This window comes from Streptomyces sp. JLBJ103, from assembly GCF_058215575.1.
The window spans coordinates 2,966,891-3,410,000 of sequence record NZ_CM177089.1 but is presented as its reverse complement, the minus strand read 5'-3'; the positions used below and the strand labels follow the sequence as shown (position 1 = coordinate 3,410,000).

At 70.3% G+C, this 443,110-nt stretch carries 427 protein-coding genes, 6 tRNA genes, 2 rRNA genes and 2 pseudogenes (2 of these 437 cut by a window edge); 279 read left to right on the top strand and 158 right to left on the bottom strand.

The window, feature by feature from the left end:
- The 10 genes from AC4BEG_RS14910 to AC4BEG_RS14865 all read left to right on the top strand — a co-directional run.
- A 23S ribosomal RNA gene (locus AC4BEG_RS14910) occupies positions 1-1,168 on the top strand; it begins 1,957 nt to the left of the window's first position.
- A 73-nt stretch (positions 1,169-1,241) separates the two neighbouring features.
- Positions 1,242-1,358, top strand: a 5S ribosomal RNA gene (rrf, locus tag AC4BEG_RS14905).
- 88 nt (positions 1,359-1,446) lie between these two features.
- Positions 1,447-2,103 carry an HAD family hydrolase gene (locus AC4BEG_RS14900; protein WP_490706363.1) on the top strand — a complete coding sequence of 219 codons (657 nt, stop codon included), beginning with the start codon at positions 1,447-1,449 and terminating at the stop codon, positions 2,101-2,103.
- Positions 2,104-2,128: 25 nt separating this feature from the next.
- Positions 2,129-3,361 carry an MFS transporter gene (locus tag AC4BEG_RS14895; RefSeq protein WP_490706362.1) on the top strand — a complete coding sequence of 411 codons (1,233 nt, stop codon included), beginning with the start codon at positions 2,129-2,131 and terminating at the stop codon, positions 3,359-3,361.
- Positions 3,330-4,502, top strand: a complete 1,173-nt coding sequence (locus tag AC4BEG_RS14890) for an acetoin utilization protein AcuC (protein ID WP_490706361.1) — start codon at positions 3,330-3,332, stop codon at positions 4,500-4,502. Before AC4BEG_RS14895 ends, AC4BEG_RS14890 begins: the two co-directional genes overlap by 32 nt.
- An 89-nt stretch (positions 4,503-4,591) precedes the next feature.
- Positions 4,592-5,407, top strand: a complete 816-nt coding sequence (locus AC4BEG_RS14885) for a phosphatase (RefSeq protein ID WP_490706360.1) — start codon at positions 4,592-4,594, stop codon at positions 5,405-5,407.
- 128 nt (positions 5,408-5,535) lie between these two features.
- Positions 5,536-5,745, top strand: a complete 210-nt coding sequence (locus AC4BEG_RS14880; protein WP_014053989.1) for a helix-turn-helix domain-containing protein — start codon at positions 5,536-5,538, stop codon at positions 5,743-5,745.
- Positions 5,746-5,873: 128 nt separating this feature from the next.
- The gene (locus AC4BEG_RS14875) at positions 5,874-5,972 is read left to right on the top strand and encodes a 30S ribosomal protein bS22 (RefSeq protein WP_003948845.1); all 99 of its coding nucleotides are present in this window, start codon (positions 5,874-5,876) and stop codon (positions 5,970-5,972) included.
- 223 nt (positions 5,973-6,195) lie between these two features.
- The gene (locus AC4BEG_RS14870) at positions 6,196-7,239 is read left to right on the top strand and encodes an NAD-dependent epimerase/dehydratase family protein (protein WP_490706359.1); all 1,044 of its coding nucleotides are present in this window, start codon (positions 6,196-6,198) and stop codon (positions 7,237-7,239) included.
- Positions 7,240-7,253: 14 nt separating this feature from the next.
- Complete coding sequence (locus AC4BEG_RS14865; RefSeq protein ID WP_490706358.1) at positions 7,254-8,312, top strand: lysophospholipid acyltransferase family protein; 1,059 nt, start codon at positions 7,254-7,256, stop codon at positions 8,310-8,312.
- A 199-nt stretch (positions 8,313-8,511) separates the two neighbouring features.
- Here the strand turns inward: AC4BEG_RS14865 and AC4BEG_RS14860 are convergent, their stop codons facing one another.
- The 4 genes from AC4BEG_RS14860 to AC4BEG_RS14845 form a co-directional block, all read right to left on the bottom strand.
- The gene (locus tag AC4BEG_RS14860; RefSeq protein WP_490706357.1) at positions 8,512-9,738 is read right to left on the bottom strand and encodes a DUF5667 domain-containing protein; all 1,227 of its coding nucleotides are present in this window, start codon (positions 9,736-9,738) and stop codon (positions 8,512-8,514) included.
- Between the two features lie 217 nt (positions 9,739-9,955).
- The gene (locus tag AC4BEG_RS14855) at positions 9,956-10,762 is read right to left on the bottom strand and encodes an ECF subfamily RNA polymerase sigma factor, BldN family (protein WP_490706356.1); all 807 of its coding nucleotides are present in this window, start codon (positions 10,760-10,762) and stop codon (positions 9,956-9,958) included.
- A 517-nt stretch (positions 10,763-11,279) separates the two neighbouring features.
- Complete coding sequence (locus tag AC4BEG_RS14850; RefSeq protein ID WP_490706355.1) at positions 11,280-12,203, bottom strand: HAD family hydrolase; 924 nt, start codon at positions 12,201-12,203, stop codon at positions 11,280-11,282.
- Between the two features lie 195 nt (positions 12,204-12,398).
- Positions 12,399-12,677 carry a glutaredoxin family protein gene (locus AC4BEG_RS14845; RefSeq protein ID WP_490706354.1) on the bottom strand — a complete coding sequence of 93 codons (279 nt, stop codon included), beginning with the start codon at positions 12,675-12,677 and terminating at the stop codon, positions 12,399-12,401.
- A 315-nt stretch (positions 12,678-12,992) separates the two neighbouring features.
- Here AC4BEG_RS14845 and AC4BEG_RS14840 point away from each other — a divergent pair, with 315 nt between their 5' ends.
- Genes AC4BEG_RS14840 through hemB form a run of 5 tightly spaced genes read left to right on the top strand, consistent with a single transcriptional unit; the run spans position 12,993 to position 18,910 of the window.
- Complete coding sequence (locus tag AC4BEG_RS14840; protein WP_490706353.1) at positions 12,993-13,796, top strand: redox-sensing transcriptional repressor Rex; 804 nt, start codon at positions 12,993-12,995, stop codon at positions 13,794-13,796.
- Positions 13,793-15,262, top strand: a complete 1,470-nt coding sequence (locus AC4BEG_RS14835; protein WP_490706352.1) for a glutamyl-tRNA reductase — start codon at positions 13,793-13,795, stop codon at positions 15,260-15,262. Before AC4BEG_RS14840 ends, AC4BEG_RS14835 begins: the two co-directional genes overlap by 4 nt.
- On the top strand, positions 15,259-16,248 hold the full coding sequence (gene hemC / locus AC4BEG_RS14830) for a hydroxymethylbilane synthase (protein ID WP_490706351.1): 990 nt from the start codon (positions 15,259-15,261) through the stop codon (positions 16,246-16,248). The genes AC4BEG_RS14835 and hemC overlap by 4 nt, the downstream gene beginning before the upstream one ends.
- Positions 16,245-17,909 (top strand): bifunctional uroporphyrinogen-III C-methyltransferase/uroporphyrinogen-III synthase, encoded by a 1,665-nt coding sequence (locus AC4BEG_RS14825; protein ID WP_490706350.1) that lies wholly within the window; start codon positions 16,245-16,247, stop codon positions 17,907-17,909. Before hemC ends, AC4BEG_RS14825 begins: the two co-directional genes overlap by 4 nt.
- A gap of 59 nt (positions 17,910-17,968) precedes the next feature.
- Positions 17,969-18,910: a porphobilinogen synthase gene (hemB, locus tag AC4BEG_RS14820; RefSeq protein ID WP_490707087.1), complete on the top strand. Its 942-nt coding sequence runs from the start codon at positions 17,969-17,971 to the stop codon at positions 18,908-18,910.
- A 23-nt stretch (positions 18,911-18,933) separates the two neighbouring features.
- On the opposite strand, the gene AC4BEG_RS14815 is transcribed toward hemB, so the two are convergent.
- The 3 genes from AC4BEG_RS14815 to AC4BEG_RS14805 form a co-directional block, all read right to left on the bottom strand.
- Positions 18,934-19,554: a nucleoside/nucleotide kinase family protein gene (locus AC4BEG_RS14815; protein WP_490706349.1), complete on the bottom strand. Its 621-nt coding sequence runs from the start codon at positions 19,552-19,554 to the stop codon at positions 18,934-18,936.
- 43 nt (positions 19,555-19,597) lie between these two features.
- Entirely contained in the window at positions 19,598-20,401 is an 804-nt protein-coding gene (locus AC4BEG_RS14810; RefSeq protein ID WP_490706348.1) for an SDR family NAD(P)-dependent oxidoreductase, read from the bottom strand.
- Between the two features lie 98 nt (positions 20,402-20,499).
- Positions 20,500-21,081 carry an AMIN-like domain-containing (lipo)protein gene (locus tag AC4BEG_RS14805; RefSeq protein WP_490706347.1) on the bottom strand — a complete coding sequence of 194 codons (582 nt, stop codon included), beginning with the start codon at positions 21,079-21,081 and terminating at the stop codon, positions 20,500-20,502.
- Between the two features lie 226 nt (positions 21,082-21,307).
- On the opposite strand from AC4BEG_RS14805, the gene AC4BEG_RS14800 reads away from it, so the two are divergent.
- Together AC4BEG_RS14800 and AC4BEG_RS14795 are read left to right on the top strand one after the other, a co-directional pair.
- Positions 21,308-22,846 carry an alpha/beta hydrolase gene (locus tag AC4BEG_RS14800; RefSeq protein WP_490706346.1) on the top strand — a complete coding sequence of 513 codons (1,539 nt, stop codon included), beginning with the start codon at positions 21,308-21,310 and terminating at the stop codon, positions 22,844-22,846.
- Positions 22,847-22,947: 101 nt separating this feature from the next.
- Entirely contained in the window at positions 22,948-23,547 is a 600-nt protein-coding gene (locus tag AC4BEG_RS14795) for a Uma2 family endonuclease (RefSeq protein WP_490706345.1), read from the top strand.
- Between the two features lie 80 nt (positions 23,548-23,627).
- On the opposite strand, the gene argS is transcribed toward AC4BEG_RS14795, so the two are convergent.
- Positions 23,628-25,421 (bottom strand): arginine--tRNA ligase, encoded by a 1,794-nt coding sequence (argS, locus tag AC4BEG_RS14790; RefSeq protein WP_490706344.1) that lies wholly within the window; start codon positions 25,419-25,421, stop codon positions 23,628-23,630.
- Between the two features lie 148 nt (positions 25,422-25,569).
- Between argS and lysS the strand changes: the two genes are divergently transcribed.
- Positions 25,570-27,348 carry a lysine--tRNA ligase gene (lysS, locus tag AC4BEG_RS14785; protein ID WP_490706343.1) on the top strand — a complete coding sequence of 593 codons (1,779 nt, stop codon included), beginning with the start codon at positions 25,570-25,572 and terminating at the stop codon, positions 27,346-27,348.
- Between the two features lie 133 nt (positions 27,349-27,481).
- Here lysS and AC4BEG_RS14780 read toward each other — a convergent pair whose 3' ends face one another.
- The 3 genes from AC4BEG_RS14780 to AC4BEG_RS14770 form a co-directional block, all read right to left on the bottom strand.
- Entirely contained in the window at positions 27,482-28,957 is a 1,476-nt protein-coding gene (locus AC4BEG_RS14780) for a DUF2637 domain-containing protein (protein ID WP_490706342.1), read from the bottom strand.
- A gap of 95 nt (positions 28,958-29,052) precedes the next feature.
- On the bottom strand, positions 29,053-29,829 hold the full coding sequence (locus tag AC4BEG_RS14775) for a hypothetical protein (protein WP_490706341.1): 777 nt from the start codon (positions 29,827-29,829) through the stop codon (positions 29,053-29,055).
- A 145-nt stretch (positions 29,830-29,974) separates the two neighbouring features.
- Entirely contained in the window at positions 29,975-30,901 is a 927-nt protein-coding gene (locus AC4BEG_RS14770) for a DUF3558 domain-containing protein (protein ID WP_490706340.1), read from the bottom strand.
- Between the two features lie 159 nt (positions 30,902-31,060).
- On the opposite strand from AC4BEG_RS14770, the gene AC4BEG_RS14765 reads away from it, so the two are divergent.
- Positions 31,061-32,254: an RtcB family protein gene (locus AC4BEG_RS14765; protein ID WP_490706339.1), complete on the top strand. Its 1,194-nt coding sequence runs from the start codon at positions 31,061-31,063 to the stop codon at positions 32,252-32,254.
- A 100-nt stretch (positions 32,255-32,354) separates the two neighbouring features.
- Here AC4BEG_RS14765 and AC4BEG_RS14760 read toward each other — a convergent pair whose 3' ends face one another.
- Positions 32,355-33,110: an SDR family NAD(P)-dependent oxidoreductase gene (locus tag AC4BEG_RS14760; RefSeq protein ID WP_490706338.1), complete on the bottom strand. Its 756-nt coding sequence runs from the start codon at positions 33,108-33,110 to the stop codon at positions 32,355-32,357.
- A 259-nt stretch (positions 33,111-33,369) separates the two neighbouring features.
- Between AC4BEG_RS14760 and AC4BEG_RS14755 the strand changes: the two genes are divergently transcribed.
- A complete protein-coding gene (locus tag AC4BEG_RS14755) occupies positions 33,370-34,611 on the top strand; it encodes a hypothetical protein (protein ID WP_490706337.1) in 1,242 nt (413 codons plus the stop codon).
- An 88-nt stretch (positions 34,612-34,699) separates the two neighbouring features.
- Here the strand turns inward: AC4BEG_RS14755 and AC4BEG_RS14750 are convergent, their stop codons facing one another.
- Positions 34,700-35,506: an aminotransferase class IV family protein gene (locus tag AC4BEG_RS14750; RefSeq protein WP_490706336.1), complete on the bottom strand. Its 807-nt coding sequence runs from the start codon at positions 35,504-35,506 to the stop codon at positions 34,700-34,702.
- Positions 35,507-35,837: 331 nt separating this feature from the next.
- Entirely contained in the window at positions 35,838-36,386 is a 549-nt protein-coding gene (locus AC4BEG_RS14745; RefSeq protein ID WP_254746467.1) for a hypothetical protein, read from the bottom strand.
- Between the two features lie 116 nt (positions 36,387-36,502).
- Between AC4BEG_RS14745 and hemL the strand changes: the two genes are divergently transcribed.
- The 7 genes from hemL (at position 36,503) to ccsB (ending at position 44,346) form a co-directional block, all read left to right on the top strand.
- Positions 36,503-37,819, top strand: coding sequence for a glutamate-1-semialdehyde 2,1-aminomutase (gene hemL, locus AC4BEG_RS14740; protein WP_490706335.1), 1,317 nt, complete (start codon positions 36,503-36,505; stop codon positions 37,817-37,819).
- Between the two features lie 8 nt (positions 37,820-37,827).
- Positions 37,828-38,514 carry a histidine phosphatase family protein gene (locus AC4BEG_RS14735; RefSeq protein ID WP_490706334.1) on the top strand — a complete coding sequence of 229 codons (687 nt, stop codon included), beginning with the start codon at positions 37,828-37,830 and terminating at the stop codon, positions 38,512-38,514.
- A gap of 213 nt (positions 38,515-38,727) precedes the next feature.
- Positions 38,728-39,906: a polysaccharide deacetylase family protein gene (locus AC4BEG_RS14730; protein ID WP_490706333.1), complete on the top strand. Its 1,179-nt coding sequence runs from the start codon at positions 38,728-38,730 to the stop codon at positions 39,904-39,906.
- 101 nt (positions 39,907-40,007) lie between these two features.
- Positions 40,008-40,625, top strand: a complete 618-nt coding sequence (locus AC4BEG_RS14725) for a TlpA family protein disulfide reductase (protein WP_490706332.1) — start codon at positions 40,008-40,010, stop codon at positions 40,623-40,625.
- A 5-nt stretch (positions 40,626-40,630) separates the two neighbouring features.
- Positions 40,631-41,395, top strand: coding sequence for a cytochrome c biogenesis CcdA family protein (locus AC4BEG_RS14720; RefSeq protein WP_490706331.1), 765 nt, complete (start codon positions 40,631-40,633; stop codon positions 41,393-41,395).
- A 3-nt stretch (positions 41,396-41,398) separates the two neighbouring features.
- Positions 41,399-43,246, top strand: coding sequence for a cytochrome c biogenesis ResB family protein (locus AC4BEG_RS14715; RefSeq protein ID WP_490706330.1), 1,848 nt, complete (start codon positions 41,399-41,401; stop codon positions 43,244-43,246).
- Complete coding sequence (gene ccsB, locus AC4BEG_RS14710) at positions 43,243-44,346, top strand: c-type cytochrome biogenesis protein CcsB (protein WP_490706329.1); 1,104 nt, start codon at positions 43,243-43,245, stop codon at positions 44,344-44,346. Before AC4BEG_RS14715 ends, ccsB begins: the two co-directional genes overlap by 4 nt.
- Positions 44,347-44,424: 78 nt before the next feature.
- Here the strand turns inward: ccsB and AC4BEG_RS14705 are convergent, their stop codons facing one another.
- Positions 44,425-44,934: a PLD nuclease N-terminal domain-containing protein gene (locus AC4BEG_RS14705; RefSeq protein ID WP_490706328.1), complete on the bottom strand. Its 510-nt coding sequence runs from the start codon at positions 44,932-44,934 to the stop codon at positions 44,425-44,427.
- Positions 44,935-45,023: 89 nt separating this feature from the next.
- Between AC4BEG_RS14705 and AC4BEG_RS14700 the strand changes: the two genes are divergently transcribed.
- The 3 genes from AC4BEG_RS14700 to AC4BEG_RS14690 are packed head-to-tail and all read left to right on the top strand — an operon-like array spanning position 45,024 to position 48,113.
- The gene (locus tag AC4BEG_RS14700; protein WP_490706327.1) at positions 45,024-46,475 is read left to right on the top strand and encodes a menaquinone biosynthesis decarboxylase; all 1,452 of its coding nucleotides are present in this window, start codon (positions 45,024-45,026) and stop codon (positions 46,473-46,475) included.
- The gene (mqnP, locus tag AC4BEG_RS14695) at positions 46,472-47,374 is read left to right on the top strand and encodes a menaquinone biosynthesis prenyltransferase MqnP (protein ID WP_490706326.1); all 903 of its coding nucleotides are present in this window, start codon (positions 46,472-46,474) and stop codon (positions 47,372-47,374) included. Before AC4BEG_RS14700 ends, mqnP begins: the two co-directional genes overlap by 4 nt.
- Before the next feature lie 34 nt (positions 47,375-47,408).
- A complete protein-coding gene (locus AC4BEG_RS14690) occupies positions 47,409-48,113 on the top strand; it encodes a UbiX family flavin prenyltransferase (protein WP_490706325.1) in 705 nt (234 codons plus the stop codon).
- Here AC4BEG_RS14690 and AC4BEG_RS14685 read toward each other — a convergent pair.
- Positions 48,110-48,277: a hypothetical protein gene (locus AC4BEG_RS14685; RefSeq protein WP_490706324.1), complete on the bottom strand. Its 168-nt coding sequence runs from the start codon at positions 48,275-48,277 to the stop codon at positions 48,110-48,112. The genes AC4BEG_RS14690 and AC4BEG_RS14685 overlap by 4 nt on opposite strands.
- A 114-nt stretch (positions 48,278-48,391) precedes the next feature.
- Between AC4BEG_RS14685 and AC4BEG_RS14680 the strand changes: the two genes are divergently transcribed.
- From AC4BEG_RS14680 to AC4BEG_RS14660, 5 genes are all read left to right on the top strand, one after another.
- Positions 48,392-48,853, top strand: coding sequence for an Lrp/AsnC family transcriptional regulator (locus tag AC4BEG_RS14680; RefSeq protein ID WP_490706323.1), 462 nt, complete (start codon positions 48,392-48,394; stop codon positions 48,851-48,853).
- Positions 48,854-48,936: 83 nt separating this feature from the next.
- Positions 48,937-50,115, top strand: coding sequence for an aminofutalosine synthase MqnE (mqnE, locus tag AC4BEG_RS14675; RefSeq protein WP_490706322.1), 1,179 nt, complete (start codon positions 48,937-48,939; stop codon positions 50,113-50,115).
- A 163-nt stretch (positions 50,116-50,278) separates the two neighbouring features.
- Positions 50,279-50,566, top strand: coding sequence for a DUF4229 domain-containing protein (locus AC4BEG_RS14670; protein ID WP_490706321.1), 288 nt, complete (start codon positions 50,279-50,281; stop codon positions 50,564-50,566).
- A gap of 376 nt (positions 50,567-50,942) precedes the next feature.
- A complete protein-coding gene (locus AC4BEG_RS14665; protein ID WP_490706320.1) occupies positions 50,943-52,271 on the top strand; it encodes a dicarboxylate/amino acid:cation symporter in 1,329 nt (442 codons plus the stop codon).
- Between the two features lie 216 nt (positions 52,272-52,487).
- Positions 52,488-53,408 carry a phosphotransferase enzyme family protein gene (locus tag AC4BEG_RS14660; RefSeq protein ID WP_490706319.1) on the top strand — a complete coding sequence of 307 codons (921 nt, stop codon included), beginning with the start codon at positions 52,488-52,490 and terminating at the stop codon, positions 53,406-53,408.
- Positions 53,409-53,413: 5 nt separating this feature from the next.
- Here AC4BEG_RS14660 and AC4BEG_RS14655 read toward each other — a convergent pair whose 3' ends face one another.
- The gene (locus tag AC4BEG_RS14655; RefSeq protein ID WP_490707086.1) at positions 53,414-54,751 is read right to left on the bottom strand and encodes an NsdA family TPR-like regulatory protein; all 1,338 of its coding nucleotides are present in this window, start codon (positions 54,749-54,751) and stop codon (positions 53,414-53,416) included.
- A gap of 612 nt (positions 54,752-55,363) precedes the next feature.
- Here AC4BEG_RS14655 and AC4BEG_RS14650 point away from each other — a divergent pair.
- The 3 genes from AC4BEG_RS14650 (at position 55,364) to AC4BEG_RS14640 (ending at position 56,387) form a co-directional block, all read left to right on the top strand.
- Positions 55,364-55,627 carry a hypothetical protein gene (locus tag AC4BEG_RS14650; protein WP_490706318.1) on the top strand — a complete coding sequence of 88 codons (264 nt, stop codon included), beginning with the start codon at positions 55,364-55,366 and terminating at the stop codon, positions 55,625-55,627.
- Positions 55,624-55,899, top strand: coding sequence for a hypothetical protein (locus tag AC4BEG_RS14645; RefSeq protein ID WP_490706317.1), 276 nt, complete (start codon positions 55,624-55,626; stop codon positions 55,897-55,899). The genes AC4BEG_RS14650 and AC4BEG_RS14645 overlap by 4 nt, the downstream gene beginning before the upstream one ends.
- A gap of 197 nt (positions 55,900-56,096) precedes the next feature.
- Positions 56,097-56,387, top strand: coding sequence for a hypothetical protein (locus AC4BEG_RS14640; RefSeq protein ID WP_490706316.1), 291 nt, complete (start codon positions 56,097-56,099; stop codon positions 56,385-56,387).
- Positions 56,388-56,814: 427 nt separating this feature from the next.
- Here the strand turns inward: AC4BEG_RS14640 and AC4BEG_RS14635 are convergent, their stop codons facing one another.
- A complete protein-coding gene (locus AC4BEG_RS14635; RefSeq protein WP_490706315.1) occupies positions 56,815-57,585 on the bottom strand; it encodes a GntR family transcriptional regulator in 771 nt (256 codons plus the stop codon).
- A 169-nt stretch (positions 57,586-57,754) separates the two neighbouring features.
- Between AC4BEG_RS14635 and AC4BEG_RS14630 the strand changes: the two genes are divergently transcribed.
- The 4 genes from AC4BEG_RS14630 (at position 57,755) to AC4BEG_RS14615 (ending at position 61,289) form a co-directional block, all read left to right on the top strand.
- Positions 57,755-58,105: an SCO3933 family regulatory protein gene (locus AC4BEG_RS14630; protein WP_490706314.1), complete on the top strand. Its 351-nt coding sequence runs from the start codon at positions 57,755-57,757 to the stop codon at positions 58,103-58,105.
- Positions 58,105-59,415, top strand: a complete 1,311-nt coding sequence (locus AC4BEG_RS14625) for an FtsK/SpoIIIE domain-containing protein (protein ID WP_490706313.1) — start codon at positions 58,105-58,107, stop codon at positions 59,413-59,415. The genes AC4BEG_RS14630 and AC4BEG_RS14625 overlap by 1 nt, the downstream gene beginning before the upstream one ends.
- Positions 59,412-59,609, top strand: coding sequence for a hypothetical protein (locus AC4BEG_RS14620; RefSeq protein ID WP_490706312.1), 198 nt, complete (start codon positions 59,412-59,414; stop codon positions 59,607-59,609). The genes AC4BEG_RS14625 and AC4BEG_RS14620 overlap by 4 nt, the downstream gene beginning before the upstream one ends.
- Before the next feature lie 366 nt (positions 59,610-59,975).
- Positions 59,976-61,289 (top strand): replication initiator, encoded by a 1,314-nt coding sequence (locus AC4BEG_RS14615; RefSeq protein ID WP_490706311.1) that lies wholly within the window; start codon positions 59,976-59,978, stop codon positions 61,287-61,289.
- Between the two features lie 141 nt (positions 61,290-61,430).
- Here AC4BEG_RS14615 and AC4BEG_RS14610 read toward each other — a convergent pair whose 3' ends face one another.
- Entirely contained in the window at positions 61,431-62,861 is a 1,431-nt protein-coding gene (locus AC4BEG_RS14610) for a recombinase family protein (protein WP_490706310.1), read from the bottom strand.
- 58 nt (positions 62,862-62,919) lie between these two features.
- On the opposite strand from AC4BEG_RS14610, the pseudogene AC4BEG_RS14605 reads away from it, so the two are divergent.
- The 3 genes and pseudogenes from AC4BEG_RS14605 to AC4BEG_RS14595 all read left to right on the top strand — a co-directional run.
- Positions 62,920-63,078, top strand: a pseudogene (locus tag AC4BEG_RS14605) (dicarboxylate/amino acid:cation symporter); the annotation flags it as partial.
- Between the two features lie 98 nt (positions 63,079-63,176).
- Positions 63,177-63,887: a TetR/AcrR family transcriptional regulator gene (locus AC4BEG_RS14600; protein ID WP_490706309.1), complete on the top strand. Its 711-nt coding sequence runs from the start codon at positions 63,177-63,179 to the stop codon at positions 63,885-63,887.
- 161 nt (positions 63,888-64,048) lie between these two features.
- A complete protein-coding gene (locus tag AC4BEG_RS14595; RefSeq protein WP_490706308.1) occupies positions 64,049-64,492 on the top strand; it encodes a cupin domain-containing protein in 444 nt (147 codons plus the stop codon).
- A gap of 144 nt (positions 64,493-64,636) precedes the next feature.
- Here AC4BEG_RS14595 and AC4BEG_RS14590 read toward each other — a convergent pair whose 3' ends face one another.
- The gene (locus AC4BEG_RS14590; RefSeq protein ID WP_014178671.1) at positions 64,637-64,840 is read right to left on the bottom strand and encodes a cold-shock protein; all 204 of its coding nucleotides are present in this window, start codon (positions 64,838-64,840) and stop codon (positions 64,637-64,639) included.
- Positions 64,841-65,235: 395 nt separating this feature from the next.
- Between AC4BEG_RS14590 and AC4BEG_RS14585 the strand changes: the two genes are divergently transcribed.
- The 5 genes from AC4BEG_RS14585 to AC4BEG_RS14565 all read left to right on the top strand — a co-directional run bounded on the left by AC4BEG_RS14585 (position 65,236) and on the right by AC4BEG_RS14565 (position 70,623).
- Positions 65,236-66,072, top strand: a complete 837-nt coding sequence (locus AC4BEG_RS14585) for a menaquinone biosynthetic enzyme MqnA/MqnD family protein (protein ID WP_490706307.1) — start codon at positions 65,236-65,238, stop codon at positions 66,070-66,072.
- Between the two features lie 69 nt (positions 66,073-66,141).
- Positions 66,142-67,989 (top strand): serine/threonine-protein kinase, encoded by a 1,848-nt coding sequence (locus AC4BEG_RS14580; protein ID WP_490706306.1) that lies wholly within the window; start codon positions 66,142-66,144, stop codon positions 67,987-67,989.
- Between the two features lie 102 nt (positions 67,990-68,091).
- Positions 68,092-69,291, top strand: coding sequence for a cyclic dehypoxanthinyl futalosine synthase (gene mqnC, locus AC4BEG_RS14575; RefSeq protein WP_490706305.1), 1,200 nt, complete (start codon positions 68,092-68,094; stop codon positions 69,289-69,291).
- A 10-nt stretch (positions 69,292-69,301) separates the two neighbouring features.
- A complete protein-coding gene (locus tag AC4BEG_RS14570) occupies positions 69,302-69,865 on the top strand; it encodes a hypothetical protein (RefSeq protein WP_490706304.1) in 564 nt (187 codons plus the stop codon).
- 65 nt (positions 69,866-69,930) lie between these two features.
- Positions 69,931-70,623 carry a demethylmenaquinone methyltransferase gene (locus tag AC4BEG_RS14565; protein WP_490706303.1) on the top strand — a complete coding sequence of 231 codons (693 nt, stop codon included), beginning with the start codon at positions 69,931-69,933 and terminating at the stop codon, positions 70,621-70,623.
- Between the two features lie 33 nt (positions 70,624-70,656).
- On the opposite strand, the gene AC4BEG_RS14560 is transcribed toward AC4BEG_RS14565, so the two are convergent.
- Positions 70,657-71,163 (bottom strand): GNAT family N-acetyltransferase, encoded by a 507-nt coding sequence (locus tag AC4BEG_RS14560; protein WP_490706302.1) that lies wholly within the window; start codon positions 71,161-71,163, stop codon positions 70,657-70,659.
- Positions 71,164-71,268: 105 nt separating this feature from the next.
- Between AC4BEG_RS14560 and AC4BEG_RS14555 the strand changes: the two genes are divergently transcribed.
- The gene (locus tag AC4BEG_RS14555; protein ID WP_490706301.1) at positions 71,269-72,579 is read left to right on the top strand and encodes a geranylgeranyl reductase family protein; all 1,311 of its coding nucleotides are present in this window, start codon (positions 71,269-71,271) and stop codon (positions 72,577-72,579) included.
- A 144-nt stretch (positions 72,580-72,723) separates the two neighbouring features.
- On the opposite strand, the gene AC4BEG_RS14550 is transcribed toward AC4BEG_RS14555, so the two are convergent.
- Positions 72,724-73,512 (bottom strand): VOC family protein, encoded by a 789-nt coding sequence (locus AC4BEG_RS14550; protein ID WP_490706300.1) that lies wholly within the window; start codon positions 73,510-73,512, stop codon positions 72,724-72,726.
- A gap of 300 nt (positions 73,513-73,812) precedes the next feature.
- Between AC4BEG_RS14550 and AC4BEG_RS14545 the strand changes: the two genes are divergently transcribed.
- Positions 73,813-74,235, top strand: coding sequence for a CBS domain-containing protein (locus AC4BEG_RS14545; RefSeq protein ID WP_490706299.1), 423 nt, complete (start codon positions 73,813-73,815; stop codon positions 74,233-74,235).
- Between the two features lie 76 nt (positions 74,236-74,311).
- On the opposite strand, the gene AC4BEG_RS14540 is transcribed toward AC4BEG_RS14545, so the two are convergent.
- Complete coding sequence (locus AC4BEG_RS14540; RefSeq protein ID WP_490706298.1) at positions 74,312-75,121, bottom strand: C40 family peptidase; 810 nt, start codon at positions 75,119-75,121, stop codon at positions 74,312-74,314.
- Between the two features lie 813 nt (positions 75,122-75,934).
- On the opposite strand from AC4BEG_RS14540, the gene AC4BEG_RS14535 reads away from it, so the two are divergent.
- The 16 genes from AC4BEG_RS14535 to AC4BEG_RS14460 all read left to right on the top strand — a co-directional run bounded on the left by AC4BEG_RS14535 (position 75,935) and on the right by AC4BEG_RS14460 (position 94,309).
- Positions 75,935-76,294, top strand: coding sequence for an NADH-quinone oxidoreductase subunit A (locus tag AC4BEG_RS14535; RefSeq protein ID WP_020869381.1), 360 nt, complete (start codon positions 75,935-75,937; stop codon positions 76,292-76,294).
- A 31-nt stretch (positions 76,295-76,325) separates the two neighbouring features.
- On the top strand, positions 76,326-76,880 hold the full coding sequence (locus tag AC4BEG_RS14530) for a NuoB/complex I 20 kDa subunit family protein (protein WP_490706297.1): 555 nt from the start codon (positions 76,326-76,328) through the stop codon (positions 76,878-76,880).
- Positions 76,881-77,117: 237 nt separating this feature from the next.
- The gene (locus AC4BEG_RS14525; protein WP_490706296.1) at positions 77,118-77,864 is read left to right on the top strand and encodes an NADH-quinone oxidoreductase subunit C; all 747 of its coding nucleotides are present in this window, start codon (positions 77,118-77,120) and stop codon (positions 77,862-77,864) included.
- Positions 77,864-79,198 (top strand): NADH-quinone oxidoreductase subunit D, encoded by a 1,335-nt coding sequence (locus tag AC4BEG_RS14520; RefSeq protein ID WP_490706295.1) that lies wholly within the window; start codon positions 77,864-77,866, stop codon positions 79,196-79,198. The genes AC4BEG_RS14525 and AC4BEG_RS14520 overlap by 1 nt, the downstream gene beginning before the upstream one ends.
- Positions 79,199-79,286: 88 nt before the next feature.
- Complete coding sequence (nuoE, locus tag AC4BEG_RS14515; RefSeq protein ID WP_490706294.1) at positions 79,287-80,117, top strand: NADH-quinone oxidoreductase subunit NuoE; 831 nt, start codon at positions 79,287-79,289, stop codon at positions 80,115-80,117.
- On the top strand, positions 80,117-81,499 hold the full coding sequence (gene nuoF, locus AC4BEG_RS14510) for an NADH-quinone oxidoreductase subunit NuoF (RefSeq protein WP_490706293.1): 1,383 nt from the start codon (positions 80,117-80,119) through the stop codon (positions 81,497-81,499). Before nuoE ends, nuoF begins: the two co-directional genes overlap by 1 nt.
- Positions 81,496-83,991, top strand: a complete 2,496-nt coding sequence (locus tag AC4BEG_RS14505; protein ID WP_490706292.1) for an NADH-quinone oxidoreductase subunit G — start codon at positions 81,496-81,498, stop codon at positions 83,989-83,991. Before nuoF ends, AC4BEG_RS14505 begins: the two co-directional genes overlap by 4 nt.
- Positions 83,988-85,343: an NADH-quinone oxidoreductase subunit NuoH gene (nuoH, locus tag AC4BEG_RS14500; RefSeq protein WP_490706291.1), complete on the top strand. Its 1,356-nt coding sequence runs from the start codon at positions 83,988-83,990 to the stop codon at positions 85,341-85,343. The genes AC4BEG_RS14505 and nuoH overlap by 4 nt, the downstream gene beginning before the upstream one ends.
- Complete coding sequence (gene nuoI / locus AC4BEG_RS14495; protein WP_490706290.1) at positions 85,336-85,962, top strand: NADH-quinone oxidoreductase subunit NuoI; 627 nt, start codon at positions 85,336-85,338, stop codon at positions 85,960-85,962. Before nuoH ends, nuoI begins: the two co-directional genes overlap by 8 nt.
- Positions 85,959-86,951, top strand: coding sequence for an NADH-quinone oxidoreductase subunit J (locus tag AC4BEG_RS14490; protein WP_490706289.1), 993 nt, complete (start codon positions 85,959-85,961; stop codon positions 86,949-86,951). The genes nuoI and AC4BEG_RS14490 overlap by 4 nt, the downstream gene beginning before the upstream one ends.
- Positions 86,948-87,247, top strand: a complete 300-nt coding sequence (nuoK, locus tag AC4BEG_RS14485; RefSeq protein WP_201882999.1) for an NADH-quinone oxidoreductase subunit NuoK — start codon at positions 86,948-86,950, stop codon at positions 87,245-87,247. The genes AC4BEG_RS14490 and nuoK (AC4BEG_RS14485) overlap by 4 nt, the downstream gene beginning before the upstream one ends.
- Before the next feature lie 16 nt (positions 87,248-87,263).
- Positions 87,264-89,159 carry an NADH-quinone oxidoreductase subunit L gene (gene nuoL / locus AC4BEG_RS14480; protein ID WP_490706288.1) on the top strand — a complete coding sequence of 632 codons (1,896 nt, stop codon included), beginning with the start codon at positions 87,264-87,266 and terminating at the stop codon, positions 89,157-89,159.
- Between the two features lie 3 nt (positions 89,160-89,162).
- Positions 89,163-90,809, top strand: coding sequence for an NADH-quinone oxidoreductase subunit M (locus AC4BEG_RS14475; protein WP_490706287.1), 1,647 nt, complete (start codon positions 89,163-89,165; stop codon positions 90,807-90,809).
- Entirely contained in the window at positions 90,806-92,458 is a 1,653-nt protein-coding gene (nuoN, locus tag AC4BEG_RS14470; protein ID WP_490706286.1) for an NADH-quinone oxidoreductase subunit NuoN, read from the top strand. Before AC4BEG_RS14475 ends, nuoN begins: the two co-directional genes overlap by 4 nt.
- Positions 92,459-92,516: 58 nt before the next feature.
- A complete protein-coding gene (locus tag AC4BEG_RS14465) occupies positions 92,517-93,323 on the top strand; it encodes a MerR family transcriptional regulator (RefSeq protein WP_490706285.1) in 807 nt (268 codons plus the stop codon).
- On the top strand, positions 93,320-94,309 hold the full coding sequence (locus AC4BEG_RS14460) for a BtrH N-terminal domain-containing protein (RefSeq protein ID WP_490706284.1): 990 nt from the start codon (positions 93,320-93,322) through the stop codon (positions 94,307-94,309). Before AC4BEG_RS14465 ends, AC4BEG_RS14460 begins: the two co-directional genes overlap by 4 nt.
- A gap of 103 nt (positions 94,310-94,412) precedes the next feature.
- Here AC4BEG_RS14460 and AC4BEG_RS14455 read toward each other — a convergent pair whose 3' ends face one another.
- A complete protein-coding gene (locus tag AC4BEG_RS14455) occupies positions 94,413-94,919 on the bottom strand; it encodes a hypothetical protein (RefSeq protein ID WP_490706283.1) in 507 nt (168 codons plus the stop codon).
- Between the two features lie 43 nt (positions 94,920-94,962).
- Positions 94,963-96,237 carry a fumarylacetoacetase gene (gene fahA, locus AC4BEG_RS14450; protein ID WP_490706282.1) on the bottom strand — a complete coding sequence of 425 codons (1,275 nt, stop codon included), beginning with the start codon at positions 96,235-96,237 and terminating at the stop codon, positions 94,963-94,965.
- Positions 96,238-96,730: 493 nt separating this feature from the next.
- Between fahA and AC4BEG_RS14445 the strand changes: the two genes are divergently transcribed.
- From AC4BEG_RS14445 to AC4BEG_RS14430, 4 genes are all read left to right on the top strand, one after another.
- The gene (locus AC4BEG_RS14445) at positions 96,731-97,741 is read left to right on the top strand and encodes a polyprenyl synthetase family protein (RefSeq protein WP_490706281.1); all 1,011 of its coding nucleotides are present in this window, start codon (positions 96,731-96,733) and stop codon (positions 97,739-97,741) included.
- Between the two features lie 291 nt (positions 97,742-98,032).
- Positions 98,033-99,295, top strand: a complete 1,263-nt coding sequence (locus tag AC4BEG_RS14440; RefSeq protein ID WP_490706280.1) for a LolA family protein — start codon at positions 98,033-98,035, stop codon at positions 99,293-99,295.
- A 110-nt stretch (positions 99,296-99,405) separates the two neighbouring features.
- Positions 99,406-100,353 (top strand): ABC transporter ATP-binding protein, encoded by a 948-nt coding sequence (locus AC4BEG_RS14435; protein ID WP_490706279.1) that lies wholly within the window; start codon positions 99,406-99,408, stop codon positions 100,351-100,353.
- Positions 100,340-101,242: an ABC transporter permease gene (locus AC4BEG_RS14430; RefSeq protein ID WP_490706278.1), complete on the top strand. Its 903-nt coding sequence runs from the start codon at positions 100,340-100,342 to the stop codon at positions 101,240-101,242. The genes AC4BEG_RS14435 and AC4BEG_RS14430 overlap by 14 nt, the downstream gene beginning before the upstream one ends.
- A 48-nt stretch (positions 101,243-101,290) precedes the next feature.
- Here AC4BEG_RS14430 and AC4BEG_RS14425 read toward each other — a convergent pair whose 3' ends face one another.
- The 8 genes from AC4BEG_RS14425 to AC4BEG_RS14390 form a co-directional block, all read right to left on the bottom strand.
- Positions 101,291-102,307: a M28 family metallopeptidase gene (locus AC4BEG_RS14425; RefSeq protein ID WP_490706277.1), complete on the bottom strand. Its 1,017-nt coding sequence runs from the start codon at positions 102,305-102,307 to the stop codon at positions 101,291-101,293.
- Between the two features lie 159 nt (positions 102,308-102,466).
- Positions 102,467-103,552, bottom strand: a complete 1,086-nt coding sequence (rarD, locus tag AC4BEG_RS14420; protein WP_490706276.1) for an EamA family transporter RarD — start codon at positions 103,550-103,552, stop codon at positions 102,467-102,469.
- A 147-nt stretch (positions 103,553-103,699) separates the two neighbouring features.
- On the bottom strand, positions 103,700-105,691 hold the full coding sequence (locus AC4BEG_RS14415) for an APC family permease (protein WP_490706275.1): 1,992 nt from the start codon (positions 105,689-105,691) through the stop codon (positions 103,700-103,702).
- 132 nt (positions 105,692-105,823) lie between these two features.
- Entirely contained in the window at positions 105,824-106,903 is a 1,080-nt protein-coding gene (locus tag AC4BEG_RS14410) for a 2-oxoacid:ferredoxin oxidoreductase subunit beta (protein ID WP_490706274.1), read from the bottom strand.
- A complete protein-coding gene (locus AC4BEG_RS14405; protein WP_490706273.1) occupies positions 106,896-108,848 on the bottom strand; it encodes a 2-oxoacid:acceptor oxidoreductase subunit alpha in 1,953 nt (650 codons plus the stop codon). The genes AC4BEG_RS14410 and AC4BEG_RS14405 overlap by 8 nt, the downstream gene beginning before the upstream one ends.
- A 298-nt stretch (positions 108,849-109,146) precedes the next feature.
- Complete coding sequence (locus AC4BEG_RS14400; RefSeq protein WP_490707085.1) at positions 109,147-109,806, bottom strand: LuxR C-terminal-related transcriptional regulator; 660 nt, start codon at positions 109,804-109,806, stop codon at positions 109,147-109,149.
- A gap of 121 nt (positions 109,807-109,927) precedes the next feature.
- Positions 109,928-111,271, bottom strand: coding sequence for a sensor histidine kinase (locus AC4BEG_RS14395; protein ID WP_490706272.1), 1,344 nt, complete (start codon positions 111,269-111,271; stop codon positions 109,928-109,930).
- A gap of 165 nt (positions 111,272-111,436) precedes the next feature.
- Entirely contained in the window at positions 111,437-112,651 is a 1,215-nt protein-coding gene (locus AC4BEG_RS14390; protein ID WP_490706271.1) for a sensor histidine kinase, read from the bottom strand.
- Between the two features lie 268 nt (positions 112,652-112,919).
- Between AC4BEG_RS14390 and AC4BEG_RS14385 the strand changes: the two genes are divergently transcribed.
- The 13 genes from AC4BEG_RS14385 (at position 112,920) to AC4BEG_RS14325 (ending at position 125,234) form a co-directional block, all read left to right on the top strand.
- Entirely contained in the window at positions 112,920-113,336 is a 417-nt protein-coding gene (locus tag AC4BEG_RS14385; protein WP_490706270.1) for an NADH-quinone oxidoreductase subunit A, read from the top strand.
- Complete coding sequence (locus tag AC4BEG_RS14380; RefSeq protein WP_490706269.1) at positions 113,327-113,968, top strand: NADH-quinone oxidoreductase subunit B; 642 nt, start codon at positions 113,327-113,329, stop codon at positions 113,966-113,968. Before AC4BEG_RS14385 ends, AC4BEG_RS14380 begins: the two co-directional genes overlap by 10 nt.
- Positions 113,965-115,224: an NADH-quinone oxidoreductase subunit C gene (locus tag AC4BEG_RS14375; protein WP_490706268.1), complete on the top strand. Its 1,260-nt coding sequence runs from the start codon at positions 113,965-113,967 to the stop codon at positions 115,222-115,224. The genes AC4BEG_RS14380 and AC4BEG_RS14375 overlap by 4 nt, the downstream gene beginning before the upstream one ends.
- Positions 115,221-116,186, top strand: a complete 966-nt coding sequence (locus tag AC4BEG_RS14370) for a complex I subunit 1/NuoH family protein (protein ID WP_490706267.1) — start codon at positions 115,221-115,223, stop codon at positions 116,184-116,186. Before AC4BEG_RS14375 ends, AC4BEG_RS14370 begins: the two co-directional genes overlap by 4 nt.
- Positions 116,186-116,800: a NuoI/complex I 23 kDa subunit family protein gene (locus AC4BEG_RS14365; RefSeq protein ID WP_490706266.1), complete on the top strand. Its 615-nt coding sequence runs from the start codon at positions 116,186-116,188 to the stop codon at positions 116,798-116,800. Before AC4BEG_RS14370 ends, AC4BEG_RS14365 begins: the two co-directional genes overlap by 1 nt.
- Positions 116,797-117,450, top strand: coding sequence for an NADH-quinone oxidoreductase subunit J family protein (locus AC4BEG_RS14360; protein ID WP_490706265.1), 654 nt, complete (start codon positions 116,797-116,799; stop codon positions 117,448-117,450). Before AC4BEG_RS14365 ends, AC4BEG_RS14360 begins: the two co-directional genes overlap by 4 nt.
- The gene (gene nuoK / locus AC4BEG_RS14355) at positions 117,450-117,851 is read left to right on the top strand and encodes an NADH-quinone oxidoreductase subunit NuoK (RefSeq protein ID WP_490706264.1); all 402 of its coding nucleotides are present in this window, start codon (positions 117,450-117,452) and stop codon (positions 117,849-117,851) included. Before AC4BEG_RS14360 ends, nuoK (AC4BEG_RS14355) begins: the two co-directional genes overlap by 1 nt.
- Complete coding sequence (locus tag AC4BEG_RS14350) at positions 117,848-119,863, top strand: NADH-quinone oxidoreductase subunit 5 family protein (RefSeq protein ID WP_490706263.1); 2,016 nt, start codon at positions 117,848-117,850, stop codon at positions 119,861-119,863. Before nuoK (AC4BEG_RS14355) ends, AC4BEG_RS14350 begins: the two co-directional genes overlap by 4 nt.
- A gap of 3 nt (positions 119,864-119,866) precedes the next feature.
- Complete coding sequence (locus AC4BEG_RS14345) at positions 119,867-121,462, top strand: complex I subunit 4 family protein (RefSeq protein WP_490706262.1); 1,596 nt, start codon at positions 119,867-119,869, stop codon at positions 121,460-121,462.
- Positions 121,462-123,045 (top strand): NADH-quinone oxidoreductase subunit N, encoded by a 1,584-nt coding sequence (locus AC4BEG_RS14340; protein ID WP_490706261.1) that lies wholly within the window; start codon positions 121,462-121,464, stop codon positions 123,043-123,045. The genes AC4BEG_RS14345 and AC4BEG_RS14340 overlap by 1 nt, the downstream gene beginning before the upstream one ends.
- A 147-nt stretch (positions 123,046-123,192) precedes the next feature.
- A complete protein-coding gene (htpX, locus tag AC4BEG_RS14335) occupies positions 123,193-124,056 on the top strand; it encodes a zinc metalloprotease HtpX (RefSeq protein WP_490706260.1) in 864 nt (287 codons plus the stop codon).
- Positions 124,053-124,445 (top strand): YccF domain-containing protein, encoded by a 393-nt coding sequence (locus AC4BEG_RS14330; protein WP_490706259.1) that lies wholly within the window; start codon positions 124,053-124,055, stop codon positions 124,443-124,445. The genes htpX and AC4BEG_RS14330 overlap by 4 nt, the downstream gene beginning before the upstream one ends.
- A 213-nt stretch (positions 124,446-124,658) precedes the next feature.
- Complete coding sequence (locus AC4BEG_RS14325; protein ID WP_490707084.1) at positions 124,659-125,234, top strand: GNAT family N-acetyltransferase; 576 nt, start codon at positions 124,659-124,661, stop codon at positions 125,232-125,234.
- A gap of 166 nt (positions 125,235-125,400) precedes the next feature.
- Here AC4BEG_RS14325 and AC4BEG_RS14320 read toward each other — a convergent pair whose 3' ends face one another.
- Positions 125,401-125,889 carry a YajQ family cyclic di-GMP-binding protein gene (locus AC4BEG_RS14320; RefSeq protein ID WP_490706258.1) on the bottom strand — a complete coding sequence of 163 codons (489 nt, stop codon included), beginning with the start codon at positions 125,887-125,889 and terminating at the stop codon, positions 125,401-125,403.
- Between the two features lie 189 nt (positions 125,890-126,078).
- On the opposite strand from AC4BEG_RS14320, the gene AC4BEG_RS14315 reads away from it, so the two are divergent.
- Positions 126,079-126,160: transfer RNA gene (locus tag AC4BEG_RS14315), tRNA-Tyr, on the top strand.
- Positions 126,161-127,309: 1,149 nt separating this feature from the next.
- Here the strand turns inward: AC4BEG_RS14315 and AC4BEG_RS14310 are convergent.
- The 7 genes from AC4BEG_RS14310 to AC4BEG_RS14280 form a co-directional block, all read right to left on the bottom strand.
- The gene (locus AC4BEG_RS14310) at positions 127,310-127,669 is read right to left on the bottom strand and encodes a hypothetical protein (protein WP_490706257.1); all 360 of its coding nucleotides are present in this window, start codon (positions 127,667-127,669) and stop codon (positions 127,310-127,312) included.
- The gene (locus AC4BEG_RS14305; protein WP_490706256.1) at positions 127,669-128,394 is read right to left on the bottom strand and encodes a DUF6232 family protein; all 726 of its coding nucleotides are present in this window, start codon (positions 128,392-128,394) and stop codon (positions 127,669-127,671) included. The genes AC4BEG_RS14310 and AC4BEG_RS14305 overlap by 1 nt, the downstream gene beginning before the upstream one ends.
- 286 nt (positions 128,395-128,680) lie before the next feature.
- Positions 128,681-129,904, bottom strand: coding sequence for a cyclic dehypoxanthinyl futalosine synthase (gene mqnC / locus AC4BEG_RS14300; RefSeq protein WP_490707083.1), 1,224 nt, complete (start codon positions 129,902-129,904; stop codon positions 128,681-128,683).
- On the bottom strand, positions 129,904-130,206 hold the full coding sequence (locus AC4BEG_RS14295) for a ferredoxin (protein ID WP_490706255.1): 303 nt from the start codon (positions 130,204-130,206) through the stop codon (positions 129,904-129,906). The genes mqnC (AC4BEG_RS14300) and AC4BEG_RS14295 overlap by 1 nt, the downstream gene beginning before the upstream one ends.
- 48 nt (positions 130,207-130,254) lie before the next feature.
- A complete protein-coding gene (gene mqnE, locus AC4BEG_RS14290) occupies positions 130,255-131,418 on the bottom strand; it encodes an aminofutalosine synthase MqnE (RefSeq protein WP_490706254.1) in 1,164 nt (387 codons plus the stop codon).
- A gap of 128 nt (positions 131,419-131,546) precedes the next feature.
- The gene (locus tag AC4BEG_RS14285) at positions 131,547-132,392 is read right to left on the bottom strand and encodes a menaquinone biosynthetic enzyme MqnA/MqnD family protein (protein WP_490706253.1); all 846 of its coding nucleotides are present in this window, start codon (positions 132,390-132,392) and stop codon (positions 131,547-131,549) included.
- Complete coding sequence (locus AC4BEG_RS14280; protein ID WP_490706252.1) at positions 132,389-133,456, bottom strand: methyltransferase; 1,068 nt, start codon at positions 133,454-133,456, stop codon at positions 132,389-132,391. Before AC4BEG_RS14280 ends, AC4BEG_RS14285 begins: the two co-directional genes overlap by 4 nt.
- A gap of 475 nt (positions 133,457-133,931) precedes the next feature.
- Here AC4BEG_RS14280 and AC4BEG_RS14275 point away from each other — a divergent pair, with 475 nt between their 5' ends.
- On the top strand, positions 133,932-134,216 hold the full coding sequence (locus AC4BEG_RS14275; protein ID WP_490706251.1) for a hypothetical protein: 285 nt from the start codon (positions 133,932-133,934) through the stop codon (positions 134,214-134,216).
- 183 nt (positions 134,217-134,399) lie between these two features.
- Positions 134,400-135,071 (top strand): hypothetical protein, encoded by a 672-nt coding sequence (locus AC4BEG_RS14270; protein WP_490706250.1) that lies wholly within the window; start codon positions 134,400-134,402, stop codon positions 135,069-135,071.
- A 161-nt stretch (positions 135,072-135,232) separates the two neighbouring features.
- On the opposite strand, the gene AC4BEG_RS14265 is transcribed toward AC4BEG_RS14270, so the two are convergent.
- Positions 135,233-136,543 carry an amidohydrolase family protein gene (locus tag AC4BEG_RS14265; protein ID WP_490706249.1) on the bottom strand — a complete coding sequence of 437 codons (1,311 nt, stop codon included), beginning with the start codon at positions 136,541-136,543 and terminating at the stop codon, positions 135,233-135,235.
- A 472-nt stretch (positions 136,544-137,015) separates the two neighbouring features.
- Between AC4BEG_RS14265 and AC4BEG_RS14260 the strand changes: the two genes are divergently transcribed.
- Complete coding sequence (locus AC4BEG_RS14260) at positions 137,016-137,471, top strand: DUF3574 domain-containing protein (protein WP_490706248.1); 456 nt, start codon at positions 137,016-137,018, stop codon at positions 137,469-137,471.
- A gap of 14 nt (positions 137,472-137,485) precedes the next feature.
- Here the strand turns inward: AC4BEG_RS14260 and AC4BEG_RS14255 are convergent, their stop codons facing one another.
- Both AC4BEG_RS14255 and AC4BEG_RS14250 read right to left on the bottom strand, forming a co-directional pair.
- Entirely contained in the window at positions 137,486-138,151 is a 666-nt protein-coding gene (locus AC4BEG_RS14255; protein ID WP_490706247.1) for an SDR family oxidoreductase, read from the bottom strand.
- An 89-nt stretch (positions 138,152-138,240) separates the two neighbouring features.
- Positions 138,241-139,542 (bottom strand): amidohydrolase family protein, encoded by a 1,302-nt coding sequence (locus AC4BEG_RS14250; protein WP_490706246.1) that lies wholly within the window; start codon positions 139,540-139,542, stop codon positions 138,241-138,243.
- 215 nt (positions 139,543-139,757) lie between these two features.
- Between AC4BEG_RS14250 and AC4BEG_RS14245 the strand changes: the two genes are divergently transcribed.
- From AC4BEG_RS14245 to AC4BEG_RS14220, 6 genes are all read left to right on the top strand, one after another.
- Positions 139,758-139,830 (top strand) — tRNA-Thr (locus AC4BEG_RS14245).
- 57 nt (positions 139,831-139,887) lie between these two features.
- A tRNA-Met gene (locus tag AC4BEG_RS14240) sits at positions 139,888-139,960 on the top strand.
- Positions 139,961-140,043: 83 nt separating this feature from the next.
- Positions 140,044-140,208, top strand: coding sequence for a 50S ribosomal protein L33 (gene rpmG / locus AC4BEG_RS14235; protein ID WP_054217192.1), 165 nt, complete (start codon positions 140,044-140,046; stop codon positions 140,206-140,208).
- An 85-nt stretch (positions 140,209-140,293) separates the two neighbouring features.
- Positions 140,294-140,758 carry an FAS1-like dehydratase domain-containing protein gene (locus AC4BEG_RS14230; protein ID WP_490706245.1) on the top strand — a complete coding sequence of 155 codons (465 nt, stop codon included), beginning with the start codon at positions 140,294-140,296 and terminating at the stop codon, positions 140,756-140,758.
- Complete coding sequence (locus AC4BEG_RS14225) at positions 140,755-141,189, top strand: MaoC family dehydratase (protein WP_490706244.1); 435 nt, start codon at positions 140,755-140,757, stop codon at positions 141,187-141,189. The genes AC4BEG_RS14230 and AC4BEG_RS14225 overlap by 4 nt, the downstream gene beginning before the upstream one ends.
- A 112-nt stretch (positions 141,190-141,301) precedes the next feature.
- Positions 141,302-142,357 (top strand): UDP-N-acetylmuramate dehydrogenase, encoded by a 1,056-nt coding sequence (locus AC4BEG_RS14220; protein WP_490706243.1) that lies wholly within the window; start codon positions 141,302-141,304, stop codon positions 142,355-142,357.
- A gap of 25 nt (positions 142,358-142,382) precedes the next feature.
- Here AC4BEG_RS14220 and AC4BEG_RS14215 read toward each other — a convergent pair whose 3' ends face one another.
- Positions 142,383-143,396, bottom strand: a complete 1,014-nt coding sequence (locus AC4BEG_RS14215) for an adenosine deaminase (protein WP_490706242.1) — start codon at positions 143,394-143,396, stop codon at positions 142,383-142,385.
- 151 nt (positions 143,397-143,547) lie between these two features.
- On the bottom strand, positions 143,548-144,786 hold the full coding sequence (locus AC4BEG_RS14210) for a pyridoxal phosphate-dependent aminotransferase (protein ID WP_490706241.1): 1,239 nt from the start codon (positions 144,784-144,786) through the stop codon (positions 143,548-143,550).
- 238 nt (positions 144,787-145,024) lie between these two features.
- On the opposite strand from AC4BEG_RS14210, the gene AC4BEG_RS14205 reads away from it, so the two are divergent.
- The 15 genes from AC4BEG_RS14205 (at position 145,025) to AC4BEG_RS14135 (ending at position 163,645) form a co-directional block, all read left to right on the top strand.
- A tRNA-Trp gene (locus tag AC4BEG_RS14205) sits at positions 145,025-145,097 on the top strand.
- A gap of 108 nt (positions 145,098-145,205) precedes the next feature.
- The gene (gene secE, locus AC4BEG_RS14200) at positions 145,206-145,496 is read left to right on the top strand and encodes a preprotein translocase subunit SecE (protein ID WP_201882598.1); all 291 of its coding nucleotides are present in this window, start codon (positions 145,206-145,208) and stop codon (positions 145,494-145,496) included.
- 80 nt (positions 145,497-145,576) lie between these two features.
- The gene (gene nusG, locus AC4BEG_RS14195) at positions 145,577-146,425 is read left to right on the top strand and encodes a transcription termination/antitermination protein NusG (RefSeq protein ID WP_490706240.1); all 849 of its coding nucleotides are present in this window, start codon (positions 145,577-145,579) and stop codon (positions 146,423-146,425) included.
- Between the two features lie 174 nt (positions 146,426-146,599).
- Positions 146,600-147,034: a 50S ribosomal protein L11 gene (gene rplK / locus AC4BEG_RS14190; protein WP_009715899.1), complete on the top strand. Its 435-nt coding sequence runs from the start codon at positions 146,600-146,602 to the stop codon at positions 147,032-147,034.
- Positions 147,035-147,112: 78 nt separating this feature from the next.
- Entirely contained in the window at positions 147,113-147,835 is a 723-nt protein-coding gene (rplA, locus tag AC4BEG_RS14185) for a 50S ribosomal protein L1 (protein WP_490706239.1), read from the top strand.
- A 186-nt stretch (positions 147,836-148,021) separates the two neighbouring features.
- Positions 148,022-148,846 carry an SCO4651 family lipoprotein gene (locus tag AC4BEG_RS14180; protein WP_490706238.1) on the top strand — a complete coding sequence of 275 codons (825 nt, stop codon included), beginning with the start codon at positions 148,022-148,024 and terminating at the stop codon, positions 148,844-148,846.
- 290 nt (positions 148,847-149,136) lie between these two features.
- Positions 149,137-149,700: a 50S ribosomal protein L10 gene (gene rplJ / locus AC4BEG_RS14175; RefSeq protein WP_490706237.1), complete on the top strand. Its 564-nt coding sequence runs from the start codon at positions 149,137-149,139 to the stop codon at positions 149,698-149,700.
- A gap of 81 nt (positions 149,701-149,781) precedes the next feature.
- Positions 149,782-150,168 carry a 50S ribosomal protein L7/L12 gene (gene rplL / locus AC4BEG_RS14170; RefSeq protein WP_490706236.1) on the top strand — a complete coding sequence of 129 codons (387 nt, stop codon included), beginning with the start codon at positions 149,782-149,784 and terminating at the stop codon, positions 150,166-150,168.
- A 582-nt stretch (positions 150,169-150,750) separates the two neighbouring features.
- Positions 150,751-154,233, top strand: a complete 3,483-nt coding sequence (gene rpoB / locus AC4BEG_RS14165; RefSeq protein ID WP_490706235.1) for a DNA-directed RNA polymerase subunit beta — start codon at positions 150,751-150,753, stop codon at positions 154,231-154,233.
- A 100-nt stretch (positions 154,234-154,333) separates the two neighbouring features.
- Entirely contained in the window at positions 154,334-158,233 is a 3,900-nt protein-coding gene (locus AC4BEG_RS14160) for a DNA-directed RNA polymerase subunit beta' (RefSeq protein WP_490706234.1), read from the top strand.
- 332 nt (positions 158,234-158,565) lie between these two features.
- A complete protein-coding gene (gene rpsL, locus AC4BEG_RS14155; RefSeq protein ID WP_014054153.1) occupies positions 158,566-158,937 on the top strand; it encodes a 30S ribosomal protein S12 in 372 nt (123 codons plus the stop codon).
- Positions 158,938-158,939: 2 nt separating this feature from the next.
- The gene (rpsG, locus tag AC4BEG_RS14150; RefSeq protein WP_137979061.1) at positions 158,940-159,410 is read left to right on the top strand and encodes a 30S ribosomal protein S7; all 471 of its coding nucleotides are present in this window, start codon (positions 158,940-158,942) and stop codon (positions 159,408-159,410) included.
- 38 nt (positions 159,411-159,448) lie between these two features.
- On the top strand, positions 159,449-161,569 hold the full coding sequence (fusA, locus tag AC4BEG_RS14145) for an elongation factor G (RefSeq protein WP_490706233.1): 2,121 nt from the start codon (positions 159,449-159,451) through the stop codon (positions 161,567-161,569).
- A 229-nt stretch (positions 161,570-161,798) separates the two neighbouring features.
- Positions 161,799-162,992, top strand: coding sequence for an elongation factor Tu (gene tuf / locus AC4BEG_RS14140; protein WP_201882607.1), 1,194 nt, complete (start codon positions 161,799-161,801; stop codon positions 162,990-162,992).
- A 155-nt stretch (positions 162,993-163,147) separates the two neighbouring features.
- Positions 163,148-163,645 carry a hypothetical protein gene (locus AC4BEG_RS14135; protein WP_490706232.1) on the top strand — a complete coding sequence of 166 codons (498 nt, stop codon included), beginning with the start codon at positions 163,148-163,150 and terminating at the stop codon, positions 163,643-163,645.
- A 36-nt stretch (positions 163,646-163,681) separates the two neighbouring features.
- Here AC4BEG_RS14135 and AC4BEG_RS14130 read toward each other — a convergent pair whose 3' ends face one another.
- Positions 163,682-165,829 (bottom strand): PIG-L family deacetylase, encoded by a 2,148-nt coding sequence (locus tag AC4BEG_RS14130; protein WP_490706231.1) that lies wholly within the window; start codon positions 165,827-165,829, stop codon positions 163,682-163,684.
- 239 nt (positions 165,830-166,068) lie between these two features.
- On the opposite strand from AC4BEG_RS14130, the gene AC4BEG_RS14125 reads away from it, so the two are divergent.
- The 39 genes from AC4BEG_RS14125 (at position 166,069) to AC4BEG_RS13935 (ending at position 191,403) form a co-directional block, all read left to right on the top strand.
- Positions 166,069-166,488, top strand: a complete 420-nt coding sequence (locus tag AC4BEG_RS14125) for a hypothetical protein (RefSeq protein WP_490706230.1) — start codon at positions 166,069-166,071, stop codon at positions 166,486-166,488.
- Positions 166,485-168,776, top strand: a complete 2,292-nt coding sequence (locus AC4BEG_RS14120; RefSeq protein WP_490706229.1) for a hypothetical protein — start codon at positions 166,485-166,487, stop codon at positions 168,774-168,776. The genes AC4BEG_RS14125 and AC4BEG_RS14120 overlap by 4 nt, the downstream gene beginning before the upstream one ends.
- A 520-nt stretch (positions 168,777-169,296) precedes the next feature.
- Positions 169,297-169,605 (top strand): 30S ribosomal protein S10, encoded by a 309-nt coding sequence (gene rpsJ / locus AC4BEG_RS14115; protein WP_003948644.1) that lies wholly within the window; start codon positions 169,297-169,299, stop codon positions 169,603-169,605.
- Positions 169,606-169,618: 13 nt separating this feature from the next.
- Positions 169,619-170,263: a 50S ribosomal protein L3 gene (rplC, locus tag AC4BEG_RS14110; protein ID WP_201882616.1), complete on the top strand. Its 645-nt coding sequence runs from the start codon at positions 169,619-169,621 to the stop codon at positions 170,261-170,263.
- Between the two features lie 8 nt (positions 170,264-170,271).
- Entirely contained in the window at positions 170,272-170,925 is a 654-nt protein-coding gene (gene rplD, locus AC4BEG_RS14105) for a 50S ribosomal protein L4 (RefSeq protein ID WP_490706228.1), read from the top strand.
- A complete protein-coding gene (gene rplW / locus AC4BEG_RS14100) occupies positions 170,925-171,251 on the top strand; it encodes a 50S ribosomal protein L23 (RefSeq protein WP_201882618.1) in 327 nt (108 codons plus the stop codon). The genes rplD and rplW overlap by 1 nt, the downstream gene beginning before the upstream one ends.
- Before the next feature lie 47 nt (positions 171,252-171,298).
- Positions 171,299-172,135: a 50S ribosomal protein L2 gene (gene rplB / locus AC4BEG_RS14095; protein ID WP_490706227.1), complete on the top strand. Its 837-nt coding sequence runs from the start codon at positions 171,299-171,301 to the stop codon at positions 172,133-172,135.
- Between the two features lie 12 nt (positions 172,136-172,147).
- Positions 172,148-172,429: a 30S ribosomal protein S19 gene (rpsS, locus tag AC4BEG_RS14090; RefSeq protein WP_009715878.1), complete on the top strand. Its 282-nt coding sequence runs from the start codon at positions 172,148-172,150 to the stop codon at positions 172,427-172,429.
- Positions 172,430-172,472: 43 nt separating this feature from the next.
- Positions 172,473-172,820, top strand: coding sequence for a 50S ribosomal protein L22 (gene rplV / locus AC4BEG_RS14085; protein ID WP_014054168.1), 348 nt, complete (start codon positions 172,473-172,475; stop codon positions 172,818-172,820).
- A complete protein-coding gene (gene rpsC, locus AC4BEG_RS14080; RefSeq protein ID WP_254746267.1) occupies positions 172,820-173,650 on the top strand; it encodes a 30S ribosomal protein S3 in 831 nt (276 codons plus the stop codon). Before rplV ends, rpsC begins: the two co-directional genes overlap by 1 nt.
- Before the next feature lie 5 nt (positions 173,651-173,655).
- Positions 173,656-174,075 (top strand): 50S ribosomal protein L16, encoded by a 420-nt coding sequence (gene rplP, locus AC4BEG_RS14075; RefSeq protein WP_014178774.1) that lies wholly within the window; start codon positions 173,656-173,658, stop codon positions 174,073-174,075.
- A complete protein-coding gene (rpmC, locus tag AC4BEG_RS14070; RefSeq protein ID WP_009715874.1) occupies positions 174,075-174,299 on the top strand; it encodes a 50S ribosomal protein L29 in 225 nt (74 codons plus the stop codon). The genes rplP and rpmC overlap by 1 nt, the downstream gene beginning before the upstream one ends.
- Complete coding sequence (gene rpsQ, locus AC4BEG_RS14065; protein WP_014054172.1) at positions 174,299-174,586, top strand: 30S ribosomal protein S17; 288 nt, start codon at positions 174,299-174,301, stop codon at positions 174,584-174,586. Before rpmC ends, rpsQ begins: the two co-directional genes overlap by 1 nt.
- 134 nt (positions 174,587-174,720) lie before the next feature.
- Complete coding sequence (gene rplN / locus AC4BEG_RS14060) at positions 174,721-175,089, top strand: 50S ribosomal protein L14 (protein ID WP_003998823.1); 369 nt, start codon at positions 174,721-174,723, stop codon at positions 175,087-175,089.
- Positions 175,090-175,092: 3 nt separating this feature from the next.
- The gene (gene rplX / locus AC4BEG_RS14055) at positions 175,093-175,416 is read left to right on the top strand and encodes a 50S ribosomal protein L24 (RefSeq protein ID WP_014054173.1); all 324 of its coding nucleotides are present in this window, start codon (positions 175,093-175,095) and stop codon (positions 175,414-175,416) included.
- On the top strand, positions 175,416-175,976 hold the full coding sequence (gene rplE, locus AC4BEG_RS14050; protein WP_176181322.1) for a 50S ribosomal protein L5: 561 nt from the start codon (positions 175,416-175,418) through the stop codon (positions 175,974-175,976). The genes rplX and rplE overlap by 1 nt, the downstream gene beginning before the upstream one ends.
- Before the next feature lie 3 nt (positions 175,977-175,979).
- Positions 175,980-176,165 carry a type Z 30S ribosomal protein S14 gene (locus AC4BEG_RS14045; RefSeq protein ID WP_003948630.1) on the top strand — a complete coding sequence of 62 codons (186 nt, stop codon included), beginning with the start codon at positions 175,980-175,982 and terminating at the stop codon, positions 176,163-176,165.
- 208 nt (positions 176,166-176,373) lie between these two features.
- The gene (gene rpsH / locus AC4BEG_RS14040) at positions 176,374-176,772 is read left to right on the top strand and encodes a 30S ribosomal protein S8 (RefSeq protein WP_490706226.1); all 399 of its coding nucleotides are present in this window, start codon (positions 176,374-176,376) and stop codon (positions 176,770-176,772) included.
- A gap of 22 nt (positions 176,773-176,794) precedes the next feature.
- Complete coding sequence (gene rplF, locus AC4BEG_RS14035) at positions 176,795-177,334, top strand: 50S ribosomal protein L6 (RefSeq protein ID WP_201882621.1); 540 nt, start codon at positions 176,795-176,797, stop codon at positions 177,332-177,334.
- 4 nt (positions 177,335-177,338) lie between these two features.
- Entirely contained in the window at positions 177,339-177,722 is a 384-nt protein-coding gene (rplR, locus tag AC4BEG_RS14030) for a 50S ribosomal protein L18 (RefSeq protein WP_490706225.1), read from the top strand.
- A 46-nt stretch (positions 177,723-177,768) separates the two neighbouring features.
- Positions 177,769-178,374 carry a 30S ribosomal protein S5 gene (gene rpsE / locus AC4BEG_RS14025; protein WP_201882633.1) on the top strand — a complete coding sequence of 202 codons (606 nt, stop codon included), beginning with the start codon at positions 177,769-177,771 and terminating at the stop codon, positions 178,372-178,374.
- 2 nt (positions 178,375-178,376) lie between these two features.
- Positions 178,377-178,559 (top strand): 50S ribosomal protein L30, encoded by a 183-nt coding sequence (gene rpmD, locus AC4BEG_RS14020; protein ID WP_009715866.1) that lies wholly within the window; start codon positions 178,377-178,379, stop codon positions 178,557-178,559.
- A 1-nt stretch (position 178,560) separates the two neighbouring features.
- The gene (rplO, locus tag AC4BEG_RS14015) at positions 178,561-179,016 is read left to right on the top strand and encodes a 50S ribosomal protein L15 (protein ID WP_311726666.1); all 456 of its coding nucleotides are present in this window, start codon (positions 178,561-178,563) and stop codon (positions 179,014-179,016) included.
- 204 nt (positions 179,017-179,220) lie between these two features.
- Complete coding sequence (gene secY / locus AC4BEG_RS14010) at positions 179,221-180,534, top strand: preprotein translocase subunit SecY (RefSeq protein ID WP_490706224.1); 1,314 nt, start codon at positions 179,221-179,223, stop codon at positions 180,532-180,534.
- The gene (locus tag AC4BEG_RS14005; RefSeq protein WP_490706223.1) at positions 180,534-181,190 is read left to right on the top strand and encodes an adenylate kinase; all 657 of its coding nucleotides are present in this window, start codon (positions 180,534-180,536) and stop codon (positions 181,188-181,190) included. The genes secY and AC4BEG_RS14005 overlap by 1 nt, the downstream gene beginning before the upstream one ends.
- Before the next feature lie 92 nt (positions 181,191-181,282).
- Positions 181,283-182,119, top strand: coding sequence for a type I methionyl aminopeptidase (map, locus tag AC4BEG_RS14000; RefSeq protein WP_490706222.1), 837 nt, complete (start codon positions 181,283-181,285; stop codon positions 182,117-182,119).
- A gap of 177 nt (positions 182,120-182,296) precedes the next feature.
- Entirely contained in the window at positions 182,297-182,518 is a 222-nt protein-coding gene (gene infA, locus AC4BEG_RS13995; protein WP_003956442.1) for a translation initiation factor IF-1, read from the top strand.
- A gap of 29 nt (positions 182,519-182,547) precedes the next feature.
- Positions 182,548-182,661, top strand: a complete 114-nt coding sequence (gene rpmJ, locus AC4BEG_RS13990; RefSeq protein WP_003956441.1) for a 50S ribosomal protein L36 — start codon at positions 182,548-182,550, stop codon at positions 182,659-182,661.
- A 185-nt stretch (positions 182,662-182,846) separates the two neighbouring features.
- Positions 182,847-183,227, top strand: coding sequence for a 30S ribosomal protein S13 (rpsM, locus tag AC4BEG_RS13985; RefSeq protein ID WP_009715861.1), 381 nt, complete (start codon positions 182,847-182,849; stop codon positions 183,225-183,227).
- A 66-nt stretch (positions 183,228-183,293) separates the two neighbouring features.
- Entirely contained in the window at positions 183,294-183,698 is a 405-nt protein-coding gene (gene rpsK, locus AC4BEG_RS13980) for a 30S ribosomal protein S11 (protein WP_009715860.1), read from the top strand.
- A 27-nt stretch (positions 183,699-183,725) separates the two neighbouring features.
- On the top strand, positions 183,726-184,352 hold the full coding sequence (gene rpsD / locus AC4BEG_RS13975) for a 30S ribosomal protein S4 (protein ID WP_490706221.1): 627 nt from the start codon (positions 183,726-183,728) through the stop codon (positions 184,350-184,352).
- Positions 184,353-184,457: 105 nt separating this feature from the next.
- The gene (locus tag AC4BEG_RS13970; RefSeq protein ID WP_009715858.1) at positions 184,458-185,480 is read left to right on the top strand and encodes a DNA-directed RNA polymerase subunit alpha; all 1,023 of its coding nucleotides are present in this window, start codon (positions 184,458-184,460) and stop codon (positions 185,478-185,480) included.
- Positions 185,481-185,592: 112 nt separating this feature from the next.
- Complete coding sequence (gene rplQ / locus AC4BEG_RS13965; protein WP_490706220.1) at positions 185,593-186,111, top strand: 50S ribosomal protein L17; 519 nt, start codon at positions 185,593-185,595, stop codon at positions 186,109-186,111.
- 121 nt (positions 186,112-186,232) lie between these two features.
- Positions 186,233-187,108 (top strand): tRNA pseudouridine(38-40) synthase TruA, encoded by an 876-nt coding sequence (gene truA, locus AC4BEG_RS13960; RefSeq protein ID WP_490706219.1) that lies wholly within the window; start codon positions 186,233-186,235, stop codon positions 187,106-187,108.
- Positions 187,109-187,334: 226 nt separating this feature from the next.
- Positions 187,335-188,213: an STAS domain-containing protein gene (locus AC4BEG_RS13955; RefSeq protein WP_490706218.1), complete on the top strand. Its 879-nt coding sequence runs from the start codon at positions 187,335-187,337 to the stop codon at positions 188,211-188,213.
- Positions 188,210-188,620, top strand: coding sequence for an STAS domain-containing protein (locus AC4BEG_RS13950; protein WP_490706217.1), 411 nt, complete (start codon positions 188,210-188,212; stop codon positions 188,618-188,620). The genes AC4BEG_RS13955 and AC4BEG_RS13950 overlap by 4 nt, the downstream gene beginning before the upstream one ends.
- The gene (locus AC4BEG_RS13945) at positions 188,604-189,077 is read left to right on the top strand and encodes an ATP-binding protein (RefSeq protein WP_490706216.1); all 474 of its coding nucleotides are present in this window, start codon (positions 188,604-188,606) and stop codon (positions 189,075-189,077) included. Before AC4BEG_RS13950 ends, AC4BEG_RS13945 begins: the two co-directional genes overlap by 17 nt.
- Positions 189,074-190,099 (top strand): SpoIIE family protein phosphatase, encoded by a 1,026-nt coding sequence (locus tag AC4BEG_RS13940; RefSeq protein ID WP_490706215.1) that lies wholly within the window; start codon positions 189,074-189,076, stop codon positions 190,097-190,099. The genes AC4BEG_RS13945 and AC4BEG_RS13940 overlap by 4 nt, the downstream gene beginning before the upstream one ends.
- Positions 190,096-191,403 carry a PP2C family protein-serine/threonine phosphatase gene (locus tag AC4BEG_RS13935; protein ID WP_490706214.1) on the top strand — a complete coding sequence of 436 codons (1,308 nt, stop codon included), beginning with the start codon at positions 190,096-190,098 and terminating at the stop codon, positions 191,401-191,403. The genes AC4BEG_RS13940 and AC4BEG_RS13935 overlap by 4 nt, the downstream gene beginning before the upstream one ends.
- Here AC4BEG_RS13935 and AC4BEG_RS13930 read toward each other — a convergent pair whose 3' ends face one another.
- The gene (locus AC4BEG_RS13930; protein WP_490706213.1) at positions 191,404-192,060 is read right to left on the bottom strand and encodes a hypothetical protein; all 657 of its coding nucleotides are present in this window, start codon (positions 192,058-192,060) and stop codon (positions 191,404-191,406) included.
- A gap of 349 nt (positions 192,061-192,409) precedes the next feature.
- On the opposite strand from AC4BEG_RS13930, the gene AC4BEG_RS13925 reads away from it, so the two are divergent.
- Complete coding sequence (locus AC4BEG_RS13925) at positions 192,410-193,135, top strand: hypothetical protein (RefSeq protein ID WP_490706212.1); 726 nt, start codon at positions 192,410-192,412, stop codon at positions 193,133-193,135.
- Between the two features lie 13 nt (positions 193,136-193,148).
- Here the strand turns inward: AC4BEG_RS13925 and AC4BEG_RS13920 are convergent, their stop codons facing one another.
- Positions 193,149-193,997 carry a hypothetical protein gene (locus AC4BEG_RS13920; RefSeq protein ID WP_490706211.1) on the bottom strand — a complete coding sequence of 283 codons (849 nt, stop codon included), beginning with the start codon at positions 193,995-193,997 and terminating at the stop codon, positions 193,149-193,151.
- A 71-nt stretch (positions 193,998-194,068) separates the two neighbouring features.
- Between AC4BEG_RS13920 and AC4BEG_RS13915 the strand changes: the two genes are divergently transcribed.
- The 4 genes from AC4BEG_RS13915 (at position 194,069) to glmM (ending at position 198,455) form a co-directional block, all read left to right on the top strand.
- On the top strand, positions 194,069-195,688 hold the full coding sequence (locus AC4BEG_RS13915; protein WP_490706210.1) for an ABC-F family ATP-binding cassette domain-containing protein: 1,620 nt from the start codon (positions 194,069-194,071) through the stop codon (positions 195,686-195,688).
- A gap of 266 nt (positions 195,689-195,954) precedes the next feature.
- Complete coding sequence (rplM, locus tag AC4BEG_RS13910; protein WP_044571628.1) at positions 195,955-196,398, top strand: 50S ribosomal protein L13; 444 nt, start codon at positions 195,955-195,957, stop codon at positions 196,396-196,398.
- Between the two features lie 41 nt (positions 196,399-196,439).
- Positions 196,440-196,943 (top strand): 30S ribosomal protein S9, encoded by a 504-nt coding sequence (rpsI, locus tag AC4BEG_RS13905; RefSeq protein ID WP_490706209.1) that lies wholly within the window; start codon positions 196,440-196,442, stop codon positions 196,941-196,943.
- A gap of 153 nt (positions 196,944-197,096) precedes the next feature.
- Positions 197,097-198,455 (top strand): phosphoglucosamine mutase, encoded by a 1,359-nt coding sequence (gene glmM, locus AC4BEG_RS13900; RefSeq protein ID WP_490706208.1) that lies wholly within the window; start codon positions 197,097-197,099, stop codon positions 198,453-198,455.
- A gap of 63 nt (positions 198,456-198,518) precedes the next feature.
- On the opposite strand, the gene coaA is transcribed toward glmM, so the two are convergent.
- Positions 198,519-199,526 (bottom strand): type I pantothenate kinase, encoded by a 1,008-nt coding sequence (gene coaA, locus AC4BEG_RS13895; protein ID WP_490706207.1) that lies wholly within the window; start codon positions 199,524-199,526, stop codon positions 198,519-198,521.
- Between the two features lie 225 nt (positions 199,527-199,751).
- Here coaA and glmS point away from each other — a divergent pair, with 225 nt between their 5' ends.
- Positions 199,752-201,599 (top strand): glutamine--fructose-6-phosphate transaminase (isomerizing), encoded by a 1,848-nt coding sequence (gene glmS / locus AC4BEG_RS13890; protein ID WP_490706206.1) that lies wholly within the window; start codon positions 199,752-199,754, stop codon positions 201,597-201,599.
- Between the two features lie 10 nt (positions 201,600-201,609).
- Positions 201,610-201,978: a holo-ACP synthase gene (locus AC4BEG_RS13885; RefSeq protein WP_490706205.1), complete on the top strand. Its 369-nt coding sequence runs from the start codon at positions 201,610-201,612 to the stop codon at positions 201,976-201,978.
- Positions 201,979-202,023: 45 nt separating this feature from the next.
- Here AC4BEG_RS13885 and bla read toward each other — a convergent pair whose 3' ends face one another.
- Entirely contained in the window at positions 202,024-202,941 is a 918-nt protein-coding gene (bla, locus tag AC4BEG_RS13880) for a class A beta-lactamase (RefSeq protein ID WP_490706204.1), read from the bottom strand.
- A 183-nt stretch (positions 202,942-203,124) separates the two neighbouring features.
- On the opposite strand from bla, the gene AC4BEG_RS13875 reads away from it, so the two are divergent.
- The 3 genes from AC4BEG_RS13875 to AC4BEG_RS13865 all read left to right on the top strand — a co-directional run bounded on the left by AC4BEG_RS13875 (position 203,125) and on the right by AC4BEG_RS13865 (position 206,320).
- Positions 203,125-203,988, top strand: a complete 864-nt coding sequence (locus AC4BEG_RS13875; RefSeq protein ID WP_490706203.1) for a LysR family transcriptional regulator — start codon at positions 203,125-203,127, stop codon at positions 203,986-203,988.
- A complete protein-coding gene (locus AC4BEG_RS13870) occupies positions 203,985-204,884 on the top strand; it encodes a serine hydrolase (RefSeq protein WP_490706202.1) in 900 nt (299 codons plus the stop codon). Before AC4BEG_RS13875 ends, AC4BEG_RS13870 begins: the two co-directional genes overlap by 4 nt.
- Before the next feature lie 110 nt (positions 204,885-204,994).
- Positions 204,995-206,320, top strand: a complete 1,326-nt coding sequence (locus tag AC4BEG_RS13865) for an FtsW/RodA/SpoVE family cell cycle protein (protein WP_490706201.1) — start codon at positions 204,995-204,997, stop codon at positions 206,318-206,320.
- A 38-nt stretch (positions 206,321-206,358) separates the two neighbouring features.
- Here AC4BEG_RS13865 and AC4BEG_RS13860 read toward each other — a convergent pair whose 3' ends face one another.
- Positions 206,359-207,126, bottom strand: a complete 768-nt coding sequence (locus AC4BEG_RS13860) for a maleylpyruvate isomerase family mycothiol-dependent enzyme (RefSeq protein WP_490706200.1) — start codon at positions 207,124-207,126, stop codon at positions 206,359-206,361.
- A 188-nt stretch (positions 207,127-207,314) separates the two neighbouring features.
- Positions 207,315-208,760 (bottom strand): NAD(P)H-hydrate dehydratase, encoded by a 1,446-nt coding sequence (locus AC4BEG_RS13855; RefSeq protein WP_490706199.1) that lies wholly within the window; start codon positions 208,758-208,760, stop codon positions 207,315-207,317.
- Positions 208,761-208,852: 92 nt separating this feature from the next.
- Between AC4BEG_RS13855 and alr the strand changes: the two genes are divergently transcribed.
- The 4 genes from alr (at position 208,853) to AC4BEG_RS13835 (ending at position 212,152) form a co-directional block, all read left to right on the top strand.
- Positions 208,853-210,007 (top strand): alanine racemase, encoded by a 1,155-nt coding sequence (gene alr / locus AC4BEG_RS13850; protein ID WP_490706198.1) that lies wholly within the window; start codon positions 208,853-208,855, stop codon positions 210,005-210,007.
- A gap of 2 nt (positions 210,008-210,009) precedes the next feature.
- On the top strand, positions 210,010-211,224 hold the full coding sequence (locus tag AC4BEG_RS13845) for an alpha/beta fold hydrolase (RefSeq protein WP_490706197.1): 1,215 nt from the start codon (positions 210,010-210,012) through the stop codon (positions 211,222-211,224).
- Between the two features lie 15 nt (positions 211,225-211,239).
- Positions 211,240-211,740, top strand: a complete 501-nt coding sequence (gene tsaE, locus AC4BEG_RS13840) for a tRNA (adenosine(37)-N6)-threonylcarbamoyltransferase complex ATPase subunit type 1 TsaE (RefSeq protein ID WP_490706196.1) — start codon at positions 211,240-211,242, stop codon at positions 211,738-211,740.
- 217 nt (positions 211,741-211,957) lie between these two features.
- The gene (locus AC4BEG_RS13835; RefSeq protein ID WP_490706195.1) at positions 211,958-212,152 is read left to right on the top strand and encodes a hypothetical protein; all 195 of its coding nucleotides are present in this window, start codon (positions 211,958-211,960) and stop codon (positions 212,150-212,152) included.
- Positions 212,153-212,177: 25 nt separating this feature from the next.
- Here AC4BEG_RS13835 and AC4BEG_RS13830 read toward each other — a convergent pair whose 3' ends face one another.
- Positions 212,178-212,744, bottom strand: a complete 567-nt coding sequence (locus tag AC4BEG_RS13830; RefSeq protein WP_490706194.1) for a hypothetical protein — start codon at positions 212,742-212,744, stop codon at positions 212,178-212,180.
- 262 nt (positions 212,745-213,006) lie between these two features.
- Between AC4BEG_RS13830 and tsaB the strand changes: the two genes are divergently transcribed.
- From tsaB to AC4BEG_RS13805, 5 genes are all read left to right on the top strand, one after another.
- Positions 213,007-213,678 (top strand): tRNA (adenosine(37)-N6)-threonylcarbamoyltransferase complex dimerization subunit type 1 TsaB, encoded by a 672-nt coding sequence (gene tsaB / locus AC4BEG_RS13825; protein WP_490706193.1) that lies wholly within the window; start codon positions 213,007-213,009, stop codon positions 213,676-213,678.
- Positions 213,679-213,704: 26 nt separating this feature from the next.
- The gene (gene rimI / locus AC4BEG_RS13820) at positions 213,705-214,247 is read left to right on the top strand and encodes a ribosomal protein S18-alanine N-acetyltransferase (protein WP_490707082.1); all 543 of its coding nucleotides are present in this window, start codon (positions 213,705-213,707) and stop codon (positions 214,245-214,247) included.
- Positions 214,240-215,385 (top strand): tRNA (adenosine(37)-N6)-threonylcarbamoyltransferase complex transferase subunit TsaD, encoded by a 1,146-nt coding sequence (tsaD, locus tag AC4BEG_RS13815; protein WP_490706192.1) that lies wholly within the window; start codon positions 214,240-214,242, stop codon positions 215,383-215,385. The genes rimI and tsaD overlap by 8 nt, the downstream gene beginning before the upstream one ends.
- Positions 215,382-215,645, top strand: coding sequence for a hypothetical protein (locus AC4BEG_RS13810; protein WP_490706191.1), 264 nt, complete (start codon positions 215,382-215,384; stop codon positions 215,643-215,645). Before tsaD ends, AC4BEG_RS13810 begins: the two co-directional genes overlap by 4 nt.
- Positions 215,646-215,803: 158 nt before the next feature.
- Positions 215,804-216,430, top strand: a complete 627-nt coding sequence (locus tag AC4BEG_RS13805) for a hypothetical protein (protein ID WP_490706190.1) — start codon at positions 215,804-215,806, stop codon at positions 216,428-216,430.
- 44 nt (positions 216,431-216,474) lie between these two features.
- Here the strand turns inward: AC4BEG_RS13805 and AC4BEG_RS13800 are convergent, their stop codons facing one another.
- From AC4BEG_RS13800 to AC4BEG_RS13790, 3 genes are all read right to left on the bottom strand, one after another.
- A complete protein-coding gene (locus AC4BEG_RS13800) occupies positions 216,475-216,813 on the bottom strand; it encodes a WXG100 family type VII secretion target (protein WP_490706189.1) in 339 nt (112 codons plus the stop codon).
- Positions 216,814-217,110: 297 nt separating this feature from the next.
- Positions 217,111-217,959 (bottom strand): arylamine N-acetyltransferase family protein, encoded by an 849-nt coding sequence (locus AC4BEG_RS13795; RefSeq protein ID WP_490706188.1) that lies wholly within the window; start codon positions 217,957-217,959, stop codon positions 217,111-217,113.
- A gap of 115 nt (positions 217,960-218,074) precedes the next feature.
- Entirely contained in the window at positions 218,075-218,803 is a 729-nt protein-coding gene (locus AC4BEG_RS13790; RefSeq protein WP_490706187.1) for a TetR/AcrR family transcriptional regulator, read from the bottom strand.
- A 90-nt stretch (positions 218,804-218,893) separates the two neighbouring features.
- Here AC4BEG_RS13790 and AC4BEG_RS13785 point away from each other — a divergent pair, with 90 nt between their 5' ends.
- A complete protein-coding gene (locus tag AC4BEG_RS13785) occupies positions 218,894-220,375 on the top strand; it encodes an MFS transporter (RefSeq protein WP_490706186.1) in 1,482 nt (493 codons plus the stop codon).
- Here the strand turns inward: AC4BEG_RS13785 and AC4BEG_RS13780 are convergent.
- The gene (locus AC4BEG_RS13780) at positions 220,338-220,544 is read right to left on the bottom strand and encodes a DUF397 domain-containing protein (RefSeq protein ID WP_201876784.1); all 207 of its coding nucleotides are present in this window, start codon (positions 220,542-220,544) and stop codon (positions 220,338-220,340) included. The two genes, AC4BEG_RS13785 and AC4BEG_RS13780, sit on opposite strands and share 38 nt — an antisense overlap.
- A gap of 62 nt (positions 220,545-220,606) precedes the next feature.
- The gene (locus tag AC4BEG_RS13775; RefSeq protein ID WP_490706185.1) at positions 220,607-221,458 is read right to left on the bottom strand and encodes a helix-turn-helix domain-containing protein; all 852 of its coding nucleotides are present in this window, start codon (positions 221,456-221,458) and stop codon (positions 220,607-220,609) included.
- A gap of 166 nt (positions 221,459-221,624) precedes the next feature.
- On the opposite strand from AC4BEG_RS13775, the gene AC4BEG_RS13770 reads away from it, so the two are divergent.
- The gene (locus AC4BEG_RS13770; RefSeq protein WP_490706184.1) at positions 221,625-222,167 is read left to right on the top strand and encodes an ATP-binding protein; all 543 of its coding nucleotides are present in this window, start codon (positions 221,625-221,627) and stop codon (positions 222,165-222,167) included.
- Here the strand turns inward: AC4BEG_RS13770 and AC4BEG_RS13765 are convergent.
- On the bottom strand, positions 222,157-223,356 hold the full coding sequence (locus AC4BEG_RS13765) for a class I SAM-dependent methyltransferase (protein ID WP_490706183.1): 1,200 nt from the start codon (positions 223,354-223,356) through the stop codon (positions 222,157-222,159). The genes AC4BEG_RS13770 and AC4BEG_RS13765 overlap by 11 nt on opposite strands.
- Positions 223,357-223,433: 77 nt before the next feature.
- Here AC4BEG_RS13765 and AC4BEG_RS13760 point away from each other — a divergent pair, with 77 nt between their 5' ends.
- From AC4BEG_RS13760 to groL, 3 genes are all read left to right on the top strand, one after another.
- Positions 223,434-224,363, top strand: a complete 930-nt coding sequence (locus AC4BEG_RS13760; RefSeq protein ID WP_490706182.1) for a polysaccharide deacetylase family protein — start codon at positions 223,434-223,436, stop codon at positions 224,361-224,363.
- 243 nt (positions 224,364-224,606) lie between these two features.
- Positions 224,607-224,915, top strand: coding sequence for a co-chaperone GroES (gene groES / locus AC4BEG_RS13755; protein WP_176181263.1), 309 nt, complete (start codon positions 224,607-224,609; stop codon positions 224,913-224,915).
- A 94-nt stretch (positions 224,916-225,009) separates the two neighbouring features.
- Complete coding sequence (groL, locus tag AC4BEG_RS13750; RefSeq protein WP_490706181.1) at positions 225,010-226,635, top strand: chaperonin GroEL; 1,626 nt, start codon at positions 225,010-225,012, stop codon at positions 226,633-226,635.
- 116 nt (positions 226,636-226,751) lie between these two features.
- On the opposite strand, the gene AC4BEG_RS13745 is transcribed toward groL, so the two are convergent.
- Together AC4BEG_RS13745 and AC4BEG_RS13740 are read right to left on the bottom strand one after the other, a co-directional pair.
- Positions 226,752-227,525 carry an SDR family NAD(P)-dependent oxidoreductase gene (locus tag AC4BEG_RS13745; RefSeq protein WP_490706180.1) on the bottom strand — a complete coding sequence of 258 codons (774 nt, stop codon included), beginning with the start codon at positions 227,523-227,525 and terminating at the stop codon, positions 226,752-226,754.
- A 157-nt stretch (positions 227,526-227,682) separates the two neighbouring features.
- Positions 227,683-228,384, bottom strand: coding sequence for an MOSC domain-containing protein (locus AC4BEG_RS13740; protein WP_490706179.1), 702 nt, complete (start codon positions 228,382-228,384; stop codon positions 227,683-227,685).
- An 81-nt stretch (positions 228,385-228,465) separates the two neighbouring features.
- Between AC4BEG_RS13740 and AC4BEG_RS13735 the strand changes: the two genes are divergently transcribed.
- Positions 228,466-229,374: a LysR family transcriptional regulator gene (locus AC4BEG_RS13735; protein WP_490706178.1), complete on the top strand. Its 909-nt coding sequence runs from the start codon at positions 228,466-228,468 to the stop codon at positions 229,372-229,374.
- A gap of 150 nt (positions 229,375-229,524) precedes the next feature.
- On the opposite strand, the gene AC4BEG_RS13730 is transcribed toward AC4BEG_RS13735, so the two are convergent.
- A complete protein-coding gene (locus AC4BEG_RS13730) occupies positions 229,525-229,842 on the bottom strand; it encodes a WhiB family transcriptional regulator (RefSeq protein WP_176181258.1) in 318 nt (105 codons plus the stop codon).
- Between the two features lie 408 nt (positions 229,843-230,250).
- Here AC4BEG_RS13730 and AC4BEG_RS13725 point away from each other — a divergent pair, with 408 nt between their 5' ends.
- From AC4BEG_RS13725 to AC4BEG_RS13710, 4 genes are all read left to right on the top strand, one after another.
- Positions 230,251-230,862: a response regulator transcription factor gene (locus AC4BEG_RS13725; protein WP_003948568.1), complete on the top strand. Its 612-nt coding sequence runs from the start codon at positions 230,251-230,253 to the stop codon at positions 230,860-230,862.
- A gap of 289 nt (positions 230,863-231,151) precedes the next feature.
- Positions 231,152-231,763 (top strand): sigma-70 family RNA polymerase sigma factor, encoded by a 612-nt coding sequence (locus tag AC4BEG_RS13720; protein WP_490706177.1) that lies wholly within the window; start codon positions 231,152-231,154, stop codon positions 231,761-231,763.
- 126 nt (positions 231,764-231,889) lie between these two features.
- Positions 231,890-233,392 (top strand): IMP dehydrogenase, encoded by a 1,503-nt coding sequence (gene guaB, locus AC4BEG_RS13715; RefSeq protein ID WP_490706176.1) that lies wholly within the window; start codon positions 231,890-231,892, stop codon positions 233,390-233,392.
- A 91-nt stretch (positions 233,393-233,483) separates the two neighbouring features.
- Positions 233,484-234,611, top strand: a complete 1,128-nt coding sequence (locus AC4BEG_RS13710; protein WP_490706175.1) for a GuaB3 family IMP dehydrogenase-related protein — start codon at positions 233,484-233,486, stop codon at positions 234,609-234,611.
- 108 nt (positions 234,612-234,719) lie between these two features.
- Here AC4BEG_RS13710 and AC4BEG_RS13705 read toward each other — a convergent pair whose 3' ends face one another.
- Together AC4BEG_RS13705 and AC4BEG_RS13700 are read right to left on the bottom strand one after the other, a co-directional pair.
- The gene (locus AC4BEG_RS13705) at positions 234,720-235,379 is read right to left on the bottom strand and encodes a hypothetical protein (RefSeq protein WP_490706174.1); all 660 of its coding nucleotides are present in this window, start codon (positions 235,377-235,379) and stop codon (positions 234,720-234,722) included.
- Between the two features lie 207 nt (positions 235,380-235,586).
- Positions 235,587-235,991, bottom strand: a complete 405-nt coding sequence (locus tag AC4BEG_RS13700; RefSeq protein WP_490706173.1) for a hypothetical protein — start codon at positions 235,989-235,991, stop codon at positions 235,587-235,589.
- 18 nt (positions 235,992-236,009) lie between these two features.
- Between AC4BEG_RS13700 and AC4BEG_RS13695 the strand changes: the two genes are divergently transcribed.
- On the top strand, positions 236,010-237,167 hold the full coding sequence (locus AC4BEG_RS13695) for a rod shape-determining protein (RefSeq protein ID WP_490706172.1): 1,158 nt from the start codon (positions 236,010-236,012) through the stop codon (positions 237,165-237,167).
- 222 nt (positions 237,168-237,389) lie between these two features.
- Positions 237,390-239,621 carry a DUF6049 family protein gene (locus AC4BEG_RS13690; protein ID WP_490706171.1) on the top strand — a complete coding sequence of 744 codons (2,232 nt, stop codon included), beginning with the start codon at positions 237,390-237,392 and terminating at the stop codon, positions 239,619-239,621.
- 124 nt (positions 239,622-239,745) lie between these two features.
- Here AC4BEG_RS13690 and AC4BEG_RS13685 read toward each other — a convergent pair whose 3' ends face one another.
- Positions 239,746-241,017, bottom strand: a complete 1,272-nt coding sequence (locus AC4BEG_RS13685) for a nucleotide sugar dehydrogenase (protein WP_490706170.1) — start codon at positions 241,015-241,017, stop codon at positions 239,746-239,748.
- A 200-nt stretch (positions 241,018-241,217) separates the two neighbouring features.
- On the opposite strand from AC4BEG_RS13685, the gene AC4BEG_RS13680 reads away from it, so the two are divergent.
- Positions 241,218-242,924, top strand: a complete 1,707-nt coding sequence (locus AC4BEG_RS13680; RefSeq protein ID WP_490706169.1) for a glycerol-3-phosphate dehydrogenase/oxidase — start codon at positions 241,218-241,220, stop codon at positions 242,922-242,924.
- A 14-nt stretch (positions 242,925-242,938) separates the two neighbouring features.
- Here the strand turns inward: AC4BEG_RS13680 and AC4BEG_RS13675 are convergent, their stop codons facing one another.
- On the bottom strand, positions 242,939-244,093 hold the full coding sequence (locus AC4BEG_RS13675; protein ID WP_490706168.1) for a serine hydrolase domain-containing protein: 1,155 nt from the start codon (positions 244,091-244,093) through the stop codon (positions 242,939-242,941).
- A gap of 201 nt (positions 244,094-244,294) precedes the next feature.
- Between AC4BEG_RS13675 and AC4BEG_RS13670 the strand changes: the two genes are divergently transcribed.
- Both AC4BEG_RS13670 and AC4BEG_RS13665 read left to right on the top strand, forming a co-directional pair.
- Positions 244,295-246,388, top strand: a complete 2,094-nt coding sequence (locus AC4BEG_RS13670; protein ID WP_490706167.1) for a serine/threonine-protein kinase — start codon at positions 244,295-244,297, stop codon at positions 246,386-246,388.
- Between the two features lie 145 nt (positions 246,389-246,533).
- On the top strand, positions 246,534-249,053 hold the full coding sequence (locus AC4BEG_RS13665; protein WP_490706166.1) for a serine/threonine kinase C-terminal domain-containing protein: 2,520 nt from the start codon (positions 246,534-246,536) through the stop codon (positions 249,051-249,053).
- A gap of 177 nt (positions 249,054-249,230) precedes the next feature.
- On the opposite strand, the gene AC4BEG_RS13660 is transcribed toward AC4BEG_RS13665, so the two are convergent.
- A complete protein-coding gene (locus AC4BEG_RS13660) occupies positions 249,231-250,787 on the bottom strand; it encodes an AMP-binding protein (protein ID WP_490706165.1) in 1,557 nt (518 codons plus the stop codon).
- A 160-nt stretch (positions 250,788-250,947) separates the two neighbouring features.
- Between AC4BEG_RS13660 and AC4BEG_RS13655 the strand changes: the two genes are divergently transcribed.
- The 3 genes from AC4BEG_RS13655 to AC4BEG_RS13645 all read left to right on the top strand — a co-directional run bounded on the left by AC4BEG_RS13655 (position 250,948) and on the right by AC4BEG_RS13645 (position 254,190).
- On the top strand, positions 250,948-252,111 hold the full coding sequence (locus AC4BEG_RS13655) for an acyl-CoA dehydrogenase family protein (protein ID WP_490706164.1): 1,164 nt from the start codon (positions 250,948-250,950) through the stop codon (positions 252,109-252,111).
- A 7-nt stretch (positions 252,112-252,118) separates the two neighbouring features.
- Positions 252,119-253,150 (top strand): acyl-CoA dehydrogenase family protein, encoded by a 1,032-nt coding sequence (locus tag AC4BEG_RS13650; RefSeq protein WP_490706163.1) that lies wholly within the window; start codon positions 252,119-252,121, stop codon positions 253,148-253,150.
- 443 nt (positions 253,151-253,593) lie between these two features.
- Positions 253,594-254,190 carry an ATP-binding protein gene (locus AC4BEG_RS13645; protein WP_490706162.1) on the top strand — a complete coding sequence of 199 codons (597 nt, stop codon included), beginning with the start codon at positions 253,594-253,596 and terminating at the stop codon, positions 254,188-254,190.
- A gap of 291 nt (positions 254,191-254,481) precedes the next feature.
- Here AC4BEG_RS13645 and AC4BEG_RS13640 read toward each other — a convergent pair whose 3' ends face one another.
- On the bottom strand, positions 254,482-255,408 hold the full coding sequence (locus tag AC4BEG_RS13640) for a cyclase family protein (RefSeq protein WP_490706161.1): 927 nt from the start codon (positions 255,406-255,408) through the stop codon (positions 254,482-254,484).
- Positions 255,409-255,505: 97 nt separating this feature from the next.
- Between AC4BEG_RS13640 and AC4BEG_RS13635 the strand changes: the two genes are divergently transcribed.
- Positions 255,506-256,438, top strand: coding sequence for an SDR family oxidoreductase (locus AC4BEG_RS13635; protein WP_490706160.1), 933 nt, complete (start codon positions 255,506-255,508; stop codon positions 256,436-256,438).
- Positions 256,439-256,444: 6 nt separating this feature from the next.
- Here the strand turns inward: AC4BEG_RS13635 and AC4BEG_RS13630 are convergent, their stop codons facing one another.
- Positions 256,445-258,073, bottom strand: a complete 1,629-nt coding sequence (locus AC4BEG_RS13630; protein WP_490706159.1) for a nuclease/transposase family protein — start codon at positions 258,071-258,073, stop codon at positions 256,445-256,447.
- A 246-nt stretch (positions 258,074-258,319) separates the two neighbouring features.
- Here AC4BEG_RS13630 and AC4BEG_RS13625 point away from each other — a divergent pair, with 246 nt between their 5' ends.
- From AC4BEG_RS13625 to AC4BEG_RS13615, 3 genes are all read left to right on the top strand, one after another.
- Entirely contained in the window at positions 258,320-259,519 is a 1,200-nt protein-coding gene (locus tag AC4BEG_RS13625) for an acyl-CoA dehydrogenase family protein (protein WP_490706158.1), read from the top strand.
- Positions 259,516-260,994, top strand: a complete 1,479-nt coding sequence (locus AC4BEG_RS13620; RefSeq protein ID WP_490706157.1) for an aldehyde dehydrogenase family protein — start codon at positions 259,516-259,518, stop codon at positions 260,992-260,994. Before AC4BEG_RS13625 ends, AC4BEG_RS13620 begins: the two co-directional genes overlap by 4 nt.
- Before the next feature lie 187 nt (positions 260,995-261,181).
- Entirely contained in the window at positions 261,182-262,234 is a 1,053-nt protein-coding gene (locus AC4BEG_RS13615) for a Zn-dependent alcohol dehydrogenase (protein ID WP_490707081.1), read from the top strand.
- Here AC4BEG_RS13615 and AC4BEG_RS13610 read toward each other — a convergent pair.
- Positions 262,224-263,252 (bottom strand): GlxA family transcriptional regulator, encoded by a 1,029-nt coding sequence (locus AC4BEG_RS13610; protein ID WP_490706156.1) that lies wholly within the window; start codon positions 263,250-263,252, stop codon positions 262,224-262,226. The genes AC4BEG_RS13615 and AC4BEG_RS13610 overlap by 11 nt on opposite strands.
- Before the next feature lie 111 nt (positions 263,253-263,363).
- On the opposite strand from AC4BEG_RS13610, the gene AC4BEG_RS13605 reads away from it, so the two are divergent.
- Positions 263,364-264,719 carry an MFS transporter gene (locus AC4BEG_RS13605; RefSeq protein ID WP_490706155.1) on the top strand — a complete coding sequence of 452 codons (1,356 nt, stop codon included), beginning with the start codon at positions 263,364-263,366 and terminating at the stop codon, positions 264,717-264,719.
- Between the two features lie 24 nt (positions 264,720-264,743).
- Here the strand turns inward: AC4BEG_RS13605 and AC4BEG_RS13600 are convergent, their stop codons facing one another.
- The 4 genes from AC4BEG_RS13600 to AC4BEG_RS13585 form a co-directional block, all read right to left on the bottom strand.
- Complete coding sequence (locus AC4BEG_RS13600; RefSeq protein WP_490706154.1) at positions 264,744-265,388, bottom strand: flavin reductase family protein; 645 nt, start codon at positions 265,386-265,388, stop codon at positions 264,744-264,746.
- 124 nt (positions 265,389-265,512) lie between these two features.
- Entirely contained in the window at positions 265,513-266,385 is an 873-nt protein-coding gene (locus AC4BEG_RS13595; protein ID WP_490706153.1) for an enoyl-CoA hydratase/isomerase family protein, read from the bottom strand.
- A gap of 88 nt (positions 266,386-266,473) precedes the next feature.
- Positions 266,474-268,723 (bottom strand): acetate--CoA ligase family protein, encoded by a 2,250-nt coding sequence (locus AC4BEG_RS13590; protein ID WP_490706152.1) that lies wholly within the window; start codon positions 268,721-268,723, stop codon positions 266,474-266,476.
- Between the two features lie 191 nt (positions 268,724-268,914).
- Positions 268,915-270,072: a flavin-containing monooxygenase gene (locus AC4BEG_RS13585; RefSeq protein WP_490706151.1), complete on the bottom strand. Its 1,158-nt coding sequence runs from the start codon at positions 270,070-270,072 to the stop codon at positions 268,915-268,917.
- Positions 270,073-270,250: 178 nt separating this feature from the next.
- Here AC4BEG_RS13585 and AC4BEG_RS13580 point away from each other — a divergent pair, with 178 nt between their 5' ends.
- The 3 genes from AC4BEG_RS13580 (at position 270,251) to AC4BEG_RS13570 (ending at position 271,822) form a co-directional block, all read left to right on the top strand.
- A complete protein-coding gene (locus AC4BEG_RS13580) occupies positions 270,251-270,703 on the top strand; it encodes a DoxX family protein (protein WP_490706150.1) in 453 nt (150 codons plus the stop codon).
- A gap of 146 nt (positions 270,704-270,849) precedes the next feature.
- A complete protein-coding gene (locus tag AC4BEG_RS13575; RefSeq protein ID WP_490707080.1) occupies positions 270,850-271,266 on the top strand; it encodes a Zn-ribbon domain-containing OB-fold protein in 417 nt (138 codons plus the stop codon).
- A 4-nt stretch (positions 271,267-271,270) separates the two neighbouring features.
- Entirely contained in the window at positions 271,271-271,822 is a 552-nt protein-coding gene (locus AC4BEG_RS13570; protein ID WP_490706149.1) for a GNAT family N-acetyltransferase, read from the top strand.
- Between the two features lie 58 nt (positions 271,823-271,880).
- On the opposite strand, the gene AC4BEG_RS13565 is transcribed toward AC4BEG_RS13570, so the two are convergent.
- The 3 genes from AC4BEG_RS13565 to AC4BEG_RS13555 form a co-directional block, all read right to left on the bottom strand.
- The gene (locus tag AC4BEG_RS13565) at positions 271,881-272,732 is read right to left on the bottom strand and encodes a pyridoxine/pyridoxamine 5'-phosphate oxidase (RefSeq protein WP_490706148.1); all 852 of its coding nucleotides are present in this window, start codon (positions 272,730-272,732) and stop codon (positions 271,881-271,883) included.
- A 107-nt stretch (positions 272,733-272,839) separates the two neighbouring features.
- On the bottom strand, positions 272,840-274,015 hold the full coding sequence (locus AC4BEG_RS13560) for a thiolase C-terminal domain-containing protein (protein WP_490706147.1): 1,176 nt from the start codon (positions 274,013-274,015) through the stop codon (positions 272,840-272,842).
- Positions 274,016-274,205: 190 nt separating this feature from the next.
- Positions 274,206-274,331 carry a hypothetical protein gene (locus tag AC4BEG_RS13555; protein WP_490706146.1) on the bottom strand — a complete coding sequence of 42 codons (126 nt, stop codon included), beginning with the start codon at positions 274,329-274,331 and terminating at the stop codon, positions 274,206-274,208.
- A 201-nt stretch (positions 274,332-274,532) separates the two neighbouring features.
- Between AC4BEG_RS13555 and AC4BEG_RS13550 the strand changes: the two genes are divergently transcribed.
- Together AC4BEG_RS13550 and AC4BEG_RS13545 are read left to right on the top strand one after the other, a co-directional pair.
- A complete protein-coding gene (locus AC4BEG_RS13550; RefSeq protein WP_490706145.1) occupies positions 274,533-275,855 on the top strand; it encodes an acyl-CoA dehydrogenase family protein in 1,323 nt (440 codons plus the stop codon).
- Positions 275,855-276,337, top strand: a complete 483-nt coding sequence (locus AC4BEG_RS13545; protein WP_490706144.1) for a nitroreductase/quinone reductase family protein — start codon at positions 275,855-275,857, stop codon at positions 276,335-276,337. Before AC4BEG_RS13550 ends, AC4BEG_RS13545 begins: the two co-directional genes overlap by 1 nt.
- Before the next feature lie 179 nt (positions 276,338-276,516).
- Here the strand turns inward: AC4BEG_RS13545 and AC4BEG_RS13540 are convergent, their stop codons facing one another.
- Positions 276,517-277,164, bottom strand: a complete 648-nt coding sequence (locus tag AC4BEG_RS13540; RefSeq protein ID WP_201876824.1) for a TetR family transcriptional regulator — start codon at positions 277,162-277,164, stop codon at positions 276,517-276,519.
- 344 nt (positions 277,165-277,508) lie between these two features.
- On the opposite strand from AC4BEG_RS13540, the gene AC4BEG_RS13535 reads away from it, so the two are divergent.
- The 4 genes from AC4BEG_RS13535 (at position 277,509) to AC4BEG_RS13520 (ending at position 282,720) form a co-directional block, all read left to right on the top strand.
- Positions 277,509-278,366 carry a VOC family protein gene (locus tag AC4BEG_RS13535; RefSeq protein WP_490706143.1) on the top strand — a complete coding sequence of 286 codons (858 nt, stop codon included), beginning with the start codon at positions 277,509-277,511 and terminating at the stop codon, positions 278,364-278,366.
- 197 nt (positions 278,367-278,563) lie between these two features.
- A complete protein-coding gene (locus AC4BEG_RS13530) occupies positions 278,564-281,278 on the top strand; it encodes an outer membrane protein assembly factor BamB family protein (protein ID WP_490706142.1) in 2,715 nt (904 codons plus the stop codon).
- 370 nt (positions 281,279-281,648) lie between these two features.
- Positions 281,649-282,206: a hypothetical protein gene (locus AC4BEG_RS13525; protein ID WP_490706141.1), complete on the top strand. Its 558-nt coding sequence runs from the start codon at positions 281,649-281,651 to the stop codon at positions 282,204-282,206.
- Between the two features lie 55 nt (positions 282,207-282,261).
- Positions 282,262-282,720, top strand: coding sequence for a hypothetical protein (locus tag AC4BEG_RS13520; protein WP_490706140.1), 459 nt, complete (start codon positions 282,262-282,264; stop codon positions 282,718-282,720).
- 7 nt (positions 282,721-282,727) lie between these two features.
- Here the strand turns inward: AC4BEG_RS13520 and AC4BEG_RS13515 are convergent, their stop codons facing one another.
- Genes AC4BEG_RS13515 through AC4BEG_RS13505 form a run of 3 tightly spaced genes read right to left on the bottom strand, consistent with a single transcriptional unit; the run spans position 282,728 to position 285,094 of the window.
- Positions 282,728-283,495 carry an enoyl-CoA hydratase/isomerase family protein gene (locus AC4BEG_RS13515; protein WP_490706139.1) on the bottom strand — a complete coding sequence of 256 codons (768 nt, stop codon included), beginning with the start codon at positions 283,493-283,495 and terminating at the stop codon, positions 282,728-282,730.
- On the bottom strand, positions 283,492-283,932 hold the full coding sequence (locus AC4BEG_RS13510; protein WP_490706138.1) for a Zn-ribbon domain-containing OB-fold protein: 441 nt from the start codon (positions 283,930-283,932) through the stop codon (positions 283,492-283,494). The genes AC4BEG_RS13515 and AC4BEG_RS13510 overlap by 4 nt, the downstream gene beginning before the upstream one ends.
- A gap of 10 nt (positions 283,933-283,942) precedes the next feature.
- Positions 283,943-285,094, bottom strand: a complete 1,152-nt coding sequence (locus AC4BEG_RS13505; RefSeq protein WP_490706137.1) for a lipid-transfer protein — start codon at positions 285,092-285,094, stop codon at positions 283,943-283,945.
- A gap of 127 nt (positions 285,095-285,221) precedes the next feature.
- Here AC4BEG_RS13505 and AC4BEG_RS13500 point away from each other — a divergent pair, with 127 nt between their 5' ends.
- Positions 285,222-286,814 (top strand): FadD3 family acyl-CoA ligase, encoded by a 1,593-nt coding sequence (locus tag AC4BEG_RS13500; RefSeq protein ID WP_490706136.1) that lies wholly within the window; start codon positions 285,222-285,224, stop codon positions 286,812-286,814.
- Positions 286,815-286,967: 153 nt separating this feature from the next.
- Here AC4BEG_RS13500 and AC4BEG_RS13495 read toward each other — a convergent pair whose 3' ends face one another.
- From AC4BEG_RS13495 to AC4BEG_RS13480, 4 genes are all read right to left on the bottom strand, one after another.
- Positions 286,968-287,096: a hypothetical protein gene (locus tag AC4BEG_RS13495; RefSeq protein WP_490706135.1), complete on the bottom strand. Its 129-nt coding sequence runs from the start codon at positions 287,094-287,096 to the stop codon at positions 286,968-286,970.
- Between the two features lie 328 nt (positions 287,097-287,424).
- Positions 287,425-287,709: a hypothetical protein gene (locus tag AC4BEG_RS13490; RefSeq protein WP_490706134.1), complete on the bottom strand. Its 285-nt coding sequence runs from the start codon at positions 287,707-287,709 to the stop codon at positions 287,425-287,427.
- Between the two features lie 206 nt (positions 287,710-287,915).
- A complete protein-coding gene (gene afsR, locus AC4BEG_RS13485) occupies positions 287,916-290,840 on the bottom strand; it encodes an SARP-family global regulator AfsR (protein ID WP_490706133.1) in 2,925 nt (974 codons plus the stop codon).
- 164 nt (positions 290,841-291,004) lie between these two features.
- Positions 291,005-293,542 carry an ATP-binding protein gene (locus AC4BEG_RS13480; RefSeq protein WP_490707079.1) on the bottom strand — a complete coding sequence of 846 codons (2,538 nt, stop codon included), beginning with the start codon at positions 293,540-293,542 and terminating at the stop codon, positions 291,005-291,007.
- A gap of 132 nt (positions 293,543-293,674) precedes the next feature.
- Here AC4BEG_RS13480 and AC4BEG_RS13475 point away from each other — a divergent pair, with 132 nt between their 5' ends.
- The 8 genes from AC4BEG_RS13475 to AC4BEG_RS13440 all read left to right on the top strand — a co-directional run bounded on the left by AC4BEG_RS13475 (position 293,675) and on the right by AC4BEG_RS13440 (position 301,682).
- Entirely contained in the window at positions 293,675-294,901 is a 1,227-nt protein-coding gene (locus AC4BEG_RS13475) for an amidohydrolase family protein (RefSeq protein WP_490706132.1), read from the top strand.
- Positions 294,902-294,978: 77 nt separating this feature from the next.
- Positions 294,979-295,608 carry a hypothetical protein gene (locus AC4BEG_RS13470; RefSeq protein ID WP_490706131.1) on the top strand — a complete coding sequence of 210 codons (630 nt, stop codon included), beginning with the start codon at positions 294,979-294,981 and terminating at the stop codon, positions 295,606-295,608.
- A 130-nt stretch (positions 295,609-295,738) separates the two neighbouring features.
- Entirely contained in the window at positions 295,739-296,701 is a 963-nt protein-coding gene (locus tag AC4BEG_RS13465) for a TIGR03619 family F420-dependent LLM class oxidoreductase (protein WP_490706130.1), read from the top strand.
- A gap of 13 nt (positions 296,702-296,714) precedes the next feature.
- The gene (locus tag AC4BEG_RS13460; protein ID WP_490706129.1) at positions 296,715-297,500 is read left to right on the top strand and encodes an SDR family NAD(P)-dependent oxidoreductase; all 786 of its coding nucleotides are present in this window, start codon (positions 296,715-296,717) and stop codon (positions 297,498-297,500) included.
- Between the two features lie 288 nt (positions 297,501-297,788).
- The gene (locus AC4BEG_RS13455) at positions 297,789-298,916 is read left to right on the top strand and encodes an LLM class flavin-dependent oxidoreductase (protein ID WP_490706128.1); all 1,128 of its coding nucleotides are present in this window, start codon (positions 297,789-297,791) and stop codon (positions 298,914-298,916) included.
- A 67-nt stretch (positions 298,917-298,983) separates the two neighbouring features.
- Entirely contained in the window at positions 298,984-300,726 is a 1,743-nt protein-coding gene (locus tag AC4BEG_RS13450; protein ID WP_490706127.1) for an N-acyl-D-amino-acid deacylase family protein, read from the top strand.
- 88 nt (positions 300,727-300,814) lie between these two features.
- Complete coding sequence (locus AC4BEG_RS13445; RefSeq protein ID WP_490706126.1) at positions 300,815-300,958, top strand: hypothetical protein; 144 nt, start codon at positions 300,815-300,817, stop codon at positions 300,956-300,958.
- A 193-nt stretch (positions 300,959-301,151) separates the two neighbouring features.
- Positions 301,152-301,682, top strand: a complete 531-nt coding sequence (locus AC4BEG_RS13440) for a hypothetical protein (RefSeq protein ID WP_490706125.1) — start codon at positions 301,152-301,154, stop codon at positions 301,680-301,682.
- 82 nt (positions 301,683-301,764) lie between these two features.
- Here AC4BEG_RS13440 and AC4BEG_RS13435 read toward each other — a convergent pair whose 3' ends face one another.
- Positions 301,765-303,291: a CehA/McbA family metallohydrolase gene (locus AC4BEG_RS13435; protein ID WP_490706124.1), complete on the bottom strand. Its 1,527-nt coding sequence runs from the start codon at positions 303,289-303,291 to the stop codon at positions 301,765-301,767.
- A gap of 247 nt (positions 303,292-303,538) precedes the next feature.
- Between AC4BEG_RS13435 and AC4BEG_RS13430 the strand changes: the two genes are divergently transcribed.
- From AC4BEG_RS13430 to AC4BEG_RS13420, 3 genes are all read left to right on the top strand, one after another.
- Entirely contained in the window at positions 303,539-304,414 is an 876-nt protein-coding gene (locus AC4BEG_RS13430; RefSeq protein ID WP_490706123.1) for a TIGR03619 family F420-dependent LLM class oxidoreductase, read from the top strand.
- 134 nt (positions 304,415-304,548) lie between these two features.
- The gene (locus tag AC4BEG_RS13425) at positions 304,549-307,152 is read left to right on the top strand and encodes a bifunctional FO biosynthesis protein CofGH (RefSeq protein ID WP_490706122.1); all 2,604 of its coding nucleotides are present in this window, start codon (positions 304,549-304,551) and stop codon (positions 307,150-307,152) included.
- 712 nt (positions 307,153-307,864) lie between these two features.
- Positions 307,865-308,989 carry an ADP-ribosylglycohydrolase family protein gene (locus AC4BEG_RS13420; RefSeq protein WP_490706121.1) on the top strand — a complete coding sequence of 375 codons (1,125 nt, stop codon included), beginning with the start codon at positions 307,865-307,867 and terminating at the stop codon, positions 308,987-308,989.
- Positions 308,990-309,011: 22 nt separating this feature from the next.
- Here the strand turns inward: AC4BEG_RS13420 and AC4BEG_RS13415 are convergent, their stop codons facing one another.
- Complete coding sequence (locus AC4BEG_RS13415) at positions 309,012-310,298, bottom strand: HEAT repeat domain-containing protein (protein ID WP_490706120.1); 1,287 nt, start codon at positions 310,296-310,298, stop codon at positions 309,012-309,014.
- Positions 310,299-310,307: 9 nt separating this feature from the next.
- Positions 310,308-311,702 carry a glycosyltransferase 87 family protein gene (locus tag AC4BEG_RS13410; protein ID WP_490706119.1) on the bottom strand — a complete coding sequence of 465 codons (1,395 nt, stop codon included), beginning with the start codon at positions 311,700-311,702 and terminating at the stop codon, positions 310,308-310,310.
- Between the two features lie 234 nt (positions 311,703-311,936).
- On the opposite strand from AC4BEG_RS13410, the gene AC4BEG_RS13405 reads away from it, so the two are divergent.
- Together AC4BEG_RS13405 and AC4BEG_RS13400 are read left to right on the top strand one after the other, a co-directional pair.
- Entirely contained in the window at positions 311,937-312,395 is a 459-nt protein-coding gene (locus tag AC4BEG_RS13405; protein WP_490706118.1) for a nuclear transport factor 2 family protein, read from the top strand.
- Between the two features lie 248 nt (positions 312,396-312,643).
- The gene (locus AC4BEG_RS13400; RefSeq protein ID WP_490706117.1) at positions 312,644-313,225 is read left to right on the top strand and encodes a GNAT family N-acetyltransferase; all 582 of its coding nucleotides are present in this window, start codon (positions 312,644-312,646) and stop codon (positions 313,223-313,225) included.
- Here the strand turns inward: AC4BEG_RS13400 and AC4BEG_RS13395 are convergent, their stop codons facing one another.
- Together AC4BEG_RS13395 and AC4BEG_RS13390 are read right to left on the bottom strand one after the other, a co-directional pair.
- Entirely contained in the window at positions 313,226-314,881 is a 1,656-nt protein-coding gene (locus tag AC4BEG_RS13395; protein WP_490706116.1) for an amidohydrolase, read from the bottom strand. It lies immediately after the preceding gene.
- Positions 314,882-315,078: 197 nt separating this feature from the next.
- The gene (locus tag AC4BEG_RS13390) at positions 315,079-316,566 is read right to left on the bottom strand and encodes an APC family permease (protein WP_490707078.1); all 1,488 of its coding nucleotides are present in this window, start codon (positions 316,564-316,566) and stop codon (positions 315,079-315,081) included.
- Positions 316,567-316,762: 196 nt separating this feature from the next.
- Here AC4BEG_RS13390 and AC4BEG_RS13385 point away from each other — a divergent pair, with 196 nt between their 5' ends.
- Positions 316,763-317,482: a TetR/AcrR family transcriptional regulator gene (locus AC4BEG_RS13385; RefSeq protein WP_490706115.1), complete on the top strand. Its 720-nt coding sequence runs from the start codon at positions 316,763-316,765 to the stop codon at positions 317,480-317,482.
- Between the two features lie 41 nt (positions 317,483-317,523).
- Here the strand turns inward: AC4BEG_RS13385 and AC4BEG_RS13380 are convergent, their stop codons facing one another.
- Positions 317,524-318,306 carry an SDR family oxidoreductase gene (locus AC4BEG_RS13380; RefSeq protein ID WP_490706114.1) on the bottom strand — a complete coding sequence of 261 codons (783 nt, stop codon included), beginning with the start codon at positions 318,304-318,306 and terminating at the stop codon, positions 317,524-317,526.
- A gap of 101 nt (positions 318,307-318,407) precedes the next feature.
- Positions 318,408-319,589: an aminotransferase-like domain-containing protein gene (locus AC4BEG_RS13375; protein ID WP_490706113.1), complete on the bottom strand. Its 1,182-nt coding sequence runs from the start codon at positions 319,587-319,589 to the stop codon at positions 318,408-318,410.
- A 140-nt stretch (positions 319,590-319,729) separates the two neighbouring features.
- Here AC4BEG_RS13375 and AC4BEG_RS13370 point away from each other — a divergent pair, with 140 nt between their 5' ends.
- Positions 319,730-320,647 (top strand): hypothetical protein, encoded by a 918-nt coding sequence (locus AC4BEG_RS13370; protein WP_490706112.1) that lies wholly within the window; start codon positions 319,730-319,732, stop codon positions 320,645-320,647.
- A gap of 115 nt (positions 320,648-320,762) precedes the next feature.
- Here the strand turns inward: AC4BEG_RS13370 and AC4BEG_RS13365 are convergent, their stop codons facing one another.
- The 3 genes from AC4BEG_RS13365 to AC4BEG_RS13355 all read right to left on the bottom strand — a co-directional run bounded on the left by AC4BEG_RS13365 (position 320,763) and on the right by AC4BEG_RS13355 (position 323,139).
- Positions 320,763-320,972, bottom strand: coding sequence for a DUF397 domain-containing protein (locus AC4BEG_RS13365; protein ID WP_490706111.1), 210 nt, complete (start codon positions 320,970-320,972; stop codon positions 320,763-320,765).
- 191 nt (positions 320,973-321,163) lie between these two features.
- Positions 321,164-322,036, bottom strand: coding sequence for a helix-turn-helix domain-containing protein (locus AC4BEG_RS13360; protein WP_490706110.1), 873 nt, complete (start codon positions 322,034-322,036; stop codon positions 321,164-321,166).
- Positions 322,037-322,389: 353 nt separating this feature from the next.
- Positions 322,390-323,139, bottom strand: a complete 750-nt coding sequence (locus tag AC4BEG_RS13355; protein WP_490706109.1) for a GOLPH3/VPS74 family protein — start codon at positions 323,137-323,139, stop codon at positions 322,390-322,392.
- A gap of 254 nt (positions 323,140-323,393) precedes the next feature.
- Here AC4BEG_RS13355 and AC4BEG_RS13350 point away from each other — a divergent pair, with 254 nt between their 5' ends.
- From AC4BEG_RS13350 to AC4BEG_RS13340, 3 genes are all read left to right on the top strand, one after another.
- Positions 323,394-326,057: a D-alanyl-D-alanine carboxypeptidase family protein gene (locus AC4BEG_RS13350; protein ID WP_490706108.1), complete on the top strand. Its 2,664-nt coding sequence runs from the start codon at positions 323,394-323,396 to the stop codon at positions 326,055-326,057.
- Positions 326,058-326,255: 198 nt separating this feature from the next.
- Entirely contained in the window at positions 326,256-328,151 is a 1,896-nt protein-coding gene (locus AC4BEG_RS13345) for a DUF8823 domain-containing protein (RefSeq protein WP_490706107.1), read from the top strand.
- Positions 328,152-328,265: 114 nt separating this feature from the next.
- Positions 328,266-330,122 carry an alkaline phosphatase family protein gene (locus tag AC4BEG_RS13340; protein ID WP_490706106.1) on the top strand — a complete coding sequence of 619 codons (1,857 nt, stop codon included), beginning with the start codon at positions 328,266-328,268 and terminating at the stop codon, positions 330,120-330,122.
- A 4-nt stretch (positions 330,123-330,126) separates the two neighbouring features.
- Here AC4BEG_RS13340 and AC4BEG_RS13335 read toward each other — a convergent pair whose 3' ends face one another.
- The 5 genes from AC4BEG_RS13335 to AC4BEG_RS13315 are packed head-to-tail and all read right to left on the bottom strand — an operon-like array spanning position 330,127 to position 337,878.
- Positions 330,127-331,422, bottom strand: a complete 1,296-nt coding sequence (locus AC4BEG_RS13335) for an ABC transporter substrate-binding protein (protein ID WP_490706105.1) — start codon at positions 331,420-331,422, stop codon at positions 330,127-330,129.
- Positions 331,419-332,351 carry a GlnX family signal transduction membrane protein gene (locus tag AC4BEG_RS13330; RefSeq protein ID WP_490706104.1) on the bottom strand — a complete coding sequence of 311 codons (933 nt, stop codon included), beginning with the start codon at positions 332,349-332,351 and terminating at the stop codon, positions 331,419-331,421. The genes AC4BEG_RS13335 and AC4BEG_RS13330 overlap by 4 nt, the downstream gene beginning before the upstream one ends.
- Entirely contained in the window at positions 332,348-333,814 is a 1,467-nt protein-coding gene (locus AC4BEG_RS13325) for a VWA domain-containing protein (RefSeq protein WP_490706103.1), read from the bottom strand. Before AC4BEG_RS13325 ends, AC4BEG_RS13330 begins: the two co-directional genes overlap by 4 nt.
- Before the next feature lie 12 nt (positions 333,815-333,826).
- On the bottom strand, positions 333,827-336,157 hold the full coding sequence (locus tag AC4BEG_RS13320; protein ID WP_490706102.1) for a tetratricopeptide repeat protein: 2,331 nt from the start codon (positions 336,155-336,157) through the stop codon (positions 333,827-333,829).
- Entirely contained in the window at positions 336,154-337,878 is a 1,725-nt protein-coding gene (locus AC4BEG_RS13315; protein WP_490706101.1) for a trypsin-like serine peptidase, read from the bottom strand. The genes AC4BEG_RS13320 and AC4BEG_RS13315 overlap by 4 nt, the downstream gene beginning before the upstream one ends.
- A 309-nt stretch (positions 337,879-338,187) precedes the next feature.
- Here AC4BEG_RS13315 and AC4BEG_RS13310 point away from each other — a divergent pair, with 309 nt between their 5' ends.
- Entirely contained in the window at positions 338,188-338,454 is a 267-nt protein-coding gene (locus AC4BEG_RS13310; protein WP_490706100.1) for an IPT/TIG domain-containing protein, read from the top strand.
- On the opposite strand, the gene otr(A) is transcribed toward AC4BEG_RS13310, so the two are convergent.
- The gene (otr(A), locus tag AC4BEG_RS13305; protein WP_490706099.1) at positions 338,451-340,433 is read right to left on the bottom strand and encodes a tetracycline resistance ribosomal protection protein Otr(A); all 1,983 of its coding nucleotides are present in this window, start codon (positions 340,431-340,433) and stop codon (positions 338,451-338,453) included. The two genes, AC4BEG_RS13310 and otr(A), sit on opposite strands and share 4 nt — an antisense overlap.
- Before the next feature lie 185 nt (positions 340,434-340,618).
- A complete protein-coding gene (locus AC4BEG_RS13300; RefSeq protein ID WP_490706098.1) occupies positions 340,619-341,218 on the bottom strand; it encodes a TetR/AcrR family transcriptional regulator in 600 nt (199 codons plus the stop codon).
- 163 nt (positions 341,219-341,381) lie between these two features.
- On the opposite strand from AC4BEG_RS13300, the gene AC4BEG_RS13295 reads away from it, so the two are divergent.
- Positions 341,382-342,200: an NAD(P)H-binding protein gene (locus AC4BEG_RS13295; RefSeq protein WP_490706097.1), complete on the top strand. Its 819-nt coding sequence runs from the start codon at positions 341,382-341,384 to the stop codon at positions 342,198-342,200.
- Positions 342,201-342,250: 50 nt separating this feature from the next.
- Here the strand turns inward: AC4BEG_RS13295 and ku are convergent, their stop codons facing one another.
- The gene (gene ku / locus AC4BEG_RS13290) at positions 342,251-343,318 is read right to left on the bottom strand and encodes a non-homologous end joining protein Ku (RefSeq protein ID WP_490706096.1); all 1,068 of its coding nucleotides are present in this window, start codon (positions 343,316-343,318) and stop codon (positions 342,251-342,253) included.
- 30 nt (positions 343,319-343,348) lie between these two features.
- Between ku and ligD the strand changes: the two genes are divergently transcribed.
- Positions 343,349-344,269: a non-homologous end-joining DNA ligase gene (ligD, locus tag AC4BEG_RS13285; protein WP_490706095.1), complete on the top strand. Its 921-nt coding sequence runs from the start codon at positions 343,349-343,351 to the stop codon at positions 344,267-344,269.
- Positions 344,266-345,204, top strand: coding sequence for an ATP-dependent DNA ligase (locus AC4BEG_RS13280; protein ID WP_490706094.1), 939 nt, complete (start codon positions 344,266-344,268; stop codon positions 345,202-345,204). Before ligD ends, AC4BEG_RS13280 begins: the two co-directional genes overlap by 4 nt.
- Before the next feature lie 54 nt (positions 345,205-345,258).
- Here the strand turns inward: AC4BEG_RS13280 and AC4BEG_RS13275 are convergent, their stop codons facing one another.
- The 8 genes from AC4BEG_RS13275 to AC4BEG_RS13240 all read right to left on the bottom strand — a co-directional run bounded on the left by AC4BEG_RS13275 (position 345,259) and on the right by AC4BEG_RS13240 (position 351,907).
- Positions 345,259-346,203, bottom strand: coding sequence for a 1-aminocyclopropane-1-carboxylate deaminase/D-cysteine desulfhydrase (locus AC4BEG_RS13275; protein WP_490706093.1), 945 nt, complete (start codon positions 346,201-346,203; stop codon positions 345,259-345,261).
- A gap of 192 nt (positions 346,204-346,395) precedes the next feature.
- Positions 346,396-346,869, bottom strand: coding sequence for a thioesterase family protein (locus tag AC4BEG_RS13270; protein WP_490706092.1), 474 nt, complete (start codon positions 346,867-346,869; stop codon positions 346,396-346,398).
- Positions 346,866-347,855, bottom strand: a complete 990-nt coding sequence (locus tag AC4BEG_RS13265; protein WP_490706091.1) for a 3-hydroxyacyl-CoA dehydrogenase NAD-binding domain-containing protein — start codon at positions 347,853-347,855, stop codon at positions 346,866-346,868. The genes AC4BEG_RS13270 and AC4BEG_RS13265 overlap by 4 nt, the downstream gene beginning before the upstream one ends.
- Positions 347,856-347,914: 59 nt before the next feature.
- Positions 347,915-348,802 carry a beta-keto acid cleavage family enzyme gene (locus AC4BEG_RS13260; RefSeq protein ID WP_490706090.1) on the bottom strand — a complete coding sequence of 296 codons (888 nt, stop codon included), beginning with the start codon at positions 348,800-348,802 and terminating at the stop codon, positions 347,915-347,917.
- Positions 348,803-348,845: 43 nt separating this feature from the next.
- On the bottom strand, positions 348,846-349,856 hold the full coding sequence (locus AC4BEG_RS13255) for a TetR/AcrR family transcriptional regulator (RefSeq protein ID WP_490706089.1): 1,011 nt from the start codon (positions 349,854-349,856) through the stop codon (positions 348,846-348,848).
- Between the two features lie 178 nt (positions 349,857-350,034).
- A complete protein-coding gene (locus AC4BEG_RS13250) occupies positions 350,035-350,424 on the bottom strand; it encodes a deoxyxylulose-5-phosphate synthase (protein ID WP_490706088.1) in 390 nt (129 codons plus the stop codon).
- Between the two features lie 34 nt (positions 350,425-350,458).
- Positions 350,459-351,337: an alpha/beta fold hydrolase gene (locus AC4BEG_RS13245; protein WP_490706087.1), complete on the bottom strand. Its 879-nt coding sequence runs from the start codon at positions 351,335-351,337 to the stop codon at positions 350,459-350,461.
- A gap of 57 nt (positions 351,338-351,394) precedes the next feature.
- Positions 351,395-351,907: a MarR family winged helix-turn-helix transcriptional regulator gene (locus AC4BEG_RS13240; protein WP_490706086.1), complete on the bottom strand. Its 513-nt coding sequence runs from the start codon at positions 351,905-351,907 to the stop codon at positions 351,395-351,397.
- 104 nt (positions 351,908-352,011) lie between these two features.
- Between AC4BEG_RS13240 and AC4BEG_RS13235 the strand changes: the two genes are divergently transcribed.
- From AC4BEG_RS13235 to AC4BEG_RS13205, 7 genes are all read left to right on the top strand, one after another.
- Positions 352,012-352,887 (top strand): SDR family NAD(P)-dependent oxidoreductase, encoded by an 876-nt coding sequence (locus AC4BEG_RS13235; RefSeq protein WP_490706085.1) that lies wholly within the window; start codon positions 352,012-352,014, stop codon positions 352,885-352,887.
- Positions 352,888-353,401: 514 nt separating this feature from the next.
- Positions 353,402-354,073 (top strand): Crp/Fnr family transcriptional regulator, encoded by a 672-nt coding sequence (locus AC4BEG_RS13230; protein WP_490706084.1) that lies wholly within the window; start codon positions 353,402-353,404, stop codon positions 354,071-354,073.
- 303 nt (positions 354,074-354,376) lie between these two features.
- Positions 354,377-354,931, top strand: coding sequence for a nucleotidyl cyclase domain-containing protein (locus AC4BEG_RS13225; RefSeq protein ID WP_490706083.1), 555 nt, complete (start codon positions 354,377-354,379; stop codon positions 354,929-354,931).
- Positions 354,932-355,079: 148 nt separating this feature from the next.
- Entirely contained in the window at positions 355,080-357,107 is a 2,028-nt protein-coding gene (locus AC4BEG_RS13220) for a hypothetical protein (protein ID WP_490706082.1), read from the top strand.
- Between the two features lie 70 nt (positions 357,108-357,177).
- Positions 357,178-358,251: a hypothetical protein gene (locus AC4BEG_RS13215; protein ID WP_490706081.1), complete on the top strand. Its 1,074-nt coding sequence runs from the start codon at positions 357,178-357,180 to the stop codon at positions 358,249-358,251.
- Positions 358,244-359,548 carry a DUF4407 domain-containing protein gene (locus AC4BEG_RS13210; protein ID WP_490706080.1) on the top strand — a complete coding sequence of 435 codons (1,305 nt, stop codon included), beginning with the start codon at positions 358,244-358,246 and terminating at the stop codon, positions 359,546-359,548. The genes AC4BEG_RS13215 and AC4BEG_RS13210 overlap by 8 nt, the downstream gene beginning before the upstream one ends.
- 75 nt (positions 359,549-359,623) lie before the next feature.
- Positions 359,624-360,139 carry a Pycsar system effector family protein gene (locus AC4BEG_RS13205; RefSeq protein ID WP_490706079.1) on the top strand — a complete coding sequence of 172 codons (516 nt, stop codon included), beginning with the start codon at positions 359,624-359,626 and terminating at the stop codon, positions 360,137-360,139.
- Positions 360,140-360,354: 215 nt separating this feature from the next.
- On the opposite strand, the gene AC4BEG_RS13200 is transcribed toward AC4BEG_RS13205, so the two are convergent.
- Positions 360,355-361,200, bottom strand: a complete 846-nt coding sequence (locus tag AC4BEG_RS13200; RefSeq protein WP_490706078.1) for a hypothetical protein — start codon at positions 361,198-361,200, stop codon at positions 360,355-360,357.
- A gap of 82 nt (positions 361,201-361,282) precedes the next feature.
- Positions 361,283-361,915 (bottom strand): RNA polymerase sigma factor, encoded by a 633-nt coding sequence (locus AC4BEG_RS13195; RefSeq protein WP_490706077.1) that lies wholly within the window; start codon positions 361,913-361,915, stop codon positions 361,283-361,285.
- A gap of 528 nt (positions 361,916-362,443) precedes the next feature.
- On the opposite strand from AC4BEG_RS13195, the gene AC4BEG_RS13190 reads away from it, so the two are divergent.
- The 3 genes from AC4BEG_RS13190 to AC4BEG_RS13180 all read left to right on the top strand — a co-directional run bounded on the left by AC4BEG_RS13190 (position 362,444) and on the right by AC4BEG_RS13180 (position 366,689).
- Positions 362,444-363,295 carry a hypothetical protein gene (locus tag AC4BEG_RS13190; protein ID WP_490706076.1) on the top strand — a complete coding sequence of 284 codons (852 nt, stop codon included), beginning with the start codon at positions 362,444-362,446 and terminating at the stop codon, positions 363,293-363,295.
- A gap of 158 nt (positions 363,296-363,453) precedes the next feature.
- On the top strand, positions 363,454-365,613 hold the full coding sequence (locus AC4BEG_RS13185; protein WP_490706075.1) for a bifunctional polysaccharide deacetylase/glycosyltransferase family 2 protein: 2,160 nt from the start codon (positions 363,454-363,456) through the stop codon (positions 365,611-365,613).
- 233 nt (positions 365,614-365,846) lie between these two features.
- Positions 365,847-366,689 (top strand): COG4705 family protein, encoded by an 843-nt coding sequence (locus tag AC4BEG_RS13180; protein WP_490706074.1) that lies wholly within the window; start codon positions 365,847-365,849, stop codon positions 366,687-366,689.
- On the opposite strand, the gene AC4BEG_RS13175 is transcribed toward AC4BEG_RS13180, so the two are convergent.
- Both AC4BEG_RS13175 and AC4BEG_RS13170 read right to left on the bottom strand, forming a co-directional pair.
- Positions 366,670-368,070 carry a sensor histidine kinase gene (locus AC4BEG_RS13175; protein ID WP_490706073.1) on the bottom strand — a complete coding sequence of 467 codons (1,401 nt, stop codon included), beginning with the start codon at positions 368,068-368,070 and terminating at the stop codon, positions 366,670-366,672. The two genes, AC4BEG_RS13180 and AC4BEG_RS13175, sit on opposite strands and share 20 nt — an antisense overlap.
- A complete protein-coding gene (locus AC4BEG_RS13170) occupies positions 368,067-368,738 on the bottom strand; it encodes a response regulator transcription factor (protein ID WP_490706072.1) in 672 nt (223 codons plus the stop codon). The genes AC4BEG_RS13175 and AC4BEG_RS13170 overlap by 4 nt, the downstream gene beginning before the upstream one ends.
- 126 nt (positions 368,739-368,864) lie before the next feature.
- Between AC4BEG_RS13170 and AC4BEG_RS13165 the strand changes: the two genes are divergently transcribed.
- From AC4BEG_RS13165 to AC4BEG_RS13150, 4 genes are all read left to right on the top strand, one after another.
- Positions 368,865-369,017, top strand: a complete 153-nt coding sequence (locus AC4BEG_RS13165) for a hypothetical protein (RefSeq protein WP_490706071.1) — start codon at positions 368,865-368,867, stop codon at positions 369,015-369,017.
- A gap of 149 nt (positions 369,018-369,166) precedes the next feature.
- Positions 369,167-369,310, top strand: a complete 144-nt coding sequence (locus AC4BEG_RS13160; RefSeq protein ID WP_490706070.1) for a hypothetical protein — start codon at positions 369,167-369,169, stop codon at positions 369,308-369,310.
- Positions 369,311-369,642: 332 nt separating this feature from the next.
- Positions 369,643-370,035 carry a hypothetical protein gene (locus AC4BEG_RS13155; RefSeq protein WP_490706069.1) on the top strand — a complete coding sequence of 131 codons (393 nt, stop codon included), beginning with the start codon at positions 369,643-369,645 and terminating at the stop codon, positions 370,033-370,035.
- Positions 370,036-370,522: 487 nt separating this feature from the next.
- Positions 370,523-371,029 carry a GNAT family N-acetyltransferase gene (locus AC4BEG_RS13150; protein WP_490706068.1) on the top strand — a complete coding sequence of 169 codons (507 nt, stop codon included), beginning with the start codon at positions 370,523-370,525 and terminating at the stop codon, positions 371,027-371,029.
- Between the two features lie 524 nt (positions 371,030-371,553).
- On the opposite strand, the gene AC4BEG_RS13145 is transcribed toward AC4BEG_RS13150, so the two are convergent.
- The 3 genes from AC4BEG_RS13145 to AC4BEG_RS13135 form a co-directional block, all read right to left on the bottom strand.
- Positions 371,554-371,919 (bottom strand): hypothetical protein, encoded by a 366-nt coding sequence (locus tag AC4BEG_RS13145; protein WP_490706067.1) that lies wholly within the window; start codon positions 371,917-371,919, stop codon positions 371,554-371,556.
- A 161-nt stretch (positions 371,920-372,080) separates the two neighbouring features.
- On the bottom strand, positions 372,081-372,551 hold the full coding sequence (locus AC4BEG_RS13140; RefSeq protein WP_490706066.1) for an NUDIX domain-containing protein: 471 nt from the start codon (positions 372,549-372,551) through the stop codon (positions 372,081-372,083).
- 2 nt (positions 372,552-372,553) lie between these two features.
- Complete coding sequence (locus AC4BEG_RS13135; RefSeq protein ID WP_490706065.1) at positions 372,554-373,297, bottom strand: XRE family transcriptional regulator; 744 nt, start codon at positions 373,295-373,297, stop codon at positions 372,554-372,556.
- 119 nt (positions 373,298-373,416) lie between these two features.
- On the opposite strand from AC4BEG_RS13135, the gene AC4BEG_RS13130 reads away from it, so the two are divergent.
- The 4 genes from AC4BEG_RS13130 (at position 373,417) to AC4BEG_RS13115 (ending at position 376,011) form a co-directional block, all read left to right on the top strand.
- Positions 373,417-373,776 (top strand): DUF6415 family natural product biosynthesis protein, encoded by a 360-nt coding sequence (locus tag AC4BEG_RS13130; RefSeq protein WP_490706064.1) that lies wholly within the window; start codon positions 373,417-373,419, stop codon positions 373,774-373,776.
- A 1,158-nt stretch (positions 373,777-374,934) separates the two neighbouring features.
- A complete protein-coding gene (locus tag AC4BEG_RS13125) occupies positions 374,935-375,168 on the top strand; it encodes a hypothetical protein (protein WP_490706063.1) in 234 nt (77 codons plus the stop codon).
- Positions 375,165-375,665, top strand: a complete 501-nt coding sequence (locus AC4BEG_RS13120) for a hypothetical protein (protein WP_490706062.1) — start codon at positions 375,165-375,167, stop codon at positions 375,663-375,665. Before AC4BEG_RS13125 ends, AC4BEG_RS13120 begins: the two co-directional genes overlap by 4 nt.
- A complete protein-coding gene (locus AC4BEG_RS13115; protein WP_490706061.1) occupies positions 375,643-376,011 on the top strand; it encodes a hypothetical protein in 369 nt (122 codons plus the stop codon). Before AC4BEG_RS13120 ends, AC4BEG_RS13115 begins: the two co-directional genes overlap by 23 nt.
- Before the next feature lie 524 nt (positions 376,012-376,535).
- Here the strand turns inward: AC4BEG_RS13115 and AC4BEG_RS13110 are convergent.
- From AC4BEG_RS13110 to AC4BEG_RS13100, 3 genes are all read right to left on the bottom strand, one after another.
- Positions 376,536-376,826, bottom strand: a complete 291-nt coding sequence (locus tag AC4BEG_RS13110; RefSeq protein ID WP_490706060.1) for a hypothetical protein — start codon at positions 376,824-376,826, stop codon at positions 376,536-376,538.
- Positions 376,823-377,179, bottom strand: a complete 357-nt coding sequence (locus tag AC4BEG_RS13105; RefSeq protein WP_490706059.1) for an ATP-binding protein — start codon at positions 377,177-377,179, stop codon at positions 376,823-376,825. Before AC4BEG_RS13105 ends, AC4BEG_RS13110 begins: the two co-directional genes overlap by 4 nt.
- 108 nt (positions 377,180-377,287) lie before the next feature.
- On the bottom strand, positions 377,288-377,719 hold the full coding sequence (locus tag AC4BEG_RS13100; RefSeq protein ID WP_490706058.1) for an NUDIX hydrolase: 432 nt from the start codon (positions 377,717-377,719) through the stop codon (positions 377,288-377,290).
- 86 nt (positions 377,720-377,805) lie between these two features.
- Between AC4BEG_RS13100 and AC4BEG_RS13095 the strand changes: the two genes are divergently transcribed.
- From AC4BEG_RS13095 to AC4BEG_RS13050, 10 genes are all read left to right on the top strand, one after another.
- Entirely contained in the window at positions 377,806-378,591 is a 786-nt protein-coding gene (locus tag AC4BEG_RS13095; protein WP_490706057.1) for a GntR family transcriptional regulator, read from the top strand.
- A 186-nt stretch (positions 378,592-378,777) separates the two neighbouring features.
- Complete coding sequence (locus AC4BEG_RS13090) at positions 378,778-379,128, top strand: SCO3933 family regulatory protein (protein WP_490700947.1); 351 nt, start codon at positions 378,778-378,780, stop codon at positions 379,126-379,128.
- A 5-nt stretch (positions 379,129-379,133) separates the two neighbouring features.
- A complete protein-coding gene (locus AC4BEG_RS13085; protein WP_490706056.1) occupies positions 379,134-380,501 on the top strand; it encodes an FtsK/SpoIIIE domain-containing protein in 1,368 nt (455 codons plus the stop codon).
- An 80-nt stretch (positions 380,502-380,581) separates the two neighbouring features.
- The gene (locus tag AC4BEG_RS13080) at positions 380,582-380,791 is read left to right on the top strand and encodes a hypothetical protein (RefSeq protein ID WP_490706055.1); all 210 of its coding nucleotides are present in this window, start codon (positions 380,582-380,584) and stop codon (positions 380,789-380,791) included.
- A gap of 23 nt (positions 380,792-380,814) precedes the next feature.
- Positions 380,815-381,588: a DUF2637 domain-containing protein gene (locus AC4BEG_RS13075; protein ID WP_490706054.1), complete on the top strand. Its 774-nt coding sequence runs from the start codon at positions 380,815-380,817 to the stop codon at positions 381,586-381,588.
- 12 nt (positions 381,589-381,600) lie between these two features.
- Positions 381,601-381,786 carry a mobile element transfer protein gene (locus tag AC4BEG_RS13070; protein WP_490706053.1) on the top strand — a complete coding sequence of 62 codons (186 nt, stop codon included), beginning with the start codon at positions 381,601-381,603 and terminating at the stop codon, positions 381,784-381,786.
- Between the two features lie 13 nt (positions 381,787-381,799).
- Positions 381,800-381,994 carry a hypothetical protein gene (locus tag AC4BEG_RS13065; protein WP_490706052.1) on the top strand — a complete coding sequence of 65 codons (195 nt, stop codon included), beginning with the start codon at positions 381,800-381,802 and terminating at the stop codon, positions 381,992-381,994.
- A gap of 464 nt (positions 381,995-382,458) precedes the next feature.
- Positions 382,459-383,751, top strand: coding sequence for a replication initiator (locus AC4BEG_RS13060; RefSeq protein WP_490707077.1), 1,293 nt, complete (start codon positions 382,459-382,461; stop codon positions 383,749-383,751).
- A complete protein-coding gene (locus AC4BEG_RS13055) occupies positions 383,744-383,926 on the top strand; it encodes a helix-turn-helix domain-containing protein (protein ID WP_490706051.1) in 183 nt (60 codons plus the stop codon). The genes AC4BEG_RS13060 and AC4BEG_RS13055 overlap by 8 nt, the downstream gene beginning before the upstream one ends.
- Positions 383,926-385,077 (top strand): site-specific integrase, encoded by a 1,152-nt coding sequence (locus AC4BEG_RS13050; protein ID WP_490706050.1) that lies wholly within the window; start codon positions 383,926-383,928, stop codon positions 385,075-385,077. Before AC4BEG_RS13055 ends, AC4BEG_RS13050 begins: the two co-directional genes overlap by 1 nt.
- A gap of 68 nt (positions 385,078-385,145) precedes the next feature.
- Here the strand turns inward: AC4BEG_RS13050 and AC4BEG_RS13045 are convergent.
- Positions 385,146-385,221, bottom strand: a tRNA-Arg gene (locus AC4BEG_RS13045).
- Between the two features lie 100 nt (positions 385,222-385,321).
- Positions 385,322-386,473 carry a serine hydrolase domain-containing protein gene (locus tag AC4BEG_RS13040; RefSeq protein ID WP_490706049.1) on the bottom strand — a complete coding sequence of 384 codons (1,152 nt, stop codon included), beginning with the start codon at positions 386,471-386,473 and terminating at the stop codon, positions 385,322-385,324.
- Between the two features lie 98 nt (positions 386,474-386,571).
- Between AC4BEG_RS13040 and AC4BEG_RS13035 the strand changes: the two genes are divergently transcribed.
- The 3 genes from AC4BEG_RS13035 to AC4BEG_RS13025 all read left to right on the top strand — a co-directional run bounded on the left by AC4BEG_RS13035 (position 386,572) and on the right by AC4BEG_RS13025 (position 388,636).
- A complete protein-coding gene (locus AC4BEG_RS13035; RefSeq protein WP_490706048.1) occupies positions 386,572-387,237 on the top strand; it encodes an SMI1/KNR4 family protein in 666 nt (221 codons plus the stop codon).
- Positions 387,238-387,326: 89 nt separating this feature from the next.
- Positions 387,327-387,887, top strand: coding sequence for a SigE family RNA polymerase sigma factor (locus AC4BEG_RS13030; protein WP_490706047.1), 561 nt, complete (start codon positions 387,327-387,329; stop codon positions 387,885-387,887).
- A 5-nt stretch (positions 387,888-387,892) separates the two neighbouring features.
- Positions 387,893-388,636 carry a hypothetical protein gene (locus AC4BEG_RS13025; protein WP_490706046.1) on the top strand — a complete coding sequence of 248 codons (744 nt, stop codon included), beginning with the start codon at positions 387,893-387,895 and terminating at the stop codon, positions 388,634-388,636.
- Between the two features lie 293 nt (positions 388,637-388,929).
- Here the strand turns inward: AC4BEG_RS13025 and AC4BEG_RS13020 are convergent, their stop codons facing one another.
- The 8 genes from AC4BEG_RS13020 to AC4BEG_RS12985 form a co-directional block, all read right to left on the bottom strand.
- On the bottom strand, positions 388,930-390,717 hold the full coding sequence (locus AC4BEG_RS13020) for an IucA/IucC family protein (protein WP_490706045.1): 1,788 nt from the start codon (positions 390,715-390,717) through the stop codon (positions 388,930-388,932).
- Positions 390,714-391,331, bottom strand: coding sequence for a GNAT family N-acetyltransferase (locus tag AC4BEG_RS13015; RefSeq protein WP_490706044.1), 618 nt, complete (start codon positions 391,329-391,331; stop codon positions 390,714-390,716). The genes AC4BEG_RS13020 and AC4BEG_RS13015 overlap by 4 nt, the downstream gene beginning before the upstream one ends.
- Complete coding sequence (locus tag AC4BEG_RS13010; protein WP_490706043.1) at positions 391,328-392,635, bottom strand: lysine N(6)-hydroxylase/L-ornithine N(5)-oxygenase family protein; 1,308 nt, start codon at positions 392,633-392,635, stop codon at positions 391,328-391,330. Before AC4BEG_RS13010 ends, AC4BEG_RS13015 begins: the two co-directional genes overlap by 4 nt.
- Before the next feature lie 33 nt (positions 392,636-392,668).
- Positions 392,669-394,252 (bottom strand): pyridoxal phosphate-dependent decarboxylase family protein, encoded by a 1,584-nt coding sequence (locus AC4BEG_RS13005; protein WP_490706042.1) that lies wholly within the window; start codon positions 394,250-394,252, stop codon positions 392,669-392,671.
- 210 nt (positions 394,253-394,462) lie between these two features.
- Complete coding sequence (locus tag AC4BEG_RS13000; protein WP_490706041.1) at positions 394,463-395,344, bottom strand: siderophore-interacting protein; 882 nt, start codon at positions 395,342-395,344, stop codon at positions 394,463-394,465.
- Between the two features lie 48 nt (positions 395,345-395,392).
- Entirely contained in the window at positions 395,393-396,421 is a 1,029-nt protein-coding gene (locus AC4BEG_RS12995; protein ID WP_490706040.1) for an ABC transporter substrate-binding protein, read from the bottom strand.
- A gap of 222 nt (positions 396,422-396,643) precedes the next feature.
- Positions 396,644-396,922 carry a DUF4190 domain-containing protein gene (locus tag AC4BEG_RS12990; RefSeq protein ID WP_490706039.1) on the bottom strand — a complete coding sequence of 93 codons (279 nt, stop codon included), beginning with the start codon at positions 396,920-396,922 and terminating at the stop codon, positions 396,644-396,646.
- A gap of 3 nt (positions 396,923-396,925) precedes the next feature.
- Complete coding sequence (locus tag AC4BEG_RS12985; RefSeq protein WP_201876369.1) at positions 396,926-397,081, bottom strand: hypothetical protein; 156 nt, start codon at positions 397,079-397,081, stop codon at positions 396,926-396,928.
- Positions 397,082-397,231: 150 nt separating this feature from the next.
- Here AC4BEG_RS12985 and AC4BEG_RS12980 point away from each other — a divergent pair, with 150 nt between their 5' ends.
- Entirely contained in the window at positions 397,232-397,861 is a 630-nt protein-coding gene (locus tag AC4BEG_RS12980) for a TetR family transcriptional regulator (protein WP_490706038.1), read from the top strand.
- Here AC4BEG_RS12980 and AC4BEG_RS12975 read toward each other — a convergent pair.
- Positions 397,827-399,152 carry a M6 family metalloprotease domain-containing protein gene (locus tag AC4BEG_RS12975; RefSeq protein ID WP_490706037.1) on the bottom strand — a complete coding sequence of 442 codons (1,326 nt, stop codon included), beginning with the start codon at positions 399,150-399,152 and terminating at the stop codon, positions 397,827-397,829. The two genes, AC4BEG_RS12980 and AC4BEG_RS12975, sit on opposite strands and share 35 nt — an antisense overlap.
- A gap of 263 nt (positions 399,153-399,415) precedes the next feature.
- Between AC4BEG_RS12975 and AC4BEG_RS12970 the strand changes: the two genes are divergently transcribed.
- Together AC4BEG_RS12970 and AC4BEG_RS12965 are read left to right on the top strand one after the other, a co-directional pair.
- Positions 399,416-400,102 (top strand): TetR/AcrR family transcriptional regulator, encoded by a 687-nt coding sequence (locus tag AC4BEG_RS12970; protein ID WP_490706036.1) that lies wholly within the window; start codon positions 399,416-399,418, stop codon positions 400,100-400,102.
- A gap of 202 nt (positions 400,103-400,304) precedes the next feature.
- Positions 400,305-401,813, top strand: coding sequence for an MFS transporter (locus AC4BEG_RS12965; protein ID WP_490706035.1), 1,509 nt, complete (start codon positions 400,305-400,307; stop codon positions 401,811-401,813).
- 158 nt (positions 401,814-401,971) lie between these two features.
- Here AC4BEG_RS12965 and AC4BEG_RS12960 read toward each other — a convergent pair whose 3' ends face one another.
- Positions 401,972-402,472: a MarR family winged helix-turn-helix transcriptional regulator gene (locus tag AC4BEG_RS12960; protein ID WP_490707076.1), complete on the bottom strand. Its 501-nt coding sequence runs from the start codon at positions 402,470-402,472 to the stop codon at positions 401,972-401,974.
- A 110-nt stretch (positions 402,473-402,582) separates the two neighbouring features.
- Between AC4BEG_RS12960 and AC4BEG_RS12955 the strand changes: the two genes are divergently transcribed.
- Positions 402,583-403,365, top strand: a complete 783-nt coding sequence (locus AC4BEG_RS12955) for a dioxygenase family protein (protein ID WP_490706034.1) — start codon at positions 402,583-402,585, stop codon at positions 403,363-403,365.
- 12 nt (positions 403,366-403,377) lie between these two features.
- On the opposite strand, the gene AC4BEG_RS12950 is transcribed toward AC4BEG_RS12955, so the two are convergent.
- Positions 403,378-404,472: a questin oxidase family protein gene (locus AC4BEG_RS12950; protein WP_490706033.1), complete on the bottom strand. Its 1,095-nt coding sequence runs from the start codon at positions 404,470-404,472 to the stop codon at positions 403,378-403,380.
- A gap of 180 nt (positions 404,473-404,652) precedes the next feature.
- Positions 404,653-405,060, bottom strand: coding sequence for a hypothetical protein (locus tag AC4BEG_RS12945; RefSeq protein WP_490706032.1), 408 nt, complete (start codon positions 405,058-405,060; stop codon positions 404,653-404,655).
- A gap of 406 nt (positions 405,061-405,466) precedes the next feature.
- Here AC4BEG_RS12945 and AC4BEG_RS12940 point away from each other — a divergent pair, with 406 nt between their 5' ends.
- A complete protein-coding gene (locus tag AC4BEG_RS12940; protein ID WP_201876376.1) occupies positions 405,467-406,468 on the top strand; it encodes a sigma-70 family RNA polymerase sigma factor in 1,002 nt (333 codons plus the stop codon).
- Between the two features lie 151 nt (positions 406,469-406,619).
- On the opposite strand, the gene AC4BEG_RS12935 is transcribed toward AC4BEG_RS12940, so the two are convergent.
- Positions 406,620-407,357: a 3-oxoacyl-ACP reductase family protein gene (locus AC4BEG_RS12935; RefSeq protein ID WP_490706031.1), complete on the bottom strand. Its 738-nt coding sequence runs from the start codon at positions 407,355-407,357 to the stop codon at positions 406,620-406,622.
- Between the two features lie 329 nt (positions 407,358-407,686).
- On the opposite strand from AC4BEG_RS12935, the gene AC4BEG_RS12930 reads away from it, so the two are divergent.
- The 3 genes from AC4BEG_RS12930 (at position 407,687) to AC4BEG_RS12920 (ending at position 411,594) form a co-directional block, all read left to right on the top strand.
- On the top strand, positions 407,687-408,448 hold the full coding sequence (locus AC4BEG_RS12930; RefSeq protein WP_490706030.1) for a DeoR/GlpR family DNA-binding transcription regulator: 762 nt from the start codon (positions 407,687-407,689) through the stop codon (positions 408,446-408,448).
- Positions 408,445-409,389 carry a 1-phosphofructokinase gene (pfkB, locus tag AC4BEG_RS12925; protein WP_490706029.1) on the top strand — a complete coding sequence of 315 codons (945 nt, stop codon included), beginning with the start codon at positions 408,445-408,447 and terminating at the stop codon, positions 409,387-409,389. The genes AC4BEG_RS12930 and pfkB overlap by 4 nt, the downstream gene beginning before the upstream one ends.
- Before the next feature lie 87 nt (positions 409,390-409,476).
- A complete protein-coding gene (locus tag AC4BEG_RS12920; RefSeq protein ID WP_490706028.1) occupies positions 409,477-411,594 on the top strand; it encodes a PTS fructose transporter subunit IIABC in 2,118 nt (705 codons plus the stop codon).
- A gap of 7 nt (positions 411,595-411,601) precedes the next feature.
- Here the strand turns inward: AC4BEG_RS12920 and AC4BEG_RS12915 are convergent, their stop codons facing one another.
- Together AC4BEG_RS12915 and AC4BEG_RS12910 are read right to left on the bottom strand one after the other, a co-directional pair.
- A complete protein-coding gene (locus tag AC4BEG_RS12915) occupies positions 411,602-412,585 on the bottom strand; it encodes an FAD-dependent oxidoreductase (RefSeq protein ID WP_490706027.1) in 984 nt (327 codons plus the stop codon).
- 51 nt (positions 412,586-412,636) lie between these two features.
- Entirely contained in the window at positions 412,637-413,782 is a 1,146-nt protein-coding gene (locus AC4BEG_RS12910) for a P1 family peptidase (protein ID WP_490706026.1), read from the bottom strand.
- Between the two features lie 214 nt (positions 413,783-413,996).
- Here AC4BEG_RS12910 and AC4BEG_RS12905 point away from each other — a divergent pair, with 214 nt between their 5' ends.
- Positions 413,997-414,539: an AMP-binding protein gene (locus AC4BEG_RS12905; protein ID WP_490706025.1), complete on the top strand. Its 543-nt coding sequence runs from the start codon at positions 413,997-413,999 to the stop codon at positions 414,537-414,539.
- 3 nt (positions 414,540-414,542) lie between these two features.
- Positions 414,543-414,731 carry a hypothetical protein gene (locus AC4BEG_RS12900; protein ID WP_490706024.1) on the top strand — a complete coding sequence of 63 codons (189 nt, stop codon included), beginning with the start codon at positions 414,543-414,545 and terminating at the stop codon, positions 414,729-414,731.
- Between the two features lie 7 nt (positions 414,732-414,738).
- Here the strand turns inward: AC4BEG_RS12900 and mscL are convergent, their stop codons facing one another.
- The 5 genes from mscL to AC4BEG_RS12875 form a co-directional block, all read right to left on the bottom strand.
- Positions 414,739-415,206, bottom strand: a complete 468-nt coding sequence (gene mscL / locus AC4BEG_RS12895; protein WP_490707075.1) for a large conductance mechanosensitive channel protein MscL — start codon at positions 415,204-415,206, stop codon at positions 414,739-414,741.
- Positions 415,207-415,314: 108 nt separating this feature from the next.
- Complete coding sequence (locus AC4BEG_RS12890; protein WP_490706023.1) at positions 415,315-415,995, bottom strand: RcpC/CpaB family pilus assembly protein; 681 nt, start codon at positions 415,993-415,995, stop codon at positions 415,315-415,317.
- A gap of 196 nt (positions 415,996-416,191) precedes the next feature.
- Positions 416,192-417,040 (bottom strand): S-methyl-5'-thioadenosine phosphorylase, encoded by an 849-nt coding sequence (locus tag AC4BEG_RS12885; RefSeq protein ID WP_490706022.1) that lies wholly within the window; start codon positions 417,038-417,040, stop codon positions 416,192-416,194.
- A gap of 101 nt (positions 417,041-417,141) precedes the next feature.
- Positions 417,142-417,525: an FmdB family zinc ribbon protein gene (locus tag AC4BEG_RS12880; RefSeq protein WP_490706021.1), complete on the bottom strand. Its 384-nt coding sequence runs from the start codon at positions 417,523-417,525 to the stop codon at positions 417,142-417,144.
- 208 nt (positions 417,526-417,733) lie between these two features.
- The gene (locus AC4BEG_RS12875) at positions 417,734-419,263 is read right to left on the bottom strand and encodes a potassium/proton antiporter (RefSeq protein WP_490706020.1); all 1,530 of its coding nucleotides are present in this window, start codon (positions 419,261-419,263) and stop codon (positions 417,734-417,736) included.
- 214 nt (positions 419,264-419,477) lie between these two features.
- Here AC4BEG_RS12875 and AC4BEG_RS12870 point away from each other — a divergent pair, with 214 nt between their 5' ends.
- Complete coding sequence (locus AC4BEG_RS12870; RefSeq protein WP_490706019.1) at positions 419,478-422,252, top strand: penicillin acylase family protein; 2,775 nt, start codon at positions 419,478-419,480, stop codon at positions 422,250-422,252.
- 98 nt (positions 422,253-422,350) lie between these two features.
- Here AC4BEG_RS12870 and AC4BEG_RS12865 read toward each other — a convergent pair whose 3' ends face one another.
- Positions 422,351-422,890 carry a 5-formyltetrahydrofolate cyclo-ligase gene (locus AC4BEG_RS12865; RefSeq protein ID WP_490706018.1) on the bottom strand — a complete coding sequence of 180 codons (540 nt, stop codon included), beginning with the start codon at positions 422,888-422,890 and terminating at the stop codon, positions 422,351-422,353.
- 146 nt (positions 422,891-423,036) lie between these two features.
- Here AC4BEG_RS12865 and galU point away from each other — a divergent pair, with 146 nt between their 5' ends.
- The 8 genes from galU (at position 423,037) to AC4BEG_RS12825 (ending at position 429,269) form a co-directional block, all read left to right on the top strand.
- A complete protein-coding gene (gene galU / locus AC4BEG_RS12860) occupies positions 423,037-423,939 on the top strand; it encodes a UTP--glucose-1-phosphate uridylyltransferase GalU (RefSeq protein ID WP_490706017.1) in 903 nt (300 codons plus the stop codon).
- A gap of 4 nt (positions 423,940-423,943) precedes the next feature.
- Entirely contained in the window at positions 423,944-425,263 is a 1,320-nt protein-coding gene (gene glp / locus AC4BEG_RS12855) for a molybdotransferase-like divisome protein Glp (protein WP_490706016.1), read from the top strand.
- A gap of 63 nt (positions 425,264-425,326) precedes the next feature.
- Complete coding sequence (moaC, locus tag AC4BEG_RS12850) at positions 425,327-425,809, top strand: cyclic pyranopterin monophosphate synthase MoaC (protein WP_201876392.1); 483 nt, start codon at positions 425,327-425,329, stop codon at positions 425,807-425,809.
- Positions 425,806-426,339, top strand: coding sequence for a MogA/MoaB family molybdenum cofactor biosynthesis protein (locus tag AC4BEG_RS12845; RefSeq protein ID WP_490706015.1), 534 nt, complete (start codon positions 425,806-425,808; stop codon positions 426,337-426,339). The genes moaC and AC4BEG_RS12845 overlap by 4 nt, the downstream gene beginning before the upstream one ends.
- Complete coding sequence (locus tag AC4BEG_RS12840) at positions 426,336-426,959, top strand: GNAT family N-acetyltransferase (protein ID WP_490707074.1); 624 nt, start codon at positions 426,336-426,338, stop codon at positions 426,957-426,959. Before AC4BEG_RS12845 ends, AC4BEG_RS12840 begins: the two co-directional genes overlap by 4 nt.
- Positions 426,960-427,101: 142 nt before the next feature.
- Complete coding sequence (sepX, locus tag AC4BEG_RS12835) at positions 427,102-428,271, top strand: divisome protein SepX/GlpR (RefSeq protein ID WP_490706014.1); 1,170 nt, start codon at positions 427,102-427,104, stop codon at positions 428,269-428,271.
- 75 nt (positions 428,272-428,346) lie between these two features.
- Positions 428,347-428,420, top strand: a tRNA-Ala gene (locus AC4BEG_RS12830).
- 198 nt (positions 428,421-428,618) lie between these two features.
- Entirely contained in the window at positions 428,619-429,269 is a 651-nt protein-coding gene (locus AC4BEG_RS12825; protein WP_490706013.1) for a LysE family translocator, read from the top strand.
- A gap of 7 nt (positions 429,270-429,276) precedes the next feature.
- Here the strand turns inward: AC4BEG_RS12825 and AC4BEG_RS12820 are convergent, their stop codons facing one another.
- Entirely contained in the window at positions 429,277-430,191 is a 915-nt protein-coding gene (locus AC4BEG_RS12820; RefSeq protein WP_490706012.1) for a S1 family peptidase, read from the bottom strand.
- A 333-nt stretch (positions 430,192-430,524) separates the two neighbouring features.
- On the opposite strand from AC4BEG_RS12820, the gene AC4BEG_RS12815 reads away from it, so the two are divergent.
- Together AC4BEG_RS12815 and AC4BEG_RS12810 are read left to right on the top strand one after the other, a co-directional pair.
- Positions 430,525-431,691 (top strand): trypsin-like serine peptidase, encoded by a 1,167-nt coding sequence (locus AC4BEG_RS12815; protein WP_490706011.1) that lies wholly within the window; start codon positions 430,525-430,527, stop codon positions 431,689-431,691.
- A gap of 147 nt (positions 431,692-431,838) precedes the next feature.
- Positions 431,839-432,636, top strand: a complete 798-nt coding sequence (locus AC4BEG_RS12810) for an exodeoxyribonuclease III (RefSeq protein WP_490706010.1) — start codon at positions 431,839-431,841, stop codon at positions 432,634-432,636.
- A 170-nt stretch (positions 432,637-432,806) separates the two neighbouring features.
- On the opposite strand, the gene AC4BEG_RS12805 is transcribed toward AC4BEG_RS12810, so the two are convergent.
- Positions 432,807-433,730 carry an NsdA family TPR-like regulatory protein gene (locus AC4BEG_RS12805; protein WP_490706009.1) on the bottom strand — a complete coding sequence of 308 codons (924 nt, stop codon included), beginning with the start codon at positions 433,728-433,730 and terminating at the stop codon, positions 432,807-432,809.
- A gap of 157 nt (positions 433,731-433,887) precedes the next feature.
- On the opposite strand from AC4BEG_RS12805, the gene AC4BEG_RS12800 reads away from it, so the two are divergent.
- Together AC4BEG_RS12800 and AC4BEG_RS12795 are read left to right on the top strand one after the other, a co-directional pair.
- Positions 433,888-434,232 carry a hypothetical protein gene (locus AC4BEG_RS12800; RefSeq protein ID WP_490706008.1) on the top strand — a complete coding sequence of 115 codons (345 nt, stop codon included), beginning with the start codon at positions 433,888-433,890 and terminating at the stop codon, positions 434,230-434,232.
- Positions 434,233-434,312: 80 nt separating this feature from the next.
- Positions 434,313-434,450, top strand: a complete 138-nt coding sequence (locus tag AC4BEG_RS12795) for a hypothetical protein (protein WP_209468713.1) — start codon at positions 434,313-434,315, stop codon at positions 434,448-434,450.
- Between the two features lie 251 nt (positions 434,451-434,701).
- On the opposite strand, the gene AC4BEG_RS12790 is transcribed toward AC4BEG_RS12795, so the two are convergent.
- The 10 genes from AC4BEG_RS12790 to AC4BEG_RS12745 all read right to left on the bottom strand — a co-directional run bounded on the left by AC4BEG_RS12790 (position 434,702) and on the right by AC4BEG_RS12745 (position 441,204).
- Positions 434,702-434,830: a hypothetical protein gene (locus AC4BEG_RS12790; RefSeq protein ID WP_281062708.1), complete on the bottom strand. Its 129-nt coding sequence runs from the start codon at positions 434,828-434,830 to the stop codon at positions 434,702-434,704.
- Complete coding sequence (locus tag AC4BEG_RS12785; protein ID WP_044571091.1) at positions 434,827-435,108, bottom strand: hypothetical protein; 282 nt, start codon at positions 435,106-435,108, stop codon at positions 434,827-434,829. Before AC4BEG_RS12785 ends, AC4BEG_RS12790 begins: the two co-directional genes overlap by 4 nt.
- Positions 435,109-435,131: 23 nt before the next feature.
- Entirely contained in the window at positions 435,132-435,506 is a 375-nt protein-coding gene (locus tag AC4BEG_RS12780) for a phage terminase small subunit (RefSeq protein WP_245388059.1), read from the bottom strand.
- A gap of 314 nt (positions 435,507-435,820) precedes the next feature.
- Positions 435,821-435,988: a hypothetical protein gene (locus AC4BEG_RS12775; RefSeq protein ID WP_209468714.1), complete on the bottom strand. Its 168-nt coding sequence runs from the start codon at positions 435,986-435,988 to the stop codon at positions 435,821-435,823.
- Positions 435,989-436,059: 71 nt separating this feature from the next.
- A complete protein-coding gene (locus AC4BEG_RS12770; RefSeq protein WP_044571089.1) occupies positions 436,060-436,857 on the bottom strand; it encodes a hypothetical protein in 798 nt (265 codons plus the stop codon).
- Positions 436,858-436,997: 140 nt separating this feature from the next.
- Positions 436,998-437,234, bottom strand: a complete 237-nt coding sequence (locus tag AC4BEG_RS12765) for a hypothetical protein (protein WP_209468715.1) — start codon at positions 437,232-437,234, stop codon at positions 436,998-437,000.
- 89 nt (positions 437,235-437,323) lie between these two features.
- Positions 437,324-437,812 carry a hypothetical protein gene (locus tag AC4BEG_RS12760; RefSeq protein WP_044571085.1) on the bottom strand — a complete coding sequence of 163 codons (489 nt, stop codon included), beginning with the start codon at positions 437,810-437,812 and terminating at the stop codon, positions 437,324-437,326.
- A 3-nt stretch (positions 437,813-437,815) separates the two neighbouring features.
- Entirely contained in the window at positions 437,816-438,196 is a 381-nt protein-coding gene (locus AC4BEG_RS12755) for a hypothetical protein (protein ID WP_044571081.1), read from the bottom strand.
- A 1,098-nt stretch (positions 438,197-439,294) separates the two neighbouring features.
- Positions 439,295-439,513 carry a hypothetical protein gene (locus AC4BEG_RS12750; RefSeq protein ID WP_490706007.1) on the bottom strand — a complete coding sequence of 73 codons (219 nt, stop codon included), beginning with the start codon at positions 439,511-439,513 and terminating at the stop codon, positions 439,295-439,297.
- A gap of 104 nt (positions 439,514-439,617) precedes the next feature.
- Positions 439,618-441,204, bottom strand: coding sequence for a recombinase family protein (locus tag AC4BEG_RS12745; protein ID WP_490706006.1), 1,587 nt, complete (start codon positions 441,202-441,204; stop codon positions 439,618-439,620).
- Between the two features lie 28 nt (positions 441,205-441,232).
- Here AC4BEG_RS12745 and AC4BEG_RS12740 point away from each other — a divergent pair.
- A pseudogene (locus AC4BEG_RS12740) lies at positions 441,233-441,376 on the top strand (exodeoxyribonuclease III); the annotation flags it as partial.
- On the opposite strand, the gene AC4BEG_RS12735 reads toward AC4BEG_RS12740, so the two are convergent.
- Positions 441,370-442,164 carry a MerR family transcriptional regulator gene (locus AC4BEG_RS12735; protein WP_490707073.1) on the bottom strand — a complete coding sequence of 265 codons (795 nt, stop codon included), beginning with the start codon at positions 442,162-442,164 and terminating at the stop codon, positions 441,370-441,372. The pseudogene AC4BEG_RS12740 and the gene AC4BEG_RS12735 sit on opposite strands and share 7 nt — an antisense overlap.
- A 185-nt stretch (positions 442,165-442,349) precedes the next feature.
- Between AC4BEG_RS12735 and AC4BEG_RS12730 the strand changes: the two genes are divergently transcribed.
- On the top strand, positions 442,350-443,110 hold the start of the coding sequence (locus tag AC4BEG_RS12730; protein ID WP_490706005.1) for a flavin-containing monooxygenase. Its footprint extends 766 nt past the window's final position; 761 of the gene's 1,527 nt are visible here — the first part of the coding sequence; the start codon lies at positions 442,350-442,352; its stop codon lies beyond the right edge, outside the window.

Genomic DNA, 443,110 nt, shown 5'->3' with positions numbered 1-443,110 from the left:
TGGTGGTGGCCGCAGAGACCAGCGAGAAGCGACTGTTTACTAAAAACACAGGTCCGTGCGAAGCCGTAAGGCGATGTATACGGACTGACGCCTGCCCGGTGCTGGAACGTTAAGGGGACCGGTTAGTCGACCTTCGGGTTGGCGAAGCTGAGAACTTAAGCGCCAGTAAACGGCGGTGGTAACTATAACCATCCTAAGGTAGCGAAATTCCTTGTCGGGTAAGTTCCGACCTGCACGAATGGCGTAACGACTTCTCGACTGTCTCAACCATAGGCCCGGTGAAATTGCATTACGAGTAAAGATGCTCGTTTCGCGCAGCAGGACGGAAAGACCCCGGGACCTTTACTATAGCTTGATATTGGTGTTCGGTTCGGCTTGTGTAGGATAGGTGGGAGACTGTGAAGCGCTGACGCCAGTCAGTGTGGAGTCGTTGTTGAAATACCACTCTGGTCGTGCTGGATGTCTAACCTGGGTCCGTGATCCGGATCAGGGACAGTGTCTGGTGGGTAGTTTAACTGGGGCGGTTGCCTCCTAAAGGGTAACGGAGGCGCCCAAAGGTTCCCTCAGCCTGGTTGGCAATCAGGTGTTGAGTGTAAGTGCACAAGGGAGCTTGACTGTGAGACTGACGGGTCGAGCAGGGACGAAAGTCGGGACTAGTGATCCGGCGGTGGCTTGTGGAAGCGCCGTCGCTCAACGGATAAAAGGTACCCCGGGGATAACAGGCTGATCTTCCCCAAGAGTCCATATCGACGGGATGGTTTGGCACCTCGATGTCGGCTCGTCGCATCCTGGGGCTGGAGTCGGTCCCAAGGGTTGGGCTGTTCGCCCATTAAAGCGGTACGCGAGCTGGGTTTAGAACGTCGTGAGACAGTTCGGTCCCTATCCGCTGTGCGCGTAGGAGTCTTGAGAAGGGCTGTCCCTAGTACGAGAGGACCGGGACGGACGAACCTCTGGTGTGCCAGTTGTCCTGCCAAGGGCATGGCTGGTTGGCTACGTTCGGGAGGGATAACCGCTGAAAGCATCTAAGCGGGAAGCCTGCTTCGAGATGAGGGCTCCCACCTCCTTGAGAGGGTAAGGCTCCCAGTAGACGACTGGGTTGATAGGCCAGATATGGAAGCCGGGTGACCGGTGGAGTTGACTGGTACTAATAGGCCGAGGGCTTGTCCTCAGTTGCTCGCGTCCACTGTGTTGGTTCTGAAGTAATGAACCGTGTCGAATTTTCCGGTTCAACTTTATAGTGTTTCGGTGGTCATTGCGTTAGGGAAACGCCCGGTTACATTCCGAACCCGGAAGCTAAGCCTTTCAGCGCCGATGGTACTGCAGGGGGGACCCTGTGGGAGAGTAGGACGCCGCCGAACAACCTTTAGAAAAAGCCCGGTTGGGAGTTCAGTCTCCCGACCGGGCTTTTTTCATTGCCGGTTCGGGTCCGCTTTGTAGGCTGGCGGCATGCGCTACGACCTGGTCATCTTCGACAACGATGGGGTGCTCGTCGACAGCGAGCCCATCTCCAATCGGCTCCTCGCCGCCTATCTCACCAGTTTGGGACACCCCACCAGCTACGAGGACTCCATACGCGACTACATGGGGTCCGCCATGCACCGTATTCACGAACTGGTCCTGGCCCGCACTGGACAGCGGCTTCCGGAGGACTTCGACACCACCTTCCACAGCCGGGTCTTCGACGCGTTCCGCCGTGAGTTGGAACCGGTGGCCGGCGTGCGGACGGTGCTGGAGAAGCTGCGCGCGGACAGCGTTCCGTTCTGCGTCGCTTCGTCCGGAAGCCATGAGCGCATCCGTGTCGCCCTGCGGAAGACCGGGCTGTACGAACTCTTCGGCGAGGAGCGCATCTTCAGCTCCGAGGACGTGGGGCGCGGTAAGCCCGCTCCCGATCTCTTTCTGCACGTCGCCGAGCGGATGGGCGTCGCACCCCGGCAGTGTGCCGTCGTGGAGGACAGCCCCCTCGGCGTCCAGGCCGCCGTGGCCGCCGGGATGGACGTCTACGGCTACACGGCGATGACACCCGCCGACAGGCTGGCGGCCGCACGGGCTCTCTTCGCGGACATGACCGAGCTTCCCCAACTGCTCGCATCTACCCACGAGTAGGCACCTGGCCGTACGCTCCACGGCCATGACCGAAACGCGCCCGACTCCGCGTCTGACACACGGCCGGACCGCTCTGACCCTCAGCTTCTTCGTCCAGGGCGCGATCTTCGCTCTGCTGGTGACCCGGATCCCCGCGCTCCAGGACCGTTATGGGATATCCGACGGACTGCTGCCCGCCTTCCTCGCCGCCGTGCCGATCCTCGCGGGCGTGGGAAGCGTCGGCACCGAGTACCTGGTGAAGCGGATACGACCGAGCCAGGTGCTCCGCTGGGTGCAGCCCGTCGTCTCCGTGGCCCTGGTCGCGGCGGGTTCGGGGACGGTCTTATGGGAGGCGGCCGTCGCGCTCGGGATGTTCGGCCTGACCGTCGGGGCGCTCGACGCGTCGATGAACATGCTCGGGGTGAGTCTGCAACGGGCGTACGGGCGGAGCATCATGCTCGGCTTTCACGCCGCGTACAGTCTGGGCGGGATCACCGGCGCCACCTTGGCCTGGGCGGGCGCCCGCGGTGAGTTGCCGCTGCCCGCGCTCTACGCACCCGTGGTGGCCCTGCTGGTGCCGGTCGCCCTCGTGGCCTCCCGCTGGTACGTGGACCAGCGGGACATGGCCCGGCCGGAGGGCCGACCGGAGACACCGGCAGTGCCCGAACCCGCCGCCGCACCCATGAGCATGAAGCCGCTGCTGCCGCTCTGCCTTGTCATGGCCTTCACTTACATCGGCGACTCGACCGTCTCCAACTGGGGCGCCAAGTACCTGGAGGACGTGCTGCACAGCTCCGAGGAGCTGGCCACGCTCCCGTACAACGCCTACATGGTGACCACGTTGCTCGGCCGCTCCTTCGGCGACCTCGGGGTGCGGCGCTTCGGTGCCGTCACCGTGGTCCGGGCCGGAACGCTGGTGGCGGCCGGCGGGTTCACGGTGGTCGCGACGGCGCCCGGCCCCTGGGTGGGGATGCTCGGCTTCACCCTGCTCGGGCTCGGGCTGTGTGTGCTGGTGCCGCAGACCTTCGCAGCCGCCGGGCGGCTCTTCCCCGGGGCGTCCGACGCCGCCGTCGCCCGCCTCAACATCTTCAACTACCTCGGCTTCCTGGTCGGCTCACCGCTGGTGGGCGCACTCGGCGGCGCGTGGAGCTACCGGGGCGCGATGCTGGTGCCGATGGCGCTGGTGCTCGCGACCATGCTGTATGCGAAGTCGTTCGCTCCTGTACCAGCCAGATACGGTGACGGTCATGAGCGGCCGCGCACAGTTGATGTGGGATGAGGCAGTAACCGGATACGACTTCGGCACCGGGCATCCGATGGACCCGGTCCGGCTCGCGCTGACCATGCGACTGGTCGAGGCGTACGGGCTGGACCGCGCGGTCGGGGTCGTGGCCGCCAAGGCGGCCGGGGATTCGACGCTTCGGCTGGTGCACCGCCAGGAGTACATCGACGCGGTGCGGCGGGCCTCGGCCGATCCCGCGTCGGCGGACGGTTCGTACGGCCTCGGGACCATGGACGACCCGGCGTTCGCGGGGATGCACGAGGCGTCGGCGCTGATCGCCGGGCAGTCGGTGGGCGCGGCGGAGAGCGTATGGCGCGGGGAGGCGCTGCACGCGGTGAACTTCACGGGCGGGCTGCACCATGCGATGCCCGGTGGCGCGGCCGGGTTCTGCATCTACAACGACGCGGCACTCGCTGTCGCGCGGCTGCTGGAGCTGGGTGCCGAGCGGGTCGCGTACGTGGATGTGGACGTCCACCACGGGGACGGGGTGCAGGCGGCGTTCTGGGACGATCCGCGGGTGCTGACGATCTCGCTGCACGAGCACCCCCGCACTCTCTTCCCGCAGACCGGCTGGCCCGAGGAGACCGGCGGGGAGGGAGCCGAGGGCAGCGCGGTGAACGTGGCGCTGCCGGCCGGGACCGGGGACGCCGGATGGCTGCGGGCCTATCACGCGGTGGTGCCGGAGCTGTTGGCCGCTTTCCGGCCGCAGGTCCTGGTGACGCAGCACGGCGCGGACACCCATATCGAGGACCCGCTCGCCCACTTGGGAGTGACCGTGGACGCGCAGCGGGCGGTCGCCGAGAGCTGCCACCAGCTGGCGCACGACCACACCGAGGGGCGGTGGGTCGCGCTCGGGGGCGGCGGTTACGCGGTGGTGGAGGTGGTGCCGCGGTCGTGGACGCATCTGGTGGCGATCGCGGCCGGGCGTCCGCTGGCACCGGAGACCGAGGTACCGGAGGACTGGCGGCGGGAGGTCTACCGGCGGACGCGGCTGGAGGCGCCGCGGCGGATGACGGACGGACGGGAGCCGCGCTGGCGGGACTTCGCGGACTCCGGCTACGACCCGGCGGACCGGCTGGACCAGTCGATCCTGGCGACCCGCCGCGCGGTGTTCCCGCACCACGGGCTGCTTCCGTAGCGGGCGTTCTCCGGCGGCCGTTAGGCCAACCGTGGGGTCTCGGGCCGTTCCCCGGCAGCGGAGGCTCATGATCCGCCAGCATCGTGGGCGTGTTGAGTTCCGCCTCGCTGCGTGCGCATCTGCTGGCGGCGCGGCTCGCCGGACCGGTGTCGACCAGCCGGGAGGAGAGCCTGCGCCGCTACCGGCACTTCGCCGCACGGGACCCTCGGGTGCTGCTCGGTCTCGAGCCCGAAAACGACTGGTCCTTCCTGGAATTGCTTCGCCTGATGGGCGACAAATGCGGGGTTTCGGCCAATCCGGCCCACACTTCAGGTCTGGATGTGATCGATCCGGAGCGGACGATCAGCGCCCTGGATGCTTTCGCGGACCGTCTGCGGGCCGTCGCCCTGGCTCGCCTCCCGGTGCTGCTCGGCACCGGTCACCCGCACCGTCTCCTCGCCTTCTACGCCTCGTTGGCGTCGGCGCTCTCGGCGGCCGGATGCCGTGTTCTCACTCCGGGGCAGGGTAGATGTGTCGACATAACGACGCGGTTTGGGGTACGTATGTACCAACTCGTCTACGTACGAGGAGTCGCGATGGTGCGGGCGCCCGGCGCCCGCCCGAGCCCGAGTGAGCCGGGCGCCCACAGTCATTCCCCGCTCCCGGTTCGGGTTGCGCTGGGCTGTGCGGCGGCGTCCGGCGGCGCCCTGCCGGCGCTGGTGATCGGGGATCACGGATGGGTCTGCGGAGCAGGTCAGCTGGGCTTTGAGGCCATGGGGCTCGGCGACACTGATGATCCCGCGCTGTTCGTCGGGGAGGCCGAGGGACGGGTGTCGGTCGCCGTTCCGCTTGATGACGCTGTGCGGCCTGGTTGCTACCGGCCGCTCACTCGCTATGTACTCAATCGGGCGTGTCTGTCACAGTAGGCGTCCGATAGCTACTCCTCTTCCCCACTTGCATCACGCGCCCCTAACCTGGGGAGGAGCGCGCATGCGAGCAGGAGTCACCGGAGGGGAAGCCGGTGCCCGACATGTGCGGAAGGTTCAGGTGTGTCATGGCTGCTGGCGAAAGGCCTCTGAACGAGGTTCAGTTTCTGACCGTGGCGGAAGTTGCCTCGGTGATGCGAGTGTCCAAGATGACCGTGTACCGCTTGGTGCACAGCGGTCATCTGCCGGCGATCCGGGTGGGCAGGTCTTTCCGGGTCCCAGAGCAAGCGGTTCATGAATACCTCCGCGAGTCCTATGTGGGGGTGGAGTCCGCTTAGGTCCGGTACGGGCCTGGGGAGGACCCTCGGATTACGTGGTTCGCTCGGCGCCGGGTAGGCTGGCCCGATGTAGGTCGTGTGGGCTCGGACGCCCCGCACCGAGTGATTCGAAGTGAGCGAGGGTAGTCGTGGGCTCTGTTATCAAGAAGCGGCGTAAGCGGATGGCTAAGAAGAAGCACCGCAAGCTGCTCAAGCGCACGCGCGTCCAGCGTCGCAACAAGAAGTAAGCAAGCGACGCTGTGTTCGTCCCGCAGCCCTTCCACCGCCGGTGGGAGGGCTGCGGTGCGTGCGCGGCCCCCGCCATGACCGCCGCCGTGACCCCGGTCACAGCCGTGGCCACGGCTTAAAACGCCGGTCCGCGCGGCGAGTGGTCATCACAGCGCAACATCGACCGGTTACGGTGTTCGGCACAGCCCAGCTCGGACGAGGGTGGGAAGGAAGGCGCTGATCTTGGGAAAGGTCGTGCTCGTCACCGGGGCCGCACGCCAGCTGGGAGGCCGTTTCGTACGGCGCATACAGCGTGAGCCCGATGTCGACCGCGTGATCGGCGTGGACGCCGTGACACCTGAACACCCCCTCGGCGGAGCCGACTTCGTCCGGGCCGATATCCGCCACCCCACGATCGGGAAGCTCCTCGCCGAGTTCGGCGTCGACACCGTCGTCCACATGGACATCAACGGCACCCCGCTCGGAGCCCGCGGCAATCGGACCTCCGTCAAGGAGATCAACGTCATCGGCACCATGCAGCTGCTCGGTGCCTGCCAGAAGGCGCCGTCGGTCCAGCGGCTCGTGGTCAAGTCCAGCACCAGTGTGTACGGCTCGGCGCCCCGCGACCCCGCCGTCTTCAGTGAGACCACACCCCCCAAATCGCTGCCCAGCGGCGGCTTCGCCAAGGACACCGTCGAGGTCGAGGGCTATGTCCGCGGCTTCGCCCGGCGCCGCCCCGATGTCGCGGTGTGCGTGCTGCGCTTCGCGAACATCCTCGGGCCGTGTGCGGACTCCCCGCTCGCCGAGTATTTCGCGCTGCCGGTGCTGCCCACCGTCATCGGCTACGACCCCCGGCTCCAGTTCGTCCACGAGAAGGACGCCATCGAGGTGCTGCGGATCGCCGCCTCCGAACCCCGCCGCGGCACCCTCAACAGCGGCACGTTCAACATCGCCGGGGACGGGGTGCTGCTCCTCTCCCAGGCCGCCAGGCGGCTCGGCCGCCCCACGCTTCCACTGCTGCTGCCCACCCTCCGCTGGGCCCGTAGCGCGCTGCGGTCCCTCGGCGTCACCGACTTCTCGCCCGAGCAGGTCCGGCTGCTCACCCACGGCCGGGTCGTGGCGACCAGCCAGATGCGCGAGACCCTGGGTTTCGAACCCGAGCACACCACCGCCGGCGCCTTCGCGGACTACGCGCACAGCCGTGGTCCCGGGCTGCTCCCGCCCGAGACCCTCGCCCGTACCGTCGACCGGCTCGCCGCGCTGCTGCCCGCCGGCGCCCAGAACTGAGGAGCGCAACCACCATGGCGGATGCCAAGGTCATTCCGTTCGGTGAGGAACCGCGGTCCCGGAGGAAGGGCCCCCGTCCGGGACGCGCCAAGCGGTCCCAGGGTGCGCTGAAACCCGTACCGCAGCAGCGCGACGAGGAACTGGAGCAGGCCGCCGACACCGCCGAAGCCACCACATCGGCCTCCGAGGTGCCGCCCCTGCCGCCGCACCCGCCCAAGCGCGCCCCGGGCGGCGGCGACTGGGAGCGCAGACTCGCCCACGGGCTGAGCTTTCTGCGCCGCCGGATCACCGGTGACTACGAGGTCGACGACTTCGGCTACGACCACGACCTCACCGACCAGGTCCTGATGTCACTGCTCCGCCCGATGTATGAGAAGTACTTCCGGGTCGAGGTGAAGGGCATCGAGAACATCCCGGACAGCGGTGGGGCGCTGGTGGTCGCCAACCACTCCGGGGTGCTGCCGCTGGACGGGCTGATGCTCCAGGTCGCGGTGCACGACAACCATCCGGCCCAGCGCCATCTGCGGCTGCTCGCCGCCGATCTGGTCTTCATGCTGCCCGTCGTCAACGAGCTGGCGCGCAAGGCGGGCCACACCCTGGCCTGCGCCGAGGACGCCCAGCTGCTGCTGGAGCGCGGCGAGGTGGTCGGGGTGATGCCGGAGGGCTTCAAGGGGATCGGCAAGCCGTTCTCCGAGCGGTACAAGCTCCAGCGCTTCGGACGGGGCGGCTTTGTCTCGACGGCGCTGCGCGCGGGGGCGCCGATCGTACCGTGCTCGATCGTGGGCGCGGAGGAGATCTATCCGATGGTGGGGAACGCGAAGACGCTGGCCCGGCTGCTGGGTGTGCCGTACTTCCCGATCACGCCGACCTTCCCGCTGCTCGGGCCGCTGGGCGCGGTGCCGCTGCCGACGAAGTGGACCATCCAGTTCGGCGAGCCGATCCCGACCGACGGGCATCCGCCGGAGGCGGCGGACGACCCGATGCTGATGTTCAACCTCACCGACCAGGTACGAGAAACGATCCAGCACACCCTCTACAAGCTGCTGGTGCAGCGGCGGTCGGTGTTCTTCTGAGCCGGGCGATGTGACAGGGGACGACCCATAGCCCGACGGACGGAGTGCGGCGCGGGCGGCTGAAGCTTGTGAGGCCCGCCAGGGCCGAGCAGTGCGAGGGCGGCCAGAAGGAGGGGCCAAGCTGCTGGTGCAGCGGCGGTCGGTGTTCTTCTGAGGCCGGTGGTGGATGCCGCGGCACCCACCACCACCCTCGGACAGTTCACCTGGTGTCGTCGCCGTCGAGGTCGAGCCCCGGCAGAAGGTCGGGCAGCAGCGGTGGGACGGTGATGTCCGGCTGCGCCGGCTTGCTGCCGGTGTCGCCGCGGCCCGCGGACGGGCTCGGCGACACGGCACCGGCGGGTGGGTTGAGCAGATCGCCCGCACCGTCGATCAGCCCCTGGTCCTGTGGCGCGGCGGGGGACGGTGGGCGCGGCTGACTCGCCTCGCCGGTGCGGCCGCCGCTCGGGGTGGCTGAGGACGAGGAGGGGTGGTGCTCCGGCGCGGCCCCGCCGGAGCGCTGCGGCGCCTCGGCGCCCGGCCGACCCGACTGGCTCCGCTGGTCCTTGGTGGTGGGCAGCAGCGGCTGGAGCGGGCCGACTTCCTGGTCTATGGCGGCGAAGACCGAGCTCACATCGTCCCCGACGTCCGCGAGCTGGAGCGGCAGCCTCTCGCGCAGCTGGCTCCAGCCGTCGCGGTGGGCTTTGGCGAAGGAGGACAGCTCCTGCATCGGCCCCAGCGAGCCCTCTCGCTCGTAGACCCGGTGGAGCAGCCGGTGGCCCTCGGAGGCGTCATGGTGCATACCGGACAGGGCGCGGCGGATCTCCCCGAGCGAATCGTGGTCCAGCTCGCCGGAGCGGGCCCGCTCCATCAGCCGGCGCGCCTCGCTCATCCGCGTCGATGCCTGGTCCAGATAGATCCGGCCCCGTGCGGCGTCGCCGTCCGCCATCTCCAGCTTGAGGTCCTCCATACCGCGCTTGAACCCGTAGAGGGTGTCACCCGGCAGGGCATCGGAACTGGCCGCGGCGACCCCGCCGAACGCGCCCGCCGCGACCCCGACCGTGAGCCCCCCGGCCGCGAGCCCCTTGGACCAGCGCGAACGGGGCCGCAGTCTGGACACCGGCGGCTTGGCGCGGTGGGCGCCGCCGGGGCGGCGGCGCTGCTCGGGCACGCGCGGCGCGCCCTCGGCGAAGGCCGCTTCCATGGCGGCGATCAGCTGGGCCCGCTGTGTGGTCCTGACCTCGGGGTCCAATACCGGTGCCGGCAGCTCGCCGAGCCCGCTCGCCAGGGCCACCATCCGTCTCTGCTCGGCGCTCTCCGCCGATGAGCCGGGTTGCTGGTGCGGCGTCTCGTCCCGGGTGGCCTGGTGCTTGCTCTCCAGGGCCTCCAGGGCCTCCAGGGCCTTGGCGAAGGCGTTCGCCCGCCGGTGTGCCGTTACGTTCGCGATCACAGGCGGCACCTCCTCTCGTCGTGACGGTCGACTCCCCAGGACACCCGAAGGTTCCGTCCCACCCGTGTGTCCACCCGATCGAGTGACGGGGTACGGGCAGGGTACGACCACAAGGCGCCTGCATCCCCCACAACGAGCGGCGCAGCACCCGGGTTACGCCCTCCCGAGGAGTGGACCGGGCCTGCCGGAGGTGTCACCGCGGGGCCGTGGACGCCGGTCAGCGGGCGTCTTCCGGAAGGAGCCGGGCGAGGGTGCGCACGGCCCGGTACTGAAGGGTTTTGATCGCGCCTTCGTTCTTCCCCATCACCCGGGCGGTCTCGGCGACCGAGAGCCCCTGGAGGAAGCGGAGCGTCACGCACTCCTGCTGCTGCGGGTTGAGCTTGCGCACCGCTTGCAGCAGGGCCGCGTTGGACAGCGACTCCAGGACGGAGTCCTCCGGGCTGCGCTCGACCTCGTTGGCGTCGAGCATCTCACCGGTGGTGACCTCCAGCCGGAAGCGGCTGGACTTGAAGTGGTCGGCGACGAGATTGCGCGCGATGGTCACCAGCCAGGCGCCGAAGTCACGGCCCTGCCAGGTGAAGGTGCCGATGCGGCGCAGGGCGCGCAGGAACGTCTCACTGGTGAGGTCCTCGGCGGTGGCCCGGCCGCCCACGCGGTAGTAGATGTACCGGTAGACGGTGTCGGCGTACTGGTCGTAGAGCCGGCCGAAGGCCTCGGCCTCGCCCGACTGGGCGCGCTCGACCAGGTCCATCATGCGGCGGCTGTCGCTGTCGGCGCTCGGCCGGCGGGCGGTGGAGGCGCCGCCGCGGGAACGTCTGCCGACCGCCGCTCCGCCGTCGGCCAGGGCGTAGCAGGAGCCGGCCTGGCCGGGCCGGTGGACCGTGCCGACGGATGGGCTGACGGGCGCGGGTGTGGCGAGCGCGGGGACGGCATACGCGGTGGGGACGAAGCCGCGCAGACAGTCGAGGACCGTTGCGCGCAGCGTAGCCAGGCCCGAGGCGTCAACCCCGACGTGTGGGTACACGGGACTCCCAGAGGCAGAGCTTCCATCACGTGCAGTACGGGACCGTTCACCCGCCGTAGGGACGCGTGGGTACCGGTTTGCGTCTAAGGAGAATAACGCTTCGTATAGGCGGCGCTACACCCAGTTGCTCAAATCATCGTTTCCGTTCACTCCGTTATGGATTGATGACGCATCAAGTACCGAACGGCCGACGGATTTTGATCGGAAAGTTCCCCTTGTTGTGCGGTTGCGTAGCGTGTTGTGACAAACCGGCGGTAAGGGGACTGGCGGGGGCGCTGTGGGGTAGGAAGTGCGGAATGACCGAAACAGGATGGTCGCGGTCGATCGGTGACGCTCCGTATCGATGGGCACGCCCTCACACAGCGCGATCGCCGCTCAGTCCTGACCGTCCTCGGTCAGGCTCGTACGCGCTCGATCGCGCGCGGCCGTCACCGCTGGTGGAGGCGGTGCGAGGGGGTGGTGCGAGGAGGCGGTGCGGGCTCGCGGAGAGCCGGGGGAGGGGAGGGTCGGTGCGCGGTCAGCGACGGCGCCGGTGCAGCGCCACGGCGGCCGCCGTGCCGCCCGCGACCGCGCCCACTCCGGCCGCCGCCGGGATGCCGATCTTGGCCGCCTTGCGGCCGGTGCGGTAGTCGCGCAGCCGCCAGCCGTTCTCCCGGGCGTGTTTGCGCAGTCGCGCGTCCGGATTCACGGCGTACGGATGGCCCACGATCGACAGCATCGGGATGTCGTTGGAGGAGTCGCTGTACGCCGCGCAGCGGGCCAGGTCCAGCCCCTCGGCCGACGCCAGCGCCCGTACCGCCTCCGCCTTGGCCGGGCCGTGCAGCGGCTCACCGACCAGCTTGCCCGTGTAGATCCCGCCGACCGATTCGGCCACGGTCCCCAGCGCCCCGGTCAGCCCCAGTCGCCGGGCGATGATCGTCGCGGTCTCCACCGGGGCGGCGGTCACCAGCCAGACCCGCTGTCCGGCGTCCAGATGCGCCTGGGCCAGGGCGCGGGTGCCGGGCCAGATGCGGTCGGCCATGTACTCGTCGTAGATCTCCTCGCCGATCGACATCAGCTCGGAGACCCGGTGGCCCTTGACGATGGACAGCGCGCTGCTGCGCACGTCCTCCATGTGTGCCGGGTCCTCGACGCCCGCCATCCGGAACCAGGTCTGCTGCCAGGCGAAGCGGGCCAGCTCGCGCTTGCGGAAGAAGTGCCGCTTGTACAGGCCGCGGCCGAAGTGGAAGAGGGCGGCGCCCTGCATGACCGTGTTGTCGAGGTCGAAGAAGGCGGCGGCCTGTTCGTCCCCGACGACGGGGAACTCCGGCTCGGCGGCGGGCTGCGGCGAGGGAGTCTCGGCCGACGACTTGCGCGCCGCCTCGGCCGACGCCTCTCCGGCGAGGACACTCCGCTCCGTGGCGGGTCGTCGACGGCGGGTGAACCATCCCAGTGCGGCCATGGAGCGAGCATAGCCAGCGGGGTGGCCCATCCCGTTACGCCCGGGTGTCGGGACGATTCTGGTTGCGCGAAAGGTGGGGCGGCCCACGGAGCGGAGCCTGCTGATCGGTGCCCGCTGGTCGGGCGGCCGCCAGGACGGCGGGTCCGGGCGGTGGCTCCGGGGGTGGCTCCGGGTGGTGTGGCTCCGGGCGGCGGATCAGCCGCCCAGCGCGGTCCGCAGCCGCTGGGGGTTCACCCGCCAGAAGTCGTGCTGTTCGCCGTCGACCAGGACCACCGGGATCTGCTCCCAGTACTTCCGGTACAGCTCCTCGTCCTGGGTGATGTCCTTCTTCTCCCAGGGCGTGCCGAGTTCGCCGCACACCTTCTCGATCACGGCCTCGGCGTCCTCGCAGAGGTGACAGTCGGGCTTGCCGATCAGTGTCACCGTGCGCTCGGCGGGGTTCTTGCGGGGGGTGCGGCGCAGCAGGGGACTCATGCTCGCCATTGTGCCCGGATCCTCGGGGTCGTTTACGATCGTGGGCGATTTATTGGTGTCCGGGGGTAAAAAGGTGAGGAGTGAGAGCCTGTGCTCCCGTCGGCGCCCCCGGGGTACGCATGTGCCTGCCGGGAACGGTGTGACGCGGGTCGTGGTTCCGAGCGCGACCGGAAAAGGTGCGTGACACCGGTCACTTTGCTCGGACAAAGCGGACACTATCTTTGTGCACGCGTTCACAAAGACATAGCCTGCTGTCGATGGGGCGGTCATGGAACTGTGCGCCGCCCGCAGCCCCGCTCTACCCGCAGGAGCACTGTGGCAACTGGCCGAACTCACCGACCGGCGACCCGAAGCCGAGGGATTCCCGAGGCCACCGTCGCCCGGCTACCGCTGTATCTGCGCGCCCTGACAGCGCTCTCCGAGCGCTCGGTGCCCACGGTGTCCTCCGAGGAGCTGGCGACCGCGGCCGGAGTCAATTCGGCCAAGCTCCGCAAGGACTTCTCCTACCTGGGTTCGTACGGCACCCGTGGGGTCGGCTACGACGTGGAGTACCTCGTCTACCAGATCTCGCGGGAACTCGGCCTCACCCAGGACTGGCCCGTGGTGATCGTCGGTATCGGTAACCTCGGCGCCGCCCTCGCCAACTACGGCGGATTCGCCTCCCGTGGCTTCCGGGTCGCCGCGCTGATCGACGCCGATCCGGCGATGGCGGGCAAGCCCGTCGCGGGCATCCCGGTCCAGCACACCGACGAGCTCGAGAAGATCATCGAAGACAACGGTGTGTCGATCGGTGTGATCGCCACCCCGGCGGGCGCGGCCCAGCAGGTCTGCGACCGGCTCGTCGCCGCGGGCATCACCTCCATCCTCAACTTCGCGCCCACCGTGCTGTCCGTTCCGGACGGCGTGGATGTGCGCAAGGTCGACCTCTCGATCGAGCTCCAGATCCTCGCCTTCCACGAGCAGCGCAAGGCGGGCGAGGAGTCGACCGGCCACGAGGAGGGCGCGGGCGCCGTTCCGCAGGCCTCCGTGGCCCCCCACCCGACGGCCGCGGGCGGCCCCGGCGCCGACAGCGGCCGGCAAGGACCTGACGGGGACGTACCCGCCGTGATGCCGGCATGAGTCTCCTGGTCGTCGGACTGAGTCACCGCAGCGCGCCCGTGAGCGTGCTGGAGCGCGCCGCCCTGGTCGGGGACGAGCAGGCGAAGCTGGTGCAGGACACCCTCGCCGCCGAGCCCGCCACCGAGGCCGCGGTGCTGGCCACCTGCAACCGCATCGAGCTCTACGCCGACGTGGACAAGTTCCACGCCGGGGTCGCCGAGCTGTCCACGCTGCTCGCCCAGCACACCGGCGTCGGTCTGGACGAGCTCACCCCCTATCTCTACGTCCACTACGAGGACCGGGCCGTCCACCATCTGTTCTCGGTGGCCTGCGGACTGGACTCGATGGTCGTCGGCGAGGGCCAGATCCTCGGCCAGATCAAGGACGCGCTGGCCCTCGGACAGGAGCTGCACACCGCGGGCCGGATGCTGAACGACCTGTTCCAGCAGGCGCTGCGGGTCGGCAAGCGGGCACACAGCGAGACCGGGATCGACAAGGCCGGGCAGTCGTTGGTCACCTTCGGTCTGGAGCAGCTGGCCGGACCGGTGCCGGTGGCGGAGTGGGCTGCGGGCAAGCGCGCGCTGGTGATCGGCGCGGGCTCGATGTCCTCGCTGGCCGCGGCGACCCTCGCACGCGCCGGTGTGGCAGAACTGGTGATCGCCAACAGGACGTTGGAGCGGGCACTGCGGCTCGCCGAGTCCCTGGCCGAGCAGCACGCCGCCACCGACGCGGTCCGGGTCGCCGGGCTGGTCGCCCGCGCCGTGGCGCGGGACCGGGTCGCCGCTGAGCTGCCGCACGCCGACATCGTCGTCTCCTGCACCGGCGCCACGGGCGTGGTGCTCACCGCCGATGAGCTGCGCACCTCCCTCGCCCAGCGCGCGGCCTGCCCTCCGGTGGGCGGTCCCGGGGGCGCGGCCGAGGTCGCACTGCTGGACCTGGCCATGCCCCGGGACATCGACGCCGCCGCGCACCGGATCGACGGCCTGCGCCTGGTGGACATCGAGTCGCTCGCCGAGGCGGCCGCCACCCCGGCCGACGGTTCGGGTCCGGCCGCCGGGGCGATGGCCGCCGATGTCGACCTGGTCCGCTCCATCGTCTCCGCCGAGGTCGCCGCCTTCGGGGCGGCTCAGCGCGCCGCGCACATCACGCCCACCGTGGTCGCGCTGCGTACCATGGCGGCAGATGTCGTCGCGAGCGAGGTCGCCCGGCTCGAGGGACGTCTTCCCGATCTGGACGACAAGCAGCGGTCCGAGATCACGCAGACCGTGCGGCGGGTCGTCGACAAGCTGCTGCACGCGCCCACCGTGCGGGTCAAGGAGCTGGCGAGCACCCCGGGGGGTGCCGGGTACGCGGACGCGCTGCGCGAGCTGTTCGACCTCGACCCGCAGGCGGTCGCCGCCGTCAGCCGCGCCGACGGCGGCCGCCCCGGCGCCGCCCCCGTACGCGGCGCAGCCGAACCGAACGACCCGAAGGGAGGCCGGGCATGAGCTCCACCCCTGCCACCCCCACCGCACCACTGCGTCTGGGCACCCGACGCAGCGCACTGGCCATGGCCCAGTCCGGTCTGATCGCCGACGCGGTGCGGAAGCTGACCGGACGCCCCGTCGAGCTGGTCGAGATCACCACCTACGGCGATGTCTCGCGCGAGCAGCTCGCGCAGATCGGCGGTACCGGCGTCTTCGTCTCCGCGTTGCGCGAGGCGCTGCTGCGCGGCGAGATCGACTTCGCCGTGCACTCATTGAAGGACCTGCCGACCGCCGAACCCGAGGGTCTGGTGCTCGCCGCGATACCTCGCCGTGAGGACCCGCGCGACGCGCTGATCGCCCGGGACGGGCTCACCTTCGCCGAACTCCCCCCGGGCGCGAGGATAGGCACCGGCTCGCCCCGCCGTGCGGCCCAGCTCAACGCGTGGGCCCGCTCGTTCGGCCTCGACATCGAGACCGTGCCGATCCGCGGCAATGTCGGCACCCGCATCGGCTATGTGCGTTCGGGGGAACTGGACGCCGTGGTGCTCGCCGCCGCCGGTCTGATCCGAATGGGACGGATCGACGAGGCGACCGAGATCCTCGACGCCGACCACATTTTGCCCGCCCCCGGCCAGGGGGCTCTGGCAGTCGAATGCGCCGCGTCCGACGCGTCGCTCGCTGCCCGGCTCGCCGAGCTCGACGACCCGCACACGCGGGCCGCCGTGACCGCCGAGCGATCCCTGCTCGCCGCCCTGGAGGCCGGTTGCAGCGCACCTGTGGGTGCGCTGGCCGACCTGCTGGGCGACGCTCAGGATGTCACCGAAATGCGCCTGCGCGGCGTCGTCGGCACCACCGACGGCTCGGCGCTGGTGCAGCTGTCCACCACCGGTCCCGTACCCGCTTCACCTGGTGAGGCCGTGTCGCAGGCTCAGATCATGGGTCGCGAACTCGCCACCGAGATGCTCGCGAAAGGTGCGGCCGGTCTTATGGGGGAGCGAGCACTTTGAACCCCAACGTCCCGAACCACCCCGGCTGCGGGCAGGTCACCTTCCTCGGCGCAGGACCGGGAGATCCGGGCCTGCTGACGCTGCGCGCCGTGGAGGCACTAGCCGCCGCCGACGTACTGATCGCCGACCCAGATGTGCTCGACGTGGTACGTGCGCACGTCAGGCCGGGCGTGGCCGCGGACGCTCAGGGCGCACCGCCGCAGGCGGACGCTGACGGGTCGTCAAGCGCCGCCGGTATCCCGGTACTCCGGGACACCGCCAATCTTGTCATGGGGGCCGCGCGCGGCGGCAAGCGGGTCGTCCGCGCTGTCGCGGGCGACCCCGGTCTCGACGGGTACGCCGCCGACGAGATGCTCGCCTGCGCCGCCGAGGGCATCGTCTTCGAGGTGGTGCCGGGCATCGCGGCCGCGGTGGGTGTACCCGCCTACGCGGGGGTGCCGCTGCGGGACGCTCGACACGCCGACGTCCGCTTCGTGGACGCGCGGACCGCCGATGAGCGCTGCTGGAGCGAGGTCGGCTCCTCGGACGCCACCGCCGTCGTCTCCGCCACCCTGGAGACCGTCGCCGCCGCGGCCGGGGAGCTGGTGGCCGCGGGCCGCAAGCCGGACACCCCCCTGACCGTGACCGTCGCGGGCACCACCACCCGCCAGCGGACCTGGACGGCCACGCTGGGGACCATCGCGCAGGTGCTGAAGTCCGCGAAGGTGCTGCCGTCGCCGCAGGGCGCGCAGCCGGTGATAGCCGTCGTGGGCGAGCGGGGCGCGGCCGAGCGGCGCGACCAGCTGTCGTGGTTCGAGTCCAAGCCGCTGTTCGGCTGGAAGGTCCTGGTCCCGCGGACCAAGGAGCAGGCCGCTTCCCTCTCCGACCAGCTGCGCAGTTACGGGGCGGTGCCCAGCGAGGTGCCGACCATCGCGGTCGAACCGCCGCGCACCCCGCAGCAGATGGAGCGCGCGGTCAAGGGCCTGGTCACCGGGCGCTACGAGTGGATCGCCTTCACCTCGGTCAACGCGGTCAAGGCGGTGCGCGAGAAGTTCGAGGAGTACGGGCTCGACGCCCGTGCGTTCGCCGGGATCAAGGTCGCGGCGGTCGGCGAGCAGACCGCCAAGTCGCTGATCGACTTCGGCGTCAAGCCGGATCTGGTGCCCAGCGGTGAGCAGTCCGCGGCCGGGCTGCTGGAGGACTGGCCGCCGTACGACCCGGTCTTCGACCCGATCGACCGCGTCTTCCTGCCGCGGGCCGACATCGCCACCGAGACCCTGGTCGCCGGGCTGATCGAGCTGGGCTGGGAGGTCGACGACGTCACCGCGTACCGCACCGTGCGCGCCTCGCCGCCGCCGGCCGAGACCCGCGAGGCCATCAAGGGCGGCGGGTTCGACGCGGTGCTGTTCACCTCGTCGTCCACCGTGCGGAACCTCGTCGGCATCGCGGGCAAGCCACACAACGTCACCATCATCGCCTGTATCGGCCCGGCCACCGCGAAGACCGCGGAGGAGCACGGCCTGCGGGTGGACGTCCTGTCGCCCGAGCCCTCGGTGCTCAAGCTGGCCGAGGCGCTCGCGGACTTCGGGGCCGCGCGGCGCCAGGCCGCGATCGAGGCCGGGGACCCGGTCACCCGCCCGAGCGAGCGGCGGCCGGGATCGAGGAGGAGGGCACGCTCGTGACAGCGAAGTACGGCGGTTTCCCGGGGGCGCGGCCACGTCGGCTGCGCACCACTCCGGCGATGCGGCGCATGGTCGCCGAGACCCGGCTGCACCCGGCCGGGCTGATCCTGCCCGCGTTCGTGCGGGAGGGGGCCGGTGAGCCGGTGCCGCTGGCGTCGATGCCGGGCGTGGTCCAGCACACCCGGGAGACCCTGCGGAAGGCGGCCGCCGAGGCCGTCGAGGCGGGTGTCGGCGGGATCATGCTGTTCGGGGTGCCGGAGGAGGCCAAGAAGGACGCCGTCGGCACGCCCGGCACCGATCCCGACGGAATTCTTCAGGTCGCCATCCGGGATGTCCGGGCCGAGGTCGGCGACGACCTGGTGATCATGTCGGACCTGTGCCTGGACGAGCACACCGACCACGGCCACTGCGGGGTCCTGGACGCCGAGGGCCGGGTGGACAACGACGCGACGCTGGAGCGCTACGCCGAGATGGCGCGGGTGCAGGCGGACGCGGGCGTCCATGTGGTGGGCCCCAGCGGGATGATGGACGGCCAGGTCGGGGTGGTCCGCGAGGCGCTCGACGGCATCGGCCGCCAGGACGTCTCGATCCTGGCCTACACCGCCAAGTACGCCTCCGCCTTCTACGGCCCCTTCCGCGAGGCGGTCGGCTCCTCGCTCAAGGGCGACCGCAAGACGTACCAGCAGGACCCGCCCAACGCCCGTGAGGCGCTGCGGGAACTGGAACTGGACCTCGCCGAGGGCGCGGACATGGTCATGGTGAAGCCCGCGCTGCCCTATCTGGACATCCTGCGGCGGATCGCCGACGTGGTGGACGTACCGGTGGCGGCGTACCAGATCTCCGGTGAGTACGCGATGGTCGAGGCCGCCGCGGCCAACGGCTGGATCGACCGCGACCGCGCGATCATGGAGACGCTGACGTCCGTGCGGCGTGCGGGCGCCGGGATGATCCTCACCTACTGGGCCACCGAGGTCGCCCAGCGGCTGAACCGCGGGGAGTAGATCCGGGGAGCGGGGGCCGGTGGTCACCGGCCCCTGACCACCAGATCGGCCGCCGCCCGCCCGGCCGCCACCCGGCGGGCGTTGGCCTCGTCGGAGCCGAGCACAAAGCGCTCGGCCTCCGCGCGCGGTTTGCCGAACCGCTCATGACGGTCGATCAGCCGCCGCACCCGCTCCTCGCCGTCCAGCTCGATCCACCAGGTCTCGTCCAGCAACTCCCGTACCGGACGCCATGGTTCCTCGTCGAGCAGCAGATAGTTCCCCTCGGTGATCACCAGCGGGATGTCCGGCGCCACGGGCACGGAGCCCGCGATGGGCTGTTCCAGGTCGCGGTCGAACCCCGGCGCGTACACCGTCTCGCCCGCGCGGGGCGCGCGCAGCCGCCGCAGCAGGGCGGTGTAGCCGTACGGGTCGAAGGTCTCCGGGGCGCCCTTGCGGTCCATCAGGCCGAGTCGGCGCAGTTCGGCGTCGGCGAGGTGGAAGCCGTCCATCGGGACCAGGACCGCCCGCTCCGGGCCGAGCGCGGCGACCAGATACCCAGCCAAGGTGGTCTTCCCGGCGCCGGGCGGTCCGGCGATGCCGAGCAGCCGGCGGCGGCCGGTGGCGGCCAGCCGCTCGGCGCGGTCCAGCAGGTCCTGGGGAGTCATGGCGGCACTTTCGGACGGGGTGCGTACGGGAGCCGTGGTGCGTTCAGGCTCGCATACCGCCGTCGACCGGCAGCACCGCGCCGGTGACGTAGGAGGCGCGGTCGCTGAGCAGCCAGGCCGCGGCCTCGGCGACCTCGATCGGATCGGCGGGACGGCGCAGCGGTGTCCGGGCGTTGAGGCGGTCGATGACCCCGGGCGACCGGTGGGCCCATTCCTCGATCATCTCGGTCATGGTGGTGCCGGGAGCGACGGCGTTGACGCGGATGCCCTCCGGTCCGTAGGTGATCGCGGCGGACTCGGTGAGGCTGTTGACGGCCCGCTTGACCGCGCCGTACGCGGGCAGCTCCGCATTGCCGCGGAAGCTGCCGACGCTGGAGTTGTTGACGATGGCGCCGTGGCCCGCGGTGGCCTGTATGGCCTTGATCTCGGCCGCCATGGAGAGCCAGACGCCCTTGAGGCTGACCGTGGTGATCAGGTCGAAGTCGGTTTCGGCCACCTCGGCCAGCGGGGCGGGCGGAATGGCGGCCCCGGCGTTGTTGAAGGCGGCGTCCAGCCTGCCGTGCAGTTCTACGGTCCGGTCGACGGCCGCCTGGACGCTGGCCGCCTCGGCCAGGTCGCACCGCACATGGTCGGCGGTGCCGCCCTCCGCACGGATCTCCTCGGTCACGGCCTTCAGCTGGGACTCGGTACGGGCGGCCAGGACCACCTTCGCGCCCTCGCGGGCGAAGAGTCGGGCCGAGGCGGCGCCGATGCCCCGCCCGCCGCCGGTGATCAGCACGACCTTGCCGCTGAGCAGACCGGTCGCGCGGGGGCCGGGGAGCGCGGATTCGCTGGTCGGTTCGTTCATTCCCTCATCCTGTACGGCGCCGGGGACGGGCCGGCCGGACACGGCGGCCGGCCCGTGCGGGGCGGGGGCGGACACGGGTTCGCCCCCGCCGTGTGGCGTCAGCGCACCGCGTTCCAGGAGTGCGCCACGTCCACGATCACCTGTCCGCCCGACTGGAACACCCGGAACGGAAGCTTGGCGCGCACGCCCAGCCCGACCTGGGTGTCACCCTCGAAGCTGCTGCCGAACCGGGTGTCCTTGAAGGTCTTGTACCCCGTCAGGTTCACACCCGGAAGAGGCTTGCGGGCGCGGCCCGGGTACGACTCGGCGCCGGTCTGCGGGTCATAGCTCGGCGCGGCCACCCGGACCTCCAGCACGGCGCCGCCGCCGACCGGGATCTCGTCACCGGAGCCGTCCTGGTACAGGTGGTCGACATAACCCACCCGGTAGCCGATCTTGCTGGCGGCCGTACCGCCCTTGACCTCGAAGACCATGCGGTCGAAGCACTCGTGCCGGCTGGTCTTGATGTTCTTCAGCGGCTTGTGGGCCGCCGTCTGCGCGCTCTTCACGCCGCTGCCCCAGCCGGTGGCGCAGGCGGCCGCCGTCGACGGCTTGGTGGCGGCGTGTGCCGTCCCCATCGTCGTCGCCAGACCGGCCCCTGCCAATGCCATCGCCGCGAGTGCGGTCCCCCACCGTCGCATATCGGACCCCCATGTGAATGGATATTGGATGTACGTGGATGTACGTGGGGTTGGACGGGCCGTAGCCGCCCCGGGTTGTGCGGCGTCAGGAAACTGTCGCAAAGAGGATGATCGTGTTCCGGCCACGGTACGCCGATCGGTGGACAGCCGGGCTGGGGTTAACCCCAACTGGGTTGTCCGGGTGGCCGGATGGGATCGGTGGGCCGGTTCCACGAGGCTCGATCGCATGCGAAATCTCTCCGGCAAGACCACCGCGCTGACCCTCGCCACCGCCGCCACGGCCGCTCTGCTCACCACCGTCTCCGGTGCCGACGCGACCGCGGGAGAGCTGTCCGTCACCTCCTCCCGCCCGCTCGACTGGGGTCCGTGTCCGGGCACCCAGCTGGATCCCCGCCAGCAGTGCGCGACGCTGAAGGTGCCGCTGAACTACCGCGACCCCGGGGGGAAGCGGATCTCGCTCGCGGTCTCCCGGATCCGCAGCGAGCGGACCGACGATCGCCGGGGCGTCCTGATGCTGATCCCGGGCGGCCCGGGCTCCCCGGGCCTGGACCGGCCCACCACGCTCGGCAAGCGGCTGCCGCAATCGGTGCGGGACGCCTACGACATCGTCAGCTTCGATCCGCGCGGTCTGGGCGCCTCCACACATGCCGACTGCCAACTCGCCACCGCCGACCTGTCGTTGACCGCCTCGCGTCCCTGGCCCGCCGCCGACGGCGGCATCGCGGGGAACATCACCACAGGACGCCGCATCGCCGACCGTTGCGCCCGCAACGGCGGCGAGCTGCTGCGCAGCATCGGCACCGTGACCGAGGCGCGGGACATCGACAGCATCCGCCAGGCGCTGGGGGAGCGGAAACTGTCCGCGTGGGGCGTCTCCTACGGAACGTACGCGGGGTCGGTGTACGCCCAGATGTTCCCGGAGCGCACCGACCGCTGGGTGCTGGACAGCAATGACGACCCGGACCCGAAGCGGGTGGAGCGCGGCTGGCTGGCCAACTACGCCGTCGGCGTCGAGGACACCTTCCCGGACTTCGCCGCCTGGGCCTCCGCCCCCGACAGCCCGGTCCGGCTCGCCGAGACCCCCGCAGGGGTACGCCGCCGGGTCCTGGACCTCGCCGCCCGGCTGGACGCCAAGCCGCTGTCCTGGCCCGGCGCCAACCCGCCCGAGCTGAACGGCAATGTGCTCCGCCAGAGCGTGCTCACCGCCCTGTACTCCCGGGACAGCTTCGAGAGCCTGGCCGAACTGATCACCGACGCGGACGCGGGCAAGGTGCCCGGCGCGATCCCGCCGAACCCCGGTCAGGACGCCATGGCCGTGTCCCTGGGGACCCTCTGCAACGACGTGGAGTGGCCGAAGTCCCTTCCCGGCTATGCGCGCGATGTCGCCGCGAGCCGCAAGAGCCACCCGCTGACCGCCGGAATGCCGGTCAACGCCACGGCGTGCGCCTTCTGGCACGACACCCCGCGGGACAAGCCGGTCCGGATCACCGACCAGGGGCCGTCGAACGTCCTGATGGTGCAGAACAAGCGCGATGTGGCCACCCCGTACAGCGGCGCGCTGAAGCTGCGGCACGCCTTCGGCGACCGGGCGCGGATGGTCAGCGTGGACGCGATGGGGCACGGCGTGGCCTACCAGGGCCCGGGTCGCGGCAACGCTTGCGCGGACCGGCGGGTGACCGACTTCCTGCTGACCGGCGAGCGCCCGGAGCGGGACACCACCTGCCCCGCCGTCCCCGGTCAGGACGCCCCTCATCCGATGCGGTGATCTTCGGTTCTCCGGCTGACGCGGGGATCAGGAGACTGCCACGGTCACGGTAAGGCGGCCGCTCCCGCGGCTAGAATTTTCGTATCGCAAGGGAATGCATCATGACGACATCGCTTGTCGGAAGAGAGGACATCGTGGGCCTCACTCCGCCGGAGCCCGGCATGACCCCGCTTCGCAAGGCCGCCGAAGCAGCTGAGGAAGCCAGTGGCCTGCGTGCCGAGATCATCCGAGGAGTTCTCATGATGTCCCCGACCCCGCGTGGCAGGCACGCCGGGATCATCAATGCTCTTTACGACCAGGTGCGTCCCGGGTTGGCGGATCATCTGGCCCCCTACCAGGTCGCCTCCGTGTCGATGCCGGGTGACAAGGACGACTACGCCACGCCCGATCTCCTGGTCTGTGACGCGGGGTTCGGAGAGTCGGACGAATGGCTGGCCGATCCGGGCGATGTCGAGCTCGTCTGCGAGGTCGTCTCCAAGGGCAACAGCTCCAAGGACACCCGGGACATGGTCAGCTGGTACGCCGACGCGGGCGTGCCCACCTACTTGATCGTCGACCCCCGTGATGGCACGTGGACTCTGTACACGGTGCCCCGCGAGGGGGCCTATCAAGGAGTCCTCCACGGGCTGTACGGCGAGGACATCGAGCTGGCGGCACTCGGGTTGAAGATCACCACGGGAGGCTTCACCCAGTACAGCTGATACGCGATGCGCATCCGCATATACGGCAGCGCCCCGCCCCCTCTTGCCGCGAGGGAGGCGGGGCGCCGGCCGTCAGGGGCTCAGAGGCGCTCGGGGGTGCGGATGCCGAGCAGGTCCATGCCCAGGTGGAGGGTGCGGCCGGTGAGCTCGCTCAGGAAGAGGCGGTTCTCGACCTGGGACGGGCCGCCCTCGGCGGTGAGCACCGGGCACTGGTCGTAGAAGGTGGTGAACAGCGAGGCCAGCTGGTAGAGATACGCGGCCAGCTTGTGCGGCTCGTACCCCTTGGCGACCTCGCGCACGACCTCCGCGAACTGGTCCAGATGCAGCCCCAGGGCCCGCTCGGCCGGGGACAGCGGCAGCTCGGGGCGGGCGACCGGCCGCTGGCCCTCGGCGGCGCGGCGCAGGATCGACTTGGTCCGGGCGTACGCGTACTGGAGGTACACCGAGGTGTCGCCGTGGAGCGAGACCATCTGGTCCAGATCGAACTTGTAGTCGCGGGAGGCGGAGGTGGACAGGTCCGCGTACTTCACGGCGCCGATGCCGACCTGGGCGCCGCGCTCGGCGATCTCCTCCGCGGTGAGGCCCAGCTTTTCCTCGCTCTTCTCCCGGACGACGGCAGCCGCCCGGTCGATCGCCTCGTCCAGCAGGTCGACCAGCCGTACCGTCTCGCCCTCACGGGTCTTGAACGGCTTGCCGTCCTTGCCGAGGACGGTGCCGAAGGCGAGCTGGACGGCGTGGGTCTTTTCGTCGAGCCAGCCGATCCGGCGGGCGGTCTCGAAGACCATCCTGAAGTGCAGCGACTGCCGGGCGTCTACGACATACAACAGAGTGTCGGCCTGAAGGTTCTGCACCCGGTCGCGGACCGCGGAGAGGTCGGTGGCCGCGTAGCCGAAGCCGCCGTCGGACTTCTGGACGATCAGCGGGACCGGATTGCCCTCCGGGCCCTTGACGTCGTCGAAGAAGACGCACAGCGCGCCCTCGGAGCGGACCGCGACCCCGGACTCCTCCAGCAGGCGGCAGGTCTCCACCAGCATGTCGTTGTAACCGGACTCGCCGACCACATCGGGGTCGCGGATCTCCATGTCCAGCTTGTCGAAGACCGAGTAGAAGTAGAGCTTCGATTCGTCGACGAACTTCCGCCACAGGGCGAGGGTCTCCTCGTCCCCGGCCTGGAGGTCGACCACCCGGCGCCGGGAGCGCTCCTTGAACTCCGCGTCCGCGTCGAAGAGCGCGCGCGCCGCCTTGTAGAGGCGGTTGAGGTTGGACATGGCCTCCTCGCCGGAGGTCTCCTTGTCCTTGTGGTCCAGCTCGTGAGGATGCTCGATCAGATACTGGATGAGCATGCCGAACTGGGTGCCCCAGTCGCCGATGTGATGGCGGCGGACCACCTTCTCGCCCGTGAACTCCAGGATCCGGACCACCGCGTCACCGATCACGGCCGAGCGCAGATGGCCGACGTGCATCTCCTTGGCCACATTCGGCTGGGCGTAGTCGATGACGGTGGTGCCCGCGTCCGGCGCGTGGGGCACGCCGAGGCGGTCGTCGGCCGCGCGTGCGGCGAGGGTGGCGGTGATCGCGGAGTCGGCGATCGTGATGTTGAGGAAGCCGGGGCCGGAGACCTCGATGTCCGCGATCACCGGGTCGGGGTCGGCGGAGGTGGCGGCCACCGGGATGTGCTCCACGACCTTCGAGGCCAGCTCACGCGGATTCCCCTTCAGCCGCTTCGCCAGCGCCAGCATCCCGTTGGCCTGGAAGTCGGCCCGGTCGCTTCGTCGCAGCAGCGGGTCGGCGGAAGCGGCCTCCGGCAGAGCAGCCGAGAGGGCGTCCGAGACGCGCTGGTGGACCGTAGCGGCAAGAGAGGGAACCGAGGCCATGGGTGAGATGCCGTTCCGTAGAGGACTTGGTTGCCGATGAGGCCACACCAGTATTTCACGGTGTGTCCAACCCGTTTTCCGGCCCTGTGGACAACCTGTCCACAGGGCCCCGGAGGTGCCCGCTCCGTCTGGGACAATGGGCGGTGCCATGACCGCTAGGAAGGAAGTGCCGACCGTGGCTCAGAGCACCGAGACCGACTGGGTCTCCCGATTCGCCGACGAGGTTATTGCCGAGGCGGAGCGCCGCGCCCCCGGCACGGCGAAATCAGGTGCTCCGGCACCGGGGATCGTCTGCGCCTCGGGCCTCAGCCCGTCCGGCCCGATCCACCTCGGCAATCTGCGCGAGGTCATGACCCCGCACCTGGTCGCCGACGAGATCCGGCGCCGTGGATACGAGTGCGTCCACATCCTGTCCTGGGACGACTACGACCGGTATCGGAAGGTCCCGGCCGGGGTCGACCCGTCCTGGTCCGAGCACATCGGCAAGCCGCTCACCTCCGTCCCGGCCCCGCCCGGATCCAGCTATGCCAACTGGGCCGAGCATTTCAAGGCGCCGATGGTCGAGGCGCTGCGGCAGATGGGCATCGAATTCCACGGCATCAGCCAGACGGAGAAGTACACCTCGGGTGCCTATCGCGAGCAGATCCTGCACGCGATGCGCCACCGCACCCAGATCGACGCCGTGCTTGATCGCTACCGCACCAAGGACAAGTCGGGGGCGGCCAAGGGGGGCAAGAAGCAGCAGCAGAAGCCGGTCGACGAGGCCGAGCTCGCCGCCGCCGAGGGCTCCGGCGCGGCCGCCGAGGACGACGGCAGCGCGGGCAGCGGGGGCTATTACCCGTACAAGCCGTACTGCTCGGTGTGCGAGCGCGACCTGACCACCGTCACCGCGTACGACGACGAGACCACCGAGCTCAGCTACACCTGCGCCTGCGGCCATGGCGAGACCGTCCTGCTCAGCGAGCACAACCGCGGCAAGCTGGTCTGGAAGGTCGACTGGCCGATGCGCTGGGCGTACGAGGGCGTGGTCTTCGAGCCCTCCGGTGTGGACCACTCCTCGCCCGGCTCCTCCTTCGTCGTCGGCGGGCAGATCGTGCGCGAGGTCTTCGGCGGCGACCAGCCCATCGGGCCGATGTACGCCTTCGTCGGCATCAGCGGCATGGCCAAGATGTCGTCCTCCAAGGGCGGGGTGCCGACCCCGGCCGACGCCCTGGAGATCATGGAGGCGCCGCTGCTGCGCTGGCTGTACGCCCGCCGCCGCCCCAACCAGTCCTTCAAGATCGCCTTCGATCAGGAGATCCAGCGGACCTACGACGAGTGGGACGCGCTGGCGCGCAAGATCGCCGAAGGCTCGGCCCAGCCCGCGGACGCCGCCGCCTACAGCCGCGCTACCCGCACCGCCGCCGGGGAGCTTCCGGTCACCCCGCGCCCGCTGCCGTACCGCACGCTGGCGTCGGTGGTCGACATCACCACCGGCCATGACGAGCAGACGCTGCGCATCCTCAGCGACCTCGACCCGGAGAACCCGGTGAAGTCGCTGGACGACACCCGGCCGCGGCTCGACAAGGCCGAGCGCTGGATCACCACCCAGGTCCCGGCCGACCAGCGCACCCGGGTGCGCGAGGAGCCGGACACCGAGCGGCTGGCCTCGCTCGGCGAGACCGAGCGCGAGTTGCTGCGGCTGCTGCTCGAGGGCCTGGACGACCACTGGTCGCTGGACGGGCTGACCACGCTGGTCTACGGCGTGCCGAAGATCCAGGCGGGGCTGGCGGCGGACGCCAAGCCCACCCCGGAGCTGAAGGTGGCGCAGCGGTCGTTCTTCGCGCTGCTCTATGAGCTGCTGGTCGGCCGGGACACCGGCCCCCGGCTGCCCACGCTGCTGCTGGCGGTGGGGGCGGACCGGGTGCGCAAGCTGCTCGCGTCCTGATCGCTGATCGCGCCGGAAGCACACACGCGGCGAAGGGGGCGGACCGGTTTCCCGGTCCGCCCCCTTCGCCGTATACGGATCTGGTGCGCGGATGACGCCTGTTGTGCGCGTGTGCGTGTCGGCAGGACAGGGCCTACGGGATCTGCTCGGCCGCCATCTCCGTCCGGTACCGGTCCTTGAAGTCGTTGACGTGCGCCCCCAGCTCGTTGTTGCTCAGCTCGGTGACGCCGTAGGTCTCCCGCAGCCGCTGCCCGAACTGGAACGCCGAGGGGAACATGCCGTTGTCGGCGAGGTACTGCCGGAAGGCGCCGTAGAACACCTCCTCCCGCGGGATGTCGTCCGGCAGCTCGGCCACCGGCTGCCCCACCCCCTCGTACTCGAGGTACGACTCCGGCTCCCGCTGCTCCGGTACATAGACGCCCTGGTTGTTCACCACACCCTGGCCGCCGAGCTGCCGCACCCGGCCGGGACCGACGGGTACGGTCACCTGCTGCTCGGCCGTCTCCGGCTGCTGCACCCGCTGGCCCTGCCGCGCCTGCTCGGCCGTGACATCGGGGCCCTGGGCCGCCGGGACCGGCTGCTGATACCCGGACTGCTGATATCCGGACTGCTGGTAGACCGGCAGCGGCAGGGAGAGCGGCAGCTCCTGCGGTCCGGGGGCGGGCGCCGGAGCCGGTGCCGCCGGACCCGCGCCAGGGGCGCCCGGCGCACCGGCGGATTTGGGCGCGGTGGGGGCGCCCGGGGCGCCCGGCGCGCCGGTTTCGGCCCCGGGGACGTCGTACGCCGCCGATCCGGTGGCGTCTGCCGCACCCGCCGTATCCCCCGTTCCCGTTCCGGTGCCCGTTCCCGTTCCCGTTCCGGTGCCCGTGCCCGTTCCGGTGCCTGTGCCCGTACCGGCCGGAAGCGCGGACGGCAGGACCACCGCGTTCGCCTCCAGACCGGCCGCGGCCAGCCCCGCCGGTGCGGTGTTCGCCAGCGGCACCCCGTACCGCGCGAGCCGCAGCGGCATCAGCGACTCGACGGGCGCCTTGCGGCGCCAGCCGCGCCCGTAGCGGGCCCGCAGCCGGGCGCGGTAGACCAGCCGGTCCTGCTCCAGTTTGATGACCTCGTCGTAACTGCGTAGCTCCCACAGCTTCATGCGGCGCCAGAGCCGGAAGGTGGGCACCGGCGCGAGCAGCCAGCGGGCGATACGGACCGACTCCATATGCCGGTCGGCGGTGATGTCGGCGATTCGGCCGACCGCGTGCCGGGCCGCTTCGACGGAGACGACGAAGAGCACCGGGATCACGGCGTGCATCCCGACCCCGAGCGGATCCGGCCAGGCGGCGGCGCCGTTGAAGGCGATCGTGGCGGCGGTCAGCAGCCAGGCCGTCTGCCGCAGCAGGGGGAAGGGGATCCGGATCCAGGTGAGTAGCAGATCCAGGGCGAGCAGAACGACGATCCCGGCGTCGATGCCGATGGGAAAGACGTTGGCGAAGGCGCCGAAGCCCTTGTCATGTGCGAGATCGCGTACGGCCGCATAGGAGCCGGCGAAGCCGATCGCGGCGATCACCACCGCTCCGGCGACGACCACCCCGATCAGTATTCGATGCGTACGTGTCAATTGCATCGCGGCCACCCGCGATCCCTCCCCGTCCTTGGCAACAGCGCGCCCAGGGTCGCATACACGTCAAGTGCCTCGGACGGGAAGGGGTGGCGGACCGGCTAGGCGCTGGTCTTCTTCTTGTCGCTGCCGGCCGAGGCGCCGCTATCGGGCTTGCTGCTCGAACCGCCCGAACCGCCCGAACCGCCCTTGTCGTTCTTGCCGACGGACTCGACGACCTCCTTGGCCGCGTCCTTGGCGTCCTTCAGCAGATCGGCGGCGTCCGGCGTCTTGGCGGTCTCATAACCGGCACCGTCGTACTCGATCACCACGACGACGTTGGCCGTACGGGCGACGACCGTCTGGTTGCGGAAGTCGTCGCCGTCCTTCTTGGTCTTGGTGCTGACCGTGGTGGCCGCGTCGCCGATGCCACCGGCTTGCTCGGTCTTGGCGTCCTTGGCGCCGTCGGCCGTGGCGGCCTTGCTCGCCTGCTGGCCCGCGAACGCCTGGGCGCGCTTGTCACCGCTGCCCATCCCGCTGTCGGAGTGGAAGAGCTTGAGGGAGACGGTCAGCGACCGGTACTTGAATCCGTCGAGGCCACTCCACAGGCAGCTCGCGGCCGTATTGGTGTCCGCCGACGGCAGCGCCTTGCCCTTCTTCTGCTCCGCCTTCGGGACGAGCTCGCCGATGGTCTTGCCCGACAGGGAGGTGCAGACATCGGGCAGCTTGCTGAACTTTGCTGCCGCTACGGTCGGGGACGGACTGGGCGAGGCGGATCTCGATGGATTGTCCGCGTTCTTCTTGTCGTCATCGGAGCCGGAGGAGCAGCCTGCGACCAGCACTACAGGTACGGTCGCGCAGGCGAGTATTCGGGCGAGTCGCGGGGCTGAACGGTGCATGGATCCTTCGCTCATTCTCTGTCGATGGGCGGATGTGCCGCCCGCGTCATTAGTCGGCACGGTACGCGGCCGATGCGCGGGCGTCCCAATCTCCGAGGTCTTCGCGGGGTGTCCTGGGTCATTCCACGGGTTCGTACCGGGCCCGTTATTCGTTGAGCCGGTCGGTCAGCTCCTGCGCCAAGTCTTCGGCGTTTTGCTGTAGTTCTTCGCTGTCGGGAATGCTCGTCTTGTCGGTCGACCACTGGTTGTAACGAATGGTGGCAATCACATTCGAGGACCGGAACACCACGGTGATGTCGCGGTGGATACCGGAGTCCTTGGTGATCAACTGGTCGTTGAGGAAGGCGTCGTCGCCGAGGTCATCGAGGCGGCGCGGGGCGGTTCCGTCGAATTCCTCGTCACTCGTCGCACTTTCATCGCTTCGAGGTAGTTCGTCACTGTTCGGGGGATTGGTTTCCTTGTCGCCCTTTTTACCCTTGTGGTCCCTTTGGTTGGTGCCGCTCTCGTCGGAGCTGGGCGTCGATCCGGGAACCGTGTCGCCCCTGCTCCCGTCGCCGGCGGAGCCCTCGGACGCGTCGGAGGAGCCGGAGGGGGTCGAGGGGGTGCTCGGGGCGTCCGGGACGTGAGCGGCGACGGCCTTCTTCTCGTAGAGGTCCTGTGCCCGGTCGTCATCGCTGACGGCCGGGTCGTACGACACGACGCGCTCGAAGTCCAAGGTCAGATAGCGGGTGCCGCCGGGTGTCTCCATCTTCCAGCGGCAGCCGTCGCGCCGGTCTATGTCGTACGTGAGGGCCGCCTGTCCCTCGTACGCCTTGTTGTCCTCGTCGCCGCCGGGCAGCAGCGTCTGGAGGGTCTTCGTGCTTACGGCGCCGCATGCCTCGGGCAGGGACCGATAGCGGCCGGGCTCAGCCGAGACCTGGTGTCCGGAGTCGTCCGGGGCACCGTCGTCCCCACTGGGCCTTGAGTCGGAGCCGGTGCATCCGCTGAGCCCGGCGGCGGCGAGCACGCTGATGAGCACGGCGACGGCCGAGCTGGCGCGCCATCCGTACGCCTTTCGCTGCGCTGGCTGCACTGTCCGTGTCCCTTCGAGCGAAAACTGCTTGCCGCCCGTAGGCGGTCGCTGGACACAATGTCTACCGCACGCGCTGCCGTGCTTGCCGGTCGACCGCCACCAATGAGGCATAAGCCCGGTTTTTGCGTTTTCTGTCTTTCACGGGGGAATGAGTAAAACATGCCGTACGTCGAGGTGCCTGGGGCGAACGTCCCGATCCGTATGTGGACCGATCCTTCGACGGTCGAGGACGGCGCCATGCAGCAGCTGCGGAATGTCGCCACCCTGCCGTGGATCAAGGGTCTGGCCGTGATGCCCGATGTGCACTACGGCAAGGGCGCCACGGTCGGCTCGGTGATCGCCATGCGGGGCGCGGTGTGCCCGGCGGCGGTCGGCGTCGACATCGGCTGCGGAATGTCGGCGGTCAAGACGTCGCTCACCGCGAACGACCTGCCCGGGGATCTGTCCCGGCTGCGATCCAAGATCGAGCAGGCGATCCCGGTGGGCCGGGGGATGCACGACGACCCGGTGAACCCGGGGCGGCTGCATGGATTCGCCACCGCGAAGTGGGATGACTTCTGGGGACGCTTCAACGGCGTCGCCGAGGCGGTCAAGTTCCGTCAGGACCGCGCCACCAAGCAGATGGGTTCGCTCGGTTCGGGAAACCACTTCATTGAGTTCTGTCTCGATGACAGCGGTTCGGTCTGGCTGATGCTCCACTCCGGATCCCGCAACATCGGCAAGGAGCTGGCCGAGTACCACATCGGCGAGGCCCGGAAGCTTCCGCACAACCAGAACCTGATCGACGGCGATCTGGCCGTCTTCATCGCGGACACCCCGCAGATGGCGGCATACCGGCACGATCTGTTCTGGGCGCAGGAGTACGCCAAGTACAACCGCTCGATCATGATGGCGCTCTTCCAGGACGTGGTGCGCCGGGAGTTCAAGAAGGCGAAGCCGGTCTTCGAGCCCGTTATCTCCTGCCATCACAACTACGTGGCCGAGGAGCGATACGAGGACATGGACCTGCTGGTCACCCGCAAGGGCGCGATCCGCGCGGGCAGCGGGGACTACGGGATCATCCCGGGCTCGATGGGCACCGGTTCGTACATCGTGCGGGGCCTGGGGAACGCGGCGTCGTTCAACTCGGCGTCGCACGGCGCGGGTCGGAGGATGAGCCGCAACGCGGCGAAGAAGCGCTTCTCGACACGGGATCTGGAGGAGCAGACGCGCGGCGTGGAGTGCCGGAAGGACGCCGGCGTCGTGGACGAGATCCCGGGCGCCTACAAGCCGATCGAGCAGGTCATCGACCAGCAGCGGGACCTTGTCGAGGTGGTGGCGAGGCTCAAGCAGGTCGTGTGTGTGAAGGGTTGACGGCCCCCTGACGGGGGGTGGGGGCTGGGCACCGGCGGGGCCTCTCGTTTTCCGTCCCCTTCCGTCCCCTTCCGTCCCCTCCCGTCCTCGGCTTCCAGTCTCAACGCTCGCGGTGGACCTTGTGCTGGGCGGCCTGGGCGCGGGGCCGGACCACCAGCAGATCGATGTTGACGTGGGAGGGCCGGGTGACGGCCCACTCGACGGTGTCGGCGACATCGTCCGCGGTGAGCGGCTCGGCGACGCCGTCGTAGACGGCCGCGGCCTGGGACGCGTCGCCGCGGAACCGCTTCACCGCGAACTCGTCCGTCTTGACCATGCCGGGCGCGATCTCGATGACGCGTACCGGCTCACCGCACAGCTCCAGCCGCAGGGTGGCGGCGATGGCGTGCGCCCCGTGCTTGGCGGCCACATAACCGCCGCCGCCCTCGTACGCGAGATGGCCCGCCGTCGAGGACATGACGACGACCGTGCCGTCGCCCGAGGCGGTGAGTGCGGGCAGCAGGGCCTGGGTGACCTGGAGCACGCCCATCACATTCACCTCGTACATCGCCCGCCAGTCGTCCGGGTCGGCGTTGGCGACGGACTCGGTGCCGATGGCGCCGCCCGCGTTGTTCACCAGGGCGTCGCAGCGGTCGAGGGAGGCGGCGAAGGCGTTGACGGCGTCGCGGTCGGTGACGTCCAGGACATATGCCTCGGCCTCGTGGCCCGCCTCGGTCAGCTCACCGGCGAGCGCCTCGATCCGGTCGGCGCGGCGCGCGGTGAGGACGACACGGAAACCGGCGGCGGCGAGTCGACGGGCGGTCGCGGCGCCGATGCCGCTGCTGGCGCCGGTGATGACTGCGGTGGGGGTGGTCATCGGCCCTCCTGTGACGAATCTGATGAATCTGGCGAATCCGAAGAATCTGGTGACGTGCCTGACGGCTGGGTGCGGCCTGCGTCTGGTCGAGGCTGCACGCACATGATCCATACGAAGGATATGACGGTCTTATTTACATCCGATCGAGGGAGTCAAGATCGGAAACCGCTACGGTCTCCGGGGCCTGGGGAAGGGAGCACAGCGACCGGCGCGGCGCCGGCGAGGGAGCATCCCCATGCCCAAGGAGTGATTTGAGCCCATGACGCAGCAGAACAGATTTGTGCAGCGGTCCCGTCGGTCCTTCCGCCGCTGGGGGGTCGTCTCGGCAAGTGCTGTCGCGGCGGCGGCACTGGTTGCCGGCGCGCCGACGGCCGCGTGGGCCACGACGACGCACACGCCGTCCAACGGCGCGTGCCAGCAGGCCCAGAACCCGGGGCACCACAACAACGAGCATGGGGATGGCCGCCAGCACGAGCAGCACGAGCAAAACGGCCGGCACGAGCAGCACGGGCAACAACACGAGCAGCACGGCATGCATGAGCAGCATGGCCAACAGCACGAGCAGCAGGGCATGCACGAGGAGCATGGCCAACAGCACGAGCAAAACGGCCAGCGGGAGCAACACGAGGAGAACGGCCAGTACGGCGGGAACGGCGGCCGTGAGCAGCACGGGGACAACGGCGGCCGTGAGCAGTACGGCGAGAACGGTGGCCGTGAGCAGTACGGCGAGAACGAGGGTCGCGAGCAGCACGGGGACAACGGTGGCCGTGAGCAGTACGGCCAGAACGAGGGTCGCGAGCAGTACGGCGAGAACGGTGGCCGTGAGCAGTACGGCCAGAACGAGGGCCGTGAGCAGTACGGCGAGAACGGTGGCCGTGAGCAGTACGCCGAGAACGGCGGCCGTGAGCAGTACGGCGAGGACGAGGGTGCCGAGCAGTACGGCGAGGACAACGGCCAGCGTGAGCAGTACGGCGAGAACGGGGAGGACGGCCAGTACGGCGAGGCCGGGGAGGGCGAGCAGTACGGCGAGAACGGCCGGCCCGACAACGGGCGTTACGACGAGGGTCACTACGGCGACGGCTCGCAGCCGCAGGTCCGCAGCGGGATGCGCCCCGCCCACGGCGACCACCAGGGCGACCCCGCCCACCACGAGGACCAGATGAAGCGCAACGGCGCCGTGACGATCGACGATGCGGTCCGGATCGCCGAGTGCGAGGTCGGGGGGCGGGCCCTCAGCGCCGAACTGGTGGAGGACTGCCCCGAGAAGGACGGGCAGCACCAGGGGCAGGAGCACGGGAACCGCTCGCGTATGACCGACCCGCACCAGGACCACCACCAGAAGAAGATGGTGTGGGCGGTGGACGTCGAGTGTGACCACACCGTCACGCGGGTTCTGATCGACCCGGACACCGGCTGTGTGCTGAGCACCAACAAGATGGAGCAGCACAACGACCACAACAACCACGACAACCACATGGACCAGGGCCACCCCGGCGCCTGAGTACAACGCCGTGCATGACGCCCGGGCGGGGCGATCCCCGGCCGGGCGTCATCAGCGTGATGGCGTCATCCGCGTGGTGTCGCCGCCCTCACGGCGTGGTGAGCGGTTCGGCCTCGTAGGCCCGGTGCAGCAGCTCCAGGAAGGACGGTGCCTCGGGTACGGCCGTCCCGCCGATACGATGCAGCGCCACCCCCGGCGTCCAGGAGTTCATGACCACGGCCCCCGCCAGCCCCGGCACATCGGCGAGCGTGATCTCCGCGTCCCGCTGGGGCACCCCGAGGCGGTCCAGCTGACGGCGGACGATGCCCATCGTGATCCCGCCCAGCATCTCGGCCACGGGCCACACCACCGTGGAGCCGTCCCAGAAGGCCAGATTCCAGATCGACCCCTCGCTGAGCCGCCCCCGGCGGTCGACGAAGACGGCGTCGTCGAAGCCGTGCTTCACGGCCTGCCGCGGGTAGTACGCCTTGGCCACCTCACCGACGTGCTTCACCGCCGGGAGGATCCGTTCGTACGCGACGGCCTCCACGGCCAGCGGCCCCGTGGGCGGGGTCGCGAGCGGCCTGGTACGCACCAGTATGTCCAGCTCCGCCCCGGATTCATCCGCGGCCGACCCGCCCACCGGTGCGTAGACCGTGGCCCTCAGGGAGACATCGGCCGCACCTCCCGCCTCCAGCGCCGTCCGCAGCAGCTCGCGCACCCGCTCGTCGGGCAGCGCCGTTCCGAACATCTCCTTCGAGGCCGCGCGCAGCCGTTGGAGATGAAGGTCGAGCCCCCTTACCCCGCCGTCACGCACCTGCATCGCGGTGAAGTGCGCGTACCCCGCGAAGGCGAGCGGCGCCAACTCCTCCACCGTCGCCGCCCGGCCATTGCGTTGAACGACATACATGCTCATATCTCACCCTGCTGGAACGACACAGCGCGGAATGCCCGCGCACACGGCGACGTTAGCCCTTCACATCGGTGACAAGGTCAACTCCGGAGGGGGACGGACGGACCGCATGCTGATCGGAGAGTTGTCCCGGCGCACCGGCGTCAGCCGCCGCTCCAACGCCGCCGCGCCACCCTCGCCGGCTACCTGGACCAGCCCTGAACCCGCGTTCGAGCGGGCCCAACTTCATCAGGAGCATGACTCGTTCGTGATGATGCGGGAGAGCCTGCCTTACTCCTTGCTCCCCGCACCCGCGGGAAGTCGGTGCTGAGGGCCCCAGGGCCCTCGCACCGCGTCACGGCCACACCAGGCAGTACGGCTGATGCCCCGCCTCATGCAGTCGATGGCTGAAGTCCTGCCACTCGTGCAGCAGTTGGTAGACGGTGAAGGCATCGCGGGGGCCGCCGCGGTCGGGGACGGTGGACCAGATGAAGGCGGCGGCGCCGACGGCTTCTTCGCCTACGCCGCGCAGGGGGTCGACCGCGGTCATCGGGAGCTTGACGACGGCGTAGTCGGGGTGGAGGACGACCAGTTCGAGCGGGGGGACCTTGTGGAGGGGGACACCCTCGATGCCCGTGAGGACCATCGCGGCCACCGTCTCCGGCTTGATCTTGGTGAACATGCCGTGGCCGAGCTCATCGCCGCCGAGTTCCTCGGGTCGCATGGAGATGGGGACCCGGGCCGCGGTGGCTCCGTCGGGAGCACCGAAGTATTTGTAGGTCACCCCCATGCGGCCCCCGCTTCTGCTTGCCCTGCCCGCGTTCTCCCGCCGATGGCGTCCAGGGCGGGCGCGCTCGGGGCCTCGGTCGTCCGTCCCTTCACCCAGTTCGCCACCGCGATGCATATCTCCACCCGACCACTCGCGGCTACCACCGCGCAACCCGATCAATGTGAGAGAGACCTCCCCCGCCCCGGAGCGGTGAAACGCTCCACGGCAGGACTCCGTCAGCCTCTGACAACATGGCTTGCGTGAGCTATCCCTACGCAGCCCCAGTTTCGCAGACGCTTTTCGATCGCGCGGCGGTCGTGACACCCGGCGGCGTGAACTCTCCGGTGCGGGCCTTCCGCGCTGTGGGAGGTACGCCCCGATTCATGGTGTCCGGTGATGGTCCGTACCTCACGGATGCCGATGGAAGGGAGTATGTCGACCTCGTGTGTTCGTGGGGACCGATGATCCTCGGCCATTCCCACCCCGAGGTCACGGCGGCCGTGCAGGCCGCGGTCGCACGCGGTACGTCGTTCGGTACGCCCGGTGCGGGCGAGGTGGAGCTCGCCGAGGAGATCGTGGGCCGGGTGGGGCCCGTCGAGCAGGTGCGGCTGGTGTCCTCGGGCACCGAGGCGACGATGTCGGCGATCCGGCTGGCCCGCGGTTTCACCGGCCGGGCCAAGGTGATCAAGTTCGCCGGTTGCTACCACGGGCATGTGGACGCGCTGCTGGCGGCGGCCGGGTCCGGGGTGGCGACCTTCGGGCTGCCGGACACCCCGGGGGTGACGGGCGCGCAGGCGGGGGAGACCGTCGTGCTGCCGTACAACGACCTGGAGGCGGTCCGGCAGGCGTTCGCCGCGCACCCGGGAGAGATCGCCTGTGTGATCACCGAGGCGTCACCGGGCAACATGGGTGTGGTGCCGCCGCTGCCGGGGTTCAACGCGGGGCTGAAGCAGCTGTGCGCGGAGAACGGCGCGCTGTACATCTCCGACGAGGTCATGACCGGCTTCCGGGTCTCCAAGGCCGGTTGGTACGGGCTCGACGGGGTGGAGCCGGACCTGATGATCTTCGGCAAGGTGATGGGCGGTGGCTTCCCGGCCGCGGCCTTCGGCGGGCGGGCCGACATCATGGCGCGGCTGGCCCCGGCCGGACCGGTCTACCAGGCGGGCACGCTGTCCGGGAACCCGATCGCGACGGCCGCCGGGGTGGCGCAGCTGCGGCTGCTGGACGACGCGGCCTACGCGAAGGTGGACGCGGTCTCCGAGCGGCTGCGGTCGATGGTGACGGAGGCGCTCGCCAAGGAGGGCGTGGAGCACCGGCTCCAGGCCGCGGGCAACATGTTCTCGGTGTTCTTCACCGGCGAGGGTGTCACCGACTACGAGAAGGCCAAGGCGCAGGAGGCGTTCCGCTTCACCGCGTTCTTCCACTCGATGCTGTCGCAGGGTGTGTATCTGCCGCCGTCCGTCTTCGAGTCGTGGTTTGTCTCCACGGCCCATGACGACCGGGCGCTGGAGCGGGTGGCCGCGGCTCTGCCGGGGGCGGCGCGGGCCGCCGCCGAGGCGACTGAATGATGGGTGACATGACTCAGAGCGAGAACGAGATCACCGTCGTCCATGTGATGCGCCACGGTGAGGTGGAGAACCCCAAGGGGGTGCTGTACGGGCGGCTGCCCGGGTACCACCTCTCCGAGTTGGGCCGGCGGATGGCCGACCGGGTCGCCGAGCACCTGGCCGACCGTGACATCACCCATGTTGTCGCCTCCCCGCTGGAGCGGGCGCAGGAGACGGCGATGCCGATCGCCAAGGCGCACGGCCTGGACGTGGCGTCGGACCGGCGGTTGATCGAGGCGGCGAACGTCTTCGAGGGCAAGACCTTCGGCGTGGGCGACGGCGCCCTGCGCAAGCCCGCCAACTGGCGCCATCTCACCAACCCCTTCCGCCCCTCCTGGGGTGAGCCGTACATCGACCAGGTGGTGCGGATGATGGCGGCGCTGGGTGCGGCACGGGACGCGGCGCGGGGGCACGAGGCGGTGTGCGTCAGCCATCAGCTGCCGATCTGGATCGTGCGCAGCTTCGTGGAGCGGCGGCGGCTGTGGCACGACCCGCGCAGGCGGCAGTGCACGCTGGCGAGCCTCACCAGCTTCACCTACCGCGGTGACCAGATCGTGTCGGTCGGCTACAGCGAACCGGCGCGCGATCTTGTTCCGGCGCATCTGCTGGCGGGCGCCAAGCCGGTGAAGGGGGCGTCCAAGGGCTTCGGCGCGTGATCTCCTCATGATCCGTGCTTGATCCACTCATGGTGCGTGCATAAGGCCCGACGGAATCCTGTGTGTATTGGTTCCAATGCATTCGGTAATCACTCCGGATGTAAGACTTCTGCAATCGGCCGCGTCCTTTCGGAACCGCGCTATTCGTCTCGTCATCTCAAGGGTTGTCCGCTACCCCGGACACCAGTACGGCGAGTGCGAATTGGGGACGTTATGCGTGAGGTCAGCCGGAGGGGAATCCTCGGTCTTGGTGCGGGAGCGGTGGCGTCACTGGCCGTCGCCGGCTGCTCCTCACCAGGGTCGAAGCCGAAGCCACACGAGACGCGGCAGGCGAAGCCGATCGGTGACGGATCGACGTCCCGGGGCGCCCAGCGGCCGAAGGAGCCGAAGCCGGAGCGGCTGGCGCGCGGGCAGAAGCCGCCGCAATTCGTGGTCTTCTCGTGGGACGGCGCGGGAGAGGTCGGCAACGGTCTCTTCCCGCGGTTCCGCAAGCTGGCCAAGGACCACGGCGCGACCATGACCTTCTTCCTCTCCGGCATCTACTGCCTGCCAGAGTCGAAGAAGTCGATGTACCGGCCGCCCAACAACCCGGTCGGCGCCTCCGACATCGGCTATCTCACCGATGAGCACATCCGGGCGACGCTGGAGAACGTGCGGAAGGCGTGGCTCGAGGGGCATGAGATCGGCACCCACTTCAACGGCCACTTCTGCGCCGGAAGCGGTTCGGTCGAGCGCTGGACGCCCGCCCAGTGGAGGTCCGAGATCGACCAGGCCATGTCCTTCGTCACCAAGTGGCGGACGAACACCGGCTTCAAGGATCTCGACCCGCTGCCGTTCGACTACCACAAGGAGCTCATCGGCGGCCGGACCCCCTGTCTGAAGGGTCAGGACAATCTGCTGCCGACGGCCCGGAAGCTGGGCTGGCGCTATGACGCCAGCTCGCCCGGGGGCAGGCAGGTGTGGCCCTCGAAGAAGCAGGGACTGTGGGACTTCCCGTTGCAGCAGATTCCCTTTCCCGGGCACTCCTTCGAAGTGCTCTCGATGGACTACAACATCCTGGCCAACCAGTCGCACAATTCCACGAACGCGCCGCCGGCGAACTACCCGGCCTGGCGCAAGCAGGCCACCGACGCCTATATAGCCGGTTTCAAGCGCGCCTATGAGACCAATCGTGCGCCGCTGTTCATCGGAAACCACTTCGAGGAATGGAACGGCGGGATCTATATGGATGCCGTCGAGGAAGCGCTGAAGCATATGGCCGACGAGAAGCGCAAGGATGTGCGGCTGGTCTCCTTCAAGCAGTTCACGGACTGGATGGACGCCCAGGACCCCGCGGTGCTGGACGATCTGCGGTCCTTCGAGGTGGGCGAGACCTGGCGGGCGAACCGCTGACCGGCCGCTGACGGCCACGGGCCCCCTTCGGCCGTCGGCCGATGCGCGGGGGCGAAGGGGGGTGGCGAAGATCCCCAAAACGCTCATGCGAAACTTTTCACATGAGTGCCTGCCGCGCCCCTCGGCGCCTCGCGACCCGACGTCGCGCAACCGTGCTGGCCACTGGGGCCGCGGTTGCCGCGCTGACCCTTACCGCCTGCGGTTCCGGCGGTACCTCGGGCGGCTCCTCCGACACCAATTTTGTCCAGGGCAAGGGCGGCGTGGACACCGTGCCCCAGGGGAAGCGCACCGACGCTCCCGAGCTGTCGGGGACGACCCTCGAGGACAAGCAGCTCGATGTGTCCGACTACAAGGGCAAGATCGTCGTCCTGAACGTCTGGGGCTCGTGGTGCGCGCCGTGCCGGGCGGAGGCGCCGAATCTCGCCAAGGTCGCGAAGGACACCCAGCGCGACGGTGTGCAGTTCGTGGGGATCAACACACGTGACTCCGACCGCGCCCCCGCGCGCAGGTTCGAGAAGGAGTTCGGCGTCGAGTACCCGAGCCTGTACGACCCGATGGGCAAGCTGATGCTGCGCTTCCCCAAGGGCAGCCTCAACCCGCAGGCCATCCCCTCGACGATCGTCCTGGACCGGGACGGCAAGATCGCGGCCCGCACGCTCACCGCGCTGAGCGAGGAGCGGCTCCGTAAGATGCTCGACCCGCTGATCGCGGAAAAGTGAGCGCCGTGAGCACACTCGCCGCCGTCGCCGGATACAACGAGACCGTGATGACCGGGGGACTGCTGGTCTCCCTGCCGATCGCCGTCTTCGCCGGACTGGTCTCCTTCTTCTCCCCCTGTGTGCTGCCGCTGGTGCCGGGCTATATGTCGTATGTCACAGGGATCACCGGTGCCGATCTCGCCGAGGCGCGGCGCGGCCGGATGCTCGCGGGCGCCTCGCTGTTCGTGCTCGGGTTCAGCGCGGTCTTCGTCTCCGGTGGGGCCCTCTTCGGCAACTTCGGGCAGGACCTCCAGGAGCACCGGGAGACCCTGAGCAAGATCCTCGGAGTGGTCACCATCGTGCTGGGCCTGGCCTTCATGGGTGTGCTGAAGGGTTTTGGGCAGCGAGAGTTCCGCTTCCACATCAAGCCCACCATGGGGCTGGCGGGCGCACCGGTGCTGGGGGTCCTGTTCGGCGTCGGATGGACGCCGTGTCTCGGGCCGACGCTCAGCGCCGCCAGCAGCCTGGCCTTCCAGCAGGGGACGGCGGCGCGTGGCGCGCTGCTCGTCGCCGCCTACTGCCTGGGTCTGGGGCTGCCGTTCATAGCGGTGGCCCTCGCCTACCGCCGCACGCTGGGCGCCTTCGGCTGGGTCAAGCGGCACTACGTGTGGGTGATGCGGACCGGTGGCGGGCTGCTGATCACCCTGGGGGTGCTGATGCTCACCGGTGTCTGGGACGCCATGATGAGCGAAATGCAAGGCTGGGCCGCGGGCTTCAACGTTGGGATCTGATCGATGTCCACCACCGATACCGACACCGCGGCCGACAAGGCGGCCGGCGCCAGCGCGGAGGAGCGTGAACTCGGCGCGGCGGGCTCGCAGCTGTCCACGGCGCCGTCCGAGGAGATCAGCCTCCCCTCGCTGGGGGTGCTGGGCTGGGCCCGGTGGTTCTGGCGCCAGCTGACCTCGATGCGGGTCGCGCTGCTGCTGCTCTTCCTGCTGTCGCTCGGCGCGATCCCCGGTTCGCTGATCCCGCAGACCAGCATCGATGCGCTCAAGGTGCAGACCTTCAAGGACAAGCATCCGACGCTGACGCCGATCTACGAGAAGCTCCAGCTCTTCAACGTCTACAGCTCGGTGTGGTTCTCGGCGATCTACATCCTGCTGTTCATCTCGCTGATCGGCTGCATCGTGCCGCGCACCTGGCAGTTCATCGGCCAGCTGCGCGGCCGTCCGCCCGGCGCTCCGCGCCGTCTCACCCGGCTCCCGGCGTACACGACCTGGCGCACCGAGGCCGAGCCGGAGCAGGTGCTCCGGGCCGCCCAGCGGATCATGAAGGGGCGCCGATTCCGCACCGAGAGCTCGGGTGACGCGGTCGCCGCCGAGAAGGGCTATCTGCGTGAGGTGGGCAACCTCCTCTTCCATGTCGCGCTGATCGTGCTGCTGGTGTCCTTCGCCGCGGGGCAGCTGTGGAAGTTCGAGGGCAGCAAGCTGGTCGTGGAGGGCGACGGCTTCAGCAACAGTCTCGTGCAGTACGACGACAGAAAGTCGGGCCAGCTGTTCAACAGCGATGATCTGGCGCCCTTCGGCTTCCAGCTGGACCGCTTCACCGCGACCTACGAGCGCAGCGGTCCGCAGATGCGCACCCCGCGCACCTTCAACGCGGATGTCACCTACTGGAACGGCGCGGACGGCGCCGAGCGCAAGACCCGGATCAAGGTCAATGAGCCGCTCGAGATCGCGGGTTACAAGGTCTATCTGCTGAACCACGGCTATGCGCCGGTGGTCACGGTCAGGGACGGCAAGGGCGAGATCGCCTACAAGGGTCCGGTGGCCGGTCTGCCGATCGACGGGGCGAATCTCACCGAGAGCATGGTGATCAAGGTCCCGGACTACCGCAACAAGGCGGGCAAAAAGGATCAAATCGCCTTCCAGGGTCAGTTCCTGCCCACCTGGGTGCGCAGCAAGGGGATGTTCTCCGTCTTCCCCGCGCTGGACAACCCGACGCTGGTGCTGACCGCCTACCACGGCAGCCTCGGCATCGACGGCGGCACTCCGCAGAGCGTGTACCAGCTGGACAAGTCGCGGATGAAGCAGTTCATGGAGTCCGACGGCAGGACCAAGTACGCCCGGGCGCTCGCGGTCGGCGACACCATGAAGCTGCCGAACGGCGCGGGCTCGCTGAAGTTCGAGGGGGTCAAGGAGTGGGCCAGCTTCCAGATCTCCCACAAGCCCGGTACCGAGGGCGCCCTGATCGGCGCCGTCGCCGCCCTGGTGGGCCTGGCCGCGTCCCTGTTCATCCAGCGCCGCCGGGTGTGGGTGCGCGCGGTGACCGGCAAGGACGGCACCACCGTGGTCGAGATGGCCGGGCTCGGCCGCAGTGAGTCCGCCAAGCTGCCGGAGGAACTCGCCGATCTGGCCGTCCGTCTCCAGGCCGACGCACCCCCCGCGTCGGAACCGGAGCCGGAACGCCAACCGGAATCCGAACCGGAAGCACAGTCGGCACCCGAGTCGGACAACGAGTCGGCAGCGGAGCCGGACAACGAGTCGGCACCCGAGTCGGACAGTGAACCGGCATCCGACTCAGGACCCGTGGCCGACGGCACGGATCCGGCAGATCCATCCGAAGGAGCGCACCCGTGAACCTCGCGGCCGAAGTCAACGAGACACTGGCGAACTACAGCAATGTGCTGATCTATTCGGCGATGGCGGTCTACACCCTTGCCTTCCTCGCCCATATCGCCGAGTGGGTGTTCGGCAGCCGCAGCGCCGTCGGCCGCACCGCCGCCGCGATCACCGTCGAGGCGGCCGACCGTCCCCGCGCCCAGGTCACCGTCCAGACCGGCGGGAACACCGCCGAGAAGGGCGGCACCGCGGTACTGGAGCGGCCCAAGGTGGTCACCCGGTCCGCCGCGGGCAGCCGTGATGTCCCGGACGGGCCGGGCGCCGCCGGAAGCAGCGAACAGGGCGATGTGTACGGCCGGATCGCGGTAGGGCTGACCGCGCTGGCCTTCCTCTTCCACGCCGCCGGTGTCCTCGCCCGAGCCCTGTCGGTGCAGCGTGCCCCCTGGGGCAATATGTACGAGTTCTCCACGACCTTCGCCATGGTCGCGGTCGCCACGTACTTCATCCTGCTGACGCTGAAGAAGAACGTGCGCTGGATCGGACTGCCTCTGGTCACCACGGTCCTCCTCGACCTCGGTCTCGCCGTCTCTGTTCTTTACACCGACAGCGACCAGTTGGTTCCCGCGCTGCACTCCTACTGGCTGTGGATCCACGTCAGCTGCGCGATCGTCTCCGGCGCCTCGCTCTACATCGGCGCCGTCTCCACGCTGCTCTACCTCTTCCGTGACCGGTACGAAGCACAGCTGGAGGACCCGAACGGGAAGAAGTTCGGCCGGTTCGCCTCCTCCGTCCTGGAGCGGGTGCCCTCGGCGGCGTCCCTGGACAAGTTCGCGTACCGCATCAACGCCACGATCTTCCCGCTGTGGACCTTCACGATCATCGCGGGCGCGATCTGGGCCGAGGCCGCCTGGGGCCGCTACTGGGGCTGGGACCCCAAGGAGGTCTGGTCCTTCATCACCTGGGTCGCCTACGCCTGTTATCTGCACGCCCGGGCCACCGCGGGCTGGAAGGGCCGCAAGGCGGCGTACCTCGCGCTGATCGCCTTCGGCTGCTACCTGTTCAACTACTACGGGGTGAACATCTTCGTCACCGGCAAGCACTCCTACGCCGGAGTCTGACCGTTCGGACCGTGTCCCCGGCCATGGCCACCGGCCGTGACCGGGGATTTTCCGTATCCGGGGAGAACTCGCGCGCCGTCAGGCCCCGGCGGCCGGCGGGGTGTCCTCGGGACCCTCGCCCTTGCGGCGCAGCTCCTCCTCGCGGCGGCGCAGATCCGCCTCCCAGCTCCGCAGCAGCTCCTCATCCTTGGGCGCCTTGGCCTTGGAGGCGTCATCGGCGTCTTCTGCGTGCTCGGCGTGCTCGGCGTGCTCGGCGTGCCCGAGGGTCTCACGGCCGTCCTGAGCGGGCTCCTCCGGCCCGTCCTGCCCCGTGTTCTTCCCCAGGGACTTCAGGAACTCGGGGTTGTCGTCCGGCGCGACCCAGCCGTCGTCCCCGCCGCGTACGCCGCCCCGGCTCCCGCCGTCCACCGCGCGCTTACGGCCCGCGATCTGCCAGGAGATGGAACCGACGACCGGGAACAGCAGCACCAGGATCGCCCAGATCGGCTTGGGGAGGTAGCGGACGTCCTGCTCGTCGGTGGTGATGCAGTCGATGAACGCATAGATGCTGAGCGCCAGCGGCACCAGGATCATCAGCACCCGAGGCATGAGCCGATCCCCTTGCGTGTGGTGTTCGGGGCCGAAGCAACGGGCCCCAGTTACGGGACCAGGGTAGTGCGTACCGGATACTGGGACGCATGGCTTATGACGATCTTCGTTCCTTTCTGCGGGCACTTGACAGGGAAGGCGACCTCAAGCGAGTCAAGGCCGAAGTCGACCCGCACCTGGAGATCGGTGAGATCGTCGACAGGGTCAACAAGGCGGGCGGCCCCGCGCTGCTCTTCGAGAACGTCAAGGGCTCGTCGATGCCGCTCGCGATGAACGTCTACGGCACCGACCGCCGACTGCTGAAGGCCCTCGGACTGCGCTCCTACGACGAGATCAGCGAGAAGATCGGCGGGCTGGTCAAACCCGAGCTCCCGCACGGCTTCGGCGGCCTCCGCGACGCGTTCGGGAAGCTGGGCGCCATGGCGCACGTACCGCCGAAGAAGGTCAAGGACGCGCCCGTCCAGGAGGTCGTCCTCACCGGCGAGGACGTCGACCTGGAGGCGCTCCCGGCGCTGTTCACCTGGCCCGAGGACGGCGGCTCGTTCTTCAACCTGGGCCTGACGCACACCAAGCACCCGGAGACCGGGGTGCGCAACCTCGGCCTCTACCGCCTCCAGCGCCATGACCGCCGCACCATCGGGATGCACTGGCAGATCCACAAGGACAGCCGCAACCACTACCAAGTGGCCGCCAGGCGCGGTGAGAAGCTGCCGGTGGCCATCGCCTTCGGCGCCCCGCCCGCGGTGACGTACGCCTCCACCGCCCCGCTGCCCGGCGACATCGACGAGTACCTCTTCGCCGGGTTCCTCCAGGGCAGGCGGATCGAGATGGTCGACTGCAAGACGGTGCCGCTCCAAGTCCCGGCCAACGCCGAGGTGGTCATCGAAGGGTGGCTGGAGCCGGGGAAGATGCTGCCGGAGGGCCCGTTCGGCGATCACACCGGCTTCTACACCCCGCAGGAGCCCTTCCCGGCGCTGACCATCGACTGTGTGACGATGCGCAAGCGGCCGCTGTTGCAGTCGATCGTCGTGGGGCGGCCGCCGACCGAGGACGGTCCGCTGGGCCGGGCCACCGAGCGGTTCTTCCTCCCGCTGCTCAAGATCGTCGTTCCGGACATCGTGGACTACCACCTCCCCGAGTCCGGTGGTTTCCACAACTGCGCGATCGTCTCGATCGACAAGAAGTACCCCAAGCACGCCCAGAAGGTGATGCACGCCATCTGGGGCGCCCACATGATGTCGCTCACCAAGCTGATCGTGGTGGTCGACGCCGACTGCGATGTGCACAACCTCCACGAGGTGTCCTGGCGCGCGCTGGGGAACACGGACTACGCACGCGACCTCACCGTGGTCGAGGGCCCGGTCGACCATCTCGACCACTCCTCGTACCAGCAGTTCTGGGGCGGCAAGGCGGGCATCGACGCCACCGCGAAATGGCCCGAGGAGGGCTATACGCGCGACGGCGGCTGGCCCCGGATGGTCGAGTCCGATCCCGCGACATCCGACCGGGTGACGCGCCGTTGGAAGGAGTACGGGCTGTGACGTCCGCCGCCGCTGCTGCGCCGCGCCCCGGGGCCGTCAAGTCGTTCCTGCGGCTGGTGCTCATCGAGCACTCCGTCTTCGCGCTGCCCTTCGCCTACATCGCCGCGTTCACCGCGATGTTCCAGCGGAACGAGCGCATCCACTGGACCCAACTGCTGCTGATCACGGTGGCGATGGTGGGGCTGCGCACCTTCGCGATGGCGGCGAACCGGATCATCGACCGCGAGATCGACGCCGGCAATCCGCGTACCGCCGACCGTGAGCTGGTCACCGGCGCCGTGTCCGTACGCACCGCGATGACCGGGGCGTTCGTCGCGCTCGTGGTCTTCCTGGGCGCCGCGGCGCTGCTGAACCCGCTGTGTCTGGCGCTGGCGCCGGTCGCCGTGGTGCCGATGGTGGTCTATCCGTACGGCAAGCGGTTCACCGACTATCCGCACGCGATCCTGGGCCTGGCCCAGGCGATGGGCCCGGTCGGCGCCTGGATCGGGGTCACCGGCGAGTGGTCCTGGGACGCGGTGATCCTGGGGCTCGCGGTCGGCATCTGGATCGGCGGCTTCGACCTGATCTTCGCCTGCCAGGACGTGGCCGCCGACCGGGCGCACGGGGTGCGGTCGGTTCCGGCCCGCTTCGGGATCGCCGGGGCGCTGTACGGGGCGCGGGTCTGCCATGTGCTCACCACGGCCCTGCTGGTCTGGTACGGGCTGGCCACGGACGCCGGAGCGTTCTTCTGGGCGGGGCTGGTGATCGTCGCGGCGGCCTTCGGGTACGAGCACACCATCGTGCGCCCGGGGGATCTGTCGCGGCTGAACCGCGCCTTCTTCACGGTCAACGGCTTCATCGGGATCGCGCTGTTCTGCTGTGCGCTGCTCGACCTGATGGTGCGGGGGCTGAGCCTGTGAGAGGGCCTGGACGGCGGCGGATAGGCTCGGTCGTGTGGAGCCGCCGCAGGAGCCGTCCGGGACGTACGAACAGGTGAGCCGCCGCCCCTGGGTGGTCGGTGTGTCCGGTGCGTCCGGGACGCCGTTCGCCGCCTCCGTACTGCGTGCGCTGCTGGCGGCGGGCGAGGCGGTCGATCTGGTGATCAGCCGGGCGTCCCGGCTGACCCTGCTGGACGAGACCGGGATCGCCTTCCGGGACGCGCACTGGCGCGACGATCTGCGCCGCTGGCTGGCGCGCGGCGCGGACGGCACCCCGGACGCCTTCGAGGTACCGGCCGCGGTGGCGGACGTACGCCACTGGGCGGCCGGGGACCTGGCCGCCGGGCCGTCCTCGGGTTCGTACGAGGTCAAGGGGATGCTGATCGTCCCGGCGAGCACGGCGTGTGTGGCCGGGGTGGCGCTGGGGCTGTCGAAGGACCTGCTCCAGCGGGCCGCGAGCGTGACCCTCAAGGAGCGGCGCAGGCTCGTGGTCGCCGTGCGGGAGACCCCGCTGAACGGTCAGACGCTCCGGCACCTGGTGTCACTGGACGAGGCGGGCGCGGTGGTGCTGCCCGCCTCTCCGGCGTTCTACGCGGGGGCGACGCACATCCAGGACCTGGTGGACTTCGTCGCGGGGCGGGTGCTGGACGCGGCCGGGGTGCCGCACAAGCTGTACCGCCGGTGGGAGGGGGAACTCGGTGGGGACCGGGGGAGGGACTAGCGGGTCCAGCGCTTGCGGGCCAGCGCGGCGCGGGCCGCGACGACGACCGCGCGGCGCCCCGCGCGGGAGGTCGGCCGGTGGTTCGCACGCGAGCGGTTGGCCAGGGACCGCAGCTCCTGCATGCGGGCTTCAAGACCCTCGATCGTGTACACGGTGAGTCTCATCTCCTGAGGTAAACAGGTCGATCGCCTAAAAGATTTACAGGACTTGTGGTCCTGATGCCTTAGATTCTACATGTAATGTCGCTCGAACTCTGAATAATGGAAGGCGTACGGCATATGGACGCGGTGGACAGGCAGCTCATCCAGGCGCTGCGGGAGAACGGCAGGGCCTCGTACGCGGAGCTGGGCAGGCTCGTCGGCCTGTCCGGGCCCAGCGTCACGGACCGGATCAACCGCCTGGAGGCGGCCGGGGTCATCACCGGCTATCGCGCGACCGTCGACGCCGCGTCCCTCGGGCTCGGGGTCACCGCGCTGATCGGCATCCAGCTCTCCGACGCCACCGACCACGAGGACGTGGCACACCGAATGCGCGATCTGGCCGAGATCGAGGACTGCTGGTTCATCGCGGGCGACGACTCCTACATGCTCAAGGTGCGCGCCTCGGACGTGGACGGTCTGGAGCGGACCATCCGCCGGCTGTCCGGCACCAAGGGCGTCTCCCGGACCCGCACCACGATCGTGCTGTCCACCAAGTGGGAGAACCGGGTCGGAGAACTTCCCGAGGACACCGAGGCGTAGTCTCGGCGAAGCCGACATCGGCAGAGGAAGGGCCGGAAGACATACGGCCGGACGACGGGGGCGAACGCATGGGAGGCGACCGCGTGACGGCGACCACACACGACGTGGGTTTCAAGCGGGAGTTGGAGCAGAAGGTTCGCGCGGGGGAGCGGCTCTCCCGTGAGGACGGCATCGCCCTGTACGCGTCGGATGATCTGGCGTGGCTGGGTGGTCTGGCTCATGAGGTGCGTACCCGTAAGAACGGTGACGTCGTCCACTTCAATGTCAACCGTCACCTCAATATGACCAATGTGTGTACCGCGTCGTGTGCGTACTGCTCCTTCCAGCGCAAGCCGGGCGAGAAGGACGCGTACACGATGCGTATCGAGGAGGCGGTGCGGCTCGCCAAGGCGATGGAGAACGAGAATCTGACCGAGCTCCATATCGTCAACGGTCTGCACCCCACTCTCCCCTGGCGCTACTACCCGCGGTCGCTGCGGGCGCTGAAGGAGGCGCTGCCGCGGGTTTCGTTGAAGGCGTTCACGGCCACCGAGATCCATCACTTCGAGAAGATCTCCGGGCTCAGCGCCTCCGAGATCCTCGACGAGCTGATCGATGCCGGTCTGGAGTCGCTGACCGGTGGTGGTGCCGAGATCTTCGACTGGGAGATCCGTCAGCACATCGTGGACCATGAGACCCACTGGGAGGACTGGTCGCGGATCCACCGGCTGGCCCACCAGAAGGGGCTGAAGACCCCTTGCACGATGCTGTACGGGCATATCGAGGAGCCGCGGCATCGGGTGGATCATGTGCTGCGGCTGCGGGAGCTTCAGGACGAGACCGGGGGGTTCCAGGTCTTCATTCCGCTGCGCTACCAGCATGACTTTGTGGATATGAGGGACGGGAAGGTCCGGAACCGGCTTCAGGCGCGGACGACGATGGCGACGGGGGCCGAGGCGTTGAAGACGTTCGCGGTCTCGCGGCTGCTGTTCGACAATGTTCCGCATGTGAAGGTCTTCTGGGTCATGCATGGGGTGCAGACGGCGCAGCTTGCGTTGAACCATGGTGCGGATGACATGGATGGTTCGGTGGTCGAGTACAAGATCACGCATGATGCGGACAACTACGGGACGCCGAACAAGCTGACCCGTGACGATCTGCTGGAGCTGATCCAGGACGCGGGCTTCCGTCCGGTCGAGCGCAACACCCGCTACGAGGTCATCCGCGCATACGACGGCCCCGACCCCGACCGCCGCGAGTCCCCCCAGCCCATGCGGGTGTGAGACCCCGACCGGCTGTCGTCGGCACACGTCACTGGCACGTCACTGACGTTCGAAGAAGGTGAGTTCCGCGACGGCATCACGATGTGGCTGCCGGTGAATTGATCGAAATGCGGACGTGCTTCACTGGGAGGGAAGTATCTCCCCAGCAGAAAGAAGACCAGCCGTGTCACTCCAGCCGAGCGCCACGTTCCGCTACTCCCTGATGCGACTGGGGATCTTCGCCGGCTCCTTCCTGGTCATCTGGGCGCTGGTCTGGTTCCACCTGCTCCCCTCCGGTCTCGGCCGGTCGAACCTGTTCTGGGTGGCCCTGCTCGCGCTGATCGTCTCCGCTCCGCTCAGCTGGGTGCTGCTGCGCAAGCAGCGGGAGGCCATGGCGGTCCAGGTCGCCGGGCGGGTGGACCGGGCCAAGGAGCGGCTGGCGGCGAACCAGAGCCAGGAGGACGGCATCTGACCGGCGCCGCACCGGCCGCGCTGTAACCCTCCTCACACCACCGACACCGCTTCGGCACGCCCTACAGGGCAGCATCCGCTGTCCTGTAGGGCGTTGTTGTGTTCCGGACCGGGTCGGGGGCCCTCCCCGCCCTGGGGTCAAAGATATTCTTTGGGTTCCCCAAAGTATCGGTGTTAACGTACTCGCCATGAAGACAGCAGCCGCGCCCCGTATCGCAGCGAGCGTTCCGCTCGTGGCGCGCCTGCACATCGATCTTTGCCGCTGCCTGTCCGCGGCCTGTCGCCGCCGCTGACCTTCCTCACGTACAGCGGCCGGAGATCCCGTACGGACTCCTGGCTTTTCTTCGCCCTCTTTGACTTCCCTCGGAGTGTGTCCGTTGTCGTCCGTCCCCGAGACGTCCCCCAAGACGTCGTCGTCCTTCCGCCTGCCCAACGTCCCCTTCTGGGCCCAGATCCTGCTCGGCCTGGTGCTGGGTGTGCTGCTCGGCTGGGTCGCCCGGAGCGGCGACGTCGACTGGCTGGTCACCACGCTCGACAAGATCGGCACGATCTTCGTCCAGCTGCTGAAGCTGGCCGTCGCTCCGCTGGTCTTCTTCGCGATCCTGATATCGATCACCAACCTGCGGAACGTCAACAACGCCGCCCGGCTGGCGACCCGCACCCTGCTGTGGTTCATGGCCACCTCGCTGATCGCGGTCGCCATCGGCCTGACCATCGGTCTGCTCACCAACCCCGGCTCCGGCACCGACCTGACCCCCAAGGACGGCGCCAAGCCCGATCAGGCGGGCTCCTGGCTGGACTTCCTGACCGGCATCGTGCCGACCGACGTCGTCACGCCGTTCACCGAGCTCAACGTCCTCCAGATCGTCTTCCTCGCCGCCGTGGCGGGCGTCGCCGCCCTCCAGCTCGGTGAGAAGGCCCAGCCGATCCTGAACCTGAGCCAGTCGGTGCTGGAGCTGCTCCAGAAGGCGCTGTGGTGGGTCATCCGCCTCGCCCCGCTGGGCACCCTCGGCCTCATCGGCTTCGCCATCGCCGAGTACGGCTGGGACCTCATCGGCAAGTACGCGACCTTCACCGCCGACATCTACATCGGCTGCGCACTGGTGATGTTCGGCGTCTACCCGCTGCTGCTCTCCACGGTCGCCAAGGTCAACCCGCTGAACTTCTTCAAGGGCGCCTGGCCCGCCATCCAGCTCGCCTTCGTCTCCCGCTCCTCGGTGGGCACCATGCCGCTGACCCAGAAGGTCACCGAGCGTCTGGGCGTCCCCAAGGAGTACGCCTCCTTCGCGGTGCCGTTCGGCTCCACGACGAAGATGGACGGCTGCGCCTCGATCTACCCGGCCATCGCCGCGATCTTCATCGCCCAGATCTTCGGCGTCCATCTGGGCATCGGCGACTACCTGCTCATCGCCTTCGTCTCGGTCATCGGCTCCGCCGCCACCGCGGGCCTCACCGGTGCCACGGTCATGCTGACCCTGACCCTCTCCACGCTGGGCCTGCCCCTGGAGGGCGTCGGCCTGCTGATGGCCATCGACCCGGTCCTGGACATGATGCGCACCGCGACCAACGTTGCTGGACAATCAGTATGCACGTTGCTGGTGGCCGCGCGTGAGGGAATCCTCGATCGTGACGCGTACAACAACGTGAAGAGCGTGGACGTGAAGGACGCGGAGACGGAGCCGCAGCCGGTCGCGGTTGCCGCCTAGCGACAGTCACCCACCCCGGGTTGCCAACGCCCGTTCATGTCGCCCCTGTTCTCTGCTGAGAGCGGGGGCGACGTGCTGTGTGTGGGCTGATCGTCATGCCCCGTCACGTCTTCGTTCCCGCGGTGTGGGTACCGTCGCACTGATGGCTGCCGTGAGTCGCTGACGGCCTTGTAGGTCCCCGGGCTGGGCGGCGTGAGGGAAAGGAGCCGAGGACGCATGCCGTCTGGTGCTGCGCGGGGTTCAGGAGAGGGGTTCTCATCGACAGGCGCTGCGCGGGTGATGGCGGCTGCGTGTCGGCGAGTGGGCTTCAACGATGACGGAGCCCAACTGATCCGCTTGGGCGAGAACGCGCTTTTCCGGCTGGCTGCTCATCCGGTGGTCGTGCGGATCGCGAGATCGACTGAGTACCTGTCCTCTGCGAGGGGCGAGGTCGAGGTGTCGCGCTGGCTGGAGCGTGAGGGTTTCCCAGTGGTTCGCATCATCGATGATGTGGAGCAGCCGCTGATCATCGATGGCCACCCCGTGACGTTCTGGCACCTGATCGAGGAGGGCGACCGTAGGGCAACCTACGGGGAGTTGGGATCGGTCCTGCGTGATCTCCACTCGCTGAGTCTGCCGGACGGCTTGAGCCTGCCGCCATTCCCTGTCTTGGACCGCACTGATCGGCGCATCGAGGCAGCGACCGCGATACCGGATGAAGATCGCGAATTTCTACGCAAGCGGGCACAGGAGTTGGGCGACCGGATCGCGGGCCTTCACTTCGACTCGGAGAAGGGCCCTGTCCATGGGGACGCGCATGTTCAGAACCTCATGGTGGACCGGAAGGGCCGCGTCATCCTCATCGACCTTGAGCGGTTCAGCTTCGATCACCCCGAGTGGGACCTGATGGTCACCGCGACTGAACATCACAGTCTTGGGTGGCAAACGCGTGAGCAGTATGCGGACTTCGTTGGTTCGTACGGTAGAGATCTGCGTGATTGGTCTGGCTTTACTACCTTGCGGGCTGTTCAGGAATTCAACATGACTACGTGGCTCATGCAGAACGTATCTGAAAGTGCCGAGGTGGCCGAGGAATACGCCCGTCGTATCGCGTCCCTGCGAGACGATGAAATGCCACGTAATTGGAGTCCGGGCTGAGATGCCTAGCCGCCAGCCATGTATGCCATGGCCTCACGTACCTGCTCGTTGAACTGCTGCACGGCGGGGTTTCCGGTATGGGTGGACACTGTCCGTTGAAAGTCGGTGATGTATCGCTGAAAGCGCGCGGACTGGAGGGCGTCTCCGTCGTCAAGGGCGAGACTTGCTGTAGTGATGGCCGCTTCCAACTCACCATTGAGTAGCTGGCTCTGTGCCAGCACCACGCGGCAGAAGCCCAGTGTGCGGGCGTATTTGGGGTCCGTGAGGGCTACGGCACGCTCGGCGAACTGCACGGCCTCACGGCCTTGCCCGAGGTCGCGGAAGCAGTGGCAGAACTCGCCTACTAGCTCTGCCTCATCCATGTAGGAAAGCCACTCCGGGTCATTTCCGGTGTCAGCGAGGTCGAAGAAGCGCTCTGCCTCGTTCATCGCTCGTGCCGCTCCCTTCCGGTCCTGTGCCGTAGAGAGGGCTCGGGCTTCGTGTGCCGCGAAGAGGGCCATGCCGCGCGGCGTGGAGTGGGTTCGGCCACCCTCGACGGCCGCTCGGGCAAGACGTACTGCGCGTGATGCCTGACCCAAGTAATTGGCCTGGTGGCTCATATTGGCAAGGATGCGTGCGCCCATCATCCGGTCGTCGACTACCTGCGTCAGGCGCAGAGTCGACATGAGGTACCGGCCTGCGAGTGCATGATTCCCACTGTCGTACGCAGTCCACGCAAGGAGTTGCGAAATCTCTGTGGCAGCTTCAAAGAGTGCCTTGCCCACCTTGGCGCTGTAGCTTCCGTCCAGGAGCGGGAGGACTTCCTCACGGAAGTAGTGGCGGAATGCTTTGTGTGCGTGTCCCCCGCCGAACTGGAAATCGAGCTGCATAAAGTATCCGGCCGCAGTACGGATGGCCGCGATGTCTCTCATGCCCACCCGGCGTGACACGGTGGACTCGCTGCTCAGTCCGTCCGGCCGTGAAACGAGCCATGTGAGAGCGGCGTGATCGAAGTCAGGTTCGGACAGGGAGAGTTTCCCAGCAGCCGAGTCTTCTGGCCGCATCCGTGCAAGATTGTCAAGTACGCTCAGCGCTTCGGGCAGGGATTCCGCGTAGCTTGCGTTGGGCGTTGTGGAGACGGTTGGTGTTGGGGCGGAGAATCCGAGGTCCGTCGGTGTGACTCTCCGTTGTAGTTTCTCGCTCAAAGCCTCGGCCACGAACACGGCAGTCTGGGGCTGAATTCCAGCGCCATCGAGCCATCGCTGAACGGACACATGCGTTGTGCCCCGCTGCTCGCCATGTCGCGCTGCAACTTCACAGATGCGGCGGGCTAAGCCCTTGTTCGAGGCCCCGGCTTCCCTCATGTGGGCGGCCAACTGGTGATTCGGCTCCCTGGTCACCCCTGCTGTCACTCCCAACGTCACGTCAGGTGTTCATCCTGTCACAGCAGTTCACTGCCAGGGGGGTTCATGGCGAACCCCCCCCAGCCTCCGACGTGAACCCCCCGTGTGCACATGAACCCCCGGATGAACACTGCCGCCGTGCACAAGACAGCCGTTGACTGTCGAGAACGAAAGACCCCGGCAGTGCGTGCGGCACCCCGGGGCGTGGCCAACCTGAGGAAAGCAGGTCGACGTGCGGAACTGTATCGGAAGGATCTTCGAACTGCTGGGGAGAGCCGTGCGGCCTGGCCCGGGGCGTGCTCGCACCACCGTGACGCATTTCCCGAGCTGCCATGACGCGCCAACTCTCCAGCTGCCGCGTGTATTCGCGGTGCCGGGTCAGCCGGTGTTGCATGGTGAGGACGTGCGCCTTGTCCGGCCCTATGTCGTGGCGCATGAGCGTCAGCAGGAGGCGCGCCGGAAGAATCGCGCTCGCTTGGATTCGCAGTGTGCCCCGTATGGGGTGGTGGTCTGATGAGTGCCCAACGACGTCTGCTCCCTTGGTCGGGGCCTACTGGCAAACCGTGCTACCTGGTGTCCCGTACGGACGGCGAGGGGTTCATGTCGCAGCTTGCGGACGACATGGAAGCGGTGCAGCTCCGCATGGGCTCTGAACTCCTTGAGCACGCTGGCGCACTGCTCGGTAATCCGAAGGCTGAAGCCGGAGAACTGCGCTTCCTCTCCAACCGTCTGGTCGAGGCGCTGCGTGATGCACTCCGGGTCGCGGAGAGTCGTGGCAGGCGTCTGCCGGTGTCCGACGACGATGGACCGGCTGAAGCGAGCGAGGTGGACCAGTGAGCCCGGACCGGCGGCTCTCGTCCGGGTGGCGGCTCGAAGCCACCCCTGTGGGACTGCGCGTATCCCGTGATCTGGACGGCTGTCTGACGGTGACACTCGGGATCGCCCGTCTGGGCAAGCATGTGGCGCTCGCTCCGCTGGTGCTGTCGGTGGATGAGGCGGAACAGCTCCACGCGGGCCTGTGCTTCGCTCTCGCTGCGGAGATTCCGCCGGTGGATGCCCCCGAGTGCCGGAAGTCGGTCCGCTACCCCGGTGGTCGTCAGCAGTACTGAGACGGCTCCGGTCTGGATCACGCGCAACAACCGAAGAAGCAACGCCGGACCACCCCCACGCCTGGTCAGCTCGGGGTGGTCCGGCTGGGGATCACGAACCCCGGTGCCGATGGTACCGGGGTCGTCGTCGTGTTCTCGTTCGACGTGGCCCGGGATGTTCAGTGTCAGGTGACTTGCGAAGAAAGGGACTTGGGCGAATGTGCGGCCCTGGGGGCGAGGGATTCGACGGTGAGGCGGCAGACCTGGACGGGGGGATGTGGGTGCGGGGAGTGGACTACATGGGCGGCTGGCGGGACGCGCGGGAGGCGGCTTCCGAGCTGGACGGCGCGCTACGGCTGGTCGGAGTGGACACGACTGGGGCGCGGCTTCGGGCCTCTGTCGGAGCGGAGGGAGCGGGGGTGGTGCGGCTGGAGTTGTCGGTGGCGACGGCGCGTGAGATAGCGATGCTGGCGCGGGTGGCGGCGGCCGGGCTGGGCAGAGCGAGTTGAGTGGGGCGGCCGGTGGTGGGCGCGCGGTGCCTGAGTGGTGCACTGTGGGCACGGCCGCCGGCCGTAGAGGCTTTGGGCGGGAGCTGCCACGGGGCGAGAGAACAGGGGGCCTTACGCTGGCCCGGCGAATCGGGCGGGTCTGTGATCCTGCCCGCGTTTGCGACCGATTGGCCCCCTGTTCTTAGAGGCTCGCCCCGTGGTGGCTGCCTAAAGCATCGGAGGCCGTCGGCCACCAGCCACAACGCACCAGCCCCGATGGCGGTCGGCCGTGCCTGCACACTCGTGGCGCGGTGGTGTGCGGGCGGTGGGCGCCCAACGGGACCGGCGGCCACGCCGCAGCCCGGCGGGGCGGCCAGACCGCCCGGCGCGCCGAAGGCGCGCCCTTGAGTAAGTGAAGACAGGTTTCGACAGTTCGCCGGACCGGGGCTCAGACGGCGCGGAGTTGGCGGGGGCTGTCAGCGGTGATCCGGTAGGCAAGTTGGGCACGGTCGGCACTGGCGCGGAGCTCTTCGAGGATCAGGGGGCGGTCGTCGTTGCCGAGGGTGACGCGGGCGGTGAGCATGATCGGTGTGGCGTCGGGGACCTGGAGTGTGGCGCGCTCGTCGGGTAGCGGCATGCGGGCGCTCACGGTCTCCTGCCAGGTCAGCTTGTGTCCGGCTGCGGTGAGCAGGGCGTAGATCTGTTCCGGCTCGGTGTCCGGCGCCTCCGCTAGCTGCTCGGCCTGATCGGCGGTAGCGAAGGGGATGAGTACGCGGTGCGCGGCTCGGGTACCGGTCTCCGGGTCGGCCAGCAGCCGGTCAACACCGAAGAGCGCTTCTCCCTCGCCGAGTCCCAGCAAAGCGCCCGTGGTCGCCGTGGTGCTGGTGCGGTAGATGGCCGGTTCTTCGACCTGCTGCCATGCCTGGTGGCCGGTGCGGAAGGTCTTTCCGCTTCGGGTGATGGTCCGCTCGATGGTGACCGCAGGGGCAGGGAGGGCACGGACGTAGCTGCCCTTGCCGTGGATGACTTCGATAAGCCCTTCGGCGCGGAGTGCGGCGATGGCCTTGCGGACGGTGGGGCGGCTGACCTTGTAGCGCTCGATGAGCTGGGCCTCTGAGGGGAGCGGGGCCCCGGGCTTGTACTCGCCTGCCGCGATACCGCTGCGGATCTCGGCGGCAACCTGCTGGTACAGCGCTCCGGGTCGCTGGATCTCTCCCATGCCGGGCTCTCCTCGTCACCTGTCGTCGGCGGTCCTGACGTGAACTGATGTCACTCGTAAGCATAAGTACTTGCCTCCCGCCGTCAAGGCATGCATAGTTGGCCACTCGTAAGCACGAGTGACGTCACGTGACGTGTGGCGTCTGGACGGCCAAGGAGGCCAACAACCCATGCAGTCCATCCCTGTGGACACATCCCGACTGGGCGTACTGCGGTGCGCGGTCGGACCCGAACCGAAGATCGCGGACTTCGAAAGCAAGGAGGTCAAGAAGGACCGGGACGGCAACACCATCTACACCGTCGCCGTGACGGTGCGGCAGGACGGTCGGCGAGTGTCGGTGATCGAAATCGCCGTACCCGGAGAGCCCAAGGGAGTCGTGGAGGGCTCCGAGGTACGTGTGACGGGCCTGGAAGCGTTCGCCTGGGCCATGGGCGACCGCCACGGCGTCAGCTTCCGCGCCGCTGCCATCACCCCCGTACCGGCTCCGGCCGCGTCGGCGGGCAAGGGCGGTGGTGCGTGATGGGTTCGCTCCTCTTCATTGTCGCGCTGCTGGTAGTGGCCTGGATGGCGGTCATCGGCCCCCACCTGCGAGACCAGCGGCCGGACTGGCACTGGTACCTGACCGGATACCCCCGCACCGCGCTGCGCGTGGTGGTCACTTGGCGCAAGGTCGCTCACCTCAACGACCTCACGGTCTCCCACAAGCCGAATCGGCTCCTGCTGGGAGACCTGGCGGTCAAGGGCGAACCCCTGCGTACCAAGGCGCCGCGCTGCTCCTTCCCCCGGGCGACGCCGAACGGGCTGTCGCTGCGGGTGCGGCTGCATGCGGGGCAGACTCCGGCCCCGTTCCTGGCGGCGGCTGATGCGTTGGCGCACGCCTGGCGCATGCACGCGGTGCGGGTCGTCTCGCCCGAACGGGGGGTCGTGGTGATCACGGCGACGGCCAGTGACCCGCTGGCCCATCCCGACCGGCCGACCGGGGAGGTCTCGGCGTCGCTGCTGTCAGCGGTGGTCGGCGCGTTGGAGACCGGACGCGCGTGGGTCATGGACTTCAGGCGCGTGCCCCACTGGCTGATCGTCGGCGCGACACGGTCGGGGAAGTCCACGCTCATTGCCCGTGTGATCACCGAGCTTGCCCCTCAGCCGGTTGCCCTGGTCGGGATCGACTGCAAGGGCGGCATGGAACTGGGCCTGTTCGAACAGCGCCTGTCGGTGCTGGCCACCTGCCGCAGAGAAGCCACCGCGGTTCTCGGTGCCCTGGTGGCCGACATGCAAGACCGCATGCGCACCTGCCGTGCGGCCGGTGCCCGGTCGATATGGGACCTGCCGGAGAAGGAACGCCCGGTCCCCGTGGTCGTGATCGTCGATGAGATGGCCGAGCTGTACCTGACCAACGGCAGCAAGGAACAGCGGACCGAGGCCGAACAGTGCTCCACCTACCTCCTGCGCCTGGCGCAACTCGGTGCGGCACTGGGCGTGCATCTGATCGTGGCCGGACAGCGTGTCGGCTCCGACCTCGGCCCCGGAGTGACCGCGCTGCGCGCCCAGTTGAGCGGCCGTATCTGCCACCGCGTCAACGACCCCGCCACAGCCGAGATGGCCTTGGGCGACCTGAACAAGGATGCCGTGGCGGTCGCGCAGTCGATCACCGAGACAGAACAGGGCGTCGCCGTGACCACGGGCGAACTCGGCGGCTGGATGCGAGGGCGGTCCCAGCTGACCACTCCCGCTGCGGCTCAGGTGACGGCGGCCGAGTACGCGGGGCTGGCGCCTCGGCTGCTCGGCGTCGTCCGCGCGCTGGAGGAGCTGGAAAGGGGTGAGCGCGCATGAGTGAGGACGCGGCCCTTCCGCTGGTGCTGCTCTTCGGGCTCGCCACCGTGCTCCTGGTCCGCTCCGGTGAAGTGCGCTGGTGGATAGCAGTGGTGATCGGCCTGTTCGGCATGTACCTGGGCCAAACCCCCGTCATCTTCACCGCCGACGGCGTCGTGAACTGGCTCCTCTCCGGCTTCACCCACGACAGCTAGACACCCCCGGGAGGCCCACCAGATGCCCATGCGCCGAGTCCGCTGCCCCATCTGCGAGGGCGAGCGATACCCCATCTCCCGCACCGGCCACCGGCGGCGCTGCCGCTGCTGCCGGGGCACCGGAACCATCCGCTAACCCACCCACCCCGCACACGAACCGGGAGTGACCGCCATGGACGACACCCACCCAGCCCCAACCCACCGTGCCGCTGCGGCGGCCCACCCCGGGAGGTCCCCACCATCACCGCCGAGACCACCTCGGCTGACAGGCGCGCTGCCCTCGACCGCGCGGCGCGCCTGCGTCAGCTCTCCGAAGTTGACCAAGACCTGATACGCCTCGTCCAAGACCCCGGCTTCAGCCGCTGGATGGACCAGATCACCGCCACTGGCGGCTGCGCCCACCCCATCCATCTCACCGGCTCTACCACCACCCGCGATGGGCTCACGGGTGAGGTGCTGCACCACTACGACACCCGCAACGAGCCCGGCGAACGGCTCTTGATCCGCTGCCGCAACCGCCGCGCCACAGTCTGCGCCCCCTGCTCCCGCCTCCACGCGGGCGACACCTTCCACCTGGTACGGGCCGGACTCCTCGGCGGCAAGACCGTACCTGCCGAGGTGCGAGAGCGGCCCCGGTTGTTCCTCACTCTCACCGCCCCGAGTTTCGGTCCCGTTCATCGAGCCACCGCTGATGGGCAGCGCTGCCGACCGCGCCGTGATGCGGGCCAGTGCGAACACGGGCGTCCCCTGGGCTGCCCGGCCGTCCATGACGCGGGCGAACGGCTCGTTGGACAGCCGCTGTGCGCCGACTGCTACGACTACCCCGCACACGTTCTGTGGCACGCGCACGCGGGACGGCTCTGGAAGGCGTTCACGGACAACCTGTACAACCACCTGGCTGCCCGCGTCGGCCGCACTCGCACCGGCTTGCGCCGCAGCCTGCGCATCTCCTACGCCAAAGTTGCCGAGTACCAAAGGCGTGCGGCCGTCCATGTCCACGCTGTGGTGCGTCTCGACGGCGCACACGGCCCGGACGATCCGCCCCCGGCCTGGGCAACTGCTGACGTGCTCCTGGCCGTGGTCCGCACCGCTGCGGCGGCCGTCCGCCTCCGCACCCTCCACAGTGCAGCCCTGGGGGAACACGAACTGTGCTGGGGCGCCCAGCTCGAGGCCCGGCCGCTCCGGGCCTTCAGCGGCGGTGAGGGCTTGGCCGATGACGCGGTAGCCGCTTACGTGGCCAAGTACGTGACCAAGGGGGCCAGCGACACCGGTGCCGGACTCGACCACCAGGTTGCCAACCTCGACGAGATCGCGGCGGCGCCCGCCTCGGCCCACGTGCGTACCCTCATGCGCACCTGCTGGCGCCTGGGCGGGCTTCCCGAAGTGGAGCCGCTACGGCTGCGCGCGTGGGCTCACACGCTCGGCTACCGAGGTCACATCCTCACCAAATCACGCGCCTACTCCACCACATACACAGCGCTACGCGCCGAACGAGCCGACCACCAACGCGACGGAACCCAACTCGCCGACACCGACATCGTCACTGACGCCCGCTGGCGCTACATCGGCTCCGGCCACACCCTCGGTGGTGCGCTGTTCGCTGCCGGGATCGCCGAAGACCTCGCCTTGAACCGCGAAGCCGCCCAGGACGCGTGCCGGGGGTGGGGCGGGCGCCTGTGACAGAACTTGCTACAGACGCCAACCCCCAGGAAACGCCGGAGTGGATCGCTGAAATCCTGGCCCGGTGGGTACCGCCGCCGGACTACGACGCTCGGCTATCGGCCGTGGTGGACGGTTACCTGGCTGATCAGGTGAAGAAGATCAACCCTGCGAATCCGCCACGACCGGCCAAACCCTGATCGAGTCGAGCTCGGGAGGCTTCTTCCGCCCCCGGCCCACGCTGAAGACCTCGACGTGGTCGATCACACTCGCCACAATCACGCGGCGACGTTCGAGGTTCTGCATGTCCTCGTCCTTCCACACCGCCAGAGCATCGGTCTCGGTGCGGGCCTCCCTGACAACCGATGCCGATTCACGGGCCCGGAGAGTTTGCAGGTCGCTTCGGAGGTGGGTCAACGAGTCGAAATAGTCCTCGTCCTCCATCCGTCCCTCCTTCCAGCGATTGCGCAGACCCCGGATGCGTCCCTCCAAGGACTTGATCTCGCCGGACAGGTCTTCGGAGGGGGCGGCCTGTGTCTGTGGCCTCCGCTTCGTCAGAGCGGCTTCCACTACTTCGTTGAGGCGAGCCTCGATCCAGTCCAGGCGGCGGTTGACCTTGCCGCATCCCGTCTCGCCATTGGCGCCGACCTGGGAGGAGTGGCAGAACGCTCGGCGGAAGGTACGGCCCTGGATGGTCGCCCACTGAACGCGCATGGTTGATCCACAGTGGCCACACTTCAGGAAGCCTGAGTACAGGTGCTTGCGCTTCCCGGAGCCCTTCCGGGCGGGAGTGGCACGGCTGTCCAGGATGGTCTGCACGTTCTCCCACTCCTCCCGAGTGAGCGGGTGGGGGTAGATGCTGTCTCCGATGTCCTGCCCCTTGTAGGAGACGATGCCGCCGATGCGCTCCGAGCGGTACACCCGCTTGACCTTGTGGATATCCCAGGCGGTTTCGGCTTCCGGCGTCCGTGCCCCCTGCTCGTTCCACGCTCGGGCTATGTCGCCAGGCGTCAGCTGGTCCATCAGCATCTGATAGCCGAGACGGATCAGCTTCACCTCCCCCGGCTCCAACTCCTGCAAGTTCGACCCTTCCTTGAAGCCGAACAGGCGGCTGCCACCGGCGTGGGGCTTGCCCTGCTCGCGGCGCTGGAGCAGCGAGTTGTTCACGCGCTCCGACATGCGCTCGGTCTCCTGCTGGGCCACCGCCCCCTTGATCGTCAGGATCATCCGGCCGTTCGCGGTCGCCGTGTCCTCGCCCTCTGTCGTGGCGAAGGCGAAGCCGTGCTCCTTCTGCTCTTCCAGAAAGTGCGTCAGTTCGGCGATACGGCGCGTCAGACGGTCGATCGAGTAGACGACGATGCCGTCGATCAGGCCCTCTCGGGCGTCGCGCAGCATCTCGGTGTACACCGGACGCCGCCGCTTGCTGGTCGTCGATGCCGACGTATCGTTCTCCGGGTAGACCTTGAGGACGCTCCACCCCATCCGTTCGCACAGTTCACGGCACGCCTTCTCCTGGCGTTGGATGCCGAGCTCCTGCCCCTTGCGGTCCTTGCTGATGCGTACGTAGATCCCCACACGCTTTGGCTTGGCCATGACTTCCCCTCCGCTGGCCGCTCCCGCGCTGATTAACGTACATACTCGGGGAGCGGTTACGAACGTGGCCGGCCAGGCGCTGGTCCCGGTCCTGGTCTCGGCCCGGGAGAAGATCCTCGACCGGGACGCCTACGCCCACGCTTCCTCGTCCCCGCTGGACGACCCGGACGGCAGCGGCCAGGCGGACCCGGCCGAACCCCAGCTGGCCGCCGCGTAACACCGCGTCCCCACACGGCGCTTGGGCCGCGCCCGCGATGCCCCCGGACCACACCGAGGTCCGGGGGCATCGCGGCTCTGGATAGGCTCGTCGGCGATATGTGTGCGGGGGCACGGTCGAAGAGGGGGCGGTCCTGCGTGGGCGGGGCGACGAGGGGCAAGCGCGTACCGCGGGCGGTGCGGGAGCAGCAGATGCTGGACGCGGCGGTGCGGGCGTTCGCTCGCAGCGGCTATCAGCACACGTCGATGGACGACATAGCGGAGCTGGCGGGGGTCTCCAAACCCCTGGTCTATCTCTATCTCCACTCCAAGGAAGAGCTGTTCGCGGCGTGCATACGGCGTGAGGTCGCGGCCCTGGTGGCGGCGGTGCGGGCCGCAGTCGAGCGCGGGGCGTCCGCCGACCGCCAGCTGTGGAGCGGGCTGAGCGGCTTCTTCGCGCACACCGCGGCCCATCCGGACGGCTGGACGCTGCTGCATGTTCAGGCCCGTACGCATGGACGGCCGTTCGCGCGTGAAGTGGCCGCGATGCGCGAGGAGTTGGTGACCTTTGTGACCCAGCTGCTGGCCGCCGCGGCCCGGGACAACGCGGTGCGGGACCAACTGGCCCGCGCGGATGTGTCCGCTATCGCGCACGCCCTGGTGGGCGCGGCGGAGTCGCTGGCCGACTGGGCGGGTGACCAGGGCGGGCCGTCGGCCCAGGAGGCGGCGGCGACCCTGATGGACTTCGCCTGGGCCGGGCTGGGCAATGTGCTCAGGGGAGAGGGATGGTCGTGTGAGGCCGTGTCCCACCAGGCGGCCTACGACGGATGACGCGCTGTCATCCGCGGTCGCGCCGGGCGCACGGTCACCCGATCAGGCGCGCGCGTCCGCGGTGCGCCGCCGTCGTCCTCCGCGCGCTGGCTAATCTCAACGGGCCTGGCTAGCCTCAACAGGCCCGGTCGGATGTGTGAGAGCGGTGAGGGAGCATGGCCATGAACCGTCGTCCCGACATGGCCGAATGGCTCGGCCTCCGGCCGCACCCCGAAGGCGGCTGGTACCGGGAGACCTGGCGCAGCGAGGTCTCGGCCCAGCTCCCGGGGTACGCCGGTGAGCGGGCCACGGCCACGGCGATCTACTTCCTGCTGGCTCCGGGCGAGGAGTTCCGTTGGCATGTGGTGCTCTCGGCCGAGCTGTGGATGTGGCACCGGGGCGGTCCGCTGCGGCTGCTGCTGGGCGGGGCAGGTGAGCGGCCGGAGGCGGATCATCCCACCGAGGTGGTGCTGGGGCCCGATATCGCGGCCGGGCAGCGGCCGCAGGCCGTCGTACCGCCGGGGGTGTGGCAGGCGGCACGTCCGGCGGCGGACGAAGAGGTGCTGGTGAGCTGTGTGGTCTCACCGGGCTTTGAATTCGCCGATTTCCGCATGCTGGAAGACTGACGGCGGACGAAGGCTGATCGCGGACCCGGCGCGGACCCGGCGCGGAAAGGCCCGGAGCCGGCGCGGAAGGCCCGCAAGCCGGAAAGGCAGGAGCCCCGCTCCTCCGCCGGCGCGGAGGAGCAGGGCACCTTGGGTGTTGCTAGATCAAGCCGCGCTGACGTTCTCGGCCTGCGGGCCCTTCGGGCCCTGGGTGACGTCGAAGGTCACGGCCTGGTTCTCCTCAAGGGAGCGGAAGCCAGACGCGTTGATCGCGGAGTAGTGAACGAAGACATCGGGGCCGCCGCCGTCCTGGGCGATGAAGCCGAAGCCCTTCTCGGCGTTGAACCACTTGACGGTTCCGGTAGCCATAAGCCCTCCTTGGGCCAAAGGGTTGCCCTGCTCCAGAACCTGCAAGAAGTCTGAAAACTACAAAAGCCCGCGGTTACATGCTCCGCAGGCTCTGTACTGCAAGGGAAACCAAACTGCAACTTGCGGCGAGCTTAGCACGCTGCGTGTGCGAAGGGAAAGAGCCGAAGATCACGAATACGAGGGGTTTCCGACCGCTGGAGAGTGGATAGGACCCCAGGTCGAGCGCCTGCCGCCCGTGAATCGCGGGGGCCGCGCGCCACCCCGCCGCCGCCGTGGGCACCGCGCGGGGCTAGCCTCCGCACGTGGACATTTCACCGAGTTCCCCCTCGCGGAGTACACAGGGTGACTCCGAAGGCATCACGGTCGATGGCGGCCACCCGCGCAGCCGCCCGAGAGTGGGACACATCCAGTACCTCAATTGCCTGCCGCTGTATTGGGGGCTCGCCCGGACCGGCTCGCTCCTGGACGTCGAGCTCACCAAGGCGTCGCCCGACGCACTGAACGACATGCTGGTCCGCGGCGACCTCGATATCGCTCCGATCAGCCTGGTCGAGTATCTGCGCAACGCCGACGACCTGGTGGCGCTCCCCGATATCGCGGTGGGCTGCGACGGGCCCGTGATGTCCTGCGTGATCGTCTCGCAGCTGCCGCTGGAGCAGCTGGACCGCGCGCGGGTGGCGCTCGGCTCGGCCTCCCGCACCTCGGTGCGCCTGGCCCGGCTGCTGCTGGCCGAGCAGTACAAGATCACGCCCGATTACTACACCTGCCCGCCCGACCTCAGCCTGATGATGCAGGAGGCCGACGCGGCGGTGCTCATCGGTGACGCCGCGCTGCGCGCCAACCTCCACGACGCGCCCCGGCTGGGCCTTCAGGTCCATGACCTCGGCCAGATGTGGAAGGAGTGGACCGGGCTGCCCTTCGTCTTCGCGGTCTGGGCGGTCCGCCGCGACTACCTGGAGCGGGAGCCGGTGATCGTGCGCAAGGTGCACGAGGCGTTCCTCGAGTCCCGGAACCTCTCGATGGAGGAGGTCGGCAAGGTCGCCGAGCATGCGGCGCGTTGGGAGGCCCTGGAGGCGCCGGTGCTGGAGCGTTACTTCACCACCCTCGACTTCAGCCTCGGCGAGGAGCAGCTGAAGGGCATCGCCGAGTTCGCCCGCCGCACCGGACACGACTCGGGCTATCCGGCGGACGTGCGGGTGGAACTGCTGCACACTTCGGCCTCCGGCGTCTGAACGGGCGGCTGGGCCGCCGTCCCGGCTCCCGCCTAAGCTGGACCGCGCCGTCGAGGGGGAGGTACCGCCATGGATCCGCTGGGAGCGGACGACCCGCGGACCATCGGCGCCTACCGGCTGCTCGGACGGCTTGGGTCGGGCGGTATGGGCCGGGTCTACCTGGGGCGCAGCGCCGGAGGGCGCACGGTCGCGGTCAAGGTGGTGCACGCCCACTTCGCGCTGGACGAGGAGTTCCGCGCCCGTTTCCGGCGCGAGGTCGAGGCCGCGCGCCGGGTCGGTGGCTCCTGGACCGCGCCGGTGCTGGACGCCGACCCCGAGGCACAGGTGCCCTGGGTGGCCACGGGCTATGTCGCGGGGCCCTCGCTCAGCCGGGCCATATCCGACGAGGGACCGCTGCCCGAGGCGTCGGTACGGGTGCTGGGGGCGGGTCTCGCGGAGGCGCTGGGCGCCGTGCACGCCCTCGGTCTGGTCCATCGCGACGTCAAGCCGTCCAATGTGCTGCTGGCCCTCGACGGGCCGCGGTTGATCGACTTCGGGATCGCTCGGGCCACCGACGGCACTACGTCGCTCACCTCCACCGGCGCCTCCATCGGCTCGCCCGGCTATATGTCGCCCGAGCAGATCCTCGGGGAGACCGTCGGCGGCCCGACCGATGTCTTCTCACTGGGCTCGGTACTGGCGTACGCGGCGACCGGAGAGGGCCCCTTTCCGGGCGACAGCTCCGCGGCGCTGCTGTACAAGGTGGTCCACACCGAGCCCGTGCTCAGTACGCAGCTCACCGGCGAACTGCGCGACCTGGTGGCCGCGTGCCTCGCCAAGAACCCCGCCGACCGCCCCACCACGGAGCAGATCGTCCGCCGGCTGGCGCCGGAGGGCGGTGCTTCGGGGCTCGTACGGTCCGGCTGGCTGCCGGGGACGTTGGTCGAGCGGGTGAGCAGACAGGCGGTGGAGCTGCTCGATCTGGAAGCGGAAACGGAGGATCCGGAACCGCCCGCGACCCCGGAGGAGCCGCCCGCGACCCCGGACCCGGCGACCGCGACCCCGGAACCGTCGGCCGCGCAGGAATCCGCGGTGCGGAAACCCGCGGAACCGGCCGCCGAGGAGACGTCCGCCACCGGTCCGGACGGGCCGGCCCCGACCCGGCCTCCTACCCCGTCCACCGTCGGATCGTCGGCCCTGGGCATGTTCGGGCCCCCGGACCCCTCGTACGCGGGCGGGCCCCCCGGCCATGGGCCCGCCGACCGCCCGACCCCGCCGCCGTCCTACCCCGCCCCGGTCCCGGCACCGCCGTCCCCGTCACCCCCGGCCGCGGCACCGGAACCGGGCCGCAGTATCGCGCTCAGCGCGTCCGTCGGCGGCCGGAAGCGCCCCAAGGCGCTCAGCTGCACCCTCGTCCTGTCCGTCGCGGGCGCCCTGGCCGTCGCCACGACCGCCGCGGTGGTCTTCGACGTCCTGCCCGGCAGCGACAAGAAGTCCAGTGCCGGGCGCGACAAAGCCGACACCCGGCCCGGCGGCGGATCGTCCGGCTCGCCGTCCTCCCCGACGAAGCCCGGGGACGGTCCGGGCGCGGTCCCCAAGAAGTTCCTCGGCACCTGGCGGGGCGATCTCACCTCCAACTCCGGTATCCCCGTGGGCACCATGACCATCACCTTCCGGCAGGGGCGCGTCGGCGAGCAGGTCGCGAGCGGCCGGGTGACGCTGTCGGTGCTGCGCTGCGACAGCACCTGGAAACTGGTCTCCGCCGACTCCGGCGAACTCCGTCTCGATGCCGCGCTGAAGCGGAACGCACCCCAGGAGGGATGCAGCGACGCCTCCACGGACGAGCGGTTCACCCTCGTCAAGGGCGACGCCCTGCGCTACCGCGCGAAGGACGATCAGGCGGGCGATCCGAGCGGCACCCTGCGCAGGCTTCGCTAGGTCCGTCGTCAAAGGGGGCTGGGACATGCCCCCGCAGCGGCGTACAACCGCTGGCGTACGCTGAGTCGGTCCGCCCGTAAATCCTCCGAAAGGTACGCCCCGGTGACCGCATACGCAGAGTTGCAGGGAGTCCTCGACCGCGCCGCCGACGGGGGTCGTATCACCCCGGGAGAGGCGCTCGAGTTGTACCGGTCCGCTCCGCTGCATGCGCTGGGCGCTGCCGCCGACGCCGTGCGCAGGCGCCGTTACGCGGGTACGGAGCACATCGCGACGTATCTGATCGAGCGGAACATCAATTACACCAATGTGTGTGTGACGGCGTGCAAGTTCTGTGCCTTCTATGCTCCGCCGAAGGATGCGGCCAAGGGTTGGACGCGTGATCTGGATGACATTCTGCGCCGTTGTGCGGAGACTGTTGAGCTTGGTGGTACTCAGATCATGTTCCAGGGTGGTCATCACCCGGACTATGGCGTGGAGTACTACGAGGAGCACTTCGCGGCGATCAAGAAGGAGTTCCCGCAGCTGGTGATTCACTCGCTGGGGGCGTCCGAGGTCGAGCATATGGCGCGGATCTCGGGTGTCTCGGCGGAGGAGGCGATCCGGCGGATTCATGCGGCGGGTCTGGACTCGTTCGCGGGGGCGGGGGCGGAGTTGCTGCCGGAGCGTCCGCGGAAGGCGATCGCGCCGTTGAAGGAGTCCGGTGAGCGGTGGCTGGAGATCATGGAGATTGCCCATGGTCTGGGGGTGGAGTCGACTTCCACGATGCTGATGGGCACGGGTGAGACGAATGCGGAGCGGATCGAGCACATCCGGATGATCCGGGATGTGCAGGATCGTACGGGTGGCTTCCGTGCGTTCATCCCGTACACGTATCAGCCGGAGAACAATCATCTGAAGGGGCGGACGCAGGCGACGGTCTTCGAGTATCTGCGGATGATCGCGGTTGCCCGGCTGTTCCTGGACAATGTCGCGCATATTCAGGGTTCCTGGCTGACTGTCGGCAAGGAGGCTGGGCAGTTGTCGCTGCATTACGGTGCGGATGATCTCGGTTCGGTGATGCTGGAGGAGAACGTGGTCTCCTCGGCGGGGGCGAAGCACCGTTCCAACCGGATGGAGTTGCTCCATCTCATCCGCGCGGCGGGGCGGGTGCCCGCGCAGCGTGCCACCACCTACGAGCACCTGGTGGTGCACGAGGACCCGGCGAACGACCCGGTCGACGACCATGTCGTCTCACACCTGTCCTCCACGGCCATCGAAGGCGGCACCGCCCACCCCGAACTCAACCTCATCGACGCGAAGTGACCGTGCCGCCGTGCTGACGATCCACCGCGTGCGCGCGGTGCGCCTGGTGGTGGACCACCCAACCGAGGCGAGGACGGAGCCCGGCTACGCGGTGGTCGTCGAAGGCAGCCGCTTCGGGGCCATCGGGCCGTACGAGGAACTCCTCGCCGAGTACGGCGAGCGTGCCCGGATCCGGGAGTGGGACGGGGTGCTCACACCCGGCCGGTACGAACCGGACGGTGCCACGTACCTGGAGGCCACCTACCACCCTGATCCGCGCGAGGCGGCCGAGCTCGGCAGCGAACCGCTCACCGGCGAGGCGCTCGCCGCCCTGGAGCTGACGGACGCACGCTGGGGCGCCAGCGCGCGGCGCGGGCTGCAACGGCTGTTCGCGAGGGGCACGACCGTGCTCACGGGCCCGTTTACGCGGCCCGCGGTCGTTACGGCCGTGGCCCGGTCGGGCATCCGGGAGGCGTCCGGTCCGCGGCCGCGCGCCCTGATCCCGACCGGTGTCGCCGACTTCGCGGTCTTCGCCGACAACGGTGACTGCCTCGTCACGGCTCTGGACGGGCGGCTGGTGCACCGGCGCCGCTGATCGCGGGCGCGGCGGGCGCCGACCCCTGCGGCGGGCCGCCGCCGCGGGAGGTGAACAATGGGGCTGTGACCCGAGCATCCCTGGACAAGCAGCCGCAGGAAGTCGCCGCCATGTTCGACGACGTGGCGGCCAAGTACGACCGCACCAACGACGTGCTGTCCCTCGGGCAGGCCCGGCAGTGGCGCAAGGCGGTCGCGCGGGCCGTGGACGCGGGCGTCGGAGAGCGGGTGCTCGACCTCGCCGCCGGTACCGGCACCTCCTCGCTGCCCTTCCGGGACGCGGGCGCCTATGTGGTCCCCTGCGACTTCTCGCTCGGCATGCTGAAGGAGGGCAAGAAGCGCCACCCCCGGCTGCCGCTGACCGCGGGCGACGCGACCCGGCTGCCCTTCGCGGACGGGGTCTTCGACGCCGTCACGATCTCCTTCGGGCTGCGCAACGTCCAGGACACCGAGGGCGCGCTGCGCGAGATGCTGCGGGTGACCCGGCCCGGCGGCCGGATCGTCATCTGCGAGTTCAGCCACCCCACCTGGGCGCCGTTCCGGACGGTCTACACCGAATACCTGATGCGCGCGCTGCCGCCGATCGCCACCGCGGTCAGCAGCAGCCCGGACGCGTACGTCTACCTCGCCGAGTCCATCCGCGCCTGGCCGGACCAGGCGGGTCTCGCCGCGCGGCTGAGCCGGGCGGGCTGGTCCCGCCCTGCCTGGCGCAACCTCACCGGCGGTGTGGTGGCACTGCACCGCGCGTACCGGCCGTAGCACCGCACCTCCTGGCCCGGCGCGTTCGCGGGCTCACAGGTCCAGCCGGTGGCAGATGGCAGGGGACCGGGAGACCGGGGACGTCAGATGCTCCGCGGGCCGCATGCCCAGCCGCCGGGTCACCGCTATGGAGCGTTCGTTGCGGGCGTGCACCATCGCGACCACATGGCCGACCCCGGCGGCGCGCACCCGCTCCAGGGCGGCTTCCGCGGCCACCGTGGCGTACCCCCGGCCCCAGTGCGCCCGGCCGAGCCGCCAGCCGATCTCGACCTCGCCCACCGGCCCCCAGTCCTGGGGCCACGGCTGGGCGCCGGTGAAGCCGATCACCTCGTCCGAGGTGTTCAGCAGGGTGTAGAGGCAGAAGCCGTACCGCTCGGCGTGATCGCGCTGGCGGGCGGTGAACTGCTCGTAGTGGGCGAGGTCATGGGAGGACCCGCCGTGGAACTCCATCACCTCCGGATCGTCGAAGACGCGGTGCCAGGCCGCGGCGTCATCGGGGGTGGGCACACGCAGGCGCACGGCGGGCGGGGTCACGGTCATCGAGTACGGCCCTTCGCAAGTGGGGGAGTACGACCCCCATAGACTGCTGCTGTCCAGTGCCCGGCGCGACCGGCACGCCGTAACCGAGGCTTCGGGAGACCCCGCGTGAGCGAGACCGCACCCACCCAGAGCGCGTCCTCCGTGAGCTCGGAGCGCAGCGCCGATGTGATCGTCGTCGGCGCCGGACCGGCCGGTTCCACCACCGCGTACTACCTGGCCAAGGCGGGCCTGGACGTACTGCTGCTGGAGAAGACGGCCTTTCCGCGCGAGAAGGTGTGTGGCGACGGTCTGACCCCCCGCGCCACCAAGCAGCTGGTCGCCATGGGCATCGATGTCTCCGAGGAGGCGGGCTGGCTGCGCAACCGGGGTCTGCGGATCCTCGGCGGCGGGGCGCGGCTGGAGCTGGACTGGCCCGATCTGGCCGCGTATCCGAACTACGGACTGGTCCGTAAGCGCGACGACTTCGACGAGCAGCTGGCGCGCCAGGCACAGAAGGCCGGGGCACGGCTGTACGAGCGCTGCAACGTGGGCGCGCCGATCACCGACCCGCGCACCGGCCGGATCATCGGTGTCGAGGCCCGACTGGGCGAGGAGAAGACACCGGTCACCTTCCACGCCCCCCTGGTCGTCGCCGCCGACGGCAACTCCACCCGGCTGTCGCTGGCGATGGGGCTGCACCGGCGTGAGGACCGTCCGATGGGTGTGGCGGTGCGTACGTACTTCACCTCGCCCCGCCATGACGACGACTACCTGGAGTCCTGGCTGGAGTTGTGGGACCGGCGCGGTGCGCAGGACCGGCTGCTGCCCGGCTACGGCTGGATCTTCGGCATGGGCGACGGTACGAGCAACGTCGGCCTCGGTGTGCTCAACACCTCGTCGTCCTTCAAGGAGTTGGACTGGCGGGAGATCCTCAAGGCGTGGTGCGCCTCGATGCCGGAGGACTGGGGCTACACCCCGGAGAACATGACCGGTCCCATCCGCGGTGCCGCCCTGCCGATGGCGTTCAACCGCCAGCCGCACTACACCCGTGGGCTGCTGCTGGTGGGCGACGCGGGCGGCATGGTCAACCCGTTCAACGGCGAGGGCATCGCCTATGCGATGGAATCCGGGCAGCTGGCCGCCGATGTGATCGTGCAGGCGCATGCCCGGTCCACCGCCGCGCAGCGGGAGATGGCGCTCCAGCGGTATCCGAAGGTCCTCAAGGACACCTACGGCGGCTACTACACGCTGGGCCGGGCCTTTGTGAAGCTGATCGGCAACCCGAAGGTGATGAGGCTGGCGACCGAGCGCGGGCTGACCCATCCGATGCTGATGCGGTTCACCCTGAAGCTGCTGGCGAACCTGACCGATCCGACGGGCGGGGACGCGATGGACCGCATCATCAACGGCCTCACCAAGGTGGCGCCGAGGGCCTGAGCGCCGCGGGCCCGAGCGGAGACGGCCTGAGCAGGGACGGCCTGAGCGGAGACGGCCCGAGCGGAGACGGCCTGAGCAGGGACGGCCCGAGCAGGAACGGCCGGAGCCGCACCGGGCGAGCCCGCCCGGTGCGGCTCCCGAGCCTCAACCGCCGCTGTCCGGGCTCTCGCTGGTGATGACGCCGAACGGTGCCCCGGCCACGTCCGTCAGCCAGGCCATCCGGCCGATTCCCTCGGCGGACATGGCGGGCATCAGCACCGAACCGCCCAGCTCCTGACCCTTGGCGACCACGCGGTCGCAGTCCGTCACCTCGATGTAGGGCAGCCACTGCGGAGGCGTCGAGTGCCCCTCCTGGAGCTGGGCGACCCCGCCGAAGGAGCCGTCCTTTCCGGCTCCGGCCGTGGAGAACACGGTGTACGTCCCGCCCGGGAACGACATCTCCTCGGCGTCCCAGCCGAAGACGGCGCGGTAGAAGGTGAGGGCCGCGGCGGGGTCGGGGGAGTGCAACTCGGTCCAGCACAGGCTGCCCGGTTCGGTGACCAGCTCCAGGCCCGCCGTCCTGCCGGGCTGCCAGACGGCGAACCGGGCGCCGCCGGGGTCGGTGAACTGGGCCATCCGTCCCTCGTCGAAGACATCGAACGGGGCGACCGCCACCCCGCCGCCCGCCTGCTCGACGGACTTCGCGGTGGCGTCGGCGTCGGGCGTGTGGAAGTACGGCGTCCAGGCCGCACGCGCGCCCTGCTCGGTGAGCGGGCCGAGAGCCGCGACGGTCTTGCGGTCCCGCTTGAAGAAGCCGTATCCGCCCGCTTCGGGGCCGGCCGACTCGAAACTCCAGCCCAGCAGTGCCTGGTAGAAGGCCGCGGCCGCGTCGGTGTCGGGAGCGCCGAGATCGAGCCAGTTGGGTGCGCCGGGGACATAGTCGGTGGTGAGCATGGATGCTCCTTCAACGATCGGGCGTGAAGGACGGTATGCCTCAAGGACTGTGTGTGAAGGAAGGGCTGTGTGCCTGAAGGGCTTCCCGTACTCAGTCTGGCACCGGGCACCGACCGCCGCCGCCGGGACCGGAAGGATCCCCGGGGCCCGCCGGAGCGCCGCGCGGGCCCGACATGACGTCATCACCGGGGGATGGTGACATGGAACGTAGGGGGGCGCCGCGAGCGTCAGCCGCGGTGACCGGAACGATGGGGCCCGCGGGCCGGTTCCGCCGCCGGTGGGCCGTCAGGAGGTACACCCATGACGAAGGCAGCGGACATCATGCACCCGGGCGCGCAGTGGATTCCGGCCACGGAGTCGCTGGACCGCGCCGCCCAGCTGATGCGCGAACTGAACGTCGGGGCACTGCCGGTCAGCGACAGCAATGAGCGGCTGTGCGGCATTCTCACCGACCGGGACATCGTGGTCGGCTGTGTGGCGCGCGGCGGCAACCCGTCCCGGACGACGGCCGGGGATCTCGCCAAGGGCACCCCGCGCTGGATCAGCGCGGACGCCGATGTCAGCGAGGTGCTGCGGGAAATGGAGGAACACCGGATCCGCAGACTGCCGGTGATCGACAAGAACAAGCGGCTGGTCGGCATGATCAGCGAGGCGGATCTCGCCCGGCACCTCTCCGACCAGCAGATCGGCGAGTTCGTGGAGAAGGTGTACGCCACGACGTGAACGGCGTGAGGCCGCCGCCCCCGGAAGGGAACGGCGGCCCCGTTGCCGTGTCGGCGCGGTACGTGTGCGGGTGGGATCAGAGAACGCGCACGGCACCGGTGGGCGGGTCGTAGTCCAGCGAACGCTCGACGATGCCGGTGCTCGGGTTCTGGGCGCCGATGAACTTGCCGCCGCCGATGTAGACACCGACGTGGTAGGCGCTGCCGGAGCTGCCCCAGTAGAGGATGTCGCCCGGCTGGAGGTTGTCCAGCGAGACCTGGGTGCCGACGGTGGACTGGTCCTGGGAGACCCGCGGCAGGTCGATGCCGACCTGCTTGAACGCGGCCTGGGTCAGACCGGAGCAGTCGTAGGACGACGGGCCGCTGGTGCCGAGCACATACGCCTTGCCCAGCTGCGCCTTCAGGAAGCTGATGATGGTGGCGGCGTTGCCGGTGGCGTTGGTGGCGCTCGTGGTCGAGAGGGTGCTGCGCTCCGCGGAGCGGGACGCCCGCTCAGCCTTGGCCTTGGCCTCGGCCGCACGCTTGGCGGCGGCCTTGCGCGCCGCCTCCTTGGCTTCCTTCGCCTTGCGGTCGGCCTCCGCCTTGGCCTTCTTGGCCGCGGCCTTCGCGTGGGCGGCGGCCTGGTCCTGCTGCGCCTGGAGCTGGTACTCGGACGCGGCCTGCTGCGTGGCGTCGGCGGTCTGGGCTGCCGTGTTCGCCAGCGTGGCGCTGACGGTGGGCATCTCGATCGTCGACTCGGCGGCCGACGACTCGCTGGCGGAAGCGGGCACGGCGGCACCGGCTACCGCGATGGTGAGGAAGCCACCGGTCACCCCTGCGCGGAGTGTGCCCTTGGACGCGGCACGGCGGGGCTTCCGGTGGCTGGGTATGTGTGCGACTGGGGACATAGGTCACTGGCTATCAGGGCCGAAAGGCCCAGATCAACAAACGTGACGTGCGCCACATTTGGCGTGTGCATGCCTGAAATTTGACCCATTCGATCCCCATCGCAGGGCTCGCCGCGATGTCCGAATGTCTCGATCATGTCTCTACGCATGGCATTTGGCGGCCGTGCGGAAGTCGCGGACGGCCTACCACCGATGCGGTCCGCATATCAAAGGTTCCCGTGAATTGGCGCTCCACAACCCATTGCGGCGTGGGATACCTCACTCCCCGGGGCCCGCTCGGTGAAACAACCGGGCTCACATGTGAAGCGATCGAGGCTCATATGTGAAGCGACCGCGCACCGCTCGTGAATCGAATCGCGAACCGGTGATCACGAGGGTGGGGGAGGGGGGTGAGTGAAGCCCGGGTGAGACCTGAGGGTGGTGCGCACGGCGGTCCGGAGACCGGGTCACCCAGGAGGGTGGCGGATAAGTATCAGCTGACGATGTCCATCGCAAATTTGCATGTATGTACCATGTCTTGGTAAGGGAGCAACGTCCCCACCAGTGATGACGCCTCCGAATGTCACTTCTCGTGACCGTTCGGAAGCTTCGCGTACAAGATCACCGCTCATCTGACTTCATGATCCTTCGTCAGGTGGTGGAGATCACAAAGACGTTGTCGTACCCCGTGTCGCAGATCACAGACCGACGGGCATAGGATGCAGGCGAAACGGGCTTGTGAACTGCCTCACATGAGCACGATCTTCGTGAGGTGACAGCACACGTCCGTGCGGTCCGCCAGACAGTCATCGTCGACTGAAGGGAGCGAGGACGGTGAACGCATACGCGCCCATCCTCGTACTGGGAGCCCTCGGGGCAGGTTTTGCGATCTTCTCGGTGTTCATGGCCGCGATCATCGGCCCCAAGCGCTACAACCGGGCCAAGCTCGAAGCCTATGAATGCGGCATCGAGCCGACTCCGCATCCGGCCGGCGGTGGGCGCTTCCCCATCAAGTACTACCTGACGGCGATGCTCTTCATCGTCTTCGACATCGAGATCGTCTTCCTCTACCCCTGGGCCGTCACCTTCGACGCCCTGGGGCTGTTCGGGCTCGTGGAGATGCTCCTCTTCGTGCTCACCGTCTTCGTCGCCTACGCCTACGTATGGCGCCGCGGCGGACTGGAGTGGGACTAAGGGGCTCAAGAGGAGATAGGGGAAACAGCGCATGGGTATCGAAGAGAAGCTCCCCAGCGGCTTCCTGCTCACCACCGTCGAGCAGGCCGCCGGACTGGCCCGCAAGTCCTCCGTGTTCCCGGCCACCTTCGGCCTGGCCTGCTGTGCCATCGAGATGATGACCACCGGCGCCGGCCGCTATGACCTCGCCCGCTTCGGCATGGAGGTCTTCCGGGGCTCGCCCCGGCAGGCCGACCTCATGATCGTCGCCGGTCGGGTCAGCCAGAAGATGGCCCCGGTGCTGCGCCAGGTCTACGACCAGATGCCGAACCCCAAGTGGGTCATCTCCATGGGCGTCTGTGCCTCGTCGGGAGGCATGTTCAACAACTACGCGATCGTGCAGGGCGTCGATCACATCGTTCCGGTCGACATCTATCTGCCCGGCTGTCCGCCGCGCCCCGAGATGCTCCTGGACGCGATCCTCAAACTGCACCAGAAGATCCGCGAGGAGAAGCTCGGCGTGAACCGCGAGCGCGCGGCCCAGGAGGCGGAGGAAGCGGCGCTGAAGGCACTCCCGACGATCGAGATGAAGGGGCTGCTGAGGTGAGCGACGCACGCGTGAATGCCTGCGCGCAGCGCAGCCGCTTGAGGGCGGTGGCGGGCGACGCACGCGAGGCCGCTTGGCCGCGGTCGACGACGAAGCCCGCACCTCTGCGCCTCGTGGGCGGAGAAGCGAACGGAGGGCTGCTGAGGTGAGCGACGCACGCGAGGCCGCTTGGCCGCGGTCGACGACGAAGCCCGCACCTCTGCGCCTCGTGGGCGGAGAAGCGAACGGAGGGCTGCTGTGAGCGACGACGCACACGAGGTCAACGGGGTCAATCCCGATCAGGACCTCAACGCCGAGAACCTCCCCGGCAGGCGTGGTGACCACGGCGAGGCCATCCGCGTCCAGCGCGGCATGTTCGGTGCCAACAATGGCGGCGACACCACCGGCTACGGCGGCCTGGTGCGCCCGGTGCGGCTGCCCGGTCAGGCCACCCGCCCGTACGGGGGCTGGTTCGACGAGGTCGCCGACGAGCTCGAGGGCGCCCTCGAGGAGCAGTCGCTGCTCCCGGAGAACGCGATCGAGAAGACCGTCGTGGACCGCGACGAGCTGACCTTCCACATCGCGCGTGAGCATCTGCCGCGGGTCGCCCGGACCCTGCGCGACGACCCGGCGCTCCGCTTCGAGCTGTGCACCGGGGTCAGCGGGGTCCACTTCCCCGGGGACAAGGGCCGTGAGCTGCACGCCGTGTACCACCTGCGGTCGATCACCCACAACCGGATGATCCGGCTGGAGGTGAGCGCTCCCGACGGCGATCCGCACATCCCGTCGATCGTCGATGTGTACCCGACCAACGACTGGCACGAGCGCGAGACCTACGACTTCTTCGGCCTGGTCTTCGACGGACACCCCGCGCTGACGCGGATCATGATGCCCGACGACTGGCAGGGCTTCCCGCAGCGCAAGGACTACCCCCTCGGCGGCATCCCCGTCGAGTACAAGGGCGCCCAGATCCCGGCTCCGGACCAGCGGAGGTCGTACAGCTGATGTCTGCCACCCACGCAACCCCCTCCGCCTCCGCGCGCGAGACGACCGAGGGCACCGTCTACACCGTCACCGGCGGCGACTGGGACGAGGTCGTGGCCGCCGCGGCGAAGGCCGACGACGAGCGGATCATCGTCAACATGGGTCCGCAGCACCCTTCCACCCATGGGGTGCTCCGGCTGATCCTGGAGATCGACGGCGAGACGGTCACCGAGGCCCGCTGCGGAATCGGTTATCTGCATACCGGAATTGAGAAGAACCTCGAATTCCGGAACTGGACGCAGGGCACCACCTTCGTGACCCGCATGGATTATCTGACGCCCTTCTACAACGAGGCGGCGTACTGCCTGGGCGTCGAGAAGATGCTCGGTATCGAGGACCAGATCCCGGACCGGGCGACGGTCATCCGGGTGCTGCTGATGGAGCTCAACCGGCTCTCCTCGCATCTGGTGGCCATCGCCACCGGCGGTATGGAGCTGGGCGCGACCACCGTGATGATCTACGGCTTCCGTGACCGCGAGATGATCCTCGACATCTTCGAGCTGATCACCGGGCTGCGGATGAACCACGCCTACATCCGGCCCGGTGGGCTGGCCCAGGATCTGCCGCCGGGAGCGGTCGACCAGATCCGCGCCTTCCTCGTCCAGATGCGCAAGAACCTGCCCGAGTACGACAAGCTCGCGACCGGGAACCCCATCTTCAAGGCACGGCTCCAGAACGTCGGCTATCTCGACCTGGCGGGCTGTATGGCCCTCGGCGTGACCGGCCCGATACTGCGTGCCACCGGACTGCCGCACGATCTGCGCAAGTCGAATCCGTACTGCGGGTACGAGAACTACGACTTCGAGGTGCCGACCGCCGACACCTGCGACGCGTACGGCCGCTTCCTGATCCGGCTGGAGGAGATGCGCCAGTCGCTGCGGATCGTGGAGCAGTGCCTGGAGCGCCTGGAGCCCGGCCCGGTGATGGTCGCGGACAAGAAGATCGCCTGGCCCGCGCAGCTGGCCCTCGGCCCGGACGGCCTCGGCAACTCCCTCGACCACATCAAGAACATCATGGGCACCTCGATGGAGGCCCTGATCCACCACTTCAAGCTGGTGACCGAGGGGTTCCGGGTCCCGCCCGGACAGGCGTACATCGCGGTCGAGTCGCCCAAGGGCGAACTGGGCGCGCACATGGTCAGCGACGGCGGCACCCGCCCGTATCGCGTCCACTTCCGGGATCCGTCGTTCACCAATCTGCAAGCCGTGGCGGCGATGTGCGAAGGCGGCCAGGTCGCCGACGTGATCGTCGCCGTCGCGTCCATCGACCCCGTGATGGGAGGCGTCGACAGGTGACCGACGCACGCGCGGCTTCCGGGCCGCAGACGACGACGATGGCCGCACCTCTGCGCCGCGCGGGCGGAGAAGGGAACGGTGGAGCACAGTGAGTGATGTACAGCTGGGGATGCCGCAGCTTCCCGCCCCCGACTACCCGGCCGAGGTGCGTGCCCGGCTCGAGGCGGACGCCCGGGAGGTGATCGCTCGCTACCCGGACAGCCGCAGCGCGCTGCTGCCGCTGCTGCACCTGGTGCAGTCCGAGGAGGGCCATGTCACCCGCACCGGGGTGCGGTTCTGCGCCGAGATGCTGGACCTCACCACCGCCGAGGTCACCGCGGTCGCCACCTTCTACACCATGTACCGACGCAAGCCCTCCGGCGACTACCAGGTCGGGGTGTGCACCAACACCCTGTGCGCGGTGCTGGGCGGCGACGCGATCTTCGAGGAGCTCCAGCGCCATCTGGAGGTCGGCAACGGGGAGACCACCGAGGACGGCAAGGTCACGCTGGAGCACATCGAGTGCAATGCGGCCTGCGACTTCGCCCCCGTGGTGATGGTCAACTGGGAGTTCTTCGACAACCAGACGGTGGAGTCCGCCAAGCGGCTGGTCGACGATCTCCGGGCGGGCCGCACCGTCGAGCCCACCCGTGGCGCCCCGCTGTGCACCTACCAGGAGACCGCGCGGATCCTCGCCGGATTCCCCGACCCCCGGCCGGGCGCCGTCGAGGCCGGTGGCTCCGCCGGGCCCGCCTCGCTGGTCGGGCTGCGGCTGGCCAAGGGCGAGGGGGCGCCGGGCCGGGTCGTCTCCCCGAGGTCCTCGGGCGCCCCGTCGGACGAGCCGCCGGCGGCGCATCCCAACTCGCACGACGCACCGCAGCGGACCTCCGCCTCCGATCCGCACCACCCGTCCGGTCCGGTCACCGAGGAGGGGGAGTGATGACCGTGACGACCGAGATCAACGAGCACAGCCCCGAGAAGCTGCTGGCACCGGTGCTCTCCGCGTTCTGGGACCAGCCCAAGTCATGGACCCTGCGCACCTATCTGCGGTACGAGGGCTACGACGGCATGCGCAAGGCCCTCACCATGGACCCCGACGATGTGATCGCGCTGGTGAAGGACGCGGGTCTGCGCGGCCGTGGCGGCGCGGGCTTCCCCACCGGAATGAAGTGGCAGTTCATTCCGCAGGGCGACGGCAAACCGCACTACCTCGTGGTCAACGCGGACGAGTCGGAGCCCGGCACCTGCAAGGACATCCCCCTTCTCTACGCCAATCCGCACTCCCTCATCGAGGGCATGGTCATCGCCTGCCACGCCATCCGCTCCGAGCACGCCTTCATCTATCTGCGCGGTGAGGTCGTCCCCGTACTGCGGCGGCTGCACGAGGCGGTGCGCGAGGCGTACGAGGCGGGCTACCTCGGCACGGCCGAACGACGCAGCCAGAAGCTGGGGGTGGCCGGACTTCCCGGTCTCGACATCACGGTGCACGCGGGCGCCGGTGCGTACATCTGCGGCGAGGAGACCGCACTGCTGGACTCGCTGGAGGGGCGTCGCGGTCAGCCCCGGCTGCGGCCTCCCTTCCCGGCGGTCGCGGGCCTGTACGCGTGCCCCACTGTGGTGAACAACGTCGAATCCATCGCCTCGGTTCCCGCGATCCTCAACAAGGGCAAGGAATGGTTCCGTTCGATGGGCAGCGAGAAGTCCCCGGGCTTCACGCTCTACTCGCTGTCCGGCCATGTGGCCAACCCCGGCCAGTACGAGGGCCCGCTCGGCATCACCCTGCGCCAACTGCTCGACATGAGCGGCGGGATGCGCCCCGGCCACCGGCTGAAGTTCTGGACCCCGGGCGGCTCCTCCACCCCGCTGCTCACCGAGGAGCACCTCGATGTCCCGCTGGACTACGAGGGCGTGGGCGCGGCCGGGTCGATGCTGGGCACCAAGGCGCTCCAGTGCTTCGACGAGACCACCTGTGTGGTGCGGGCCGTCACCCGCTGGACCGAGTTCTACGCCCATGAGTCCTGCGGCAAGTGCACACCCTGCCGCGAGGGCACGTACTGGCTGGTTCAGCTGCTGCGCGATCTGGAGGCCGGTAAGGGGCGCATGGACGACCTCGACAAGCTGGCGGACATCGCCGACAACATCAACGGCAAGTCCTTCTGCGCGCTGGGCGACGGCGCGGCCAGCCCGATCTTCTCCTCCCTGAAGTACTTCCGCGAGGAGTACGAGCGGCACATCACCGGCGGCGGCTGTCCCTTCGACCCGGCCAGGTCCACCGTCTGGGCCGATGGGCCGCGCTCCACTCACCTGGGGGTGAACGCATGACCGTGACCACCAACGCACCCTCGGGAGGCGGGGAGGCGGCGGTGCCGCGAGAAGATCTGGTCTCCGTCACCATCGACGGAATCGAGATCTCCGTCCCCAAGGGGACCCTGGTCATCCGTGCCGCCGAGCTGCTCGGCATCGAGATCCCGCGGTTCTGCGACCATCCGCTGCTGGACCCGGCCGGTGCCTGCCGCCAGTGCATCGTCGAGGTCGAGGGCCAGCGCAAGCCGATGGCCTCGTGCACCATCACCTGCACCGACGGCATGGTCGTGAAGACCCAGCTCACCTCGCCGGTCGCCGAGAAGGCGCAGCGCGGGGTGATGGAGCTGCTGCTGATCAACCACCCGCTGGACTGCCCGGTCTGCGACAAGGGTGGTGAGTGCCCGCTCCAGAACCAGGCGATGTCCACCGGCTCGGCCGACAGCCGCTTCGAGGGCAGGAAGCGGACGTTCGCCAAGCCCGTGCCGATCTCCACCCAGGTGCTGCTGGACCGCGAGCGCTGTGTGCTGTGCGCGCGCTGCACCCGCTTCTCCAACCAGATCGCGGGCGACCCGATGATCGAGTTGCTGGAGCGGGGCGCGCTCCAGCAGGTGGGCACCGGTGAGGGCGACCCCTTCGAGTCGTACTTCTCCGGCAACACCATCCAGATCTGCCCGGTGGGAGCGCTCACTTCGGCGGCGTACCGCTTCCGCTCCCGCCCCTTCGACCTGGTCTCCTCGCCGAGCGTGTGCGAGCACTGCGCGGGCGGCTGCGCGACCCGCACCGACCACCGGCGCGGCAAGGTCATGCGGCGCCTCGCGGCGGACGACCCCGAGGTCAACGAGGAGTGGATCTGCGACAAGGGCCGCTTCGGCTTCCGCTACGCGCAAGCGTCGGACCGGCTCACCACCCCGCTGGTGCGCAACAAGGAGTCCGGGGAGCTGGAGGCGGCGAGCTGGCCGGAGGCGCTGGAGGCGGCGGCGGCCGGGCTGGCCGCGGCGCGCGGCCGGACCGGGGTGCTGACCGGCGGCCGGCTGACGGTCGAGGACGCCTACGCCTACGCGAAGTTCGCGCGGCTGGCCCTGGAGACCAACGACATCGACTTCCGCGCCCGGGTGCACAGCCGGGAGGAGGCCGACTTCCTGGCCGCCCATATCGCGGGCCGCGGCCGTGACCTGGACGGCACCGGGCTCACCTACACCACGCTGGAGAAGGCCCCGGCGGTGCTGCTGGCCGGTTTCGAGGCGGAGGAGGAGGCGCCCGGGGTCTTCCTGCGGCTGCGCAAGGCCCACCGCAAGCACGGCCAGCGCACCTTCTCGCTCGCCACCTACGTCACCCGGGGCCTGGAGAAGGCGGGCGGCACCCTGCTGCCCGCCGCTCCCGGCACCGAGACCGAGTGGCTGGACGCCATCGCGGGACGTACCGGGCTGGACGAGACCGGGGAGAGCGCGGCCGACGCGCTGCGCGCCGAGGGCGCGGTGATCCTGGTGGGCGAGCGGCTGGCGTCCGTGGCGGGCGCGCTGACCGCCGCGGTACGGGCCGCCGCCGCCACCGGGGCCACGCTCGCGTGGATCCCGCGGCGGGCGGGGGAGCGGGGCGCCATCGAGGCCGGGGCGCTTCCCGGGCTGCTGCCCGGCGGCCGTCCGGCCACCGACCCGCGCGCCCGCGAGGAGACCGCGGCGGTGTGGGGCATGGCCGATCTGCCGCACCAGGAGGGCCGGGACACCGGCCAGATCATCGAGGCCGCGGCGGCCGGAGGGCTCGGCGCGCTGCTGGTCGCCGGGGTCGAGGTGGCCGATCTGCCCGATCCAACCGGTGCGTTGGCGGCCCTGGACGCGGTCGGCTTCACCGTCAGCCTGGAGCAGCGGCCTTCGGAGGTCACCGAGCGGGCGGATGTGGTGCTGCCGGTCGCGGCGGCACCGGAGAAGCAGGGCACCTTCCTCACCTGGGAGGGGCGGGCCAGGCCGTTCGAGGCGGCGCTCAAACCCGACCAGATGACCCGCCGCCCCTCCCTCCCGGACACCCGGGTGCTGCACATGCTGGCCGATGCGCTCGACACCCCGCTGGGGCTGCCGGATGTGGACGCGGCCCGCGCCGAGCTGTCCCGGCTGGGCACCTGGCAGGGGCCGCACGCCGCCGTTCCGCTGGAGACCGGGGGCCCGCTGCCGCGGCCCGCCGAGGGCGAGGCCGTCCTCGCCGGTCACCGGCTGCTGCTGGACCACGGGCGGCTCCAGGAGGGCGACCCGGCGCTGGCGGGCACCCGTCATGCCGCCGTGGCCCGGCTCTCGGCGGCGACGGCCGAGGAGGCGGGGGTGACGGACGGCCAGGTCCTGCGGATCACCGGCCCGGCCGGATCCGTCCAACTGACGCTGACCGTCACCGATATGCCCGAACGGGTCGTCTGGCTGCCGATGGCCTCCACCGGCGGCGGAATCCACCGCGATCTGGGGGCGCGTCCCGGTGATGTGGTCCAGATCGCCGCGCCCGCGACCGAGCCGGAGGTGACCGCATGAGCTTCGCCGCTGAGGACCTGTCGATGTTCGGCCGCGACCCGTGGTGGCTGATCCTGATCAAGGTTGTCTTCTGCTTCGCCTTCCTGATGCTGACCGTGCTGATCTCCATCGTCATGGAGCGCAAGGTCGTCGGCTGGATGCAGCTGCGCATCGGGCCCAACCGGCACGGCCCCTGGGGCATGTTGCAGTCCCTCGCGGACGGCGTGAAGCTCATGCTCAAGGAGGACGTGACCGTCAAGGGCGCGGACAAGATGGTCTATGTCCTGGCGCCGATCGTCGCGGCCATCCCCGCCTTCATGGCGGTCGCGGTGATCCCGTTCGGCCCGGCCGGGAACGAGATCTCGGTCTTCGGCCACCGCACCACGATGCAGCTGACCGATCTGCCGATCGCCGTCCTCTACATCCTGGCCACCGCGTCGGTCGGCATCTACGGCATCGTGCTGGCGGGCTGGTCCTCCGGTTCGACCTATCCGCTGCTCGGCGGATTGCGCTCGTGTGCCCAGATGATCAGCTACGAGATCGCGATGGGGCTGTCGTTCGCGGCGGTGTTCCTCTACTCCGGATCGATGTCGACCTCGCAGATCGTCGCCTCGCAGCAGGACCGCTGGTACGCGGTGCTGCTCCCGGTCTCGTTCCTCATCTACATCGTCTCGATGATCGGTGAGACCAACCGGGCGCCGTTCGACATGCCGGAGTCCGAGGGCGACCTCGTCGGCGGCTTCAACACTGAGTACTCCTCGATCAAGTTCGCGCTGTTCATGCTCGCCGAGTACATCAACATGGTCACCGTCTCGATGGTCGCGGTCACCCTCTTCCTCGGCGGCTGGCGGGCGCCCTGGCCGATCAGCACCTTCTGGGCGGGCGCCAACCACGGCTGGTGGCCCCTGCTGTGGTTCCTCGGCAAGGTCGTGACCTCGCTGTTCGTCTTCATCTGGGTGCGCGGCACGCTGCCGCGCGTGCGCTACGACCAGTTCATGAAGCTGGGCTGGAAGGTGCTCATCCCGATCTCGATGGTCTGGCTGATGCTGGTCGCCACCGTGCGGGCGCTGCGCAACGAGAACTACGACTACCAGGACATCGTGCTCTACGTCGGCGGCGCGGTGATCACGCTGCTGCTGTTGTCCTTCGTCGTGGACGTCTTCCGCGACCGCGGGGCGGCCAGGGCGGCGGCCGCGGCCGAGGAGGCCCCCGAGCCCGCCTTCGACCCGATGGCGGGCGGCTTCCCGGTGCCACCGCTGCCCGGACAGTCCCTGCCACCCGTACCCCGCCGACGGTCCCGCCAGCAGCGCGAGTTGATTGTCAGTGGCGGCCCCGACACTGTCAGTGACGGAAAGGAGGCCGACGGTGTCTGACTTCCAGAATCCGGTGGCCGGCTTCGGCGTGACCTTCAAGGCCATGTTCAAGAAGCGGCTCACCGAGCAGTACCCCGAGGTGAAGAAGCCCACCGCGCCTCGCTTCCACGGACGCCACCAGCTCAACCGCCATCCGGACGGGCTGGAGAAGTGCATCGGCTGCGAGCTGTGCGCCTGGGCCTGCCCGGCGGACGCGATCTATGTCGAGGGCGCGGACAACACCGACGAGGAGCGCTACTCCCCGGGGGAGCGCTACGGCCGCGTCTACCAGATCAACTATCTGCGCTGCATCCTGTGCGGTCTGTGCGTCGAGGCGTGCCCCACCCGGGCGCTGACCATGACCAATGACTACGAACTCGCCGACCGCACCCGCGAGTCGCTCATCTACACCAAGGAGGAGCTGCTCGCCGGGCTCGAGGAGGGCATGGTCGACAGCCCGCACGCGATCTACCCCGGGATGGACGAACAGGACTACTACCGGGGGCTGGTCACCGAGGCCGCGCCCGGCACCCGGCGTCAGGTCGCGGTCAGCAAGGGCGAGACACCCCCGGAGGCCGAGGCCGAGGCCGAGGTCGCGGAGAGCAGCGGTGAGCGCGCGGAGAAGGGGGGCCAGGCATGAGCGGCGCGCTGGCCGCGGCGGCCACCACCACCTCCACCGGTGAGGCCGTCCAGTTCTGGGTGCTCGGCACCGTCGCCGTGATCGGCGCGCTGGGCACGATCCTGATGCGCAAGGCCGTGCACAGCGCGCTGTGCCTGGCCGGGACCATGATCGTCCTGGCGGTCTTCTACCTCGCCAACGGCGCGTACTTCCTGGGCGTCGTCCAGATCGTGGTCTACACCGGCGCGATCATGATGCTCTTCCTCTTCGTGGTGATGCTGGTCGGTGTCACCGCCGCGGATTCGCTGAAGGAGACCCTGAAGGGGCAGCGCTGGCTCGCCGCCCTGTGCGGGCTGGGCTTCGGCATCCTGCTGTGCGCCGGAATCGGCAATGCCTCGCTCACCACGTGGAACGGCCTGGGACAGGCCAACTCCGGCGGCAATGTCGAGGGGTTGGCGGCGCTGGTCTTCACCAAGTACGTCTTCGCCTTCGAAATCACCGGTGCGCTGCTGATCACCGCGGCGGTCGGCGCGATGGTGCTGACCCACCGCGAGCGCATCGAGCGGGCGCGCAGCCAGCGCGAGCAGTCCGAGGCGCGGGTGCGCACCGGGCGGAACGTCCCGCCGCTGCCCGCTCCCGGTGTCTACGCCCGGCACAACGCGGTGGACATCCCTGGGCTGCTGCCCGACGGCACCACCTCCGAGCTCACGGTCAACGCCACCCTGCGCGGCCGCGGTCAGATCCGCGACGTCTCCGGTGAGGCGCTGGCAGAGCTGGCGGCCCTGGAGCAGCGCTCCGAGCGCTGGCTGGGCCGCAAGCCCAAGGGCGCGAACGGCAAGGGCGCGAACGGCACACCGGCGAACGGCACACCGGCGAACGACGCGGTCAACGGCGGAGGCGGAAGCGGCGCGAACGGGAACGACGCGAAGCGGAACGGCGCGAACGCGGACGGCAAGGGCGTCGACGAGCGGTCCGAGGACCCCGAGCACCACAAGGGAGTCGCCAAGTGAGTCCGGTCTACTACCTGTACCTGGCCGCCCTGTTGTTCACCATCGGTGCGGCCGGGGTGCTGATCAGGCGGAACGCGATCATCCTCTTCATGTGCGTCGAGTTGATGCTGAACGCATGCAACCTCGCGTTTGTCGCTTTCTCCCGGCTGCACGGCAATCTCGACGGCCAGATCATCGCCTTCTTCACGATGGTCGTCGCCGCGGCGGAGGTCGTGGTCGGCCTCGCGATCATCGTGACCGTCTTCCGCTCCCGCCATTCGGCCTCGGTCGACGACGCCAGCCTGATGAAGCTCTAGAAGGGGTCGCGTTCAAGTGGAGAACCTCATCGGATTGCTTGTCGCGGTGCCGCTGTTCGGAGCGGCCCTGTTGCTGTGCGGAGGGCGGCGGCTGGACGGCAAGGGCCACTACATCGGCACGGTGCTCGCGGCGGCCTCCTTCGCGATCGGCGCGGTGCTCTTCGCCGACATGCTCGGCCGCGGCGAGCACGACCGCGCCCTGCACAGCACGGTGTTCACCTGGATCCCGGTGGGCGGCTTCCGCGCGGACGTCGCCTTCCAGCTCGACCAGCTGTCGATGACCTTCGTCCTGCTGATCACCGGTGTAGGCACACTGATCCACATCTACTCGATCGGCTATATGGCGCACGACGAGCGCCGCCGCCGCTTCTTCGGCTATCTCAATCTCTTCCTCGCGGCGATGCTGCTGCTGGTCCTCGCCGACAACTACCTGCTGCTGTACGTCGGCTGGGAGGGCGTGGGCCTCGCCTCGTACCTGCTGATCGGCTTCTGGCAGCACAAGCCCAGCGCGGCCACGGCGGCGAAGAAGGCGTTCATCGTCAACCGCGTGGGCGATGTCGGCTTGTCCATCGCGATCATGCTGATGTTCACGACCTTCGGGTCGTTCGCCTTCGCACCGGTGCTGGCCGAGGCGGACCGCGCGGGCGAGGGCAAGCTCACCGCCATCGGGCTGATGCTGCTGCTCGCCGCCTGCGGCAAGTCGGCGCAGGTGCCGCTCCAGTCCTGGCTCGGGGACGCGATGGAGGGCCCGACCCCGGTCTCGGCCCTGATCCACGCGGCCACCATGGTGACCGCGGGCGTTTACCTGATCACCCGCTCCGGCGCGATCTTCAACGCGGCGCCGGACGCCCAGACCGCGGTGGTCACGGTCGGCGCGGTCACGCTCCTCTTCGGTGCGATCGTCGGTTGCGCGAAGGACGACATCAAGAAGGCCCTCGCCGGATCCACCATGTCGCAGATCGGCTACATGATCCTGGCGGCCGGGCTCGGTCCGATCGGCTATGTCTTCGCCATCATGCACCTGGTGACCCACGGCTTCTTCAAGGCCGGGCTCTTCCTCGGCGCCGGATCGGTCATGCACTCCATGAACGACGAGGTCGACATGCGCAAGTACGGCGGCCTGCGCAGGTACATGCCGATCACCTTCGTCACCTTCGGCCTCGGCTATCTGGCCATCATCGGCTTCCCCGGGCTCTCCGGCTTCTGGTCCAAGGACAAGATCATCGAGGCCGCCTTCGCCAAGGGCGGCACCGAGGGCTGGATCCTCGGCGGGGCGGCCCTGCTGGGCGCGGCCATCACCGCGTACTACATGACCCGCGTGATGCTGATGACCTTCTTCGGCGAGAAGCGCTGGGTCCCGGACGAGAACGGCAACGAACCGCATCCGCACGAGTCGCCGGGGTCGATGACCTTCCCCATGATCGTCCTGGCCTTCGGATCGGTGCTCGCGGGCGGGCTGTTCAGCCTGAACGACGCGTTCGTGAAGTGGCTGGAGCCGGTCACCGGCCACAGCCACGGCAACTCACCCCTCAGTGCCGCCGCCGTCACCGGCGGCACCATGGTCGTGCTGGTGATCGGTGTCGCGCTCGCCTGGGCCCAGTACGGGCGGCAGCCGGTGCCCCGCACCGCCCCGCGCGGCAGCCTGCTCACCCGGGCCGCCCGCCGCGATCTGCTCCAGGACGACTTCAACCACGTCGTCCTCGTCCAGCCCGGCCAGTACCTCACCCGCGGTCTGGTCTACGTGGACCACAAGCTGGTCGACGGAGTGGTCAACGGCACCGCGGCCTCCGTCGGGGGGCTCTCCGGCCGGCTGCGCAAGCTCCAGAACGGCTACGCCCGTACGTACGCGGTCTCGATGTTCGGCGGTACGGCGGTGCTCATCGCCGCGACCCTGCTGATGAGGGCGGTCTGAGTCATGTCCTTTCCCCTGCTGACGGTCACGGCCGCGGTGCCCGCGCTCGGCGCGGTCGCCACCGCCGCCGTGCCCGCCGCCAAGCGCGCCGCCGCCAAGTGGGTGGCGCTGGCCTTCTCACTCGCCACACTCGCCCTCGCGGCGGTGGTGCTGGTCCGCTTCGACCCCGGCGGCAGCCGCTTCCAGCTCACCGAATCCCACGCCTGGATCAAGGACTTCGGGGTCCGCTACGAACTGGGCGTCGACGGGATCGCGGTGGCGCTGATCGCCCTCACCACGGTGCTGATCCCCTTCATCATCCTGGCGGGCTGGCATGACGCCGACCCGCTGGAAGAGGAGCGGCCCAACCGCCGCTGGCGGCCCACCCAGGGCTTCTTCGCGCTGGTCCTGATGGTCGAGGCGATGGTGGTGATCTCCTTCGAGGCCACCGATGTCTTCCTCTTCTACATCTTCTTCGAGGCCATGCTCATCCCGATGTACTTCCTCATCGGCGGCTTCGGGGACCGGGCCGGAGAGCGGTCCGAGGAGGAGACGGCCACCCAGCGCTCGTACGCCGCGGTCAAGTTCCTGCTCTACAACCTGGCCGGTGGCCTGATCATGCTCGCCGCGGTGGTCGGTCTGTACGCGGTCACCGCCGATGACCTCGGCACCGGCACCTTCTCGCTCCAGCAGATCGTCCACGCGCGGGCCGCAGGTGACCTCTCCTTCGCGACCAGCACCGAACGGCTGCTGTTCCTCGGCTTCTTCTTCGCCTTCGCGGTGAAGGCGCCGCTGTGGCCACTGCACACCTGGCTGCCGAACGCGATGGGGGAGTCCACCTCCCCGGTCGCCGTGCTGATCACCGCGGTCGTCGACAAGGTCGGCACCTTCGCGATGCTCCGCTTCTGCCTCCAGCTCTTCCCCGAGGCCAGCAAGTGGGCCACCCCGGTGATCCTGGTGCTCGCGCTGATCAGCATCATCTACGGCGCGCTGCTCGCGGTCGGCCAGCGGGACATCAAGCGGCTGATCGCCTATGCCTCGATCTCCCACTTCGGCTTCATCATCCTCGGCATCTTCGCCATGACCACCCAGGGCCAGAGCGGAGCCACCCTCTACATGGTCAACCACGGGATCTCGACCGCCGCGCTGATGCTGGTGGCCGGGTTCCTGATCACCCGCCGCGGTTCGCGGCTCATCGCCGACTACGGCGGGGTGCAGAAGGTCGCCCCGATTCTCGCGGGCACCTTCCTGATCGGTGGTCTGGCCACTCTGTCGCTGCCCGGTCTCGCCCCGTTCATCAGCGAATTCCTGGTCCTGGTCGGCACGTTCAGCCGCTATCCGGCGCTCGGTGTCATCGCGACCGTCGGAATAGTGCTCGCGGCGCTCTACGTCCTGGTGCTGTACCAGCGCACCATGACCGGCCCGGTGAAGGCCGAGGTGCGGAGCATGCCGGATCTGAAGGCGCGCGAGCTGATCGTCGTCGCCCCGCTCATCGCGCTGCTGATCTTCCTCGGTGTCTATCCGAAGCCGCTGGCCGACATCGTCAATCCGGCGGTCGACCACACGCTCTCGGTGGTGGACGAGAAGAACCCCAAGCCCGACCACCCCGTTGACGCGGGCTGGTTCAGCTACAGCCCGATGCACGACGGTGCTTCCGGAGGTGCCAAGTGACTCACGCGGCCCCTGTCCACAGCCTGTGGACAACAGCGGCGGCGGCGCCCGACAAGATCCCCGCGCCGCATATCGAGTACGGCCAGCTGTCACCGACGCTGATCGTGCTCGGCGCGGCGATCGTCGGCGTCCTGATCGAGGCCTTCCTGCCGCGCCGCCGGCGCTACGCCGCGCAGCTGTTCCTCTCCGTCGTCGCCCTGGCCGCCGCGTTCGCCGCGGTGGTCGGGCTGGCCGCCGGGGACTACGGCACCGGCAAGGCCCATGTCGCGGCCATGGGTGCCATCGCGATCGACGGCCCGTCGCTCTTCCTCCAGGGCACCATCCTGCTGGTGGCGCTGGTCGCGGTGTTCACCTTCGCCGAGCGACGGCTCGATCCGGTGGTGCACGGCAACCGGGTCGACTCCTTCGCCGCGCAGGCGGCGGCCGTCCCCGGCGGTGAGGCCGAAAAGGCCGCCGTGAAGGCCGGGTTCACCACCACCGAGGTCTTTCCGCTGGTGCTGTTCGCGGTCGGCGGCATGCTGGTCTTCCCGTCCGCCAACGACCTGCTGACGCTGTTCGTGGCGCTGGAGGTCTTCTCGCTGCCGCTGTATGTGCTGTGCGCGCTCGCCCGGCGCCACCGCATGCTCTCCCAGGAGTCCGCCGTCAAGTACTTCCTGCTCGGCGCCTTCTCCTCGGCGTTCCTGCTGTTCGGCATCGCCCTGCTCTACGGCTACGCGGGCACCGTCGGCTATGCCGGGATCGCGGATGTGGTCGACGGCCAGGTCCGGAACGTCACCCCGGCGCTCGCCGGGACCATGGGCAATGACGCACTGCTGCTCATCGGCGGTGCGATGGTGCTGATGGGGCTGCTGTTCAAGATCGGCGCCGTGCCGTTCCACATGTGGACCCCGGATGTCTACCAGGGCGCCCCGACCCCGGTCACCGGCTTCATGGCGGCGGCCACCAAGGTCGCCGCGTTCGGCGCCCTGCTGCGGCTGCTCTATGTCGTCCTGCCCGGCCTGCGCTGGGACTGGCGCCCGGTGATGTGGGGCGTCGCGATCGTCACCATGCTGGGCGGCGCCATCGTCGCGGTCACCCAGACCGATGTGAAGCGGCTGCTGGCGTACTCCTCCATCGCACACGCGGGCTTCATCCTCGCCGGTGTCATCGCCACCACGCCCGAGGGCATCTCCTCGGTCCTCTTCTACCTCGCCGCGTACTCCTTCGTGACCCTGGGCGCCTTCGCGGTGGTCACCCTGGTGCGGGACGCGGGTGGGGAGGCCACCCACCTGTCCAAGTGGGCCGGGCTCGGCCGCCGTTCACCGCTGGTGGCCGCCGTCTTCGCGGTCTATCTGCTGGCCTTCGCCGGTATCCCGCTGACCAGCGGCTTCGCCGGGAAGTTCGCGGTCTTCAAGGCGGCAGCCGACGGCGGCGCGGGCGCGCTGGTGGTCGTCGGTGTGATCTCGTCGGCGATCGCCGCGTTCTTCTACATCCGGGTGATCGTGCTGATGTTCTTCAGCGAACCGCGTACGGACGGCCCGTCGGTCGCCGTGCCGAGCGCGCTGACCTCGTCGGCGATCGCGATCGGCGTGGCGGTCACGCTGGTGCTCGGTGTCGCCCCGCAGTACTTCCTCGATCTGGCGAGCCAGGCCGGGGTGTTCGTGCGGTAGCGGATCCGTCCGCCCGAGGGGTGGACTCTCCCCTCGTGGGAGGGTCCACCCTGGTGCTGTGCGCAACGACCTCCTCACCATCGGGCGATTCGCCCGGCTGTGCCGGCTGAGCGTCAAACAGCTGCGGCACTACGACGAACTGGGGCTGCTGGCCGCCGTCCATGTCGACGTCGGCACGGGCTACCGCTACTACGCCCCCGACCAGGCACGCGATGCCCTGACCATCGGCCTGCTGCGCGAGATGGACCTCCCGCTGACCGTGATCGCCGAGATCCTGACCGCCCCGCCCCCGGCCAGGGCGCGCATCCTGCGCGCCGAGCGGGAGCGGCTGGCCGAGCGGATCCGCCGGGACCGGACCCGGATGGACATGCTGGAGCGGCTGGCCGAGGGCGGTCTGCCCGGCTACGAGGTGACCATGGGCGGTGTACCCCCGCTGGAACTGGCCGTGACCCGGACGGTCTGTGCCCCCGCCGAGATCGGGGAGAAGGCAGGGGAGCGGGTGAATCTGCTGCTGGCGGCGCTGAACGGCGCGGGCGTCGGCTGGGAGCCACCGCTGTGGGGGCTGTACCCCGTGGAGCTGGAGGACCGCGCGGAGATCGCCGTAGGAGCCCGGGTACCGGCAGGAACGGAGCTGCCCGGCCTGGTCCGTGTGGTGCTGCCCGGCGGACCGGTGGCCGAGACGCTGCACACGGGCCCCTACGCCCAACTGCCCCTCGCCTACAACGCGCTGTTCGCCGCCATCCACGAGCGGGCCTTGCGTCCCAAGGCGCCGGTGCGCGAGGCGTATCTCGTGGGGCCGGGAGAGGCTCCCCAGGAGGAGCTGCTGACCCGGCTGATCATCCCCGTCGAGGAGGACGCGGCATGACCATGGTGCGGGACATCGACACCCGCGGTATGCGGCACTGCGAGACGACGGCGCTGGGGGTGCTGCTGCGGCACGAGGGCGTCACCTGGTCCGAGCCGATGCTGTTCGGCCTCGGCTCAGGACTGTCGTTCCTCTACTGGGACAGCAAGGCCATGGGCTTCCCGTTCCTCGGCGGCCGCGTGAAGCCCTTCGAACTGACCAGGAACCTGGCCGCCGGACTCGGGCTGGAACTGCTGGTCCACGAGACCACGTCCGCGCGCAAGGGCTGGGAGCAGGTGGTAGCTCCCCTCGACGCCGGGCGGCCGGTCGGGTTGCAGCTCGACAGCTACCACCTGGACTACTTCACCACCAAGGTGCACTTCGGTGCCCATGTCGTGGCCATGTACGGCTATGACGAGGAGAACGCCTACCTGGTGGACACCGAACACCAGGGCGGAGCGGTGTCCACCGGTCTGGCGAGCCTGGCCAGGGCCAGGGCCGAACGCGGCCCGATGACCGCCAGGCACCGTTCCTTCACCCTCACCGTGCCGAAGGACCTCCCCGCACCGCGGGAGCGGATCGTTCCCGCGATCACGGCGTGCGCCACGGCGTTCCTCGACCCGCCGATCGCGAACCTGGGCCACCGGGGCATCGCGAAGGCGGCCGAGCAGGTGCCGAAGTGGCTGGACCGCACCGACGATCCGCACCGGGATCTGACGCGGGCCGCCCGGCTCATGGAGGAGGCGGGCACCGGCGGAGCCCTGTTCCGCAACCTCTACCGCGACTTCCTCGGGGAGTGCGCAGAGCTGGTCGGCGGCCGCCACCTGCACACCGGCCACACCCTGTACGCCGAGGCCGCCGCGCTGTGGACGGAGGTGGCCGAACTGATCGCGAAGGCGGGCGAGTCCGGTGCGGTCACCCACCTCGAGCAGGCCGGTACGGCCCTCCGCGACCTCGCCCGGATCGAGCGGAACGCGATGGAGGAGCTGAGCCGACTGGCGGAATGAGCCCGGGGCTCCCGTTGCCCGCACGCGGCGAGCCCCCGGCCATTGCCGGGGGCTCGCGGACGCGGGCCGCGGGGCCGCGTGGTGCTGCTCGGAGGTGTCCGCCTCAGTTGGTGGGGAGGTCGGGCATACCGGTCGGCAGACCGGAGGGCCTCGACGTGGGAATCCCGCTCGGGAGGTCCTTCGGGGAGGCCACCTTGGTGAAGGTGTCGTTCTCCGAGAGCGCGTCCCAGTCGACGGTGAGCGTCTTGCCGTCGGAGCTCGGAGCCACCTTGCCCATGGTGCGGTCGGTGTTGCCGTCGCGGCACTTGAGCATCAGCGTCTTCTCGCCGGTGTCGGTGTACTCACCGAGGCACTTGTGCTTGCCCGCGGCCAGTGCCGCCTTCTCGCCGCTGATGGACAGCATCAACGTCTCGTTGCCGCTCTTGGCGACATAGGCGCCGGTCAGCTCGGCACCCGCGCCCCCCTCCGCCGGAGCGCTGGACTGTGAGGCCGACGGGGTGTCCTTGGAGGTGTCCTTCTTGCCGTCGTCGCTGTCGCTGCCGCAGGCCGTCAGCAACAGGGCGGCCGCGGCCACCGTTCCGGCGACGCTCACTGCCTTGATCACGCACATCTCCTCGGTCGTTAGGGCAGGAGCACGACAACGTAGCAGCCGCTCAGGGAGTGGCCGGGACGACGTGGCCGGTCACCTCACCCAGACCGATGCGGGCGCCGTGCGGGCCGGGTGCCCAGGCCGTGAGGGTCACCTCGTCGCCGTCCTCCAGAAAGGTGCGGCTGCCGTCGGGGAGGTGCACCTGATCGCGCCCGCCCCAGGTGAGCTCGAGCAGACAGCCGCGCTCGGCCGGGCGCGGGCCACTGACCGTGCCGGAGGCGAAGACGTCGCCGGTGCGCAGCGAGGCGCCGTTCACGGTCATATGGGCCAGTTGCTGGGCAGCGGTCCAGTACATGGCGGAGAACGGCGGGCGGGAGACGGTGTGTCCGTTGACGGCGACCTCGATGCGCAGGTCGAAGCCGAAGGGTTCGGCGGTGGAATCGTCGAGGTAGGGCAGCAGCGGGAGATCGCGGGCGGGCGGGGCGGTGCGGGCCGGGGCGAGGGCGTCGAGGGGCGTGATCCACGCGGCGAGGGAGGTGGCGAAGGACTTGCCGAGGAAGGGGCCGAGCGGACGGTACTCCCAGCTCTGGATGTCGCGGGCGGACCAGTCGTTGAGCAGACAGAGACCGAAGACATGGTCGTGGAACCCGGCGAGCGGCACCGGTGTATTCAAAGGGGAAGGGGCGCCGACGACGAAGGCCACCTCCGCTTCGAAGTCGAGGCGCAGGGAGGGGCCGAAGACCGGAGTGGGGGAGGACGTATGAGGCGTGGACGGTGTGGATGCCGTGGACGAGACGGCCGGGGCGGGCGGCAGGTACTGGCCCTGGGGGCGCACGATCGGGGTGCCGGAGACCAGGACCGTACCGGCCCGGCCGTGGTAACCGATCGGCAGATGCTTCCAGTTGGGGGTGAGCGCGTCGCCGTCCGGGCGGAACATCCGCCCCACGTTGGCCGCGTGATGCTCGCTCGCATAGAAGTCGACGTAGTCGGCCACCTCGATGGGGAGGTGGAGGGCGAGGGTGGTGAGGGGGTGCATCAGGGGCTCGATGGTCGGCCGGTGCGCCGGGTTGGTCAGCCAGTCGAGCACCTCGGCGCGGACCGCCTGCCAGACCGGGCGGCCCGCGGCCATCAGCGGGTTGAGCGTGGCGGCGCCCAGCAGTTCGGCGTGCGGCGAGGCGGTGGCGGCCGCCGCGGCTCCCGCGTCCAGCACATGGCTGCCGTAGCGCACGCCGATCCTGCGCAGATGCGGCGCGTGCGGCGTGGTGAAGACGCCATAGGGGAGATTGTGCGGCCCGAAGGGATCCCCTTCGGGCAGATCGAGCGGGCTTCGCTGCGGCATGAATGCTGCCTCGCCTTCTCCTCGTCACCGTGCCGGCCAGGCCACACCTTACGGCTCAAGGGGCGCGCGTCCGGGGCGGAGGAGTCACCTGCCCCGTCCGCTCGCCGCCGCCGTGGCCGACGGCCCGTCCCCCGCCGGGCCCGTCTCGCACAGCTCTCAGCCATGACCTCGGGCGCTTCGAGGGGCAGCGGGTGGTGGTCGTCAGCACCGGATCGTCCACCCTGGAGCGGTGGCGGCCGCCCACGGATGAGGGACGGCGGGGCACGTTCCCCCCTCGGCCGTTCAGGTAGGCGGCCGGGGGCGCGGGAGGAATGATCTGCTGGTGATCGCGGTACTGCGTGGGGATGCCGGTCGCTCAGGGGCATGGACGCTGTGAGGCGCACAAGGCGGGAAGCCGCCCACAGTGATCGATACCCGACCGGATACGCTGCCTGTTGGTGAAGGCGGCGACACATCGACATTCCGCGTGATCGTAGGCAGACAGGAGTACCCCGTGAGCGTCATCGGGCCCCTTGGGCTGAGCGTTCGGGACCAGACTCTGGAAGCCGACACCCAGGCCGGGCTGACAGCTGTCGAAGAGGGCCTGTTGGAGGCCACCAAGAGTGATGTGCCCTTCATCACCGAGGCCGCCCAGCATCTGGTGCGGGCGGGCGGGAAGCGGTTCCGTCCGCTGGTGGTGCTGCTCGCCGCGCAGTTCGGCGATCCGCACGCCCCCGGTGTGGTGCCCTCCGCCGTGGTCGTCGAACTGACCCATCTGGCGACGCTCTACCACGACGATGTGATGGACGAGGCGGATGTGCGGCGCGGGGTGTCCAGTGCCAATGCCCGCTGGGGCAATTCGGTGGCGGTGCTCACCGGCGACTTCCTCTTCGCCCGGGCCTCCCACATCCTGGCCGACCTCGGCCCGGAGGCGGTCCGGATCCAGGCCGAGGCGTTCGAACGGCTGGTGACCGGCCAGATTCTGGAGACCGCCGGACCGCGCGACGGCCAGGACCCCATCGAGCACTATCAGGATGTGCTCGCGGGCAAGACCGGCTCGCTCATCGCCGTCTCCGGACGGTTCGGCGCGATGATGTCCGGCGCCGATGAGTCGGTCGTCAACATCCTGACCCAGTACGGCGAGCGGCTGGGCATGGCCTTCCAGCTGGCCGATGACGTCCTGGACATCGCCAGCGACAGCCATGAGTCGGGCAAGACCCCCGGCACCGATCTGCGCGAGGGCATCGCCACCCTCCCCGTGCTGCATCTGCGGGCTCGGGCGGCGGCCAGCGGCTCGGCCGAGGACCGCGAGCTGTGCGAGCTGCTCGCCGGGGACCTCACCGATGACGCTCGCCATGCCGAGGTGCTGCGGCGGCTGCGGGCCCACCCCGCGCTGGAGGAGGCCCGCCGGGACACCCTCCGCTATGCGGCGGAGGCCCGTTCGATGCTGGCGCCGCTGCCCGAGGGCGCGGCGAAGGCCGCCCTCGAGGGGCTGTGCGACGCGGTGGTGCACCGCGCGGGCTGATCCCCCGCCCGCCCACCGCCCCGTGATCTGCCGATCCGGCTCCCCTCGCCCTGAACTGCGCCCTAGGCGCGAGGCGGTTCCGGGGCCTCCCTCGGACGTACGAGCTCACCCGTGCGGCACTGGTTGTCATACCCGAGCATGAGAGCGCAGTTGATCCTGCGGGCTGACGTCGTGGGGCGGTGGATTTGATGGGATGAAACCACCACCACAGGGCGGGCACGGGCGACAATGGCCCGAGAGGTGGACGAGTGCAGGTTGACAACCGCCGCCCACGACGGAGGTAGAGCACACATGGCACGGATCCGACCGACACAGGTCGACGACGACGGCTTCTGGGACGAGAAGCGGCCGTCACGACGTACGAAGGCTGCCCGGTACGCCGTCCCGGTCGCGGTCGCAGGGCTCGCGGCGGCCACGATAGGGCTCGTTCCGGCCCTCGCCAGCAGCGGCGACCCCGATCTGCCGAAGATCTCGGCGGAGGAGCTCATCAGCAAGATGGCCGCCTCGGAGACCGAGCAGCTGTCCGGCTCGGTGAAGATCACCACCGATCTGGGGCTGCCCTCGCTGCCCGGCGGCGTTTCCCTCTCCGACCTCGGCGGCGGAGCGGGCGGGAAAGGCGGCGACGGCGCCTCGGCCGCACCCGAGGCCAAGCTGATGGATCTGGTCTCCGGCTCGCACACCCTGCGGGTGGCCGCGGACGGCCCGGAGCGCCAGCGGGTGTCGATCATCGAGAAGGCCGCCGAGTACAGCCTGATCCACAACGGCGATGAGACCTGGGCGTACGACAGCGAGGCCAACGCGGTCTACCACTCCACCGCCCCCAAGGGCTCCGGGGCCAAGGACGACCACCGGCGCGAGCTGCCCAAGGACCTCAAGGACGTCACCCCGCAGCAGTTCGCCAAGCAGGTGCTCGCCTCCGTGGACGACACCACGGACGTCTCGGTCGACGGCACCACCCGGGTCGCCGGCCGGGATGCCTATGAGCTGCTGATCAAGCCCAAGTCGGACGACTCCACGGTCGGCTCGGTCCGGATCGCGGTGGACGCGGACAACGGCACCCCGCTGAAGTTCGTCCTCAACCCCAAGAGCGGCGGCAATGCCGTGGTCGACGTGGCGTTCACCAAGGTCGACTTCGGCAAGCCCACGGCGGGCACCTTCGACTTCACCCCGCCCAAGGGCGCGAAGGTCACCGAGGAGAGCGACCACAAGCGCGGCGCCAAGGACGGGATGAAGGACAAGGGCGGGCTGAACGACAAGGACGCCCAGGAGGCCCTGTCCGGCCTGAAGGTGATCGGTGAGGGCTGGGACAGCGTCGCCCGCCTCGACGGTGGCGAAGGCGGCACGCCCGCGGCCCCGGGCAAGAGCGGCGACGGCAAGGCGGACAAGGACGCCGGAGGGTTCGGCGGCTTCGGTAAGACGGTCAAGGGCGACTTCGGCTCCGGCCAGGTCGTCAGCACCCGCCTGGTGAACGCCCTGCTCACCGACGACGGCAAGGTCTTCGTCGGCGCGGTCGACACGGACGCCCTGGTCGCCGCCGCCAACAAGGCCAAGTGAGCCCTCCGGCCGGGTAGGGCCGGAGCGGACCGAACGCACCACAGCAGTACGCACGTCGGCAGTGCGCACCACAGCAGTACGCACCACAGCGGTACGGCGAAGGGGAGCCCGTGGAGGAAACCGGGGCCGCGGTCGAGACCCGCGGGCTCACCAAGCGCTACCGGGGCGGCCAGCTCGCCGTCGACGGTCTCGATCTGACGGTGCCGCGGGGCAGCGTCTTCGGCTTCCTCGGGCCCAACGGCTCGGGGAAGACGACAACCATCCGCATGCTCATGGGCCTGATCGAGCCGACCTCCGGAGCCGCCCGGCTGCTCGGCGAACCCATGCCGCGCGCCGCCCGTGGCGTGCTGCCCAGGGTCGGGGCCCTCATCGAGGGCCCCGCGCTCTACCCCTATCTGACCGGCCGGGACAATCTGCTGCGCTACGACGCCGCCGATCCCACCGCCGATCCGCGCACCCGCCCCGCCCGCGTCGCCTCCGCCCTGGACCGGGTGGGCCTCACCGCGGCGGCCGGGAAGAAGGCCCGCGCCTACTCGCTCGGGATGAAGCAGCGCCTCGGCCTGGCCGCCGCCCTGCTCCAGCCGCGTGAGCTGCTGGTCCTGGACGAGCCGACCAACGGCCTGGATCCGCAGGGCATGCGGGAGATCCGCAGTCTGGTGCGGGAGCTGGCGGGGGAGGGCACCACGGTCTTCCTCTCCTCCCATCTGCTCGACGAGATCGAGCAGGTCTGCACCCATGCGGCCGTCATGGCCCAGGGGAAGCTGATCACCCAGGGCACCGTCGCCGAGCTGGCCGAGAGCAGCCGCGGCCGGCTGTCGGTCACCACCCCGGATCCGGCGGACGCGGTCCGCGTTCTGAAGGAGCACGGGGTGACGGATCTGGTGGTGCTCGACGAGCGGGTCCTCGGTGAGCTGCCCCAGACGCCCCTGGAACTGGCGGATCTCAACGCCGCCTTGGTACGCGAAGGGGTGCGGGTCCGGGCCTTCGGCACCGAGCGCGCCTCGTTGGAGGACGCCTTCGTGGCGCTGACCGGGGAGGGTTTCGATGTCGCGGGCTGAGGCCGGAACGCTGGAGGCACCCGCGCCGCGGCGGCCGCGTCCGCTGTGGACGCTGGCCCTCTTCCGCAGCGAGCTGGCCACCACCTTCCGGCGCTGGCGGACCCTTGCCCTGCTCGGGGTGCTCGCGGCCATCCCCGTCCTCATCGGCATCGCGGTGAAGATCGAGACCAGCGACGGCGGCGGGGTCGGACAGGGCGGTGGCGGCGGGGAGGGCGAGGCCCCGGCGTTCTTCTCCCAGATCACCAACAACGGGATCTTCCTGGTCTTCGCCGCGCTGGCGGCCACGCTGCCCGTCTTCCTGCCGATGGCGATCGGTGTGATCGCCGGTGACTCGATCGCGGGCGAGGCGGGTGCGGGGACGCTGCGCTATCTGCTGGTGGCGCCCGCGGGCCGTACCCGGCTGCTGCTGGCCAAGTTCACCGCCGTCATGGCCTTCTGCCTGGTGGCCACCCTGGTGGTGGCCATCACCGGGCTGGCGACCGGGGCGCTGCTCTTCCCGCTCGGGGACATCACCCTGATCTCCGGCACCACCGTCTCCTTCGGTGACGGACTGGTGCGCGCCCTGGGCGTGGCGGCCGTCGTGGCGCTGTCGCTGGTGGGGATCGCGACGGTGGGCGTGTTCATCTCCACCCTGACCAACAGCGGTATCGCGGCCATGGCCACCACCGTGGGACTGGTGATCACCACGCAGATCCTCGATACCATCCCGCAGCTGCACGCGATCCAGCCGTATCTCTTCCCGCACTACTGGCTGAGCTTCGCGGATCTGCTCCGGGACCCGGTCTACTGGGACGACCTGGTCAAGAACCTCGGGTTGCAGGGGCTGTACGTGGCCGTGTTCGGCTCGGCGGCCTGGGCCCGGTTCACCGCGAAGGACATCACGGCCTGAGCCGACCGGGCCGAACACGACGCGGCACTGACGGGGGGGAGCGGGCGATCAGGCGCCGCTCAGCTTCCACAGCGCGTAGGCGATGGCGTCGCTGTTGCGGTCCAGCGCGGTGTCGTTGATGTTGCTCGTGGTGTCACATGAGCGGTGGTAGCAGCGGTCGAACGGCTGCCCTGAGGTACCGCCCCACTTCTGGGCCTGGGCCGCCGTCTTGCGGTAGTCGGCGCCGCTGAACAGCCCGCCCACCGGGATGCCGACGTCCTTGAACGAGGCGTGGTCCGAGCGGCCGTCGCCCTCGGTCTCGGGTTCGGTGGCGATGTTCTGGCCGCTGAAGTACTGCTTGAACACGGACTCGATGGCCGGGTCGTCGTCGTAGACGAAGTAGCCCGGGTTGGGCGACCCGACCATGTCGAAGTTGAGATAGGCGTCGATCTTGGCACGGTCGGCGGAGGACAGCCGGTTGACGTAGTTCCGGGATCCGACCATCCCGAACTCCTCGGCGCCCCACCAGCCAAACCGCAGATGCTTGGTGGGCTTTGCCCCCGCGCGGGCGACGGCGAGCGCGTTCTCCAGGACGGCGGCGGAGCCGGAACCGTTGTCGTTGATACCGGGACCGGCGGAGACGGAGTCCAGATGGGCCCCGGCGAACACCACGTTGTTGGTGTCACCACCGGGCCAGTCGGCGATGAGGTTATAGCCGGTGCTGCCGAAGTAGCTGAACTGCTGCACGGTGGTGGTGAATCCCGCGGCGTCCAGCTTGCCCTTGATGTAGTCGAGGGACGCCTTGTAGCCGGGGCGGCCGTGGGCGCGGTTGCCGCTGTTGGCGGTGGCGATGGACTGGAGCTGGCTGAGGTGGGCCTTCACATTGGCCACCGGGATGTCCGGTGCGGCCAGGGCGCTGCCGGAGGCCGCGGGGCGGGCCGCCGCGGCGGCGGTACCGCCCGGTGCGGCGGCGGGCGCGGCCCCGACCAGGGCGGCGATCGCGGTGCCGACGGCCGCGGCGGTCGTGGTGCGGCGCAGCCAGGATCTTCGGGACGTGAGGGGGTGTCGAGCTGCCGATGACGACATGGGGGGCTCCGAATTCCGAACGCGGACAGGACGGAATGACGTGATGCGATGTGATGCACGTGCCCGTGGGGGCGATGGAGCGGTGAACCGGCGACGCGGTGGTGATGCGGCTGATGGTCCGGGTGGTGCTGACTCCGCGTCAAGGGCGGGAATCGGACATCAGCCGCCGGATATCGACCCGCCGTGCTTCTCCGGAGCGATACCAGGAGCCGTACCCGGGGCGGTACCCGGGGCGATGTCCGCTACGGCGTCGGCGGTGGCCACCGGTACGCCGTCGTGGCCGGAACGGGAACCGGAGTCGGGTTCGGCGACTACGGGGGACAGCCCCGCCCGCGCGGCGGCGTCGGCCAGCTCCCGCCGCGCCCGGTGCGCGGTGTGCAGTGCGTCCCAGGTCAGCAGGGTGAGCGCACACCAGACCAGGGCGAAGCCGGCCCATCGCTCGGGCGGCATCGACTCATGGAAGACCACCAGACCCAGGGTGAACTGGAGGATGGGCGCGACGTACTGGAGCATGCCGATCGTCGACAGCGGCAGCCGCACCGCCGCTGCCCCGAAGCAGATCAGCGGCAGCGCGGTGATGACACCGCAGCTCGCCAGCAGCGCCGAATGGCCCGCGCCCCCGCTGCCGAAGGTGCTGTCACCGCGCGCCCCGAGGAACACCAGAAAGCCGAGCGCGGGCAGGAACTGGACGGCGGTCTCGGCGGCCAGCGACTCCAGTCCGCCCAGTCCGACCCGCTTCTTGACCAGGCCGTAGGTGGCGAAGGAGAAGGCGAGGGTGAGCGCGATCCAGGGCAGCTTGCCGTAGCCGATGGAGAGCACCACCACGGCCACCACCCCGATGCCGACCGCGGCCCACTGCGCGGGGCGCAGCCGCTCACGCAGCAGCAGCACCCCGAAGGCGATGCTGACCAGGGGGTTGATGAAGTATCCGAGGGCGGTCTCGACCACGTGTCCGCTGTTGACACCCCAGATGTACAGACCCCAGTTGATCGAGATGACGCTCGCCGCGATCGCGATCATCCCCAGCTGCCGGGGCTGCCGCAGCAGCGGCCGGATCCAGGCCCAGCGGCGCAGCACGAGCAGGATCAGCCCGACGGCCGCCAGGGACCACACCATCCGGTGGGCGAGGATCTCCACCGCGTTCGCGGGCTCCAGCAGCGGCCAGAAGAGTGCCCCCAGTCCCCACATGCCGTAGGCCGCGAAGCCGTAGAGGAGCCCGGCGCGATCCTGTTGCTGCGGCTTCATGACCCCTCCCCGATGTGCGGGACATCCCTGGTGACCTGATGAAGGTAGCGCCCGGGAAGCCGTCTGTCATTCCCGTCTCATGGATACGGTGATGACAGGGGAGGGGTGGTAGGGGATCACCTGGTGATGTCCGTGATGCCCTTGAGGTCATGGAGAGCCACCGCGACCGCCTCCGCCAGCGGACCGCCGCCGCCCCATCGCCCGCACCGCCCGGCCGACGTCGAACGGCAGGATCGTCACCGCCACCCCCGGCAGATGTTCCAGCGCCTTCGCCAGCGCCTCCGCCGTCCCGCGGTGGAGCAGCTTGCCCAGTGGCGAGGAGTAGGTGCGGCGCGGCACCAGCAGGGTCAGCGCGGTCCGGCCGTCCTCGGTGGTACGGGCCGCCAGCTCCCGCACCGTATGGCGCAGCCGCCGGTCCGGGCACTCCACGACCTCCAGCGCCACGGTCACCCCCGCGGTCCGCTCCCACCGGGCCATCAGTCTGCGGGCATGGCTCTCGTCGATCATGATGTGCAGCGCCCGCACCTCGTCGGGCCGCAGCTCATGGGCGTAACGCAGCGCCTCGACCGTCGCGAGGTCGACGCTGTCCGCCAGCACGTACACCACATGGCGGTGCCAGCGCGACGCGTCGTCGGCGGGACCGGGGACCGCCTCCAGGGCCGCCGCCTCCGCGCGGTACTCGCGGTTGATCCGGATCAGCGCCCAGACGCCGAGCGGGAAGACCACTACGACCAGCCAGGCGCCTTCGGTGAACTTGGTGACCGCGAAGATCAGCACCACCGTCGCGGACACCACCGCGGTGATGAGGTTGACCGCGACCTTCCGGATGCGGCCCCGCTCCCCGCGTCGCAGGTGATACGCGGTCAGCCCGGCCCCGGCCATGGTGAACGCGGTGAACACCCCGATCGCGTACAGCGCGACCAGTCGGTCCACATTGGCGTCCGTGACCACGAGCAGCGCGATCGCCACTACCGCCAGCGAGATGATCCCGTTGGAGAACGCCAGCCGGTGGCCGCGCCGGGTGAGCTGCCGGGGCAGAAAGCGGTCCTCGGCGACAAAGCTGGCCAGGAAGGGGAAGCCGGTGAACGGGGTGTTGGCGCCGGTGTAGAGGATCAGCGCGGTGGCGAGCTGGACGAACGCCAGCCCCAGCGCGCCCGGTACCCCGCCGCCGAAGACCAGATGGGCCTCCTGCGCCAGAACGGTCGGGGTGCCGTCCTGGTAGGGGATGGCGTGGGTGAAGTGGGCCATCGCCGAGACACCCAGCACCAGCGTGCCCAGCACACAGCTCATCGCGACCAGGGTGCGGCGGGCGTTGACGCCCTGGGGTTCCTGGAAGACGGAGACGCCGTTGGAGATCGCCTCCAGACCGGTGAGCGAGGAGCCGCCGTTGGCGAAGGCGCGCAGCACCATGAAGAGCGAGGCGCCGTAGAGCCATCCGCTCCCCGGCTCCCCGAGCGGTACCGCGCCCGCGGCGTGCACATCGGCGTGCGGCAGCCGCCCGGTGAGCCCGCGGATCACCCCGATCACCAGCATCAGCCCGACGGCGAGCATGAACAGATAGGCGGGGACCGCGAAGACCCGGCCCGCCTCGCGCAGTCCGCGCAGATTGCCGTAGGTGAGGATCACCACCACACCGACGCTGAGCGGGAGTTGGAGGTGGTCGAGCCCGGTCCAGCTGTTGCCCAGCAGATGGGCGAAGGAGATGATCGCGTTGGTGCCGGCGGAGACCTGGACGGCGACGGTGACGATGTAGTCGACCAGCAGCGCGACCGCGGCGATCTGCGCGATGTCGGGGCCGAAGTTCTCCCGGGCGACGATGTACGAGCCGCCCGCGCGGGTGTAGATCGTCACCACATCGCTGTAGCAGAGCGTCAGCAGCAGCAGTACCAGCAGGATCGCCCCGGTGACCGGCAGGATCAGGGTGAACGCCGCGACCCCGATGACGGGCACCAGCACCCGCAGCATCTCCTCGCTGCCGTAGGCCGTGGAGGAGATGCAGTCCGAGGCGAGCACACCCAGGGCGATGGGGTTGCGCAGCTTCTCGCGCCGGATGCGCTCGGTGACCAGGGGCGGGCCGAGCAGCCGCCGTTTGACGCGGTAGCCGAGGCGGTCGGGCAGCGGGGCGGCGGTGTCGGCCATGGGCTTATGACAGCCGCTTCCCAGTCGGCGCGCGGTCCGACGCTCCGGCTGCTCAGCCGCCTGCGCCCGGACGTACGAACGCCCCCGCGGGCGCCGGAGCGCTCGCGGGGGCGGGTACGGAGCGGGGGCGGCTCAGCCGACGACGGTCCAGGTGTCGTTCCCGGTGAGCAGTGCGCCGAGGTCGCCCTTGCCCTTCTGCTCGACGGCGGCCTCGAGTTGGGTCGCCATGTCGGTGTCGTAGACCGGCCGCTCGACATTGCGCAGCACCCCGATCGGGGTGTGGTGCAGAGTGTCGGGGTGGGCCAGCCGCGACAGGGCGAAGGCGGTGGTGGGGGAGGCGGCGTGGGCGTCGTGGACCAGGATCCGGTCCTCGTTCTCCGCGGTGACCGTGACCACTTCCAGATCGCCGGTGGCCTGGTCGCGCACCACACCCTTGGCCTGGTCGACGCCGAAGCGGATCGGCTTGCCGTGCTCGAGCCGGATGACGGCCTCTTCGGCCTGCTGCTTGTCCTTGAGGACCTCGAAGGCGCCGTCGTTGAAGATGTTGCAGTTCTGGTAGATCTCCACCAGCGCGGTGCCCGGATGGGCGGCGGCCTGCCGCAGCACCTCGGTGAGGTGCTTGCGGTCGGAGTCCACGGTGCGGGCGACAAAGCTCGCCTCGGCCCCCAGCGCCAGCGACACCGGGTTGAAGGGCGCGTCCAGCGAGCCCATTGGCGTGGACTTGGTGATCTTGCCGACCTCGGAGGTCGGGCTGTACTGCCCCTTGGTCAGACCGTAGATGCGGTTGTTGAACAGCAGGATCTTCAGGTTGACGTTGCGGCGCAGGGCGTGGATCAGGTGGTTGCCGCCGATGGACAGCGCGTCGCCGTCACCGGTGACCACCCACACCGACAGATCGCGGCGGGAGGCGGCGAGGCCGGTGGCGATGGCGGGGGCGCGGCCGTGGATGGAGTGCATCCCGTAGGTGTTCATGTAGTACGGGAAGCGGGAGGAGCAGCCGATACCGGAGACGAAGACGATGTTCTCCTTGGCCAGGCCGAGTTCGGGCATGAAGCCCTGGACGGCGGCCAGGATCGCGTAGTCGCCGCAGCCGGGGCACCAGCGCACTTCCTGATCGGACTTGAAGTCCTTCATGGACTGCTTGGCCTCGGCCTTGGGGACCAGCGAGAGCGCCTCGATGCCGGGCATCCCGTGTGCGACGGTCTCAGTCATCGATGGCCTCCTTGAGGGTCGCGGCCAGCTGCTCGGCCTTGAACGGCATGCCGTTGACCTGGGTGTAGGAGCGGGCGTCGACGAGATAGCGGGCGCGGATGAGGGTGGCCAGCTGGCCCAGGTTCATCTCGGGCACCACCACCTTGTCGTAATCCCCCAGCACCTTCCCGAGGTTGGCCGGGAAGGGGTTGAGATGGCGCAGATGGGCCTGGGCGACCCGGTCGCCCGCGGCTCGCACCCGGCGCACCGCCGCGGTGATGGGCCCGTAGGTCGAACCCCAGCCAAGCACCAGGGTGCGGGCGTCACCGGTGGGGTCGTCCACCTCGAGGTCGGGTACCCGGACACCGTCCACCTTGGCCTGGCGGATACGGACCATGTGGTCGTGGTTGGCCGGGTCGTAGGAGATGTTGCCGGTGCCGTCCTGCTTCTCGATCCCGCCGATGCGGTGCTCCAGACCGGGCGTACCGGGCACGGCCCAGGGGCGGGCGAGGGTCTCCGGGTCGCGCTTGTACGGCCAGAACACCTCGGTGCCGTCGGCCAGCACATGGTTGGGCCCGGTGGTGAACTGCACCCGCAGATCGGGCAGATCGTCGATCTCCGGGATCCGCCAGGGCTCCGAGCCGTTGGCCAGATAGCCGTCGGAGAGCAGGAAGACCGGGGTGCGGTAGGCCAGCGCGATCCGGGCCGCGTCCAGCGTGGCGTCGAAGCAGTCGGCTGGGGTCCGGGGGGCCACGATCGGCACCGGCGCCTCGCCGTTCCGCCCGTACATGGCCTGGAGTAGATCGGCCTGCTCGGTCTTGGTGGGCAGACCGGTGGAGGGGCCGCCGCGCTGGATGTCGATCACCAGCAGCGGAAGCTCCAGCGACACCGCGAGACCGATGGTCTCGGACTTCAGCGCCACACCCGGGCCGGAGGTGGTGGTCACCGCCAGCGCCCCGCCGAAGGCGGCGCCCAGCGCGGCGCCGATGCCCGCGATCTCGTCCTCCGCCTGGAAGGTGCGCACACCGAAGTTCTTGTGGCGTGACAGCTCGTGCAGGATGTCGGAGGCCGGGGTGATCGGGTACGAGCCCAGGAACAGCGGCAGATCAGCCTGGCGCGAGGCCGCGATCAGCCCGTAGGACAGCGCCAGATTGCCGGAGATATTGCGGTAGGTGCCCGCCGGGAAGGCGGTGGTCGCCGGTGCCACCTCGTAGGAGACGGCGAAGTCCTCGGTGGTCTCGCCGAAGTTCCAGCCCGCCCGGAACGCCGCGACGTTGGCCTCCGCGATCTGAGGCTTCTTCGCGAACTTCTGCCGCAGGAACTTCTCGGTGCCCTCGGTGGGCCGGTGGTACATCCACGACAGCAGGCCGAGCGCGAACATGTTCTTGCTGCGCTCCGCCTCCTTCCGGGACAGCCCGAAGTCCTTCAGGGCCTCGATGGTGAGGGTCGTCAGCGGCACCGGGTGGACGTGGTAGCCGTCCAGCGAGCCGTCCTCCAGCGGGCTGGTCTCATAGCCCACCTTCGCCATCGGACGCTTGGTGAACTCATCGGTGTTGACGATGATTTCGGCCCCGCGCGGCACATCGCCCAGATTGGCCTTGAGTGCGGCCGGGTTCATCGCGACCAGCACATTGGGGGCGTCGCCGGGGGTGAGGATGTCGTGATCGGCGAAGTGGAGCTGGAAGCTGGAGACTCCCGGCAGCGTTCCGGCGGGGGCGCGGATCTCCGCCGGGAAGTTCGGCAGGGTGGACAGGTCGTTGCCGAACGACGCGGTCTCGGAGGTGAACCGGTCACCGGTGAGCTGCATACCGTCACCCGAGTCGCCCGCGAACCGGATGATCACCCGGTCCAGGCGGCGGACCTCCTTGCCGCCGTCCGGTGTTCGCTCTCCCCCGGCGGGCTCGGGCCCGCCCTGCTGATCGGCTGGTTCGGCCTGCTCGGCCGGGCTACTGACCTGGCTGGTCACTGCTTCGGACCTCCCTTGAGGCGGCGCTCCTGGACAGTCGGTGCCGACCGGTTGTCCCATGACCATCGTACGTCGGTAAGGGTCGCCTTCCTTGGCTGGATCACATGGTGGACATCAATTTCTGGACCCTTTATGTCACGGTTTGACACGACTGGTACCCTCCCCCGTGTTGTCATTTCCGCTGATCCCCCGTTCAGCCTTTGGCTTCGCTTTGGCGCCGTGGAGCCCCGGGCACACCCGGCCCGGACCTGGGTTCTGACGGCAGGTCACACCGTCGCCCACGGTCCTGACCGCCCGATCAGGAATTGAGATACGTGAGCACCGCGAGCACCCGACGGTGATCCCCGTCACTCGGGGACAGTCCCAGCTTCAGGAAGATGTTGCTGACGTGCTTCTCGACCGCCCCGTCGCTCACCACCAGCTGCCGGGCGATCGCCGAGTTCGTCCGGCCCTCGGCCATCAGCCCCAGCACCTCCCGCTCCCGTGGGGTGAGCCCGGCCAGCACATCCTGCTTACGGCTGCGGCCCAGCAGCTGGGCGACCACCTCCGGGTCGAGGGCGGTGCCGCCCTCGGCGACCCGCACCACGGCGTCCACGAACTCGCGGACCTCGGCCACCCGGTCCTTGAGCAGATAGCCCACCCCGCGGCTGCTGCCCGCCAGCAACTCCGTCGCGTACTGCTCCTCCACGTACTGTGACAGCACCAGCACACCCAGTCCCGGGTGGTCCCGGCGCAGCCGGACGGCCGCCCGCACCCCCTCGTCGGTGTGGGTCGGCGGCATCCGCACATCGGCGACCACCACATCCGGCAGCGCGCCCTCGTCCGCCAGCTCGCGGATCGACTTGATCAGCGCATCGGCGTCGCCCACCCCCGCGATGACCTCATGGCCACGGTCGGTCAGCAGCCGGGTCAGCCCCTCGCGCAGCAACACCGAATCCTCGGCGATGACCACCCGCACTCTGTCCTTCACGATGCACGGCCCCCGTTCGTTCGGTTCGTCGGGACCAGCATCCCAGGATTCGGACGCCCGCGTCGCACGGACCCGGTGGGGCAGCGGTGGGGGCAGGCGTTTCCGGCCGTCAGCGCCAGGGCAGCTCGGCGGTGACCGCGGTCGGGCCGCCGGGCGGGGAGTGGACGATGAGGATGCCGTCCACCGCGTCGAGCCGCTCGGCCAGACCGGCGAGACCCGATCCGGCGGAGGTGTTGGCTCCGCCCCGGCCGTCATCGGTGACCTGGAGCATCACCCGGTCCTCGGCCCGCCACACATCGACCCCGGCGCTCCGGGCGGCGCTGTGTTTGCTGATGTTCTGGAGGAGTTCGGAGACGGTGAAGTAGGCGATGCCCTCGATGGCGGGTGCGGGGCGGTGGGGGAGGTCGACGGTGACGGTGACGGGGACGGTGCAGCGGGCGGCGAGTGCGGAGAGGGCGGGGCCCAGGCCGCGGTCGGTGAGGATGGCGGGGTGGATGCCGCGGGCGAGGTCGCGTAGTTCCTGGAGGGCGAGTTTGACCTCGCCGTGGGCTTCGTCGACCATCCTGGCCGCGGCCTCGGGGTCCTCCTCGAGCTTCTCCTTGGCCAGGCCCAGGTCCATGGCGAGGGCGGCGAGGCGGGCCTGTGCTCCGTCGTGGAGATCGCGTTCGATACGGCGCAGATCGGCGGCGGCGGTGTCCACCACCGTCCCCCGGTCCGACTCCAGCTCCCAGACCCGGCTGGCCAGCCGGGACGGGCCCAGCAGCCCGGACACCATCAGCCGGTCGACCGCGGTCAGCCCGCGGATCGTCGGCGGCGTCAGCAGCAGTACCACCGCCCCGACGGCACAGGTCGCGGCGATCTCCAGCGGGGAGTCCAGATAGAACGCGTTCCCGTCGTGGTCGCCCCACACCTGAATGCCCGGCTGGTCGCCGAAGGCGGGGAAGGTCCAGCGCCACAGCGGATAGGTCACAAAGCCCCAGCCGTAGCAGAAGAGAACGGTCGCCACCACGAACCCGAAGATGGCCCATGGCAGATGGAGCAGGGCGTAGAGCGCATGGCGCCAGGAGGTGCCGCTCTTGAGCATCGCGCCCACCCAGGCCAGCGGCCCGGTCCCGCGGCGGCCGTCCTTGCCGCTCCCCGGACGGACCGGCTCGGGGGCGGCCACCTCCAGCCCGAGCAGCGCACGGGCCCGCGCCCGCTCCACGGAACCCAGCGCCCGACAGCCCGCGAGGGCCAGACCGAGCACCGGTACCCCGAGGAAGGTGACCAGCAGCCCGGCGCCCAGCACGATCATCGTGACCGTGTAGGCGAAGGAGAGGACGGCCATCGGCAGGCTGACCAGCAGATAGAGGAGTTCGCGCCAGACGCGGCCGCTGAATGGCGCCCGCAGCGCCGCGGCAAAGCTGCCGCGGGGCTCCGCCCCCGGCCCGTACGGTCCATATGCGGTGGCCATCGTGGTGTCCGTCCTCCGGGGCGCCGGTGGTCCGGCGCACTGCGCGACGTGGGTGGGTGTCGTCCGTGTGCCTCAAGACTCCCGGACGGGGGCGGGCCGGACCATCGGGGAGGTCGGCGTCTTCACCCGGGGGCTAGCCCTACCTCCGGGGGCGTACGGAATCCCTCAGCGGGCCGTAGGAACACTGTCCCGCCAGGGCACCTCGGCGATGACCGACGTCGGCCCGCCGGGCGGGGAGTCCACGGTGAAGCGCCCGTCGACCGAGCCCAGCCGCTCCGCGAGCCCCGCCAGTCCGCTGCCCCCGGCCGTGTTCGCCCCACCGCGGCCGTCGTCCCGCACCTGGAACAGCAGCCTGCCGTCCGCGTGCCACATCTCCACCGTCGCCGTGCGGGCGGCGCTGTGTTTGCTGATGTTCTGGAGGAGTTCGGAGACGGTGAAGTAGGCGATGCCCTCGATGGCGGGTGCGGGGCGGTGGGGGAGGTCGACGGTGACGGTGACGGGGACGGTGCAGCGGGCGGCGAGTGCGGAGAGGGCGGGGCCCAGGCCGCGGTCGGTGAGGATGGCGGGGTGGATGCCGCGGGCGAGGTCGCGTAGTTCCTGGAGGGCGAGTTTGACCTCGCCGTGGGCTTCGTCGACCATCCTGGCCGCGGCCTCGGGGTCCTCCTCGAGCTTTTCCTTGGCCAGACCGAGGCCCATGGCGAGGGCGACCAGGCGGGCCTGAGCTCCGTCGTGGAGATCGCGTTCGATACGGCGCAGATCGGCGGCGGCGGTGTCCACCACCGTCCCCCGGTCCGATTCCAGCTCCGCGATCCGCCGCTCCAGCTCGTCCGAGGGCGACAGCAGCCCGCGCACCATCGCCCGGTCCACATGGGTGAGCGCGCGGGCGATCCAGGGCAGCACCGGCCAGGCGATGATCAGCGAGACCAGCGCGATGGCGAAGGTGAGCACACCCCAGGGCAGCCGGATGAAGCCGTACAGAGTGCTCCGCCAGCCCACCGGGTCCCGCAGACTCGTCGACAGCCGACTGAAGAAGCTCTGGTCCCGCAGCTGCGGCAGCCGGCTCGGCTCGTCCACCCGCACCGAGAGCAGCGCCCTGGCCCGGGACCGCTCGAACCGGCCGAACATCCGCCCGCCGACCAGCCCGGCGGCCAGCAGCGGCAGCCCCACCACCGTGATCGTCAGCCCCGCCCCCAGGGCCAGCCAGACCACGGCGTAGACGAAGCCGACGATGCCCACCGGCAGGTTCAGCAGCAGATGGGCGATCTCCTTCCACGTCTGCGCGGGAAAGGCGAAGGCGGGCGGGCGGGGCAGGCGCTCATCGGCGTCACCGGCCGCGGAGCCGGGGGATCCGGCCGACGGGCCGGAGGAACGGGAGGTCATAGCAGCCAAGAGTGCCGGTCCCGAAGACCCGGCGCCATGGGGTACGTCGCCGGGCGGGACGTAGGGCTAACCCCACCGGACGCGGGATGTCGTCCCACGGCCCGCCGGACCCGGCCCACCGCGTACCGGGCCTGCCCCCGCCGCATGCCGGACGGGCGGATCAGCCGGTGACCATCAGGGCCTAGACTCCCGTCCGTACGGATCGTCGAACACACGAGGTCGACGAGGAGCAGGCCAGACAGCCAGGATCAGGGAGCGAGGGGCGGACGTGCCGGAGGCGACGACCGTGCGCACCACCACCAGCGTCCAGCTCGCGGCCGACTACTTCCACGGATACGCGGTGGTCGGTCTGGTCGGAGCGGTCGGGGTGATCTTCGTAGCGGTGGCCTTCGGGGCCGGGCGGCTGCTGCGCCCCGTGGTCCCGACGCCCGAGAAGCTGCTGACGTACGAGTGCGGGGTGGACCCCGTGGGCGAGGGCTGGGCACACACCCAGGTCCGCTACTACGTCTACGCTTTCTTGTATGTGATTTTCGCGGTGGACTCGATCTTCCTGTTCCCGTGGGCGACGATCTTCGCCGCACCCGGTTTCGGTGCCGCCACGCTGGTGGAGATGTTCATCTTCCTCGGGTTCCTCGCCGTAGGTCTGCTGTACGCATGGAAGAAGGGCGTCCTGGAATGGACGTGACACCGACGACGAACCCGGCGACGGCTCCGGTCGATCTCCCGGAGCCCCGCCGCCTCGGCGCGCTCGCCCGGCTGGCCCCCGAGCCGATGAAGGTGGTCCTGAACTGGGGCCGCCGCTACAGCCTGTGGGTCTTCAACTTCGGCCTGGCCTGCTGCGCCATCGAGTTCATCGCGGCGTCCATGGCCCGCCATGACTTCATCCGGCTCGGTGTGATCCCCTTCGCGCCGGGGCCGCGCCAGGCCGACCTGATGGTCGTCTCCGGCACGGTCACGGACAAGATGGCGCCCGCGGTGAAGCGGCTGTACGAGCAGATGCCGGAGCCGAAGTACGTGATCTCCTTCGGGGCCTGCTCCAACTGCGGCGGCCCGTACTGGGACTCGTACTCGGTGACCAAGGGCGTCGACCAGATCATCCCCGTCGATGTGTACGTCCCCGGCTGCCCGCCCCGGCCGGAGGCCCTGCTCCAGGGCATCCTCAAGCTCCAGGAGAAGATCGCCCGCGAGTCGCTCGGCGAGCGCTACGGCGCGGACGCCGCCGCGGGCCGTCCCTCCACGGCCGCCCTCCGCAGCGGCCTGGTCACGCCGCCGGAGCAGCCTCGGCAGCAGCCTCCGGCGCAGGAAGACACCCGATGACCGAGCAGCGACACGAACCGATCGAGCCCACGGAGGAGGCAGCGCAGGCTCCGGAGACCCCGGCCGCCGCCGCGCCGCCCGTGGGCTGGCTGCCGCGGTCCGCCGCCGAGCTGTTCGGCGAGGGCGCCACGGCGGAGGAGGCATACGGCCTGCTCACCGTCGACGTCCCCGCCGAGTCCTGGACCGCGGCGCTGGAGACGGCCCGCGACACCCTCGGCTGCACCTACTTCGACTGGCTGAGCGCGGTCGACGAGCCGGGCGAGGGCTTCCGCGTGGCCGCGTACGTCGTCGCGCTCGCGGGGCCCGCGGCCCCGGGCCCGGCGGTGCGCACGCTGCTGGTCCGCACCACCGTCCCGCACGACGCGCCCGTGCTGCCCACCGCCACCGGCGTCTACGCCGGTGCGGCCTGGCACGAGCGCGAGACCCACGAGATGTTCGGGATCGGCTTCACCGGCCATCCCCATCTGGCACCGCTGCTGCTCCCCGACGGCTTCGAGGGCCATCCGCTGCGCAAGGACTTCGTCCTGGCGGCCCGGGTCGCCAAGGCATGGCCGGGTGCGAAGGAGCCGGGGGAGTCGGACCACGGCGGGCCCAAGCGGCGGCAGATGCTGCCGCCGGGCGTTCCCGACCCCAACGAATGGGGCCCGCTCAAGGGCCAACTGCCGCCCGCCCCGGCCCGTCCGGCGCGCGGCGCCCGCGCGACGGGCGAGCGCCCGGCGCGCCGTACCCGCACGGCGAGCGCCGGCTCGGCGAGCCAGCAGCCGGCGGCGGACGCGGCGGCCCCGGCCGAGCGGCCCGCGCGGCGCGCGCGTAGTGCGAGCGAGGGCTCGGCGAGCCAGCAGCAGGCGACCTCGTCCGCCGAGCCGACGACGGAGCCCCAGGCTGCGCCTGAGCGCCCGGTGCGGCGTGCGCGCAGCGCGAGCGGCGGTTCGGCGAGCCAGCGTGACCAGGCAGCCTCGGCAGCGCCACCGGCGGCACCGGCGGCACCGGAGACCCCGGAGACCCCGGCGACGGAAGCCGCGTCGGACGCCGCGCCTCCGGCCGCTCCGGAGCGGCCCGCCCGCCGTGCGCGGTCCTCCGACGCGCCCTGGCATCACGCCCGCCCGGCGTACGGCGACGAACCCACAGGTGACAAGGGCGAACCTGACCCGACCGAGTCCGGGAAACCCGAAGCCGAATCCCAACCCCGCCCGTCCGGCGAGGACCCCCGCCCTGACGAGACCAGCACCGACGACCAGCCAGGAGGCACCGGGTGAACGACGTCCTCGACGTCGCGCTGCGACTGCTCGTCCTGCTGCTCGCCTTCCTGGTCCTGCCTCTGGTCGTCGGGCAGACCGAGCACAAGGTGATGGCCCATATGCAGGGCCGTCTCGGACCGATGTACGCGGGCGGCTTCCACGGCTGGGCCCAACTCGTCGCGGACGGCGTGAAGTTCGCGCAGAAGGAGGACATCGTCCCGGCCGGGGCCGACCGGCGGATCTTCCAGCTCGCGCCCGCCGTCGCGCTGCTCCCGTACCTCCTGGTGCTCGTCGCGATCCCGATCGGCCCCGCCGAGGGCGCCGTCGGTCAGTTCGTGGACGCCGGGATCTTCTTCGTGCTCGCCGTGATGGGCGTCGGCGTCCTGGGTTCGCTGATGGCGGGCTGGGCATCGGCCAACAAGTTCTCGCTGCTCGGCGGTCTGCGGACGGCCGCCCAGCTGATGGCGTACGAGCTGCCGATGCTGCTGACCGCCGCGTCCGTGGCGATGGCCGCGGGCACCGTCTCGCTGCCCGGCATCCTCGACGCCTTCGAGTGGTGGTGGGTGCCGTGGCAGATCGTCGGCGGGGTGGTGTTCTTCACCGCGGGCCTGGCCGAGCTGCAACGCCCGCCGTTCGACGCCCCGGTGGCCGACTCCGAGATCATCTTCGGTGCGTACACCGAGTACACCGGGCTGCGCTTCGCGCTCTTCCTGCTCGCCGAGTACGCGGGCATCGTGATCCTGTGCGGGCTGACCACCGTGCTCTTCCTCGGCGGCTGGCACGGTCCGTTCGCCGATGACCTCGGCTGGCTGTGGACCCTGCTGAAGACCGCCGTCCTCGCCTTCGTCGTGATCTGGCTGCGGGTGACCTATCCCCGGCTGCGCGAGGACCAGCTCCAGCGGTTCGCCTGGACCTGCCTCATTCCGCTCTCCCTGGCCCAGATCGCCCTCACCGGCGTCGTCAAGGTGGTGATCTCCTGATGGGCATTCCCGGTTCCGGACTGGCCAAGGGCCTGGCCGTCACCCTCCGCACGATGACGCGGAAGTCGCACACCGCGCAGTATCCGGACGCACAGCCCGAACTGCCGCCCCGCACCCGCGGGGTGATCGGGCTGTTCGAGGAGAACTGCACGGTCTGCATGCTCTGCGCCCGGGAGTGCCCGGACTGGTGCATCTACATCGACTCCCACAAGGAGACCGTGCCCCCGGCCACCCCCGGCGGGCGTGAGCGCAGCCGGAACGTGCTGGACCGGTTCGCCATCGACTTCGCGCTGTGCATGTACTGCGGTATCTGCATCGAGGTGTGCCCGTTCGACGCGCTGTTCTGGTCACCGGAGTTCGAGTACGCCGAGACCGATATCCGCGAGCTCACCCATGAGCGGGACAAGCTCCGCGAGTGGATGTGGACGGTGCCCGCGCCGCCCGCGCTCGATCCGGCCGCGGAGGAGCCCAAGGAGCTCGCCGCCGCCCGCAAGGCCGCCGACAAGCTGGCCGCCGCGGAGGCGGCCGCGGCCGCCGAAGCCGACGCCGGTACCACCAGCACGGACGGCGAGACCCCCGGCGACACCTCCCGCGGGAACGGAGCCGCATCGTGAGTTCCGTAAGTTCGCTCGCGGCAGCCACCGGCCGCGAGCTCGCCGGTCGCGGTCTCGCCGCCGCCGGTCACGGCTTCCTGTCGCCCACCGGCGTCGAGATCGCTTTCCTCCTCGTCGGCCTCGCCACCCTCGGCGCGGCCGTCGTCACCGTCACCACCAAGCAGCTGGTGCACGCGGCCCTCTGGCTGGTGGTCACGCTCGGCGGTCTCGCCGTGGAATACCTTCTGCTGACCGCGGAGTTCATCGCCTGGGTGCAGGTGCTGATCTACGTCGGATCCGTGGTGGTCCTCCTCCTCTTCGGGCTGATGCTCACCAAGGCGCCCATCGGCCGCTCACCGGACGCCGATTCGGGCAACCGCCCGGCCGCCCTCGCGGTGGCCATCGCTGCCGCTGCCGCGCTGGTCTGGGTGGTCGTGGACGCCTTCCGGACCACCTGGATCGACCTCGACAAGGGCGTACAGGGCGCCACCGCCGTCACCGGCGACAGCCTCTTCCGGCACTGGGTGCTGCCCTTCGAGGCGCTGTCCGTGCTGCTGCTCGCCGCGCTCGTCGGCGCGATCGTCCTGTCCCGCAAGCGCGGCGGCACGAGCGGCGACGGGCACACGAGCGCCACCAACAGCGCCACCAGCAGCGGCAAGGAGAAGCGCTGATGCACCTCGCCTATCCCGCCGTCCTCGCGGTCCTCCTCTTCTGCACCGGCCTCTACGGCGTGCTCGCCCGCCGCAACGCGATCCTGGTGCTGATGTCGGTCGAGCTGATGCTCAACGCCGTCAACCTCAATCTCGTCGCCTTCGACGTCTGGCTCCGCGACACCCTGCACGCGGGCCAGGCCCTCACCCTGTTCACCATCGCCATCGCCGCCGCCGAGATCGGCATCGGTCTGGCCATCGTCCTCCTCGTCCACCGCAACCGCGGCACCGCCGACGTCGACCGGCTCCGGGACCTCGCCGATCCCCCTCCGGTCGGCACCCCCGCCGCTGACGACAGCGTGACAGCCCCCACTGACAACGGCGCCGACCAGGCAACTCCCGTTCGGAGGCAGACCGCGTGACGACCACGACCGCCGCCGTTCTCGTCCCCCTGCTGCCCTTCCTCGGCGCCCTCGCGGGCCTCGGGGCGGGCCGCCGCGCCCCCGGCTTCGTCCGCCCGCTCGCCGTGCTGCCCACCCTGGCCGCGGCCGCGCTCGCCGTGCTCGTCGCCGTACGCCAGGGCGGGGGAGAGGGCGCCGGAACCGCGCCCCTGCACGTGTCGACCCGGCTCGCCGACACCGGCTCGGTCCCGATCGACCTCGCCCTGAACATCGACGGCTTCGCCGCCCTGGTCGCGGTCCTCGTCGGCGCCGTGGCCACGTGCGTCCAGATCTACTCGACCGGCTATCTGCGCGACGACCCGCGCTACCCCTCCTACGCCGCGCTGGTCTCCCTCTTCACCTCCGCGATGCTGCTCGTCGTCTACTCCGACGACCTCATCGTGCTGTTGGTCGGCTGGGAGATCATGGGCATCTGCTCGTACTTCCTGGTCGGCCACTACTGGGAGACCGCGGCCGCCCGGTCCGCCTCCCTCAAGGCGTTCCTGGTCACCAAGCTGGGCGATGTCCCGTTTCTGATCGGCATCTTCGTGCTCGCGGGCGACACCGGCACGTATCGCATCAGCGGCATCGTCACCCGGCTCACCTCCGACTCAGGCGCCCCGCTGGACCATCCGACCCTGATCGCGCTGCTGCTGCTCGCCGGGGTCGCGGGCAAGTCCGCGCAGTTCCCGCTGCACACCTGGCTGCCCGACGCGATGGCCGGCCCCACCCCGGTCTCGGCGCTCATCCACGCCGCGACGATGGTCGCCGCCGGTGTCTACTTCATCGCGCGGCTGCTGCCCGTCTTCGTCTCCTCCGCCGCCGCGCTCGCCGTGCTAGCCGCCATGGCGGCCGTCACCATGGTCGGCTCGGCGCTCGCCGCGCTCGCCCAGGACGACATCAAACGCGTCCTCGCCTACTCGACCATCGGTCAACTCGGCTATATGACGGGCGCCCTGGCCGTCGGCGACCGCGGCGCCGCCATCTTCCACCTCATCGCGCACGGCGCGTTCAAGGCGCTCCTCTTCCTCGGCGCGGGCGTGATCATCCACGCCGCCGGGACCAACTCGCTCGCCGCCATGTCCCGGATGAGCGGCCTCGCCAAGCGGATCCCGGACGCCTTCTGGACCGTGACGGTCGCGCTGCTCGCGCTCGCCGCCCTCCCGCCCTTCGCGGGCTTCTTCTCCAAGGAGGCCGTCCTCGGCGCCGCCGAGCACGCCGCCACCGGCCACACCGCCGACATCCCCGAGGGCGTCGGCTGGACCGTACTCGTCTCCGGGGTGCTCACGGCCCTGCTCACCGCCGGCTACGCCACGCGGCTGTGGCTGATGGCCTTCCGGGGCAAGGGCGAGCCCGCCCCCGACCACGGAAAGCAGCCGGTCGCCATGAACGCCGTGCTGTGGGCGCTGTTCGTGCCCACCGCCGCGCTCGGCCTGACCTACGGCGTCCTGCCCGACTGGTTCGACGGCCAGAGCCTCACCCCGACCCTCACCACCTCCGTCGTGGGCACCGGCATGGCCCTCGCCGGCGCGCTGGTGATGTACGGCGCCTGGCGGCACACCTCCGCCCGCGCCGCCCGCCTCCCGCTCGGCGCGCTGGCCGCCCACCCGGACGCCGCCGACGCCGTCTCCGAGGCCGAGGCCATCGCCACCCACGAGGCCGCCTACGGCTCCGTCGCCGGGGCGACCGACCCGGCCGACCCCGGCCGTCTGCTGCTCGGCCCGCTGCACCGCCACGCGGCCACCGGCTTCCACCTCGACGCCGTCTACAGCGCGCTGTTCGTCCGCCCGGTGCGCGCCGCCGCCGGTCTCGTCCGGTTCCTCGACCGCGCGGTCATCGAGACCTATGTGCGCGGCGCGGCCGGTGCGCCCGGCCTGTTCGGCGCGGCCGTCCGCCGCGCCCAGAACGGCAATGTGCAGACCTATCTCGGCGCACTGCTCGCGGGCTCCCTCGTCCTGGCCGTCGCCGCCGTCCTCGTCGCAGCGGGAGCCTGACCCGTGAACCACACCACCCTGCAAGTCCTCCTCCTGGCCCTGGTCGTGCTGCCGCTGCTCGGCTCCGTCGCCGCCCTGCTCCCGGCCCCGCCCGGGCTGCGCGGCCGCGGCCCCGAGCAGGCCGTGCTCCGGCACGGGGTGACCGTCACCGGCGCGGTGCTGGCCGTCGCCATCGCCCTGGCCGCCGGGTTCGATCACGGTCACCCGGCCCGGATGCAGGGGCAGACCGACGTCAGCTGGATCCCGGCGCTGGACATCCGGATCCACCTCGGGGTGGACGGCGTCTCCCTGCCACTGCTGGTGCTGACCGCGCTGCTGACGTTCCTCTGCGCGCTCTACGGCTACTTCAACCCGCCCGCCGGGCCGTCGCCCAAGGCGTTCGTCTCGCTGCTGCTCCTCCTGGAGGGCGGCACCCTCGCCGCCTTCGCGGTCCTCGACCTGATGCTGTTCTTCCTGGCGTTCGAGATGGTGCTCATCCCGATGTACTTCCTCATCAACCGATGGGGAGGCGCCGAACGGGAGCACGCCGCCTGGCGGTTCATCCTCTACACGCTGCTCGGCTCCGTCGTCATGCTGCTCGGCCTCCTCCTCGTCGGGCTCAAGGGCGGCACCTTCGACATGGTGGCACTCGCCTCCGACAAGGGGTCCGGGCTCAGCCACACCACCCAGCTGATCGCGGCCCTGGCCATCATCGTGGGACTGGCCGTCAAGGCCCCGATGTGGCCGCTGCACAGCTGGCTCCCCGACGCCCACACGGCCGCCCCCACCGTCGGCTCCGTCCTCCTGGCGGGCGTCCTGCTCAAGATGGGCACCTACGGACTGGTGCGCATCGTGCTGCCGATGACCCCCGACGGTGCCCACACCTACGCGCCCTACCTCGGCGCGTTCGCCGTCGTGGGCATCCTCTACGGATCGCTCGCCTGTCTGGCGCTCGCGCGCACCGGCGGCAAGGGCGACCTCAAGCGGCTGATCGCCTACTCCTCCGTCGGCCACATGGGCTTTGTCCTCCTGGGCATCGCGACCCTCACCCCCACCGGGGTCAACGGCGCGCTGTTCGCCAACATCGCCCACGGCCTGATCACCGGGCTGCTGTTCTTCCTCGTCGGCGCACTCAAGGACCGCACCGGCACCACCGATCTCGACCAGCTCTCGGGCACCAGCGGCGCGGCCCTCTACGGGCGGGCCCCGCGCCTGGGCGGACTGCTCGCCTTCGGCGCCGTCGCCTCCCTGGGGCTGCCCGGACTCGCCGGGTTCTGGGGCGAGATGCTCGCCATGTTCGGCGCGTTCGAACCCGCCGACGGGCTCAGCCGCCCGGCGTACCTCACCTTCATGGCGCTCGCCGGATTCGGCACCCTGCTGACCGCCGCCTACATGCTCGTCGTCGTACGGCGCGTATGCATGGGCGACCACCCCGCCGAGCCCGGACAGCACCCCGCCGAACCGGGGGCCGAACGGCCCGCCCTGGCCGACGTCCGCGGCCACGAGGCCGCCGCCTGGAGCCCCCTGGTGGCCCTCACCGTCCTCGCCGGACTCTGGCCCGCGGCCCTCCTCGGCCTCAGCGACCCGGCCGTGCAAGCGCTCCTCGCGGGAGGCAAGTGATGACCCCGATCGCCACGGGCCCCTCCGGGCTCGCCACGGACTCCGCGGCGTTGGCCGGGAGCCTGGTCCAGTCGGTCGACTGGCTCGCCATCGCCCCGCCCACCATCGCCGCCGTGGCCGCCCTGGTCTGCCTCGTCGCCGACCTCTTCCTGCCCGAGAGCCGCAAGCCCCTGCTGGGCTGGCTGGCCGTCGTGGGTCTCGCCCTGGCCGCGCTCAGCCTGCTGCCGCTGGTGCACGGCGACCGTTCCACCTTCTGTCTGACCTCCGACGCCGATGTGTGCAGCTACACGGCCGACAGCTTCGCACTTGTCGTCCAGTTCCTGGTGCTCGGCGGGGCGCTGCTCACCGCGCTGCTGTCCATCAGCAATGTCGCCGATCTCAAACTCCCCGCGGGCGAGTTCTGGTTCCTGCTGCTGTCCTCCACCTCCGGCGCGGCCCTGCTGCCCGCCTCACGCGATCTGGCGACCCTCGTCATCGCCCTGGAAGTGGCCTCCCTCCCGGCGTTCGCCCTGGTCGGCATGCGCCGCGGCGACCGCCTCTCCTCCGAGGCCGCGCTGAAGTTCTTCCTCTCCTCGGTCACCGCGACGGCCGTGATGCTGCTCGGCGTCAGCTTCGTCTACGCCGCCACCGGCAGCCTCCATCTGTCCCGGATCGCCGAGGGCCTCACCCACGTCGATCCGCGGCTCGACACCCTCGCCCAGGCGGGCGTTGTCCTCACCCTGGTCGGCTTCGCGTTCAAGACCGCGGCCGTCCCCTTCCACTTCTGGGTGCCGGACACCTACGTGGGCGCGCCGGTCCCGGTGGCCGCCTATCTGTCCGTCGTGGGCAAGGCGGTCGGCTTCTCCGGCCTCATCCTGGTGACCGTCCTCGCCTTCCCGTCCTACGCCGAGGTGTGGGGCCCGGTGGTCGCCGTCCTCGCCGCGCTGACCATGACCGCGGGCAACGCCGCGGCGCTGCGCCAGCGCCCCGAGCGCGCCTTCAGCGCCGTCCGGCTGCTCGCCTGGTCCTCGGTCGCGCAGGCGGGCTATCTCCTGGTGCCGATCGCCGCCGCCGGGTACGGGGATAGCGCGAAGGAGATCTCCCACTCCGTGGGCACCACCGTCGCCTACGCCCTGATGTACGCGGCCGTGAACCTCGGGGCGTTCGCCGTGGCCGCCCTGGTGGCCCGTACCAGCCCGGGCAACCGGCTCACCGACTACCGCGGCCTGTACGCCACTCGTCCGGCCGCCGCCCTCGCCCTCGGCTTCTTCCTGCTCTGCCTGGCCGGGCTGCCCCCGGGCATCATCGGGCTCTTCGCCAAGGTGGCCGTCTTCTCCGCGGCCGTCGACGCCGGGCTGGGCTGGCTGGCCGTGGTGATGGCCGTGAACGTGGTGATCGCGCTCTACTACTACCTCCAGTGGACGGCGGCGCTGTTCCGCGCCCCTGCCGCGGAGGCCGCAGCGGCACCCACGGGAGAGGTGGCTCTCACCCGGACGGCGGCGGCCCCGCTCACCGCCGCCATCGGCCTGGCCGCCGTCCTCGGCATCGCCCTGTCCGGCGCCCCTGAGCTCGTGCTCCGCTTCGCCTCGGGCACGCTGCTGTGATCCGACCCTCACCGGTCGGCATCGTTCAGCCGTGTGCACAAGGGAACTAGAGGCTCTCACCTGGCGTTGACCAGTTCGGGAGGGTCCACTGGAAGGTGGAGACACCCACCGAAGGTTCCCCCGCGGCACTACTTGGGAGGGCGTACCGTGCACCGCCGGCACAACGGGCTGAAGACCGCCGTACTCCTCGGGGGACTGTCCGCGCTCATCATCGTCATCGGCAGCCTCTTCGGCCGTACGGGACTGATCATCGCGGTCTTCGTCGCCCTCGCGACCAACGCCTACGCCTACTGGAACAGCGACAAGCTGGCCCTGCGCGCCATGCGCGCGCGTCCCGTCAGCGAATTCGAGGCCCCCCAGCTCTACCGCATGGTCCGCGAGCTCTCCACGGCCGCCCGCCAGCCCATGCCCCGCCTCTACATCTCCCCGACCGAGGCCCCCAACGCCTTCGCGACCGGCCGCAACCCGCGGAACGCGGCGGTGTGCTGCACCGACGGCATCCTGCGGCTGCTCGACGAGCGTGAGCTGCGCGGGGTCATCGGCCATGAGCTGAGTCATGTCTACAACCGCGACATCCTCATCTCGTCGATCGCCGGTGCCCTGGCCACCGTGGTGATGTTCCTGGTCAACTTCGCCTGGCTGATCCCCATCGGCCGGTCCGACGACGACGAGGGCCCCGGCTTCCTCGGCATGCTGCTGATCATGATCCTGGGTCCGTTGGCGGCCTCCCTCATCCAGCTCGCGGTCAGCCGCTCCCGCGAGTACGAGGCGGACGCCTCCGGCGCCCAGCTCACCGGCGACCCCCTCGCCCTCGCCAGCGCCCTGCGCAAGCTGGACGCCGGGACCAAGCAGCTCCCGCTGCCTCCTGAGCCCCGTCTGGAGACGGCGAGCCACATGATGATCGCCAACCCCTTCGGGGCCGGTGGCGGCATGTCCAAGCTCTTCTCCACCCACCCGCCCATGGGCGAGCGCATCGCCCGGCTCGAAGAGATGGCAGGCAACCAGCGATGAAGACGATCCTGAACATCATCTGGCTGGTCTTCGGCGGCATCTGGATGGCCCTCGGCTATGTACTGGCCGGGCTGCTGCTGTGTATCACCATCATCGGCATCCCCTTCGGCATCGCCTCGTTCCGTATCGCGGGCTTCGCCCTGTGGCCCTTCGGCCGCATGGCCGTCCCCCGCCGCGACGCCGGCGCCCCCTCCTGCGTCGGAAACGTCCTCTGGCTCGTCCTCGCGGGCTGGTGGCTCGCCCTCGGCCACATCATCACCGGCGTGGTGATGTGCCTGACGATCATCGGCATCCCGCTGGGCCTGGCCAACTTCAAGCTGATCCCGATCTCCCTCACCCCCCTGGGCCACGAGATCGTCCGCACCGACCAGCCCTTCGCGGGGCGCTGAGGAGCACCGGACCCAACTGGTCCCGCTTCTCGGCCCGTTCGAGGTGGCCTGCGCCGCGGCCGACGTGTGTGAAGCTCGCGGGGGTACTGCTCGATGCGGGGGAGCGGACGAAGCATGCGCGGAAATGGGGTCCACCCTCACCGCATACGGCGGCATCTCGTCTCCGCGCCTGTTGGGGAAGATCCGAGCATTTCACCGAGGGAGCACCACGTGATGCCACCAGGAGCCATCACCGTCGAGCGATTGGACGGCCGTGCCGCTGCACGGGCCGAGGACGCGATCCGGCTGGTCTACGCCGAAGCCTTCGCCGAACCGCCCTACGAGGAGACCGCGGACGATATCGGCGCCGCCTTCCGCCGCTTCCCCTCCCAGACCCGCAACCGCTTCCCCTCCCAGACCCGCAAGGGCACCTTCCGTGCCACCCTTGCCCGCACCGAGGACGGCGAGCCGGTCGGCATGGCGTACGGCTCCCTGCTCGGCCCCGACGCGGAGTGGTGGGACAAACTGACCGAGCCCGTCTCCGACGACCTGCGACGAGAGACCGGACACCGCACCTTCGGGCTCATGGAACTCGCCGTTCGTCGTCCCTGGCGCAGGCGTGGCATGGCTCGCCGACTGCACGAGGCACTGCTCGACGGCATCGGGGCCGAGCGGGTGCTCCTCAACGTTCACCCGGACAGCGTGGCGGCGAGGACCGCGTACCACGCATGGGGCTATCGCAAGATCGGCGAGGCGCGCCCGTGGGCGGAGGCCGACCTCCACGACGTGTTGCTGCTCACCCTCCGCTGAGCGGAGGGTGCACGGTACGTCACCCACGGTCAATCTCGTCCATGTGCCCGCGGGCACAACATGACGGCGGGCACAACGGGGACACCGGCGGAGACTCTGCACTGCGATGGGCCCCGTTGCGCCCCGCGAAGTCTGCGTGATGGCGTTCACGCAGGTCAGAATGGGTTTAGCGGTAGTTCACGAACTGAAGCGCGAAGTCGAAGTCCTTGCCCTTCAGCAGCGCGATCACCGACTGGAGGTCGTCCCGGCTCTTGGACGACACCCGCAGCTCCTCACCCTGCACCTGCGCCTTGACGCCCTTCGGCCCCTCATCGCGGATGATCTTGGCGACCTTCTTCGCGTTGTCCTGGGTGATCCCCTCCTGCAACGAGGCGAAGATCTTGTACTCCTTGCCCGAAGCCTGCGGCTCGCCCGCGTCCAGCGACTTCAGCGAGATCCCGCGCTTCACCAGCTTGGACTGGAAGACATCGAGGATCGCCTTCACCCGCTCCTCGGAGTTGGCGCGCATCTCGATCTTCTCGCCCGACCACTCGATCGAGGCGCCGACGTTCTTGAAGTCGTAGCGCTGGGAGATCTCGCGGCTCGCCTGGTTGAGAGCGTTGTCGACCTCCTGCCGCTCGACCTTCGAGACGATGTCGAAACTGGAGTCGGCCATCTTGAGTTGGCTCCTCGTACGTAGATCCGTCAGTGGCACGGCCCCACGGACCGCATCAGCCAGCCTAGCGATCTCGGCCATGATCCAGAGGCGATCAACCGGGTGGCGAACCACCCCTCCGCATCAGGTATTGTTTACGTCGTTGCCAGGGAGCAGCGACGCGCAAGCGGAGTACCTGGCCACATCCCAGGCGGTGTGCCCGAGTGGCCAATGGGAGCGGACTGTAAATCCGTCGGCTTAGCCTACCCAGGTTCGAATCCTGGCGCCGCCACACTGGGTAAACGGCCCCTGAACTGCGGGAACGCGGTCGGGGGCCGTTGTCGTTGCCCTGTAGGGATCCCGCCCGGAACGGGCGATCCATCTCACTGTGTCCCACTCGATCTCGCGTGCTGGCCACGGTGTGTGGGGAGGGCTGTGGCGCCGCGGCGCCTGCGTGCCGCAGGTCTCGTACGGGTGGGCGCCCAGCGGTGATGCCTGCTGCTCCGGCCCGAGTGCCGCCTTTCGGGCCCACGTCCAGACTTCCCCGTGGCCGCTCTCCTGCACCAGACCTCGCATGCGACTGCGACTGGCCGGCCGGACACCAGGAGTGCAACCTCAGCGACTATCCAATCTGTACTCGACGCTGCTCGTCACTGCTCGATTGCGTCGATATGGGTCGACCTTTTGCAGTTTCGTCTGCCTTTTCTCTTTGTCGGTATCCCAACTGACCGACAGGAAGTTTGCATCCATATGGGGAACTGGAGTGCTTTTTGAAGGATTTCGAAAGTACACGCGAGCCACCGGGCGGTCGCCGAGCATGTCCCGAATAAAACTTTCACGGGGTAGCGTGACCTGGCGACGCACAACCGAACAATCAACATCCGGATCCGATGAGGGGCAGCGCTCAAATTTCCATTAACGCCGCCAACTACGATACGCAAGAGGCTCGTTACGGCTTGCCCGCTCCCGGAGAGGGAAATGTCGATGAAGGCGGTGGCCGGGAAGAAAGTGAAGTCAGCAAAGAGTACCCACCGAAAACGTCGGACCTTCACTGCCCACATGAAGGCAGTCCGCATCCCTTGCGTGACCGTCTTCACTGTCCCTGTGAAGATAATTGCAATCCTTCGCATGACCGTCTTCATCTGAGCAGGCTATGAAAAACCGGCCATGGTGCATCGCGACTGGGCTTTGATCTGATCACGTCCGCCCCAATGGACTACTGAGATCGGACTCAAGGTGTCAGAGTGGCCAGTCGGATGTGGGGTCTTGTGGGCCCGACATGAGGGCTGCCGGAGGCAAGCCACGGGGCTTGCCTGGGGTATATCGACGATGAGCCCCCGTAGCTGAACGATCCGTCAGCTATAGGAGGTTGCCTGGCGTCCCCGCAGCAGCTCCGCGGCTGGCTTGAGCGCCTCCCCGGGAGTCAGCGTCTGCCGGGTGCTCACTTTGCGCCCATGAGTTCGAGGACCTTGTTGATGGCGTCGATGATCGGTACGCCGAGCGCGCCGATGGTCGCGGCGATGCCCGCGACGGCGAGCAGGGCGCGGTGCCGCTCCTGCGGTTGGACATCCGCCTCGGCGCGGAGTGCCGGCAGTGAGTCGTCGAGAGCGTCGGCGCTGACGGGTGGCAGCTGGGGGCGCAGTTCCTGGACCAGAGCAAGGAGCTCGCGGAGGGCCTCTTGGACGGCCTGGGGCAGCTCTTGGGCCGGAGTGACTCGCTTGTCGATGCCGATGTTGCCCGAGCCGCCATGCATGGTGACGTGGTCGCCGCTGCCGAAGTAGTAGTGCTGGTCCCCGCTCATCAGCTCGCCATCCCTACGTTGCCGGTGCCGCCGTACATGTTGACGTTGTCTCCGAAGTAGTAGTGCTTGGGGCTGATCCTGATGGTGTCCACCCGCACCGTGAATTCCGCCTCCGGGTTCTCGATCGCGTCGGCGATCTGGCGGGCCAGCTGCCGCAGTTGGTCCGGCCACCGGCTGGTCACCACGGCGGTGGAGGAGCCGGAGGTCTCGACGGCCAGGATGAAGTGCGCGGGTGCGGCGAGCACCGTCAGCATCTCCACGAGGGAGTAGATCAGCGCCGCGACCGCGGCGATCATGACTAGGACGGAGAGATCGCCGGAGCCGCTGCTGCCGCTGCTTCCAAAGTCGCTGCTGGACCCGTCGATCACAGCGGCGAGCAGACCCAGGATTGCCGTCACCGCTCCAATGGTCAGCAGCCGCTTCGCGAAGAGCAGAGCGGCGTCCTTGCGCCGGGGATGGATGGTGAGCGCGTACACCCGGGCGACGTTGTGCAGCGGGTAGTAGGCGTCTCCGATCCAGAGCAGCCGTTTGCTGACCCGCAGGTCGACGCCGATGATCGGCTGTGCCGCGGCCGCTGGTGCCGCAGCGGGGTGGTACCGATTGGCGGCGGGCGGCGGACCGGCCGGTGGCTGCGGTGGGGCGGTGGGTGGTGGCGGGCCTCCGGCTCCGGGTAAGGAGTGAGAAGGCGTGTTCTGTTCCTGTCCCGCCGAGTCTGCTGCTGTCACGTGAATCCCCCCCTGGACAACCGTGTCAAGTGGAGTCCATTCACCTGGTTAAGCCTCGCTGACGCAAGCGGTTTCACCATGAAGGGGGTATCACAGAACGAAGTTGATGCTCCGTGGCATGGGTGGGCGTCCGGGCCACCGCATGGCCTTACGGCCGAGGCACGATGAGCAAGGAGAAGGAGGCATCGACCGGGACCCCGGTCTATGCCCCCTTCTCCGTCCGGTCGCGGAGCCGCCGCCCCTCAGCCCGCGCCGGGAAGCGGCCTGACGGGGTCGGGCGGCACGGTCACTTCGCGTCGATGAGGTTGAGTTCGGGGTGGGCGGTGCCGCCTTCGATGGCCGTGGAGGACAGGTGTGAGACGACATGGTCGTCGACCGGGTCGTTCGCCGGGTCCTCGTGCACCACCAGGTGCTCGTAGGTGGTGGCACGCTGCGCGGGCACCCGCCCCGCCGCGCGGATGAGATGGAGCAACTCCATCCGGTTGGAACGATGCTTCGCCCCCGCCGAGGAGACCACGTTCTCCTCCAGCATCACCGAACCGAGATCATCCGCACCGTAATGCAGCGACAACTGCCCAGCCTCCTTGCCGACAGTCAGCCAGGAACCCTGAATATGCGCGACATTGTCCAGGAACAGCCGGGCAACCGCGATCATCCGCAGATACTCGAAGACCGTCGCCTGCGTCCGCCCCTTCAGATGATTGTTCTCCGGCTGATACGTGTACGGGATGAACGCACGGAAGCCACCCGTACGATCCTGCACATCCCGGATCATCCGGATGTGCTCGATCCGCTCCGCATTCGTCTCACCCGTGCCCATCAGCATCGTGGAAGTCGACTCCACCCCCAGACCATGGGCAATCTCCATGATCTCCAGCCACCGCTCACCGGACTCCTTCAACGGCGCGATCGCCTTCCGCGGACGCTCCGGCAGCAACTCCGCCCCCGCCCCCGCGAACGAGTCCAGACCCGCCGCATGAATCCGCCGGATCGCCTCCTCCGCCGAGACACCCGAGATCCGCGCCATATGCTCGACCTCGGACGCCCCCAGCGAGTGAATCACCAGCTGCGGGAACTCCTTCTTGATCGCCGCGAAGTGCTCCTCGTAGTACTCCACGCCATAGTCCGGGTGATGACCACCCTGGAACATGATCTGAGTACCACCAAGCTCAACAGTCTCCGCACAACGGCGCAGAATGTCATCCAGATCACGCGTCCAACCCTTGGCCGCATCCTTCGGCGGAGCATAGAAGGCACAGAACTTGCACGCCGTCACACACACATTGGTGTAATTGATGTTCCGCTCGATCAGATACGTCGCGATGTGCTCCGTACCCGCGTAACGGCGCCTGCGCACGGCGTCGGCGGCAGCGCCCAGCGCATGCAGCGGAGCGGACCGGTACAACTCGAGCGCCTCTCCCGGGGTGATACGACCCCCACCAGCCGCGCGGTCGAGCGCCGCCTTCGCGTCGGGGTGTGCCTTCTCGAACGTCGTCATGGTCAGAGTCATCACGCCAGTGCTCCTGCGTCGGGCCCGTACAGCTCCACCTGGTCGCTCTTGCGGCGCACATGGATGCAGTCACCGGGGCAGTCGTTCGTTGCGTCCACCACGTCCCTCACCAGAGGAAGCGGAACAGTCACCGTGGCGGCGGGCTCTTGGCACAGCTCGTCGTTCTCGTCCTTGACGTAGGCCAGTCCGTCGATGTCCAACTCGAAGACTTCCGGGGCGTACTGGGCACAGATGCCGTCGCCGGTGCACAGGTCCTGGTCGATCCAGACTTCGAGTTCATCATCGGGCGTGTTCGTGTGCATGGCTGCTGCCTGCCGATCGTCGTGGGGTGGGAGATGCCGGTCGGGGTCTCACACCCGCATGGGCTGGGGGGACTCGCGGCGGTCGGGGTCGGGGCCGTCGTATTCGCGGATGACCTCGTAGCGGGTGTTGCGCTCGACCGGACGGAAGCCCGCGTCCTGGATCAGCTCCAGCAGATCGTCACGGGTCAGCTTGTTCGGCGTCCCGTAGTTGTCCGCATCATGCGTGATCTTGTACTCGACCACCGAACCATCCATGTCATCCGCACCATGGTTCAACGCAAGCTGCGCCGTCTGCACCCCATGCATGACCCAGAAGACCTTCACATGCGGAACATTGTCGAACAGCAGCCGCGAGACCGCGAACGTCTTCAACGCCTCGGCCCCCGTCGCCATCGTCGTCCGCGCCTGAAGCCGGTTCCGGACCTTCCCGTCCCTCATATCCACAAAGTCATGCTGGTAGCGCAGCGGAATGAAGACCTGGAACCCCCCGGTCTCGTCCTGAAGCTCCCGCAGCCGCAGCACATGATCCACCCGATGCCGCGGCTCCTCGATATGCCCGTACAGCATCGTGCAAGGGGTCTTCAGCCCCTTCTGGTGGGCCAGCCGGTGGATCCGCGACCAGTCCTCCCAGTGGGTCTCATGGTCCACGATGTGCTGACGGATCTCCCAGTCGAAGATCTCGGCACCACCACCGGTCAGCGACTCCAGACCGGCATCGATCAGCTCGTCGAGGATCTCGGAGGCGCTGAGCCCGGAGATCTTCTCGAAGTGATGGATCTCGGTGGCCGTGAACGCCTTCAACGAAACCCGCGGCAGCGCCTCCTTCAGCGCCCGCAGCGACCGCGGGTAGTAGCGCCAGGGGAGAGTGGGGTGCAGACCGTTGACGATATGGAGCTCGGTCAGGTTTTCGTTCTCCATCGCCTTGGCGAGCCGCACCGCCTCCTCGATACGCATCGTGTACGCGTCCTTCTCGCCCGGCTTGCGCTGGAAGGAGCAGTACGCACACGACGCGGTACACACATTGGTCATATTGAGGTGACGGTTGACATTGAAGTGGACGACGTCACCGTTCTTACGGGTACGCACCTCATGAGCCAGACCACCCAGCCATGCCAGGTCGTCGGACTCGTACAGGGCGATGCCGTCCTCACGGGAGAGCCGCTCCCCCGCGCGAACCTTCTGCTCCAACTCCCGCTTGAGGCCAGAGTCCATTGCCGTCATCCCCTCGTCATTCATAAGCCTGTCCGGCACGGTGGTGAAGTCGCGTGAACCACGCGTCGGCAAGGGCGCTGCCGCCTCCTGAATCCCTTTTCCCGGGCACGATTCCGGGAGGGGTGGCATCAGGAGACGGGCGCCAGCCAGTGATAGTCGGTGGTGGCGCCGATGCGCCGGGCGAACTCGGTCATCCCGCCGAGATGCCGCGGGCCGAGGCCGAAGTCCAGCGTGCTGAAGTACGTCTCCAGGAGCGCCGGGCCGAAGGGCGCCCACCGCGCGGCACGGACCGCGATCTCGTCGAGGTGCTCCAGCGAGAGGTCCCGCGCGGCGAGGAGCAACCGGTGCACCTCGTGCACCGTTTCGGGCTCCCTCGCCAGGAAGTCGCGGCGGACCGCCCAGACGGCGAAGACGAACGGCAGCCCGGTCCAGTCGTGCCACAGCCGGCCCAGGTCGTGGACGTCCAGCCCCTCCTCGGGCAGCCGGCGCGTATGGGCCTGGAGCCCGACGTCCCCGATGACCACGGCGGCGTCGGCGTCCTCGAGCATGCGCCCGAGGTCGGGGCGGCAGCTGTGGTAGTCGGGGTGGGCGTGGTGGCGCTCGGCGAGGATGAGCTTCGCGAGGCGTACGGAGGTGCGCGAGGTGGAGCCCAGCGCGACGCGCGCCCCGCCGAGGTCGGCCAGCGGCTTGCGGGAGACGATCTCGCAGGACATGACGTCCCCGTCGCAGCCCACCGCGATGCCCGGGAGCACGGCGAGGTCGTCGGCGTGCCGGAGGAACTCCACGAGCGAGACCGGGCCGATGTCGAGATCACCGGCGACCAGCAGATCGCTCAGCCGCTCCGGGGTGTCCTTGGTGAGCTCCAGGTCGAGGAGCGCGCCGGTGCGCATGAGTCCCCAGTAGAGGGGCAGGCAGTTGAGGAATCCGATGTGGCCGACGCGCGGACGGTGCCTCGTGGAGGCGGACACGTTCACTGGTCGGACCTCGGGGTGACCGGCCTCGGGGTGACTGGCCTCGGCGTGACCGGCATCGGCACGACCGGTGTCGGGGCCACCGGTGTCCCCTCTATCAGCGAGAACGGCTGGGGGCGGGGCAGCGGAGTGACGGCGGAGAGCCGGAACCCCGACGCGTGCAGCAGCGCGTCCCAGTCGGCGCGGGTGCGCTCCCGACCGCCCACCTTCACCAGCATGTTGAGGTCGCTCAGATACATCAGCTCGTCCGCGTCCGCGGTGGCGGTGTCGGGCAGCACCCGCTCGACGAGCAGCAGACGGCCGCTTTCGGGCAGGGCCTCGCGGCAGTGCCGGAGGATGGTGACGCACTGCTCGTCGTTCCAGTCGTGCAGGACGCTCTTGAGGACGTGCACATCGCCGCCCTCCGTGATGGCTGTGAAGAAGTCCCCCGGTACGCGGGTGCAGCGGTCGCCGACGCCGAGGTCCGCCAGGTTCCGCTCGGCGCCCTCCAGCCCCTCGGAGGAGTCGAAGACAACACCCTTCAGGGAGGGATGGGCGCGCAGAATGGCGGCCAGCAGGGTGCCGTGGCCGCCCCCTATGTCGACCACCGTGCTGAAGCGCCCGAAGTCGTAGTGCTCCGCGACCAGGTCGGCCACCATGCGGGTGCCTTGGCTCATCGCCGCGTTGAACTCTGCGGAGAGCTGCGGGGCGCCGCCGAGGTAGGTGAAGTAGTCCTGCCCGTATGCCTTGGAGAAGTGCGGCCCCCCGGTGCGGACGCTCTCTTCCAGACCCGTCCAGGCGCCGACGGTGGTGGGGTCGGTGAGCAGACGGACCAGTGCGTGCAGGGAGTCCGGGCGGTCCGTGCGCAGCAGCGATCCGGCCTCCGTGAGCGAGAATCGCTCACCCTCGTCCTCCGAGAGAAGCCCCAGCCCCGCCATCGCGCGCAGGAGCCGGTGCATGGCCTGTGGTTCGGCTCCGCATTCGCGCGCCAGATCGGCCGACGTACGCGTCGTGTCCCGCAGCAGATCGGCCACGGAGAGCCGGGCCGCGACGCGCACCACTTGCGCGGCCATGTGCCCGTGGGCCAATCTCGCAACCGTCGCCGTGACGCCCTGACTGTCCGCTGTGCGCATGCCGGATAAGCTCACCCGTACATCCCCCATTCACGGCTGCGGGTAATGCCCCACAGGGTTACTGGGCGCCAGATTAACACCAGCGTATTCGGGCGGGCCAAGCGGTTTTGGTGTGCGCCATCTCGCATTTCCGAATTGATTGAAGGCGGAACATATTTCGATTGTCCGCCGTCACGGACGGTGTTCCTGGTCAAAGGTCTTGCGGAACGTCTACTCCGGTAAATGCCTCGCCATTGGCTCCGCCGCTACACAGGGTTCGCGACTGATCCAGTACCTGTGCGACAGCGCCTCCGACGAGAGTTGGCAGCAAGTACCCCGCTGACGCGGACCACTTGGCCGCTGCCGGCCGTTGCCGGGTCATTCCCCGGTGACTCTGCTTGGCTGAACAGCGATCGGCACAACGACCGCACCGCATACGGGGATACGTTCCATGACAACAGGAACCACGGGGGAGTCCGCCGACCGTGCCGCGCAATCGCGCTGGGCGATCCCGCTGATCGTGCTCATCCCCGTCGTGGCCATCGGGCTCGCCACCTCGCTGTCCACGCCGTGGCGCATGGTGGGCTGGCTGCTGTGGGGCGTGGCCGCGGTGCTGACGGTCGCGGGATGGGTCCATGTGCGGCGGGAGGGGGTCAGGGGAGCGGCGGGGTGGTTCAGCTGTCTGCTGCTGCACGGTGTTCTGGTGTGGCAGGCGGTCCGCCTTCTCGTCGGCTGATTCACGGCTGTGCCGTCATCCGACCGGAACCCCGCTACGGCCTGCCGCCGCCGCGCGGCCACGCTCCCGTGCTCCATCAGGGGTAGGGACATGCTCCCCATGGGTGATTAAGCAAACAATATACAAGATTCTGCATCTTCAGTGGAATGTCGCCTTTTGGCAGGGTCTTTTTTCTTTGTATCCATGGCCAGAAAGGCAGGAATGATGAAGAAGTTCGCTCGGTCGGCCAAGGGGCTCGCGGCCGCCTCGGGAGCTCTCCTCGTCGGGGCGCTCGTGGCCGTGCCCGCGGTCGCGGACGATCCGTCAGCCGCTCCAACGGCTGCCTCGTCGGCTGCGCCGTCGTCCGCTCCAACGGCCGCCCCGTCGGACGATCCGTCGGCCGCCCCGTCCGTTGCCCCGTCGGACGATCCGTCGACCACCCCGTCCGCGGCTCCATCGGACGATCCATCGGCCGACGCTCCATCGGCCTCTCCCACCACGCCCCCGGGTGGAAGCTGTTTCTCGCGGGAGCGCGATGTCAGCTCCACCATCGTGGACTATGGGGGCGCCCCCCTGTTCGAGACGCAATTCCATGCGGCGACGGACCGCTTGGGGCACGCCTTCCTCAACGACAGCCGGGGCCCGGGCGTCTGGATCGATCTCGGCCTTGTCGCCGGTGCTCCGACCTGCACGCGGGACACGGCCTTGTCCGTGACCGAGCAGAGCCCTGGCCACCTCTTCATCACCCTGCTGGCAAGTGACGGAGTCGTTCACCAGGCCCGGTGCGACATCTCCACCGCAGGCGCCCTCACCCCGGCGAACATCGCGACGGCGTGCGCCCCCGGGTTCGCCCCGCTACCGGGTACCCCGGTCTGACGGCAGGGACCTTCGTGCGGGGCTGTGGGCCGTACCGCAGGTGAGGCCCCGTTGGTCACGGCAGGTTTCTGACCGGCCCCTGGGCCGGACCCGCGACGGCGTGTCCGGCCGCTCGGCCGGCGGCGGGTCCGGGAGCCCGTCCCCGCGGCCACCGAGAGGTGCTAGCGAGCGCGCCCCGGGTCCCGGTCCCGGTCCCCGTCCAGCCCCCGGTCCCGGTCCCGGTCGAAGTCCAGCTCCAGCATCCGGATCGCGTTGCCCCGCAGGATCTTGTACGTCGTCTCCGCCGACAGCCCTGCCACATGTTCGGCCGCGATCCGCCGGGTGTGCGGCCAGGTCGAGTCCACATGCGGATAGTCGGTCTCGAACGTCGCGTTGTCCTCCCCGACCGTCTCCAGCGAGGCGACCCCGTGCTTGTCGCGGAAGAAGCAGCAGTAGATCTGCCGGTAGTAGTACATGGATGGCGGTTCGGGGATCAGATCGCGTACCCCGCCCCAGGCCCGGTGCTCCTCCCAGACGTCGTCCGCGCGTTCCAGGGCGTAGGGGATCCAGCCCATCTGGCCCTCGGCGTAGGCGAGTTTGAGCCGCGGGAACTTCACCAGCACTCCGCTGAAGAGGAAGTCCATCATCGACGCCATGGCGTTGTTGAAGCTCAGCGACGCCTGGACGGCGGGCGGGGCGTCCGGGGAGGCGGCGGGCATCTGCGAGGACGAGCCGATGTGCATGCACACCACCGTGCCGGTGGCCGCGCACTCGGCGAAGAAGGGATCCCAGTAGCCGCTGTGGATGCTGGGCAGACCCAGGTGGGTGGGGATCTCGCTGAAGGTCACCGCCCGTACCCCGCGCGCCGCGTTCCGGCGGATCTCCTGGACCGCCAGCTCCACGTCCCACAGCGGGATCAGGCAGAGCGGGATCAGCCGTCCGCCGCTGTCACCGCACCACTCCTCGACCATCCAGTCGTTGTACGCGCGCACGCAGGCGAGGCCGACCTCCTTGTCGTCCGCCTCGGCGAAGGTCTGGCCGCAGAAGCGGGGGAAGGTCGGGAAGCACAGGGACGCCTCGACGTGGTTCATGTCCATGTCGGCGAGTCGGGCTTTGGGGTCCCAGCAGCCACGGCGCATCTGGTCGCGGGTGATGCCCTCCAGCGTCATCTCGTCCCGGGAGAAGCCGACGGCCGCGATGATGCGCTTGTACGGGAAGAGGCCCCCCTCGTACTCCCACCAGTCGGTGAGCGGACCGTCCGGATCGGTGGTGATCCGGTACTTGCCGCCGATGTACGCCAGCTCCCCGATCCCGGCCGTGAGCGGCTTGGGTCCGCGGTCCCGGTACTTGGCCGGAAGCCAGCGCTCGAAGAGGTGCGCGGGCTCGATCACATGGTCGTCCACGCTGATGACCCTGGGTAGCCCGGCCCCGCCGCCCGTTCCGTCCGCCCCGGCCGCCGCGCTCACCGATCCGCTCACCGCTGTGCCCGTCATCCCGCCAACTCCCCTTCTCGCCCGGCGGTCGCGCGGACCGCCGGAGGAACTGAATCTGACGACCCGTCAGGTATGGGGGAAGGGTAGGCGGCACCGCTCCAAGCAACAAGGGACGCGCTCCGCGGCGACCGGAGAGGCTCTCCGCGCGTCCCGTTCTCGGCCGCGTGCGCAGGGCAAACGCAGTGCACACGGCAATGGCCGGGAGGTGACGGTGAACGCATCGTCGATCGCACGCGGACTCGGCTCGGCCACGCGCACCCCCGGGCGCGGCGGCCGACCGGGGCGGGGCCCTGGCCCGCCGGCGCCGCGTCTGAGCCGATGCCGCGCCGCCCCCGCCGCGGGCGGCCCCACCCCCGCTATGGGCGGCCCCGGCCGCGCCACCGGAGCGGCGGACGAGCGGGACACCCGTGGCCCGTTCGACTTCGGCGCGGCGGTCTTCCGGTGGGCTTCGGGGCCCGGGAGCATGCCGGGCATGACCTCGCGCACCCGGATCGCCGCCGTCGCGGCGGCGGTCGCGTTCGCCGCCGCCACGCCCGTCGTCACCCACGCCGCGCTCGACACCGGGCGGGAAACGGCCGTCGCCGCCCCGGCCAGGGGCGCGGCGTACGTCGAGACCCGGCTCCTCTTCGGGACGGAGCGGCCCGGCGGCGGGCCGCCCGTCACCGAGAAGCAGTTCCTGGCGTTCGTGGACCGCACCATCACCCCGCGCTTCCCGGCCGGGCTGACGATCCGGGACGGCCGGGGGCAGTGGCGGGACCGGACCGGGGCGATCGAGCGCGAGCGCTCCTACGAGGTGGTCCTGCTCTACCCGGTGTCCGAGGCGCGCGCCCACGACCCGCACATCGAGCACATCAGGACGGCCTACGAACGGACATTTGCCCAGGAGTCCGTGGCCCGCGCCGACACCCCGACCCGCGTGGACTTCTGAGCCCCGGGCAGGGCCTAGCCCTGCCCGACGGTCGCCCGCACCGACTCCGTCACCGGCGCGGAGCCATTGATCAGTTGCAGGGTGCGGCCCGCCGTGCGCGGCTCGTCGAGGAGGGCCACCAGGACCGCGGCCACGTCATCGCGGGTGATCGGGCCGCGCTCGGTGCGCTCCGCCAGTTCGACCAGGCCCGTGCCCGGGTCGTTCGTCAGCATGCCGGGCCGCAGGACCGTCCAGTCGAGGCCGTCGCGCGCCCGTACGTTGGCGTCCGCGGCGCCCTTCGCGCGCAGATAGGTGGCGAAGACCGGGTCCGTGCCCTCCGGGATCTCGCCCTCCGCGCCCATCGCGGAGACGATGAGGAACCGCCGGACCCCCGCCGCCTCGGACGCGTCCGCGAAGAGCACCGCCGCCGCGTGGTCGACCGTCTCCTTGCGGGCCGCGCCGCTGCCGGGTCCGGCGCCGGCGGCGAACACCGCCGCGTCCGCGCCCTCCAGATACTTCGCCACGTCCTCCACGGAGGCCGACTCCAGGTCGCAGACGACCGGTTCGGCGCCCGCCGCCAGCAGGTCACCCGCCTGTTCGGGGCGGCGGACGACGCCCGCCACCTCGTCCCCGCGCGCGGAGAGCAGCCGCTCCAGCCGCAGCGCGATCTGTCCATGTCCACCAGCGATGACAATGCGCATGATCCCGACCGTACGCCGTGCGCCGCCGGGCCGCTCGCCCGGAACCGGGGCGCCGCCCGCCGCGGGAAGCGCCCCGGACGGCCGGCGCCCTACGCCTGCTCGCCGTCCTGGTTCTGCGCCCGCGTCTGCCGCGGCAGGTCCAGCGCGACCGCCGCGGCCGAGTCGCAGTACTCCCGCACCGCGCTGGTCCGGGCCACCACCCGCCCCTGATGCACCACCACCCGGCTGTACGCCAGGGAGAGCACACCGGCGAGCCCCTCCCCGCGCACCGCGAGCAGCTCGGCCGGGAACCCGGCCTCCACCCGCACCTCGGCCAGCCCCAGCGCCGCGCGGGCCCGCCCGCACACCGCCTCGTACGCCTCCGCCGGAGCCAGCCCCTCCCGGGACGCCAGCAGGAAGGCGGCCTCCAGCGGGTCACCGCGGCCCACCGGGTTGACCGCGTCCCGGAGAGCGCCGCTGCCCGCGGCCACCCGGACGCCCGCCGCCCGCAGCAGCCGCACCGGAGCACAGCCGGGAGCGGGCGGGCCGACCGGGCCGGACGCGCCGCGCGCGCCCCGGTCCTCCAGTCCGCCGCAGTCGCCCTGCGGCAGACAGACCACGGTGACACCGGCCGCCGCCAGCCGGTCCGCCAGCCGTGCCGCCACCTCCCGCGGCAGCCGGGCGAGCCCCGCGCACGGGCCGATGGTCACCCCCGGCCGCAGCCCGCCGGCCATGGCCGCGAACCGGGCGAGCCGCGCCGGGTCGTCACCGTCCGTGTGCAGATCGACCGCGCAGCCGTGGCGCGCGGCGAGGTCGAGCACGGCCTCCGCGTGACCGGTGGGATCGGGGTCGAGATCGGGGCAGCCGCCGATCACGGCCGCGCCCATCTTCACCGCGTCCCGCAGCATCGCCAGCCCGTCCGCCCCGGCCGCGCCGGTCAGCACCCTCGGCACCGCCACCGCGCCGAGGTCGGTGAGCCCGCGCAAGGTGTGGCCCGCCTGGAGGACGGCCTCCAGGGAGCGCAGTCCGTGTACCCCGCCGACCCGTACATGGGTGCGCAGCACCGTCGCGCCGTGGCTGAGATGCAGCAGTGCCGCCTCGGTGGTGCGCCGCCGGACGTCCTCGGGGTTGTACGGGACCGGGCCCGCGATCTCGGCGGTGAGCGCGGTGTCGCAGTGCGCGTGCGGCTCGGCGGGGGCGGGCAGCAGCAGATAGCCGCTGAGCTCCAGCCGGGGACCGGGGGCGAGGCTGCCCGCCGTGCCCACCGCCTCGATGCGCCCGCCGCTGAGCCGGACATCCACCGTGCGGCCGTCGGCGAGCCGGGCGCCGCCGAGCACCAGCGCACCGCCGGGCCCGGGTGCCGCGTCGTTCCTGGGGGGCTGCTGAGGCTGCTGCGGCTGGCTGTCGGGCATCGCACTCCGCGGGGCGTGTGAGGGGCGCAAAGAGGGCTGGTGACGGGCGCATGAGCAGCCAAGATCACTCGGCCTGACCCGAGCCTAGGACGCGGTGGGGGCGGCTTCGCGGAGGAGCCGAATAGTCGTACCGGTGTGGTGCCCGATGACCCTGTGACCGTGCGCCGATACGGATTTCACCTTCGGCGGCCGAGCGTGTAATGTCTTCATCGCTCGCCCCAATAGCTCAGTCGGCAGAGCGTCTCCATGGTAAGGAGAAGGTCTACGGTTCGATTCCGTATTGGGGCTCTGATGTGTCAGGTTTCCCGCTTCGACTCCGGTCGGGCGGGGTAACCATCACATCGCAGCGGTGTAGCTCAGTCGGTAGAGCAAGCGGCTCATAATCGCTGTGTCACCGGTTCAAGTCCGGTCACCGCTACTGACAGTAGCCGATTGTGGGCTCGGTCCTTCGATCGGCTACTCTTTCTGCGTTCATCCATCCGTTCGTCAAGGAGCACTCACGTGGCTGCCACCGACGTCCGCCCGAAGATCACGCTGGCCTGCGTGGAGTGCAAGGAGCGGAACTACATCACCAAGAAGAACCGGCGCAACGACCCGGATCGTCTTGAGCTCAAGAAGCACTGCCCGCGGTGCAAGGCGCACACTGCGCACCGTGAGACGCGCTGAGCAATAAGCTCTCCTGACGAGGCCGCCTCCCCACGCGGGGGGTGGCCTCGTTTTGTTGGTAATCAATCGCAGGAGGTGCGAGCCGATGGCGCTCGACCAGTCCTTCGTCGGGCGGAGCTATCCGCCCACCGCCCCGTACGAGGTCGGCCGGGAGAAGATCCGGGAATTCGCCGAGGCCATCGGTGACACCAACCCGGTCTACACCGACCCCGAGGCGGCGCGGGCACTCGGCCACCCCGATGTGATCGCCCCGCCCACCTTCGTGTTCGCGATCACTTTCAAGGCCGCGGGGCACCAGGTGGTCGAGGACCCGGCGCTGGGGCTGGACTACAGCCGGGTCGTCCACGGTGACCAGCAGTTCGCGTACACCCGCCCGGTCCGGGCCGGTGACCGGCTGCGGGTCACCTCGACCATCGACTCGATCAAGTCACTCGCGGGCAACGACGTGCTGTCCGTGCGCGGCGAAGTCCACGACGAGGCGGGCGAGCACGTCGTGACCTCGTTCACGACCCTGGTGGCGCGTGCCGCCGAGGCGGAGGAGAGCGGATGACGGCCAAGGTCCGTTACGAGGACGTGGAGGTCGGCACCGAGGTGCCGGCGCGCGAGTTCCGTGTGGACCGCGCCGGTCTGGTTCGCTACGCGGGTGCGTCGGGCGACTTCAACCCCATCCACTGGAACGAGAAGTTCGCCAAGGACGTCGGTCTGCCGGACGTCATCGCCCACGGCATGTTCACCATGGCCGAGGCGGGGCGGGTGGTGACCGACTGGACCGGTGACCCCGGAGCCCTCGTCGAGTACGGCGTGCGCTTCACCAAGCCGGTCGTGGTCCCCAACGACGACAAGGGCGCGGTCATCGAGATCGCCGCCAAGGTCGCCGCCAAGCTGGACGACGAGGCCCGTACGGTGCGCCTGGACATCACGGCCACCAGCGACGGGCGGAAGGTACTGGGCCGGGCCCGCGCCGTGGTCCGGCTCGGCTGAGCCGCCCGGGACGCCCTGCCGCAGGGCCGCCGAGCCCCCGCCGGCCCCCGGTCTCCGTGCCGGGGGCGGCCGCCTCAAAGGGCCCCATGGGTGCCCCCGTACTCTTGAGCGCGTGCAGGAACTCCACGACGCCCCCCTCGCCCCGCTGACCACGTTCCGCCTCGGCGGACCGGCGACCCGGTTGATCACGGCCACCACCGACGACGAGGTGATCGCCGCGGTCCGCGAGGCCGACGCGACCGGTACCCCGCTGCTGCTGATCGGCGGCGGCAGCAATCTGGTCATCTCCGACAAGGGCTTCGACGGCACCGCCCTGCGCATCGCCACCCGCGGCTTCGCCCTCGACGGCACTCGTCTGGAGCTGGCCGCGGGCGAGAACTGGTCGGACGCGGTCGCCCGCACCGTCGAGGCGGGGCTGGCCGGAATCGAATGCCTGGCCGGAATCCCCGGTTCCGCCGGTGCCACGCCGATCCAGAACGTCGGGGCGTACGGCCAGGACGTCTCCGCCACCATCACCGAGGTGATCGCCTACGACCGGCGCGCCGACGAGGTGGTGGCCATCCCGAACGCCGACTGCGCCTTCTCCTACCGCCACAGCCGCTTCAAGGCCGACCCCGACCGCCATGTGGTGCTGCGGGTCCGCTTCGAGCTGGAGGACGCCGGCGGACTGTCCGCACCGGTCCGCTACGCCGAGACCGCGCGGGTGCTGGGCGTCGAGGTCGGGGACCGGGTGCCCGCCGCCATCGCCCGGGAGACCGTCCTCGGCCTGCGCGCGGGCAAGGGGATGGTGCTCGACCCCGAGGACCACGACACCTGGTCCGCCGGGTCCTTCTTCACCAACCCGGTGCTGGACGAGGCCGCGTACACCGCCTTCCTCGCCCGCGTCGCCGAACGCCTCGGCCCGGACGCCGCGCCGCCCGCCTTCCCGGCGGGCGACGGCCACGTCAAGACCTCCGCCGCCTGGCTGATCGACAAGGCGGGCTTCACCAAGGGCTACGGCTCCGGCCCGGCCCGGATCTCCACCAAGCACACCCTGGCCCTCACCAACCGCGGTGCGGCCACCACCGAAGACCTGCTGGCCCTCGCCCGTGAGGTGGTGGCCGGAGTCCAGACCGCGTTCGGCGTCCGCCTGGTCAACGAACCGGTGACGGTGGGCGTCAGCCTCTGATACCTGACACCGCCTCAGCGCCGGATCAGCTCGCCAGCCAGGCGTCGATGTCCGCCAGCAGGCGTGCGCGGTCCGGCTCGGGGGCGGCGGAGCCGCGGACGGACTGGCGGGCCAGCTCGGCCAGTTCGGAGTCGGTGAAGTCGTGGTGCTCGCGGGCCAGTTCGTACTGGGCCGCCAGCCGGGAGCCGAAGAGCAGCGGGTCGTCGGCGCCCAGCGCCATCGGCACACCGGCGTCGAAGAGCGTGCGCAGCGGTACGTCCTCCGGCTTCTCGTAGACCCCGAGCGCCACATTGGACGACGGGCACACCTCGCAGGTCACCCCGCGCTCGGACAGCCGGTCCAGCAGCCGTGGGTCCTCCGCGGCCCGCACCCCGTGGCCCACCCGGCCCGCGCCGAGGTCGTCCAGGCAGTCGCGGACGCTGCTCGGGCCGGACAGCTCACCGCCGTGCGGAGCCGCCAGCAGCCCGCCGTCCCGGGCGATGGCGAAGGCGCGGTCGAAGTCCCGGGCGAAGCCGCGCCGCTCGTCGTTGGAGAGGCCGAAGCCGACCACACCGCGGTCGGCGTAGCGCACCGCGAGCCGGGCCAGGGTACGGGCCTCCAGCGGATGCTTCATACGGTTGGCGGCGACCAGCACCCGCATCCCGAGCCCGGTGTCCCGGGAGGCGGCGTCGACCGCGTCCAGGATGACCTCCAGCGCCGGGATCAGCCCGCCGAGCCGCGGGGCGTACGACGTCGGGTCGACCTGGATCTCCAGCCATCCGGCCCCGTCCCGCACATCCTCCTCGGCCGCCTCGCGCACCAGCCGCTGGATGTCCTCCGGCGTCCGCAGACAGGACCGCGCGATGTCGTACAGCCGCTGGAAGCGGAACCAGCCGCGCTCATCGGTCGCGCGCAGCTTCGGCGGCTCGCCGCCGCTCAGCGCGTCGGGCAGATGGACGCCGTACTTGTCGGCGAGTTCCAGGAGGGTGGAGGGGCGCATGGAGCCGGTGAAGTGGAGATGCAGATGCGCCTTGGGGAGCAGATGTACATCGCGTGCCATCTGGTGATCCTGCCGCACCGCGATGGCCATCGGTACCGCTTTCACCGAACGGGGGGTGACCGAACAGAGGTGTCCGCGCCCCGAAGGGGACGGCCCCCGCCTTCCGCCGCGGCGGAGGACGGGGGCCGTCGGTGACGGGCGCCGGACCGGATCAGGCCCGCGCCTCGCCCAGCAGCTTCTGCATCCGCGAGACGCCCTCGACGAGGTCCTCGTCGCCCAGGGCGTAGGACAGCCGCAGATAGCCCGGGGTGCCGAACGCCTCACCCGGCACCACCGCGACCTCGGCCTCCTCCAGGATCAGCGCGGCCAGCTCCACGGTGTTCTGCGGGCGCTTGCCGCGGATCTCCTTGCCGAGCAGCCCCTTCACCGTCGGGTAGGCGTAGAACGCGCCCTCCGGCTCCGGGCACTCCACGCCGTCGATGTCGTTGAGCATCCGCACGATGGTGCGGCGACGGCGGTCGAACGCCTCGCGCATCGCGGCGACCGCGTCGAGGTCGGCCGAGACGGCGGCCAGCGCGGCGACCTGAGCGACATTGCTCACATTGGAGGTGGCGTGCGACTGGAGGTTGGTCGCGGCCTTCACCACGTCCTTGGGGCCGATGATCCAGCCCACCCGCCAGCCGGTCATGGCGTATGTCTTGGCGACACCGTTGACCACGATGCACTTGTCGCGCAGCTCGGGCACCACCACGGGCAGCGAGTGGAACTCGGCGTCGCCGTAGACCAGGTGCTCGTAGATCTCGTCGGTGAGCACCCACAGTCCGTGCTCCACGGCCCAGCGGCCGATCTCCTCGATCTGCGCACGGCTGTAGACCGCGCCGGTCGGGTTGGAGGGCGAGACGAAGAGCAGCACCTTGGTGCGCTCGGTCCGGGCCGCCTCCAACTGCTCGACGGAGACGCGGTAGCCGGTCGTCTCGTCCGCGACGACCTCCACCGGGACACCGCCGGCCAGCCGGATCGACTCCGGGTAGGTGGTCCAGTACGGCGCCGGGACGATGACCTCGTCGCCCGGGTCGAGGATCGCGGCGAACGCCTCGTAGATCGCCTGCTTGCCGCCGTTGGTCACCAGGACCTGCGCCGCCTCGACCTCGTAGCCGCTGTCGCGCAGCGTCTTCGCGGCGATCGCGGCCTTGAGCTCGGGCAGGCCGCCGGCCGGGGTGTAGCGGTGGTACTTGGGGTCGCGGCACGCGGCGACGGCCGCCTCGACGATGTAGTCGGGCGTGGGAAAGTCCGGCTCGCCCGCGCCGAAGCCGATCACCGGGCGCCCGGCGGCCTTGAGGGCCTTCGCCTTGGCGTCCACGGCGAGCGTGGCCGACTCGGAGATGGAGCCGATGCGGGCTGACACCCGCCGGTCGGTCGGGGACTGTACTGGGGGAGTAGCAGCGGTCATACCTGCATCGTCGCAGACCCGCCCGCGGGGCGACACGGGGGTTTACGGGCCGCTCCGCGCGGGCCCCGGTTCCCGGCCGCCGAGGGGCGGCGCACGGCCGGGACACCCCCTGGGCGGCCTCTCGTTCGACGACTGGGCGTCAAGCACGTACACTCAGGCGTCGTTGGCCGCTCAACGGCCGTTCTGCCCCGCACACTCCGTGCAGCCGGGTGGATGCGGTAGGTTGGGGGTGCCGCAAAGGGTCGTAGCTCAATTGGTAGAGCACTGGTCTCCAAAACCAGCGGTTGGGGGTTCAAGTCCCTCCGGCCCTGCTACACGCACTTTGATCAGGGTGCGTGCATGCGTACGCAAGGACAATGCACCGCTGTGCGGCCGGGCCGGACGCGGCACGGCCACGACCCGGATTCAGGTGAGGACGAGTGACGGAAGCCCTTGGCTCCACCGCGACGCCTGAGAGCGGTCGTCCCGAGGACGAGGTGGCGACCAAGAAGGGCCGCCGTGGTGGCAAGCGCGGGAAGAAGGGGCCCTTCGGCCGCCTCGCGCTGTTCTACCGCCAGATCGTCGCTGAGCTGCGCAAGGTCGTATGGCCCACCCGCAGCCAGCTGTCGACGTACACCACCGTGGTGATCGTCTTTGTTGTCATCATGATCGGCATCGTGACCGTGATTGACTATGGGTTCAACCACGCCATCAAGTACGTCTTCGGCTGATGACCCGCGGAAGGCGACGCTGTCCCGGTGTTCGCCTCTTCGCACGTTCCACCCCTTGAAGCCAGGAAGAAGCAGCCACCGTGTCTGACCCGAACCTGAACGACGCCGCCGAGCCCGTCGAGTCCCGTGAGGACGAGCTCGACATCGTCGAGGCGGCGGATTCCGACCAGGCTGAGGCAGCCGACGCCGCGGCCGGTGAGCCGGCCGAGGAGGCGGCGCTCCACATCGAGGACGAGACGGAGCCCGAGGCCGCCGAGGCCACCGATGAGGTCGAGGCCGCCGAGGCCGAGGCCGAGGCCGAGGAAGAGGCGGTCGACCCGGTCGAGGCCCTGCGTGAGGAGCTCCGCACCCTCCCCGGTGAGTGGTACGTGATCCACACCTACGCGGGCTACGAGAACCGCGTGAAGACCAACCTCGAGCAGCGGGCCGTCTCGCTGAACGTGGAGGACTACATCTTCCAGGCCGAGGTGCCGCAGGAAGAGGTCGTCCAGATCAAGAACGGCGACCGCCGCACCGTCCGCCAGAACAAGCTCCCCGGCTATGTGCTGGTGCGCATGGACCTGACGAACGAGTCCTGGGGCGTCGTCCGTAACACCCCGGGCGTCACCGGCTTCGTGGGCAACGCCTACGACCCGTACCCGCTGACCCTGGACGAGATCGTCAAGATGCTCGCCCCGGAGGCCGAGGAGAAGGCCGCCAAGGCCGCCGCCGAGGAGGGCGGGCTGCCGGCCCCCAGCCGCAAGGTCGAGGTCCAGGTGCTGGACTTCGAGGTGGGCGACTCGGTCACGGTCACCGACGGCCCGTTCGCGACCCTCCAGGCGACGATCAACGAGATCAACGCCGACTCGAAGAAGGTCAAGGGCCTGGTCGAGATCTTCGGCCGGGAGACCCCGGTCGAGCTGAGCTTCGACCAGATCCAGAAGAACTGACACCGGTCCCCACCGGCGTCCACGCTTCCGAACAGGTCAGACGGGCCCTTGCGGCCGGTCTGACCTGCTCGGTTTTTAGGCGCACAGCCATACCCGTTATCGTTGTGCGGTATGCCTCCATCCGGATGATCCGGTTCGGGGGCGATCTACCTCTCACTAAGACCCGGAGAGAGCATGCCTCCCAAGAAGAAGAAGGTCACGGGGCTGATCAAGCTCCAGATCCAGGCCGGCGCCGCGAACCCGGCCCCGCCGGTCGGCCCCGCGCTGGGTCAGCACGGCGTCAACATCATGGAGTTCTGCAAGGCCTACAACGCCGCGACCGAGTCGCAGCGTGGCATGGTCGTGCCGGTGGAGATCACGGTCTACGAGGACCGTTCCTTCACCTTCATCACCAAGACTCCGCCGGCCGCCAAGCTGATCCTGAAGGCTGCGGGTGTGGAGAAGGGCTCCGGCGAGCCGCACAAGACCAAGGTCGCCAAGATCACCCGCGACCAGGTCCGTGACATCGCCACCACCAAGATGCCCGACCTGAACGCCAACGACCTGGACGCCGCCGAGAAGATCATCGCCGGCACCGCCCGTTCCATGGGCATCACGGTCGAGGGCTGACACACCCCGTAGCACCACCGTGGCAGGGCCAAGCGCTGGCCCGGACCACGACTCCGAACGCAAACCTCAGGAGCAGCAGTGAGCAAGCGCAGCAAGACCCTCCGCGCTTCGGACGCCAAGATCGACCGGGAGCGCGTCTACGCCCCGCTCGAGGCCGTCCGTCTCGCCAAGGACACCTCCAGCAACACCAAGTTCGACGCGACCGTCGAGGTCGCCATGCGCCTGGGCGTCGACCCGCGCAAGGCCGACCAGATGGTCCGCGGCACCGTGAACCTGCCGCACGGCACCGGTAAGACCGCCCGGGTCCTGGTCTTCGCGACCGGTGACCGTGCCGCAGCCGCGGAGGCCGCCGGCGCCGACATCGTCGGCTCCGACGAGCTCATCGACGAGGTGTCCAAGGGGCGTCTGGACTTCGACGCCGTCGTCGCCACCCCGGACCTCATGGGCAAGGTCGGCCGCCTCGGCCGGGTGCTCGGTCCGCGTGGTCTGATGCCGAACCCGAAGACCGGCACCGTCACCCCGGACGTGGCCAAGGCCGTCACGGAGATCAAGGGCGGCAAGATCGAGTTCCGCGTCGACAAGCACTCCAACCTGCACTTCATCATCGGCAAGGTGTCGTTCGGTGAGACGCAGCTGGTGGAGAACTACGCCGCGGCGCTCGAGGAGATCAACCGTCTCAAGCCGTCCGCCGCGAAGGGCCGCTACATCAAGAAGGCGACCCTGACCACCACCATGGGCCCCGGCATCCCGCTGGACGCCAACCGCACCCGCAACCTGCTGGTCGAGGACGAGACCGTCTGACCCAGCACATCCCGTGCAACCGCCGGGCCCCCGCATCACGTCACTGATGCGGGGGCCCGCGGCTTTGCTGTCGGCCGCCTGGGCTACAGTTCTCAGCCAGCCATAAAAGACAGTTAAAGAGGGGGACCTGTGCGCGGGACTCAGTTTGCTACGCGAGCCGTGATAGCGACCGGGAGCGTTGTCCTGATGGTCGGGCTCACCGCGTGCGGGAGCGAGAAGTCCGACGGTGGCGGCAAGAAGTCGGGCGACACGGCGCAGGAGCAGGTCAGCAGCCCGCTGGCGGCGCTGAAGAGGGCTTCGCAGCGCACCGACCAGCAGCATTCGGCCAAGGTCGAGGGCACCACCACCATGGGCGGGGCCAACTCGACCATGAAGGGTGCGATGGACTGGGCCGACGGTATGCGGGCCAACATGACCATCACGCAGAACGGTGGCGCCGCGGCCGCCTCGCCGCTGGCCGGCAAGCCGATGCCCGCCCGCTACACGCCCGACGCGATGTTCATGAACCTGGGCGACGAGTTCGCCGCCCAGGCGGGCGGCGGCAAGCACTGGGTCAAGTACGACTACGACGTGCTGGCCCAGAAGGCGGGCCCGTCCGGCGCCTTCCTGAAGGACCAGATGCAGAACACCGACCCGGCGCGCTCGGTGCAGCTGCTGATCGCCAGCGGCAAGGTCAAGAGCGTCGGCTCGGAGAGTGTGAAGGGCACCAAGGCCACCCACTACACGGGCACGGTCAAGGTCTCGGAGCTGGCCAAGATGCAGTCCAAGGACCTCAGCGAGTCCGACCTCGAGGGGCTCCAGAAGCAGCTCGAGCAGTCCGGTATGGAGACCGAGACCATCGACCTGTGGATCGACGCCAACGACCTGCTGGTCAAGAAGCGTGAGCAGGCCAAGAGCAACAACGGCGGCTACGACTCCACGGTCTTCTACTCGGACTACGGCACCAAGGTCGCCGTCGACGAGCCGGCCTCCTCGGACACCGTGAACTTCGAGGACATCAGCGGCCAGTGAGGCCGCGAGCGACCTGATTTGCCTGGCCGCGGCCCGTTCGCGTAATCTGCTCCAGAAGCCAAAGACCGCTGGTTGTCGCTGTGCCTCCGCAAGGGGACACGGTGGCTGAAGGATCCGCTAGCTGCGGACGACCTGCGCAGGTGACTGTGGTTGAACTCCCGGACGGGCCCGGCTTGGGTCCGCGAGGTCGAGTCACGCCCCGAGCGCCTGCGCCGGGGCGTTTTCGCGTTGTTCAGCCTCCTTCCTTCAGGCCGAAGCGGTCCTCATCACCCGGAAGGAGGCCGAGGATCATGGCGAGTCCTGACAAGGTCGCAGCCGTCGACGAGATGCGGGAGAAGTTCCGCACCTCCAACGCTGCCGTCGTGACCGCGTACACCGGTCTCACCGTCGCTCAGCTCAAGGAGCTGCGCCGTTCACTCGGTGAGAACGCTCAGTACCGTGTGGTGAAGAACACGCTGACCAAGATCGCGGCCAACGAGGTCGGGATCAACCAGCTCGACGACCTGTTCGTGGGTTCGTCGGCCGTCGCCTTCGTGACCGGTGACCCGGTCGAGGCGGCGAAGGGTCTCCGTGACTTCGCCAAGGAAAACCCCGCTCTTGTCATCAAGGGCGGTGTGCTCGACGGCAAGGCGCTGTCTGCCGACGAGATCAAGAAGCTCGCGGACCTCGAGTCCCGCGATGTGCTGCTCGCCAAGCTGGCGGGTGCGATGAAGGCCAAGCAGTCCCAGGCTGCGGCGCTCTTCCAGGCCCCGCTGTCGAAGTTCGTCCGCACCGCGGAGGCGCTCCGGCAGAAGCAGGCCGAGCAGGGCGGTGCCGACACCCCGGCTCCCGCCGAGGCCGAGGCCGCCGAGTAATCAGGCCCCGGTCGCAGCGGGCCCGTAAGCCCGCCGACATGTACATCCGGCACCTGCCGACTTAGTGGAAGGACCGCCATCATGGCGAAGCTCAGCCAGGAAGAGCTGCTCGCGCAGTTCGAGAACCTGACCCTCATCGAGCTCTCCGAGTTCGTGAAGGCGTTCGAGGAGAAGTTCGACGTCACCGCCGCCGCCCCGGCCGCCGTCGCCGTCGCCCCGGGTGCCCCGGGCGCCGCTGCCGAGGCCGAGCCGGAGAAGGACGAGTTCGACGTCATCCTCACCGGCGCCGGCGACAAGAAGATCCAGGTCATCAAGGTCGTGCGTGAGCTGACCTCGCTGGGTCTGAAGGAGGCCAAGGACCTCGTCGACGGCACCCCGAAGCCGGTCCTCGAGAAGGTCAACAAGGAGGCCGCGGACAAGGCCGCCGAGTCCCTCAAGGGCGCCGGCGCCTCCGTCGAGGTCAAGTGACCTTTCGGCCCATCGCCGCGCGCCTTCGGCGCACGGCGGTGAGGCCGGGCTCCGCAAGGGCGATCACCCGTTCGGGTGGTCGCCCTTCGGCGTACCCGTGACGGCTACGTTGTCTTGTCGGTTGCGACAGGTATGGTGATCTTCGTTGCCCGTCGCCACGCCCTGTGACGATCTCGCCGGAGTGGGGGGCCTTGACGAACGGCACGCAGCGCGCAATTCTCAGGACGCGACGTCACAGCGATCCAAACTCCGAGGCATGGATCGTCGGCGAAGCGGGCAGTATCGATATGCGCTCCCGGCGGGTGGCCGCCGGACAGGGCTGTGAAGACAACGAGGGGCGAGCCCCTCACCGGAGGGAGAGATTGGCACTGCCGGTCTCACAAACTCGGCGCTGGACATCAGTGTGCCAAGTGGCTACACTGACCCTTTGCGCTGCCTGTTAGCTGCTCCCTGCCCGTCACCAGGGGCATACTCACCTTCGAGCACAGCCGATGAAGACGCCCTGACCAGGGATTTCATCCATGGGCTCTCGGTGGGACCGGTACGCGCGTAGTGAGTCCGAGCCCTCGGAAGGACCCCCTCTTGGCCGCCTCGCGCAACGCCTCGACTGCCAATACGAACAATGGCGCCAGCACCGCCCCGCTGCGCATCTCCTTTGCGAAGATCAAGGAGCCTCTCGAGGTTCCGAACCTCCTTGCACTGCAGACCGAGAGCTTCGATTGGCTGCTCGGCAATGCCGCCTGGAAGGCTCGCGTCGAGGCTGCGCTGGACAGCGGTCAGGACGTCCCCACCAAGTCCGGTCTGGAAGAGATCTTCGAGGAGATCTCGCCGATCGAGGACTTCTCCGGGTCGATGTCCCTGACTTTCCGTGATCACCGCTTCGAGCCGCCGAAGAACTCGATCGACGAGTGCAAGGAGCGCGACTTCACCTACGCCGCGCCGCTCTTCGTCACCGCCGAGTTCACCAACAACGAGACCGGTGAGATCAAGTCCCAGACGGTCTTCATGGGCGACTTCCCGCTCATGACCCCGAAGGGCACCTTCTGCATCAACGGCACCGAGCGTGTTGTCGTCTCGCAGCTGGTCCGTTCCCCCGGTGTCTACTTCGACTCCTCCATCGACAAGACGTCCGACAAGGACATCTTCTCGGCCAAGATCATCCCGTCCCGGGGTGCCTGGCTGGAGATGGAGATCGACAAGCGCGACATGGTCGGTGTCCGTATCGACCGTAAGCGCAAGCAGTCCGTCACCGTCCTGCTCAAGGCGCTCGGCTGGACCACCGAGCAGATCCTCGAGGAGTTCGGCGAGTACGAGTCCATGCGCGCCACCCTGGAGAAGGACCACACCCAGGGCCAGGACGACGCGCTGCTCGACATCTACCGCAAGCTGCGTCCGGGCGAGCCGCCGACCCGTGAGGCCGCGCAGACGCTGCTGGAGAACCTCTACTTCAACCCCAAGCGCTACGACCTGGCCAAGGTCGGCCGCTACAAGGTCAACAAGAAGCTCGGCGCGGACGCCCCGCTCGACGCCGGTGTGCTGACCACCGATGACGTCATCGCGACCATCAAGTACCTGGTCAAGCTGCACGCGGGCGAGACCGAGACGGCCGGGGAGAACGGTTCCACGATCGTCGTCGAGACCGACGACATCGACCACTTCGGCAACCGCCGTCTGCGTAACGTCGGCGAGCTCATCCAGAACCAGGTCCGCACCGGTCTGGCCCGGATGGAGCGCGTCGTCCGTGAGCGCATGACCACCCAGGACGTCGAGGCGATCACGCCGCAGACCCTGATCAACATCCGGCCGGTCGTCGCCTCCATCAAGGAGTTCTTCGGCACCAGCCAGCTGTCCCAGTTCATGGACCAGACCAACCCGCTGTCGGGTCTGACCCACAAGCGCCGTCTGTCGGCGCTGGGCCCGGGTGGTCTGAGCCGTGAGCGGGCCGGCTTCGAGGTCCGTGACGTGCACCCCTCGCACTACGGCCGGATGTGCCCGATCGAGACGCCGGAAGGCCCGAACATCGGTCTGATCGGCTCGCTCGCCTCCTACGGCCGGGTCAACGCCTTCGGCTTCGTCGAGACCCCGTACCGCAAGGTCGAGGACGGCGTTGTCACCGACGGTGTGGACTTCCTGACCGCCGACGAGGAAGACCGCTTCGTCATCGCCCAAGCCAACGCGCCGCTGGCCGATGACAACCGCTTCGCCGAGGCCCGGGTCCTGGTCCGCCGCCGTGGCGGTGAGGTCGACTACGTCCCCGGCTCCGAGGTCGACTACATGGACGTCTCGCCGCGCCAGATGGTGTCGGTCGCGACCGCCATGATCCCCTTCCTCGAGCACGACGACGCCAACCGCGCGCTCATGGGATCGAACATGATGCGCCAGGCCGTGCCGCTGATCAAGGCGGAGTCCCCGCTGGTCGGCACCGGTATGGAGTACCGCTGCGCGGTCGACGCCGGCGATGTCATCAAGGCCGAGAAGGACGGTGTCGTCCAGGAGGTCTCCGCCGACTACGTCACGGTGGCCAACGACGACGGCACCTACACCACCTACCGGGTGGCCAAGTTCTCCCGCTCCAACCAGGGCACCTCCTTCAACCAGAAGGTGGTCGTGGACGAGGGCGCCCGCGTCATCACCGGTCAGGTGCTGGCCGACGGCCCGTCCACCGAGGACGGCGAGATGGCGCTCGGCAAGAACCTGCTCGTGGCGTTCATGCCGTGGGAGGGCCACAACTACGAGGACGCGATCATCCTCAGCCAGCGTCTGGTGCAGGACGACGTCCTCTCCTCGATCCACATCGAGGAGCACGAGGTCGACGCCCGTGACACCAAGCTGGGCCCCGAGGAGATCACCCGGGACATCCCGAACGTCTCCGAGGAGGTCCTGGCCGACCTCGACGAGCGCGGCATCATCCGCATCGGTGCCGAGGTCATCGCCGGGGACATCCTGGTCGGCAAGGTCACCCCGAAGGGTGAGACCGAGCTGACCCCGGAGGAGCGCCTGCTGCGCGCGATCTTCGGTGAGAAGGCCCGTGAGGTCCGTGACACCTCGCTGAAGGTGCCGCACGGCGAGACCGGGAAGGTCATCGGCGTCCGCGTCTTCGACCGCGAGGAGGGCGACGAGCTGCCCCCGGGCGTGAACCAGCTGGTCCGCGTCTACGTGGCGCAGAAGCGCAAGATCACCGACGGTGACAAGCTGGCCGGCCGTCACGGCAACAAGGGTGTCATCTCCAAGATCCTGCCGGTCGAGGACATGCCGTTCCTGGAGGACGGCACCCCGGTCGACATCATCCTCAACCCGCTGGGTGTCCCGTCCCGAATGAACCCGGGACAGGTCCTGGAGATCCACCTCGGCTGGCTGGCCTCCCGGGGCTGGAAGGTCGAGGGCTCCGAGGAGTGGATGCAGCGGCTGAAGGCCATCGGCGCCGACGAGGTCAAGCCCGGCACCAACGTCGCGACCCCGGTCTTCGACGGTGCCCGTGAGGACGAGATCGCCGGTCTCTTCGACTCGACGATCCCGAACCGCGACGGCGACCGCCTGGTCCAGTCGTCCGGCAAGGCCCGGCTGTTCGACGGCCGCTCCGGTGAGCCGTTCCCGGACCCGATCTCCATCGGCTACATGTACATCCTCAAGCTGCACCACCTGGTGGACGACAAGCTGCACGCCCGGTCCACCGGTCCGTACTCGATGATCACCCAGCAGCCGCTGGGTGGTAAGGCTCAGTTCGGTGGCCAGCGCTTCGGTGAGATGGAGGTGTGGGCGCTGGAGGCTTACGGCGCCGCGTACGCCCTCCAGGAGCTGCTGACCATCAAGTCCGACGATGTCACCGGCCGCGTGAAGGTCTACGAGGCCATTGTCAAGGGCGAGAACATTCCCGAGCCCGGCATCCCCGAGTCCTTCAAGGTGCTCATCAAGGAGATGCAGTCCCTGTGCCTCAACGTGGAGGTGCTGTCCTCGGACGGCATGTCCATCGAGATGCGCGACACCGACGAGGACGTCTTCCGCGCTGCGGAGGAGCTCGGTATCGACCTGTCCCGGCGCGAGCCGAGCAGCGTCGAAGAGGTCTGACGGGTCTGGCCGGGGCGGCTGTTCCACCCGTCGCCCCGGCCTCTCCCCGGACCCCCAGTCAGACCCGAAGACACGACCCTGAAAGAGGGATTGACGACAAGTGCTCGACGTCAACTTCTTCGACGAGCTGCGGATCGGCCTCGCCACTGCTGACGACATCCGTCAGTGGTCCCACGGTGAGGTCAAGAAGCCGGAGACCATCAACTACCGCACCCTGAAGCCCGAAAAGGACGGACTCTTCTGCGAGAAGATCTTCGGTCCGACCCGGGACTGGGAGTGCTACTGCGGTAAGTACAAGCGCGTCCGCTTCAAGGGCATCATCTGTGAGCGCTGCGGTGTCGAGGTCACCCGCGCCAAGGTGCGCCGTGAGCGGATGGGCCACATCGAGCTTGCCGCTCCCGTCACCCACATCTGGTACTTCAAGGGCGTGCCCAGCCGTCTGGGCTACCTGCTCGACCTCGCCCCGAAGGACCTCGAGAAGGTCATCTACTTCGCCGCCTACATGATCACGTGGGTGGACGAGGAGCGCCGTACGCGCGACCTGCCCTCGCTGGAGGCCCATGTCTCCGTCGAGCGTCAGCAGATCGAGCAGCGTCGCGACGCCGACCTGGAGGCCCGCGCCAAGAAGCTCGAGGCGGACCTCGCCGAGCTGGAGGCCGAGGGCGCCAAGGCCGATGTGCGCCGCAAGGTGCGCGAGGGCGCCGAGCGCGAGATGAAGCAGCTGCGCGACCGCGCCCAGCGCGAGATCGACCGTCTCGACGAGGTGTGGAACCGCTTCAAGAACCTCAAGGTCCAGGACCTGGAGGGCGACGAGCTGCTCTACCGCGAGCTGCGTGACCGCTTCGGCACGTACTTCATGGGCGGCATGGGCGCCGCGGCGCTCCAGAAGCGCCTGGAGTCCTTCGACCTCGATGAGGAGGCCGAGAAGCTCCGCGAGATCATCCGGACCGGCAAGGGCCAGAAGAAGACCCGTGCGCTCAAGCGCCTCAAGGTCGTCTCCGCCTTCCTCCAGACCCGCAACAGCCCCAACGGCATGGTTCTGGACTGCATCCCGGTGATCCCGCCGGACCTGCGTCCGATGGTGCAGCTGGACGGTGGCCGCTTCGCGACCTCCGACCTGAACGACCTGTACCGCCGTGTGATCAACCGGAACAACCGCCTCAAGCGTCTGCTCGACCTCGGTGCGCCCGAGATCATCGTGAACAACGAGAAGCGGATGCTCCAGGAGGCCGTCGACGCGCTGTTCGACAACGGCCGCCGCGGTCGCCCGGTCACCGGTCCCGGTAACCGTCCGCTGAAGTCCCTCAGCGACATGCTGAAGGGTAAGCAGGGCCGGTTCCGTCAGAACCTGCTCGGTAAGCGAGTCGACTACTCGGCCCGTTCGGTCATCGTCGTCGGCCCGCAGCTCAAGCTGCACCAGTGCGGTCTGCCCAAGGCCATGGCGCTGGAGCTCTTCAAGCCGTTCGTGATGAAGCGCCTGGTGGACCTGAACCACGCGCAGAACATCAAGTCGGCCAAGCGCATGGTCGAGCGCGGCCGCACGGTCGTGTACGACGTGCTCGAAGAGGTCATCGCCGAGCACCCGGTGCTGCTGAACCGTGCGCCGACCCTGCACCGCCTCGGTATCCAGGCGTTCGAGCCGCAGCTGGTCGAGGGCAAGGCCATTCAGATTCACCCGCTCGTCTGCACCGCGTTCAACGCGGACTTCGACGGTGACCAGATGGCCGTGCACCTGCCGCTGTCCGCGGAGGCGCAGGCCGAGGCCCGCATCCTGATGCTGTCCTCGAACAACATCCTCAAGCCGGCCGACGGCCGTCCGGTGACCATGCCCACCCAGGACATGGTGCTGGGCCTGTTCTTCCTCACCACCGACGAGGAGGAGCGGGAGGTCAAGGGCGAGGGCCGGTCCTTCGGCTCGGCCGCCGAGGCGATCATGGCGTTCGACGCCCGGGAGCTCTCGCTCCAGGCGAAGATCGACATCCGCTTCCCGATCGGCACGGTGCCGCCCCGCGGCTGGACCCCGCCCGTCCCCGAGGAAGGGGAGCTGGCGTGGCAGCAGGGCGACAGCTTCCGGCTGCGCACCACCCTGGGCCGTGCGCTCTTCAATGAGCTGCTGCCCGAGGACTACCCGTTCGTCGACTACTCGGTGGGCAAGAAGCAGCTCTCCGAGATCGTCAACGACCTCGCCGAGCGCTACCCCAAGGTCATCGTCGCGGCGACGCTGGACAACCTGAAGGCGGCCGGTTTCCACTGGGCCACCCGCTCCGGTGTCACCGTCGCCATCTCCGACGTGGTCGTGCCCGAGGCCAAGAAGGCCATCATCGAGGGCTACGAGGCGCAGGACGAGAAGGTCCAGAAGCAGTACGAGCGCGGTCTGATCACCAAGGACGAGCGCACCCAGGAGCTGATCGCGATCTGGACCAAGGCGACCAACGAGGTTGCCGAGGCGATGAACGCGAACTTCCCGAAGACCAACCCGATCTTCATGATGGTCGACTCGGGCGCGCGCGGAAACATGATGCAGATGCGTCAGATCGCCGGTATGCGTGGTCTGGTGTCCAACGCGAAGAACGAGACCATCCCGCGGCCCATTAAGGCGTCGTTCCGTGAGGGTCTCTCCGTGCTGGAGTACTTCATCTCCACCCACGGTGCCCGTAAGGGTCTCGCGGACACCGCGCTGCGGACCGCCGACTCGGGTTACCTGACCCGTCGTCTGGTGGACGTCTCCCAGGACGTGATCATCCGCGAGGAGGACTGCGGCACCGACCGCGGCCTGAAGCTGGAGATCGCCGGCCGCGGCGCCGACGGTGTGCTGCGCAAGGCCGACGACGTCGAGACCAGCGTGTACGCGCGCTGCCTCGCCGAGGACATCGTCGTGGACGGGAAGGTGCTGGCCCCGGCCGGTACCGACCTGGGCGATGTGCTCATCGACGAGCTGGTCCGGCACGGCGTGGAGACGGTCAAGACCCGCTCGGTGCTCACCTGCGAGTCCGCCGTCGGCACCTGCGCCATGTGCTACGGCCGCTCGCTGGCGACCGGCAAGCTGGTGGACATCGGTGAGGCGGTCGGCATCATCGCCGCCCAGTCCATCGGTGAGCCCGGCACCCAGCTGACGATGCGTACCTTCCACACCGGTGGTGTGGCCGGTGACGACATCACCCAGGGTCTGCCGCGTGTCGTCGAGCTCTTCGAGGCCCGTACGCCCAAGGGTGTCGCCCCGATCTCGGAGGCGGCCGGCCGCGTCCGGATCGAGGAGACCGAGAAGACCAAGAAGCTCGTCGTCACCCCGGACGACGGCTCCGACGAGACCGCCTTCGGCGTCTCGAAGCGAGCCCGTCTGCTGGTGGGCGAGGGTGACCGGGTCGACGTCGGCCAGCCGCTGACCGTCGGTGCGGTCAACCCGCACGACGTGCTGCGCATCCTCGGCCAGCGCGCCGTCCAGGTGCACCTGGTGGGCGAGGTCCAGAAGGTCTACAACTCGCAGGGTGTGTCGATCCACGACAAGCACATCGAGATCATCATCCGGCAGATGCTGCGCCGAGTGACGATCATCGAGTCCGGCGACGCGGAGCTGCTGCCGGGCGAGCTCGTGGAGCGCTCGCGCTTCGAGGGCGAGAACCGCCGCGTGGTCCAGGAAGGCGGCCACCCGGCCTCCGGCCGTCCGCAGCTGATGGGTATCACCAAGGCATCGCTGGCGACCGAGTCCTGGCTGTCGGCGGCGTCCTTCCAGGAGACGACCCGGGTGCTCACCGACGCGGCGATCAACGCCAAGTCGGACTCCCTGATCGGCCTCAAGGAGAACGTGATCATCGGTAAGCTCATCCCGGCCGGTACGGGCCTGTCCCGCTACCGCAACATCCGGGTCGAGCCGACCGAGGAGGCGAAGGCCGCGATGTACTCGGCCGTCGGTTACGACGACATCGACTACTCGCCCTTCGGCACGGGCTCCGGCCAGGCGGTCCCGCTGGAGGACTACGACTACGGTCCGTACAACCAGTAGGACCGGCCCGACGGCTGGTAAACGTTCACAGGGCGGTCACCCCATGGCGGGGGTGGCCGCCCTGCGGCTATGCTCCGGGTTGGTGTGTCCAGCGCGTGTGCATTTGTTTTGACCGGAGCCGATGCGGTAGGTACGCTCTGACCTTGTGCCTGGGGTGTCCCTGGGCTCCTGTGCGCGCTTCTAGACCGCTCGGGAGCCCGAGGTGTCGACACCAACAATTCGCACTCTCCTGACATTCGCAGGGGTCTGCGGTGCGCGACACACCCGACCGCGTGGGTCGGAGAAATCCCAGGTTAGCTTTACCGAGACGGCACACAGAAACCGGAGAAACGGTGCCTACGATCCAGCAGCTGGTCCGCAAGGGCCGCCAGGACAAGGTCGAGAAGAACAAGACCCCCGCCCTCGCGGGGTCGCCGCAGCGCCGTGGTACATGCACCCGCGTGTTCACCACGACGCCGAAGAAGCCGAACTCGGCGCTCCGCAAGGTCGCGCGTGTCCGGCTGAGCAGTGGGATCGAGGTCACCGCCTACGTCCCGGGTGAGGGGCACAACCTGCAGGAGCACTCCATCGTGCTCGTGCGTGGCGGTCGTGTGAAGGACCTGCCGGGTGTTCGTTACAAGATCATCCGCGGCTCCCTCGACACGCAGGGCGTCAAGAACCGCAAGCAGGCTCGCAGCCGCTACGGCGCCAAGAAGGAGAAGTAAGAATGCCTCGTAAGGGCCCCGCCCCGAAGCGCCCGGTCATCATCGACCCGGTCTACAACTCTCCTCTTGTCACCTCCCTCATCAACAAGGTGCTGCTGAACGGCAAGCGCTCCACCGCCGAGCGCATCGTCTACGGCGCCATGGAGGGCCTGCGGGACAAGACCGGCAACGACCCGGTCATCACCCTCAAGCGCGCCCTGGAGAACGTGAAGCCGACCCTCGAGGTCCGCTCCCGTCGTGTCGGTGGCGCCACCTACCAGGTTCCGGTCGAGGTCCGTCCCGGCCGTTCCTCCACCCTCGCGCTGCGCTGGCTCGTGGGCTACTCGCGCGCTCGTCGCGAGAAGACCATGACCGAGCGGCTGATGAACGAGCTGCTGGACGCCAGCAATGGTCTGGGCGCCTCCGTCAAGCGGCGTGAGGACACCCACAAGATGGCCGAGTCCAACAAGGCCTTCGCGCACTACCGCTGGTAGTCGCTACCCCATCGAGAACCGAGAGAAGACTGAGCCATATGGCCACCACTTCACTTGACCTGGCCAAGGTCCGCAACATTGGGATCATGGCCCACATCGACGCGGGCAAGACGACCACCACCGAGCGGATCCTGTTCTACACCGGTGTGAGCTACAAGATCGGTGAAGTCCACGATGGCGCTGCCACCATGGACTGGATGGAGCAGGAGCAGGAGCGCGGCATCACCATCACGTCGGCCGCGACGACCTGTCACTGGCCGCTTGAGAACGTCGATCACACCATCAACATCATCGACACCCCGGGCCACGTCGACTTCACGGTCGAGGTGGAGCGCTCGCTGCGCGTCCTCGACGGTGCCGTCACGGTGTTCGATGGCGTCGCCGGTGTGGAGCCGCAGTCCGAGACGGTGTGGCGTCAGGCGGACCGCTACGGCGTTCCGCGTATCTGCTTCGTGAACAAGCTGGACCGCACCGGTGCCGAGTTCCACCGCTGCGTCGACATGATCACGGACCGCCTGGGCGCGGTGCCGCTGGTCATGCAGCTGCCGATCGGCACCGAGGCCGACTTCAAGGGCGTGGTCGACCTCGTCCGTATGAAGGCGCTGGTCTGGTCCGCCGAGGCGACCAAGGGCGAGATGTACGACACCGTCGACATCCCGGACACCCACACCGAGGCCGCCGACGAGTGGCGCGGCAAGCTGCTCGAGGGCGTCGCCGAGAACGACGAAGAGATGATGGAGCTGTACCTCGAGGGCCAGGAGCCCACCGAGGAGCAGCTGTACGCGGCGATCCGCCGTATCACCATCGCCTCCGGCAAGGGCGGCGGCACCACCGTCACCCCGGTGTTCTGTGGCACCGCGTTCAAGAACAAGGGTGTGCAGCCCCTGCTCGACGCCGTGGTCCGGTACCTCCCGTCGCCGATCGACATCGAGGCGATCGAGGGCCACTCGGTCAAGGACCCCGACGAGGTCATCAAGCGTCGTCCTTCCGAGGAAGAGCCGCTGTCGGCCCTGGCGTTCAAGATCGCGAGCGACCCGCACCTCGGCAAGCTCACCTTCATCCGTGTGTACTCCGGCCGCATGGACGCCGGCACCCAGGTGCTGAACTCCGTGAAGGGCAAGAAGGAGCGCATCGGCAAGATCTACCGGATGCACGCGAACAAGCGTGAGGAGATCGAGTCGGTGGGTGCCGGCGACATCGTCGCCGTCATGGGTCTGAAGCAGACCACCACCGGTGAGACCCTCTCCGACGCGTCGAACCCGGTGATCCTGGAGTCCATGGACTTCCCGGCCCCGGTCATCGAGGTGGCCATCGAGCCGAAGTCCAAGGGCGACCAGGAGAAGCTGGCCGTCGCCATTCAGCGTCTTGCCGAGGAGGACCCGTCCTTCCGCGTCAAGACCGATGAGGAGACCGGCCAGACGATCATCTCCGGTATGGGCGAGCTGCACCTGGACGTGCTGGTCGACCGTATGCGCCGGGAGTTCAAGGTCGAGGCCAACGTCGGTAAGCCGCAGGTGGCCTACCGCGAGACCCTCCGCAAGGCGGTCGAGCGGTACGACTACACCCACAAGAAGCAGACGGGTGGGTCCGGCCAGTTCGCGAAGGTGCAGATCGCGCTCGCACCGCTCGAGGGCGATGGCTACGAGTTCGAGAACAAGGTCACCGGTGGCCGTATCCCGCGGGAGTACATCCCGTCCGTGGACGCGGGCTGCCAGGAGGCGATGGAGTTCGGCGTGCTCGCCGGCTACCCGCTGACCGGCGTCAAGGTCACCCTCCTCGACGGTGGGTACCACGAGGTCGACTCGTCCGAGATGGCCTTCAAGATCGCCGGTTCGATGGCCTTCAAGGAGGCCGCCCGCAAGGCCGGTCCGGCCCTGCTCGAGCCGATGATGAAGGTCGAGGTCACCACGCCCGAGGACTACATGGGCGATGTGATCGGCGACATCAACTCCCGTCGTGGACAGATCCAGTCCATGGAGGACCGGAGCGGTGCCAAGCTGGTCACCGGCCTGGTTCCGCTGTCGGAGATGTTCGGCTACGTGGGCGACCTGCGCAGCAAGACCTCTGGCCGCGCCAGCTACTCCATGCAGTTCGACTCCTACGCCGAGGTTCCGAAGAACGTCGCCGAGGAGATCATCGCGAAGGCCAAGGGCGAGTAAGTCGGGTTCATCCCGATTGCTCACCCTTTAGGCTGGAGCAAAAGGCATCGGGGCATTCCGTCATTGATCGTCCGTACCGGGCGGTCCATGGCGGGGGCCCCGGCCGCCGGCCCCCCATACGAATACGGCGAAGGGCATCCCCCTCGGGGTCCTGGCCGGTTCGGTAAGACCACCTGAACCCATCCGCAAAGTGTGGATGCGTACAGAACCACTCCACAGGAGGACCCCAGTGGCGAAGGCGAAGTTCGAGCGGACTAAGCCGCACGTCAACATCGGCACCATCGGTCACATCGACCACGGTAAGACGACCCTTACCGCGGCGATCACCAAGGTGCTGCACGACGCGTACCCGGACCTGAACGAGGCCTCGGCCTTCGACCAGATCGACAAGGCTCCTGAGGAGCGCCAGCGCGGTATCACCATCTCCATCGCGCACGTCGAGTACCAGACCGAGTCGCGTCACTACGCGCACGTTGACTGCCCCGGTCACGCGGACTACATCAAGAACATGATCACCGGTGCCGCTCAGATGGACGGCGCCATCCTCGTGGTCGCCGCCACCGACGGCCCGATGCCGCAGACCAAGGAGCACGTGCTCCTGGCCCGCCAGGTCGGCGTGCCGTACATCGTCGTCGCCCTGAACAAGGCCGACATGGTGGACGACGAGGAGATCCTGGAGCTCGTCGAGCTCGAGGTCCGTGAGCTGCTCTCCGAGTACGAGTTCCCGGGCGACGACGTTCCGGTCGTCAAGGTCTCGGCGCTCAAGGCGCTCGAGGGCGACGCCGAGTGGGGCAAGTCCGTCCTCGACCTGATGAAGGCCGTCGACGAGTCGATCCCGCAGCCGGAGCGCGACGTCGACAAGCCGTTCCTGATGCCGATCGAGGACGTCTTCACCATCACCGGTCGCGGTACGGTCGTCACCGGCCGTATCGAGCGTGGTGTCCTCAAGGTCAACGAGACCGTCGACATCATCGGCATCAAGACCGAGAAGACCACCACCACGGTCACCGGTATCGAGATGTTCCGCAAGCTGCTCGACGAGGGCCAGGCCGGTGAGAACGTCGGTCTGCTGCTCCGCGGCATCAAGCGCGAGGACGTCGAGCGCGGCCAGGTCATCATCAAGCCGGGCTCGGTCACCCCGCACACCGAGTTCGAGGCCCAGGCGTACATCCTGTCCAAGGACGAGGGTGGCCGCCACACGCCGTTCTTCAACAACTACCGTCCGCAGTTCTACTTCCGTACCACGGACGTGACGGGCGTTGTGACCCTCCCCGAGGGCACCGAGATGGTCATGCCGGGCGACAACACCGAGATGTCGGTCCAGCTGATCCAGCCGGTCGCCATGGAGGAGGGCCTGAAGTTCGCCATCCGTGAGGGTGGCCGGACCGTCGGCGCCGGCCAGGTCACCAAGATCAACAAGTGACCTGACGCTCCCCGGAGCATTCGGAGCCCCATTCGCCGCAGGACGGCGGGTGGGGCTCCGTCGTCTGTGGGGCTCGGTCGTCTGTGGGGCTCGGTCGTCTGCGGGTACTCGGCAGCCACATATCGACACCGAGTCCGACCCTCGGGAGCGAACAGATGACGAGCAACAGCAAGATCGCTATAGCGGTTGTGGGAGGTTATCTCCTCGGGCGCACGAAGAAGGCGAAGCTGGCCTTCGGGCTCGGCATGATGCTGGCCGGGAAGAAGATCACCCTTGATCCGCAGCAGTTGACGAAGGCCCTCGCCGACTCCCCGCTGCTCAGCGGGTTGAACGCACAGGCGCGCAAGGAGCTGGTCGACACCGCGAAGACGGCCGCGACCAAGGCCGTGACCGACCGGGCCAACACCCTCGCCGACTCCCTCCACGACCGCACGCTGAGCCTGCGGGGCGAGCGCGACGAGGCATCCGCGGACGCGGAGCCCGACGCCGAGGAGGAGCGCGAGGGCGAGGGTGAGGAGGAGCGCGAACAGGCCCCGAGGGCGCGCCGTACGGCCCCCGCCAAGAAGACCGCCTCCAAGGCGGCGTCGAAGGCCCCGGCCGGCGGTAGCAGGGCCGTCGGGCCCGGCTCGACCTCACGCTCCACCGCACGTTGATCATGATGCGCCGGCGAGCCCGGGGAGCGCTGGTGGCTACGCCCGCGATGTGAGGCGCGGGCGCCAGATCCACGGAGTGGCGCCGGGTGCGATACCGACCACGGCCACTCCCTTGTGCCCCTCCGCCAGCAGCGCCGGGGTGCCCACCGGGATCAGCCGTCCGGGCGCGCGCAGCGGCCTGCCGCGTGACCCCGTGCCGTACTGGATCTGGACCTCGCCGTCGAGGTCACGGCCGAGCAGCACCGTTGTCCTGGCCTTCCGGCGGCCGCCCGGTGTGGCCACGGTCTGCACGGCGACCGGGCCGTAGCCCTCGAAGTGCCGCACGGTGCGCCCGGCTCCCGCCCCGGCCACGTCGCCGAGCTGGTGCACACCGGGCGCGGTGGCCGCGGGCGTGCGGTAGACCAGCGAGAGCGAGCCGTCCGGGGCCACCGCGGCGCCCGGCTGGTCACCAGGGCGCGGCAGCCCGGTCGGCGGCAGCAGCGTCACCGGCCCGTCGACGCGCTGCTGGCCCCAGTGGTGGACGGTGTCGCGGCCCGCGGCGACGACATGGACGCGGCCCTCGCCGTCCAGGGCGGCGGTCAGCCCGTCCTGGATCTCCCCGCCGCCGAGCCGCTGCCAGGGACCCCAGCGGCCCGCTGTGTCCCGTACCCGGGTGGCCAGGCTCTTGTCCGAGGTCCGTACGAACAGGTGGATCCGCCCGTCCGGGGCGGCGACCGCCACCGGGCAGCCGGTTCGGCGCCCGCGCTCGGGGTCCGAGTCGGGGGTCCCGAGACTGGTCCAGGGGCGGAACGGCCCGTCGGGGCCGCGCTGCTCCAGCGCCACGATCTCCCGCAGTCCGGTCTCGCCCTGGCCGCCCAGTGAGGCGAACCGCAGCCCGAGGAGCAGCTGCCGCCCCTTGGCGTCGCGCACCGCGGACAGCGTGGGGGCCAGCGGACCGCCACCGAGCCCCTGCGGCGGGCCGAACCGCCCGCTCCCGGCCGAGGTCTCGCGCCAGCGCACGGCCTGGGTGCTCAGTACGCCGTAGGCGACGAGACGGCCTTCGCGGTCGGTGGTGGGGGCGGGCAGGGCACCGGGGTAGCGGTAGTGGGTGGATCGGATCCAGCCCTTGCGGTTCTTCAGCGGGCGCTGCCCGCCCTGGCTGTAGTCGCCGCAGCCCGCGTTGTCGCCGCACTTCCAGGTGGGGGAGCCGCCGTAGGACTTGATCAGCCGGGCCTTGTCGGCCAGCACGGCGGGCGGCAGATTGTGCGGCCAGCGCTGGTTGTAATAGCCGCGGAACGCGGTGGTGGCGAAGCGCGGCGCGCGCTTGTCGCGGCGGGCGGAGTCCGCGACCCACTGGGTGATCGCCTTCCAGGCGAACAGGGCCACCGGGGTGTGGTCGCGGTGGTCGGAGCAGCCCGGCTGGTCGTTGTCCCTGGGGTGTAGCGCGTCATGCACCTGGAAGTCGGGGTCCGGGTCGAGGGTGTGGATCAGGGTGGGCCGGAAGCGGCGCATGATCTCGGCGAGCACATCGACCAGCGTCTGATGGACGTAGGAGCTGGGGTGCGCCACGGGTGAGCCGGTGGCCTGAAGGGTGCGCATCACGGTGCCGGGGGTGTCCCACAGGGCCGGGATCCGCACCCCGCCCTCCGAGAGCATCGCGATGTTGAGGAAGATCAGCCGGACGCTGCGGGCACCGTTGGCCAGGACGTTGGTCTCCGCGGTGACACCGCCGGGCAGCCGCAGCACCGCGCGCTTCCAGCCGGTGAACTGGCTGAGCCCCAGCATCTGCGCGTACGCCTGGCGCAGCCCCTGGTGGCGAGAGGCGGAGTAGTCGGCCTTGTTCGGTGCCGGTACGGGGCGTCCGGCCACGTAGTTGATGCCACGTGCCTCGCCCGCGGTGACGTAGACGCTGACCACGGGGACCCCGGAGCGCAGCACGTGTTCGGCGTCCGGGTTCATGAAGTACAGGTCGTCATCGGGATGGGCCAGGACCTGGAGCAGAGTTGCGTCCTTGTCGCCCGACGCCGAGGTGAACGGCTCGGCGGCGCCCGGCTTGGTCGGGCGGGCCGCTGCGGCGGGCCCGGTGGACGAGCCGGACTGTCCGACGCAGCCGGTGGTGCCGACGGCGGTGGCGGCGGTGAGGGCCGCCAGCGCGGCCAGTGTCTGCCTCCGCGTGGTGCCGGACGGAATCCTTCGACTGTTCAATTTGGTGACCCTGTCACTTGGGCAGCACGTAATCTCCGGCTGCTTTCCCGTAGAAGGGGACGGTCGGTGATCTTCCAGGGTTGTCCGGTGAGCGGGAGGTCTGGGTCACAGAACGGACAACACCCCGGGCCGCGGCGTTCAGTCGGCGCCCCTGCCGCGGTCATCTCCCGTTCGTTTTGGCGCATTACGTTCGTGCCGCCTCATACGGGGGGCTCGTCATCGACACAACAGGGGGACGGATGACGTTCGAGGAGGAGTGGGCGCAACTCAAGGCGGCCGCCCACGCGCCGTCGGCGGCCACGGGGACACGGCTGGACTCGTCCGGGTGCGGCAGCGGGGCGGGGGGCCCGCAGAAGCTCCATGTGACGGCCTCCGTGCTGCGCGGGCGCGCGGGCAAGGCCGAGACGGTACGGGGGCAGTTCCTCACCGCGGACGACGAGGTCATGACCGAGACCGGCCAGGTCAGCGGCACCCTCACGGGCTTCGCCACCGACCAGGCCATCGACACCTTCCTGGAGCGCTGGAAGGACCAGATGGCCTATGTGAAGGGGCAGTTCAGCAGCACCGCGACCGCCCTGCGCACCGCCGCCGACGCCTTCACCCACGAGGACCGGAAGCAGGCCCTGGGCTACCGCGTGGACAGGGAGAAGCAGCCGTGAGCGAGCAGCTCGGCTACACCGAGGTGAAGAACGCGAACCTCACCCCGCTCCGCGAGGCCGTCACCAAGTGGAGCCAGGCGCCGGGGAAGTTCCAGCAGATCGACACCAACTTCGGCACCGATGTCACCAAGGGGCTGGCCCAGTCCGACTGGCACGGCGAGGCGGCCGACGCGGCCTGGCGCACACTGCGCGCGGTGCGGCGGCAGATCCTCGCCGCGGCCGAGGAGGCCCGCCGGGTGCACAACGTCATGAAGCAGGGGCTGGAGAAGTTCACCTCGGCCAAGAACACCCTGGACGCCATCGAGAAGGAGCTCGAGGGCCACCAGTATCTGAAGCTCAACAAGCACGACGGCTCGGTCTATCTCGATCTGCCCGACGACCAGGAGCAGAACCGCGCGGCGCTGAACAAGTCCTACCAGGACACCTTCGCCCACTACCGCGAGCGCACCCGCGCGGCGCTGGAGCTGGCGGGGGAGGCGGACAGCGCCCTGGTCCAGGCCCTGACCGCGGACGTCAACGGTGAGCGGCGCGGCTTCAACGACCACGCCTACAACAGCCTGGACGAGGCCCGGAAGGCGGCCGCGAAGGACCTGAAGCAGGCCATCGAGCTGGCCGGGACCGAGAACGGCCGGCTGTCCTCCTCCCAACTGGCCCAGCTGGCGGTGCTGATGGCCCGGCACAGCCAGGACCCCGAGTTCGCCGAGCAGTTCGCCACGAAGCTGGGCGCGGAGCGCACTCTCAAGCTCTGGTACAACGCGACGCATCCGCGCAACCCGCTGTACCCCGATACCGACGTCGACGACACGGCGTGGTGGAAGTCGGCCAAGAGCCTCCAGCAGAGCCTGGGGACGACCCTGGCCACCGCTTCCCACGCGGACACCCCCGCCATGGCGGCGTGGAAGGACGAGATGATCCGCCTGGGTCCGCAGCGGCTGGAGGACTCCGGCGGGCGCACCCACCCCTACGGCTTCCAGCTCATGAGCAACCTGATGCGCACCGGGACGTACGACAAGGACTTCCTGAACACCTACGGCGACAAGCTGGTGGCCTGGGACAAGAAGAACAACACCAAGGACGGCTTCGCCTACTGGTCGAACACCGGCGACACCGACGCGCTGAATCTGATCGGCCGCCGCGGTGACAACGGCATGGACGCGATGACCGGCTTCCTGGAAGGGCTCGGCCACAGCCCGGAGGCGTCCACCGAGTTCTTCCGGAAGCCCGCCGGCGGCGGGCTCAACCCCCGTTTCGAGTACCTCACCCAGGACCGCAACTGGATCTTCGACGGCAACACCCGGGGCGGCCCCCGCACCCTCCCGGGCCATGAGGCCCTCGGCCACGCCCTGACCGCGGCGACGACGGGCTACGCCTGGGATGCCGACGAGGTCGCGGGCAAGGACCCGGAGATCTTCCGGCACGGCGGCGACCGGCGGACCGCGGCGACGGCGGATGTGATGGAGCAGGTCGTCACCGTCTACGGGGGCGAGGACGGCCCCGGGCTGCTGCACGACCAGCCGGGGATGGCGACGAGCCTGGGGCGGATGGGCGGGGCGTATGTGGACGACATCAACTACCACATGTCCGGAGTGGGCGAGCACAGCAAGAGCGGCGATGCCTTCCCGCCCGCGTACCGGGGCCGGGCCGACTTCGGCCGCGACGGCGCGCTCAACTTCCTCAGCGTGCTCGGCCAGAACGAGACCTCGCACGGGATCATGAACCAGGCCGAGCACCTCTACACCCTCAGCCAGATCGCGGCCCATCCTCCGGCCGACGGCGCGGAGAACTACGCGATGGGCCGCAGGGCGCTGCTCACCGAGGCCGAGGCGCGCGGGGTCCTCGACCAGTCCCGCGCCGCTCAGATCGAGGCGACCTACGCCCATGACAGCGCCGAGGCGCAGAAGGCGTTCCAGGAGTCGTCGAACTGGACGAGGGTCGGATACAACGCCAGTACGCCCGTGGTGAGCCAGGGCATCGTCAGCCTGGTGGGCAAGGCGGGTCCGTGGGGGCTGGTGGTGCCCGTCGCGGTGAGCGCGGGCCAGGAGTTCGCGAAGGTCTTCCACAACGACGCGATCTTCGGTGGACCGGAGCTGCCCGAGCCCCCGCAGGACGCGTCGGAGTTCTACCGGCGGGGGGAGAACCAGTTCGGCGAGGTGGCCGCGCAGTACTTCAAGGGGCACGGGAACGAGCTGGACTCCGAGGGGAATCTCGCCGATGACCTCAAGGAGAAGTACCACGGGACCGGCGCGGGGGAAGGCGCTCACCTGGGCCGCAAGCCCTACCCGGGCTGACCGCGGGGTCCGGCGCCGCCGGGCGGACGTGCCGACCACCCGCACCGAGATGTGCCGGGTGCGCCGCCCGGCGGACGACGCACTGGCGCTGGTGGTGGACCCACCGGGCGTGACAGGGGCGCGAGCGCCGGGTTTGCGCGCTCCCGCGCGGGGGGTATGCTTCCCCGCTCCTGATTGGCGTCCGGAGCAGCCGCTATGGCACACTAGCCAGGTTGCTCGGTTGAGTGCCGATGCTGCGCGCCTCCCGCCGGGAGGACTGGAAGCGAGTCCCGCAGTACTCGTCGTCCCTGCTCAGGGGCGGAAGTACGGGAATCTTCCGGGAAGTGTCAGCGGGGCCCCAGCCAGGCGCCCGGTGGGTGACTTTCTCCCCCAGCCAACCCCTTCATCAGGGATTTCTCCTATGGAGAGCTATGAGAAGGGGCGCGACACGCCCGACCGCGTGGGTCGGGAGTGGGTGGGAGGGAGCCGCGTACTCCGCCGGGTCCCAGAGCGTTACGAGAGACAGGACTACGAAGTAGCCATGGCGGGACAGAAGATCCGCATCCGGCTCAAGGCCTACGACCACGAGGTCATCGACTCCTCGGCGAAGAAGATCGTCGAGACGGTGACCCGCACTGGTGCGTCGGTCGCGGGCCCGGTGCCGCTGCCCACAGAGAAGAACGTGTACTGCGTCATCAAGTCGCCGCACAAGTACAAGGACTCGCGCGAGCACTTCGAGATGCGTACGCACAAGCGCCTCATCGACATCCTCGACCCCACGCCGAAGACCGTCGACTCGCTCATGCGTCTCGACCTGCCGGCGGGCGTCGACATCGAGATCAAGCTCTGAGGTGACGCGCGAGATGGCTAAGCAGATCAAGGGCGTCCTGGGCGAGAAGCTCGGCATGACGCAGGTGTGGGACGAGAACAACCGCGTCGTCCCGGTCACCGTCGTCAAGGCCGGTCCCTGCGTCGTGACCCAGGTCCGTACCGATGACGCGGACGGCTACAACGCCGTCCAGATCGCCTTCGGCGAGATCGACCCGCGCAAGGTGAACAAGCCCCTCAAGGGCCACTTCGCCAAGGCCGACGTCACCCCGCGCCGCCACCTGGTGGAGCTGCGTACCGCTGACGCCAGCGAGTACACGCTCGGCCAGGAGGTCACCGCCGAGGTGTTCGAGTCCGGTGTGAAGGTCGATGTGACCGGCACCAGCAAGGGCAAGGGCACCGCCGGTGTCATGAAGCGCCACGGCTTCGCCGGCCTCGGCGCCGGCCACGGCACCCAGCGCAAGCACCGCTCGCCGGGCTCCATCGGTGGCTGCGCCACCCCGGGCCGCGTGTTCAAGGGCCTGCGCATGGCCGGCCGCATGGGCAACGAGCGGGTCACCACCCAGAACCTGACCGTCCACGCCGTTGACGCGGAGAAGGGTCTGCTCCTGATCAAGGGAGCGGTTCCTGGTCCGAACGGCGGCCTCGTCCTGGTCCGTACCGCGGCCAAGGGGGCCTGAGGTAACCGATGAGCACCATTGACATCCTTTCGCCGGCAGGCGACAAGGCCGGGACCGTCGAGCTCCCCACGGAGATCTTCGACGCGCAGGTCAGCGTTCCGCTGATCCACCAGGTCGTCGTCGCCCAGCTGGCCGCTGCCCGCCAGGGCACGCACAAGACCAAGACCCGCGGCGAGGTCCGTGGCGGTGGCAAGAAGCCGTACCGCCAGAAGGGCACCGGCCGCGCCCGCCAGGGCTCGACCCGCGCGCCGCAGTTCGCCGGCGGTGGCGTTGTGCACGGTCCCGTGCCGCGCGACTACAGCCAGCGCACCCCGAAGAAGATGAAGGCCGCCGCCCTGCGCGGTGCCCTCTCCGACCGGGCGCGCCACAGCCGCATCCACGTGGTGACCGGTGTGGTCGACGGCGACATCTCCACCAAGGCCGCGAAGGCCCTGCTGGGCAAGATCAGCGAGCGCAAGAACGTGCTCCTGGTCGCCGAGCGGAGCGACGAGGCCGCGTGGCTGTCCGCCCGCAACCTGCCCCAGGTGCACATCCTGGAGCCGGGCCAGCTGAACACGTATGACGTGCTCGTCTCCGACGACGTGGTCTTCACCAAGGCCGCCTTCGAGTCCTTCGTGGCTGGTCCCAAGGCCGCTGAGAAGACCGAAGGGAGCGCCGCCTGATGACTGAGGCGACCGCTGTCACCAGCAAGACCTTCACGGACCCCCGCGACGTTCTCGTCAAGCCGGTGGTCTCGGAGAAGAGCTACGCGCTGCTCGACGAGAACAAGTACACGTTCATCGTCGCGCCCGGCGCCAACAAGACCCAGATCAAGCAGGCCGTCGAGGCGGTCTTCTCGGTCAAGGTCACCGGGGTCAACACGATCAACCGGCAGGGTAAGCGCAAGCGGACCAAGACCGGCTACGGCAAGCGCAAGGACACCAAGCGCGCCATCGTGACCCTCGCCGAGGGCGACCGCATCGACATCTTCGGCGGCCCGGTCTCCTAACGGAGATCGGAACGTCCAGAAGTCCGGAATCTTCCGAGGACTGAGAAATGGGTATCCGCAAGTACAAGCCGACGACCCCGGGCCGTCGTGGCTCCAGCGTCGCCGACTTCGTCGAGATCACGCGGTCCACGCCGGAGAAGTCGCTGGTCCGCCCGCTGCACAGCAAGGGTGGTCGTAACAACGCCGGCCGCATCACGGTCCGCCACCAGGGTGGCGGTCACAAGCGTGCGTACCGCGTGATCGACTTCCGCCGTCATGACAAGGACGGCGTCCCGGCGAAGGTCGCGCACATCGAGTACGACCCCAACCGCACCGCGCGCATCGCGCTGCTGCACTACGCCGACGGCGAGAAGCGCTACATCCTCGCCCCGCGTGGCCTGAAGCAGAACGACCGGATTGAGAACGGCCCCGGTGCCGACATCAAGCCCGGTAACAACCTGGCGCTGCGCAACATCCCGGTTGGTACCACGATCCACGCCATCGAGCTGCGGCCCGGCGGCGGCGCGAAGTTCGCCCGCTCCGCGGGTGCCTCCGTGCAGCTGCTGGCGAAGGAGGGCTCCATGGCCCACCTTCGTATGCCGTCCGGTGAGATCCGCCTGGTCGACGTCCGCTGCCGCGCCACTGTCGGCGAGGTCGGCAACGCCGAGCAGTCGAACATCAACTGGGGCAAGGCCGGCCGCATGCGCTGGAAGGGCGTCCGCCCGACCGTTCGTGGTGTGGTCATGAACCCTGTCGACCACCCGCACGGTGGTGGTGAGGGCAAGACCTCCGGTGGTCGCCACCCGGTCTCGCCGTGGGGTCAGAAGGAGGGCCGTACGCGCTCGCCGAAGAAGGCCAGCAACAAGTACATCGTCCGCCGCCGCAAGACGAACAAGAAGCGCTAGGAGCGGGTTTAGATGCCGCGTAGTCTCAAGAAGGGGCCCTTCGTCGACGACCACCTGATCAAGAAGGTGGATGTCCAGAACGAAGCCGGCACCAAGAACGTCATCAAGACCTGGTCCCGCCGCTCGATGATCGTCCCGGCCATGCTCGGCCACACGATCGCGGTGCACGACGGCCGCAAGCACGTCCCGGTGTTCGTCTCCGAGTCGATGGTCGGCCACAAGCTCGGCGAGTTCGCGCCGACCCGCACCTTCCGCGGCCACGAGAAGGACGACCGCAAGTCGCGTCGTCGCTGATCGGCGGAGTGCGAAGACTATGACTGACACCGAAGGGACAACCATGGAAGCCAGGGCCCAGGCGCGGTACATCCGCGTCACGCCCATGAAGGCCCGCCGCGTGGTGGACCTCATCCGTGGCATGAGCGCCACGGAGGCTCAGGCGGTCCTGCGCTTTGCCCCGCAGGCCGCGAGCGTGCCCGTCGGCAAGGTGCTGGACAGCGCCATTGCCAACGCTGCACACAACTACGACCACACCGACGCCGACAGCCTCGTCATCTCCGAGGCATACGTCGACGAGGGCCCGACCCTGAAGCGGTTCCGTCCGCGTGCCCAGGGCCGCGCCTACCGGATCCGCAAGCGGACCAGCCACATCACCGTGGTCGTCAGCAGCAAGGAAGGAACCCGGTAATGGGCCAGAAGGTTAACCCGCACGGGTTCCGGCTCGGCATCACCACGGACTTCAAGTCCCGCTGGTACGCCGACAAGCTGTACAAGGACTACGTCAAGGAAGACGTCGCCATCCGCCGGATGATGACGAAGGGCATGGAGCGCGCCGGTATCTCCAAGGTGGAGATCGAGCGCACCCGTGACCGCGTCCGCGTCGACATCCACACCGCCCGGCCGGGCATCGTCATCGGCCGCCGCGGCGCGGAGGCCGACCGTATCCGCGGCGAGCTGGAGAAGCTCACCGGCAAGCAGGTGCAGCTGAACATCCTCGAGGTCAAGAACCCCGAGACCGATGCTCAGCTGGTCGCGCAGGCCGTCGCCGAGCAGCTGTCCTCCCGCGTCTCCTTCCGTCGTGCCATGCGTAAGAGCATGCAGTCCACGATGAAGGCCGGCGCCAAGGGCATCAAGATCCAGTGTGGTGGCCGTCTCGGCGGCGCCGAGATGTCGCGCTCGGAGTTCTACCGCGAGGGCCGCGTGCCCCTGCACACGCTCCGCGCCAACGTCGACTACGGCTTCTTCGAGGCCAAGACCACCTTCGGCCGCATCGGCGTCAAGGTGTGGATCTACAAGGGCGACGTGAAGAACATCGCCGAGGTCCGCGCCGAGAACGCCGCCGCCCGCGCCGGCAACCGCCCGTCGCGCGGTGGCAGCGACCGCCCGCAGCGCCGTGGTGGCGAGCGTGGTGGCCGCGGCCGTAAGCCGCAGCAGCAGCAGAGCGCCCCCGCCGCCGAGGCCCCCAAGGCCGAGGCCGCTGCCGCTCCGGCCGCTGAGAGCACCGGAACGGAGGCCTGACCGACATGCTGATCCCTCGCAGGGTCAAGCACCGCAAGCAGCACCACCCCAAGCGGTCCGGTATGGCCAAGGGCGGTACGGAGCTGGCGTTCGGCGAGTACGGCATCCAGGCCGTCACCCCGGCGTACGTCACCAACCGTCAGATCGAGGCCGCTCGTATCGCGATGACCCGCCACATCAAGCGTGGCGGCAAGGTCTGGATCAACATCTACCCGGACCGTCCGCTGACGAAGAAGCCTGCCGAGACCCGCATGGGTTCCGGTAAGGGTTCGCCGGAGTGGTGGATCGCGAACGTCAAGCCCGGTCGGGTGATGTTCGAGCTGTCCTACCCGAACGAGAAGACTGCGCGTGAGGCGCTCACCCGCGCTGCTCACAAGCTCCCGATGAAGTGCCGGATCGTGCGGCGCGAGGCAGGTGAGTCGTGATGGCGGCCGGTACCAAGGCGTCCGAGCTGCGTGAGCTGAACAACGAGGACCTCGTTGGCAAGCTGCGTGAGGCCAAGGAAGAGCTGTTCAACCTCCGCTTCCAGGCGGCGACCGGACAGCTCGAGAACCACGGCCGGCTGAAGGCCGTCCGCAAGGACATCGCCCGGATCTACACCCTGATGCGGGAGCGCGAGCTCGGCATCGAGACGGTGGAGAGCGCCTGATGAGCGAGACGAATGTGACTGAGAACGCAACGCAGAACCGCGGATTCCGCAAGACCCGTGAGGGTCTGGTCGTCAGCGACAAGATGGACAAGACCGTCGTCGTCGCCGTCGAGGACCGCGTCAAGCACGCGCTGTACGGCAAGGTCATCCGCCGTACCAACAAGCTCAAGGCGCACGACGAGCAGAACGCCGCGGGTGTCGGCGACCGCGTCCTCCTGATGGAGACCCGGCCGCTGTCCGCGACCAAGCGCTGGCGCGTCGTCGAGATCCTCGAGAAGGCCAAGTAGGTAATTCCCGTAAGGGAATTCCAAGTGAACCAGCCTGAAGGCAACAGCCTTCTGGACAGTTCCGCCAGGCTCGGCGAGCTCCGCAACGCAACCGCGGAGCTCGCCGGGAACCGGCAGACGATCAGGAGATAGACGTGATCCAGCAGGAGTCGCGACTGCGCGTCGCCGACAACACGGGCGCGAAGGAGATCCTTTGCATCCGTGTTCTCGGTGGCTCCGGTCGCCGCTACGCGGGCATCGGTGACGTCATCGTCGCCACCGTCAAGGACGCGATCCCCGGTGGCAACGTGAAGAAGGGTGACGTCGTCAAGGCGGTCATCGTGCGCACCGTCAAGGAGCGCCGCCGCCCGGACGGTTCGTACATCCGCTTCGACGAGAACGCGGCCGTCATCCTCAAGAACGATGGCGACCCCCGCGGCACCCGTATCTTCGGCCCGGTGGGCCGTGAGCTGCGCGAGAAGAAGTTCATGAAGATCATCTCGCTCGCGCCGGAGGTGCTGTAACCGATGAAGATCAAGAAGGGCGACCTGGTCCAGGTCATCACCGGTAAGGACAAGGGCAAGCAGGGCAAGGTCATCGCGGCCTTCCCCCGCGAGGACCGGGTCCTGGTCGAGGGTGTCAACCGGGTCAAGAAGCACACCAAGGCCGGACAGACCGCCCGTGGTTCGAAGACCGGCGGCATCGTGACGACCGAAGCCCCGATCCACGTGAGCAATGTGCAGCTCGTGGTGGAGAAGGACGGCAACAAGGTCGTCACCCGCGTCGGATACCGCTTCGACGACGAGGGCAACAAGATCCGCGTTGCCAAGCGGACCGGTGAGGACATCTGATGACTGCCACCACCACTGCACCGCGTCTCAAGACGCGCTACCGCGAAGAGATCCAGGGCAAGCTGCGTGAGCAGTTCTCCTACGAGAACGTCATGCAGATCCCGGGTCTCACCAAGGTCGTGGTCAACATGGGTGTGGGCGACGCCGCCCGCGACTCCAAGCTGATCGAGGGCGCCATCCGCGACCTCACCACGATCACCGGCCAGAAGCCGGCCGTCACCAAGGCCCGTAAGTCCATCGCGCAGTTCAAGCTGCGTGAGGGCCAGCCGATCGGTGCCCACGTCACCCTCCGCGGTGACCGCATGTGGGAGTTCCTGGACCGCCTGGTCTCGCTCGCGCTGCCGCGCATCCGCGACTTCCGTGGTCTGTCGCCGAAGCAGTTCGACGGCCGGGGCAACTACACCTTCGGTCTCACGGAGCAGGTCATGTTCCACGAGATCGACCAGGACAAGATCGACCGCGTCCGGGGTATGGACATCACCGTGGTGACCACGGCGACCAACGACGAAGAGGGCCGTGCCCTGCTGCGTCACCTCGGCTTCCCGTTCAAGGAGGCGTGAGCCGTGGCGAAGAAGGCTCTTATTGCCAAGGCCGCCCGCAAGCCCAAGTTCGGCGTGCGTGGGTACACCCGCTGCCAGCGCTGCGGCCGTCCGCACTCCGTGTACCGCAAGTTCGGCCTGTGCCGCGTGTGCCTTCGTGAGATGGCTCACCGTGGCGAGCTGCCGGGCGTGACCAAGAGCTCCTGGTAACGGCCCTTACGGGCTGGTACCGGACTCTCGGTAAGCAATAAGGATGGCGGGCCCCGCCCTTCCACTCCCGTAGAGTGGAAGGGTTGGGCGCTCGCCGCCCTGAATCCTTACTACGCCGTAGGTCCCCGCGCCGCACCCGTGCCCACCATGAGTGGGTGAGAGGGATGGCGCAGATAGGAAACCCCGGCGAGAGAGGCCGAAGGCCATCATGACCATGACCGATCCGATCGCAGACATGCTGACCCGTCTGCGAAACGCGAACTCGGCGTACCACGACTCCGTCGTGATGCCGCACAGCAAGATCAAGTCGCACATCGCGGAGATCCTCCAGCAGGAGGGCTACATCACCGGCTGGAAGGTCGAGGACGCCGAGGTCGGCAAGAACCTCACCCTCGAGCTGAAGTTCGGCCCGAACCGCGAGCGCTCGATCGCCGGCATCAAGCGGATCTCGAAGCCGGGCCTGCGGGTCTACGCAAAGTCCACCAACCTGCCGAAGGTGCTCGGCGGCCTGGGCGTGGCGATCATCTCCACGTCGCACGGGCTCCTCACCGACAAGCAGGCCAGCAAGAAGGGCGTGGGTGGGGAAGTCCTCGCCTACGTCTGGTAACAGGGAACGGAGGAACAGGTCAATGTCGCGCATTGGCAAGCTGCCCATCCAGGTTCCCGCTGGTGTGGACGTCACCATCGATGGCCGCACGGTCGCCGTGAAGGGTCCCAAGGGATCTCTCTCGCACACCGTCGCCGCGCCGATCGAGGTCGCCAAGGGTGAGGACAACAACCTCGTTGTCACCCGCCCGAACGACGAGCGTCAGAACAAGGCCCTGCACGGCCTGTCCCGCACGCTGGTGGCGAACATGATCACCGGCGTGACCCAGGGCTACAGCAAGGCGCTCGAGATCAGCGGTGTCGGCTACCGAGTCCAGGCGAAGGGCTCCAACCTGGAGTTCGCGCTGGGCTACAGCCACCCGATCCTGGTCGAGGCCCCGGAGGGCATCACCTTCAAGGTGGAGTCCCCGACCAAGCTGAGCGTCGAGGGCATCGACAAGCAGAAGGTCGGCGAGGTCGCCGCGAACATCCGCAAGCTGCGCAAGCCTGACCCGTACAAGGCCAAGGGCGTCAAGTACGCGGGCGAGGTCATCCGCCGCAAGGTCGGAAAGGCTGGTAAGTAAAGCCATGGCATACGGTGTGAAGATCGCCAAGGGCAACGCCCGCAAGGCTGCCGCCGTCAAGCGCCGCCACATCCGCGTGCGGAAGCGGATCTCCGGTACGCCGGCCCGTCCCCGCCTGGTCGTGACGCGCTCCAACCGTCACATCGTGGCGCAGGTCATCGACGACATCGCGGGCCACACCCTGGCCTCGGCGTCGACCCTGGACACCACCATCCGTGGTGGCGAGGGCGACAAGAGCGCGCAGGCGAAGCAGGTCGGCGCGCTGGTGGCCGAGCGGGCGAAGGCCGCGGGTGTCGAGGCCGTCGTGTTCGACCGCGGTGGCAACCAGTACGCCGGGCGGATCGCCGCTCTGGCGGACGCCGCCCGCGAAGCCGGGCTGAAGTTCTAAGCCCCGGTTCCGGAGCTAGCGGACGTAAACGAGAGAGGTAAATCCAATGGCTGGACCCCAGCGCCGCGGTGGCGGCGCCGGTGGCGGCGAGCGGCGGGACCGGAAGGACCGGCGGGACGGCGGCGCAGCTGCCGAGAAGACCGCTTACGTCGAGCGCGTTGTCGCGATCAACCGCGTCGCCAAGGTTGTGAAGGGTGGTCGTCGCTTCAGCTTCACCGCGCTGGTCGTGGTGGGCGACGGTGACGGCACCGTGGGTGTCGGTTACGGGAAGGCCAAGGAGGTGCCGGCCGCCATCGCCAAGGGTGTGGAGGAGGCCAAGAAGCACTTCTTCAAGGTTCCCCGGATCCAGGGCACCATTCCGCACCCGATTCAGGGCGAGAAGGCCGCGGGCGTCGTGCTGCTCAAGCCGGCGTCGCCCGGTACCGGTGTGATCGCCGGTGGCCCGGTGCGCGCCGTGCTGGAGTGCGCGGGCATTCACGACGTGCTCAGCAAGTCGCTCGGTTCGTCGAACCCGATCAACATCGTGCACGCCACGGTGACGGCCCTCCAGGGACTTCAGCGTCCCGAGGAGATCGCCGCCCGCCGTGGTCTGCCGCTCGAGGACGTCGCCCCCGCCGCTCTGTTGCGGGCGCGTGCCGGGGTGGGTGTGTGAGCATGGCCCGCCTGAAGATCACGCAGACGAAGTCGTACATCGGCAGCAAGCAGAACCACCGCGACACCCTGCGTTCGCTCGGGCTGAAGAAGCTCGGCGACGTGGTTGTCAAGGAGGACCGCCCCGAGTTCCGCGGCATGGCGACGACCGTGCGGCACCTCGTGACGGTTGAGGAGGTCGACTGACATGGCGGAGAGCAACCCGCTGAAGGTCCACAACCTCCGGCCCGCCCCGGGCGCCAAGACCGCCAAGACCCGTGTCGGTCGTGGTGAGGCGTCCAAGGGTAAGACCGCTGGTCGTGGCACCAAGGGCACCAAGGCCCGCTACCAGGTTCCGGAGCGCTTCGAGGGTGGGCAGATGCCCCTCCACATGCGTCTCCCGAAGCTCAAGGGCTTCAAGAACCCCTTCCGCACCGAGTACCAGGTCGTGAACCTGGACAAGCTGACCGCGCTCTACCCGCAGGGTGGCGAGGTCACGGTGGCCGACCTGGTCGCCAAGGGTGCGGTTCGCAAGAACCAGCTCGTCAAGGTGCTGGGTTCCGGTGAGGTCTCCGTGGCGCTCCAGGTGACGGTCGACGCCGTCTCCGGTTCCGCCAAGGAGAAGATCACCGCTGCCGGTGGCACCGTCACCGAGCTCGTCTGAGCACGGTGCACAACTGGCCGGGGATGCCCCACTTCTGGGGCATCCCCGGTTGGTCGTTCCAAGGGGAGCCAGGTCGCCGGTAAGGTGGCGTGCGTTGTTACCTTCCGCGCGGTACGTCTCCGTGCGGGTCCTGGCTGATAAGTATTCGTCGATCCTCAAGACCGTCACCTCTCGCGCATGCACGCGGGGGGCGCAGGAGGCACCGTGCTCACCGCGTTCGCCCGAGCGTTCAAGACGCCCGACCTGCGCAAGAAGCTGCTGTTCACGCTGGGCATCATCGTGCTCTTCCGGCTCGGACAACATGTCCCGCTGCCGGGCATCGAATACAAGAACGTCCAGACGTGTATGGACCTGGCCAAGGGCCAGCAGGGCCTCTTCGGCCTGGTCAACATGCTCAGCGGCGGCGCGCTTCTTCAGATCACCATCTTCGCGCTAGGGATCATGCCGTACATCACGGCGAGCATCATCCTTCAGCTGCTGACCGTGGTGATCCCGCGTCTCGAGGCCCTGAAGAAGGAGGGCCAGGCCGGTCAGGCGAAGATCACGCAGTACACCCGGTATCTGACGGTGGCCCTCGCGGTTCTCCAGGGCACCGGACTGGTCGCCACCGCCCGCAGTGGCCAGCTCTTCCAGAGCTGCCCGGTCGGCAACCAGATCGTCCGCGACGACACGATCTTCACCACCGCCGTAATGGTCATCACCATGACCGCCGGTACCGCGCTGATCATGTGGCTCGGTGAGCTGATCACCGACCGCGGCATCGGCAACGGCATGTCGATCCTGATGTTCATCTCGATCGCCGCCGCCTTCCCCGGCTCCATGTGGAGCATCAAGCAGCAGGGCAAGATCCTCGGCGGCTGGCTGGAGTTCAGCCTCGTCATCGCCTGCGGTCTGGCCATGGTCGGCCTGGTGGTCTTCGTCGAGCAGGCACAGCGCCGGATCCCGGTGCAGTACGCCAAGCGCATGATCGGCCGTCGCTCGTACGGCGGTACGTCCACCTACATCCCGGTGAAGGTCAACCAGGCGGGTGTGGTCCCCGTGATCTTTGCCTCATCGCTGCTCTACATCCCGGCGCTGATCGTCCAGTTCAGTCAGTCGAAGGCGGGGTGGGCGAACTGGATTTCGCAGAACTTCGTCAAGGGTGACCACCCCATTTACATCGCCACGTACTTCCTGCTGATCGTCTTCTTCGCCTTCTTCTACGTCGCCATCAGCTTCAACCCCGAAGAAGTTGCCGACAACATGAAGAAGTATGGTGGGTTCATCCCGGGTATTCGGGCTGGTCGTCCCACTGCGGAGTATCTGAGCTACGTGCTGAATCGCATCACGTGGCCCGGCGCTCTCTACCTGGGGTTGATCGCCCTCGTGCCCACGGTGGCACTGGTGACTCTCAACGCCAATCAGAACTTCCCGTTCGGCGGCACCAGCATCTTGATCATCGTGGGTGTCGGCCTGGAGACCGTGAAGCAGATCGAGAGCCAGCTTCAGCAGCGACACTACGAAGGGTTCCTCCGCTGATGCGAATCGTCCTCGTCGGGCCTCCTGGAGCCGGCAAGGGTACGCAGGCTGCGTACCTCGCCGAGAACCTGTCGATCCCGCACATCTCCACGGGCGACCTCTTCCGCGCCAACATCAGCCAGGGCACACCGCTCGGCAAGCAGGCGCAGGAGTACATGCGGGCCGGGCAGCTGGTCCCCGACGAGGTCACCATCGGCATGGCCGAGGACCGGATGAACCAGGCGGACGCCGCGAGCGGCTTCCTGCTCGACGGTTTCCCCCGGAACCTGGCCCAGGCCGAGGCCCTGGACGGCTACCTGCGTGAGCACGAGCTCTCGCTGGACGCGGTGCTGGACCTGGAGGTCCCCGAGGCCGAGGTGGTCAAGCGCATCGCCGGCCGCCGGACCTGCCGCAACGACAGCGCGCACACCTTCCATGTGGAGTACAAGCAGCCCCAGGCCGAGGGCGTGTGCGACGAGTGCGGCGGTGAGCTGTACCAGCGCGAGGACGACAGCGAGGAGACGGTCCGCAAGCGGTTGGAGGTCTACCACCGCGAGACGGAGCCGATCATCGACTACTACAAGTCCAAGGGCCTGGTCGTGACGATCTCGGCGCTCGGCAAGGTGAACGAGGTCACCCAGCGGGCCATGGACGCCCTGGCCGCCAAGGCGGCCTGAGCAAGCGGTACCGGCTACGGCCGCGATGCCCGGTGAGGGTGTCGCGGCCGTACTGTTGCAGAGACGACCGATGCGTTGCGGAAGGTATGACGATGGTGGAGATCAAGACCCCCGAGCAGATCGTGAAGATGCGCGAGGCGGGCCTGGTCGTCGCCGCCATCCACCAGGCGACCCGTGAGGCGGCCGTCCCCGGCGCCTCCACCAAGGACCTGGACGACGTCGCCCGCAAGGTGATCGCCGACCATGGCGCCAAGTCGAACTTCCTGGGCTACGGCGGCTTCCCCGCCACCATCTGCACCTCGGTGAACGAGGTCGTGGTGCACGGCATCCCGGACCGGGAGACCGTGCTCAAGGACGGCGACATCATCTCCATCGACGCGGGCGCGATCATCGACGGCTGGCACGGCGACGCCGCCTTCACCGTCTTCGTCGGCGAAGGTCACGCTCCGGAGCTGCATGAGCTCAGCCGGGTCACCGAGGAGTCGATGTGGGCCGGGATCGCCGCGGTCCGCAAGGGCAACCGGTTGGTCGACATCTCCAAGGCGATCGAGGGCTACATCCGGCGGCAGCCGCGTCCGGCCTCCGGCAAGTACGGGATCATCGAGGACTATGGCGGCCATGGCATCGGCAGCCAGATGCACATGGACCCGCATCTGCTGAACTATGTCTCCCGCAAGCGCGGCAAGGGGCCGAAGCTGGTGCCCGGCTTCTGTATCGCGATCGAGCCCATGGTGAGCCTGGGCACCGCGAAGACCCATGTCCTGGCCGACGACTGGACCGTCAAGACCGACGACGGGACCTGGTCCAGCCACTGGGAGCACTCGGTCGCGCTGACCGAGGAGGGTCCGCTGGTGCTGACCGCCGTGGACGGCGGCAAGGCCAAGCTGGCCGAGCTGGGCGTCGAGGCCGCCCCTGACCCGCTGGCGTAAAGCCGCTCCGCCCCGCTCTACCCGTGGGCGTGAACCCTTGCATAAGGATCTCAGGATTCGGGCATGCTGCCCTGGATTCGTGTTTCGGGATGCGCTGACGTAGACTGACACGTCGGCTCACGCATGCCCTCCCGCATGTCGCGAGCCGATCAAGGTAGCCGATCCCGAAAGCAGGACATGGCCAAGAAGCAAGGCGCCATCGAAATCGAGGGCACCGTGATCGAGTCTCTGCCGAACGCGATGTTCAAGGTGGAGCTCCAGAACGGTCACAAGGTCCTCGCGCACATCAGTGGCAAGATGCGCATGCACTACATCCGCATCCTGCCCGATGACCGGGTCGTGGTGGAGCTCTCTCCGTACGACCTCACGCGCGGACGGATCGTCTACCGCTACAAGTAGATCTCACGACCCGGAGAACCTCACATCCCATGAAGGTCAAGCCGAGCGTCAAGAAGATCTGCGACAAGTGCAAGGTGATCCGCCGCCACGGTCGGGTCATGGTCATCTGCGACAACCTGCGCCACAAGCAGCGCCAGGGCTGACGCACGTCCGGCCGCAGACCTGCACTTTCGCAGTATCTTCGCGCGACGCATAACTGCCTGTACATACGCAGTCACCCGTTCCCGTCAGCATGGGGACGACACCCCCGGTCGGAGGCCGGGGACCCGGCCGGAGAGCCGGGAGCGGTGCTGCGGAAGACCTCCGACAACCATCTGGAGCCAGATTCATGGCACGCCTCGCAGGCGTTGATCTCCCGCGCGAAAAGCGCGTTGAGGTCGCCCTCACCTACGTCTTCGGCATCGGTCGCACCCTTGCCCAGCAGACGCTCGCCAACACCGGTGTGAACCCGGACACCCGCGTTCGCGACCTGGCCGAAGAGGACCTGGTCAAGATCCGCGAGTACGTGGACAACAACATCAAGACCGAGGGTGACCTCCGTCGCGAGATCCAGGCCGACATCCGCCGCAAGGTCGAGATCGGCTGCTACCAGGGTCTGCGTCACCGCCGCGGCCTGCCGGTCCACGGTCAGCGCACCAGCACCAACGCCCGCACCCGCAAGGGCCCGCGTCGCGCCATCGCCGGTAAGAAGAAGCCGGGCAAGAAGTAGTCCACACCGGACGCCGCCAAGCGGTCCGAGCTGTAGGACCGACCACCTCCACGGGAGAATTCAGGAATGCCTCCGAAGAGCCGTACGGCCGGCGCCAAGAAGGTGCGCCGCAAGGAGAAGAAGAACGTCGCCCACGGGCACGCTCACATCAAGAGCACGTTCAACAACACCATCGTTTCGATCACCGACCCCACCGGGAACGTGATCTCCTGGGCCTCGGCCGGCCACGTCGGCTTCAAGGGCTCGCGCAAGTCCACTCCGTTCGCCGCGCAGATGGCCGCCGAGTCGGCCGCCCGCCGCGCCCAGGAGCACGGCATGCGCAAGGTCGACGTGTTCGTCAAGGGTCCGGGCTCCGGCCGTGAGACCGCGATCCGCTCGCTCCAGGCCACCGGCCTCGAGGTGGGCTCGATCCAGGACGTCACCCCGACTCCGCACAACGGCTGCCGCCCGCCGAAGCGCCGGCGCGTCTGACCCGTCGAAGCAGGAGACAACTGGACAATGGCGCGTTACACCGGGGCCGACTGCAAGCGTTGCCGTCGGGAGAAGCAGAAGCTCTTTCTCAAGGGGAGCAAGTGCGAGAGCGCGAAGTGCCCGATCGAGATCCGTCCTTACCCCCCGGGTGAGCACGGACGCGGGCGCACCAAGGACAGCGAGTACCTCCTTCAGCTTCGTGAGAAGCAGAAGGCCACCCGTATCTACGGTGTCCTTGAGAAGCAGTTCCGTGGCTACTACGCGGAGGCGAACCAGAGGACCGGCAAGACCGGTGAGAATCTGCTGCGCATCCTCGAGTCCCGCCTCGACAACGTGATCTACCGGGCCGGCTTCGCCAAGTCCCGCGATCACGCCCGTCAGCTGGTCCGCCACGGCCACATCAATGTGAACGGCCGCAAGACCGACATCCCGTCGGCCCGTGTGGCCGTGAACGACATCATCGAGGTCCGCAAGGCTTCGCAGGAGCTCACCCCGTTCGTGGTGGCTCGTGCGGAGGCGGGCGAGCGCACCGTCCCGGCATGGCTGGAGGCCATTCCGTCGAAGATGCGCGTCCTCGTGCACGCGCTGCCCGAGCGCCAGGTGATCGACACCCAGGTGCAGGAGCAGCTGATCGTCGAGCTCTACTCCAAGTAGTAGATCAGGCGAGACGGGCGGTACGGAGCCATTCGGCACGTACCGCCCGTACCATAGAAGGGTTCGGCGTCAAATAGCGGGCGCCGAAGACTGGAGGCAAAACCCATGCTGATCGCTCAGCGTCCCTCGTTGACCGAAGAGGTCGTCGACGAGTTCCGCTCCCGGTTCGTGATCGAGCCGCTGGAGCCGGGCTTCGGCTACACCCTCGGAAACTCCCTGCGTCGTACGCTCCTCTCCTCGATCCCCGGTGCCGCTGTCACCAGCATCCGGATCGACGGGGTCCTGCACGAGTTCACCACCGTGCCGGGCGTCAAAGAGGACGTCACCGACCTCATCCTCAACATCAAGCAGCTGGTCGTCTCCTCGGAGCACGACGAGCCGGTCGTGATGTACCTGCGCAAGCAGGGCCCCGGCCTGGTCACCGCCGCGGACATCGCCCCGCCGGCCGGTGTCGAGGTGCACAACCCGGACCTGGTCCTGGCCACGCTGAACGGCAAGGGCAAGCTGGAGATGGAGCTGACCGTCGAGCGCGGTCGCGGCTATGTCTCCGCCGTCCAGAACAAGCAGGTCGGCCAGGAGATCGGCCGGATTCCGGTCGACTCGATCTACTCGCCGGTGCTCAAGGTCACGTACAAGGTCGAGGCGACCCGTGTCGAGCAGCGCACCGACTTCGACAAGCTGATCGTCGACGTCGAGACCAAGCAGGCCATGCGCCCGCGCGACGCCATGGCGTCGGCCGGTAAGACCCTGGTCGAGCTGTTCGGTCTGGCCCGCGAGCTGAACGTGGACGCCGAGGGCATCGACATGGGCCCGTCCCCGACGGATGCCGCGCTGGCCGCCGATCTGGCGCTGCCGATCGAGGAGCTCGAGCTCACCGTCCGCTCGTACAACTGCCTCAAGCGTGAGGGCATCCACTCGGTGGGCGAACTGGTGGCCCGCTCCGAGGCGGACCTGCTGGACATCCGCAACTTCGGCGCCAAGTCGATCGACGAGGTCAAGGCGAAGCTGGCCGGGATGGGCCTGGCGCTCAAGGACAGCCCGCCCGGGTTCGACCCGACCGCCGCGGCTGACGCCTTCGGCGCCGACGACGACGCGGACGCCGGCTTTGTGGAGACCGAGCAGTACTAGAACCTGCCGGTCCGCTGTGGCTGAGGTCTTGTCCTCAATCGCCGGACGGGCTGGATTTTGTTCACTGACACCGGTACCTGACACGGCCGGTGCAGACACCTAGGAGAAACACATGCCGAAGCCCACCAAGGGCGCCCGTCTGGGCGGCAGCGCTGCGCACGAGCGGCTCATGCTGGCGAACCTCGCCACCGCGCTGTTCGAGCACGGCCGGATCACCACCACCGAGGCGAAGGCCCGCCGCCTGCGCCCGGTCGCGGAGAAGCTGGTCACCAAGGCGAAGAAGGGCGACCTTCACAACCGCCGTCTGGTGCTCCAGAGCATCCGTGACAAGAGCGTTGTGCACACTCTCTTCACCGAGATCGCGCCGCGCTACGAGAACCGGCCGGGTGGCTACACCCGTATCACCAAGATCGGTAACCGCCGTGGCGACAACGCCCCGATGGCGGTCATCGAGCTGGTCGAGGCGCTGACCGTGCAGCAGGAGGCTGTCGGCGAGGCCGAGGCCGCCACCCAGCGCTCCGCCAAGGACGCTGCTGGTGACCAGGCGGTCGCGGACCTGAAGAAGGACGAGGCTCCGGTCGCCGAGGCCGAGGCCACCGAGGCTCCGGCCGAGGAGTCCAAGGACGCCTGAGTCCACTCTCCGCGCGAGCGGAGGTGAGCCGGACGCCTGCGCCGTCTGACGGCCATGGACGGGCCCGCCCCAGAACAGGGGCGGGCCTTTCCGCATGTCCCGCGTATCGAGAGGAACTGTGGTGAGTGACGAGGCGGCGCCCGGCTTCGTACGGGTCCGGCTGGACCTGAGCTATGACGGCGCGGACTTCTCGGGCTGGGCGAAACAGCGCGAACGGCGCACCGTCCAGGGCGAGTTGGAGAGGGCGCTGCGTACGGTCACCCGCTCGTCCGAGACCTATGAGCTGACCGTCGCGGGCCGTACCGACGCGGGGGTGCACGCCCGTGGGCAGGTCGCCCATGTCGACCTGCCGGAGCCGCTGTGGGCCGAGCACCGGGACAAACTGCTGCGCCGCCTCGCGGGCCGGCTGCCGCACGATGTCCGCGTCTGGCGCGTCACCGAGGCACCCGCCGGTTTCAACGCCCGCTTCTCCGCGATCTGGCGCCGCTACGCCTATCGCGTCGTCGACCACCCCGGCGGTGTCGATCCGCTGCTGCGCGGCCATGTGCTCTGGCACGACTGGCCGCTGGACGTCGACGCGATGAACGCCGCCTCGACACGGCTGCTGGGCGAACACGACTTCGCGGCGTACTGCAAGCGCCGCGACGGCGCCACCACCATCCGCACCCTTCAGCGGCTGAGCTGGGAGCGCGGCGCGGACGGCGTCATCACCGCCACGGTGCGCGCCGACGCCTTCTGCCACAACATGGTGCGCTCGCTGGTCGGCGCGCTGCTCTTCGTCGGCGACGGCCACCGCTCCCCGGACTGGCCCGGGAAGGTGCTGGCCGCCGGTGTGCGCGATTCCGCCGTCCATGTCGTCCGCCCCCACGGACTGACCCTCGAAGAGGTCGGCTACCCCGCCGATGACCAGCTCGCGGCCCGCAACCGCGCCTCCCGCAACAAGCGTTCCCTCCCGGGCGCGGCCACCGCGGTGGACCTGAACGCGGGGTGCTGCTGACTCCCGTTCCGCCGCGGGCGGGTGTGAGCTGTGCGCAGCGGGGTACTCGGCGCCGCGGATGGCGTCGGGAGTCGGCCGGGCGCCGGGACGGAAGGCGTGAGAAGGCCGGGGGAGGCGGCGGGATGGGGACCCTGGGATGGGCGGGAATCGTCTTCCGGGGTATCTGGAAGATCGATAGCATTTGCCGTCCGACAACTGAGCGCAGGCTGCCGCGAAAGGGATGCGCGTGAGTACCAGTGAGGCCGCCGTACGGGAACGCCTGACCAGGGCTCTGCGTGAGCGGGACGCGGAAATCGCCGACCGCTGGGTGGAGTTGCAGCTGGAACAGGCGCTGCTGGGGACGGACATCAGTGAGGCCGAACTCCGCGAAGAGGCCGATGCGTTGATCGACGCGCTGGTGCCCGGTCTGGAGAGCGGGGCGCCGGTGGACCGGGTCGTCACCTCCAACTCCGGCCTCCAGGAAGCGGTGGTGCGGCTGTCGATGCGCCGGGCGCGGGGCGGGGCCACCCCGACGGTGACCTCGCTCGCGGTGCTCGCGCTCAAGGAGGCGCTGCTCAAGGCGGTGCAGCGGGAGACCCGGGACGCGGAGGAGCTGTTCGCGTCGGCGGTGTTCCTCAACCGGCTGCTGGATGTGGCCGGAGCGCTGTCGTTCGAGACCTATGTCGAGGGCCGCGAGGAGATCATCCGGCGGCAGAGCCAGCAGTTGATGGAGCTGTCGACGCCGGTGGTGCGGCTGTGGCGGCAGGTGCTGGCGGTGCCGCTGATCGGCACACTGGACACCGCCCGGACGCAGGTGGTGATGGAGAACCTGCTTCAGGCCATACAGGACCACGAGGCGCTGGTCGCGATCGTGGACATCACGGGTGTGCCCACGGTGGACACCGCGGTCGCCCAGCATCTGATGCAGACCGTCAACGCGGTTCGGCTGATGGGCGCGGACTGTGTGATCAGCGGGGTCCGGCCGTCGATCGCGCAGACCATCGCCCAGCTCGGTATCGATCTGTCCGCCATCCTCACCCGGGCGACGCTGGCCGATGCGCTGGCGGCCGCGATCAAGCTCATCGACGGTCCGGGCCCCGACGGGGACGACGGAGAGGGCCGGTGACCGCGCCCCGCCCGGCGGGCGTGCCGATTCTGCGGCTGGGTGATGTGCTGGTCACCGGGCTGCTCAATGAGCTGGACGACGGGGCCGCCGTCGCCTTCACCGAGGAGCTGACCGAGCGCATCTCGGCGGAGGGCGCTCGCGGGGTGCTCATCGACATCTCACGGCTGGAGATCATCGACTCCTTCGTGGCGCGCACCCTGATGGAACTGACCACCGTGGCGCGGCTGCTGGGCGCGCGGGTCATCGTGGCGGGGATGCGGCCGCCGGTGGCTATCACCCTGGTCGAGCTGGGGATCGAACTGGTCGGGGTGGAGACCGCGCTCAACCCCGAGCAGGGGTTGGCCGCGCTGGGGTGGCGGCAGGCCGAGCAGTCCGTGGGAGGGTCCCGGCGTGGCGCCGCCCGGTGAGTCGGCCCTGGCGTCGTGGGGGACGGCGGTCCCCACCTCCGCGGAGGAGGGCGCTCTCGCGCCGTCGGCCCATATGGTGCGGACCGAGGAGGATCTGCTGACGGTCCGGCACGCGGTGCGCGCGGCCACGGTGGAGGTCGGTTTCGGCCTGGTGGACCAGACCCGGGTGGTCACGGCGGCGAGCGAGCTGGCGCGTAACGCGTATGTCCATGGCGGCGGCGGCCTTGTCACCATCGAGTATCCGCGGCGACCTGGCGCCCGGGGGCTGCGGCTGGTGGTCAAGGACGACGGACCGGGTATCGCGGATCTGGACGCGGCGCTGACCGACGGCTTCACCACGGGCTCGGGCCTGGGCCATGGACTGGGCGGCGCCCGGCGGCTGATGGACGAGTTCACGGTGCGGACCGGGCCGGGTGAGGGCACTGTGGTGACCGCCACCCGCTGGACGGCCCGGTGATCCGCACCAGCGCACCGCCCACCTCCGCGGTACGGGTGGATCACCACAGCGCGGTGCATCTGGCCGCGGTGACCGCCCGCGGTGTGGCGCAGGACTGCGGGCTGCCGGGCGCGCTGCCCGACCGGGCGGCGGTGATCGCCTCGGAGCTGGCGAGCAATCTCGACAAGCACGCCAGCGACGGCACGCTCTACATCCAGCCGACCCCGCTCGGGGCCGGGGTGGAGATCCTGGCCGCCGACCGCGGCCCGGGGATGCCGGAGCTGGAGCGCTGTCTGACCGATGGCTACACCACGGCCGGCACGCTGGGGGTGGGGCTGGGCGCGGTGAGCCGGATGGCCACCCACTTCACCATCCGCACCGGGGCCGACGCCGGTGGCGGGACCTGGGCATGCGCCCGGCTCACCCCGCCCGGCGACCGCGAGACCGCGCTCCAGGACGTGGGCTCGGTGTGTCTGGCGGTGGAGGGGGAGGAGGACTGCGGTGACGCCCGCGCGGTGGTGCAGACCGGTGAGACCCGCACCGCCGCCGTCCTGGACGGGCTGGGCCACGGCCCGCAGGCGGCCGAGGCGGCCCAAGTGGCCCTGCGGTCCTTCCTCGCCGACCCCGATCGGCCACTGCCCGATCTGCTCACCGTGATGAACCGCGCCCTGCGCCGCACCCGGGGGGCCGCCGTCGGGCTGCTGCGGCTGCGCCCGGAGAGCGCCGACTACTGCGGTATCGGCAATGTCCGCACGCTGACCCTCTCCCACGCGGGGGCGCACCACCGGCTGACCGGGCAGCCCGGGGTGGTCGGCTGGAGCATGCCGACACCGCGCACCCACGGCTTTCCGGTGCCGCCGGGGGCCACCGTGGTGCTGTACAGCGACGGTATCGACTGCCGGTGGGCGCGTGAGCCGTCGCCGTCCCTGCTGCGCCTGCCCCCGTCCCTGCTGTCCGCGGCGCTCGCCCACGGCCACCGTCGGCTCCGTGACGACGCGACGGTCCTGGCGTCCAGACCCCCACAGACACCGAGGCTGCCATGACGACCCGGACCGCTGGATGCGCCACCAGGGCGGAGGTGTGCCGGGCCGTACGACGGCTGGCCCATGACCACGGCCTGGATCCCATGCTCCGGGGACGGCTGGTGCTGTCGGCGGCCGAGGTCGCGGCGGAGGCCGTACGGACCGCCGAGGGCACCAGCGTGACCTGGTCGTTCGAGCGGGACCGCAATGCGCGGGGCAGTGGTCTGGGCGTGCTCACGGTCACGCTGCGCACGGCCCGGCCCCCGGCCCCGCGGTCGGTGACGGAGCTGCCGCTGCCCGCGGACGCGGTGCACGGTCTGGAGGTGGTGTGGCGGCTTCCGGCCCGCGCGGCGGCGCCCGGACCGCTCGGGAACGGCACCGGCCCAGCGGGCGGCTCCGTCAACGGCGGCGGTTCGTCCGACGATGCCGCGCTCGCCGACGAGGAGTTGCGCGCCGTGGTGGCCCGCGCCGACGCGCTCACCGCCGAGCACCGCAGGCTGAAGGACGAACTGGAGGAGACCAACAGCGGGGTTCTCGCCCTCTACGTCCAGCTCGACGAGCGCGACGAGCAGTTGCGCACCGCCCACGGCCAGACCCTGCGGGAACTCGAGGACGCGCTGCGCCCCTCCCCGCTGGAGGTCGAGGGGCTCGAACTGGCCGTCCACTACGCTCCGGCGGGCACCGACGCCCCCACCGGCGGGGATCTCTACGACTGGTTCGTCCTGCCCGACGGCACCGTCCACATCACCATCGTGGACGCCCTCGGACACGGCGTGACCAGTACGCGCAGCGCGCTCAATGTCACCCACGCGGTGCGCACCCTCGCCCTGGAGGGCCATCACCTGGAGTCGATCGTGGCGCGGACCGACGAGATCCTGCTGCCCTTCGACCGGAGCGTGATGGCCACCGTGCTGCTGGCCCGGGTGAATCCGGCCACCGGTGAGCTGCGGGTGGCCAACGGCAGCCATCCTCCCGCGCTGCTGCTGCGGGAGGACGGAACGGCCCGATATCTGGAGGCCCGTGGGCGCGGGATCGGCTTTCCGATGCCCGGAAGCGACCGGCTGGTCGGCGAGCGGCTGGCCTCGGGCGACCTTCTGCTGCTCTACACCGACGGGCTCACCGAGAGCCGGAAGGACCCGATCGAGGGCGAGAAGCGGCTGATGGAGGCCGCGCGGAGCCACCGGGGCCGCCCGACGGAGGACATCCCCGGCGCGATCGCGCGGGATATGCACACCGTGATCCTCCACCCGGACGACACTCTCGCCCTGGCCGTCCGGCTCATCGGCGGCCGATCGCCGGATCGGCCGCCGACGGCTGACGGGTGATCACCGGGCGGGGCCCAGCCGCTGCCCAGGGATCCGGCCGGGGCGCTGTCCGCCCCGGCTCTGCCGCGGCAGCACCGGCCGCAGCGAGGGGTGCCGGCGGCGCAGGCCCCTGTCCTGGGGCTGGGCGCGGACCAGCTCCTCGAACAGCGCGCGGGCGGCGACCAGTGCCTCGCGCATCCGCTCGGTCCCGACCTCGCCGTCGCCTCGGGTCTGCGCGGCCATCAGATGCAGTCGGCGGTAGCCGTCGACGGTTTGGGCGTGGCGGACGGACAACGCGTCCATCTGCTCCTCGTGGGACGTCGAGGCGTAACCGCGCTCGACGGCCAACTCACCGAGCAGCCGGTCGGCTTCCCGCACCGCGTGGGCGGGGGCGTCGACGAACTGCTCCTGAAGGCCCGCCCACCGTGCCGCGTAGCTCTCCCGGGCCTCCGGTGACAGGCGCTGTATCGGCAGATTGCCGTAGTGACGGACCCGCTCGCTCAGCTCCCACTGCGCGGCTTTCTCATCGCCGTTGTGCCGGGAGACGGCCCGGTCGTACTCGGGGCCGAACCGGTTCATGAGTCCGCCGCGGCCGCTCTGGCGGACCGACGGGGCGAACACCAGCGCCGCCATGGCTCCCAGGACCGCCACCAGGATGACGAGCGTAACTGTTGACATCGTGCTGCCTTCCGCAGAGTTTTCCTCGCTCGAGGCTGATATCACCGAGTGTTACCGAAGTCGCCCGGGTCAAACACACTCCGTTCGCTTCGGGGCCTCAATTCACCGTGGTGGGGCATGCGATGGCCAGGTCACCGTCCCGGGTGGGATACGGGCGCAGCCCGTGCCCGACCGGGTGGAGATTGCCGCAACGCGCGCATGCCGTACAACGGTCGGACGCTTCCGGCGGTCCGCACATGGGGGGCGATATCGGATCGTGAGGGAAATCCCTTGGTGTGCCGCGTCCCACCGTTATTGGATGACCTCGGACAAGAGGGCGGGGCATCGATCTGAGATGGACGGAATAGTGATGAAGTCTGGTACGCGTGTTGTCGTCGCGGCAGCGGTGGCCGCGACGCTCGGTCTGCTGACCGGGTGCGGCGGCGACAGCGACGATGCCAAGGGCAAGGGGGACGGCGCCAAGGACGAGCAGACCGCGGCCGCCGCACCGCTGTCCGCGGCGCAGTTGGAGCGGGCCGCCGTGACCAAGGCCGATGTCAAGGGCTTTGAGATCGAGAAGATGTCGGAGAAGGAGTTCTCCGACGGCGGGTCCGCCAAGGCCGAGAAGGCCGCATGCCAGCCGATCGCCCAGCTGATGGGGTCCTCGTTCGACCCCGCGCCGAAGGCGTCCGTCTACCGGACGTACGCCCAGGCCAAGGGCGGGAAGCTGGGCGGCTCCGGCTTGATCCGGCTCTCCACGTACGGCGGCGGTGACGCCGAGCGCACGGTCAAGGACCTGCGTGGCGCCGTGTCGGCCTGTCAGGGCGGGTTCGCCGCCAAGGACGGCTCCGGGAAGAAGTCCGATATCGCCAAGGTGACTCCGCAGGCCGACCCCGGGCTGGGCGATGAGTCGCTGTCCTTCAACCTGCTGGACGCGAGCAAGGACAAGGCCGTGGTGAAGTTCGCCGTGGTGCGCGCCGGTTCCCAGCTGAGCGTGTTCTTCGGGGTGAACCTGATGGACCCCAGCAAGTCCGATGTTCCGGCGAAGCTGTTGAAGGCGCAGACCACCAAGCTCAAGAAGGCGAACGCCTCCTGAGGACGCGCGGGCGTCAGTCGGTGGCCCCGGCCGCCGCTGACGCCTGGGCGTTGCCGCGGGCCAGGATGCGGCGGAAGGCGTAGTCCGCGAGGTCGCGTCCGGCCCCCAGCGCCTTGGTGTCCCGCGTGGTCACCGACTTGCCCGAGGTGTAGCCGGAGATCGTGAAGTAGGCGTAGCGGCCAATGGCGTTGGTGGATCGGCGGCACACCGGGCCGTGGCAGAAGTTCACACCGCCCCCGGACAGGGCCGCGACCCCGCCCTCGGCCTGCTTCTTCGCCTTCTCCGCCGCGGCCTTGGTGTCGAAGACGGCGATGCCGACGGTGACACCGACCCCGTTCTGGGAGTAGGTCGCGCGGAAGAGCTTGCGGCAGCCGTTGCCGGTGAGCGCCGGGGCGAGCCCGCCCTGGGCCACCGAGGCGCAGTTGGTGGTGGCTGACGTCGCCGCCTTCGTATAGCCGCGCCCCTGGGTGACCGCCTTCTTGTCCGGGAACAGGGTTCCCGCGCTGAGCGGCGCCTTGTCCCGCTTCGCGCTGGAGATGATGTCCAGCGGCTTCGGCGGCGCCGGTGGGGCCACATTGGAGAAGGTGGGCTCGGGAGTGGACGAGCCGCTCGGCAGGTCCTGCGGTGTGGGCAGTTGGCTCGCCGACGCGTCGGAGCCCGAGCCCTTGTTGTCGCTGCTGGTCACCGCGATGGCCACGATCGCGGCCACGGCGCCCGTCGCGAGCAGTCCACCACCGGCCAGCAGCCATGTGCGGCGCCTGCCGCGCGCGGCGGTGTCGTCCGCCAGCGCGTTCCAGTCCGGTGTCGGCGGCTGAGGCGCCCCACCCCCGGGCCCGTACGGTCCCCCATGCCCAAAGCTCATGGCGCGCATCTTAATCCGCCCAGCTCATAAACCGGTTGGCCGGACCGTGACCGCGAGGTCACAATCCGGGCATGGGTCATCTGGAGGCGGCACACCTGGAGTACTACCTGCCCGATGGACGAGCACTGCTCGGCGATGTGTCGTTCCGGGTCGGGGAGGGCGCCGCGATCGCGCTCGTCGGCGCCAACGGCGCGGGCAAGACCACCCTGCTGAGGCTGATCGCGGGCGAACTCCAGCCGCACGGCGGATCGGTGACGGTCGGTGGCGGTCTCGGGGTGATGCCGCAGTTCGTGGGGTCCGTACGGGATGAGCGGACCGTGCGCGACCTGCTGGTCTCCGTCGCCCGGCCACGGATCCGCCAGGCCGCGAAGGCCGTGGACGACGCCGAGTACGCGATCATGACGCGGGACGACGAGCCCGCCCAGATGGCCTACGCCCAGGCGCTCAGCGACTGGGCCGAGGCCGGTGGCTACGAGACCGAGACGGTGTGGGACATGTGCACCTCGGCCGCGCTCGGCGTCCCCTATGAACGCGCCCAGTGGCGCGAGGTGCGCACCCTCTCCGGCGGTGAGCAGAAGCGTCTGGTCCTGGAGTCGCTGCTGCGCGGCACCGATGAGGTGCTGCTGCTGGACGAGCCGGACAACTATCTGGACGTCCCCGGCAAGCGCTGGCTGGAGGAGCGGCTGCGGGAGACCAAGAAGACCGTGCTGTTCGTCTCCCACGACCGGGAGCTGCTGGCCCGCGCCGCCGAGAAGATCATCAGCGTTGAGCCGGGTCCGGCGGGCAGTGACGTCTGGGTGCACGGCGGCGGCTTCGCCAGCTACCACCAGGCCCGCAAGGAGCGCTTCGCCCGTTTCGAGGAGCTGCGCCGCCGCTGGGACGAGGAGCACGCCAAGCTGCGCCGTCTGATGCTCACCTTCAAGCAGAAGGCGGCGTACAACTCGGACATGGCCGGGCGCTACCAGGCGGCCAAGACCCGGCTGCGGAAGTTCGAGGAGGCGGGCCCGCCGCAGGAGCCGCCGCGCGAGCAGGACATCCGGATGCGGCTGAAGGGCGGCCGTACCGGAGTGCGCGCCGTCACCTGCCGGGGGCTGGAGCTCACCGGGCTGATGCGCCCCTTCGACCTGGAGGTCTTCTACGGCGAGCGGGTCGCGGTGCTGGGCAGCAATGGCTCCGGGAAGTCCCACTTCCTGCGGCTGCTGGCGGGGGAGGAGGTGGCGCACACCGGGGAGTGGAAGCTGGGCGCCCGGGTCGTCCCCGGCCACTTCGCCCAGACCCACGCCCACCCCGAGCTGGCCGGGCGCACCCTGGTGGACATCCTGTGGACCGAGCACGCCCGGGACCGGGGCGCCGCGATGAGCGCGCTGCGCCGCTACGAGCTGGAGCGCCAGGGCGACCAGCCCTTCGACAAGCTCTCCGGCGGCCAGCAGGCCCGCTTCCAGATCCTGCTGCTGGAGCTGGCCGGGACCACCGCCCTGCTGCTGGACGAGCCGACGGACAATCTGGACCTGGAGAGCGCGGAGGCGCTCCAGGAGGGGCTGGAGCGTTACGACGGCACGGTGCTGGCCGTCACCCACGACCGCTGGTTCGCCCGCTCCTTCGACCGCTTTCTGGTCTTCGGCGCGGACGGCCGGGTCCGTGAGGTCACCGAGCCGGTCTGGGACGAGGCCCGGGTGGCGCGTAAACGCTGAGTGGCAGGGGTGCGCCGGAGGTGTTTTGACCCGTCCGGGGGCGGACCGGTATTCTGCCAGTTCGTTATGCGTATTGGCTTGCTCGTTCTCACGTGAGAGGCCGTTACGCCGGTCCACCGGGCCGATGACCAGCGGCAATGCACCCGGATGCGTCACCGAGGTGCGGCCAGGGCTGTCGTGATCGTCCGGGTGGCCTTGTAAGGACCCGTCCCCTCGGTTCTCGCGAACCTGAGGAGACCCCACACTGAGAAGCGAAGGCTACGACCGTGCGTACGTACAGCCCCAAGCCCGGCGACGTCCAGCGTCAGTGGCACGTCATCGACGCCACCGACGTCGTTCTCGGCCGCCTGGCCACCCAGGCTGCCACCCTCCTGCGGGGCAAGCACAAGCCCGTATACGCGCCGCATGTCGACGCTGGTGACTTCGTCATCATCATCAACGCCGACAAGGTGCACCTCTCCGGCAACAAGCGGACCCAGAAGATGGCGTACCGCCACTCCGGCTACCCGGGTGGTCTGCGTTCCATCCGCTACGACGAGCTGCTGGAGAAGAGCCCGGAGAAGGCCGTCGAGAAGGCCATCAAGGGCATGCTCCCCAAGAACACCCTGGGCCGTCAGATGCTCTCGAAGCTGAAGGTGTACTCGGGTGACCAGCACCCGCACGCCGCTCAGCAGCCGGTCCCGTTCGAGATCACCCAGGTCGCGCAGTAGTCCCGGCCATCCCCTAAGACGAAAAGAATCTGAGGAGCATCGTGGCCGAGACCACCGCCGAGACCCCCCTCGAGGTCGAGGAGTACACCACCGAGAGCGTTGAGACGGTCGAGTCGGAGTACACCTCCGAGTCGCTCGCTTCCCGCTTCGGTGACCCGCAGCCGGCCGCCGGCACCGGGCGCCGCAAGAACGCCGTGGCGCGTGTCCGCATCGTGCCGGGCAGCGGCCAGTGGAAGATCAACGGTCGCACCCTTGAGGGGTACTTCCCCAACAAGGTGCACCAGCAGGAAGTCAACGAGCCCTTCAAGGTGCTCGAGCTGGACGACCGCTACGACGTCATCGCCCGCATCTCCGGCGGCGGCGTCTCCGGACAGGCCGGTGCGCTGCGCCTGGGCATCGCCCGCGCGCTGAACGAGGCGGACGTGGACAACAACCGCGGCCCGCTGAAGAAGGCCGGCTTCCTGACCCGTGACGACCGCGCCACCGAGCGTAAGAAGGCCGGTCTGAAGAAGGCCCGCAAGGCGCCGCAGTACAGCAAGCGCTAATCCGCCCGAGCCCATCGGGCCCAGCGGAATCGCTGTTCATTCGAACGCCCCGGCGGCACCACCAGTGCCCCGGGGCGTTCGGCTATCGCCGCCAGGGGGCGTATACCTACAAGCAAGCTCCTGCCCCCCAGCTCGCAATCTCGGAGGACACCAGTGGGACGACTCTTCGGTACGGATGGTGTGCGCGGTGTCGCAAACGCCGACCTGACAGCTGAGATGGCGCTCGGGCTGTCGGTCGCGGCAGCGCATGTGCTCGCCGAAGCGGGAACCTTCGAGGGCCACCGGCCGGTGGCCGTGGTCGGGCGGGATCCGCGCGCGTCCGGGGAGTTCCTGGAAGCCGCCGTGGTGGCGGGGCTGGCCAGTGCCGGGGTGGACGTGCTGCGGGTGGGCGTGCTGCCGACGCCCGCGGTCGCGTATCTCACCGGCGCGCTCGACGCGGACCTCGGGGTGATGCTCTCCGCCAGCCACAACCCGATGCCCGACAACGGCATCAAGTTCTTCGCCCGCGGCGGCCACAAGCTGGCCGACGAGCTGGAGGACCGGATCGAGACCACCTACCGCGCCCATGCCTCGGGCGAGCCGTGGGACCGGCCGACCGGCGCCGGGGTGGGCCGGGTCCGCGACTACGAGGAGGGCTTCGACAACTACGTCGCCCACCTGGTCGCCGCGCTGCCGGGCCGGCTCGACGGGATCAAGGTCGTCGTCGACGGTGCCCACGGCGCCGCCTCCCGGGTCTCCCCGGAGGCGTTCGCCCGCGCCGGGGCCGAGGTCGTCACCATCGGCGCCGAGCCGGACGGTCTCAACATCAACGACGGCCACGGCTCCACCCATCTGGCGAAACTCCAGGCCGCCGTGGTCGAGCAGCACGCCGACCTCGGAGTGGCCCACGACGGCGACGCCGACCGCTGTCTGGCCGTGGACGCCACCGGCCGGGAGGTCGACGGCGACCAGATCCTCGCCGTCCTCGCGCTGGCGATGCGCGAGGCTGGCACCCTGCGCAACAACACGGTGGTCGGCACCGTGATGTCCAACCTCGGCTTCAAGCTCGCCATGCGGCGGGAGGGCCTGGAGCTGGTCCAGACGGCGGTCGGCGACCGCTATGTGCTGGAGGAGATGAAGAGCCACGACTACGCGCTCGGCGGCGAGCAGTCCGGCCATGTGATCGTCCTCGACCACGCCACCACCGGTGACGGCACCCTCACCGGTCTGCTGCTGGCCGCCCGCGTCGCCGCCACCGGCCGCACCCTGGCCGACCTCGCGGCCGTCATGGAGCGGCTGCCGCAGGTGCTGATCAACGTCCCGGACGTGGACAAGTCCCGCGTGGCCTCCAGCGCCGACCTCGCCGCCGCGGTCGCCGAGGCCGAGCGCGAGCTCGGCGAGACCGGCCGCGTCCTGCTGCGCCCCTCCGGCACCGAGCCGCTGGTCCGGGTCATGGTCGAGGCCGCCGACATCGACCAGGCCCGCTCCGTGGCCGGCCGCCTGGCCGACGCGGTGAAGTCCGCCCTGGGCTGAGCGGGAACGCATCGCGGAGGGGCTGCCGTACGCGGCCCCTCCGCGCAGTACGGCCGGGGCTCCTCAGAGCTTGCGCAGGGAGAGCCGCTGCACCTTGTGGTCGGGCCCCTTGCGGAGGACGAGCGTGGCCCGCCCGCGGGTGGGCTGCACGTTCTGCTGGAGATTGGGCTTGTTGATGGTCCGCCAGATCATCCGGCCGTAGTCCAGCGCCTCCTCCTCGGAGACCTGGGTGTACTTGCGGAAGTATGAGGACGGGTCCTGGAAGGCGGTCTCGCGCAGCTTCCTGAAGCGGCCGAGGTACCAGCTCTCGATGTCCTCGGTACGGGCGTCCACGTACACGCTGAAGTCGAAGAAGTCGGCGAGCCCGACCCGGGTCCGCCCGTCCTTCCCCGGCAGCGCCGGTTGCAGCACATTGAGCCCCTCGACGATCAGGATGTCGGGGCGGTGCACGGTCAGCCGCTCGTCCGGGACGATGTCGTAGATCAGATGCGAGTAGACCGGCGCGGAGACCTCCGCCTTGCCCGCCTTCACATCGGCGACGAAGCGGGTCAGCGCCCGGCGGTCGTACGACTCGGGGAACCCCTTGCGGGACATCAGCCCGCGCCGGTGCAGCTCGGTGTTGGGGTAGAGGAAGCCGTCGGTGGTGATCAGCTCGACGCGCGGATGCTCCGGCCAGCGGGCCAGGAGCGCCTGGAGCAGCCGGGCGGTGGTGGACTTGCCGACCGCGACACTGCCCGCCACCCCGATGACGAAGGGGGTGCCGGGCTGGGTGCCGCTGCCCTTCTTGGTGTCCCCGAGGAAGGTGTTGAGGGCGCCGCGCAGCCGTCCGGTGGCCGCGACGTAGAGGTTGAGCAGCCGGGACAGCGGCAGATAGACGTCCCGCACCTCGTCGAGGTCGATGACGTCGCCGAGCCCCCGCAGCCGCTCGACCTCCGCGGCGGTCAGCGGCAGCGGGGTCTTGTCCCGCAGTGCGCTCCACTCCGCGCGCGAGAGATCCACGTACGGGCTGGCCTCGCTCCGCCGCTGCGGTGCGCGCACGGTGCGCGCACCGCGCGCAGTTGACGTGATCACCCCTTCATTGTCGGGGCTGGGCCCGGAACTGTGGGGTGCGGACGGCGTGGGGTCGGTCACCCCCGGGGGGCCATCCCCGGGTCACCATCGGGCCACCACCGGGCCATGACCGGGCCACTCCCGGTCATCCCGGCAGGGCACCTGCGGCGCCCGAGCACACCGCGCGGCGTGCGCGACGCGCGGGCCGTCGTCCGTCCCCGAGCGGGCGGGTCGTACGCTGCCTTCATGTGCGGAATCGTTGGTTATGTGGGAGGGCAGTCCGCCCTCGATGTTGTCCTGGCCGGTCTCAAGCGGCTCGAGTACCGCGGCTACGACTCGGCCGGGGTGGCCGTGCTCGCCGACGGCGGACTGGCCTCCGCCAAGAAGGCGGGCAAACTCGCCAACCTGGAGAAGGAGCTGGCCGACCGGCCGCTGCCCAACGGGGGCACCGGGATCGGCCACACCCGGTGGGCCACCCACGGCGGCCCGACCGACGCCAACGCCCATCCGCACCTGGACAATGCGGGCCGGGTCTCGGTCGTCCACAACGGCATCATCGAGAACTTCGCGGTGCTGCGCGCCGAGTTGGCCGAGCGCGGCCATGACCTCGCCTCGGAGACCGACACCGAGGTCGTGGCGCATCTGCTCGCCGAGTCCTTCTCCTCCTGCGGTGACCTGGCCGAGGCGATGCGCCAGGTGTGCCGTCAGCTGGAGGGTGCCTTCACCCTGGTCGCGGTGCACGCGGACGCGCCCGATGTGGTGGTCGGGGCGCGCCGGAACTCGCCGCTGGTGGTCGGGGTCGGTGAGGACGAGGCGTTCCTCGCCTCCGATGTGGCCGCCTTCATCGCGCACACCCGCGAGGCCATCGAGCTGGGCCAGGACCAGGTGGTCGAGGCCCGCCGCGACGCGGTGACGGTGACCGACTTCGACGGGGCGCCCGCCGAGGTCCGTCCGTACCACGTGGACTGGGACGCCTCCGCCGCCGAGAAGGGCGGCTACGACTACTTCATGCTCAAGGAGATCGCCGAGCAGCCGAAGGCGGTCGCGGACACCCTCCTCGGCCGGATCGACCTCTCCGGCAGCCTCTGCCTGGACGAGGTCCGCATCCCCGCCTCCGTGCTGCGCGAGGTCAGCAAGGTCGTGATCGTCGCGTGCGGCACCGCGTACCACGCCGGGATGATCGCGAAGTACGCCATCGAGCACTGGACGCGGATCCCCTGCGAGACGGAGCTGGCGAGCGAGTTCCGCTACCGGGACCCGATCCTGGACCAGCGCACCCTGGTGATCGCCATCTCGCAGTCCGGCGAGACCATGGACACCCTGATGGCGCTGCGCCACGCCCGTGAGCAGGGCGCCAAGGTGCTGGCGATCTGCAACACCAACGGCTCGACGATTCCGCGCGAGTCCGACGCGGTGCTCTACACCCACGCCGGTCCCGAGGTCGCGGTCGCCTCGACCAAGGCGTTCCTCACCCAGCTGGTGGCCTGCTATCTGGTGGCGCTGTACCTGGGGCAGGTACGCGGCACCAAGTGGGGCGACGAGATCATCTCGGTGATCCGCGAGCTGTCGGAGATCGCCACCCAGGTGGAACAGGTCCTGGAGACGATGGAGCCGGTGCGCGAGCTGGCCCGCACCCTGGCCGACAAGAACACGGTGCTCTTCCTCGGGCGCCATGTGGGCTTCCCGGTGGCGCTGGAGGGTGCGCTCAAGCTCAAGGAGCTGGCGTACATGCACGCCGAGGGCTTCGCGGCCGGTGAGCTGAAGCACGGTCCGATCGCGCTGATCGAGCAGGACGTCCCGGTGGTCGTCGTGGTGCCGTCGCCGCGCGGGCGGTCGGTCCTCCACGACAAGATCGTCTCCAATATCCAGGAGATCCGGGCGCGCGGTGCCCGCACGATCGTGATCGCCGAGCGCGGCGACGAGGCGGTGGCGCCCTACGCCGACCACCTGATCGAGATCCCCGCGACCCCGACCCTGCTCCAGCCGCTGGTGGCCACCGTGCCGCTCCAGGTCTTCGCCTGCGAGCTGGCGACCGCGCGCGGCAACGAGGTGGACCAGCCGCGCAACCTGGCCAAGTCGGTGACCGTCGAGTGATCGTGATCCCGTGATCATCGGTGTCGGTATCGATGTGGCCGAGATCGACCGCTTCGCCGATGCCCTGCGGCGTACGCCGGGGCTGGCGGAGCGGCTGTTCGTGGCGGACGAGCTGACGCTGCCGAGCGGCGAGCGACGCGGGATCGCGTCGCTCGCCGCCCGGTTCGCCGCCAAGGAGGCGCTGGCCAAGTCGCTGGGCGCGCCGGGCGGACTGCGCTGGACGGACGCCGAGATCGTGACCGAGGACTCCGGCCGTCCGCGGCTGACCGTCCGCGGCACGGTCGCGGAGCGCGCGGCGGAGCTGGGCGTCCGTGGCTGGCATGTCTCGCTGAGCCATGACGCGGGGGTCGCCTCCGCGGTGGTGATCGCCGAGGGGTGACCCGGCTCCCGGACCCTTGGCCCGTTCCGGGCGGTCCCGTACCCGCTACTTGAGGGTGTCGGCCACCACCCCGGCGGCCTGCGCCAGCAGCCGGTCGTCGGGCTTGCCGTCCTTCGCGGTGCGGTTCGTCATGATCGCCACGACGATGGGGTCCGCACCGGGGCGCCACACCACCGCGATGTCGTTGCGGGAGCCGTAGGTGGCGCCGGTGCCGGTCTTGTCACCGACCGTCCAGTTCTTGGGCATGCCCGCCCGGATGGTTGTCGCGCCCGTGGTGTTCCTCTTCAGCCAGTCGGCGAGCTGTGCGCGTTCGGGCTTCTCGAGCGTGTCACCGAGGACGAAGGAGCGCAGGTCCTTGGCGAACGCCCGGGGAGTGGTGGTGTCCCGGGTGTTCTTGGGGTTCCAGTCGTTCAGACCCGGTTCGTTCCGTTCCATCCGGGTGATGTCGTCGCCCATCTTCTCCAACGCGGCGTCGAGCGACTTGGGGCCGCCGAGTTCTTCGAGGATCAGATTGGCCGCGGTGTTGTCGCTGTAGCGGACGGCGGCGTCGGACAGCTCACCCAGGGTCATTCCGGTGTCGACATGCTTCTCGGTGATCGGGGACCATTCGATCAGATCGTCCTTGGAGTACGTGATCTTCTTGTCCATGCCGTCGAGCGAGCGCTCGCGCAGGATGGCCCCGGCGGCCATGGCCTTGAAGGTGGAGGCGAAGGGGAAGCGGGCGCCGTCGTTGTACGCCACCTCCCGCCCGGTTCCGGTGTCGATGGCGTAGACCCCCAGGCGTGCGTCGAACTTCTGCTCCAGGCCCTTGAACTCGTCGGTGAACGAGCGGGTGGCGGCGGGCTTCGCCGCCATGGAGGCCGACGACGGCGAGGAGTCGTCCTGGCCGCAGGCCGCGAGCGGGACGAGGACGAGGGTGGTGAGCGCACCGCGAAGGGCGCGCCGGGCACGGGTCTGCCGCATGGTCCGGTACCTCCTGATCTGCCCTGTATGACAGGACATATGGGGGATGGGATGCCTTCTGCGCACACCCTTGCCGCGTTCGGCCATACGGTCCAATACACTTCTGAGGGTTTCCATTCGGAAATGGCATGACAGTGGTGTGGAGTGGCGGTTGTGGATCTGGTGGGAGCGTGCCGCGCGTTCGTGAGCGTGAGTGAGCGCGGCAGTTTCACCGTCGGGGCGGCCGCAGCCCGGATGTCGCAGCCGGTGGCCAGCCGCCGGATCGCCGCGCTGGAGGCGCACTTCGGGGAGCGGCTGTTCGAGCGCACCTCGCGGCAGGCCGTCCTCACCCCCTTCGGCCACGAGCTGCTGCCCGCCGCCCGGCAGCTGGTCCAGGCGGCCGATGTGCTGCACCACGAGGCGGAGGCCGCCAAGCACAAGCCGTGGCGGCTGGCGATGCCCGGTATCTGCTCCACCGTCGACCTCGCCCAGCTGGTGGCCGACGCGCGGGGGCACGGTGTCACCCTCGACCTCCGGGTCGCGCCGCCGCGCCGGCGGGAGGAGCTGGTCCGCTCCCAGCAGGTGCGGGCCGCCCTGCTGCCGGTGCCGCCGGACGAGGCGCTGTGGTCGGTGCCGCTCGGGCTGGCCGGGGTCCGGAACCCCGGGGTGAAGCGCCTCTACCTGGAGGCCCTGCGGATGGGCCGGGGCGCCCCCGAACCGCCCCGCCGGATCCGGATCCAGCCGGAGGACGACGTCCCGCACATCCGCGATCCGCTGACCCGGCTGCGGGACGCGCTCGGGCTGCGGCCCGCGCAGCTCGTGGTCGCCGACGACCTCACCACGGCCGCGGCGGACGTCCTGTGCTCCGACGATCTGCTGCTGTGCTCACCCGCCCAGGCCCGTGAACTGGCCCTGAACTGGCGGCCCATGGGCGAACTCACCCTCACCCGGGGCTACGCCGTCACGGCCGCCGCGGCCGGTAACCCCCGGCACATCCAGGCCCGCCTGGGCGACGCGATAGCGCGCTGCCTCGGCGCCGTACCGTCCACCGAAGGGGGCGTGACATGACCGAGGGGCTGCTGCGCGAGATGCGCGGACAGCTGCGCGACGGCGGTCTGCGCGGCTATCTGCTGGTCCGGGATCTGCGCACCGGCGAGGAGCTGGGCATCGAACCGGATGCCCAACTGCCGTCCGCCTCCTTGGTGAAGGTGCCGCTCGCGCTGGCGACGGCCGAGCGCATCCGGCGCGGTGAACTCGACGGGGCGACCACGCTGGAGGTGCGGCCCGGGGGGATCACCACCCCCGGCCCGACCGGGCTGAGCCGCTTCCGCCATCCCGCCCGGGTCGCCGTCGACGACCTGGTCTATCTGAGCACCTGCGTCAGCGACGGAACCGCCGCCGACGCGCTGTTCGAGCTCACCCCGCCCGACCGGGTCACGCAGATCCTCCACGAACTCGGTCTGCACGGCATCACCGTCCGGCACACCATGCACGAGCTGTCCGACACCCCCGAGGAACGCTTCGACAGTGGACAGGCCCATCTCGCCCACGCCCTCGCCATCGACGCGGGCACCTCGGGCCGCGGCCACCGGGTGCCGCAGCTCGACACCACCCGCGCCAATACCGGCAGTGCCCGCGCCTGGGCCGATCTGCTGCAAGCCCTGTGGACACCGTCGGCGATCCACCCGGAGGCGGCCGAGCGGGTACGCGGTCTGATGGCCCACAACCTGATGCGGCAACGCCTCGCCCCGGACTTCGTCTCGGACGCCGCCATCTGGTCTTCCAAGACCGGCACCCTCCTCAACCTCCGCCATGAGATCGGTGTCGTGGAGCACGCCGACGGCCAGAGCTTCGCCGTTGCCGTGCTCACCGAGTCCGTGGTGCCCGCGAGCAGCCAGCCCGGCGCCGAGGCGCTGATGGCCCGGGTCGCCCGGACCCTGCGGGACCACCTCCGCCAGCTCTAGTCCCCTTTGAACGACAGGCGTTGGGCCCTGGCCGTCGGTCCCCACGCGGAACCGTCCCGGTGCGTCGCGCCCTCTTCCCCTCCGGAATCCACACGTGACGGGGGAAACACATGGAACGTGCGGCCGAATTACGTCTGCTGGGGCTGGCGGCGGTCCTGACACTGCTGGGGTACGCCTCGGTGGGTCTGGCCCTCGACGGGGAACTGCCCGGCCACCTGCCCGCGTACGCGCTCGGGGCGGTGCTGCTCACTGCGGTGGCCCAGCTCGCGGTGCGCCGCTTCGCCCCGTACGCCGACCCCCTCATTCTGCCGCTGGCCGTCACGTTGAGCGGGCTCGGCCTGGTGCTGATCCATCGCCTGGACCAGTCCTACGCCCAGCGCTACAACTCCCCGGCGATGGCGCCGGCCCAGGTGCGGTGGACCGTCATCGGCCTGGTCGTCTTCCTGGGGGTCCTGGCGCTGCTCAAGGACGACCGGCGCTTGCGCCGTTACACCTACGTCACCGTCCTGGTCTCCCTGGTGCTGCTGATGGCCCCGGCGTTCTTCCCCGGGGACCTGTACGGCGCCAAGCGCTGGATCCGGCTGGGGGCGCTGTCGTTCCAGCCCGGGGAGTTCGTCCGGATCGGGATCGCGGTGTTCTTCGCGGGCTATCTGACGGCGCACCGGGACGCGCTGGCGCTGGCGGGCCGCCGGGCGCTGGGCTTCCATCTCCCGCGCGGCAGGCAGTTCGGGCCGATCGCGGCGGTGTGGGTCTTGAGTCTGCTGGTGCTGGTCTTCGAACGGGACCTGGGCACCTCGCTGATCTTCTTCGGGCTCTTCGTGATCATGATCTACGCGGCCACCGAACGCACCAGCTGGGTGGTGGCGGGGCTGCTGATGTTCGCGGGCGGCGCCTATGTCGTGGGCTCGATGGAGCCGCATGTGCACGGCCGGATCGTCGCCTGGCTGCACCCCATGGACTACTACCTGCCGGATCCGCCGCCCGGACTCACCTCTCCGCAGGCCGCGGAGGCGCTGTTCAGCTTTGGCACCGGCGGGGTCACCGGCACCGGTCTGGGCCAGGGCCACTCCGATCTGATCGGGTTCGCGGGGCGCTCGGACTTCATCCTGACCACGGTCGGCGAGGAGTTGGGCCTCGCGGGGACGACGGCCGTTCTGCTGCTGTACGCGCTGCTGATCGAACGGGGCCTGCGGACGGCGCTGGCGGCGCGCGATCCGTTCGGCAAACTGCTGGCGGCCGGGCTGTCCGGGGCGCTGGCGCTTCAAGTGTTCGTGGTGGCGGGCGGGGTCACCGGTCTGCTTCCGCTGACCGGAAAGGCGATGCCGTTCCTGGCCGCGGGCGGCTCCTCCCAGGTGGCCAACTGGGTGCTGATCGCGATCCTGATGAAGATCAGCGACCGGGCGCGCAGACCCGAGGGCGTCATGGCGGCCGGATAGCCGTGGAGCTGTACGGGGGCGCTACCGGGGCGCCCCCGTCACTCCAGCCAGAAGCCGGTCCGCGTCAGCCACAGCTCCAGCAGGGCGGTGTCGCCGAGCACGTCGACGCGGGGCGCGGGCCGCCGGTAGATCAGCAGCAGCAGTTCCGCCAGCGGGCCGCGCACCGTCACGGCCGCCTCCTCGTCGGTACGGCGCCAGACCGGGGCGGGCCCGGTGAGGTCGACCAGCCAGCGTGCCCCGGTGTCCGTGGCCTGGAACCGGAGGGTCCGGCCCGGACCGAGCAGCGCGGGCTCGGACTCATAGGCATCCGGCACCGTGCCGAAGTCCATCCACTCGTCGAGCGCGTCGGACGCCGGTTCCGCGTCGAGGGTGTACTCCACGCCGACGGCCAGGGCGGCGTCCGCCCGGTGCACGGCCGTCTCGTAGGCCATCCGGCGGGCCCAGAACATCGGGGTGCCGCCCGGTCCCGGCGTCCACACCGGTACGTCCGGCCCTGCCGCGCGCAGGGTCTCCGCCAGCCGGGCGGCACCGTCGGCGAGTTGGGCGTCCAGTGCCTCCGCGCTCTCGCCGTCGATCCGCGGGACGTCGTTGACCAGGTCGTCGGAGACTGGCTCCGCCGACCGGGAGCCGACCACTTCCCCGGCCCAGCGGTGCGCACCGTTCAGATGGCGCAGCAGCTGACCGAGGGTCCACTCCGGGCAGCTGGGCACCGGGGCGTTGAGGTCCGCGCCCTTGACGCAGTCCCTCAACCGCTCGGTCTGCGTGACGATTTCGGCGGCGTAGCGGTCCAGGCTCAGGGTGGTCATGCGGGCCAGGCTACGGACCGCCGCGCGGGGTGCCACCGGTTTTGCGCTCAGGCATCACTTCCGGCCACACCACTGGCGTGGTCCGGGCGCGCGGCCCTTCGCGGGCCCCGGCGACCGGGCCGGGCGAGGGCGCCGCGGGACCTTCCCCGCCGCCCGGCCGGCGCACCCCGTGCCATCAGGCCGTGCTGTCAGGCCAGGACGTCCCGCCATGCCTCCGCGAGCGCCGTCGCCACGTCGTACGCCGCGATCGGCGCGCCGTGCGGGCCCGCCGCGCGGCGCGCCGCCAGGCCGTGGAGATAGGCACCGACCGAGGCCGCGTCGGCGGCGCCGAGGCCCGCCGCCAGCAGGGAGCCGGTCAGCCCGGACAGCACATCGCCGCTGCCCGCGGTGGCCAGCCAGCCGGTGCCGGTGGGGTTCACCCGCACCGGTCCCGCCTTGCCCGCGACCAGGGTGGTGGACCCCTTGAGGAGCACCGTGGCGCCATAGCGCCCGGCCAGCTCCCGTACCGCCGCCAGCCGCCCGGACTCCACCTCCTCGCGGGAGACGCCGAGCAGGGCCGCGGCCTCGCCCGCGTGCGGGGTCAGCACCGTGGGCGCCTCGCGCGTGCGCAGATCGCCGGGCGGCAGGAGGCGCAGCCCGTCGGCGTCGACCAGGACGGGGACATCGGAGCGGAGTACGTCCTCCAGCGAGTGCCGGGCCGCCGCGCCGTCGCCGAGGCCGGGGCCGACCACCCACGCCTGGACCCGGCCCGCCTTGGCCGGGGGACCGGAGTGCACCAGTGTCTCGGGGAAGCGCGCGATGACCGCGTCGGCCGCCGGGCCCACATAGCGCACCGCCCCCGCGCCGCCGCGCAGCGCGCCCGCGACGGCCAGCACCGCGGCGCCCGGGTAGCGGGCGGAGCCCGCCACGACACCGACCACCCCGCGCCGGTACTTGTCGCTCTCCGCCGAGGGCCGGGGCAGCAGCGCCGCCACGTCCGCGTGCTGAAGCGCCTCCGCGTCCGGTACGGGCGGCAGATACGGCTCCAGGCCGATGCCGATCAGCCGCAGCGCACCCGCGTGGGTCCGGGCCGGGTCGATCAGCAGCCCCGGTTTGTACGTACCGAAGGTGACGGTGGCGTCGGCGCGCACCGCGGCGCCCTTGACCTCCCCGGTGTCGGCGTCCACCCCGCTCGGCAGGTCCACGGCGACGACCGTGCCGCGCACCGCCCGCGTCAGCCGCTCCGCTTCGGTCCGCAGCCCGCCCTTGCCGCCGATGCCCACGATTCCGTCCACGACCAGTTCGGCGCGGGCCAGGGTCGGTTCGGCGCGTTCGTCGTCGGCCGCCACGGCCCGTCCGCCCGCCGTGAGCAGTGCGCGCAGACCCCCCGGATGGGCCCGGTCCGGGGCGAGCAGCACCGCCGTGACCCCGGCGCCGCGCCGGGCCAGCCGGGCGCCCGCGTAGAGCGCGTCGCCCCCGTTGTCCCCGCTTCCCGCCAGTACGGCCACCCGGGCGCCGGACACCCGGCGCAGCAGATCGGCGCAGGCGGCGGCCAGTCCGGCCGCCGCCCGCTGCATGAGCGCTCCGTCCGGCAGCCGCGCCATCAGCTCCCGCTCCGCGGCCCGTACGGTTTCGACGCTGTAGGCAGTCCTCATGGTCACAGTCTCCACAGTCTCCCGAACGGAGGGCACCTTGTGCGGAAAAGCACACACTCCGGTCGGCCCATGGGCCTGAGAGACTGACGGGGATGGACGAGACACCGATGCGCGCCCGTGCCGTGGTCGACCTGGCCGCCCTGCGGGACAACGTTCGGGCGCTGCGCGCCGCGGCGCCCACCGCCGAGCTGATGACCGTCGTCAAGGCGGACGGCTACGGTCACGGCGCGCTGCCCTGCGCGCGCGCCGCCCGCGAGGCCGGTGCGAGCTGGCTGGGCACGGCCACGCCCGAGGAGGCGCTCGCGCTGCGCGCGGCGGGTGACACCGGTCGGCTGATGTGCTGGCTGTGGACGCCCGGTGGCCCCTGGCGGGAGGCGATCGAGGCGGACATCGACGTCTCGGCCAGCGGTGTGTGGGCGCTGCGCGAGGCCGTCACCGCGGCCCGCGCCGCGGGCCGGACCGCCCGGATCCAGCTGAAGGCCGACACTGGACTCGGCCGCAGCGGCTGCCAGCCCGCCGACTGGCCGGAGTTGGTAGCCGAGGCCCGCGCCGCGGAGGCGGAAGGCACCGTACGCGTGACGGGCGTGTGGTCCCATTTCGCCTGCGCCGACGAGCCGGGCCACCCCTCCATCGAGGCCCAGCTGACCACCTTCCGCGAGATGGCCGGGCACGCCGAGCGGGCGGGGCTGCGGCCGGAGGTGCGCCATCTGGCCAACTCCCCGGCCACTTTGACCCTTCCCCAGTCCCATTTCGACCTCGTCCGGACCGGTATCGCCACCTACGGCATCTCGCCGAGCCCCGAGGTCGGCGTGCCCGCCGATTTCGGGCTGCGGCCGGTGATGACGCTGTCCGCCCGGCTCGCCTCGGTCAAGCGGGTGCCGGGTGGACACGGGGTCTCCTACGGCCACCGCTATGTCACCCCCGGCGAGACCACCCTCGCCCTGGTGCCGGTCGGCTACGCGGACGGCATCCCGCGCCATGCATCGGGGGTCGGCCCGGTGCTGGTCGCGGGGAAGTGGCGGACGGTCGCGGGCACGGTGGCCATGGACCAGTTCGTGGTGGACCTCGGCGGCGACAGCGCGGAGGAGGGCGAGGAAGCGGTGCTCTTCGGGCCGGGGGACCGGGGCGAGCCGACGGTCGAGGACTGGGCACGTGCCGTGGGCACGATCGCGTATGAGATCGTCACCCGTGTGGGTTCCCGGGTACCACGCGTTTATGTAGGTCATTCGGGGGGCACAGGGATCTGACCATGGGCGACGACAGCACGGCAGAGATGGCGACACGAGTCGTGGCGGGGGCCACAGCCGTGAGCTGGAGGCGCGGAGCCGGGTTCGCGGGCGCCGCGATCGGCGTCCTCGCGGCCGGAGCGGCGGCGGGCGTTGCCGTGGAGCGCCTCACGGTCGGCCGCGGCGTACGGCGCAAGGCACGGCTCGCGCTGGACGCCGAGGGCCCGTACGGCAGCCTGCGCGGCACCCCCGGCACGGCGGTGGCCGACGACGGCACCGAGCTGCACTACGAGGTCGAAGAGGTCCGGGAGCGCAGCGCGCCCGCGCCGTCCCGGCGCAAGCGGCGGTTCGGCCGCAAGGCCGCGGCCGCCCCCGTCACCATGATCTTCAGCCATGGCTACTGCCTCGCCCAGGACTCCTGGCACTTCCAGCGCTCCGCGCTGCGCGAGGTGGTCCGCACCGTCTACTGGGACCAGCGCTGCCACGGCCGCTCGGCGCGCGGCTGCGCCCAGGCCGACGGCGACGCGCTCACCATCGACCAGCTCGGCCGTGATCTGAAGGCGGTCATCGACGCCGCGGCGCCCGAGGGCCCGCTGGTGCTGGTCGGCCACTCCATGGGCGGCATGACGCTGATGGCGCTGGCCGCGCAGTACCCGGAGCTGGTGCGGGAGCGGGTGGTCGGCGTGGCGTTCCTCAGCACCTCGGCGGGCCGTCTCGGCGAGGTCAGCTTCGGCCTGCCGGTCGTCGGGGTGAACGCGGTGCGCAGGGTGCTGCCGGGGCTGCTGAAGGCGCTGGGCTGGCAGGTGGAACTGGTCGAGCGGGGCCGCCGGGCCACCGCCGATCTCTTCGCCGGGCTGATCAAGCGCTATTCGTTCGGCTCGAAGGACGTGGACCCCGGTGTCGCGCGGTTCGCGGAGCGGCTGATCGAGGCCACCCCGATCGATGTGGTCGCGGAGTTCTATCCGGCGGTCCTCGCCCATGACAAGGCCGCGGCGCTGCCGCACTTCGACGGGCTGCCGGTGCTGGTGCTGGCGGGCGACAAGGACCTGATCACCCCGATGGAGCACAGCGAGGCCATCGCGGAGCTGCTGCCCGGCGCCGAGCTGGTGATCATCGAGGAGGCCGGTCATCTGGTGATCCTCGAGCACCCCGAGGTGGTCAACGGACATCTGACCGAACTGCTGGCCAGAGCGGTGGGCGGGGTCGACGGACGGGCCCGGCGCGGGGTGTCCGGCTGAGTACCATCGGCCGGTATGGACGTAGCGACACGTATCACCGTCACCTCCCCCGAGCAGATGCGGGACCTGGGCCGCAGGCTGGCCAAGCTGCTGCGCCCCGGCGATCTGGTGCTGCTCACCGGTGAGCTGGGCGCGGGCAAGACCACGCTGACCCGGGGCCTGGGGGAGGGCCTGGGCGTGCGGGGCGCGGTCACCTCGCCGACGTTCGTGATCGCCCGCGTCCACCCCTCGCTCGGCTCCGGTCCGCCCCTGGTCCATGTGGACGCCTACCGTCTGGGCGGCGGTCTGGACGAGATGGAGGACCTCGACCTCGATGTGTCGCTGCCGGAGTCGGTGATCGCCGTCGAGTGGGGCGAGGGCAAGGTCGAGGGGCTGTCGGAGGACCGGCTGCATGTGCTGATCGAGCGGGCGGTGGGCGACGGCGCGGCCGGTGACCCGGACGACCCCCGCGAGGTGGTGGTCACCGGGGTCGGTCCGCGGTGGGCCGGTGAGGACCTGGCGTCGCTGGCCGGATGACGGCACGGGCCGCCCGGGGACCTCTCCCGGGCGGCACGGGTGAACGACAGGGATGACGGACGGCTCACGGGGTACATTCCGACAAGCCGTCGGCATGATGTTGCGCTGTGGGCATAGGCCGTGGTCACATGGGAGGGGGAGAGTAGTTAGGCGTGCCTAACCACCTTCGGATTTTTCCCTGTTCGTCCGAATGCCCCAGGACCCTCAGGAGGCATCCATGTCGGCCCAGGAACCCGTCGTCGGGACAGACCACCGCGACGATGGCCGTTCACCGTCGATGAGGGATCTGCTGGCGGCCTGCGCGGCGGCCAGCGCGGTGTCCACACCGCCGGTGGAGGAAGCCCGGCCCGCCGCGGAGCGGCAGGCGCCCGAGCCGGACGAGCCCGTGCGCGAGCGCCGCGACGCCGCGTAGGGCCCGAGCGTCGCCGCCCGATCGTCTACTTGATCACCACGACCGCGGTGCCGACCTGCGCGAACTCCCACATCGCCGATCCGTCGGCTCGGGACTCCCGCACCGCGCCGGTGCGCTTGCGCGCGTTCGGGTCCGGCATCGAGCCGTCCATGGCCGCGCTGAAACCGAACACCACGCCCCCTTCCGAGTGGAAGACGACGACGTTCTCGACCTGCACCCCGTCCGACCCCACGCCGCCCTGGTTCCGTGAGCTGATCTGGTACGTCCCCGGGTCCGGGCTGGCCGAGCTGGGGCCGACCTCGAAGGTGCGGGTGGCCCGTCCGTCCGCGCCGACCAGCCACACCCGCCGGTCCCCGAGCGCGTAGACGACCCGCGTACCGGTCCCCGACCCCTTGGGCAGGACCGTGGACTTCTTCTTCGCCTTCTTCGGCCGGTCCTTCGACTCTCCGGCGTGCGAGCCGGGCCGGGCCTGGGTGGGATGGTCGGGTGCGGTCGCCGCGGCCTGGTAGCCGAGGAAGCCGACGGCGCCGAGCGCGGCGGCGGTGAGAACGGCGACGGCGGGCGCGGTGCTGCTCCTCGGCACGGCGGACATCCTCTCCTGCGGTCAGTACGCGCTCACGGCCCGTACATACGTATGCCGACCGTAGCACCGGCACGGTGCACGGGTGCGCGCTCACCGCGCTCCACCGCGGCCCTGTTGCGCCCTTGGTACGCGCGCGCCCTTGGTATGCGGCATGCGCCCTTGGTGCGAAAGCGCCCTTGGAGCGCCCTTGGCGCGAAAACGGACGGCGGGGGCGGACCAACGCCGCCGTACACCGAAGAACGATCTTCCGGGGGCGCCGTAGGCTGTCCTCGTGCTGTTGCTCGCTCTTGATACCGCCACCCCCGCCGTCACGGTCGCCCTGCACGACGGTTCCGAAGTCCTCGCCGAGTCCGCCGACATCGACGCCCGGCGCCATGGCGAGCTGCTGCTCCCCGCCGTCCACCGGACCCTGCGGGCGGCGGGCACCGAGCTGGCCGAGGTGACGGAGATCGTCGTCGGGGTCGGCCCCGGTCCCTACACCGGGCTGCGGGTCGGGCTGGTGACGGCCGCGACCTTCGGGTCCGTGCTCGGCATCCCCGTCCACGGGCTGTGCACGCTGGACGGCATCGCGTACGCCGCCGGGCAGGCCGGTCTCACCGGACCCTTCGTGGTGGCCACCGACGCGCGCCGCAAGGAGGTCTACTGGGCCCGCTACGACGACCCGCGGACCCGGGTGACCGAGCCCGCCGTGGACCACCCCGCCGACCTCACCGAGGGTCCGGCCGCCGGGCTGCCCGCCGTCGGCGCGGGCGCGCTCCTCTACCCGGCCGCCTTCGCCGAGGTCCCGCCCGGGATGCCCGAGTACCAGTCGGCCGCCGCGCTGGCCTCGGTCGCCGCCGAGAAGCTGGCGCGCGGCGAGGAACTGCCGCCGCCCCGGCCGCTGTATCTGCGCCGCCCCGACGCCAAGGTGCCCGCGAACTACAAGGTGGTCACCCCCAAGTGACCGGCCCGACCGTGACGTTGCGCGAGATGCGCTGGTGGGACATCGACCCGGTGCTGGCGCTCGAGGAGGACCTGTTCCCCGACGACGCGTGGTCGCGCGGGATGTTCTGGTCCGAGCTGGCCCACGCCCGGGGCCGGGACGTCACCCGCCACTACGTGGTCGCGGAAGCGGGCGGCGCCGGGGCGGATCAGGGTGCGGAGCCGGGCGGCATAGTCGGCTACGCCGGGCTCGCGGTCTTCGACCACACCGGCGACGTCCAGACCATCGCCACCGCCCGCGACTACTGGGGCACCGGACTCGGCGCCCGTCTCCTCACCGATCTCCTCGGTGCCGCCACCGCCTTCGAATGCCGTGAGGTGCTCCTCGAGGTGCGCGTCGACAACATCCGCGCACAGCGCCTGTACGAACGCTTCGGCTTCGAGCCCATCGGGCTCCGCAAGGGCTACTACCAGCCGGGCAATGTGGACGCCCTCGTCATGCGGCTGACCGATCCGGCCGCGCCCACCACCCCTTCCGCGGCCGCGGCCGTGCCGCCCTCCTCAGTACAAGGAACGAAGACCCATGGCTGACTCACGCAGCGAACCTCTCGTACTCGGCATCGAGACCTCCTGCGACGAGACCGGCGTCGGGATCGTCCGCGGCCACACCCTGCTCGCCGACGCGGTCGCCTCCAGCGTGGACGAGCACGCCCGCTTCGGCGGTGTGGTCCCCGAGGTCGCCAGCCGCGCCCATCTGGAGGCGATGGTCCCCACCATCCAGCGCGCCCTGAAGGACGCCGGGGTCGCCGCCTCCGACCTCGACGGCATCGCCGTCACCGCCGGTCCCGGACTCGCGGGCGCCCTGCTCGTGGGCGTCTCCGCGGCCAAGGCGTACGCCTACGCCCTCGGCAAGCCGCTCTACGGCGTGAACCACCTCGCCTCGCACATCTGCGTCGACCAGCTGGAGCACGGCCCGCTGCCCGAGCCGACCATGGCCCTCCTGGTCAGCGGCGGCCACTCCTCGCTGCTCCTCGCCCCCGACATCACCTCCGACGTCCGCCCGCTGGGCTCGACCATCGACGACGCGGCGGGGGAGGCGTTCGACAAGATCGCCCGGGTGCTGAACCTCGGCTTCCCGGGCGGCCCGGTCATCGATCGCATCGCGCGCGACGGCGACCCCGGCGCCATCGCCTTCCCCCGCGGCCTCACCGGTCCGCGCGACGCCGCCTACGACTTCTCCTTCTCCGGCCTCAAGACCGCGGTGGCCCGCTGGATCGAGGCCAAGCGGGCGGCGGGCGAGGAGGTCCCGGTCGCCGATGTCTCGGCCTCCTTCCAGGAGGCGGTCGTCGACGTCCTGACCCGCAAGGCCGTCCGCGCCTGCAAGGACGAGGGCGTCGACCACCTGATGATCGGCGGCGGTGTCGCCGCCAACTCCCGGCTGCGCGCCCTGGCCGAGCGCCGCTGCGAGGACGCGGGCATCACCCTGCGCGTCCCGCGTCCCAAGCTGTGCACGGACAACGGCGCGATGGTCGCGGCGCTGGGCGCGGAGATGGTCGCCCGCGGCCGCTCGGCCTCCGCCTGGGACCTGTCCGCCGACTCCTCGCTCCCGGTGACGGACCCGCACGTCCCCGACCCCGAGGCAGCCACCCACAGCCACCCGCACACCCATACCCACTCGCAGACCCACGACCATGTGCACGAGCTGAGCCGGAAGAACCTCTACGCATGACCGTCGCCCTGATGTGGGAGGCCCGGGCCGTCGAGGGCCGGGCCGCCGATCTGCTCACCTGGGCCACCCACCAGCCCCTCGACCCGCCCCCGCTGCGCCGCGAGACCTTCCGCGCTCCCGAGGACCGGGTCCTGGTCATCACCTGGTGGGACGCCGACTACCACACCCCCGGCCTGCCGGAACTCCCGGAACCGGGCGAGGACTTGGTCCGCCGCGCGGTCCACCGGTGGCGCTTCGAATCAGTCGCGGACGGGAGCTGACGCCCCCGCGGGGATGGCGAGTGCTCGGGCAGCCGCTTCGGCCCCGACTGCCCGAGCGCCCTCGCGGCCCAGCAGGTTCTCGCCCGCATCCGCGCCGTGCCCCATGACGCCGTGCGCCATGACGCCGTGCCCATTGCCGTACCAGGCGAAAGGACGCCATGCTCCCTGCCACCACCCTTCCCCCACCGCCCCCGCCCGCACCACAGCGGGGGGAACGGGCCGACCGGGCGGGGTTGCTCGAGGAGCGGGCGCGGGCGATGGGGGTGCTGGCGCGCTGGTACCTGGCGCCGCAACGGGCGCTGCTGCTGTGGCTGGCGGCCGTGGTCTTCGCGCTGGGGTGGGTACTGGCCGTGTCCGGCTTCCAGTTCCTGGTGACGGGCCGGATCGTCGAACAGGTGCTGGGCGTGATGTTCCTGGGCCTGGCGCTGGGGGCCACGATCCCGTCGAGCCTGGGCGTGGCCGCCGGCATCCGGCGCGACGTCGTCGTGGGCGGGCGGCTCCGCGACTGGGCGCGGCTGGACCGCGACCCCCGGACCCTCCCCCTCTGGCGCGTCCCCGGCAGCGCGCTGCTGTGGCTGCTGCCGTCGGTCGTGCTGTGCAGCCTCGGGTCGGTGCTGGGGATGTCCACGGTGTTCTCCGGGACGGGGCCCGAGGGCTTCGGCATGCTGATGGGCGTCTCGGTGGTGTTCGCGGCCGCCGGCGGGCTGGGCCTGGCCAAGGCGATCGACTACTACCGCCTCGTCAGCCGTGAACTCACCCCCGATCCGGGGACGGAGGACCACTAGCCTGGTCCTACGTCCCCGACGTCCCCGACGTCCCCGACGTCCCGTCAGGCGTCCTGCTCCTCCTCGTCGTCCGCCGACGACCGCTGGAGGGACAGGAAGCGGTGGCGCAGATCCAGGTAGGCCGGGCTCAGGCTGTCGCCGTGCCGCTTGGTGGCGTCCTCGATACGGGTCATCAGCTGTCTGATGCGGGCCCCGTCCATGTAGGCGTCGCGCTGAAGCTTCTTGTAGGCCGTGGCGGCGGGGCCCTTCCAGTCGGCGTCCAGCGAGTGGACCAGATGATCGAGGCGCTCGATCTTCCGCTCGAGGTAACTGATCATCTCCTCGAGGTCCTTGATGAGATCAGGGAGTTCCTGATCCGACACGGACAGCTTGTCTTGGCTCATCGTCCCGTCCCTGCCACCCTCCGATCGGCCCAGAGGGTCCGTCACCAAAGGGGGCGTCCGGCCGTGAGCGGCGTCTGGTGCGGTCGATCGCAAGGCGGAGGATCGTCCTCGTACTGGGCGTACTCGGGCGACTCCGACAACGCGGCGAGGTGCCGTACCAGGCGTCGGGAGCAGGGCGGCCCCTTTGATGACGGGCCCTAGGGGGATGATCGTGCCATGCGGCCCCGTGGCGCGGAGCGGCACCCGGGGAATCCGGTGCATCCGCGGTCAGGTGGGGGTGGCGGGGACGGGGCCGGGTCAGGCGGGCAGGACCGTGTCCGAGGGCAGGTCGATGCCGAAGTCGGCGGCCAGGACGCGCAGGACCTCGTCGTTGTCGGTCAGTTCGCGCTCCTTGACGGAGCCGTCGGGGTGGGTCTCGGCCAACGTGCGGTGGATCAGCTGGAGATGGCGGTCGGCGAAGGTGCGCTGGGCGCGCAGGGTGTGCTGGAAGGGGGAGCGCGGGTTGGTGGCCGTGTGCCAGTTGATGACCGCGTAGTCCTGCGGCAGGAAGGGCTCGCGGCTGAACGCGTACTGGTCCTCCCAGACGCCGTCCTGGAGCGCCTGGAAGACCCACAGGTCCTCGAGTCCGTCCGGGTGCGGTTCGCGGATGTAGCGGTGGTGGCGATTGCCCGCGCGGAACTCGGTGCCGGTGACGAACGGTACGGCTGCCAGCAGACCGCCGATCGCGCCGAAGCCCACATCGGCGATCCAGCGCTGTGTCTCGCCCGGGATCTCGACCATCAGCACCATATGGCTGCGCGGGCGGACGGCGCCGGGGGCGGCACCCGCGCGGACGCGGGCGGCGAGGCCGATGACGCCGTAGCCGAGGGCCCGTAGGGCGGCGGTGAGCAGGGAGTTCTGTTCGTAGCAGTAGCCGCCGCGCCGACCGCGGACCAGCTTGGCCTCCAGATCGGGCAGGGCGAGGGAGGGTACCGAGCCGAGGAGGGGCTGGAGGTTCTCGAAGGGGATGGAGGTCACATGCGCCAGGTGCACCGCGCGCAGCGTCTCCACGGTCGGGGCCGGCGGACGGGCGCCGGTCCAGCCGATACGGGTCAGATAGGCATCGAGGTCCAGCTGAGGTGTGGTCTCGGTCGGCGCGTCGGTCATATGTCCGACGGTAACGCCGCGGGAGGGGCGGGGCCTCCTCCCCAGGGGCGGACCCCAACTCCTCCTCTGGACCGAGGACTTCCGGCCGATCAGCCGCCCCGGGCGTCCCGGCCGATCAGCCGCCCCCAGGCCCGCCGTCCCGGCCGAGCAGCCCCGCCACGACCGCCCGCAGCTCCTCCGACACGTCGTACGCGTCCGTGATCCCGTCCCAGCGGCCCGCGAGCGCGGCCAGCCGGGGCAGCTCGGAGGGGTCCGCGCCGGCCAGCAGCGCCGGGAACGCGCCCCGGCGGCTCGGGGCCTCCGCGCGGCGGGTGAGGGCGGCGCGGAAGATGAGCGTGCCGAGGACGAAGTGCCAGATCGAGCGGTAGGTGTGCACCGCCCGGCGCTCGTCCTGCCCGCAGGCCATGGCCGATTCGATGATCTCCTCGACCATCCACAGGGCGTCCCGGTCGGTGAGTTCACCAAGGCTGAGCACCTCGACCACCCACGGCAGTTCCTGGAGCGTGCGGTGCATGTGCAGGGCCGCGGCGTACACCCGCTCGCGCGGATCCCCCGGCAGTTCGGGGCGGGGCCGCGTCCGTGCCATACCGGACAGGACGAGCTGGAGCAGCTCGTCCTTGTCGCGGACGTGGCGGTAGAGGGCCATCGGCGTGGAGCCGACCTCCTTGGCCAGGCGCCGCATGCTCAAGGCCGCGGTGCCCTCCTCCTCGAGGATGCGGCGCGCGGTGGCGACGATCGTCTCCAGCTCCAGACGGCGGGGGCGGCCGCCGGTCCGCCGGGCCGGTCGGTCCTCCGCGGCCCCTGCCGCCGTCTCCGCCGCGTTGGTCTCGGTCTCCTTCGTCACCGGCTCATTGTCCACGCACGGGGTTGGTGTACGCCTTAAGTGTACGCGTACACTAACGTCCTGGCCCGGGGGATCCGATGGAGGAGGACCATGAACGACCAACCGGAACGGACGGGTTGGCTGCTGGCCGTCGCACTCACCGTGCAGTTCGTCGTCGCGCTGGACATGTCCGTGGTGAATGTCGCGCTGCCCGGCATCCGCGACGACCTCGGCTTCGCGCCCGGCGGCCTGCTCTGGGTCGTCAACGCCTACGCCCTCGCCTTCGGCGGGCTGCTGATGCTCGGCGGCCGGCTCGCGGACATCGTGGGCCGGCGCACCACGCTGATGGCCGGGCTCGCGCTCTTCGGTGTCGCCAGTCTCGGCGGCGGGCTGGCGGGGTCGCCGGGCTGGCTGATCGCCGCGCGGGCGGTGCAGGGGGTGGGCGCGGCGGCGCTCGCGCCGGTGGCGTTCACGCTGATCGCCGTCACCTTCCCGGCCGGACCCGCGCGGGCGCGGGCCCTGGGGCTGTGGGGGATGGCCGCGGCGGCGGGCGGCGCGGTCGGGGTGCTGGCCGGAGGGCTGCTCACCGAGTGGACGGGCTGGCGCTCCGTGCTGCTGATCAATGTGCCGATCGTGCTCGCCGCGATGGCCGCGGCCCGCTTCTCGGTGGCACCCGACCGGCGCGAGGGCCCGCCCGCCCGGCTGGACGTGGCCGGGGCGCTGCTGGTCACCGGGGGAATGACGGCCCTGGTGCTGGCGCTGGTGCGCACCGGGGCCCACTCCTGGGGTTCGGCGACCACTCTGATCACCCTCGCCGTCGCGGCCGCGCTGCTGGTGGCTTTCGTCGTGGTGGAACAGCGGGTGGCGCGACCACTGTTGCGGATCGGGCTGCTGCGGCAGCGCTCGGTGCTGGTCGCGAACCTCTTCGTACTGCTGCTGTTCTCCGGCCAGTTCGCGGCCTTCTACTTCACCTCGCTCTATATGCAGCAGATCCTCGGGTACGGGCCGATCAGGGCCGGGACCGCGTTTCTGCCCTTCTGCACCGGCATCGTGATCGGCTCGCTCACCGCGACCCGCACGGTGGCCCGGTTCGGGGTGCGTACGCTGCTGGTCGCGGGCGGGCTGCTGGGCGCCGCCGGGTTCGGCTGGTTCCGGCTGACGGTCGGGGTGGAGGGCGGATTCGTGGACTCGATCCTCGGCCCCTCGCTCCTGGCGAGCGTCGGCATCGGGCTGTGCGTCGTCCCGATGGGCACGGCCGCGACGACGGGTGTGGCGGCGCGGGAGGCCGGTATGGCCTCCGGCCTGGTCAACAGCTCACGGCAGATCGGGGGTTCGCTGGGGCTCGCGGTCCTCGCGACGGTGGCCTCGCACACCACGGACGCCGAGGGCGGCAGCGGCCCGTCCGGCCCGTCCGCTCTCGTATCCGGCTATGCCACGGCCTTCGGTGTGGCGGGCGCACTGCTGGCGGTGGCCGCGCTGAGCGCGGCGCTGCTGCTGCCGAAGCGTACGGAACCGGCGGTGGCGGGAGCGGTGGCGGCGTCCGCCGAGCCACCCGTCACGGCGCCGCGAGGTGATCGAACGCGCCTGCCTTGACCGCGTCGAGCAGCGCCCGCAGCCGCGCGGGTGTGGTGGCCAGGACGGTGTCGGGGTCGTCGCTCTCGCGCAGGGCGACCCCGCCGCCGGGTATGGAGGCGATCTCCACACAGGAACTGCCGTCCCCCTGGGTGGAGTAGGAGGACTTGCGCCAGGTGATCTCGGGCATGTGCGCGCTTTCCAACGATGTGTACGGGCGGTGTGTGCGGGCGGTGTGTACGGGGCCGGTGGTCAGAGCTCCCGGATGATGCCGTGGATCAGGTCCCGCGACGGGGCCGTGGCCAGGCTCACCTTCGTCGTCCGGTCCAGGACCGCCCGGTGGATGGTCAGTTGGGTCTCGGCGTGCAGGAACATGGGCCCGTGCGCCGAATCCAGCTGCACGGTGTCCAGCTGCGGCACCGCGCCCGAGGCGTAGGTGACGGAGACGCCGGAGACGGGGAAGCCGCCCGCCTCGAAGGGGATCACCCGCACGGTGACGTTCTTCCGTGTGGACGCCTCCAGCAGGCTCTCCAGCTGGGCGCGCATCAGCTGCGGTCCGCCGAACCGCATCCGCAGGGACGCCTCGTGGACGATGAAGGTGCACGGCGGCGGCTCGTCCCGGTCGAGGATGTCCCGGCGCTTCATCCGGTGGGAGAGCCTGCGCCGGAGCTCGGTCGGGGACCATGGGGGCACCGTCTCGTTGAGGACGGCGGTGGCGTACGCCTCCGTCTGCAACAGACCGGGCAGAAACATCAGCTCGACCACGCGCAGGCTCTCCGCGCAGTACTCCAGCTCGGCGAGGTCGAGTCCGCCGGTGGCGATATGGCCGCGGTACTCCTCCCACCAACCGCCCTTGCGCTCCCGGGCCATGGCGACGAGCGCGTCGACGTAGGCGCGGTCCGGACAGGCGTAGATCGAGGCCAGTGCGCGGACCCGCTCCTCGCTCACCCCGAAGCGCGCCAGCTCCAGGTTGGTGATGTGGGTGCGGTTGATGCCCAGCCGGTCGGCGGCGTCCTGGATGCTGAGTCCGGCCTTCTCGCGCATCCTCCTCAGCTCCGTGCCCAGCCGGAGTTGACGGGCGGTGGGGGCGCTTCTGGGGGGCATGCTCCTCCGTTGCTCTTTCGCCCGCGGGGGCCGAGTGTCGGGGAAATTAACCGGTGCCGTAGCAGATGTTTCCATATCTGCCCTACCGTGGGTGGCGGAACCGCTACCACCCGTTGATCGCCGCAACGGTACGCGCACCATCGGCCCCCTCGCTGGGAGTTGACCCATGGGTACCGACCACGAGTCCGAGGACCTCCCGCCGTCCGCGTCCGCCTCGCCGTCCCCGTCCGCCCCGCGCGCTGCCGGACCTGGCTCCGGTTCCGGCGCGGCCGCCGCCTCCGGCGACCCGTACGTCTACACCCTGCGCGGCAGCCGCGGCCCCGCCTCGCCCAAGATCCTGCGGGACTTCGTCGCCTGCGTCCTGAACTGCACCGGCCGGCAGGCCCTGGTGGACACCGCGACCGTCTGCACCTCGGAACTGGTCACCAACGCCTGGCTGCACGCCGAGGGCGACGCGCTGATGCTGCGCGTGGTGATCGAGCCCCCGCGGCTGCGCGTGCTGCTCTACGACGGCTGCGCCGCGCTCCCGGTGCCCTCGCGCCTCCCGGACGGCGACCATCCGTACGGCCGGGGGCTGCGTGTGGTCGGCGCGCTCGCCGACGCCTGGGGGACGGCGGAGGGGGACCCGGCGGGCGCCTACGCCAAGGCGGTCTGGTTCGAGCTGCGCGACCCCGAGGGGGCCTCGCGCACGGCCTCGCTCACGGAATAGCCGGATCGGTCTCGGCCGGATGCCCCAGCAGCATCGTCGGGGCGCCGTCGACGCGTGTGAGCAGGATGGTGCAGGAGTTCCGCCCGGCCAGGCGCAGCTTCTTGCGCAGCGCCTCCGGCTCCACCGCCGAACCGCGCTTCTTGATCGTGGCGATGCCGATCTCCCGCTCCCGCAGCAGCGCCTTGAGCTTCTTGAGGTTGAACGGCAGCACATCGGTGATCTCGTACGCCGTGGCGTACGGCGTCGGGCGCAGCTCGTCCGCCGTGATGTAGGCGATCGTCGGGTCGATCAGACGGCCGCCGATGCGGGCCGCGACATCCGCCACCAGATGGGCGCGGATCACGGCGCCGTCCGGTTCGTACAGCCAGCGCCCCACCGGGCCGGCCGGCGGATCGGGCAGCAGCCGGGTGCCCAGAAGCGAGTGAGCGGCCGGGAGGAGGGTGGCGCGGCGCATCCCGGGGCGGGCCGTGCCGAACCACAGCACGGCCTCCTTCACATGCCCGTGGTCCGAGATCCACTCGGCCTCCGCGTCCTCCGGTACCGCCTCGTGGGGAACGCCCGGGGCGATCTTGAGGGCGGCGCGCGGAGTGGTGCGGGCGGCCTCGATGGCCCAGGAGAGCGGCGGTGAGTACGCCTCGGGGTCGAAGACCCGGCCCCGGCCGCCGCGCCGGGCGGGGTCGACGAAGACCGCGTCGAAGGGGGCGGTGTCGATCTCGGTGACATCCGCGCAGCGGACCTCGATGAGGTCGGACAGGCCCAGCGCCTCGGCGTTGGCGCGGGCCGCCGCGCAGGTCAGCGGATCCCGGTCGACGGCCAGCACGGAGATCCCGGCGCGCGCCAGCGCGATGGCGTCGCCCCCGATGCCACAGCACAGATCGGCGACGCTGCGCACCCCGAACCCGGCGAACCGCTCGGCTCGGTGGACGGCCACGGAGGTACGGGTGGACTGCTCGACACCGTGTGGCGTGAAGTACATCCGGTGGGCGTCCTCGCCGAACTTGGCGACCGCCCGCTGGCGCAACTGGGCCTGCGTCAGCGCCGCCGAGACCAGCGCGGCCGGATGGTCACGGCGCAGCCGGGTCGCGGTGGCGAGCTCGTCCGCGGGGTCGTGATCCCGGAGCGCGGTGAGCAGCGCCTGCCCCTCGTCGCCGAGCAGTGAGTCGAAGGCGTCAACGTCCACATGGCCCATTCTCCCCGCTCCGGCGGGCGCATTCGCACCAGCGTGGCGCGCGCTTCCACACATTCCGACTGAAGATCGGTTATGTGATGATGATCAAGAATGGGTTTTCGAGGTATCTGGTTCTGGCCGCCGCGGCGGCCGTGTTCACGGGCTGCGGAAGCCTCGACGGTCCGCTCGCCCGCACCGCCGAGGACGCCGGCACGGCGACGGCGTCCTCCACGTCACCGTCCGAGGGGCATTCCGCCTCCGCGCGGCCGGTTCCCCCGGGATCACGAGGGGCCTCGGATGCGCCCTCCTTACCGCCCGCGGCCCCCGCGGGCATTCCCGGGGCGTACCACCGGTGGGGGCTGGACCGGCCGCTGGACAAACCGCCGCCCGCGCCCGCCGCCAAACCGCTGCTCGCCCCGGTGGAGCCGTCCGGCGAGGGGCTGCCGCCGGTCATCCGGCGGGTGCGGACCAACGATCGGGTGGTCTTCCTGACGATCGACGACGGCATCGAGAAGGATCCGCGCTTCCTGGAGCAGGCCCGCGACCTCGGTCTGCCGTTCACCGGCTTCCTCACCGACAACGTGATCGGCGACCACTACGACTACTTCGACGAGCTCCAGCGACTCGGCAACTCGATGGGGAACCACACCCTCACCCACCCCAGCCTGGCCGGTCGCGACTACGACAGCCAGCGGCAGGAGATCTGCGGTCAGCAGGAGAACCTCCGTAACCACCTCGGCCGCCAGCCGCGGCTGTTCCGCCCGCCCTACGGCGCGTACGACGAAACGACGCTCCGCGCGGCGGCCGACTGCGGGGTGCGGACCGTGGTGCTGTGGCGCGCCGAGATGGAGCCGCGGGGGATGGCCTACCGGTCCGGCGGCAGTCTCCAGCCGGGGGACATCGTGCTCGCGCACTTCCGCGGCCCGGAGCAGCTGGAGGGGAAGTCCATGACCGACATGATCACGGAGCTGGTGCGGTCGATCCAGGAGCAGGGGTTCACGGTCGCGCGGCTGGAGGACTACGTCTGACAGGGCCGACGACAGGGCCCGGCGGGCCCGGCGGCGCGGTGGCGGGCGGAGTCCGTCCCCGCGCCGCTTTGGCACTCTAGTTGACTGAGTGCTAACCGCGTCATAATGTCGAGGCTGGCACTCGGCACTGCGGAGTGCCAGCTACACAGCGACGGGCAGGTCCGGCACCCGCGACGACGGATCCACCTGGTCGCCACCTCAGACAGTTAACCCCGTGAGATCTCCGAAGGGGGAGGTCGGATCGTGACGACCACCAGCTCCAAGGTTGCCATCAAGCCGCTCGAGGACCGCATCGTGGTCCAGCCGCTCGACGCCGAGCAGACCACGGCTTCCGGTCTGGTCATCCCGGACACCGCCAAGGAGAAGCCCCAGGAGGGCGTCGTCCTGGCCGTGGGCCCGGGCCGCTTCGAGGACGGCAACCGTCTTCCGCTCGATGTCGCCGTCGGTGACGTCGTGCTCTACAGCAAGTACGGCGGCACCGAGGTGAAGTACAGCGGCGAGGAGTACCTCGTCCTCTCGGCTCGCGACGTCCTCGCGATCGTCGAGAAGTAATCACCGAAGTTTTGCCTATGAGCCGCGCCCCGGTGCCCGTGTCACAGATACCCGGGGTCGGGGCGCGGTTCGTTTGAGAGGACATACGCAACTCATGGCGAAGATCCTGAAGTTCGACGAGGACGCCCGTCGCGCCCTCGAGCGCGGCGTCAACAAGCTGGCGGACACGGTCAAGGTGACCATCGGCCCCCGTGGCCGCAACGTGGTCATCGACAAGAAGTTCGGCGCGCCGACCATCACCAACGACGGTGTCACCATCGCCCGTGAGGTCGAGGTCGAGGACCCGTACGAGAACCTTGGCGCCCAGCTCGTCAAGGAGGTGGCGACCAAGACCAACGACATCGCGGGTGACGGCACCACCACCGCCACCGTGCTGGCCCAGGCGCTGGTCCGCGAGGGCCTGCGCAACGTGGCCGCCGGTGCCTCCCCGGCCGCCCTGAAGAAGGGCATCGACGCCGCGGTCAAGGCCGTCTCGGACGACCTGCTGGCCACCGCGCGCCCGATCGACTCCAAGTCCGACATCGCCGCCGTGGCCGCGCTGTCCGCCCAGGACAAGCAGGTCGGCGAGCTCATCGCCGAGGCGATGGACAAGGTCGGCAAGGACGGCGTCATCACCGTCGAGGAGTCCAACACCTTCGGTCTGGAGCTCGACTTCACCGAGGGCATGGCCTTCGACAAGGGCTACCTCTCGCCGTACATGGTGACCGACCAGGAGCGTATGGAGGCCGTCCTCGACGACCCGTACATCCTGATCCACCAGGGCAAGATCTCCTCGATCCAGGACCTGCTGCCGCTGCTGGAGAAGGTCATCCAGTCCGGTGGCAGCAAGCCGCTGCTGATCATCGCCGAGGACGTGGAGGGCGAGGCCCTGTCCACCCTCGTCGTCAACAAGATCCGTGGCACCTTCAACGCCGTCGCGGTGAAGGCCCCGGGCTTCGGTGACCGCCGCAAGGCGATGCTCGGCGACATGGCGACCCTCACCGGCGCCACCGTCATCGCCGAGGAGGTCGGCCTCAAGCTGGACCAGGCCGGTCTGGACGTGCTGGGCACCGCCCGCCGCGTGACCGTCACCAAGGACGACACCACCATCGTCGACGGTGGCGGCAAGTCCGAGGACGTCACCGGCCGGATCGCCCAGATCAAGGCCGAGATCGAGGCTACCGACTCCGACTGGGACCGCGAGAAGCTCCAGGAGCGTCTGGCGAAGCTGGCCGGCGGTGTGTGTGTGATCCGCGTGGGCGCGGCCACCGAGGTCGAGCTCAAGGAGAAGAAGCACCGTCTGGAGGACGCCATCTCCGCGACCCGCGCCGCGGTCGAGGAGGGCATCGTCTCCGGTGGTGGTTCCGCTCTGGTCCACGCCGCCAAGGTGCTCGAGGGCAACCTCGGCCTGGACGGCGACGAGGCCACCGGTGTCGCCGTGGTCCGCCGCGCCTCCGTCGAGCCGCTGCGCTGGATCGCCGAGAACGCCGGTCTCGAGGGCTACGTCATCACCTCGAAGGTGGCCGAGCTCGAGAAGGGCCACGGCTACAACGCGGCCACCGAGGAGTACGGCGACCTGGTGAAGGCGGGCGTCATCGACCCCGTCAAGGTCACCCGCTCCGCGCTGGAGAACGCCGCGTCGATCGCCTCGCTGCTGCTCACCACCGAGACCCTGGTGGTCGAGAAGCCGGCCGAGGACGAGCCGGAGGCCGCGGGCCACGGCCACGGTCACGCGCACTGACGCGCGCCGCACGCCACGAAGGCGCGGTCACCCCGGTCGGGGTGACCGCGCCTTCGCGCTGCACAGGGGCGCGAACGCCTGCGCCTTCGCGCTGCGGGGCGACTGCTGCGGGCGGGTTACCGGCGGGCGTAGTTGCGGCCGACCCGGGAGGAGACCGCGGACACCGCGGACCTCGGGACCAGCTTCGCCAGCCCCGTCATCGTCTTGTAGCGCGGGTCCGGAATCGACAGCGACTTCCCGCGTGAGAAGTCCTTCAGCGCCGTCGCGACCAGCCGGTCGGCGTCCAGCCACATCCAGCTCGGCACGCTGTCCGGCTTGATCCCGGCCCGCGCGTGGAACTCCGTCCGCACAAAACCGGGGCACAGCACCATCAGCCGGACACCCGCACCGGCCAGATCCTTCGCCGCACCCTGGGTGAACTGCACGACCCACGCCTTGCTCGCGCCGTACGTCCCGCGCGGGAAGAACGCCGCGATCGACGACACGTTGATCACCCCGCCGCGCCCCCGGGTGCGCATCGTCTCGCAGGCCGCGCTGGTGAGCCGGAGCACCGCCTCGCAGTGGAGCTTGAGCATCCGCAGCTCATCGGTGAGCGGCACCTCCAGATAGCGGCCGCGGTTGCCGAACCCGGCGTTGTTGACGAGCAGATCGACCGGGTGTGTGCGATCGGCGAGCCGGGCCTCGACCGCCGCGATGCCGTCCTCCTCGGACAGGTCGGCGCGCAGCACCTCGGCCTCCACGCCGTGCCGGTCGTGCAAATCCGCCGCCTGCTCGTGCAGCCGCTTCTCGTCGCGGGCGACGAGCACCAGGTTGTGCCCGTCGGCGGCGAGCCGGCTCGCGAAGGAGGCGCCGATGCCCGCCGTGGTCCCGGTAATCAGTGCAGTCGTCATAGGCGCACGTTATCGGCAGGGGGGCGACCGGACGGGCGGTGCGGCGATCTCGACCGGTCTTGGCCGGAACGAATGCTTCCGTCGGGGTGCGGGTTCGTTTCTTCGCGTTTGCCGGGGCGGTTCCTCGGCGGTCAGCGCGAGTCAGCGGGCGGGCCCGTCAGCGGTCGGCGTCGGTGCCCCGCCGTCTCTCGGCCTTCGCCAGGTAGCCGAGGGCCTTCTCCCGCGCCTCGGGGTGCAGGGCGTCACCCGCGGCCAGCACCCGCGGCAGCAGTACCCGTTCGGTGGTCTGGGCGCGGAACAGGAAGGAGACGGACACCTCGTGGTCGGGCCGGTGCACGATCTCGACGGGGTCGCCGGAGCGGATCTCACCCGGTTCGAGCACCCGCAGATAGGCGCCGGGGACGGCCGCCAGGGTGAACCGCTTCAGCCAGCCCCGCTCGCCCAGCCAGCCCGCGAACGTCCGGCAGGGGATACGCGGCGAGGTCACCTCCAGCAGCAGATCGCGGCCGATTCGCCAGCGCTCGCCGACCAGGGTGCCGGAGACATCGATCCCGCGCGTGGTGAGGTTCTCGCCGAAGGCGCCGTTGCGCAGCTCACGGCCCAACTCGCGCTCCCAGGTGTCGAGATCCTCGCGCGCGTAGGCATAGACCGCCTGGTCTTCGCCGCCGTGGTAGCGGGTGTCGCAGACGGCGTCCCCCGTCAGACCGCTGCCGCCGATGCCCTTCGGACCCGGAGCCGTCACCCGCACCGGGCCGTCGACCGGCCGCTTGTCGATACCGGTGCCGGTGGGGCAGTCGGTGTAGTCGACCATCATCGCGCGCCCGACGTTCACGGTGAGCACGCCCGCGAATTGCACCATGCTTCGAACGGTAAACGACCAAGACCAAAGCGTCGACGCGATAGTGCGGTTCGTGTCCAAGGGTCGCTTATGCTCAAAGACATGATCGAGGCCCGTCATCTCAGGGTGCTGCGCGCGGTGGCCGCCACCGGCTCCTTCTCCGCGGCGGCGCGTGAGCTGGGCTGCACCCAGCCGGCCGTCAGCCAGCAGATGAAGGCCCTGGAGGGGGCCGCGGGCACCCCGCTGCTGATCCGTACCGGCCGGGAGATGCGGCTGACCGAGGCGGGCGAGGCCCTGGTGCGGCACGCCGCGGGCATCCTGGCCGGGCTGACCGCCGCCGAGGAGGAGGTCGCGGCGATAGCCGGGCTGCGGGCGGGCCGGGTGCGGCTGGTGTCGTTCCCCAGCGGCAGTTCGACGCTGGTGCCGTCCGCGCTCGCCGAGATGCGCGCCGCCCACCCCGGGACCCAGGTCTCGCTGGTGGAGGCCGAACCGCCGCGCTCGGTGGAGATGCTCCGGGCGGGTGACTGCGAGATCGCCGTGGCCTTCCGCTATCCGCAGGTCGACGGCGCGGCGGAGGCGGGTGCGGGCTGGGAGGACCTGGTGGCGCGGCCGCTGCTGAGCGACCGGCTGGTGGTCGTGGTCCCGCGGGAGCACCGGCTGGCGGGGGCCGGGACGGTGGGGATGGCGGAGCTGGCGGAGGAGCCGTGGATCGCGGGCTGTCCGCGCTGCCGCCGTCATCTGGTGGAGGTGTGCGAGTCCGAGGGCTTCACCCCGCGGATCGACTTCGCGACGGACGACTACCCGGCGGTGATCGGCCTGGTGGCGGCCGGGCTCGGGGTCGCGGTGCTGCCGGAGCTGGCGCTGGAGTCGGTGCGCGCCAAGGGGGCGGTAACGCTGGAGGTCAAGCCCGCGGTGCGGCGTGAGGTGGTGGCGCTGACACTGCCGGACCTGGCACGGGTGCCCGCGGTGGCTGCCACGCTGGACCGGCTGGAGCGGGCGGCGCGCCGCTGAGGGGCGCGTCGGGCCCGGGGCCCGCGCGGTGAGAGGCGTTGAGAACCCGCGCCGTACACGCGCCAGCAGGCGGGAATGCGCCGCTCATCGTCTCCGGATGCGGCCGGATGGGTGATGGAACGTTTCTTCAGTCGGTCGGGTGGAATCCCGTCAGGATCCGGGTGGCCCTGACGAGGTGGCCACCGCGCGGTGGCGCGCCCGCCCCATGAGCTCCTCACGTTCGTCCTCGGTCAGTCCGCCCCACACGCCGTACGGCTCGCGTACGGCGAGTGCGTGAGCCGCGCACTGCGCCCGTACCGGGCAGCGCATGCACACCTCTTTCGCCGACATCTCCCGCGCGCTGCGAGCGGCGCCGCGCTCCCCTTCCGGGTGGAAGAAGAGCGAGCTGTCGACCCCGCGACACGCGGCCAGAAGCTGCCAGTCCCACAGGTCGGCGTTCGGACCGGGAAGACGGGAGAAATCTGCCATTGCCTTGTCTCCTCGTAGCGATCGGCTGCGGACGCTGTGTCCTGGGTCGCACACCTACGGTGTAAGTAGATGTAAATATGACTCATTGCGAATCTAGCCACACAGCTCGGCAAATTGGAAGCAAGGTCGCCAAATGCCACCGAAGGGGATGACCTGGGGTGGACCTATGGGGGAGAGGCGCTGAGGCGCGACCGGCGCGACGAAGCAGCTCTGTATCCGTCCCCTCACGTAGAGTGTCGAAGGTGGCCGCCGAACCCCGTAACTCTTTCGGGTGACCGTCGTTGAGAGTGCGGAGGCGGTTGATGGGTAAAGCTCTCGGACAGATATCCGGGGCTGTCAATCGCACAGGTGACGATATGTACCAGCCTGGAGGCTCAAGGTGACGCGCATCAGCTGCGGAGGGCGGCCATGACATCCGTCCTCGTCTGCGACGACTCCCCGCTTGCCCGAGAAGCACTGCGCCGCGCGGTGGCGACCGTGCCCGGTGTCGAGCGTGTGACGACAGCGGCCAACGGCGAGGAAGTCCTCCGCCGCTGGGGTGCCGACCGCTCGGATCTGATTCTGATGGACGTACGGATGCCCGGTCTCGGCGGAGTCGAGACCGTGCGGCGGCTGCTGTCCGCCGACCCCGGCGCCCGGATCATCATGCTCACGGTGGCCGAGGATCTCGATGGAGTGGCGCTGGCGGTGGCCGCCGGTGCCCGTGGCTATCTGCACAAGGACGCCTCGCGCGCCGAGTTGCGGGCCACCGTGACCCAGGCGCTGGCCGACCCCACGTGGCGGCTGGCGCCGAGGCGGCTGCGGTCCGCCGAGATGGGCGCGGCGCCCACCCTCACCGCGCGGGAGATCCAGGTGCTGGAGGGCATGAGCCACGGCCGGTCCAACGCCGAGATCGGCCGTGAGCTGTTCCTCTCCGAGGACACGGTCAAGACGCACGCCCGCCGGCTGTTCAAGAAGCTCGGTGCTTCGGACCGGGCGCATGCGGTGGCCCTCGGGTTCCGCTGGGGGCTGGTCCGCTAGCGGACCAGCCCCTCGTCGACGTGGTGCGCAGCGGGGGCGCGACGGTCCCCGCCCGCCGGGTGGCGGGCGGGGCGAGAGCGGGTGCGGCGGATGCTGTGGCAGCGGCTTGTATCAGTTCCCCGCGCGATGCCGCATCCTTGATGGTGTGGAGTTCCTCGGGGACGAGTCGGTAGGGCGTGAGGGGAGAGCGCAGGACGTGACGACAGCCGGCGCACCTGCTCATAACGCTTCAGCGCACAACCAAGGACGCGGTGCCACGGAGCCTCCGGGCCCAAGGCACCATGGATGGATGCGCGACGACGAGAGGCCAGGGCCGCCCAAGGGCGGTGGCCCGGGGGCCACCGGGGCGATCGGCGCCCTGGTCGGGCGCGCCGTCGAAGGGGATGAGCAGGCCACTCATGACCTGCTCGCCCATGTGCATCCGCTGGCCCTGCGCTACTGCCGTACGCGGCTGTCCAGACTGCCCGGGGACGCCCGGCACTTTGTGGACGACCTCGCGCAGGAGGTCTGCCTCGCCGTGCTCTGCGCGCTGCCGCGCTACCGCGACACCGGCAAGCCCTTCGAGGCGTTCGTCGTGGCCATCGCCGCGCACAAGGTCGCGGATCTCCAGCGGGCCGCCATGCGTCACCCGGGGAGCACCGCCGTGCCCTCGGACGAGATGCCGGAGCAGCCGGACGACTCCCTGGGGCCCGAGGAGCGGGCGCTGCTCAGCAGCGACGCGGAGTGGGCCAAGAAGCTGCTCGCCAATCTCCCGGAGAACCAACGCGAGCTGGTGCTGCTCCGGGTCGCGGTCGGACTGACCGCCGAGGAGACCGGACAGATGCTCGGGATGTCGCCCGGAGCGGTACGGGTCGCGCAGCACCGCGCCCTCAGCCGGCTTCGCGCGCTCGCCGAGCAGTAGCCATGGGCCCGGCCTGAGCTGCGGCATTGTGCGGGTGCGCACAGTTGTCCACAGGGCGCGATGGGGCACCCGGGAAGGCCGTTAGCATGGGAGTCCGCGCTGGGGCAAGACCATTGGAAGGGTGTCATGACTGACAACGTCGACGGAGTGCCTGAGAAGTTCGCGATGCTCGGGCTGACGTACGACGACGTGCTGCTGCTGCCGGGCGCCTCCGAGGTGCTGCCGAACGCGGTCGACACCTCGTCCAGGGTCTCTCGGAACGTCCGGGTGAACATCCCGCTGCTGTCCGCCGCGATGGACAAGGTCACCGAGTCCCGGATGGCCATCTCCATGGCCCGGCAGGGCGGTGCGGGCGTGCTGCACCGCAATCTGTCCATCGAGGACCAGGCCAACCAGGTCGACCTGGTCAAGCGCTCCGAGTCCGGCATGGTGACGGACCCGATCACGGTCCGCCCGGACGCCACGCTCCACGAGGCGGACGCGCTGTGCGCGAAGTTCCGTATCAGCGGTGTCCCGGTGACCGACCCGGCGGGCAAGCTGCTCGGCATCGTCACCAACCGTGACATGGCCTTCGAGGTGGACCGCGGCCGTCAGGTCCGCGAGGTGATGACCCCGATGCCGCTGGTCACCGGCAAGGTGGGGATCTCCGGCGAGGACGCGATGCAGCTGCTGCGCCGCCACAAGATCGAGAAGCTGCCCCTGGTGGACGACGCCGGAGTGCTCAAGGGCCTGATCACGGTCAAGGACTTCGTCAAGGCCGAGCAGTACCCCAACGCGGCCAAGGACGCCGAGGGCCGGCTGGTCGTGGGCGCGGCCGTGGGCGTCGGCGACGAGGCGTTCGACCGGGCCCAGGCGCTGGTCGAGGCCGGTGCCGATTTCCTGGTGGTGGACAGCGCCCATGGTCACAGCCGGGGCATCCTCGACATGATCGCCAAGGTGAAGTCCAATGTCGCGGTCGATGTGGTGGGCGGCAATGTCGCCACCCGGGACGGCGCCCAGGCGCTGATCGACGCCGGTGTGGACGGGGTCAAGGTCGGCGTCGGTCCGGGCTCCATCTGCACCACCCGCGTGGTCGCGGGCATCGGTGTGCCCCAGGTGACCGCGATCTACGAGGCGGCGCAGGCGTGCCATGCGGCCGGTGTGCCGCTGATCGGCGACGGCGGGCTCCAGTTCTCCGGTGATATCGCCAAGGCCATCGCGGCCGGTGCTGACACGGTGATGCTGGGCAGCCTGCTGGCCGGGTGCGAGGAGTCGCCGGGCGAGATGGTCTTCATCAACGGCAAGCAGTTCAAGTCCTACCGGGGGATGGGCTCGCTGGGCGCCATGCAGTCGCGCGGCCAGGGCCGTTCGTTCTCCAAGGACCGCTACTTCCAGGACAATGTCCTCTCCGAGGACAAGCTGGTCCCCGAGGGCATCGAGGGCCAGGTGCCCTACCGCGGCCCGCTGGCCTCCGTCGCCCATCAGCTGGTGGGCGGTCTGCGGGCGTCCATGGGCTATGTCGGCTCGGCCGATGTGGCGGAGCTGAAGGACAAGGGCCGCTTTGTGCGGATCACCGCGGCCGGTCTCAAGGAGAGCCACCCGCATGACATCCAGATGACCACCGAGGCGCCCAACTACTCCGGCCGCTGACGCCCGTGCGCCCGCGCGACCCCGGGCCACGGGGTCCGCGCGGTGGGCAGGGATACTGACAGGGCAGATTCAGGCAGCGAAAGGCACCCACGTGACTGAGATCGAGATCGGGCGCGGCAAGCGCGGCCGCAGGGCGTATGCGTTCGACGACATCGCCGTTGTGCCGAGTCGTCGTACCCGGGACCCGAAGGAGGTCTCGATCGCCTGGCAGATCGACGCCTACCGTTTCGAGCTGCCGTTCCTGGCCGCGCCGATGGACTCGGTGGTCTCCCCGCAGACCGCGATCCGCATCGGTGAGCTGGGCGGACTCGGCGTTCTCAACCTCGAGGGGCTGTGGACCCGCTACGAGGACCCCGAGCCGCTGCTGGCGGAGATCGCCGAGCTGGACGAGCACACCGCCACCCGGCGTTTGCAGGAGATCTACGACGAGCCGATCAAGGAGGATCTGATCGGCCAGCGCCTCAAGGAGGTGCGCGACTCGGGTGTGGTGACCGCCGCCGCCCTGTCGCCGCAGCGCACCGCGCAGTTCTCCAAGGCTGTGGTGGACGCCGGGGTCGATATCTTCGTGATCCGCGGTACGACGGTCTCCGCCGAGCATGTGTCGGGCGCCGCCGAGCCGCTGAACCTCAAGCAGTTCATCTATGAGCTCGATGTGCCGGTGATCGTGGGCGGCTGCGCCACGTACACCGCCGCGCTGCATCTAATGCGCACCGGCGCGGCCGGTGTGCTGGTCGGCTTCGGCGGCGGCGCCGCGCACACCACCCGCAATGTGCTGGGCATCCAGGTGCCGATGGCCACCGCGGTGGCCGATGTCGCCGCCGCCCGCCGGGACTACATGGACGAGTCCGGTGGCCGCTATGTGCATGTGATCGCCGACGGCGGTGTCGGCTGGAGCGGCGATCTGCCGAAGGCCATCGCCTGCGGTGCGGACGCCGTGATGATGGGCTCGCCGCTGGCCCGCGCCACCGACGCGCCCGGCCGGGGCCACCACTGGGGCATGGAGGCCGTCCATGACGAGGTGCCGCGCGGCAAGCGGATGAACCTGGGCGCGGTGGGCACCACCGAGGAGATCCTGCTCGGCCCCTCGCACACCCCGGACGGTTCGATGAACTTCTTCGGCGCGCTGCGCCGGGCGATGGCCACCACCGGTTACTCGGAGCTCAAGGAGTTCCAGCGGGTCGAGGTCACGGTCGCGCCGTCGCAGCACGACCAGCGCTGAGCGTTCCGCGCCGGAGGTTCCACAGCGAAACGCCGGAGGCTCCACGGCGAAGGGGAAGGCCCCGACCGCATCGCGGTCGGGGCCTTCCCCTTCGTGCGTGGTGTGGCGTCAGTTGTTGTTGCTGAGGCGGAAGGCGGAGCCGACGGCGGCGATCGGAGCGAGGGCCATGAAGATGTAGGTCAACGCGTCCGAGTCCTCCTTCCAGGCGTCGAACAGGCCGCCACCCTGGGAGCCGAACAGCGGCGAGTTGAAGTGCTCGAAGAAGATCTCGAACGCGGACATCTTCTCGATACCGGCGGACTGGAGTTCGGCGGCGTGCTGGTCCAGCAGATCGGCGGTGATCATGGCGTAGCCGAAGAGCTCACCGAAGAACACCGCGGCCAGCGCGAGCACCGCGCCGGCGACCCACAGGCCCGGGTTGCGGCCACCGAGCTTGGCGATGACAAAGCCGATCAGACCGCCGAGCGCGACACCGGCGTAGGCGAACTGCGTCACCTCCACCTTCGGGCCGTCGGTGTCCGCCATCGCGCTGAGCAGGAACGCGTAGAGGAAGCCGCCCACGAGTGCGGCGACAACAGCGGCGCCGACGGCGAGGAGCGCGTTGCCCTGGCGGCCCTGCGGCACGGGCGGCGGGAAGCCGCCGCCGAACTGCGGCTGCGGAGCGCCGTACTGCGGTGCCGGCGGCTGCTGCGGGTAGCCGTACCCGGCCGGCGGCTGGGGCTGCTGCGGCGGGTGAGGCTGCTGTGGCTGCTGCCAGTTCTGGCTCATGAAGATCCCCCGGGGATGAAGGTGGAAATCCGCGTTCCGGGGACAGCCCTGACCTGCGGTGCAGTGAGACTGGGAACGCGGACGAATAGTTCGCGCCATAAAACTAACAGGAGGGCATGACAAGGGGACAAGTCGTGTCTGGCGTCCGTGACATGGCTGGGACCGGACGGAGACACGGTGTCCCGGCATATGTGGATATCCTGGGTGCTATTCGGTGATCCGCGTCGTCACGAGGTGACTTACCGCCCCTGCTCCGGCGTAGAACGTGATGTCGTTACGGCCCAGGGCCTCCCCGCGCCAGCGGTCGGCCGCCAGCCCGAAGTGGTCGATCAGGGTACCCGGGGTGGGCCAGGAACTCTCGTCCCCCATCTGCACCGCGACGCCCATCAGTTGCGCGAAGCCCACGCTGACCAGGGCCAACGGTACGCCGATCAGCGCGAGAAGCGGAGCGCGGCCGCCCAGTGCGCCGAGCGCGGCGCCGGTCAACGGCCCGCCGCACAGGGCCCGGTAACCGGCCCCCTGGCTGCCCTGGCCGAATTTCCCCTGTGCCCCCAAAGGCAAGCGCCCGAGCGGTCCGGCCGCGATGCCCGCGGTGAGGACAGAATCCGGCATAAGCAATAATGTCAACTTATGGCGCAGAACAAGTCGTTCACAGGACGAGACATGGGCATCGACCTGGGCACCGCGAACACGCTGGTGTACGTCCGGGGCAAGGGAATCGTGCTCAACGAGCCGTCGGTCGTGGCCGTCAACACGCTCGACGGCAGTGTGCTGTCGGTGGGTTCGGCGGCGAAGGAGACCATGGGGCGGACACCGACGAACATTGTCGCCGTCCGTCCGCTGCGCGATGGCGTGATCGCCGACTTCGAGATCGCGGAGCGGATGCTGCGGTACTTCATCAAGAAGGTCACGGGCAGCCGCCGTCTCGCCCGTCCCCGTGTTGTCGTCTGTGTGCCATCCGGAATCACCGGCGTCGAGCGGCGCGCGGTGATGGAGGCCGCCACCCAGGCCGGTGCGCGCCAAGTGCACTTGGTCGAGGAGCCGATCGCCGCCGCGATCGGTGCGGGGTTGCCGGTGAGCGAGCCGACCGGCTGCATGGTGGTGGACGTCGGCGGCGGGACGACGGAGGTCGCGGTCGTCTCGCTGGGTGGCATCGTCACCGCCCGCTCGGTGCGGGTGGCGGGCGATGCGATGGACACCGCGATCAGCGCCTATGTGAAGAAGCACTACGCACTCGCGATCGGTGAACGGACCGCCGAGGAAATCAAGGTGAGCATCGGCTCCGCCGCACCGGGCGGTTCGCAGTCGACGCCGCGCGTCGCCGCGGCCGTCCGGCAGGCGGAGCGGAATGTGGAGGTCGTCCTTCGGGGCGACAGCGGCGATCCGGAGGACACCCAGGCGCTGTTGCCGCCGGACCGCTGCACCATCCGCGGCCGTGACCAGGCCACCGGACTGCCCAAGGTGCTCGAACTGACCGCGGACGAGGTACGGCACGCGCTGTGTGAACCGGTGGACAGCATCGTGGCCGCGGTCCGCTCCACACTGGACGAGACCCCGCCGGAGCTGGCGGGCGACATCATGGACCGCGGCATCGTGCTGACCGGCGGCGGCGCGCTGCTGCGCGGGCTGGATGTCCGGCTGGCCCGCGAGTTGGACATCCCGGTACTGGTGGCCGACGACGCGCTGGACTGTGTGGCCATCGGCACCGGCCGCTGTGTCGAGGACTTCGCGTCCCTGCGGACCGCCATGGAGGCCCGCCCCCGCCGCCCCGACACCGTCCGGGTCTGACGGCCCGCGCGGGGCCCTCGTGCCCGTGAGCCCGCGCGGAATGTGACCGTACGGCCCGCGCCCGCGCGGAGTACCGCCGCACCGGTCCGGCGGGCACGGTACGGGGTCTCCGCGCCGCCCCCTCGGTCGGTGTGTCTGGGCGTGCGGCGGTGCGGCGGCCGTGGTGGGCTGGTGGCACCGCGTCCGGTGCGGCGCGGGCGGACGGGAGGTGCGGGCGTCGAGGTGACGGCAGTCGAGCGCGGGGCCCACAGGCGAGCGGTCGTCGTGACCGTCGCCGTCCTGGCCGCGATCGCCTCCCTGCTGCCGTCCGCCGTCGCCCTGCCCGCCGCCCCCCGTACGCCGTCCCCGAGCGTCCGCGCGCCGTCCGCCCACGGCCCCGGCACCGCCCCCGGCCGGTCCGCCGGGCCACGGTCCGTCAGCCGGGTGCCGTATCCCACCTCCGTCGAACTGGAGTCGCTGAACCCCTCGGTGGTGCGGGAGGGCGGGGAGCTGAAGATCAGCGGGACCGTCACCAACACCTCCGGCCGCCGGGTCGGCGCCACCCGCCTCGCCGTACGGATCGGGGCACAGGGGGCGATCGACACCCGCAGCGGGCTCGCCGCCGTGGCGGAGCGTACCGCCCTGGGCCGCGACGACGGCCCGCCCGTGCCGGGCGTTACGGCTGCCGTCGCCGCGCTCGCCCCCGGCGCCGCGCACCGCTTCCGGCTCACCGTGCCCGTACCGGACCTGGGCCTGGACGGGCCCGGGGCGTTTGCCCTCACGGTGGATGTGGCCCGCCGGGACGGCAGCGGCACCGTCCTCGGGGTGACACGCGGTTATGTGTGCGCCTATCCCGACGGCGCCGGTCTGGAGCCGCTGGACACCACCGTCCTGTGGCCGATCACCGATGTCCCGCATATGGAGGCGCTGACCCAGCGCACCCGCGACCGCGTGCTCCCGGTCTTCCGCGACGACGCGCTGAAGGCCGCCTTCGGGCCCGGCGGACGGCTGCGGCGGCTGGTCGAGCTGGGCCAGGACCAGTCGGTGACCTGGGTGATCGACCCCGATCTCGTCGCCCAGGCCCAGGCCATGGCCGAGGGCTACCGGGTCGCCAGGACCCCCGGCGGCGCCGATCCGCAGGACGCCACCGACGGCGAGGGCGGCGATGTGGCGGCGGACTGGCTGGCCGCGCTGCGCAGGGCGGTCCACGGACAGGACGTCATCGCGCTGCCGTACGCGGACCCGGACCTGGCCTCACTCGCGCGCGGCGGCGACGCCTCCCTGGCCGGGCTGCTGCGCACGTCGTCCCGGGTGGGCCGGACGGTGGTGGACCGGGCGCTGGACACCCGCTCCCGCGCCGATGTGGCCTGGCCCGCAAGCGGCGCGGTGGACGATGCGATCGCCGCGTACACCCGGCGGCTCGGCCTCGGCACGGTGCTCGCCTCCGGCGCCACGGTCGGGCCGTCGGCCGCCCTGGTCGCCGGAGGAGCGACGAACGACGGCGCGGTGTCCCTCGGCGACGGAACGACCGCGCTGACCTACGACACCACGCTCGCCGCCCTGCTCTCCCAGGGTTCCCACGGCAGGGCGGCCGCCGGAGCGCCCGCCCGGCTGCGGCTGCGGCAGCGGCTGCTCGCCGAGACGCTGACGGCCGTACGGGAACTGCCGTACGTCCGCCGCGATCTGGTGGTGGTGCCGCCGCGCCGGATGTCGGTCGCGGTGGCGGGCGTACTGCTCAGGGCGCTGGCCGACGGCCAGAAGGCGGGCTGGCTGGCGCCCGCCCGGTTCGAGGTGGCGCTGCGCGAGCCGGAGCCGGGGGAGTTGCGGAGCTTCGAGGGCTATCCGGCGGCACTGCGCGCCTCCGAGCTGCCGCCTGCCCGGCTCGCGGCGGTCGCCCGGGACCGGCGGCGGCTTCGGGCGCTGGCGAAGGTGCTCTCGGACGCGCGGGCCACCACCGCGTCCGTACGGGCGGCGATGGCGCGCTCCCTGTCGACCGCTTGGCGCGGTGACGCGGAGGCCGCCGGTGCCTACCAGCGGGGTGTGGCCCGCTATCTGAGCGCCTCGATGGCGTCGGTGCGGTTGGTGCCCAAGTCGACGGTGGTGGTGGCCGGGGGCTCCGCGACCATCCCGGTGACCGTCGACAACGGGCTTCAGCAGGACCTCACCGGGGTCGAACTGCGGGTGCTCTCCAGCCGGCCGGAGCGGCTGAGCACGGTGGAGCGGTCGGTGGATGTGCGGGCGTCCCGGGCGGTGAGCCGGACGGTACGGGTCAGGGTGAGCGCGTATGCCAACGGCCCGGTGCGGCTGACCGCCCGGCTCTACACCACCTCGGACGGCGAGCCCTGGGGCGAGCCGATGACATTCACCGCGCAGGTGCGGTCGGTGCCCTCGGGGGCCATCACGTTCGTCGGGGGCGGGGTGCTGCTGATCATGCTGGCCGCCGCGGTCCGGCTGCGCCGCACCCGCCGGGCGTGACGGACCCGCCGGGCGTGACGGACCCGCCGGGCGTGACGGACCCGCCGGGCGTGACGCACCCGCCGGGCGTGACGGACCCGCCGGGCGTGACGGACGGCCACCGCGCCCGGCGGCCGGGCCGCCGTCAGAGCCGGTGCGCTGTTCCCGCCGGGCTCGCCCCCCTGGTGTCCAGCAGCAATTGGGCCTTCACCGCGAGCCCTTGCAGGTCGTACGCCCGGTGGTGTTGCAGCAGCACCGTCAGGTCCGCGTCGGCCGCCGCCTCGTACAGCGCGTCCGTGCGCTCCACCCGCCGTCCCCGCACCCGCCACTGCGGCACGTACGGGTCGTGGTAGCTGATCTCGGCGCCCAGCTCCATCAGCCGGGACGCGATCTCCCGGGCGGGTGAGCCCTCCTCGTCGGCGATGTCGGGCTTGTAGCCGACGCCCAGCAGCAGGATGTGCGCACCGCGCGCGGACTTGCCGTACTCGTTGAGCAGGGCCGTGCACCGCTGCGTGACATAGCCCGGCATCCGCCCGTTGACCTGCTGCGCCAGCTCGACCATCCGCAGCGGGATGCCGAGCCCGCGCTGCTGGTAGGCCATGTGGTCATGGTCGACGGGCACACCGTGGCCGCCGACGCCGGGGCCGGGGCGGAAGGACTGGAAGCCGAAGGGCTTGGTCTCGGCGCACCGGACCACGTCCCACAGATCCACGCCCAGGTCGTGGCAGTACACCGCCATCTCGTTGACCAGGGCGATATTGACGTGGCGGTAGTTGGTCTCCAGGACCTTGACGGTCTCGGCCTCGCGCGGGCCGCGGGCGCGCACCACCTTCTCGGTGAACCGGCCGTAGAACGCGGCAGCGGCCTCGGTGCAGGCGGGGGTGAGACCGCCGATCACCTTGGGGGTGTTGGCGAGGCCGTAGGCGCGGTTGCCGGGGTCGAGGCGGCAGGGGGAGTAGGCGAGGTGGAAGTCGCGTCCGGCCCGCAGTCCGGACCCCTCCTCCAGAACCGGACGCAGGAATTCCTCGGTGGTGCCGGGGTACACGGTGGATTCCAACAGGACAGTGGTGTGCGGCCGCAGCCGCGCCGCGAGCGTCCGGGCCGCCTCGGCGACCGCCGACAGATCGAGCTTCCGGTCCTCGCCCAGCGGGGTCGGGGCGCAGATCACGGCGGTACGGACGCGGCCCAGCTCGGCGGGGTCGGCGGTGATCCGGAAGCCACCGGCGACCATCCGGCGCAGCTCGGCGGCGGACAGCCGGCCGTCACCGTCCCCGGAGGGCAGCCGGCCGGCCCGCAGATCGCCGATGGCGCGCGGATCGGGGTCGTAGCCGACGGTGGCGATGGCCGCGGCGGTGGCGGCCTGGGCGAGGGGGAGACCGAGATGGCCGAGTCCGATGACGGCGAGATCTGCGGGCATGACTGCGAGCCGTCCTTCCCGAGGCGATTCCGGATGGCGCAAAGGCAGACTAAGCGGAAATATGACTCGTATTCAGTATTGGCGAGGGGTGTTGGCCCGGTGTTGCGGCAGTGGGCGGAGCAGCGCCATGGCACGGCGAGGGGAAAGCCAGGAAAATCTCTGCACGTGCGACGTGATGTCGATCACAACGGGAGGCAGCGGTGAGGACACCGGCACTGGGACCGTCGGAGCGTGGCGAGGCGCTGGCCCGGATGGCGGACCGTGAGCTGGACGTGCTGGTCGTGGGCAGCGGAGTGGTCGGCGCGGGCACCGCGCTGGACGCCGCGACCCGTGGTCTGGAAACCGGCCTGGTCGAGGCGCGCGACTGGGCCTCGGGCACCTCCAGCCGGTCCAGCAAGCTGGTCCACGGGGGGCTGCGCTATCTGGAGATGCTGGACTTCGCCCTCGTCAGAGAGGCCCTGAAGGAGCGCGGACTGCTGCTGGAGAGGATCGCTCCGCATCTGGTGAAGCCGGTGCCGTTCCTCTATCCCCTCAAGCACCTGGGCTGGGAGCGGCTCTACGCGGGGGCGGGGGTCGCGCTCTACGACGCGATGTCGGTCTCCTCCGGACACGGCCGCGGGCTGCCCGTCCACCGCCATCTGACCCGGGGCCGGGCGCTGCGGGTGGCTCCCTGTCTCCGTAAGGACACCCTGGTCGGGGCGTTGCAGTACTACGACGCCCAGGTGGACGACGCCCGCTTCGTCACCGCGCTGGTGCGCACGGCCGCCCGCTACGGGGCGTATGCCGCCAACCGGGCGCGGGTGGTCGGCTTTCTGCGGGAGGGGGCGCGAGTGGTCGGCGCCCGGGTGCGCGATCTGGAACAGGGCGGGGAGTTCGAGGTCCGCGCCCGCCAGGTGGTGAACGCCAGCGGGGTGTGGACGGACGAGACCCAGGCGCTGATCGGGGAGCGCGGCCAGTTCCACGTCCGCGCCTCCAAGGGCATCCATCTGGTCGTGCCCCGCGACCGGATCCACTCCACGACCGGGCTGATCCTGCGCACCGAGAAGAGCGTGCTGTTCGTGATCCCCTGGGGCCGCCACTGGATCGTCGGCACCACCGACACCGACTGGGACCTGGACAAGGCCCATCCGGCCGCCTCCAGCGCCGATATCGACTATCTGCTGGAGCATGTCAACGAGGTGCTGGCGGTGCCGCTGACCCGCGACGACGTGGAGGGGGTCTACGCCGGGCTGCGCCCGCTGCTGGCCGGGGAGTCGGACGCCACCAGCAAGCTCTCGCGCGAGCACACGGTGGCCCACCCTGTACCGGGGATGGTGGTGGTCGCGGGCGGCAAGTACACCACCTACCGGGTGATGGCCAAGGACGCGGTGGACGAGGCGGTGCACGGCCTCGACCGCCGGGTCGGCCCGTGCGTCACCGAAGAGGTGCCGCTCGTCGGGGCCGTGGGCTACAAGGCCCTGTGGAACGCACGGGCCCGGATCGCCCAGCGGGCCGGGCTCCATGTGGCGCGGGTGGAGCATCTGCTGAACCGCTACGGCGCGCTGGCCGACGAGGTGCTGGAGCTGATCGCCCAGGACCCCTCCCTCGGCGAACCGCTGCCCGGGGCCGACGACTATCTGCGCGCCGAGATCGTCTACGCCGTGTCCCACGAGGGCGCCCGCCATCTCGACGATGTGCTCACCCGCCGTACCCGCATCTCCATCGAGACCTTCGACCGCGGTACGCGCAGCGCGCGCGAGGCGGCCGAGCTGATGGCCGGGGTGCTGGGCTGGGGCCGGGAGCAGATCGACAAGGAGGTCGAGCACTACGAGAAGCGGGTGGAGGCCGAACGCGAATCGCAGCGGCAGCCGGACGATCTGACGGCGGACGCAGCCCGGCTGGGCGCGCCGGACATCATCCCCCTGTGAGCCGGTGAGCGTGTTCATCCGCCCGTGCAGAAAGCGGCCTTGAGCAGAGCCGACTCGGCGGCGGGGGAGGGCCGGGCGCCGCTGTTGAGGCGGTAGGCGAGACTGCGGCGCCCGTCGGGTGTGGAGACGGCCAGCGCGTAGGAGCCGGTGATCTCCCCGTTGTGGCCCCAGAGCCGCACCCCGCAGGGCAGCCGCACCGGGAACAGCCCCATGCCGTACCGGCCGTCGGACGCCGAGGTGTCCCGTATGGCGCGCAGCCCGGCGCGGTCCGTTGCCCGGCCGCGCTGGAGGCCGGAGACCAGCCGGGTCAGATCGTCGAGGGTGGAGACCATCTCGCCCGCGGCCCCCGCCGTCGAGGGGTTGAGGTCGGTGACGTCCCGTCGGGCGCCGTCCTCGCCGGAGTACGCGCGGCCGTGCGGTGCCGGAAGCGTGGTGCGGGTGCCCGGGAAGGTGGTGGCGTCCAGGGTGAGCGGCCGCAGCACCAACCGCCGCGCCGCGTCGGCGTACGGGCGGCCGGTGACCCGCTGGATCACCATGCCCAGCAGGACGTAGTTGGTGTTGGAGTAGCGCCAGCCGGAGCCGGGCCGGAAGTACGGGCGGTGGGAGACGGCGGTGCGGACCAGCGAGGCCGGGGTGCGGGTACGGGTGTCGGCCGCGTTCAGCCGCCGGGCCAGCTCCGGGTCGGCGGTGTAGTCGTACAGACCGCTGGTGTGGGTGAGCAGCTGACGGAGGGTGATACGCCGCCCGTCGTTCCCCTGACCGGCCACCAGCCCCGGCAGATAGCGCTCGACGCGGTCGTCGAGACGCAGCCGCCCCTGGGCGGCCAGCCGCAGCGTTGTCGCCGCGATCACGGTCTTGGTGAGGCTTCCCGCGCGGAAGTGGTCGTTCCGGTGGATCCGCCGCCCGGTGCGGATATCGGCCACACCCGCCGCCGTGAACCGCGTACCGCGCTCGTCCCGGACCAGCACCGCGGCCCCCGGCGCGGCGCCGTCCGCCACCAGCGCGCGGACCGCCGTACGCACCGCGGCGTCCCGCGATGCCTCCGCGCTCGCCCGTGTCTCCCCGCCCGCACCGCCGTTCGCGCCCGGGCCACAGCCGGACAGCGCGACCGTCAGCGCCGCCGTCAGCGCGACCGTCAGCGCGGCCCGCCGGGCGAGGGCGGTCGGCATACGGCTCCGCCTGTGCCATGGTAGGGCGGAGATGGGCATGACACGGATCCTTTCCTTCCTGCGTATACACCGATGTTCGCAGGTGTGACGGAGGGCGGCGCGCCGCGCCGCAGACCCCGGACTACCGCGGGTCTGCGGATGAGAGACAATGGTCGCTCTCCCAGGGTGGGTTCAGGGTGGGTTGATTTACAGAGGGGTCGCATGTCGGAGGCGGAGCAGACGCAGGGTTCGACTGGGCGCCTCCTCGCCGGGCGGTACCGGCTCGGGGAGATGCTCGGTCAGGGCGGCATGGGAACGGTCTGGCGCGCGAGCGACGAGACCCTCGGCCGTACGGTCGCGGTCAAGGAGCTGCGCTTCCCGTCCAGCGTCGACGAGGACGAGAAGAGACGGCTCATCACCCGTACGCTGCGCGAGGCGAAGGCGATCGCCCGGATCCGCAGCAACGGGGCCGTCACCGTCTACGACGTGGTCGACGAGGACGACCGGCCCTGGATCGTCATGGAGCTGATCGAGGGCCACTCCCTCGCCGATGTGGTCCGGGACGACGGACCGCTCACCCCGCGCCGCGCCGCCGAGGTCGGGCTCGCCGTCCTCGATGTGCTGCGCGCCGCCCATCAGGCGGGCATCCTGCACCGCGACGTCAAGCCGTCCAACGTCCTGATCTCCGACGACGGCCGGGTGGTGCTCACCGACTTCGGTATCGCCCAGGTCGAGGGCGACCCGTCCGTCACCTCCACTGGCATGCTCGTCGGCGCGCCCTCCTACATCTCGCCCGAGCGCGCCCGCGGCCACAAGCCGGGCCCGCCCGCCGACCTGTGGTCGCTGGGCGGTCTGCTGTACGCGGCGGTGGAGGGCGTACCGCCCTACGACAAGAGCACGGCCATAGCGACGCTCACCGCCGTGATGACCGAGCCGGTGGAGCAGCCGAAGAACGCGGGCCCGCTGGAGGAGGTCATCTACGGCCTGCTCGACAAGGACCCCGAGCGGCGGCTCGACGACGCCGGTGCGCGGGCGCTGCTGGAGGACGCGCTGAGCGCCCCGGAGGGCTCCGCCTCCCCGCCCCCGGCCGACGCCACCCGCACCATGAGCCTGCCGCCCGCTCCCTCGGCGGAGGAAGAGGCCGCCGCCAAGGCCAAGGAGTCGTCCGCGTCGGAGCGCAGACGGGGCGCGCTGCGCTCGGTGCGCAACGCGGCCGCGGCCGCCGCTTCGGCGAAGCGGTCGGAGAGCGCGCGGAAATCGGGTTCGGGTTCGGGAGCGGGCTCGTCGGGTTCCGGGTCCGGTTCCGGTTCCGGTTCGAAGGCTGCCGGGGGTTCGGGGCCGAAGTCATCGGAGTCGAGGTCGGGTTCCGGCTCCGGTGCTGATTCCGGGTCCGCCGCCGTGAAGAAGGCCGTCGGCAAGAAGGCCGCCGCGAAGAAGAAGGCCGCTTCCGGGTCGTCCCGGTCCTCGGTCAACCCGGAACCGCCCCAGCCGCCCCGCGCCTCGCTCACCGATGTGGTGCCCAGGCGCACGCTGATCATCATCGCTGTGGCCGTGGTCCTCGCCATCCTCGCCGTTGTTCTTGTCATCGTCCTCAACGGTGGTGGCAGCAGCGACGGCGCCAAGGGCTCGTCCGGCGGCGACAAGGCCGCTTCGGCCGGTGCGGCGGGCAACGTGAAGACCAAGAAGGGCGACGAAACGAGGCCCGAGGGGTCGACCAAGAGGTCCCCGGGCACCGAGGTGTCCGGCGGTGGGTCGGACGAGGATGACGAGGACTCCGGCAAGGGCAAGGGCTCGGACGGGACCGGCGGCAAGGGCGAGGACACCGGCGGCAAGGACGGTGGCAAGGACGGCGGTTCGCTCCCCGACGGGTACGAGATGGTCAAGAGCTCCGACTTCCCCTTCACCATGGCGATGCCCAAGGGCTGGTCCGCCCACCGGATGGACGGCTACGACGGCGGCCGGAAGTACTACGGCGACTCCACCCTTCCGCGTCTCCAGGTCGACTTCACCGACTCCCCCCGGGACGACGCGGCGGCGGACTGGCGCAAGAGCGCGGCGAGTGCCCCGGGGCGGATGACCAACTACAAGGGGCTGGGCATCAAGGCGATCGACTGGCACGGCTACCCGACGGTCGCGGACTGGAAGTTCGAGTACAACACCGGGGGCAAGCGGGTCCGGGCGATCAACCGCGGCTTCAAGGTGGACAGCACGCACGGCTTCGCCATCGTGGTCACCTGCGAGGTGTCCACGTGGGACGACAAGGAGTGCAAGACCCTCCGGGAGACCGCCTTCAGGACCTTCGACGTCTCGGACTGAGCACTCCTGTCGGCGAAGCGCCGCGCGGGCACGTATCGTGAGAGGCCCTGGACCGTGCGCAGCCGTATGGACCGGCAAAATGACCGTACTTGACGGTTTCAGGCTGTGCTGATGAGCGTGTGGAGCACGCGCTCGGGGAGGCGTCGTGGACGAGTACGCCGGTCGGGTGCTGGCCGACCGCTATCGCCTGCCCCTGCCACCTGCGGACGAGTACGAGTTCGTCGAGACCCGGGCCTTTGACACCTACAGCGGGCAGGAAGTCCATCTGCGGCAGATACCGCTTCCGGAGGTCGTCGACGCCGAAGTCGTCGACGACGAGGCGCGCTTGGGCGGGCCCCGCTCCGGCGGCCCGGGACGGGCGGGCGGAGGCGCGGCGGACGGTACGACCGGGGACGGCGACCCGGCCGTACGGCGTGCCATGGTCGCGGCGACGGCCGCCGCCCAACACCCCGACCATCCGCGGCTGGGACAGGTCTTCCATGTCTTCGCCGAGTCCGGAAGCTTGTGGATCGTCAGCGAACAGGTCGCCGGACGTCCGCTCGCCGCACTCCTCGCCGAGGGCACGCTCTCCCCGCACCGCGCCGCCGAGATCGCCAATGACATCCTGACCGCCCTGCGCGCCCTGCACGCCCACGGCTGGACGCATCGCAACATCACCACGCGCACGGTCCTGTTGTGCGAGGACGGCCGGGCGATGCTGACGGGGCTGGCGGCCGGGGCGGCCGAGGAAGCACTGTGCGGCTACGATCCGGTGCCGCCCCCCTCCGGGGCGGCCGAGGGCGACGGTCCGGCCGAGGAGCCCACCCCGGCCCCGGATCCGGCTCCGGCTCCGGCTCCGGATCCGGCTCCCGCTCCCGTCGCGACGGAACGGAGCGCCGGACCGCGCTACCACGACCAGGGAGCGGCCGGTGGCTTCCCCGGCCCGCGGACCGCGCCTGAGGCGGACACGGCGGGTGGGAGCGGCAGAACGGGCGTACCGGGCGGGTCCGGTGGGCCGGGCCGGGAGCCGGGCGTGCCGTGGGTGCCGGGTGCGCGGGAGGGCGAGCCGGACGGCGGGACGGCCGATCCGCAGGGCGCGGCCGAGCGTGCCGCGCGCGCCGGCGCCATCGCCGCGTACGCGGCGGGCGCACGCGCCGCCGCGCGGACGGGCGGCGAGCCCCGGGACGCGTACGCGGACCCGTACGACGAGCACGACATCGAGCCCGCGTCCGACGACGACCAGGACCAGAACCTCGTGACCGGCGGTGCGTCCTGGCCCGGAACACCGGAGCCTGCCATGAGCCCCGGCGGCTGGGACGCCGACAGCACCTCGGGCGGCGCCACCGGTCGGGGCCCCGGTACCGCGCTGGCCGCCGAACGGGCCCGGCAGGCACGGATCGTCGTCGTGGGCGCCGTCACCGAGCGGTGGGCGCCCGAGCAGGCGGTCCCGGTCCACGAGAACTGGCGGCTCGCGCCGCCCGTCGGCCCCGCCGCCGATCTGTGGGCGCTCGGCGTGCTGCTCTTCCGCGCCGTCCAGGGCCATGCCCCGTACCCCGAGGACAGCGCCGCGGAGCTGGTCCAGCTGGTGTGCGCGGAGGCGCCCGCGTACGCGGAGGAATGCGGTCCGCTGCGTCCCGTCGTCGAGTCCCTGCTGCGCCAGGACCCCACCGAGCGGCCGGACTTCGAGGAGCTGCGAGGCTGGCTGCGGTCGCTGATCCGGTCCGCGCCCGAACCCGATGTGGGTAGCCGTACGGTCACCGTGCCGTCGATCGGGCCGGGCGGGACGTCCGACCCCCGGCGGCTGCCGGTGGTGCGCCGCCGCGGCTGGCTGGTGCGCAGGGGCCGGGGCCGCCCCGACCCGTCGGCCGCCGCGCACGGACGGCACAAGCGCGCCAAGCAGCCGCGGCAGCGCAGAGCGCCCAGACCGCCGCGCGTCGACCAGACGGCGCCGCAGCGGCCGCTGACGTCCGCCGAGGCGGCGGGGGAGGAGCGCGAGCCGCGCAGACTGGGCCGGGTGCTGTTGCTGCTGATACTGCTGGCGCTGGTGGCGGCGATGCTGTACGCGATGATGTTCATGCCGCGGGACAAGGAGAACGGCGGCCAGGACCGTACGGGTTCGGCCGGTGCGCAGAGCGCGGCGCCCAGCGCACCCCACGACCCGGCCTCCGGAACCACCTCCTCCGACGGCGAAGAGGAGTCGCCGGAGGGGCAGTCCACCCGTCCGGCGGGAGTGGCGAAGGGCTTCGTGGTCCGTAAGGATCCCAAGGGCTTCAAGGTCGCCGTGGACGAGGACTGGACCCGCAGGGGCGAGAACGAGCGCGGCCAGATCCGCTACCTCGGCGGGGACTTCGAACTGCTGGTGGTGGCCGGGCGGGACAAGTCGTCGGAGTTCGGCGACGACCCGATGGCCTACCAGCAGAACCGGGAGTCGGAGCTCTCCGCCTTCCGCGGCTCCTCCTGGGCCTCCTCGTCGGGGTTGCGGCGGATCGACGTCGGGCGGACGGCGATGGCGGAGGGCGCGTTCAGCTGGCGGGACAGCAGCGGGCGCGACGTCTACGCCCGGAACCTCGCGATGCTGATCGACGGCCGGTACCACGTGGTGCTGGTGATCGGCCCGTCCGATGAACGCCGCGCGGTCGCCCGCTACTTCGAGCAGGCGACGGCGACGTACAGCACCACGGGCTAGGCCCTGTCCTGCCGATCTTCGCGGGTCCGCGACGCCTGGCACCGCGCCTCGCCGCGTTGTCGGGATCTTCCGAGTACGCCCAGTACGAGGACGACCCTCCGCCTTGCGATCCACGGCACCAGACGCCGCGGGCTGATCCACGAAGGTCGACAGGACAGGACCTAGGCCCGTCCGGGCCTAACCCTTCGGGGCCGACGCGTCGCCGAACCGCTCCCGCAGCCGGTACTTCAGCACCTTCCCCAGCGTCGGGTTCCGTGGCAGCGCGTCCACCACCTCCAGCCGTTCCGGGAGCTTGTGGACGCTGAGTCCCGCGTTCCGCAGATGCGCGGTCACACCGTCGAGGGTGAGCGGCCGGGCCCGCGCGGGCTGTTCGACCACGGCGCAGACCATTTCGCCGCGTACCGGGTCCGGCAGTCCGATCACCGCCGCGTCAGCCACGTCCGGGTGCTCGTACAGCAGTTGCTCGATCTCCTTGGCCGAGATGTTCTCGCCCTTGCGGATGATGATGTCCTTGGCCCGCCCGGTGAGGATCAGATGGCCGCTTTCGGTGAGCCGACCGAGGTCACCGGTGCGGAAGAAGCCGTCCTCGTCGAACGCCTCCCGGGTCTGGGCCTTGTCCAGATATCCGGCGCAGACGGCTTCGCCGCGCAGCCGTATCTCCCCGTCCACCACCCGGATCTCCATGTCGGCCGGGGGGCGTCCCTCGGTCGTGGCGAGCAGTTCGTCGGGGTCGTCCGGTGAACCCATGGTGATCATGGGGGCTTCGGTCATGCCGTAGCCGTGGGTGAGCACACAGCCCAGCTCCCGGGTGACCTCGTAGTACAGCTCGGGCGGTTTGGGGGCGCCACCGCCCGAGAGGAGCCGCAGGGTGGGGATGAGCGGCTGTGCCGGGTCCTTGCGCTGTTCGGCCAGGAACATCGAGTAGAAGGCGGTACTGCCGCCCGCGGTGGTCACCCCGTGCCGCCGGTACGCGGCGAGCGAGCCGGGCAGCGCGAAATGCTCCAGCAGGATCGCGGAGAAGCCGTAGAGCAGCATCATCACGGTGTAGTCGGGCCCGGCGACATGGGCGTACGGGAAGGCCATGGAGCCGACATCGTCCGGGCGGGGCCGCAGCGCATGGCCGAGGCAGGCGCCGGCGGCGATGAGGCTGCGGTCGGTGTGCAGCACACCCTTGGGGTCGGAGGTGGTGCCCGAGGTCCAGTAGATCCAGCGCACTTCGGTTCCGTCGGCCGGGGGCGGCGGCAGCCGTACGGTCGCCGGGTCGGCCTCCGGCAGGGTGTCGTACGCCTCGAGGACCAGCGGTGGTTCGGGCAGTTCGGCGGCGAGCCGGTGAGCCAGCGCCGTGTGGTCGAAGCCGCGCCAGCGCCCGGGGACGGCGAAGAAGCGCACGCCGGACTCGCGGAGCGCGAACCCCACTTCGCGGTCGCGGTAGGAGGGGATCAGCGGCGACTGGACGGCGCCGAGGCGGGCCAGCGCCATCGCCAGGACGACCGTCTCGATACGGGTGGGCAGCTGCCAGGCGACCCGGCTGCCGGGACGTACGCCCAGCTCGTGGAGGCCGGCGGCGGTCCGCTCCGCGCGGTGGCGCAGGGCGCGGAAGGTCAGCCGCCGGTCTTCGCGGGGGGAGTCGGCGGCCTGGATCAGAGCGGGGGCGTCGGGGGTGAGGGCGGCGCGCCGCTCCAGCAGCTCCCACAACGTCGCCGATCGTCCGAGGTCATGCGCGGTGTCGGTCATCCCGGCCTCCCGTGGCACGCGCTCGCGAAAACTGACGGTCAGTCAGATCGTGCCCGGAAGCGTAAGGCCCCGGGCCTTGTCGGTCCAGGGGGTGCGGGTTAGCCTTCCGGTGCCACATTGATCTGACGCTCCATCAGAAATGAAGGGCGGACGGTGACCGATGGATCTCTCCTGCACGGAGGACGAGGAGGACTTCCGGCACCGGCTGCGCGCCTGGCTCGCCGCGGCGCTGCCCACGCTGCCGCCCCGCCCGGACCCGGCCGACTGGCCCGCCCGCCGCGCCTACGACTGCGGCTGGCAGCGCATGCTGTACGACGCCGGATACGCCGGGCTGCACTGGCCGGAGGACGCCGGAGGCCAGGGCGCCACTCCCACCCAGCACCTGATCTTCCTGGAGGAGACGGAGCGCGCCGGTGCGCCCTATGTGGGCGCCAACTTCGTGGGGCTGCTGCACGCGGGCCCCACCATCGCCGCCGAGGGCACGGCCGCGCAGCGGGCGCGCTGGCTGCCGCCGATCCTGCGCGGGGACGAGGTCTGGTGCCAGGGCTTCTCCGAACCCGAGGCCGGATCGGATCTGGCGGCGCTGCGCACCCGGGCGGTACGGGACGGTGACGCCTACGTCGTCAGCGGCAGCAAGATCTGGACCTCGCACGCGGAGGTCGCCGACTGGTGCGAACTCTTGGTGCGCACCGCGCCGGTAAACGCGGACACCCCGAAGCATCGGGGCATCTCCTGGCTCGCCCTGCCGATGGACGCGCCGGGGGTGACCGTACGGCCGCTGCGTACCCTCGCCGGGACCGCGGAGTTCGCCGAAGTGTTCCTGGACGAGGTGCGGGTGCCGGTCGACCACCGGGTCGGCGCGGAGAACGACGGCTGGCGGGTCACCATGGTGACCCTCTCCTTCGAGCGCGGCACCGCCTTCGTGGGCGAGGTTGTCGCCTGCCGCCGGGTGCTGGAGTCGCTGGCCCGGACGGCGAAGGCCAACGGCCGTTGGGACGACCCCGTGCTGCGGCGGAGGCTGGGGCGGCTCTCGGCCGACTGCACCGCGCTGTGGCGGCTCACCCAGTGGAATGTGAGCGAGGCGCAGCGCACCGGCGGGGTGCCGGGCGTCGGCGGCTCGGTCTTCAAACTGCGCTTCTCGCAGGTACGGCAGGAGTTGTACGACGCCGCCGCCGAGGTGCTGGGGCCGGACGCGCTGGACGCGGGGGAGGAGTGGGTCATGGGCCGCCTCGCGTCGCTGTCGTACACGATCGCGGCCGGAACCTCGCAGATCCAGCGGAACATCGTCGCCGAGCGGATCCTCGGCCTGCCGAAGGGGCGGTGACCTGGCCGTGGACTTCTCGCTCACCGAGGACCAGCGGGCGCTGCGAACGGGCATGCGCACGCTGATGGAACGGCGCTTTCCGCGCGCGGCGCTGCGGGCTGTGGTGGACGCGGAGGGGGAGGCGGCGGTTGATCGATCGCTGTGGCGGGAGCTGGGGGCGGCGGGATTCTTCGCTTTGCGGCTGCCCGAGGCGGCGGGCGGGGTGGGGCTCGGACTGCCGGAAGCGGTACTGGCCTTCGAGGAGGCGGGCCGAGCGCTGCTGCCGGGCCCGCTGGTCACCACACATCTTGCGGCGGGCCTTTCGGCGGCGGGTGCGGCCGAGGGGGAGGCCGTGGTGACGGGGCTGGACGTACCAACTGCACCAGGTGCGTCGGGTGCGCCAGTTGCGACGCAGGGGGCGGACGGGGTGCTGGTTGAGCATCTGACGTCGGCCGACGCGGTCCTGGTGCTCGGCGACGAGGACGCCGAGGTGCGTCCGGCGAACGAGGTCATGTCCTCGGCCGAGGCCATACGGTCGGTGGACCCGGCAACACCGCTGCACCGGATGCGCGGTGGCGGGGTGTGGAGCGGGGCGCGGTCCTCCCGGAGGCGCGGGATCGCCGCCCGGCTCTGGAGGGAGGCCGCGCTGCTGACCGCCGCGCAGCAGCTCGGCAGTGCGGCGCGGACGGTCGAGATGGCGGTGGCCCATGCCGGGGAGCGTGTGCAGTTCGGCCGGGCGATCGGTGCATTCCAGGCAGTTCAGCATCTCTGCGCGTCTATGTTGGTACGCGCGGAAACAGCCAGAAGTGTGGTGTATGCGGCCGCGATCACAGAAGACCCGGGTGATATCGCCGCCGCCACGCTGCTGGCGGACGAGGCGGCCATTCGTAATGCCCGAGATTGTCTGCAAGTCCACGGCGGGATGGGCTTCACCTGGGAGGCTGATGTCCATCTGCACCTCAAGCGGGCCTGGGTGAGGGCCGAGCAGTGGCAGACCGCGGCCGCGGCGGAGGAGGAACTCGCCGCTCGCCTGATGTCGACCGGTGCACCATGTTTGTAGCCGAGCTCAGGGGATACGCCTGAATTGTTGGGATGTCGCAATCTATGGGGTAGCGCCCTGAGCTTTGAGGTGACCGAGCGTTGATACCGGGTTGTTTCCTAGGCGTGACTCGTCACAGGGGGGAGTCGGGCCCGAGCTCGGGTACTCTCCGTTGGGTGCGAGCGCTTTTGGGGTGCGACGAGCCCGGTGTTGCCCGTGGGGCGACTCCGGGCATGCCGATGCGCCCCGGTCGCGCGGGGTGTGCGGTGGTTCGGGCTCGATGTTCGAGTCCGCGTACCGTGCGTCGCACAGTATGCCCCACGCATACTCCTTGGCGCTGGAATATGACCGAAGCGCTTGTTGGGGTGACTGTACGTCAACCATGCTGTCTCGCAAGTGAGTCACGGTCCGTGACCTCTTGGAGGTACGAGGCGATGTGTCCGCCGGTTCGGATGGTGTGAGCGGTGCAGGTGCTTCAGATGCAGATGGAGGTCAGGCCGGATCCCGCGGAGGTGAGCCGGGCCCGCCGGTGGGCGCGCTCGCGTCTCGCCGGTACCGGGATCGCGGCCGATGAGGCGCTCGCCGATACGTTGATCCTGCTGATTTCCGAGCTTGTCACCAATGCCGTGGTGCACACGGGCTGTCCCGCGGTGCTGCGGATGCTCTTGCCCGAGCAGTCCGCCGCGGGCGGTGGTGCCGGAAGCGGCGGAGGCGTCGGGAGTAGCGCCGGAAGCGGTGGCGGTGGTGCGGTCGGCGGAGGTGGATCGTTCGCGGGCAGGGGGCCGGGCTTCGGGACCGTCCGGGTCGAGGTCGCGGACACCAGCACCCGTGCGCCCCGGCAGCGCTGTGCCGATGAGGAGGCCACGAACGGCCGCGGTCTGGAGCTGGTTGACGGACTTGCCGACCGCTGGGGCTGGCAGGCGGAAGGCGCGGGCAAGCGCATCTGGTGCGAGATCGACCGCGAGAAGCGCGAAGATCCCTTTCTGGCCGCCCGCGGAACCGCTCATACCCCCTCGCAAATAGGGCGAACTCGGCAAAGTCCAGACCAGGTGTTGACGTGACGTGGTCGGTTGATCACTCTAGGATCAGCGATTCGTCGTGAGGGGACGTCGAGGGCGTTGATGGCTCTGTGGGCTCTGAGTTCAGAGAGTCGTTCCTTGGCGAGTGCGGGTCGCGGCCCGGTGGCTGAACAGGGCTCAGCGCCGGAGCCGGGCGGCGGTGCGCGGTGCCGTGCTCGGGGTGTGCATGTGCGCACCGCCGCCCGATGACCCGCTAGTCCCCTCGCCGCTTGGTTACCCGGCCGCTTGGCCGCCGGGGGCGGCGGGGGCGGCGGGGGTGCCGGTTGCGCGCCGTCAGAGGATCGCCACGGGGGCGACGGGGGAGCCCGTGCCGCCGGTGAACGGCTCGGGTGTGGCCGACAGCAGAAACGCCCAGCGACCCTCGTCGGCGCAGGCTGCCGCCAACTCCTCCAGGTTCCAGTTCTGGCCCTGCATCATGCCCATCTCGACAAGGTCCAGGGCGTGTACGGGCAGCCATAGATCCTCGATCTCCGGTGGGAAGATCTCGAAGGTGAGCGTGTCATTGGCGACCGCGGCCACATCGCGCGCGTGGAACCACTCCGGAGTGCGGATCGACAGCCCGGGTGAGGGGAACGCGTACGCCTCCTTCTCACCCGCCAGACAGCGTTGGATCTGACCGGTCCGGATGAGCGCGATGTCGCCGGAGCGCACCGTCACTCCGGCCAGCTCCTCGGCCGCGTCGAGGTCTTCAGGGGTGACGGGATGTCCCTCGGGCAGCCGGTCCGCGCCGCGGGCGCGCGCCACATCGAGGAGCACTCCCCGGGAGACGATATGGCGCGCCTTCTCGATGCCGCTGAACGCGGCGCGGGCGTGGGCGGTGATGGAGTCGGCGGGGCGGCCGTTGTAGATCCTGCCGGAGTGCGAGACATGGCCGAGCCCGTCCCAGTGGGTGCCCGCCTGGAGGCCCATGGTCACGGCGTCGTCGCTGGTGGCGACGGTGCCTGGACCAAACATCTCCATATTGACGGCGACCATGGCGTGCAGGGGGTTGACCCGCCCGGGGATCATTCCGGTCTGGATGCCGTCCTGGTGCAGCGGGATCGCGAGGGGGACGCGGCGACCGGTCCGTATCGTCGCCGCAGCCTCCCGGACCACCTCGTCGGTGATCAGGTTGAGGGTCCCGATCTCATCCGCGGGCCCCCATCGGCCCCAGTTGTTGACGCGCTTCGCGATCTCGTGGAACTCGGCCGGCAGCGACATGGCGTCTCCTTCGTGGTTTCCGTTCGAGGGCTTGTACTCGGGCCGCCTCTGCTCAAAAATCTAACGGACCGTCAGAAACTCCGGGAGGGGACGCGACGTGGGCAACTTCTTGGACGGCAAGGTGATCGCCGTCACCGGGGCCGGGCGTGGCATCGGACGAGCCGTGGCCCTGGCTTGCGCGGCCGAGGGGGCGAAGGTCGTCGTCAACGACTACGGGGTCTCGATCGAGGGAGCCGAGCCGACCAGCGAGGTCGCCGAGGCCGTGGTCAAGGAGATCGAGGCCAAGGCGGCGACGGGGTCGGGGTCGGGCGGTGCGGCGGTCGCGGTCGCCGACGATGTCTCGACCATGGCCGGTGGCCAGCGGATCGTGGACACCGCCCTCGCACGGTTCGGTCGGCTCGACGGCGTCGTCTGCGTCGCCGGGATCCTGCGTGAGCGGATGCTCTTCAATATGACCGAGGAGGAGTGGGACCCGGTGGTCGCCACCCACCTCAAGGGCACCTTCACGGTCTTCCGGGCCGCGGCGGCCGTGATGCGAGGGCAGCGCTCCGGCACCCTGATCGGCTTCACCAGCGGCAATCACCAGGGAAGCGTCGCCCAGGCCAACTACGCCTCCGCCAAGGGCGGGATCATCTCGCTGGTCCGAAGTGCCGCGCTGGGCCTGCACAAATACGGGGTCACCGCGAACTGTGTGGCCCCGGTCGCCCGCACCCGGATGTCCGCCAACGTTCCGATGGAGCTCAAGGAGATCGGCGAACCGGAGGATGTGGCGGCACTCGTGGTCTATCTGCTGAGCGAACGCGCCCGCGCGGAGCGGATCACCGGGCAGGTCTATACCGTCGCGGGCCCCAAGATCGCTGTCTGGGCCCAACCGCGGGAGCTGCGCGCCGGGTACGCGGACGGCGCCTGGACCCCGGAGAAGATCGCCGACTTCCTTCCGGGCACGGTCGGCACCGACCCGATGCCGATGCTGGCACAGCTGGAAGCGATGGCCCGGGCGGCGGCCGGCAACCAACGCCCCAATGCCTAACCGTTCCTAGATGCTGAGCGGAAGTGAGTCCTGATGCCAGAACTCGTGCTCAGTCGTGTGCTGCGAACGGTTGTGGGCACACTGGTCCCCCGCTTTCGCTCCGCATCCGGCGTCGACGGATCGTGTTCGTGGTCCGGGAATGCGGGGGCGGGTTTCCTCACGCCTCGGGGTACTCGATGTGGCCTGGACGGTCCGATGCCCCGCATGATCGCTCTGGTCGTGCGGGGGCGGTGCCGTCCGTCGCCGGATCGGGTGCCCCAGGGCGCGCCTGCCGATCGCCACCGCTGCCGCGTGATGGCGAGTGGTCTTTCTCTTCTTGCTGGTGAGGGGCTTTTGCCAGTGCTGGGCGCCCCAGCGGCTGGTGTAGGCGGGATCGACGGCAACGATGGTGATGCCGAGTTCGGCGGCCATCGATACCAGTCGTGCCCGCAGCTTGGAGGTGGGCATGCCGGAGATCAGCTTGCGGAACCGCTTCCTGCGCCCGTGCTTCTCCCGGGTGGTGTCCGCTTGGAAGTCCAGGTCCTCGATCGCGATGGCCGCACCGTGGCGTTCGGTCCAGTGCAGGAGGCGGATGATCGCATGCCGTACCTGCGCGTCCCGGTGCGCTGCGCTGCCGGACAGGTCGTAATCGAACCTGCGGGGCTCGCCGACCGGGTTGCCGTGGGCGTCCAGGCGCCAGGCGGCCAGGTGGTCGGCGTTGGTGTCCACCCCGATCAGCCCGCCGGACCGGACCGCCTCCCACGGCATCGTTCTCACCGGTGGGATCTGCCAGGAGGCGGTCAGGTACCAGCGGCCACGCTGCACATCGAGGTGGATGCGGTACGCCACGGCGCGGTTGGCCGCGATACGGTCAGCCCACTGCTGGCCCCGGTGCCGGAAGCCGACCCGGCAGGCCAGCACATACCGGCCGTGGGGGCTGTTCGCCAGCCGGGCCAGCGGCGCGGGAAGCCTGATGCTCACCTCACCGCCGGGGCTGACCCGGATCGTCTCGTTCCCGTAGCGTTTCCCGGACTCGCCGTCGGCCTGGAGGAACCAGCGCTCAGCCTCCCATCGCAGCCGCCACTCGGTCTCGGTCAGCCGGGCTGCTTGGAGGTTGTGCCGGTTGCACAGCAGCTTCTTGCCACCGCGCACCACACGCACGCGTCCGCTCGCACGATCGGCCCGCTCTCCCCTCAGCCGGTCTTGGAGCACATGCAGGCGCCGGGACTTGGCGAACCACTCCTGCCGGGAACGGTAACCACCCGGCAAGCCCCGCGCTCCCTTCGCCCCGACCGGCAGCGACAGCCGACGAGCGATCGTACGAACACCGGCCTCAAGGGACTGGATATACGCGAGCTGACCACGCCGGGCCAACGCCCACTGATCATGCGTGGCCTTGGTAAGGCTGCCCGCCCAACGCGAGGAGGACTGACCGGTCAACGCCCGCTTCCGCTGCGCCCACCGGTCACTGTCGTGGTCCAGCCCAGCCGCGCAGCGGGCCTTCCAGTCCCGGGAAGCCAGAGAGCCCAGCCAGCCACCGACCAGGCGCAGGACCATCTCGTCCTGACCGGTCAGGCCCTTGAGACCGGCGCGGATGGCCACCCCGGCCGGGCCGGGCGCCACGAACGGCGCCGCCATCTCCCGCAGCCCGCCCATCCCCCACCCCTACGCGACTCGAATATGTCCCGTCACCGCACCCAACGAGCACCAGTGCGAAGAGGTCACGCATGCGACACAAGAACTCCCGTTCCCTCCCACCACTTCGAAGGCTCGTCGCACGGTCGTCGATACTCACCCGCGCACACCAAAACGCACCCAAGTGCCTTCAATGAACAGCAGCTGCCAACCCCACCGGGGACCACTCCGCCGTCGGGTACGGCCGCATGGGAGAGGGGAGAGGTTGTGGACTTCGCTTTCGGGGCGGAGGACGAGCGGTTCCGCGGTGAGGCGCGGGCCTGGCTCGAGGAGCATGTCGCCGGTCCGTTCGCGGCCCTGCGCGCCCTGCCGCCTGGGCAGGACGGCCGGGCGGCAGCACACCGGAAGTGGGAGCGCGCGCTCGGCGACGGCGGCTGGATCGGCCTCGGCTGGGACCGCACGCACGGTACCTACGGAAACCGGGCCGCCACCCTGACCCAGCAGGTCGTCTGGGCCGAGGAGTACGCCCGCGCCGGGGCGCCCGCCCGGCTCGGGCACATCGGCGAGAACCTCCTCGCGCCCACCCTGCTCGCCTACGGCGACACCGCCCAGCGCGCACGTTTCCTGCCCGCCATCGCGCGCGGCGAGGAGCTGTGGTGCCAGGGCTACAGCGAACCGGACGCGGGCTCGGACCTCGCCGGGGTGCGGACCCGCGCCGTCCGCGCCCCGGGCGAGGACACCTATCGCATCACCGGGCAGAAGATCTGGACGTCCCTTGCCCGGGAGGCGGACTGGTGCTTTGTGCTGGCGCGCACCGAGCGGAACTCACAGCGCCACCATGGACTCTCCTTTCTGCTGGTGCCGATGGACCAGCCGGGCCGGATCGAGGTGCGGCCGATCCGGCAGCTGACCGGGACCGCGGAGTTCAACGAGGTGTTCTTCGACGGGGCCGTGGCCCGCGCCGAACACCTCGTCGGCGGCGCGGGCCACGGCTGGCAGGTGGCCATGGGCCTGCTCGCGGTGGAGCGCGGGGTCTCCACCCTTGCCCAGCAGATCGGCTTCGCCCAGGAGCTCGGCCGGGTCGTGGAACAGGCCCTGGAGACCGGGGCCGCCCATGAACCCGTGCTGCGCGACCGGTTGGTACAGCAGTGGGCCGAGCTGAAGGTGATGCGCTGGAACGCCCTGCGCACGCTCGGCGCCGCACAGGATCCGGGCGCGCCCAGCGTCGCCAAGTTGCTGTGGGGCGGCTGGCATCAGCGCCTTGGCGAGCTGGCGGTGCAGGTCAGGGGTGCGGCGGCCGCACTGGGCCCAACGTGCTGGACCGCGGAACACCCCTATGAACTCGACGCTTCCCAGCGTCTCTTCCTCTTCTCCCGTGCCGACACCATCTATGGCGGCTCGGACGAGATCCAGCGCAACATCATCGCCGAGCGGGTACTTCACCTCCCCAAGGAATCACGCCGATGACCACAGACCGGCAGAGTGCGTACGGACACTGGATCGGTGGCGCCTGGCGGGCGCCCGGCCAGGGGCATTACCCCGTGGTCAATCCCGCCACCGAGGAGACCGTCGGCCATGCCCCCGAGGCGGCCGAGGCGGATGTCGACGCCGCGGTCCGGGCCGCCCGCGCCGCGTACGACGGCTGGTCGCGCACCGCCCCACGGGAGCGCGCCGCCGTACTCGATCGCGTGACCGCCCTGCTTGCCGAGCGCTCTCCGGACCTGGTGCCCCTTCTCCAGGCGGAGACCGGCGCGACGCTGCGCGTCACCTCGGCGCTGCAAGTGCCCCCGGCCGTCGACCGCTTCCGCCGCTATGCGCGCGGCGCCGTCGAACCGGACACCCTTCCGCTCGCCCCGCTGCCCGTGGCCGCCACCCCGCTGGCGCCCGGCGGGCTCATCGGGGCGGCCGCGGTCCGCCGCCCTCTGGGTGTGGTCGCCTGTATCACCTCCTACAACTTCCCTCTCGCGAATCTCGCGGGCAAGGTCGCCCCGGCCCTGGCCATGGGCAATACGGTCGTGGCCAAACCGGCCCCGCAGGATCCGCTCTGCTGTCTTGAACTCGGCCCGCTGCTGAAGGAGGCCGGGCTCCCGGACGGTGCCTTCAATGTCGTCACCGGCTCGCGCGCGGCGGTGGGCGAGGCGCTGGTCGCCCACCCCGGCGTCGACATGGTCAGCTTCACCGGATCCACCACCGTGGGGAGGAAGATCGCCGAATCCGCGGGGCGGTCGATGAAGCGCACCCTGATGGAACTCGGGGGCAAGGGCGCGGCCATCGTCCTGGGGGACGCCGACGAGCGAGTGATCGCGTCGGCGGTCGGGGCGGTCGGTTCGACCTTCTCCTTTCACAGCGGGCAGATCTGCACGGCGCCGACCCGCGTGCTCGTCCATCGATCGCTGTACGAGCAGGTCATCGCCGCACTCACACACTACGCACGGTCACTCAAGATCGGTGACCCTGTGGATAACTCCACGATCGTCGGCCCGCTGATCTCCGCGGCCCAGCGCGACCGCGTCGAGGCGTATCTCGCCGGAGCCCGTGAACAGGGCGCCCGTGTGGTCGTGGGCGGTGAACGCCCCGCCCTCAAACCCGGCTTCTACGCCGCCCCCGCCCTCGTCGCCGACGCCGACCCCGCGATGACCATCGCGCAGGAGGAGGTGTTCGGCCCGGTCGTGGTGGCCCTGCCGTTCGACGACGAGGACGAGGCGGTGCGGATCGCGAACGGGACCCCGTACGGCCTCTACGACTACGTCTTCAGCGCCGACGCGGGCCGCGCCTGGTCCCTCGCCGCCCGCCTGCACAGCGGAAACGTCGGCATCAACACCGTCCAGCGCCACCCCGAGACCCCGTTCGGCGGGTTCAAGGACAGCGGAGTAGGCCGCGACGGCGGCTCGTTCGGCCTGCACGCGTACAGCGAACTCCAGTCGGTTGTCTGGGTCTCATGAGAGCGGTGCGAGCGGTGCGAGCGGTGCGAGCGGTGCGAGCGGTGCAAGCGGTGAGAGCGTGACGAGCAGCGAGAGCGCCAGCAGCGAGAACCGGGCGAGCCGTGCCAGCCGTGAGAACCGTGAGAGACCCGAGGCGCCCGGGACATCCACGGAACACCAACGCCAGGGATCGGGGAGTGTGATGAGGATGCGAGGCGTCGTCTTCGACGGCACGGAGCCACGGGTCGTCGACGACCTGGAGATACGGGACCCCGGCCCCGGCGAGGTTCTGGTGCGCGTCGCCGCCGCCGGGCTCTGCCACAGCGATCTGTCGGTCATCGACGGCACCATCCCCTTTCCCGTCCCGGTCGTCCTCGGCCACGAAGGGGCGGGTGTGGTCGAGGCGGTCGGCCCCGGCGTCGGACATGTGACCCCCGGTGACCATGTCGCGCTCTCCACCCTCGCCAACTGCGGGACCTGTCCGGACTGCGACCGCGGCCGTCCCACCATGTGCCGTGCGGCCATCGGCCGGCCGTCCCGGCCGTTCTCCCGCCCCGGCGGTGCGCGGCTGTTCAACTTCGCCTCGAACTCGGCCTTTGCCGAACGCACTCTGGTCAAGGCCGTTCAGGCGGTCAAGATTCCGGAGCAGATTCCGCTCACCTCGGCCGCCCTCATCGGCTGCGGCGTCCTCACCGGCGTCGGCGCCGTGCTCAACCGCGCCCGGGTGGACCGCGGTGACTCCGTCGTGGTGATCGGTGCCGGGGGGATCGGGCTCAATGCGCTCCAGGGCGCCCGTATCGCCGCGGCCTCCACCGTCGTGGCCGTCGACTCCAACCCGGCCAAGGAGCCCCTGGCCCGGCATTTCGGCGCGACCCACTTCGTCCCGTCCGCCGAGGCCGCCCGGGAGATCCTGCCGTCCGGCGCGGACCACGTCTTCGAATGCGTCGGCTCCACCCAGCTCATCCGGCAGGCCGTCGATCTGCTCGACCGGCACGGCCAGGCGGTGCTGCTCGGCGTTCCGCCCGCCGACGCCGAAGCGTCCTTCCAGGTCTCCTCGCTCTATCTGGACAAGTCCATCCTGGGCTGCCGTTACGGATCCTCCCGCCCCCAGCGCGACATCGCCCTGTACGCCGACCTCTACCGGCGGGGCAGACTGCTGCTGGATGAACTGATCACCCGCAGCTATCCGGTGGAGGACTTCGCCAAGGCCGCCGACGACGCCCACCACGGGCGGGTGGCACGGGCCGTGCTCACCTTCTGACCTCCGTCTCCAGCGAGGTGGTGGAAGCCACGGCCCCGCTGCGGAAAGTGCGCCGGTAGACCGTCGGCGAGACACCGAGCGCCGCCTGAAGGTGCTGGCGCATCGACGCGGGGGTGCCGAAGCCCGCGTCCCGCGCGATCCGGTCCACGGACAGATCGGTGTCCTCCAGCAGCTGCCGCGCGCGTTCGATCCGCTGCGCCGCCAGCCACTGGCCAGGGCTGACTCCGGTCTCCTCGCGGAAGCGCCGGGTTAAGGTCCGTACGCTCATCGACTCCTGGGCGGCCAGCTCGCGCAGCGAGATGGGGCGGTCCAGACGTCCCAGGGCCCAGGCGCGCGCCGTCGTCGTGGTGGCCTGCTGGGGCTCGGGCAGCGGGCGGCGGATGTACTGCGCCTGGCCGCCGTCGCGGTGCGGTGGCACCAGACTGCGCCGGGCGACGTCGTTGGCCACGGCCGCGCCGTGGTCGCGCCGCACGATGTGCAGACACAGATCGAGACCGGAGGCGACACCGGCGGAGGTGAGCACATCGCCGTCGTCCACGAAGAGAACGTCCGGGTCGAGCGTGATGGCCGGGAAGAGCCGCTGGAAGAGGTCAGCGCTGTGCCAGTGGGTGGTGGCCGGGCGGCCGGCGAGCAGACCGGCCGCCGCCAGCACGAAGGCGCCTGTGCAGATGGACACCCAGCGGGTGCCGGGGCGGGCATGGGCGAGCGCCGCGGCGAGCGACGCGGGCAGTCTGCCCTCCTCGAAGACCGGCCCGAGTTCGTACGAGGCGGGCACCACGATGGTGTCGGCCCCGGCCAGGACTTCCGGGCCACGCTCCACGGTGATCGGGAAGTCGGCGTCGGTCCGCACCGTCCCGGGCTCGGGGGTGCAGGTCACCACGTCGTAGAGGGGGTGGCCCTCCGGGGAGCGGGCCTTGCCGAAGATCCGGTAGGGGATGCCGAGTTCGAAAGGGATCACGCCGTGCAGGGCGAGCACCACAACCCGGTGGGGCCTTACGACAGTCTCCGGCCGGGACATCCGCCACCTCCAGAGCGAGACAGACCGCGGGACACGGGCCTGGCCCGATCCTAACGAATGCTGTCCCGCGGGCCACTCGCTCGTCGTGGCCACCGTGCCGATCCTGGTCCGGTGACACAGACAACCGGACTTCCCGGAGCCTCAGAACAGGATGAGCGGCGGCCCGAGAGAGCCCCGCGGGCGCCTCGCGTACGCCTCCCCCATCGCGCCCCGCACCGGGCATGGCTGGTCGCCGCCGTCGGGTTTGTGACGATCATCGGGGCGGCTGGTTTCGCCTCGCTGCCCGGTCTGCTGATCGATCCGCTCCATGAGAAGTTCGGCTGGTCGCGCGGCACGATCGGATTCGCGGTCTCCGTCAATCTCGCCCTCTATGGGCTCACCGCGCCGTTCGCGGCCGCCCTGATGGATCGCTTCGGCATCCGTAAGGTCATCGCCGGCGCGCTGATCGTGATCGCCACGGGCGGCGGGCTGACGGTCTTCATGACCGCCGCATGGCAGTTCATCCTCTGCTGGGGCGTGCTGGTGGGACTCGGCAGTGGCTCCATGGCGCTCGCGTTCGCCGCGACCATCGCCAACCGGTGGTTCGTCGCCCGGCGCGGGCTGGTGACCGGCATCCTCACGGCGGGCGGTGCCTCCGGGCAACTGGTCTTCCTGCCGCTGCTCTCCTGGATCGTCGAACACCACGACTGGCGCGCCGCCGCCGTGACCGTCGCGCTCTCCGCGCTCGCGATCGTGCCGTTCGTCTGGCTGCTCATGCGCGACTACCCCTCGGATGTGGGGCTCACCGCCTACGGCGCCGACGGCCCGCCCCTCCCGCGGCCCGCGCCACGGCGGGGCGCGGGCCGCCGCGCGGTCACCGCGCTCACCTCCGCGGCCCGCGGCGGCACCTTCTGGCTGCTCGCCGGGACCTTCGCGATCTGCGGCGCGTCGACCAACGGCCTGATCAAGACGCACTTCGTCCCCGCGGCGCACGACCACGGGATGCCGGTGGTGGCCGCCGCGAGCCTGCTCGCGGTCATCGGGGTCTTCGACATCCTGGGGACGGTGGCCTCCGGCTGGTTCACCGACCGCTTCGACGCGCGGCGGCTGCTGGCCGTCTACTACGCGCTGCGCGGGATCTCGCTGATGTTCCTGCCGATCCTGCTGGCCGACGCGGTGCATCCGCCGATGATCTTCTTCATCGTCTTCTACGGACTCGACTGGGTCGCCACCGTGCCGCCGACCATGGCGCTGTGCCGGGAGCGCTACGGCGAGGACAGCGCGATCGTCTTCGGCTGGGTGCTGGCCTCCCACCAGGTGGGGGCGGGGCTTGTGGCCTTCCTGGGCGGCGTGGCGCGCGACACGTTCGGCTCCTACGACGTCGTCTGGTACGGGTCGGGGGCACTGTGCGCGGTGGCCGCCCTGATGGCGCTGGTGATCCGGCGGTCCGGGCCGGTCGCGACCGAACCGGTGCCGTCCGCCGCCTGAGGCCGGTGCCGGGTCTGCTCGTTGCTACGACGCGGGGGTGAAGGCGCCGAACTCGCCCCGGTGGAAGAGCAGCGGCCCCGTCCGCGCCGCCGTCTCGTCCGTGCCGAGCGCGCCCACCCGGCCGACGACGACCAGATGGTCGCCACCGGTGTGCACGGCGTGCACCGTGCAGTCGATCCAGGCCGGAACGCCGGTGAGCCGGGGGGAGCCGGTGGCCGGGGACGGTTCATGGGCGACACCCGCGAACTTGTCCGGCCGTACGGACGCGCTCACCGCGAAGCCCCGGCACAGCTCGCCCTGGTCCGCGCCGAGGACATTGACGCAGAAGACGCCGGCGCGGGCGATGCGCGGCCAGGTGGTGGACGCACGCGCGACCATGAAGGCGATCAGCGGCGGAGCCAGGGACAGCGACGTGAACGACTGGCAGGCGAAGCCCGCCGGGCCGTCCTCGTCGGTGGTCGTGATCACGGTGATGCCGCTCGCGAAGTGCCCCAGCACCTGGCGGAATTCGGCCGGACCGAACGGAACGCGCTCGCCCGCCCGGACGCAGCGCAGCTCGGGCGGGGGCAGTGGATCCACCGCGCGTGGGGCGGAGGTCGGTGAGCCGACCGCGCGCAGATAGCGGACGGCGGTGGCGGCCATACCGGCATGTCCCATCATGCGTTCCATTGAATCTGATGGACCGTCAGTTAGGAAGTGAGATGACCACGGTTTTCGCACCCGGTCCGCCCGGCCCGCCCGGTGCGCCCGTCCGCCCCGTGCGCGTGCCCGACCGGACCCGATCGCCGACCGCTCATCGGCCGCGATAGGCGGGGGTGCGGCGTTCGGCGAACGCACGGATGCCCTCACCCGCGTCCGCCGTGGTCATGTTGATCTCCTGGGCCGTCGCCTCGGCGGCGAACGCGGCGGCCCGGCCCGATTCGAGCGAGGCGTTCACCAGCGCTTTGGTGAGGGCGATGGCGCGGGTGGGGCCGGTGGCCAGGCGTTCGGCCCAGGAGCGGGCGGTCGCGGCCAGTTCGGCGTCCGGGACGACGCGGTTGACCAGGCCGAGCCGTTCGGCCTCGGCGGCAGGCAGCCTGTCGCCGAAGAACATCAGCTCCTTCGCCCGCTGCGGACCGGTCAGCCGGGGCAGCAGATAGGCCCCGCCGCCGTCCGGGACCAGTCCGCGGCGGATGAACACCTCGATGAAGGTTGCCGATTCGGCGGCCAGCACCAGATCGCAGGCGAGGGCGAGATGAGCGCCGAGCCCGGCCGCCGTGCCGTTCACGGCGGCGATGACCGGCTTCTCGCAGTCGAGTACGGCGGCGATCAGCCGCTGCGCGCCCGCCTGGATCAGCCGTGCCACATCGCCGGGGATCCGCTCGTCCGGCCGCCCGTTCGCGGCCGCGCCCGGCCGTCCGTTCGCCGTCTCGTCCGGCCGCCCGTTCGCGGAGGGGCCGCGCAGATCGGCGCCCGCGCAGAACCCCTTGCCGGTGGCGGTGAGCACGACCGCCCGGACCGCCGGGTCGGCGGAGGCGTCGTCGAGCAGGGAAATCAGCCTTTCCCGCTGGTCGGGGGTGATGGCGTTCAGCGCGGCCGGGCGGTTGAGGGTGATCCACGAGACTCCGTTGTCAGTGGCGTGCCGTACAACGGAGTCGAGGGAGTCTTCGGGGGAGGGAGACATCATGGGGGAGCTCCGGACATCGGTGTGCTCGGCAGGGTGGACGCGCTCGGCGGGGCGGAGGAGACCGGGCGGATGGACGAGTGCGGCGGGCTCAGCGGCAGATCGCGAGTGCGTCGAGTGCCACCGCGCCCTGGCCGCGTTCCAGCACCATCAGGGGGTTGACGTCGAGTTCGGCGAGGTCGTCGCCGAGTTCCAGGGCCATGCGCTGGACCCGCAGCACCACCTCGACCAGGGCGTCCACATCGGAGGGGGGAGCGCCGCGGACGCCGTCGAGGAGGCCGCGGCCGCGCAGTTCGTCGAGCATCGTGCGGGCGTGGTCCTCGCCGAACGGGGGGACACGTACGGCGGTGTCGTTCAGGACCTCGACGAGCACACCGCCGACACCCACGGTCACCGTGGGGCCGAAGAGGGAGTCGTGGCTGAGACCGACGACCATCTCCACACCGCGCTGGACCATCTGGCAGACCAGGACACCGTCGAGTTCGACTCCTTCGTAGCGGGCGATGTCGGTGAGCTCGCGATAGGTGTCGCGGACCTGGCTGGCGGAGGTCAGCCCCAGCTTGACCAGCCCGAGTTCGGTCTTGTGGGCGAGTTGCGGGGCGGACGCCTTCATCACGACCGGGTAGCCGACCAGCCCGGCGGCGCGGACGGCCGCGGCGGCGCTGGTCACCAGCTGTTCGCGCGGCACCCGGATGCCGTACGCCCGCAGCAGCTGCTTGGCCGCGTGCTCGCTCAGCCGCTGGCCGGGCCGCAGCAGACCGCGCACCTTGCGCACCGCGGGGGAGGGGGTGCGCGGGGCGTCGTCGAAGGGGGAGCGGTAGCCGGCGGTGAAGCGGTGGTGGCCCAGATAGGCGCGGACGGCGGTGATGCAGTTGGCGAAGGTGCGGAAGGTCGCCACCCGGGAGGAGCCGAGCAGGGTGGTGCGATAGGCGTCCTCGGTGCCCACCGGGGAGCCCCACACCACGCACACCAGCTTGTCGGTCTGCTCGGCGGCGGCCACCAGGTCCTGGGCGAGACGGTCGCTCATAGGCGGGAAGGGGCCGGTGATCGGGCAGATCAGCACCCCGACGGCCGGATCGGCGAGGATCGCGTCGATGATCTTCCGGCCGCGCCAGTCGCCGACCGGATGGCCGCCGTTGTCGACCGGGTTGGCCACGCTCAGATCGCCGGGTATCCACTGGTGCAGTTCGGTCTGCTTCTCGGCGGAGAGCGTGGGCAGGGGGAGTCCGGCCGCGGTGGCGAGGTCGGCGAAGTGGGCGCCGGTGCCCCCGGAGATCGAATACACCACCACGCCCTCGGCGCGCGGGGGCCGGGCGCGGGCCAGTAGCGCGGCGGTGTCCTGCAACTCGTCCAGGCCGTCCACCCGGATCACGCCGAACTGCCGCATGGCCGCGTCCACCACCGCGTCCGAGCCGGTCAGTTTGCCGGTGTGGGAGGCGGCGGTGCGGGTGCCGGTCTCGGTGCGGCCCACCTTCACGGCCACGACGGGCACCTGGGCGCGGGCGGCCCGGTCGGCGGCCAGTAGGAAGCCGCGACCGTCCTTCAGCCCCTCCGCGTACAGGGCGATGGCTCCGACCTCGGGCCGGGTGGCGAAATAGGAGATGAAGTCGGCCGCTTCCAGATCCGCTTCATTGCCGGTCGGGGCCCAGTGGCTGAGCCGGATGCCGAGCTCCTGGAGGGTGAAGACGGGGCGGCCCTGGTGGCCGGACTGGGTGATCAGGGCGATGGCGGGCCCCTCGAGGTCGTCGCGGAACTCCTCGAAGGCGTTGAGGTTGGTGTTGGGGCCCAGCAGTCGCAGCCCGGCGCGGCGGGCCGCGGTGGTCAGCCGTGCCTGGGCGGCGGCGCCCTCGGGGCCGGTCTCGGCGAAGCCGGAGGCGAAGACGACGGCGAACTTCACCTTGGCCTCGCCCAGTTCCTCGATCAGCGGGAGCGGGTCGCGGACGAGGAGCACGGCGAGGTCGACCGGTTCGGGCAGGTCGGCCACGGATGGGACACAGGGGATGCCGAAGACGGACGGACGGGAGGGATGTACGGGGTGCAGCCGGGTGCCGACCCGCTCGGCCCAGGCCACGAGCTGCCGGGTGATACCGGTGTTGGGGCGGCCCTCGGTGTCGGAGGCGCCGACGAGCGCCATCGACTCGGGGCGGAAGAAGCGGTCCAGGTCGGGGACGTCGGCGTGCAACGGACGGCCGCTGACGTCCCTGTCCTCCGCCTCTTCGGCGCTCCCGGCACCCGCTGAGCCGGTGTGGACATGGACGGTGGGGCCGGGGGCCCGTCCGCAGGCGACGGCGCGGGCGTGACGGGAGTTGGTGGTGAGGGTGCCGTGAGTCGATCCAAGCATCGGTGTCCGCCACTCCTGCTCGATGGCCAATAGTCAAAGATCTGACGACCAGTCAAATTACTTTCTGGTTCAGGCTACTGAAGCGAGGGCGTGTCAGGAATCCTCGATGCGCGGATAACACGCACCGTGACGGCCGGGGATGGCCGGGGCGGGTGGAGTGGGGGTGGTCAAGAAGCGGAAAAACAGGGCGGTCAGGACGTGGTGCGGGCTACGGTTTTCGCGATCTTGCGCGCGTCGATGGCCAGTTCGCGCAGCATGCCGCTGATCGGGTTGGTGTAGCCGGTGAAGTGCAGTCCCGGGGCGGACTTCAGGGTGCGCCTGCCGTGGGCGAGGGGGCGGCCGCGGGTGTCGAGTACGCCCAGGTGGCCGACCAGCTCCTCCAGTCCGCGCCGGTAGCCGGTCGCCGCGATGACGACCTGGGGCCCGATCCGGGTGCCGTCCGTCAGCACTACCTTGTCCTGGTCGAAGGAGTCGACCGCCGTCACCACCTCCACCGTGCCCCTCCGCACCGCGTCGACGAGCCCCACGTCCTGCACCGGGATGGCGCCCTGTCGTACCCGGGTGTAGAGCCCGGTGTCCGGCCGGGGCAGTCCGCGTTCGGTCAGATCCGGCATGCTCACCCGGCAGATCACCCGCGCCGCGCGGTCCACCACCGGCCGCGGCAGCCGCCGCACCAGGATGCCGGTGCGCTGCGTGGGCCAGCCCGCCGTCGAGCGGCGCAGGATGTGTGGTGGGGTGCGGACCGCGAGCCGTACCCGCTCCGCGCCGCCCTCGACGAGGTCGACCGCGATCTCCGCGCCCGTGTTGCCGACCCCGACCACCAGGACGTCCTTACCCGCGTAGGGGCGGGCGTCGCGGTAGTGCGCGGCGTGCAGCAGTTCGCCGGTGTAGGTGGCGCGGCCCGGCCAGTCCGGCAGTCGCGGAGTGTGGTTGAAGCCGGTCGCGACCACGACCACCGGCGAGGTCAGTACCCGGCCGCCCGTGGCCCGCAGCATCCACTCCGTGTTGTCCGTCGTTCGCTCGATCCGGGAGACCTCCACCCCGGTGACGACCTCCAGCCGATGGTGTTCGGTGTAGCACTCCAGATACCGGACGACGTTGTCCCGGGCGACCCATCGCCCGAACGACCGGGGGATCGCGAGCCCGGGGAGCGCGGACAGTCGGCGGGTGGTGTGCAGACGCAGCCGGTCGTAGTGGTTGCGCCAGGAGGCGGCGACCGCGTCGGACTTCTCCAGGACCACGGCGTGGATCCCGCGTTCGCGCAGTGTGGCGGCGGTGGCGAGTCCGCCCGGTCCGCCGCCGATCACATACACCGGTGAGGACTTCGGAGAGGAGCTGTCGACTGCCATGCGGGCGAGCGTAGTCGGGTATTTGACGGGTTTCGGTCAAACGGATTCCGAATCGATTGCGGAAAGGTCACGGCACGTACCGCTACCCCTACCCCTTGCGTACAGCTCGTCCAACCCTTGAAACTGACGTACCGTCAGAATCGAGATGGGGATCAGCCGGGCAGGAGGTGGGGACACCATGCGGACGATCTGGCTCAGCGGCCCCGAATGGCTCGCGGTGCTGCGTATCGGGCTCGGGCTGTGGTGGCTGGAGAGTTGGCGGCACAAGGACAAGAAGAGCTGGTTCCGGAGCGGCAGCGGTATCGCCTGGGCGAAGGGGGTGGCGGACGGGCATCGCTGGGCGTTCGTCCGGCGCGGTTTCGACGCCGTCGTCACACCGAGGCCCATGGCCATGGCGTATGTGGTGGTCTATGCCGAACTGGCTCTCGGTCTCGGGCTGATCCTCGGCCTGCTGACCCCCGTCGCGCTGATCGGCGGTCTGCTCCTCAACCTGTTGTACTTCCTGCTCATGATCCACGACTGGGCCGAGCAGGGGCAGAACAGCATGATGATGCTGATCTCGCTGGTCGGGCTGGCCGGTATGAGCTGGCAGACCTGGTCGCTGGACGAGGCATGGGGGCTGTTCCTGTGAGCGCCGGGTTCAGCGCCGCGCCGGACGCCGCGCCGGGCGGCGGGTCGAACGCCGAACCGAGCACCGGGCCGAACGCCGCGCCGGGCCGCGGCGCGGCCGGAGCGGCGCACACCGGCACCGGCCCGCCACCGGCTCCGCGCTTCGATCTGCCCGAGCCCGATGCCTTCACCCGCCCCTACTGGGACGCCGCCGCCGAGGGCCGGTTGCTGATCCGCCGCTGTGCCGCCTGCGTACGCGCCCACCACTACCCCCGCGAATTCTGTCCGCACTGCTGGAGCGAGGACGTGGCGTGGGAGGAGGCGAGCGGCGACGCGACCCTCTACACCTGGTCCGTAGTGCACCGCAATGACCTCCCGCCGTTCGGCGAGCGCGTTCCGTACACCGCCGCCGTCGTCGATCTCGCCGAAGGGCCGCGGATGATGACCGAACTGGTCGACGGCCCCACGGGCGATCCGCACCACGGGACCGGGCTGTGGATCGGGATGCCGCTCCGCGCCGCCTTCCGCGCCCCGCGCGACGGCGCCGCGCCGCCTGTTCCCGTCTTCCAGCCGCTGCTTGAATGATCGGGTGCTGAAACCGGTGGAGCTCCAGGCCCCTGGATTGCGGCTGCGCCCGTGGGAGAACACCCCGGGCGACCGCCGGGCCGCCCTGCGCGGGCTGACCGACCCCGACTTCCGCCGGTGGAACACCCCGGTGGCCCTCATCGACGACGAGGAGGACGCCCGGGCGTGGACCCATGGCCGGGCCGACGGCTGGCGGCGCGGCGACACGGCGTCGTTCGCGGTCCTGGAGGACGCCGAGATCCGCGGCCACGTTTCCCTCAACGTGATCGACTACGGGGCGCGGAGCGCCCGCGTCGGCTACTGGGTGCTGCCCGAGGCCCGGGACCGCCGGATCGCCTCCCGCGCCGTCCAGGCGGTCACCGGCTGGGCCTTCCACGACCTCGGTCTGCACCGTCTGGAACTCCGGCACGACATCGGCAACGAGGTGTCCTGCCGTGTCGGTCTCCGCTGCGGTTACGTCCCCGAGGGCGTGATGCGCCAGGCGCGCCTCGACCTCGGCGGGGCGCCCCGCGATGTCCATCTGCACGCCCGCCTGGCCGTCGACGGGTCGCCGTAACCGACCAGGTCGGTCCCGGACTTGAGTGCCTTGAGGGCCTTCAGCGCCCTCAGGGCACTCAGGGCCAGAGCAGCTCCCGCCGCCAGCCGCCGGGCTTCTCCGGGGTGCGCCGGTAGCGGAGCCGTACGTGCCGCCGCCGCGCCTCCTCCTGGTAGAACTCCATCTCGTCCGGCTCCAGTACGTACAGCGTCCAGCTCGGGGCGGTGGCGTCCGGCTCCCGTTCGGCCCGCTCGTACGCCGCCTCGAAGGCGCGCACCAGCTCCTGGTACGAACCGAGCACCTCGCTCTGACGCCCGGCCCCGGCCAGCGCGGCAGCGAGCGCGGCGGGGGACCGGCCGCGCAGATCCGCCGCGCTCTCCTCGGCCCCGGCCGCGTGGACCCGGCCGCCGATCCGCACCTGACGTCCGGTGCGCGGCCAGTGGAACGCGAGCGAGGCGTACGGGCGCTCGGTCAGCTCCCGGCCCTTGCGGCTGGTGTGATGGGTGCCGAAGTGCCAGCCGTGGGCGTCGGCGCCGTGCAGCATCACGATGCGCTGGGACGGGCGGCCGTCGGCCCCGGCGGTGGCCAGCATCATGGTGTGCGGGGCCGGTTCGTCCGACCCGGCAGCCTCACGCAGCCAGCGCCGGAACAGCGGAAGCGGTGCGTCCGGAGCCTTTTCCGGGTCGAAGACCGGCAGTTCGCCGCCGTGGCGCACCCGCAGTCCGCGCAGCAGCTCCTGGAAGGACGCGTCGCTGTCAACCGCGTCGCTGTCAACCGCGTCGCTGTCGCCGACCGTGTCGGCCGCACTGGTCTCACCGGCCCCACCGGCCGCACCGGCCCCACCGGCCCCACCGGCCGCACCGGCCCCACCAACCGCACCGGTCCCCGGCGCTCCGGGTGCCCCGGGCTCGTTCTCCTCGGCTCCGCTCATCGGACGTTCTCCGCCTCCCGCGCCCACGCACCCCGCGCACGCTCGCCTGCCCCTCGGTTCCGGCCATCCGATCATCCGGACCCGGCAGGGGCAAGCGCGGCGGGCCGTCAGCCGCGGCCGAGCACCACCGTGCCCGACGAGCAGAACCAGCCGCCCGTGCCCGATGCCACGGCCAGCTCGGGCAGTTGCCCGTCCGCTTTGCGGACCTGGCGTTCGCCCGCCTCGCCGCGCAACTGCCGTACCGCCTCGACCAGCAGGAACAGCCCGCGCATCCCGGGGTGGCAGGCCGAGAGGCCCCCACCGTCGGTGTTGGTGGGCAGCTCGCCGCCGAGCGTCAGCCGCCCCTTCGCCGCGAACGCCCCGCCCTCGCCCTTGGCGCAGAAGCCCAGGTCCTCAAGGGTCACCAGGGTCATATAGGTGAAGGCGTCGTACAGCTGCGCCACATCGATCTCCGACGGGCGCACCCCCGCCCGCTCGAACGCCGCGCGCCCCGAGACCGCCGCGGGGGAGACCGTGAAGTCGTCCCACTCGGACATGGTGGTGTGCGAGAGGGCGGTACCGGAGCCGAGCACCCACACCGGCGGCGCGGCCGTGTCCGGTACGTACTCCTCGCCCGCCAGCAGCACCGCGCAGCCGCCGTCCGAGCGGATGCAGCAGTGCAGTTTGGTGAACGGGTCGGCGATCATCGGCCCGCTCAGGACATCCTCGACGGTGATCGGATCGCGAAACATCGCATCCGGATTGTGTGCGGCGTTGGCACGCGCCTGAACGGCGATGTCCGCGAGCTGCTCGAGTGTGGTGCCGTACTCATGCATATGGCGACGTGCGGCCATCGCGTACTTGGCGATGAGCGTATGGCCGTAGGGCACCTCGAACTGGAGGGGGCCACGCGCCCCGAAGGAGAGGTTGGCGGTGCGGCGGCCGGACCGGATGTCCGCGCGGGCGGTCGAGCCGTAGACCAGCAGTACGGCTCGGGCGTGGCCGGCGGCGATCGCGTCAGCGGCGTGGGCGGCCATCACTTCCCAGGTGGAGCCGCCGACGGCGGTGGAGTCGGCCCAGGTGGGACGCAGCCCCAGATACTCGGCGACCTCCAGCGGCGCAAGCGTGCCCAGCCCGGCGGAGGCGAAGCCGTCCACGACCGAGCGGTCGAGCCCGGAGTCGGCGAGCGCGCGGCGCGCGGCCTGGGCGTGCAGCGCGTAGGGGGTGGCCGTGTCGACACGGCCGCAGTCGGAGAGGGAGACGCCGACGACGGCAACCTTGCGGGTGCGCTTCGCTGCGGGCATGAATCTGACGGTACATCAGATTTGCTATACCGGGGCAGGGGTGTACGGGTCATGTCATCGAGATGAGGTGCGGCAGCGGTGCATGGGCGGGCGGCAGCGCCGTGCGGTGGGGGCCCGGACGCCCTCGTAGTCGCACCCTCGCCGCCGTCGGCGTCGAGCGTGGTCCCCGTCCGGACCTCAAGTGCGGCGGCTACTCCAGGAACTGTGCCGCGCACGCGGCGATCGCCACCAGAAGGCTCAACAGCCCGATCGCGACCTGCCACTTGTCAGGGCTGGTCCACCGGCCGTCCGTCTCCTGCGTGTCCCGATCGTCCATCTCCCCTCCTCGCTCCTCCGACAGGCCCCGGAGGACAGGGCCACCGCCGGTTGCGAACTCCGGCGGAGCTGAAGGGAGGAACGTGGTGGGGCGGCGCCCATCCTACAAAGCGCGGTGGGCGGAAGGGGTGGGAAAGTGCGGATTGCCTCTCTAGTATGACGGCCCGTCAGAAACGGCCGGTCGGAGACGGAGGGCTCACCGATGGACGCCGCGTTCACCGAGGAACAGGACCAGATCCGCCGTACGCTGCGCGAACTGCTGCGGGAGCGGTGCGACGCGAACGCGGTCAAGGCGGCGGTCCGCACCGCGCCCGGCCATGACGGTTCGCTGTGGCGGCTGCTCGCCCGGAGTCCGGGCCTCCCCGGGCTGGCCCTGCCCGAGACGTACGGCGGTGTCGGCTGCGGCCCCGTCGAACTGGCTCTGGCCTGCGAAGAGGCCGGACGGGCGCTGCTTCCCTCGCCCCTGCTGGCCACCGCCGTGCTCACCGCGCCGCTCCTCGCCCGGCTCGGCACCGGCGCCCAGTGCGCCGAACTGCTGCCGCGGATCGTGAGCGGGGAGCTGACGGCGGCGCTCGCGGTGCCGGGCGATGCGCTGCCGGAGGCGCTCGGGCTGACCGGAACGCGCCCGGAGGCCGCCGGGGGAACGCGGAACGGCTGGGCGGGCGGCGGGCGCGCGGGCGGGGTGCAGGCGCGCCATGACGGCGAGGCGGGGTGGCGGCTGTACGGACAGGTGGCGCAGGTGCTCGACGGTCACAGCGCGGGGCTGCTGCTGGTCGCGGCCCACACCGGGGGCTATACGCGCGGCCGGACCCTGCTGTTCCTGGTCCGGGGCGAGGCGGCCGGGCTCACCCGCACCCGGCTGACCGCGCTCGACGAGACGCGGCCGCAGGCCCGTATCGAGCTGCGGGACGTGGCGGCGCAGCCGCTGGGCGGCGACCCCGGCCGGGGCGCGGGTCCGACCGCGGACGGGGACGCGGAGCGGGCGGTGGACGGGCTGGTCCGGCTGGGCGCGACCGCCGCCGCCCAACTCGCCGCCGAGGCCGTGGGGGTGGCCGACGCGGCGCTGACGCGCACGGTCGGGTACGTACGGGAGCGGGAGCAGTTCGGCCGTCCGATCGGCTCCTTCCAGGCGGTCAAGCACCGGCTGGCGGAGGTCTACGTCCGGGTCCAGGCGGCCCGTTCGGCGGCGTACTACGCGGCCTGGGCGACCGATCGGACGGACGCCCCGGACCGGACGGACGCCCCGGACCGGCAGCGGGACGACCACGAGGCGGCGGTCGCGGGCGGCCTGGCGCTCGCCCAGGCGCTGGAGGCACAGCGCGCGGCGGCGGCCGAGGCCGTACAGCTCCACGGCGGTATCGGCTTCACTTGGGAGCACGAGGCCCATCTCGCCTTCAAGCGGGCGGCCTCGGACGAGCTGCTCTTCGGTCCCGTCCACCGGCTGCGGGCGTGCGCGGCGGAGCGGGACGGGCTGTTCGGCGTCGCGTCGCCCACGGCGGCTTCCCGGACGGCGGTGGCGGTCTGATGGCCGGTCATGGTGTGCGGCTGGTGCGGAAGGTGTCGTCGACCCGCGCGTTCGCGAAGGTCGCACCGCATCTGATCCCGGCGTTCGACCGCACCGTCCACCGGCTGACCCGCGGCCGGGTGCTGCCGAGCGCGCTGATGCTGCCCGGGGTGATCCTCACGGCCCGGGGCGCGCGGACGGGACAGCCCCGCCGTACACCGCTGGCGTGCATGCCGGAGGAGGACGGCAGCTGGATTCTGGTCGGCAGCAACTTCGGCCGCCCGGGGCATCCGGCGTGGACCGCGAATCTGCTGCGGCACCCGGACGCGGAGATCAGCTGGCAGGGCCGGGACATCGCGGTACGGGCACGGCTGCTGGAGGGCCCGGAACGGGAGTCGGTGTGGGCGGCGGTGCTGGCCTTCTGGCCGCCGTACGCGAGCTATCAGGCACGGGTGGAGCGTCGGATCCGCCTCTTCCGGCTGGAATCGGACCCGCGCGACTGAGCGGAAAAACCTGGGAAAAAAACCTTCCTTCTGCCCCGGATGCCCCTCCGTTCCCCGCGGCAGCCGCCCCGTCCCGGAGAACGGCCGCGGCGGACCACTCGGGTCGAGTGGTCCGCCGCGGCGTGACAGGACGTGCTGGCCCGCCGGTCGGCCGGACCGGCGCGCGCGGTGCTACCCGGCTATTTCGCCGGCTTCCGGCCGGTGACGCCCAGGTGCACGATGTGGGCCAGGCTCGGCTTGAGCTCCGCCTGCTTCACACCCCAGCTCTGGAAGCCCTTCTGGTGCGCGGCGACCGCGGCCAGCATCGCGACGAGCGAGCCCGCGACCGCCGCGGCGCTGATGTGCTTGTCGATCCGGCCCTTCGCCTGGAGGTCCTTGACGGCGTCCGTGAGGGAGTTGGTCACGGCGTTGAGGATCTTCATGCGGATCTTGTAGAACCGCTTGTCGCCCTCGGCCGCACCCAGGTCGACCACCCTCAGGATGGCGTCGTGTTTGCGCCAGAACGAGAGGAAGCCGTCGACCAGGTCCTCCGCGGCCTGTGCCCCGGACTTCCCGGCCCAGGAGCGCCCGGCGACCAGATCGGTCAGCGCCGCGCCCTCCTTCGCCATCTCCTCCGCGAGCTCGAGGACGGCGCCCTCCACATCGGGGAAGTATTGGTAGAACGTCGCAGGCGAGGTCCCTGCCTTGCGTGCGACATCGATGACCTTGACATCTCGGTACGGGGATGAGCTGAGCATCTCGCTGAGGCAGTCGAGCAGCTTCTGCCGCGTCGCCTGCCCGCGGCGACCGGCCACCCGCCCGTCGACGGTGCGTACTTGTCCTGTCATGCCGTCAGCTTACCGAGGGGTGATCAGAGCGCGATTCGGCTGCGTGCAAATGGGGTTAGCGAGGGATGAGAGGGTTTGTCGGGCCTCCCAAGCAGGTCGGAATGGCTTATTCCGGCCGTTGTCGGCCCGTGGAACCCCGTCCGGGTCCACTCACCCACATGAGTGATTCATGTTATCAACAGCCTGTGGATAACCATGGTGGATGAGCGGCTAGGGACCCGGGCACGACCGTGCAGGATTGGCCGAAAGGTGAGAATTCCGGAGCGGGCGCGGGGGGCGATCCCCCGTTAGCGTGGCAATAGGGAAGAACGCTCCCTACAGGAGGACACGGGAGGATCCGGGACATGGCCGCATTCGCCGAAGGCGTGCCCTGCTGGGCGGACGCGATGCTTCCCGACCTCGAGGCGGGCAAGCGCTTCTACGGCGAGCTGTTCGGCTGGACCTTCGAGGAGCGCGCCACGGACTACGGCCTGTACACCCGCGCGCTGCTCGGCGGAAAGGATGTCGCGGGGCTCGTGCCCAAGCCCGACGGACGGATGCCGACCGTCTGGAACATCTACTTCGCCACCAGGGATGCCGCCGCGACCGCCGCCCGGATCCGTGAGGCGGGCGGCCGGGTGATCGCCCCGCCCGTGTGGATCGACGACTCCTGTGTCATGGCCACGGCCGCCGACCCGGGTGGCGCGGTCTTCGGGCTCTGGCAGGCGGGCAGCCACTCCGGCTTCGCCCGGCGCGGCACCCCGGGCTCGTACGGCTGGACCGAGGTCCACACCCGCCAGCCCCGTCCGGTGGACGCCTTCTACCGGGCGGTCTTCGGATACGTCATGGAGCCCGTCACCCTGCGCGCGTCCGGTGCCGCCGCGGCACCCGGGTCCCGGGACGCCGCCGCCCCCGATCTCGTCCTCTGGTCACCGCGCGGTGGGCCCGCCGGGCCCCGGTACGCGATCGGTGGACGGGTGGTGATCGACGACCGGTACCCGGCCGAACTGCCCGCGCATTTCCTCACGTACTTTGTGGTGGCGGACTGCGACCAAGCGCTGCGCACGGCCCACCGGCTGGGCGCGCGAGTTCTCAATGACCCCGAAGATACGCCGTACGGGCGTTTCGCGGTCCTTGCGGACAATCAGGGCGCGGTTTTCGCCGTCATCGACACCTCGGCGACGGGCCCTTCCGCGGCGGAGAGCAGGGCGGGGCCGGGCTGAGAGCGCGGTGACGGCCGCGCCGTCGAGCCGGGTGGTGTCCGGCTCCGTATCGCCCGATGACACGACGATTCGCCCCCGGGTTCGCAACCGCCGCCTTCGCCAGAGAGAATGCGGGATGCGTGCCGCCGGACGGTTTGTCGGTGAGACGCTGCACGGGGCTGTATTTTTTCAAGCCCCCACGGGGAGGTGGCAAGCAAGTGGTGGAGCAGCTGACGCAGCACGATCCGAGGCGGATCGGCCCTTTCGAGGTGCTCGGTCGGCTCGGCGCGGGCGGCATGGGGCTGGTCTATCTGGCCCGCTCGGCATCGGGCCGACGGGTCGCGATCAAGACGGTGCGGACCGAGCTCGCCGAGGACCAGCTGTTCCGCGTCCGCTTCACCCGTGAGGTGGAGGCGGCCCGCGCGGTCAGCGGCTTCTACACGGCCGCGGTGGTCGACGCCGATCCACGGGCGGCGGTGCCCTGGCTGGCCACGGCGTACGTCCCCGCGCCCTCCCTCGAGGAGATCGTCAACGAGTGCGGACCCATGCCCGCCCAGGCGGTGCGCTGGTTGGCGGCCGGGGTCGCCGAGGCGTTGCAGTCCATCCACGGCGCGGGGCTGGTCCACCGGGATCTGAAGCCGTCGAACGTCCTGGTCGTCGAGGACGGCCCGCGCGTGATCGACTTCGGAATCGCCTCCGGTGTCTCGAACACCCGGCTGACGATGACGAACGTCGCCGTCGGCACCCCCGCCTATATGTCGCCCGAGCAGGCGCGTGATTCGCGCAGTGTGACCGGCGCCAGCGACATCTTCTCGCTCGGCTCGACCCTGACCTTCGCGGCCACCGGACATGCGCCCTTCCACGGCGCGAACCCGGTGGAGACCGTGTTCATGCTGCTGCGCGAGGGCCCGGACCTGACCGGGCTGCCGGACGAGCTGCGGCCGCTGATCGAATCGTGCATGCAGATGGAGGCCGACCGCCGCCCCTCCCCGGCCGACCTCCAGTCGCAGCTGGCCCCGCATCTGTTCGCCTCCAACGCCGACGACAGTGGTACGGCCTCGGCCTGGCTCCCCGGGGGTGCCGTCGCGCTCATCGAGCGCAAGCGCAGCGGGCGCAACCAGGTGCGCGGCGCCTCCGGCTCGCGCCCCGCGCCCGGTGGCGGCGGCCGCTCCTCCCGAGGCTCCTCCCACGGCGCCTCCCAAGGCGCCTCCCCGGGCGGTGGAAGCGGCAGCGCCGGGCGTGCCTCGGCCCCGCTGCCGCCGGAGCGCCCGCCCACACCGCCGCCCTCCTACGCGCAGCCCGCCGGAGCCGCCACCGGGGACGGCCCCGGCGGCCGCCACGGGGCGTCGCCCGCCGGTGCGGGCGGCTGGGAGCCGGTGGGCGTGGGCGACCCGCGCGGCGGTCTGCGCGCCCCGGAAGCCGCGAGCCCGCCGAGCGCCCTGGGCTCCATCGGACCTGGGCGGCATGCCGCCCCCGCCGGGCCCCCGTCCGCCGTACCGTCCGCGCCGCCCTCCGTCGTACCGTCCGCGCCCCTGCCCGCCGCGGCCGACGGCCCGGTGCAGCTGCCCGGCTCGAAGGTGCCGATCGGGCCCGGGATGCGGGCCGCGGACACCCGCGAGCCGCAGCCGCGGCAGGACACCGGCCCCGCCACGGGCTGGGTGCGCCCGCCCAGCGGACTGACCACCGGCGGGGTGAACGGCGGTGAGGCCGCGGCCACGGGCGCCGTGCCGCCGCCCTCCCACGCCGCGTCCGCCGACGCGGCCGACGGGCCGGGCGGCGCGGGCGGCCAGGGCCGCTGGCGACCCTGGCGGTTCCGGATGTCCAACGACGTCTGGGGCACCCCGGCCGTCGCCGACGATCTGCTCTACGTCACCTCCTTCGAGGTGCACGCCCTGGATGTGGCCACCGGGCGGCGGCAGTTCAAGACCCGCGACGTGGCCTGGGCGATGGCCGTGGCCAACGGGCGGATCCATGCCTCCGACGGCCCGACGCTCTACGCGCTGGACGCGGAGGACGGCGCCGAGCGCTGGCGGCTGTCGACCGACGGCTGGGTCTACTCGCTCAAGGTGGACCGCGGCACGGTCGTCACCGGTACCCGCGGCGGTGGCGTCCAGGCGTGGGAGGCGGCCAACGGCGAGTTGCTGTGGGAGAAGCAGGGCCTCCAGACGGACTTCGAGACGCCCGAGTCCGGGCCGGTCATCCACGACGGCACGGTCTATGTGTGGGCGGACGGGCGGCTGCGCGCCCTGGAGGCGCGCACCGGCGCGGAGCGCTGGTCGTACCCGATCGGCGACGCGGCGTCCTGTGGCGGGGTCCCGATGCGGCTGCTGTCGGCCCCCGACGGAGCCGTCTATGTCACCGCCGGTACCCGGGTGCTGGCGATCGACATCGCCCGCGGCGAAGTGCGGTGGCGTTTCGAGGCGCCCGCCGTCTTCCTGTGCGCGCCCGCGTACGCGCCGGGGCCCGCGGTGACCGGCGGCGGTATCTACATCGCCGACTACCTCGGCACGGTCTACGCCTTGGACGCGGCGAACGGCCGCGACCGCTGGCGGATCGCCACCGAGTCGCGCCAGTCGATCGAACCGGTGCTGGTGGCCGACGGCTCGGTGCATCTGGGCAGCGGCAGCGCGCTGTACACGCTCGACGCGGTCACCGGCACCCCCAAGTGGCGTTTCGCCGCGGGCGGAGAGGTCATCGGCTCTCCGGTCGTCGCGGACGGGCGGGTCCACTTCGGCTCGGCCGACCACTGTCTCTACACGGTGGACGCGGCAGGCGGACAGCTGCGGTGGAAGCTGGCCACGGGCGGTGAGATCACCGGGTCCCCGGTGGCCGCCGGGGGTGTGGTGTACGCGTGCAGCAAGGACCGCTGCGTCTACGCGCTGGACGCGGTCAAGGGCACCGGGCAGTCGCGCCCGTCCGGCAACCGCCCGTGACGGACGGTCGGCCCGGGGGCGTCGCTCCCGGGCCGACGGCGGTGCTCCTGACAACTCCTGCTACCGTCATGCGCGTTCAGCGACCTCCCGAGGGAGCACGGGAGGTCGGTGGACCGTTCCGAGGCGTGCCCGTCCGAGGCGCCCGGAACCGGGCTCCGTTCCCCCGTCCGCCGCGTTCGTGGAACCTCGATGCCGTCCGGAACCGCGGTGACGGGTGAGGTCGTCTCCGACTACTGAGAATCCGAGCCACTGAGTATCCGGGCCGACCCCGATGTGACTTTGGGGTAGGAAGTGCCGTTGCTAGGGTGGCGTGCACTTGTCAACTGGCTTGCGGTTGGCTCGTTTGTGTCTTTCAACGGGGGAGAATTTCATGCATCGCCGTTCTGCACGCCTGCTTGCCGTCACCCTCATCGGGCTGATGGCGCTCACCGGATGCGGAAAGAAGGGCAGGAGCCACGGCGGCGGATTGGGCGGTCTCGGCTCGGGCGGCAGCGGCGGTGCCTCCCCGGCATCCGACCCCAGCGGTCTGCCCAGCGGCGTGCCCACCGATCTGCCGTCGGGCGCCCCCTCGTACACCCCGGGCTACCCGACGCCCTCCAGCTCCTACAGCTACTCGGCGCCGCCCACCTACAACCCGGACGCCACGAACGAGACCAGCGGCACCAACTGCCGCTACGACCAGTCCACCGGGCAGTTCAAGTACGACGTGAAGGTCACCAACACCGACTCCAGCCGGAGTTTCCGCTACTCGATCAGCGTCAAGTGGAACGACTACGCGGACGAGGGACTGCTCGGTTACGACAGCGAGGACGTGACCGTCCTGCCCGGCCAGAGCGAGACCTTCACCGCGACCGCCAGTTACACCATCACCAAGCGGACCCAGTACACCTGCCAGATCAGCCTGGCCAGCAAGTACACCACCAGCTGAGCCTGCCCAGGGGAAGAATGGGCATCCTCACCGCCTGCCTCCGGGGGTTGCGCTCGTGCCTGTCCTGGACCACCAGCTGATCTGCTCTCCGGCGTGCCTCTCCCGGGCGCAGAGGGGCGTCGCCGCCGCACTCCGGCACTACACGGACGCGCCGGTGGCCAAGCCGTGGTACGTGCGCGGATGTGTCCCGGACCCGGACGAGGCCGCGGTGACCGTAGCCCTGTGGACGGGCCCCGCGGCGCGGGAGAAGATGAACATGTTCTTCTTCGTCCCGCTGGTGTCCGGCGGTCTGCCGGTTCCGGCGGTGCGGGTCGTGACGGGCATGATGCGGCTGGCCCGGGGAACGCATGTGTTCGGCTTCACCGGACGCCATTTCGACGGCAAGCCCGTCGTCAACGGCGCCCGGCTGGTGGACGGGCAGGGAGCGCCGTGTCTGTGCGGGGGGACCGGCGAGCGTGAGAGTCCGCGGGGTTTCTACCTCGAGCGGCCCGGAGAGCTGACGCACTACCGCTGAGCTGCGTTCAGCGCAGCCGGAAGCCGGGCGTACGGGCCGCGAACCGCGCGGCCTGGCGTTCCGGCGGCAGATTCCCCAGCGCGATCAATTGCGGGGCCTGGGCGAGCGCCTGGGTCAGCGCCGCCTCCTTCGCCGTCCACAGCGCCCGTACCGTCCCCTGCACCGCCTCCGTCGGGTACGACGCCATGACGGAGGCGGCGCGTACGGCGGCCGCCGTGGCCTCTCCGGCCGGAACCACCTCGCTCACCAGGCCCGTCTCATACGCCCGCCGGGCCGAGACCCGCTCCGCGGTGCCCATCAGCGCCATCCGCGCGACCTCGCCGAACGGCATACGCTGCGCCATGTAGATGGCCTCGTAGGCGCTGACCATCCCATAGGTGGTGTGCGGATCGAAGAAGGTCGCCCGCTCGTCGGCGACGATGAACTCCGCCTCGCCCAGCAGGTAGAACGCCCCGCCGCAGGCCATTCCGCCCACCGCCGCGACCACCGGCTTCCACAGGTCGTTCGCCTTCGGCCCGACCGTGCGCAGCGGATCGTCGAGGGCGTACGGTGACGGGGGCTGGGGCACCTCCACCGAGCGGTCGACCCCGGTGCAGAAGGCCCGTTCGCCCGCGCCGGTGAGGACCACGGCCCGGACCGACTCGTCCCGGCGGAAGCGGCGCCAGACGGCGATCAGTTCGTCCGCGGTCTCCAGGTCGATGGCGTTGTGCCGCTCGGGCCGGTCGAGGGTGACCACGGCGACGCCGCCCTCCTCGGTCCTGACACGCACCGTCATGGCCGCTCCAGCAGCCAGCGCAGCACGGTGGGTCCGTCCGCGGGCTGGTGGAAGACCGCCTTCACCGGGGCGCCGATCCGGATCCGGTCGGGGGCGACGGAGTTCAGCGGGGCGTCGGCGGACTCGACGAGATTGCCCACCAGCCGGATCCGCGGATGCTCGGCCAGCTCCACCAGGACCACGTTGTACGGGGCCTGGGCGGCATAGCCGGGCAGCAGCGGCGGATGGGGCAGGACGTAGGACCAGATCCGGCCACGGCCGCTGGTCCTTTTCCACAGGTGCTCGAAGGACTGGCAGGACGGACAGCAGGGCCGCGGCGGGAAGCGCGGTTCGGCGCAGGCGGCGCAGGTCTGGACGCGCAGCTCCCCGCGGGCGGCGTAGCTGAAGAAGGGCGCGCCGTCCTCGTCGGGGACGGGCTGGAGCAACTCCGTTGTCATGTCGGTCGACTCAACTCCTCAGCAGCAGGGCGGATGTGGGAACCCCCTCGCCCGCCGTGACCAGGCAGGTGGTGGCGTCGGAGACCTGTGCGGTGCTGGTGCCGCGCAGCTGGCTGACCCCCTCGGTGATGAGGTTGAAGCCATGGACGTACGCCTCGCTGAGCCCGCCGCCGCTGGTGTTGAGCGGCAGCCGGCCGCCGATCTCCAGGGCGCCCCCCTCGGTGAACGCGGCGCCCTCGCCCCGCGCGCAGAAGCCGTAGCCCTCGAGCGACAGCGGGATCAGGGCGGTGAAGGCGTCGTAGATCTGGGCCACGTCCACGTCCTGGGGCCCGAAGTCGGCGGTTTTCCACAGGTGGCGGGCGGCGGTCCAGGAGGGGCCGGAGAGCGGGTCGTCGTTCCAGTAGTTGACCATCCCGTGGTGCTGGGACGGCAGCCCCTGGGCGGCCGAGTGGATGTAGACGGGCCGTCGCCGGCAGTCGCGCGCCCGCTCGGCGGAGACCACTACACAGGCCAGCGCGCCGTCCGTCTCCAGGCAGTTGTCGAACAGGCACAGCGGTTCGCTGATCCAGCGCGCGGTCATGTACATCTCGCGGGTCAGCGGGCGTTCGTACATCATCGCGGCCGGGTTCTGATTGGCCCGGTTGCGGCAGGCCAGGGCCACATTGAAGAGGTGGTCGCGGGTGGCGCCGTACTCGTGCATATAGCGCCGGGCCAGCATCCCGATCTCATCGGCGGGGCGCAGCAGTCCGTAGGGCCGGGTCCACTGGGCCGGGGTGGGCAGCTGGACGCGGGTGTTGGTCCAGGGGCGCGGGCCGCTGCCGCGTTTGCGGGAGCGCCAGGCCACCCCGACGCTCGCCTGCCCGGTGGCGATGGCGGCGGCGAGATGGGCGACGGTGGCACAGGAACCGCCGCCGCCGTACCCGGCCTTGGCGAAGAAGGTCACGTCGCCGGCGCCGATGGCCTTGGCGACCTCGACCTCGTCGGTCTCCTCCATGGTGTACGAGGCGAAGGCGTCCACCTCGGACGGCGCGATCCCGGCGTCGTCCAGCGCGGTGAGGATCGCGCGGCAGGCGAGGGCCTTCTCGGATTCGGGGAGCCGTTTGGCGAAGGGGGTCCGGCCGATTCCGGCTATCGCCGTCGCGTCTTTCAGGGTCGCCGCCATCGCCACCTCCGTGGTCGAGGTCCCCGGTGCCCGCGGCCACCGGTGCTGACAGCGGGGAAGGCTACCGCTAATCTGACGGACAGTCAGGTAGTGCGGGCGGGCGGGCGAACCCGGCGGGAGGCGGCACATGGCGGAGGACACCATCCCGGCGCTGGTGCGGGCGGCGGCCGAGCGGTACGGCCCGACCGAGGCCGTGGTCGAGGGCCGCTCCCGGATCTCCTACGCGGACCTGAGCGCGCGGATCGAGCGGGCCGCCGCGGCCTGTCTCGCCTCGGGCGTGGTGCCGGGCGACCGGATCGCGGTGTGGGCGCCCAACACCACCGACTGGATCGTGGCGGCGCTGGGCGCGGTCACCGCGGGCGGGGTGCTGGTCCCGCTCAACACCCGTTTCAAGGGCGCCGAGACCACGTACGTACTGCGCCGGACCCGCGCCACCCATCTGTTCATCACCGGCACCTTCCTGGGCACCTCGTACGTGGCCTCGCTGCGCAGGGCCGCGGGGGAGGGGCCGGGTCCCGGCCCGCTGCCGGGGCTGCCGCGGCTGCGGGACGTGGTCGTCCTCGCCGACGACGCCCCGGAAGACTTCCGCACCTGGAGGGAATTCCTGGCCGCCGGCGCCGCCGTACCGGACTCGGCGGTACGGGACCGGGCCGACGCGATACGACCCGACGACCCCTCCGACATCACCTTCACCTCCGGTACCACCGGTGACCCCAAGGGTGTGGTGATCACCCACGCCCAGACCGTGCGGGTCTACGACACCTGGAGCGAGATCACCGGGCTGGTGCGGGGCGACCGCTACCTCATCGTCAATCCGTTCTTCCACACCTTCGGCTACAAGGCCGGGATCATCGCCTGTCTGCTGCGCGGCGCCACGATGGTGCCGCAGCCGGTGTTCAACGTGGAGACCGCGCTCGCCAACATCGCGGCCGAGCGCATCAGCGTGCTGCCCGGACCGCCCACCCTCCACCAGTCGCTCCTGGACCATCCGGCGCGCGCCGCCCACGACTTGTCCGCGCTGCGCCTGGTCGTCACCGGCGCCGCCGTCGTCCCGCTGGAGCTGGTGGACCGGCTGCGCGGCGAACTGCGGATCGCCACCGTGCTGACCGCCTACGGTCTGTCGGAGGCCTCCGGCACGGTCAGCATGTGCCGCCGCGGCGATCCGCCGGAGGTCGTCTCGGGATCCTCCGGGCGCGCCATCCCCGACACCGAGATCAAGGTCGTGGGACCGGGCGGCGCCCCCCTGCCGCCGGGCACCCCGGGCGAGGTCCTGGTGCGCGGCTACCACGTGATGCGGGGCTACTTCGAGGACGAGGTGGCCACCGCGCGGGCGATCACCCCGGACGGCTGGCTGCGGACCGGCGACATCGGCGTCCTCGACGCGGACGGCAATCTGCGGATCACCGACCGGGTCAAGGACATGTTCATCGTCGGCGGGTTCAACGCCTATCCCGCCGAGATCGAGCGGCTGATCGCCCGCCACCCGGATGTGGCCGACGTGGCCGTGATCGGCATCCCCGACCCGCGGCTGGGGGAAGTGGCCAAGGCGTACGCCGTCCGCCGCCCCGAGTCCACGCTGACCGCGGACGATCTGATCGCCTGGTCGCGGCGGGAGATGGCGAACTACAAGGTGCCGCGGCAGGTGGAGTTCCTCCCCGAACTGCCGCGCAACGCCGGCGGCAAGGTGCTCAAGACCGCGCTGCGGGCGCGCCCGCGTTGAGTATGCGAGGCGAGTAGGGCGTCTGTGTGGAGGTCTCGTGCCGATGCGTGATCAATGATGGATGGCACGGGGCCGAGCCGGTCCGGCTCGGCCCCGCGGGCGAGCTGATACACGGCGGGGTCAGTGCTCGCCGTCGTTCGCCTGGAGGGCCACCTACACCGGCATGGGGCTGCCCGGGTAGTTGTCCTGGACGACCGAGGCGGGGCCGTTCGGTTGGGGGGCCGGGGCGTGGCCCTCGCCCAGCTCGCCTGCGGATGCGCTGCCGACGGACGGATCCGCCACGATCACGGGGGTGTGGCTGTCATTCGCGACAGCGAAGGTGGCTGACTGGCCGGTTCCGGCTGCGGCGCCTATCGCAAGAGCCAAGGTAGCGAGACCTTTTACGGTACGAGTCATTCCAGTTCCTCCGGTACGGGGGGTGATGGATAGTTTTGTAGTGCAAATTGACCATGGATGGACTGATGGGTTCAGTCATCTGGCCTGAAATGGGCGAAGCTTGGCAAGAAGCGCCTCGCCCACGACATAGAGAGGAGCCGATGCCGATGACGTCCCCTCCGCGTCATCGACATCGGCTCCTCGCGTCACCTCATGGGTGGCGACGGACCCCGCTCTACTCAGGTGCCGACGGCGTGTGACCCTCGCCCTCCTGGGCCAGCTTCGGCGGCGCCGGAGTGTGGCCTTCGCCCTGTGTCGACAGCTTCGGCGGTGCGGGGGTGTGCCCCTCACCCAGTGTCGACAGCTGTGGCGGTGCGGGGGTATGGCCTTCCCCCTGTGTCGACAGCTGTGGCGGTGCCGGGGTATGACCTTCACCCATGGTGGAGAGGGAGGAGGGAGCCGGGTCGGCCTCCAGCGGCCGGTAGGCGTCGGACTCGGGCTTCTTGTCTGTGTTCGTCACGGTGAACTCCATCGGATGCTGGTCGGAGGGCGCCGTCGAGCCCGCCCGGCGACACCCCCGTGGGTCGCCGGACGGCAGCTCAAGGGCCGCCCACACTACGGTGTGACCTCACAACCGACCCGTCTGCCCCCCGCGGGGACGGATCGACCGTTAAAGAGAATCCCGGACCGCGATAAACGATTGATGAACGGGGGCGCCGGACGAGGTCAGGCGGCCGCCGCGGGCGTCAGTAGCACCTGGACATCCTCCGCTTCGGGGGTTCCCAACCGCTTGTGGATGGACAGGGCTTCGCGCCAGCACGCCTCCGCCCGCCCGTTCTGGCCGAGTTCCAGCAGTGCCCTGCCGAGCAGTGTCAGCACCACAGCCCGTCGCCAGTCGCCGCCCATCCCTCGCAGGGCCAGGGCCTGTTCGGCGTGCGTAGCGGCCTTGGCGGGGCTGGGCAGGGCCAAGTAGGCCTCGGCCAGCCGCTGGTGGGCCATCCCCTCCCACAATGGCTGGCGGTGCTCACGGAAGAGGTGCCGGGCCTCGTTGAGCTGCTCCAGCGCCGGAGCGAGGAGTCCGGCCCCGGTCAGTGCGATCCCCAGTGCGTACTTGCCGTTGGCCACGCGCAGGGTGCGCCCCTGGCTCTCGTAGATCTCGACGCCCTGCCGGGCCAGTTCGATGGCGCTGTCGATACGGTCCATCTCCACGTACGCGCGCGACAGGTTGCACAGCGCGCTGGCCTCGCCGGGCCGGTCGTCCACCGCCCGGTACGCCTCTATGGCCTGGAGGAAGTGGCGCTCGGCGTCGTCCCAGCGGGTACGGCTCAGGTGCGCGAGGATGCCGCGCTCGGTGCGGGCGCGGCCAACGATCACGAAGTCCTGTGCTGAGGTCCCCAGTTCCAGGGCGCGCTCGGCCTCGGCGTCGGCCTCGTCGAGTCGTCCGGCCAGCTGGTGCACCTTGGCCAGGCACACCCGTGAACGGCCCTCGGCCCGAGTGTCCCCCGCCTCGTGTGCGGCCTGGCTGATGACCTGGGCCAGCGTCTCGTAGCGCGGGGCGTTGGCACCGGACTCGGCGAGGTCGATGGCTGCCAGCAGCACATCCGCGGCCCGGCGCAGGGTCTCCCCGTGGGCCGCCTGCTGGGCACACGCCAGCAGGCAGTCGGCCTCGGAGAACAGCCAGTCCAGAGCCGCGTCCTGGTGAGGGAAGTCAAGTCCTGCGTGGTCGGTGGGGGACAGGTGGTCCACCAGCCGGTCGCCCGGCCGCTCCATGGCGTGCACACGAGCCGCGGTCGCCAGATAGAAGTCCAGCAGCCGCGACAGCGCCGCCTCGCGGTCGGCCGCCGACTGGTGCCGCTCCGCGCAGTCACGCGCGTAGAGCCGCACCAGATCGTGGTACCGGTAACGGCCGGGTGCGGCGGACTCCAGCAGCGAAGCGTCGACGAGCGACTCGAGCAGTTCCTCGGCGTCGAAGGAGTCCAGATCCAGGGCGACTGCCGCGGCGGCCAGTGAGATGTCCGGCCCCTCCGCCAGGCCCAGCAGCCGGAAGGCCTCCGCCTGTTCGGGCTCGAGCTGTCCGTAGCCGAGTTCGAACGTCGCCCGCACGGCCAGGTCCCCCGCCCGCAGTTCGTCCAGGCGCCGGCGCTCGTTCGCGAGTTTGAGCGCCAGCGTCGAGACCGTCCACGTGCGGCGGGAGGCCAGCCGGGAGGCGGCGATCCGGATGGCGAGCGGCAGGAAGCCGCATGCGGCTACCACGTCCATGGCCGCCTCGCGCTCGGAGTTCACCCGGTCTTCGCCGACGATGCGGGTGAAGAGCACCAGAGCCTCGTCGGGGCTCATCACGTCGAGGTCGACCAGATGCGCGCTCGCGAGGTCCACCATCCGGGTCCGGCTGGTGATCAGGGCCGCGCAGCCCTCGGTGCCCGGCAACAGCGGTCGTACCTGGGCGGCGTCGCGGGCGTTGTCGAGCAGGGTCAGGACGCGGCGCCCGTCGAGAGTGGAGCGGTAGAGAGCGGAGCGCTCCTCGACGCCGTCGGGGACCGCGGACTCCGGGAGGCCAAGGGCTCGCAGGAACGCCCCCAGTACGGCTTCGGGCTCGGCGGGTACCGGACCCGCGCCCTGGAGGTCCACGTACAGCTGGCCATCTGGGAAGTGGTGCCGGGCGGCATGAGCCACATGCACGGCCAGCGTCGTCTTGCCGACACCGCCGATGCCCGCAACTGCTGACACGGCCATGACATGCCCGTCAGCGGAAGCGAGTTGATCACTGAGCTCGGTGACAAACGCCGCTCGCCCGGTGAAGTCGGCGACCGTCGCGGGCAGCTGGGCGGGGCGCACGAAGGCCGGGCCCGCGGTGGCGCGGCTGTCCGGGGGCGCGGCCAGCTCGGCGTCCGCCTGGAGGATGCGCTGATGCAGCTCGGACAGCTCCGGGCAGGGGTCCACGCCCAGGTCTTCGGCGAGCAGCCGCCGGGTGTCGTTGTAGACGGCCAGTGCCTCGGCCTGCCGTCCACTGCGGTACAGCGCCAGCATCAACAGCTCGCGCAGCCGTTCCCGGAGCGGGTGGGCAGCGGTCAGGGCCGTGAGTTCGGAGACCACATCGGTGTGGTGGCCGAGTTCCAGGTCCAAGTCGAGCCGGGTCTCGATCAGGACCAACTGCCACTCCGCCAGCCGCGCCCGCTGCGCCTCCACGTACGGGCCGGGCAGGTTGGCCAGGGACTCGCCGTCCCACAGGGCCAGCGCCTGGGTCATGAGCTCACGGGCCCGGAGCCGGTCACCGGAGTTCCGTGACTTCTCGGCCTCCGTCGCCAGTCGCTCGGCAACCTCGACGTCCAGGGATCCTTCCTCGGCTCGCACCGCATAGCCGCCCGCCTCGCTCACCAGGACGTTCGAGTGCGGTGCGAACGCCTTGCGCAGCCGGGAGGCGTAGGTGCGCAGCGCGGCGATGGCCGCGTCCGGCGGGTCCTCGCCCCAGAGCGCGTCCACGAGTTCGGAAGCGGTGGCCGTGCGCCCGCCCCGCAGCAGCAGAGCGGCGAGCAGCGCTCGTTGCTGCGGTGATCCCGTACTGATCTGCTGCTCGCCCCGCCATGCGCGTACCGGTCCGAGCACGGTGAAGCGCAAGGGCTGGTCCTGCGCCTGCTCCTTCTCGCCGGCCATGGTCTCCCCCTGCCTCTGCCTCCCAGTTGCAGGGGCCAGTTTGCCTTGCCAGCGGCCCCTACGTCAGTAGGGGCCGAACCTCTCCACAGGGCCAACACGCTTGACGGGGCTCCGGAAACCAACGGATCGTCAGTTCGGTGGGTGCCTTTCGGTCAGGGCGCCGCTCACCAAGGCATGCTGGTGTGGCCGGGTAGCGAATCCCCGTCCGGCAGGGGTGCCCAGGGTGTACGCGAGAGTAGTTGGCGCACCTCGTCAGGTTCCGGGGAGCCCAGTCGCTCCCGGATTTCCTGCGCCTCCTGCCAGCTCTCCTGGGCTCGTGTCACCTCTCCTAGTGCCGCCAGGGCCTTTGCCCGGACGATGAGGAAGGAGAAGCGGCGCCACTCACCGCCGAACCCACCCAGGGCCAGCGACCGCTCGGCGTGGGCCGCCGCTATGGCGGGGCGGTTGGCTGCCAGATGAATTTCGGCCAGCCGGAAGTGGGTCATTCCTTCCCACAGCGTCTGACGGGCGTCCCGGAACAGCCCGAGCGCCCGGGTGAGCTGGATGAGCGCTTCGTCCAGCCGGTGCGCCCGGGTGAGTGCGATCCCGAGTGTGTACATCCCGTTGGCCAGCCGTAGCGGTGCACCGAGCCGCCGGTAGATGGCCAGCCCTTGCTCGGCGAGCTCCACGCCGGACCGGGTGCGGCCCAGATTCACGTGCAGCCGCGAGAGATTGGACAGGACGCTCGCCTCGCCCGCCTCATTGCCGTCCGCGCGGAACGCGGCGAGCGCCTTCTCGAGAAAGCGCTCGGCGTCCTCGTGCCGCCCTTGGCCTGTGGCGACGATGCCGAGCTGGTTGGCGGCGCGGCTGGCGACCACCGGGTCCTCGGCGGCGAGTGCCAGAGCACGCCGTAGCTCTTGAGCCGCCTGGTCGAAGCGGCCGGTGAAGCCGTACAGATGTCCCAGTGCCGAGCGGGCGCGTGCCTCGGTGTGGCTGTCTCCCGCGGCAAGCGCCGCTTCGCTGACGGCCAGGGCGGCGCTCTCGTACTGGCGCGGGCGTGCCCCGGACTCGGCGAGGTCGAGCGCTGCCATCAGCAGGTCGGCGGCGCGTCGGCGGGTGCCTGGTCCGGTGCATCGCGACACGCAGGTGATCAGGCCGTCGGCCTCGTTGAAGAGCCAGCTCAGCCCGGCTCGTGAGGAGGGGAAGTGTAGCCCGGGAGCGCCGGTGGGCTCGAAGTGCTCGACCGTGCGGTCGCCCGGCCGCTCCAAGGCGTACACCCGCGCCGCGGTGGCCAGGTAGAAGTCCAGCAGCCGGGAGAGCGCGGCGTCCTGCTCGCCCGGCGGCTGGACCTCGCGCTCCGTGCACGCCCGCGCGTAGAGCCGGACCAGGTCGTGGAAGCGGTACCGGCCCGGTGCGGTGGCTTCCAGGAGCGAGATGTCTTCCAGCGAGGCGAGGATCCGCTCGGTCTCCTCCTGGGGCAGGTTGATGACTGCCGCGGCGGAGGTCAGTGACACGTCCGGCGCCTCGGCCAGACCGAGCAGCCGGAACGCCCGCGCCTGCTGTGGCTCCAACTGTCCGTAACTGAGCTCGAACGTGGCCTTCACCGCCAGATCCCCGGCGCGCAACTCGTCCAGTCTCCTTCGCTCATCGGCCAGTTTGCGGGCCAGGACGGAGACGGTCCAGGTGCGGCGTGCTGCGAGCCTGGAGGCTGCGATGCGGATAGCGAGCGGCAGATAGCCGCAGGCGCCCACCACTTCCATGGCCGCCTTGCGCTCCACCGCCGCCCGTTCTTCACCCACGATGTGCGCGAAGAGGGCGTACGCTTCCTCGGGCCCCATCGCCTCCAGCGTCACCCCATGGGAACCGGCCAGACCAGTCATCCGGGCTCGACTGGTGACCAGCGTGACGCAGTCGCTCCCGCTGGGCAGGAGCGTGCGGATCTGCGCGGCGTCGCGTGCGTTGTCCAGAAGGACCAGGACACGGCGGCCGTCGAGTACGGACCGGTAGAGCGCCGCCCGTTCCTCCAGGCCATCGGGCACGGCCGAGTCGGGCGTCCCCATGGCCCGCAGGAAGCCGCCCAGCACGGCCTCCGGTTCGGCGGGAGTCGGGCCGGCCCCGCGCAGATCGGCGTAGAGCTGGCCATCGGGGAAGCGGTGGCGAGCGGCGTGGGCGACGTGTACGGCCAGGGCTGTCTTGCCGATACCGCCGATGCCCGTGATGGTCAGGACGGTGCTGGCGGGCCCCCGGGCGGCGACACGGGCGCTGAGCTCGGCCAGGAAGTCCGAGCGTCCGGTGAAGTCCGCCACGGTAGCGGGTAGCTGGGCGGGCCGTGTCGGTGCTTCCCCGGCCGCCGTGGAGGGCTGGGTGAGTCCCGGGTCGGACAGTTCCATACGCCGCCGGAGCCCGTCCAGCGTGCTGCCCGGCTCGACCCCTAGCTCCCGGGCGAGCCGCTGCCGGAGGTCGTCGTACACCGCCAGTGCCTCGGCCCGCCGTCCGTCGCGGTACAGCGCCAGCATCAGCAGTCCGCGCAGCCTCTCGCGCAGCGGGTGGGCGGTAGCCAGGCTGGTGAGCTCCGGAAGGACAGCGGTGTGGCGGCCGCGCTCCAACTCCAGTTCGATGCGGCCTTCATCGAGGGCCAGGGACAACTCCTCGCCCCGCCAGGACCGCTTCGGGCCGGACGTCGCCGACGTTCCCTGCCCCTCCGGCCGCTTGTTGCCGACCATGGTGCCCCCCCGCACGTGCCTCCTTGCTGTACGGCCAGTCTGCCGCCATCGCGGCCGTACGTCAGCACGAACCGCGGGGTCGGCGATTTCAGCTAGCTGACGCATCGTCAGATCAGCGCTACCGTGACACCCATGGAGAGCTTCCCGAAGATCATCTCGGTGGACGATCACACGGTTGAACCCCCTCACGTCTGGCGGGACCGCCTCCCGTCGAAGTACCGCGACACCGCCCCGCGGATCGTCCGCGCGCCGCTGAAGGAAATGACCTTCGTCGGTGGCAGGTTCGCGCCGACGATGGGCGCGCCCGGCGACGACGGGCCGCTCGCGGACTGGTGGGTGTACGAGGAGCTGCATCGGCCGCTGACCCGGCTGGACACCGCGGTCGGATACGCCCGGGAGGAAGTCCGGCTGGAGGCCATCACCTACGAGCAGATGCGGCCGGGCTCCTACTCGGTGCCCGAGCGGCTCGCGGACATGGATGTGAACCATGTGCAGTCCGCGCTCTGCTTCCCGACCTTCCCCCGGTTCTGCGGGCAGACCTTCACCGAGGCCCGCGACCGTGAGCTGGGGCTGCTGGGGGTGCGGGCGTACAACGACTGGATGGTGGAGGAGTGGTGCGGCCCCGAGGCGCGGGGGCGGCTGATCCCGCTCATCATCATCCCGCTGTGGGACGCCGAGCTGGCCGCCGCCGAGGTGCGGCGGAACGCGGCGCGCGGGGTGCGGGCCGTCTGCTTCTCGGAGATACCCCCGAACCTGGGGCTGCCCTCCGTCCACACCGACGACTGGGATCCGTTCTTCGCGGCCTGCGACGAGACCGGCACGGTCGTCGCCATGCACATCGGCTCGTCCTCGCGGATGCCTTCGACCTCGGCGGACGCGCCCCCGGCGGTCGGCTCCACCATCACCTTCGCCAACTGCTGCTTCTCGATGGTCGACTGGCTGATGAGCGGGAAGTTCGAGCGCTTCCCGAACCTCAAGATCATGTACGCCGAGGGGCAGATCGGCTGGATCCCCTACATCCTGGAGCGCGCCGATGTGGTCTGGGAGGAGAACCGCGGCTGGGGCGGTGTGGCCGACAAGGTGCTGCGGCCGCCGTCGGAGCTGTTCGCGGAGCATGTGTACGGATGCTTCTTCGACGACGCCTTCGGGCTACGGAACCTGGACGCGATCGGGGTGGGCAACGTCCTGTACGAGACGGACTATCCGCACTCCGACTCCACCTGGCCCAAGTCCAGGGAGGTCGGCGAGGCGCAGATGGGCCATCTGGCGCCGGATGTCGTCGAGCGGATCGTCCGCGGCAACGCCATCGAGCTGCTGGGGCTGACGGACGACGGGCTGTGGCCGGGGCCGGGGGCCTGAGGCGATGAAGCGGTGAGGCAGTGAAGCGGTGAGGCGGGCCCGGGGCGTTGTCGGTGGCGGCCGGTAGCGTCCCGGGTATGGCGATGATGGTGCTGCCCCTCGACGACGCGTGGCTCGACCGGATCCTGGAGTTCGCGGAGCTGCCGTGGAGCCGCCAGGCCCATGACGACCTGTTCGTGCGCAACGGCTGGCATCTGGAGGGCGAGGACGGCGTGCCCGTCGTCCACTGGGTGGATATGTGGCCGCTGGCCGGGGAGTTCGACAAGGGCGGCTGGCACCTCGCGCTCGGCGAGTACCCCGGCTGCGATGAGCGGGACGCCGCGCCCACCGTGGTGTGCGACCACCCGGAGTGCCGTAAGGACTGTTCGGTGATGCTGCCCGTCGCCTACAGCGCGTTCGGGGTCGTCGACCACGACGACGTGCCGATACCGCCGGAGGACTACTGGGACCTGGACTCCATGGGCGGCGGCACCTGGCTGCCGGACGCCGTGGAGGACGACTGGGAGACCGAGTACCGGCGGGTGGAGGCCCTGCTGTGTGGGCGGCTGGGCGAGCCGTCGGGGCTGGAGCCGGCGGAGATGCTTGACGCGGAGCGGGGGATGGTCTGGGAGCGGGGCGGCTATCTGGTGACGCTCTTCTGCGGGCCTGAGTGGTACGCGTACGGGAAGTACGAATGGATCGGCATCGAGGTGCGCCCGCGGGGCTGAAACACCCCGGGGGCGGCGTGCTCCGGTACCGCCCCGTCCGCTGTTCCGGTGCGGGCGGGGCCTTGGCAAGGGCCTTGTCTGATGGGCCGTCAGATACGACGATGGCGGTCCACCGACAAGGAGGCACGCCATGCGCGTCCTGCCCTCGGGGCGGCTCAGTTACGGAATGCAGCTGCCGATCCAGTCGCAGAGCACCCTCTACGCCGAGTCCTGGGAGGCGGCGGCGGGCCCGGCCGATCTGCTGGCCCTCGCCCGCGCCGCCGACCGGCTCGGCTTCGCCTATCTCGCCGTCTGCGACCATGTCGCCATCCCGCGGCGGCTGGCCGGTGCGATGGGCACGGTCTGGTACGACCCGGTGGCCACCCTCGGCGCTCTCGCCGCGGCCACCGAGCGGGTCCGGCTGCTCAGCCATGTCGCGGTGGCCGCGCTGCGCCATCCGCTGCTCAACGCCAAGCAGTACGCGACCCTGGACCACCTCTCCGGCGGTCGGCTGATCCTCGGGGTCGGGGCCGGCCATGTGCGCGAGGAGTTCGACGCGCTCGGGGTGGACTTCGCCGCCCGCGGGCCGCTGCTGGACGAGTCGATCGACGCGCTCAGGGCCCTGCTGGGGCCGGAGGAGTTCCCGTCGTTCCAGGGTGAGTGGTTCACCTTCAGCGAGCTGGCGGTGGCCCCGCGCCCGGTCCAGACGCCACGTCCCCCGGTGTGGGTGGGCGGCTCCTCGCCCGCCGCGGTGCGCCGGGCCGCGGTCCGAGGCGACGGCTGGCTGCCGCAGGGTGATCCCCGGGAGCTGCTGCCGCGCCAGATCGCCCGGCTGCGCGCGCTGCGCGAGAAGGCCGCCGACCACGACCCCGACTGTGCGGAGCCGCTGGAGATCGGGGCCATCACCGAACCGCTGTACGTGGGCGAGCCCGGCTGGGAGGTGGGGCGACGGACGCTGACCGGGGCCCCGGACCGGCTCGCCGAGTCGCTGCGCGCGTTTCCGGCCATGGGGGTGGACCAGATCCAGGTGCGGTTCCGCAGCCGTGGCCGCGCCGAACTCCTCGACCAGATGGCGGCGTTCGCCGCCGACGTCGTCCCGCACCTCAACGACTGACCAGGAGGCAGAAGTGGGCAAGCTCGACGGGCGGGTTGTCATCATCACCGGTGCGGCGCGCGGACAGGGGGAGCGGGAGGCGCGGCTGTTCGCCGCGGAGGGCGCGCGGGTCGTGCTCGGCGATGTGCTGGACGCGCAGGGTGAGGCGCTGGTCAAGGAGCTGGGCGAGGAGCGGGCCCGCTATGTCCATCTGGACGTGGGCCGCGAGGAGGACTGGACGACGGCCGTCGCCGCCGCCAAGGACGCCTTCGGCTCGGTGGACGGGCTGGTCAACAACGCCGGAATCCTCCGCTTCAACGAACTGACCGGGACCCCGCTGGAGGAGTATCTGACCGTGGTGCGGGTGAACCAGGTCGGGGCGTTCCTCGGGATGCGGACGGTCGCCCCGGAGCTGGCAGCCGCGGGGGGCGGCACCATCGTGAACACCGCCTCCTACGTCGCCCTGACCGGGATGGCCTTCCTCGCCTCGTACGCCGCCACCAAGGCGGCCATCGTGGGGATGACCCGGGTGGCGGCGATGGAACTGGCGGACAAGGGGATCCGCGTCAACGCGATGTGTCCGGGTGCGATCGACACCGCGATGACCAACCCCGCCCAGCTCGACCCGGACGCGGACCCGGCGGAGGCATCGGCGGCGGTGGACGAGCTGTACCGGAAGCTGGTGCCGATGGGGCGCATCGGACGCCCGGAGGAGGTGGCGCGGCTGGCGCTCTTCCTCTCCTCGGACGACTCCTCGTACATCACCGGCCAGCCGTTCGTGGTGGACGGCGGCTGGCTGGCCGGGGTGTCGGTCTTCTAGGTCCTGTCCTGTCGATCTTCGTGGATCAGCCCGCGGCGTCTGGTGAGGGGGCACCTCCCAGCGGTAGCTGGGGGAGGATCGCAGGAGGGTCGTCCTCGTACTGGGCGTACTCGGAGGATCCCGACAACGCGGCGAGGCGCGGTGCCAGGCGTCGCGGGCCCGCGAAGATCGGCAGGACAGGGCCTGGGCGCCACCCTTGACGCTCCACTCTCACGGTGCCAGAGTCAATCAAAATCTGACGATCCGTCAGATCGTAGCGGCGGGCGATGCCAGAGGCGGTGAACCTCCATGGAATTCGGATTGTTCGTGCAGGGGTACGTACCGGAGCGACGGCGCCGCGCCGACCCGGAAGCCGAGCACCACGCGCTGGTCGAGGAGACCGAGTACGTCATCCAGGCCGACCGGTCCGGCTTCAAGTACGCCTGGGCCTCCGAGCACCACTTTCTGGAGGAGTACTCCCATCTCTCCGCCAATGACGTCTTCCTGGGCTATCTCGCCCACGCCACCGAACGCATCCACCTCGGCTCCGGGATCTTCAACCCGCTGCCGCAGGTCAACCACCCGGTCAAGGTGGCCGAGAAGGTCGCCATGCTCGACCATCTCTCCGGCGGGCGGTTCGAGTTCGGATCCGGGCGCGGCGCGGGCAGCCACGAGATCCTGGGGTTCATCCCGGGTGTGACCGATATGAACCACACCAAGGAGATCTGGGAAGAGACCATCGGCGAGTTCGCCAAGATGTGGCTCCAGGACGAGTACCCGGGCTTCGACGGCAGGCACTGGACGCTGCCGCCGCGCAAGGTGCTGCCCAAGCCGTACGGACCCGGGCACCCGGCCATGTGGTACGCGGCCGGATCGCCCTCCTCGTACGCGATGGCGGGCGAGAAGGGGCTCGGTGTGCTCGGCTTCTCCATCCAGAAGGTTTCCGACATGGAGTGGGTGCTCGACTCGTACAAGACCGCGGTCGAACGGGCCGAGCCGGTCGGCGGCTTCGTCAACGACAACGTGATGGTGACCTCCACCGCGATCTGCGCGGAGACCCACGCCAAGGCCGTCGAGATCGCGGTCGGCGGCGGACTCAACTACCTCCAGTCGCTGCTGTTCCGCTACCACGACACCTTCCCCCGGCCCGAGGGCATCCCGGAATGGCCGGAACTGCTGCCGGACTACACCGAGGAGATCATCGAACTCCTCATCGCCGAGGAGCTGATGATCTGCGGCGACCCGGACGAGGTGTTCCGGCAGTGCAAGCGGTGGGAGCAGGCCGGGGCCGACCAGCTCTCGTTCGGACTGCCGATCGGCATCGGCTACGAGGACACCATGAACACCATCAAGCTCATCGGTGAGCATGTGATCCCCAAGATCGACACCGATCCCGTCCACCGCACCACGCGCTTCCGCCGCACGGCGGCCCGTTAGGCCCGGGGCCTGGCCCTGTTCTGCCCGGCCTCGCCGTCCTGCCGCCGAGACGAAGGGATCTCCATCCGTGCTCGACCATCTGATCAAGGGCGCCACCGTAGCGGACGGCACGGGCGCGCCGTCCCGGACCGCCGACGTCGGCCTCCGCGACGGGCGGATCGTCGCCGTCGGCGAGCCCGGGTCCGTCACGGAGCCCGCCCGGTCCACCGAGGACGCCACCGGGCTGGTGCTCACGCCCGGGTTCGTCGACCCGCACACCCACTACGACGCGCAGCTCTTCTGGGACCCCTATGCCACCCCGTCCATGAACCACGGGGTGACCACCGTGGTCGGCGGCAACTGTGGCTTCACCCTGGCACCGCTCAACCCCGAGCGCCCCGGCGACGCCGACTACACCCGGCGGATGATGAGCCGGGTCGAGGGGATGTCCCTGGTCGCGCTGGAGCAGGGCGCGCCCTGGGACTGGAGCGGCTTCGGTGAGTACCTCGACGCGCTGGAGGGCCGTACCGCCGTCAACGCGGGCTTCATGGTGGGGCACTGCGCCCTGCGCCGCCATGTGATGGGCGCCGACGCGATCGGCGGCCGGCTCACCGCGGCCCAGCTGGATGCGATGCTGCGGCTGTTCCACGAGGCGATGGACGCGGGGGCGTGGGGTCTGTCCACCACCCAGTCCTCCACCCACGCGGACGGGGACGGCGCGCCGGTCGCCTCCCGGCACGCCGGGCCCGAGGAGCTGATCGCGCTCTCCCGGGCCGTAGGCGACCACGAGGGGACACAGATCGAGGCGATCGTCGCGGGCTGTCTGGACCGGTTCGCGGACGAGGAGATCGATCTGCTGGTGGAGATGAGCGCCGCCGCCGGACGCCCGCTCAACTGGAACGTGCTGACCATCGACGCGGCCGTGCCGGAGCGGGTGCCGCGCCAGCTGACGGCCAGTGAACGCGCCCGCAAGGCGGGCGGTCGGATCGTCGCGCTCACCATGCCGATCCTCACCCCCATGAACATGTCCCTCGGCACCTTCTGCGCGCTCAACCTCATCCCCGGCTGGGGCGACATCCTCGGGCTGCCGGTCGCCGAGCGGATCGCGAAGCTCCGCGACCCCGCCGTACGGGAGGAGATGCTGCGCCGCGCCCGGAGCCCCGAGGCCGGGGTCTTCAAGCGGCTGGCCGACTTCGAGCGCTATGTCATCGGCGACACCTACAGCGAGACCAACGCTGGGCTCACCGGACGGGTCGTCCGCGACATCGCCGCCGAGCGCGGACAGGACGCCTTCGGCGCTCTGGTGGAGATCTGCGCCGCCGACGGACTGCGCACCGTGCTGTGGCCGATGCCCACCGACAACGACCCGGCCAGCTGGGAGCTGCGGCGGCAGACCTGGGAGCACGAGGACGTCATGCTCGGCGGCTCGGACGCCGGGGCGCATCTGGACCGGATGTGCGGCGCCCCGTACACCACCCGCTTCCTCGGCGACTGTCTGCGCGGCCGGAAGCTGGTCGGTCTGGAGCGGGCGGTACGGATGCTGACCGATGACCCGGCGCGGCTGTTCGGACTGCGGGACCGCGGCCGGATCGCCGAGGGCTACCACGCCGACCTGGTGCTCTTCGATCCCGAGCGGATCGACGCGGGCCAGGCCACCCTGGTCCACGACCTGCCCGGCGACAGCCCGCGGCTGGACTCGCGGGCGGTGGGCGTGGTGAGCGTCCGGGTGGGCGGGGTGGAGACCGTCCGGGACGACACGGTCACCGGCGCCGTGCCGGGGAAGGTCCTGCGCTCCGGCCGCGACACCGAGACGGTGAGCACGAGGGCCTGAGCCGCTGCGACGCGTCGCCGTCATCACGGGCGCCTCCCGCGGCATGCCGCCGTCGCGGCCGCCGCCGACGCGCCGGGAGAGCTGGGCTGTGCGGCTGAACGCGCCCCGCCTGTCGGCGCTGTCGCTGCCGTTCGGGGCCACCACCGGCAATCTGCCGATCGGGGTTCAGTCCGTCTCTGGCTGGTACGACGAGGCCACCATCCTGCATGTGGCCGCTGCACTGGAGCATTAGGCTTATCGAATGATTCGTCAGATAAATACCGGAATATGAGAGGAAAACAGAACAAGATGAGAGGACCCCTCCGGGAGATTGCCCGGTTCCTTTCCCAAAGGAGTATTGAATGCGTCCTCACAGCAGGGCCGCATCGCCGCGGGTGCGGTGTTCATGGCGGCCCACACGGCTGGCGCTCGGCGGCCTCACCTCATTGACCGCCGTCTCGCTCGTAGGCGTACTGGGTGCCCTACCCGCCGAGGCGCAGAGCCTCGAAGCGAAACCGCCGTCGGCTTCGACCGTCGTGCCCACTGACCAGGCCTTCTCCTTGGATGACCCTGACCCTGTCGCTGACGCCGTCAAACCCGGTAAGCCGAAGCCGCCGCGGCCGGGGGCCAACGGGTGCTTCGACATCGACACCGTTCGTCAGGAAGCCGCCGGCGGTGGGGCCTTCTACGCAGCCGTCAGTTTCGGGGTCCCCTACGTCGGGGACGAGTCCGGTCCCGGCGGGGACATCGACTGGGACGACCTCTCCGACGAGGGGGGAGATGTACCGGTGGGTGCCTGCGGCGTATCCATTGACGTCGGCCCCGGCGGCCCCGGCTCTGACATTTTCATCGACGTGATCACCACGTCAGGGACCGTGCACGGCATTACCTGCGACCGCACGGGGGCGGTGGTCACGTCCTGCGGCACCTGGGTTCAGCGTGCGACCCCGACGCCCGGGGACACGTTGACACCGTAGGTCGTGCCCGCACTCTCCGGACCCGTGACGCGGGGCGGCAGGCAAGGCCCGGCTGCCCTGCGTCGTGAGCGGACGCCTCTCGTCAGTGGCCGCGCTCGCCGAGCCAGATGGGGTTGGTCATGGCCGCCATGCGGCCGGGTATACCGGACGCTCCGCCGTCGGCCGGGGCGTGACGCACTTCGGCGCGTACGTAGGCGGCGTACGAGGGCGTGGTGCGCCACTCCGCCGTGCCCGCCCCGGAACCCGGCAGCGCCGTCCCGTACAGCTGGCCCTGGTCGGTGATGAACCGCACCGAGCAGTCCGGTCCGGCGCCCGAGACCTTCAGCCGGACCGTGACCTCCTCCGCGTGGTCCACCGCCAGCCGCTCGCCGATGCCGGCGTGCCGACCGCGGCCGCCGACCGCCTCGAAGGTCAGGTCGATCGCGGAGGACTCGGCGATCCAGCTGCGGCCCTTGCGGATGCCCTCCTGGATCGCGGTACGGGACAGCTCCTCGGCGAGCACGACCGTCTGCGGGAGTCCGACGACCTGCGGTTCGCGGTGGGCGTCGCTGTTGCCCATTGCCGGGAGCCAGTGGCCGTCGCCCCGGACGGCGGCCACCAGGGTGTTGTCCCACTCGGCGATCGAGGCCTCGTCGTCCGGGGTGAAGTCCGCGTTCCACACCTCCACCGCGTCCGCGTCGTTGAAGCCGAACTTCCAGTTGCAGCCGACACAGGTGCCGTGCGGATGCGCGGGGACGACGAGACCGCCCGCCTGGCGGATCTTGCGGGCGTAGCGTCCGAAGGCGTTGTCCCGCGCGCGGTAGCGCCAGTCGATGAAGACACCGGGGTCGGTGCCGAGGGCCACCACATGGCCATTGCGGGTGGTGACCTCCTCACCGGTGAGGATCAGCAGGTCATCGCCCCACAGCCCGTCCCACGCGCCGTGCCCGGACGTGGTGTTGTGCTCGGTGGTGGTGATGAAGTCGAGCCCGGCGGCGCGGGCCGCGGCGGCCACCTCGGCGGGGGTGCGCTTGCCGTCGGAGTGCACGGTGTGCAGATGGCAGTCGCCCCGGTACCAGGCCCGGCCGCGCCCCTTGGCCCGCTGGGGCGGATAGACCGGCTTGGGGGTCTCACCCGGCTCGCCGAACCGCAGGGTGACGGTGACCTTGTAGTTCAGGCCCTGCGGCGCGACCGTGTACGGCCCCAGCACCACATGCCAGGTGCCCGCGCGCACCGGCCCGGCCAGATAGGCCGGTGTCGCCTTCTCGGCGCTGATCGCGAACTCCGTACGCGCCCCGCCCGACCATCCGCGGAAGCCGCGCCCGCCAAGATCGGTACCGCGCTCGTCGAAGATGCCGATGTCACAGGCGTTTCCCTGGGTACCGGCCGGGACCGTCGGCTTGTCGTAGCTGTACGACACGGCGATCTCGCGGACCCCGCCGGGCACCTCGACCGGCAGATAGACGAAGTCCGGTGCGCCGGTGGGCAGATGGCCGGAGACGGTCCGCGCCTTCTCCTCGCCGCCACCGTCGTCCCGCTCATCGGCCTGTGCGAACGTCACGGGATCGAGCGTGAGCACCCCGGCCGCGCCCGCAAGCGCGGAGAGCCTCAGTACGTCGCGTCGCTGCATGCGTGCCCCCACCGTCGTCGCCCCCACCGTCGAATGTGCCCGCCATCGAACGTGCTGTGCCGTGCCGTGCTGTGCTGCGCCGTGCAGAGTGCCGCGCCGTGCCGTGCCGTATCACGCGGGTGCCGTCCGACACCCGCGTGACACCGTTGTACGCGTGAGTGACTCCCACGGAAAGCCCTGTGGATAACTCCATGGCGGCGGGGGAACATACGCGCAGCCCCACCCGCCCACGCGGAGGTGCCGCCCCATGCGCATCGCGACCACCGTCTTCCTCACCGATGAATCCGTCCGCCCCGCCCGGCTCGCCCAGGAGTTGGAGCAGCGCGGCTTCGCCGGGCTCTATCTGCCCGAGCACACCCACATCCCCGTAAGCCGCGACACCCCCGCCCCGATGGGCGAGCCGCTGCCGCGTCAGTACGGCCGCACCCTTGACCCGTTCGTGGCGCTCGCGCAGGCCGCCGCGGTCACCGAACAGCTCGGCGTCGGCACCGGTATCACCCTCGTCGCCCAGCACGACCCGGTCAGCCTCGCGAAGCGGGTGGCCACCCTCGACCATCTGTCCGACGGCCGCTTCACCTTCGGCATCGGCTACGGCTGGAACGTCGAGGAGGCGGCCGACCACAACGTCTCCTGGTCCGACCGCCGCGATCTCGTCCAGGACCGGATGGCGCTGATGCGTGCCCTGTGGACCGCGGAGCCCACCGCCTACCAGGGCCGGTTCGGATCGGTGCGGGCCAGCCTCGCGCACCCCAAACCGGTGCGGCGGCGCTCCCCGGCCGACCCGCTCACCGGCCCCCGCACCCTCATCGGCGGGGCGGCCGGGCCGAAGCTGTTCGCCCACGTCGCCGCGTACGCGGACGGCTGGATGCCCACCGGGGGACGCGGTCTGACGGAGGCGATCCCCGCACTGCGCCGGGTGTGGGAGGAGGCGGGCCGGGACCCCGCGGCGCTGGAGGTGGTGCCGTACGCGGTGCTGCCCTCGCCCGGCAAGCTGGCCCACTACGCCGACCTCGGTATCGAGGAGATCGTCGTCCAGCTCCCGGCCGCCGAGCCCGGGACGTCCGGGGCGGCCGACGGTGCCCAGATCCTGCGCACCCTCGACGATTACGCGCAGTACCTGTGACCCGCGCGGGAGATGCCCTGCCCCGCCCGCCGTCCCGTATTCCCGCACGCTCACCTGAACCGCCGTGATCAGATCCACAGAACCGCAGGCCCAGGCGCTCTGGCGGTGTTCCGCACCGCTCGTATCCTCGGAGGATGACCACGAGCGCGCAGGGAACCCCATCGCCCGGCCCGAACGGCCCCACCGCCAACGCGATGCGCCGCGCGCTCAAACGGGCCCGTGACGGCGTGGCCCTGGACACCGCCGAGGCTGCGGTGCTCCTTCAGGCGCGCGGCGACGATCTGAAGGACCTCACGGCCTCCGCCGCCCGGGTCCGTGACGCCGGACTGGAGGCCGCGGGCCGCCCCGGGATCATCACCTACTCGCGCAGCGTCTTCATCCCGCTCACCCGGCTGTGCCGGGACAAGTGCCACTACTGCACCTTCGCCACCGTTCCCGGCAAACTGCGCCGCGCGGGCCACGGGATGTTCATGTCGCCCGACGAGGTGCTCGCCATCGCCCGCCGCGGCGCCGAACTCGGCTGCAAGGAAGCGCTGATCACCCTCGGCGACCGCCCCGAGGACCGCTGGCCCGAGGCGCGCGAGTGGCTGGAGGCCGAGGGCTACGACGACACCATCGCGTACGTACGGGCCATGGCCATCCGCATCCTGGAGGAGACCGGGCTGCTGCCCCACCTCAACCCCGGCGCGCTGACCTGGACCGACTTCCAGCGGCTCAAGCCGGTCGCGCCCTCCATGGGGATGATGCTGGAGACCACCGCCGAGCGGCTGTGGAGCGAGCCTGGGGGCCCGCACTACGGCTCGCCCGACAAGGAGCCCGCCGTGCGGCTGCGGGTCCTGGAGGACGCCGGGCGCAGCTCCGTTCCCTTCACCAGCGGACTGCTGATCGGTATCGGCGAGACCGCTGAGGAGCGCGCGGAGTCGCTGTTCGCGCTGCGTCGCGTCTCCCGCGCGTACCACGGCATCCAGGAAGTCATCATCCAGAACTTCCGCGCCAAACCGGACACCGCGATGCGCGGGATGCCCGACGCCGAACTGGCCGATCTGGTGGCCACGGTCGCGGTCGCCCGCCACATCCTGGGCCCCTCCGCCTGCATCCAGGCGCCGCCCAACCTGGTCGACGCGGAGTACGAACAGCTCATCGGTGCCGGGATCGACGACTGGGGCGGCGTCTCCCCGCTCACCCCGGACCACGTCAACCCCGAGCGCCCCTGGCCCCAGCTGGACGAGCTGGCCGAGCGCTCCGCCGCCGCGGGCTTCGCGCTGCGCGAGCGGCTCGCCGTCTACCCCGAGTACATCCAGCGCGGTGAACCCTGGCTGGACCCGCGGCTGCTGCCCCATGTCCGGGCACTCGCCGACCCGGACACCGGGCTGGCCCGCGAGGACGTCCTCCCGGTCGGGCTGCCCTGGCAGGAGCCCGAGGAGGCGTTCACCTCCTCCGGCCGCACCGATCTGCACCGCTCCATCGACACCGAGGGCCGGACCGGCGACCGCCGTGAGGACTTCGACGAGGTCTACGGCGACTGGGAGGCGCTGCGCGAGGCGGCGGCCCCGGGCATGGTCCCCTCGCGGATCGAAGCCGACCTCAAGTCCGCTCTCGCACAGGCCGCCGACGACCCGACGCGGCTGACCGACCCCGAGGCGCTGGCCCTGCTGCATGCCGACGGTCCGGCGCTGGACGCGCTCTGCCGGATCGCGGACGATCTGCGCCGGGCGACCGTCGGCGACGACGTCACCTACATCGTCACCCGGAACATCAACTTCACCAACGTCTGCTACACCGGCTGCCGCTTCTGCGCCTTCGCCCAGCGCCGCACCGACGCCGACGCCTACACCCTCTCCCTGACCCAGGTCGCCGACCGCGCCCAACAGGCGTGGGACGTGGGCGCGGTGGAGGTCTGCATGCAGGGCGGTATCCACCCGGACCTGCCCGGTACCGCCTACTTCGACATTGCCCGCGCGGTGAAGGAACGCGTGCCCGGGATGCATGTGCACGCCTTCTCCCCGATGGAGGTCGTCAACGGCGCGACCCGCACCGGACTGTCCATCCGTGAGTGGCTGACCGCCGCGAAGGAGGCCGGGCTCGACTCCATCCCCGGCACCGCGGCCGAGATCCTCGACGACGAGGTGCGCTGGGTCCTCACCAAGGGCAAGCTGCCGACCGCCACCTGGGTCGAGGTCATCAAGACCGCCCACGAACTGGGCATCCGCTCGTCCTCGACGATGATGTACGGACATGTGGACCAGCCGCGCCACTGGCTGGGCCACCTCCGGCTGCTCTCCGCCATCCAGCAGGAGACGGGCGGTTTCACCGAGTTCGTCACCCTGCCGTTCATCCACACCAACGCCCCGGTCTATCTCGCGGGCATCGCCCGCCCCGGCCCCACCACCCGAGACAACCGCGCGGTCACCGCCATGGCCCGGATCCTGCTGCACCCCCATATCACCAACATCCAGACCAGCTGGGTCAAACTCGGCGCCGACGGTGCCGCCGAGATGCTTCGCTCCGGCGCCAATGACCTGGGCGGCACCCTCATGGAGGAGACCATCTCCCGGATGGCGGGCTCCTCCTACGGCTCCTACCGCTCCATCCAGGACCTGATCGCCATCGCCGACCTGGCCGGCCGCCCCGCCCGCCCGCGTACCACGTCCTACGGCCCGGTCTCCGGCGAACGCCAGGCCGCCGCCCTGGCCTCGGACGGCCATCTGCCGGAGCTGCTGCCGGTGCTGGGGGACTGAGGCCCCTCCCGCCCCCGGCCGGTCAGCGGGGGTCGTACCCCGTCAGCTCGTCCTCGGCCAGTGCACGGCGCTCCTCCTCGCCGAGGAAGGGGATCACCGCGCCGCAGTCCCGGCAGGCGCGGGCGTACTCGGCATAGAAGGTGGGCCGGGGGCGCAGGCCGCCCCGGCGGGGAAGCGCAGCCGGAGTCTGGCGTGGTGGCCGTCATGGGACCTGAGCTCGGCGACCGGGCTCAACCGGCCCGATCCGCACACTCCGCATGGCAACACCCCGTCAGCCATGCCGGGGACGGTACCTCCCTCGCCCGCGATGGCCCTCTGTCGTCCGCGCGGCCGGTCCTGGAGACTGATCCTCCGTGAACATTCCCGACGGAACCGGGAGTGCCCCGGAACGGCTGGAAGTTCGCGGACGTGCGGCGCTATTCGCACAAACGCCGTACCGCATTCCGAACACATCGGCCACGGTGGGGGCAACGGTGAGAAAATCGCGCGGATATGGCGGAGGAATTTCCGATGCCGATCACAGTTCAGAAGCGGCAGGTCCGCCGGTTTCCGCGTGATGACGCCTTCACATTCGGTTTCACCGTGGACGGCGGCCCAAGGTGATCATTCCGCGTCCATTACAGTGCGAGGCAGTCCGGGGCCGTACACACCGCGAGACATACCGCGAGACACACCACAAGACACTCCATGCGGAAAGAAAAGGAGAAAGGTCGTGACCGCAACCGCCAGCGCAGCGACCGGCGTATGGGGCCGTGCCGAGCAGCAGGATTTCCGCAGCCGGGTACGCGGCTGTCTGATCGGGGGCGCCATCGGGGACGCGCTGGGGGCGGCCGTCGAGTTCTCCTCCCTGGACGACATCCGGGCGGAACACGGACCGGAGGGCGTCACCGACTTCCTGCCCGCCTACGGGAGGCGCGGCCGGGTCACCGACGACACCCAGATGAGCCTGTTCACCGTCGACGGGCTGATACGCGCACAGGTGCGCCGGGACACCGGTGCCTGGCATCCACCCACCGACATCCACGCCGCCCACCGCCGCTGGTACGCCACCCAGCGCGACTGGGGGCCCGACGAACGCCGTGAGGACGCGGGCTGGCTGGCGCGCGAGGAGTGGCTGTACGCACAACGCGCCCCCGGACGGGCCTGTCTGAACGGGCTCGCCGACGAGACCATGGGCACCCTCGACGCACCCAAGAACCCCGACTCCAAGGGCTGTGGCGCGGTGATGCGCTCCGCGCCCTTCGGGCTGCTGGTCGGCTGGGAACCCCAACTGGTCTTCCAGCTCGCCATCGAATGCGCCGCCCAGACCCACGGCCACCCCACCGGCTATCTCGCGGCCGGGGCCTTCGCCCTGATCGTGCACGGCCTGGCCCGCGGCGAGGGGCTCGACGGCGCGGTCCAGCGGTCCCTGGCCCAGCTGGCCACCCGCCCCGGCCACCACGAGACCACCCAGGCGCTCCGGCAGGCGCTCGGCGCCGTACGCCAGGGCCTGCCGACCGCCGAGCGCGTCGCGTCCCTCGGCGAGGGCTGGACCGCAGAGGAGGCCCTGGCGATAGGGCTGTACTGCGCGCTGGTGGCCGAGGACGTACGCCACGGGCTGCTGCTGGCGGTCAACCACGGCGGGGACAGCGACTCCACGGGCGCCATCTGCGGCAACCTCCTGGGCGTCCTGCACGGTGAGACGGCGCTGCCGCCCGCCTGGCTGGCCGAGGTGGAGGGGCGCGGCACCATCCTGGAACTGGCCGACGACTTCGCGATGGAGATGACGCAGGGCCCCGCCCTCCACGGCCCGGGCGGCTCCGCCGCCGCCTGGCTCGCCCGCTACCCGCGCGCGTAGGGCGCTGGCTGAGCCCCCGGGCTCAGATCCGCAGCATCCCGGGGAAGCCGCCGTGGCCGACGCCCGGCACGGTGAGGGCGATCCAGCCATGACCGCGTATGGCGGCGGAGGAGATCGCGCCCGGATCGATGGAGAGCGCGGCGGCAGCGGCGCCCGGGTCCGTCTCCTCGGAGGTGTTGGGGTCGGGGTAGTCGTCCTCGAACGCCTCCTGGTCCCCGTCGTAGTCGTCGACCGTGACGACGTTCTCCCACGGCAGCGGTTCGCCCGTCCACTCGGGGTCCTCATGGCTCCAGTAGCCGCGCTTCACCGAGCCGTCCTCGGCGTGGGCCCAGATCCTCGCGCCCGCGCACCCGTCCTCGTAGAAGACCTGGGCCCGGCCGCAGGCCGAGCTCAGCCGCTCGGCCGTGTGATACGGCTGCCAGGAGGTGTCGCCCAGCAGGGAGTTGGCGTAGATCAGCCGCCAGCCGTCGTACTCGGGGGTGATGAAGACCCGGCAGACATAGGTCGACTTGCCGTCGGGCCCCTGGACCACCTTGGAGTCGGCTTCCTGGGAGGACCGCCCCATCTCCTGCGTAGCGGGGATCCGGTCGTGCAGCCCCAGCACCTTGAAGGCGCGCTCGTAGGTGTCGCCGGGTACCGCCAGCCACCAGTGGGCCGGCATCCAGTCCGGCCGCTCGGCGGCGAGCCGCATCCGCACCAGCCGCTCCAGCGCGGCGCGGTCGCGCGGCTCCGGCCCCTCGTGGCCACCGGTCATCACCAGCGCCGACAGCGCCTGGCGGCGCAGCCGCCGGGTGGCGCCCTCGCGGCGGATCGCGCGCAGGGCGGGAACGGCGGCCGGGCCCAGGGTGCCCAGGATCTGTTCGGCCTCGGTGCGGACGTCGAGATCGGGGGAGTCCAGCAGCGACAGCAGGACGGGGGTGGCGGGCGCGGCCGCGGCGCCAAGACCGGCCAGTCCGCGCAGCGCCTCCAGCCGGATGTGCGGGGACTCATGGCCGAGCGCCGTCACATAGCGGTCGACGCAGCGCTCGTCGAAGGAGCTGAGCAGCTCGGGGAAGACCGGTCGGCGGCGCTCGGCCAGTTCGGCCGCCTGCTGGGCGACCACCGCGTCGAAGGCGGCCGGGCCGATCAGCAGCAGGGCGGCGGATATCCCCTGATACGCCCACGGCCGTGCCGCGTCCGCGGCCGCGACCAGGGCCGGGACGGCCTCGTCGCCCAGCGCGGCCAGCCGCTCGGCCGCCGCCCGGCGGGATTCCTCGGTGCCGTCCTGGCGGTCCAGCTCCGCGGTCAGTTCGGTGATCGTTTGCTGCATGGGGTCACCCTAGAGGGACCCGCCGACACCCCTCGCCGACTGCGGCAGGCGCTCCGCCGGGCGTATGCCGGGGCCCGCCGGGCGCGGCAGGTCCGGGGCGGCGGCGGGGGTGTGGGCCGCGCGCAGGACCAGCCGGGCCAGGACGGCCAGGAAGACCAGTCCGATCAGCGGGTAGACCGCGGTCAGCAGCATCTGGGCCGGGTTCTGGTGGAGTTCGACCCGGGTCGCCTGGGCGTGCGGCACGTACCAGAGCATGAAGGAGCAGAACAGCAGCCAGGTCACCACCGCCCCGGTGATCCACCCCGCGGTGCGCCGCCGCGCCGCCTCCAGGGCGAGCAGCAGCCCCATCGGCACCGCCCAGACCCAGTGGTGCGACCAGGAGACCGGGCTGATCATGAGGGCGGTGACCGCGCAGCCGACGGCTGCCCAGGCGCGTGCGTGCGGCAGCTGCCGGTCGTCCATGACCTGGGCCGCGACCGCCGCGGTCAGGCCCACACCGCCGACCAGCGCCACAGCGGCGACCCACCACAGCCCCGGGTCGGGGGTGTGCAGCAGCCGGGCCAGGACACCGCGGAGGTTCTGGTTGCCCGCGCCCTCGATGTCCCCGGGGCGGTCGGTCGCGAACACCACCTCGGTCCAGAACCGCCGGGAGTCGTGCGGCAGCGCGAGCGCCGCGAGCCCGACCGTGCCCGCGAAGACGGCGATGGCGACGACCGCGCGCCGCAGGTGGTCATTACAGAAGGCGGTCAGCGGCTCGCCGTGCAGCCGCAGCCGCCGCACCCCGGCCACCAGCCCGGCCAGCGCCAGGAAGACCACGAAGAGCCCCGGGGTCAGCTTGATCCCGGCCGCGATCCCGGTCCCCAGCCCGGCCCCGCGGTGGCCCGCCCGGCGGGTGAGATCCCACAGCACCAGCACCGCGATCAGCAGATTGATCTGCCCGAAGCGCAGTGTTGTCCACACCGGCTCGCACCACACCGCCACCGCCGCGAGCGCCAGTACGGCGACCGGACGCGGCAGCGCGCGCGGCAGCCCGGTCAGCCGCAGCGACAGATGGGCGAGCGCGACCATCAGGCCGAGGTTGACGGCGGTGCCGAAGGTCCGCAGGGTGCCCGTCCCCATCAGGGTCAGTGGGGTGAACAGCAGCGAGGCGAAGGGCGGATACGTATTGGGCAGATTGTGGACCGTCGCCCGCATGTCGTAGAGGTCCGCGGCGTTGCGTACCGTCCAGCCCTCGGCCTGGTAGACCAGCAGATCGACCATCGACACCTGGGCGGCCCGCTGGGCGATCCAGAACCCCGTGAAGGACAGCAGGCACAGGACCGCCGCGCACAGCGTCGGACGGCGGAGGACGAAGGCGCGGGCCGGATGCGTCGCGGCAGCGGGGCGCGTCTGTGTCGAGGTCACGGGGGAGGCTCCAGAGCGGCCGTGGGGGGACGGCGGGTCGGCGGTTCGGAGGACCAGCGGATCGGCGGCGGTCGGCACAGACGGCCGACCCTAATACGTTCCGGAGGATGCCCCGGGCAGAGGAGAGGTTGCTCACAGGAGCGGGCGAGTTGACCATGACCTGCGAGGTCATCGACGTACCCGCGGGGCAACGGCCAGGATCGTGCCGAGCACGGACGAGAGGGGACAACCCGTATGACCAGCATCGACACCACCACCGTCACCGAGCGCACCCGGGCCACGGTGCGGGAACTGCTGGGACGGCTGGTGGAGGGCGACCCGGAGCGGATCGCCGCGCTGTTCGCGGAGCGGGTCGACTGGCAGATCGCCGAGAACCCGGCCGCCTGGTGGATCCGTCCCCGCTCCACCCGCGCCGATGTCGCGGCCCACTTCCGCGACCTGGCCCAGGGGGTCCAGCCGGACCCGGACGGCAACACCGTCGACGCGGTGGTCGTGGACGGGCCGGAGGCGGTGCTCACCGGGACGCTCGCCGGGACCGTCCGCGCCACCGGCCGCCCCTACCGCTCGCCCTTCGCGATGCGGCTCACCGTCGAGGGCGGGCTGATCACCCGCTACCGCATCTACGAGGACAGCCTCGCCATCGCCGCAGCCTGCGCGCCCGCCGACCACGAGCCGCACGCGGTCCGGGCATAGGGCCCGTCTTCAAAGGGGCCGCCCTCGCAAGGCGGAGGAGACGGAACCTAGGCCCTGTCCGGTGGGTCTTTGAGGAGTAGCCCGCGGCGTCTGGTGAGGGGGCACCTCCCAGCGGTAGCTGGGGCGGATCGCAGGAGGGTCGCCCTCGTACTGGGCGTACTCGGGCGACTTTCGACAGCGCGGCGAGGTGCGGTGCCAGGCGTCGCGGGCCTGATAAGACCCATCGGACAGGACCTAGGCTGAGCCCCATGACCGCAGCCGTCCCGGTGATACGCGACGCCGCACCCACCGACCTCGGCGCCGTGGCGGCGATCTACGCGCACTACGTCACCGAGACCGTGGCCACGTTCGACGAGACACCGCCCACCACGGCCGACTGGGCACGGCGGCTGGCCGAACTAGCCGAGCGCGGGCTGCCGTTCCTCGTCGCGGACACCGGCGACGGGACAGGGACCGGGTCCGGTCCCGGGGCGGGCGGCATCGTGGGTTACGCGTACGCCGCGCCGTACCGGCCGAAGCCCGCCTACCGCCACACCGTCGAGGACAGCATCTACCTCGCCCCCGGCCGCACCGGCGCGGGTCTGGGCCGCGCCCTCCTCGAACCTCTGCTCACCCGCTGTGCGCGGGCGGGAGTGCGGCAGGTCGTCGCGGTCATCGCCGACAGCGGCGACGGAGCCTCGACCGCGCTGCACCGCCGCTTCGGGTTCATCCCGGCGGGGCGGCTGGCCGCCGTCGGGCACAAGCACGGCCGCTGGATCGACACCACACTGATGCAGTGCGATCTGACGGCGGCAGCGCCCGGTACGGCGGCCGGGGACAACGCCTCCTGATCAGGCTTCGTCCGCCGCGTACACCCGCTCACCTCCCACGAAGGTCTGGAGCACTCGGTGATCGGCGATCTCCTCCGGCGGACCGTCGAAGGGGTCGCCGTCCAGCACGACGAGGTCGGCGAGCTGACCGGGGGCGATGGTGCCTGTGTCATCCGCGTGGTTCACATACGCGCTGCCCGACGTGTACGCGGCGATCGCCGCCTCCAGACCGATGCGCTGCTCGGGCAGGAACACCGGGGCCCCCGCGTCCGCTCCGGGCAGCCGCCGGTTGACCGCGACATGGATGCCCTCCAGCGGATCGGGGCTGCTGACCGGCCAGTCGCTGCCCGCGGCGAGCGTGGCCCCGGCGCGCAGCAGCGCGCCGAACGGGTACTGCCGGCTACCGCGCTCGGGCGTGAGGAAGGGCAGGGTCAGCTCGTCCATCTGCGGTTCGTGCGCGGCCCACAGCGGCTGGATGTTGGCGGTGGCGCCGAGCGCGCGGAAGCGCGGCACGTCGGCGGGGTCGACCACCTGGAGGTGGGCGAGGTGGTGCCGGGTGTCACGGTGGCCGTTCGCGGTCCGCGCGGCCTCGACCGCGTCCAGCGCCTCCCGTACGGCGCGGTCGCCGAGTGCGTGGAAGTGGACCTGGAAGCCGTGCGCGTCCAGTTCGGTGACGTACTTCTTCAGCTCCGCCGGATCGACGAAGCTGATCCCGGAGTTGTCGGAGGCGCAGCCGCAGCCGGTGAGATAGGGGCCGAGCATCGCCGCGGTGTGGTTCTCGGCGATACCGTCCTGCATGATCTTCACGGTCGAGGCGCGCAGCAACCGTCCGCGCCCGGTGGCCTCCCGGCGGGCGATCAGCTCCGGTATCTGCTCGGCGCCGCGCGCCCGGTCCCACCACAGCGCGCCGACCACCCGGGCGGTGAGCAGACCGCGGTCGATGGCCGCGTGGTACACGGGTGTCGGGTCGGCCATATTGGCGTAGGCGCCGACGATGGCGTCCTGCCAGCCCGTGATCCCCAGCGAGTGCAGTACGGACTGGGCGCGCAGCAGGGCTTCGAGCTGCTCGTCGGGCGTGACCCCGGGCACCAGTGAGCCGACGAGTTCGGTGGCGCCCTCCTGGAGCATCCCGGTGGGGTTGCCGTGCTCGTCGCGTTCGATCCGGCCGTCGACCGGGTCAGGGGTGCGGGCGTCGATGCCCGCGAGCTGGAGGGCGCGAGTGTTGGCCCAGGCGCCGTGGTGGTCGCGGTTGGGCAGATAGACCGGCCGGTCCGGGACGATGGCGTCGAGCATCGCGGCGGTGGGGGTGCCGCCGGGGAAGGCTTCCATGGACCAGCCGCCGCCGGTGATCCAGGCGGCGTCCGGATGCGCGTCGGCGTAGGCGGCGATCGCGGACAGATAGGTGTGAGCGTCGGTGGAGTCGGCGAGGTGGCACTGTCCCAGCTCAATACCGGCGCCCAGCGGATGGACATGGGCGTCCTGGAAGCCGGGCAGCAGCAGCCGCCCGGCCAGGTCCACCACCTCGGTACGGGGTCCGGTCAGCTCGTCCACCGCGTCCTGGCCGACGGCGACGACGCGGCCGCCGCGTACGGCGACGGCGGTGACCCGGCCGAGGGCCGGATCGCCGGTGTGCACCGGGCCACCGGTGAAGACGAGATCGGCGGTGGTGTCGGACATCAGAAGAGCTCCATGGGGGGTGATCGGAGGTGTCAGGTGTCGGAGAGAAGGCTTTTGGGCCCTGTCCGGTGGATCTTTGAGGAGTAGCCCGCGGCGTCCGGTGCCGTGGATCGCAAGGCGGAGGATCGCCCTCCGCTGTCGGAGCCGCCGGTGCCAGGCGTCGCGGGCCCGATGAGATCCGCCCTTGCGGACAGGTCCTAGGGGGCGGTGGTCTCAGAGGCGGCTCCGGCCGGCTGGTCCATCGGCAGCAGCAGCGCGTCGCCGTCCGTACCGCGCCCGGTGACGAAGTACGGCGAGCGCCGCCGGTACTTCGCCCACGCGGCCATGACCAGTCCGCTGGCCACGATCGCGCAGGGCAGGGAGAACATGAACCAGCCGTTGTCCGGGTTGAGTTCGAAGTGGTCGGTGCTGGTCAGATACGAGTAGCCGAGGTAGCTGCCGATGCCGAGCAGGGACAGCCCGGACGCCGCCGGCACCCCGACCGCGAGCACCGCCTCGCGCGCCCCTTGGTGCAGCGCGGAGCGGAAGCGCACGGCGCAGGCGATCGCCGTCAGGCCGTAGTAGAGGGCGACGACCAGGCCGATGGAGTTCACCGCGGCCAGGATCATGTCGTTGAGCTTGGGGATGGCCAGGGCGAGCAGGGCGACCACGGTGGCGATGGCCATCACCAGGACGGTGCCGACGGCCGGGGTGCCGTGGCGCGGGTGGACCCGGGTCCACACCTGCCCCATCGTCCGGTCCCGGCCCATGGCCAGCAGTCCGCGGGCGGTCGGGATGACGGAGGACTGGACGGAGGCCACGGCCGAGAACATCAGGGCGAGCAGCGGCAGACTCGCCCAGGGCTCGTCGGCCAGCTTTGCGCCGAGGTAGGTGAATCCCTGCGGGCCGTTCTCGATCAGCTCGGTCAGGCTCATCTCTCGCTGGAAGGCGACCGAGGCGAAGATGAAGAGCCCCAGCATGGCGAAGAGCGCGATGAAGCCGCCGCGCGCCGAGTGGCCGACCTCCTTGGTCTCCTCGGTGATGCTGAACGCCGCGTCCCAGCCCCAGAAGAAGAACACGGCCAGCACCAGCCCCTGGGCGAACGCCTCACCGCTATGGATCGCGAACGGGTTGAACCAGGAGAGCGATATCGAGTGCTTACCGGTGATCAGCGCCCAGCCGCAGAAGAACAGCAGCACCGCGTACTCGAAGACCAGCAGCCACGCCTGGAGACGGGTGGCGCCGCGCACCCCCTTGACCGCCATGACGGTGACCCCGGTGAGCACCACCAGTCCCACGACGGTGGTCACGGCGGTCGAGTTGGGATCCAGGGTGATCCCGGCGACGCTGTTGAGATGCGCCTTGTTGGCGAACTGGAGGATCACCGATCCGGTCACCGCGCTGGTGTACGCGAGAAAGATGATCACGCCGACGACGTTGACCCACCCGGTGAGGAACCCGGGCCAGGGCCCCAGTGAGGAGCCGACCCACGTGTAGCCGCTGCCGCAGTTGGGCTCGGACTTGTTGAGCCGGGCGTAGGAGTAGGCGATGCCGAGGACCGGGATGAAGGCGAGCAGAAGCATGATCGGGCCCTGGAGCCCGACGGTCAGGGCGAGGGTGCCCATGCCGATGGCGATGCTGGTGGTGGCCGCCGTACTGGACGCGGCGATGGCGACGCCGTCGATGACGCCGAGCGAGCGGCGCATCTCAGGGGGAGATTGAGACAAGACGGGCTCCTCACGGAGGACAGGAGGACGGGGAAGAGCCGTACGGGTGCCACGCATGGAACAACGGGTGCCAATCTTGCGTCAATGGTGTTGACATAAGAAGTCGGGAGCCTTTCACTGCCCAGAACGACAACAGAGGTGAGAGCGGGGCGGCAGCCACGGAGAGGGGCCCACTATGACTGGCGCAGCGGATGAACGCATTCCCCATCAGCGCAGACGCCGACGGCCCACCCGCTCGGGCACTCTGCTGTCCGCCGAACTGATCGTCGACTGCGCCCTGCGGCTGATCGGTGAGCACGGCCCCGAGGCGCTGAGCGTGCGCCGTCTCGGAGCGGCCCTGGGCTGTGATCCGAGCGCGGTCTACCGCTACTTCCGCAACACCGACGATCTGCTGCTGGCGGTCGCGGACCGGATCATCGGCGATTCGATGGAGGGCTTCGTCCCGGGGCCGGACTGGGTGGCCTCGCTGCGCGAGATGGCACGGCGGGTGCGGGACGGCTATCTCGCCCATCCCCGGGCCGCCGCGCTGGCCTCGTACCGGGTCACCCGCAGAGAGAACGAGTTCCACTCGGTCGAGACCGGGGTGGGCATCCTCCTGCGGGCGGGCTTCACCCCCGCCCGCGCCCTACGGCTCTATCTGGCCTTCGTGGACACCGTGCTCGGCCATGCCGCCCTGGACGCGGCGACCCTGGCGCTGCCCGCCGCCCAGCGGGAGACCGACGGCTGGGCGTCCACCCTGGCCTACCGGTCGGTCGACGCGGACGTGTATCCCGTGCTGGCGTCGGTCCGCGACGAACTGGACATCCTGGCCGAGAGCTCCTTCGAGGACGCCCTCGAGCTGGTCCTCGCGGCCCTGGTGGCCCAGGCGCCGCGCGGTGCGCAGGGGACGGAGTGAGCCGCGTCGGTCCGCGCCGCCGCCCTCTCCGGACAACACACCTAGCGCATCAACTCACCGGCATTGACCAGCAAAGACTGCCCCGTGATCGCACGCGCGCGGTCGGAGGCCAGAAACACCACGGCCTCCGCCACCTCGCCGTCCGTCGCCAGTTCGGGCAGCGCCATCCGGCCGGCGAGGCGGTCCCTCACCTCGGCCTCGGATACGCCCTCGGACCGCGCCGCGAGGGAGACATAGCCCTGGACCGGGGGACCCCACATCCAGCCCGGCTGCACGGTGTTGACCCTGATCCGGTGCGGGCCCAGTTCGCGCGCCAGCCCGTACATCGCCGAGACCAGCGCTCCCTTGGAGGCGGCGTACGCGGTCTGGCGCACCTCGCTGGGGGCGGCGACCGACGACTGGGTGCCGATCAGTACCACCGAACCGCCCTGCCGTCTGAGCGCGGGCAGACAGGCGCGGGTCATCCGGAGGGTGCCCAGCAGATTGATGTCGACGACCCGGGCCCAGGCCGCGAAGTCCGCGTCCTCCAGACCGCCGAAGTGGCTGTCCAGCGCGGCCACATGGACCACCGCGTCGATACCGCCGAACCGCTCGACGGCCAGGGCGGCCAGCGCCTCGCACTGGCCCTCGTCCGAGATGTCGGTGACCCGCCAGGCGGTGTGCGTGCCGTCCGGGTCGAGCTCCGCGGCGGCCCGGGACAGCCGCTCCCGGGTCCGCGCGCCGAGCACGGCGTTGGCGCCGTCGCGGACGGCCGCGACGGCCACCTGATGCCCGAGGCCGGGGCCCACTCCGGAGACGACCACGGTCTTGCCGCGCAGCAGCATGGCGTACCTCCCCTGGGGCGGCTGTCGCTCTGACGGAGCGTCAGGTTAGGACTGCCGCCCCGAGAAGGCCAGAGCCTGGCGGGAGTACCGCGCCGTCGTGGTCAGCGCAGCGTCTTGGCCAGACGGCGCAGCCCCTCGGCGATCTCGTCCGGGGTGTGGGTCACGAAGGACAGCCGCATCGCCGCCGGATCCGGATCCGCGGCGAAGAACGGCGCGCCGGGGACGAACGCCACGTCGTGCTCCACCGCCACCCGCAGCCGCTCCGTCGCGTCGTACCCCTCCGGCAGCGACGCCCACACGAACATCCCGCCCTCCGGCCGGTTCCAGCGGGACCCCTCGGGAAGCGCTCCGGCCAGCCCGTCGAGCAGCGCGTCCCGGCGTTCCCGGTAGGCGACGCGCACCCGGGACAGATGGGCGTCCAGATCGGCGTCGGTCAGATAGCGCGCCGCCGCGAGCTGGTTGACCGTCGGGCAGTGCAGGTCCGCGGCCTGCTTGGCGATCACGCAGGCGCGGAGCAGTGCCGCCGGGGCGCGCAGCCAGCCGAGCCGCAACCCCGGAGCCATGATCTTGGAGTAGCTGCCGAGCAGTACGGTCCGGTCCGCGGCGCGCGGCCCGGCCGCGATCCAGGGCACCGGCTCACCGGCGAACCGCAGCTCCCCGTAGGGGTCGTCCTCCACGATCCACAGACCGTGGCGCTCGGCCACCGCCGCCACCGCCTCCCGGCGGCCGGCGGGCAGGGTGCGGCCGGTGGGGTTCTGGAAGGTGGGGACGGTGTAGAGCAGCTTCGGCCGTTCGCGCCGGACGAGCTCCCCGAGCGCCTCGGGGTCCAGCCCCTCGTTATCGCCGGGCACCGCCACCACCCGTGCCCCGGCGAAGGCGAAGCACTGGAGCGCGGCGAGATAGGTGGGGCTCTCCACCAGCACCGTGTCGCCCGGCTCCAGCAACGCGGTGGCCAGCAGCGTCAGCGCCTGCTGTGAACCGCTGGTGATGAGCAGGTCGTCCGCCCCGGTGGGCAGTCCGCGCGCGGTCAGCCGGGCGGCGGTCGCGGTGCGCAGCCCGGGGTCGCCCTCGGTGGTCGAGTACTGGAGGGCCGCGCCGGGCATCTCGGTCAGCACCCGCCCGAAGGCGGCGGCGATGCCCTCGCTGTCGAACAGCTCGGCCGCGGGCATCCCGCCCGCGAAGGAGATCACCTCGGGGCGGGCGGTGAGCGCGAGGATGTCGCGTACCGGCGACCCGGCCACGGACGCGGCGCGGGTGGCAAGGGCGGGGACATCGGCGCGCATGGGACTCTCCTGGCTTCTCGGCTCGGGAAGGTGCGCGCAGCGTATGACGGACCGGTCGGGCCCGACCGAACTGTCCGCGATCCGGTCGGGTGTTCCCGTACCCCTCCACAACTGACGAATCGTCAGCTAAACCTGGGGAGATGAGAACCGACTCCAGCGACTCCAGCGACTCCGGTGCGGACCGCGGTGCGGACCGCGGTGCGGACGGGGGCGGGACCGGCGGCGGGACCGCGCACCCCGACCGGTACGCCGAACTGGCCGCCACCGGCCCGTACGGGATACGCCCCGGGCACGCCCTGATCACTATGGTCGAACCGCATCCGGGCCATGAGTACGCCTACAACCGCTGGTACGAGGACGACCACTTCATCGCGGGCGCGATGGCGATGCCATGGATCTTCGCCGGGCGCCGCTGGGTGGCCACCCGCGATCTCCAACTGCTGCGCTATCCGGAGCGGTCGACGGTCGCCCGGCCCGTCACCGTCGGCTGCTATCTCAGCGTCTACTGGATCACCGAGGGGCGCTATGAGGAGCACATGCGGTGGACCGTCGCGATCAACAAGCGGCTGAACCGCGACGGGCGGGTGCACCGCGAGCGCACCCATGTGTTCACCGCCTTCCAGGACCATGAGCTCACCGTCTACCGGGACGGCGCGGCCGGTCCGCGCGATCACCACGCCCTGGACCACCCCTACGCCGGGCTGGTCCTGGAGGTCATCGACACCGAGGGCCCAGAGCAGCGGGCGGAGTTGCTCGACTGGCTCGGCTCCCGCCATCTGCCGCGGCGGCTGGCGGGCTCCTCCGCCGCGATGGTCACCGTCTTCCGTCCGACCCCGCTGCCGGGGGACCGGATGTCGTACGTCAAACAGGTCGATGGCGTGGACACCAGGCTGACGTTGCTCTGGTTCCTGGAACAGGACCCACGGGAATGCTGGGAGCCTTCTCTCACCGGACTCGACGGGGAGGTGGCGGAGTCCGGGCTCGGCCGGGTGGAATTCGTGGCGCCCTTCATTCCGACGATTCCCGGTACGGACCGATTCGTCGACCGGCTCCGCTGAAACCGGAAATGCCGCGAGCCCTCTCGGCAGGGACGGCGGCCGGTCGAGAGGGCCCGGAGGCTATACGGTGAATCCGCACCGCCGACCGCTCTGCCGCGGTCGTGCGTAACGGAGATCAGTCGAGGTCGAAGGCGCCACCACGGACGTCGGACACAAAGGCCGACCACGATGCGGGGGCGAAGCCGAGCGTCGGGCCCTGCGGGTCCTTGGAGTCGCGCACGGCGATCTCGCCGACCATCGGGGAGGAGATTTCCACGCACGCGCCGTTTCCTGCCGAGTACGAGGATTTCACCCACATACTCGTCTTTCCCTGCTGAATGGACACAATTGCTCCGATGCGTTTTGTTGAGGAAGTGCACCCCGTGTCTGGAGGCGAGACCGACGTTACTCGGCAACATCGTTGGCGCAGGGGGCCGTTCACTCGACCGGATGGCATATTCCCCTGGCCCCTTCCTGGGGGCGGTGCGGAGGTGTAACCTCCGCTCGCTTCAACGGCTCGGAGCCACCTCCACGTCGTCAGCCCTCCCCGTGCCGACGCGCGTGGTCCTGGGCCACATCGCTGATGAACTGACGGCTCTGGTCCACATTGAGCGCCTGCGCGCGCAGATGCTCGTACATCATGCTGTAGCTCTGCACATCGCTGAGCTTCTCCAGATAGAGGTCGCTGGTCACCCCCTCCAGATAGACCACGCTGGTGTCCGACTCGTCGGAGAACTCGAGAATGGTGAACTGCCCGCTCATCCCCGGATGCGAGCCCATGCCGAACGGCAGTGCCTGCACCGTCACATGGGGCTCATGGCTCATCCGGACCAGATACTCCAGCTGATCGCTCATGATCTTCGGACTGCCGACCACCCGCCGCATCGCCGCCTCGTCCACCACGGCCCACAGCCGCAGCGGCGCCAGCGGATCGGTGATGCGTTCCTGCCGCCGCAGCCGGACCTGCACCCGCTGGGCGATCTGGTCCTGCGGCGCCTCCGGCAGCGCACCGCTGATCACCGCCTCCGCGTACTCCGGCGTCTGCAACAGACCGGGCAGCACCTGCGGTTCATAGACCCTCAGGGACGCCGCGTCCGTCTCGAATCCGATGTAGACGCTGTACGGAACGTCACCGAACGCGTTCCACCAGCCTTGCTGGCGCGACTCCTTGGCCATTTGCATCAGGGAATCGACCAGCGCCTTGTCCTCGACCTTGTAGGTCCGGCAGAGGTCGCGCACATCGCGCTGGCTGATGCTGCGCCGTCCGTTCTCCAGTCTGCTGATCTTCGACTGGGAGACCATCAGCTCCTCCGCCACCTCCTCCGCCGTCATGCCCTTCTCCTGGCGGAGTCTGCGCAGCTCCTGACCCAACCGGCGTCGCCTGACAGTGGGGCCGACGTTCGATGTCACGGGACGTGCACCTCCGGCTTCATAGCGCTGATTTCTGCTGTTCAGCCTGCCACTACCGGCCGGGGCCCCGCTGGGAAATGGCTCCACAAAGGCGTGCGAACGCACGCGCGGGGCGGTGGGGCGGCCGTCGTCCGGGTCGGCCGTCCCACCACCCCGCGCGCTTCAGCGGCTCCCGAACCGGTCGGTGGGGACTGCGGTGCGGTCGGTGGAGCGGATGTGGTGCAGGTCTTGCTCGATGTGGTGCGGGTGTTGCGCAGCGCCTCGGCGGCGCCGGAAAACGGGCCCGGCGGTGCCGTGAACGGCGCCCGCCGCCCTGTCGGCGGGTCCGCGGCGGGTGGTGCCCCGAGAGGGTGTCAGCGCGCTCCGACGCGGGCCATGCCCGCGCGACGGGACGGCTGGGCCGGAACGCCGGCCGCGGGCTCCGCCGCGGACCGTGCCCCTGCCTGCCGGCCTCCGGCCGGTGCGCGCCGTGGTTGTGCCGCGACACCGTTCTGCACGTCCATCACGGCGTGCGCCACGAGACCGCCCATCGGGTCGTGCCGGATCAGATCCCGGAGCCTGGAGCGCGAGGAGCGCCCCTCGTTCCCGGGATACAGGTGCTTGCCCAGCCCGACCGCATGGGCCAGGGCGGCAAGCGCGGCGGTCCGCGGGTCCGGCGGTACGCCGGTGCGGATCGCATTGTCCAGCCGGTTCCTGATCTCCCGGCTGATCGCCGTATCCGTCGCCTGATAGCGAGTGGTCGGCAGCACCCCGCACATCTGACCCGCCACGGCATGCACCATGCCGCAGCGCTCCAGGTGCGTGAGGTACGTCTGGCGCAGCCCCAGCCGGGGCCCGCCGATCCAGTGGACAGCCCGAACCGGGCTGCCGCGTCGGCGCAGCAGCTCCAGTGCGGAGTCCAGAGTCGGATCTCCGGTCGGCCGTGGCAGCACCACGGCGATACGATCCCCGTCAGGGGCTATCCGTCCGGCCAGAGCCAGCTCTACTAGCTGTGCTCCGGCAAGACCGAGGTCGAGCGACTGCGGCTGCGCCGTGGTACCCGTGGTCGGGTCCAAAGCGAGCAGCAGAAGCTCCTCCGGAATTGTTCTGCGGCTCCTGCCCATCCATGCCTCCCCGCGTGGATGAATGACAGGGTGACCCCTCTCACATTGGTCTGTCGAGAGTGCCTGGTGGATTTGTGTGGGAACCAGTAGGTATGTCTTTCTCGTCTAGCGGGTGGGCGTGCCTCTGAAGGCACTCTCCGGCGGTGGCGCTGCGCGGCTGCGTGCCGGACGCGCAGGACACTGGTAGAGGTTGGGCTGCGGGACGCGGCGTCAGAAGGCGCCGGACGTCCCGCGATACGTACGAGGAGGCATCGGTGGCGGGCGAGTCCCCCGGCAAGTCGGATCAGCAGAAGTCGTCGGGGGAGACGGCTCGGGGAAGCCGCGATCCGCGGCTCGCGGTCTCCCAGGATGGGGAGGCGGCCGGGGGTGCGTCGGCGGTCGCCGTCGCGTCCGACAACCCGGAGGCCGAACCCGAGTCGGCTCCCGAGGAGAGCGGTTCGCCGAAGGCGGACCGGGCGACAGCGGTCTTCCGCACCATGCGGGATGCGAAGGACGCCGAAGCGGAATCCGAAGCGGAATCCAAGCGACCGGATGTCGCGGCAGACGGTGAGGGCGGCGGGGACGCCGGTGATGCCGACGACGCCGGGGACGGCGAGGCGGCCGACGTTCGCGATGGCGAAGGCGGCGAAGGTGACGATCCCGCGGAGGGTGTGCGGGCGGAGTCCGAGCCGGAGGTCGAACCGGAAACGGTGGCCACGGCTTCGGGGCTGCCGACCCGCCCCAAGTCCGGGGCGGCCGCACGGGAGAGTGTGCAGTCCGACAGCAAATCCGGCAAATCGGATGATTCGGGCAAAGCGGCTGCCGCGGATGCCGCTCCCGGGGAGCGCGACGCCCGGCTGCGTCAGGCGGTGGCGAATTGGGTCGCCACATCCGACACCGACACCGACACCGATGCGGATGCCGATGCGGACTCCGGCGACGGCGCGGACTCCGCGAACGCCAAGGCCGACGCCGACGCCACGGCGGACGCGGATGCGGGCGCGGACGACAGCGAGCCGTCCGCCACGTCGGTCGACCAGCGGACCGCGGTGTTCCGTGCCCTGAAGCCGACCGCTGCCGCCAAGGACAAGGCCGGAGACAAGGCCGAGGACGAGGTCGAGGGCAAGGCCGGGGACGACGGGGACAAGTCCGTCGACCGGGCCACGGCCGCCTTCGGGGTGCTGCCGGGCAAGGGCGCCCCCAAGGACGGCAAGGGCGACAAGGACGGCAAGGACGGCAAGGACGGCGCGGACAAGGTCAGCCCCGCAGAGGGCGACAAGGACGGTGAGGACGGCGAGAAGCGCGTCGACCAGCCGACCACGACCTTCAAGGCGCTCACCAAGAAGCCCGACGCCGAGAAGCCCGAGACCAAGAAGCCCGAGACCAAGAAGCCCGAGCCCCAGAAGCCCGACGCCGGGAAGAAGAAGCCCGCGGCCGAGTCCGACAACGAGCGGACCAGTAAGTTCGTACCGCTCCGCTCGGCCGACGCACCGCCCGCCAAGCCTGCCCAACCCGCGGCCCCGTCCGCCGAAGCGCCGTCCGCCAAGCCCGCCGACGCGCCCTCCGGGGCGCCCGCGCTCCCCGAGGCCGAGCGGACCAAGCAGCAGCCGCTGCCGCCCCTGACGCCGGACGGAAAGCAGCCCGCGCCGCTCGATCTGCTGGCACAGCTGACCAATACGCCGCCCAAGCCCGAGACTCCGATCCGTACGGCGGTGCGCCGGGTCAAGATCTGGACGCCGCTGGTCGCGCTGCTCGTGATCATCCTGGGTGTCGCCCAGGCTGTGCGGCCGCTGCCGGAACCGGAGTTGAAGCTCACTTCCGACCCCACCTACTCCTTCGAGGGCGGCAAGCTCTCCATGCCGTGGCCCTCCCAGGGGCAGTCCGCCGTCGAGGTCGACGGCGTGGGCAGTCTGGGCACCTCCGGTGCCCAGAAGCCGGTGCCGATCGCCAGTGTCACCAAGGTGATGACGGCCTATGTGGTGCTCAAGGAGCATCCGCTGAAGGCCGACGCGGAGGGTCCGAAGATCAAGATCGACAAGACGGCGGCCCATGAGTCCGGGTCCTCCGACGAGTCGCGGGCGTCGGTCCAGGAGGGGCAGAGCTTCACCCAGCACCAGCTGCTCCAGATGCTGCTGATCAACTCCAGCAACAACATCGCCCGGCTGCTGGCCCGCTGGGACGCGGGGTCGCTGGACGCGTTCGTGACGAAGATGAACGACGCGGCCAAGGACCTGGGCATGAAGAACACCACCTACACCGACCCCAGCGGTCTGAAGTCCACCACCAAGAGCACCGCCGAGGACCAGCTGAAGCTGGCGAAGGCGGCCATGGAGTTCGACGTGTTCCGGTCCGTGGTGGCGACCCCCAACACCAAGATCCCCGGGCTGCATATCCCCGAGACGAATGACCGGATCTACAACAACAACAATCTGCTGGTGAAGCCGGGCGTGATCGGGATCAAGACCGGTTCCAGCACCCCGGCCGGCGGTGCGCTGATGTGGGGCGCAGAGAAGACCGTCGAGGGCAAGAAGCAGCGGATCCTCGGTGTGGTGCTGCAGCAGCGCAGCGGCAGCACGCTGCAAAAGGACCTTGACCTCGTGCAGGCCAACAGCTACAAGCTCATCACCGCGTTGCAGAACGGGCTCACCTCGGCCAGGGTGGTGAAGAAGGGCGATGTCGTCGGTCATGTGGATGACGGCCTCGGCGGCACAACAGCGGTCGTCGCCACCAAGGATCTGACGGCGGTCGGCTGGTCCGGGCTGACCGTGGATCTGAAGCTGACTGACGGCGGCAAGACCGTTCCGCACTCCGCCAAGGCGGGCACGGTCGTCGGCGAGCTGACCGTCGGCACCGGCCCGGGACAGCTCAAGGCGCCGGTAGCGCTTCAGGGCGACCTCTCCGAGCCGTCGTTCGGCTCGAAGCTGACCCGTATCACCTGACGGGCAGGGCAGCCCGGGGGGGGTGAGGGACCGGCCCCGGCGCGGGAAGCGCGCCGGGGCCCGAGGCGGTTCCTCACCGCCCGCGCGTGCTAGCGTCGCTCCGTCCCCGGCCCTACCCGTCGTGGTGAACCGGGGGAGTCCGGTACAGGGTTGCAGGAAGATGGGGGCAGACCTCGGGGGAAGACGGGGAGAGCCACAGTGACCACCGTGGATCCGACACGGGCCGACAAAGGCGGAAGCTCGGAGGAGAGCACCGCCACACGAATACGCGTACCCGCGCAACGCTGGCCTGCCGAGCCGGACGGCCCGGCGGAGGCAGGTGGCGGGGGTCCGGTTCGGACCGGACCGTTCAGACGTGTTTGGCGGGCCCTCCAGCATCCGGTGCCCGCCGCCCTGGTCCTCGCCGCATTGCTGCATCTGCTGTGGGTGGCGCTGCTCGCCAACAGCGGCGGTGACCTCGCCGCTCAGGACGCCTGGGCGGAGTTCGCGCTCCAGCACCCGGACTCGGCGTACAACCTGGCCTGGTACGGCGGGATGCACCCGGTGTCGTACAGCGTCATCTCGCCCTATCTGATGGCGATCCTCGGTGTCCGCTCGACGATGGTGATCGCCGGGACGCTGTCGGCGGGGCTGCTGGCCCTGCTGCTGGTGCGCAGCCGTGCCGTGCGTCGGCCGCTGTGGCCCGCCCTGTACGGCGCGTTCGCGCTCACCTGCAACGCGATCTCGGGCCGGGTGACCTTCGGGCTCGGCGCCATGTTCGGACTCGCGGCGGTCGCCGTGATCTTCGCGTGGCCCGCGAAGTGGCGCTCCCGTCGCTGGCACCACCGGACCGGCCGGTTCCTGCTGGCCGCCGTGCTGTCCGGTCTTGCGACCATGTCCAGCCCGGTGGCCGGGCTGTTCGTGGGGATCGTGGCCGCCGCGCTGTGGCTGACCAGGCGGCGCCCGGCCGGATACGCGCTCGGGATCACCCCGGTGATCGTCGTGGGCCTGTCCGCCTGGCTGTTCCCGTTCTCCGGCGAGCAGCCGATGGGGTTCGGCTCGGTGATCCTGCCGTTCATCATCGGCGCCGCCGTCTGTCTGTGCGCGCCCAAGGCGTGGACGACGGTCCGGGTCGGCGCCGGGCTCTACTCGGTCGGTGTGGTGCTCACCTGGCTGATCCCCTCGCAGATCGGCACCAATATCTCCCGGCTCGGCATGATCTTCGGCGGTGTTGTCCTGATCGCCGTGCTGCCCGCGCTCCGCAGGCCGCCCAAGGCCGAGCTGCGCTCCACCGCGGCGGGCCGCCGGTGGACCGCGCTGGCGCTGGCCCTGACCACCGTCACGGTGTGGCAGGCGGTCAAGACCACCGACGACATCGTCCACACCACCCCCTCCGCGTCCTGGGCCCGTGAGCTGGCACCGCTGGTCGACGTCCTGAAGCGGGAGAAGGCTGATCGGGGCCGGGTCGAGGTGGTCCCGGTGCGCAGCCACCGCGAGTCCTCCGCGCTCGCCCCGTACGTCAATCTGGCCCGTGGCTGGAACCGTCAGCGGGACCGGGACCGCAACCCGCTGTTCTACGACGACTACACCCTGACCGCCGGCAACTATCACGCGTGGCTCCAGCGCTGGGCGGTGCACTATGTGGTGCTGCCCGCGGACGACCCGGACACCGCGGCCGAGCAGGAGGCCGCGCTGCTCGCCACCGATCTGCCGTATCTGAAAAAGATCTGGTCGGACGACAACTGGAAGCTGTACGAGGTCGAGAACCCCACCCCGATGGCCGCCCCGCCGGCCACTGTGCAGCGCGCGGGTGCCGACCAGTTGGTGCTGAAGGTGCGCGCGGAGGGCCCGGTGCTGATCCGCATCCCGTACTCGCCGTGGCTGGGTCTGGTGGACGAGGAGGGGCACGGGGTGCGCGCCCCGGAGGCGGACAGCGAGGACGCGCTGCCGGTGAACCGCAAGGGCTGTCTGACCGCCCAGGTCGAGAGCGGTGCGGAAGGGCAGCCGAAGGACGAGTGGACCGTGCTGCACGCTCCGCACCCCGGGACCTACCGGATAGCGGGCAAGTACCAGCTGCCGCGCGGCACCCCGTGTCCGAAGGAAATGGTTCCGTAGCGCCGGGACGTTGAACGCGGGCCGCCACCGGGCCGTAACGGATAACGGCGGCCCCGACCTCCCGTGCCTGGTCCGCCGTGACACCACCGGGCTCCGCACGGAAGGACCTTCGGCATGCTGCCGCTCTTCTCGCGCTCTCGTCAGCGGCCCACGCCAGACGAGACGACCCTCGACGGCCAGGACGGCGTCCCGGAGGACACCGTCGGTGCCCGGACGGAGCGGACCGGGACTGGCGGTGGCCGGCGGCAGTGGCGGCAGCGGTATCCGGCCGTGGCGCGGGCGGTGGCCTGGACGGTCACCGGTCTGTCGGGCGCGCTGGTGTTCATCGCCCTGCTGATGCCGACCACCCTGCCCGGGCTCACCGTCGAGACCTTCCTCCGGATACCCGTGGAGGCGATCTTCGGCGCGGCGCTGCTGCTGCTCCTGCCGCCGGTGTCCCGGCGGGTGGTGGCGGCGCTGGGCGGCGCCGTCCTCGGTGCGCTGACCATCCTGAACCTCCTGGACATCGGCTTCAACGAGTTCCTCGGCCGCGGTTTCAACGTGGTCCTCGACTGGATCCTGCTGGACGACGCCCAGTCGTACATGAAGGACTCGCTCGGCCCGACGGTCGCCACTGCCGCCTCGATCGGGGCGGTTGTGCTCGCCCTGCTGGTGATCGTCCTCATGGCGCTGGCGGTCGTCCGGCTCAGCAACGTCATGGCCCGCAACAGCGTGGTGGCGACCCGGGGCACCCTGGTGCTCGGCACCGTCTGGGTGGTCTGCGCGGCGTTCGGGGTGCAGTCCGCCGGAGGCCAGGCATTCGCGTCCCGCGCCACCGTCGCGCGCGTCCAGGACCGGGCGGAGCGGGTGGGCAAGACCCTGGAGGACGAGCGGAAGTTCGCCAAGGAGGCCAAGGTCGACGCCTACGGCAGCACCCCGGGCGACCAGCTGCTGACCGGGCTGCGCGGCAAGGACATGATCTTCACCTTCATCGAGAGTTACGGCCGCGCCGCCATCGAGGACCCGGTGATCGCCCCCGGGGTCGACACGGTGCTCGACCGGCAGACCAAGCGGCTGCGCGAGGCCGGTTACGCCTCCAAGAGCGGCTGGCTCACCTCCGCGACCTACGGCGGCAGCAGCTGGCTCGGCCACTCCACCTTCCTGTCCGGTCTGTGGATCGACAACCAGAACCGCTACCGCACCGTCACCGCGGGCGACCATCTGAGCATCACCCGTGCCTTCAAGCGCACCGGCGCCTGGCGAACGGTCGGCATCATGCCGGGGGTCACCAAGGGCTGGCCGGAGGCCAAGTTCTACGGCCTGGACCATGTCTACGACTCGCGGGAGATGGGCTACCAGGGGCCCAAGTTCAGCTGGTCCACCATGCCCGACCAGTACGCGCTGACCGCCTTCGAGCGGCTGGAGCACGGCAAGAAGCGTGACAAGCCGCTGATGTCGGAGATCATCCTGACCTCCAGCCACCAGCCCTGGGCGCCCATCCCCAAGACCATCCCCTGGAACCAGGTCGGCGACGGCTCGGTCTACCGGCCCATCCAGAAGGCGGGCAAGGACCCCAAGGACGTCTTCACCGACTCCACCAAGGTGCGCACCGAATACGGCCGTTCCATCCAGTACTCGGTCAACAGCCTGATCGACTATGTGCTGAAGTACGGCAAGAAGAACACCGTGCTGGTCTTCCTCGGCGACCACCAGCCGCTCGCCCGGGTCAGCGGTGAGAACGCCAGCCGGGACGTACCGGTGGCGATCGTCGCCCGCGACAAGAAGGTGCTGGACCGGATCTCCGACTGGCACTGGCACGACGGTCTGAAGCCCGGCCCGAACACTCCGGTGTGGAAGATGAGCTCCTTCCGCGACCGCTTCCTGCACGCCTACGGGCCGGACGGCGGCGCGAAGCCGTCGCCCTCGTCGTCGCCCTCCTCCGAGAAGTCCTCCGAGAAGCCGTCCGGGAAGCCGTCGCCGTCGAAGAAGTGACCGTTCAGCCGCACACCTCCGACAGCCACGGCCGGTCGGACTCCCCGCGGATCCCGCCGCGGACCCGCTCCAGGCTGCGCAGCAGCCGGGTGGGGTCCGCGCGGGTGTCGCTGAGATACTCCAGGACGGCCCGCTGGAAGGCGAGCCGCATCCGGGTCGGCATCGCGTCCGAGGCGTCCAGGCACAGCGAGCCGGAGGCCCGCAGGGCGTCGGCGATCTGCCGGTCCACCGGGTCGTAGGACTGGACATCGGCCGACACCTGGCGGTTGGCGAAGAACGGCCGGGTGCGGCCCTTGCCGGAGTGCTTCGCCCACGCCCGCTGGGCAGTGTCCGAGGCGAGATAGTCCATCAGCTCCCTGGCCTGCGGGGAGTCCCCGAACATCGCCGCGAAGTCCCCGGACACCTCCCGGGCTGTCGACCGCCGGTCGGCGTTCGGCAGCAGCTTGGCGGAGTACACGAAGTGCGCCCGGGAGGGCGGGCGGTAGCCACCGCGGATGAACGAGCCCTGGTGCTCCAGCGCGCACGGCGGACCGGCCCCGAACAGCCCGCTGCCCGCCTTGCGGAAGTCGGTGACCAGCGCCCGCTTGGCGCCCGCTACGCCGAGCAGCGAGCCCCAGCTCTTCCAGGCCCGCACCATCCGCGGATCGTCCCAGGCCAGCCGTCCCGTCGCCCATCGCTGGTAGACGTCCTCGCCCTGCTGCTGGAGCAGCAGATCCTCGATCCAGTCGGTGCCCGGCCAGCCGGAGGTCGCGTCACCACCCATCCCGACGCACCAGTGCCGGCCGTCGGCGGCGAGCGCGGGCAACTCCCCGGACCGCCGCCGGGCGTCGTACCAGACGATGCTCTTCAGATCCGCCTTGATCGCCACACCGTAGATGGGCTCCGCTCCACCCACCCCCTGCACCCGGGGTGTCCACAGCCGCCCGTACGCCGCCAGCTTCCGCGCCGAAACCACTCCGTCCAGCGGGGTCAGCTGCCCCCCGGCGGCGTAGGCGGCCAGCTCGCCGGAGCTGGGCAGTACGGCGATGTCGGGCGGGGTGCCCGCGTCCACCTCGGAGGACAGCACCTCGCGCAGCGCCGTGGTGCCCTGGTAGTCCACATGGATCCGGTGCTCGCGGCTGAAGTCGTCCAGCACGGCGCGGAAGGCGTCGCCCTCGTCCCCGGTCCAGGTGGCCAGCACGCTGACCGAGCCGCGGGACTGACGGCCGCCCAGGTCGCCCGCGCCCACGACGGCCAGCACGATCAGCCACAGGCTCAAGCCGGCCGCGGTCACGTTCCGGGAGCGGGCCGCGGCGCTCATCGGGTCTGGAACCTGTACTCGTCGATCCGCGGCTGGAGTCCGACCAGGATCAGCGCGGCCAGGGCCGTGCCACCCAGGGGTATCCAGCCGACCGCATCGGCCCGCCAGTGGGTGTTCCGCATGGTGTCCGCCACCTCCTGGGCGGTCCGGGCGCTGTGGTGGCCGATGTCCTTCTGGCTCAGCGTGGTGCGCGCCGAGGCCAGCCGCTCCTGTGTCTGATAGGTGAAGACGGCCAGTGGCACCACCGCCACCAGCAGGGTGGTGGCCGCGGCCAGCCAGGGGTTGACCAGGCGGCGGAAGCGGCGCCGGACGAAGCGCTGGGTGGCCACCAGCAGTCCCGCCAGGGTCAGGAACAGCACCGGCACCAGCACCCACCAGGCGAACGACAGCAGCCAGCCGAACGAGGTCTGTCCGTCCAGGACAGCGCGCTGCTTCCGCTGCACCGTGGCCAGCCGCTCCATGATCGCACCGTCGCCGCGCTCCAGCATGGTCTTGGCGTAGCTCAGATAGGCGTCACGCAGATCCTCGTTGGCGCGGTGCACATATGCCTGCTCGACGATGTCGCCGTAGGAGGAGACCAGCCCGGCGACGGTGAGCAGCGACTGCCGCGCCGGCTCGCCCCCGGTGGTGCTCTTCACTGCCTGTGCCAGGCTCTGCCCCGCCGCAGACAGCTCCTTGCGGTAGTCCTCGCCGAGCCCCTCCACATCGGCGGTGGGGCCGGTGAGACTGCCCTGCGCCTCGTCGTAGGAGCGCTGGAGGGCGGTGGCCGCCGCGGCCACCTGGAGTATGGCCGGGGTCGATCGCTCGGTCACCGCGCGGGAGTTGCGGCTGACGCCGTAGTACGCGCCGAGCAGCGCCGTCACGGCCACTACCGAGACCACCAGCAGTGCGGTCAGTCTGCGCACCAGGAACGCGCGGGTGCCGCTCATGGCGCCCCGCCCGGCTCCCCGGGCCGCAGCGGGCTGTCGCACTGCTGGCAGAAGACGGCCGAGGCGGGCGCGGTGCGCCCGCAGCCGGGGCAGTCCACGTCCGGCCCGGCCGGTGCGGCGCCGGGGCGCTGGGCGCCGGTGAAGCGGACGCTGTCGTCGGACGCGATCACCGCGGAGCTGAGGTCGAGCGGGCGGACGGTCTTCCGGATCCGCACGGTGCCGGTGGCCGCGTCGACGATGTCGACCAGACCGCGCAGCCGGGACAGCGTCTTCCCGCTGCCGAGTTGGTGCGCAAGCCGTACCGCCAGCCCCCACAGGCGTTCCGCCTCCTCGCGCTCGCCCGCCTCGTAGGCGTCGCAGCCCGCGGTGATGGCCCGGCCCAGGTCGGCGTCGGCACCGTAGTGCAGCAGCCGTGGGTCGACCCGGGACGACAGCAGGACGTCGTCGGTCCACCGCACCAGCACGGACCGGGGCTCGGGCGTCGGGAGCCCGGCGTCGCCGTCCAGGGCCAGTTCCACCACGGCCAGTTCGACGTCCTCGCCGGCCGGGTCGCCCCGTGGATCGGCCAGCACGCACACATGGAACTCACGGACCTCGTCGCCCCAGGCGTCGGTGCGGCACTCCCAGGTGCGCGCGTCCGGCCGGCTGCCCTCGGCGGTGAGGTCCACCCGGGTGGGATGCACCTGCTTGACGAAGCCGATCCGGCCGCCCGCCCGGGTCCGCACCCGGATCCGCACCCCGGCCAGCGCCTTGGCCATCGAGGCGCTCACCATCTCCTCGAACGCGGCGGTGAGCGCGGAGTCCTCCAGGACCGCGTCCGCCCGGCCGTGCAGCCGCCGCACGATCTCCCGCAGCTCGGTGGCGTCCCAGCCGTCGCCGATCCCACGGGCGTCGCAGATGAAATGCCCGGCGCAGGCGTTGAGGACCTGGTGCAGATAGCCGGGCGGATCGAATTCGTTGCGGCCGTCGGTGAGCAGCAGGGTGTGGCTGATCGCGGCAGGCTGCTCCAGGTGCAGTCGGCGGGCGAGGTCGAGCCAGCTGCCGATGGACGTACCGCCGACGGCGGGCAGTACCGCGGCGGCACAGGCGGCGGCGGCCCGGGTGTCGGCACTGGCGACCGCCATCCCGCCGCCGGGCGGATAGACCACGTCCGCCCGCTCGGTGCCCTGGACGAGCGCGAAGCGGGTGCCGTCGCGCAGCAGTTGGACGGCGGTGGCGGTGGCCCGGCGCGCCGCCGCGATCTTCGTGGGGGGCCAGCTCATGGACCCCGAGCAGTCGATCACGATGACCTGGGAGGCGGTGGTGCGGGCCGCGGCCGGGCCGAGGCCCTGGGCCTCGACCTCGATGACGGCGTGCATCTCGGTGGGGCCCGCGGCGGCGGGCAGGTACTTGTTCTGGTGCACCCGCAGGCTGATGGCCGCGTCCCGCGCGGGCGCCGCCGTCCGTTCCGCCTGCTCGTTCATCCGATCCCCCTGTCAGACGCGGGTCATGGGCCTGATGGCGTTGGCGCGGTCGACCAGCACCTCCAGCGCGTCCGGGCTGTCCGCCTGCCGGGCCAGCCGGCGCAGTGTCCGCTCCAGCCGGGCGCGCACCGCCCGTTCGTCGTCCGGCTCGCCGAAGAGCAGACCGGTCCCGGAGCCCCCGGCCGCGCCGAGCGCCCAGTCGAGCGCGGTCTCCAGCACCTCGGCGGTCAGCCGGTCCCGGGCGGGCCCGGAGGGGCGCCCGTCGTCCAGATACAGCCGCGGCAGCCGGGTCAGCACCTCCACCAGCTCCTCGGCGGCGGGCAGTCCGCCGGGGTCGCCGAGCCGTCCCGCGAGCACCCGGACCGTGGCGATCCGGGCGGCGTCGTAGTGGCGCGAGACCTTCGGCACCCCGCCGAGGATGTCCGCCGCGCCGCCGCGGTCGCCCGCGGCCAGCCGCAGCCGGGCCAGACCGAAGGCGGCGCTGCCCTGGGAGCGGTTGCGCTCCCACACCGCCTCGTAGAAGCGGTGGGCGGCGTCGTGGTCGCCCAGGTGCTCGGCGCAGTAGCCGAGCGCCAGCTTGGGCGCGTACTCCCCTGGCAGCGCGCTGTAGACCGTGTCGAAGGCCGCCTGCGCGGCGTCGACCTGCCCCTCGGCGAGCCGCACCAGGGCGCGGTGCCACCACAGCCGCCAGTCGTGGCGGGCACCGCTTCCGACGATCCGCGCGGCGGCCGTCAGCTCGCGGTCCGCGCGGTCCACCTCGCCCAGTTCCAGATGGGCCCGGCTGATCCGGAACCGTATCTCCGCCGACGGCCGCGGAAACGCCTTGAGCTGCTCGATCAGCCGCCGTGGACCGCTGTCCGTCGGTGTCCTCAAGAGCGCGGCCCCCGGGTCCGCGTCGTCCGGGAACGGCACCGGAAGCCCCGGCGGCACCTGGTCGGGCCGGGGCAGCCCGCGGGCGAGGACCGGGTGCGGTTCCGCCCCGAGCCAGTGCTCAAGATCCGGGATCCGGCCGAGCGAGGCGTCCAGCAGCGCCGCGGTCGGGGCGAACAACGTGGACGGCGCGGGCTGTTCACGCCGCAGCCGCAGCGCGTGGATCTCCCGCAGCACCCCCCACAGCTGCTCGGACATCTCGGCCGCCGAGCCGAACCGGCGGTCCGGGTCGGCCGCGGTGGCGCGGGCCAGGACCCGGCGGTAGGACTCGGCGCCCAGGCCCGGCGGACGCTGAGCGGGGCGGGTGGCCTTGTCGGAGAGCTCCTTGAGGGTCATGCCCACGCCGTAGACGTCATGGCGCTCGGTGAGCGCGGCGGCGCCCCGCATCAGCACCTCGGGCGAGGCGAACCGCTCGGTGATGACCGGCTGTTCGCCGTCGTTCCGGCCGAGCCGGCGGACCGCGCCGAGGTCGATCACCTTGACCCGGTCCTCGTGGTGCATCACATTGCTCGGCTTCAGATCGCAGTAGAGCAGTTTCTCGCCGTGCAGATAGCCGACGGCGCGCAGCGCCAGACAGCCGTAGGCCAGGATGTGTTCGTACAGCCGCGGCCCGTCGAAATGCGGTACGGCGTCCGCCACACAGTCCCTGATCTGGGCCAGTGTCATCCCGCCGACGAACTCCATCACGATATGGCCGGTGAGCCGATCGCTGTTCCGGGGATCGGGCTGGGTGACGTAGTTGATGATCCGGACGATGCCGGGGTGGTCGAGCATGGTGAGATAGCGCCGCTCCTCGACCGCCGCCCGCAGCGCCGCCTCGTCCTCGTCGTCGATCAGGCCCTTGATGGCGACGGGCTGGTTGTCCAGCTGGGTGTCCTCGGCGAGATAGACCCAGCCCAGACCGCCGTACGCGACACAGCCGACCACCCGGTACTGATCGCCCAGCAGATCCCCGGGGCGCAGCCGCGGGGTGAAGTCGAACGGATGGCGGCAGCGCGGGCAGTAGCCCGCCGGGAGCGCGGGCTGACCGGCGTACGGCGCGCCCACTGTCTCCCCGCAGCCGGTCCGTCCGCAGATCCGGCCCCGGGACGGGGGACGCGGATCGCGCAGCACCAGGTCGCGCAGCGAGGGGAGTTCCACCCGCGGCAGATCGAGCAGGCCCTCGCCCGCCGGGCGCACCCGGAACTTCCGCGCCGCGTCCCTCCGGCGGGCCCGGTCGGTCTCCGCGGTCGCCTCCGACGACAGGCTCCCGGCCGCGCCGGGGGAGCGCGACCCGGACACCCGGGCCGGTGGCGGCGGGGCCAGGGGGAGCGGCGGCGGTCTGCGGCCGCACTCCGCGCAGAAGCCCCGGGGGTTGATCAGGCCGGAGCCCGCGCCCTCGCAATCCGGACGGGTGCACACCCGGTCCGTCATGGCGGCCCTCCCTCCGGTGTGCGCTCCGGTTCCCCGGCCGGTGTGTGCACGGCGCGGACGAAACGGTCCACGGCCCGCCGCGCCTCCGGTACGTCGCACGGCACCGCGTCCAGCAGGGCGTGCGCGGCGCGCTGGAGCGGGAACAGCTCCGCGCGCTCCGAGGCGGCCATCGCCCCGAGCATCGCCGCGTACGCGGCCAGCAGCCCCCGCAGCTCCGCCACCGCCGCCTGCTGGGCGGCCGCCGCGCGGAGCGTGGCCTCGGCCCGCGCGCCCACGGTGCGCACCGCGTGCTCGAAGGCGGCCAGTTTGGCGACGATGCGGTGGGAGCGCAGCTCGGGGTCCCCGCGCAGCCGTAAGAGGTTGATGCGTAAGCCGGCGGCGTCCTGGCGCGGGCCGGACAGCTCCGCGAACCGGGCGCCCCGCTCGGCCGCCTCCCGCTCGCGCTCCCCGGCACGGGCCACGCTCGCGGCCAACTCCTCCAGCCAGGCGTCGACCCGGGCGGGATCGGGCCGGAACAGCCGCTCGGCCAGCCGGAGTCCGGGCGCCCCGGGATCCCGGAAGACCAGCATCAGCCTGCTGCCCCGGTCGGCCAGCACCCGCATGAAGCGCACCAGCGCCTCCTGATCCACGGCCCGGTCGAGACCCACCACCACGATGGTCAGCGGCACCGCGTTGGCCTGGATCCGGCTGAGCGGCGAGGTGTCGCCGTCCGTGCGCAGATCCATCCGGTCCGCGACCCGTCGGGCCACATCGGTGTCGGACCATCCGGTGACGTCGATCGCCAGGTCCAGACTGCCGATCGGCGGCACGGTGCCGTGCGGGGCGGCCGACACCGCCTCCTCGTCGCCGCCGGACAGCTCCCGGTCGGCGAGGGTCACGGCGCGGCTGAGCGCCTCGTAGCGGTCGCTGTCACCGTCCGCGATCACCACGGTCTCCACATCCGCGATGCCCTCGCGTCCCGCCGGACCGCCGCGCCGCAGCCACAGCGCGAGCCGCTGGGCGAAGCCGATGTCCTGTACTTCGCCGACGAGTTGGGAGACCAGCGGGGGATCGACTCCGCGGTCCCCGCTCACCCAGCGCCGTACGCCCGGCAGATGGCGGACGATCGTCTCGACCGGGATCATGAACGAATAGTGTTGGCGCTCCGCGCTGGGCACCCGGGAGGAGTCGTCGTAGCGGCTGACGATTATCCCGATGATGTGGCGCCCGACCTCGTCCCGCACCCCGGCGCCGCTGAAGCCGGGCCGGACCACGTCCCCTTTGAGCTGCACCCATTCCTTACGCGGCCCCGCGGGCCCGACGATCCGCGCGGTGAACCACAGACCACTGGGGTTGTCCTCCGGGAAGCCGAACATCGACACCGGGCGCCGGGGGAACGGCGGCAGCCGGTAGAGCGGCGCCGCGTGCTCGGCGGGCTGCGGTTCGCTCAGCCGCAGCAGGGCTACATCGCCGCATTTGTCGGGGAGTTGGGGCACCCAGCAGCCCTCTGCCACTCGCGCGGGCACCGGGTGGGCGTCGTGCACCCCGACCAGATCGACCAGCACGGGGGTGGCGGGCGGAGTGCTTCCGTCGTCGGGGATCACATGCGCGCAGGTGAGCACCGTGTCACTGCCCAGAAGGATGCCGGCGCCCAGGACCTCACCGGCCGCACTACGGATCCGTACCAGCCACGTCCCCCCGTAGAAGGGGTCATCAGCGGGAATGTCCCTTTCCGCCCCCATGTGGCACGAGGATACGCCCGGAATGCGCGGAAGGACCCCGTCCGGCAAGGAGGTAACGAGAAAGGGTGAGGGGCGCGACGGGGTCACCCGAGGTGGGGCGACGAACCCGGCGCATCCGGTGCTACGACGGTCTCATATCGTGCGCCCGGCCATTCGAGTGACGTAGCGTCACCGTTCTTGTCCAGGACTACGTCAGATGGATTACTGATAGTGCGCGGCAGGTCCCCGCCGGTGTCTCCGGCGCCAGGACGGCCGCCGCATCCCTCGCCGGTCCCGGGCGCCAGGTGCACCGCGAGTACGCACACCTATGTGCCGGTGCCCGTGCTGACCTCCGTGGTTCCCACCGTGGGGCCGACCAGCGCGGGGGCGACGGTCACGCTGGCCGGAACCGGCCTGACGGCGACGGACGGGGTCCTCTCCGGTTCCACGCTCGCCGCCTTCACGGTCGTCTCCGACGGCCTGGTCACCGCCATCGCCCCGGCCGGGTCTCCCGGACCGGAGTCCATCACGGTGACCTCACCCGGCGGGACCAGCAACGCCGTCATCTACACCAGGGTCGCGCCGCCCGGTATCTAGCGCTTCTTGTGCGCGGCGGACAGCGGACGGTCGGCGCACGGCCGGGACCACCACACTCCCGTGCCGTGCGTCAGACCGGGCAGCGCCCGCTCCACGCCGTGCACCCGGCGGGCCGGGATCTCACCCCGGATCAGCCATCCCGTGTCACCGTCCACACTCTCCGCGATGTCCGCCTCGGCGGCGGAGAGGTAGGCGGTGACCGCTGCGAGCGCGTCCGCCGGAATCTCCGACTCGAAGGCGTGGTAAGGCTCGTGCACCCGCCACCCGGCGCGGTCCAGGGCCTCCCGCAGCACCCCTGGGGTGACCCCGCGGAAGTCGGCGGCGGTGCTCACCGGGCCGATGAAACCGGAGCGGACCAGGACCACCCGGCAGTCGGTGACCGTACGGCCGCGGAAGCCCTGGAGCAGCGTGGCGTACACGGTCTCCTCGATCGCGTGGTGGAACGCGCGGGGCAGCGCGCCCAGTTCGGTCTCGTAGCCGAAGGCGGTACCGGAGCCGACCGGGGCCGGTTCCAGCCGCAGCCCGACCGTCGCCCACAGCCCGCTGTGGTCGAAGCGCGCGATCTCATGGCATGCCTCGCCGACCCCCGTGGGCCGCTCCACCAGCACCGGGCGGCTCGGTTCGAACTCGGCCTCGACGCCGTAGTCCTGGGCCAGGGTGGCCGCGATGATCTCCTTCTGCACCTCGCCGTAGAGCAGTACCGACGTGGCGCCGCCGGGCAGCGCCCGGGTCTGGATCAGCGGATCCTGGTCGGCGAGGTCGAGCAGCGCGCCGTGCAGCCGGGCGGCCGCGGCGGCCCCCTCCGCACGGGCGCGGACGACGGTCTGGAGACTGGGTGCCGCGAAGTGCGGCCGGTCGGCCCGACCGCTGTCCTCTGTGCCACCGGGTGGTCCCAGCCGGTCGCCGACCCGGACGCCGGACAGTCCGCGGACCTTGGCGATGTTCCCGGCGGTCAGCGGGCCCGGGGTGTCCCCGGCTCGCCCGACGATCTCCAACGAGGTGATCTGCCCGGTGAGTTCATGGGCCGGCCCGCTCCCCTCGCGCCGGTACAGGGTCACCCGCTGACGTGCGGTCACCTGGCCGGAGAACAGCCGCAGATACGCCGTCCTGGGCCCGGTCCCGCCGCCGTGGGTCCCGCCCTCGCGCGTTCCGCCCTCGCGCGCTCCGCGTTCGACGGCGAAGACGGTCCCGCGCGGTTCCTCGCCGCCGGGCGCGGCCGGTACAAGCCGCGCGATCCCCTCGACGAGTGCCCCGACCCCCTCGCCGCTCAGCGCGGAGCCGAAGAACACCGGATGCACGGCCCCCTCCGCGGTGGCGGCGGCCAGCGCCGTCCACAGCTCGCCGGGCGAGGGCAGCGGACCGTCGACGACGCGCGCGAGCATGGTTTCATCGGTCTCGGCCAGCACCTCCGCCGCCTCGGCGCGTACCGCCTCGTCCTCAAGGGGGCGGGGGACGATATGCGCGTCCCGTGTGCCCAGGCGCCGTACCGCCGTCAGGGGTACGAGCAGCGGGGCGAGGGTCCGCCGGATGTCGGTGAGCAGCGCGGTGTCACGGGCGCCCGCGCGGTCGATCTTGTTGATGAAGACCAGCACCGGCAGCCGCAGCCGCCGCAGGGTCTTCATCAGCACCCGCGTCTGCGCCTGCACTCCCTCGACGGCGGACAGCACCAGGACGGCGCCGTCCAGCACCCCGAGCGCCCGCTCGACCTCGGCGATGAAATCGGAGTGCCCGGGGGTGTCGATGAGATTGATCTGGGTGGTGCCGGTGGTGAAGGACGCGACGGCGGTGCGCACGGTGATACCGCGCTGCCGCTCGATGGCGCCGCTGTCGGTCTGGGTGTCGCCGGTGTCGACACTGCCGAGCCGGTCGATCGCTCCGGCGTCGAACAGCAGTCGCTCGGTGAGGCTGGTCTTACCGGCGTCGACGTGCGCGAGCACGCCGATGTTCAGGGTGCGCGAGACCCGTGGGGAGCTGGGCATGGATGCTGAAGTCCTCGAGAACGGTCGTCCGGTGGGGGCGCTGGTTCGTTCCGAGGGATCGGCGCATCGCATGCTCCTGTCGGTGACGGGTGTCAGTGACGGATGTCGGTCGCGGACATCCTGGGCGCGGCGGTGCGCGGGCGCAATCGAATTAACGGCCGCGCACCGCGTCCCGGGCCCGCGGGTTACGCCGCCAGGTGCCGCACGACCCGCCGCAGCTGCTCCGCGTAGTACTCCCGGAACTCCGGCGATTCGGGGTCGGCGTCGAAGAGTCGGCGTACGGTGTGCGGCAGCGCGAAGGGCGCGGAGACCAGGCTGACGCACAGCAGCATCGCCATGGCCGGGTCGATGTCCTCGGCGATCTCGCCATCCGCCTGACGGCGCCGCATATCGGCGAGGTCTTCGGGGCCTTCCTCCGGTATGGCCCCGGTCAGCCCGCTCCAGGCTTTGAGGCGGATGCCCCGGGGGTCGGCGAACGCTTCCCGGAGATAGCGGATGACCAGCTCGTCGAGGGGGAGGGCGGGGTCGTTGAAGTCCGCCTCGCGCAGCAGCCACTGGCGGCCGAGCTCCTTGTAGAGCCCCTCTTTGCTGCCGAAGTGGTAGTTGATCAGCTGCTTGTTGACGCCCGCGCGGTCCGCGATGTCCTGGACGCGGGCACCCGCGTACCCCTTTTCGGCGAACTCGTCCATGGCCGCGTCCAGCAGCAGCCGCCGGGAGCGCTCCGGGTCCAGCTTGCGCTCCTCGGGCGCGGGGGCACGGCGGGGCTTCTTCGGCGTCCCCTGCATCTCGCTCAACTCCTCTGCTCGGCCGGGTGGCTCCGCTGCCCGGCCGGACCAGGCTAACCGTGTGGGGCGCAGCATCATCCATCTATATGTTTGACAAGTTCATCCAGTTGGATGAATCTAGGGGGCGTCACCGCAACACCGCCTCTACGCAAGGAGATTCGTCATGTTCGTGGTCACCGGAGCCACCGGAAACGTCGGCCGCCACGTGGTGCGGGAGCTGTCCGAGGCGGGCGCCGAGGTCTGCGCGCTCACCCGGAACCCCGAGACGGCGCGGCTGCCGTCGGGTGTCCGTGCCGCCCGTACCGAGGATCTGCCCTTCGAGGGCGCCACCGGGCTCTTCCTCAATCCCGCCGTGGTGTGGAACGGCGCGGACGCGCTGCTCCAGCGAGCCAAGGAGCAGGGGGTGCGGCGGATCGTGCTGCTGTCGTCCTCCTCCGCCCTCGACCCCGGCCCCGGCAACCCCATCGGCACCCACCACCGCTACCTGGAACTCGCGATCGAGGCCCTGGGTGTGGAGTGGACCTTCGTCCGGCCGGGTGCCTTCGCGGCAAACGCGCTCCAGTGGGCGGACGAGATCAAGTCCGGCGATGTGGTCCACGGCCCGTACGCGGAGTGTCAGACGGCCCCGATCCACGAGGCCGACATGGGCGAGGTCGCCGCCCGCGCGCTGCTCGGTGACGACCTCGTCGGTCAGGCGCCGGTGCTCACCGGGCCGGAGTCGCTGGCCTTCGCCGAGCAGGCGCGGATCGTCGGTGAGGCCATCGGGCGTCCGCTGCGGTACGAGGAGCTTCCGCGCGAGGTGGCGCGCGAGGGGATGATCAAGGGGTTCGCCACCCCGGAGATCGCGGACTCGCTGCTGGACGTGTTCGCGGCGGGGGTCGGGCGTCCGGCCGAGATCTCGGCGGAGACCGAGCGCATCACCGGGCACCCGGGGCGTACGTTCGCCCAGTGGGCGGCGGATCACAAGGCCGACTTCAGCTGACGGGGGAGGCCGGGGGCGACGGGGGCGCCGGGGGCGTTCTCCGGCGGAGGTCAGGAGGCGGTCCTGGAACCCCGCTTACCGGTCTGCTTCTTGGCAGCGGTTTTCGCGGCGGTCTTCGCGGTCGTCCTCTTGGCCGCGGTCTTCTTGGCCGCGGCCTTCTTCGCGGTCGCCTTCTTCCCCGTGGTCTTCGCGGCCGGTTCGGCCGTCTTCTTCACCGCCTTGCCGCCCTTCGCGGGGGCGGCTCGCTTGGCGGCCGGTGCCTTCTTCGCCGCCTTCTTGCGGCCGCGCAGTTCGGTGACGGTCGCTCCCTTTGCCCCTCCCTCCTCCGTGACCGTTTCGCCCCGGGCCTGCCGGGCGCTGCGGACGCTGTCCTTCAGGGCGGCCATCAGATCCACGACCTGGGCGCCCTTGGGCTCCTCGCCGGGCTCGGCGGTGGGTGCGGCGCCGGAGACCTTCGCCGTCACCAGGGCTTCCAGCGCCTCGTGGTAGTCGTCGTGCAACTCGTTCAGATCCACCTCGCCGAGCGTGGCCATCAGGGTGTCGGCCAGGTCGAGTTCGGCGGGTTTGACCGAGACCTTCTCCTTGGGTGCCACCCCCGTGGACTCCCGTACCTCGTCCGGCCACAGCAACCGGTGCATCGCGAGCGCGTCGCCCACCACCCGCAGCATCCCCAGCCGCTCCCGGCCCCGGTGGACGTACTTGGTGATGGCCACCTTCCCGCTGCGTCTGAGTGCCTCGCGCAGCAGCGCGTACGGCTTGGCCGCGGCCAAGCCGCCCACCCCCAGGTAGTAGGCGTCACCCATTTGCAGCGGATCGATCTCCGAGGCGGGGACGAACGCCTCGATCTCCAGGGCGCGGGTGGTGGGCAGTGGCAGGGCCGCCAGGTCCTCGTCGGTGATCGGGATCAGCGCACCGTCGGCGTCCTCGTACGCCCGGCCGATCTCGCCCGCCTCGACCGCCTTGTCCTCGAGCTCGCAGACCTTGCGGTACCGGATGCGGCCGCCATCGGCGGTGTGGATCTGCCGGAAGGAGACCGAGTGGTCTTCGGTTGCCGGATACATCTTGATCGGGATGCTCACCAGGCCGAAGGAAATGTTCCCATTCCAGATAGATCGCATACTTGATCCCTTTCGTGAGATTCTTATCGTATGTCCCCGATCACGGAGGTGGAGGGGCGGCGGATCGCGCTCAAGAACCTCGACAAGGTCATCCATCCGGCCACCGGCACCACCAAGGGCGAGCTGCTGCACTATCTGGCCTCGGCCTCCGCCGCCCTCCTCGGCCATCTCCACGGGCGTCCGCTGGCCTTCCTGCGCTACCCGGACGGCCCCGACGGCCAGATGTTCTTCACCAAGAACCCGCCCCCCGGCACCCCCTCCTGGGTGACCACCGCCGACGTCACCCGTCACGAGGGCGAGACCGCCCGCCAGGTCCTGGTCCAGGACCTGGCGTCGCTGATGTGGGCGGCCAACCTCGTGGTCGAGTTCCACGCCCCGATGTGGCGGATCGAGCTGGGCGAGGGCATCGCCGACCGGCTCGTCCTCGACCTCGACCCCGGGCCGCCCGCGACGATCGTCGACTGCTGCGGCGTCGCCCTGTGGCTGCGGGAGCGGCTGCGCGCCGACGGGCTCACCGCCTGCGCCAAGACCAGCGGCTCCAAGGGTCTGCACCTTCTGGTCCCGCTGGAGCCGACCCCCTCCCGGCGGACCACCGCCTACGCCCGGTCGCTCGCCGCCGAGGCCGCCGCGGCCCTGCCCGATCTGGTCATCCGCAAGATGACCCGGTCACTGCGGACCGGAAAGGTGTACGTCGACTTCAGCCAGAACGCGGCGGCGAAGACCACCGCGGCCCCGTACACGGCCCGCGCCCGCCCCGAGCCCACCGTCTCCACCCCCGTCACCTGGGACGAGATCGAAGAGACGGCGGAGGCGGAGGGCGCGGACGGTTCCGGGCCGCTGGTGTTCCGGATCGACGACGTCCCCGCCCGCCTCGAGCGCCACGGCGATCTGCTCGCCCCGCTCCTCGACCCCGGCCGGGCCCATCCGCTGCCCGCCGGTGACCACCGATGACCACGCCCGGCCCCCTGCTGCCGCCGGTCGAGGTGGCGCTGGCCCGCGCCGTCCCGTCGCTGCCCGTCGCCCGGGAGGGGCAGCGGCTGGCGTACGAGCCCAAGTTCGACGGCCACCGGCTGGTGATCTTCCGGCTGGCGGACGCCGTACGGATGCAGGCCCGCTCCGGCCGTATCGTCACCCGCGCCTTCCCCGACCTGGAGGCCGCCGCCCGGCCGCTGCCGCCCGGTACCGTCCTGGACGGCGAGGTGGTGGTGTGGGCGGGCGGCCGCACCGACTTCGCCTCCGTCCAGAAGCGCGCCTTCGCCGCCACGGGCTCCCGAGCGGCCCGGCTCGCCCGTGAACTGCCCGCCTCCTACGCGGCGTTCGATCTCCTCGCCCAGGGCGGGGAGGACCTGCGGCCGCTGCCCTACGCACAGCGCCGCGCCCGGCTGATGGCGCTGCTGGAACCGCTCGGCCCGCCCCTCCAGGCCGTCCCCATGACCACCGACCCGGAACTGGCCGCCACCTGGTACGAGGCGCTCACGGCCATCGGGGTCGAGGGGCTGGTCGTCAAGAACCTCGACGAGCCCTACCGCGCGGGGCGCCACTGGCAGAAGGTGCGGCATGCGGAGACCCGGGACGCGGTGGTCGTCGGCGTGGTCGGCCCGCGGCTGCGCCCGCGCTCGCTCGCGCTGGTGCTGCCCGGTGACGACGACCCGGTGGTCTCCAGCCCCCTGTCCCCGGCGGTCCGCGCCCAACTCGCCGCGGCCTTGCGGGAACTGCCGGAAGGCGAGCCTCCGGCCCCGCCCGGTGAACTGCCCACCGCGCTCGACACCGTCGGCACCCGGATCACCTATCGCCCCATACCGCCGGAGCTCACGGTGGAGGTGCGCCAGGAGAGCACGGTGCGCCATGCGGCGACGACGGTGACGCGGCTGCGGGGCGGGGAGTAGCGCGGTGGTGGTGCGGGCACCGCACCCGCGCACCACTCTTCCCCGGCCGGTGTCCTACCCGTCGGAGGTGACCGGATCCGGGGGGCCGGTGATCACGGCGGTGATCCGGGTGCCGGGCGCCGGCGCCCGGCGCTCCACCAGGTCGTACACGCACCACAGCGCCTTCGCCACGTACCGCCGCTCCAGGGCGATCCCGTGCCGGTCCTCGAACGCCGCCGCGAAGGCGTCCAGTTCGGCGGGGACCCGGCCGTAGCCGCCCCCGTGGTGGTCGTGGTCGATCCGCCAGTTGCCGAACGACCGCCCCCACCCCTGTTCGTGCAGCCGTGTCACCTCGTCGTCCAGATACCGGGCGCCCCGGACCACGGCGACCCCCAGCGCGTGTGCGCCGTCCGGCAGTCCGGCGGCGATCCCGGCCAGTGTGCCGCCGGTTCCCACCGCGCAGCACACGATGTCGCGTTCGCCCAGATCCGGCAGTTCGGCGGGCAGCTCCGCGGCGCCCCGCGCGGCCAGGACGTTCGTACCGCCCTCCGGGAGCACCCAGCAGCGCCCCCACCGTTCCTCCAGCGCGCGCCGGGTGGCCGGGTCGTCCAGCGTGCGCAGCGTCTCGCGGTAGCCCGTACGGTCCAGGAACGCCAGCTCCATACCGTGGCCCTCGGCCCGTGCCAGCGACCAGTTGCGCGGCGCGTCCGCCAGTTCGTCACCCCGCACGACCCCGACCGTGGACAGCCCGTACGCGGCACCGGCGGCGGCCACCGCGCGGAGGTGATTGGAGTACGCGCCGCCGAAGGTGAGCACCCGCGTGTGGCCCTGCTCGACGGCCGCCCGCAGATTCGGGGTGAGTTTGCGCCACTTGTTGCCCGGCACCAGGGGGTGGATGAGGTCGTCCCGCTTCAGCCGCAGCTCCACGCCCCGGCCGGCAAGCCTCTCGTCGTGCACGTCCTGCAACGGGGACGGCAGCCGGGGCTGATAGCGGGTGGCGATGTCCATCGGGGGGCTCACCTGTCCATTCTGGACGCACCTTCCGGGTTGCCGCCTCCCCCGCCCCTGAGCCGGGCGGGCGCGGGACCCACTCCAGTCACGCAGCGTAAGCGTGAGGAGACCCGGAACGCTGGACGCCCCGGACCGGCGGGTGCCGGGTCCGGGGCGTCCGAGCAGGTCAGCGCCAGGCGGCGGCGCCGGGAGCCGCGTCGCTCACGCCGACTCCGCCGGGACCGGGCCGATGGCCCGCCCCGCCCACTCCGGTGCCTTCTCGACCAGGGCCGAAAGCCGCTCACGCACCTCGTCCGGGAAGGGGGCGGCGCCCCCCTGCTTCTGGTCCGTGTGTACGGCGAGCAGCTCGGTCGTGGCGGCCGGCGCCCCGTCCGGCTCGCCCACGTGCATCTCGTGCGAGAACCGCACCTTCTTCTCGTCCACCCCCAGCACCCGTGTCCGGATGGTGAGTTCGGCACCCTCCTCGACCTCGCGCAGATACCGTATGTGCGACTCCACGGTGTAGAGCGAGCAGCCGGTCTTCGCGCGATAGCTGGAGTCGAGCCCGGTCTCGACCATCATCTCGTCGGTGCTGTGGCCGAAGACGAGGACGTAGAACGCCTCGCTCATATGGCCGTTGTAGTCGATCCATTCGGGCCGGACGGTCTGCTGGTAGTCGGGGAGCGGAGTGCTCATGAGTCGCCTCCCTGGGGCGCGTGGGTGGTGCTTTGCCGCGGAAGCCGGCCGGTGGCTCGCAGCACATTGATGACGCCCTGGTCGCGCTCGGCGACGAGCTGGGCGATGCTGCGGCCGTCGGCCGCCGTCTCACAGCCCTCGACCATCGCCATACGCAGCGCCTCGTCCAGCTCCGGCGCCTCCAGACGGGTCCAGGGCGATTTCAGCGAGGGCCCGAAATGGTCGAGCATATGGGCCATCCCGCCGTCGCCGCCCGCGAGGGCGAACGTCAGACACGGGCCCATGAAGGCCCACCGCAGCCCCGGTCCCTCGGTGATCGAGGCGTCGATCTCCCGCACCGTCGCCTCACCGTTGGCGACCATGTGCAGGGCTTCCCGCCACAGCGCCTCCTGAAGGCGGTTGGCTATGAAACCGGGCAGCTCACGGTCCATGGTGATCACGGACTTTCCGGCCTCGGTGTAGAAGCGCGAGGCCCAGCCGACGGCCGTGGCGTCCGTCCGCTCACCGCCCACGACCTCGACCAAGGGGATGAGATACGGCGGGTTGAAGGGGTGACCGACGACGAGGCGGCCGGGGTCGGCGGCCTCGGTCTGCATGTCCGTCATCGGATAGCCGGAGGTGGAGGACGCGATGACCACACCCGCGGGCGTCGCGGCGTCCAGCTCGGCCAGCAGCCGCCGCTTCAGCTCCAGCTTCTCGGGAGCGCTCTCCTGGACGAACTGTGCCTCGGCCACGGCCTCGTCGAGTGTCGCGGCGAAGGTCAGACGGTCGGGCGAGGCGCCCTCGGTGAGCCCGATCTGCTCGAGCGCGGGCCAGGCGGCCGTGACCAGACGGCGCAGCCTGTCCTCGGCGTCGGGGGCCGGATCCCAGGCGGTGACGTCGTAGCCGCGCGCCAGGAAGTGGGCGACCCAGCCGCCGCCGATCACTCCGGCGCCGATGCAGGCGACCCGCCGGACGCCCTCGGGCGGGCAGGGGGGAGGGGGCATGGGGACGTGGTTCCTCACAGTGGGGGACGGGGGTGGTGGGGGGTGGGGGAGCGGGGGCATCACCCGCGGGGCTTCAGCCCCAGCCGCTGCCGCGCCTCGTCGGGTGTGGCGACCCGGGCGCCCAGCAGTTCGGTGATGTGGACGGCACGTTCGACGAGTTGGCCGTTGGTGGCCTTGACGCCGCGGCTGAGGTAGAGGTTGTCCTCCAGCCCGACCCGGACGTTGCCGCCGAGCAGGATCGACTGCGCCACCCAGGGCATCTGCATCCGGCCCAGCGCGAAGCTGGCCCACTGCGCGCCCTCCGGCAGCAGATCGACCATCGCCTTGAGGACGCCGGGCTCGGCGGGGGCGCCCCAGGGGATGTCCATGCAGAGCTGGAAGACGGTCGGATCGTCGAGCAGCCCCTCGGTCAGCAGCTGCTTGGCGAACCACAGCTGCCCGGTGTCGAAGATCTCCAGCTCGGGCCGTACGCCCAGCTCCTGGATGCGCTTGGCGCCGGTGCGCAGCATGTCGGGGGTGGAGACGTAGAGGTTGCTGCCGTCGCCGAAGTTGAGCGAACCGCAGTCGAGGGTGCAGATGTCCGGCAGCAGCTCCTCGACGTGCGGTAGCCGCCCGAGACCGCTCACCAGATCCGTGCCGGGAAGCTGCCTCAGCGGCTGCTCGGGGTCGATGACCAGGTCACCGCCCATGCCCGCGGTGAGGTTGATGACCACGTCGGTCCCGGTCTCCTTCACCCGCTCGACGACCTCGCGGTACAGCCGCGGATCACGGGCGGGGGCGCCGGTCTCGGGATCCCGGACATGGACATGGACCACGGCGGCCCCGGCCTCGGCGGCCTCGACGGCGGACCGGGCGATCTGCGCGGGGGTGACGGGGACATGGGGACTACGGCCCACGGTGTCACCGGCGCCGGTGAGGGCGCAGGTGATGATGACGCTCTCGTTCATGGGCATGGGTATCACTCCGAATCTCCGGAACCGGAACCGGAACCTAGGGTCCGTCGGCGGGGTGCGGTGCGGATGTGTCCGTGGCGGCGGGTGAGGGTCCGGTGCCGGTGGCGGATGGGGGGCATCTCCCAGCGGCCAACTCGGTGTCCACGTAGTCGGCACACGCGGTATGCATGGCCTCGGCGCTCATCCCGACGCCCGCCGTACCCCCCTCACCGGGGGCGGCGGCCAGCACCTGCGCGGCCAGCCCGTCCATCAGCGCGGTCAGCCGTACCGCGCCGGACTCCGGGTCGACGCCCCGGAAGACGCCCTGAGCGATGCCGCGCCGGATCACCTCGGCGACGGTCTGCCGCCACTGCCGGTAGAAGTCCGCGTGCAGCCGCCCGATCGCCGTGGACCGCGCGGCCTCGGCCCACAGATCCATCCACACCAGCCACTGCCTGCGCTGCTGCACGGTGTACGGCACCTGGAGCGCGATCAGCTGCCGCAGTTCCTCGTACGCGTCGTCGGCCTCCGCGATCCGGGCGGCGCGGCGCGCGGTGTCCTCGTCCATGCACCAGCGCACCGCGGCCTCCAGCAGTTCGGCGCGGCCGGGGAAGTGGTAGTGGATTGCGGCGGTGCTGGTGTCGCAGGCGGCGGCGATGTCGGCGACGCGTACGGCGTGGAAGCCGTGTTCGGCGATGAGCCGCACCGTCTCCCGCACGATCTGCAACGGCCGTCCCCCCTCGGGCGCGACGGCGACCGGCCGCGGAGCCGAGGGGAGCTTGACGGAGGGGGCGGCCACAGCGGGTTCCTCAGAGGCTTCGGCGGACTCAGAGGCTGCGGCGGGCTCGGTGGCCGTCGCGGTGCCCAGCAGCCATCCCGCGTCCACGTTCCCGGCATCGGCGATCCGGGCCAGTTCGGCGACGGTGAACCGGCGGCTGCCGCCGAGCGAGCGCGACAGCTTGGACGGGTCCATCACGATCCTCCGCGCGAACTCCCGCTGGCTGCACCCGACTTCGTCGATCACCTGGCGAACGCGTGCGGCCACCTCGGTGCCGGACTGCTGCTGCATGGCCGTCACCGTACGGACGCGTTGAGATAAGCGCAATGGATGACTGTCGCGTATGCCCGCTAGGAAGAGGAATGCCAGCTAATTGACGTCGGTGGCCCTTCGTACCCCGACTGACTCAAAGATCAGTTCCGCGGGCGGCACCCTTCATCGCGACCGTCCCCGACCGTCCCCGTCCCCGCTACCGCCCCCGTTTCCGCCCACCGTTCAGCCCCCGCCGACCGCTCGGCGCGGGCCACGGCACCTCGGCCCGTACCAGCGCGCGGGCCAACGGCTCACCGCTGTCCCGCGCGTACGCCATCCGTTCCCGCACCTCGGCCATCGTGCGCGGCCGGTAGCCCGGTCCGCCGCAGCACCCCATGCGGAAGCGGATGCCCGCGTGCAGCAGCAGCGAGAGCGTCCGCCACCCCTCGGTGTCCCGGCGCGGGGGCGGCGCGAAGGCGGCCCCGACATGAATCAGCGGCTCCGCACAGCGCGGACAGCGCCGTTCGGGATGGCGGGCGTCCGGCGGCGGCTGCTTGTAGGAGGCCCGGCAGGGGAGACAGACCCATGAGGACTTCGGCGGTGGCATGGGGCCGAGCGTAGGTCCGCCACCGACCGTCCCTCTAGGCGTTTTTGCGGGCGGCGGCCGTCAGCAGCGCGGTCAGGATCGGCTCGGCGTGCGTCCACAGCAGCGCACCGCCGATGCCGGGCACAACGCGGCGCCGGGCGCCGGGAATACGGGACGCGAGGAGGGCCCCGTTGTCGGGGGAGTGGCTGGTGTCCCGTTCGCCGTACCAGATCTCGACCGGTACCTCGATCCCCGACAGGTCGAACGGCCAGCGCCCCATGGCCAGGACGGTGTCCCGGGCGTAACCGGCCGCGTCATGGGCGAACCCCTCGTCCAGCGCCCGGCGGTAGGCGGCGTCGAAACGGGGTTCCTGGTAGACGGCCAGATCGCAGTCGGGCGAACCGCCCAGCACCATCCCCCGCATCGCCTCCGCGGTGAAGCCCGCGAAGAACGCCTCGGCACCGGCCGGGTCAGCGGCGGTGCGCTCCACGAGACCGCGTACCGCCTCCGGCAGGGCGGCCGCGAACTCCGGCGCGGCGACCTCGTCCGCCCCCGAGACAACGGCCAGCGCGGAGACCCCACCCTCAGCGGCGCAGGCGAGCGCGAACGGAGCGCCCTGCGAGTTCCCGACCATGGCCGGGCGGCCGAGCCCGCGCGCGTCGCTGAGCTGCCGGAGGTCGGCGGCGACATCGGAGAAGGTGCGGCCGGGCGCGGGCGTCGAGGCCCCGATCCCGGGGCGGTCCACCGAGATGAGACGCACCCCGAGCGCCCCGACGACATCCTTCCCGAACCCCAGCCACCGGCTGGTGGCGGCGCCGGGACACAACACCACCGGCACCCCGTCCGACGGCCCCCACTCGGCCCACCCCAACGACCGCCCGTCGCTCAGCCGTGTCTCACCGAGCCGGTCCGGGTCCCCTGCGTATCCATTCATGATCGCCATCATGGCGACGCGCGGGCCGCGGACGCACCGGGTTTTCCCGGCCTCCGCTCAGCCCTCTTCCTTCGCCTTCTTGAGCTCCTCCTTCTTGAGCTCCTCCTCCTTCTTGAGCTTCTCTTGCTTGAGCTTCTTCCACACCCGGCTGAGGGCCGTGAGGTCGTCCTCGTCGAGGACGTCGGTGAAGGCGGGGGCGAGGCAGGCGCGGCGGGTGGCGTCGGCCTCCTCGAAGAGCCGGCGGCCCTCGGGGGTGAGGCTGATCTCCACGGAGCGGGCGTCGTGCGCGGAGGGCGTACGTGTGACCAGTCCGCGGTTCCGCAGGGCGTCGATCACGCGGGATACCTGGCTGCGGCTGAGCATGGTGCTGTTGCCGAGCACGGACGCGGGGACCGGATCGGGGCTGGAAGCGAGCCAGAGCATCACCTCGAACCAGGAGACCGGCAGATCGTGCGCCTTGACCAGGGCGCGGTCCACACGTTCGGTGAGCACGGTCCCGGCCCAGACCAGCCCGTAGAAGGCGTGATCGGCGACGGGCATCTCCGCCTGGGTGAGCTTGCGCTGTGCCATGGCCCGAGCATACCCGGGTTGTGTGTGCGCACACATAATGTTTAAGGTGTGTGTGCACGCACATAAGCGGGTCGCCATCGGCGGCCCCGAGGAAAGGCCCCCGTATGTCCCTCGCCACCCCCTCCGAGACCGCCCCCAAGACCGACGCCAAGGTCGTCGTGATCACTGGCACCTCGTCCGGTATGGGTCTGGCCGCCGCCGTGGCCGCGGCCCAGGCGGGCTGGCGCACCGTCGCGACCCTCCGCGACCCGAGCCGCGCCGACGCCCTGCGCAAGGCGGCCGCGGACGCGGGCGTCGAGCTCGACATCCGCCGCCTCGACGTCACCGACGAAGCCGCCGCCACCGCCCTGGTCGACGCCGTGATCGCCGACTACGGCCAGCTGGACGCCGTGATCAACAACGCGGGTGCGGGCCACCTGGGCACCCTCGAGAACGAGACCGTCGCCGACGTCCGCGAGGTCATGGAGGTCAACTTCTTCGGCGTCCTCCACCTCTCCAAGGCCGCCCTCCCGCACCTGCGAGCCTCCAGCGGCCGCCTGATCACCGTCACCAGCGTCGGCGGCGTCATCGGCCAGCCCTTCAACGAGGCGTACTGTGCCGCCAAGTTCGCGGTAGAGGGCTACATGGAGAGCCTGGCCCCGGTCGCGGCGGCCGTCGGCGTGACGGTCTCGGTCGTCGAACCGGGCGCGGTGGCCACCGAGTTCGTCAACAACATCAACCTCGACCTGGACGCCGAGATCGCCGCCGCCGGTGCGTACGCCCCCACCCTGCGGGCCTACCTGGAGCGCACCACCGCCCAGTTCCGCAACGGCGCCCAGGCCCCGGCCGAGGCGGCCCACACCATCCTCGAAGCCCTCACCGCCGACACCCCCGCCTTCCGCCTCCAGACCTCCGACTGGGCCCGTGGTTTCACCACCACCAAGCTGTCGGACGTGGACGGGTCGGCGGTGCTGGGGATGACGGGGACCTGGATCGCCTGACGGCCGCGGCCGCGCGAAGAGCGCTTCCGCCGTTCGATCTTCGTGAGGTGGGCGTGTCCAGGCGGGGCAACTGACAGATGCGTGTCAATCGTCATGGCCGCCCACTGAACTGGTGCCGTGTGTCGCCGGATATGGCCCAGTGCGATGCGGGCCGTCTCGCGTCGGTGGCCTCGGCTTCCAGTTCGCGCGGGGCACGTGGACCGGCGCGCATACCTTTGATCATGTATGCGGGGTGTCCGATCGCGGCGCGAATGGTGCGTTGGGCGTATCGCAGCGGCCTGAAAACGGGGCAGAAGATGATCGCGAAGTATCCCATGGACCGCTCGCCCGACAAAAGATCGTTTTCGAGCATTACGCCAGAGGCGAGGTACGTCTGTTCGATCAATAGTGGGCGGCTAGGGGAATGATCAAGCCATGTGCTTCCCCTCCACTTGCCTTCTCATTCCCCGGCGGCACCATGGTCTGGCTACGTGAAAAGCGCATCGCATCGCAGCCTGAGATTTTCGGGAGACGGATGAAGTACACGTGGCCGCAGGCCACCTTCCTCGGGCGGCTGGGAAGCGGCGCTCTGGAGGATCTGCTGAGTCAGGGGACCCCGATGGAGTACCCGACTCATCGTCGCCTCTTGCAGCAGGGTGATCAAGGTCGGCACGTTTTGCTGCTGACTCACGGCGTGGTCAAGGTCGTCGCCAGTTCGGAGAGTGGCTACGAGATGCTGCTCGCGGTCCGGGTAGCGGGTGACTTCGTCGGCGAGATGGCCGCGTTCGAGGATCGTCCCCGGTCCGGCACCGTCATCGCGTGTAGTGACGTGAGGGTCCGCGTCATCCATATGCCCGCACTGGAGAACTTCCTTGCCCGCTATCCCGACGCCATGAAGGCCATGTTGGGTGTGCTGTGTGGACGACTGCGGTGGGCGAACAGGCGCCGTGTCGACTTCGGTGCCTATGACGCTCTCACCCGGCTGGCGCGGGTGATCGCGGAACTCAGCCAGACATACGGTCCATGTGTGACGCTCAGTCAGCCCGAACTGGCCTCGCTCGCCGGGGTAGCCACGCCGACGGCCGAGAGGGCGCTCGCGACTCTCTCCCGACTGGGGCTGGTGGAGCGCGGCTTCCGGCAGATCACGGTCTGCGACGTCCCGGAGCTGCTCGTGTTCGCCAAAGTATGTGATGAAAACCCATATTGAGATGGAATCAAGGACCGATCATCCTCCTAGCGTCTCCGGCAGCACTTCGCAGGAAGTGCCGTCAGAGAGAGGAATGGCTGGGTGGCCGAGTGGTCCGGGTTCTACCCCTGCACATGCGTAGCCGTTGACGCGCAGGCATATGGAGGAAACAACGACCGTAGACAGTCTGAGATCCAGCACGACTTGCCGCGACTCCTTTCCCGAGCCGCAAGGAGCACCGGACTGGACCGTTCCCATTGGCAGATCCAACGCAAGGGGGACGAGGAACTGGCTGTCCATCCCATGGACGGTACGGAGCCGCGCGTGGTCGACGACTTCGTCCGGCACTTGGTGTCCGAGCTGCGCGAGTACAACGAAGTGCGTGTCCCCTCCGCCCGGATGAGGCTGCGGGCTGCCGTCCACCACGGTCCAGTGGAGCTGGCGGACAACGGGTTCGCCGGCTCGACCGTGGTCACCACCGCACGGCTACTCAGCTCCCGTCACCTCTACGACGCCTTGAAGGCGCACCATGGTGCCCACCTTGCGCTGCTGCTGTCCGACGACGTCTACCGGTCCACGGTGGCCGGCGGGCACACCACCCTCTCCGGCGCCGACTTCCGACGCGTGGTCGTGCACGAGAAGGAGTGCGAGGTCGTCGCCTGGCTCCGCGTCCCGGGACACGATGCCCACGACCCCGGATCCGGCCATCACACCGGCGGGCCCACGACGCCGAGGCAGCGGCCGCCCGCCGACGACAACCGCGACAGTGACTCGATGGTCCGTAACGACTACCGGGGCGAGCAGATCAGCGTCACCAACTTCACCGCTCCCGTGGACCTGCGCGGCGGAGTCATCGGCTTCGGGAGTACCGGTGGCTGACGACGCCGAGGGCTGGGACCTGCCGGACGGGCTCGGCGAACCACCCGTTCCCAGCCTTGAGGAGGGGCTTCTCCAGGAGCAGCAGGAGAGCCCCGGACCGACAGAGCCACCTGGCGACGACTCCGGCCCGCGCCCCCGCGCCGAGAGCGTGGAGCGGCCCGAGCCGGACGAGAAGGAGAAGGACGGCAAAGGATACGACGACCTCCGCCGTGTCCTGGGACAGCAGACAGTTCACAACAACTTCTACGCTTCCGTGGATGCGTCCGGCGCGGCGTTCGGCTTCGGTACGGCCGCCACTCCCGGGCTCGCTCCCGGCTCGGTGGCGCCATCGGAGATCGACAAGGCGCTGCGGTTCTACCTGCGCCCGCAACCGTGCTTCGACGAGGCGTTCGGCAAGCTTGAATTGGAGCACATCGTTGTCCTGACCGGCCAAGACAACAGCGGACGCGCGGCAGGCTCTTTCGCACTGCTCAGAAGGATTACGGACAGCAGGACGGGGCTGCGGAGTCTGTCGCCTGCCAACTCGCTGGCCGACCTGGCGGCGTCGCGTGACATCAAGGCCGGGCAGGCTTACGTGATCCTCGACTACGTCGGTGAGACGCACGTCGACGCGGTGCAGGCGTTCGAGATAAAGCGGCTGAGCGGGGAGCTACAGGGCAAGGGCTCCTACTTGGTGATCACGGCTGCCGAGGACACCCGGCGGCGACTGGCGCTGCGGGACTACTGCGTCCCATGGCACGCACCGGATCCACTGGAACTTTTCCATCACCGCGCCCAGCGGCCCTTGGCGCCGGACCTCCCGGAAGAACTGCTGGAGCGGGTCAAGGAGCTGCGCCGCCCGGCCGACGTCGTCGCCGCGGCCGCTGGACTCGCCGACGGACCGGACGTCGCGCTGAAGGCGCTGCGCGACAGTGACAGGGAACTCGTCCGAAACTGGTTCAACAAGGAGCCGTCTGCCGGTGATCTGCTGCCACTGGCGGCCCTCGCGTTTCTCGAGGGAGTCCCGGAACGCACTTTCGAGCAGCATTCCGTCCAGCTCAGTGCCCATGTGCGCGACTGGGAGCAGACAGGCGAGATACCCGCCGCCGAGCTCGACGGCACAGCTCCGACCGCACGGCGCGGCGTGGTCTTCAAGCAGACCCGCGCCCGGTGGAAGGAGCAAGCGGTCGGACTTGTGCGGGCTGAACGGCGGGCCGGCCCGGGACAGGACCCCAGCCGCAGCGAGCGGCGGATCGTCTTCCACTCGCCCCGAATTCGCGAACTGGTCATCGGCGAGTTGCACGATCTGTACGGGTACGAACTCTGGTACCCACTGCGGCAGTGGCTCAGCGGGCTCTCACTGGTTGACGACTTGGCCGTCCGTACCGAGGTTGCCCGGGGCGTCGCTCTCCTCGCCCGGCACGCCCTCGTCGAGGTGGACGAGAACCTCCTTCGGATCTGGTCGGGTGGCATCAGCTGCCAGCGCGTGACGACCGCGCTGACGCTTCAGTTCATGTGCGATGACCCGCATCTGGCGCCTCAGGCACTGAACGTGGCACTGGGCTGGGCCGACCGGAAAGGGCCTGAGCGGGCAGTCACATCGGCTATGGCGCTCACCGGACGGCTCGGGGCGCTCTACCGCTTTGAGGCCCTCAACTGGTTGTGGTTCTTGACGCATCGGGGTGAGCGGATGGCCTTCGCCGCGCGCCGTTCGCTGGTCCTCCTGCTCCAGACCGCCGAGCGGGAGCCCGACCGCGCGGTGTTCATGCTCCGGTACGTACGCACTCGGATAGCCGGAACCCCTCGTCGGTCCACAGCCCGTTCTCATGCGCTGCGGGCAACTGTGCAGCTTTTGGAGGCGCAGCAGTTGGAGGAGCTTGGCCCGCTCCCGGCTGCACTGCTGAGCGGCATTCCGGGTAGTGCGCGTCACCTCGGCTCGCTATGGACGAGTGTGCTGCTCAGCGTCTGCCGTCGTAGGGCCGTCGGTGCCCTGTGCCGGACATTGGTGGCACTGCGTGACGATCCAGCGGGCACCGACGTCGTATGTGATCTCGGTGAGGCGATGCACGCGGAGATGACTCCTCGGCAGTGGGATGCGCTGCGCAAGGACCTGTCAACCGCTTTGAACCACCCCGAGTACGCGATTCCCGGCGCCCGCCAGCTGGCCCATGTGCTGTTCGGATCGCTGGGGAACTAGCCGATGGCGGGCAACCACCCGCATACCCCTTTCCCATGACTGCCCCTTTGGCTCAAGGAGGACGAAGTAAGTGAACTACCCGGTAGTCGCAGAGAATGTGCTCGGCACAGTCCAGGGTAATTGGTGGTCTCGACGGCGGCGTCGTGACGATGTGCCGACGCTGCCACCCGGCGCGGTCTACGTCTTCAGGGTCGGCGGAAACTACCGGCAGTTCCCTGAAGGGTTGGTGTTCGACCCGTCTCACGCCGACGTGCTCGACGCGTCGTCGGTCAGCCTGGTGGACGCCAGAGCCCGACTGGTGGAAGTCGAACGCACCATTCCCTCGGTGAGCGAAGCCGACAACTTCACGATCCGGGCCTCTTTCACGTGCCAGGTGACCGATCCCACGGTCATAGCTCGGCAGGGGATCGTCGATGTGACTGTCCCGCTACGCGCCTATCTGGCGGGCGACAGCGAGCTGCCCAGGCTGAGCGCCGGACATCGCGTGGAGGAGGTCAACGTCGTGCGTCGCGAGGTGACCCGCCGCATGACCGCGTACAGCGCCATCGTGGCACCGCGTGTAGCCGGGATGAGCGTCGAGTTCGTCGGCGCCGAGGTACAGGTCTCGGAGGATCTGCGGACCTGGGAGCAGACACTGCGGGATGAGCGCCGCTCCCAGGAGCTCATCCGGGGCCAGCGTGACTTCGAGTCGCAGGACACCCAGCGAATCGCTGAGCTCCTCTCCCAAGGATCCGACTACGCGGACGCTTTCGGCATCGTCAGGGACCGGATTGACGTGGCCCAGGCGGCGGTACGGATCCACCAGACCGCCCATGAGGAGTCCGCCCGTCGCGAGCGGGTCGCTGACGGGAATCGGGCACACGCTCAAGCCTTGGAGACGGCGCAGGCACAGATGCGGCGTGAAGTCGTACTCACCTTGCTGCGGCAGATGGGCTCCACTGACGACTACATCGACTACCACCAAGTGCTCGATCAGGTGCTGCGAGACACGGGTGGACAGCTCGGCTCCGACGACGCTGACCCGGCCGTTCGCGCGATTGACTCCGGGGAGGGGCGTTCTGGGCCCAATGCGTCCAGGCACCGAGGCGGTCCAGGGCACCCGCAGGACGGCTTCATCAAGGATGAGGAAGATCTCCTTGACTGACTCGGCGTCCACAGCAGAGCCCTCATCTGCGCGTTTCGATCCGGCGCGCCGGTTGCGCACCCTGACCGGCGTCGACGAGGACCTGCTCGCCAGGGTCCAGTACGAGCGGAACAAGTACACGGCGCTAGGCGGAGTGGTGCTTGGTACCTCTGTCATCGCCGCCTTCTCCATGTGGAATTTCGCGACGGAGGCGCTGGGCCGGGCATCGTTTCTGGCCCTGATTCCGACCGTGATTTGGATGCTCTTCATCCTCAACCTGGACCGCTGGCTGGTCACCCCTCAACCGAACGCGCGACGCCGGGTCGGCCCACTTCTGCTGCGGCTGATGATCGCCCTGGTGCTCGGCGCCGTGATCGCCGAGCCATTGGTGCTGCGCATCTTCGCCACCGCCGTGGAGGAACGCGTCACAGATCAGCGGAACAGTGCCCTCGACCAGCTGCGGGGAAACCTGGTGCGCTGCAACCCCGTGCCGTCCGGGACCGAAGTCAAGTCGGCTGCGGGCTGTGGCCAGTACATCCTTACCTTCGACTCGACGCCCGGCGGACAGTCTGACGAACTCGCATCGATACGTACGGATGCCGCCGCACTCCAGAAGCGGGTCGACCGGGACAACAACAAGCTGGACGGAATCGACGAGGAAGTCCGAGACGAGTGCCGACGGCTGATCCGTATCGCCTCCACCGGGCTCTACCAGCGGACGTCCGAGTGTCTGCGATTGCGGGAGAAGGCGAAGGACTACCGGGCCACGCACCACACCGAGGAGAACGAGCGGCGACTGGCCGCCATGAACGCTCGCATATCGAAGATGGGGGGTCAGCTGACAACCTCGCGTAGCACTTTCCTCCAAGACCGAGCCAAGGGAGTTGAGCAACGTCTCGCGGAGGAGCGAGCGAAGCAAAAGGAGATCGGCGTACTGGAGCGGATGCGCGCGCTGGACGAATTGGCCAGTGGAAACCCTGTGCTCTTCGTCGGCATATGGCTGGTGAGGGCACTCTTCGTCCTCCTCGATGCGCTGCCCGTGCTGGTGAAGTTCCTCAGCGGTGAGAGCGCCTACGACCGGATGCTCACCAGCGAGAGCAACAGTGCAGTCAAGATTCACGGCGAGAGGTTGCGGCTCGCCGAGCGCCGGGCCATGGCGGATACCGAGATCGCTCAGGACGCAATTGAGCAGGAAGTCAGACGGAGCCGGGCCGAGTCCGAAGCCGCCCACCGCGAACACACGGCGGCGATGCATATCCGGGTCCGTCAGGCGGTGAACGCGCTGGAGGACGAACTGCGGCGCACCTCGGCAGTCTGATCGCGACCCGCGTAGCAGCACGCCGCCCCGGCCTTGTCCCGGGGCGGCACCCGGACGTTCACGGAAGGAGAGGGCATGTCCGCACACGGTTTGGGCGCGAGGGCCGGTCATGGCGGAGAACTTGTACGCATTCTGATCACGGAGACCCGGGAGGAGCTGCTGAAGGCGGACAGCAAGGCAGGACTGATGCTCACCGCCCTAGGGGCGGCGCTGACCGCCCTGCTCAGTACGATCAGTGCCGGTGGCATCGCACCACAGAAGTACGCCACAGTGCCGCAGATGTTCTTTTGGGCAGGGTGCGCGGCGTGGGTGCCGGCACTCGTCATGTTCGGTCTGGCGGTGGTGCCGCGTGCGGGAAAGCCGCAGCAATCGCGTGCGCACTACTTCGGGGATGCCGCTGAGACGTCCTCGGTCGAGCTGTTGGCGGACCTCGTGCAGCAGACCGATCCGAAGGAACGAAACCTGAGCCAGTTCATGGCGCTGTCGCGTACAGTCTGGCTCAAATATCGCTGTATACGTCACGGGATGGCCTGGAGTGCGGCATTTCTTGTGCTCACCCCGTTTGGCCTGCTGACTGGAGCATCGGCTTGAGGGCGTGGTGTTCGGAGAAGGTCCACGGAGCCGACAGACACTCGTGGCTGGCACCACCCCCTGACCACGGATGTGCCCTGCGCCCTGCTGGTGATGTGGAAGCCGGGTCTCGCGTACTGGGCGGACGGCTCCGGGATGCTTGCGGCAATCACCGCGCATCCCGCTGCCTCTTCTGCGTCTGGACCTACGCCGGCCACACTGCGCACGGCGCGGTGCTACTGGTGCTTTCCGCTGCCCTTCCCGCCGCTTGTCTGTCCCGTCCCGCCGCTGGTCTGGTCGTTCCCGGTCGCGTTATGCGTACCGCCGGGGTCGGCTCCGGACGCGCCGGTGCCGGATGTGCCGGTGCCGGATGCGCCGGTGTCCCTCGTTGCGCCGTTGTCGGCGTTCGCGGAGCCCTTGCCGGGTTTGCCCGTGCCGGTGGGCCCGTTCGGCGTGGCCGTGGCCCGCGTCAGCTGCTCGGAGCAGTACATGGCGACCTTGTCCTGTCCGCCGGCGGCCGCGACGAGCTGCTGCCAGGCCGTCGAGTTGAGTGCTTTGCCGTGCTTCCCGACCTGATCGTAGGCGCGGCAGTGGGCCTCGGTGTCCTGGGCGCGGGAGGGGTGGTCCGTCGGTCCGGGGCGGCCGGAGGACGCCGACGAGGCCGTGCCGCCCGGCTGGTCCGAGGCGGCCGCTGATGGGTGCGTGGTTCCCCGGCCGGGGCCGGCTCCGTCGGCGGAACCGATGGCCGCGACCGCAACGCCGCCCAGGGCGAGGCTGGCGAACGCCACGCCGAATGTCATCCGCATCGGGCGCCACACGCGCCGCTCCTCGGGCCGACGCCAGTCGTCGCGGCGCCGGGTACGCGCCCGGCGCGCGCCCGTGCTGCCGTGGGCGGCGGACTGGAAGGCGGCCAGGGCCCGCTGCTCGGCCCTGGGGTCGAGGTGGTCTGCGCGTAGGGCGGCGGTCAGGGCCGTTTCCAGTGCGGCGGAGTCCTGCATGTCCGGCGGACCGGACACGGTGCCGTCGGGGTGCCCATGCCGGTGACGGACCGGAACTCCGTCGCCGCTCAGTTGTTCACCCATGTCCGCTTCCGTTCCTGCCTGGCTGTTTCGTTCGAGGTAGTGGGTTTGTCGCTTCCCGGCTGCCTGCTGGTGCCCGCGTCGTTCATTTCGACTCCCCCAGCGTTCGGGAAGCCTCATCCGTCACACCCGCATCCGCCTCGCCGCCGACGCCAAGCTGGCGGGCAAGGCGTTTCAGGCCCCTGTGCGCGGCCGTGCGCACCGCTCCCGGACGCTTGCCGAGGACGCGTGCCGCGGCCGGACCGTCCAGGCCCATGACGACCCGCAGGAGCACCGCCTCGGCCTGGTCCCGTGGCAGCCCGCGGACCAGCTCCAGGGCCTGCTCGGTGGAGAGAGACTCCAGGGCCTGGTCATGGGTGTTGTGCGGTCCGGGCAGGTGCAGTACATCCTGTTCGGTCCCGCCGGCCCGAGGCCGTACGCGCTGGCGGCGCAGATGGTCCAGGGCCCGGTGCCGGGCGATGGTCGCGGTCCAGCCACGGAACCCGGCCCCGTCCCCCTTGAAACGCCCGAGGTCGCGGGCTATCTCCAGCCAGGCGTCGGAGGCCACGTCCTCCGCGTCGTTGCCGACCAGCCCGTGGAGATAGCCCAGCAGGCCCGGCTGCACGATCCGGTAGGCCAACGCGAAAGCGGCCTCGTCGCCGTCCTGGGCTCGCGCGACGGCAGCGCCCAGTTCCCCGTCGCATGCCTGTATGCGCCGGGGTTGCTGTACCTGGCCCAAGACTGTCCTCGTTCGCACCGGGTTCATAGCGATCCGTGTCGTCCGCCGTGCTCCGGTCGCATCGACGGCCCGTGGTGAACAGCGTCTGCCGTCACAGAAGTGTCACAACGCCCCAGTGGTTCTTCATGCGACCGGCGCCGCCCCGGCCGGGTGACGTTTCGCGCACCTCGTGCGCTGGCTGAAATACCGGGGTCGGTACCGGTCCGGTACGCACGCCCGCCGGATGCCGACACCGCCGGACCTCTCTCCGTGCTGCCGCTGCTTCCCCCCGGTGAGCCGCGCGGAGAGGGAAGGGGCGGCTGGGAACCCGCCCACTGCACGGGTTCCCGGCCGCCCATGCGCAGCGGATCGCCGGTGGGCGGCCGGGCGTGGTGGGTGCGTGATCGGCCCGCTGCTCACTCCTTGTCCTGATCGCCCTTTTCGGGGGCTTCGTAAGTCCCGCGAGGCCCAGGTGTAACACTTCCGGCCGCGTTCGCTCTTTCCATGTGGGCGACCGCACCGGTCGGCCAGGACAAGGGGACACGACTCGTGCGGTGGACAGACGAAAGCGGAGCAGGGTGCGGCGAGGATCCGTACGGCAGCCCCGGCTACACCTATGCCTACGGCCACGAGTACGGCTACGGCCACGAAGTCGGCTACGGCCACGAGTACGGCGGGGGCGTCACCACCGCCACCGCTTCGCCGGCCTGGGACGGGGTACAGCCCTGGGACGGGGTACAGCCCTGGGACGGGGTACAGCCCTGGGACGGGGTACAGCCCTGGGACGGGGCGCAGCCCCCGCCGACGGGTCACGCCCCGACGGCGTGGGACTCCCCGCACGGTCACGTCCTCCCGCACGGTGATGTCCTCACCGCTCAGCTCCCGGTGTGCGACACACCCGGCGACCCCGTCCCAGAACCGGGTACGTCCGAGAGTGAGTCCGTGCGGCCCGTCTTCGTCGATTCCTCCGGGCGACGCCAGCGCCGCGTGCTCCGCGCCGCCCGGCTGCTGGTGATCCCAGCCGGCGGCTATGTCGCCCTGCTGATCAGCACGATGCTGGGCGGCCCCAGCATCAGCTCTCCGTCCGTTCCGCACGCGGACTCCACGCACCCGGCCGCGCCCGGGGCGGCCGCACCCGACTCCTCGTCCGGCACCGGACACTCGACGCCGAGCACGAGGCCCACCGCGGCGCCGAAGAACTCCGACACCGCGGTGCCCAAAGCCCCCAGCCCCACTGATCGGTCGGCGGCCTCCACCGCGCCGGCGGCTGCGTCCCGGCCCACGGCCGTGCCCACCACGACCGCCAGTCCGACCTCGACGACCTCGTCGGCCTCGACCGCCGCCCCTGGACGCTCCTCCAACGGGCGGGCCGTCGGCTCGTCCCACAATCCCGTGAAGTGATCCAAGGCTCTGACGTGAGCGATCGCCGACGCCGCAACGCTCGTGCCCGCCGCCGTGGCCGCACGCGCCAGATCACACCCCGTGCCCACTGGCTCCTGTTGAGCGTGCTCGCGGTGACTCTGTCGATGGCCCTCCTGCTACAGGGGTACACCCACCACATGTTCGGGATCACGGCGGACGCCGTGACCGATGCCCGTGGCCCGAGCGAGGCGGTGCCCGGCCAGGTGGCCCACGGCGGTCCCGTGATCGCGGACGCCGCGGGCGCTGCGCACGCCGCTCGGGTCAAGGACCGCACCATCGCGCTCACCTTCGACGACGGTCCCGACCCTGTCTGGACGCCGCGCATCCTGGACGTACTGCGCCGCAACCATGTGCACGCGACGTTCTTCGTCGTCGGAACCCAGGTCGTGGCCCACCCGGAGCTGGTCCGCCGGATCGTCGCCGAGGGCCACCAGATCGGCATCCACACCTTCACCCATCCCGACCTGGCCCGCCTCGCCCCATGGCAGCGTTCCCTGGAACTGCGGGAGACGCAACTGGCGCTGGCCGGCGCCGCGCGGGTCACCACCGCGCTGCTCAGGCCGCCGTATTCCTCGAAGAACGACGCGCTGGACGACGCCGACTGGTCGGTCCTCGAGCAGGCCGACGCGGCAGGCTATGTCGCGGCGCTCTCCACACAGGACGCCGAGGACTGGCAGCGCCCCGGTGTGGACCGCATCCTCGCCAACGCGACCCCCCGCGGCCACGCGGGGCAGATCGTGCTGATGCATGACGCCGGCGGTGACCGGTCACAGACCGTTGCCGCGCTGAGTGTCCTGATCCCACGGGTCAAGGCGCATGGCTTCAAGTTCGCGACAGTCGGTGCCGCGGTCGGCATGGCCGGGTCCGTCCAGCGCGCCGGGCTCGGCGACCATCTACAGGGGATGGCGCTCATCGGGCTGCTGCAAGTCGGGGACTGGGTCGTGTGGCTGCTGGGCGTGCTGATGTGCGCGGCCGGAGTGATCAGCGTGCTGCGCGCGGCGGTAGTGCTGATCGCGGCCCGTCGGCACCGGCGGCTGCGGACGGGGCGCCCGGGCCGGTCCTGGGGGCCGCCGGTGACCGAACCGGTCAGTGTCATCGTCCCGGCGTACAACGAGAGCGCCGGGATCGAGGCGGCCGTGCGCTCACTGCTCGCCTCGGACCATCCGGGGGAGATCATCGTGGTGGACGACGGTTCCACCGACGGCACCGCCGACCTGGTGGAGTCGCTCCACCTGCCGGTGCGGGTGATCCGCCAGCAGAACGCGGGCAAGCCCGCCGCACTCAACACCGGACTCGCTGCCGCCACCTACGACCTGGTGGTCATGGTCGACGGTGACACGGTCTTCGAAACCGACACCGTCCGCGCGATCGTGCAGCCCTTCGCCGACCCCCGGGTGGGCGCCGTGTCGGGCAACGCCAAGGTCGTCAACCGCGGTGGCCTGCTGGGCCGCTGGCAGCACATCGAGTACGTGGTCGGTTTCAACCTCGACCGCCGCCTGTTCGACCTCGCCGAGTGCATGCCGACCGTCCCCGGAGCGGTAGGCGCGTTCCGCCGCCGGGCACTGCTGGCCCTCGGCGGCGTCAGCGACGTCACCCTCGCCGAGGACACTGACCTGACCATGGCGCTGTGCCGGGCCGGCTGGCGTGTGGTGTACGAGGAGGGCGCGGTGGCCTGGACGGAGGCGCCCGCGTCACTGAACGCCCTGTGGCGGCAGCGGTACCGCTGGTGCTACGGCACCCTGCAAGCCATGTGGAAGCACCGCGGCGCGCTGGTGCAGCGCGGCGCCGCCGGGAAACTGGGCCGCCGCGGCCTGGTTTACCTGCTGCTCTTCCAGGTCCTGTTGCCGCTGCTCGCACCCGTCGTGGACATCGTGGCCATCTACGGGCTGCTCTTCCTCGACCCGGTCCGGATCATCGGGCTCTGGCTGTCCTTCCTCCTGCTGCAATTGCTGATGGGCCTGTACGCGTTCCGCCTGGACGGAGAGAGGCCCGGCCCGCTGTGGAGCCTGCCGCTTCAGCAGTTCGTCTACCGACAGCTGATGTACCTGGTGGTGATCCAGTCCGTCTTCACCGCCGTGTCGGGCTCCCGGCTGAGATGGCAGCGCATGGAGCGGTACGGCAGCCTCCAGGCCCCGGCGGGGGCACAGACGCGCAGCGACGATCTGCCTCCGCAGGTCCCCGGCAGCCTTCCGCGACCGGCACCGTACGAGCCCCTCCACCAGCCGGCGTCGTACGAGGGGCATCCATCGATACCGCCTCACCCCGAATCGTATGAGGCATCACAGTTGTACTGGTAAGTCAGTAGTCGTGCGTGCATGCCGTTGGGGGCTCTGCGGGTCAGAGGCCCCCGCGACGTGGACGTACGCGCAGCCGCAGCCTGATGTTGTTGCAGAGGGTCGTCGTAGCGTCCGCCACGGCGGCCTGCCGAACGGACTCCCAGGCCATCATGGGCGCGCACGCGGTGACCGTGGCCGCTGACGGCACACGTGCTCAGGATGCGTTCAGGTTGCGGATGACACGGTCGGGCACCATGACTACTGATATCCCTGGGGCCGTTGAGGCCCACGAGCCACCTGGCTCCGCCCCTGCCGGTGTCGGCCGTCGTCCCCGCTGGAACAAGGTCCCCGAAGTCACCGTGTACTTCTGGGTGATCAAAGTCCTGTGCACCACCGTCGGGGAGACCGCGGCGGACCTGCTGAACGAGAAGCTGGGTCTGGGCCTGACCGGTGTGTCGTTGCTGATGAGCGTGCTGCTCATCGCGGTACTGGTGGCCCAGTTCCGTACCACCGCCTATCGCCCCGGTGTCTACTGGCTCGCCGTGGCCCTGATCAGCGTCGTGGGCACGCTGGTCAGCGACAACCTCACCGACAACCTGGGCGTACCGCTGGAGACCAGCACCGTTGGCTTCGCGATCGCCCTCGCGGTGGTGTTCGTCGCCTGGTACCGCAGTGAGCGGACGCTGTCCATCCACCACGTCGACACCACCCGCCGCGAGTCCTTCTACTGGCTCGCCGTCCTGTTCACCTTCGCCCTGGGCACGGCCGCCGGCGACCTGGTCGCCGAGCGGATGGACCTCGGCTACTGGATCTCCGCCGGGTTGTTCGCCCTGGCGATCGCCGCCGTCGGGGTGGCGCACTTCGCCCTCGGTCTGGACGCGGTGTGGAGCTTCTGGATCGCCTACATCCTGACCCGCCCGCTGGGCGCGTCGATCGGCGACTACCTCTCCCAGCCCACCGCCGACGGCGGTCTCGGGCTGGGCACCGTGGTTACCAGCGCGCTCTTCCTGGTGGTCATTCTCGGCCTGGTGGTGTTCCTGACGGTGACCCGACGGGATGTGAGCGAGCCGGAGCGGCTCAGCCGGCGGGCAAGCTGACCACGAACCCCGCCCCGGGCGTGTGCTCCGCGTTGTAGGTGACCTCGCCCCCGGCGGAGCGGGCCAGGCGTCGCGCGAGCGGCAGCCCCAGGCCCGCTCCGCCGTGTCCGTCTTCGGGGTCGGCGCGCCTGCCCGGCTGGAACAGCTCCCCGGCGAAGGAGGCCGGCACACCGGGCCCGTCGTCGACGACCTCGACACGTACCCCCGTCGGCACCTGGGAGACCCGCACGCCGACGCCTGTGCGCGCGTAGCGCAGCGCGTTGTCGACGAGCGGGCTGACGATGCGGTCCAGCAGTGTGGCGGGTACCCCGGCAACCAGCGCATCCGGGCCAGTGACCGTGACGGCGGGCTTCCCGGCGGCGGCGAGGCGGTTGGTGAGGCGGTTGGTGAGGCGCCGCAGCTCGGCCATGACATCGGCCGTACCCGGAGCGGTCTGTGCGGTGGCGCGTGCGTCGTCGAGCAGGGTGTCGCAGATGGTACGCATCGACTCGGTGGCATCGGCGATGGACGCATGAGTGGAGCGGGTCTCGGCGGTGGAGCGGGGACGTGCCTGCCACCAGTCGAGTTCGGCTGTGATCCGCGCCAGGGGGTTGCGCAGCTCGTGGGACAGCTCATGGGTGAGTTGTTGTTCATGGCGGAGGACGGCACGGATGCGGTCCAGGAGTTCGTCCAAGGAGGACCCGAGCCGTGAGAGCTCGACGGGGTGGCCCATGCCGCCGAAGCGCTGGTCGGAGGCGACCACGCTCCACTGGGTGGCTTGTTCGGTCATCGCCCTGACGGGGCGCAGGGCGCGCCCCACCGTCAGCCGGGTGAGGACATAGGTGCATACCAGGACCGTGCCGTCCAGGGCGAGGGAGGCGATCAGCAGGGTATCGGCCGACGCGTGGTAAGGAGCGAGGTCCATGGCGGTGACGACGGCTGCGCGCGAGGTTCCCGCCCGTGCCGTGCCCACGGGCACGGTGCACAGCCGTATGGGGCCATCGGCCTCCAGATCGGCGCACCGTTTGTCGCCGTGGGCGGCGAGGCGGGTGGCGGTGCGGGTGACCGCGGCGCCGGCCGGTGCGGAGGCGGGGTGCTCAAGGAGCCGGGTGCCCGCGTAGATCCACACGTTGGTGTCGAGGAGCGCGTCGTCCGGGGTTTCCAGGACCCGTACCGGATCGTGGCGGGTGTCGACGGTCGCGGCCACCGCGGCGGCCCGGGTGCGCAGCTCGTCGTCCGCCTGCTGCTGAAGGTGCTGGCGGACGACCGCGTTGAACACCACCGTGAGGATCACCATCACCAGCGCCGCGGTGGTGAGCGCCACCAGGGACAGCCGGCCGCGCAGGGTGCGGGGCCGGCAGCGGGAGGCAAGGGCGAAAAGGCGCGGCGGGGCGGACCTCATGACAGACGGTGTCCGACCCCGCGGGCGGTGCTGATCGTCAGGGCGCTGCCCGCGTCCCGGATCTTGCGCCGCAGGCGGCTCAGATACTGGTCCAGCGTATTGTCGCTGACCTGCGCGCCTTCCGGCCAGCCGGCTCTGATGAGCTCCCGTCTGGGGACCACCGCCCCCAGGCCGGCCATCAGCACGGCCAGCAGACGGAACTCGGTGGGTGTCAGAGCCACCTCGACGCCCCGTACGCACAGGCTGTGCTTCACCGGATCCAGGACCAGGTCACCTGTGGTGGAGGTGATGCGGGCGGCGGCCTCCGACCGTTTGAGGGCGGCGCGCAGCCGAGCCGTGAGCTCGGCGAGGTGGAACGGCTTGGGGAGGTAGTCGTCACCCCCTGCGGAGAACCCGCTCAGGCGGTCGCTGAGCCGGTGGTGCGCGGTCAGGAAGACGACAGGGCGGAGGAACCCTTGCGCCCGCATCGCCTGGCAGACATCCCGTCCGTCCGCATCGGGCAGCCCGACGTCCAGCACCACCGCATCGACCGAACTCCCGACGAGCCGCAGGGCGGTGGCACCGTCCCCGGCGGCCGCTGTCCCGAACCCCTCGTCGCGCAGGCCGCGCACGAGCACGTCCCGCAGGGCGTGATCGTCCTCGACGACCAGGATGGTGGTGGGATGCAACGTGGTTCACCTCACAGACCCGGGCCTCGCGCCCAGGGATTCCCGCCACGCGCGCGCTCGACGGAACAGGAGCACACGGTGCACGGGCGACTACATGCAGGTAGACGGTCTACGTCACTGTAGACGATGACGAAGAGGTGGCAGTTCCCGAGCGAGGAGGGCGCGGACCGCCCCGCTGCGGGTCGGGCGGGAGTGGTCGTCGAGGGGCGCGCCGGGTCGGCGACGACCGAGGGGCATGTCCTGGCCGCCACCGGCACATTGCGGGGGCCAGAGGAGTAACTGGGTGGAGCCTGCCGCGCGCCCACTGACACCTCGAGCCCGGTCGCGGCCAAGTGCCGGCACTCGGACGATGGCGGCCCGATCGTCATCATCCCCAAGCCCAAGGGCTGACGCGTAGGCTGCGGGCCGGAAGAGAGAGGAGAGCGACCATGGAGTGGATCGACCCGAGGTACGCCGAGTTGGTCGCCGCCATGCGAGCCGCTCAGGCGGAGGCCGAGGAGAACCCGCGCATGGCCGGGCGTCTCCAGGGGTTCATCGTCCCTGACTCCGACCCCGGCCCGCTGCCGCGCTGAGCCGGGCCCCGCTTGCTCGTCGCCAAGGTGGCGCGCCGGCGGGGCCGAACTGCTGGAGGCAGGCCCGTGCCGATCCGAACCGAGCGGGGCGTCCTTTGTGGCTGCCCTGATCGTCCGCAACGAGGTTCCTCTGAGCGAGCAGCGCGAGACCACGGACGACAACTCAGCGGCACCGCGGCAGTCTGTGACGCGTCGGAGAGGACCGCCGACACGCGCGGGCAGTGGTCTCTGTGCCAACTGGGGTGTGTACGCAGTGCTAACGACTTCGAGCTATTCCGCTGCGAACATGTGATCTGCCCGGGCATAGGCACGGGCAGAGCACAAGGGGAAGCATGAAGAAGTCCATAAAGCTGCGCGGTAGCGCCCTGATCGGTCTCACCGCCGCCGCCCTCGGTCTCGGCGTGTTGAACGCATCTTTCGCTGCCGCCGATTCCTATATGGCGGACACTGCGGCCGGGTACGTCGAGTTCAACCCCGATGGCGACAAGTTCTGGGTCTACGACACGACTCCGGACGGCTACTCCGCCGCAGTCCAATACAAGATTGAAGGTCAGAGGATCGTCACCCTGGTCAACGATCGGGGTGCGGACAGTTCCAAGTCTTTCGTGCGGAACTTCCCCGAAGATCGGTCCATCGACTTCCGCGCCTGCGCGTTCAAGACCAGCACCCACAAGGTCTCCGGCTGCGGCGACTGGGTCAGCGCCTATACTTTCTCGTACCCGTAAACGGCCCACTGATTCCACCACCCCGCGCACAGCGGGATACCGGGTGTGGGCCTATGGCAAACGCCCCGAGCCAAGATCGGCTCGGGGCGTTTTCGCTTGTGCTCCCGGCAGGATTCGAACCTGCGACCAGCTTTAGGAGTTCGTCACCCCTGATGTGGTGATTGGTCTGTCGGCATCTCGTCCCAGGCCGCTCGGTGCACGGCGAGTCTCGCGATGCGGCGATGTGCGCTTCTGTTGCCGTCAACGACTGCCGTCAGGCCACCACGGGTTCCAGGACAGTTGTTGCCATGCACACGATCGTTACCCTGAGCTGCGCGAACGCGACCCTGGCTGGCTGTCGAGGCATCGTAGTCCACCAGGGGGCCTCAGCATGATCTGAGCGGCTCATCGAGCGATGGACTCCACCGTTAGGCGGGGTCCGAAGGCTCGTGTGACTAGGTGGTGATCACGTCCTTCTCCACTCGATCGACCGGCTTATGGTTCCTGCATGACGAGCACACTCCGTCTGGAGAAGATCACCCCGGACAACTTCGATGTCGCGATCGGGCTGCGGGTCCGACCGGATCAGGAGCACCTGGTCGCGCCGGTCGTGAAGTTACTGGCCGAGGCATACATCTATCCCGGCATAGCCTGGCCCCGCCTCATCCTCGACGGTGACCGGCCTGTCGGCTTCCTCATGGCCTTCTTCGACATCGATTGGAGGGGCGACGGCACAGGCACTGACATCCGATCCGGCCTCTGGCGCCTCAACATCGCAGACGGCGAGCAGGGGCGCGGCTACGGTCGCTTCGCGGTCAAGTCCGTAGCTGCTGAAATCCGCCAGCGCGGCAGCACCCGCATGACCACCACCTGGCATCCAGGCGGGGGCGGCCCTGAGAGCTTCTACCTCAGGCTCGGGTTTCAACTGTCGGGCGAGACAAGCGGGAGCCAGACAGTCGGCGAGCTGGACTTGCGGCTATGCCCTGACCTATCAGACAGGCTCCAGACCTCTTGATCCGTAGGTTCGGGCAGGGTGCTGGTGAGGACCCAGACAGAGTCCCAGGCAGTTAGTCATGGCGCGCGGCTGACCGGCTCCGTGTGCCGTCGTTGATGTCAATCTTGATGTCACCTGTGGCTACCAGCTGGCCCGAGCTGAACGCCGTCCCGTCACTCTGAAATTGCTGGAAGACCTAGCCGGAGCGGGACAACTTTCCCTGCCACTTCAAGGCCCGCGCACGGCGCGGGCGCGCCCCGCCTCTGTGGCTAAGGCCGAGCGGCACGTGGCGGCGTGCCCCTCTTGCCGAGGCTCTATTCAGTGTGTGAAATCGCTTCGCCCAGCGTTGACCGCGTCGGGCATCTGCGCAAGCTCAGCACCGAGTGCCCGGCGCGCCGCGGCGACGAACTCACCGTTCATAGCAAACCGAGCCTGGAGCGCTTGCGCTCGGGCAGACGGATCGAGCTCAGCGGCGCAGTTCGCCTCATCGGGATGAGAGCCCACGATACGTGCATGTAGACGAAATTCGTCACCTACACTACGCACTACTGCGGCCCCAGCTCTGCGACGTTCTCCGGTCCCACCAGGCGAACTCGGATGTAAGCCTCATCCAGTGCCCTGCGCGCAGCGAATCCTGCTTCCCAATGCGGTGGCTCGGTGAACGGCCTTGCCATCCAGCCGCTATCCAGCAATCGGTAAGCAGCATCAGCCTGAGACAGGAATCGCTCGTACGATTCGCGCCGCATCTCTCTGTAGGCGTTCGCGCGCTGCTCGGCGCGTTCCTCCCCTGCCAGTAGAGCCTGATGCCGTAGTTGCCTACTGTTTGTCCAAGCGGAGACCGAGCCCGCCAGCCCTGCAGCAGTCAGCGTTGACAAAGAAGTGACCAAGGCAACCGCGACCGTTTCATTCACGGCCGCTATTATCTCGTACCTGGACGTCCTACGTCCCTGTTTTTGGTCGCCGCTTCGAACTGAGCCGGGCTGACATCCAAGCCTCATCAACGAGCTCACCGACTGGGTCTCGCCGCGGGATGGGTATCTCCTCAATCGGGTGGTGCGGAGCCCTACGGTTATCAACCCAGGTAAGGGCGATCACGATGCTCCAGGAAATGACGAAGGCGGAGCCGCTGTGTGTGGTGCATGGGTAGCTCGTCCAACTCCCCCTGCGACACGAACCGCAGCTCCGTGGACTCGTCCGACATTGCCAACTCCCCGCCAGCCAACCGGGCTGTGAAGCAGACGTTGAACTGTCGGCGCACCTCGCCATCCGTGTACGCGATGACGTGCCGGGGGTCGGTGTACGTGCCGACGAGACCCGTGATCTCGACGTCCAACCCGGTCTCTTCCTTGACCTCACGGACCGCCGTACCCGGCAACGAGTCGGTCATCTCCATGCCGCCGCCTGGCAGCGCCCAGAGGTCGTTGTCCCGGCGGCGCTGGAGGAGAATGCGGCCCTCCTCGTCGGTGACGACGGCGGACGCGGCCACTACCAAGCTGTTCGGCTCAGGTGCGTCCGGGTCGTCGTAGTACTCGGTCCGTGCCATGGTCAGTCTTCCCCTACCGGTGTCGCCGTCGCCCACACCGCGTCGAAGCTGGCGGTGTACGTGTCGAACATGCCGCCTACCCCGCTCCGCCGCAGATGCCACACCGGGGCAGCGAAGGCGTTCACTCCCCAGACGTGGGCATTGACCAGCACCTGATCATCGGCGCGGTAGATCGAGTTGTAGAGCGCCGTGGCGTGGGTCCGTACCTCGATGCCCGGTGTCCCGATGAGGGGGCGGTAGTGCATGAGCGCGAGTTGGCACCGGGATTCGATCCCGTGGCCGAACTTCTCTTCCTCGCCCCGCAGTCGGACGTTCTCGCTCTCGGGGTCCCCGATGGCGATACGGACCGCACAGCCCTCGGTAGCTCGCTCCTGCAAGAGGTCGTTGAGCCGGGGGTACGCCTCGTGCAGGAAGACAGCCGCGTACACCAGGACGTCGATCTGCTGGCGGGCCTCAGAGAGCATGTCCACGAACGTGGACACCGGGATGTCCGCCCGCTGGTCGTAGAGCGCGACAAGTTCAGGGCTCACCGCGCGGGCGGGTCGCGACTGTCGGAGCGATGGCCATAGTGCGTGCACGTCTTCTCCAAGCGTTTCAGCCGCCTTCATGGCCGTTGACCTGCGCGGCGTACGTCCCAGATTCGCCCATCGCTCAACGGACTTGGGGTCGACTTCGACCTTCTCCGCGAGGGTGGCGTACGTCCAGCAACCGGCCGCCATGGCGGCGCGTAGCCTCTCGTTCGGCATCCGAGTCTCTCCCTGCTCCCGGGGACGGCACTAGGGACGTTTTACATGACGCGGGACGTCCCAAAGTGGGGTTTGGCGGTGGTTCCTACGTCCTGGCGAATGGCCAGAAGATGCGTTCCATGGGCACCGACAACACTCTTCGAGCAGCTGTGGACGTCGACGGGATCAGGTCAGCGATCAACCGCGCTCTGGTGACGCGGACGGGGCTTCCTCCGTACAGGGAACTGGTGGAACTGCACCAGACGCTGCGGGGGCACATCCTGACGCTGTTACCTCTGGCTCAGGCCCGGGTCGAGCGCATGGATCGGGGCACTGTGGCCTGGTACGAGCGACGGTGTCGATTGAACACCATCCCGCACAAGGCAGCCCAGGGCCTCGGATCCGGTTTGCAGTCCGCAGACGACCACGTACGGAGCCTGGGCTACGCGTGCAAGTTCCTCCTGGAGAACTCAGGCCTCACTCAGGGGCCAGACCAGTGATGTGAAGACCGGGCGGGAGCTGTCGTCCGTGGGTCGGCTCGCGGCTCCCGTCCTCACGCCCCCTGGGTGTGGTGGCTGTGCGGCGGACAGCGCCCCGTTCGCTGGATCGCAGATCTCACCCACCACTCCCAGGGCGGCGGCGGGCACTGCACCGTCCGTCGCCAGCGGTCCGGCTTCCCGTCTCGTGCCCTTGACGATCCGCGGGGCGGGGGCCGGGCCGCGCACAACAACCGCAGAGCAAGACCGGACTACCCCTCAAACCCTGGCAGGCGTGGGGTAGTCCGGTGTGGAGTCCCAGTTCAGGACCCCGGTGCCGATGGTACCGGGGTGGTTGTCGTGCTCGGGCACGCTGCCTCGGCTGGCCTGTACGCCGCGACGCGGAAGGGGACTTGAGCGGGTGCGCATGACACGGGAGGCAATCGATGTGGGTTTCGCGGAGGTGCGGTTGCGGACGGAGGTGCACCGAGAGGGCGATACCGCTGGATCGGGTCGGTCCCCGTGCCAGCTTGATTGGAGTGTTGAGGGGGCTGGCACTGATGCCTCAGGTAGGGAAAGTCAGCCACGATGGCGGGAGAGCCTGCAGAGCACCCGCACGTATGGACCTCAATCACCCACCGGCAGCAACCACTCTGCCATGTTCTTGATCTTTGACCCGCAGACGCCTCCGCCCCGGCCGGCCGAACAGCGATGGCGCGACCGGTCCGCAGACCGCCACGAAAGCGGGCGCCGCGCCACGGGCCTACACGGTCCGTCTGGCTGCTGAGGTGATCGGTGGCCCGTGCGCGTCGTAGGTAGAGAACTGCCGTCAACCTCTGCCGTCAACGCCCCCACGATCCAAGATCGTGGGGGCGTTCGGCCTGTTCAGGTCTGGTGCCCCCGGCAGGATTCGAACCTGCGACACCCGCTTTAGGAGTTCGATCACCCGTCCCGCATAGCGGTTCCATACGGTGCCCGCAGGGCCGCCCTCGACCGCCCAGAGTCGTTGAAGTGCGTCGTCGTTGATGTCAGCTGTAGATGTCAGTTGCCCCTCAAAGAGCATGCTCACAGACGGCGATATGCGGACCGATCGACGACCACGGGGTGTCGGTGTATGCGATCAACCCTCCCTGCTAAGTAGGGTTCTGAAGGACCATCACTAACTCCCAGGGGGGAACCGTCATGACCGAGATAGTCGTCGCCTTCATCGGCGGAGCGTGTGTGCTAGGCGCCGCCGTCATCACCGCGCGGTGGACGCGCTCACGCCCCGTCAGTGATCCTGTCCCTGACCGAACGCCTCCCACCAGCAACGCGCAGTCGGACGGCGTTACCATCAACGCCCCCGACTCCGGGCAGATCATCGGGACGAACAACGGCAACGTGTCGCAGACCAACTACCGCGATGGCAAGCGGTGAAGCTCCCAACGATCAGCACTGCGGCGTTACTCGGGCTGGCTCAAGGCGTTTTCGCCGTCATTCTCGCCGTGCTGGTGGCTCTGTTCGCTGGCGACCTGATTGATGAACGGTTCCCCGAAGTGCTCCCGACCGTCGGACGGTTGCTGGGGCGCCTGGTTCAGCTGTCCTCCGACGAGTACACCGCAGCGTTCATACGGGATCGGCTCCTCATCTTCGCCGTCGTCGGTGTGGGGTTCGTCTTGTGGGTCACGCACAAGTGGCCCACCTTGGTCAAGACCATCGGGCAGGCGCTCAACCCGTTTGCGCGGGTCGGTGTGGCTGCCGTCTCAGCTGTCGCCGCAGTCCTGGTCGCGCTCATCCTGGCTGGCCCGCTCGGCCAGGCCAAGACGAAAGGCGAGTGCGTCTCCTCCTTCCGGCTGCGCCTGGACCACGCGCCCTCACTGGTGAGCAACACGGCATGCGGTGAGGGGGACCATGGCCGCGCTCCACGCCATTGACCAGTACATCCAGACCAATAACGGCAACGTCTTTCAGACGATCATCAACAACGTGGGCGTCGATGAGGAGACCAAGCAACAGGTACGGCGTCTGGCGGTCTCCTCGCCCGAGATGATGACCAAGCTGGACGCGATGCTGAAAGAATCGGGCGATGTGAAGGCGGCCGCAGCGCTGGTCCGGGATGCGAGCGACATCCTGACCGGTAAAGGGGGTTCATCGGCCTTGTTCACCGACGAGGGCGACGACCCCATGTTTCCCGGCAAGGGCGAACGGGAGCTCCGCAAGGCCATAGCAGGCCCCTTCTTGGTGCTCCTCGTGACCGTCGCCTTGATCCTCTGGTTGTGACCCTCGCCGCAGCTGAGGAGCAGTAAAGGTGCGGTCTGTTGTGTGATTGCCCGGCAATCACCGTGATGCCCTGTGGCTTACCGCCCATACGGCGTGGGAGCGGCACGTGCCTTCCCCGCTTCCTCAACCCACGACCTTCCCCAGCTCCCATCCCGTCGCCGTCGTCCCACACACCGTGGAGCGGGCGTGGTTCCTGGCGTCCAGGTGGAGCGCGCCACTGTACGAACGACCTGGACGCCAGGGGCCGCGTCTGCTCGGCTCTGCCTGGGACGACGGTGACGGGATGGGAGCTCCCACGCACGCCACAATGGACCTGCGGGCGCAGACGGAGCCCCCGCCATCCCGGAGCCTGAGCGCCCCCGCCGGAGGCATATCTTTGACGGTCATCGCCGCTCCTTGTCGCATGCGGCACCCGGGCGGGCCGGGCGCCGGAGCGGGACGGAGGCAGGAGCGGCGGCGCGCGGGCCGGGCGGGTGCCGCGCCGCGCTTGCGCGGCGCCTTGAACCCGTAGAGAAGGTTGTAACTCACCTTCGGCGCTTGGCGCGTTCGCGCTCCGCGATGGTGATGATCCGCTCAACGCCGTCGATCTGCTGCCGGAGCCTGTTGAGCACGTCGGTGCGGGCCGACTTGATGAGGTGGTCCGTGGTCGGCTGGGTGCCCGTGACGGTTCCGCTGGGGACCCAGAACGTCTTGTGGCTGCACTCGCGGACGATGTCCTGGCAGGTGCGGATCACCCAGTTCATCGCGATCGTGATCTCGGCGCGGTGCAGGTCGTCCAGTTCCCAGCCGTCATTGGTCTCGGGTCGGGACGTCATTGGTCCGCCTTCTGGGGTGCGACGAGCTGGGCGGTGACGGTGCGGCCGTGCTTGCTGCCGGTGATGTCCAGGCGGCAGGCGAGTGCCATGACGATGCTTAATCCGCGGCCGTGGGTGTCGTATGGGTCGGCCTCTGTACCACGGGGTTCGTCGGGGTGGCCTCCCTCGTCGGTTACGGAGATCGCGACGGTGCGCGGCAGCAGGGACAGGGTGAGCTGGAAGGTGCCGAAGTCGCTGCCGCTCGTGGTGTGGCTGACGGCGTTGCTTCCGAGCTCGCTGACGATCAGCTCGGCGTCGTCCGCGCAGGGGTGTCCGCTGAGGATTTCCCGGGTCCAGCGGCGGGCGCGCGTCACTTCTTCTCGGAAACCTGGGCACATCAGCCCCCAAACTCGCGGGCTACTCATATACTCGTCCATACAAGTTCCTTCATGCTGGTAGGGGCTATGGGTCGTGGGTTCGTGCTAGATGAGTCGCACGCCGTCGTGAGCGCGGATGGCCGGCGGGCTGGTGTTGTCGAGTGCGTCCAGGACGCGGATTGCGTATGCCTCGTCGGCGAGCTCGGTGACCTCTTCGCGGGTGGCCCAGCGCAGAGCGCGGGTTTCCTCGCCGGTGGTCGGGGCGCCGTCGATCGCCTCGCAGCGGAAGACCATGGAGACGATCAAGCCGGTCATGTTCTTGTAGACGCCGGTGAGGGTCGCGGGAAGCGCGATCTTGATCCCGGTCTCTTCGAGGACTTCTCGCTGAAGTGCGTCGGGGATGGTTTCTCCGCGTTCGAGCACGCCGCCGGGCGGCTCCCACTTACCGTTGTCCCGTCGCTTGATCAGCAGCGCACGACCCGCGTCGTCGACGATGACTCCGGCGACGCTTACGGAGTGCGGGCGCTCAGTGCTCACGTTCCTCGGCCCTCTCGGCTGGCTAGGCTCTCACCGTAGCAACCCGGGGCGGCCGCTCGTCTAGATACCTAAAGGAGTACACGTCCATGCCTTCTCTGACCTCGGTTCTGGGTGTCCTGGATCCGACGAGCGACCGGGCGGTGTTCCGGCAGATTGCCGACGCGCTGCGGGAGGCGATCGACAAGGGGCGCTTTCGTGAGGGCGACAAGCTGCCCTCGGAAACAGAGCTGGTCGACCACTTCGGGGTCTCACGCATGACCGTCCGGAACTCGCTCTCCCTGCTCCAGCAGGAAGGGCTTGTGGTCTCCGAACATGGCAAGGGTGTCTTCGTCCGGCCCCGGCCCCCGGTCAGGCGGCTCGCCTCGGACCGTTTCGCCCGCCGTCACCGCGAGCAGGGGAAGTCGGCCTTCACGGTGGAGGCCGAAGCCGCGGGGAGTCGTCCGGAGGTGGACGGCCTGGAGGTGAAGGAGGAGCGGCCGTCGCCGGACATCTCGGCCCGGCTGGGCTCGCCCCGCAAGGTGCTCGCTCGGCGGCGCCGGTATCTGCTGGACGGACGGCCGGTGGAGTTCGCGACCTCCTACCTGCCGCTCGACCTCGCCCGGAACACTCCGATCGCCCAGCCCAACCCCGGCCCCGGCGGTATCTACGCCCGGCTGGAGGAGATGGGGCACCGCCTGGACCACTTCGATGAGGAGATCCGGGCCCGGATGCCCTCTCCCCAGGAGGTGCGGACGCTCCAGCTCGCCTCCGGTGTGCCGGTGATCCACCTTGTCCGGACGGCTTACGACTCCGAGGGGCGTGCGGTTGAGGTCTGCGACACCGTGATGGCCGCTGACGCGTACGTCCTCGCGTACCAACTGCCTGCCAACTGACTGACGCCCGGGGCGTGGTGGCCCCGGAGCCACTTCTTCTGACTCGTACACACGAAGATGCATACTCGTATAGACGAGTGGGCAAGCTGTGTGGCAAGGTGGTCCTCGTTCCCGCTCGTTCGGGTTCGACCATCCCAACTCATCTAGACAACTAGGTGTGATGAAGTGCGAGGCAAGGAGAAAGTGTTGCGTTCCATCCGCGTTGAGACCTCCGGTGCCACGGTCCTGCTGACCGAGGCGCCGGAGCCGAAGATCAAGGACCGGCAGACCGGCGAGATCGCCAAGGACGCGCAGAGCGGCGAGAAGTTGATGAAGCTCGGCGTCGTCTACATCGATGGAGGGGAGTCCTCTCTCCTTCAGGTCACCGTGCCGGAGAGCGGTGTGACGGAGGGGCTGGCACTCGGTTCGCCGGTCACGCTGATCGGGCTGATCGCCCGGCCGTGGGAGACCGTGTTCAACGGGCAGCAGCGGCACGGGATCGCCTTCCGTGCCGACGCCATCGCTCCGGCCGAAATGCCGGTTGGGGCGGGGGTCTGAGCCCGATGGCCGACGTGCTGACGTTGATGGAGGTGGGTGGCCCGGTCACCGGAATGGTCGGCGGGGCTGCCTACCTCCGGGCCCGGCATCCGGCCGCGTACTGGTCCACGGTCGGCCTGCCGGTCTCCACGGCGAAGCTGCTGGGCTCGTACGGCTCCGTCATGGATGCCTGCGGGCTGACCGTCCCGCCGTCCCGGCTGCGGGCCTGGGCGACACACGCGCTCACCCACCGGGAAGTGCGCCCCGTCCCGCCCCGACGTGGGCTCATCCGCCCGACCTCGACCGGACTGCGTGTCCGGCTGCGGCTGGCACCCGGGCAGGAACCGGCCGACGTCGCGGCCTCGGCTGAACGGCTGCGACACGCCTGGGGAGTTCACGGTGTGTACGTGGAGGTGGTGAAGCCCGGTGTCGTCGAGCTGCGGCTGATCGGCTTCGACGTACTCAGGAAGGTCCGGATGCCACGGAAGACCGGCGGTGGCTTCCTCAAGGTGCCGGTGGCGCTTAAGGAGGACGCGACACCGTTCGTGCGCGACTACCGGACCGTCCCGCACCAACTCACCCTGGGCGCGACACTGTCGGGGAAGTCGATGTTCCTGCGGCACTTGATAGCCGGGCTGGCCCGGCAGTCGGTCGCGCTGGTCGGGATCGACTGCAAGAGGGGAGTGGAGCTGGCGCCGTTCGCTCCCCGGCTGTCGGCACTGGCCACCGACCCCGTGCAGGCGGCTGACCTGCTGCCCGCCCTCGTTGAACTGATGGAGGACCGATACGACTTGATCAAAGCCCGGCAGGGCATCCCGCCCAGCACACCGGATGAAGAGATCACCTCTGACATCTGGGGCCTGCCGGAAGACGAGCGACCGGTGCCGGTCGTGCTGCTCGTCGACGAGGTTGCCGAGCTGTTCCTTATCGCCTCCCGCAAGGACGAGGAACGACGGGACGAGATGGTCACCCAGCTCATCCGGCTCGCCCAACTCGGCCGCGCGGCAGGCATCTACCTGGAGGTCTGCGGACAGCGCTTCGGCGCCGAACTCGGCAAGGGCGCCACGATGCTCCGGGCTCAGCTCACCGGCCGCGTCTGCCACCGCGTGCACGATGAAGCCTCCGCCAAGATGGCACTCGGCGACATCGCCCCCGAAGCGGTCGGCGCGGCCTGCGCCATCGCTCCTGAGCGTCCTGGCCTCGCGGTCGCCGGGGACACCTCCGGTGGCTGGTCCCGCATCCGCACCCCCTACCTGTCCCTCGGTGACGCCGCCGAAGTCTGCCGCGACACCGCGCACCTCGCTCCGGACCTGCCCGCGCTGGAAGCGTTCCGGCCCGATGTGCCGGCCGTTCCGGTGAGCGCTCTGACGTCGCTGCTCCCGGCCAGCAAGTAACCCACCCATCCCACGGTCGGCGCGACCGCACCCGCGCCATGTCCCTACCCCCGCCATGCCTGAAACCGATTGGAGTACCTGTGTCCCGTCCCTCCATCTCCGAGGTCTCCGCGCTGCTCGCTGACCTGGCTGACTTCCGCAAGTCCAGTGCCGGGGATCACGCGGAGCTGATGAGCCGCAAGGCGGACCTGTTGGAGCGCATCGCCGCCGCCCAGCCCGGTGACGCCGAGGCCGCCGAGGTCGCAGCAGCCGCCCGTGCGCGTGCCGACGAACTCACGGCGGGCGACTGAACGGACTGAAAGGAATCCCACCTATGCGCGCTCATATGGCGCGGGTTGACGCGGTGCTCGTGCAAGCGGTCATCGCCGCCGCGCTGTCCTTCGCCCACCTGCACGACCTGGCCTCGGCGGCCGGACAGGGCGGGTGGAAGGCGTGGGCCTATCCGGTCTCCGTCGACCTGCTGCTCGTGGCAGCCTGGAAGCGGCTGCGGTCCGGCTCGTCCAAGGGGGCGGGCTGGTGCTGGTTCATCGTCGCCCTGGCCGCGTCGCTCGGAGCGAACGTCGCCACCGCCGGACTGCTCGACCTGGCCGACGTCCCTGACTGGCTGCGCATCCTCGTCGCTGGATGGCCCGCTGTCGCCTTCCTCGGCGGAACACTTCTCGCCCACACGAGTGCTCCGCTCAGCAAAAGAGACAGCAGCACGACACCGCAGAAACGCGACGGGCGACCGCCCGCCATAAGGCGGACCCCCCACACAAGGCGGCAGGCTGGCGCGGTCGCCGATCTACTCGAAACCCGCACCACTCGGCCGGGTACCCAGCCGAGTGAACGGAGCGAAGCCAACGATAGCTGCAGTGGCGAAGTGCCTGACACTCAACCCGCTGTCGGTGAACCAGTCGGTTCCACAGAGGACTTGGCCGATCCACAGCTGGCAACGGTCAAGTTGCCACCCGCCCTCGTGGCCCACGCGCGCAAGCTCGCCGACGAACACCACGTCCGAACTGGCTCGCCCATGGACACACCGACGCTGCGCGCCCGCCTCGGCGTCCCGGCACCGCTGGCCGACGCCATCGCCGCCCACCTCTGAAAGGAGTCCTCCATGCTCCGCCGCTTCCGCAACATCCTCCGTATCGGCCCGGTCCGCATCGGCACCGCCAGCGACCAACGGGGACGGCAGAAGCACACCGCCGTGTGCACCGCTCCCCGCTGCGACTTCTCCGCCGACTACGACACCCGCGCCGCCGCCGAACTGGCCGCCCGCACCCACCGCTGCCCCGTCCGCTGAAAGGAGTTCGCCTGTGACCGTCAGCCTTCCCCTGGTCTTCATCCTGGGCGCCATCGCCTGGTTCGCGATCAAGTTCCTCGGCGTCCGCGTCTGGATCGCAGTCGTCATCGCGCTGTTCGGCTTCTGGCTCGCCCACACCGGGTTCGCATCCCTCGTGGAGTCAGGTACGCGCTCCGGCGTCGACACCGTCAACCGCGAACACGACTAGACGAGTAGGTAAGAGGAGGTCGCCGTGTTCCGACCGAAGTACCCCGAAGCCCCCACCCCGACGACCGTCCACACGCCCGCCCCAGTGGTCCAGCACAGCCACCCTCCGGCCTGCTCCTGCCAGCACGCTCCTGCGCCTGCGCCTGCTCCGCAGACGCCGTTGCTCGGGCCCAGTGCCCGGACGGTCGGTGTCGTGCTCGCGGTCGGCGTCGTCCCGACCGCGCTCCTGGCGGCCGTCGTCATCACGGCCATATCCGTCGCCGTGGCCGCCGTCGTCATGCGCTCGCTGCTCAGCAGCCAGCGCCACCGCTGACCCACAACGAACACCACTGCCGGGGCGGCCTCGATACCGCCAAGCATCCGCCGCCCCGGCAGCCCAACCCCTCGAAAGAGGTGACACCCATCATTACCCGCACCACCCCGCCGCCGCTGCCCCAACTCGGCAACCTGGCGGCCCTCGGCACCATGCCCGCACTGCTCCGTCAGCTCTCCGGTCTCGGCGGCTGCACCACCCCGATCCGCCTCGATGGCCACCGCACCGAGCACCACGTCAACCGCGAAACCGGCGAGATCGGCCGCGTCCTCCGTCACCTGGACTCCACCGAACTGCCCGCCGGGCAGCTCCTGGTCCGCTGCAACAACCGCCGCACCACCCGCTGTGCGGCCTGCGCCGAGACCTACCGCCGCGACACCTTCCACCTGATCACCGCCGGACTACGCGGCGGCAAAGGCACCCCGGAAGACGTCGCCACGCACCCGCGCGTCTTCGCCACCTTCACCGCGCCTAGCTTCGGCCCTGTCCACAACCGGCTTACCGGCCCGGCTGGCACGGTCCGGCGGTGCCGGTGCGGCGTCCGCCACGAACAGGAGGACGACGCCCTTGGTACACCGCTCACCCCGGACCGGTACGACTACGAATCCGCGGTGCTCTGGAACGCCCACGCGGGCATGATCTGGCGGCGCTTCTCGATCTACCTGCGGCGAGAGGTCGCCAAGCGGGCCGGACTCAGTCAGCGAGCCCTCCGCGACCACGCCCGGCTGTCCTTCGCCAAGGTCGCCGAGTACCAGAAGCGTGGCGCGGTCCACTTCCACGCCGTGATCCGCATCGACGGCCCCGGCGGCGGCGACACCCCGCCTCCGGCCTGGGCCACGGTCGAGCTGCTGACCGACGCCATCCAAGCGGCTACGCCCAAGGCCCAGGTTGCCGGACCGGTCATCGACGGACGGGCCCACACGTTCGCCTTCGGCAGCGAACTCGATGTGAGGCCCATCCGGGGCGCCGACTTCAACGGCGGCCAGGAGGTAACCGACCGGGCCGTGGCCGCGTACATCGCCAAGTACGCGACCAAGGGTGCCGAGACGGCGACCGGTGCCCTGGACCGGCCGATACGGCTCATCGCCGAAGTGGCCTACCTGGACATCACCGAGCACGCTCGGCGGCTGATCCGCACCGCTCGGGCTCTCGACGCCCGCAAAGACCTGGAACACCTCCGGCTCCGCGCCTGGGCTCACATGCTCGGCTTCCGGGGCCACTTCTCCACTAAGTCCCGCCGCTACTCCACCACCCTCGGCGCACTCCGCGACGCCCGCGCAGCCTGGCGACGTGCCCAAGCGGCCGCCGAGCTGGAGCACGAGGAGACCACGCTCGTCCTCGCCCACTGGGCCTACGCCGGAACCGGCCTCACCCCCGCAGAGGAATGGCTCACCGCCACCATCACCCCCGCCCCCGGAACGGAAGGAGAACCAACTCATGTATGACGACGAGCTGTTGACCGTGCGAGAGGTGATGGTCCGGCTGCGACTCGGCCGCTCCACCGTCTACGACCTCATCCGTTCCCGCCGTCTGCCCTCACTCACCATCGGCCGCTGCCGCCGCATCCCGGCTCGGGCCGTCCGCGAGTACATCGCCAACGAACTGGAGGCGGCTGCCTGATGGCCCAGCAGCGCAAGCGCAACCCCAACGGGGCAGGGACGATCACCAAGCGCAAGGACGGCCGTTACCAGTGCGCCGTCTACGTGCTCCAGCCGGACGGCACCCGGGCTCGCAAGTTCGCGTATGGCAAGACCTGGGCAGAGTGCGATGCCAAGCGCCGGGAACTGCTGGCCAAGGTCGACGGCGGCATCCCCGTACCGACCCGTTCAGCCAAGCTCGCCGAGTGGCTGCCGTACTGGCTGGACAACGTGATCAAGCCGCGTCGCAAGCTCAGCACGTTCGACAAGTACGAGGCCCACGTGCGGCTCTACCTTGTGCCGATGATTGGGGCCAAGCGGCTGGAGTCGCTGGGCGTCGCCGACGTGCGGCGATTCCTGGTCCAGTTGGAGAAGAAGACCACCGCCGCCACCGCCAAGGAATCACACCGTGTGCTGCGTACGGCTCTGGCGGCTGCCTGCCGGGAAGAACTGATCACGCGCAACGTGGCCAGCCTTGTTGAGCCGCCACGGGCAAAGGGACGAGAGCTGAGCCCGTGGACGCTGGACGAGACGCTGACCTTCTTGTCTGCCTCCCGACGGGATCCGCTCTATGCGGCGTTCGTCCTGGCCATCACGATGGGCCTGCGCCGGGGGGAGATCGTCGGGCTTCGCTGGGCTGACGTCGACCTGGAGAAGCGTGTGCTCTATGTCCGTCAGCAGACGCAGCGTCGGCGTGGAGTGCTGTACGAGGACGCCCCCAAGGGGCGACGCCGACGAGCTGTCCCGCTGCCCGCGATGTGTATCGCGCCGCTTCGATGGCACCGGATGCGGCAGGCAGGCATCCGGGAGAGCGCGGGGGAGAGGTGGCAGGGCGGCGGCCATGTCTTCGTCACCCGTACCGGGCGACAGGTCGAGCCGCGCAACATCTACCGCTCGTTCACGCGCGTCGCGGCGTCTGCTGGGCTTCGGGTGATCCGGCTGCACGATGCCCGGCATGGCTGCGCCACCCTGCTGACTGCGGCCGGGGTCGCTCCCCGCGTCGTGATGGAGATCCTCGGGCACAGCCAGATCAGCATCACCATGGACGTGTACACGCACGTCGTGCAGGACACCCAGCGGGAGGCCATCAGCCACATGGACCGGCTGCTGAGGAGGCATCCTGGTCGTCAGTGACCGCCACCGTTGATGTCAGATGTGGATGTCGAACGCCCCGAGCCATGATCGGCTCGGGGCGTTTTCGCTGGTGCCCCCGGCAGGATTCGAACCTGCGACACCCGCTTTAGGAGAGCGGTGCTCTATCCCCTGAGCTACGGAGGCCCGACGGTCTGGCGGCAGGGTGGCCGGTAAGGCCGTGCCGCCGCCAGACAGTGTAGCGGGTGGTGATCCGGAAGCTCCGGGGGTTGGGGGATGGGTGGGGTCAGGCGGTGGCGGTGTGGTGCCAGAAGGCGCGCATCAGTGGGGGCGGGGTGGGGCCGGACATCTGGAGCTGGGTGAGGAGGATCGTGACCGCGCCCGTGGCGGGGGTGAGGTGGCCCGCCGTGCCGGTGCCGCCGACCCAGCCGTAGCGGCCGGGGACGTTCCAGGGGTCGGTGGGGGTGATGTCGACCGAGCCGCCGTAGCCCCAGCCCTGGCCCTCCAGGAAGAGGGCACCGGCCTCGCGCTGGGCCGGGGTGAGGTGGTCGGTGGTCATGCGGTGGACCGAGGTGGGGGAGAGCACGCGGTGGCCGTCGGGGGTGGAGCCGTCGGCGAGGAGCATACGGGCGAAGGCCAGCCAGTCGTCGACGGTGGAGACCAGGCCCCCGGCGCCGGAAGGGAAGGGTGGGACGGTGCTCCACTGGCCGTCCGGGGCGTCGAGGAGCTTCGGGGCGTCGGACTCGTCCGGGCCGTAGTAGCTGGTGAAGCGGTCCCGCTTGTGGGGTGGGACCGCGAAGGCGGTGTCGGTCATGCCGAGGGGGCCCAAGAGGCGTTCCGCCAGGAATTCGGGGAGGGGCCGGCCCGTGACGCGGGAGATCAGGACGCCCTGGAGGTCGGAGGAGAGGTTGTACAGCCAGCACTCGCCGGGCTGGTGCAGCAGGGGGATACGGGCGAGGGTCGCCAGCCAGGCGTCCGGGGGCGCGACGTGCTGAGGCTGGGGCGGGCCCTGCTTCAGTTCACTGAAGAGCGGAGCGATGGCGGGGAGGGAGAAGTCCGAGGGGAAGCCGTGGCCCGTGCGGGAGGTGAGCACGTCGTCCACGGTGATCGGCCGGGTGGCCGGGACCACGTCGTCGACCGGGCTCGCGGGGGTGCGGACGACCATCGGAGACGCCAGTTCCGGGAGCCAGCGCGCGATGGGGTCCGCCAGCGCGATCCGGTCCTCGTCCACCAGTGTCATCACCGCCGCCGCCACGATCGGCTTGGTCATCGAGGCGATCCGGAAAATCGAGTCCCGGGCCATCGGTGTGCTGCCGTCGATCTCCGTGGAACCGATGGCCTCCACCTCCACCTGATCGCCGCGTGCCACGAGGGCCACCGCGCCCGGCAACGATCCGTCGTCGACGTGGGACTGGAGGAGAGCGCGCAGGGTGGTCATCCGGGGCTCCTTCGGGTGAGGGCTGGTGAACGTAGGACCCGTGGCGCGGCGGAAAATCATCGGACCTGGCGTGACGTGCGGCGATACCGTCCCCTTCCATGAGCGGAATATGGACGGGGGTGCGCGAGCGGGTGCTCGCGCTGCGGGAGGCGCCGGGGGCGGCGAACGTTTTCGGGGCCTCGTGGGGGAAGTCCGGGCACGGCTTCGAGCTGCGGCCGCCCCTCGCCGAGGCCGATCTGCTGGCGGTCGAGCGGGTATGGGGGACCACCTTCCCCGAGGAGTACCGCGGCTTTCTGCTGGAGGTCGGAGCGGGCGGGGCCGGGCCAGACTACGGGCTGTTCCCGATGAAGCCGCCCAGTGCGGAGAAGGCCGCTTCAGGGGCGGGGCAACCGCCGCGGACCTTTCGGCCCGCCGCCGTGATGGAGCTCCTCGACGCCCATGAGGAGGCCGCGCCGCACCGGGACGCGTACCCCGACGACGACGCGTATCTGGTGGCCTTCCGTGCCTGGGACCGGCGGGACGACGAGCTTCGCGACGAACTCACCGATGGAGCCCTGTACCTCGGTCACCAGGGTTGTGCGTACTACACCCTCCTCGCCGTCACCGGGCCCGAGCGCGGCACCGTCTGGGACGACGTCCAGGCCGTCGGCGAAGGGGTGGTCCCCATCCAGCGGCCGGGCAAGGAGCGGGTGACGTTCGCCGAGTGGTACCTCGGCTGGCTCGCGGGGGCCGAGCGCAAGGCGTGGGCCGAGGGAGCGAGCTGAACCTCAGCAGCTACGCCGGGTGTTCTTGACCGCCGGTCGGGGGACACCCGGCCCGGGGCCGCCCCGATTCGCGCCCCGCGCCGTACACCATGTGGGAAAAGGGACGGTGCGGACAGCGGCACGAGGGCGAGGAGGCCACGGTGAGCGCAGCGACACCGGGCTTCGAGGAGTTCGTCGCCGCGCGCGGACCGCGGCTGCTGCGCGTCGCGTGGCTGCTGACCGGGGACGTCCATCTGGCCGAGGATCTGCTCCAGACCGTGCTGGCGAAGGTCTGGCCGAAGTGGCGGCGGATCGCCGCGGACAACCCGGAGGCGTACGTCCGCAAGGCCCTGGTCAATACGCACGCGTCCTGGTGGCGGCGGCGCTGGCGCGGGGAGGTCCCGCATGACGAGGTGCCGGATGTGACGGCCGCGCCGGATCCCTTCGAGGGCATCGATCTGGAGCAGTCGCTGGCCGCGGCGGTACGGCGGCTGCCCGGACGGCAGCGGGCGGTGGTGGTGCTGCGGTACTTCGAGGACCTGAGCGTCGAGGACACCGCCGAGGTGCTGGGGTGCAGCGCCGGGACGGTCAAGAGCCAGTCGTCGAAGGCGTTACGCACCTTGCAGTCGCTGGTGCCACGGACCGAAACGGTGGAAGGCGGAGGGTGGTGACGGGCGTGGGTGATGAGCAGCCGACGCGGCCGACGCGTGACGAACGGGCGCGTGACGAACGGGATCTGAGGGCGCTTCTCGAACGGGCCGTACCGCGGCCGGGTGCGCCCGCCGACCGGATGTGGCAAGTACGGCAGCGGGTGCTGCGACGGCGACGGCGCCGGGCGGCGGGACTGGCCGGGGGAGCGGTCGTCGCGTTGATGGTGATCAATGTTCTGTCCCCGGCCCGTGGCGGCGAGGCGGTGTACCGGCCGAACGCCGCGCCGCGCTCGGGGGCCAGCGGTTCGTTCCGTTTCACGGCGCTGGCGCGGATGACGGTCCGGTTGCCGGACGGCTGGAGCGGGCGGGCACTGCCCGCGCGGGCTGGGCGGGATCCGGTGGGGCTGGCCGGCAGCCGGACGACGACCGTGTCCGCGGTGGACTCGGGGGCTTCCTGCCCGGACGTTCAGCGGTACTGCGTGCGCCGGTCGACGCTCCGGGCCGGGGAAGGGCTGATCGTCTTCCGCTTGCAGCGCGGTCATACGGGCAAGGGCGGTGCGGAGGACCTCCTCATGGCTACCGGACTGGGCACGTCCTGCCGGACGGCGGGTGGTACGCGCGAGTTGACCGGCTGGCGCGCGGTGGAGGAGGGCGCGGGGCGCGCGGGCGACGAGCTGGTGCTTGCCTCCGCCTGTCTTCACCGGCCCTCCGCCGCCACGCTCGGCCAGGTGCGGTCCGTCCTGCGGACGGCGGTCTTCCCGGCGGCGTGAGGGGGCCGTTCGTCCGCGGCCGTTCCGCCGGGTTGGCCGCCGACGGTCCCGGTCCCCCCAAGAAAAGGCCCGGCCCCGGCCATTCCCGGCTCGACCGCCGGACCGGCCCCCATGCCGGTCCGGAGGCCGACCGCCCCCGCTGGATGTCGTCCCCCGCACGCCGCGCCCCGAGGGGCGTCCTCCCCGTGCCGGGGCGACGGCCCATCGTCGCCCTCCTGGACCGGGACCGGTCCCCGGAGCGCGCTTGGGCCGGGGCCGTTCCCCGGGAGGGCCGGACGCCGGCAAACCCCCGCTCAGCCCTCCGGGCGGAAGCGCGCGATCGGGTTGCGCAGGGTGCCGATCAGCTGGAGCGCTCCGGCCGGGTCCTGGAGGTCCACCATCTCCTTGTTGTTGCGCAGTTGGAGACGGTTGAGGCAGGACAGCGCGAAGTCCTCGGCGAACATGTCGTACTGGGCGAACTTGTCCGCCAGCTGCGGTGCGGAATCCTGATACGCCGTGACGCAGTCGGCCACCGTGCGCCAGAAGGCGTCTTCCGTCAGCAGACCGTCGTCGACCAGGATCCCGTTGAGGAAGCGCAGGAAGCAGTCGAAGACATCGGTGAAGATCGACAGCAGCTTCATGTCCTCGGGGACGTCCGCGCGGATGCGCTCGACGGCCGGGGGCAGCACCGCGGCCGGGTCCATGACCGCGATCTCCTCGGCGATGTCCTTGAAGATGACGCGCCGTACCGCGCCGTCCTCGATCACCAGGATGGCGTTCTCGCCGTGCGGCATGAAGACGAGGTCGTACGCGTAGAAGCTGTGCAGCACCGGGGTGAGATACGCGTCCAGGTAGCGGCGCAGCCACTCGGCCGGGGTGAGGCCGGACTCCTCGATGAGGGCGCTGACAAAGGAGTTGCCGTCGGTGTCGGTGTGCAGCAGGGACGCCATGGTGGCCAGCCGCTGGCCGGGTTCCAGCGACGGGACCGGGCTTTCGCGCCACAGCGCGGCGAGCATCTTGCGGTAGGGGGAGTAGCGGTTGGTGGCGGCCTCGTACTGCCGGTGGTGGTAGCCGATGGCCGCCCGCTCGCGGATGATCGAGAAGCGAGCCGCGCGGAAGACGTCGTCGGCCTCGATGACGCCCGCCAGCCAGTCGTTGATGGCCGGGGTGGCCTCCATGTAGGCGGCGGACAGGCCCCGCATGAAGCCCATGTTGAGGACCGACAGGGCGGTCTTCACATAGTGCTTGGACGGGTCGCTGGTGTTGAAGAAGGTGCGGATCGACTGCTGGGCGAAGTACGCGTCCTCGCCGGGGCCGAGGCAGACCAGGTGCCGCCGGGCGACCTCGGCGGCGAAGGAGACCGAGAGCTTGTTCCACCACTGCCAGGGGTGCACCGGCAGCAGGTGGTAGTCGGCCAGGTCCAGGCCGAGGCCGGTCATGGTGTCCGCGAAGCGGGCGAGGGTCTCCTCGCCGAGCTCGGAGCGGATCAGCCCGTCGTAGTCGAGATCGGCGCAGCAGGTGAAGGTGGAGCGGTCGCGGCGGGCGGCGAGCCAGATCAGCTGAACCGGGCTCGCGGTCTCCGGGGCGTACGAGAGGTATTCGTGGACGCCGAAGCCGAGCCGGCCGTTGTTGGCGACGAAGCAGGGGTGACCCTCGGTCATCCCCGTCTCGATCTCCTGGAAACCGGACTTGGCGAGCTGGGCGGCGCCCACCGGCTCGGCGGCCAGTTTGTAGGCGGAGCCGGACAGGGTGGAGCTGATCTCCTCCAGGTAAACCGGCAGGATCTCCTCGCTCAGGCCCAGTGTGGCACGCAGCTCGATGAAGAAGTCGAGTGCGTCGAGGGGGAGTTCGGCGCCGTCCCGGCCGTGGCGGGTGATGCTGTCGGCGTCGACCAGCCAGTGTTCCAGGGACAGGACGCGGGCGGCGAAACGGTACGTCGAGGCGCCGTTGTCGCTCGGTACGGCGTAGCGGCCGTCGTCCTCGAGCACGGGCGTCAGCAGCCGCTCATGGGTGAACTCGGCGAGCGCCTTGCGGATGAGCAGGCGGCCCGCCCGCTCCCACAGGTCGGGCGTGAGGTGGGAGACGGCGTCGCGGGGGCTCATCGGGTCACTCCATGGGTGTTACGGGGACGGGGTCCGGCGGCGGAGCCGTCGGCAGCACCGGCGGCACGCGCGGCCTCGAACCGCTCACGCGTGCACACGCTCAGATAGGCGTCCTTCTCCGGTTTGGCGATCTTCTCGACGACCTCGAATCCGACGGCCGCGTTGAGCGCGTGCACCGCCCCGTTGCGGACGTCGGGCTCGACCACGACGCGCCGGACCGCCGGGTCGGCGAAGCAGAACTCCATCACCGTCGTGATGACGGCGAGGGTGAAGCCGTGCAGCGGCGTGTCCGTCGGCGCGCACAGGAAGTGCATGCCGAGGTCGCCCTCCTGGGGCTCGTAGAGCCCGACCAGGTCCACGTGGGCCGGGTCGTAGCGCTCGGCGAGGAAGGCGGGGGTGCCCTCGTACAGCCCGATGAACGCCTCGTGGTGCGGGTGTTCGTGGATCCGCCGGTACTCCCGCTCGACCTCGGCGAGGCCGGCGTCCTGCATCATCCAGAAGGACGCCTTGGGGTGGGTCACCCAGCCGTGCAGCAGCGCCGCGTCGGCCGTGGGGTCCAGCGGCCGCAGCGCGAAGGCGCCGAGCCGGTCGTCGGTACGGGTGAAGAGGGTCATGACACGGCTCCTTCCGGCGCACCGAACTCCTGGAACGCGATGGACTTCTCGATCGGATAGTGCTCACGGCCCAGCAGCTCGCGGATGATCCACGAGTTGCGGTAGGGGCCCATGCCCAGATCCGGGGAGGTGAGGCTGTGGGCGTGGGTGGCACCGTTCTGGAGGAAGATGCCGCGCCCGGTGGTGTCGACGCTGTAGTTGCGGGCGACGTCGAAGCGGCCGTGGCCGTCCCAGCGGATGCGGTCGCGTACCGGCTCCAGGAAGGCGGGCACCTGGTAGCGGTAGCCGGTGGCGAGGACCAGTCCCTGGGTGGTGAGGGAGAAGTCCCGGCCCTGCTCGGCGTGGTGCAGCGCGAGGGTGTACGTCCCGGCGGCCTCGTCGTACGAGGCGTCGGTGAGCGCGGTGTTGGTCAGCAGCCGGGTGGGCACCGGACCGCTCACGCTCTTCTGGTACAGCAGGTCGTAGATGGCGTTGATGAGGTCCGCGTCGATGCCCTTGAACAGGCCCTTCTGCTCGGACTCCAGCCGGTAGCGGGTGTCCTCGGGCAGTGCGTGGAAGTAGTCCACGTACTCCGGCGAGGTCATCTCCAGCGTGATCTTGGTGTACTCCAGCGGGAAGAACCGCGGGGAGCGGGTGATCCAGTTGAGCCGGTAGCCGTGGCTGTCGATGTCGGCCAGCAGGTCCTGGTAGATCTCCGCCGCGCTCTGGCCGCTGCCCACGACGGTGATGGACTCCTTGGCCTGGAGGGCTTCCTTGTGCTCCAGGTAGCGCGCGTTGTGCAGCAGATCGCCGCCCAGGCCACGGCAGGCGTCGGGGATGTACGGCGGGGTGCCGGTGCCCAGGACGAGGTGGCGGGCGCGGTACGCGGTGGTCTCGCCGGTGGTGGCGCGGACCGCGTGCACCGTGTAGACGCCGTCGGCCTCGTGGTACTCGACGCGGGTCACCTCGTGGCCGAAGCGGACGCTGCTGAGCTTGGCGGCGGCCCAGCGGCAGTAGTCGTTGTACTCGGCGCGCAGCGGATAGAAGATCTCGCGGATGTAGAAGGCGTACATCCGCCCGGACTCCTTCAGGTAGTTGAGGAAGGAGTACGGGGAGGTGGGGTCGGCGAGGGTGACCAGGTCGGCCATGAACGGGGTCTGGAGGGTGACGCCGTCCAGCAGCATCCCCGGGTGCCAGTCGAAGTCGGGCTTGCTCTCCAGGAACAGGCCGTCGAGTTCGTCGATCGGCTCGGTGAGGCAGGCGAGGCCCAGGTTGTAGGGGCCCAGTCCGACCGCGATGAAGTCGTGGGTGTGAGGGGTGGACACGGGGGTCTCCGGGAGGGGTCGGCGGTCAGCGGCTCAGCTGGCGCGGGAGTGGCTGAGTTCGGGCTCGATGTGCAGGGCCAGGTACTGACCGGCGTGCTCGGCGAGGAGGTCGAGGACGAACGCGATGTCGCTCAGCGAGGTCTCCGGGTTAAGCAGCGTGAACTTCAGATAGTGGCGGCCGTCCACGACGGTGCCCGCCACCACGGCCTCACCGGAGGCGGCCAGGGCCTCGCGGGCGTGCAGATTGGCCCGGTCGACGAGGGCGGGGTCGCACATCGCCTCGGCGGGCGGCACATAGCGGAACACCAGCGTGGACAGCTGGGGCTGGGTGACGACCTCGTAGCGCGGATCGGTGTCCAGCAGGCTCCATCCCTCGGCGGCCCGGTCCACCACCTCGTCGAAGAGCGCCCCGATGGCGTCCGCGCCCATGATGCGCAGCGTCAGCCACAGCTTGAGCGCGTCGAAGCGGCGGGTGGTCTGGATGGACTTGTCGACCTGGTTGGGGATCAGGTTCTCGGCGCAGCGCTCGGGGTTGAGGTAGTCCGCGTGGTACGTGGCGTGGCTGAGCGTGGCGCGGTCGCGGACCAGCACCGCGCTGGAACTCACCGGCTGGAAGAAGGACTTGTGGTAGTCCACGGTGACCGAGTCGGCGCGCTCGATGCCGTTGAGCAGATGGCGGCGGGTGGTGGAGGCCAGCAGTCCGCAGCCGTACGCGGCGTCCACATGGAGCCAGGTACCGTACCGGGCGCACAGTCCGGCGATCTCGGGCAGTGGGTCGATGGAGCCGAAATCGGTGGTCCCGGCGGTGGCGACGACGGCCATGACGACCTGGTTCTCGCGGCGGCAGATGTCCAGTTCGCGGGCGAGGGCGACGGTGCGCATCCGGCGGTCCTGGTCGCACGGGACGGGGATGACGGCTTCGTAGCCGAGCCCGAGGATGGCGGCGGCCTTCTGGATGGAGAAGTGGCTGGCCTCGGAGGTGAGGATGCGCAGCCGCGGCAGGATCGCGGACTTGGGCGGGATCTCCCCGGACCCGGTCGCCGCCGCCTCCTTCTCCACCAGCTTGCAGGCCTCGTCGCGGGCGAGCAGTATCGCCTGGAGGTTGGACTGGGTGCCGCCGCTGGTGAAGATGCCGTCCGCGGCCTCGCCCAGGCCGATGCGCTCGGCGGTCCAGTCGATCAGACGGCGCTCGATCAGGGTGCCGCCCGCGCTCTGGTCCCAGGTGTCCAGCGAGGAGTTGACGGCGGACAGGACCGTCTCGCCGAGCAGCGCCGGGATCACCACCGGGCAGTTGAGGTGGGCGAGATAGCGCGGGTGGTGGAAGTAGACGGCGTCCTTGAGGTAGACGCCTTTCAGCTCCTCGAGCGCCGCGCCCGCGTCACCCAGCGGCCGTTCCAGGTCGATACCGGAGATCTCGGGGGCCAGTTGGGCGGGGGTGACACCGCTGAACGGGCGGTCGGTGCGGGCGACGGTGGCGGCCACCAGGTCGACGCCGCCGGTCACGGAGCGCCGGTAGCGCTCGGCCGTACGGTCGTTGAAGAGGTGGGCCCGGCCATCCGCCGCCCCCGGTATCGACTCCGGCGACGGGTCCTCAGCGGTCTGCGCGAGGAAACTCACGGTCTGTCCCTTCTGGAAGCGGGCGTGGGGGTGCGTCCGCGGGCGGGTGGGCGTGTGGGTGCCCCGGCCGCTGGGGCCGGGGCGCGCCGGAGCGCACCGCCGGTCAGTCGCCCGTCGGCCAGTGGTGATCGGTATGGGGGAGGGTCCGGGAACGAGGAAGAAGAGAGAAGAAGAGGGGAGGAGAAGAGAAGACGAGGGGATGCGAGGGGGTCAGTTGTCTTCCGCGGGGCCGGTGCCCGACACGGCTTCCTCGACGAGCTGTTCCTCACAGGCGCCCAGGCGCCAGTAGCCGGTGAAGGTCACGGCCTTGCGGTCGAAGCCGCGTTCGCGGACCAGATGGCGGCGCACCTCGCGCACCGTCCCGGCCTCGCCCGCGATCCAGGCGTACGGGGTGCCCCGGGGCAGCTCCGCGGCGCGCAGCGCGTCCAGGACGAGGGCGTGGCGCGGGGTGCCGGGGACGGCGCCGTTCCGGACCAGCCAGGTGATCTCGGCGTCGGCGGCGGTGGGCAGTTCCTGGATGTCCTCGGCGTGCTGGACCTCGATCCAGACCTTGGCGAGGGTGCCCGCGGGGAGCCACTGGAGGCTTCCGGCGACGGCGGGCAGCGCCGTCTCGTCGGCGGTGAGGAGGACCCAGTCGGTGCCGGGCGGCGGGCGGAAGTCGACTCCCGCGTTGTCGTCCTCGGTGGGGCCGAGCAGGGTGACGCGGTCGCCGGACTCGGCACGGGCGGCCCAGCGCGCGGCCGGGCCGCCGTCCTCGTGGAGGGCGAAGTCCACGTCGATCTCGCCGGGTTCACGGCGCTGGTCGCGCACGGTGTACGAGCGCATGACACCGCGGACGGCGGGGTCCATGGCCCGCCAGGCGGCGAACCAGCCCTCGCCGTGCTCGGTGGGCACGACGGGGGCGGACTGGCCCGGATGCGGCAGGAACAGCTTGAAGCGCTGGTCCCGGCCTCCGGTGGCGAAGTCCTTGAGACATCCGCCGCCGAAGGTGATCCGGGCCATGGAGGGTCCGAGCGGACGGGTGCGCACCACCCGCGCGTCGAAGAAGCGGAACGGGACGGCGGTGGGGGCGGTGGTGGCTGCGGTGGTCATGGGAGGGGGTCTTCCCTTCGCTTGCCGTGGATCGGCTCGGGCGGCGGGTCAGCCGACCTTCTTCGCGTCCTGGATCGCCTTGGTGAGGGACTCGACCAGCGGCGCCGCACCTGCGTAGGAGAACCGCGGCTCGCTGCTCCAGGGGGCGATCTGGCCGGCCTTGACGGCGGGCAGCTTGGACCAGGTCGGCTTGCCGGTCAGGGCCTCGGGCTGGAGGGTGGCGGTGCGGTTGTCCAGGAAGAGCACATCGGCGTCGTACTTGTCGGCGTTCTCCCAGCTGAGGCTCTCGAAGTAGCCGCCCTTGTCGGTCTTCTGGGGCTGGACGAAGTCGACACCGAGCTCGCTGAAGTAGATCAGGTCGGCGTTGATCTTGGGGTTGGAGACATAGAAGAGGTCGGCGCTGGCGGAGCAGGCCATGACCTTGATCCGGTGCGATTTCACCGTCTTGCGCAGCTCTTCGGAAGCCTTCTCGAAGCGCTTCTTGGCCTCGGTGACCTTCTTGGCCCGGAGGTCGGCGCCGAGGGCCTCGGCCAGCTCGGCATAGCGCTTGATGGGCTCCACCATGGAGACGCGGCCGGTGGTGATGGCGGCGCTCGGGGCCAGGTCCAGGATCTTCTTCTTGCTGTCATCCGGGATGTAGAAGAGCGCGCCCGGGTCGTACATGTTGGTGATCAGCAGATCGGGGGTGAGCGAGGCGTACTTCTCGACCTTGAACTGCCCCCAGACATCGCCCAGGGACGTCGCGCGGTCGACGGGGAAGTCGCCCGCCTGGACGTCCGGCTTGCCGTTCTTCAGCTTGCTGGGGCCGAAGATGCCGGTGATCTGCTTGTCGATGCCGAAGTCGTAGAGCGCGGCCGCGGCGCCGATGTACGCCACGATGTGCTCGGGCGCGCTGTCGGCGCTGATCTTCTTCTCGCGGTCATCGATGAACGACCAGGAGCCGCCGCCTTTGCCGCCGTCGCCGGAGTCCGAACCCCCCTTGCTGCCACAGGCGGTGACCAGGGCGCCGAGTCCGACGGCTCCGCCAGCGGCGAGGAGACCGCGGCGGGACAGGGGGAGTGCTCTGGCGTGACGCATGGTGCCTTCTCTCGATCTGCATGCTGCACGGGGACGTGGCCACGGGACGGCGACCCGAGGACGTAGTTAGGTTAGCCTAACCAACATGATTGTCCAGGGGGCGGGGTCCGTCCTGCCCGGCGATCGAGAGGTGCCGGCGCCGGACCGTGGCGAACGCGCGACACCCCGCGGCAGGCACAACAGGCGTGCCCGCGCGGGGTGTTGGGATGCGCTGTCGGTCCGTCAGCCGCCGAACTGCCAGAAGACGGACTGATCCAGGGTCACCAGGACGATGAGCAGGATCACGTCCACGACGCCGAGTGCGATCCCGAGCAGCGCCCGGCCCCGGCGGCTCGTCTCGCGGGCGAGCGCGAGCGTCCCGAGGACGATGGCGCACGGTCCGAAGACGGCGTTGAAGAGCAGGGTGCCGATGAGTCCCAGGACGAAGGAGGCGACGGCCATGCCGTCGGCGTCCTTGCGGGCCCGGGCCGGCGAGGTGCGGGTGGGTGCGGTCAGTGCCATGGGTCAGCTCCCCTTGTGTCCGGTGCGTTCGCGGATGAAGAAGACCGTCAGCCAGACGCCGATGGCCGCGGAGGCGGCGAGGAACAGCGGGAGCGGGGTGTGTGCCGCCGCGCCCAGCAGAATCCCCATCAGGGCGAGAGCCGCGACGATGAAGAGCATGTGGGCCTCTCTCGAAGAGGTGGATCCGGATGCGGATGGGCGTGGGGGGTGGCATTTCGGTGAACAATTGAATGCACACTTGTTCACTGACTTCTAGAGTACTCCGCATACCTCTGGCCAAAGTCAGCAAACAGCTGTTTACTGAATGATATGAGTCACACGTCCGGGGTCCGGCAGGCCCAGAAGGAGAAGACGCGGCGCGCGCTGCTGGACGCGGGGCTGCGACTGCTGGAGGACCAGAGCCTGAGCAGCCTCGGCCTGCGTGAGGTCACCCGGGTGGTGGGGGTGGCGCCCGCCGCCTTCTACCGGCACTTCCGGGATCTGAGCGACCTCGGCGTCGCGTTGGTCGAGGAGTCCCTGGGCAGCCTGCACGCCCTGATCCGCGCGATACTCGCCGACCGGGTCGGGGACGAGGAGCGGATCGAGGCCACCGTCGAGGCGGTCGCCGAACAGGTGCGCCGCTACCCCGCCCACATCCGCTTCATCGCACGTGAGCGGCATGGCGGCGTCCGTCCGGTGCGGGAGGCGATCGCCGCCGAACTCGACCGGTTCGCCGACGAGGTGGCCGATGCCTTCGTCCCGCAGCTGACCCCGGAGGGCTGGTCCGCGGAGGATGTCCGGATCCTTGCCCAGATGTATGTCGACCACATGGTGATGACCGCGACCGCGTTCCTGGAGGTTCCGCCGGACCGGCCGGACGAGGAGCGCCGGGTGGCCGACACCGCACGGAAGCAGCTGCTGCTGATCAGCCTCGGGCGCCGCCACTGGCGCGACGGGTGACCTCTATGCCGTAGCCGCCGCTCGCGTCCTGCCGCACCACCCTGACCCGTACCCGGATGCCTCCCACGCTCCCGGTGAAGGTCTCGCCGGGGCCGAAGGCCGCGTCGCTGAGCCCAGGGTGCACATTGCGCTCCCGGGTGCAGCCGCGGCCGTCGGGGACGCTGTCCATGACGGTGACCGGGCCGCCGCCGGAGTCGACGCGGGTGTCCACCCAGGAGATCAGCACTCCGGGCTTGCAGACCGCCTCGTCGTTGCCGCCGTTCGCCCGCGCCTCTATGGCGTAGCCGGTGGACGCCGAAACGGGTACGAAGACCAGCTTGGTGCCATCCGCGCGGTGCAGCGGCGTCAGGGTGTGGTCCGAGACGCCGGGCCGGGAGGCGCAGCTGACCTGGCCCGGACCGAACCAGCCCAGCTTCCACTTGTGCCAGGCCAGCAGATCGTTCCCGGCGCCCCAGTCCTCGGACATCACATCCCAGTGGCCCACCCGGTCCCCGCCGCCGTGGGTGTAGAGGTCGGGCAGCCCGAAGACATGGCCGTTCTCATGCGGCAGCACCCGGTAGCCGGTGCGGTGCAGTGAGCCCGAGCCGTCGTCCTGGCGGCTGTAGACGAACGAGACATTGGCCAGCGGCACACCGTCGGCGACCGGGGCGCGCTGGTTGTCGGCGTAGGTCACCGAGAGCACGGCATGGGCGGCGGGTGGCCCGGCGTTCGGTGTCACCAGCACGTTGACCAGGTCGTAGCGGCTGAAGTCGATGCGGCGGTCGGCCACCTTGGCGAGGTCGGCGACCAGCTTGCGATAGCCGGGCTCGAAGGGGCTGCCACGCTTTATGCCGTAGGACTTGAAGGAGTGCGGCATCCGCAGCCAGTGGTCGACCGGCATCGCGGGACGGTAGTCGAGCCGTCCGTACGAACTCCGCGCGAACCAGCGGGAGGTCTGCGGGAAGAACTCCTCGAAGCGCTCCCGGGCCGTGCCCTTGCCGTGTACGTCCGGGAAGTCGATCATCAGGTTGAGGGCGTGGACCGTACCGGTGCTGCGGCTGAAGCCGCGGCTGGTGGGGAGGCCCTCGGACATCTGGAGTCCATGGCCCGCGGCGAGGGTGCACGGTGCCAGTGATCCGGTGACCGGGCGGCCGGCCGGGGCGGGTGCCCGCTCGGGAGCGGCGGGCGCGGGGGGACGAGGGGCCACCGCCGGGGCCACCACCGCCACCGTGAGCACGGCGGCGGCGGCGAATGCGCTGCCTCGGCGGGGCCTGCGTATTCGAGGGCGGGAGGTCTCACGGCTCTGGCTCATCGCCGACCACGGTGTGTCGGCGCGGGTCGCGGCGCCCGTGGGGTGCGGCCGTGCGGGGGAAAACGCGGGTCCGTCCGGGTGTTTCAGTCGCCGGTCGGGTGTGATGCGGGTCACGCCGGACCGCGAAATTCCGGGGACTGATTCCCCGTTTGGACCAGTGGACGCACAAACGGGGACTGACTCCCCGGAAACGTTGAACGCCGAAACGTCGGAACCGGACCCTCCGGATGCCCGGACACCGATACGCGGAAAGGAGCGCTGCCATGGCCCGAGCGGCCACCAGTAAGACGGCTACGGCCGACAGGCGGACGGCGAAGTCGGCCCGGCCCGGGCAGCACCGGCTGCGTGCGGACGCCCTGCGCAACCGGGAGCGGATCATCGCCACCGCCCGGGAAGCGCTTGTCGAGTACGGGGCCGAGATCCCGCTCGATGAAATCGCTCGACGGGCCGGTGTCGGCAATGCCACCATCTATCGGCACTTCGCGGACCGCCGCGAGCTGATCCACCACGTGACCCTCTCGGTGATGTCCCGCATCGCCGAGCAGGCCGAATCGGCCCTGGCCGAGGAGCGGGACGCGTTCCTCGCGCTGCGGCGCTTCGTGCACGCGGCGGCGGACGAGCGGATCGGCGCCCTGTGCCCTCTGCTCTCCGACAGCCTCGACAAGGAGCACCCTGACCTCATCGCCGCCCGCGACCGTCTGGCCGCCGGTATCGACGCCCTGATGGGGGCGGCGCGAGCCTCCGGCCGACTGCGCACCGACATCGGCGTCGGTGATCTGATGGTCGCCCTCACTCAGCTCACCCGGCCGCTGCCCGGCAACGGCTGTGTGGACTTCGACATCTTTGTGCACCGGCATCTTCAGCTGTTCCTGGACGGTCTGACAGCCCCGGCGCACTCCGAACTACCCGGCTCTCCCACCACCTTGGAGGATCTGCGACAGCGGCGGTGATCTGAATCTCACTCGGCTGACCACCGAGCACCGCTTATTTCTCACGCGTTCACAGGTCTTCTGTGTGTGCGTGCCTTACTTCCTTTTCGAGGCTTCTCCTCTCCGCTCCACCCCCGACGCCTGACCCAACGACTTCACGCCGGTGACCACCGGTCCATTCCGTCCCGTTTTTCACTCTCTGCACCGCTAGGTAGGCCCACTCATGCCTGAAACGGCTCAATACGTCGATCCCCGGCGCTGGAAAGCGCTGATATTCATCTCCCTCGCCCAGCTGATGGTCGTCCTCGACGCGACCATCGTGAACATCGCGCTGCCCTCCGCTCAGGCCGATCTGGACATCTCGGACGGCAACCGCCAGTGGGTCATCACCGCGTACGCCCTCGCCTTCGGCGGACTGCTGCTGTTCGGCGGCCGGATCGCCGACCTGTGGGGCCGCAAGCAGACCTTCATCGTCGGTCTGGTGGGCTTCGCGGCGGCCTCGGCACTGGGTGGCGCCGCCGTGAACAGCGCGATGCTGCTGGGCGCCCGGGCGCTCCAGGGGGTGTTCGGCGCGCTGCTCGCGCCCGCCGCGCTCTCGCTGCTCGCCGTGATGTTCACCGACGCCAAGGAACGTGCCAAGGCGTTCGGTGTGTTCGGTGCCATCGCGGGTGGTGGCGGTGCCGTGGGTCTGATCCTCGGCGGTGTGCTCACCGAGTACATGGACTGGCGCTGGACGTTCTTCGTGAACATCCCGTTCGCCGCCGTGGCCGCCGCCGGCGCGGTCGCCGTGATCCGCGAGCCCGTCGAGAGCCGCAACCGGTCCCGGCTGGACATCCCCGGCGTGATCCTGGCCACCACCGGTCTGGTCGCGCTGGTCTACGGCTTCACCCGCGCCGAGTCCGACGGCTGGACCGCGGGCTGGACGATCGGGCTGTTCATCGCCTCGGCCGTGCTGCTGACCGCGTTCGCCGTCGTCGAGTCCCAGACGAAGGCCCCGCTGCTGCCGCTGAGGGTGGTCACCGAGCGGAACCGGGGCGGTGTCTACATCTCGATGGGTCTCGCCATCATCGGCATGTTCGGTCTCTTCCTGTTCCTCACCTACTACATGCAGATCGTGAAGGGGTACAGCCCGGTCAAGACCGGTTTCGCCTTCCTGCCGATGGTCATCGGCATGATCGTCGGCTCCACGCAGATCGGCACCCGTCTGATGACCCGGGTCCCGGCCCGGCTGCTGATGGGTCCGGGCTTCCTGGTCGGCTCGGTCGGCATGCTGATGCTGACCCAGATCGATCTGGACACCTCGTACACCTGGCAGATCCTGCCCGGGTTCATCCTGCTCGGCCTGGGCATGGGTACGGCGTTCATGCCCGCGATGAGCCTGTCGACGCACGGTGTCCAGCCGCGTGACGCGGGTGTCGCCTCGGCGATGGTCAACACCTCGCAGCAGGTGGGCGGTGCCATCGGTACCGCGCTGCTGAACACCATCGCGGCCAGCGCCACCACCGACTACGCCAAGTCCCACATGGCCGGCGCCCCCTCGCTCAAGGCGCTGAAACTGGAGGCCATGGTGCACGGCTACACCACCGCCATCTGGTGGGCGGTCGGCATCCTGGTGCTGGCGGCGCTGATCGCCGTCACCTTCGTCAACGCGGGGCCGCAGAACGGCGGGGGTCCGGTCGCCGGATCCGGTGACGGCGCGGTCGAGGACGCCGTGCCGGTCATGGTGCACTGACGCATCGCTCTGACGCGTCCTGCGGTACGGCGCCGTCGGCCGCCGTACCGCGGCGAAGACCCCGCTCCCTGGTGGAGCGGGGTCTTCGTGTGTTCGTGGGTGGGGGCGCGTTGTCGGGTTGGGGGAAGTGCGTTCTCCGGTTGGGGCGCGCGGGCCGCTCAGCGCAGCCAGGGCAGATCGGCGCCCTCCGGCTGGAGCCCCTCGCGGATGATCTGGCAGATATCGCCGAACTGCTCGATCTGCTCGGGAGTGAGCCGGTCGAAGATCGCGGTCCGTACGGCGTCGACATGGCCGGGCGCGGTCTGCTTCAGCACCTCGAACCCCTTGTCGGTGAGGACCGCGTTCTGTCCGCGCTTGTCGGAGGGGCAGTCCTCACGCCGTACCCAGCCGTCCTTCTCCATCCGCGCGATGGCGTGCGAGAGCCGGGAGCGGGTGATCTTGGCGGACTCGGCGAGTTCGGTCATCCGCAATCTGTGGCGTGGCGCCCAGGAGAGCTTCACCAACAGGCCGTAGTAGACATGCGGCATCCCCGCGTCCCGCTGCAACTGGCGGTCGAGATGGTCCTCCAGGAGCATGCTCGCCTGGATATACGCCTGCCAGGTGCGCTGTTCGTCTTCGGCCAGCCAACGGGTCGCTTCGCCGTCTGCGGGGGTCTTCATGGCGTCCACGCGTTTCATTGTACGGAGCATTTCTTGAAACTTAAACAATCGAGTGCTAGGGTCGGCCCGGTATTACTTGAGACTTCAAGTGTCTGGATCGAGGTGTCATCATGTCCGCGTTCGAAGGGCGTATGCCCGCTCTCTATCTGAGCCATGGTGCCCCGCCCCTCGCCGACGATCCGATCTGGCCCGGGCAACTGGCCGCCTGGTCGGCGGAGCTTCCCCGGCCGAAGGCCATTCTCATGATCTCCGCCCACTGGGAGGAAGCGCCGCTGGCCATCGGAGCAACCCGACAGGTGCCGCTGGTCTACGACTTCTGGGGGTTTCCCCGGCACTACTACCGGGTGCGCTACCCGGCGCCCGGTGCCCCGGAGCTCGCCGAGCGCATCCGTAGGACGCTGCGTACAGCGGGCACCCCGGTGCGGGACATCCCGCGCCGCGGGCTCGACCACGGCGCGTATGTCCCGCTGGTCGAGATGTATCCGGAGGCCGATGTACCGGTCCTCCAGGTGTCGATGCCGACGCTCGATCCGGGGAGGCTGATGGAGATCGGGCGCAAGCTGGCACCGCTGCGGGACGAGGGGGTGCTGATCGTCGGCAGCGGCTTCTTCACCCACAACCTGGCCGCGCTGCGCGACACCGGCCCGACACCGCCCAGCTGGTCGGCCGAGTTCGACGACTGGGGGCAACGTGCCCTGGACGCACAGGACATCGACGCCCTGCTGGACTTCGAGCACATCTCCCCGGCGGGACGGCTCGCGCATCCGCGCACCGAGCACTTCGCCCCGCTGTTCGTCACCTTGGGGGCCGCCGAGTCCGAACTCGGCCGTCAGCGCAGTGTGATCGACGGCTTCTGGATGGGACTGGCCAAGCGCTCGGTGCAGTTCGGCTGAGGGCGGGGCGGCTCAGACGTCGAGGCGCGGTGACGGGGCCGCCGGCGGTGAGTCGATAAGCGCGCAGCCGTGCAGGGCCGCGGCGAGTGCGGGTCCGGGGTCCTCACCGGTGGCGGCGGCGTCCCGGGCGACATCGAGCGTGGTGTCGGCCAGCTTGACGGCGTGCTCGTCGCCGTGCGCGGCGGCATGCGCGAAAACCTCCTCGGGGGACGCGGTGGCCGCCGCGGACGGCGGGAGATCCGGCTCCGGGGGCCCGTAAGCCGCCGTGACCGCGGCGCTCGCCGCCCAGGCCGCGTCCAGGCTCGGTGCCCACAGCGCACGGGGGAGTGCGGGCAGGGTCCGCAGGACGGCGTTCGGCGCGGTCGCGGCGTGGACCAGCATGATGGGCTCACCGTGGCCATGGGTGAGATAGCGGTGGGTCGCGGCCCGTACCAGCTCGGCCAGCCGGTCGCGCGCGGTGTCGGGGTCGGTGGGCCCGGTGTTGTCCATGGGCCAGGCGGGGAACGCCGTGAGCTGCGGCAGCCGGTCCCGGATGTCACCGCTGCGGTCCGCGACGGGCGGCACGGCGGCCAGCGCGTCCGCCGCCGCTCCGGACGGCGGACCCGGCAGGCGGCCGAGCGGCGGCAGCGGTGCGTGGCGGGCCGCCCAGTAGCCGAGGGCGTGGGCGAGCTCGGCGGTACGGGGCGCGGTCGCGGTACCGGGTGCGTCGAGGAGGGTGCGTACGGCGTGGCCGACGCGGATCACCGGATGCGTGGCCCCTCCGGCGATGCCCGGCAGCAGTCGCGGCCACCACTGGGTGAGGACGTCCCGCCAGGGCCGGTCGGCCAGCTCATGGCCGAAGTGCGTGGTCCAGTCGGCGATATGACGGGGATCGCCGAGCGCCTCCCGCCAGTTCTCCTCGGTGATCGGAGCGTGCGCGTCCGGCATGTCCTCCAGCTTGCCGCGGTAGTAGTCGAGCCAGCGGTGGACGGCGTGGCCCTGGCCGTGACGTACCAGGGCCTCGACCGCCATCGGTCCGTGGTTGCTCAGCCAGCCGTGCCGTTCGGGGCCTGCCGCGTGCAGCCGCTCCAGGGCCTCGTCGAGCGTTCCAGAGGTGTCATCGGTCATGGGGCCACGCTAGGAACGCGGGCGCGGTGCCGGGAACGGGCCGTGGATGTACGGGGCGGGGGACCGCGGACCTACGTCGGAGAACCGGGCCCGGGAACGGGCCCGGGGAACGGAGCCGGACGGGGCGCGATGCCGGGGCGGACGGGGACGGGGACGGGGCGCCGGGCTGCGGGAGGGTGCTCACTCGTCGTGTACGTGGAAGACGTAGAAGGCCACGACCCCCATGGCCAGCCCCACCCCGAGCCCCATCGCCGAGGCCCGGTAGTTCGAGCTGCCGCTGATGTTGTAGAGGAAGCCGATCGCACAGCCGAAGACCGCCCCGTACAGCGCCGCCCGGACCTCCGGCAGCAGCATGGACTGCACCTTGCCGACGCCGTAGCAGACCGCTCCGAAGACGATCGCCGCCACGATGCCGAGGATGAAGGCCGCGGGGATGGAGGAGCCCTGGTTATGGTCGATGAAGATCGCCCATCCGCCGATCAGGACCCCCAGGACGACCGGGACCATCCAGGAGGCGGCGGGGTGCAGCGGTGGGTGAAGGCGGGGGTGGCGCGGTTCACGTGCGGTGATGGCGGCAGGGGTATGCATGGCAGGACCTCCTCGTCGCCCGCCGGACCGGTCTCTTCCAGCGCACACCCGCGTCCCACCACCGGCAACTCGGGCCGCGGCGCACCGCTCCCGGCCGCCCGCGGTCCGCTCGTATACGTCCCGGGCGAACGGGGTCCATTCGGGCAACCGGAAACCTGTGGAATTCGTCCTTGAGGGTAAGAGGCAGCCACGGACGGCGCTGTTCGAGGCCCTGACCTGCGCTTCCCGGCGTTCCGAGACCACGCTGCCGCTCCTGTGGCGGGACAGGGTACTGCATGATCGTAAAAAGGTGGGCACAGCTGGGGAATTCTGTCCGGATTCCAGTCGTTGTTTCCATCGGACGGGGCACCCGGCAGGGGCAGGTCCGTCCATAGTCCGCGCCCGATCCATCTGTAAGGGAGCACGCATGGCAACCCGTGCCGTCGCCCGTCATCAGTCCGCCAGCGGTGGTGCTGATGGGGCCAACAGCGTTCGCGCCTCAGGCGGGGAGATCGCCGATCGCGACCTGGTCGGCATGTATCTCGACGAGATCGCTCGTACCCCGCTGCTGGACGCGGCGAAGGAGGTCGAGCTGTCCCAGTCCATCGAGGCGGGCGTCTACGCCCAGCAGATTCTGGACGGGGAGGTGGAGGAGGCCGAAGCCGCGGGTGCGAGCCGTGAGGAACTGGAGGCGATAGCCGCCGAGGGTGCCCGCGCCAAGGACGTCTTCATCCGCTCCAACCTGCGCCTGGTCGTGGCCGTGGCGCGCCGCTATCCGCGCAGTGGGCTGCCGCTCCTCGATCTGATCCAGGAGGGCAACGCGGGCCTGGTGCGCGCGGTGGAGAAGTTCGACTACACGAAGGGCTTCAAGTTCTCGACGTATGCGACATGGTGGATCCGTCAGGCCATCACCCGCTCGATCGCGGATCAGTCCCGTACGATCCGGCTGCCCGTCCATCTGGTCGAGGAGCTCGGCCGGATCCGCCGGGTGCAGCGGGAGTTCAACCGTGAGCACGGCCGTGAGCCGGAGCACGCGGAGATTGCCCACGAGCTCGGCTCCACGATGGAGCGGGTCTCGGATGTGCTCGACTGGGCCCGTGACCCGGTCAGTCTGAACATGTCGGTGGACGACGAGGGGGAGACCCAGTTCGGCGATCTGCTGGAGGACACCTCGGCGGTCTCGCCCGAGCAGTCGGTGATGACGCTGCTGCGGAGCGAGGAGCTGGAGGACCTCATCGGCCGCCTCGACGACCGCACCGCCTCGATCATCAAGGCGCGTTACGGCATCGACGACGGCCGGGAGCGCACGCTCACGGAGGTCGGCAAGCAGCACGGTCTGACGCGTGAGCGGATCCGTCAGATCGAGAAGCACGCGCTGCTCGAGCTGAAGAAGATGGCCCGCCAGACCGGTTTTGACGCCGCGGCGTGAGCCTGCCGTGGTGGAGAGCCCGGCACGTGCGGATCCGGTCGGATCCGATGGATTCCTTCAACCCCATAGACCGAGCCCCGGCGCCCTTCCCCCCCCGGCGCCGGGGCTCACTCCGTGCCCGCCGCGGTCCGATGTGCCGGGCGCGGTGTGATCAGGCGGCGAAGCCGCCGTCCACGGCGATCGACGCCCCGGTGATGTAGCGGCCGTCGTCACCCGCGAGATGGGCCACGGTCGCGGCGATCTCCGACGGCTGGCCATAGCGGCCCAGGGCGGTCAGACCGCTCTGCATGGGGGCGCTCTCGCCGTCGGCCGGGTTCATGTCGGTGTCGATCGGACCGGGGTGCACCAGGTTGACCGTGATACCGCGGGTGCCCAGCTCACGGGCCAGCGCCTTGGTGAGGCCGGTCAGCGCGGTCTTGCTGGTCGCGTAGAGGCTGCCGCCGGGGAAGGCGGCGCGCTCAGCCATACAGCTGCCGATGTTGATGATCCGTCCGCCGTCGGACAGCCGCTCCAGCGCCGCCTGGGTCATGAGGAACGGCGCCCGGACATTGACGGCGAGCACGCGGTCGACGTCTTCCAGGGACAGCTCGCCGACGGGGCCGAGGGCTCCGGCGCCCGCGTTGTTGACCAGGATGTCGAGGCGGCCGAACTCGGCGGCGGCGCCAACGACGGCGTCCCGCACCGCCTGCGCGTCGGCGCTGTCGGCCTGGACGGCCCAGGCCCGGCGGCCCAGCGCCTTGATCTGGTCGACCACATCCGCCGCGCGCTCGGCCTGGGAGTGATAGGTCAGCGCGATATCGGCGCCCTCCTGGGCGAGCCGGAGCGCCACCGCCCTGCCGATACCGCGGCTGCCGCCGGTGACCAGGGCCGCTTTGCCGTCGAGTGTCATGTGAGCTCCATGGTTGCCATGTCATTGAATGAGGTGAGATCCCCGGGATCAGCGAGATCACCGGGATCCCTGGTGTGCGGTGATCCCGGGGCATGACCTGATCCTGGTCGCCCGCCCACGGGAAGTCCGGCGGCATTCGGACACGGTGCTGGGGTGAGCCCGGCGGACGAGCGGGATCGGTTCATGGCAGGGCGGTGCAGGGGCGCGGCCATGGCATGGCGATGTCTGGGCGAGTCTGTTTCGTGCCCGACTCTGTTTACTTTCCAGGAGTGGCGCCGTAATCTGGCCGCGAAATCACAGGTTCGGGCACTGAAGGGGCGTAAACCCACATGTACGCACCGGAGCGGCAGCAGGAGATCCTCCGGCTCGCCCGCGAGAGCGGGCGGGTGGATGTCCTGTCCCTCGCCGAGGAGTTCCAGGTCACCGCCGAGACCGTACGGCGCGATCTGCGGACACTGGACCGGGCGGGGCTCGTGCGCCGGGTGCACGGGGGCGCCATCCCGGCTGGACGCCTCGACTTCGAGCCCGAGCTCGCCGAACGCGAGGGCACCGCCTCCGACGAGAAGGACCGCATCGCCCGGGCCGCCCTCGCCGAACTCCCCTCCGACGGCAGCGTGATCATCGACGCGGGCTCGACGGCGGCCCGGTTCGCCGCCGCCTTTCCGCTGGAGGCGGGTCTCACCGTGGTCACCCACGCCCTGCCGATCGCGGCGCGTCTCGCCGACCACCCCGGTATCGCCCTGCACCTCGTCGGCGGCCGGGTCCGGCACCGCACCCGGGCCGCCGTGGACGCCTGGGCGCTGCGGGGCTACGGCGAGATCAAGGCCGATGTGCTCTTCCTGGCCACGAACGGCTTCTCGCTCGACGGCGGACTGACCACCCCCGACCTCGCGGAGGCCGCCGTCAAACGCGCGATGATCGCCGCCGCCCGCCGGGTCGTTCTGCTGGCGGACTCCGCCAAGTTCGGCCAGGAGCACTTCGCCCGCTTCGGTGACCTCGGCCATGTGGATCTGCTGATCACGGACACCGGGCTGAGCCCGCAGGATGCCCTCGCCATCGAGCACCAGGGCACCGAAGTGGCTCGCGCATGATCCTCACCGTCACCCCCAACCCCAGCCTGGACCGCACCTATGAGATCCCGGCGCTGGAGCGCGGCGCGGTGCTGCGTGCCACCACCGATCGGGTCGACCCCGGTGGCAAGGGCGTCAATGTCTCGCGCGCGGTGGCCGCCGCGGGGCGGCGCACGGTCGCCGTGCTCCCGCTCGGCGGACCGGAGGGCGCGCTGCTGGCGCGGCTGCTCGGGGAGTTGGGCATCGAGGCGGCAGGTGTGCCGGTGGCGGGCTCGACCCGGGTCAATGTCGCCGTCGCGGAGCCCGACGGCACCCTCACCAAGGTCAACGCGGGCGGGCCCGAACTGAGCGGTGCCGAGGCGGAGGCGGTGCTCGAGGCGGTGCGGACCAAGAGCGCCGACGCCGACTGGATCGCCTGCTGCGGAAGCCTTCCGCGCGGGCTGGCCCCCGAGTGGTACGCCGAACTCGTCGCCCGCGCCCACCGGGCGGGCGCCCGGATCGCCCTGGACACCTCCGGCCCCTCGCTGACCGCGGCGCTGCGCGCATGCCCGGATGTGGTGAAGCCCAATGCCGAGGAGCTGGCCCAGGCCGTGGGCCGCCCGCCGGCCACCGTCGGCGAGGCGGTCAAGGCGGCCGAGGAACTGCGCGGGCTGGGCGCCCGCGCCGTCCTGGCCAGCCTCGGCCCCGACGGTCAGCTGCTGGTCGACGAGACCGGCACCTACTTCGGCGCGGCCCGCGTCTCCACGGTGCGCAGCAACGTCGGCGCGGGCGATGCCTCGCTCGCCGGATTCCTCGCCGCGGGCGGCGCCGGCCCCGCCGCGCTCGCCGCGGCGGTGGCCCATGGCGCGGCCGCTGTGCAACTGCCGGGCAGCGCCATGCCGACCCCGGCCGACCTCGACCCCTCCGCCGTCATGATCACGGCGGACGTCCCGCTGGACCGCGCGCTCACAGAGCCCGTATGACCGGCCCGACCCACTCCCACCCCCCGTCCCCGTTCCGTTCCGCCTCTCCCCGATAGCGGGCGGAACCACACCCAAGGGAGCCGCGAGATGAGTGAGCTGATCACCGCGGATCTGGTCGACCTCGACCTGTCCGCCGACACCAAGGAAGCCGCCGCCCGGTCGCTCGCCGCACGGATGGCCGCGGTCGGCCGGGTCACCGACCTCGACGGTTTTCTCGCCGACGTGGCGGCACGCGAGGAGCAGATGCCGACCGGCCTGGACGGCGGCATCGGCATACCTCACTGCCGCAGCGAACATGTCACCGAGCCCACGCTCGCCTTCGGGCGCAGCACCGCCCGGATCGACTTCGGCGCGCCGGACGGACCTGCCGATCTGATCTTCCTGATCGCGGCCCCGGCGGGGGCGGACAGCGACCATCTGACCATCCTGTCCAGCCTCGCCCGCTCGCTGATGGACACCGCCTTCACCGACGCGCTGCGCTCGGCGGACGAGCCGGAGCGGGTGGCCGCCCTGATCCGCGGCGACGAGCAGACGGCCGTCCCGGGGGAGGCCGTACAGGGGGAGGCCGTACAGGGGGAGGCGACTCCTGGGCGGACGGTCCGGGCCACGCCGGAGACACCGCAGGCAACCGCGGCGGAGACACCGCAGGCAACCGCGGCGGAGACACCGCAGGCGCCGACGGCCCCCTTCCGGATCGTCGCGGTCACCTCGTGCCCCACCGGTATCGCCCACACCTACATGGCCGCGGAGTCCCTGGAGAGGGCCGCTGCCGAGGCGGGTGTCGAGCTGGTGGTCGAGACCCAGGGCTCCGCCGGGTTCGACAAGCTCCCGGCGGCCACCATCGCCGCCGCCGACGCGGTGATCCTCGCGCATGACGTGGAGGTGCGGGACAAGGGCCGGTTCGCCGGAAAGCCGACCGTGGACGTCGGGGTGAAGGCGGGCATCAACCGCCCGGCGGAACTGGTCGCCGAGGCGCGGGAGAAGGCCGCGCGCGGCGAGAGAAGCGCACCGGCCGACGGCCCGGAGGAGGGCTCGGCCCCGATGGACGCGGGCACCGGGGCCGGTGACGGTTTTGGCACCCGGCTGCGCACATGGCTGATGACGGGCGTGAGTTACATGGTCCCGTTCGTGGCCGCGGGCGGTCTGCTGATCGCCCTCGCCTTCGCGATCGGCGGCTACGAGATCGCCGGTGCCAAGTCGGTGGCCGACCACTTCGTCTGGACCGAGACGGCCAGTTGGGCGGCGCTGCTGTTCCAGGTCGGCGGCGCGGCCTTCACCTTCCTGGTGCCGGTACTTGCGGGCTACATCGCCTACGGGATGGCCGACAGGCCCGGTCTGGTTCCCGGCTTCGTCGGTGGCTTCATCGCGACCACCATCAAGGCCGGATTCCTCGGCGGCCTCGTCGCGGGCCTGATCGCGGGCGCGGTGGTGATGGGCATCCAGCGGTTCTCGGTGCCCGCTTCGCTGCGCGGCATCATGCCGGTGGTCGTGATCCCGCTGATCTCGTCGGCGGTCGTCGGGTTCCTGATGTTCGTGGTGATCGGCAAGCCCATCGCCTCCGCGCAGAAGTCGATGACCGACTGGCTGAACGGCCTCTCCGGCGCCAACGCCGTGATCCTCGGCGTGATCCTGGGCCTGATGATGTGCTTCGACCTCGGCGGCCCGGTCAACAAGGTCGCCTACGCCTTCGCCACGGGCGGTATCGCGGCCTCGGACCCGTCCACCGGCAGCCTCAAGATCATGGCCGCGGTGATGGCGGCCGGGATGGTCCCGCCGCTGGCGATGGCACTGGCCACCACTGTGCGCGGGCGGCTGTTCACCAAGGCGGAGCAGGAGAACGGCAAGGCCGCCTGGGTGCTGGGGGCCTCCTTCATCAGCGAGGGCGCGATCCCGTTCGCAGCGGCGGACCCGCTGCGCGTCATTCCCTCGGCCATGGCGGGCGGTGCGGTCACCGGCGCGCTGTCGATGGTCTTCGACTGCACTCTGCGCGCCCCGCACGGCGGCATCTTCGTGGTCCCGCTGATCGGCCGGCCGTTCCTCTACGTGCTGGCCGTCATGGCGGGTACGGCGGTCTCGGCCGGGCTGGTCATCTTCCTCAAGGGGCTGCGGAAGACCGCACGGCCGGATTCGGACACGGCACCAGCCACTGACCCGACCGCCACGGGCGCCACCGGGGACGAGTCGAAGGTGGCGGTCGCGGTCTGACCGCATCTCAGCCACCCCCTGCCCGGTCCGGTGCCGCCGCGCCGAGGTCCACGGGCAGGCCGCGCGAGGCGTAGTAGGCGCCGAGCGCGGCCTCGCCGCCCGACCCCATGGCGGTCGCGATCCGCTGGAAGCGGGCGGACCGCAGATCACCGGCGGTGAAGACCCGGGGGTGCTGACGCGCGGGCGGGCAGTACCCGGACCCGTCGGTGACTATGGCCCCTTCCGGGACCGCCGGTGCACTGCCCAGGTTGAGATATCCGCGATCGGCCCTGAGAGTGCGCCGCTCGCCCCTCGCGGTGAGGGCCTCGGCGGTGAGCGGCCCGCTGCCCGGCGCCAACTCCAGCCTCCGCACCGCCACCAGCTCCACCCGCGGATCCGGGCCGAGCTCCTCGGTCTTGTACGCGTCCTCGGGTGGATAGGCGACCAGGAAGCGGACGCTCAGCTCCGGATGGGACCGCGCACAGGTGCCCAACGGCCGGTCCGCGCCGAGCACCAGCACGGTGCGCTCGGCCAGCTCCTCCGGATCCGCCTCCCACAGCGGGCGAAGCCCCCGGTCCTCGGCTCCGCTCAGCCAGTCGGCGTCCGCGGGGCCCAGGGGCCCGACTCCCGTGGCCACGACCGCATATGGCGCCGTCAGCCGCACAGCACCCGCGCGGGTCTCCGTGGGCCGTGGCGGATACGTGCTCATCGCGTCGGCCACTGGCTCGAGAGCGATCGCCACATGGTCGTCGAAGGCTTCGACCCAAGCGACGTGCCGCCCCAACTCGACCCGGCACGGATCGCAGCGCGCCACATCGGCCTCGATCGCGGCAGCCAGCCCCGGGCCGCTGGTGAACCCGAGCACATTGCGCACCACGGGGATACGCCGCAGCCCCCCGCACAGGGCTTCGTCGGACTCCACCAGCACCGAGCGCATCCCGACGCTCGCCGCCATCACGGCGGCCGCGCAACCCGCCGGACCGCCGCCGACGATCAGCAGATCGGCATCCATGGCCGCTGTCTCCCCCCGCATGTCCCGGTCGCCCGTCCCCTCATCACGTCATCAACCCTTCGCTCCGTACAACTCGCGGTACGCGGGGAAGACTCCACCCGGTCCGTCCACCCCCTCCGCCGCCAGCACCGCCTTGACCACCGCCCGCGTCAGGACATCCGCCCCGGCCGCCAGCACCTCGTTCAGCGCGCCGCCCTCCCGGTGGACCCCGAAGGCAGGATCCGAGCCCTCCTCGGCGTCCTCCGGCACCAGCGGGCGGCCGGCGGTGGCCAGGGCGAACACGGTGTCCCCGTCGGACAGCAGATGCACCGGCCGGACGGCCCGCGCCAGACCGTCGTGCGCGGTGCCCGCAAGCTTCTGCGCCTGGGCACGGGTGAGGGTGGCGTCGGTGGCGACCACGGCCAGCGTGGTGTTCAACGGAGGCCGTACCGAGGCGGCCTGGCGCCGCTCCGACTCCGCGCGTGCCGCCGCCAGTCTGCGCAGTGCCTCGGCGTGCTCGGCCTCGCCCGGCCGGTGCGGCCCGCCTTCGGCCGACGGATCGTAACTCTCCCCGTACAGCACGCCCGTCCGCGGATCGACCACCGAACCCACAGCGTTGACCGCCGCCAGGGCTGCCACAGTGATCCCGGACGGCAGCACTACGGAGGCCGAACCGATGCCGCCCTTGAGACCACCGGCCACCGCGCCCGTACCGGCCCCGACGCTGCCCTGCGCCACCGGCGCTCCCGGTTCCGAACCGGCCGCGGCCTCGGTCGCCTCCCGGCCCAGCGCCGCTCCCGGCCGGGCCTTCCAGTCGCCGCCCCGGCCGAGGTCGAAGAGGGCGGCCGCCGGTACCACCGGTACGACCTGTGACGGGTCGGGGCCGACCCGGAAGCCGCGGCCGCGCTCCTCCAGCCACTCGGCCACCCCCGAGGCGCTGTCCAGCCCGAAGGCGCTGCCACCGGTCAGCACGACGGCATCGACGCGCTGGACGAGATTGCGCGGATCGAGGGCGTCGGTCTCCCGGGTGCCGGGGCCGCCGCCCCGCACATCGACCGCGGCGACCGCACCCGCATCGGGAGCCAGCACCACGGTGGTGCCTGTCAGCCAACCGCCCTCGGTGCGCTGGGCGTGGCCGACTCGCAGCCCGTGGACGTCCGTCAGCGCATCGGCCCGGCCGGTGCGGGGTGATCCGGGGATTGTCCCGTCGGTATTCATGGAAGGTATGCGTAGCACGGGACGCCATGGCGTGGTCTGTGGCAGGGTCGGGGTGCGAGGCGCGCGCCGGGCGGTACCGGACGCTGCCGGGAGCGGCGCCACAGGGCGGGCTCTGTGCCTCAGCACCGTCATATACAGGACGTTCATCAGATGTTGATGACCCACCAGCAGTCTGAGCGGTATCCCGCCCGTACCCGCTCGAAAGAAGACCGACGTGCCCCGTACCTCTCGGACTGAGGTGCTCCCGACACTGGTCGCCGAATCCCGGCAGCCCGCCCAGGTGGCCCTCCGCTGGATCAGCGAACCGGACTGCACTGAGGAGCTCACCCACGCAGATCTGCTCGACCAGGCGGCCAGGGCCGCGGCCGCCCTCACCCGGCTCGGAGTCCGCGCAGGTGACCGGGTGGCGGTCCATCTGCCGCTGGTGCCCGAGTCCGTGATAGCCACGCTCGCCTGCGGCCGCCTCGATGTCGTCCGTGTCAGCCTCCCCGTGGGACTCCGCCCGCATGAACTGCGCGACCGGATCAGGGAGGTGGGCGCCAAGGTCGTCGTCACGGCTGACGGCGAGCAGCGCTGCGGTGAGCCGAGGCCGCTCAAGCAGATGGTCGACCGGGCGCTGACCGGCTGTCCTGAGGTGCGGTCGGTGCTGGTGGTGCACCGCCTCGCCCGCCCGGTGTCCTGGAAGTCCGGCCGGGACCGGTGGTGGCACGAGGAGCTGGGGCGGTACACCGAACCGCTGCCTCGGCCGTACTCTTGAGGCATGAGCACCGCCCCTGCCCCCGGACCGCGCGATCCGGCAGCTGCGCTGATCTTCGGTGATCCACTGGCGCAGCCGTCACCGGACGACACGGACCGCGGGTGGGGTGAGCGGACTCCTGGCGGCGACAGCGCCGACAGCGCCGCGGATCTGGCGCGGTTCCTCGACGAGAAACCGCCCCACCACCTCTGAGGCTTTGCTAGGCGCTGGAGCCGCTGCGCTGTGCCACCAGCTCGTCGCGGATCTCGCGGAGCAGGGTGATCTCGGCGGCCTCCACCGCGGCCTGCTCCTCCTCCGCCTTCGCCTCCCGGGCGGCCTTCCGTGCCAGATAGCGCGACATCGGCAGCACCATCAGGAAGTACACCACCGCCGCGGTGATCAGGAACGTCAGCACGGCGGAGAGCACGGTGCCCCACAGGATCGGGATGCCGTGGACGACCTCGCCCGCGGCGTTCGTCTCGCAGGGTGCTTTCAGGCACGAGCGGTACTTCTCGAGGTCCTTCGTGCCGAAGGCTCCGACTATGGGATTGATCAAGCCTTTCACTATGGAGTTCACGACGGCGGTGAAGGCAGCGCCGATGACGACCGCGACAGCCAGGTCGATCACATTGCCGCGCATCAGGAAGGCCTTGAAGCCTTCCAGGACGCTCTGCTTCTCCTCGGTCACCTTCTCCTCGCTCACGCCACAGCCTCTCTTTCGCCGCCTCGGTGCTGGAGCGGACGGTTCCGCAACTTACACCGGAGCGGAGCAGGGGCAAGAGCCCAGGTGCGGTCATCAGGAGCGGCACAGCGTCACCGCCAGCCGGGAGGTGGCCGCCGCGCCGGCCAGCGCTGCGGCGGTCGCTCGCGGCACGGTCAGCACGACCAGCGATCCGCCGCCGTCCGGCGGCTCAGCCCCGTAGGTCCCGCTCTCGGCCGCCCCGGTGTCGTCCGCCCCGCTCTCGTCCGCGTCACCGCTATCCGTACCGGCCTTGCCCGCCGTCCCACCTCCGTGGGGCCCGCTCCCGGGTGCTCCGGGCACCTGGGCGACCCGTACCCCGGGCGCGATCACCCGTGCGGCGGCTGCGGGCCCACGGGCCGGAGCCGCCGTCGGCTGGGGCATGGCCAGCACATCCACCCGGTCGCCCGGGTGCAGCAGCTCCACCGCCGCGGCATCGGCGATCCGGACCGGGGCCGCCACCATGGCGGGCCGCGGGCCACCGCCGCGCCCACCGTCCTCCGAGGCGGGCACCTGCGCGGGTGTCCCGCCCCCGGGCCCCTGGCCGGACGGTGCCGCGGCCGCGAGCGCCGCGGCGGTCAGCGCGAGACCGGCCGCCATCGGGCGTCTGCGCCGCCACACCGCTCGTCGCAGCCGATGGCCGCCGTCCCGCCCGACCCGGACCGGGGCGAAGCGGGGAACCGTGCTCAGCGGGGGAGCGGAGCGGGGTAACGCGAGTGCGGGGGAGGGATGGGACATGGCACATCACCGCCTGTCGTGAAGGGTCCTGAGCTTCCGGCCCCTTCACGATGCCCGTCCCTGCCCGAACCCGCTTGGGCCTGTGGACGGCCAAGCGGGCTGTGTATAACTCGGTCACCCGTTCGAGCGATGCACCCCACCCAGGGCGACCCCCGCCCCGCCCAGGGGGCCCGCCCCCACCCAGGGCGGCCCCGCCCTACGGCAGTTCGATCCCCAGGTCCCAGCCGTCGTGCGCATGGGTGCACAGGCAGTCCCGCTCGGAGCTCTCGGGCAGCCTGCCCACCGCGTCGAAGAGCACCTCGCGCAGTCGCCCGACGTTCTCGCCGAACACCTTCAGCACCTCGGTGTGGGTGACGCCCTCGCCCGTCTCCACCCCGGCGTCCAGATCGGTCACCAGCGACAACGACGTGTAACAGAGCCCCAGTTCACGGGCGAGCACGGCTTCCGGATGGCCGGTCATGCCCACCACCGACCAGCCCTGTGCCGCATGCCAGCGCGATTCCGCCCGGGTGGAGAAGCGCGGCCCCTCGACCACACACATGGTCCCGCCGTCCACGGGCTCCCACGCATGGGCGCGCGCCGCGTCGACGGCCGCCTGCCGCCCCACCGGGCAGTACGGGTCGGCGAAGGTCGTGTGCACCACGTTCGGGATCCGGCCGTCCGGCAGCGGCTCACCGTCGAAGTAGGTCTGGACGCGCCCCTTCGTGCGGTCCACCAACTGGTCCGGCACCAGCAGCGTCCCCGGTCCGTACTCCGGCCGCAGTCCGCCCACCGCGCACGGCCCGAACACCTGCCGCACACCGAGCGAGCGCAGGGCCCACAGGTTGGCGCGGTAGTTGATCCGGTGCGGCGGCAGATGGTGCTTGCGGCCGTGGCGGGGGAGGAAGGCGACCCGTCGTCCCGCGATGTCGCCGAGGAAGAGCGCGTCGCTCGGCGTCCCATAGGGAGTTTCAACGGTGATTTCGGTCACATCGTTGAGGAACGAGTAGAACCCGGATCCCCCGATGACCCCTATGTCTGCTTGCCTGCTGCTGGTCTCGGCCATGTGATCACCCTAGCCAGCGGCGCCCGCCCGTACGACCGGCTTCGGGGAGACGCACGACACCCCGCCGTCTCCGGGGAGATGACGGGGTGTCGCGGGGAAGATCAGGCGGCCGAGCTGGCGCTGCTCGACGAGGAGCTCGACGAGCTGGACGTCGACGAGCTGGACGACGACGAGGAGGGCGTCGACGAGGACGAAGTGCCCGACCCGGACGAGGAGTCCGAGGACGAGGACGACGAAGCGGAGGACGAGCTGCCGCTGTCGCTCTTCGCCGCGGGCTTGGCGGAGCCGCTGCTCGAGCTGCTGGAAGAGGAACGGCTGTCGTTCCGGTAGAAGCCGGAGCCCTTGAAGACGATGCCGACCGCCGAGAACACCTTCTTCAGGCGTCCCTGACAGCTGGGGCACTCGGTGAGCGCGTCGTCGGTGAACTTCTGCACCGCCTCGAGGCCCTCGCCGCACGCGGTGCACTGGTACTGGTAGGTCGGCACGTACTTCCTCCTGGCACTCTCACTCAATGAGTGCTAACGACGCTCCATAGTGCAGTATTCCGGCCCATCAGTCCACCGGATCGAGTCATACGGTGATCGATCCCACGCGCCGCGACCGCCCCCGCCAGCCCCGCCGCCGACCTCACCACCGCGGCGAGCCCGGCCCGTCCCGGCGCCGCCGCCCAGCCGCTCGCGTCCCCCGCCGGACTCAGCCGCCCCCTGTCCCCAGCCAGCCCGCCAGCTTGCCGCCGCGCCCCACCGCCCGCAGTCGCTTCTCCGCCGCGTCGCGCACCGGGTCCGTAGCCACCACCAGCAGTTCGTCGCCGTGCCGCAGCACCGTCGAGGGCAGCGGCACAAAGCTGGCCTCGTCCCGGACGACCAGGGTGACGGCGGCCCCGTGCGGCAGCCGCAGCTCGCCGATCTCGACCCCGTGCATCTTGGAGTCCTGGGGGATGGAGACCGACAGCAGATGGCCGCGCAGGCGCTCCAGCGGCGCCGACTCGATCCCGAGGTCGGACGCCTCGTCCGACCCGCCGAGCCGCAGCCGGGTGGCCAGCCAGGGCAGCGTCGGCCCCTGGACCAGGGTGTAGACGATCACCAGCACAAAGACGATGTTGAAGATCCGTTGGCTGTCGGGGACCTCGCCGACCATGGGGATGGTCGCCAGCACGATGGGCACCGCGCCACGCAGCCCGGCCCAGGACAGCAGCGTCTTCTCCCGCCACGGCACCGGGAACGGCGCCGTGCTGACCAGCACCGACACCGGCCGGGCGACCATCGTCAGCACCAGCCCCACGACCACCGCGGGCCAGATGTCGTCGGCCAGTTCGTGCGGGGTCACCAGCAGTCCGAGCAGGACGAACATGCCGATCTGGGCGAGCCAGCCCAGGCCCTCGGCGAAGCCGCGCGTCGCCGGCCAGTGCGGCAGCCGGGCGTTCCCGAGGACGAGCGAGGCGAGATAGACGGCGAGGAAGCCGGAGCCGTGCGCCAGCGCGCCGCCCGCGTAGGCGGTGACGGCGATGGCGACCACCGCGATCGGGTAGAGACCGGAGGCTGGGAGTGCCACATGGCGCAGGCCGTAGGCGCCGAGCCAGCCGATCGCCAGCCCGATCGCCGCGCCGATCGCAAGCTCCAGGGTGATCTCGCCGATCAGGGTGTACCAGGGGCTGACAGGGCCCTGGGCGGAGAAGGCGACCACCAGGATCACCACCGGGGCGTCGTTGAAGCCCGACTCGGCCTCCAGAGCGCCCGTGAGCCTCTTGGGCAGCGGCACCTTGCGCAGCACCGAGAAGACCGCCGCCGCGTCCGTGGACGACACCACCGCGCCGATGATCAGTGCCTGCCGCCAGTCCAGTCCCACCACATAGTGCGCTGCCGCCGCGGTGACCCCCACGCTCACCGCGACGCCGACGGTCGACAAGACCGCCGCTATCGGCAGGGCGGGTTTGATCTCCCGCCACTTCGTGCCGAGACCGCCCTCGGCCAGGATCACGACCAGCGCGGCATAGCCGAGGATCTGCGTCAGCTCGGCGTCGTCGAATTTGACCCCGATGCCGTCCTGGCCGATGGCTACGCCGATCCCGAGGTAGATCAGCAGGGTGGGCAGCCCGCTGCGGGAGGAGATCCTGACGGCCGCCACCGCGATGAGGAGGACGAGCGAGCAGACCAGCAGCAGTTCATTGAGGTGGTGGACAGTCAGGGGCCGAACCTTTCTCGCGGGAGCGGCGCGGGGTCGCATAAGCGGCCCCGGCCGACCGGAACTTCATTGCCTTACCTAACATTTTACGGGTTCTTGACGCGTGCCTCCGGCGCGGGTGGTGGGCCGGGGTGTACTGACCTGCCCCGGTGGCCGGTGCTCGGCGTCAGTCATGACTCCGCGTAGGGGCGGAGTCAGCGCTGCGCCTATGGTTGCTCCAGCACTCCTGGACCACCCTGCCCCTCGAAGGACAGCGATGCCCGCCAATAAAACCGGCTCTTCTCCCAAAAAGAAGAAGAGCCGACGTCTCCGCCTATTCGTGATCGCAGTCGTGCTGCTGCTCGTCGGAGGCGTCGGCTACGGCACGTACTGGAGTATCAGTACCGTGCGTGCCTCCTTCCCGGAGACCACGGGGTCGCTTCAGCTGAAGGGGCTCTCGGGGCCCGTCCAGGTCAAGCGTGACGGCTATGGGATACCGCAGATCTACGCCGACACCCCTGAGGACCTGTTCCGCGCCCAGGGGTTCGTCCAGGCCCAGGACCGCTTCTGGGAGATGGACGTCCGCCGTCATATGACCTCCGGCCGGCTTTCGGAGATGTTCGGTTCCGGCCAGGTGGAGAGCGACGCCTTCCTGCGCACCCTGGGCTGGCACCGGGTGGCCAAGCAGGAGTACGACACCAAGCTGTCGCCCGCCACCAAGAAGTATCTGCGGGCCTACTCCGACGGGGTCAACGCCTACCTGAAGGACCACTCGGGCAAGGAACTCTCCGTCGAGTACGCGGCCCTGGACTTCGAGAACGAGGGCTACAAGCCGGAGAAGTGGACCCCGGTCGACTCGATTGCCTGGCTCAAGGCGATGGCCTGGGACCTGCGCGGCAATATGCAGGACGAGGTGGACCGCGCCCTGGCGTCCAACAGGCTGGACCCGGACCAGATAGAGGACCTCTACCCGTCGTACCCGTACAGCCGGAACAAGCCGATCGTCCAGGACGGCGCACTTGACCGGGCCACCGACAAGTACGACCCCAAGGCGACCACCACGGGCGGCACCAGCGGTACGGGCGGTACAGGCGGCACCGGTACGCCGCCCGGTGCCGGAAACGCCGCCCAGGGCCTCCAGACCGGGCTGTCTTCGCTCTCCAAGACTCTGGACAAGATCCCGGCGCTGCTCGGCCCGAACGGCACCGGTATCGGCTCCAACTCCTGGGTCATCGACGGCCGGTACACCACCACCGGCAAGCCGCTGCTGGCCAACGATCCGCACCTCGCCCCGCAGTTGCCGTCCGTCTGGTACCAGATGGGCCTGCACTGCAAGCAGGTCAGCAGCTCCTGCCCGTTCGACACGGCGGGCTTCACCTTCGCGGGCATGCCGGGCGTGGTCATAGGCCACAACCAGAACATCAGCTGGGGCATGACCAACCTGGGTGCCGATGTCAGTGACCTCTACCTGGAGAAGGTCACCGCGAACAACTACCTCTACGACGGTAAGCAGGTCCCCTTCACCACCCGTGACGAGACCATCAAGGTCGCGGGCGGCAAGAGCCGCACCATCACCGTCCGTACCACCAACAACGGACCGATCGTCTCCGACCGCGACGACGAGCTGACCGACGTGGGGAAGAGCGCCCCGGTCGGCAGCGGCGCCGATGATGTGGCCCCCGACCGGGGCGACGGCTACGCGGTGGCCCTGAAGTGGACCGCGCTGTCCCCGTCCAACTCCATGGACGCAGTCTTCGGGCTCAACACCGCCCGGAACTTCACCGACTTCCGCAAGGCCGCCCGCGACTTCGCGGTCCCCTCGCAGAACCTGATCTACGCCGACACCAAGGGCAACATCGGCTATCAGGCGCCGGGCAACATCCCGGTGCGCGCCAAGGGGGACGGCCGCTACCCGGCGCCCGGCTGGGACTCGCGCTACAAGTGGAGCAAGTACATTCCGCAGTCGGCGCTGCCCTGGGAGCTCAACCCCAAGCGCGGCTACATCGTGACCGCCAACCAGGCCGTCATCGACAAGAAGAAGTACCCGTACCTGCTGACGGAGGACTGGGGTTACGGCGCGCGCAGTCAGCGCATCACCGATCTGATCGAGTCCAAGATCAAGGACGGCGGCAAGGTCTCCACCGAGGACATGCAGTCCATGCAGATGGACGACAGCAGTGAGATCGCCAAGCTGCTGACGCCCTATCTACTGAAGATCGACATCAAGGACAACTTCGTCCGTGAGGCCCAGAAGCTGCTGGAGGGCTGGGACTACACCCAGGACTCCGACTCGGCGGCCGCCGCGTACTTCAACGCCGTCTGGCGCAACACCCTCATGCTCGCCTTCGGTAACAAGCTCCCCAAGGAGCTGAGGGTCAAGGGGCAGTGTCTGCGGGTGCGCCCGGCCGACGACTCCGGCCCGGTCGAGGACCTGGACGGCAACACCCGGCTGGTGCGCGAGTGCGGCATGCGCGACCCGGACATGGCCCAGCCCGACGGCGGCGACCGCTGGTACGAGGTGGTGCGGAAGATCCTCAAGGAGCCGCGCAACGACTGGTGGAAGTCGCCCGGTTCCCGGCTCGACCCGGCTTCGGACAACCGTGACGAGCTGCTGAAGAACGCCATGAAGGACGCGCGCTCGGAGCTCACCGCCAAGCTGGGCAAGGACATCAACAGCTGGAGCTGGGGCCGGCTGCACCGGCTCACGCTGGAGAACCAGACCCTGGGCACCGAGGGCCCCGGCGCGGTGCAGTGGCTGCTCAACCGCGGCCCGTGGAACCTCGGCGGCGGCGAAGCCGCGGTCAACGCCACTGGCTGGAACGCGGCGGGCGGTTACGGCGTCACCTGGGTCCCGTCGATGCGGATGGTCGTCAACCTGGACGATCTCGACAAGTCGCGCTGGATCAATCTCACCGGTGCTTCCGGCCACGCCTTCCACGACCACTACACGGACCAGACCGACAAGTGGGCCAAGGGCGAGCTGCTGCCCTGGGCGTTCAGCAAGGGCGCGGTGGACAAGGGGACCGACGACGAGCTGGCACTGACCCCCTGAGGCGTCCGGTGGCCGCCTCCACGGCGCCCGCGCCATCGTCGTGGCCCCCGGTCCCGCCGACCCTCCCGGCCCCGCTGAGGGACGCCTTCGGGCGTCCCTCAGCGGGGCCGCCGCGTGAAGCGGTGCACCCCCGAGGGCGTCACCGCCGCGTGCACCGGCCGGTCGTGGACCTCCTCGGGGACCTCCTCCAGCAGCTCACCGTCGTGGAGCAGCACCACCAGCGCCGGATCGGCCCCGGCCCGCGCCAGCCGCTCCAGCACCCGGTCGTACGAGCCGCCGCCGCGGCCCAGCCGCATCCCGCGCCGGTCCACCGCGAGCCCCGGGAGCAGAACGGCGTCCGCCCCGGTGACGGCCTCCGGTCCGAGCCGCGGCCCGACCGGCTCCAGCAGCCCGTGCCGGGCGGGCGCCAGCCGCTCGGGTCCCTCGTCCTCGCCCCAGTCGAGATCGTTGTCCGCCAGCAGGACCGGGAGCAGCACCCGTACGCCCTGGGCGCGCAGCGCCTCGCGCAGGGCGTGTGTACCGGGCTCGCTGCCCAGGGACGCATAGGCCGCGACCGTGCCCGCCTCCGCCAGCTCCGGAAGCTCCAGCGCGCGACACGCCAGGGCGGTCGCGGCCGCTTCGATGTCATCGGCAGTCAACCTGGATCTCACCGCCAGGAGGCGCCGCCGCAACACGCGCTTACTACCGTCGTTCGTGATCACTGAGTGCACAAACCCCTTGTCTCATGTCATATTCAACGAATCCTCATCATCCGCCCCCAAAGGCACCAGATAGGGTTCTGTACATGACTCAATCGCGTACTCGGATCAGCAAGGCTGTCATCCCCGCCGCGGGACTGGGCACCCGCTTTCTGCCGGCCACCAAGGCCACCCCCAAGGAGATGCTGCCGGTCGTCGACAAGCCGGCGATCCAGTACGTCGTCGAGGAAGCCGTCACCGCGGGACTGTCCGACGTCCTCATGATCACCGGCCGTAACAAGCGGCCGCTGGAGGACCACTTCGACCGCAACTACGAGCTCGAGGAGACCCTGACGCGCAAGGGTGACGACACCCGTCTCGCCCGCGTCCAGGAATCCAGCGATCTCGCGACCATGCACTACGTGCGCCAGGGCGACCCCCGGGGTCTTGGCCACGCCGTGCTGTGCGCCGCTCCGCACGTTGGTGACCAGCCCTTTGCCGTACTCCTCGGCGACGACCTCATCGATGCCCGTGACCCGCTGCTGTCCCGCATGGTCGAGGTGCAGGAGCAGCACGGGGGCAGCGTCATCGCCCTGATGGAAGTGGATCCCGCGCAGATCCACCTCTACGGCTGCGCCGCCGTCAAGCCGACGGTCGACGAGTCCGTCGTCCAGGTCACCGGTCTGGTGGAGAAGCCGGATCCGGCCGACGCGCCCAGCAACTACGCCGTCATCGGCCGCTACGTCCTGGACCCGTCCGTCTTCGACGTGCTCGGCAGGACCGAACCGGGGCGTGGCGGCGAGATCCAGCTCACCGACGCGCTCCAGGCACTGGCCTCCGATCCCGACCTCGGCGGCCCGGTCCATGGTGTGATCTTCAAGGGCCGTCGGTACGACACAGGAGACCGTGGCGACTATCTGCGTGCCATTGTCAGACTCGCGTGCGAACGTGAAGACCTGGGCCCGGACTTCCGGGACTGGCTCCGCAGTTACGTCACCGAGGAGATGTAGCACCTTGAGCAGCACCGCAGCACGGGCCACCGACCAGGGCCCGGACCAGGACCGTGTCTGGACGGTGTCGGAGCATCTCGACGACATCCTCGGGCACATCCACCCGCTGGAGCCGATCGAGCTGCAACTGCTCGACGCCCAGGGCTGTGTCCTGGTCGACGACATCACCGTCCCCGTCGCCCTCCCGCCCTTCGACAACAGCTCCATGGACGGCTATGCCGTGCGGACCGCTGATGTGGCGGCTGCCACGAGGGACCACCCCGCGGTGCTCACCGTCATCGGCGATATCGCGGCGGGCAGCGGTGAGCTGCCCGCCGTGGGCCCCGGCGAGGCCGCCCGGATCATGACCGGCGCCCCGGTGCCGCCCGGCGGGCAGGCCGTGGTCCCCGTGGAGTGGACCGACGGCGGCCTGGACAACGGTCCGGTCACCACCATGCCGACGCGCGGTGAGGGCCCGGACGGCGGCAGCGGCAGGGTGCGGGTCTACCGCCCGGCCGAGGAAGGCCGGCATGTGCGGACCCGGGGCAGCGACGCGGGCGCGGGCGAGCTGGCGCTGCGCGCCGGCACCGTCCTGGGGCCGCCGCAGATCGGGCTGCTGGCCGCCATCGGTCGGGCCACCGTCAAGGTCCGCCCGCGGCCGCGGGTCGTGGTGCTGTCCACCGGCAGCGAGCTGGTCCAGCCCGGCGAGGAGGCCGGCCCCGGCCGTATCCACGACTCCAACAGCTACCAGCTCACCGCCGCCGCGCGGGACGCCGGTGCCATCGCCTACCGGGTCGGCGCGGTCGCCGACGACGCGGCCACTCTGCGCGCCGCCGTCGAGGACCAGCTGCTGCGCGCCGACATCGTGGTCACCAGCGGCGGTGTCAGCGTCGGCGCCTACGACGTGGTGAAGGAGGCGATGCACGAGGTCCGGTTCCGCAAGCTGGCGATGCAGCCCGGAAAGCCCCAGGGCTTCGGCCGTGTCGGCCGCGACGCCACCCCGCTGCTCGCCCTCCCCGGGAACCCGGTGAGTTCGTACGTCTCCTTCGAGCTCTTCGTGCGCCCGGTCATCCGCACCATGCTCGGCGGCGGCGGGATCCACCGGCCCATCGTGCGGGCGGTGTGCCCCGAGGGCGTCAAGTCCTCCCCGGAGGGCAGGCGCCAGTTCCTGCGCGGCTGGTACGAGCCGTCGGCGGGGGTGGAGCCGGGCACCGTCACCCCTGTGGGCGGTGCGTCATCCCATCTGATCAAGGCCATGGCCCAGGCCAATGCGCTGATCGTGGTCCCCGAGGAGGTCACCGCGGTGGCCCCCGGCGCCGAAGTGGACGTGCTCCTGCTCACCTAGGACGCCGCCACGGCGGGTACGGTGTCGTCCCACAAAAGCCGCGCGGCCCGGACCGGGAGAACGATGAGCAGCGCCCAGGACCATCTCACCCATCTCGACCAAGCGGGCGCCGCGCGCATGGTCGACGTCTCGGCCAAGGACGTCACCGCGCGCACCGCCCGCGCCAGCGGCCGTGTCCTCGTGGCGCCGCGCGTGGTCGAACTGCTGCGCGGCGAAGGCGTTCCCAAGGGCGACGCCCTCGCCACCGCCCGGATCGCGGGCATCATGGGCGCCAAGCGCACCCCGGATCTGATCCCGCTGTGCCATCCGCTCGCCGTGTCGGGGGTGACGGTGGATCTCACCGTCGCCGACGACGCGGTCGAGATCATGGCCACGGTGAAGACCACCGACCGTACGGGCGTGGAGATGGAGGCCCTGACCGCCGTCTCCGTCGCCGCCCTGACGGTGATCGACATGGTCAAGGCGGTCGACAAGGGCGCCGTTGTCACGGACATCCGGGTGGAGGAGAAGACGGGCGGGAAGTCCGGCGACTGGAGCCGGACATGACCGGCTCACCGCCGCCGCGCCGCCGCGCCCTGGTCATCACCGCCTCCAACCGCGCCGCCGCCGGGGTCTACGCCGACAAGGGCGGTCCGCTGATCGCCGAGGGGCTGGCCGAGCTGGGGTTCGCGGTGGACGGCCCCCGGGTGGTGCCCGACGGCGACCCGGTGGAGGCGGCGCTGCGGGAGGCGGTGGCCGCCGCGTACGACGTGGTCGTCACCACCGGCGGCACCGGGCTCACCCCCACCGACCGCACCCCGGAGGCCACACGCGCCGTCCTCGACCGTGAGGTCCCCGGTATCGCGGAGGCCATCCGGGCCGAGGGGCTCGCCAAGGTGCCCACCGCCGCGCTCTCCCGGGGGCTCGCCGGGGTCGCGGGCACGACGCTGGTCGTCAATCTCCCCGGCTCCACCGGAGGAGTGCGCGACGGGCTCGCGGTCCTCGGCCGTGTCCTGGTGCACGCCGTGGACCAGATCCACGGCGGCGACCACCCCAGACCCGCCGGATCCGCCGGTTCCGCCGGGAGCGCGCACTGAACGCCCCCTGGCCGGTCGTGCTGGCGGACGGTGATACGGTCCTCCGCCCGATAAAGCTGCGCGACCAGCGCGCCTGGCGGGAGGTCAACCAGCGCAACCGGGAGTGGCTACGGCCCTGGGAGGCCACCATTCCGCCGCCCCCGCCGGGCGGCCCCGTCACCCACCGGCCCACCTACCGGCAGATGGTCCGTCATCTGCGCGCCGAGGCGCACGCCGGGCGGATGCTGCCGTTCGTCATCGAGCACCGGGGGCGGCTGGCGGGGCAGTTGACGGTCGCCGGGATCACCTGGGGCTCGATGTGCTCGGGCCATATCGGCTACTGGATCGACGAGGCGGTGGCCGGGCGCGGGGTGATGCCGACCGCCGTGGCGCTCGCGGCCGACCACTGTTTCCGCACCATCGGACTGCACCGGATCGAGATCTGCATCCGCCCGGAGAACGTGCCCAGCCGGCGGGTGGTGGAGAAACTCGGATTCCGCGAGGAGGGGCTGCGGCCCCGCTATCTCCACATCGACGGGGCATGGCGCGACCATCTGGTCTTCGCGCTCACCGTCGAGGAACTGTCCGAAGGGCTGCTGGCGCGCTGGCACCGGACCCGGCCAGGGGCATCACAGAAATAAAAAATCTGTTCGAATTAAGCCGGTGCATTTCCAGACCGGTCATCCCATCAATCACAAAAAACTTTCGAGATATCAGCCAGATCGTGCGACACACCGCGCCAATTGGCGGATGGCCTCACGCGGACCCCTCTACCGTGTGACCGTGAGCAGCAGTGGCCTCATCTACGCAGTCATCGTCGGGGCCTGGGCCGCCTATTTGGTGCCGATGTGGCTTCGGAGGCAGGACGAGCTGAATGAGGCCCGTCCGACGGAACGCTTCAGCACCGCCATCCGGCTGCTGTCCGGACGGGCGGGCATGGAGCGCCGTTACGCCAAGGGGCTGGAGGACGAGCGCCGGGGGAGCCCGGGGGACCCGGCGGAGCGCACCGCCGAGGACGCGGACGCCCCCGAGGCCGGGGGCGGCGCGGCCGAGTCGGAGCACTTCACGACCGACCCGGACGCGTTGACCGACGCGATCGACGTCCGGGCCTTCGCCGACCCCGTGACCCTGCGTGCGCCCGTCCCGACGGCCGTCGCGGCAGCGTCCGCCGAGGGCACCGCTCCGTCCGGTGCGAAGGCCGGTCGCGGTGGCTCCGCGCTGGACCGTGGACGGCGCGCGCGAGTGCTCGCCCGCCGCCGCCGCACCACTGTGATCCTGTTCGTCGCCTTCACCTTCGGCGCGATCGTGGCGGGGATCGGCGGGCTGGCCTTCCTGTGGGCACCGGGCGTCCCGGCCATACTGCTCAGCGCGTATATCGCCTATCTGCGCAGCCAGGAGCGCCGCCGCTTCACCTTCACCATGGACCAGCGCCGCGCCGAGCAGGCCGCGCAGCGCCTGCGCGAGCGCCGCCCGCGCCCCCACCCCTCCGACGCGGCCGCGTCCGACGGCGACGGCCCGGCCGATCCGCCCGCCTCCGCCGAGGCCGAGCCCGCTCGGGCACCGGCGGCCTCCGCCCGCGCGGCGGGGCGCCGGGCGCTGGTCGAGCAGACCGACCACGCGGAGTGGGTGGACCAGGAGCGCGAGCGTGAGCGCGGTCCGGCCGCGGGAGACGGCTGGGAGCCGGTTCCGGTGCCGCTGCCGACCTATGTCACCGCGCCGGTCGCCCCCCGCGCCACCGGCAGCGTCGATCTGGCCGCCCCCGACGCCTGGAGCTCCGCCCGCTCCAGCACCGTCGACCGCGCCCACGACCCCGCCCACGACCCCGCCCCGGCTCCGTCCGCGGAGCCCGCCCAGCGCCCGGCCGCCTCCTCCCGCGGCCCCCGCGAAAGCGGCCGCACCCCGCTGTTCGACCAGTACGCCGACGAGGACCGGCCGCGTGCTGCCAACGAGTGATCCGCACTCCACTGACCAGCACGGAACGGATTTCCAAGCAGCCCGCGCGGGATGCTAGAGTTTCACTCGTTGCAAGGGCCTGTGGCGCAGACTGGTAGCGCACCTCGTTCGCATCGAGGGGGTCAGGGGTTCAAATCCCCTCAGGTCCACCGCAGCTCAAAGCCCTCGCCGGAGAAATCCGGCGGGGGCTTTCTGGTGTCGTACGGCAGCGAAATACGGCAACTCCCTCCGACCCGCGGATGTGACGGGTGTCATCCGGTCGGGGCCGTTCACCGATCGCTCTGCCGGAGAAGCGCGAGGGGAAAACGGGTCGTTGCCGGGAGGGGCGGGAGCCCTAGCGTGCGGGCATGCTCACTTCAGCTCTTGCCTTCGCCGGTGTTGCCGCGCTGATCAATATCACTCCGGGTCTGGACACCCTGCTGGTGCTGCGGACCTCCGTCTCCCAGGGGCGCACCGCCGGTCTTGCCACCGCGCTCGGGATCGTCGCCGGATGTGTGGTGTGGGGTATCGCGACCGCCGTCGGGCTGACCGCGCTGCTGACCGCTTCGCGGTTCGCGTACGACACCCTGCGGATCGCGGGCGTCGCGTATCTGGTGTGGCTCGGGGCCTCGGCGCTGTGGCGGTCGAGGAGGGCGGCGGGTGACGAGAGCTCGCAGGTGCCGGGTGCGCTCGCCGAGGCGGAGCCACGGGGGCGGTGGGCCGCGTTCCGGGCGGGGGTGGGGACCAATCTGCTCAACCCCAAGGCCGGGGTGTTCTATATGAGCCTGCTGCCGCAGTTCACCCCGCACGGGGAGTCCGTGTTCACCATGACGCTGCTGCTCACGGCCATCGATATCGTCGAGTTGGCCATCTGGTACTGGGTGGTCTCGGGTGCCGCTTCCGCGCTGGCGGACCGGCTCAGGCGGCCCGCCTTCCGGCGGCGGATGGAGCAGGTCAGCGGGATCGCCTTCTTCGGATTCGCCGCCAACCTGCTGGCCGACCGGGGCCAGGCCGCCTGAGGTCGTGTCAGGCCGTCTTCGCTGTCAGCCAGGTGTGGACGGCGGCGACATCGGTGAAGAAGTTCGGGCCCGGGGAACCACAGGGCTTGCCCGCGGTCTCCATCCCGAAGCTGAAGACGCCCACCGCCTCAACGCCGCCGTGCCGCCGGGCCACCAGCGGGCTGCCGCTGTCCCCGGTGCAGGCCGCCGCTCGCCCGCCGGTGCCGCACAGGACCGATGCGCCGTCCACCGGGGCCGGGGCGGCCGGGGCGCAGGAGGCGTCCGGCCGCGTCCGGTAGGTGCCGCGGCGCAGGACGTCGCCACGGGTGGCGGGGCCGGTGAGGCCATGGCCGTACAGGGTGGCGGTGGCACTGGACGACGGGGCGGTACGGGCGACGGGGAGCGTCGGGACACCGCGCACCGGGCGGTCGAGCGTGACCACCGCGATGTCGTACGCCGCGCTGGAGGCCGCGGGGTTGTCCGGGTCCTGCGGGGAGGGCAACAGCCGGTAGCGGGGGTGGACGGCGACGCCCGCGATTCCCGCCACCCGGCCGGGATCCCCGGACAGCACCCGTGCGCCGATGTGGTACTCGCCGCTCCGCGGCAGATCGTCGACGGTGACGCAGTGCGCGGCGGTGAGCACCTTGGTCGCGGCAATCAACGCGCCCCCGCATGAGGCGCGTTGGAGCAGCGGTGCGTCGCCCTTGACCGCGAGGGTCGCCATCCACGGCGCCTCACGGTCGTCATGGACCTTGTCCCCGCCCGCGATGGCGTGTGCTCCGGTGGCGGGGAGGACCGTGGCGGCGGCCGCCGCGAGCAGGGTGCCCACCGCGGCGGCTGTCCGCCGGACGCGCCGGCCGCGCGACCACGCGGCCCTCGGGTGCTTCCGGCCGCGCTCGTGCTCGCGCCCGTGCTCGGGCTCTTTGTGGTTCGGATGGTTCAACACCCCTCCACCGTCGCGCTACCGGCGGTGGTGTGCCTCAGGGCCCGGCCCTGAAACGACCCGGAGACCGGACCGCGACTCCCCTCGGGGACAGACCTCCCCCATGTCCTGTTTTCGATGGTGTCGTTCAGCCGTTCGATGTCATGGAATCGTGCGGACGGCGTTCGTGTTGTGTGCGGGCCGGGCCACGGGTGAGGGTCCCGGACGGGAGCCCAGGCATAGTAGATGCCTGTTCCAGGCAGTGGACCGTGGCGCGAAACCACCGCACCACCGCACCACCGCACCACCGCACAGCACAGCAGCACACAGCACAACTCAGGGGGATAGGGCTTCATGCCACTCATACGACGTTCCGCCGTGGCGGCCGCCGCGGTGACCGCACTGCTCGCGGTCTCCGCCTCGGCCTGTGGACCGGGTGAGGACAAGGCCGGCGCCGGGACCAACGCCTCGGACTCCAGCGGCGATCAGCAGGCCAAGGACGGGATCAAGCTGCCCGAGGGCGTCCCTACAAGCCTGGAGGAACTGAAAGAGTGGAAGGAGGGCGGCTGGAAGGACTGGGACAACTGGGCGCGCAAGGCGTCCGAATTCGCCAATCCCGTCATCAAGAACTTCTGGCAGCCGTCCCGGATGGCGAAGGCCGAGGACGCGCCGCACACCGCCTCCGCGCAGACCACCGGCCAGAACCAGCCAGGCACCGACCCCGAGCCGCCCGCCGTGCCGGCCAAGCAGGTCTCGCGGCCGTACCACCAGAACATGGCGCCCGTCGGGAAGGTGTTCTTCGACAGCCCCGACGGGCCGATGGTGTGCTCCGGCACGGTCGTCGAGGATCCGGCCCATCCGGGCAAGTCCAACCTGGTGTGGACCGCGGGCCATTGTGCGCACTCCGGCAAGAAGGGCGGCTGGATGCGCAACATCGTGTTCGTGCCGTCGTACAACGACAAGGGGCTGTCCGCCCGCAGTACGCAGACCGCCGCGCAGCGGGACGTCAGCCCGTACGGCGTGTGGTGGGCCGACTGGTCGCAGACCTCGTCGCAGTGGATCGACACCGGCGGCAAGACCGGCGGGATCGGTTCCGCCTATGACTTCGCGGTGCTGCATGTGAAGCCGGAGAACGGCGGCGGCAAGTCGCTCCAGGAGACGGTCGGGGCCGCGGTGCCGGTGTGGTTCGGGGCGCCCTCGGCGGACCGTGTCAGCTCGATCGGGGCGTACGGATATCCGGCGGCGCCGCCCTACGACGGCGCGAAGATGTTCAACTGCACCAGCCGTCCGGGCAGGCTGTCCTTCTCGCCCACCTCGCCGACGATGTACCGGATCGGCTGCTCGATGACCGGCGGCACCTCCGGTGGCGGCTGGTTCGTGAACCACAAGGGCAAGACCGTGCTGGTCTCCAACAGTTCCATCAGCTCCTCCGGGCACACCTGGCTCGCGGGTCCGCATCTGGGCACCGAGGCGAAGGGTGTGTTCAACGCCATCAGCAAGAAGTTCGACACCAAGGGGTGAGAGCGGTGCGGGACGGGACCGTTCCCTGGCCGGAGCGGGTCCCGTCGCCTCCCCACCGCCCTCCCGGCAGTACGCATATTCATGCGGGTGATCGTGCGTTTATGCGATGGTGGCCGACTCGGGATTTTTCTGTCGTATCGTGCCGTGGTGCTCACCGTGACAACCGTGAATGTGAACGGGCTGCGCGCCGCGGCCAAGAAGGGCTTTGTGCCCTGGCTCGACGGCACCGCGGCCGACGTGGTGTGCCTCCAGGAGGTACGGGCCGAACCCCATGAGCTGCCCGAGTCCGTACGGGAGCCGGACGGCTGGCATGTGGTGCACGCCCCGGCGGCGGCCAAGGGCCGGGCCGGGGTGTCGGTGTACGCGCGGCGTGAGCTGGAGGCGGTGCGGGTCGGCTTCGGGTCCTCGGAGTTCGACGGCAGCGGCCGCTATGTGGAGGTCGATCTGCCCGGCGTGACCGTCGGCAGCCTCTACCTCCCCTCGGGTGAGGTCGGCACCGAGCGGCAGGACGAGAAGGAGCGCTTCATGGCGGAGTTCCTTCCGTATCTGAAGGAGCTCCGCGAGCGGGCGGCGGCCGGTGGCCGGGAGACGCTGGTGTGCGGCGACTGGAACATCGCCCACCAGGAGGCCGACCTGAAGAACTGGAAGGCCAACCGGAAGAAGTCGGGCTTCCTTCCGGAGGAGCGCGCCTGGCTGTCACGGGTGCTGGACGAGGCGGGATACGCGGATGTGGTGCGAGCGTTGCATCCGGAGGTCGAGGGTCCCTACTCGTGGTGGTCCTACCGGGGCCGGGCGTTCGACAACGACGCGGGCTGGCGCATCGACCTAGTTTGCACAACGCCGGGTCTCGCTGCCCGTGCCGTGAAGGCGTACGTGGAGCGGCCCGCTACATACGAAGAGCGCTGGTCAGACCATGCTCCGGTGACAGTCGTGTTCAACCGCTAGACGCTCCTATGTGACTTACGGCATACATGAGGCCCCTGGTTGAAGCCAGGGGCCCAGTTCTTGTCGTTCACCAGCGGATAGGCTCCGCATTCCTACCGACGTATACCGGGCAGTGGCGTTTGCCGGACTGACTGACGGACCAGGAGGACGCCGAAGACAGGTCGGAACCTTCAGCAGTGAGCCTCAGCCTGGGCCAGGGCGTCCCGGTGCTCCTTCGTCCACGGCGCCCTCTGTTGGTCGGCGGGCAGGCCCGCCAGTCCGGCGCGGATGTGGTCCGCTGCATCGGCGTACGCCTTCAGCCCAAGGTGGGCCAGGCCCAGATTCAGCCGCTGGAAGTTCGGGGTCAGCCAGTACGCCGTACCCGGCGGCTGGTCCTGGGCAGCGTCGGACAGCGCCATGGCTTCGTCCAGGAGTCTGCGGGCCGCGTCCGTCTGCCCCAGCTCCCCCAGGCCCTGAGCCACCTGGGCAGCGTCGCCCATGCGCTGAGGCGCGCTGGCGCCAGGCGTGTAGTACGCGGCGGAGAACCAGCGGACCATGCCGCGGGGGTTGCCCTGCTGTCGCGCGATGTATCCCCGGAAGTTCAGGGCCTGGGCCGCCAGCGTGCCGGACCCTGCCTCGTCGGCCAGCTCTTCCGCTTCGGTCAGCCGCTTCACGGCCTTCGCGTCCTGGCGCGTGGAGGCGTAGAGCCAACCAGCGAACTGGACCGACTCGGCAGCCACTTCCGCCAGGGCGTCCCGGTGGGGTCCGCGTACGTCCTTCAGCAAGGACAGGAGCGTGGCTGTCTGGGCCTCCACAGACCCGATGAGCGGGGAGGGGCCCAGGGTGTCATCCAACCTCCGCTGTGCCGCCAGGATGTCCCCCAGAGTCTTCACCGCCCGACCGTCGATACGGGACGGGTGATCGATGGCGTAAGCGACCCGGCCCCCTTCGTCCTCCGCCAGGCTGGCGGCCAGGTTCACTAGCTCCCCGCCAGCGTCCAAGAGCCTGTCCAGGGCCTCCGCCAGTTGCGGCGAAGGGAGTTGCTTACCGGCCAGCACGCGGCACAGGTAGGCGTGGTCGTAGACCAGCTCCCGCGCGGCGCCACGAATCGACATGCCACGAGCCTTCAGCGCAGCGCTCACGGTCTGTGCAAAATCCCCGCCCGTCATGGTGACAGCGTACCCAGTCACCACCCAGTCACCATCTGTCATCGCTGAGGGAGGGGAGGCTGGCGAGCGAGGACCCCGGCGACGCTGGCAGGCGTCCCGGGGCGTGGCCGATCGCTACGAAGGAGCGAACGACATGGAGAGCCTACGGCGCTTGCCCTGGACATCTGTTGACGGGAGGGATGCCTTCGTGACCCCCGGCAACGGCATCGTGAACCGTCTGGCCGACATCATGGAAGCGGAGCTGATCGAGTCAGCGAAGGCTGACGCGGCGCGGGCCCGCGCCCTGGCCGACGACCCAGCCGCCAGCGGGGCGGAACTGCGGACCGCGCTGCGATATCTGGCACACGCTGTCGAGGACGCGGCGAAGGTGGCCAGCCTCCGAGCGGAGCGGCTGCCGGACATGGACAACGAGGAGGACGCGGCTTCCATTAAGGAGGCGACGCGATGACGCACCCTCTCTACTCCCAGACGTGGCCCGCCTGCGACTGTCCCCGTTGTCGTCCAGCCCGTCAACGGGAGGCCCGGGAAGTGGCGGCCATACTCGCCAGGGTGACCGGCCACGCGGACAAGGCCGCGGACAGTACGCCCACCGTTAACGACGAGGCGGACAGCGACGCGGACAGCGCGGCCACCGTTAGCGGCCAGGTGGACAGCGCCAGCCGGTAGACGCGGACAGGGCGGAGCAAACGACAGAAGGGCCCCCAGCCACTCCGGACAGGAGCGGTCAGGGGCCCTTCATTATGCGGCCAGGAAGTTGGACCAGGTGGACGTCGTCCTTCGCTGTCCGTGTGCTCTGATCAGGCACTTCGCTGCGGGGAACTGTCGTTAATGCACATCGGCGGCCAGCGTGGACAGGGTGGTCAGCCGTTGCGGCCAGCCTCGCAGCCAGGACGGACAGCGGACAGGGGAACGGGCTGTCAGTGGCCAGCGCGGACGACAGGGCGGCCAGGAGTGCGGCGGGCGGCGGCCTGGTCACGCCGGACCTCGCGAATCACGGTCAGGATGTCCGCCAGGGTCGGGGGCTTGTCCGCTGGTCGGCCGGTCACGCGGCGCGCTCCTGGCAGAGGGCCAGCCACTCGTGAGGCGCCAGCCAGCCGGAGTCACCCTTGATCCGGAATCTGCGGGCCTCATGGTCGTAAACGACGCTGGGCGTCGGCCAGTCCGCCAGATAGGTCCGCCAGTCCAGGCCCGCCTCATGGAGGAGGCTCTGGCGCCGTGAGGTCTCGTAGTCATACCCGCCGCCGTCCAGGGCTGCCAGGCGGGCGCGAACGCTGGCCAGCGGTGGCTCCGGCTTGCTGGCGTTCACGGTCGGCACGGCGGTCACGCGGGCACGCTGCTGACGTCGGTTCACTCCGTGCCCTCCAGCTTCCAACCAAGGGTCTGCATCGCCTTCGGTGTCAGGCCCAGGGCCTCCGACGCGTAGCGGTACTCCTGGGCCTGCCAGGCGGAAGCGGCGCCGGACAGTAGCGCTGTCTCGTAGACAACCAGGACAGCCACGGTCCCGGCTGCTGTCTCGTCCCACATGAACGACTGGGGAGACGTCCAAAGGCTTCGCCAGCGGGCCTGCTGGGCGTCCGTCCATTCGACCCCGTCGGGAGCGGGCGGCGGGTCCAGGGTCGTCTCCACGGGCAGCGTGATCGATGCTGTCGGCTGGGCTCTCCCAGGCTGGCGGCGGGTGCCGTAGCGGGAGTGGCGGGCGCCTGGGTTACGCGGCTTGGCCACGGCGGACTCCTTCACTCTGTGTGTGCGGCTGGGCCGCGTATTGGGGTTGATTGGTTGCCGGACCATGCGGAGACCTCCCCCGCGTTCCGGGCCCCCTACCCCCTTGGGGGTCACCCCCCGGGTCCCTGACCTGCGCAGTTACCTTGATCAAGCCGTTGAACTGCGACGATGCGCGTCATTGCGCATCGTGAAGGCACTCAGGTCAGGCACAGAGGCCAGCGGTCCCGGGGCCTGGTACCAAAACCAGGGCAGGAGGCAGGCAGCGAGAGGGGGCGCGCGTCCGCTGTCGGCCAGGCGCGCGCCAGGGTCCACGGTCAGGTCCCGCCGTCCAGGCCGTCCGGCCAGATGCCGTCAGCGGGGACGACCAGACCTGTACGCAGCCAGGTAGCGGCGGCATCGTCGGGCACGTTGAATTCGTCGCCCTCGCTGTACTCCTGGTCCTTCAGGATCAGGTGACGGGAGGGGGCCACACGGACTCTCACAGAGGTCCTCCTTCCAGGGTCTGGCGCGGGGACCAGGCAGCGTCAACTACCCAGGCCCCGCTGTGGATTGGTCAGGCGCCAGAGGTGCTGTCGGCAATGTCGTCCGTAGCGGGCGCGTCCGGCGTGTCCTCCTGGTCGACGTACTCAATCGAGTTGCCCAGGGCGGCGGCTTGGTCGGCGGCCAGATGCATGACAGCGCCGTTCGCCTTGCTTCGGACGCGAACCAGGCGGTCCGGGGCCCTGTCCGTCAGGCCGTCATCGCTGAGTCCGGCGGTGCGGAAGGACTCCAGGACCTCCCGGACCTCCTGGAGGCCGGGCGCAGCCTGGGGGGACAGGCCGTCAGCACGCACGACGCCCGCAGACTCGTAGTAGTCCGGGCGGCCTGATCCCTGCCAGGCGTATACGTAGCGACGGAAGTCCGCGGCAGCGCCGAAGACAGCGCGGGCGGCCATGAGCGCGCCATATGCCTCCTGGTAAGCCTTCGCGGCCTCCTGGAGTCGCTGGGCCGCGGCGGGCGCCAACTCCCCGACATGCTTCCGGAAGGCGGCGGCCAGGGCCGCGTCCTTCGCGCGGACATCCTTCACCAGGGCTCGGGCAGCGCCGACGATGCGCGGGCGCAGGTCCCGGGCCTCAGCCAGTTCGGACTTGATCTTCAGCGGGTCCTTGCCTGCCGTGACAGCCTCAGCGGCGGCCAGGATGTCCCGCGCTTCGTACGTGTCCTCCCACTGGTCGGACAGCAACGCGTGATGCTCAGACTCGAAGTCCACCCAGCGGTCGTACGCGTCGTCCCGGGCCTCCAGGAGAGGGCGGACGGGCTCCGGGAGAAGGTCAGCGGGCGGAAGGATCGTGACGTCAACGTGCTCAGGCATGCGGATGTAGCTCCTTCAAGAGGGGGGAGAGGGGGCCAGGCGCGCTTCAGGGGCGGCCTGGCGGACAGGGGCGGCGGCCACCAACGGCAGGGCGTAGGCCAGGCTGGGGAGGTGCTCCAGGTCCTGGGGACGGGCAGGGGTCACGTACGGGCCTCCCTCGCCGCGTAGAACTGCGTCCGCCGAAGCGTTGCCTCCTGGGCCCGTGTCTGGGCATCCAGCAACTTGGCCAGGACCTCCAGGCCGTCCAGGTCGATGTCGGCGGAGTCGGACAGCTTCAGAGCCAGGCCGGTGATCAGGTCGCGGATCGTCTGGCGCTGGAGGGCGTCCGGCGAAGGGGTGCGGGGCGGCATGTCGGCAGGGGAAGGGGAGGTGTTCAAGGTGCGTTCCTTCGGCAGAGCGGGAGACGCCCCTGTTGAGGCGCCTGGCGCCCCGGAAGGCCCGCCCCGTGAAGGGGACGGACCAGAGGTCAGCGCGGCGCAGCGTCGCGGACCAGCTTGCGGAGGTCGGCCAGGACCTTCCGGACGTCGGGCGCGTAGTCGCCACCCAGGCCGTTCGCCTCCGCGACAGCCACGGCCCAGCCGGAGGCCAGCTTCCGGAGCTGTTCGAACTGGAGCGGGCGCCCGCCCAGGTGCCAGCCGGACGCGTCGCGCCGCAGCGTGTACATGCTCATGCGCCAACACATCAGTGCGGCCTCCATGGACAGCGTGGCCGACGTAGGCGCGGGAGCCTGATCGGTAGGGACTGACTCCGGCCAAGCGCTGGCCAGTTCGCGCTTCACGTCCTCCACGGCCCTGACCGTGGCGCGGGCCTTGTGCGCCTTCAGCGCGAAGACTGCCGCGTCCTGGATGTCCAGGGCGTGGATCGGCTGGCCGTGCTGGGTCCAGCCCTGGCGGGCCTTCCGGATGCCGGTCGCTGCGATGGACTCGACTACGGCGGAGGTCAGGGTGTCGTTCACTGATCAGGCCCCTTTCTGGGTCGAGCGGTAGGAGCGCGTCCGGCACGCTGCGGAGTGGTACTTCGGAGGGCGGCCACGGCCCGCGTACGGAATCGGCTCCTCACAGCCAGGGCCCTGACAGACGACTTCGCCCAGCTCTGACAGGCGGATGGACTCCGCGTCCTCCGCTTCGTCCTGAAGCTCCTGACAGAAGCTGTCCGCGTCCTCGTAGGGGCAGACCGTCCGGCGGCCCCTGCCGCGCTGGAGGAACGGCTGGCCGCACAGCTTGCATGTGACCAGGGGACGCGGCTTCTCGCGCCTGGAGCGGGACAGCGCGGTACGGCAGCGTGCGGAGCATGTCCGGCGCTGGTCGCGGAGTGAGCGGCCGTCCTTCGCGTCAGTCATGCCGGGCGGCTGGCGTCGGCGGAGTCGACCTTCAGGCGTCGGGATCTCGTTCATGCAGCCAGGGGCCTGACAGGTCCCATCGAAGTCGTCGTGTGGGTCGTTACGCACGGGTGAACTCCGTTCACGGGTACGGCAGTTGGGGACTTCGTGGATGGCTCCCCAGGACCAGCGGCGGCGGTAGCTACTCCGCTGCCATGTGCTGGCCCTGGGCCCTTGCCATCCCGAAGGAGGTCGCGCTGGGTTGACCGGCCAGCGCCCCGGAGTTTGGGCATGAAGAAGGCCCCAGCCGCACAGCCCGCTGTCTCCCCCTGCCAGGGTTCGGAGACGCGGACCCGTGCGACCGGGGCCAGTTGCGCGCTGCTTCGTATACCGCTGCGCGCCAGCGGTTGTCAGGTGTGCGGCTGGGAGGTCCTGGCAGGGACAGCCGCAAGGGAGGAGGGGAGTACCCGTCACTCCCTTACAGGTGAGGACCTCCCCCACTGCCGGTAACCCCAGGTCGTGCATGCAGACCGGCCAGGCCAGCGGGTCAGCGCAGCGCCGGACGGCCATGCGCCACGGACGCTGTCACGCGGGCCAGGTGAGGGCCTGGCGTTCACGACGGAGGCGGCCAGGCTCCGCCGGGAGTGGCCTAGGCGGGCGCGTACGGGGCCCTGGCGGGGCGTCCGAGACCCAGAGCCAGGAGGGCGCTGGAGGCCGTCAGGGAGGCGCGTACGGCGTCTGGGGAAGAGGCTGGCCGGAGGTCCGCGGAGACGGCCGACGCGGGGCGCTGTTCTTGAATCGCTGGAGTGGAAACACCTACTTGGCTAAGCCCCAAGAACAGAAGCCACGTAGGAGTTATTTGTTAGGTGATTCATTCAAAAAAATATAAGAACTATGCAGGTCAGGGCCCTCTAAAGTCTGGAGGTCTGACACGCCAAAGGAGCCAGGGGTCTCTCCGCCGTAGGCGCCCCGCTCCGACGCCAGGAGTCGCGCGCTGGGGGCCCAGCCGCATCGTGAACGGTTCTCAGCGGGCCGTACGGCTCCCAGACGACTGAAGGGGGCCGGACCCCATCGGGCCGACCCCCAGTCACTCCTCCGCCGTCAGCGGCGGCGCCTCCTTCACGCGGCGGGCAACGCCTCCGGCACTCGGCCGCACGATCCGCACGCGGCCAGCATCTGGGGCGCCTCCCACAGGAGCGCGGCCTGGGCCGCCTCCAGGCGCATCACGCGTTCACGAAGGCGGGGCGTGTCCTGGCCGCCCAGGATCTGGGCCCAAAGGAGGCTTGCCTGTCGCTGGAGCGCAGCCAGTTCCTGGAGGTGGGTACGGGACTCGGACATTACGATGGACCTTCCGCTCAAGGGCGGACGCCGGTCCGGTCTCTTCCGGCAAGTTGATGTCCGGACCGGCGCCTACTGGATGTTGTCGTGGTGCTGTCTTCAGCTCAGGCGAAGCGGGACGCTCGCTCCTCCTCTTCCACGGCTTCCAGGGCCGCTGCGTACGGGTCCGCGTGCACACCGATCGTGAACGCCAGCCGCGCTGGGTCCGGTCCGTTCAGCCGTTCAGCCCCTCCGCCTGAACGGCCTTTCGCCACGGTCACGCGTGCGCCAGCGTCGAGGAGGAGCTGACGGCGGCCAGCAGCGTCATGCCGGGCCCAGAAGGAGGCGTAGGTCTCGCCTGTCTCCACGACCTCAGTCCGGACCTCCGTCCGGGGCGTTGCTTCCAGAGCCTCCGCGCGCCGCTCCAGGGCATCGACCTCCTCTTGCCAGATCATGCGCCCGGTTCGGGATTTGCGACTTTCCTTGTCCGCGTAGAGGGCCCTCAGCTCCTTCTCCACTTCCCGAAGTTCCGGCGTCGGGTCGTAGCCCTTGTGCGTGATGACCTTGGTCATCTGCATACCGCCGATGCGGGCCAGGAGCTCCTCCTCCACGTACTTCTCCAGCCAGTCAGCGCGGATGCCAGCAGGGGAAGGGCAGCGGTCGCCCCGGGCTGTCGCTCGGCAGTTGTAGTCGCTGCCTCCGGCCCGCTTCGACAGGTACAGGTTCCCGCCACAGCCACGGCACTTCGCGACGCCCAGGAGCACGGCCTGGGTGTCCTTGCGGGTCCGGTTCTTCTGAGGAGTCAGCGTGGAGAGGTGGTCCTGAAGGACGCTGAACTCTTCCCGCGTCAAGACAGGCTCTCCGATCAGGACCGGGTTTCCGTCGCGGTCCCGGACAGGCTTTCCCTGGTGGATGCGGTACCCCATCAGGGCAGAGGACCGGAGGACCTTCGACAAGGTGCCCGCAGTCCAGCGGAAGCGCTCGATCTTGTGGCCTCGCCTGGTCCCGCCTGGCTCACGGCCCGCCTTGATGGCCTGGTAATCCCTGGGTACGGGCACGCCGTCTTCGTTCAGCGCCATGGCTACGGCGGTCAGGGACTGGCCGTCCAGGACGTCCCGGATGATGCCGGACAGAACCTTCACTGCCTCCGGGTCGGGGGCCAGCTTGAAGCCTTCGCCGTCGGGATTCTTGATCTTCTCGTACCCGTATGGGACCAAGCCCCCGGAGTATCGGCCCTGCGTGCGGAGGGCAGCCTGCGCGCCTGTGACGCGCTCCTTGATGGCCAGGGCCTCCATCTGCGCACTGAAGGCCAGCATCATCATGATGAGCTCTGACACAGGCGACACGGTGCGCATGTCCAGTTCGAGCGGGGAGCCGCCGGGACCTTCAGCGAAGACCAAGAGCTTCCCGTGGTCCTTTGCCCAGCGGCCCAGCTCCGCCATGTCGGCCATCGAGCGGACGGCGCGGTCCATGCGCCACCAGATGATCATGTCGAAGTCGTCTGGACGGGCCAGCCAGGCGCCCAGCTCCGGCCGGTTGAAGGGCGTCGTCTTCGTCGCTGAGACGTCCAGGTCCTCAGCTTCACCGACGATGACGGCTCCACGGCGGGCAGCCTCGTTGGAGTTGGCAGCGCGTTGACGGCTTGGTGACGTTGTCTCGTCAGTTCTGACAGACAGCCGGATGGCGCTTAACGCGCGAAGTTGGTTCGTCATGGTCGGGATCGTACTGAACTCTGTTTCGACCGGATGGCGCATCGACTACCAGCTCGCGACGGCCGGGCTGGCCGGACGGGCGCTCAAGGCCGTCGTGGAGCGCGCCGCCGCGTACGACCAGCGGTGGAGCGACCACGCCCCGGTGACCGTCACCTACGGCTCGGCTCACTGACCGGCGGCCTCGACTCCTTCGCCACTGGCTCCTTCGCCAGCGGTCCGTTCGCGCAGCCACGCCTCGACGCCCTCCCGCATCCGCCGGTCCATGGCCATCGACAGCTCCGCGTCCACCACGGCCTTGGCCAGCGGCCGCAGCCGTTCCACCGTCTCGCTGATCCGGGCGGTGTGTCCGGCGTCCGGCCCCGGTCCGTCCGGCCCCGGTTCGTCCGGCCCCGGTTCGTCCGGGGCCTCCGCTATGAGACCGGCCAGCACATGGGTGCACAGCAGCGCGGTGAAGGTGTCGGCGATCGCGTCGACATGGCCGCGCAGTTCGCGTCCGGCGGCGAGTACGGCGGCCAGTGGCACACCGCGCTCCACGAGGGTGTGCGAGGCGTCCAGCAGCCGTCGGCTGATGTGCACGATCTCGTCGCCGTCGACCCGGAGATAGCCGATGTCGAGCGAGGCGCTGAGGTTCTCCGGGGTCACCTCGCCCTCGAAGTAGTCGGCGAGCGCCTCCGGGGTGAGCCGGACCGGGGTCTCCTCGGACCATGACGGCAGCCCGTCCAGGCCCAGCAGTTCACCCACGTCCCGGCGGCCGCTCTCGAAGGCGGTCATCAACTCCGCGATCCCGCCCAGGGTGTGGCCGCGGTCCAGCAGCGCCGCGATCGTCCGCAGCCGGGCCAGATGGTGGTCGTTGTACCAGGCGATACGGCCTTCCCTGCGGGGTGGCGGGATGAGTTTGCGCTCCCGGTAGAAGCGCAGGGTGCGCACGGTGATACCGGCCTTGTCGGCCAGTTCGCCCATCCGGTACTCGGCCACCTCGTCCGCTCCGCTCGTCGCCACAGGGGCAGCCTATGCGCCCGCCGTTGGATGCGACCGTCGGTAACTTGCTTGTCCACAGCCCCTACCGCTCGGTTGTGTCCCTGCCGTACGCTCCCATCGTGCCAGTGATTGCTGGCACGGTTTCGAGCGTTGCGGGAGGCGGCGGCATGGCTGGGCTGACGCGTGAGCACGTACGGGTGGCGGTGATCGGATCCGGGTTCGGCGGGCTGGGGGCGGCCGTCCGGCTGCGCCGCGCGGGCATCACCGACTTCGTGGTCCTGGAGCGGGCGGACGCCGTCGGCGGGACCTGGCGCGACAACAGCTATCCGGGCTGCGCCTGCGATGTCCCCTCCCACCTCTACTCCTTCTCCTTCGCGCCCAATCCCGACTGGCCGCGCAACTTCTCCGGACAGCGGCACATCCGCGCCTATCTGGAGCGCGTCACCGACACCTTCGGGCTGCGCCCGCATCTGCGCTTCGGCGCCGAGGTGCGGTCCCTGCGCTGGGACACCGCCGCGCTGCACTGGGAGGTCGAGACCGTACGCGGCACCCTGACCGCCGATGTGGTGGTCAGCGCCACCGGACCGCTGTCCGATCCGCGGATCCCGGACATTCCCGGTCTCGACGGCTTCCCCGGCGAGGTCTTCCACTCCTCCCGCTGGGACCACGGCTTCGCGCTGCGCGGCAAGCGGATCGCGATGGTGGGCACCGGTGCCTCGGCCATCCAGATCGTCCCCGCCATCCAGGAGGAGGTGGGCCGGCTCACCCTCTTCCAGCGCACCCCGCCCTGGGTGCTGCCCCGTATGGACCGCCGGATCAGCGGTGTCGAGCGCTGGCTGCACGGCAAGGTTCCGGCCACCCGCGCGCTGCGCCGCGGGGTGCTGTGGGGGCTGCGCGAGCTCCAGGTCGGCGCCTTCACCAAGCGGCC

Excerpts from the sequence above, each read along its gene's own strand:
- rpsQ (WP_014054172.1), top strand. The coding sequence starts at position 174,299 with ATGAGCGAGACGAATGTGACTGAGAACGCAACGCAGAACCGCGGATTC.
- AC4BEG_RS14725 (WP_490706332.1), top strand. The coding sequence starts at position 40,008 with ATGAGTGCCTGCCGCGCCCCTCGGCGCCTCGCGACCCGACGTCGCGCA.
- AC4BEG_RS12935 (WP_490706031.1), bottom strand. The coding sequence starts at position 407,357 with ATGACACTCGACGGCAAAGCGGCCCTGGTCACCGGCGGCAGCCGCGGT.
- AC4BEG_RS12970 (WP_490706036.1), top strand. The coding sequence starts at position 399,416 with ATGGCCCGAGCGGCCACCAGTAAGACGGCTACGGCCGACAGGCGGACG.
- AC4BEG_RS14755 (WP_490706337.1), top strand. The coding sequence starts at position 33,370 with ATGACGCAGCAGAACAGATTTGTGCAGCGGTCCCGTCGGTCCTTCCGC.
- AC4BEG_RS13465 (WP_490706130.1), top strand. The coding sequence starts at position 295,739 with ATGCGCGTCCTGCCCTCGGGGCGGCTCAGTTACGGAATGCAGCTGCCG.
- AC4BEG_RS13550 (WP_490706145.1), top strand. The coding sequence starts at position 274,533 with ATGGACGCCGCGTTCACCGAGGAACAGGACCAGATCCGCCGTACGCTG.
- AC4BEG_RS12950 (WP_490706033.1), bottom strand. The coding sequence starts at position 404,472 with ATGACCGATGACACCTCTGGAACGCTCGACGAGGCCCTGGAGCGGCTG.
- AC4BEG_RS13835 (WP_490706195.1), top strand. The coding sequence starts at position 211,958 with ATGTCGGCCCAGGAACCCGTCGTCGGGACAGACCACCGCGACGATGGC.
- AC4BEG_RS14425 (WP_490706277.1), bottom strand. The coding sequence starts at position 102,307 with ATGTCGTCATCGGCAGCTCGACACCCCCTCACGTCCCGAAGATCCTGG.
- AC4BEG_RS13595 (WP_490706153.1), bottom strand. The coding sequence starts at position 266,385 with ATGATGTCTCCCTCCCCCGAAGACTCCCTCGACTCCGTTGTACGGCAC.
- AC4BEG_RS13320 (WP_490706102.1), bottom strand. The coding sequence starts at position 336,157 with ATGACGGACCGGGTGTGCACCCGTCCGGATTGCGAGGGCGCGGGCTCC.
- hemL (WP_490706335.1), top strand. The coding sequence starts at position 36,503 with ATGGCTTGCGTGAGCTATCCCTACGCAGCCCCAGTTTCGCAGACGCTT.
- AC4BEG_RS14775 (WP_490706341.1), bottom strand. The coding sequence starts at position 29,829 with ATGCACCGTTCAGCCCCGCGACTCGCCCGAATACTCGCCTGCGCGACC.
- AC4BEG_RS14270 (WP_490706250.1), top strand. The coding sequence starts at position 134,400 with ATGGCCAGAAAGGCAGGAATGATGAAGAAGTTCGCTCGGTCGGCCAAG.
- AC4BEG_RS14520 (WP_490706295.1), top strand. The coding sequence starts at position 77,864 with ATGTCTGCCACCCACGCAACCCCCTCCGCCTCCGCGCGCGAGACGACC.
- rplL (WP_490706236.1), top strand. The coding sequence starts at position 149,782 with ATGGCGAAGCTCAGCCAGGAAGAGCTGCTCGCGCAGTTCGAGAACCTG.
- AC4BEG_RS13760 (WP_490706182.1), top strand. The coding sequence starts at position 223,434 with ATGATGATCAAGAATGGGTTTTCGAGGTATCTGGTTCTGGCCGCCGCG.
- AC4BEG_RS12885 (WP_490706022.1), bottom strand. The coding sequence starts at position 417,040 with ATGGCCGAGACCAGCAGCAGGCAAGCAGACATAGGGGTCATCGGGGGA.
- AC4BEG_RS13970 (WP_009715858.1), top strand. The coding sequence starts at position 184,458 with ATGCTGATCGCTCAGCGTCCCTCGTTGACCGAAGAGGTCGTCGACGAG.
- map (WP_490706222.1), top strand. The coding sequence starts at position 181,283 with ATGGTGGAGATCAAGACCCCCGAGCAGATCGTGAAGATGCGCGAGGCG.
- AC4BEG_RS14730 (WP_490706333.1), top strand. The coding sequence starts at position 38,728 with ATGCGTGAGGTCAGCCGGAGGGGAATCCTCGGTCTTGGTGCGGGAGCG.
- AC4BEG_RS13245 (WP_490706087.1), bottom strand. The coding sequence starts at position 351,337 with ATGAATGGATACGCAGGGGACCCGGACCGGCTCGGTGAGACACGGCTG.
- AC4BEG_RS12920 (WP_490706028.1), top strand. The coding sequence starts at position 409,477 with ATGAGTGAGCTGATCACCGCGGATCTGGTCGACCTCGACCTGTCCGCC.
- AC4BEG_RS13870 (WP_490706202.1), top strand. The coding sequence starts at position 203,985 with ATGACCGAGGGGCTGCTGCGCGAGATGCGCGGACAGCTGCGCGACGGC.
- AC4BEG_RS13745 (WP_490706180.1), bottom strand. The coding sequence starts at position 227,525 with ATGACGACTGCACTGATTACCGGGACCACGGCGGGCATCGGCGCCTCC.
- AC4BEG_RS13670 (WP_490706167.1), top strand. The coding sequence starts at position 244,295 with ATGTCGGAGGCGGAGCAGACGCAGGGTTCGACTGGGCGCCTCCTCGCC.
- AC4BEG_RS13150 (WP_490706068.1), top strand. The coding sequence starts at position 370,523 with ATGACGAGCACACTCCGTCTGGAGAAGATCACCCCGGACAACTTCGAT.
- rpsD (WP_490706221.1), top strand. The coding sequence starts at position 183,726 with ATGGCGCGTTACACCGGGGCCGACTGCAAGCGTTGCCGTCGGGAGAAG.
- AC4BEG_RS14615 (WP_490706311.1), top strand. The coding sequence starts at position 59,976 with ATGGACCAGATCACCGCCACTGGCGGCTGCGCCCACCCCATCCATCTC.
- infA (WP_003956442.1), top strand. The coding sequence starts at position 182,297 with ATGGCCAAGAAGCAAGGCGCCATCGAAATCGAGGGCACCGTGATCGAG.
- AC4BEG_RS13180 (WP_490706074.1), top strand. The coding sequence starts at position 365,847 with ATGACTACTGATATCCCTGGGGCCGTTGAGGCCCACGAGCCACCTGGC.
- rarD (WP_490706276.1), bottom strand. The coding sequence starts at position 103,552 with ATGAAGCCGCAGCAACAGGATCGCGCCGGGCTCCTCTACGGCTTCGCG.
- AC4BEG_RS13300 (WP_490706098.1), bottom strand. The coding sequence starts at position 341,218 with ATGCAGGGGACGCCGAAGAAGCCCCGCCGTGCCCCCGCGCCCGAGGAG.
- AC4BEG_RS13030 (WP_490706047.1), top strand. The coding sequence starts at position 387,327 with ATGTGGGAAAAGGGACGGTGCGGACAGCGGCACGAGGGCGAGGAGGCC.
- ligD (WP_490706095.1), top strand. The coding sequence starts at position 343,349 with ATGTCCCCGATCACGGAGGTGGAGGGGCGGCGGATCGCGCTCAAGAAC.
- AC4BEG_RS13920 (WP_490706211.1), bottom strand. The coding sequence starts at position 193,997 with ATGAGCTTTGGGCATGGGGGACCGTACGGGCCCGGGGGTGGGGCGCCT.
- AC4BEG_RS13655 (WP_490706164.1), top strand. The coding sequence starts at position 250,948 with ATGGATCTCTCCTGCACGGAGGACGAGGAGGACTTCCGGCACCGGCTG.
- AC4BEG_RS14230 (WP_490706245.1), top strand. The coding sequence starts at position 140,294 with ATGGCGCTCGACCAGTCCTTCGTCGGGCGGAGCTATCCGCCCACCGCC.
- AC4BEG_RS13695 (WP_490706172.1), top strand. The coding sequence starts at position 236,010 with ATGGCGCAGAACAAGTCGTTCACAGGACGAGACATGGGCATCGACCTG.
- AC4BEG_RS13615 (WP_490707081.1), top strand. The coding sequence starts at position 261,182 with ATGCGAGGCGTCGTCTTCGACGGCACGGAGCCACGGGTCGTCGACGAC.
- rplE (WP_176181322.1), top strand. The coding sequence starts at position 175,416 with ATGACTGCCACCACCACTGCACCGCGTCTCAAGACGCGCTACCGCGAA.
- AC4BEG_RS13640 (WP_490706161.1), bottom strand. The coding sequence starts at position 255,408 with ATGTCGCTGCCGGCCGAGTTCCACGAGATCGCGAAGCGCGTCAACAAC.
- AC4BEG_RS13175 (WP_490706073.1), bottom strand. The coding sequence starts at position 368,070 with ATGAGGTCCGCCCCGCCGCGCCTTTTCGCCCTTGCCTCCCGCTGCCGG.
- rpsG (WP_137979061.1), top strand. The coding sequence starts at position 158,940 with ATGCCTCGTAAGGGCCCCGCCCCGAAGCGCCCGGTCATCATCGACCCG.
- AC4BEG_RS13140 (WP_490706066.1), bottom strand. The coding sequence starts at position 372,551 with ATGGCACGGACCGAGTACTACGACGACCCGGACGCACCTGAGCCGAAC.
- AC4BEG_RS13800 (WP_490706189.1), bottom strand. The coding sequence starts at position 216,813 with ATGAGCCAAGACAAGCTGTCCGTGTCGGATCAGGAACTCCCTGATCTC.
- nuoK (WP_490706264.1), top strand. The coding sequence starts at position 117,450 with ATGCACCTCGCCTATCCCGCCGTCCTCGCGGTCCTCCTCTTCTGCACC.
- rplJ (WP_490706237.1), top strand. The coding sequence starts at position 149,137 with ATGGCGAGTCCTGACAAGGTCGCAGCCGTCGACGAGATGCGGGAGAAG.
- AC4BEG_RS13590 (WP_490706152.1), bottom strand. The coding sequence starts at position 268,723 with ATGCTTGGATCGACTCACGGCACCCTCACCACCAACTCCCGTCACGCC.
- AC4BEG_RS14440 (WP_490706280.1), top strand. The coding sequence starts at position 98,033 with ATGGCACGGATCCGACCGACACAGGTCGACGACGACGGCTTCTGGGAC.
- AC4BEG_RS13265 (WP_490706091.1), bottom strand. The coding sequence starts at position 347,855 with ATGCCCCCTCCCCCCTGCCCGCCCGAGGGCGTCCGGCGGGTCGCCTGC.
- AC4BEG_RS14325 (WP_490707084.1), top strand. The coding sequence starts at position 124,659 with ATGCCACCAGGAGCCATCACCGTCGAGCGATTGGACGGCCGTGCCGCT.
- AC4BEG_RS14135 (WP_490706232.1), top strand. The coding sequence starts at position 163,148 with ATGACGAGCAACAGCAAGATCGCTATAGCGGTTGTGGGAGGTTATCTC.
- AC4BEG_RS12980 (WP_490706038.1), top strand. The coding sequence starts at position 397,232 with ATGAGTCACACGTCCGGGGTCCGGCAGGCCCAGAAGGAGAAGACGCGG.
- AC4BEG_RS14275 (WP_490706251.1), top strand. The coding sequence starts at position 133,932 with ATGACAACAGGAACCACGGGGGAGTCCGCCGACCGTGCCGCGCAATCG.
- rplP (WP_014178774.1), top strand. The coding sequence starts at position 173,656 with ATGCTGATCCCTCGCAGGGTCAAGCACCGCAAGCAGCACCACCCCAAG.
- AC4BEG_RS14475 (WP_490706287.1), top strand. The coding sequence starts at position 89,163 with ATGTCCTTTCCCCTGCTGACGGTCACGGCCGCGGTGCCCGCGCTCGGC.
- AC4BEG_RS13675 (WP_490706168.1), bottom strand. The coding sequence starts at position 244,093 with ATGCCGACCGCCCTCGCCCGGCGGGCCGCGCTGACGGTCGCGCTGACG.
- AC4BEG_RS14700 (WP_490706327.1), top strand. The coding sequence starts at position 45,024 with ATGGCTTATGACGATCTTCGTTCCTTTCTGCGGGCACTTGACAGGGAA.
- AC4BEG_RS12770 (WP_044571089.1), bottom strand. The coding sequence starts at position 436,857 with ATGCCTGAGCACGTTGACGTCACGATCCTTCCGCCCGCTGACCTTCTC.
- AC4BEG_RS14265 (WP_490706249.1), bottom strand. The coding sequence starts at position 136,543 with ATGACGGGCACAGCGGTGAGCGGATCGGTGAGCGCGGCGGCCGGGGCG.
- AC4BEG_RS14460 (WP_490706284.1), top strand. The coding sequence starts at position 93,320 with ATGACCATGGTGCGGGACATCGACACCCGCGGTATGCGGCACTGCGAG.
- AC4BEG_RS13435 (WP_490706124.1), bottom strand. The coding sequence starts at position 303,291 with ATGCAGCGACGCGACGTACTGAGGCTCTCCGCGCTTGCGGGCGCGGCC.
- AC4BEG_RS13015 (WP_490706044.1), bottom strand. The coding sequence starts at position 391,331 with ATGACCCTCTTCACCCGTACCGACGACCGGCTCGGCGCCTTCGCGCTG.
- AC4BEG_RS12745 (WP_490706006.1), bottom strand. The coding sequence starts at position 441,204 with ATGACGAACCAACTTCGCGCGTTAAGCGCCATCCGGCTGTCTGTCAGA.
- AC4BEG_RS13250 (WP_490706088.1), bottom strand. The coding sequence starts at position 350,424 with ATGCCACCGCCGAAGTCCTCATGGGTCTGTCTCCCCTGCCGGGCCTCC.
- AC4BEG_RS13845 (WP_490706197.1), top strand. The coding sequence starts at position 210,010 with ATGGGCGACGACAGCACGGCAGAGATGGCGACACGAGTCGTGGCGGGG.
- AC4BEG_RS14635 (WP_490706315.1), bottom strand. The coding sequence starts at position 57,585 with ATGGGAGAGATCCAGCGACCCGGAGCGCTGTACCAGCAGGTTGCCGCC.
- rpsM (WP_009715861.1), top strand. The coding sequence starts at position 182,847 with ATGGCACGCCTCGCAGGCGTTGATCTCCCGCGCGAAAAGCGCGTTGAG.
- AC4BEG_RS14810 (WP_490706348.1), bottom strand. The coding sequence starts at position 20,401 with ATGAACGAACCGACCAGCGAATCCGCGCTCCCCGGCCCCCGCGCGACC.
- AC4BEG_RS14340 (WP_490706261.1), top strand. The coding sequence starts at position 121,462 with ATGACCCCGATCGCCACGGGCCCCTCCGGGCTCGCCACGGACTCCGCG.
- AC4BEG_RS14805 (WP_490706347.1), bottom strand. The coding sequence starts at position 21,081 with ATGCGACGGTGGGGGACCGCACTCGCGGCGATGGCATTGGCAGGGGCC.
- AC4BEG_RS13425 (WP_490706122.1), top strand. The coding sequence starts at position 304,549 with ATGACCACGAGCGCGCAGGGAACCCCATCGCCCGGCCCGAACGGCCCC.
- AC4BEG_RS13770 (WP_490706184.1), top strand. The coding sequence starts at position 221,625 with ATGGGTACCGACCACGAGTCCGAGGACCTCCCGCCGTCCGCGTCCGCC.
- AC4BEG_RS13055 (WP_490706051.1), top strand. The coding sequence starts at position 383,744 with ATGTATGACGACGAGCTGTTGACCGTGCGAGAGGTGATGGTCCGGCTG.
- rplX (WP_014054173.1), top strand. The coding sequence starts at position 175,093 with ATGAAGATCAAGAAGGGCGACCTGGTCCAGGTCATCACCGGTAAGGAC.
- AC4BEG_RS14685 (WP_490706324.1), bottom strand. The coding sequence starts at position 48,277 with ATGAGACTCACCGTGTACACGATCGAGGGTCTTGAAGCCCGCATGCAG.
- AC4BEG_RS13810 (WP_490706191.1), top strand. The coding sequence starts at position 215,382 with ATGACCGTCGCCCTGATGTGGGAGGCCCGGGCCGTCGAGGGCCGGGCC.
- AC4BEG_RS14215 (WP_490706242.1), bottom strand. The coding sequence starts at position 143,396 with ATGGCACGCGATGTACATCTGCTCCCCAAGGCGCATCTGCATCTCCAC.
- AC4BEG_RS14705 (WP_490706328.1), bottom strand. The coding sequence starts at position 44,934 with ATGCCTCGGGTGCTGATGATCCTGGTGCCGCTGGCGCTCAGCATCTAT.
- AC4BEG_RS13415 (WP_490706120.1), bottom strand. The coding sequence starts at position 310,298 with ATGCAGCAAACGATCACCGAACTGACCGCGGAGCTGGACCGCCAGGAC.
- AC4BEG_RS14760 (WP_490706338.1), bottom strand. The coding sequence starts at position 33,110 with ATGACCACCCCCACCGCAGTCATCACCGGCGCCAGCAGCGGCATCGGC.
- AC4BEG_RS13205 (WP_490706079.1), top strand. The coding sequence starts at position 359,624 with ATGTCCGCACACGGTTTGGGCGCGAGGGCCGGTCATGGCGGAGAACTT.
- AC4BEG_RS14375 (WP_490706268.1), top strand. The coding sequence starts at position 113,965 with ATGACCGAGCAGCGACACGAACCGATCGAGCCCACGGAGGAGGCAGCG.
- rpmD (WP_009715866.1), top strand. The coding sequence starts at position 178,377 with ATGGCCCGCCTGAAGATCACGCAGACGAAGTCGTACATCGGCAGCAAG.
- AC4BEG_RS13115 (WP_490706061.1), top strand. The coding sequence starts at position 375,643 with ATGGCCGCGCTCCACGCCATTGACCAGTACATCCAGACCAATAACGGC.
- AC4BEG_RS14780 (WP_490706342.1), bottom strand. The coding sequence starts at position 28,957 with ATGCAATTGACACGTACGCATCGAATACTGATCGGGGTGGTCGTCGCC.
- AC4BEG_RS13585 (WP_490706151.1), bottom strand. The coding sequence starts at position 270,072 with ATGGCAGTCGACAGCTCCTCTCCGAAGTCCTCACCGGTGTATGTGATC.
- AC4BEG_RS14895 (WP_490706362.1), top strand. The coding sequence starts at position 2,129 with ATGACCGAAACGCGCCCGACTCCGCGTCTGACACACGGCCGGACCGCT.
- AC4BEG_RS13330 (WP_490706104.1), bottom strand. The coding sequence starts at position 332,351 with ATGAGCGGCACCCGCGCGTTCCTGGTGCGCAGACTGACCGCACTGCTG.
- AC4BEG_RS14600 (WP_490706309.1), top strand. The coding sequence starts at position 63,177 with ATGTGTGCGGGGGCACGGTCGAAGAGGGGGCGGTCCTGCGTGGGCGGG.
- tsaD (WP_490706192.1), top strand. The coding sequence starts at position 214,240 with ATGGCTGACTCACGCAGCGAACCTCTCGTACTCGGCATCGAGACCTCC.
- alr (WP_490706198.1), top strand. The coding sequence starts at position 208,853 with ATGGACGAGACACCGATGCGCGCCCGTGCCGTGGTCGACCTGGCCGCC.
- rpsJ (WP_003948644.1), top strand. The coding sequence starts at position 169,297 with ATGGCGGGACAGAAGATCCGCATCCGGCTCAAGGCCTACGACCACGAG.
- rplO (WP_311726666.1), top strand. The coding sequence starts at position 178,561 with ATGGCGGAGAGCAACCCGCTGAAGGTCCACAACCTCCGGCCCGCCCCG.
- AC4BEG_RS13855 (WP_490706199.1), bottom strand. The coding sequence starts at position 208,760 with ATGAGGACTGCCTACAGCGTCGAAACCGTACGGGCCGCGGAGCGGGAG.
- moaC (WP_201876392.1), top strand. The coding sequence starts at position 425,327 with ATGAGCAGCGCCCAGGACCATCTCACCCATCTCGACCAAGCGGGCGCC.
- bla (WP_490706204.1), bottom strand. The coding sequence starts at position 202,941 with ATGCGGCAGACCCGTGCCCGGCGCGCCCTTCGCGGTGCGCTCACCACC.
- AC4BEG_RS14490 (WP_490706289.1), top strand. The coding sequence starts at position 85,959 with ATGAGCGGCGCGCTGGCCGCGGCGGCCACCACCACCTCCACCGGTGAG.
- AC4BEG_RS13335 (WP_490706105.1), bottom strand. The coding sequence starts at position 331,422 with ATGAGCGCCGCGGCCCGCTCCCGGAACGTGACCGCGGCCGGCTTGAGC.
- rplV (WP_014054168.1), top strand. The coding sequence starts at position 172,473 with ATGGAAGCCAGGGCCCAGGCGCGGTACATCCGCGTCACGCCCATGAAG.
- AC4BEG_RS13805 (WP_490706190.1), top strand. The coding sequence starts at position 215,804 with ATGCTCCCTGCCACCACCCTTCCCCCACCGCCCCCGCCCGCACCACAG.
- AC4BEG_RS14590 (WP_014178671.1), bottom strand. The coding sequence starts at position 64,840 with ATGGCTACCGGAACCGTCAAGTGGTTCAACGCCGAGAAGGGCTTCGGC.
- AC4BEG_RS14620 (WP_490706312.1), top strand. The coding sequence starts at position 59,412 with ATGAGTGAGGACGCGGCCCTTCCGCTGGTGCTGCTCTTCGGGCTCGCC.
- AC4BEG_RS13370 (WP_490706112.1), top strand. The coding sequence starts at position 319,730 with ATGAGAACCGACTCCAGCGACTCCAGCGACTCCGGTGCGGACCGCGGT.
- AC4BEG_RS13500 (WP_490706136.1), top strand. The coding sequence starts at position 285,222 with ATGGCGGAGGACACCATCCCGGCGCTGGTGCGGGCGGCGGCCGAGCGG.
- AC4BEG_RS13375 (WP_490706113.1), bottom strand. The coding sequence starts at position 319,589 with ATGCGCGCCGATGTCCCCGCCCTTGCCACCCGCGCCGCGTCCGTGGCC.
- AC4BEG_RS13610 (WP_490706156.1), bottom strand. The coding sequence starts at position 263,252 with ATGTCCCGGCCGGAGACTGTCGTAAGGCCCCACCGGGTTGTGGTGCTC.
- AC4BEG_RS13455 (WP_490706128.1), top strand. The coding sequence starts at position 297,789 with ATGGAATTCGGATTGTTCGTGCAGGGGTACGTACCGGAGCGACGGCGC.
- AC4BEG_RS12985 (WP_201876369.1), bottom strand. The coding sequence starts at position 397,081 with ATGCTCTTCATCGTCGCGGCTCTCGCCCTGATGGGGATTCTGCTGGGC.
- AC4BEG_RS14410 (WP_490706274.1), bottom strand. The coding sequence starts at position 106,903 with ATGACTGAGACCGTCGCACACGGGATGCCCGGCATCGAGGCGCTCTCG.
- AC4BEG_RS13620 (WP_490706157.1), top strand. The coding sequence starts at position 259,516 with ATGACCACAGACCGGCAGAGTGCGTACGGACACTGGATCGGTGGCGCC.
- AC4BEG_RS13730 (WP_176181258.1), bottom strand. The coding sequence starts at position 229,842 with ATGGCAGATTTCTCCCGTCTTCCCGGTCCGAACGCCGACCTGTGGGAC.
- AC4BEG_RS13725 (WP_003948568.1), top strand. The coding sequence starts at position 230,251 with ATGACATCCGTCCTCGTCTGCGACGACTCCCCGCTTGCCCGAGAAGCA.
- hemB (WP_490707087.1), top strand. The coding sequence starts at position 17,969 with ATGCGGCGCATGGTCGCCGAGACCCGGCTGCACCCGGCCGGGCTGATC.
- AC4BEG_RS12755 (WP_044571081.1), bottom strand. The coding sequence starts at position 438,196 with ATGACTGACGCGAAGGACGGCCGCTCACTCCGCGACCAGCGCCGGACA.
- pfkB (WP_490706029.1), top strand. The coding sequence starts at position 408,445 with ATGATCCTCACCGTCACCCCCAACCCCAGCCTGGACCGCACCTATGAG.
- AC4BEG_RS12975 (WP_490706037.1), bottom strand. The coding sequence starts at position 399,152 with ATGAGCCAGAGCCGTGAGACCTCCCGCCCTCGAATACGCAGGCCCCGC.
- AC4BEG_RS13155 (WP_490706069.1), top strand. The coding sequence starts at position 369,643 with ATGAAGAAGTCCATAAAGCTGCGCGGTAGCGCCCTGATCGGTCTCACC.
- AC4BEG_RS14365 (WP_490706266.1), top strand. The coding sequence starts at position 116,186 with ATGGGCATTCCCGGTTCCGGACTGGCCAAGGGCCTGGCCGTCACCCTC.
- AC4BEG_RS13830 (WP_490706194.1), bottom strand. The coding sequence starts at position 212,744 with ATGTCCGCCGTGCCGAGGAGCAGCACCGCGCCCGCCGTCGCCGTTCTC.
- AC4BEG_RS13380 (WP_490706114.1), bottom strand. The coding sequence starts at position 318,306 with ATGCTGCTGCGCGGCAAGACCGTGGTCGTCTCCGGAGTGGGCCCCGGC.
- fahA (WP_490706282.1), bottom strand. The coding sequence starts at position 96,237 with ATGCCGCAGCGAAGCCCGCTCGATCTGCCCGAAGGGGATCCCTTCGGG.
- AC4BEG_RS14795 (WP_490706345.1), top strand. The coding sequence starts at position 22,948 with ATGACGACATCGCTTGTCGGAAGAGAGGACATCGTGGGCCTCACTCCG.
- AC4BEG_RS14390 (WP_490706271.1), bottom strand. The coding sequence starts at position 112,651 with ATGACCTCCCGTTCCTCCGGCCCGTCGGCCGGATCCCCCGGCTCCGCG.
- AC4BEG_RS13430 (WP_490706123.1), top strand. The coding sequence starts at position 303,539 with ATGCGCATCGCGACCACCGTCTTCCTCACCGATGAATCCGTCCGCCCC.
- AC4BEG_RS14680 (WP_490706323.1), top strand. The coding sequence starts at position 48,392 with ATGGACGCGGTGGACAGGCAGCTCATCCAGGCGCTGCGGGAGAACGGC.
- AC4BEG_RS13705 (WP_490706174.1), bottom strand. The coding sequence starts at position 235,379 with ATGAGCCAGAACTGGCAGCAGCCACAGCAGCCTCACCCGCCGCAGCAG.
- fusA (WP_490706233.1), top strand. The coding sequence starts at position 159,449 with ATGGCCACCACTTCACTTGACCTGGCCAAGGTCCGCAACATTGGGATC.
- galU (WP_490706017.1), top strand. The coding sequence starts at position 423,037 with ATGACTCAATCGCGTACTCGGATCAGCAAGGCTGTCATCCCCGCCGCG.
- glmS (WP_490706206.1), top strand. The coding sequence starts at position 199,752 with ATGTGCGGAATCGTTGGTTATGTGGGAGGGCAGTCCGCCCTCGATGTT.
- AC4BEG_RS14880 (WP_014053989.1), top strand. The coding sequence starts at position 5,536 with ATGGCTGCTGGCGAAAGGCCTCTGAACGAGGTTCAGTTTCTGACCGTG.
- AC4BEG_RS14750 (WP_490706336.1), bottom strand. The coding sequence starts at position 35,506 with ATGAGCATGTATGTCGTTCAACGCAATGGCCGGGCGGCGACGGTGGAG.
- AC4BEG_RS13160 (WP_490706070.1), top strand. The coding sequence starts at position 369,167 with ATGGAGTGGATCGACCCGAGGTACGCCGAGTTGGTCGCCGCCATGCGA.
- AC4BEG_RS13865 (WP_490706201.1), top strand. The coding sequence starts at position 204,995 with ATGGAACGTGCGGCCGAATTACGTCTGCTGGGGCTGGCGGCGGTCCTG.
- AC4BEG_RS13580 (WP_490706150.1), top strand. The coding sequence starts at position 270,251 with ATGCGGACGATCTGGCTCAGCGGCCCCGAATGGCTCGCGGTGCTGCGT.
- hemC (WP_490706351.1), top strand. The coding sequence starts at position 15,259 with ATGAGCTCCACCCCTGCCACCCCCACCGCACCACTGCGTCTGGGCACC.
- AC4BEG_RS14560 (WP_490706302.1), bottom strand. The coding sequence starts at position 71,163 with ATGACCGTGACCCCGCCCGCCGTGCGCCTGCGTGTGCCCACCCCCGAT.
- AC4BEG_RS14310 (WP_490706257.1), bottom strand. The coding sequence starts at position 127,669 with ATGAGCGGGGACCAGCACTACTACTTCGGCAGCGGCGACCACGTCACC.
- AC4BEG_RS13535 (WP_490706143.1), top strand. The coding sequence starts at position 277,509 with ATGGCCGCATTCGCCGAAGGCGTGCCCTGCTGGGCGGACGCGATGCTT.
- AC4BEG_RS13600 (WP_490706154.1), bottom strand. The coding sequence starts at position 265,388 with ATGGAACGCATGATGGGACATGCCGGTATGGCCGCCACCGCCGTCCGC.
- AC4BEG_RS14765 (WP_490706339.1), top strand. The coding sequence starts at position 31,061 with ATGCCGTACGTCGAGGTGCCTGGGGCGAACGTCCCGATCCGTATGTGG.
- AC4BEG_RS13765 (WP_490706183.1), bottom strand. The coding sequence starts at position 223,356 with ATGGGCCATGTGGACGTTGACGCCTTCGACTCACTGCTCGGCGACGAG.
- AC4BEG_RS13390 (WP_490707078.1), bottom strand. The coding sequence starts at position 316,566 with ATGCGCCGCTCGCTCGGCGTCATCGACGGCGTCGCCATCGCCGCGTCC.
- AC4BEG_RS14380 (WP_490706269.1), top strand. The coding sequence starts at position 113,327 with ATGGACGTGACACCGACGACGAACCCGGCGACGGCTCCGGTCGATCTC.
- AC4BEG_RS13775 (WP_490706185.1), bottom strand. The coding sequence starts at position 221,458 with ATGCCCCCCAGAAGCGCCCCCACCGCCCGTCAACTCCGGCTGGGCACG.
- AC4BEG_RS13720 (WP_490706177.1), top strand. The coding sequence starts at position 231,152 with ATGCGCGACGACGAGAGGCCAGGGCCGCCCAAGGGCGGTGGCCCGGGG.
- AC4BEG_RS13630 (WP_490706159.1), bottom strand. The coding sequence starts at position 258,073 with ATGGGCGGGCTGCGGGAGATGGCGGCGCCGTTCGTGGCGCCCGGCCCG.
- AC4BEG_RS12945 (WP_490706032.1), bottom strand. The coding sequence starts at position 405,060 with ATGCATACCCCTGCCGCCATCACCGCACGTGAACCGCGCCACCCCCGC.
- AC4BEG_RS13095 (WP_490706057.1), top strand. The coding sequence starts at position 377,806 with ATGCCTTCTCTGACCTCGGTTCTGGGTGTCCTGGATCCGACGAGCGAC.
- AC4BEG_RS13480 (WP_490707079.1), bottom strand. The coding sequence starts at position 293,542 with ATGGTCGGCAACAAGCGGCCGGAGGGGCAGGGAACGTCGGCGACGTCC.
- AC4BEG_RS14250 (WP_490706246.1), bottom strand. The coding sequence starts at position 139,542 with ATGCCCGACAGCCAGCCGCAGCAGCCTCAGCAGCCCCCCAGGAACGAC.
- rplK (WP_009715899.1), top strand. The coding sequence starts at position 146,600 with ATGCCTCCCAAGAAGAAGAAGGTCACGGGGCTGATCAAGCTCCAGATC.
- AC4BEG_RS13925 (WP_490706212.1), top strand. The coding sequence starts at position 192,410 with ATGAAGTCTGGTACGCGTGTTGTCGTCGCGGCAGCGGTGGCCGCGACG.
- AC4BEG_RS14260 (WP_490706248.1), top strand. The coding sequence starts at position 137,016 with ATGACCTCGCGCACCCGGATCGCCGCCGTCGCGGCGGCGGTCGCGTTC.
- AC4BEG_RS14610 (WP_490706310.1), bottom strand. The coding sequence starts at position 62,861 with ATGGCCAAGCCAAAGCGTGTGGGGATCTACGTACGCATCAGCAAGGAC.
- AC4BEG_RS13060 (WP_490707077.1), top strand. The coding sequence starts at position 382,459 with ATGCCCGCACTGCTCCGTCAGCTCTCCGGTCTCGGCGGCTGCACCACC.
- AC4BEG_RS13515 (WP_490706139.1), bottom strand. The coding sequence starts at position 283,495 with ATGACGGTGCGTGTCAGGACCGAGGAGGGCGGCGTCGCCGTGGTCACC.
- afsR (WP_490706133.1), bottom strand. The coding sequence starts at position 290,840 with ATGGCCGGCGAGAAGGAGCAGGCGCAGGACCAGCCCTTGCGCTTCACC.
- AC4BEG_RS14890 (WP_490706361.1), top strand. The coding sequence starts at position 3,330 with ATGAGCGGCCGCGCACAGTTGATGTGGGATGAGGCAGTAACCGGATAC.
- lysS (WP_490706343.1), top strand. The coding sequence starts at position 25,570 with ATGACCGCTAGGAAGGAAGTGCCGACCGTGGCTCAGAGCACCGAGACC.
- AC4BEG_RS13470 (WP_490706131.1), top strand. The coding sequence starts at position 294,979 with ATGGCGATGATGGTGCTGCCCCTCGACGACGCGTGGCTCGACCGGATC.
- AC4BEG_RS13165 (WP_490706071.1), top strand. The coding sequence starts at position 368,865 with ATGACGAAGAGGTGGCAGTTCCCGAGCGAGGAGGGCGCGGACCGCCCC.
- rplQ (WP_490706220.1), top strand. The coding sequence starts at position 185,593 with ATGCCGAAGCCCACCAAGGGCGCCCGTCTGGGCGGCAGCGCTGCGCAC.
- AC4BEG_RS13000 (WP_490706041.1), bottom strand. The coding sequence starts at position 395,344 with ATGACCACCGCAGCCACCACCGCCCCCACCGCCGTCCCGTTCCGCTTC.
- AC4BEG_RS13355 (WP_490706109.1), bottom strand. The coding sequence starts at position 323,139 with ATGGGCAGGAGCCGCAGAACAATTCCGGAGGAGCTTCTGCTGCTCGCT.
- AC4BEG_RS13565 (WP_490706148.1), bottom strand. The coding sequence starts at position 272,732 with ATGAGCGGAGCCGAGGAGAACGAGCCCGGGGCACCCGGAGCGCCGGGG.
- mqnE (WP_490706254.1), bottom strand. The coding sequence starts at position 131,418 with ATGGACTCTGGCCTCAAGCGGGAGTTGGAGCAGAAGGTTCGCGCGGGG.
- AC4BEG_RS14225 (WP_490706244.1), top strand. The coding sequence starts at position 140,755 with ATGACGGCCAAGGTCCGTTACGAGGACGTGGAGGTCGGCACCGAGGTG.
- AC4BEG_RS14550 (WP_490706300.1), bottom strand. The coding sequence starts at position 73,512 with ATGCTCACCACCGACTATGTCCCCGGCGCACCCAACTGGCTCGATCTC.
- AC4BEG_RS14900 (WP_490706363.1), top strand. The coding sequence starts at position 1,447 with ATGCGCTACGACCTGGTCATCTTCGACAACGATGGGGTGCTCGTCGAC.
- AC4BEG_RS13315 (WP_490706101.1), bottom strand. The coding sequence starts at position 337,878 with ATGGGGGCGGAAAGGGACATTCCCGCTGATGACCCCTTCTACGGGGGG.
- rpsC (WP_254746267.1), top strand. The coding sequence starts at position 172,820 with ATGGGCCAGAAGGTTAACCCGCACGGGTTCCGGCTCGGCATCACCACG.
- AC4BEG_RS12825 (WP_490706013.1), top strand. The coding sequence starts at position 428,619 with ATGCTCACTTCAGCTCTTGCCTTCGCCGGTGTTGCCGCGCTGATCAAT.
- AC4BEG_RS13085 (WP_490706056.1), top strand. The coding sequence starts at position 379,134 with ATGGCCGACGTGCTGACGTTGATGGAGGTGGGTGGCCCGGTCACCGGA.
- AC4BEG_RS13240 (WP_490706086.1), bottom strand. The coding sequence starts at position 351,907 with ATGGCACAGCGCAAGCTCACCCAGGCGGAGATGCCCGTCGCCGATCAC.
- AC4BEG_RS13555 (WP_490706146.1), bottom strand. The coding sequence starts at position 274,331 with ATGGACGATCGGGACACGCAGGAGACGGACGGCCGGTGGACCAGCCCT.
- AC4BEG_RS13735 (WP_490706178.1), top strand. The coding sequence starts at position 228,466 with ATGATCGAGGCCCGTCATCTCAGGGTGCTGCGCGCGGTGGCCGCCACC.
- AC4BEG_RS12735 (WP_490707073.1), bottom strand. The coding sequence starts at position 442,164 with ATGGGCGAACTGGCCGACAAGGCCGGTATCACCGTGCGCACCCTGCGC.
- AC4BEG_RS13560 (WP_490706147.1), bottom strand. The coding sequence starts at position 274,015 with ATGCCCGCAGCGAAGCGCACCCGCAAGGTTGCCGTCGTCGGCGTCTCC.
- AC4BEG_RS14455 (WP_490706283.1), bottom strand. The coding sequence starts at position 94,919 with ATGTGCGTGATCAAGGCAGTGAGCGTCGCCGGAACGGTGGCCGCGGCC.
- AC4BEG_RS14415 (WP_490706275.1), bottom strand. The coding sequence starts at position 105,691 with ATGGCCGACACCGCCGCCCCGCTGCCCGACCGCCTCGGCTACCGCGTC.
- AC4BEG_RS14180 (WP_490706238.1), top strand. The coding sequence starts at position 148,022 with ATGGTCGGGCTCACCGCGTGCGGGAGCGAGAAGTCCGACGGTGGCGGC.
- AC4BEG_RS13125 (WP_490706063.1), top strand. The coding sequence starts at position 374,935 with ATGACCGAGATAGTCGTCGCCTTCATCGGCGGAGCGTGTGTGCTAGGC.
- AC4BEG_RS14845 (WP_490706354.1), bottom strand. The coding sequence starts at position 12,677 with ATGAGTCCCCTGCTGCGCCGCACCCCCCGCAAGAACCCCGCCGAGCGC.
- AC4BEG_RS14655 (WP_490707086.1), bottom strand. The coding sequence starts at position 54,751 with ATGAGGGAAGCCGGGGCCTCGAACAAGGGCTTAGCCCGCCGCATCTGT.
- tsaE (WP_490706196.1), top strand. The coding sequence starts at position 211,240 with ATGGACGTAGCGACACGTATCACCGTCACCTCCCCCGAGCAGATGCGG.
- AC4BEG_RS14540 (WP_490706298.1), bottom strand. The coding sequence starts at position 75,121 with ATGTCCCCAGTCGCACACATACCCAGCCACCGGAAGCCCCGCCGTGCC.
- AC4BEG_RS12845 (WP_490706015.1), top strand. The coding sequence starts at position 425,806 with ATGACCGGCTCACCGCCGCCGCGCCGCCGCGCCCTGGTCATCACCGCC.
- AC4BEG_RS14735 (WP_490706334.1), top strand. The coding sequence starts at position 37,828 with ATGACTCAGAGCGAGAACGAGATCACCGTCGTCCATGTGATGCGCCAC.
- AC4BEG_RS12910 (WP_490706026.1), bottom strand. The coding sequence starts at position 413,782 with ATGAATACCGACGGGACAATCCCCGGATCACCCCGCACCGGCCGGGCC.
- AC4BEG_RS13505 (WP_490706137.1), bottom strand. The coding sequence starts at position 285,094 with ATGGCGGCGACCCTGAAAGACGCGACGGCGATAGCCGGAATCGGCCGG.
- rplB (WP_490706227.1), top strand. The coding sequence starts at position 171,299 with ATGGGTATCCGCAAGTACAAGCCGACGACCCCGGGCCGTCGTGGCTCC.
- AC4BEG_RS12875 (WP_490706020.1), bottom strand. The coding sequence starts at position 419,263 with ATGCGACCCCGCGCCGCTCCCGCGAGAAAGGTTCGGCCCCTGACTGTC.
- AC4BEG_RS13510 (WP_490706138.1), bottom strand. The coding sequence starts at position 283,932 with ATGACAACGGAGTTGCTCCAGCCCGTCCCCGACGAGGACGGCGCGCCC.
- AC4BEG_RS12990 (WP_490706039.1), bottom strand. The coding sequence starts at position 396,922 with ATGGCACTGACCGCACCCACCCGCACCTCGCCGGCCCGGGCCCGCAAG.
- AC4BEG_RS14545 (WP_490706299.1), top strand. The coding sequence starts at position 73,813 with ATGACGAAGGCAGCGGACATCATGCACCCGGGCGCGCAGTGGATTCCG.
- AC4BEG_RS14005 (WP_490706223.1), top strand. The coding sequence starts at position 180,534 with ATGCGAATCGTCCTCGTCGGGCCTCCTGGAGCCGGCAAGGGTACGCAG.
- rplD (WP_490706228.1), top strand. The coding sequence starts at position 170,272 with ATGAGCACCATTGACATCCTTTCGCCGGCAGGCGACAAGGCCGGGACC.
- AC4BEG_RS13915 (WP_490706210.1), top strand. The coding sequence starts at position 194,069 with ATGGGTCATCTGGAGGCGGCACACCTGGAGTACTACCTGCCCGATGGA.
- AC4BEG_RS13780 (WP_201876784.1), bottom strand. The coding sequence starts at position 220,544 with ATGCCCGAGATCACCTGGCGCAAGTCCTCCTACTCCACCCAGGGGGAC.
- AC4BEG_RS13110 (WP_490706060.1), bottom strand. The coding sequence starts at position 376,826 with ATGACGTCCCGACCCGAGACCAATGACGGCTGGGAACTGGACGACCTG.
- AC4BEG_RS13325 (WP_490706103.1), bottom strand. The coding sequence starts at position 333,814 with ATGAACGAGCAGGCGGAACGGACGGCGGCGCCCGCGCGGGACGCGGCC.
- AC4BEG_RS13660 (WP_490706165.1), bottom strand. The coding sequence starts at position 250,787 with ATGACCGACACCGCGCATGACCTCGGACGATCGGCGACGTTGTGGGAG.
- argS (WP_490706344.1), bottom strand. The coding sequence starts at position 25,421 with ATGGCCTCGGTTCCCTCTCTTGCCGCTACGGTCCACCAGCGCGTCTCG.
- AC4BEG_RS13050 (WP_490706050.1), top strand. The coding sequence starts at position 383,926 with ATGGCCCAGCAGCGCAAGCGCAACCCCAACGGGGCAGGGACGATCACC.
- AC4BEG_RS12955 (WP_490706034.1), top strand. The coding sequence starts at position 402,583 with ATGTCCGCGTTCGAAGGGCGTATGCCCGCTCTCTATCTGAGCCATGGT.
- AC4BEG_RS14580 (WP_490706306.1), top strand. The coding sequence starts at position 66,142 with ATGGATCCGCTGGGAGCGGACGACCCGCGGACCATCGGCGCCTACCGG.
- AC4BEG_RS13860 (WP_490706200.1), bottom strand. The coding sequence starts at position 207,126 with ATGACCACCCTGAGCCTGGACCGCTACGCCGCCGAAATCGTCACGCAG.
- AC4BEG_RS14800 (WP_490706346.1), top strand. The coding sequence starts at position 21,308 with ATGCGAAATCTCTCCGGCAAGACCACCGCGCTGACCCTCGCCACCGCC.
- AC4BEG_RS12915 (WP_490706027.1), bottom strand. The coding sequence starts at position 412,585 with ATGGATGCCGATCTGCTGATCGTCGGCGGCGGTCCGGCGGGTTGCGCG.
- AC4BEG_RS14255 (WP_490706247.1), bottom strand. The coding sequence starts at position 138,151 with ATGCGCATTGTCATCGCTGGTGGACATGGACAGATCGCGCTGCGGCTG.
- AC4BEG_RS14530 (WP_490706297.1), top strand. The coding sequence starts at position 76,326 with ATGGGTATCGAAGAGAAGCTCCCCAGCGGCTTCCTGCTCACCACCGTC.
- AC4BEG_RS14745 (WP_254746467.1), bottom strand. The coding sequence starts at position 36,386 with ATGCATCGCGGTGGCGAACTGGGTGAAGGGACGGACGACCGAGGCCCC.
- AC4BEG_RS14505 (WP_490706292.1), top strand. The coding sequence starts at position 81,496 with ATGACCGTGACCACCAACGCACCCTCGGGAGGCGGGGAGGCGGCGGTG.
- AC4BEG_RS13545 (WP_490706144.1), top strand. The coding sequence starts at position 275,855 with ATGGCCGGTCATGGTGTGCGGCTGGTGCGGAAGGTGTCGTCGACCCGC.
- AC4BEG_RS12890 (WP_490706023.1), bottom strand. The coding sequence starts at position 415,995 with ATGTCCCATCCCTCCCCCGCACTCGCGTTACCCCGCTCCGCTCCCCCG.
- AC4BEG_RS13525 (WP_490706141.1), top strand. The coding sequence starts at position 281,649 with ATGCATCGCCGTTCTGCACGCCTGCTTGCCGTCACCCTCATCGGGCTG.
- AC4BEG_RS14210 (WP_490706241.1), bottom strand. The coding sequence starts at position 144,786 with ATGACCGCTGCTACTCCCCCAGTACAGTCCCCGACCGACCGGCGGGTG.
- AC4BEG_RS13130 (WP_490706064.1), top strand. The coding sequence starts at position 373,417 with ATGGGCACCGACAACACTCTTCGAGCAGCTGTGGACGTCGACGGGATC.
- ku (WP_490706096.1), bottom strand. The coding sequence starts at position 343,318 with ATGCGATCTATCTGGAATGGGAACATTTCCTTCGGCCTGGTGAGCATC.
- AC4BEG_RS13260 (WP_490706090.1), bottom strand. The coding sequence starts at position 348,802 with ATGAACGAGAGCGTCATCATCACCTGCGCCCTCACCGGCGCCGGTGAC.
- AC4BEG_RS13270 (WP_490706092.1), bottom strand. The coding sequence starts at position 346,869 with ATGAGCACTCCGCTCCCCGACTACCAGCAGACCGTCCGGCCCGAATGG.
- AC4BEG_RS12870 (WP_490706019.1), top strand. The coding sequence starts at position 419,478 with ATGCCCGCCAATAAAACCGGCTCTTCTCCCAAAAAGAAGAAGAGCCGA.
- AC4BEG_RS12900 (WP_490706024.1), top strand. The coding sequence starts at position 414,543 with ATGAGCACCGCCCCTGCCCCCGGACCGCGCGATCCGGCAGCTGCGCTG.
- AC4BEG_RS13020 (WP_490706045.1), bottom strand. The coding sequence starts at position 390,717 with ATGAGCCCCCGCGACGCCGTCTCCCACCTCACGCCCGACCTGTGGGAG.
- rpmJ (WP_003956441.1), top strand. The coding sequence starts at position 182,548 with ATGAAGGTCAAGCCGAGCGTCAAGAAGATCTGCGACAAGTGCAAGGTG.
- AC4BEG_RS14320 (WP_490706258.1), bottom strand. The coding sequence starts at position 125,889 with ATGGCCGACTCCAGTTTCGACATCGTCTCGAAGGTCGAGCGGCAGGAG.
- AC4BEG_RS13280 (WP_490706094.1), top strand. The coding sequence starts at position 344,266 with ATGACCACGCCCGGCCCCCTGCTGCCGCCGGTCGAGGTGGCGCTGGCC.
- AC4BEG_RS13235 (WP_490706085.1), top strand. The coding sequence starts at position 352,012 with ATGTCCCTCGCCACCCCCTCCGAGACCGCCCCCAAGACCGACGCCAAG.
- AC4BEG_RS12930 (WP_490706030.1), top strand. The coding sequence starts at position 407,687 with ATGTACGCACCGGAGCGGCAGCAGGAGATCCTCCGGCTCGCCCGCGAG.
- AC4BEG_RS13935 (WP_490706214.1), top strand. The coding sequence starts at position 190,096 with ATGACGACCCGGACCGCTGGATGCGCCACCAGGGCGGAGGTGTGCCGG.
- AC4BEG_RS12805 (WP_490706009.1), bottom strand. The coding sequence starts at position 433,730 with ATGTCGATTCGTGGCGCCGCGCGGGAGCTGGTCTACGACCACGCCTAC.
- rplC (WP_201882616.1), top strand. The coding sequence starts at position 169,619 with ATGGCTAAGCAGATCAAGGGCGTCCTGGGCGAGAAGCTCGGCATGACG.
- nuoH (WP_490706291.1), top strand. The coding sequence starts at position 83,988 with ATGAGCTTCGCCGCTGAGGACCTGTCGATGTTCGGCCGCGACCCGTGG.
- rimI (WP_490707082.1), top strand. The coding sequence starts at position 213,705 with ATGCGCTGGTGGGACATCGACCCGGTGCTGGCGCTCGAGGAGGACCTG.
- AC4BEG_RS13685 (WP_490706170.1), bottom strand. The coding sequence starts at position 241,017 with ATGCCCGCAGATCTCGCCGTCATCGGACTCGGCCATCTCGGTCTCCCC.
- AC4BEG_RS14330 (WP_490706259.1), top strand. The coding sequence starts at position 124,053 with ATGAAGACGATCCTGAACATCATCTGGCTGGTCTTCGGCGGCATCTGG.
- AC4BEG_RS13040 (WP_490706049.1), bottom strand. The coding sequence starts at position 386,473 with ATGACCACCCTGCGCGCTCTCCTCCAGTCCCACGTCGACGACGGATCG.
- rplW (WP_201882618.1), top strand. The coding sequence starts at position 170,925 with ATGACTGAGGCGACCGCTGTCACCAGCAAGACCTTCACGGACCCCCGC.
- AC4BEG_RS13785 (WP_490706186.1), top strand. The coding sequence starts at position 218,894 with ATGAACGACCAACCGGAACGGACGGGTTGGCTGCTGGCCGTCGCACTC.
- AC4BEG_RS13255 (WP_490706089.1), bottom strand. The coding sequence starts at position 349,856 with ATGCAGCAGCAGTCCGGCACCGAGGTGGCCGCACGCGTTCGCCAGGTG.
- AC4BEG_RS13700 (WP_490706173.1), bottom strand. The coding sequence starts at position 235,991 with ATGCCGGATTCTGTCCTCACCGCGGGCATCGCGGCCGGACCGCTCGGG.
- AC4BEG_RS13135 (WP_490706065.1), bottom strand. The coding sequence starts at position 373,297 with ATGCCGAACGAGAGGCTACGCGCCGCCATGGCGGCCGGTTGCTGGACG.
- AC4BEG_RS13075 (WP_490706054.1), top strand. The coding sequence starts at position 380,815 with ATGCGCGCTCATATGGCGCGGGTTGACGCGGTGCTCGTGCAAGCGGTC.
- AC4BEG_RS12995 (WP_490706040.1), bottom strand. The coding sequence starts at position 396,421 with ATGCGTCACGCCAGAGCACTCCCCCTGTCCCGCCGCGGTCTCCTCGCC.
- groL (WP_490706181.1), top strand. The coding sequence starts at position 225,010 with ATGGCGAAGATCCTGAAGTTCGACGAGGACGCCCGTCGCGCCCTCGAG.
- AC4BEG_RS14625 (WP_490706313.1), top strand. The coding sequence starts at position 58,105 with ATGGGTTCGCTCCTCTTCATTGTCGCGCTGCTGGTAGTGGCCTGGATG.
- AC4BEG_RS14430 (WP_490706278.1), top strand. The coding sequence starts at position 100,340 with ATGTCGCGGGCTGAGGCCGGAACGCTGGAGGCACCCGCGCCGCGGCGG.
- rplR (WP_490706225.1), top strand. The coding sequence starts at position 177,339 with ATGGCATACGGTGTGAAGATCGCCAAGGGCAACGCCCGCAAGGCTGCC.
- AC4BEG_RS14125 (WP_490706230.1), top strand. The coding sequence starts at position 166,069 with ATGACGTTCGAGGAGGAGTGGGCGCAACTCAAGGCGGCCGCCCACGCG.
- AC4BEG_RS13295 (WP_490706097.1), top strand. The coding sequence starts at position 341,382 with ATGTTCGTGGTCACCGGAGCCACCGGAAACGTCGGCCGCCACGTGGTG.
- nuoF (WP_490706293.1), top strand. The coding sequence starts at position 80,117 with ATGACCGTGACGACCGAGATCAACGAGCACAGCCCCGAGAAGCTGCTG.
- AC4BEG_RS13930 (WP_490706213.1), bottom strand. The coding sequence starts at position 192,060 with ATGTCAACAGTTACGCTCGTCATCCTGGTGGCGGTCCTGGGAGCCATG.
- AC4BEG_RS13035 (WP_490706048.1), top strand. The coding sequence starts at position 386,572 with ATGAGCGGAATATGGACGGGGGTGCGCGAGCGGGTGCTCGCGCTGCGG.
- AC4BEG_RS13540 (WP_201876824.1), bottom strand. The coding sequence starts at position 277,164 with ATGACAGGACAAGTACGCACCGTCGACGGGCGGGTGGCCGGTCGCCGC.
- guaB (WP_490706176.1), top strand. The coding sequence starts at position 231,890 with ATGACTGACAACGTCGACGGAGTGCCTGAGAAGTTCGCGATGCTCGGG.
- AC4BEG_RS13200 (WP_490706078.1), bottom strand. The coding sequence starts at position 361,200 with ATGGGTGAACAACTGAGCGGCGACGGAGTTCCGGTCCGTCACCGGCAT.
- AC4BEG_RS14395 (WP_490706272.1), bottom strand. The coding sequence starts at position 111,271 with ATGGCCACCGCATATGGACCGTACGGGCCGGGGGCGGAGCCCCGCGGC.
- AC4BEG_RS12815 (WP_490706011.1), top strand. The coding sequence starts at position 430,525 with ATGCCACTCATACGACGTTCCGCCGTGGCGGCCGCCGCGGTGACCGCA.
- AC4BEG_RS13740 (WP_490706179.1), bottom strand. The coding sequence starts at position 228,384 with ATGGTGCAATTCGCGGGCGTGCTCACCGTGAACGTCGGGCGCGCGATG.
- AC4BEG_RS13185 (WP_490706075.1), top strand. The coding sequence starts at position 363,454 with ATGTTCGGGATCACGGCGGACGCCGTGACCGATGCCCGTGGCCCGAGC.
- AC4BEG_RS13795 (WP_490706188.1), bottom strand. The coding sequence starts at position 217,959 with ATGACCGACGCGCCGACCGAGACCACACCTCAGCTGGACCTCGATGCC.
- AC4BEG_RS13340 (WP_490706106.1), top strand. The coding sequence starts at position 328,266 with ATGCTGCCGCTCTTCTCGCGCTCTCGTCAGCGGCCCACGCCAGACGAG.
- AC4BEG_RS14865 (WP_490706358.1), top strand. The coding sequence starts at position 7,254 with ATGGCGGATGCCAAGGTCATTCCGTTCGGTGAGGAACCGCGGTCCCGG.
- AC4BEG_RS14850 (WP_490706355.1), bottom strand. The coding sequence starts at position 12,203 with ATGGCCGCACTGGGATGGTTCACCCGCCGTCGACGACCCGCCACGGAG.
- AC4BEG_RS13475 (WP_490706132.1), top strand. The coding sequence starts at position 293,675 with ATGGAGAGCTTCCCGAAGATCATCTCGGTGGACGATCACACGGTTGAA.
- AC4BEG_RS14660 (WP_490706319.1), top strand. The coding sequence starts at position 52,488 with ATGCCGTCTGGTGCTGCGCGGGGTTCAGGAGAGGGGTTCTCATCGACA.
- AC4BEG_RS14815 (WP_490706349.1), bottom strand. The coding sequence starts at position 19,554 with ATGACTCCCCAGGACCTGCTGGACCGCGCCGAGCGGCTGGCCGCCACC.
- mqnC (WP_490707083.1), bottom strand. The coding sequence starts at position 129,904 with ATGACTCTGACCATGACGACGTTCGAGAAGGCACACCCCGACGCGAAG.
- AC4BEG_RS12965 (WP_490706035.1), top strand. The coding sequence starts at position 400,305 with ATGCCTGAAACGGCTCAATACGTCGATCCCCGGCGCTGGAAAGCGCTG.
- AC4BEG_RS12960 (WP_490707076.1), bottom strand. The coding sequence starts at position 402,472 with ATGAAGACCCCCGCAGACGGCGAAGCGACCCGTTGGCTGGCCGAAGAC.
- AC4BEG_RS13395 (WP_490706116.1), bottom strand. The coding sequence starts at position 314,881 with ATGTCCGACACCACCGCCGATCTCGTCTTCACCGGTGGCCCGGTGCAC.
- AC4BEG_RS14295 (WP_490706255.1), bottom strand. The coding sequence starts at position 130,206 with ATGCACACGAACACGCCCGATGATGAACTCGAAGTCTGGATCGACCAG.
- rpsE (WP_201882633.1), top strand. The coding sequence starts at position 177,769 with ATGGCTGGACCCCAGCGCCGCGGTGGCGGCGCCGGTGGCGGCGAGCGG.
- AC4BEG_RS12750 (WP_490706007.1), bottom strand. The coding sequence starts at position 439,513 with ATGTCCGAGTCCCGTACCCACCTCCAGGAACTGGCTGCGCTCCAGCGA.
- rpsS (WP_009715878.1), top strand. The coding sequence starts at position 172,148 with ATGCCGCGTAGTCTCAAGAAGGGGCCCTTCGTCGACGACCACCTGATC.
- AC4BEG_RS13230 (WP_490706084.1), top strand. The coding sequence starts at position 353,402 with ATGAAGTACACGTGGCCGCAGGCCACCTTCCTCGGGCGGCTGGGAAGC.
- AC4BEG_RS14640 (WP_490706316.1), top strand. The coding sequence starts at position 56,097 with ATGTGCGGCCCTGGGGGCGAGGGATTCGACGGTGAGGCGGCAGACCTG.
- AC4BEG_RS14715 (WP_490706330.1), top strand. The coding sequence starts at position 41,399 with ATGTCCACCACCGATACCGACACCGCGGCCGACAAGGCGGCCGGCGCC.
- AC4BEG_RS12940 (WP_201876376.1), top strand. The coding sequence starts at position 405,467 with ATGGCAACCCGTGCCGTCGCCCGTCATCAGTCCGCCAGCGGTGGTGCT.
- rpsK (WP_009715860.1), top strand. The coding sequence starts at position 183,294 with ATGCCTCCGAAGAGCCGTACGGCCGGCGCCAAGAAGGTGCGCCGCAAG.
- AC4BEG_RS13405 (WP_490706118.1), top strand. The coding sequence starts at position 311,937 with ATGACCAGCATCGACACCACCACCGTCACCGAGCGCACCCGGGCCACG.
- AC4BEG_RS13385 (WP_490706115.1), top strand. The coding sequence starts at position 316,763 with ATGACTGGCGCAGCGGATGAACGCATTCCCCATCAGCGCAGACGCCGA.
- AC4BEG_RS14630 (WP_490706314.1), top strand. The coding sequence starts at position 57,755 with ATGCAGTCCATCCCTGTGGACACATCCCGACTGGGCGTACTGCGGTGC.
- AC4BEG_RS14595 (WP_490706308.1), top strand. The coding sequence starts at position 64,049 with ATGAACCGTCGTCCCGACATGGCCGAATGGCTCGGCCTCCGGCCGCAC.
- rplF (WP_201882621.1), top strand. The coding sequence starts at position 176,795 with ATGTCGCGCATTGGCAAGCTGCCCATCCAGGTTCCCGCTGGTGTGGAC.
- AC4BEG_RS14835 (WP_490706352.1), top strand. The coding sequence starts at position 13,793 with ATGAGTCTCCTGGTCGTCGGACTGAGTCACCGCAGCGCGCCCGTGAGC.
- rpmC (WP_009715874.1), top strand. The coding sequence starts at position 174,075 with ATGGCGGCCGGTACCAAGGCGTCCGAGCTGCGTGAGCTGAACAACGAG.
- AC4BEG_RS13400 (WP_490706117.1), top strand. The coding sequence starts at position 312,644 with ATGACCGCAGCCGTCCCGGTGATACGCGACGCCGCACCCACCGACCTC.
- rpsH (WP_490706226.1), top strand. The coding sequence starts at position 176,374 with ATGACCATGACCGATCCGATCGCAGACATGCTGACCCGTCTGCGAAAC.
- AC4BEG_RS13070 (WP_490706053.1), top strand. The coding sequence starts at position 381,601 with ATGCTCCGCCGCTTCCGCAACATCCTCCGTATCGGCCCGGTCCGCATC.